The organism is Acidovorax sp. GW458-11-26-14-TSB4, from assembly GCF_059423865.1.
The window spans coordinates 452859-900780 of record NZ_JBWKYR010000001.1 but is presented as its reverse complement, the minus strand read 5'-3'; the positions used below and the strand labels follow the sequence as shown (position 1 = coordinate 900780).

At 67.4% G+C, this 447922-nt stretch carries 420 protein-coding genes, 13 tRNA genes, 6 pseudogenes and 1 riboswitch (2 of these 440 only partly in view); of the genes and pseudogenes, 173 read left to right on the top strand and 266 right to left on the bottom strand.

The window, feature by feature from the left end; genetic code table 11:
* From AC07X5_RS04325 to AC07X5_RS04305, 5 genes are all read right to left on the bottom strand, one after another.
* On the bottom strand, positions 1 to 324 hold the beginning of the coding sequence (locus AC07X5_RS04325) for an MFS transporter (RefSeq protein ID WP_494769151.1). The gene continues 1299 nt to the left of window position 1, outside the view; the window shows 324 of its 1623 coding nt (coding positions 1–324); the start codon lies at positions 322 to 324; the stop codon falls past the left edge of the window.
* Complete coding sequence (locus tag AC07X5_RS04320; RefSeq protein WP_494769150.1) at positions 314 to 724, bottom strand: DoxX family protein; 411 nt, start codon at positions 722 to 724, stop codon at positions 314 to 316. Before AC07X5_RS04320 ends, AC07X5_RS04325 begins: the two co-directional genes overlap by 11 nt.
* Positions 724 to 2613: an amidohydrolase gene (locus AC07X5_RS04315; RefSeq protein WP_494769149.1), complete on the bottom strand. Its 1890-nt coding sequence runs from the start codon at positions 2611 to 2613 to the stop codon at positions 724 to 726. The genes AC07X5_RS04320 and AC07X5_RS04315 overlap by 1 nt, the downstream gene beginning before the upstream one ends.
* A 97-nt stretch (positions 2614 to 2710) precedes the next feature.
* On the bottom strand, positions 2711 to 3364 hold the full coding sequence (locus AC07X5_RS04310) for a hydrolase (RefSeq protein ID WP_494769148.1): 654 nt from the start codon (positions 3362 to 3364) through the stop codon (positions 2711 to 2713).
* Between the two features lie 49 nt (positions 3365 to 3413).
* Complete coding sequence (locus tag AC07X5_RS04305; protein ID WP_494769147.1) at positions 3414 to 4139, bottom strand: pirin family protein; 726 nt, start codon at positions 4137 to 4139, stop codon at positions 3414 to 3416.
* Between the two features lie 184 nt (positions 4140 to 4323).
* On the opposite strand from AC07X5_RS04305, the gene AC07X5_RS04300 reads away from it, so the two are divergent.
* A complete protein-coding gene (locus tag AC07X5_RS04300) occupies positions 4324 to 5226 on the top strand; it encodes a LysR family transcriptional regulator (RefSeq protein ID WP_494769146.1) in 903 nt (300 codons plus the stop codon).
* Positions 5227 to 5259: 33 nt separating this feature from the next.
* Here AC07X5_RS04300 and AC07X5_RS04295 read toward each other — a convergent pair whose 3' ends face one another.
* The 10 genes and pseudogenes from AC07X5_RS04295 to AC07X5_RS04250 form a co-directional block, all read right to left on the bottom strand.
* Complete coding sequence (locus tag AC07X5_RS04295; protein WP_409960342.1) at positions 5260 to 5943, bottom strand: type 1 glutamine amidotransferase domain-containing protein; 684 nt, start codon at positions 5941 to 5943, stop codon at positions 5260 to 5262.
* Positions 5944 to 5986: 43 nt separating this feature from the next.
* A complete protein-coding gene (locus AC07X5_RS04290) occupies positions 5987 to 7150 on the bottom strand; it encodes an iron-containing alcohol dehydrogenase (RefSeq protein WP_494769145.1) in 1164 nt (387 codons plus the stop codon).
* Positions 7151 to 7379: 229 nt separating this feature from the next.
* Positions 7380 to 7988, bottom strand: a pseudogene (locus tag AC07X5_RS04285) (TetR/AcrR family transcriptional regulator); the annotation flags it as partial.
* A gap of 111 nt (positions 7989 to 8099) precedes the next feature.
* Positions 8100 to 8558 carry a GNAT family N-acetyltransferase gene (locus AC07X5_RS04280; RefSeq protein ID WP_494769463.1) on the bottom strand — a complete coding sequence of 153 codons (459 nt, stop codon included), beginning with the start codon at positions 8556 to 8558 and terminating at the stop codon, positions 8100 to 8102.
* Between the two features lie 83 nt (positions 8559 to 8641).
* Positions 8642 to 8860, bottom strand: a pseudogene (locus AC07X5_RS04275) (LysE family translocator); the annotation flags it as partial.
* A gap of 91 nt (positions 8861 to 8951) precedes the next feature.
* The gene (locus tag AC07X5_RS04270) at positions 8952 to 9416 is read right to left on the bottom strand and encodes an SRPBCC family protein (RefSeq protein ID WP_494769144.1); all 465 of its coding nucleotides are present in this window, start codon (positions 9414 to 9416) and stop codon (positions 8952 to 8954) included.
* A 95-nt stretch (positions 9417 to 9511) separates the two neighbouring features.
* Positions 9512 to 9853 (bottom strand): DUF6176 family protein, encoded by a 342-nt coding sequence (locus AC07X5_RS04265; RefSeq protein WP_494769143.1) that lies wholly within the window; start codon positions 9851 to 9853, stop codon positions 9512 to 9514.
* A gap of 103 nt (positions 9854 to 9956) precedes the next feature.
* A complete protein-coding gene (locus AC07X5_RS04260) occupies positions 9957 to 10934 on the bottom strand; it encodes a Bug family tripartite tricarboxylate transporter substrate binding protein (protein WP_494769462.1) in 978 nt (325 codons plus the stop codon).
* Between the two features lie 51 nt (positions 10935 to 10985).
* Entirely contained in the window at positions 10986 to 12017 is a 1032-nt protein-coding gene (locus AC07X5_RS04255; protein WP_494769142.1) for a TraB/GumN family protein, read from the bottom strand.
* On the bottom strand, positions 12017 to 13024 hold the full coding sequence (locus AC07X5_RS04250) for a fumarylacetoacetate hydrolase family protein (RefSeq protein ID WP_494769141.1): 1008 nt from the start codon (positions 13022 to 13024) through the stop codon (positions 12017 to 12019). Before AC07X5_RS04250 ends, AC07X5_RS04255 begins: the two co-directional genes overlap by 1 nt.
* A gap of 118 nt (positions 13025 to 13142) precedes the next feature.
* Between AC07X5_RS04250 and AC07X5_RS04245 the strand changes: the two genes are divergently transcribed.
* From AC07X5_RS04245 to AC07X5_RS04235, 3 genes are all read left to right on the top strand, one after another.
* On the top strand, positions 13143 to 13925 hold the full coding sequence (locus tag AC07X5_RS04245) for an IclR family transcriptional regulator (protein ID WP_409960348.1): 783 nt from the start codon (positions 13143 to 13145) through the stop codon (positions 13923 to 13925).
* Between the two features lie 19 nt (positions 13926 to 13944).
* Complete coding sequence (locus AC07X5_RS04240; protein ID WP_409960349.1) at positions 13945 to 15102, top strand: DUF3108 domain-containing protein; 1158 nt, start codon at positions 13945 to 13947, stop codon at positions 15100 to 15102.
* 224 nt (positions 15103 to 15326) lie between these two features.
* Positions 15327 to 15623, top strand: coding sequence for a BTH_I0359 family protein (locus AC07X5_RS04235; protein WP_409960350.1), 297 nt, complete (start codon positions 15327 to 15329; stop codon positions 15621 to 15623).
* An 18-nt stretch (positions 15624 to 15641) separates the two neighbouring features.
* On the opposite strand, the gene AC07X5_RS04230 is transcribed toward AC07X5_RS04235, so the two are convergent.
* A complete protein-coding gene (locus AC07X5_RS04230; RefSeq protein ID WP_494769140.1) occupies positions 15642 to 16709 on the bottom strand; it encodes an AbrB family transcriptional regulator in 1068 nt (355 codons plus the stop codon).
* A gap of 101 nt (positions 16710 to 16810) precedes the next feature.
* Positions 16811 to 18328 carry a MocR-like pyridoxine biosynthesis transcription factor PdxR gene (pdxR, locus tag AC07X5_RS04225; RefSeq protein ID WP_494769461.1) on the bottom strand — a complete coding sequence of 506 codons (1518 nt, stop codon included), beginning with the start codon at positions 18326 to 18328 and terminating at the stop codon, positions 16811 to 16813.
* A gap of 115 nt (positions 18329 to 18443) precedes the next feature.
* On the opposite strand from pdxR, the pseudogene AC07X5_RS04220 reads away from it, so the two are divergent.
* Positions 18444 to 19145 (top strand): annotated as a pseudogene (locus AC07X5_RS04220) (GNAT family N-acetyltransferase); the annotation flags it as partial.
* Between the two features lie 40 nt (positions 19146 to 19185).
* Here AC07X5_RS04220 and AC07X5_RS04215 read toward each other — a convergent pair.
* Genes AC07X5_RS04215 through AC07X5_RS04205 form a run of 3 tightly spaced genes read right to left on the bottom strand, consistent with a single transcriptional unit; the run spans position 19186 to position 24029 of the window.
* Positions 19186 to 19749: a hemerythrin domain-containing protein gene (locus AC07X5_RS04215; RefSeq protein ID WP_494769460.1), complete on the bottom strand. Its 564-nt coding sequence runs from the start codon at positions 19747 to 19749 to the stop codon at positions 19186 to 19188.
* Positions 19745 to 20410, bottom strand: coding sequence for a nitroreductase family protein (locus AC07X5_RS04210; RefSeq protein ID WP_409960352.1), 666 nt, complete (start codon positions 20408 to 20410; stop codon positions 19745 to 19747). The genes AC07X5_RS04215 and AC07X5_RS04210 overlap by 5 nt, the downstream gene beginning before the upstream one ends.
* A gap of 49 nt (positions 20411 to 20459) precedes the next feature.
* Entirely contained in the window at positions 20460 to 24029 is a 3570-nt protein-coding gene (locus tag AC07X5_RS04205; RefSeq protein WP_494769139.1) for a ribonucleotide reductase barrel domain-containing protein, read from the bottom strand.
* 173 nt (positions 24030 to 24202) lie between these two features.
* On the opposite strand from AC07X5_RS04205, the gene AC07X5_RS04200 reads away from it, so the two are divergent.
* Positions 24203 to 25054: a ChaN family lipoprotein gene (locus tag AC07X5_RS04200; protein WP_494769138.1), complete on the top strand. Its 852-nt coding sequence runs from the start codon at positions 24203 to 24205 to the stop codon at positions 25052 to 25054.
* Positions 25055 to 25250: 196 nt separating this feature from the next.
* Here the strand turns inward: AC07X5_RS04200 and AC07X5_RS04195 are convergent, their stop codons facing one another.
* Entirely contained in the window at positions 25251 to 27236 is a 1986-nt protein-coding gene (locus tag AC07X5_RS04195; protein ID WP_494769137.1) for a putative bifunctional diguanylate cyclase/phosphodiesterase, read from the bottom strand.
* Between the two features lie 52 nt (positions 27237 to 27288).
* Here AC07X5_RS04195 and purU point away from each other — a divergent pair, with 52 nt between their 5' ends.
* The 6 genes and pseudogenes from purU to AC07X5_RS04165 all read left to right on the top strand — a co-directional run bounded on the left by purU (position 27289) and on the right by AC07X5_RS04165 (position 32324).
* The gene (gene purU / locus AC07X5_RS04190; RefSeq protein WP_409960356.1) at positions 27289 to 28140 is read left to right on the top strand and encodes a formyltetrahydrofolate deformylase; all 852 of its coding nucleotides are present in this window, start codon (positions 27289 to 27291) and stop codon (positions 28138 to 28140) included.
* An 8-nt stretch (positions 28141 to 28148) separates the two neighbouring features.
* Entirely contained in the window at positions 28149 to 29057 is a 909-nt protein-coding gene (locus AC07X5_RS04185) for a LysR substrate-binding domain-containing protein (protein ID WP_494769136.1), read from the top strand.
* The gene (locus tag AC07X5_RS04180; RefSeq protein WP_494769135.1) at positions 29054 to 29593 is read left to right on the top strand and encodes a GNAT family N-acetyltransferase; all 540 of its coding nucleotides are present in this window, start codon (positions 29054 to 29056) and stop codon (positions 29591 to 29593) included. The genes AC07X5_RS04185 and AC07X5_RS04180 overlap by 4 nt, the downstream gene beginning before the upstream one ends.
* Positions 29594 to 29661: 68 nt before the next feature.
* Positions 29662 to 31185, top strand: coding sequence for an FAD-linked oxidase C-terminal domain-containing protein (locus tag AC07X5_RS04175; protein ID WP_494769134.1), 1524 nt, complete (start codon positions 29662 to 29664; stop codon positions 31183 to 31185).
* Between the two features lie 55 nt (positions 31186 to 31240).
* Positions 31241 to 31615 (top strand): annotated as a pseudogene (locus AC07X5_RS04170) (CidA/LrgA family protein).
* A complete protein-coding gene (locus AC07X5_RS04165) occupies positions 31599 to 32324 on the top strand; it encodes an LrgB family protein (protein ID WP_494769133.1) in 726 nt (241 codons plus the stop codon). The pseudogene AC07X5_RS04170 and the gene AC07X5_RS04165 overlap by 17 nt, the downstream one beginning before the upstream one ends.
* Here AC07X5_RS04165 and AC07X5_RS04160 read toward each other — a convergent pair.
* From AC07X5_RS04160 to AC07X5_RS04145, 4 genes are all read right to left on the bottom strand, one after another.
* Positions 32321 to 33616 carry a DUF445 domain-containing protein gene (locus tag AC07X5_RS04160; protein WP_494769132.1) on the bottom strand — a complete coding sequence of 432 codons (1296 nt, stop codon included), beginning with the start codon at positions 33614 to 33616 and terminating at the stop codon, positions 32321 to 32323. The genes AC07X5_RS04165 and AC07X5_RS04160 overlap by 4 nt on opposite strands.
* 21 nt (positions 33617 to 33637) lie before the next feature.
* Positions 33638 to 34777 carry a pyridoxal-phosphate-dependent aminotransferase family protein gene (locus tag AC07X5_RS04155; protein WP_409956154.1) on the bottom strand — a complete coding sequence of 380 codons (1140 nt, stop codon included), beginning with the start codon at positions 34775 to 34777 and terminating at the stop codon, positions 33638 to 33640.
* 95 nt (positions 34778 to 34872) lie between these two features.
* A complete protein-coding gene (locus tag AC07X5_RS04150) occupies positions 34873 to 38139 on the bottom strand; it encodes an acetyl-CoA carboxylase family protein (RefSeq protein ID WP_494769459.1) in 3267 nt (1088 codons plus the stop codon).
* Positions 38140 to 38155: 16 nt separating this feature from the next.
* Complete coding sequence (locus tag AC07X5_RS04145) at positions 38156 to 39763, bottom strand: AMP-binding protein (RefSeq protein ID WP_494769131.1); 1608 nt, start codon at positions 39761 to 39763, stop codon at positions 38156 to 38158.
* A 157-nt stretch (positions 39764 to 39920) separates the two neighbouring features.
* Here AC07X5_RS04145 and AC07X5_RS04140 point away from each other — a divergent pair, with 157 nt between their 5' ends.
* The 3 genes from AC07X5_RS04140 to ltaE all read left to right on the top strand — a co-directional run bounded on the left by AC07X5_RS04140 (position 39921) and on the right by ltaE (position 43042).
* Positions 39921 to 40571, top strand: coding sequence for a TetR/AcrR family transcriptional regulator (locus AC07X5_RS04140; RefSeq protein ID WP_494769130.1), 651 nt, complete (start codon positions 39921 to 39923; stop codon positions 40569 to 40571).
* A gap of 53 nt (positions 40572 to 40624) precedes the next feature.
* On the top strand, positions 40625 to 41878 hold the full coding sequence (locus AC07X5_RS04135) for a branched-chain amino acid ABC transporter substrate-binding protein (protein WP_494769129.1): 1254 nt from the start codon (positions 40625 to 40627) through the stop codon (positions 41876 to 41878).
* A gap of 96 nt (positions 41879 to 41974) precedes the next feature.
* Positions 41975 to 43042, top strand: coding sequence for a low-specificity L-threonine aldolase (ltaE, locus tag AC07X5_RS04130; RefSeq protein ID WP_494769128.1), 1068 nt, complete (start codon positions 41975 to 41977; stop codon positions 43040 to 43042).
* A gap of 13 nt (positions 43043 to 43055) precedes the next feature.
* Here the strand turns inward: ltaE and AC07X5_RS04125 are convergent, their stop codons facing one another.
* Positions 43056 to 43772, bottom strand: coding sequence for a YggS family pyridoxal phosphate-dependent enzyme (locus AC07X5_RS04125; protein ID WP_494769127.1), 717 nt, complete (start codon positions 43770 to 43772; stop codon positions 43056 to 43058).
* 38 nt (positions 43773 to 43810) lie between these two features.
* Here AC07X5_RS04125 and AC07X5_RS04120 point away from each other — a divergent pair, with 38 nt between their 5' ends.
* From AC07X5_RS04120 to AC07X5_RS04105, 4 genes are all read left to right on the top strand, one after another.
* Positions 43811 to 44854 (top strand): type IV pilus twitching motility protein PilT, encoded by a 1044-nt coding sequence (locus AC07X5_RS04120; protein WP_409956160.1) that lies wholly within the window; start codon positions 43811 to 43813, stop codon positions 44852 to 44854.
* 69 nt (positions 44855 to 44923) lie between these two features.
* On the top strand, positions 44924 to 45562 hold the full coding sequence (locus AC07X5_RS04115) for a cyclic nucleotide-binding domain-containing protein (protein WP_007855992.1): 639 nt from the start codon (positions 44924 to 44926) through the stop codon (positions 45560 to 45562).
* Positions 45563 to 45608: 46 nt separating this feature from the next.
* Positions 45609 to 46745, top strand: coding sequence for a PilT/PilU family type 4a pilus ATPase (locus AC07X5_RS04110; RefSeq protein ID WP_007855987.1), 1137 nt, complete (start codon positions 45609 to 45611; stop codon positions 46743 to 46745).
* Positions 46746 to 46839: 94 nt separating this feature from the next.
* Complete coding sequence (locus tag AC07X5_RS04105) at positions 46840 to 47754, top strand: NAD(P)-dependent oxidoreductase (RefSeq protein ID WP_494769126.1); 915 nt, start codon at positions 46840 to 46842, stop codon at positions 47752 to 47754.
* Between the two features lie 181 nt (positions 47755 to 47935).
* On the opposite strand, the gene AC07X5_RS04100 is transcribed toward AC07X5_RS04105, so the two are convergent.
* The 3 genes from AC07X5_RS04100 to AC07X5_RS04090 form a co-directional block, all read right to left on the bottom strand.
* Positions 47936 to 48592, bottom strand: a complete 657-nt coding sequence (locus AC07X5_RS04100; RefSeq protein ID WP_409956164.1) for a BON domain-containing protein — start codon at positions 48590 to 48592, stop codon at positions 47936 to 47938.
* On the bottom strand, positions 48589 to 49194 hold the full coding sequence (locus AC07X5_RS04095) for an SIS domain-containing protein (protein WP_409956165.1): 606 nt from the start codon (positions 49192 to 49194) through the stop codon (positions 48589 to 48591). The genes AC07X5_RS04100 and AC07X5_RS04095 overlap by 4 nt, the downstream gene beginning before the upstream one ends.
* A 105-nt stretch (positions 49195 to 49299) precedes the next feature.
* Positions 49300 to 49719 (bottom strand): YraN family protein, encoded by a 420-nt coding sequence (locus AC07X5_RS04090; protein WP_409956166.1) that lies wholly within the window; start codon positions 49717 to 49719, stop codon positions 49300 to 49302.
* Between AC07X5_RS04090 and rsmI the strand changes: the two genes are divergently transcribed.
* Positions 49719 to 50645: a 16S rRNA (cytidine(1402)-2'-O)-methyltransferase gene (rsmI, locus tag AC07X5_RS04085; RefSeq protein WP_409956167.1), complete on the top strand. Its 927-nt coding sequence runs from the start codon at positions 49719 to 49721 to the stop codon at positions 50643 to 50645. The two genes, AC07X5_RS04090 and rsmI, sit on opposite strands and share 1 nt — an antisense overlap.
* Positions 50646 to 50655: 10 nt before the next feature.
* Here rsmI and AC07X5_RS04080 read toward each other — a convergent pair whose 3' ends face one another.
* Both AC07X5_RS04080 and AC07X5_RS04075 read right to left on the bottom strand, forming a co-directional pair.
* On the bottom strand, positions 50656 to 51915 hold the full coding sequence (locus AC07X5_RS04080; protein WP_494769125.1) for an Hsp70 family protein: 1260 nt from the start codon (positions 51913 to 51915) through the stop codon (positions 50656 to 50658).
* A 157-nt stretch (positions 51916 to 52072) separates the two neighbouring features.
* Positions 52073 to 53014, bottom strand: a complete 942-nt coding sequence (locus AC07X5_RS04075) for a LysR family transcriptional regulator (protein WP_494769458.1) — start codon at positions 53012 to 53014, stop codon at positions 52073 to 52075.
* A gap of 130 nt (positions 53015 to 53144) precedes the next feature.
* Between AC07X5_RS04075 and AC07X5_RS04070 the strand changes: the two genes are divergently transcribed.
* The gene (locus AC07X5_RS04070; protein ID WP_494769124.1) at positions 53145 to 54404 is read left to right on the top strand and encodes an MFS transporter; all 1260 of its coding nucleotides are present in this window, start codon (positions 53145 to 53147) and stop codon (positions 54402 to 54404) included.
* A gap of 33 nt (positions 54405 to 54437) precedes the next feature.
* Here the strand turns inward: AC07X5_RS04070 and AC07X5_RS04065 are convergent, their stop codons facing one another.
* From AC07X5_RS04065 to AC07X5_RS03915, 31 genes are all read right to left on the bottom strand, one after another.
* Positions 54438 to 55013, bottom strand: a complete 576-nt coding sequence (locus tag AC07X5_RS04065) for a nitroreductase family protein (protein WP_494769457.1) — start codon at positions 55011 to 55013, stop codon at positions 54438 to 54440.
* Positions 55014 to 55349: 336 nt separating this feature from the next.
* A tRNA-OTHER gene (locus AC07X5_RS04060) sits at positions 55350 to 55434 on the bottom strand.
* 10 nt (positions 55435 to 55444) lie between these two features.
* A tRNA-His gene (locus tag AC07X5_RS04055) sits at positions 55445 to 55518 on the bottom strand.
* Positions 55519 to 55541: 23 nt separating this feature from the next.
* A tRNA-Cys gene (locus AC07X5_RS04050) sits at positions 55542 to 55615 on the bottom strand.
* Between the two features lie 31 nt (positions 55616 to 55646).
* A tRNA-Arg gene (locus tag AC07X5_RS04045) sits at positions 55647 to 55723 on the bottom strand.
* A gap of 9 nt (positions 55724 to 55732) precedes the next feature.
* Positions 55733 to 55855, bottom strand: a tRNA-OTHER gene (locus AC07X5_RS04040).
* Positions 55856 to 55863: 8 nt separating this feature from the next.
* Positions 55864 to 55941: transfer RNA gene (locus tag AC07X5_RS04035), tRNA-Pro, on the bottom strand.
* An 8-nt stretch (positions 55942 to 55949) separates the two neighbouring features.
* Positions 55950 to 56026 (bottom strand) — tRNA-Leu (locus tag AC07X5_RS04030).
* 683 nt (positions 56027 to 56709) lie between these two features.
* The gene (locus tag AC07X5_RS04025) at positions 56710 to 57540 is read right to left on the bottom strand and encodes a hypothetical protein (RefSeq protein ID WP_494769123.1); all 831 of its coding nucleotides are present in this window, start codon (positions 57538 to 57540) and stop codon (positions 56710 to 56712) included.
* A gap of 116 nt (positions 57541 to 57656) precedes the next feature.
* Positions 57657 to 57732: transfer RNA gene (locus AC07X5_RS04020), tRNA-Phe, on the bottom strand.
* A 57-nt stretch (positions 57733 to 57789) separates the two neighbouring features.
* Positions 57790 to 58473: a response regulator gene (locus AC07X5_RS04015; RefSeq protein ID WP_494769122.1), complete on the bottom strand. Its 684-nt coding sequence runs from the start codon at positions 58471 to 58473 to the stop codon at positions 57790 to 57792.
* A 40-nt stretch (positions 58474 to 58513) separates the two neighbouring features.
* Positions 58514 to 60805, bottom strand: a complete 2292-nt coding sequence (locus AC07X5_RS04010) for a sensor histidine kinase (protein ID WP_409963838.1) — start codon at positions 60803 to 60805, stop codon at positions 58514 to 58516.
* Entirely contained in the window at positions 60802 to 61377 is a 576-nt protein-coding gene (locus AC07X5_RS04005; protein ID WP_494769121.1) for a DUF4390 domain-containing protein, read from the bottom strand. The genes AC07X5_RS04010 and AC07X5_RS04005 overlap by 4 nt, the downstream gene beginning before the upstream one ends.
* A 40-nt stretch (positions 61378 to 61417) precedes the next feature.
* Entirely contained in the window at positions 61418 to 62857 is a 1440-nt protein-coding gene (gene rsmB, locus AC07X5_RS04000) for a 16S rRNA (cytosine(967)-C(5))-methyltransferase RsmB (protein ID WP_494769120.1), read from the bottom strand.
* A gap of 66 nt (positions 62858 to 62923) precedes the next feature.
* Positions 62924 to 63517, bottom strand: coding sequence for a LemA family protein (locus tag AC07X5_RS03995; protein WP_409963844.1), 594 nt, complete (start codon positions 63515 to 63517; stop codon positions 62924 to 62926).
* A 219-nt stretch (positions 63518 to 63736) separates the two neighbouring features.
* Positions 63737 to 67981, bottom strand: a complete 4245-nt coding sequence (gene rpoC / locus AC07X5_RS03990; protein ID WP_494769119.1) for a DNA-directed RNA polymerase subunit beta' — start codon at positions 67979 to 67981, stop codon at positions 63737 to 63739.
* Between the two features lie 21 nt (positions 67982 to 68002).
* Entirely contained in the window at positions 68003 to 72115 is a 4113-nt protein-coding gene (gene rpoB, locus AC07X5_RS03985; RefSeq protein WP_494769118.1) for a DNA-directed RNA polymerase subunit beta, read from the bottom strand.
* Between the two features lie 266 nt (positions 72116 to 72381).
* Complete coding sequence (gene rplL / locus AC07X5_RS03980; protein WP_494769117.1) at positions 72382 to 72759, bottom strand: 50S ribosomal protein L7/L12; 378 nt, start codon at positions 72757 to 72759, stop codon at positions 72382 to 72384.
* Positions 72760 to 72799: 40 nt separating this feature from the next.
* On the bottom strand, positions 72800 to 73324 hold the full coding sequence (rplJ, locus tag AC07X5_RS03975) for a 50S ribosomal protein L10 (RefSeq protein WP_492230446.1): 525 nt from the start codon (positions 73322 to 73324) through the stop codon (positions 72800 to 72802).
* A gap of 236 nt (positions 73325 to 73560) precedes the next feature.
* Positions 73561 to 74256: a 50S ribosomal protein L1 gene (rplA, locus tag AC07X5_RS03970; RefSeq protein WP_409962809.1), complete on the bottom strand. Its 696-nt coding sequence runs from the start codon at positions 74254 to 74256 to the stop codon at positions 73561 to 73563.
* A gap of 1 nt (position 74257) precedes the next feature.
* A complete protein-coding gene (gene rplK, locus AC07X5_RS03965; protein WP_007850051.1) occupies positions 74258 to 74689 on the bottom strand; it encodes a 50S ribosomal protein L11 in 432 nt (143 codons plus the stop codon).
* Between the two features lie 120 nt (positions 74690 to 74809).
* Positions 74810 to 75406: a transcription termination/antitermination protein NusG gene (gene nusG, locus AC07X5_RS03960; protein ID WP_409962812.1), complete on the bottom strand. Its 597-nt coding sequence runs from the start codon at positions 75404 to 75406 to the stop codon at positions 74810 to 74812.
* A 2-nt stretch (positions 75407 to 75408) separates the two neighbouring features.
* A complete protein-coding gene (secE, locus tag AC07X5_RS03955) occupies positions 75409 to 75792 on the bottom strand; it encodes a preprotein translocase subunit SecE (RefSeq protein ID WP_494769116.1) in 384 nt (127 codons plus the stop codon).
* Between the two features lie 90 nt (positions 75793 to 75882).
* Positions 75883 to 75958: transfer RNA gene (locus tag AC07X5_RS03950), tRNA-Trp, on the bottom strand.
* A gap of 9 nt (positions 75959 to 75967) precedes the next feature.
* Positions 75968 to 77158 carry an elongation factor Tu gene (gene tuf, locus AC07X5_RS03945; protein ID WP_494769087.1) on the bottom strand — a complete coding sequence of 397 codons (1191 nt, stop codon included), beginning with the start codon at positions 77156 to 77158 and terminating at the stop codon, positions 75968 to 75970.
* Positions 77159 to 77237: 79 nt separating this feature from the next.
* Positions 77238 to 77312: transfer RNA gene (locus AC07X5_RS03940), tRNA-Thr, on the bottom strand.
* 61 nt (positions 77313 to 77373) lie between these two features.
* Positions 77374 to 77447 (bottom strand) — tRNA-Gly (locus AC07X5_RS03935).
* A 75-nt stretch (positions 77448 to 77522) separates the two neighbouring features.
* A tRNA-Tyr gene (locus AC07X5_RS03930) sits at positions 77523 to 77608 on the bottom strand.
* Positions 77609 to 77946: 338 nt separating this feature from the next.
* Positions 77947 to 78207, bottom strand: a complete 261-nt coding sequence (locus tag AC07X5_RS03925; RefSeq protein ID WP_494769115.1) for a DUF6587 family protein — start codon at positions 78205 to 78207, stop codon at positions 77947 to 77949.
* A gap of 1 nt (position 78208) precedes the next feature.
* Positions 78209 to 80104, bottom strand: coding sequence for a ferrous iron transport protein B (feoB, locus tag AC07X5_RS03920; protein ID WP_494769114.1), 1896 nt, complete (start codon positions 80102 to 80104; stop codon positions 78209 to 78211).
* Entirely contained in the window at positions 80101 to 80343 is a 243-nt protein-coding gene (locus AC07X5_RS03915) for a FeoA family protein (RefSeq protein WP_494769113.1), read from the bottom strand. The genes feoB and AC07X5_RS03915 overlap by 4 nt, the downstream gene beginning before the upstream one ends.
* 289 nt (positions 80344 to 80632) lie before the next feature.
* Between AC07X5_RS03915 and AC07X5_RS03910 the strand changes: the two are divergent.
* Both AC07X5_RS03910 and AC07X5_RS03905 read left to right on the top strand, forming a co-directional pair.
* Positions 80633 to 81013: pseudogene (locus tag AC07X5_RS03910) on the top strand (IS30 family transposase); the annotation flags it as partial.
* Between the two features lie 188 nt (positions 81014 to 81201).
* On the top strand, positions 81202 to 83076 hold the full coding sequence (locus AC07X5_RS03905; protein WP_494769112.1) for a potassium transporter Kup: 1875 nt from the start codon (positions 81202 to 81204) through the stop codon (positions 83074 to 83076).
* Between the two features lie 51 nt (positions 83077 to 83127).
* Here AC07X5_RS03905 and corA read toward each other — a convergent pair whose 3' ends face one another.
* The 11 genes from corA to AC07X5_RS03850 form a co-directional block, all read right to left on the bottom strand.
* Positions 83128 to 84102, bottom strand: a complete 975-nt coding sequence (corA, locus tag AC07X5_RS03900; RefSeq protein WP_409960952.1) for a magnesium/cobalt transporter CorA — start codon at positions 84100 to 84102, stop codon at positions 83128 to 83130.
* Between the two features lie 645 nt (positions 84103 to 84747).
* Positions 84748 to 86277, bottom strand: coding sequence for a RimK family ATP-grasp domain-containing protein (locus tag AC07X5_RS03895; protein ID WP_494769111.1), 1530 nt, complete (start codon positions 86275 to 86277; stop codon positions 84748 to 84750).
* A 1-nt stretch (position 86278) separates the two neighbouring features.
* The gene (locus tag AC07X5_RS03890; protein ID WP_494769110.1) at positions 86279 to 87385 is read right to left on the bottom strand and encodes a peptidase C39 family protein; all 1107 of its coding nucleotides are present in this window, start codon (positions 87383 to 87385) and stop codon (positions 86279 to 86281) included.
* A gap of 182 nt (positions 87386 to 87567) precedes the next feature.
* The gene (locus tag AC07X5_RS03885; RefSeq protein ID WP_494769109.1) at positions 87568 to 87960 is read right to left on the bottom strand and encodes a hypothetical protein; all 393 of its coding nucleotides are present in this window, start codon (positions 87958 to 87960) and stop codon (positions 87568 to 87570) included.
* A gap of 116 nt (positions 87961 to 88076) precedes the next feature.
* On the bottom strand, positions 88077 to 88781 hold the full coding sequence (gene kdpE, locus AC07X5_RS03880; RefSeq protein ID WP_409960957.1) for a two-component system response regulator KdpE: 705 nt from the start codon (positions 88779 to 88781) through the stop codon (positions 88077 to 88079).
* A gap of 5 nt (positions 88782 to 88786) precedes the next feature.
* Positions 88787 to 91549 (bottom strand): DUF4118 domain-containing protein, encoded by a 2763-nt coding sequence (locus AC07X5_RS03875; RefSeq protein WP_494769108.1) that lies wholly within the window; start codon positions 91547 to 91549, stop codon positions 88787 to 88789.
* A gap of 56 nt (positions 91550 to 91605) precedes the next feature.
* Positions 91606 to 92178 carry a potassium-transporting ATPase subunit KdpC gene (gene kdpC / locus AC07X5_RS03870; RefSeq protein ID WP_409960959.1) on the bottom strand — a complete coding sequence of 191 codons (573 nt, stop codon included), beginning with the start codon at positions 92176 to 92178 and terminating at the stop codon, positions 91606 to 91608.
* Positions 92179 to 92188: 10 nt separating this feature from the next.
* Entirely contained in the window at positions 92189 to 94285 is a 2097-nt protein-coding gene (kdpB, locus tag AC07X5_RS03865; protein ID WP_409960960.1) for a potassium-transporting ATPase subunit KdpB, read from the bottom strand.
* Positions 94286 to 94295: 10 nt separating this feature from the next.
* Positions 94296 to 96101: a potassium-transporting ATPase subunit KdpA gene (kdpA, locus tag AC07X5_RS03860; protein ID WP_494769107.1), complete on the bottom strand. Its 1806-nt coding sequence runs from the start codon at positions 96099 to 96101 to the stop codon at positions 94296 to 94298.
* Between the two features lies 1 nt (position 96102).
* Entirely contained in the window at positions 96103 to 96201 is a 99-nt protein-coding gene (locus AC07X5_RS03855) for a potassium-transporting ATPase subunit F (RefSeq protein WP_409960962.1), read from the bottom strand.
* A 250-nt stretch (positions 96202 to 96451) separates the two neighbouring features.
* Positions 96452 to 97426 carry a magnesium and cobalt transport protein CorA gene (locus tag AC07X5_RS03850; RefSeq protein ID WP_494769456.1) on the bottom strand — a complete coding sequence of 325 codons (975 nt, stop codon included), beginning with the start codon at positions 97424 to 97426 and terminating at the stop codon, positions 96452 to 96454.
* Between the two features lie 179 nt (positions 97427 to 97605).
* Between AC07X5_RS03850 and AC07X5_RS03845 the strand changes: the two genes are divergently transcribed.
* Together AC07X5_RS03845 and AC07X5_RS03840 are read left to right on the top strand one after the other, a co-directional pair.
* Positions 97606 to 98316 carry a TorF family putative porin gene (locus tag AC07X5_RS03845; protein WP_494769106.1) on the top strand — a complete coding sequence of 237 codons (711 nt, stop codon included), beginning with the start codon at positions 97606 to 97608 and terminating at the stop codon, positions 98314 to 98316.
* On the top strand, positions 98313 to 98768 hold the full coding sequence (locus tag AC07X5_RS03840; protein ID WP_494769105.1) for a hypothetical protein: 456 nt from the start codon (positions 98313 to 98315) through the stop codon (positions 98766 to 98768). The genes AC07X5_RS03845 and AC07X5_RS03840 overlap by 4 nt, the downstream gene beginning before the upstream one ends.
* A 191-nt stretch (positions 98769 to 98959) precedes the next feature.
* Here the strand turns inward: AC07X5_RS03840 and AC07X5_RS03835 are convergent, their stop codons facing one another.
* From AC07X5_RS03835 to AC07X5_RS03825, 3 genes are all read right to left on the bottom strand, one after another.
* A complete protein-coding gene (locus tag AC07X5_RS03835; protein WP_409954807.1) occupies positions 98960 to 99301 on the bottom strand; it encodes a hypothetical protein in 342 nt (113 codons plus the stop codon).
* Positions 99302 to 99580: 279 nt separating this feature from the next.
* A tRNA-Arg gene (locus AC07X5_RS03830) sits at positions 99581 to 99656 on the bottom strand.
* An 81-nt stretch (positions 99657 to 99737) separates the two neighbouring features.
* Entirely contained in the window at positions 99738 to 100397 is a 660-nt protein-coding gene (locus AC07X5_RS03825) for a TetR family transcriptional regulator (protein WP_494769104.1), read from the bottom strand.
* Between the two features lie 184 nt (positions 100398 to 100581).
* Between AC07X5_RS03825 and AC07X5_RS03820 the strand changes: the two genes are divergently transcribed.
* From AC07X5_RS03820 to AC07X5_RS03805, 4 genes are all read left to right on the top strand, one after another.
* Positions 100582 to 101862, top strand: coding sequence for an efflux RND transporter periplasmic adaptor subunit (locus AC07X5_RS03820; protein ID WP_409954805.1), 1281 nt, complete (start codon positions 100582 to 100584; stop codon positions 101860 to 101862).
* A 13-nt stretch (positions 101863 to 101875) separates the two neighbouring features.
* The gene (locus AC07X5_RS03815) at positions 101876 to 105031 is read left to right on the top strand and encodes an efflux RND transporter permease subunit (RefSeq protein WP_494769103.1); all 3156 of its coding nucleotides are present in this window, start codon (positions 101876 to 101878) and stop codon (positions 105029 to 105031) included.
* Entirely contained in the window at positions 105024 to 106460 is a 1437-nt protein-coding gene (locus AC07X5_RS03810) for an efflux transporter outer membrane subunit (protein ID WP_494769102.1), read from the top strand. The genes AC07X5_RS03815 and AC07X5_RS03810 overlap by 8 nt, the downstream gene beginning before the upstream one ends.
* 154 nt (positions 106461 to 106614) lie before the next feature.
* The gene (locus AC07X5_RS03805; RefSeq protein ID WP_409954802.1) at positions 106615 to 107181 is read left to right on the top strand and encodes a c-type cytochrome; all 567 of its coding nucleotides are present in this window, start codon (positions 106615 to 106617) and stop codon (positions 107179 to 107181) included.
* A 72-nt stretch (positions 107182 to 107253) separates the two neighbouring features.
* On the opposite strand, the gene AC07X5_RS03800 is transcribed toward AC07X5_RS03805, so the two are convergent.
* From AC07X5_RS03800 to AC07X5_RS03790, 3 genes are read right to left on the bottom strand one after another with little or no spacing between them, the layout of a single operon-like run.
* The gene (locus AC07X5_RS03800) at positions 107254 to 107781 is read right to left on the bottom strand and encodes a DUF2946 family protein (RefSeq protein ID WP_494769101.1); all 528 of its coding nucleotides are present in this window, start codon (positions 107779 to 107781) and stop codon (positions 107254 to 107256) included.
* Positions 107774 to 108790, bottom strand: coding sequence for a YheT family hydrolase (locus tag AC07X5_RS03795; RefSeq protein ID WP_494769455.1), 1017 nt, complete (start codon positions 108788 to 108790; stop codon positions 107774 to 107776). The genes AC07X5_RS03800 and AC07X5_RS03795 overlap by 8 nt, the downstream gene beginning before the upstream one ends.
* Positions 108791 to 108804: 14 nt before the next feature.
* Positions 108805 to 109254 carry a YybH family protein gene (locus tag AC07X5_RS03790; RefSeq protein ID WP_494769100.1) on the bottom strand — a complete coding sequence of 150 codons (450 nt, stop codon included), beginning with the start codon at positions 109252 to 109254 and terminating at the stop codon, positions 108805 to 108807.
* Positions 109255 to 109635: 381 nt separating this feature from the next.
* Between AC07X5_RS03790 and AC07X5_RS03785 the strand changes: the two genes are divergently transcribed.
* From AC07X5_RS03785 to AC07X5_RS03775, 3 genes are all read left to right on the top strand, one after another.
* On the top strand, positions 109636 to 109929 hold the full coding sequence (locus AC07X5_RS03785) for a DUF4148 domain-containing protein (RefSeq protein WP_409962312.1): 294 nt from the start codon (positions 109636 to 109638) through the stop codon (positions 109927 to 109929).
* Positions 109930 to 109986: 57 nt separating this feature from the next.
* On the top strand, positions 109987 to 110280 hold the full coding sequence (locus tag AC07X5_RS03780; RefSeq protein ID WP_409962314.1) for a DUF4148 domain-containing protein: 294 nt from the start codon (positions 109987 to 109989) through the stop codon (positions 110278 to 110280).
* 211 nt (positions 110281 to 110491) lie between these two features.
* Positions 110492 to 111304: a hypothetical protein gene (locus tag AC07X5_RS03775; RefSeq protein ID WP_494769099.1), complete on the top strand. Its 813-nt coding sequence runs from the start codon at positions 110492 to 110494 to the stop codon at positions 111302 to 111304.
* A gap of 78 nt (positions 111305 to 111382) precedes the next feature.
* Here AC07X5_RS03775 and AC07X5_RS03770 read toward each other — a convergent pair whose 3' ends face one another.
* The 9 genes from AC07X5_RS03770 to AC07X5_RS03730 form a co-directional block, all read right to left on the bottom strand.
* Positions 111383 to 111799 carry a F0F1 ATP synthase subunit epsilon gene (locus AC07X5_RS03770; protein ID WP_409962318.1) on the bottom strand — a complete coding sequence of 139 codons (417 nt, stop codon included), beginning with the start codon at positions 111797 to 111799 and terminating at the stop codon, positions 111383 to 111385.
* Positions 111800 to 111883: 84 nt separating this feature from the next.
* A complete protein-coding gene (gene atpD, locus AC07X5_RS03765; protein ID WP_494769098.1) occupies positions 111884 to 113290 on the bottom strand; it encodes a F0F1 ATP synthase subunit beta in 1407 nt (468 codons plus the stop codon).
* Between the two features lie 33 nt (positions 113291 to 113323).
* Positions 113324 to 114190: a F0F1 ATP synthase subunit gamma gene (gene atpG, locus AC07X5_RS03760; protein ID WP_409962322.1), complete on the bottom strand. Its 867-nt coding sequence runs from the start codon at positions 114188 to 114190 to the stop codon at positions 113324 to 113326.
* Between the two features lie 18 nt (positions 114191 to 114208).
* The gene (atpA, locus tag AC07X5_RS03755; protein ID WP_494769097.1) at positions 114209 to 115762 is read right to left on the bottom strand and encodes a F0F1 ATP synthase subunit alpha; all 1554 of its coding nucleotides are present in this window, start codon (positions 115760 to 115762) and stop codon (positions 114209 to 114211) included.
* Between the two features lie 41 nt (positions 115763 to 115803).
* A complete protein-coding gene (locus AC07X5_RS03750) occupies positions 115804 to 116346 on the bottom strand; it encodes a F0F1 ATP synthase subunit delta (protein WP_409960907.1) in 543 nt (180 codons plus the stop codon).
* Between the two features lie 10 nt (positions 116347 to 116356).
* Complete coding sequence (locus tag AC07X5_RS03745; RefSeq protein ID WP_409960906.1) at positions 116357 to 116827, bottom strand: F0F1 ATP synthase subunit B; 471 nt, start codon at positions 116825 to 116827, stop codon at positions 116357 to 116359.
* A 34-nt stretch (positions 116828 to 116861) separates the two neighbouring features.
* On the bottom strand, positions 116862 to 117131 hold the full coding sequence (gene atpE, locus AC07X5_RS03740) for a F0F1 ATP synthase subunit C (RefSeq protein WP_007847749.1): 270 nt from the start codon (positions 117129 to 117131) through the stop codon (positions 116862 to 116864).
* A gap of 54 nt (positions 117132 to 117185) precedes the next feature.
* Entirely contained in the window at positions 117186 to 118064 is an 879-nt protein-coding gene (gene atpB / locus AC07X5_RS03735) for a F0F1 ATP synthase subunit A (RefSeq protein WP_494769096.1), read from the bottom strand.
* A 21-nt stretch (positions 118065 to 118085) separates the two neighbouring features.
* Positions 118086 to 118559 carry an ATP synthase subunit I gene (locus AC07X5_RS03730; protein ID WP_494769095.1) on the bottom strand — a complete coding sequence of 158 codons (474 nt, stop codon included), beginning with the start codon at positions 118557 to 118559 and terminating at the stop codon, positions 118086 to 118088.
* Positions 118560 to 118829: 270 nt separating this feature from the next.
* Here AC07X5_RS03730 and AC07X5_RS03725 point away from each other — a divergent pair, with 270 nt between their 5' ends.
* The 5 genes from AC07X5_RS03725 (at position 118830) to AC07X5_RS03705 (ending at position 122471) form a co-directional block, all read left to right on the top strand.
* A complete protein-coding gene (locus AC07X5_RS03725) occupies positions 118830 to 119150 on the top strand; it encodes a YbeD family protein (RefSeq protein ID WP_409960903.1) in 321 nt (106 codons plus the stop codon).
* A 60-nt stretch (positions 119151 to 119210) separates the two neighbouring features.
* Positions 119211 to 119849, top strand: a complete 639-nt coding sequence (gene lipB, locus AC07X5_RS03720; protein WP_494769454.1) for a lipoyl(octanoyl) transferase LipB — start codon at positions 119211 to 119213, stop codon at positions 119847 to 119849.
* Between the two features lie 14 nt (positions 119850 to 119863).
* Positions 119864 to 120844, top strand: a complete 981-nt coding sequence (gene lipA, locus AC07X5_RS03715) for a lipoyl synthase (protein WP_007847763.1) — start codon at positions 119864 to 119866, stop codon at positions 120842 to 120844.
* Between the two features lie 12 nt (positions 120845 to 120856).
* Positions 120857 to 121567: an AraC family transcriptional regulator gene (locus AC07X5_RS03710; RefSeq protein WP_494769094.1), complete on the top strand. Its 711-nt coding sequence runs from the start codon at positions 120857 to 120859 to the stop codon at positions 121565 to 121567.
* 70 nt (positions 121568 to 121637) lie between these two features.
* Positions 121638 to 122471: a DMT family transporter gene (locus tag AC07X5_RS03705; RefSeq protein ID WP_494769093.1), complete on the top strand. Its 834-nt coding sequence runs from the start codon at positions 121638 to 121640 to the stop codon at positions 122469 to 122471.
* Between the two features lie 6 nt (positions 122472 to 122477).
* Here the strand turns inward: AC07X5_RS03705 and AC07X5_RS03700 are convergent, their stop codons facing one another.
* From AC07X5_RS03700 to AC07X5_RS03675, 6 genes are read right to left on the bottom strand one after another with little or no spacing between them, the layout of a single operon-like run.
* Positions 122478 to 123740 (bottom strand): MFS transporter, encoded by a 1263-nt coding sequence (locus AC07X5_RS03700; protein ID WP_494769092.1) that lies wholly within the window; start codon positions 123738 to 123740, stop codon positions 122478 to 122480.
* 49 nt (positions 123741 to 123789) lie between these two features.
* The gene (gene ptsP, locus AC07X5_RS03695; protein WP_494769091.1) at positions 123790 to 125547 is read right to left on the bottom strand and encodes a phosphoenolpyruvate--protein phosphotransferase; all 1758 of its coding nucleotides are present in this window, start codon (positions 125545 to 125547) and stop codon (positions 123790 to 123792) included.
* 29 nt (positions 125548 to 125576) lie between these two features.
* The gene (locus AC07X5_RS03690) at positions 125577 to 125846 is read right to left on the bottom strand and encodes an HPr family phosphocarrier protein (protein ID WP_010467204.1); all 270 of its coding nucleotides are present in this window, start codon (positions 125844 to 125846) and stop codon (positions 125577 to 125579) included.
* A complete protein-coding gene (locus tag AC07X5_RS03685; RefSeq protein WP_409960897.1) occupies positions 125815 to 126264 on the bottom strand; it encodes a PTS sugar transporter subunit IIA in 450 nt (149 codons plus the stop codon). Before AC07X5_RS03685 ends, AC07X5_RS03690 begins: the two co-directional genes overlap by 32 nt.
* Positions 126261 to 127511 carry an MFS transporter gene (locus tag AC07X5_RS03680; protein WP_494769090.1) on the bottom strand — a complete coding sequence of 417 codons (1251 nt, stop codon included), beginning with the start codon at positions 127509 to 127511 and terminating at the stop codon, positions 126261 to 126263. Before AC07X5_RS03680 ends, AC07X5_RS03685 begins: the two co-directional genes overlap by 4 nt.
* Positions 127508 to 128044: a hypothetical protein gene (locus tag AC07X5_RS03675; protein WP_409960895.1), complete on the bottom strand. Its 537-nt coding sequence runs from the start codon at positions 128042 to 128044 to the stop codon at positions 127508 to 127510. Before AC07X5_RS03675 ends, AC07X5_RS03680 begins: the two co-directional genes overlap by 4 nt.
* Before the next feature lie 171 nt (positions 128045 to 128215).
* Here AC07X5_RS03675 and AC07X5_RS03670 point away from each other — a divergent pair, with 171 nt between their 5' ends.
* Both AC07X5_RS03670 and AC07X5_RS03665 read left to right on the top strand, forming a co-directional pair.
* The gene (locus tag AC07X5_RS03670; protein ID WP_494769089.1) at positions 128216 to 128719 is read left to right on the top strand and encodes a TlpA disulfide reductase family protein; all 504 of its coding nucleotides are present in this window, start codon (positions 128216 to 128218) and stop codon (positions 128717 to 128719) included.
* Between the two features lie 117 nt (positions 128720 to 128836).
* Positions 128837 to 129328 carry a GNAT family N-acetyltransferase gene (locus tag AC07X5_RS03665; protein ID WP_494769088.1) on the top strand — a complete coding sequence of 164 codons (492 nt, stop codon included), beginning with the start codon at positions 128837 to 128839 and terminating at the stop codon, positions 129326 to 129328.
* Between the two features lie 267 nt (positions 129329 to 129595).
* Here the strand turns inward: AC07X5_RS03665 and AC07X5_RS03660 are convergent, their stop codons facing one another.
* The 21 genes from AC07X5_RS03660 to AC07X5_RS03560 form a co-directional block, all read right to left on the bottom strand.
* Positions 129596 to 130105, bottom strand: coding sequence for a peroxiredoxin (locus tag AC07X5_RS03660; protein WP_184864769.1), 510 nt, complete (start codon positions 130103 to 130105; stop codon positions 129596 to 129598).
* A gap of 134 nt (positions 130106 to 130239) precedes the next feature.
* Positions 130240 to 130509 (bottom strand): 30S ribosomal protein S17, encoded by a 270-nt coding sequence (gene rpsQ, locus AC07X5_RS03655; RefSeq protein WP_110539576.1) that lies wholly within the window; start codon positions 130507 to 130509, stop codon positions 130240 to 130242.
* Between the two features lie 9 nt (positions 130510 to 130518).
* Positions 130519 to 130713, bottom strand: a complete 195-nt coding sequence (gene rpmC, locus AC07X5_RS03650; RefSeq protein ID WP_409960892.1) for a 50S ribosomal protein L29 — start codon at positions 130711 to 130713, stop codon at positions 130519 to 130521.
* Positions 130714 to 130729: 16 nt separating this feature from the next.
* Positions 130730 to 131146, bottom strand: a complete 417-nt coding sequence (gene rplP / locus AC07X5_RS03645; protein WP_007847799.1) for a 50S ribosomal protein L16 — start codon at positions 131144 to 131146, stop codon at positions 130730 to 130732.
* Between the two features lie 2 nt (positions 131147 to 131148).
* A complete protein-coding gene (gene rpsC / locus AC07X5_RS03640) occupies positions 131149 to 132033 on the bottom strand; it encodes a 30S ribosomal protein S3 (protein WP_409960891.1) in 885 nt (294 codons plus the stop codon).
* A 14-nt stretch (positions 132034 to 132047) separates the two neighbouring features.
* Complete coding sequence (gene rplV, locus AC07X5_RS03635; protein WP_005796970.1) at positions 132048 to 132380, bottom strand: 50S ribosomal protein L22; 333 nt, start codon at positions 132378 to 132380, stop codon at positions 132048 to 132050.
* 9 nt (positions 132381 to 132389) lie between these two features.
* Entirely contained in the window at positions 132390 to 132668 is a 279-nt protein-coding gene (gene rpsS, locus AC07X5_RS03630; RefSeq protein WP_007847809.1) for a 30S ribosomal protein S19, read from the bottom strand.
* 10 nt (positions 132669 to 132678) lie between these two features.
* Positions 132679 to 133503 carry a 50S ribosomal protein L2 gene (gene rplB, locus AC07X5_RS03625; protein WP_007847814.1) on the bottom strand — a complete coding sequence of 275 codons (825 nt, stop codon included), beginning with the start codon at positions 133501 to 133503 and terminating at the stop codon, positions 132679 to 132681.
* A 2-nt stretch (positions 133504 to 133505) separates the two neighbouring features.
* On the bottom strand, positions 133506 to 133820 hold the full coding sequence (gene rplW, locus AC07X5_RS03620) for a 50S ribosomal protein L23 (RefSeq protein ID WP_007847815.1): 315 nt from the start codon (positions 133818 to 133820) through the stop codon (positions 133506 to 133508).
* On the bottom strand, positions 133817 to 134437 hold the full coding sequence (rplD, locus tag AC07X5_RS03615; RefSeq protein WP_409960890.1) for a 50S ribosomal protein L4: 621 nt from the start codon (positions 134435 to 134437) through the stop codon (positions 133817 to 133819). Before rplD ends, rplW begins: the two co-directional genes overlap by 4 nt.
* Positions 134437 to 135111, bottom strand: a complete 675-nt coding sequence (gene rplC / locus AC07X5_RS03610; protein ID WP_409960889.1) for a 50S ribosomal protein L3 — start codon at positions 135109 to 135111, stop codon at positions 134437 to 134439. Before rplC ends, rplD begins: the two co-directional genes overlap by 1 nt.
* Positions 135112 to 135331: 220 nt before the next feature.
* On the bottom strand, positions 135332 to 135643 hold the full coding sequence (gene rpsJ / locus AC07X5_RS03605) for a 30S ribosomal protein S10 (protein WP_005796953.1): 312 nt from the start codon (positions 135641 to 135643) through the stop codon (positions 135332 to 135334).
* 27 nt (positions 135644 to 135670) lie between these two features.
* Positions 135671 to 136861: an elongation factor Tu gene (gene tuf, locus AC07X5_RS03600; protein ID WP_494769087.1), complete on the bottom strand. Its 1191-nt coding sequence runs from the start codon at positions 136859 to 136861 to the stop codon at positions 135671 to 135673.
* Between the two features lie 176 nt (positions 136862 to 137037).
* Positions 137038 to 139140 (bottom strand): elongation factor G, encoded by a 2103-nt coding sequence (gene fusA, locus AC07X5_RS03595; protein ID WP_494769086.1) that lies wholly within the window; start codon positions 139138 to 139140, stop codon positions 137038 to 137040.
* Positions 139141 to 139290: 150 nt separating this feature from the next.
* Positions 139291 to 139764 carry a 30S ribosomal protein S7 gene (gene rpsG, locus AC07X5_RS03590; protein WP_005798541.1) on the bottom strand — a complete coding sequence of 158 codons (474 nt, stop codon included), beginning with the start codon at positions 139762 to 139764 and terminating at the stop codon, positions 139291 to 139293.
* Positions 139765 to 139927: 163 nt separating this feature from the next.
* Positions 139928 to 140305, bottom strand: coding sequence for a 30S ribosomal protein S12 (gene rpsL / locus AC07X5_RS03585; protein WP_010104110.1), 378 nt, complete (start codon positions 140303 to 140305; stop codon positions 139928 to 139930).
* 286 nt (positions 140306 to 140591) lie between these two features.
* Complete coding sequence (locus AC07X5_RS03580; protein WP_494769085.1) at positions 140592 to 141761, bottom strand: D-alanyl-D-alanine carboxypeptidase family protein; 1170 nt, start codon at positions 141759 to 141761, stop codon at positions 140592 to 140594.
* A gap of 96 nt (positions 141762 to 141857) precedes the next feature.
* Positions 141858 to 142499: an alpha/beta hydrolase gene (locus AC07X5_RS03575; protein WP_409960835.1), complete on the bottom strand. Its 642-nt coding sequence runs from the start codon at positions 142497 to 142499 to the stop codon at positions 141858 to 141860.
* Between the two features lie 91 nt (positions 142500 to 142590).
* Complete coding sequence (locus AC07X5_RS03570) at positions 142591 to 142953, bottom strand: (2Fe-2S) ferredoxin domain-containing protein (RefSeq protein WP_409960836.1); 363 nt, start codon at positions 142951 to 142953, stop codon at positions 142591 to 142593.
* A gap of 54 nt (positions 142954 to 143007) precedes the next feature.
* Positions 143008 to 144105: a VanZ family protein gene (locus tag AC07X5_RS03565; RefSeq protein ID WP_494769084.1), complete on the bottom strand. Its 1098-nt coding sequence runs from the start codon at positions 144103 to 144105 to the stop codon at positions 143008 to 143010.
* Between the two features lie 14 nt (positions 144106 to 144119).
* Complete coding sequence (locus AC07X5_RS03560; protein ID WP_494769083.1) at positions 144120 to 144548, bottom strand: CopD family protein; 429 nt, start codon at positions 144546 to 144548, stop codon at positions 144120 to 144122.
* A gap of 265 nt (positions 144549 to 144813) precedes the next feature.
* Between AC07X5_RS03560 and AC07X5_RS03555 the strand changes: the two genes are divergently transcribed.
* The 5 genes from AC07X5_RS03555 to AC07X5_RS03535 all read left to right on the top strand — a co-directional run bounded on the left by AC07X5_RS03555 (position 144814) and on the right by AC07X5_RS03535 (position 150224).
* Positions 144814 to 145530 carry a hypothetical protein gene (locus AC07X5_RS03555; RefSeq protein WP_494769082.1) on the top strand — a complete coding sequence of 239 codons (717 nt, stop codon included), beginning with the start codon at positions 144814 to 144816 and terminating at the stop codon, positions 145528 to 145530.
* Complete coding sequence (locus AC07X5_RS03550; RefSeq protein WP_494769081.1) at positions 145523 to 146107, top strand: hypothetical protein; 585 nt, start codon at positions 145523 to 145525, stop codon at positions 146105 to 146107. Before AC07X5_RS03555 ends, AC07X5_RS03550 begins: the two co-directional genes overlap by 8 nt.
* Positions 146108 to 146345: 238 nt before the next feature.
* Positions 146346 to 147356 carry a porphobilinogen synthase gene (gene hemB, locus AC07X5_RS03545; protein WP_494769080.1) on the top strand — a complete coding sequence of 337 codons (1011 nt, stop codon included), beginning with the start codon at positions 146346 to 146348 and terminating at the stop codon, positions 147354 to 147356.
* Positions 147357 to 147385: 29 nt separating this feature from the next.
* Entirely contained in the window at positions 147386 to 148504 is a 1119-nt protein-coding gene (locus AC07X5_RS03540; RefSeq protein ID WP_494769453.1) for a magnesium transporter CorA family protein, read from the top strand.
* Positions 148505 to 148685: 181 nt separating this feature from the next.
* Positions 148686 to 150224 carry a methyl-accepting chemotaxis protein gene (locus tag AC07X5_RS03535; RefSeq protein WP_494769079.1) on the top strand — a complete coding sequence of 513 codons (1539 nt, stop codon included), beginning with the start codon at positions 148686 to 148688 and terminating at the stop codon, positions 150222 to 150224.
* Positions 150225 to 150249: 25 nt separating this feature from the next.
* Here the strand turns inward: AC07X5_RS03535 and AC07X5_RS03530 are convergent, their stop codons facing one another.
* From AC07X5_RS03530 to AC07X5_RS03520, 3 genes are all read right to left on the bottom strand, one after another.
* Positions 150250 to 150876, bottom strand: a complete 627-nt coding sequence (locus AC07X5_RS03530; RefSeq protein ID WP_494769078.1) for a chalcone isomerase family protein — start codon at positions 150874 to 150876, stop codon at positions 150250 to 150252.
* A gap of 94 nt (positions 150877 to 150970) precedes the next feature.
* A complete protein-coding gene (locus tag AC07X5_RS03525) occupies positions 150971 to 151870 on the bottom strand; it encodes an amidohydrolase family protein (RefSeq protein ID WP_494769077.1) in 900 nt (299 codons plus the stop codon).
* A gap of 4 nt (positions 151871 to 151874) precedes the next feature.
* Positions 151875 to 152567 carry a dienelactone hydrolase family protein gene (locus tag AC07X5_RS03520; RefSeq protein WP_494769076.1) on the bottom strand — a complete coding sequence of 231 codons (693 nt, stop codon included), beginning with the start codon at positions 152565 to 152567 and terminating at the stop codon, positions 151875 to 151877.
* Between the two features lie 110 nt (positions 152568 to 152677).
* On the opposite strand from AC07X5_RS03520, the gene AC07X5_RS03515 reads away from it, so the two are divergent.
* The 4 genes from AC07X5_RS03515 (at position 152678) to creC (ending at position 156370) form a co-directional block, all read left to right on the top strand.
* Positions 152678 to 153424, top strand: coding sequence for an SDR family oxidoreductase (locus tag AC07X5_RS03515; protein WP_494769075.1), 747 nt, complete (start codon positions 152678 to 152680; stop codon positions 153422 to 153424).
* Complete coding sequence (locus AC07X5_RS03510) at positions 153424 to 154059, top strand: MarC family protein (protein WP_409960845.1); 636 nt, start codon at positions 153424 to 153426, stop codon at positions 154057 to 154059. The genes AC07X5_RS03515 and AC07X5_RS03510 overlap by 1 nt, the downstream gene beginning before the upstream one ends.
* Before the next feature lie 17 nt (positions 154060 to 154076).
* On the top strand, positions 154077 to 154772 hold the full coding sequence (locus tag AC07X5_RS03505) for a winged helix-turn-helix domain-containing protein (protein ID WP_494769074.1): 696 nt from the start codon (positions 154077 to 154079) through the stop codon (positions 154770 to 154772).
* Positions 154773 to 154900: 128 nt separating this feature from the next.
* Positions 154901 to 156370 carry a two-component system sensor histidine kinase CreC gene (gene creC, locus AC07X5_RS03500; protein ID WP_494769073.1) on the top strand — a complete coding sequence of 490 codons (1470 nt, stop codon included), beginning with the start codon at positions 154901 to 154903 and terminating at the stop codon, positions 156368 to 156370.
* Here the strand turns inward: creC and AC07X5_RS03495 are convergent.
* Positions 156367 to 156909 carry a hypothetical protein gene (locus AC07X5_RS03495; RefSeq protein ID WP_494769072.1) on the bottom strand — a complete coding sequence of 181 codons (543 nt, stop codon included), beginning with the start codon at positions 156907 to 156909 and terminating at the stop codon, positions 156367 to 156369. The genes creC and AC07X5_RS03495 overlap by 4 nt on opposite strands.
* A gap of 144 nt (positions 156910 to 157053) precedes the next feature.
* Here AC07X5_RS03495 and creD point away from each other — a divergent pair, with 144 nt between their 5' ends.
* Positions 157054 to 158544 carry a cell envelope integrity protein CreD gene (gene creD, locus AC07X5_RS03490; protein WP_494769071.1) on the top strand — a complete coding sequence of 497 codons (1491 nt, stop codon included), beginning with the start codon at positions 157054 to 157056 and terminating at the stop codon, positions 158542 to 158544.
* Complete coding sequence (locus tag AC07X5_RS03485) at positions 158541 to 158870, top strand: hypothetical protein (protein WP_494769070.1); 330 nt, start codon at positions 158541 to 158543, stop codon at positions 158868 to 158870. The genes creD and AC07X5_RS03485 overlap by 4 nt, the downstream gene beginning before the upstream one ends.
* Before the next feature lies 1 nt (position 158871).
* Here the strand turns inward: AC07X5_RS03485 and AC07X5_RS03480 are convergent, their stop codons facing one another.
* The 3 genes from AC07X5_RS03480 to AC07X5_RS03470 all read right to left on the bottom strand — a co-directional run bounded on the left by AC07X5_RS03480 (position 158872) and on the right by AC07X5_RS03470 (position 160478).
* A complete protein-coding gene (locus tag AC07X5_RS03480; RefSeq protein ID WP_494769069.1) occupies positions 158872 to 159372 on the bottom strand; it encodes a hemerythrin domain-containing protein in 501 nt (166 codons plus the stop codon).
* A 181-nt stretch (positions 159373 to 159553) separates the two neighbouring features.
* Positions 159554 to 160135, bottom strand: coding sequence for a hypothetical protein (locus AC07X5_RS03475; protein WP_494769068.1), 582 nt, complete (start codon positions 160133 to 160135; stop codon positions 159554 to 159556).
* Positions 160136 to 160259: 124 nt separating this feature from the next.
* Positions 160260 to 160478, bottom strand: coding sequence for a CsbD family protein (locus tag AC07X5_RS03470; RefSeq protein WP_007851196.1), 219 nt, complete (start codon positions 160476 to 160478; stop codon positions 160260 to 160262).
* Positions 160479 to 160826: 348 nt separating this feature from the next.
* Between AC07X5_RS03470 and AC07X5_RS03465 the strand changes: the two genes are divergently transcribed.
* From AC07X5_RS03465 to AC07X5_RS03455, 3 genes are all read left to right on the top strand, one after another.
* The gene (locus tag AC07X5_RS03465) at positions 160827 to 162992 is read left to right on the top strand and encodes a DUF1800 domain-containing protein (protein ID WP_494769067.1); all 2166 of its coding nucleotides are present in this window, start codon (positions 160827 to 160829) and stop codon (positions 162990 to 162992) included.
* Positions 162993 to 163006: 14 nt separating this feature from the next.
* Positions 163007 to 164452, top strand: coding sequence for a DUF1501 domain-containing protein (locus AC07X5_RS03460; protein WP_494769066.1), 1446 nt, complete (start codon positions 163007 to 163009; stop codon positions 164450 to 164452).
* A 236-nt stretch (positions 164453 to 164688) separates the two neighbouring features.
* Positions 164689 to 166047 carry an NAD(P)/FAD-dependent oxidoreductase gene (locus AC07X5_RS03455; protein ID WP_494769065.1) on the top strand — a complete coding sequence of 453 codons (1359 nt, stop codon included), beginning with the start codon at positions 164689 to 164691 and terminating at the stop codon, positions 166045 to 166047.
* 117 nt (positions 166048 to 166164) lie between these two features.
* Here the strand turns inward: AC07X5_RS03455 and AC07X5_RS03450 are convergent, their stop codons facing one another.
* From AC07X5_RS03450 to AC07X5_RS03430, 5 genes are all read right to left on the bottom strand, one after another.
* Entirely contained in the window at positions 166165 to 167112 is a 948-nt protein-coding gene (locus AC07X5_RS03450) for an NHL repeat-containing protein (protein WP_409960855.1), read from the bottom strand.
* Positions 167113 to 167540: 428 nt separating this feature from the next.
* Positions 167541 to 168221, bottom strand: coding sequence for a hypothetical protein (locus tag AC07X5_RS03445; RefSeq protein WP_409960856.1), 681 nt, complete (start codon positions 168219 to 168221; stop codon positions 167541 to 167543).
* A 35-nt stretch (positions 168222 to 168256) separates the two neighbouring features.
* Positions 168257 to 169234 (bottom strand): MlaD family protein, encoded by a 978-nt coding sequence (locus AC07X5_RS03440; protein WP_409960857.1) that lies wholly within the window; start codon positions 169232 to 169234, stop codon positions 168257 to 168259.
* The gene (locus tag AC07X5_RS03435; RefSeq protein WP_409960858.1) at positions 169234 to 170121 is read right to left on the bottom strand and encodes an ABC transporter ATP-binding protein; all 888 of its coding nucleotides are present in this window, start codon (positions 170119 to 170121) and stop codon (positions 169234 to 169236) included. Before AC07X5_RS03435 ends, AC07X5_RS03440 begins: the two co-directional genes overlap by 1 nt.
* 10 nt (positions 170122 to 170131) lie before the next feature.
* On the bottom strand, positions 170132 to 171259 hold the full coding sequence (locus tag AC07X5_RS03430) for an MlaE family ABC transporter permease (RefSeq protein ID WP_494769064.1): 1128 nt from the start codon (positions 171257 to 171259) through the stop codon (positions 170132 to 170134).
* A gap of 279 nt (positions 171260 to 171538) precedes the next feature.
* Between AC07X5_RS03430 and AC07X5_RS03425 the strand changes: the two genes are divergently transcribed.
* Positions 171539 to 173215, top strand: a complete 1677-nt coding sequence (locus AC07X5_RS03425) for a GMC family oxidoreductase (protein ID WP_494769063.1) — start codon at positions 171539 to 171541, stop codon at positions 173213 to 173215.
* 10 nt (positions 173216 to 173225) lie between these two features.
* Here the strand turns inward: AC07X5_RS03425 and AC07X5_RS03420 are convergent, their stop codons facing one another.
* Both AC07X5_RS03420 and AC07X5_RS03415 read right to left on the bottom strand, forming a co-directional pair.
* Positions 173226 to 173549 carry a hypothetical protein gene (locus AC07X5_RS03420; protein WP_409957759.1) on the bottom strand — a complete coding sequence of 108 codons (324 nt, stop codon included), beginning with the start codon at positions 173547 to 173549 and terminating at the stop codon, positions 173226 to 173228.
* A 13-nt stretch (positions 173550 to 173562) separates the two neighbouring features.
* Positions 173563 to 174942, bottom strand: a complete 1380-nt coding sequence (locus AC07X5_RS03415; protein ID WP_494769062.1) for an ammonium transporter — start codon at positions 174940 to 174942, stop codon at positions 173563 to 173565.
* A gap of 355 nt (positions 174943 to 175297) precedes the next feature.
* On the opposite strand from AC07X5_RS03415, the gene AC07X5_RS03410 reads away from it, so the two are divergent.
* The 6 genes from AC07X5_RS03410 to AC07X5_RS03385 all read left to right on the top strand — a co-directional run bounded on the left by AC07X5_RS03410 (position 175298) and on the right by AC07X5_RS03385 (position 180945).
* Positions 175298 to 176056 carry a sulfite exporter TauE/SafE family protein gene (locus AC07X5_RS03410; RefSeq protein ID WP_494769061.1) on the top strand — a complete coding sequence of 253 codons (759 nt, stop codon included), beginning with the start codon at positions 175298 to 175300 and terminating at the stop codon, positions 176054 to 176056.
* A gap of 273 nt (positions 176057 to 176329) precedes the next feature.
* Positions 176330 to 177094, top strand: a complete 765-nt coding sequence (locus tag AC07X5_RS03405) for an ABC transporter substrate-binding protein (RefSeq protein WP_494769060.1) — start codon at positions 176330 to 176332, stop codon at positions 177092 to 177094.
* A gap of 20 nt (positions 177095 to 177114) precedes the next feature.
* Positions 177115 to 177897, top strand: a complete 783-nt coding sequence (locus tag AC07X5_RS03400) for an amino acid ABC transporter permease (protein WP_494769059.1) — start codon at positions 177115 to 177117, stop codon at positions 177895 to 177897.
* A complete protein-coding gene (locus AC07X5_RS03395; protein ID WP_494769058.1) occupies positions 177894 to 178637 on the top strand; it encodes an amino acid ABC transporter ATP-binding protein in 744 nt (247 codons plus the stop codon). The genes AC07X5_RS03400 and AC07X5_RS03395 overlap by 4 nt, the downstream gene beginning before the upstream one ends.
* 50 nt (positions 178638 to 178687) lie before the next feature.
* Positions 178688 to 179983 carry a DcaP family trimeric outer membrane transporter gene (locus AC07X5_RS03390; protein ID WP_409957754.1) on the top strand — a complete coding sequence of 432 codons (1296 nt, stop codon included), beginning with the start codon at positions 178688 to 178690 and terminating at the stop codon, positions 179981 to 179983.
* Positions 179984 to 180048: 65 nt separating this feature from the next.
* Positions 180049 to 180945, top strand: a complete 897-nt coding sequence (locus AC07X5_RS03385; protein WP_494769057.1) for a DMT family transporter — start codon at positions 180049 to 180051, stop codon at positions 180943 to 180945.
* Positions 180946 to 180995: 50 nt separating this feature from the next.
* On the opposite strand, the gene mrdA is transcribed toward AC07X5_RS03385, so the two are convergent.
* From mrdA to AC07X5_RS03365, 4 genes are all read right to left on the bottom strand, one after another.
* Complete coding sequence (gene mrdA / locus AC07X5_RS03380) at positions 180996 to 182942, bottom strand: penicillin-binding protein 2 (protein WP_494769056.1); 1947 nt, start codon at positions 182940 to 182942, stop codon at positions 180996 to 180998.
* On the bottom strand, positions 182939 to 183457 hold the full coding sequence (gene mreD / locus AC07X5_RS03375; protein ID WP_409955576.1) for a rod shape-determining protein MreD: 519 nt from the start codon (positions 183455 to 183457) through the stop codon (positions 182939 to 182941). Before mreD ends, mrdA begins: the two co-directional genes overlap by 4 nt.
* Entirely contained in the window at positions 183454 to 184377 is a 924-nt protein-coding gene (gene mreC / locus AC07X5_RS03370) for a rod shape-determining protein MreC (RefSeq protein WP_409955574.1), read from the bottom strand. The genes mreD and mreC overlap by 4 nt, the downstream gene beginning before the upstream one ends.
* A gap of 134 nt (positions 184378 to 184511) precedes the next feature.
* On the bottom strand, positions 184512 to 185555 hold the full coding sequence (locus tag AC07X5_RS03365) for a rod shape-determining protein (protein WP_007858125.1): 1044 nt from the start codon (positions 185553 to 185555) through the stop codon (positions 184512 to 184514).
* Positions 185556 to 185758: 203 nt separating this feature from the next.
* Here AC07X5_RS03365 and gatC point away from each other — a divergent pair, with 203 nt between their 5' ends.
* Genes gatC through gatB form a run of 3 tightly spaced genes read left to right on the top strand, consistent with a single transcriptional unit; the run spans position 185759 to position 189030 of the window.
* Positions 185759 to 186058, top strand: coding sequence for an Asp-tRNA(Asn)/Glu-tRNA(Gln) amidotransferase subunit GatC (gene gatC, locus AC07X5_RS03360; RefSeq protein ID WP_409955572.1), 300 nt, complete (start codon positions 185759 to 185761; stop codon positions 186056 to 186058).
* 7 nt (positions 186059 to 186065) lie between these two features.
* Positions 186066 to 187568 (top strand): Asp-tRNA(Asn)/Glu-tRNA(Gln) amidotransferase subunit GatA, encoded by a 1503-nt coding sequence (gatA, locus tag AC07X5_RS03355; RefSeq protein WP_494769055.1) that lies wholly within the window; start codon positions 186066 to 186068, stop codon positions 187566 to 187568.
* Between the two features lies 1 nt (position 187569).
* Complete coding sequence (gene gatB / locus AC07X5_RS03350; protein ID WP_494769054.1) at positions 187570 to 189030, top strand: Asp-tRNA(Asn)/Glu-tRNA(Gln) amidotransferase subunit GatB; 1461 nt, start codon at positions 187570 to 187572, stop codon at positions 189028 to 189030.
* Positions 189031 to 189113: 83 nt separating this feature from the next.
* Here gatB and AC07X5_RS03345 read toward each other — a convergent pair whose 3' ends face one another.
* Both AC07X5_RS03345 and pyrE read right to left on the bottom strand, forming a co-directional pair.
* Entirely contained in the window at positions 189114 to 189818 is a 705-nt protein-coding gene (locus tag AC07X5_RS03345) for a DUF4124 domain-containing protein (RefSeq protein ID WP_409961908.1), read from the bottom strand.
* An 8-nt stretch (positions 189819 to 189826) separates the two neighbouring features.
* Positions 189827 to 190525: an orotate phosphoribosyltransferase gene (gene pyrE, locus AC07X5_RS03340; protein ID WP_409961906.1), complete on the bottom strand. Its 699-nt coding sequence runs from the start codon at positions 190523 to 190525 to the stop codon at positions 189827 to 189829.
* Positions 190526 to 190535: 10 nt separating this feature from the next.
* Between pyrE and AC07X5_RS03335 the strand changes: the two genes are divergently transcribed.
* Complete coding sequence (locus AC07X5_RS03335) at positions 190536 to 191339, top strand: exodeoxyribonuclease III (RefSeq protein WP_494769053.1); 804 nt, start codon at positions 190536 to 190538, stop codon at positions 191337 to 191339.
* A 6-nt stretch (positions 191340 to 191345) separates the two neighbouring features.
* Here AC07X5_RS03335 and AC07X5_RS03330 read toward each other — a convergent pair whose 3' ends face one another.
* Both AC07X5_RS03330 and AC07X5_RS03325 read right to left on the bottom strand, forming a co-directional pair.
* Complete coding sequence (locus AC07X5_RS03330; protein ID WP_494769052.1) at positions 191346 to 192749, bottom strand: heavy metal sensor histidine kinase; 1404 nt, start codon at positions 192747 to 192749, stop codon at positions 191346 to 191348.
* Complete coding sequence (locus AC07X5_RS03325) at positions 192749 to 193435, bottom strand: heavy metal response regulator transcription factor (protein WP_494769051.1); 687 nt, start codon at positions 193433 to 193435, stop codon at positions 192749 to 192751. Before AC07X5_RS03325 ends, AC07X5_RS03330 begins: the two co-directional genes overlap by 1 nt.
* 135 nt (positions 193436 to 193570) lie before the next feature.
* Between AC07X5_RS03325 and AC07X5_RS03320 the strand changes: the two genes are divergently transcribed.
* A complete protein-coding gene (locus AC07X5_RS03320; RefSeq protein ID WP_409961881.1) occupies positions 193571 to 194077 on the top strand; it encodes a hypothetical protein in 507 nt (168 codons plus the stop codon).
* A 13-nt stretch (positions 194078 to 194090) separates the two neighbouring features.
* Here the strand turns inward: AC07X5_RS03320 and AC07X5_RS03315 are convergent, their stop codons facing one another.
* From AC07X5_RS03315 to AC07X5_RS03300, 4 genes are read right to left on the bottom strand one after another with little or no spacing between them, the layout of a single operon-like run.
* The gene (locus tag AC07X5_RS03315) at positions 194091 to 194375 is read right to left on the bottom strand and encodes a DUF3325 domain-containing protein (protein WP_409961880.1); all 285 of its coding nucleotides are present in this window, start codon (positions 194373 to 194375) and stop codon (positions 194091 to 194093) included.
* Positions 194375 to 196027, bottom strand: coding sequence for a PepSY-associated TM helix domain-containing protein (locus AC07X5_RS03310; protein WP_494769050.1), 1653 nt, complete (start codon positions 196025 to 196027; stop codon positions 194375 to 194377). The genes AC07X5_RS03315 and AC07X5_RS03310 overlap by 1 nt, the downstream gene beginning before the upstream one ends.
* On the bottom strand, positions 196024 to 196329 hold the full coding sequence (locus AC07X5_RS03305) for a DUF3649 domain-containing protein (RefSeq protein WP_494769049.1): 306 nt from the start codon (positions 196327 to 196329) through the stop codon (positions 196024 to 196026). Before AC07X5_RS03305 ends, AC07X5_RS03310 begins: the two co-directional genes overlap by 4 nt.
* A 26-nt stretch (positions 196330 to 196355) precedes the next feature.
* The gene (locus tag AC07X5_RS03300; protein WP_494769048.1) at positions 196356 to 198527 is read right to left on the bottom strand and encodes a TonB-dependent receptor; all 2172 of its coding nucleotides are present in this window, start codon (positions 198525 to 198527) and stop codon (positions 196356 to 196358) included.
* A 499-nt stretch (positions 198528 to 199026) separates the two neighbouring features.
* Between AC07X5_RS03300 and AC07X5_RS03295 the strand changes: the two genes are divergently transcribed.
* The gene (locus AC07X5_RS03295; protein ID WP_494769047.1) at positions 199027 to 199554 is read left to right on the top strand and encodes a DUF3016 domain-containing protein; all 528 of its coding nucleotides are present in this window, start codon (positions 199027 to 199029) and stop codon (positions 199552 to 199554) included.
* Between the two features lie 67 nt (positions 199555 to 199621).
* On the opposite strand, the gene hyoA is transcribed toward AC07X5_RS03295, so the two are convergent.
* Positions 199622 to 203956 (bottom strand): NACHT domain-containing antiphage protein HyoA, encoded by a 4335-nt coding sequence (hyoA, locus tag AC07X5_RS03290; protein WP_494769046.1) that lies wholly within the window; start codon positions 203954 to 203956, stop codon positions 199622 to 199624.
* A 517-nt stretch (positions 203957 to 204473) separates the two neighbouring features.
* On the opposite strand from hyoA, the gene AC07X5_RS03285 reads away from it, so the two are divergent.
* Positions 204474 to 205112, top strand: a complete 639-nt coding sequence (locus AC07X5_RS03285) for an MBL fold metallo-hydrolase (RefSeq protein ID WP_494769045.1) — start codon at positions 204474 to 204476, stop codon at positions 205110 to 205112.
* 243 nt (positions 205113 to 205355) lie between these two features.
* Positions 205356 to 206342 carry a GGDEF domain-containing protein gene (locus AC07X5_RS03280; RefSeq protein ID WP_494769044.1) on the top strand — a complete coding sequence of 329 codons (987 nt, stop codon included), beginning with the start codon at positions 205356 to 205358 and terminating at the stop codon, positions 206340 to 206342.
* On the opposite strand, the gene AC07X5_RS03275 is transcribed toward AC07X5_RS03280, so the two are convergent.
* The gene (locus AC07X5_RS03275; RefSeq protein ID WP_494769043.1) at positions 206339 to 207184 is read right to left on the bottom strand and encodes a M48 family metallopeptidase; all 846 of its coding nucleotides are present in this window, start codon (positions 207182 to 207184) and stop codon (positions 206339 to 206341) included. The two genes, AC07X5_RS03280 and AC07X5_RS03275, sit on opposite strands and share 4 nt — an antisense overlap.
* A gap of 37 nt (positions 207185 to 207221) precedes the next feature.
* On the opposite strand from AC07X5_RS03275, the gene AC07X5_RS03270 reads away from it, so the two are divergent.
* The 3 genes from AC07X5_RS03270 (at position 207222) to AC07X5_RS03260 (ending at position 210693) form a co-directional block, all read left to right on the top strand.
* Positions 207222 to 208586, top strand: a complete 1365-nt coding sequence (locus AC07X5_RS03270) for an AmpG family muropeptide MFS transporter (protein ID WP_494769042.1) — start codon at positions 207222 to 207224, stop codon at positions 208584 to 208586.
* A gap of 133 nt (positions 208587 to 208719) precedes the next feature.
* A complete protein-coding gene (locus AC07X5_RS03265) occupies positions 208720 to 209436 on the top strand; it encodes a response regulator (protein ID WP_494769041.1) in 717 nt (238 codons plus the stop codon).
* A gap of 15 nt (positions 209437 to 209451) precedes the next feature.
* Entirely contained in the window at positions 209452 to 210693 is a 1242-nt protein-coding gene (locus tag AC07X5_RS03260) for a HAMP domain-containing sensor histidine kinase (RefSeq protein WP_494769040.1), read from the top strand.
* On the opposite strand, the gene AC07X5_RS03255 is transcribed toward AC07X5_RS03260, so the two are convergent.
* Entirely contained in the window at positions 210668 to 211915 is a 1248-nt protein-coding gene (locus AC07X5_RS03255; RefSeq protein WP_494769452.1) for a YbfB/YjiJ family MFS transporter, read from the bottom strand. The two genes, AC07X5_RS03260 and AC07X5_RS03255, sit on opposite strands and share 26 nt — an antisense overlap.
* Before the next feature lie 94 nt (positions 211916 to 212009).
* On the opposite strand from AC07X5_RS03255, the gene AC07X5_RS03250 reads away from it, so the two are divergent.
* Positions 212010 to 212882 (top strand): LysR substrate-binding domain-containing protein, encoded by an 873-nt coding sequence (locus AC07X5_RS03250; protein ID WP_494769039.1) that lies wholly within the window; start codon positions 212010 to 212012, stop codon positions 212880 to 212882.
* A 34-nt stretch (positions 212883 to 212916) separates the two neighbouring features.
* The gene (locus AC07X5_RS03245) at positions 212917 to 213999 is read left to right on the top strand and encodes an NAD(P)H-dependent flavin oxidoreductase (RefSeq protein ID WP_494769038.1); all 1083 of its coding nucleotides are present in this window, start codon (positions 212917 to 212919) and stop codon (positions 213997 to 213999) included.
* Between the two features lie 7 nt (positions 214000 to 214006).
* On the opposite strand, the gene AC07X5_RS03240 is transcribed toward AC07X5_RS03245, so the two are convergent.
* The 6 genes from AC07X5_RS03240 to AC07X5_RS03215 are packed head-to-tail and all read right to left on the bottom strand — an operon-like array spanning position 214007 to position 218711.
* Entirely contained in the window at positions 214007 to 214981 is a 975-nt protein-coding gene (locus AC07X5_RS03240) for a glycosyltransferase (protein ID WP_409956668.1), read from the bottom strand.
* Positions 214982 to 214998: 17 nt separating this feature from the next.
* Entirely contained in the window at positions 214999 to 216258 is a 1260-nt protein-coding gene (locus AC07X5_RS03235) for an O-antigen ligase family protein (protein ID WP_409956667.1), read from the bottom strand.
* Positions 216255 to 217070, bottom strand: coding sequence for a glycosyltransferase family 2 protein (locus AC07X5_RS03230; protein WP_494769037.1), 816 nt, complete (start codon positions 217068 to 217070; stop codon positions 216255 to 216257). Before AC07X5_RS03230 ends, AC07X5_RS03235 begins: the two co-directional genes overlap by 4 nt.
* Positions 217071 to 217073: 3 nt before the next feature.
* Entirely contained in the window at positions 217074 to 217280 is a 207-nt protein-coding gene (locus tag AC07X5_RS03225) for a zinc-finger domain-containing protein (RefSeq protein WP_184854883.1), read from the bottom strand.
* A 5-nt stretch (positions 217281 to 217285) separates the two neighbouring features.
* Positions 217286 to 218224, bottom strand: a complete 939-nt coding sequence (locus tag AC07X5_RS03220; RefSeq protein ID WP_494769036.1) for a branched-chain amino acid transaminase — start codon at positions 218222 to 218224, stop codon at positions 217286 to 217288.
* A gap of 40 nt (positions 218225 to 218264) precedes the next feature.
* The gene (locus tag AC07X5_RS03215) at positions 218265 to 218711 is read right to left on the bottom strand and encodes a glycerate kinase (RefSeq protein ID WP_409954962.1); all 447 of its coding nucleotides are present in this window, start codon (positions 218709 to 218711) and stop codon (positions 218265 to 218267) included.
* Positions 218712 to 218950: 239 nt separating this feature from the next.
* On the opposite strand from AC07X5_RS03215, the gene AC07X5_RS03210 reads away from it, so the two are divergent.
* Positions 218951 to 220714, top strand: coding sequence for a methyl-accepting chemotaxis protein (locus AC07X5_RS03210; protein WP_494769035.1), 1764 nt, complete (start codon positions 218951 to 218953; stop codon positions 220712 to 220714).
* 25 nt (positions 220715 to 220739) lie between these two features.
* On the opposite strand, the gene radA is transcribed toward AC07X5_RS03210, so the two are convergent.
* On the bottom strand, positions 220740 to 222119 hold the full coding sequence (gene radA, locus AC07X5_RS03205) for a DNA repair protein RadA (protein ID WP_007862014.1): 1380 nt from the start codon (positions 222117 to 222119) through the stop codon (positions 220740 to 220742).
* A gap of 123 nt (positions 222120 to 222242) precedes the next feature.
* Here radA and AC07X5_RS03200 point away from each other — a divergent pair, with 123 nt between their 5' ends.
* From AC07X5_RS03200 to AC07X5_RS03190, 3 genes are read left to right on the top strand one after another with little or no spacing between them, the layout of a single operon-like run.
* Entirely contained in the window at positions 222243 to 223073 is an 831-nt protein-coding gene (locus AC07X5_RS03200; RefSeq protein WP_494769034.1) for an aldolase/citrate lyase family protein, read from the top strand.
* Between the two features lie 25 nt (positions 223074 to 223098).
* Entirely contained in the window at positions 223099 to 224076 is a 978-nt protein-coding gene (locus AC07X5_RS03195) for a 2-dehydropantoate 2-reductase (RefSeq protein WP_494769033.1), read from the top strand.
* A 26-nt stretch (positions 224077 to 224102) separates the two neighbouring features.
* Positions 224103 to 224711 carry a glutathione S-transferase family protein gene (locus AC07X5_RS03190; protein ID WP_494769032.1) on the top strand — a complete coding sequence of 203 codons (609 nt, stop codon included), beginning with the start codon at positions 224103 to 224105 and terminating at the stop codon, positions 224709 to 224711.
* Between the two features lie 76 nt (positions 224712 to 224787).
* On the opposite strand, the gene AC07X5_RS03185 is transcribed toward AC07X5_RS03190, so the two are convergent.
* Together AC07X5_RS03185 and AC07X5_RS03180 are read right to left on the bottom strand one after the other, a co-directional pair.
* The gene (locus tag AC07X5_RS03185) at positions 224788 to 226368 is read right to left on the bottom strand and encodes an ABC transporter substrate-binding protein (protein ID WP_494769031.1); all 1581 of its coding nucleotides are present in this window, start codon (positions 226366 to 226368) and stop codon (positions 224788 to 224790) included.
* Positions 226369 to 226489: 121 nt separating this feature from the next.
* Positions 226490 to 227104, bottom strand: a complete 615-nt coding sequence (locus AC07X5_RS03180) for a LysE/ArgO family amino acid transporter (protein WP_494769030.1) — start codon at positions 227102 to 227104, stop codon at positions 226490 to 226492.
* Between the two features lie 69 nt (positions 227105 to 227173).
* On the opposite strand from AC07X5_RS03180, the gene AC07X5_RS03175 reads away from it, so the two are divergent.
* Complete coding sequence (locus AC07X5_RS03175) at positions 227174 to 228082, top strand: LysR family transcriptional regulator ArgP (protein WP_494769029.1); 909 nt, start codon at positions 227174 to 227176, stop codon at positions 228080 to 228082.
* Positions 228083 to 228087: 5 nt separating this feature from the next.
* Here the strand turns inward: AC07X5_RS03175 and AC07X5_RS03170 are convergent, their stop codons facing one another.
* Positions 228088 to 228894 (bottom strand): siderophore-interacting protein, encoded by an 807-nt coding sequence (locus AC07X5_RS03170; RefSeq protein ID WP_494769028.1) that lies wholly within the window; start codon positions 228892 to 228894, stop codon positions 228088 to 228090.
* Positions 228895 to 229053: 159 nt separating this feature from the next.
* Between AC07X5_RS03170 and AC07X5_RS03165 the strand changes: the two genes are divergently transcribed.
* The 7 genes from AC07X5_RS03165 (at position 229054) to AC07X5_RS03135 (ending at position 238698) form a co-directional block, all read left to right on the top strand.
* Positions 229054 to 229431 carry a MarR family winged helix-turn-helix transcriptional regulator gene (locus AC07X5_RS03165; RefSeq protein ID WP_494769027.1) on the top strand — a complete coding sequence of 126 codons (378 nt, stop codon included), beginning with the start codon at positions 229054 to 229056 and terminating at the stop codon, positions 229429 to 229431.
* Between the two features lie 190 nt (positions 229432 to 229621).
* Positions 229622 to 230170: a GNAT family N-acetyltransferase gene (locus tag AC07X5_RS03160; protein WP_494769026.1), complete on the top strand. Its 549-nt coding sequence runs from the start codon at positions 229622 to 229624 to the stop codon at positions 230168 to 230170.
* 25 nt (positions 230171 to 230195) lie between these two features.
* On the top strand, positions 230196 to 231461 hold the full coding sequence (locus AC07X5_RS03155) for an ABC transporter substrate-binding protein (protein ID WP_494769025.1): 1266 nt from the start codon (positions 230196 to 230198) through the stop codon (positions 231459 to 231461).
* A gap of 60 nt (positions 231462 to 231521) precedes the next feature.
* A complete protein-coding gene (locus AC07X5_RS03150) occupies positions 231522 to 231995 on the top strand; it encodes a phage tail protein (protein WP_494769451.1) in 474 nt (157 codons plus the stop codon).
* A gap of 13 nt (positions 231996 to 232008) precedes the next feature.
* Positions 232009 to 232527: a phage tail protein gene (locus tag AC07X5_RS03145; RefSeq protein WP_494769024.1), complete on the top strand. Its 519-nt coding sequence runs from the start codon at positions 232009 to 232011 to the stop codon at positions 232525 to 232527.
* A gap of 33 nt (positions 232528 to 232560) precedes the next feature.
* A complete protein-coding gene (locus AC07X5_RS03140; protein WP_409954939.1) occupies positions 232561 to 233067 on the top strand; it encodes a phage tail protein in 507 nt (168 codons plus the stop codon).
* A gap of 69 nt (positions 233068 to 233136) precedes the next feature.
* Positions 233137 to 238698 (top strand): beta strand repeat-containing protein, encoded by a 5562-nt coding sequence (locus AC07X5_RS03135; protein ID WP_494769023.1) that lies wholly within the window; start codon positions 233137 to 233139, stop codon positions 238696 to 238698.
* An 87-nt stretch (positions 238699 to 238785) separates the two neighbouring features.
* Here AC07X5_RS03135 and AC07X5_RS03130 read toward each other — a convergent pair whose 3' ends face one another.
* The 3 genes from AC07X5_RS03130 to alr form a co-directional block, all read right to left on the bottom strand.
* Complete coding sequence (locus AC07X5_RS03130; protein WP_494769022.1) at positions 238786 to 240315, bottom strand: FAD-dependent monooxygenase; 1530 nt, start codon at positions 240313 to 240315, stop codon at positions 238786 to 238788.
* A 47-nt stretch (positions 240316 to 240362) separates the two neighbouring features.
* Positions 240363 to 241223, bottom strand: a complete 861-nt coding sequence (locus AC07X5_RS03125) for a hypothetical protein (RefSeq protein ID WP_494769021.1) — start codon at positions 241221 to 241223, stop codon at positions 240363 to 240365.
* Between the two features lie 100 nt (positions 241224 to 241323).
* The gene (alr, locus tag AC07X5_RS03120) at positions 241324 to 242430 is read right to left on the bottom strand and encodes an alanine racemase (protein ID WP_494769020.1); all 1107 of its coding nucleotides are present in this window, start codon (positions 242428 to 242430) and stop codon (positions 241324 to 241326) included.
* 135 nt (positions 242431 to 242565) lie between these two features.
* Between alr and lplT the strand changes: the two genes are divergently transcribed.
* Both lplT and AC07X5_RS03110 read left to right on the top strand, forming a co-directional pair.
* Positions 242566 to 243870, top strand: a complete 1305-nt coding sequence (gene lplT / locus AC07X5_RS03115; protein ID WP_409957909.1) for a lysophospholipid transporter LplT — start codon at positions 242566 to 242568, stop codon at positions 243868 to 243870.
* Positions 243871 to 244055: 185 nt separating this feature from the next.
* Positions 244056 to 244541: a glutathione peroxidase gene (locus AC07X5_RS03110; RefSeq protein WP_409957910.1), complete on the top strand. Its 486-nt coding sequence runs from the start codon at positions 244056 to 244058 to the stop codon at positions 244539 to 244541.
* A gap of 1 nt (position 244542) precedes the next feature.
* Here AC07X5_RS03110 and AC07X5_RS03105 read toward each other — a convergent pair whose 3' ends face one another.
* A complete protein-coding gene (locus AC07X5_RS03105) occupies positions 244543 to 245772 on the bottom strand; it encodes an acyltransferase family protein (RefSeq protein WP_494769019.1) in 1230 nt (409 codons plus the stop codon).
* Positions 245773 to 245903: 131 nt separating this feature from the next.
* On the opposite strand from AC07X5_RS03105, the gene AC07X5_RS03100 reads away from it, so the two are divergent.
* Entirely contained in the window at positions 245904 to 246833 is a 930-nt protein-coding gene (locus AC07X5_RS03100; protein WP_494769018.1) for a LytTR family DNA-binding domain-containing protein, read from the top strand.
* Here AC07X5_RS03100 and AC07X5_RS03095 read toward each other — a convergent pair whose 3' ends face one another.
* From AC07X5_RS03095 to AC07X5_RS03045, 11 genes are all read right to left on the bottom strand, one after another.
* On the bottom strand, positions 246834 to 247382 hold the full coding sequence (locus AC07X5_RS03095) for a dihydrofolate reductase family protein (protein ID WP_494769017.1): 549 nt from the start codon (positions 247380 to 247382) through the stop codon (positions 246834 to 246836).
* On the bottom strand, positions 247379 to 248104 hold the full coding sequence (locus AC07X5_RS03090) for a helix-turn-helix transcriptional regulator (RefSeq protein ID WP_409957917.1): 726 nt from the start codon (positions 248102 to 248104) through the stop codon (positions 247379 to 247381). The genes AC07X5_RS03095 and AC07X5_RS03090 overlap by 4 nt, the downstream gene beginning before the upstream one ends.
* 50 nt (positions 248105 to 248154) lie before the next feature.
* Entirely contained in the window at positions 248155 to 248682 is a 528-nt protein-coding gene (locus AC07X5_RS03085) for an MGMT family protein (RefSeq protein ID WP_494769016.1), read from the bottom strand.
* A 20-nt stretch (positions 248683 to 248702) separates the two neighbouring features.
* Positions 248703 to 249167, bottom strand: coding sequence for a GyrI-like domain-containing protein (locus AC07X5_RS03080; RefSeq protein ID WP_494769015.1), 465 nt, complete (start codon positions 249165 to 249167; stop codon positions 248703 to 248705).
* A 202-nt stretch (positions 249168 to 249369) separates the two neighbouring features.
* Positions 249370 to 250296: a ProQ/FINO family protein gene (locus tag AC07X5_RS03075; RefSeq protein ID WP_494769450.1), complete on the bottom strand. Its 927-nt coding sequence runs from the start codon at positions 250294 to 250296 to the stop codon at positions 249370 to 249372.
* Positions 250297 to 250410: 114 nt separating this feature from the next.
* On the bottom strand, positions 250411 to 251670 hold the full coding sequence (glcF, locus tag AC07X5_RS03070; RefSeq protein ID WP_494769014.1) for a glycolate oxidase subunit GlcF: 1260 nt from the start codon (positions 251668 to 251670) through the stop codon (positions 250411 to 250413).
* A gap of 21 nt (positions 251671 to 251691) precedes the next feature.
* Positions 251692 to 252486 carry a YoaK family protein gene (locus tag AC07X5_RS03065; protein WP_409961506.1) on the bottom strand — a complete coding sequence of 265 codons (795 nt, stop codon included), beginning with the start codon at positions 252484 to 252486 and terminating at the stop codon, positions 251692 to 251694.
* Positions 252487 to 252496: 10 nt separating this feature from the next.
* Positions 252497 to 253609, bottom strand: coding sequence for a glycolate oxidase subunit GlcE (glcE, locus tag AC07X5_RS03060; protein ID WP_494769013.1), 1113 nt, complete (start codon positions 253607 to 253609; stop codon positions 252497 to 252499).
* Positions 253610 to 253874: 265 nt separating this feature from the next.
* Positions 253875 to 255404, bottom strand: a complete 1530-nt coding sequence (amt, locus tag AC07X5_RS03055) for an ammonium transporter (protein ID WP_494769012.1) — start codon at positions 255402 to 255404, stop codon at positions 253875 to 253877.
* A 36-nt stretch (positions 255405 to 255440) separates the two neighbouring features.
* Complete coding sequence (gene glnK, locus AC07X5_RS03050; protein WP_007851823.1) at positions 255441 to 255779, bottom strand: P-II family nitrogen regulator; 339 nt, start codon at positions 255777 to 255779, stop codon at positions 255441 to 255443.
* A gap of 44 nt (positions 255780 to 255823) precedes the next feature.
* Positions 255824 to 256534, bottom strand: coding sequence for a TorF family putative porin (locus AC07X5_RS03045; RefSeq protein WP_494769011.1), 711 nt, complete (start codon positions 256532 to 256534; stop codon positions 255824 to 255826).
* 215 nt (positions 256535 to 256749) lie between these two features.
* On the opposite strand from AC07X5_RS03045, the gene AC07X5_RS03040 reads away from it, so the two are divergent.
* The gene (locus tag AC07X5_RS03040; protein WP_494769010.1) at positions 256750 to 258285 is read left to right on the top strand and encodes a YifB family Mg chelatase-like AAA ATPase; all 1536 of its coding nucleotides are present in this window, start codon (positions 256750 to 256752) and stop codon (positions 258283 to 258285) included.
* A gap of 36 nt (positions 258286 to 258321) precedes the next feature.
* Positions 258322 to 258789: a MarR family winged helix-turn-helix transcriptional regulator gene (locus tag AC07X5_RS03035; protein ID WP_409964285.1), complete on the top strand. Its 468-nt coding sequence runs from the start codon at positions 258322 to 258324 to the stop codon at positions 258787 to 258789.
* Between the two features lie 12 nt (positions 258790 to 258801).
* Here the strand turns inward: AC07X5_RS03035 and AC07X5_RS03030 are convergent, their stop codons facing one another.
* Positions 258802 to 259680: an amidohydrolase family protein gene (locus AC07X5_RS03030; protein WP_494769009.1), complete on the bottom strand. Its 879-nt coding sequence runs from the start codon at positions 259678 to 259680 to the stop codon at positions 258802 to 258804.
* 158 nt (positions 259681 to 259838) lie between these two features.
* Between AC07X5_RS03030 and AC07X5_RS03025 the strand changes: the two genes are divergently transcribed.
* The 7 genes from AC07X5_RS03025 to AC07X5_RS02995 all read left to right on the top strand — a co-directional run bounded on the left by AC07X5_RS03025 (position 259839) and on the right by AC07X5_RS02995 (position 268831).
* Positions 259839 to 260621, top strand: coding sequence for a crotonase/enoyl-CoA hydratase family protein (locus tag AC07X5_RS03025; RefSeq protein ID WP_409964287.1), 783 nt, complete (start codon positions 259839 to 259841; stop codon positions 260619 to 260621).
* Between the two features lie 203 nt (positions 260622 to 260824).
* On the top strand, positions 260825 to 262702 hold the full coding sequence (locus AC07X5_RS03020) for a feruloyl-CoA synthase (RefSeq protein ID WP_494769008.1): 1878 nt from the start codon (positions 260825 to 260827) through the stop codon (positions 262700 to 262702).
* A 26-nt stretch (positions 262703 to 262728) separates the two neighbouring features.
* The gene (locus AC07X5_RS03015) at positions 262729 to 263514 is read left to right on the top strand and encodes an SDR family NAD(P)-dependent oxidoreductase (protein WP_494769007.1); all 786 of its coding nucleotides are present in this window, start codon (positions 262729 to 262731) and stop codon (positions 263512 to 263514) included.
* A gap of 51 nt (positions 263515 to 263565) precedes the next feature.
* A complete protein-coding gene (locus AC07X5_RS03010) occupies positions 263566 to 264558 on the top strand; it encodes a Bug family tripartite tricarboxylate transporter substrate binding protein (RefSeq protein WP_494769006.1) in 993 nt (330 codons plus the stop codon).
* Positions 264559 to 264663: 105 nt separating this feature from the next.
* The gene (locus tag AC07X5_RS03005) at positions 264664 to 266403 is read left to right on the top strand and encodes an acyl-CoA dehydrogenase family protein (RefSeq protein ID WP_494769005.1); all 1740 of its coding nucleotides are present in this window, start codon (positions 264664 to 264666) and stop codon (positions 266401 to 266403) included.
* A gap of 106 nt (positions 266404 to 266509) precedes the next feature.
* Positions 266510 to 268264 carry a tannase/feruloyl esterase family alpha/beta hydrolase gene (locus AC07X5_RS03000; protein WP_494769004.1) on the top strand — a complete coding sequence of 585 codons (1755 nt, stop codon included), beginning with the start codon at positions 266510 to 266512 and terminating at the stop codon, positions 268262 to 268264.
* 138 nt (positions 268265 to 268402) lie between these two features.
* The gene (locus AC07X5_RS02995; protein WP_494769003.1) at positions 268403 to 268831 is read left to right on the top strand and encodes a VOC family protein; all 429 of its coding nucleotides are present in this window, start codon (positions 268403 to 268405) and stop codon (positions 268829 to 268831) included.
* On the opposite strand, the gene AC07X5_RS02990 is transcribed toward AC07X5_RS02995, so the two are convergent.
* From AC07X5_RS02990 to pcaB, 3 genes are all read right to left on the bottom strand, one after another.
* The gene (locus tag AC07X5_RS02990; protein ID WP_494769002.1) at positions 268821 to 270320 is read right to left on the bottom strand and encodes a fumarate hydratase; all 1500 of its coding nucleotides are present in this window, start codon (positions 270318 to 270320) and stop codon (positions 268821 to 268823) included. The two genes, AC07X5_RS02995 and AC07X5_RS02990, sit on opposite strands and share 11 nt — an antisense overlap.
* A 12-nt stretch (positions 270321 to 270332) precedes the next feature.
* Complete coding sequence (locus AC07X5_RS02985) at positions 270333 to 271316, bottom strand: tripartite tricarboxylate transporter substrate-binding protein (protein WP_494769001.1); 984 nt, start codon at positions 271314 to 271316, stop codon at positions 270333 to 270335.
* Between the two features lie 67 nt (positions 271317 to 271383).
* Entirely contained in the window at positions 271384 to 272760 is a 1377-nt protein-coding gene (pcaB, locus tag AC07X5_RS02980; RefSeq protein WP_494769000.1) for a 3-carboxy-cis,cis-muconate cycloisomerase, read from the bottom strand.
* Positions 272761 to 272886: 126 nt separating this feature from the next.
* On the opposite strand from pcaB, the gene AC07X5_RS02975 reads away from it, so the two are divergent.
* The 3 genes from AC07X5_RS02975 to AC07X5_RS02965 all read left to right on the top strand — a co-directional run bounded on the left by AC07X5_RS02975 (position 272887) and on the right by AC07X5_RS02965 (position 274604).
* Entirely contained in the window at positions 272887 to 273627 is a 741-nt protein-coding gene (locus AC07X5_RS02975; protein ID WP_494768999.1) for a GntR family transcriptional regulator, read from the top strand.
* Positions 273628 to 273712: 85 nt separating this feature from the next.
* Positions 273713 to 274093 carry a VOC family protein gene (locus AC07X5_RS02970; RefSeq protein WP_494768998.1) on the top strand — a complete coding sequence of 127 codons (381 nt, stop codon included), beginning with the start codon at positions 273713 to 273715 and terminating at the stop codon, positions 274091 to 274093.
* A 4-nt stretch (positions 274094 to 274097) separates the two neighbouring features.
* Positions 274098 to 274604 carry an EVE domain-containing protein gene (locus AC07X5_RS02965; protein ID WP_494768997.1) on the top strand — a complete coding sequence of 169 codons (507 nt, stop codon included), beginning with the start codon at positions 274098 to 274100 and terminating at the stop codon, positions 274602 to 274604.
* Between the two features lie 9 nt (positions 274605 to 274613).
* On the opposite strand, the gene AC07X5_RS02960 is transcribed toward AC07X5_RS02965, so the two are convergent.
* From AC07X5_RS02960 to AC07X5_RS02900, 13 genes are all read right to left on the bottom strand, one after another.
* Entirely contained in the window at positions 274614 to 275327 is a 714-nt protein-coding gene (locus tag AC07X5_RS02960; protein WP_494768996.1) for a hypothetical protein, read from the bottom strand.
* 38 nt (positions 275328 to 275365) lie between these two features.
* On the bottom strand, positions 275366 to 279106 hold the full coding sequence (locus AC07X5_RS02955; RefSeq protein ID WP_494768995.1) for a molybdopterin cofactor-binding domain-containing protein: 3741 nt from the start codon (positions 279104 to 279106) through the stop codon (positions 275366 to 275368).
* Positions 279103 to 279621, bottom strand: a complete 519-nt coding sequence (locus AC07X5_RS02950; RefSeq protein ID WP_494768994.1) for a (2Fe-2S)-binding protein — start codon at positions 279619 to 279621, stop codon at positions 279103 to 279105. The genes AC07X5_RS02955 and AC07X5_RS02950 overlap by 4 nt, the downstream gene beginning before the upstream one ends.
* 22 nt (positions 279622 to 279643) lie before the next feature.
* Positions 279644 to 280819 (bottom strand): ABC transporter substrate-binding protein, encoded by a 1176-nt coding sequence (locus AC07X5_RS02945; protein ID WP_494768993.1) that lies wholly within the window; start codon positions 280817 to 280819, stop codon positions 279644 to 279646.
* Positions 280820 to 280987: 168 nt separating this feature from the next.
* Positions 280988 to 281713, bottom strand: coding sequence for a bifunctional nicotinamidase/pyrazinamidase (gene pncA, locus AC07X5_RS02940; RefSeq protein WP_494769449.1), 726 nt, complete (start codon positions 281711 to 281713; stop codon positions 280988 to 280990).
* Positions 281714 to 281791: 78 nt separating this feature from the next.
* Entirely contained in the window at positions 281792 to 282541 is a 750-nt protein-coding gene (locus AC07X5_RS02935; RefSeq protein WP_494768992.1) for an ABC transporter ATP-binding protein, read from the bottom strand.
* A complete protein-coding gene (locus AC07X5_RS02930) occupies positions 282541 to 283335 on the bottom strand; it encodes an ABC transporter ATP-binding protein (RefSeq protein ID WP_494768991.1) in 795 nt (264 codons plus the stop codon). Before AC07X5_RS02930 ends, AC07X5_RS02935 begins: the two co-directional genes overlap by 1 nt.
* The gene (locus AC07X5_RS02925) at positions 283332 to 285227 is read right to left on the bottom strand and encodes an ABC transporter permease (RefSeq protein WP_494768990.1); all 1896 of its coding nucleotides are present in this window, start codon (positions 285225 to 285227) and stop codon (positions 283332 to 283334) included. Before AC07X5_RS02925 ends, AC07X5_RS02930 begins: the two co-directional genes overlap by 4 nt.
* A gap of 245 nt (positions 285228 to 285472) precedes the next feature.
* Positions 285473 to 286678, bottom strand: coding sequence for an ABC transporter substrate-binding protein (locus AC07X5_RS02920; protein WP_409964307.1), 1206 nt, complete (start codon positions 286676 to 286678; stop codon positions 285473 to 285475).
* 88 nt (positions 286679 to 286766) lie between these two features.
* Positions 286767 to 287351 carry an amino acid synthesis family protein gene (locus tag AC07X5_RS02915; protein ID WP_409964308.1) on the bottom strand — a complete coding sequence of 195 codons (585 nt, stop codon included), beginning with the start codon at positions 287349 to 287351 and terminating at the stop codon, positions 286767 to 286769.
* Between the two features lie 49 nt (positions 287352 to 287400).
* Positions 287401 to 288042, bottom strand: coding sequence for an amino acid synthesis family protein (locus AC07X5_RS02910; RefSeq protein ID WP_494768989.1), 642 nt, complete (start codon positions 288040 to 288042; stop codon positions 287401 to 287403).
* A 20-nt stretch (positions 288043 to 288062) separates the two neighbouring features.
* Positions 288063 to 288986, bottom strand: coding sequence for a UPF0280 family protein (locus AC07X5_RS02905; protein WP_494768988.1), 924 nt, complete (start codon positions 288984 to 288986; stop codon positions 288063 to 288065).
* Positions 288987 to 288996: 10 nt separating this feature from the next.
* A complete protein-coding gene (locus AC07X5_RS02900; RefSeq protein ID WP_494768987.1) occupies positions 288997 to 290628 on the bottom strand; it encodes a 6-hydroxynicotinate reductase in 1632 nt (543 codons plus the stop codon).
* A gap of 174 nt (positions 290629 to 290802) precedes the next feature.
* Between AC07X5_RS02900 and fdxA the strand changes: the two genes are divergently transcribed.
* The 6 genes from fdxA (at position 290803) to AC07X5_RS02870 (ending at position 296028) form a co-directional block, all read left to right on the top strand.
* On the top strand, positions 290803 to 291132 hold the full coding sequence (fdxA, locus tag AC07X5_RS02895; protein ID WP_409964312.1) for a ferredoxin FdxA: 330 nt from the start codon (positions 290803 to 290805) through the stop codon (positions 291130 to 291132).
* Positions 291133 to 291201: 69 nt separating this feature from the next.
* Positions 291202 to 291975 (top strand): ferredoxin--NADP reductase, encoded by a 774-nt coding sequence (locus AC07X5_RS02890; RefSeq protein ID WP_494768986.1) that lies wholly within the window; start codon positions 291202 to 291204, stop codon positions 291973 to 291975.
* 61 nt (positions 291976 to 292036) lie between these two features.
* The gene (locus AC07X5_RS02885) at positions 292037 to 292732 is read left to right on the top strand and encodes a TetR/AcrR family transcriptional regulator (RefSeq protein ID WP_409964314.1); all 696 of its coding nucleotides are present in this window, start codon (positions 292037 to 292039) and stop codon (positions 292730 to 292732) included.
* A gap of 323 nt (positions 292733 to 293055) precedes the next feature.
* Complete coding sequence (locus tag AC07X5_RS02880; RefSeq protein ID WP_494768985.1) at positions 293056 to 294243, top strand: amidohydrolase family protein; 1188 nt, start codon at positions 293056 to 293058, stop codon at positions 294241 to 294243.
* 96 nt (positions 294244 to 294339) lie between these two features.
* A complete protein-coding gene (locus tag AC07X5_RS02875) occupies positions 294340 to 295095 on the top strand; it encodes an electron transfer flavoprotein subunit beta/FixA family protein (protein WP_494768984.1) in 756 nt (251 codons plus the stop codon).
* Positions 295096 to 296028, top strand: coding sequence for an electron transfer flavoprotein subunit alpha/FixB family protein (locus tag AC07X5_RS02870; RefSeq protein WP_494768983.1), 933 nt, complete (start codon positions 295096 to 295098; stop codon positions 296026 to 296028). It begins immediately after the preceding gene.
* Positions 296029 to 296043: 15 nt separating this feature from the next.
* Here AC07X5_RS02870 and AC07X5_RS02865 read toward each other — a convergent pair whose 3' ends face one another.
* Together AC07X5_RS02865 and AC07X5_RS02860 are read right to left on the bottom strand one after the other, a co-directional pair.
* Positions 296044 to 296823 (bottom strand): outer membrane lipoprotein, encoded by a 780-nt coding sequence (locus tag AC07X5_RS02865; RefSeq protein WP_494768982.1) that lies wholly within the window; start codon positions 296821 to 296823, stop codon positions 296044 to 296046.
* Between the two features lie 240 nt (positions 296824 to 297063).
* Positions 297064 to 298023, bottom strand: coding sequence for a YihY/virulence factor BrkB family protein (locus AC07X5_RS02860; RefSeq protein WP_494768981.1), 960 nt, complete (start codon positions 298021 to 298023; stop codon positions 297064 to 297066).
* Between the two features lie 136 nt (positions 298024 to 298159).
* Between AC07X5_RS02860 and AC07X5_RS02855 the strand changes: the two genes are divergently transcribed.
* Together AC07X5_RS02855 and AC07X5_RS02850 are read left to right on the top strand one after the other, a co-directional pair.
* Complete coding sequence (locus tag AC07X5_RS02855; protein ID WP_494768980.1) at positions 298160 to 299293, top strand: serine hydrolase domain-containing protein; 1134 nt, start codon at positions 298160 to 298162, stop codon at positions 299291 to 299293.
* A gap of 52 nt (positions 299294 to 299345) precedes the next feature.
* The gene (locus AC07X5_RS02850; RefSeq protein ID WP_409955155.1) at positions 299346 to 299885 is read left to right on the top strand and encodes a shikimate kinase; all 540 of its coding nucleotides are present in this window, start codon (positions 299346 to 299348) and stop codon (positions 299883 to 299885) included.
* A gap of 9 nt (positions 299886 to 299894) precedes the next feature.
* Here the strand turns inward: AC07X5_RS02850 and AC07X5_RS02845 are convergent, their stop codons facing one another.
* Positions 299895 to 300674, bottom strand: a complete 780-nt coding sequence (locus AC07X5_RS02845) for an IclR family transcriptional regulator (protein ID WP_494768979.1) — start codon at positions 300672 to 300674, stop codon at positions 299895 to 299897.
* Between the two features lie 96 nt (positions 300675 to 300770).
* On the opposite strand from AC07X5_RS02845, the gene AC07X5_RS02840 reads away from it, so the two are divergent.
* The gene (locus tag AC07X5_RS02840; protein WP_494768978.1) at positions 300771 to 301766 is read left to right on the top strand and encodes a Bug family tripartite tricarboxylate transporter substrate binding protein; all 996 of its coding nucleotides are present in this window, start codon (positions 300771 to 300773) and stop codon (positions 301764 to 301766) included.
* A 32-nt stretch (positions 301767 to 301798) separates the two neighbouring features.
* Positions 301799 to 303073 (top strand): fumarylacetoacetase, encoded by a 1275-nt coding sequence (gene fahA / locus AC07X5_RS02835; protein ID WP_494768977.1) that lies wholly within the window; start codon positions 301799 to 301801, stop codon positions 303071 to 303073.
* 34 nt (positions 303074 to 303107) lie between these two features.
* Here the strand turns inward: fahA and metH are convergent, their stop codons facing one another.
* The 4 genes from metH to AC07X5_RS02815 form a co-directional block, all read right to left on the bottom strand.
* Positions 303108 to 305852: a methionine synthase gene (gene metH / locus AC07X5_RS02830; RefSeq protein WP_494768976.1), complete on the bottom strand. Its 2745-nt coding sequence runs from the start codon at positions 305850 to 305852 to the stop codon at positions 303108 to 303110.
* Positions 305853 to 305878: 26 nt separating this feature from the next.
* A riboswitch (S-adenosyl-L-homocysteine riboswitch) is annotated at positions 305879 to 305976 on the bottom strand.
* Positions 305977 to 305985: 9 nt separating this feature from the next.
* On the bottom strand, positions 305986 to 306741 hold the full coding sequence (locus AC07X5_RS02825) for a hypothetical protein (protein WP_494768975.1): 756 nt from the start codon (positions 306739 to 306741) through the stop codon (positions 305986 to 305988).
* Positions 306742 to 306773: 32 nt separating this feature from the next.
* A complete protein-coding gene (locus AC07X5_RS02820) occupies positions 306774 to 308105 on the bottom strand; it encodes an aminotransferase class V-fold PLP-dependent enzyme (RefSeq protein ID WP_494768974.1) in 1332 nt (443 codons plus the stop codon).
* Positions 308105 to 308989, bottom strand: coding sequence for an amino acid ABC transporter substrate-binding protein (locus tag AC07X5_RS02815; RefSeq protein WP_494769448.1), 885 nt, complete (start codon positions 308987 to 308989; stop codon positions 308105 to 308107). Before AC07X5_RS02815 ends, AC07X5_RS02820 begins: the two co-directional genes overlap by 1 nt.
* A gap of 196 nt (positions 308990 to 309185) precedes the next feature.
* Between AC07X5_RS02815 and AC07X5_RS02810 the strand changes: the two genes are divergently transcribed.
* The gene (locus AC07X5_RS02810; protein WP_494769447.1) at positions 309186 to 310109 is read left to right on the top strand and encodes a LysR family transcriptional regulator; all 924 of its coding nucleotides are present in this window, start codon (positions 309186 to 309188) and stop codon (positions 310107 to 310109) included.
* A 7-nt stretch (positions 310110 to 310116) separates the two neighbouring features.
* Here the strand turns inward: AC07X5_RS02810 and AC07X5_RS02805 are convergent, their stop codons facing one another.
* From AC07X5_RS02805 to urtA, 8 genes are all read right to left on the bottom strand, one after another.
* Complete coding sequence (locus AC07X5_RS02805; protein WP_494768973.1) at positions 310117 to 311139, bottom strand: aliphatic amidase; 1023 nt, start codon at positions 311137 to 311139, stop codon at positions 310117 to 310119.
* 28 nt (positions 311140 to 311167) lie between these two features.
* Positions 311168 to 311536 (bottom strand): FmdB family zinc ribbon protein, encoded by a 369-nt coding sequence (locus AC07X5_RS02800; protein ID WP_409964196.1) that lies wholly within the window; start codon positions 311534 to 311536, stop codon positions 311168 to 311170.
* A 14-nt stretch (positions 311537 to 311550) separates the two neighbouring features.
* Positions 311551 to 312780, bottom strand: coding sequence for a formamidase (fmdA, locus tag AC07X5_RS02795; RefSeq protein WP_494768972.1), 1230 nt, complete (start codon positions 312778 to 312780; stop codon positions 311551 to 311553).
* A 55-nt stretch (positions 312781 to 312835) separates the two neighbouring features.
* A complete protein-coding gene (gene urtE / locus AC07X5_RS02790) occupies positions 312836 to 313525 on the bottom strand; it encodes an urea ABC transporter ATP-binding subunit UrtE (protein WP_494768971.1) in 690 nt (229 codons plus the stop codon).
* A gap of 23 nt (positions 313526 to 313548) precedes the next feature.
* Positions 313549 to 314292 carry an urea ABC transporter ATP-binding protein UrtD gene (gene urtD / locus AC07X5_RS02785; protein ID WP_494768970.1) on the bottom strand — a complete coding sequence of 248 codons (744 nt, stop codon included), beginning with the start codon at positions 314290 to 314292 and terminating at the stop codon, positions 313549 to 313551.
* A 31-nt stretch (positions 314293 to 314323) separates the two neighbouring features.
* Positions 314324 to 315517, bottom strand: coding sequence for an urea ABC transporter permease subunit UrtC (gene urtC / locus AC07X5_RS02780; RefSeq protein ID WP_409961718.1), 1194 nt, complete (start codon positions 315515 to 315517; stop codon positions 314324 to 314326).
* Between the two features lie 40 nt (positions 315518 to 315557).
* The gene (urtB, locus tag AC07X5_RS02775; RefSeq protein WP_494768969.1) at positions 315558 to 316472 is read right to left on the bottom strand and encodes an urea ABC transporter permease subunit UrtB; all 915 of its coding nucleotides are present in this window, start codon (positions 316470 to 316472) and stop codon (positions 315558 to 315560) included.
* A gap of 84 nt (positions 316473 to 316556) precedes the next feature.
* Entirely contained in the window at positions 316557 to 317825 is a 1269-nt protein-coding gene (urtA, locus tag AC07X5_RS02770) for an urea ABC transporter substrate-binding protein (RefSeq protein WP_409961716.1), read from the bottom strand.
* A 186-nt stretch (positions 317826 to 318011) separates the two neighbouring features.
* On the opposite strand from urtA, the gene AC07X5_RS02765 reads away from it, so the two are divergent.
* Complete coding sequence (locus AC07X5_RS02765; protein WP_494768968.1) at positions 318012 to 321455, top strand: hybrid sensor histidine kinase/response regulator; 3444 nt, start codon at positions 318012 to 318014, stop codon at positions 321453 to 321455.
* Complete coding sequence (locus AC07X5_RS02760; protein ID WP_494768967.1) at positions 321439 to 322377, top strand: response regulator; 939 nt, start codon at positions 321439 to 321441, stop codon at positions 322375 to 322377. The genes AC07X5_RS02765 and AC07X5_RS02760 overlap by 17 nt, the downstream gene beginning before the upstream one ends.
* A 42-nt stretch (positions 322378 to 322419) precedes the next feature.
* Here AC07X5_RS02760 and AC07X5_RS02755 read toward each other — a convergent pair whose 3' ends face one another.
* Together AC07X5_RS02755 and AC07X5_RS02750 are read right to left on the bottom strand one after the other, a co-directional pair.
* A complete protein-coding gene (locus AC07X5_RS02755) occupies positions 322420 to 322572 on the bottom strand; it encodes a hypothetical protein (protein ID WP_409961713.1) in 153 nt (50 codons plus the stop codon).
* 79 nt (positions 322573 to 322651) lie between these two features.
* Positions 322652 to 323140: a PACE efflux transporter gene (locus AC07X5_RS02750; protein WP_494768966.1), complete on the bottom strand. Its 489-nt coding sequence runs from the start codon at positions 323138 to 323140 to the stop codon at positions 322652 to 322654.
* A 71-nt stretch (positions 323141 to 323211) separates the two neighbouring features.
* Between AC07X5_RS02750 and AC07X5_RS02745 the strand changes: the two genes are divergently transcribed.
* The gene (locus AC07X5_RS02745) at positions 323212 to 324183 is read left to right on the top strand and encodes a LysR family transcriptional regulator (RefSeq protein ID WP_494768965.1); all 972 of its coding nucleotides are present in this window, start codon (positions 323212 to 323214) and stop codon (positions 324181 to 324183) included.
* Here AC07X5_RS02745 and AC07X5_RS02740 read toward each other — a convergent pair.
* Complete coding sequence (locus tag AC07X5_RS02740) at positions 324141 to 324983, bottom strand: MBL fold metallo-hydrolase (protein WP_409961710.1); 843 nt, start codon at positions 324981 to 324983, stop codon at positions 324141 to 324143. The two genes, AC07X5_RS02745 and AC07X5_RS02740, sit on opposite strands and share 43 nt — an antisense overlap.
* A gap of 92 nt (positions 324984 to 325075) precedes the next feature.
* On the opposite strand from AC07X5_RS02740, the gene AC07X5_RS02735 reads away from it, so the two are divergent.
* The 5 genes from AC07X5_RS02735 to AC07X5_RS02715 all read left to right on the top strand — a co-directional run bounded on the left by AC07X5_RS02735 (position 325076) and on the right by AC07X5_RS02715 (position 331735).
* Entirely contained in the window at positions 325076 to 326062 is a 987-nt protein-coding gene (locus AC07X5_RS02735; protein ID WP_494768964.1) for a GlxA family transcriptional regulator, read from the top strand.
* A gap of 28 nt (positions 326063 to 326090) precedes the next feature.
* Positions 326091 to 326951, top strand: a complete 861-nt coding sequence (locus AC07X5_RS02730) for a PPK2 family polyphosphate kinase (RefSeq protein WP_494768963.1) — start codon at positions 326091 to 326093, stop codon at positions 326949 to 326951.
* A 165-nt stretch (positions 326952 to 327116) separates the two neighbouring features.
* Positions 327117 to 328439: a Glu/Leu/Phe/Val family dehydrogenase gene (locus AC07X5_RS02725; RefSeq protein WP_409961707.1), complete on the top strand. Its 1323-nt coding sequence runs from the start codon at positions 327117 to 327119 to the stop codon at positions 328437 to 328439.
* Positions 328440 to 328718: 279 nt separating this feature from the next.
* A complete protein-coding gene (locus AC07X5_RS02720) occupies positions 328719 to 330338 on the top strand; it encodes a class I adenylate-forming enzyme family protein (protein ID WP_494768962.1) in 1620 nt (539 codons plus the stop codon).
* Entirely contained in the window at positions 330335 to 331735 is a 1401-nt protein-coding gene (locus tag AC07X5_RS02715; RefSeq protein ID WP_494768961.1) for an MFS transporter, read from the top strand. Before AC07X5_RS02720 ends, AC07X5_RS02715 begins: the two co-directional genes overlap by 4 nt.
* Here AC07X5_RS02715 and AC07X5_RS02710 read toward each other — a convergent pair.
* The 9 genes from AC07X5_RS02710 to AC07X5_RS02670 form a co-directional block, all read right to left on the bottom strand.
* The gene (locus AC07X5_RS02710; RefSeq protein WP_494768960.1) at positions 331732 to 332820 is read right to left on the bottom strand and encodes a hypothetical protein; all 1089 of its coding nucleotides are present in this window, start codon (positions 332818 to 332820) and stop codon (positions 331732 to 331734) included. The genes AC07X5_RS02715 and AC07X5_RS02710 overlap by 4 nt on opposite strands.
* A 103-nt stretch (positions 332821 to 332923) precedes the next feature.
* Positions 332924 to 334423 (bottom strand): prephenate-dependent tRNA uridine(34) hydroxylase TrhP, encoded by a 1500-nt coding sequence (gene trhP, locus AC07X5_RS02705; RefSeq protein ID WP_494768959.1) that lies wholly within the window; start codon positions 334421 to 334423, stop codon positions 332924 to 332926.
* Between the two features lie 29 nt (positions 334424 to 334452).
* Entirely contained in the window at positions 334453 to 335373 is a 921-nt protein-coding gene (ttcA, locus tag AC07X5_RS02700; protein WP_494768958.1) for a tRNA 2-thiocytidine(32) synthetase TtcA, read from the bottom strand.
* 131 nt (positions 335374 to 335504) lie between these two features.
* Positions 335505 to 336569 carry a homocysteine S-methyltransferase family protein gene (locus AC07X5_RS02695; protein ID WP_409961701.1) on the bottom strand — a complete coding sequence of 355 codons (1065 nt, stop codon included), beginning with the start codon at positions 336567 to 336569 and terminating at the stop codon, positions 335505 to 335507.
* Positions 336570 to 336616: 47 nt separating this feature from the next.
* Positions 336617 to 337501 (bottom strand): LysR family transcriptional regulator, encoded by an 885-nt coding sequence (locus tag AC07X5_RS02690; RefSeq protein ID WP_494768957.1) that lies wholly within the window; start codon positions 337499 to 337501, stop codon positions 336617 to 336619.
* A 29-nt stretch (positions 337502 to 337530) separates the two neighbouring features.
* A complete protein-coding gene (locus tag AC07X5_RS02685) occupies positions 337531 to 338694 on the bottom strand; it encodes an acyl-CoA dehydrogenase family protein (RefSeq protein ID WP_494768956.1) in 1164 nt (387 codons plus the stop codon).
* Positions 338691 to 339119, bottom strand: a complete 429-nt coding sequence (locus AC07X5_RS02680; RefSeq protein WP_494768955.1) for a cupin domain-containing protein — start codon at positions 339117 to 339119, stop codon at positions 338691 to 338693. Before AC07X5_RS02680 ends, AC07X5_RS02685 begins: the two co-directional genes overlap by 4 nt.
* The gene (locus AC07X5_RS02675) at positions 339116 to 340357 is read right to left on the bottom strand and encodes a CaiB/BaiF CoA transferase family protein (protein WP_494768954.1); all 1242 of its coding nucleotides are present in this window, start codon (positions 340355 to 340357) and stop codon (positions 339116 to 339118) included. Before AC07X5_RS02675 ends, AC07X5_RS02680 begins: the two co-directional genes overlap by 4 nt.
* A 23-nt stretch (positions 340358 to 340380) precedes the next feature.
* Complete coding sequence (locus AC07X5_RS02670; RefSeq protein WP_494768953.1) at positions 340381 to 341352, bottom strand: Bug family tripartite tricarboxylate transporter substrate binding protein; 972 nt, start codon at positions 341350 to 341352, stop codon at positions 340381 to 340383.
* A 283-nt stretch (positions 341353 to 341635) separates the two neighbouring features.
* Between AC07X5_RS02670 and recQ the strand changes: the two genes are divergently transcribed.
* Positions 341636 to 343498, top strand: a complete 1863-nt coding sequence (gene recQ, locus AC07X5_RS02665) for a DNA helicase RecQ (RefSeq protein WP_494768952.1) — start codon at positions 341636 to 341638, stop codon at positions 343496 to 343498.
* Positions 343499 to 343507: 9 nt separating this feature from the next.
* Here recQ and AC07X5_RS02660 read toward each other — a convergent pair whose 3' ends face one another.
* Complete coding sequence (locus tag AC07X5_RS02660) at positions 343508 to 344575, bottom strand: serine hydrolase (protein WP_494768951.1); 1068 nt, start codon at positions 344573 to 344575, stop codon at positions 343508 to 343510.
* The gene (locus tag AC07X5_RS02655) at positions 344514 to 345653 is read right to left on the bottom strand and encodes a serine hydrolase (protein WP_494768950.1); all 1140 of its coding nucleotides are present in this window, start codon (positions 345651 to 345653) and stop codon (positions 344514 to 344516) included. The genes AC07X5_RS02660 and AC07X5_RS02655 overlap by 62 nt, the downstream gene beginning before the upstream one ends.
* A 166-nt stretch (positions 345654 to 345819) precedes the next feature.
* On the opposite strand from AC07X5_RS02655, the gene AC07X5_RS02650 reads away from it, so the two are divergent.
* The 5 genes from AC07X5_RS02650 to AC07X5_RS02630 all read left to right on the top strand — a co-directional run bounded on the left by AC07X5_RS02650 (position 345820) and on the right by AC07X5_RS02630 (position 351242).
* Entirely contained in the window at positions 345820 to 346734 is a 915-nt protein-coding gene (locus tag AC07X5_RS02650; RefSeq protein WP_494768949.1) for an alpha/beta hydrolase family protein, read from the top strand.
* 41 nt (positions 346735 to 346775) lie between these two features.
* Complete coding sequence (locus AC07X5_RS02645) at positions 346776 to 347975, top strand: threonine ammonia-lyase (RefSeq protein WP_494768948.1); 1200 nt, start codon at positions 346776 to 346778, stop codon at positions 347973 to 347975.
* A 66-nt stretch (positions 347976 to 348041) separates the two neighbouring features.
* On the top strand, positions 348042 to 348188 hold the full coding sequence (locus AC07X5_RS02640) for a hypothetical protein (RefSeq protein WP_409961690.1): 147 nt from the start codon (positions 348042 to 348044) through the stop codon (positions 348186 to 348188).
* 199 nt (positions 348189 to 348387) lie between these two features.
* The gene (queC, locus tag AC07X5_RS02635) at positions 348388 to 349095 is read left to right on the top strand and encodes a 7-cyano-7-deazaguanine synthase QueC (protein WP_494768947.1); all 708 of its coding nucleotides are present in this window, start codon (positions 348388 to 348390) and stop codon (positions 349093 to 349095) included.
* 284 nt (positions 349096 to 349379) lie between these two features.
* A complete protein-coding gene (locus AC07X5_RS02630) occupies positions 349380 to 351242 on the top strand; it encodes a phosphoenolpyruvate carboxykinase (GTP) (protein ID WP_494768946.1) in 1863 nt (620 codons plus the stop codon).
* 179 nt (positions 351243 to 351421) lie between these two features.
* On the opposite strand, the gene AC07X5_RS02625 is transcribed toward AC07X5_RS02630, so the two are convergent.
* Positions 351422 to 351862 (bottom strand): hypothetical protein, encoded by a 441-nt coding sequence (locus AC07X5_RS02625; protein ID WP_409956280.1) that lies wholly within the window; start codon positions 351860 to 351862, stop codon positions 351422 to 351424.
* Positions 351863 to 352075: 213 nt separating this feature from the next.
* Positions 352076 to 352501, bottom strand: coding sequence for a hypothetical protein (locus tag AC07X5_RS02620; protein WP_494768945.1), 426 nt, complete (start codon positions 352499 to 352501; stop codon positions 352076 to 352078).
* Between the two features lie 128 nt (positions 352502 to 352629).
* On the opposite strand from AC07X5_RS02620, the gene AC07X5_RS02615 reads away from it, so the two are divergent.
* From AC07X5_RS02615 to AC07X5_RS02605, 3 genes are all read left to right on the top strand, one after another.
* Positions 352630 to 353634 (top strand): LysR family transcriptional regulator, encoded by a 1005-nt coding sequence (locus AC07X5_RS02615; RefSeq protein WP_494768944.1) that lies wholly within the window; start codon positions 352630 to 352632, stop codon positions 353632 to 353634.
* Between the two features lie 12 nt (positions 353635 to 353646).
* Positions 353647 to 354492: a metallophosphoesterase gene (locus AC07X5_RS02610; RefSeq protein ID WP_494768943.1), complete on the top strand. Its 846-nt coding sequence runs from the start codon at positions 353647 to 353649 to the stop codon at positions 354490 to 354492.
* 114 nt (positions 354493 to 354606) lie between these two features.
* Positions 354607 to 355029: a universal stress protein gene (locus tag AC07X5_RS02605; RefSeq protein WP_494768942.1), complete on the top strand. Its 423-nt coding sequence runs from the start codon at positions 354607 to 354609 to the stop codon at positions 355027 to 355029.
* Positions 355030 to 355092: 63 nt separating this feature from the next.
* Here AC07X5_RS02605 and AC07X5_RS02600 read toward each other — a convergent pair whose 3' ends face one another.
* Entirely contained in the window at positions 355093 to 355710 is a 618-nt protein-coding gene (locus AC07X5_RS02600; RefSeq protein ID WP_409956285.1) for a TetR/AcrR family transcriptional regulator, read from the bottom strand.
* A 164-nt stretch (positions 355711 to 355874) separates the two neighbouring features.
* Positions 355875 to 356789 (bottom strand): LysR family transcriptional regulator ArgP, encoded by a 915-nt coding sequence (locus AC07X5_RS02595; RefSeq protein WP_409956286.1) that lies wholly within the window; start codon positions 356787 to 356789, stop codon positions 355875 to 355877.
* Between the two features lie 126 nt (positions 356790 to 356915).
* On the opposite strand from AC07X5_RS02595, the gene AC07X5_RS02590 reads away from it, so the two are divergent.
* Entirely contained in the window at positions 356916 to 358253 is a 1338-nt protein-coding gene (locus tag AC07X5_RS02590) for a D-amino acid dehydrogenase (RefSeq protein WP_409956287.1), read from the top strand.
* 28 nt (positions 358254 to 358281) lie between these two features.
* Here the strand turns inward: AC07X5_RS02590 and AC07X5_RS02585 are convergent, their stop codons facing one another.
* A complete protein-coding gene (locus AC07X5_RS02585; protein ID WP_409956288.1) occupies positions 358282 to 359028 on the bottom strand; it encodes a M14 family zinc carboxypeptidase in 747 nt (248 codons plus the stop codon).
* Between the two features lie 317 nt (positions 359029 to 359345).
* Positions 359346 to 360128 carry an alpha/beta fold hydrolase gene (locus AC07X5_RS02580; protein ID WP_494768941.1) on the bottom strand — a complete coding sequence of 261 codons (783 nt, stop codon included), beginning with the start codon at positions 360126 to 360128 and terminating at the stop codon, positions 359346 to 359348.
* A gap of 172 nt (positions 360129 to 360300) precedes the next feature.
* On the opposite strand from AC07X5_RS02580, the gene AC07X5_RS02575 reads away from it, so the two are divergent.
* Positions 360301 to 360822: a flavin reductase family protein gene (locus tag AC07X5_RS02575; RefSeq protein WP_409956290.1), complete on the top strand. Its 522-nt coding sequence runs from the start codon at positions 360301 to 360303 to the stop codon at positions 360820 to 360822.
* Positions 360822 to 361406 carry an MOSC domain-containing protein gene (locus tag AC07X5_RS02570; RefSeq protein WP_494768940.1) on the top strand — a complete coding sequence of 195 codons (585 nt, stop codon included), beginning with the start codon at positions 360822 to 360824 and terminating at the stop codon, positions 361404 to 361406. Before AC07X5_RS02575 ends, AC07X5_RS02570 begins: the two co-directional genes overlap by 1 nt.
* Positions 361407 to 361418: 12 nt before the next feature.
* Here the strand turns inward: AC07X5_RS02570 and yccS are convergent, their stop codons facing one another.
* The 5 genes from yccS to minC are packed head-to-tail and all read right to left on the bottom strand — an operon-like array spanning position 361419 to position 366059.
* Positions 361419 to 363635 (bottom strand): YccS family putative transporter, encoded by a 2217-nt coding sequence (gene yccS, locus AC07X5_RS02565; RefSeq protein WP_494768939.1) that lies wholly within the window; start codon positions 363633 to 363635, stop codon positions 361419 to 361421.
* A gap of 60 nt (positions 363636 to 363695) precedes the next feature.
* Positions 363696 to 364088, bottom strand: coding sequence for a VOC family protein (locus tag AC07X5_RS02560; protein ID WP_409956293.1), 393 nt, complete (start codon positions 364086 to 364088; stop codon positions 363696 to 363698).
* 48 nt (positions 364089 to 364136) lie between these two features.
* On the bottom strand, positions 364137 to 364403 hold the full coding sequence (minE, locus tag AC07X5_RS02555; RefSeq protein ID WP_494768938.1) for a cell division topological specificity factor MinE: 267 nt from the start codon (positions 364401 to 364403) through the stop codon (positions 364137 to 364139).
* Positions 364404 to 364406: 3 nt separating this feature from the next.
* Positions 364407 to 365222 carry a septum site-determining protein MinD gene (gene minD / locus AC07X5_RS02550; RefSeq protein ID WP_184855081.1) on the bottom strand — a complete coding sequence of 272 codons (816 nt, stop codon included), beginning with the start codon at positions 365220 to 365222 and terminating at the stop codon, positions 364407 to 364409.
* Between the two features lie 3 nt (positions 365223 to 365225).
* Positions 365226 to 366059 (bottom strand): septum site-determining protein MinC, encoded by an 834-nt coding sequence (gene minC / locus AC07X5_RS02545; protein ID WP_494768937.1) that lies wholly within the window; start codon positions 366057 to 366059, stop codon positions 365226 to 365228.
* Positions 366060 to 366200: 141 nt separating this feature from the next.
* Between minC and AC07X5_RS02540 the strand changes: the two genes are divergently transcribed.
* Positions 366201 to 367124, top strand: a complete 924-nt coding sequence (locus tag AC07X5_RS02540; RefSeq protein WP_494768936.1) for a DMT family transporter — start codon at positions 366201 to 366203, stop codon at positions 367122 to 367124.
* A gap of 197 nt (positions 367125 to 367321) precedes the next feature.
* On the opposite strand, the gene pssA is transcribed toward AC07X5_RS02540, so the two are convergent.
* Positions 367322 to 367951: a CDP-diacylglycerol--serine O-phosphatidyltransferase gene (pssA, locus tag AC07X5_RS02535; protein ID WP_409958696.1), complete on the bottom strand. Its 630-nt coding sequence runs from the start codon at positions 367949 to 367951 to the stop codon at positions 367322 to 367324.
* A 307-nt stretch (positions 367952 to 368258) separates the two neighbouring features.
* Here pssA and AC07X5_RS02530 point away from each other — a divergent pair, with 307 nt between their 5' ends.
* Both AC07X5_RS02530 and AC07X5_RS02525 read left to right on the top strand, forming a co-directional pair.
* Complete coding sequence (locus AC07X5_RS02530; protein ID WP_409958698.1) at positions 368259 to 370214, top strand: acyl-CoA synthetase; 1956 nt, start codon at positions 368259 to 368261, stop codon at positions 370212 to 370214.
* Between the two features lie 47 nt (positions 370215 to 370261).
* Positions 370262 to 371275: a Bug family tripartite tricarboxylate transporter substrate binding protein gene (locus tag AC07X5_RS02525; protein WP_494768935.1), complete on the top strand. Its 1014-nt coding sequence runs from the start codon at positions 370262 to 370264 to the stop codon at positions 371273 to 371275.
* A gap of 21 nt (positions 371276 to 371296) precedes the next feature.
* Here AC07X5_RS02525 and AC07X5_RS02520 read toward each other — a convergent pair whose 3' ends face one another.
* Both AC07X5_RS02520 and AC07X5_RS02515 read right to left on the bottom strand, forming a co-directional pair.
* Positions 371297 to 373363, bottom strand: coding sequence for an acetoacetate--CoA ligase (locus AC07X5_RS02520; protein WP_494768934.1), 2067 nt, complete (start codon positions 373361 to 373363; stop codon positions 371297 to 371299).
* A 119-nt stretch (positions 373364 to 373482) separates the two neighbouring features.
* Positions 373483 to 373722, bottom strand: a complete 240-nt coding sequence (locus AC07X5_RS02515) for a DUF6139 family protein (protein WP_409958703.1) — start codon at positions 373720 to 373722, stop codon at positions 373483 to 373485.
* Between the two features lie 139 nt (positions 373723 to 373861).
* On the opposite strand from AC07X5_RS02515, the gene AC07X5_RS02510 reads away from it, so the two are divergent.
* The 4 genes from AC07X5_RS02510 (at position 373862) to ubiM (ending at position 377590) form a co-directional block, all read left to right on the top strand.
* A complete protein-coding gene (locus tag AC07X5_RS02510; RefSeq protein ID WP_494768933.1) occupies positions 373862 to 374467 on the top strand; it encodes a TetR/AcrR family transcriptional regulator in 606 nt (201 codons plus the stop codon).
* Positions 374468 to 374707: 240 nt separating this feature from the next.
* A complete protein-coding gene (locus tag AC07X5_RS02505; RefSeq protein ID WP_494768932.1) occupies positions 374708 to 375607 on the top strand; it encodes an alpha/beta fold hydrolase in 900 nt (299 codons plus the stop codon).
* 202 nt (positions 375608 to 375809) lie between these two features.
* A complete protein-coding gene (locus AC07X5_RS02500) occupies positions 375810 to 376247 on the top strand; it encodes a hypothetical protein (RefSeq protein WP_494768931.1) in 438 nt (145 codons plus the stop codon).
* 74 nt (positions 376248 to 376321) lie between these two features.
* Positions 376322 to 377590, top strand: coding sequence for a 5-demethoxyubiquinol-8 5-hydroxylase UbiM (ubiM, locus tag AC07X5_RS02495; protein WP_494768930.1), 1269 nt, complete (start codon positions 376322 to 376324; stop codon positions 377588 to 377590).
* A gap of 159 nt (positions 377591 to 377749) precedes the next feature.
* Here the strand turns inward: ubiM and AC07X5_RS02490 are convergent, their stop codons facing one another.
* Positions 377750 to 378493 carry a TFIIB-type zinc ribbon-containing protein gene (locus tag AC07X5_RS02490; RefSeq protein WP_494769446.1) on the bottom strand — a complete coding sequence of 248 codons (744 nt, stop codon included), beginning with the start codon at positions 378491 to 378493 and terminating at the stop codon, positions 377750 to 377752.
* 166 nt (positions 378494 to 378659) lie between these two features.
* Here AC07X5_RS02490 and AC07X5_RS02485 point away from each other — a divergent pair, with 166 nt between their 5' ends.
* Positions 378660 to 379085, top strand: coding sequence for a hotdog fold thioesterase (locus tag AC07X5_RS02485; RefSeq protein WP_184855097.1), 426 nt, complete (start codon positions 378660 to 378662; stop codon positions 379083 to 379085).
* On the opposite strand, the gene AC07X5_RS02480 is transcribed toward AC07X5_RS02485, so the two are convergent.
* From AC07X5_RS02480 to AC07X5_RS02460, 5 genes are all read right to left on the bottom strand, one after another.
* Positions 379082 to 380671 (bottom strand): gamma-glutamyltransferase family protein, encoded by a 1590-nt coding sequence (locus AC07X5_RS02480; RefSeq protein WP_494768929.1) that lies wholly within the window; start codon positions 380669 to 380671, stop codon positions 379082 to 379084. The genes AC07X5_RS02485 and AC07X5_RS02480 overlap by 4 nt on opposite strands.
* Before the next feature lie 41 nt (positions 380672 to 380712).
* Entirely contained in the window at positions 380713 to 381099 is a 387-nt protein-coding gene (gene hpxZ, locus AC07X5_RS02475; RefSeq protein ID WP_409962774.1) for an oxalurate catabolism protein HpxZ, read from the bottom strand.
* Positions 381100 to 381103: 4 nt separating this feature from the next.
* Positions 381104 to 383593 (bottom strand): branched-chain amino acid ABC transporter ATP-binding protein/permease, encoded by a 2490-nt coding sequence (locus AC07X5_RS02470; RefSeq protein ID WP_494769445.1) that lies wholly within the window; start codon positions 383591 to 383593, stop codon positions 381104 to 381106.
* A 65-nt stretch (positions 383594 to 383658) separates the two neighbouring features.
* Positions 383659 to 384537, bottom strand: coding sequence for a branched-chain amino acid ABC transporter permease (locus AC07X5_RS02465; RefSeq protein WP_494768928.1), 879 nt, complete (start codon positions 384535 to 384537; stop codon positions 383659 to 383661).
* Between the two features lie 78 nt (positions 384538 to 384615).
* Positions 384616 to 385800, bottom strand: a complete 1185-nt coding sequence (locus tag AC07X5_RS02460) for an ABC transporter substrate-binding protein (RefSeq protein WP_409962768.1) — start codon at positions 385798 to 385800, stop codon at positions 384616 to 384618.
* A gap of 254 nt (positions 385801 to 386054) precedes the next feature.
* Between AC07X5_RS02460 and AC07X5_RS02455 the strand changes: the two genes are divergently transcribed.
* The 4 genes from AC07X5_RS02455 (at position 386055) to AC07X5_RS02440 (ending at position 389522) form a co-directional block, all read left to right on the top strand.
* Positions 386055 to 386498: a nuclear transport factor 2 family protein gene (locus AC07X5_RS02455; RefSeq protein WP_494768927.1), complete on the top strand. Its 444-nt coding sequence runs from the start codon at positions 386055 to 386057 to the stop codon at positions 386496 to 386498.
* Positions 386495 to 387409: a polysaccharide deacetylase family protein gene (locus AC07X5_RS02450; protein ID WP_494768926.1), complete on the top strand. Its 915-nt coding sequence runs from the start codon at positions 386495 to 386497 to the stop codon at positions 387407 to 387409. The genes AC07X5_RS02455 and AC07X5_RS02450 overlap by 4 nt, the downstream gene beginning before the upstream one ends.
* 15 nt (positions 387410 to 387424) lie before the next feature.
* Complete coding sequence (locus AC07X5_RS02445; protein WP_494768925.1) at positions 387425 to 388657, top strand: amidase; 1233 nt, start codon at positions 387425 to 387427, stop codon at positions 388655 to 388657.
* A gap of 76 nt (positions 388658 to 388733) precedes the next feature.
* Positions 388734 to 389522 (top strand): GntR family transcriptional regulator, encoded by a 789-nt coding sequence (locus AC07X5_RS02440; protein WP_494768924.1) that lies wholly within the window; start codon positions 388734 to 388736, stop codon positions 389520 to 389522.
* 6 nt (positions 389523 to 389528) lie between these two features.
* Here the strand turns inward: AC07X5_RS02440 and AC07X5_RS02435 are convergent, their stop codons facing one another.
* Both AC07X5_RS02435 and AC07X5_RS02430 read right to left on the bottom strand, forming a co-directional pair.
* Positions 389529 to 390101 carry a cob(I)yrinic acid a,c-diamide adenosyltransferase gene (locus AC07X5_RS02435; protein WP_409962759.1) on the bottom strand — a complete coding sequence of 191 codons (573 nt, stop codon included), beginning with the start codon at positions 390099 to 390101 and terminating at the stop codon, positions 389529 to 389531.
* A gap of 185 nt (positions 390102 to 390286) precedes the next feature.
* Positions 390287 to 390733 (bottom strand): hypothetical protein, encoded by a 447-nt coding sequence (locus AC07X5_RS02430; protein ID WP_494768923.1) that lies wholly within the window; start codon positions 390731 to 390733, stop codon positions 390287 to 390289.
* Between the two features lie 271 nt (positions 390734 to 391004).
* Between AC07X5_RS02430 and AC07X5_RS02425 the strand changes: the two genes are divergently transcribed.
* The gene (locus AC07X5_RS02425; protein WP_494768922.1) at positions 391005 to 391469 is read left to right on the top strand and encodes an EF-hand domain-containing protein; all 465 of its coding nucleotides are present in this window, start codon (positions 391005 to 391007) and stop codon (positions 391467 to 391469) included.
* A gap of 80 nt (positions 391470 to 391549) precedes the next feature.
* Here the strand turns inward: AC07X5_RS02425 and AC07X5_RS02420 are convergent, their stop codons facing one another.
* From AC07X5_RS02420 to AC07X5_RS02400, 5 genes are all read right to left on the bottom strand, one after another.
* A complete protein-coding gene (locus tag AC07X5_RS02420) occupies positions 391550 to 392293 on the bottom strand; it encodes an amino acid ABC transporter ATP-binding protein (protein ID WP_409962776.1) in 744 nt (247 codons plus the stop codon).
* A gap of 31 nt (positions 392294 to 392324) precedes the next feature.
* Entirely contained in the window at positions 392325 to 392981 is a 657-nt protein-coding gene (locus AC07X5_RS02415) for an amino acid ABC transporter permease (protein WP_409962753.1), read from the bottom strand.
* A 6-nt stretch (positions 392982 to 392987) separates the two neighbouring features.
* On the bottom strand, positions 392988 to 393662 hold the full coding sequence (locus AC07X5_RS02410) for an amino acid ABC transporter permease (RefSeq protein ID WP_494768921.1): 675 nt from the start codon (positions 393660 to 393662) through the stop codon (positions 392988 to 392990).
* Positions 393663 to 393730: 68 nt separating this feature from the next.
* Positions 393731 to 394543, bottom strand: a complete 813-nt coding sequence (locus AC07X5_RS02405; RefSeq protein WP_494768920.1) for a transporter substrate-binding domain-containing protein — start codon at positions 394541 to 394543, stop codon at positions 393731 to 393733.
* On the bottom strand, positions 394540 to 395331 hold the full coding sequence (locus AC07X5_RS02400; protein ID WP_409962747.1) for a GntR family transcriptional regulator: 792 nt from the start codon (positions 395329 to 395331) through the stop codon (positions 394540 to 394542). Before AC07X5_RS02400 ends, AC07X5_RS02405 begins: the two co-directional genes overlap by 4 nt.
* 198 nt (positions 395332 to 395529) lie before the next feature.
* On the opposite strand from AC07X5_RS02400, the gene AC07X5_RS02395 reads away from it, so the two are divergent.
* Entirely contained in the window at positions 395530 to 396954 is a 1425-nt protein-coding gene (locus AC07X5_RS02395) for an FAD-binding oxidoreductase (RefSeq protein ID WP_494768919.1), read from the top strand.
* Between the two features lie 134 nt (positions 396955 to 397088).
* Here AC07X5_RS02395 and AC07X5_RS02390 read toward each other — a convergent pair whose 3' ends face one another.
* Both AC07X5_RS02390 and AC07X5_RS02385 read right to left on the bottom strand, forming a co-directional pair.
* The gene (locus tag AC07X5_RS02390; RefSeq protein WP_494768918.1) at positions 397089 to 397691 is read right to left on the bottom strand and encodes a hypothetical protein; all 603 of its coding nucleotides are present in this window, start codon (positions 397689 to 397691) and stop codon (positions 397089 to 397091) included.
* Positions 397682 to 398836 (bottom strand): AAA family ATPase, encoded by a 1155-nt coding sequence (locus tag AC07X5_RS02385; protein WP_494768917.1) that lies wholly within the window; start codon positions 398834 to 398836, stop codon positions 397682 to 397684. The genes AC07X5_RS02390 and AC07X5_RS02385 overlap by 10 nt, the downstream gene beginning before the upstream one ends.
* 135 nt (positions 398837 to 398971) lie before the next feature.
* On the opposite strand from AC07X5_RS02385, the pseudogene AC07X5_RS02380 reads away from it, so the two are divergent.
* From AC07X5_RS02380 to AC07X5_RS02370, 3 genes and pseudogenes are all read left to right on the top strand, one after another.
* Positions 398972 to 399800: pseudogene (locus AC07X5_RS02380) on the top strand (IS30 family transposase).
* A gap of 254 nt (positions 399801 to 400054) precedes the next feature.
* Entirely contained in the window at positions 400055 to 400804 is a 750-nt protein-coding gene (locus AC07X5_RS02375) for a hypothetical protein (RefSeq protein ID WP_494768916.1), read from the top strand.
* A 25-nt stretch (positions 400805 to 400829) separates the two neighbouring features.
* A complete protein-coding gene (locus AC07X5_RS02370) occupies positions 400830 to 401570 on the top strand; it encodes a metallophosphoesterase family protein (RefSeq protein ID WP_494768915.1) in 741 nt (246 codons plus the stop codon).
* Positions 401571 to 401579: 9 nt separating this feature from the next.
* Here the strand turns inward: AC07X5_RS02370 and AC07X5_RS02365 are convergent, their stop codons facing one another.
* Both AC07X5_RS02365 and AC07X5_RS02360 read right to left on the bottom strand, forming a co-directional pair.
* Positions 401580 to 401924 carry an antibiotic biosynthesis monooxygenase family protein gene (locus AC07X5_RS02365; RefSeq protein ID WP_494768914.1) on the bottom strand — a complete coding sequence of 115 codons (345 nt, stop codon included), beginning with the start codon at positions 401922 to 401924 and terminating at the stop codon, positions 401580 to 401582.
* Positions 401921 to 402265, bottom strand: coding sequence for an NIPSNAP family protein (locus tag AC07X5_RS02360; protein ID WP_494768913.1), 345 nt, complete (start codon positions 402263 to 402265; stop codon positions 401921 to 401923). The genes AC07X5_RS02365 and AC07X5_RS02360 overlap by 4 nt, the downstream gene beginning before the upstream one ends.
* Positions 402266 to 402653: 388 nt before the next feature.
* Here AC07X5_RS02360 and AC07X5_RS02355 point away from each other — a divergent pair, with 388 nt between their 5' ends.
* Positions 402654 to 402977 (top strand): YnfA family protein, encoded by a 324-nt coding sequence (locus AC07X5_RS02355; protein WP_409962736.1) that lies wholly within the window; start codon positions 402654 to 402656, stop codon positions 402975 to 402977.
* A gap of 28 nt (positions 402978 to 403005) precedes the next feature.
* Here the strand turns inward: AC07X5_RS02355 and AC07X5_RS02350 are convergent, their stop codons facing one another.
* Together AC07X5_RS02350 and AC07X5_RS02345 are read right to left on the bottom strand one after the other, a co-directional pair.
* Positions 403006 to 404592 (bottom strand): ABC transporter substrate-binding protein, encoded by a 1587-nt coding sequence (locus AC07X5_RS02350; protein ID WP_494768912.1) that lies wholly within the window; start codon positions 404590 to 404592, stop codon positions 403006 to 403008.
* Between the two features lie 158 nt (positions 404593 to 404750).
* On the bottom strand, positions 404751 to 405260 hold the full coding sequence (locus AC07X5_RS02345; protein WP_494768911.1) for a BON domain-containing protein: 510 nt from the start codon (positions 405258 to 405260) through the stop codon (positions 404751 to 404753).
* Between the two features lie 156 nt (positions 405261 to 405416).
* On the opposite strand from AC07X5_RS02345, the gene AC07X5_RS02340 reads away from it, so the two are divergent.
* The 8 genes from AC07X5_RS02340 to AC07X5_RS02305 all read left to right on the top strand — a co-directional run bounded on the left by AC07X5_RS02340 (position 405417) and on the right by AC07X5_RS02305 (position 416151).
* Positions 405417 to 406475 carry a ligase-associated DNA damage response exonuclease gene (locus tag AC07X5_RS02340; RefSeq protein WP_494768910.1) on the top strand — a complete coding sequence of 353 codons (1059 nt, stop codon included), beginning with the start codon at positions 405417 to 405419 and terminating at the stop codon, positions 406473 to 406475.
* A complete protein-coding gene (locus tag AC07X5_RS02335) occupies positions 406472 to 408181 on the top strand; it encodes an ATP-dependent DNA ligase (protein WP_494768909.1) in 1710 nt (569 codons plus the stop codon). The genes AC07X5_RS02340 and AC07X5_RS02335 overlap by 4 nt, the downstream gene beginning before the upstream one ends.
* Positions 408178 to 410769 (top strand): ligase-associated DNA damage response DEXH box helicase, encoded by a 2592-nt coding sequence (locus tag AC07X5_RS02330; RefSeq protein ID WP_494768908.1) that lies wholly within the window; start codon positions 408178 to 408180, stop codon positions 410767 to 410769. Before AC07X5_RS02335 ends, AC07X5_RS02330 begins: the two co-directional genes overlap by 4 nt.
* 63 nt (positions 410770 to 410832) lie before the next feature.
* Positions 410833 to 411876 (top strand): PDDEXK nuclease domain-containing protein, encoded by a 1044-nt coding sequence (locus AC07X5_RS02325; protein WP_494768907.1) that lies wholly within the window; start codon positions 410833 to 410835, stop codon positions 411874 to 411876.
* Positions 411877 to 411878: 2 nt separating this feature from the next.
* Positions 411879 to 412592 (top strand): ligase-associated DNA damage response endonuclease PdeM, encoded by a 714-nt coding sequence (gene pdeM, locus AC07X5_RS02320; RefSeq protein WP_494769444.1) that lies wholly within the window; start codon positions 411879 to 411881, stop codon positions 412590 to 412592.
* A gap of 40 nt (positions 412593 to 412632) precedes the next feature.
* Positions 412633 to 413121, top strand: coding sequence for a hypothetical protein (locus AC07X5_RS02315; protein ID WP_494768906.1), 489 nt, complete (start codon positions 412633 to 412635; stop codon positions 413119 to 413121).
* 5 nt (positions 413122 to 413126) lie between these two features.
* The gene (locus tag AC07X5_RS02310; RefSeq protein ID WP_494768905.1) at positions 413127 to 413618 is read left to right on the top strand and encodes a tetratricopeptide repeat protein; all 492 of its coding nucleotides are present in this window, start codon (positions 413127 to 413129) and stop codon (positions 413616 to 413618) included.
* A 295-nt stretch (positions 413619 to 413913) separates the two neighbouring features.
* Complete coding sequence (locus AC07X5_RS02305) at positions 413914 to 416151, top strand: NADP-dependent isocitrate dehydrogenase (protein WP_494768904.1); 2238 nt, start codon at positions 413914 to 413916, stop codon at positions 416149 to 416151.
* 64 nt (positions 416152 to 416215) lie between these two features.
* Here the strand turns inward: AC07X5_RS02305 and AC07X5_RS02300 are convergent, their stop codons facing one another.
* Positions 416216 to 417616 (bottom strand): hypothetical protein, encoded by a 1401-nt coding sequence (locus AC07X5_RS02300; protein WP_494768903.1) that lies wholly within the window; start codon positions 417614 to 417616, stop codon positions 416216 to 416218.
* Between the two features lie 284 nt (positions 417617 to 417900).
* Here AC07X5_RS02300 and AC07X5_RS02295 point away from each other — a divergent pair, with 284 nt between their 5' ends.
* The 6 genes from AC07X5_RS02295 (at position 417901) to AC07X5_RS02270 (ending at position 423481) form a co-directional block, all read left to right on the top strand.
* Positions 417901 to 418551 carry a TetR/AcrR family transcriptional regulator gene (locus tag AC07X5_RS02295; protein ID WP_409961577.1) on the top strand — a complete coding sequence of 217 codons (651 nt, stop codon included), beginning with the start codon at positions 417901 to 417903 and terminating at the stop codon, positions 418549 to 418551.
* 15 nt (positions 418552 to 418566) lie between these two features.
* Positions 418567 to 418899, top strand: a complete 333-nt coding sequence (locus tag AC07X5_RS02290) for a hypothetical protein (RefSeq protein WP_494768902.1) — start codon at positions 418567 to 418569, stop codon at positions 418897 to 418899.
* Between the two features lie 196 nt (positions 418900 to 419095).
* Positions 419096 to 420088, top strand: coding sequence for a tripartite tricarboxylate transporter substrate binding protein (locus AC07X5_RS02285; protein ID WP_145694214.1), 993 nt, complete (start codon positions 419096 to 419098; stop codon positions 420086 to 420088).
* 102 nt (positions 420089 to 420190) lie between these two features.
* Complete coding sequence (locus AC07X5_RS02280) at positions 420191 to 421354, top strand: Gfo/Idh/MocA family protein (RefSeq protein WP_409961575.1); 1164 nt, start codon at positions 420191 to 420193, stop codon at positions 421352 to 421354.
* A 31-nt stretch (positions 421355 to 421385) separates the two neighbouring features.
* Positions 421386 to 422597, top strand: coding sequence for a dihydrodipicolinate synthase family protein (locus AC07X5_RS02275; RefSeq protein ID WP_494768901.1), 1212 nt, complete (start codon positions 421386 to 421388; stop codon positions 422595 to 422597).
* Between the two features lie 5 nt (positions 422598 to 422602).
* Positions 422603 to 423481, top strand: coding sequence for a sugar phosphate isomerase/epimerase family protein (locus AC07X5_RS02270; protein ID WP_494768900.1), 879 nt, complete (start codon positions 422603 to 422605; stop codon positions 423479 to 423481).
* A 34-nt stretch (positions 423482 to 423515) separates the two neighbouring features.
* Here AC07X5_RS02270 and AC07X5_RS02265 read toward each other — a convergent pair whose 3' ends face one another.
* Positions 423516 to 424766, bottom strand: coding sequence for an MFS transporter (locus tag AC07X5_RS02265; RefSeq protein ID WP_409961573.1), 1251 nt, complete (start codon positions 424764 to 424766; stop codon positions 423516 to 423518).
* A 98-nt stretch (positions 424767 to 424864) separates the two neighbouring features.
* Here AC07X5_RS02265 and AC07X5_RS02260 point away from each other — a divergent pair, with 98 nt between their 5' ends.
* Together AC07X5_RS02260 and AC07X5_RS02255 are read left to right on the top strand one after the other, a co-directional pair.
* Positions 424865 to 425704 (top strand): AraC family transcriptional regulator, encoded by an 840-nt coding sequence (locus tag AC07X5_RS02260; RefSeq protein WP_409961572.1) that lies wholly within the window; start codon positions 424865 to 424867, stop codon positions 425702 to 425704.
* A 107-nt stretch (positions 425705 to 425811) separates the two neighbouring features.
* The gene (locus AC07X5_RS02255) at positions 425812 to 426405 is read left to right on the top strand and encodes a hypothetical protein (RefSeq protein ID WP_494768899.1); all 594 of its coding nucleotides are present in this window, start codon (positions 425812 to 425814) and stop codon (positions 426403 to 426405) included.
* Between the two features lie 57 nt (positions 426406 to 426462).
* Here the strand turns inward: AC07X5_RS02255 and AC07X5_RS02250 are convergent, their stop codons facing one another.
* Positions 426463 to 426864 (bottom strand): tautomerase family protein, encoded by a 402-nt coding sequence (locus AC07X5_RS02250; RefSeq protein ID WP_494768898.1) that lies wholly within the window; start codon positions 426862 to 426864, stop codon positions 426463 to 426465.
* Positions 426865 to 426981: 117 nt separating this feature from the next.
* On the opposite strand from AC07X5_RS02250, the gene AC07X5_RS02245 reads away from it, so the two are divergent.
* From AC07X5_RS02245 to AC07X5_RS02235, 3 genes are all read left to right on the top strand, one after another.
* Positions 426982 to 427887: a LysR substrate-binding domain-containing protein gene (locus tag AC07X5_RS02245; RefSeq protein ID WP_494768897.1), complete on the top strand. Its 906-nt coding sequence runs from the start codon at positions 426982 to 426984 to the stop codon at positions 427885 to 427887.
* A 128-nt stretch (positions 427888 to 428015) separates the two neighbouring features.
* Positions 428016 to 428648, top strand: a complete 633-nt coding sequence (locus AC07X5_RS02240) for a flavin reductase family protein (protein ID WP_494768896.1) — start codon at positions 428016 to 428018, stop codon at positions 428646 to 428648.
* A 273-nt stretch (positions 428649 to 428921) separates the two neighbouring features.
* Entirely contained in the window at positions 428922 to 430346 is a 1425-nt protein-coding gene (locus tag AC07X5_RS02235) for a hypothetical protein (protein WP_494768895.1), read from the top strand.
* 7 nt (positions 430347 to 430353) lie between these two features.
* On the opposite strand, the gene AC07X5_RS02230 is transcribed toward AC07X5_RS02235, so the two are convergent.
* The 14 genes from AC07X5_RS02230 to mnmG form a co-directional block, all read right to left on the bottom strand.
* Positions 430354 to 431340, bottom strand: coding sequence for an alpha/beta hydrolase (locus tag AC07X5_RS02230; protein ID WP_494768894.1), 987 nt, complete (start codon positions 431338 to 431340; stop codon positions 430354 to 430356).
* Positions 431337 to 432272, bottom strand: a complete 936-nt coding sequence (locus AC07X5_RS02225) for a hypothetical protein (protein WP_494768893.1) — start codon at positions 432270 to 432272, stop codon at positions 431337 to 431339. The genes AC07X5_RS02230 and AC07X5_RS02225 overlap by 4 nt, the downstream gene beginning before the upstream one ends.
* A gap of 28 nt (positions 432273 to 432300) precedes the next feature.
* Positions 432301 to 432918, bottom strand: coding sequence for a penicillin-binding protein activator LpoB (lpoB, locus tag AC07X5_RS02220; RefSeq protein WP_409961564.1), 618 nt, complete (start codon positions 432916 to 432918; stop codon positions 432301 to 432303).
* Positions 432919 to 432947: 29 nt separating this feature from the next.
* Positions 432948 to 433346, bottom strand: a complete 399-nt coding sequence (locus AC07X5_RS02215; protein ID WP_409961563.1) for a YcfL family putative periplasmic lipoprotein — start codon at positions 433344 to 433346, stop codon at positions 432948 to 432950.
* A gap of 31 nt (positions 433347 to 433377) precedes the next feature.
* Complete coding sequence (locus tag AC07X5_RS02210) at positions 433378 to 434934, bottom strand: COG3014 family protein (protein WP_494768892.1); 1557 nt, start codon at positions 434932 to 434934, stop codon at positions 433378 to 433380.
* A gap of 321 nt (positions 434935 to 435255) precedes the next feature.
* The gene (locus tag AC07X5_RS02205) at positions 435256 to 435999 is read right to left on the bottom strand and encodes a class I SAM-dependent methyltransferase (RefSeq protein ID WP_409961583.1); all 744 of its coding nucleotides are present in this window, start codon (positions 435997 to 435999) and stop codon (positions 435256 to 435258) included.
* Between the two features lie 316 nt (positions 436000 to 436315).
* Complete coding sequence (locus AC07X5_RS02200; RefSeq protein ID WP_494768891.1) at positions 436316 to 437233, bottom strand: ParB/RepB/Spo0J family partition protein; 918 nt, start codon at positions 437231 to 437233, stop codon at positions 436316 to 436318.
* A 56-nt stretch (positions 437234 to 437289) separates the two neighbouring features.
* Positions 437290 to 437586 (bottom strand): cupin domain-containing protein, encoded by a 297-nt coding sequence (locus AC07X5_RS02195; protein WP_494768890.1) that lies wholly within the window; start codon positions 437584 to 437586, stop codon positions 437290 to 437292.
* A 6-nt stretch (positions 437587 to 437592) separates the two neighbouring features.
* Positions 437593 to 438159 (bottom strand): RBBP9/YdeN family alpha/beta hydrolase, encoded by a 567-nt coding sequence (locus AC07X5_RS02190; RefSeq protein ID WP_494768889.1) that lies wholly within the window; start codon positions 438157 to 438159, stop codon positions 437593 to 437595.
* Positions 438160 to 438194: 35 nt separating this feature from the next.
* On the bottom strand, positions 438195 to 438995 hold the full coding sequence (locus AC07X5_RS02185) for a ParA family protein (protein ID WP_409961558.1): 801 nt from the start codon (positions 438993 to 438995) through the stop codon (positions 438195 to 438197).
* Between the two features lie 18 nt (positions 438996 to 439013).
* Positions 439014 to 439628, bottom strand: a complete 615-nt coding sequence (locus AC07X5_RS02180) for a LysE family transporter (protein ID WP_494768888.1) — start codon at positions 439626 to 439628, stop codon at positions 439014 to 439016.
* 99 nt (positions 439629 to 439727) lie between these two features.
* Complete coding sequence (gene rsmG / locus AC07X5_RS02175) at positions 439728 to 440405, bottom strand: 16S rRNA (guanine(527)-N(7))-methyltransferase RsmG (protein ID WP_494768887.1); 678 nt, start codon at positions 440403 to 440405, stop codon at positions 439728 to 439730.
* A gap of 91 nt (positions 440406 to 440496) precedes the next feature.
* Positions 440497 to 441234 (bottom strand): hypothetical protein, encoded by a 738-nt coding sequence (locus AC07X5_RS02170; RefSeq protein WP_494768886.1) that lies wholly within the window; start codon positions 441232 to 441234, stop codon positions 440497 to 440499.
* Positions 441212 to 443188 (bottom strand): tRNA uridine-5-carboxymethylaminomethyl(34) synthesis enzyme MnmG, encoded by a 1977-nt coding sequence (gene mnmG / locus AC07X5_RS02165; protein WP_494768885.1) that lies wholly within the window; start codon positions 443186 to 443188, stop codon positions 441212 to 441214. The genes AC07X5_RS02170 and mnmG overlap by 23 nt, the downstream gene beginning before the upstream one ends.
* A 168-nt stretch (positions 443189 to 443356) precedes the next feature.
* On the opposite strand from mnmG, the gene AC07X5_RS02160 reads away from it, so the two are divergent.
* From AC07X5_RS02160 to AC07X5_RS02150, 3 genes are all read left to right on the top strand, one after another.
* Entirely contained in the window at positions 443357 to 443974 is a 618-nt protein-coding gene (locus AC07X5_RS02160; protein WP_494768884.1) for a Crp/Fnr family transcriptional regulator, read from the top strand.
* A 212-nt stretch (positions 443975 to 444186) separates the two neighbouring features.
* Positions 444187 to 444777 (top strand): NADPH-dependent FMN reductase, encoded by a 591-nt coding sequence (locus AC07X5_RS02155; RefSeq protein WP_409961551.1) that lies wholly within the window; start codon positions 444187 to 444189, stop codon positions 444775 to 444777.
* Between the two features lie 24 nt (positions 444778 to 444801).
* Positions 444802 to 445062: a YkgJ family cysteine cluster protein gene (locus AC07X5_RS02150; RefSeq protein ID WP_409961550.1), complete on the top strand. Its 261-nt coding sequence runs from the start codon at positions 444802 to 444804 to the stop codon at positions 445060 to 445062.
* Here the strand turns inward: AC07X5_RS02150 and AC07X5_RS02145 are convergent, their stop codons facing one another.
* Positions 445063 to 445560: an Lrp/AsnC family transcriptional regulator gene (locus AC07X5_RS02145; RefSeq protein WP_409961549.1), complete on the bottom strand. Its 498-nt coding sequence runs from the start codon at positions 445558 to 445560 to the stop codon at positions 445063 to 445065. It abuts the gene before it with no gap.
* A 156-nt stretch (positions 445561 to 445716) separates the two neighbouring features.
* Between AC07X5_RS02145 and AC07X5_RS02140 the strand changes: the two genes are divergently transcribed.
* Entirely contained in the window at positions 445717 to 446901 is a 1185-nt protein-coding gene (locus tag AC07X5_RS02140; protein WP_494768883.1) for a M20 aminoacylase family protein, read from the top strand.
* 12 nt (positions 446902 to 446913) lie between these two features.
* On the top strand, positions 446914 to 447922 hold the 5' portion of the coding sequence (locus tag AC07X5_RS02135; protein WP_494768882.1) for a diaminopropionate ammonia-lyase. It continues 227 nt past the right edge of the window; only the first 1009 of its 1236 coding nucleotides appear in the window; its start codon is at positions 446914 to 446916; its stop codon lies beyond the right edge, outside the window.

Below are 447922 nucleotides of genomic sequence, written 5' to 3'. Positions count from 1 at the left end.
GGCGCCGCTCACCCCGGCCAGCAGGACCTGCACGGCGATCAGAAAGCGCCGCCGGTCCAGGATGTCCGAGAGCACGCCGGCCGGTAGCGCCAGGAGGAAGATCGGCAGCGTGGCCGCCGTCTGCACCAGGGCCACGGCAGTGGGGCTGCTGGACAGCTCGGTCACCATCCAGGCGCTGGCCACGTCGCGCATGAAGCTGCCGATGTTGCCCAGGATGGCGGCGGCCCACAGCACCGCGAACACCGGCAGGCGCAGCGGTGCAAACGCGCCGCCGCTGGCTGCCGCAACGGGTTGCGCGGAGGGGTGTTGGTGATCATGCGCCATGCTGGCCTCCCAGGTCGTACCAGGCCACGAGGACGAATCCGCCCGCCAGGCCCCAATGTTCAAAGAATGCGTTGGCCGTGGCCCGGCGCTCTGCCGGGGCGGCCTGCCAGAAACGGTCGGCAACGAAGGCGGCCAGCACCGTGAACCCTGCGAGCGCCAGCGCCCCCAGCCAGCGGTACCAGCCCGAGACCACGAGGGCCGAGGCCCCGAGCTGCAGCGCGATGGTGGCCAGCGCGATCGGCGCGGCCGGCGCCAGGCCGAAGTGCCGCATCTCGGCCACGGCACCGCCAAAGTCGCGCGCCTTGGTGATACCGCCCTGCAGGTAGGCTGCGCACAGGCACAGCAGGGCCAGCGACTGCACCCAGGGTGCGGTCGCTGCGGAGTGAAGAGCGTCTGCCATCACACCGCCCAGCAGGCGCAGCCGAGCGCCCCCCAGAAGCCCTTGAGGTCGGCAATCGGAAGCTTGCTGCTCCAGGCCGTGGCGTGCTGGTGGCCGTGCACATTGCAGTCGTTGGCACAGGCGCAGGCGGCCGCAGCGCGCCGCATGACGGCCTGCAGAGGCGCGCCTGCCTGGTCGCCCCAGCCGCCATATCCGCCGAAGGTGCGCACCGGCGACCAGTCGGGCATGGCCGGCGGCGGCGCGGCGCCGTCGTGCGCAGCGAAGTCGCCCGCGCCATAGACCACCTTGCCGCCCACCACGGTGAGCAGGGCCGTGGTGTCGGCGATGTCGGATTCGGGGCAGGCGAAGAAATCGCGGTCGGGCACCACCAGGTCGGCGAGCTGGCCCACCTCGATGCGGCCCTTCTTGCCCTCTTCGTTGGAAAACCAGGTCACGTTCTCGGTCCACATGCGCAGCGCGGCCTCGCGGTCCAGGCAGTTGCGCTGCGGGGTCAGCTGCAGGCCGCCCACCGTCTTGCCCGTGACCAGCCAGGACAGGGACACCCAGGGGTTGTACGAGGCCACGCGCGTGGCGTCGGTGCCGGCGGAGACCTTGACGCCTTTTTCCAGCATGCGCTTGACGGGCGGCGTGGCCTCGGCCGCGCCGGCGCCGTAGCGCTCGACAAAGTACTCGCCCTGGTAGGCCATGCGGTGCTGCACGGCCACGCCGCCGCCCAGCGCCGCGATGCGGTCGATGGAGCGCTCGGAGATGGTCTCGGCATGGTCGAAGAACCAGTTCAGGCCGGCCAGCGGCGTGTCGCGGTTCACCTTCTCGAATACGTCGAGCGCGCGGGTGATGGTCTCGTCGTAGGTGGCGTGCATGCGCCAGGGCCAGCGGTTCTGCGCGAGGATGCGCACCACGTCTTCCAGGTCGTCCTCCATCTCCGGGGCCATCTCGGGCCGGGGTTGGCGAAAGTCCTCGAAGTCGGCGGCCGAGAACACCAGCATCTCGCCCGCGCCGTTGTGGCGGAAGTAGTCCGTGCCCTGCTTGTACTGCGAGGTGGCCGTCCAGTGCAGAAAGTCCTCTTTCTCCTGCTTGGGCTTTTGCGTGAACAGGTTGTAGGCCAGGCGGATGGTGAGCTGGTCGGCATCGGCCAGCTCCTGGATCACTGCGTAGTCGTCCGGGTAGGCCTGGAAGCCCCCGCCCGCGTCGATGGCGCCCGTGACACCCAGGCGGTTGAGCTCGCGCATGAAGTGGCGCGTGGAGTTGACCTGGTACTCGTGCGGCAGCTTGGGGCCCTTGGCCAGCGTGGCATACAGGATGGCGGCGTTGGGTTTGGCCAGCAGCAGGCCCGTGGGGTTGCCGGCGCTGTCGCGCACGATCTCGCCGCCCGGGGGCGCGGGTGTTTCGCGGGTGTAGCCCACAGCGCGCAGCGCGGCGGCGTTGAGCAGGGCACGGTCGTACAGGTGCAGGATGAACACCGGCGTATCGGGCGCCACGGCATTGAGCTCGGTAATCGTGGGCAGGCGCTTTTCGGCAAACTGGTGTTCGGTGAAGCCCCCCACCACGCGCACCCACTGCGGCGCAGGCGTCACCGCCACCTGGCGGCGCAGCATGGCCATGGCGTCGGCCAAGCTGCGCACGCCGTCCCAGCGCAGCTCCATGTTGAAGTTCAGGCCGCCACGGATGATGTGCAGGTGGTTGTCGATGAGCCCGGGCAACACCGGGCGGCCCTGCAGGTCGATGACGCGGGTGCCGGCGCCGGCCAGCGGCAGGATCTCGCGGTCCGTGCCGACCTGGGTGAAGCGGCCGCCCGCGATAGCCACGGCGCTGGCCGTGGGCTGGGCCCGGTTGAGCGTGGTGAAGCGGCCGTGGTGCAGGATCAGGTCGGGCGTGCTGGTCTGGGCCATGGGGGATCTTTCAGGGACGGGAGGGGAAAGCAGGCGCCGCAGTATCGGGCACCTGCCGGGTCATGGAGGCGAAAAGAAGGGGCCGAAGCCCCTGCCGTCAGCCTTCGTGGGCGTTGAACATCGACTTGGCGTAGGTGATGCCAAGGCCGTAGCCGCCGCCGAACTTCTTGGCAATGCCCGTCGTCATGTCATAGGTCTCGCCGCGTGCCCAGTCGCGCTGCAGCTCCAGCAGGTACTGCAGGGCCGTGATGGGCCGTGCGCCGGCCTGCACCATGCGCTCCATGGCGCGGTTGTGGGCTTCGGTGGAGATGTCGCCGCTGGCGTCGGCGATCACATAGACCTCGAAGCCCTGGTCCAGTGCCGACAGCGCTGGCCCCACGATGCACACGCTGGTCCACAGACCGGCCAGCACGATGCGCGGCTTGCCGATGGCGTTGATGCGCTCGATCACGGCCGCGTCCTCCCAGGTGTTCATGGAGGTGCGGTCCAGCAGGGCCTGGCCGGGGAACGGCGCCGTGACTTCCTCGAACATGGGGCCCGAGAAGCTCTTCTCGGCCACGGTGGTGAGGATGGTCGGCACCTTGAACCCCGCCGCCGCGCTGGCCACCAGGCCGGCGTTGGAGCGCAGCGTGATGGCGTCGATGGAGTGCGTGGCAAAGGCCATCTGCGACTGGAAGTCGATCATCACCAGGGTGTGGTCGTTCGGGGTCAGCAGCGTGGAACCGGCGGTGGGCTTGGCGATAGGCGTCATGGGAATCTCCTTGGAACGTTGGGAAAGAATGGTTGGGGAAAGCAGGAATTCAGCGGGGCATCGAAGGCAGCTCGTTGGGGCGCAGGTCGAACACCAGCACCTCGGCCTGCTCGCCATCGGCAAAGCGCAGTGCCTCGGGTTCGCGGATGCGGGCACCGTCGCCTTCGGACAGGCGCTCGCCATTGACCGTGAGGCTGCCGCGGGCCACATACACATACACATGGCGGTCGGGGCCCACGTCCAGCGTGGCGGATTCGTTGCCATCGAACAGGCCGGCGTAGACACGGGCGTCCTGGTGCACAGCCAGGGAGCCGTCCGTGCCTTCGGGCGAGATGATCTGGCGCAGGCGGCCGCGCTTGTCGGCCTCGCTGAAGTGCACTTGCTGGTAACGCGGGGCGGCACCGCGCACACCGGGCACGAGCCAGATCTGCAGGAAGTGCACGGGCTCGTCGCTCGAGTGGTTGAACTCGCTGTGCTCCACGCCGGTGCCGGCGCTCATCATCTGCACATCGCCGGGGCGGATGACCGAGCCCGTGCCCATGGAGTCCTTGTGTTCCAGCGCGCCTTCGAGCACGTAGGAGAAGATTTCCATGTCGCGGTGGCCGTGGGTGCCGAAGCCTTTTGCGGGGGCCACGCGGTCGTCGTTGATCACCAGCAGGTCCGAGAAGCCTTGCTGCTTGAGGTCACGGTAGTGGCCGAACGAGAAGGTGTGGCGCGAGTGCAGCCAGCCGTGGTTGGCATTGCCGCGTTGGTGTGCTTTGCGGATGTCGAGCATGGTGGTGTCCTTTCTTCAGATTCGATATGGTTCACACTGAGTTCCTGGTCTGCCATCCGGCAGTTGTCAGAGAGCCGCAGTGCTCTGGTGAAGAAAGTATCTCGCCACGGAGGGGGCCCTAGGTTGAAACATCAAGCGCTCCATGATCGATAATTTCGATGATGAAGATTCCACACCATCCGCCATGCTCAAACTGACCCTGGAAGCCATCGAACTCGTGGACGCCATTGCGCGGCATGGCTCCTTTGCCGGCGCGTCCGAACAACTGCACAAGGTGCCCTCCACCATTTCCTACGCCGTGGGCAAGCTGGAGGAGCAGCTGGGCTTTTCCCTGTTCACGCGCAACGGGCCGCGCGTGACCCTCACGCCTGCGGGGCAGGAGATGCTCAAGGAAGGGCGCTGGCTGCTGGTGGCCGCCGGGCATCTGGAATCGCGCATGCGCCAGATCGCCACGGGCTTCGAGTCGGAGCTGCGCCTGGTGCACGACTCGCTGATCCCCACCAGCGCCTTCAACGACGACATCTGCGCCTTCGAGGACCTGCACTGCGGCACGCGCCTGCGCATTGGCTGCGAGGCCCTCACCGGAACCTGGGAGGCCCTGCGCGAAGGCCGGGCCGACATCATCGTGGCGGCGGGCGAGGGTCCGGCCGGCGGCGGCTACAAGGCGGTGGCCGTGGGCAGCCTGGAATTCGCCTTCTGCGTGACGGCCACGCACCCGCTGGCGCAACTCAAGCGCCCCCTGGCGCGGAACGATCTCCTCGAGCACACGGCCGTGGTGGTGGGCGATGGCGCACGCGCGCTGTCGGACCGCACGGTGGGCCTGCTGTTGGGGCAGCGGCGCATCACCGTGCCCTCGATGCAGGCCAAGATCGCCTGCCAGTGCGCCGGCCTGGGCCATGGCTTCGTGCCGCGCGCCTGTGTGCGCCACGAGCTGGAGACCGGCATCCTGGTGGAACTGGTGGTGCAGGAACCCCGCGCCGACGAAACCTTCTGGCTGGCCTGGAAGCCCGAGCACATGGGCGAGGCGCTCAAGTGGTGGCGCCAGCGGCTGGCCCGGCCGCTGCTGCCGGGCATCCTGCCGCACTGATCCGGCCGGGGCCCAAGCCCCGGAGGCCTGGCTTCAGCCCAGTTGCTGCAGCACGGCGTGCGCGCCCTGCTCCGACGAGGCCGGGTTCTGCCCGGTGATCAGGTTGCCATCGGTCAGCACATAGGGCGCCCAGTCGGCCCCCTTGGAGTAGTGGCCGCCTGCAGCCTGGAGCATGTCTTCCACCAGGAAGGGGACCACCTTGGTCAGTTGCACGGCTTCTTCCTCGGAGTTGGTGAAGCCGGTGACCTTCTTTCCGTCGACCAGGTGCTTGCCGTCCGGTGCCTTGGCGTGGCGCAGCACGCCGGGGGCATGGCAGACCAGGGCCAGGGGCTTGCCGGCCGCAAAGGTCTTCTCGATTAGTGCGATTGACTGGGCATCCTCGGCCAGGTCCCACAGCGGGCCGTGGCCGCCGGGGTAGAACACGGCGTCGAAGTCCCCAGGGCGCACGCTGGCCAGCACCAAGGTGTTCGCCAGCACCTGCTGCGCGTCGGCATCGGCCTTGAAGCGGCGCGTAGCATCGGTCTGCGCGCCGGGGTCGTCGCTCTTGGGGTCCAGCGGCGGCTGGCCGCCCTTGGGCGAGGCCAGCGTGATCTGCACGCCCGCGTCCTTGAACACGTAGTACGGCGCGGCAAACTCCTCGAGCCAGAAGCCCGTCTTCTTGCCGGTATCGCCCAATTGGTCGTGCGAGGTCAGGACCATCAGGATCTTTTTCGTCATGGTGTGGCTTTCAGGGTTGGGTGAAGGAAATGGAAAGGAGTGCTCAGAGAGCCGCTTCGAGCACGCGGCGGCTTACCGCCAGCGTCACGTCGCGGTGTTCGCCCAGCGTGGCCATGCCGTGCGCTTCGAGCTGCGCCACCAGCTTGGGCACGCTGTCCGCGCCCACGCCATAGGCCGACAGCCGCGTGGGGATGCCCATGCGCTCGAAGAAATCGCGCGTGGCTGCGATCGTGGCGTCGATGCGCTCGTCGTCGGTGCCGCTGCGGATGCCCCAGACCCGCTCGCCGTACTGCAGCATCTTGGCGGCCTTGGTCTTGCGCTGGGCATGGAGCAGCGAGGGCAGTACCACGGCCAGCGTGCGCGCATGGTCGATGCCGTGCAGGGCGGTCAGTTCGTGGCCGATCATGTGCGTGGCCCAGTCCTGCGGCACGCCGGCACCGATCAGGCCATTGAGCGCCAGGGTGGCCGTCCACATCAGGTTGGCGCGGTCGGCATACACCGGCTCGGGTGCGGCCAGAATGCGCGGGCCCACCTCGATCAGCGTCTGCAAAATGCCTTCGGCGAACCGGTCCTGCACCGCGCCGTCCACCGGGTAGGTCAGGTACTGCTCCACCGTGTGCACGAAGGCATCGACCACACCGTTGGCCAGCTGCTGCGGCGGCAGGGTGTAGGTCTTGGTCGGGTCGAGCACCGAGAACACCGGGTAGGTGTGCTGGCTGCCGAAGGCCAATTTGGCGCCCTTGGCGCGGTGCGTGATGACGCCGCCGTTGTTCATCTCCGAGCCCGTGGCGGGCAGCGTGAGCACCGAGCCGAAGGGCATCGCCCCGGTGACGTTGCGGCCATGCTCTTCCAGGATGGCCCAGGGGTCGCCGCCCTCGAATTGCACGGCAGCGGCGATGAACTTCACCGCGTCGATCACCGAGCCGCCGCCCACGGCGAGCAGGAAGTCGAAGCCCCCCTCGCGGATCTGCGCCACGGCCTGCATCGAGGTCTCGTAGCTCGGGTTGGGTTCGATACCGCTGAAGGTCGCGTGCTGGCGCGTACCCAGCGCCGCGCGCACCTCGGCCAGCGTGCCGGTCTTCTCGGCGCTGGCGCCGCCCACCAGGATGAGCACCTTGGCCGCCGCAGGCACCAGGGTGGCGAGGTCGGCAATGCGGCCTTCGCCGAAAGCGATATGGGTAGGGTTGTGGAAGTCGAAGTTGAGCATGGGGTTCCGTGGGGGGTGGTGAAAAAAAGACAGGACTGGGTTGGCAGTAGACCGGTCGGCTAGTTTGGCAAATGGACGGGGCTGGGACTGGAAATATCCGCGTTCAGGCAGGCTGGCGGGACGCCTTGCCTTTGCCCGTGGCGGCGCGCGAAGCCCCCTGGCTTTTCTGTGCACGCGGGGCCTTCGGCGTGGCGGATTCCGATTCAGCGCCTGGCCCGGCATCTGCCCCGCCCAGCAAAGCTTTCGTGGCCTGCAGCGCATGCGCGAACGACGAGCCATCGCGCCGCAACTTGGCCAGCAGGCTGGCACCCAGCCACATCTCGTAGAGCGTGAGCGCCAGGGCCTCAGGGTCGGTGGCGGCCGGCACCGAGCCGTCCTGAACCGCCTCGCGCAGGCAGCGTGCGAGCCGCGCCACGATCTGCGTGGTCCCGTCGCGCAAGGCGACGCGCATGGTGTCCGACATGTCAGCCACCTCGGCGCTGAGCTTGACCACCAGGCATTTGCTGCCCTGACCCGCACCGGCATCGCAGGCCGGACCGTCCGCCCCGCACTGGGACACATTCCAGTGCTGCCAGTAGCGCATCAGCCGTGCGCGGGCAGGCTGGCCATCGGCTGCCAGCATCTGCTCCAGGTGCGCCAGGTAGCCTTCCAGGTAGCTGGCCAGCAGGGCCTCGCCAAAGCGCTCCTTGGAGCTGAAGTAATGGTAGAAAGAGCCCTTGGGCACGCCGGCCGCCGCCAGGATCTCGGCCAGCCCTACGCCCACAAAGCCCTTGGTGGCAATGAGGCGCTCGCCACATTGCAGGATGTGGGTGCGGGTGGATGCTTGGTCGCTGGTCACGGCTCTATTCTGCGCCCATTAGACCGGTCGTCTAGAAACCGGCAGGTACGACCCTGCCGGGGCCAGTGTCTTTGCGCAGCCATTTGGGGCCCTACCACGGGCGGCTTGCCGCTACCGCGTGCAGTGCATCAACAACGCCAGTCCATCCGGCGTCCTGATTTCCCCCACCGGCCGAAAGCCTGCATGGACGTAGCAGCGGATGGCGCGCGCATTGTCCGGGCTCGGATCCGTTTGTACCAAGGTCACAACCGTGTCGGCCAGCAGTTGCGCGGTGAAGGCGCGCACCATGGCACGGCCTATGCCCCGGTTCAATTGTTCTCCGTGGGCCAGGAACTGGTCGATGCCGCGCACGCCAGGGTCAGTGACGTCTTCCCACCAGCCATCGCCCGAACCCATGGCCACATAGGACTGGATGAAGCCGACGGGCGCCCCGTCGAACGAGGCGATGTAGGCCAGCGTGGCACCCGGGGAACGCTGGTCAGCCACATAGTCTGCATGCAGTTGGTCCATGGACTCCGCCGGACCCCACCACTGCGCGACATGGGGCCGCAGCAGCCAGCCATGCAGCATCGGCAGGTCCTGCACGCGCACCAGTTCAAACCGGAACTCGGATGCGCCAGGCAACGGCGCAGTTCCTCCCGTCATACCGGGCGACGGGCCACCAAGGCCCAGACACCGGCCGCGCCCAGCAGCGAGCCCCCTGACACGGCGAGCGCCGTCGAGTCACCGAGCGCCACGGCCGCGACCAGCGGCACGTTGGCGCGGCGTCCGTGGGCCATGGAATAGCTGATCACCGTGAGGATGGTGGGACAGGGAATGATGAGCAACACCGCACAGGCGGCGACAAAGGCGAACCAGATTTCGAGGGACATGGGGATGGCTCCTTGGAAGTTGAAACAGCTGCGCCTGTGCAATGCGCACCAGTATGTAAAAAGCCGATGCGCCTGCTTTGGTGCCGCTCGCTCAGTATCCTGCCGGGATGTCGGCCTCAACCAACTGGAGCAGCAGCGTCAACGACTCCTGCCAGCCCAGGTAGCACGACTCTGCGGGGATCACGGCAGGGATGCCCTCCTGCACCACGCTCATCTCGGTGCCGCAGGACACGGGCGTCAGCGTGACCGTGGTGGTCATCTCGCCGGGCAGGTTGGGATCGTCGAATCGCGCGTTGTAGCGCAGGCGTTCGCCCGGCACCAGCTCCAGGTAGCTGCCGCCGAAAGAATGGCTACCCCCTGCCCCATGGTTGGTGAAGGACATGCGGTATGCGCCGCCCACACGGGCGTCAAGCGCATGCACCTCGGCCGTGAAACCGTGCGGCGGCAGCCACTTGACCAGGGCCTGCGGCGTGAGGAAGGCGCGGTAGATGCGGTCAGGCGTGGAACGGATGACGCGGTGGAGGCGGACAGTGCCGGTGGTGGTAGCAGTGCTCATGGTGGAATGCCTGTGAAGAAGCAGAGGACGGCCCTCTGTGGACTACGACGTGCGACCATGGCCCAGATCGACACCGAGCACTCCAGGGTAATCACTTATTTTTCGGAATCGGTGCGCGAAAGGTCCACCAGCAAGTCCAGCCGCCGCACGGCCTTCCAGGTCTCGCGCTTGAATGCACGGTGGTAGGCATCGATGGCGGCGGTGGAGCGCTCGGCAACAGCCTGGGCCGCCGCCTGCGAGCGCGAACGCATGTAGTAGACGAGATAGTCCCCCTCGGCCCCGGAGTCGAGAAAAACCGACTCCACCGCCACCCCCTCGGCGGCCAGGGTGGCCAGGGCTTCCTCCCTGTGGGTGCGCAGGTGCTCCGCCCATTCGCGCACCCGGGGCAGGGAGCCGGGTTCCAGCTGGATGCGGGCGCAGACGACTTCTTCGGGCATGGGTGCAACAGGCGGGCGCCATGAAAAAAGGGCCACTATCGCCGGTGCGCCCGGCGATGGCAACCCTTGGGGACTCGGGGCAGAGAGCCCCTGTGGAAACCGGTCAGTCGAGTTTTACGCCTGCCGCCTTGATGATCTCGCCCCAACGCTTGGACTCGGCGCGAGCCATGGCGCGGAACTGCTCGGGCGTGCCGGGCAGCGGCTCCATGCCGAAATCGGTCATGCGCTTGAGCACCGCGGGGTTGGCCAGCGCCTTGTTGAGGTCGCCGTTCAGACGCGCGGTGATGGCGGCAGGCAGGCCGGCGGGACCGAGGATGCCCTGGAAGGCATAGACCTCGGTGTTGGGCACGCCGGCTTCCGCCAAGGTGGGCACGTCGGGCAGTACCGACACGCGCTTGGCCGAGCCGATGGCCAGGGCGCGCACCTTGCCGCTGGTGATGACCGGCAGGCCGGCGGCCAGGTCCAGGAACATGCACGGCACCTGGCCGCCCATCACGTCCTGCAGCGCGGGGGCTGCGCCGCGGTAGGGAATGTGCGTGAGGAAGGTCTTGGTGCGGTTCTTGAACATCTCCATCGCCAGGTGGTGCGGCGAGCCGTTGCCCGGCGATGCATAGTTGAGCTTGCCGGGGTTGGCGCGTGCGTAGGCCAGGAATTCCTTGAGCGTCTTGGCCTCGAAGGACGGGTGCACCACCAGCGCCAGCGGAAAGCGGCTGATGCCACCCACGTAGGTAAAGTCCTTCTCGGGGTTGAAGGGGAGCTTGGTGAACAGGTGCTCGTTGAAGGCCAGCACGGCGTTGTCGGCCGACATGAAGGTGTTGCCGTCCGGTTTGGCCGTGGCCACCATCTGCGCGCCGATGTTGGTGGCCGCGCCAGGGCGGTTGTCCACCACGATCTGCTGGCCCAGGGTCTGGCGCATGGCCTCGGCCACGGTGCGCGCCAGCACGTCGGTGCCGCCGCCGGCCGGGTAGGGAACGACCCAGCGCAACGGCTGGTCGGGCCAGGCGGACTGGGCCTGCGCCCAGGGGACGGCGGCGGACGCGCCGGCAGCGGCCAGGGCGGAAAGAACGGTACGGCGTTGCAAGGTCATGGTGGTTGTCTCCGTGATGATGAAAAAATTCGAATGGAACCAGGGTCAGCGCGGGACCTTGGCCGGCGGGCCCTGGCGCACACTTGGCGGCGCGTGCGGCACGCGCGTGACGCGAAAGCCCTTGGCAGCCATCAAGGCGGGCAGGCCCTCGGCGCCCACCATGTGCAGCACGCCCACGGCAGCGAACACCGCGTGGCCGGCCGCGTGCTGGGCGGCGATGCCATCGGCCAGGGCCGGGTTGCGCCCTTCGACGATGCGCGCGTAATCAGCGCGGTCTTCGGCGGTCTTGAGGCAGTCGCACCAGTTGCCGTAGTCGCGCAGGGTGTCGAGCTGGCCCTCGGCCCAGGCGCGCGTGAGCGTGGCGATGATCTTGCGGGCTTGGCCGCCTTCGAGCTGGCGCAGGCCCTCTTCCAGCGTGCGGGCGACCTTGGCGGGGTCGTCCGACACCAGCAGCGCGATCTGCGCCTCGGCAGACTCCAGCGAGACGACCTTCTTGTCCATGGCGCGTGCCAGGCCCGCCAGGAACAGGTCGATGCCATAGGCCGGGTCGATGCCCACGCCGCGCGCAGCCAGGCCGACCAGCGATACCAGCTGGATCTCGGGCCGCAGGCGCACCAGGGTGGCATCGGCGCACAGGGCCTCGCGCTGTGCCCGCAGACGCCGGGCCAGCGCCTCGGGCAGCGGCGGGGCGTTCGGGGCCGGCAGCACGGCAGTGGCCAGTGCGCCGGCGACCGCCGGGTCCATCAGGTCGACTTCCAGCGCAATGCGGTCGGCCCGGCGCAGGGCTTCGCGCACCGCGGGGCCGGGGAGCACCCAGCCGCGCTCTGCCGCGTGGATGGTGCCGTAGAGCCAGCTGGTGCGGCCGTCCTTCTCGATGCGCCAGAGCAGGCCGCGGTCGCGGTCGTCACGGCGGGCCGCCTCGGCATCGGCAGGGCCGATGGGGGTGGCGGCGGGCGGGCAGACGGGGCCAGTGTCTGCCTTGCCCTGTGCGTGCGCAGCCAGCGCCGGGACGGCAAGCGCCAAGCCCGCCAAGCCTGCGCGCAGCGGTCGCCCCAGGCCGCGCAGGCGCAAGAGCATCAGCTCGGCTCCACGATGGCCTGGTCGATGGCGCCGAAAATGCTCGCGCCGTCCTTGCCCTTGACCTCGATGCGGATGGTGTCGCCGAACTTCATGAACTCGGTGCTGGGCTTGCCGTCCTGGATGGTCTCGATGCAGCGCTTTTCGGCGATGCAGCTGTAGCCCTTGGGCCACTCGGTGCGGCCGTTCTGCTCCACGCCCTTGTTGCTCACGGTGCCGCTACCGATGATGGAGCCGGCGCGCACGTTGCGCGTTTTGGCCACATGGGCGATGAGCTGGCCGAAGTGAAAAGTCATCTCGGGGCCGGCATCGCACATGCCGACCTTGCGGCCGTTCCAGGTGGACTGCACCACCAGGTCCAGGCGGCCGTGGTTCCAGGCGTCGCCCAGTTCGTCGAGCGTCACGGCCACGGGGCCGAAGGCGGTGGCCGGCTTGCTCTGGAAGAAGCCGAAGCCCTTGGCCAGCTCGGCCGGGATCAGGTTGCGCAGGCTCACGTCGTTCACGATGGTGACCAGGCGGATGCCGTCCAGCGCCTGCTCGGGCGTGGCGCCCATCTTCACGTCGCCGGTGATGACGGCGATCTCGGCCTCGAAGTCGATGCCCATGGCTTCGCTGGGCACCACCACGTCATCGCAGGGGCCGATGAAGTCGTCGCTGCCGCCCTGGTACATCAGCGGGTCGGAGTAGAAGCTCTCGGGCACCTCGGCATTGCGCGCCTTGCGCACCAGCTCCACGTGGTTGAGGTAGGCCGAGCCATCGGCCCACTGGTAGGCCCGTGGCAACGGGGCCATGCACTGGGCCGGGTCGAACGGGAAGGCATGGCGCGCGCGGCCGGCGTTGAGCTGGTCGTACAGGTCCTGCAGCTGGGGCGACAGGAAGCCCCAGTCGTCCAGCACCTGCTGCAGCTTGCTGGCGATGCCGGTCGCATAATGGGCCGTGCCCAGGTCACGCGAGACGACGACCAGTTGGCCGTCGCGCGAGCCGTCTTTGTAGGTAGCAAGTTTCATGGTTTGGAGCCTCGGGTCTCTGGAACAGCGGTGCTGCCGACGCTACGGTACACGCCGGACATGAATTACGCTTGGGTAAATTGATTTAACTAAACAAAACCAGAGAATTTTAGTGCACATGGACAAAGAACGTGCAGGTATCCAGTCCGTGGAGGTCGGTTTTGCGCTGCTGGAGGGCCTCACGCGCGCCCGCGGACCGCTGATGCTCAAGGACCTGGCCGCATCGGCCGGCATGAGCGCTGCCAAGGCCCACCGTTACCTCGTGAGCTTCCAGCGCCTGGAACTGGTCACGCAGGACAGCCGCACCGCACGCTACGACCTGGGGCCCGCAGCGCTCAAGCTCGGGCTGGCGTCGCTGGCCCGGCTCGACGCGGTGCGCCTGGCGCGCGAGCGCATGCCCGCGCTGATGGAACACATACACCACACGCTGGCGCTGGCCGTCTGGGGCAACCATGGGCCGACCATCGTGCACTGGGAAGAGTCCTCCCAGGCCGTCACGGCCAATCTGCGCCTGGGCGATGTGATGCCACTGCTGTCCTCGGCCACGGGCCGCTGCTTTGCCGCCTACATGGCGCCCGACCTCGTGGCGCCCCTGCTCAAGGAAGAAATGGCGCGCGCCGCCAAGAACCGGCGCGCCGACCTGCCCACCACCATGGCCGAGGTGCAGGCCCTGCTGGCCGAGGTGCGCGAGCGCGGCGTGGCGCGCGTGGTGGACACGCTGCTGCCCGGCATCGTGGCCTTCTGCGCGCCGGTGTTCGATGCCGATGGCCATCTGGAGTTGGGCATCACCACGCTGGGCTCCGTCGCCACCTTCGACCCCGAATGGGGCGGCGCCATCGATGCCCCGCTGCGCGCCGCCGCGGCCCAGCTGTCACGCGACCTGGGCGCAGGCTGCGCATGACCGCAGGGCAGCCCCGCTGATGCCCCGGCGCGCGCTGATCGCCCTGACCGCGCTGGTGCTGGCGCTGCACTGGCTGCTGCTGCGCGGTGTGCCCCTGGTGTGGGACAGCCCGGCTGCCCCTACAGGCCAGGTATTCAGCACGCGCACCATTGCAGCGGCACCCGCACCCGTGGTCGCCCCCTTGCCACCACCAGCGGCCACCCCGGCCCCGCCGCCCGCTGCGCCGGCACCTGTGCCACGCAAGAGAACGCCACGCCCCCTGCCGGTTGCCGAAGCGCCCCCGCCCGCCGAGCTGCCAACGGCATCGCCGGAGCCCGTGGCGCCCCCCGAGCCGGCCACGGAAGCAGCAGTTGCGCCCGCAGTGGCCGAAACCACGGCACCACCTGAACCCGCAGCCTCCGCTGCCGTGGCGGCCGCATCCGCACCGGCCGCTCCTGCATCCACCCCGGCGGAGGTGGTGAACCCCACAGCCGCCGGCATCGACATCGCCCCGCCCGGCAGCGGCACCGGCCAGCAGGCCAGCGCCGCCGCGCCGCCGGTGCAGATCCCGGCCCCCGTGCGCCTGACCTACGAGGTCAAGGGCCAGGCCAAGAAGTTCGACTACACGGCGCGGGCCGAGCTGCTTTGGCAGCACGATGGCAGCCGCTACGAGGCGCGCCAGGAAGTGAGCGCCTTTCTCATCGGTTCGCGCAGCCAGCGCAGTACCGGCCTGGTGAGCGCCCAGGGGCTGCAACCCGAGCGCTTCGGGGACCGCTCGCGCAGCGAGCAGGCCGCGCATTTCGACTATGCGCAGGGCCGCGTGACCTTCAGCGCCAACACGCCACAGGCCGCCATCGGCCCCGGCGCGCAAGACCGGCTGAGCATGTTCATCCAGCTGGCGGCCATGCTGTCGGCCGACCCGGCCCGCTACACGCCGGGCACGCAGATCACGCTGACCACCGTGAGCGCGCGCAATGCCGACCGCTGGACCTTCAGCGTCGAAGCCCCCGAGACGCTGAACCTGCCCGTGGGCGCCATGCCCACCCTGAAGCTGCTGCGCCTGCCGCGGCGCGACTACGACCAGAAAGCCGAGCTGTGGCTGGCGCCCGGCCTCAACTACCTGCCCGTGCGCATCAAGCTCACCCAGTCCAACGGCGACTTCGCCGACCTGCTGCTGCGCGGTAGCGACAAACCCTGACCCTGCGTGGGCCCAGGCGCCGACGTGCACCGCCTGGTCGGCGGATGCGTTGTAGGAGAGCGTGCCGACAGGTGTTGTGTTCTTTCCACCGCCGGTGAAATACCCCTGTGGCGCCGCCGCTGCGCACGATTCGTGAAATACTGTTACCACGCAGAGCCAGCCCACAAGCCTTGAACTCTGCCGACCCGCTGTCATCTGACATTCAAATCGACAAAGGGAACACGATGCACATGCTCTACGACTCCGAATCCTTTGTGGTGGTCCATATGCTGCCCGACGCAAGGGAGTCTGCCGCCCAGGCACTCAACGACACGGCACCGCCCAAGCCCCAGCTCGCACGCCACGGCTTCGAGATCGTGGACAAGCGCTCGGGCAAGGAGGTCTACCTGGATGGCTCGTGGGCAGAGATGTTCCAGCAGCAGATCCTGGCCTGGCAGCGCGACACCCCCACGCAGGAAGAGGTGGAAGACGCCCTGGACCGCTATGCGGGCCTGGCGCAGAACCCGGTCGTGGTCCACTGACCTGCGGCCGGTGGCGGATCACCTTGCGGGGTAGATCCGCCGGAACAGCGGTTCCACCAGGATCAGCACAGCAATCAGCCGGCAGACCTGGAAGGCCGTGACCACGGGCACGCCCAGCTGCAGCACCTTGGCGGTGATCGCCATCTCGGTGATGCCGCCCGGCGACGTGCCCAGCAGCAGCGTGACCCAGGGCAGGCCCGTGCCCCAGGCCAGCAGGCCCGCGAACAGCGCGCAGATGCCCATGAGCCCGAAAGTGCCCAGCGCCACGCTGGCCAGCCAGCGCGGTGCCGTGCGCAGGAAGTCAGCCCTGAAGCGCACGCCCAGGCTGACCCCGATGACCAGTTGCGCCGCGTTGGACAGCCACTGCGGCACGGCAGAGAAGCTGATGCCCGCCATGGCGAAGCCCATGGACACCACCAGCGCACCCATGAACCAGGGGTTGGCACGGCGCAGTTTGTCCATCGCCAGCGCCCCTGCCCCGGTAAGCACGGCCATGAGCGCCAGGCCCGGCCAGTCCACCACGCGCGTGGCGGGGGGCAGGGTATCGATGCCGTGCAAGCCGCTGTACTGCAGCGCGAACGGGATGGTGATGGTCACGATCAGAAGGCGCAGGCTGTGGCTGGCGGCCACGAGGTCGGTGCGCGCGTTCTCGCGCTCGGCCAGCAGGGTCATCTCCGATGCCGCGCCGATGGCGCCCGAGAAATAGCTGGTGGCGCGCATCATGCTGGCGGGCACGCCGTGCATGCGCGGCGCATGCACGCGGTACAGCCAGGCCCCGAAGAGCCAGCCCAGCACCAGCGCCCAGACAATGCCCAGCGCAATGGCCCACCACAGGCTGGCCACCAGCACCATGACCTGGGGCGTGAAATACAGGCCCAGCGCGGCGCCGATGGTCCACTGCCCGGCATTGCGCAGCGGCCCCCAGCTCTCGGTGGGTGCGCCGGCGATGGACAGCAGCGAGGTGGCCAGCAACGGCCCGATCATCCAGGGCAGCGGGGTCTTGAGGGTGACGCAGGCGGTCGCCGCGGCCCAGGCCACGGCCAGAGTGAGCACCACACGGGTGGCGAATTGGAAATAAGTACGCATACGATGGGCGGGGACCCGCGAGTATCGCCTGCCGGCATGGCATGCCCGTGCGCCCGGCAATCGCCCCGTGGCATGGCAGGCATCGCGGCTGTTGCAGGCCTTCAGCCGCTGTGGGTGGCTTTTGCCAGCAGCGACAGCCGTCGGATCAAAGGCTCGAACAGCTCCGCGGGCGTGTTGCCATAGCCCATCACCAGGCCGTTGTCCTCGGGCTGCAGTGCCATGGCGAACGCGGACAGGGCCGAGGGCGCCATGCCGTGGTCGCGCGCTGCTGCCGCGATGGCCTGGTCCGGGTAGGCGGGCGGCAGGCGCACCGTGAGGTGCATGCCGCAATGCCCGCCTTCGATGGCGTGCGGCACCTGCAGATGCTGCTCCAGTGCGCTGCGCAATCGCTGCTGGCGCTCACGGTACAGTCGGCGCATGCGCCCCAGGTGGCGGCTGAACTGGCCGCTGTCGATGAAGTCCGCCAACGCCAGCTGGGTGTGCCGCTGGCCGCCGCGCAGCATCTCGGCCAGCGGCTCGCGCACGGCGGCCATCACCGCCGCGGGCAGCACCAGGAAGCCCAGGCGCAGCGAAGGGAACATGGTCTTGCTGAACGTGCCCACATAGAGCACGGGCGCATCGTCCACCAGGCCCTGCATGGCGCCAATGGGCTCGCCCGCGTGGCGGAACTCGCTGTCGTAGTCGTCCTCGATGATCCAGGCACCATGCCGCCGGGCCTGCGCCATCAGCGCCAGGCGCCGTGCCACCGACAGCACCGCCCCGCCCGGGTACTGGTGCGATGGCGAGGTGTAGACCAGGCGCGGCGTGCGCTCGCTCCAGTCAGTCTCCTGCACAGCCAGGCCCAGCGCATCCACCCGCACCGGCAGTGTCCGCAGGTCGCCCGCATGCATGGCCGACTTGGCGCCCCGGTAGCCCGGGTCCTCCACCCAGGCGGTGTCACCGGGGTTGGTGAGCAGCCGCACGCACAGCACCAGGGCCTCCTGTGCGCCCTCGGTGACGACTACCTGCCCGGGCGTGCAGCGCACGCCGCGTGCCAAGGCCAGGTGACGCGCTATGGCGGTGCGCAGGATCATTTCTCCCAGGGGGTCGCCATAGCCCAGCGCCCCGCTGCCGCCCTCATGCACGGCACGGTCCAGGGCGCGGCGCCAGGCGGCGACTGGAAACTGGGACAGCGCAGGCGTGCCTGGACTGAGTGCTTGCACCGCTCCCGGCCGTGCCACCACCGGACGGATGCGCTCCAGACGGGCCGCCATGGCTGCGGTAGGGGACACCACAGCCAAAGGCACTGCGGGCTGCGGGCTTGCGGCGGCAGACAAGGCGGCCACGCGCGTGCCCTGCCGGTCCGACTGCACATAGCCCTCGGCCAGCAGGTGCTCGTACGCCGCCGTGACCGTGTTGCGCGAGATGCCCAGCTCCTCGGCCAGTGCCCGCGAGCCCGGCAGCGGGCTGCCCGCTGCAAGCCGCCCCTGCAGGATGGCTTGGCGCAGCCGCTGGAACAGCTGGCGGCGCAGCGGCGCGGCCTGCGGGCCATGGTCGAGTGCGCTGCCGAGCAGGCGCGGGACCGCGTCGATGGCGGTGGCTACGCCGTCCGAGGGTGGGGCAAGGGAGGCCTGGAGCATGCTGCGGGTCATGTCGTGGCACCTGAAAATAACCAAATCCTGGCACTTTCCACAAGGCCACGACAAGTTTACCGTGCAGGCTCCAACCGCTTCGCTCCCGATGACTTCTTTTTCCATGCCATCCACCCTGAACGAACACCAGCAACCCGTCGGCTCATCCCTGCCCGGCTGGAGCCCCCGCCAGCGGCCCGCACGCGACACCATCGAAGGGCGTTTTTGCCGCCTGGAACCGTTGGACGCCGCGCGCCATGCAGCCCAGTTGCATGCCGCCTATGTGAAGGCCTCCGACGGCCGGGACTGGACCTATATGGCGGTCGGCCCGTTTGCCGATGAGGCCAGCTACCGCGCCCATTGCGAGCAGGCGGCCGCCAGCACCGACCCGCAGCACTACGCGGTGATCGACCAGCGCACGGACAAGGCCGTAGGCACGCTGTCGCTGATGCGCATCGACCCAGCCAACGGTGTGGTCGAGGTCGGGCATGTGATGTTTTCGCCCCAGCTCAAGCGCACGCCCATCTCCACCGAAGCGCAGTACCTGTTGATGAAATACGTGTTCGCCGACCTGGGCTACCGGCGCTACGAGTGGAAGTGCGACAGCTTGAACGGTCCGTCGCGCCAGGCCGCCGCACGCCTGGGCTTCAGCTTCGAAGGCGTCTTCCGCCAGGCCATCGTCTACAAGGGCCGCAACCGCGACACGGCCTGGTTCTCCATCGTCGACAGCGAATGGCCCACACTCAAGGCCGGCTTCGAGCGCTGGCTGGCTCCGGGCAACTTCACGGCCGATGGCGCGCAGCGCGCATCGCTCGCCGAACTGCGCGGCACGGCCACGCCTGCCGTCGCCGCCTGAAGGCGGCTATTCACCGCTGCTGGCGCCGAGCCGCCATCTCGCGCCCCATGGGCACCAGGGCAGTTGGAGGAAGCAGCGCCTGCACCGCCGGGTAGGCGATGCCCTCCTCGTCCTCGATGTGCTGGATATATCGCTGGGCAAAACGGTCCAGCACCGGGTCGTCCAGGGGGCCGAAGGCATGGGTCCGCCCCTCGGCCAGCGCCAGCAGCGGCTGCCGCGCGGCGGCCCAGTCGTCCACCATGGCCGCATGGTCCTGCAGCAGGCGCTGCACCAGCGCCGCGGTCTCGGCCGGACCCTGCGCGAGCAGCGGCGGGAACACATGCAGCTCCTCGTCCTGGTGGTGCAGCGGCGCGGCCACATCGAAATAGCGCAGCACGTCCAGCGCGGCCTGGCGGGCCGGCCCGTCGGCCCCCACGTTCTTCACGTGCTCGCGCAGGCGCTGCAGCAGGTCCAGCGTGCGCTGCACGCGCTCATGGCAGGCCTCCAGCATGGCAAAGGGCTCCTCGAAGCCCACGGCCGGGGTGTTGAACCCGGGCAAGCCGGTCGGTCGCGTGGCCACGCCGGTGGCCTCAATGGTGACCCAGGGGCCGCACGCGCCCGTCCGCCCCGAGCGTGCCCACATAGGTGCGCGCCGCGGGCCGCACGCGCACCGCCGTCTTGCGCGCCTGCACGGTGCCCATGCCCAGGAAACACAGCGCCTGCTCGCTGTCGCGCAGGCCGAAGAGCGCACGCAGTTGCGGCGCCTGCAGTTCCTCGCCACCCGAGAGCATGGTGCCATAGCCCTGGGCCGCCGCCATCAGCAGCATGTTCTGCAGCGCGCAGCCCGCCGACACCAGGCGCGCGGACAGGCCCATGCCGCAGGCCTCGTCCGGCCCGGCATCCACCACGGCGAGCAGCAGGGCGGGAGCCTCCAGGGCCTTGCCCTGCGCAAGGTTCGGCTGCCCGGGGGCCGGAGGCAGCGCCTGCGCGCACACGCCGGCCACGGCGGCGCGGGCCGCATCGGGCACCAGGACCAGGCGCCAGGGCAGCGCCTGACCCGGATCGGGCACGTGCGCCGCGGCGTCCAGGATGGCCGCCAGCTCCGCCGGGCCGGGCCCTGGCGCAAACAGCCGCCCGGGCTGCACATGGCGCCGGGCCCGCAGCAGCGCCCAGGCACTGGAGGCATCGGGCTGCGCGGCCGCAGCCCCTCGTCCGCGCGGACCGGCAGGCTGCAGCGGCCAGGGGATGACGGTCATGGCCGGCCCTCCCCGGGCAGGCGGCAGGCGCAGGGCGCACAGCGCGCAGTCATCCGCACGCCCCCGTGTGCCCGCACTGCGTGCAGTAGTCGCAGCCATCTTTGCGGATCACGGCATGCGCTCCGCATTCCACGCACTTCTTGCCTGCCATGGCCTGCGGCACGGCCACGGGCGGCGCTGCCGGCTCATCCAGCGGCAGCAGTTGCTGCACCGGGTCGGCCACGCGGCGCGCCAGGATGTTCTGGATGGCATAGGCCATGGCCGCGACTTCGGAGTCGTGCCACATCGGCACCTGCGTGCCGTCTTCCCGGCGGTGGGTGCCCAGGCGCACCGGGCCGCGGTCCCAGGCCACCTTGCGCATGTCGCTGAGCGCGCGCTCCAGGAAGCCGCCGCGCGCCGCCAGCGACAGCATGCGCATGCTGGAGGTGATCCACTGCTGCGACTCGCCGCTCTGCCCCACGGGCATGAAAAACTCGATGGCCCGGTCCACCGTGGCATTGCCCACGCCCGTGGGCACGGGCAGGAAGGAGACCAGCAGGTACAGGGTCTTGCGGCCCTCCTGCGTCCAGTACTCGACCTTCTCGGCCACGGCCGAGAGGCCGCCCTTGGGCCGGCTCTCGATCACGGTGCGCATCGGGTCCACGGGCGGTGCCGCCGGGGCGGGCGCAGGCGCCGGGGCGCTGTGCGTTTCGAGCACCGATCCCAGGATGGTATTGGGCCGGTAGGTCGCCAGGCCCTTGAGCCGCGCGCGCCAGGCCTGCAGGTACAGGTCCTTGAAGCCTTCGTACGGGTAGTCGACCGGAATGTTCACGGTCTTGGAGATGGCCGTGTCCACACAGGGCTGCACGGCCTCCATCATCGCGATGTGGCCCTCGGCCGGCATCTCCAGGGCCGAGACGAAGTACTCGGGCAACTGGTGCACGTTGCCGCCCAACTCGCGGTACAGGCGCCAGGCATGGTCTTCCACCGCGTACTCGCTGGTGCTCCCGTCGGCCTCGCGCTTCCTGCGCTTGTAGGTCCATGAGAACGGCGGCTCGATGCCGTTGGAGGCGTTGTCGGCAAAGGCCAGGCTCACCGTGCCCGTGGGCGCGATGGACAGTAGGTGGCTGTTGCGGATGCCATGCGTGCGGATGGCGTCCTGGATCGGTTCGGGCAGGCGGCTCGCGAACGTGCCGGCCGACAAGTAGGGCCCGGCCTCGAACTTCGGAAACGCACCCTTCTCGCGCGCCAGGTCCACCGAGGCCAGGTAGGCGGCATCGCGCATGGCCGAGGCAATGCGCACCGCCATCTCGCGCCCCTCGGGCAGGTCGTAGCGCAGGCACAGCATGGCCAGCGTATTGCCCATACCCGTGAAGCCCACGCCGATGCGCCGCTTGGCCATGGCCTCGTCGCGCTGCTGCGGCAGCGGCCAGAAAGTCACATCGAGCACGTTGTCGAGTGCCCGCACCTGCAATGCAACCGTCTGCGCGAAGGCCTCGAAATCGAACGCAGCCACCCCGCCAAAGCCGAAGGGGTTGCGCACGAAGCGCGTGAGGATGATGGGGCCCAGGTCGCAGCAGCCGTAGGAGGGCAGCGGCTGCTCGCCGCAGTTGTGCGCCACGATGCCGTTGGCGTCGAAGGCGTGCACGTCGGCCACGGTCACGTCGTAGACATTCTCCACGCCATCGTCCACCAGCGCCTGCACGGTGGCCGTGAAGCGCTCACGGTCCAGCTCGCGGCGGTAGCCCGCCAGGGTTGTGTCGAGTCGCTGGGCCTTGTCCGTATCCGCAAAGCCGATGGCTTCGGCGAACAAGGCGATGTTGTCGCCGCAGAGCACCAACTCGTGCTGGGCCCGTGTGCCATACAGCCGCAGGCCGCCCTTGCCGTCGGGCATGGGGCGCTCGGCCGCAGCGCGCCAGTCGCGGTAGAGGGTGGAGGCCATGCCCAGGCGCAGCAGCATGCGCTGCACGGTCTGCAACAGTGCTTCATCGCTCTGCGCAAGCCTCACGCTCACGCCCTTGTCCTGGCTGTCCTGCACCAATCCATCGGCATCGAATAGGCCGCGCAGCAGGCCGCGTGCGAAGTCCGACGACTGCCGCTCCATGGCGGGCGTGATGGTCTGGCGGCCCGGTGCCATGCCCAGGCCGAACGCCAGGTCGCGCAGCGCAGCGCTGGCCATGCGCGCCTCGCCCCGACCCGCCACGGGCCGCTGGAAGCCTCCGAAATCGGCGCGGTGCGCCAGAGTAGCTGCGGCAGCCTCGGCTGCCTGCACGATGCCCGCGGCACCTGTGGCGGCATAGGCCACCGCACCCTGCCCCACGGCCTTGAGCTCGGGGGTCCAGACCGAGAGCACGGCCTTGTCGGCCTTGAGCGTGCCGTCGCCGATGAGCAGGCCCAGCAGGTAGCCCTCGGCCTCGCTGCCGGCGCCGGCCCAGCCCTGCAGGGCCCGGTGGTCGTGCAGCACGATCTCGTCGCCGGGCGAGAGCTGCGCCGCCTCGGTCCACTCGACCTCCAGGCAGTAGCGCGTCTTGCGCGCCACGCGGCGCACGCGGTGCTCGGCCGTGAGGCGCAGCGCGTGGCCTTCGCGGGTCTGCAGGCGCAGCACAGGGCGCGTGCCGGTCTGGAAGAAGCCCTGGCTTTCCACGCGGTAGGCGCGCCCGTCGACCACAGCATGGAAGGGCTGGCCGACCAGCTCGGCCACTTGGCGCGGCCCCTCGGCGGTCAGCACCCAGGTATCGGCCGTCACGCAGGGGTTGGTGGCCGCGATGTCTTCGCAGTAGTGCAGGTTGTTGTCCTCGTTGATGTGGTCGAGGAACAGGATGCCCGGCTCGGCGAAATCGTAGGCCGACTGCATGATGGTGTCCCACAGCGTGCGCGCCGGCACCGTGGCATAGACCCACTGGCCATCCGCACGCTGGTGGGCGCCCTGGTCGATCAGCGGCTGGCCGGGGCGGGCCCGGTGCACCAGCTCCCAGGGACTGTCGCTCTCCACCGCCTGGATGAAGGCGTCGGGCACGCCGACCGAGACATTGAAGTTGTTCCAGCGCCCAGGCGTGCGCTTGGCCGTGATGAATTCCTGCACATCGGGGTGGTCGATGCGCAGCACGCCCATCTGCGCACCGCGCCGCGCGCCAGCGCTTTCCACCGTGGAGCAGGACTGGTCGAACACGTTCATGTAGCTGCACGGCCCTGAGGCCGTCGACGCCGTGCCCACCACGCGCGCGCCCTTGGGGCGGATGCGCGAAAAGTCGTAGCCCACGCCGCCGCCGCGGCGCATGGTCTCGGCCGCTTCGCGCAAGGCTTCGTAGATGCCCGGGTAGCCGCCCTCGTCCACACCCTGGATGCAGTCACCCACGGGCTGCACGAAGCAGTTGATCAACGTGGCCTGGATGTCGGTGCCTGCCGCGCTCATGATGCGCCCGGCACCGATGGCGCCGGCCTGCAGGTTGTGAAGGAACAGCGCTTCGTACTTGTCGCGCAGGGCCGGGGCCTCGACCGAGGCCAGGGCGCGGGCCACGCGCCGGTATAGATCGTCGGCGCTGGTCTCGCCGTTCTTGAGGTATTTCTCGCGCAGGACGTCGAGGCTGATGGCTTGCATGGAGGTGGCGCCGGTCAAAGCGCTGGATGTTTCGCGTTTCATGGCTGAAGGTCCTTGCGCTCCATCAAACAAGACAGGGTTCCCCGCACGCTGAAACCGGGTGGCCGGGGCGAAAGCAGCACCATACATCGGCCCTATAGCCACACTGCCACCGTGGCCTCAGTCCCCGGTGGCTGCTCCAAGAGATCGGCCCTCGGGGTCGTTAGCATTGCGATATGAGAATCATTACATCTTCGGCCATCTCCATGGCCCGCCGGGCCCTGCCCCTGGTAGCAGCGCTGGCGCTCGCCGGCTGCGCGCACCAGCCTTCCGAAGTGGCCCCCGCCTGGCCCGCCCGCCTGCAGCAGGTGCTGCCTGCGGACGTGCTGCTGCTGGGCGAGCAGCACGATGCCGCCGACCACCAGCGCCTGCAGCGCGAGGCCGTGCAATGGCTGGCTGCGCGCGGCATGCTCGCCGCTGTCGTGATGGAGATGGCCGAGCAGGGCGGCAGCACCGCCGGCCTGCCGACGGATGCCACCGAGGCCCAGGCCCAGGCCGCCCTGAACTGGCAGGACAAGGCATGGCCCTGGGCGAAATACGGCCCGGTGGTGATGGCTGCCGTGGGCGCGGGGGCGCCGGTGCTGGGCGGCAACCTGCCGCGCAGCCAGATGCGCGCCACCATGGGCCAGGCGCAGTGGGATGCGCACCTGCCCGCCCCGGCGCTGCAACGCCAGTACACGGAGATCCGCGACGGCCACTGCGGCCTGCTCCCCGAATCGCAGATCGCGCCCATGGCGCGCATCCAGATCGCACGCGACGCCAGCATGGCGCAGGTGGCCACGTCCGCCCTGCAGCCCGGCAAGACGGTACTGCTCATTGCCGGGGCCGGCCATGTCTGGCGCAGCCTGGGTGTACCCACGCACCTGGGCAGCGGCGTGAAGGCCCAGGTCGTGGTGGCGCGGGCCGGCGGCGAGGCCGACGCCACGCACGCCGATGCCGACCTGCTGGCCCCTACGCCCGCGCTGCCGCCGCGCGACGCCTGCGCCGAGCTGCGCGAGCAGTGGAAGGCCGCACCGCGCAAGCCCTGAAATGAAACACCCCCTGAGTCGCTTCGCGCCTTCACCCCTCTCTCATATTGCTTCGCAATCTGGGAGGGGGACGCCCCCAGCGCGGCGGGGCGGCCCTTGCGCGGGGGCACTGGCTTGGGCCGCGCCAGTTTCAGACGTCGCGGGTGGCGCGCAGCGCGATGAATAACTGATACGGGCTCGACAACGGCGCGGCTGCTCAGCCGCCAGCCAGGCTTGGCGCGGGCTGTGCCCGGAGCAGCGCGGCAAACGCCGGCGCGCGCAAGGGTCGGCTGCACAGGTAGCCCTGGTAGGCATCGCAGCCCCGCTCCTGCAGGAAAGCCAGTTGCGCGGGGGTCTCCACGCCTTCGGCCAGCACCGACAGGCCCATGCTGTGGCCCATGGCGATGATGGCCGCGCTGATGGCCATGTCGTCGGCGCTCTGCGGAATGTCGCGGGTGAAGCCCTGGTCGATCTTGAGCACGTCGATGGGAAAGCGCTTGAGCTGGGCCAGCGATGAATAGCCGGTGCCGAAGTCGTCGACCGCGATGCGCACGCCCAGGCCGCGCAGGCCCAGCAGCACCTGCAGGGCTTCTTCGGCGCGCTCAGCCAGCGCGGACTCGGTGATCTCCAGCTCCAGCAGCGACGCCGGAAAGCCCGCGTCGGCCAATGCCGCCGCCGTGCAGCCGGCCACATCGGTCAGGTGGAACTGGCGCGGCGAGACATTCACAGCCAGCGTCACCTCCGGCAGGCCCTCGTCACGCCACTGCCGGCCCTGGCGGCAGACTTCACGCAGCACCCACTCGCCCAGCGGGCCGATGACGCCCGAGGTCTCGGCCACGGGGATGAAGCGCGCGGGCGAGATGAGCCCCTCGTCGGGGTCGTTCCAGCGCACCAGGGCCTCCGCCCCGGCGATGCGGCCCGTGGCAATGTCCACCTGGGGCTGGTAGTACACCTCCATGTGGCCCTGGGCCAGCGCCAGGCGCAGGCGCGACTCCAGCGCCAGGCGCTCGCGCGCGGCCTGGGTCATGGTCTCGTGGAAGAAGCACCAGGCGCCACGCCCGCGCGCCTTGGCGCCATAGACGGCGGCGTGCGCACCCTGCTGCAGGCCCTCCACCGTGTCGGCATGGGTGGGGAACATGCAGATGCCCACGCTGGCGCCGGCCACCACCTCCAGGCCATCGGGCGAGCGCCAGGGCTCGGCCACGGCGGCAATGAGCTGGCGCGCCACGGCGGCCGCGCCCTCGGAGTTGCGCATGTGGCGCGCCACCACGGCCAGCTCATCGCCCGCCATGCGCCCCAGCAGATCGCCAGGGCGCAGGGCCGACTGCACCTTCTTCGCGATGTGCTGCAGCACCTGGTCGCCGGTGGCGTGGCCATAGCTGTCGTTCACGTCCTTGAAGCGGTCCAGGTTGATCAGCAGCACCGCCAGGTGCTCGCCGCTCAGGCGCGCCTCGCCCACGGCCTCGGACAGCTCGGCACCGAAACGCAGGCGGTTGGACAGCCCCGTGAGCGCATCGTTGTGCGCCAGGAACTCCAGGCGCTGCTGCTGCGCCTTTTCTGCGGAGATGTCGGAGAACATGCACACGTAGTGCGTCACCGTACCCGCCGGGTCGCGCACGGCGCTCAGCGACATGTGCTCGGGGAACACCTCGCCGTTCTTGCGCCGGTTCCAGATCTCGCCCTGCCAATGGCCGGTGCCGTCGATGGACGCCCACATCGCGTCGTAAAAGGCCTTGTCGTGGCGGCCCGACTTGAAGACGCGCGGGTTCTGGCCCAGCAGCTCCGTCTCGGTATAGCCCAGCAGGCGCGTGAAGGCCGCGTTGACCGAAAGGATGCGGCCCTGCGCATCGGTCACCACCACGCCCTCGCCGGTGTTGTCCACCACCGTGCTGGCCAGGCGCTGGCGCTCCTCGCTGGTGGCCAGGGCTGTACGTACGGCGGCGATGTCGCCCAGGTCCTGGTGCATGCGCATGCGCGCGCCCTCGGCGCGGTGGGCGCGGTGCGCCAGCCACCAGGCCAGCGCACCCGTCAGCAGCACGTAGAGCCAACCCTTCCAGGTCTGATAGCGGGCCAGTTCGCCCGGGTCCGTGACCCAGCGGGCCAGCAGCAGATCGCCCACGAACACCCACACCACACCCAGCACCAGGTAAAGCGCCGCCACGCACCAGGGAACCAACGACCGCGGGCCACCAGACTCTTGCATGAAATCCTTCTTCCAAACCTGCTCCGGGCCTTGCTGCGACAATGGCGCAGCTATGACGACCCAAGCCTACATCCTCACCCTGTCCTGCCCCGACCGCCTGGGGCTCGTGCACGCCGTTTCCGGCTTCCTGCTGGAGCACGGCGGCAACATCGAAGAAGCCGCGCAGTACAACGACCACGCCACCGGCCTGTTCTTCATGCGCGTGCAGTTCGCCTGCGACCAGCACGACCATGCCACGCTGCGCGAGCGCCTCGCGGCCTTCGCCGAACCCAACCAGATGCGCTGGAGCCTGCACGCCACGGCCCAGCCCGTCAAGACCGTGCTCATGGTCAGCAAGGAAGGCCACTGCCTCAACGACCTGCTGTTCCGCTGGAAATCCGGCCTGCTGCCCGTGGACATCCGCGCCATCATCAGCAACCACCGCGACTTCTACCAGCTGGCCGCCAGCTACAACGTGCCCTTCCACCACATCCCTGTGACTGCCGCCACCAAGGCGCAGGCCGAGGCCAAGCAGTACGAGATCATCGAGGCCGAAGGAGCCGAGCTGGTGGTGCTGGCGCGCTACATGCAGGTGCTGTCGGACGACCTGTGCAAAAAGCTCGCCGGCCGCGCGATCAACATCCACCACAGCTTCCTGCCCAGTTTCAAGGGCGCCAAGCCCTACTACCAGGCGCATGACCGGGGCGTGAAGCTCATCGGCGCCACGGCCCACTACGTCACCGCCGACCTCGACGAAGGCCCGATTATCGAGCAGGACGTGGCCCGCGCCGACCACACCGACACGGTGGAAGACCTCACGGCCCGCGGCCGCGACACCGAAAGCCAGGTGCTGGCCCGTGCCGTGAAGTGGCACAGCGAGCACCGCGTGCTGCTCAACGGGCACAAGACGGTCATCTTCCGCTGAGGAGCCCGATGGCCACGGCCGCCCCTTCCTCTTCGTTCCTCAGCAGCGCGGCCAGGCGCATCCCGCCCATCCAGTGCCTGCTGACCTTCGAGGCACTGGCGCGCCTGCGCAGCGTGACGCAATCGGCCGACGAGCTGTGCGTCACGCCCAGCGCGGTGAGCCACCGCGTCAAGCAGCTCGAACAGATCCTGGGCGTGCGCCTGTTCGGCCGTGCCGACTTCTCGCTGACCACCGAGGGCAGCGCCTACCTGGCCCATGTGCGCGAGGGGCTGGGGGCGCTGCAGCGCTTTCCGGGCGCGGCAGCAGCCCCCGGCCGGCGCCGGCTCAAGCTGGCCGTGACGCCGACCTTCGCGCGCACCATCCTGATCCCGCGCCTGCGCCAGTTCACCGAGGCCTATCCCGAGATCGACCTGGCGCTGCAGGTCTCCATCCCGCTCCTGGACGTGGTGGCCGAAGACGCCGACCTGATGGTGCGCTTCGGCGCCGGCCACTATGCCGACGTGGAGCATGTGGAGCTGGCGCGCGACGTGGTCACCCCGCTGGCCTCGCCGGCCTTCGTGCGCGAGCACGGCCCCTTCGAGCGCCCCGAGGACCTGGAGGGTGTGGCGCTGCTGCGCAGCCCGCTCGAACCATGGCGCACCTGGTTCGGGGCCACCGGCCTGGACTGGTCCGAGCCGAGCGAGGGCTCGCAGTTCAACGACATCGGCCTGATGTGCGACGCCGCGGCGGCCGGCATGGGCGTGGCCCTGGTGCGCCTGAAGCTCGGTGCACCCTGGCTCGAGAACGGCACCCTGGTGCGCCTGTTCGACACCGACACCACCAGCCCCCACGCCCACTACCTGTGCTGGCGCACCGGCACCATGGACCGCTGGGAATGCGCGGCCTTTGCCGAATGGCTGCGCAAGATCATGGTGTGAGCTTGCGCATCCGCCCAGCACAACGCGAAGACGCCGCGGCTATCGCACGCATCCACGTCGCGGCCTGGAAGGCGGCCTATGCGGGCATCATCGACGAGGCCTACCTGGCGGCCCTGTCCACCGCGCAGCGCGAAGCCTATTGGGCCCAGGCGATTGCCCAGGGCAGGCCTGGGCTGCTGCTGGCGCAGGACGACGGCGGCGCCGTGACAGGCTGGATCGCCTTCGGCGACTGCCGCGATGCGGATGCCCCAGCGACCCGGGGAGAGGTCTGGGCGATCTATGTGGACCCTGCCTGCTGGTCGCAGGGCGCAGGCCAGGCGCTGTGGCAGCAGGCCCGGGAGCGGATGCTGGAACAGGGCAAGGCCGAGGCCAGCTTGTGGGTGCTGGCCGCCAACCAGCGGGCCATCCGCTTCTATGCGGCGCTGGGCTTCGCCCCCGAGCCGGCGAGCGCCAGGACCATCACGGTGGCTGGAGCGCCGATTGACGAGCTGCGCCAGGTCTGCGCGCTGGCGCCGGGCGGCCCTGCCGGGCCTTGAACCGGATTTCACGCCGGCCCTCCAAAAATCTCACGGCGGCCGGCGCCGCCATGGCCTACAGTGGCGGCATGCAGACCGCCTCCCTTTCCTCCCTCGCAGCCAACGCGCCCACCGGGCCCACGCCAGCCGAGCGCGCTGCGCGCCAGGCCGAGGTGGTGCAGGCCCTGGCCCGCACCGTGCCCGCCCACGCCCTGCTCTGGCACGCCGAAGACACTACCCCCTACGAATGCGACGGGCTCACGGCCTACCGCCAGCGCCCGCTGGTGGTCTGCCTGCCCGAAACCTACGAGCAGGTGCAGGCCGTGCTGCAGGCCTGCCACCGGCTGCATGTGCCCGTGGTGGCGCGCGGCGCGGGCACGGGGCTGTCCGGCGGGGCCATGCCCGATGCCATGGGCGTGACACTGTCGCTGGCCAAGTTCAACCGCATCCTCAACGTGGACCCGGTGAGCCGCACGGCCCTGGTGCAATGCGGCGTGCGCAACCTGGCCATCAGCGAGGCGGCCGCGCCCTATGGCCTGTACTACGCGCCCGACCCGAGCAGCCAGATCGCCTGCACCATCGGCGGCAATGTGGCCGAGAACTCGGGCGGCGTGCATTGCCTCAAGTACGGCCTCACGGTGCACAACGTACTGCAGGTGCGCGGCTTCACCATCGAGGGCGAGGCCGTGGAATTCGGCAGCGATGCGCTCGATGCCCCCGGCTACGACCTGCTGGCAGCCGTGATCGGCAGCGAAGGCATGCTGGCCGTGACCACCGAGGTCACGGTGCGCCTGATCCCCAAGCCGCAGCTGGCGCGCTGCATCATGGCCAGCTTCGACGACGTGCGCAAGGCGGGCGCTGCGGTGGCAGCCGTCATCGCCGCCGGCATCATCCCGGCAGGGCTGGAGATGATGGACAAGCCCATGACTGCCGCGGTCGAGGACTTCGTGCACGCGGGCTACGACCTCGGTGCCGAGGCCATCCTGCTGTGCGAAAGCGACGGCACGCCCGATGAGGTGGAGGAAGAAATCGGCCGCATGACCGAGGTGCTGCGCGCCGCGGGCGCGGTGGCCATCTCGGTAAGCCGCGACGAGGCCGAGCGCCTGCGCTTCTGGAGCGGGCGCAAGAACGCCTTCCCCGCCAGCGGCCGCATCAGCCCCGACTACATGTGCATGGACTCCACCATCCCGCGCAAGCGCCTGGCCGACATCCTGCTGGCCATTGCCGAGATGGAGAAGAAATACCAGCTGCGCTGCGCCAACGTGTTCCACGCGGGCGACGGCAACCTGCACCCCTTGATCCTGTTCGACGCCAACGACCCCGACCAGTTGCACCGCTGCGAACTCTTCGGCGCCGACATCCTGGAGACCAGCGTGGCCATGGGCGGCACGGTGACGGGCGAGCATGGCGTGGGCGTGGAAAAGCTCAACAGCATGTGCGTGCAGTTCAGCGCCGAGGAAAACGCGCAGATGGCGGGCCTCAAGCACGCCTTCGACCCGGCCGGCCTGCTCAACCCCGGCAAGGTGATCCCCACACTGCACCGCTGTGCGGAGTACGGCAAGATGCTGGTGCGCGCGGGGCAGATCAAGCACCCGGACCTGCCCCGGTTCTGATCCCCTCGTGCAACACCCAGAGCCGCCCACTGCGACGCCACCCGCACCCGGCCCCATGAAGGGCCTGCAAGGCCTGGCCTTTCTGCTGCTCATGCAGTCGGCCGGCGAGGCACTGTCGCATTTCCTGCACCTGCCCGTGCCCGGCCCGGTGGTCGGCATGGTGCTGCTGCTCCTGGCGCTGCAATAGGGCCCGGTGCAGCGGGCCGTGGCGCCAGCGGCAGGTTTTCTGCTCACCCACCTGTCGCTGCTGTTCGTGCCGGTGGGTGTGGGGGTGATGACGCACCTCGATCTGCTGGGCGCCTATGGGTTGCGCCTGGTGGTGGTGATCGTGCTGTCCACCTGGGCCGGAATGGCGGCCACAGTGCTGGTGCTGCGCCTGTTCAGGCCCCAGCCGGAAACCCGGGAGGCGGGTGATGGCCAACTTCGTTGAGCTCTGGCTCTACCTCTCGCAAGCGCCACTGTTCGGCCTCACGGCCACGCTCGCGGTGTACGTGCTGGCGCAGGCGTTTTCCGCACGCATGGGCCATGCGGCCTGGGCCAACCCGGTGCTGTGGTCGGTGGTGGTGCTGGCCGGTGCGCTGCTGGCCACGGGCACGGCCTACCCCACCTTCTTTGCCGGAGCGCAGTTCATCCACTTTCTGCTCGGGCCAGCCGTGGTGGCCCTGGGCTGGCCGCTGTGGCTGCGCCGGGCCGAGCTGCGCCAGCGCTGGGGCCGCCTGCTGCTGGCCGCGCTGGCCGGCGGCACGGCGGCGGCCACCAGTGCCGTGGGCCTGGGCTGGGCCATGGGCCCGCCGCTGGACATGCTGATGTCGCTGGCGCCCAAATCGGTCACGGCACCCGTGGCCATGGGCGTGGCCGCGCAGATCGGCGGCGTGCCGGCGCTGGCGGCCTTGTTCGCGGTGCTCACCGGCATGGTGGGCGCACTTTCGAGCCGCACCCTGTTTGGCTGGCTGCGCGTGGGCACGGATGCGCCCGGCATGGTGGCACGCGGCTTTGCACTGGGCACGGCTTCGCATGGCATCGGCGCCGCGCAGGCCCTGCAGGACGATCCCGATGCAGGCGCCTACGCTGGCCTGGCGCTGGGCCTGCAGGTGGTGCTGGCAGCGCTGCTGGTGCCGCTGGTGGTGAAACTCTTCTAACGCAGGGCGCGCACGATCTCACCCGCGTGCGAGACGCCAAACAGCACCAGGCCGATCAGCCCGCCCACCACCGTGCCGTTGATGCGGATGTACTGCAGGTCCCGGCCGACCTGCAGTTCGATGAGTTCGGACATCTCCTGCGCATCCCAACGCTGCACGGTGTCCTCGATGTGCTGCGCGATGAACGCGGACACCTCGGGCGCCAGCCCCTCGGCCCAGCGTTCGAGCCGTGCGCTGAGCGATTCACGCAGCGCCGGATCGTCCGCGAGCGAGCGGCCCAGCCAGGCGCCCATGGCCTGCACGTTGCGCGCCACGGCCGAATCAGGCTGGGCCAGGTCGTGGCGCAGCGCCGTGCGCATGCCCTGCCACAGCTCCTGCACATAGCGGCCCAGCGTGGCGTCGGTCTGCAGGTACTGGCGGATCTCATCGGCCCGCTGCTGCCAGTCGGGGTCGGTCTGCAGGCGCTCGATGAGCCGCTGCACGGCCTCATCGAAACGATCGCGCAACTGGTGCTGCGGGTTGGCGGCCACTTCGGCCAGCAGGCCGGCCAGGGCATTGGCCACCATCGCCGAGCCCTTGTCGCCCAGCCAGTCGGTGGGGAGCATCTTCTCCTTGACCGGGTGGTCCTTCTTGAGCCATTGCACTATGGTGCGCGCGATCAGGTCGCGCGTCTCCTCGCTCTGCAGCACGGTGATGAGCCGGGCCAGCCCATCGTCGAGCAGCGCCTGGTGGCGGCCGTTGTGCGTGAGCGCACCCAGCACCGTGGCCATGGTCTGCGACAGGTCGATCTGCCCGATCAGCGTGCGGGCGGCACGCTGGATGAAGCGCTCCACCTGCGCATCCTGCACGGCGTCAAGCCCCGCAGAGACCAGGCGCACGGCCTGCTGGCTCAGCAAGGCGGTGTTGCCCGGTGCAACCAGCCAGTCGGCCACGCGCGCCACCGGGTCGTGGCGGCGGATCAGCGCCACCAGCGAGGGCGCGTCGAGGAACTTGTCGCGCACAAAGCCGGCCAGGTTGCGGCCGATGCGGTCCTTGTTGCGCGGGATGATGGCCGTGTGCGGGATCGGCAGGCCCAGCGGGTGGCGGAACAGGGCCACCACGGCAAACCAGTCGGCCAGCGCGCCCACCATGGCCGCCTCGGCCACGGCCTTCAGGCAGTTCAGGGCCAGGCCGCGCTCCACCAGGCTGGTGCCGATGAACACCGCAGTCGCCAGCAGCAGCAGGGCCAGGGCCTGCCGCTTGGCCTTGCGCAGCGCCGCATGGGCGGCGTCCGCGTCGGTGGAAGATGCCATCGGGCGGCGCAGCAGCGCCGCTCAGGCTGCCGCTGCGATCTGGTCGAGCGCCTTGGACAGATGGCCCACGGTGCGCTCCACGTTGTGCCACTTCTCCAGGCCGAACAGGCCGATGCGGAAGGTCTTGAAATCCGTGCCCTCGTCGCACTGCAGCGGCACGCCGGCAGCGGTCTGCAGGCCGACATCCATGAACTTCTTGCCGTTCTGGATACCAGGGTCGGTGGTGTAGCTCACCACCACGCCAGGGGCCTTGTAGCCCTCGGCCGCCACGCTGGGGAAGCCCTTGGATTCGAGCAGCGCACGCACCTTGGCGCCGAGTTCGATCTGCTCGGCGCGCACCTTGTCGAAGCCGTACTCGCGCGTCTCCAGCATCACCTCGCGCAGGCGCACCAGCGCGTCGGTGGGCATGGTGGTGTGATAGGCGTGCTGGCCCTTTTCGTAGCCCTCGGCGATCTGCATCCACTTTTTGAGGTCGCACGAGAAGCTGCTGCTCGTCGTGCCCTCGATGGCCTGGCGCGCACGCTCGCTGAGCATCACCATGGCGCAGCAGGGCGAGCCGCTCCAGCCCTTTTGCGGGGCCGAGATCAGCACATCCACACCGGTTGCCTGCATGTCCACCCACATCGCGCCCGAAGCCACGCAGTCGAGCACGAACAGCGCGCCCACCTCGTGCGCGGCCGCAGTCAGCGTGCGCAGGTAGTCATCGGGCAGGATGATGCCGCTGGCGGTCTCCACGTGCGGCGCAAACACTACCTTGGGCCGCTCGGCACGGATGGCGGCCGCCACCTCGTCGGCCGGGCACGGCGCCCAAGGGGCTTGCGGGCCGTCGCCCTGCTTGCGCGCCTTGCACACCACGGCGCCGCCGCCCAGGCCGCCGGCCGCGTCGAAGATCTGGCTCCAGCGGTAGCTGAACCAGCCGTTGCGCACGATGAGCACCTTCTCGTTGTTGGCGAACTGGCGCGCCACGGCCTCCATACCGAAGGTGCCGCTGCCGGGCACCAGCACGGCCGTGTGGGCGTTGTAGACCTGCTTGAGCGTGGCCAGGATGTCCTGCATCACGCCAGTGAAGCGCTTGGACATGTGGTTGAGCGCGCGGTCGGTGTAGACCACCGAGAATTCGAGCAGGCCATCGGGATCGATATCGGGCAGCAGTCCGGGCATGGGGAAGGTCTCCGTTGGATGGGGCACAGGGCAGCACGCGCGCGGCCGCCCCAATCAGCCGGCCAGCTTAGCATGGCCCTTTGCCACCGGTGGGGTCACCAGGTATCCACAAAGCGGTGCCCCAGGGGCGCCACCTGGGCCGATGCCAGCCCCCGTGCCAGCCAGGCACGCGTTTCGGCCGGATCGATCACCGCATCGATCTCCAGCGTGGCCGCCATGTGCATGGCCTCGCCGTTGGCGTACTGGCGCGCCACGAGCTTCTGGAACAGGGCGTCGCGCTCGGCGCCCTCGGGCACGGCCTCCAGCTCCTTGCGAAAGCCCAGGCGCACGGCGCCTTCGAGCCCCATGGCGCCGAACTCCCCCGTGGGCCAGGCCACGGTGAATACCGGCGCATGGAAACCTCCGGCAGTCATGCCCATGGCCCCCAGCCCATAGCCCTTGCGCAGCACCACGCTGAAGAATGGCACACGCAGGCTGGCCGCCGTCACGAACAATCGGCTCACATGGCGCACCTGGGCCGTGGCCTCCACATCGGGGCCGACCATGAAGCCGGGCGTGTCCACCAGGCTCACCAGCGGCAGGCCATGCGCATTGCACAGCTGCATGAAGCGCGCCCCCTTGTCGGCGGCATCGGCATCGATGGCGCCGCCCAGGTGCTGCGGGTTGCTGGCCAGCAGGCCCACAGGCCGGCCCTCGATGCGCGCCAGCGCCGTGTGGATGCCCGCACCGAAGCCGGTGCGCAGCGGGAGCAGGCTGCCCTCGTCCACCAGCCCCGCCATGGCGGCACGCGTGTCGTACACGCGCAGCCGGTTCTCGGGCACCACACTGCGCAGTTGGCGCTGGTCGGGGGCCGTCCAGTGCGCCAGCCGCCCCTGGAAGAACGACAGGTAGTGCCGCGCCGCACGCACGGCCCCGGCTTCGTCGTCCACCAGCACGTCGATCACGCCATTGGCGTGCTGCAACGCGCTCGGGCCGATCTGCTCAGGCTTGAACACGCCGAGCCCCCCGCCCTCGATCATCGCCGGCCCACCCATGCCGATGTTGCTGCCGCGCGTGGCGATGACCACGTCGCTGCAGCCCAGCAGCGCGGCATTGCCCGCAAAACAGCGCCCCGCCGCAATGCCCACCACGGGCACCTGGCCCGACAGCGCGGCATAGCTGGCAAAGGTGTGCACATGCAGGCCCGCCACCACCGGCATGTCGGTGTCACCGGGCCGGCCGCCGCCGCCTTCGGCGAACAGCACCGCGGGCAGCTTCTGCGCCAGGGCGATGCCCAGCATGCGATCGGTCTTGGCGTGGTTGCGCGCGCCCTGCGTGCCGGCCAGCACCGTGGCGTCGTAGGACATGACCACTGCGCGCGACTGCTCAGGCCCGAAATCGGCGCTATTGATGCCGCCGATGCCCGTGACCATGCCGTCGGCCGGCGTGTTGGCGACCAGGTCCTCCAGGCTGCGCCGGCGCGTCTGCGCCGCAATGGCCAGCGCGCCGTACTCGATGAAGCTGCCCTCGTCGCACAGGTCGGCGATGTTCTCGCGCGCACTGCGCCCACCCTGCGCCTGGCGCTTGGCCATGGCGTCGGGGCGCGCGGCGTCGAGCGTGAAGGCATGGCGGTCCTGCACGCGCTGCAGATCGGGGCGGATACGGTCGGGGTCCTGCGCCGCAGCGTTCTCGTCCGCCATGGGCCCGGCCCCCTCCGCGGCGTCCAGCACCAGCAGCGGCTGGCCCTGCACCAGGTAGCCGCCCGGTGCAGCCAACAGTGCACGCACCCGGCCCGCGTGCGGCGCCAGCAGCACATGCTCCATCTTCATGGCTTCGAGCACGGCCAGCTCGGCCCCGGCGGCCACCACATCGCCCTCGGCCACGGCCAGCTGCACCAGCCGTGCAGGCATGGGCGCCGGCACCGCCCCTTCGGGGGCCGACTCGGGTTGCGCAATCTCCTGGCCCGCCACCGCGGCCAGGGGTTCATCGGCCCACTGGCCCGCCGCCACCAACAGCTCGGGCAAGACCGTTTCCAGCCAGCGCGTGTGCACCTGCTGGCTTTGCATTTCGGGCCGCGCGGCCAGCGCGCGCAGCAGCGCCACATTGGTCGCCATGCCGCCGATGTGGCATTCGGCCAGTGCACGTTGGGAGCGCCGCAGCACATCGCCGAAGCGGGGGCTGCGCGTGTGCACGATGAGCTTGGCCAGCAGCGTGTCGTAGTGCGGCGAGGGGGTTGCACCCGCCACGCCATGCGTATCCACACGGATGCCCGGGCCGGCCGGCAGCTCGAAGCGCGTGAGCGCACCGCTGCCGGGCACGGCGCCGCCCTGCGCATCCAGCGTCTCGGCGTTGATGCGCCACTGCATGGCAAAGCCCTGTACCGCAGGCGGCGCCTCGGGGTCAAGGCCCAACTCACGCAAGCGCCTGCCAGCAGCCAGCGCAATCTGCGCCTGCACCAGGTCCACGCCGGTGACCTCTTCGGTGACGGTGTGCTCCACCTGCAGGCGCGGATTGGCTTCGATGAAGACAAAGGGCAGCGTGTCGGACGCCAGGTCCACCAGGAACTCGAAGGTCCCCAGGCCCTCGTACGCCACCTCGCGCACCATGGACAGCGCGGCCGCCACGATGCGTTCGCGCAGCGGGGCGGGCAGCGAGGGGCTGGGCGCCACCTCCACCAGCTTCTGGAAGCGCCGCTGCAGCGTGCACTCGCGCTCGCCCAGGGCAATCACCTCGTGCCCGTCGCCCAGCACCTGTACCTCGATATGGCGTGCACCGTTCATCAGCCGCTCGACATACACGCCCTCCACCCCGAAGGCAGCCAGCGCCTCGCTGCGGCAGCGCTCGTAGGCCTTCGGCAGTTCATCGGCCGCCTGGACGGCGCGCATGCCGCGCCCGCCGCCACCGCCGATCGCCTTGAGCACGATGCCCGCGCCGCCCTGCGCCTGCCAGAAGGCCTGCGCCTCCTTCAGCGTGACGGCAGCCTGCGAGCCCGGCATCAGCGGCACACCGCAGCGCAGGGCCAGCGCGCGGGCCTGCGCCTTGTCGCCGAACAGCGCGAGCTGCGCCGGCGTGGGGCCGATGAAGCGCAGCCCGGCGTCCGCACAGGCGCGCGCGAAGTCGGCACGCTCGCTCAGGAAGCCGTAGCCCGGGTGCACGGCATCGCAACCCTGCGCGCGGGCGATGGCAACCAGGTTCGCGCCATCCAGGTAGGCCGAGGGGCCCGTGGCACCGAGGGCCACGGCCGCATCGGCCGCGCGCACGTGGGGTGCCTGCGCATCGTCATCGGCATACACAGCCACGCTGGCGATGGACAGGTCCTGCAGTGCGCGCACGGTGCGCAGGGCGATCTCGCCACGGTTGGCGACCAGGACTTTGTGGAACAGGGGCGGGGTCATCATTTCAGGGGATCTCTCGGAGCAGGCGGCGCAGCACCTTGCCGGCACCGGTCGCGGGCAAGGCATCGATGAAACGCACTTCGCGCGGGGTTTTGTAGGGCGCCATGTTCTCGCGCGCCCAGGCCACCAGGGCAGCGGCATCCACCTCCTGGCCGGGCTTCTTCACGATGAATGCACGCACCACCTCGCCCTTCTCGGCATCGGCCACGCCGATCACGGCGGCCTGGGCCACGGCGGGGTGCTTGATGAGCAGGGTCTCCACCTCTTCGGGGAACACGCTGTAGCCCGAGACCTTGATCATCTCCTTGAAGCGGCCGATGAAGGTCAGGTAGCCATCGGGGTCCATCTTGCCCATGTCGCCGGTGTGCACCCAGCCATCGCGCAGGGTCTGCGCCGTGGCCTCGGGCTTGTTCCAGTAGCCCTTGAAGTTGCCAGGGCCGTGGATGGTGATCTCACCCACCTCGCCGGCCGGCAACGGCGCGCCGGTCTCTGGGTCGATGATGCGGATGGTGTTGCCTGGCACCGGCTTGCCGTGCGCTCCCCAGCGGATGGCATCGTGCGGCATGTAGGTATCCACGGTGTGCGTCTCCGACAGGCCGTAGGACGCCTCGAACGACGTGCAGTTCGGCGCGAACTCCCTCCACTGCCGCGCCAGCGCCTCGGTGAAGGTGATGCCGAAGCTCGTGACCGGGTTGCGGCGCAATGCACTCCAGTCCATGCCGCGCGCGCCAGGCACCTGCATGAGGGCGCCGTTCATGGGCGCGATGCTGTACCACCAGGTCACGCGGTGGCGCTCCAGCGCCTGGGCCACGGCCAGCGGGTCGAAGCGGTACAGCAGCACCGTGGTGGCGCCGGTGTGGATGGGCAGGTTCACCCCCATCACCATGCCGGCGATGTGGTACAGCGGCGCCACGGCCAGCAGCACGTCATCGCCGCGCGCGCCATTGCACTCGGCCGATGCCGCTGTCTTGAAGCGTGCGTTCTCGTAGCTCAGCATGGCGCCCTTGGGCAGGCCCGTGGTGCCCGAGGTATAGGTCATCAGCGCCACGTCGTCCATGCCGATGGCCACCGGTGTGGGCGTGCCGCCGGCGCGCACCACCGCCAGGAAATCCTCGCAGCCGGCAGGCACTGGGGCAGCAGCCGCGCGCATGGCCTGCAGCTCGGCCGGCACGTCGATGCTGGGCGCATCGGGCAGCAGCTCGCCATAGCGCACCACGAACACGTGCGCAAGCGACGTGGCGGCACGCACCTTGTCCACCACGGGCAGCAGCAAGTCGGCCGCCACGATCACGCGCGCGCCCAGGTCCGCCAGCTGGTACTGCAGCTCATGCTCCTTGTTGAGCGGGCCGCAGGGACAGACGATGGCACCGATCTTCTGGATGCCGTAGTGCGCCATCACGTACTGCGGGCAGTTGTTCATGAACAGCGCCACCGGCTCGCACGGCTGCACGCCCAGCGCCTGCAGGCGGGCGGCAAATGCGTCGCTGGCGGCATCGATCTCGGCCCAGGTGATGGGCTGGCCGTACCAGAGGTAGGCGGTGCGCCCGGGAGTCTCGCGCGCATGGCGGCGCAGGTGTTCGTGCAGCGGCAGCGCGGTGGCGGTCTGTGGCATGGCGTTGTCTCCAAGGTGTCTGCAATCGCTGGTTCTCGGCACTGCTTCAGGGTTTGCGATAGGTCCCCGTGCCCGCCAGCGTCTTGCCAATATATACCCATGGGTAGAACATTGCTACCCATCGGTATAAAGCCACGTCGCACAAAGGACAGCATCCATGACAGAGCAGCCCCCCGTACAGGCCAGCGGCCGGCAGAAGGCCGCCACGGCCGGGTCGGACGAGAAGCGCGAGCGCATCCTGCGCGCCGCCGAGGCGCTGTTCGACGCCCAGGGCTATGCCAACACCACCATAGAGCAGATCGTGCAACAGCTGGGCGTGACCAAGCCCTTCGTGTACTACTACTTCCGCAACAAACAGGAGATCTTCGAGACCCTGTGCTGGACGCCCGCCGTGGCCTGCTTCACGGCCATGGACTTCGCCGAGGGCGACGACCGTCCGGCGCACGTGAAGGTGACGGAAGGCATCGAGCGCCTGATCCGCGCCACGCTGGCGCACCACCCGGCGGCCTTCTTCCCCTACCGCGAGCCCCAGGTCTACCGTCCCGAGTACCTGGCGGCGCAAAAGCAGCTGGCCAATCATTTCTACAACCAGCTCTGCGCTTTGCTCGAAGAGGGACGACGGGACGGCATGTTCGAGTTCAACGACACCAAGATCACGGCCCTGGCCGCCTGCAGCCTGCCCGGTTTTCTCTACAACTGGTACCGGCCCGACGGCCGCCTGTCGGCCGATGAGGTAGCGCAGGAGCTCTCGCAACTGGCCCGGCGGGTGCTGGGCCTGCGGCGCACACGCCGGCGCACGGCCCCCTGAGCCCGGGCCCGGCCATCCACCGACAAGCAACACACCAAGGAGACACAGACACCATGAAGACCGCTCTGTTCACCCCGCTGGCCGCCGCGGCGGCCCTGTTGATGGCCGCAGCCACCCCGACGCACGCGCAGGAGACCTTCAAGGTCGCCTACATCGACCCGCTCTCGGGTCCGTTCGCCAACGTCGGCGAGCTGATGCTCACCCACACCCAGTACGCCATCGAGGACATCAATGCCAAGGGCGGCGTGCTCAAGGGCGTCAAGCTGCAACTGCTGCAGTTCGACAGCAAGCTCTCCGCGCAGGAAAGCCAGAGCGCGCTGCAGGCGGCCATCGACCAGGGCGCGCGCGCCATCGTCACGGGCGGATCGGGCTCGTCGGTGGTCACCGCGCTGGTGCAGGCCGCGGCACGCCACAACCAGCGCAACCCGGGCAAGGAGATCCTGGTGCTCAACCACTCCTCCATCGACCCCGAGCTCACGGGCAAGGCCTGCAGCTTCTGGCACTTCCAGTTCGATGCCAACACGGCCATGAAGATGAAGGCCATCGCCAACTACATCAAGAAGCAGCCTGACATCAAGAAGGTCTACCTGCTCAACCAGGACTACGCGCACGGCAAGCAGTGGGCGCACTATGGCCGCGAAATGGTGGGCCTGGCGCGCCCGGACATCCAGTTCGTGGGCGAAACCCTGCACCCCATCGGCCGGGTGAAGGACTTCTCGCCCTACGTGTCCAAGGTCAAGAGCACCGAGGCCGATTCGGTCATCACCGGCAACTGGGGCCAGGACATGGTGCTGCCGCTCAAGGCCGCAGGCGACGCGGGCTACAAGCTGCGCTACTTCAACCACAGCGCTGGCGCGGTGCCCGGCACCGTGCTGGCCTTCTCGCAGGCCCAGCTCGGCCAGCTCACCTGGGTGGCCGAGTGGCACCCGGGCCAGGCCGACAGTGCGAAGACGGATGCCCTGGCCAAGGCGTACAAGGCCAAGACCGGCAAGGACTTCCTCGCGCCGCGCATCGACATGACGCCGCGCTTTCTGGCCGCGGCGATCCACAAGGCCCAGTCCACCGATCCGGTGAAGATCGCCCGCGCGCTGGAGGACCTGACCGTGGACACCGTGGTCGGCCCGGTGCGCATGCGCGGCGAAGACCACCAGTTGCTGCTGCCCCAGGTGGTCAACACCATCACCCCGGTGGACGGCAAGTCCGTGAAGACCGGATGGGAAGGCACGAACTACGGCTTTCGCACCGATGCCATCTATTCCGGCAACGAGCTGGCCCAAGGCACGGAGTGCAAGATGACCAGGCCTTGAACGCGGACTCCCGGGCAGGCTTTCCCCTTCGGAGGCGACTGCCATGGGTCGCGGCTACCATGGCGGCCATAGCCCAGAACCCGAGGAAACCGCCCCATGCCCGACTTTCGCAGCGACACCGTCACCCAGCCCACGCCCGCCATGCGCGCGGCCATGTTCGATGCCCCGCTGGGCGACGATGTGTTCGGCGACGACCCTTCCGTGAACGCACTGCAGGAATACGCAGCGCAACTGCTGGGCTTCGAGGCCGCTCTGTTCGCGCCCTCGGGCACCCAGACCAACCTGATCGCCCTGTGGGGCCACTGCCAGCGCGGCGACGAGGCCATCGTCGGCCAGAGCTGGCACACCTACCGCTGGGAGGCCGGCGGCATGGCCGTACTGGGCTCCATCCAGCCCCAGCCCGTGGAAACCCAGCCGGACGGCACCCTGCGCGTGGCCGACATCGCGGCCGCCATCAAGCCCGACGACCCGCACTTCGCGCGCACCCGCCTGGTGGTGCTCGAAAACACCACGGGCGGTCAGGTGCTGCCCCCGGCCTATGTGGCCGAGGTCTCGGCGCTGGCGCGCCAGCGCGGCCTGGCCATGCACCTGGACGGCGCACGCATGTTCAACGCAGCCACCGCCAATGCGGCCAAGGCCGGCACCGATGTGTACGACGAGGCCCGCACGCTGTGCAGCCATTTCGACTCGGCCTCGCTGTGCCTGAGCAAGGGGCTGGGCGCGCCCATCGGCTCGCTGGTGCTGGGCAGCCACGACTTCATCCGCCAGGCGCGCCGCACGCGCAAGATCCTGGGCGGCGGCATGCGCCAGGCCGGCGTGCTGGCCGCCGCCGGCCGCTATGCGCTGGAGCACCATGTGCGCCGCATGGCCGATGACCACGCCCGCCTGGCCCGGTTGGCCGAGGGCCTGGCCGAGGCCAACCGCAGCCACCCGGTGCTGCAGGGCAAGATCACCGTCCACCCCTGGCAGACCAACATCCTGTTCACCGACCTGCACACGGACGTGGCCCCGGCCTTCACCGCCTGGCTGGCCCAGCACGGCGTGCGCGTGACCAGCGGCCTGTATGCCGGCCAGACCCGCCTGCGCTGGGTGACCCACCTGGACGTGAGCGACGCCGACATCAAGGCCGCGCTGGACTGCGTGGCCATCTTCACCGGGGGCTGAGCCCGCGCCAGTTTCAGCCGGCGGGGTAGACGCGGCCGCCGAAGATGCCGGTTCCCACGCGCACCAGGGTGCTACCGGCATGGATGGCGGCCTCCAGGTCGGCCGTCATCCCCATCGACAGGGTGTCGAAATCCGCCAGGCCAGGCACGCCGCTGGCCTGGATCTGCTGGAAAAGCCGCTGGGCGCGCAGGTGCAATTCCTTCTGGGTCTCGAAATCCGGTGCATGGTCGGGGATGCTCATCAGCCCCCGTACGGTGAGCCGTGGCAGTTTCGCCACAGCCAGGGCCAGCGCCAGCGCCTCTTCGGGAGGGACGCCGGACTTGGTATCGCCCCCGTCCACGTTGACCTGGATGCACACTTGTAACGGGGCCAGGTGTTCCGGGCGCTGTGCCGACAGGCGCTCGGCGATCTTGGGCCTGTCCACCGTGTGCACCCAGTCGAAGTGCTCGGCCACCAGGCGCGTCTTGTTGCTCTGGATCGGCCCGATGCAGTGCCACTGCAGCGCTGCAGGCGTACGCTGACGCAGCGCCTCCACCTTCTCCACCCCCTCCTGGATATAGTTCTCGCCAAAGGCCCGCTGGCCCGCGGCCACGGCCTCAGCCACCGCTTCGGCGCCGAAAGTCTTGGAAACCGCCAGCAGCGACACCCCGGCCGGATCGCGCCCGGCAGCGGCGCACGCCTGGGCGATCCGTCTCAGAACCTGTTGGAGGTTGTTATCAATCGTGGTCATAATGATTGGCAAGCGTACCAAACGATAGAGGGGATCCCGTGGACATTACCCAGCTGCTGGCGTTCAGCGTCAAGAACAAGGCCTCCGACCTGCACCTCTCCGCAGGCCTGCCACCCATGATCCGGGTCCATGGCGATGTGCGCCGCATCAACGTGGACGCGCTGGACCACAAGACGGTCCACGGCATGGTGTACGACATCATGAGCGACTCCCAGCGCAAGACGTACGAAGAATTCCTGGAAGTCGACTTCTCGTTCGAAATCGAAGGCCTGGCCCGTTTCCGCGTCAACGCATTCAACCAGAACCGCGGCGCAGCCGCCGTGTTCCGGACCATTCCGAGCAAGATCCTGACCCTGGAGCAGCTCAACGCGCCCAAGATCTTCGGCGACCTGGCCCTGAAACCGCGCGGCCTGGTACTGGTGACCGGCCCCACGGGCTCGGGCAAGTCCACTACGCTGGCGGCGATGGTCAACTACCTCAACGAGACCGAGTACGGCCACATCCTCACGGTGGAGGACCCGATCGAGTTCGTGCACGAATCCAAGAAGTGCCTGATCAACCAGCGCGAAGTGGGCCCGATGACGCTGTCCTTCGCCGCGGCGCTGAAATCCGCACTGCGCGAAGACCCGGACGCCATCCTGGTGGGCGAAATGCGCGACCTGGAAACCATCCGCCTGGCCATGACGGCTGCGGAAACGGGCCACTTGGTCTTCGGCACGCTGCACACCTCCAGCGCCGCCAAGACCATCGACCGGATCATCGACGTGTTCCCGGCCGAAGAAAAGGAAATGGTCCGCGCGATGCTCTCCGAATCGCTGCAGGCCGTGATCTCGCAGACCCTGTGCAAGACCAAGGACGGCTCGGGCCGCGTGGCCGCCCACGAGATCATGCTGGGCACCAGCGCCATCCGCAACCTGATCCGCGAGGCCAAGGTGGCGCAGATGTACTCCACCATCCAGACCAGCAACAGCGTGGGCATGCAGACGCTGGACCAGAACCTCACCGATCTGGTGCGCCGCAACATCATCAGCCCCGCGGAAGCACGCGGCAAGGCCAAGATCCCCGAAAACTTCCCCGGCTGATCGCAGCACGGGTGAGCACACACTGACCAGAAGATACGGCGGCGCAGTGCGCCGCACTCGGAGCAAAATATGAAAGGCATTCTCGGCCTTCTGCGCATGAAGTCGATCGGCAACAAGCCGGCGGAAGACAATACCGACTCGGTGCTGTTCTCGACGGCATTTGCCGGCCAGGGGGTTGACGACTCCATGCTGGTGCCATGGGAGGCGCGCGCCGTGGAAGTGGGTGCCAAGCGCCTGCCCACGAGCCGCGGCGGCAAGCTGCTGCAGGGGCTGTGGGCCAAGGACAAGTACATGGCCCACCTGGACAAGGATGCCGTGGAGCGCATGGAGCGCTTTTTTGAATTTGCGGCCATTCCGTCCAACCGCGATGTGATCCGCCAGGACGAGTACGGCAACTTCATGGTGGTGCTGCTCACCGGCACCATTGCGGTGGACCGCGTGCAGCCCTGGGGCGAGCACCTGCGCCTGGCCGAAACACGTCCCGGCGACATCCTCGGTGAAATGTCCCTGCTGGACAGCGGTATCCGCTTTTCCGCCTGCACCACGCTCACCGATTGCGAGATCGCCGTGCTGAGCGCCGAGGCCATGGACGACATGATGTCCAAGGACCCCCAGCTCGCGGCCAGCCTGATTGCGCTGCTGGCCCGCAAACTGTCGTTGCGACTGCGCGTGGTCAGTGCCCGCCTGAGCGACGGCAACCAGAAATGACAATATTGACCGTCCGGCAGACCAGGACCCCAAGGGAGAAATTCTGATGGAACGCGATCAGGCCAGTAAATTCATCAACGACCTGCTCAAGCTGATGGTCAGCCGCAATGGCAGCGACTTGTTCATCACGGCGGAGTTTCCCCCCGCCATCAAGGTCGATGGCAAGGTGACCAAGGTGTCGCCCCAGCCCCTCACCCCCACCCACACGCTCACACTGGCGCGCGCCGTCATGAGCGACAAGCAGGTGGCGGACTTCGAGCGCACCAAGGAGTGCAATTTCGCCATCTCGCCCGCGGGCATCGGCCGCTTCCGCGTGAATGCCTTCATCCAGCAGGGCAAGGTCGGCATGGTGATGCGGACGATTCCGCTCACGCTGCCCACCATCGACGGCCTGGGCGTGCCGCAGGTGCTCAAGGAAGTGACCATGACCAAGCGCGGCCTGTGCATCCTGGTGGGTGCCACGGGCTCGGGCAAGTCGACCACGCTGGCCGCCATGGTGGACTGGCGCAACGAGAACTCGTTCGGACACATCATCACGGTGGAAGACCCGATCGAATTCGTGCACCCGCACAAGAACTGCGTGGTCACGCAGCGCGAGGTGGGCCTGGATACCGATACCTGGGAAGCCGCGCTCAAGAACACGCTGCGCCAGGCGCCCGACGTCATCCTGATGGGCGAAATCCGCGACCGCGAGACCATGGAACATGCCGTCGCGTTTGCCGAAACCGGCCACTTGTGCCTGGCCACGCTGCACGCCAACAGCGCCAACCAGGCGCTGGACCGCATCATCAACTTCTTCCCCGAAGAGCGCCGCGCACAGCTGCTGATGGACCTGTCGCTGAACCTGCGCGCCCTGGTGTCCCAGCGCCTGATCCCCAAGCAGGACGGCAAGGGCCGTGCCGCCGCCGTGGAGATCATGCTCAACACCCCGCTGATCTCGGACCTGATCTTCAAGGGCGATGTCTCCGAGATCAAGGAGATCATGAAGAAGAGCCGCAACCTGGGCATGCAGACCTTCGACCAGGCGCTGTTCGATGCCTACGAGGCGAACGTGATCAGCTACGAAGACGCACTGCGCAATGCCGACTCGCTCAACGATTTGCGCCTGCAGATCAAGCTCAACAGCCAGCGCGCCAAATCGCCCGACCTGGCCCAGGGCACGGAGCACTTCGCCATCGTTTGATGGCGGCGGTCCGCACCAGTCCCGGCCAAGCAACCCGACACACTCTCGCCCGCCCTTCTGGGCGGGCTTTTTTTCTTCTGGAAGAAGCCCCGACATGCCAAGCACCAATCCACGCAGCTACGACACCACCCCTTCGCGCAAGGTCGCCTTCCTGGGCCTGGGGGTCATGGGCTACCCCATGGCCGGCCACCTGGCCCTCGCCGGGCATGAAGTCACCGTCTACAACCGCACCGCCGCCAAGTCCGCTGCCTGGTGCGAGGAATTTGCCGGCAGCAAGGCCCCGCGGCACGCGGCCACATCGCGCGAGGCCGTAGCGGGCGCTGACTTCGTTTTCTGCTGCGTGGGCAATGACGACGACCTGCGCTCGGTCACCCTGGGAGCCGACGGCGCCTTCGCCGGCATGCAGGCCGGCGCCATCTTCGTGGACCACACCACGGCCTCGGCGGAGGTGGCGCGCGAGCTGTATGCCGCAGCACGGGCTGCCGGCCTGCAGTTCGTCGATGCGCCAGTCTCTGGCGGCCAGGCGGGCGCACAGAACGGCCAGCTCACGGTGATGTGCGGGGGCGACGCTGCGGCCTTCGACGCCGCCCAGCCCGTGGCAATGGCCTTCTCGCGCGCCTTCACGTTGCTGGGCACCAGCGGCTCGGGCCAACTGGCCAAGATGGTCAACCAGATCTGCATCGCCGGGCTGGTGCAGGGCCTGTCCGAGGCCGTGGCCTTCGGCCAGAACGCCGGCCTGGACATGAAGCAGGTGCTGGAGGTGATCGGCAAGGGCGCAGCGCAGAGCTGGCAGATGGACAACCGCGGCAAGACCATGGTCGACGACCAATTCAACTTCGGCTTCGCCGTGGACTGGATGCGCAAGGACCTGGGCCTGGTGCTCGACGAGGCCCGGCGCAACGGTTCGCGCGTACCCGTCACCGCACTGGTGGACCAGTTCTATGCCGACGTGCAACGCATGGGCGGCAGCCGCTGGGATACCTCCAGCCTGGTCAAACGCTTGAAGTGAAGCTCCCCTGAGTCGCTTCGCGCCCCGGCGCGTCCGCCAGAGGCGGCCGCTCTTCGTTGCCGTCCAAACCTGCCCAGGCAGGCTTGGAGCCGCGGCACTCAGTCCCCAGCGTGGCAGGGCGGCCCTTGCACGGGGGCCTGGGCTTGGTCGCGCCAGTTTTAACCCCAGGTGTCCCCGGAAATCAGAGCGAGCGGGCGGGTGCCGTGTCGGTGGTGACGGGCGCGGGGGCTGGCATGTTGCGTCGCAGTTCTTCCTCGGTGACGAGTTCGAACACGCGCACGACCTTGGAGACGCCGCTCACGCCGCGGGCGATTTCGGTGGCGCGGCCGGCTTCGCGCTGGGTGACGCGGCCCATCAGGTAGACGATGTTGCGCTCGGTCACGACCTTGAAGGCGCTGGCCGAGATGTCGGCGGCGTCCACGAAGCTGGCGCGCACCTTCCCGGTGATGACCACGTCGTTGGAGCGCTGGCCCAGCGAAGTGTTGGGCAGGATGGCCAGGTCATTGACCACCGAACGCACATTCTCCACGCCGGTCACGATGCGCTCGATGGCTTCGCGGTCCTGGGCATTGGCCACTTCGCCCGTCAGCAGGGCCTGGCGGTTGAAGCTGGTCACGTTCACATGGGCACGATCGCCCATTGCCTCACGGATGCGGTTGCCTGCCCGCAGTTCGATGCCTTCGTCCTCGATCTGGGTGCCGGTCGTGCGGCGGTCCACGGCCATCATGCCGCCCACCACGGCGCCGCCCACGACAAGGGGGGCGCAGGCCGAAAGGCCGGCAGCCAGCGCAGCCGCGGCCAGGGCGGTGCAAAGGGTACGGTTGAGGGTTTGCTTCATAGCGGTATCTCCTGTTCACCAAGTAACTGGGCATCCACGCCGTCGCACAGGCAGTGCAGCACCAGGGCGTGGACTTCGCGCACGCGGGCGGCGCGGTCATGCGGCACGCCGACCAGCACGTCGGTCTCGCGCAGCACGGTCGCCAACTGCCCTCCGGTGCGGCCGCTGAGCACCACCACCGTCATGTCGCGCTCATGTGCGGCCTCGGTTGCGGCCAGCAGGTTGGCATCGTTGCCGCTGACCGACAGGACCAGCAGCAGGTCGCCCGCCTGGCCCAGCGCCCGCACCTGGCGGGCAAATTGCTGCGGGCCGGAATCCTGGGTGCCGGCCGGCCCGGCCGTCAGCAGGGTGCTGTCGGCCGTGAGGGCCAGCGCAGCCAGTTCGGGGCGCTCGCGCTCGAAACCGGCCACAAAGAAAGCCGCAAACTGCTGCGCTTCGGCGGCCGAGGGGCCGTTGCCGCAGGCCAGCACTTTGCCGCCGCTGGTCACACAGGCCAGCATGGCGTGGACCGCTGCCGCGATGGGGATGCTCAGGGCCTGGGCCGACTGGTATTTCAGGTCGGCACTGTCGATGAAATGCTGTTGGATGCGTTGCTCAAGCATGGAGGCCCGATGATACCCGCCGCGTGTTACAGCTTTTGCCGCAAATTTTGTAGCAAAGGGTTTAGGCTGCGCAGGGCATTGCGCCTGGCAACATCCCTGGCGGGCCTACTGCGCGTCAAACGCTGCCTGAAGCCATTGCACCTGTGTGTCTTCCACCAGCACCACGTCGAAGCGGCAGGGCGGCGGAGACGCCAGGCGCATCAGGTAGTGCCGCGCCGCCAGCACGATGCGCTGTTGCTTGGCGGCACCGATGCTCGCCCCGGCCCCGCCGAAGGCCTGGCTGGCGCGGCTGCGCACTTCCACGAAGACGGTGGTGCCATCGCGCTCGCGCATCACCAGGTCGATCTCACCCCCGCCGCGCCCAGGCGTCCGATAATTGCGCGTGAGCAGGCGCAATCCGGCGGCCTGCAGGTGCGCCAGCGCGCGGTCTTCCGCCACGGCGCCCTGCTCGCGCGTGGTGCCGCCGGTGCCATCGGGTGCCGTGCCAGCAGCGGCCTGCCGTCTTCCAAGTCCAAGGAATTTCATTGAGCGCCTCTTTCGCTTCCGCCCTCGACGCCGCACGCGATGCGGCGGCTGCGCAGCATTATCCGCAGGGAGCCCTGTACGTGGTGGCCACGCCCATCGGCAACCTGGCCGACATCACCCTGCGCGCCCTGCATGTGCTGCAACTGGCCGACACGGTCGCCTGCGAGGACACGCGCCACACCCAGTCCCTGCTGCGCGCCTATGGCATCGACAAGAATGCGTCGCAGCTGCTGGCCGTGCACCAGCACAACGAGGCCGAGGCCGCGCAGAACGTGGTGCAGCGGCTGCGCGACGGCCAGCGCGTGGCCTACGTGAGCGATGCCGGCACCCCCGGAGTGAGCGACCCGGGCGCCCGCCTGGTGGCGGCCGTGCAGGGCGCCGGCTTGCGCGCCCTGCCCTTGCCCGGCGCCAGCAGCATCACCACCGCACTGAGCGCAGCCGGTGCCGTGGCGCACAGCGCCGAGCATGGCGGTTTCCTGTTCGCCGGCTTCCTGCCCGTGAAAAATGCCGAGCGTGCCAGCGCCATCGGCCAGCTGGCCGGCGAGCCGCGCTGCGTGGTGCTGCTGGAGGCCCCCCACCGCATCGGCGAGCTTGCGCAGGCCCTGGCGGTGCTGGGCGAGCGCCCGGTGACCTTGGCGCGCGAGCTGACCAAGCAGTTCGAAGAGGTGGTGACCCAGCCTGCGCAAGCCCTCACCACATGGCTCGAAGGCGCACCCCAGCGCTCGCGCGGTGAGTTCGTGGTGCTGCTGCATCCCGTGCCGGTGGCCAGTGACGATGGCGAGAGCCTGCGCGTGCTGCGCCTGCTGCTGGCCGAGCTGCCCCTGAAGACCGCCGTGCGCCTGTCGGCCGAGATCACCGGCGCATCGCGCAACGTGCTCTACGACACCGCCCTGGGCTGGAAGAAGGGAGAGCCACAGGGCGACTGAAGCCGGATTTTCAGCGCCCGGAAACTGCCAGCCCCGCCGCCACGCCGCCAAACAGGTCACCTTCGACCTGGGGGGTGCCGGGGAAGGCCCGGCGCAAGGCCTCCCGCAGTGGCCGCAATGCCGATGAGCCACCCGTGAGGTAGATGGCGTCCGGCCCGCGCGGCGCCAGGCCGGCGAGTTGCACGCACTCCTGTGCGCAAGCCACCACCTGCTCGAGCGGCGAGGCCAGGTGCTGCGAGAGCCCTTCGGGCGTGACGGCCGAGACCAATGCGGGCTCGATCCAGCCCAGATCCATGGGAGCCTGCGCATCCGACAGCGAAGCTGCGATCTTGGCCTGTTCCACGGTGTTGGCCATGCGGTGGCCCAACCTCTCATTGAGCACCGTCATCAGCCGCGCGTGCAGACGCTGGTCGGCATAGTCGGTGCGCAGATTCTGCGCGTCGCGCAACGCCTTGGGCGCGTACAGCCACTGGATCAGGTGCCAGGTCGAGAGGTCGAAGAACACGCGGTTGGGCACCTCGCGCCCGCTCGGCCCGATGTGCCGAAAGCCCAGCATGGGCATCAGCAGCTCCAGGCTCAGGCGCCGGTCGAAGTCGGTGCCGCCCACGTGCACGCCGGTCGTGGCCAGCACGTCGGCCGCACGGTCGCCACCGCGGGCCAGCCGCTCGGGCCCCAGGCGCACCACGGTGAAATCCGAGGTGCCGCCGCCGATGTCCACCACCAGCACCAGCGACTCGTGGATGATGCGCTGCTCGTAGTCGAGCGCGGCGGCCATGGGCTCGAACTGGAAGGACACGTTCTCGAAGCCTGCGTCCAGTGCCGCCTTGCGCAGCGAGTCTTCGGCCCGTTGGTCACGCTCCGGGTCGCCGTCAACGAAATGCACGGGCCGCCCCATCACCACCCGGCCGGGCATGCCGCCAAGGTCGGCCGTGGCCTTGCTGGCCAGCATGCGCAGGAACAGGCCGATGATGTCCTGGTAGCTGACGAGCTGGCCGTGCACGGCCGTCTTTTCCTCCAGCAATGCACTGCCCAGCAGGCTCTTGAGCGAGCGCATCAGGCGCCCCTCGGTGCCCGCCAGGTACTGGCCCACGGCATCACGGCCGAAATGGGTGCGGTGGTCCTCGGCGTTGAAGAACAACGCCGTGGGCAAGGTCACCCCCGTGCCCTCCAGGGCAATCATGCGCGCGGGCCCGCGCCCCTCGCGCACGCCCATGGCCGAGTTGGAAGTGCCGAAGTCGATGCCGAGCGTGGTGTCCTGCAGGAGGGGCATAGGGAGAATCAGGGAGCGAGAGAAGGAAGGAATCAACGGGCGCCGGCAGGCGGCGCGAGGGGGCCATGCAGTCCGCACAGAAGAGGCTGCGCCCGCGCAAGGGGAGCGGGATTGTGCCACGGACCGGGAGCCTGGGCCCCAGAAGAGGCCACTGGTTTCAGGCCAGAGGCACCGAGGCCACCATGGCCGGCACGGCCTCGCGCATGGTGGCGACAAAGCGCAGCAGGCGCACAGGGTAGAAGCTCGCGTGCGGATAGATCAGGTACACCGGCAGCGGCCCGGGCTGCCATTGGGGTGCTAGGTGCACGAGGTGCCCTTGGGCCACATCCTGCGAGAGCAGCCAGGCCGAGCCGGCGCAGGCGCCCAGCCCGAGCCGGGCCGCGCTGCGCAGGGCATACAGGCTGTCGGTGGCCATGCGCGGGCGCAGGGCGATGCGGCGTGCTTCACCCGTCAGCCGGTGGGTGAGCACCAGCTCATTGCGGTAGTAGGTTTGCAGGGCCAGCCAGGGCAGCGCCGCCAGATCCTCGGGGTTCTCGGCCGTGCCCGCCCCCGGCAGGGAGGCTGATCCCACCACGATGCGCGGCACCTCGGCAAGGCGGATGGCCACCACCGCCGGGTCGGCCGGCTCCCCGACCTGGATGGCGCAGTCGATGCCCGCACCGATGAAGTCGCGCACGTCGTCCTGCAGCAGCCATTCCACCGACACGCGCGGATGCGAGCGCAGGAACTGCGCCAGCGGCCCCACGAACATCTCCTGCCCGAAGGCATGCGGCATGGCCACGCGCAGCGTGCCCTCGGGCTCCTCCTGCGCGCCGCGCAGATCGGCCTCGAAGGACGCCCAGCTCGCCAGCAGCTCCTTGGCCCGCCGGTAGCAGCGCTCGCCATCCACCGTGAGGCGCATGGTGTGGGTGGAGCGTTGCAGCAGGCGCACGCCCAGCGACTGTTCCAGCGCCTGCAGGCGGCGGCTCACCGTAGGCTGGGTGGCGTGCATCTGCGCCGCGGCGGCCGACAGGCTGCCGGCCTCGACGATGCGCACAAAAGTCTCCATCAGCTGCAGTCGATTGCCCAATGCGTTGCTGGTGCCCGCTGGCGGCAGCATGCCGGCAGAGCGAACCTCAAGCGGTTTTGTCATGCATTCAATGTATATCCAATGTGCAGAACATCCTACTACCAAGAACGTGCACACGGGATCACACTCCGAACCCAGGGTTTCACCAAGGGTTAACACCATGTCTTGCATGCAAAAATCGGATGCCACCGCCGGCATCGCGCTCGCCAGTCCACATGGGGCAGCGGACACGGCGCAACTTCCCTCGGGCCTGGTGCTGCTGCTCGCCGCCGGTGCCGGTCTGGGCGTGGCCTCGCTGTACTACAGCCAGCCCATGCTGGGCGTGCTGGGGGCGAACATCGGCGCCTCCGGCCAGGCCGTGGGCTGGGTGCCCACGCTCACGCAACTGGGCTATGCGCTGGGCATTTTGCTGCTCGCGCCGCTGGGGGACCGGTGGGACCGGCGCAGCATCATCGTGGCCAAGGCCGCCGCACTGGTGGGCGCGCTGCTGCTCGCCGCGGCTGCGCCCGGCATCGGCGTGCTGCTGTCGGCCAGCCTGGCCATCGGCATCAGCGCCACCCTGGCGCAGGACATCGTGCCGGCCGCCGCCACACTGGCCCCGGCCGCACACCGCGGCAAGGTGGTGGGCACGGTGATGACCGGCCTGCTGCTGGGCATTCTGCTGTCGCGCGTGGTCAGCGGCTTCGTGGCCGAGCATTTCAGCTGGCGCACCATGTTCGTGGCCGCGGCGGCCAGCGTGGGCGCCATCGGCATCGCCGCCTGGCGCGGACTGCCGCGCTTTGCCCCTACCACCGCCCTGCCCTACGGCCAGCTGCTGGCTTCGCTGGGCACGCTCTGGCAGCGCCATGCGCCGCTGCGCCGCGCCGCGCTGGCGCAGGGCCTGCTCTCGGTAGGCTTCAGCGCGTTCTGGTCCACGCTGGCCGTCATGCTGCATGGCGCACCCTTCCACCTGGGCAGCACGGCAGCCGGCGCATTCGGACTGGCCGGGGCCGCAGGCGCCCTGGCCGCGCCCCTCGCAGGGCGGCTGGCAGACCGCAGGGGCCCCGAGCGGGTCACGCGCCTGGGCGCTGGCCTGGCCGCCGTGTCCTTTGCCGCCATGGCAGGGAGCCCCTGGCTCAGCCCTTCAGCCCAGCTATGCCTGCTGGTGGTCTGCGCCATCGGCTTCGACCTGGGCGTCCAGGCCTCGCTGATCGCGCACCAGACCATCGTCTACGGCATCGACCCGGGGGCCCGCAGCCGGCTCAATGCCGTGCTGATGACGAGCATGTTCATCGGCATGGCGGCCGGCGCCGCCCTGGGCAGCCTGCTGCTGGCCCGGTGGGGGTGGATGGGCGTCACGGCGCTGGCAGTGGCGGCCAGCCTGGCGGCCCTGGCCGTGCGCATGGCAGGCGCCCGCGGGCCCGCAGGCGCCGCCGCCTGACGATGCCAGCGCCCAGGCGCAACCGTCCCGGGATCAGGCTCCTGGCGGCACCCACTCGCGTACAAAGCCCGCAGCGTCCTGCCGGGCAGGCGGCTGCAAGCGGTCCTTGGGCGTCCCCATGTACAGAAAGCCGAGCATGCGGTCGCTGGCGCCCAGGCCCAGCGCAGACTTCACGCTGTCGTCGTAGGCATTGACCCCGGTGGCCCAGAAGCCGCCGAAGCCGAGGATGTGCAAGGCGTTGAGCATGTTCATCACGGCCGCGCCGGCAGCCAGCACCTGCTCGCTCTCAGGCACCTTGTGCGGCGCCTTCACATGCGCCACCAGCGCGACGAGCAGGGGCGCCGCCATGGCCTTGGAACGAAAGCGCTCTCCATCATCGTAGGGATCGCGTGCCCGCGCCGCCCGCGCAAACACCTGGCCCAGCGCAAGGCGCGCATCCCCACGCACGACGATGAAGCGCCAGGGCCGCAGTTGCCCATGGTCGGGGGCACGCATGGCAGCGGCGAAGACCAGGTCCAGCGCCGCCGCATCCGGCGCAGGCTCGACCAGCGGCCAAGGCGAATGCCGGCTGAGCAGCAGGTCCATGGCGTGGCGCTGCTCGGGCGACATCGGGGGATGGGGCAAGACCGGACGGGAGGGCTCAGAGACTGACATGGTGTCCTTTGCAAACAAGGCGAAGAGGACACTCCGGCGCCAGCGGGGCGCTTGAGCGATGGCAGCGAAGATCGGTGGCGGGCAGCCTGGAGGCCATGGGCCCGGGCGGTGCCGGAGACCCTGGATCCAGGGGGCTGGCTGGCGCCGGGGGATGTGGCCACGGCAGGGGCGCCATCGTTCACCGGAGTGTCGCAGGGTGAACAGTGGCCATCGTAGAGCAGCGCCCAGCCCGCTGCCCAGGCACCGCTTTTTCACCGGACTCGCGGCAGGGTGTCTTTGCCGCGACCACAGTGGTCTCTCCAGTCCGACTCGAACGGACATGCCCGAAGGCCCCAGGGTTTGAGACCGGTGCGTCTGCCAATTGCGCCATGGAGAGGGTCTTTGAATGGGGTGCACGAACGGAATCGAACCGTCGTCGGCGGGATCACAACCCGAAGCTCTGCCATTGAGCTACGCGCACCATGAGAGAGGAACAACAGATGATGGAGGTGCGGACCGGATTCAAACCGGTGTCTGCGGATTTGCAATCCGCTGCATGGTCGCTTTGCTACCGCACCCTGGGGTGCCTGCGGAACAGGCACCGTAAACTGGCCCCACGTGCACGACTCGAACGTGCAACCCCTTGCTTCGTAGGCAAGTGCTCTGATCCATTGAGCTAACGCGGGAAGAATGGATGGCGTTCCGCAGGGGGATCGAACCCCTGACTTCCTGGGGCCTGTTCACCCTGATTTCGGGGTCGCGAAATCAGGGTGAACGGCCCTGACAGGGAGGCACTCTGGCCACTGAGTTAGCGGAACAAAAATGCTGGTCTGGGTGGCAGGATTTGAACCTGCAGCCTCCTGCGTCCAAGGCAGGCTGTCCACCAGATTGACAGTACACCCAGCAAATAATTGGTGCCCCAGGGGAGAGTCGAACTCCCAGAATTCCGCTTCTAAGGCGGACACGTATGCCAGTTCCTTCACCGGGGCGTGAAGATGAAAAAAAAGCGCTCTCCATTTCGGTTGTGCCCTCGCGCGATGGGCCACGCGCGGCCTGCGCGCGCCCCGTCGACATCGCTGCACAAGGGGGATCGCCATCCCCTGCACATCCCGCCAGGCCGTCCACGCTGCTGTCTTCTGGCGGTGGGGCGAAGGCACACCCGAAATGGTTGTTGTCTGAACCACAGGCGGGGTCACTGCGCCGGTGCCACGCCCAGCCCAGCTCCGCAGCAAGTTGTGAAAGAGCATTGACGGCCTGCGGCACGATCACCTCAGGCACTGAAAACCAAATACAAAGCAAAACAAAAAGGCCCGGAACCTTGCGGTGCCCGGGCCTCTGCGAAGAGAGCTTGGAAGGGAATGCGCCTACGCGTTCCCTCCACCCGGTGGCCAACGATCCTCATCGTGGTCATGTGCGCACAAACCAGTTGCCAGACACGGCAGCAGGCGCAGGACGGCACACGGTGCGGCCACAGCGGCGCGCACGAGCACGCGGCCCGGTGCGGGTTGGCGGCTGGTGAGGGTGGCGGTGGCGTTCATGGCGAATCCTGAAGGAAGGGAGGGCAATCGGTCGAAATGGAGTGCGGTCGAAACCGCGATGGAGGTAACTGTAAAGAGTCTTTACCAAACAGTCAACACCCTGGTGAAGAAAAATTCTTGGGCAATAGCCGTTTTCAGCGCGTCGTCACCGTGCCTTCGCGCAGCTGCAGCACCCGGGCCACAAAGTCCGCATGGCTGCCGGCGGGCTGCTGGAGCAGCGGCAGGCCTGTCGCACGGGCCGCCGCCTCCAGGGCCTGCGGCCAGGACAGGCCCTCGCCCGCCTGCACCAGCTTGCGCGCCTGGGCCCCCAGCACCAGTTCCTGCCCCCAAAAGTACACCTCGCGCGCCTGAACGTGGGACTGCATGCATTGCACGTCGGGCAGCGTGCGTGGTTCTGCGATGCCCAGCCAGATGTCGGCATACAGGAGGTCGACGGGCGGCGTGCCGGGCGCAGGCCGCCATTCCAGGGCATCGGCCTGCACCAGTTCCACCTTTTGCGCAGCCGATGCGGGCAGGCCGTCCAGCACGCGGCACTGCTCGAACAGTTCCAGTACCTCGGCGTCGCGCTCCACCACCGTGACCTTGTCCACCGTGGGCTGAAGCGCGATGTTGGCCGTGGTCCAGCCCATGCCCAGGCCCATCACGACCGTGTGCCCCTGCGCATGGCGGCACGCCAGCTCCTGGCTTTCGATTTCAAAGGGCGAGAGCGACATCCAGGTTTCCCAGCGGTCGCCGGCCCCCTTGCGCAGCAGCACGGCCGAGTCCGCCGCGACGCAGGGACCGCTGTGGTAGCCGCGGTCCAGCCCCACGCCGCCGCGCCGCATCTGCCATTGCCCCACGGCGTACTCGGGGTACGCAGGCATGTACCAGGGGGATTCGAACAACGGCAGGCCCAGGGCCTGCGCCAGTGCGCCAGCCGGTGGTTGCGAAAGGAGGGGGGCGTCGGGAGATGGTGGCATGTGCATGGCAGCCATCTTAGGAACGGGCCACCACCCCGTCCAATGAATCATGGCCGTCCAGCGATGCGCCCGCAATGCAAAACACCCCAGCACCGTTGAAAGTGCTGGGGCGTTAGCTTGTTTGGTGGCCTGGGGCGGAATCGAACCACCGACACAAGGATTTTCAATCCTCTGCTCTACCGACTGAGCTACCGGGCCTGAGCCTCAAATTATAGCCAGAAAATTGGCCTCAAAAAGATTACGGATCAATTTTTTTCAGGCACGCTTGCCGCGGCCCAGGTCGACGCCGAGCTGGCGCAGCTTGCGGTACAGGTGCGTGCGTTCCAGGCCGGTCTTTTCGGCCACGCGGGTCATGGAGCCGCCTTCACGCGCGAGGTGGAATTCGAAGTACGCTTTCTCGAAGCCGTCGCGGGCTTCGCGCAGCGGGCGGTCCAGATCGAAGCCCTGGTGCGAATGCGGGCCGGCTTCCACGCCGGACAGGGCCGTGATCACAGGCACCTGGGTGAAAGGTGCATCGGCCGGTGCGGCGGCCGGGGCCTGCTGCACGGCCGCCGCCGGGGCTGCATGGTGGGCGGCGTTGCGCGCCAGGCCCTGCTCCACCGCCTTGAGCAGCTTCTGCAGGGTGATGGGCTTTTCGAGGAAGGAGAAGGCGCCGATGCGGGTGGCCTCGACCGCCGTGTCGATGGTGGCGTGGCCACTCATCATGATCACGGGCATGGTCAGCACACCGCCGGTGGCCCATTCCTTGAGCAGCGACACACCATCGGTGTCAGGCATCCAGATGTCCAGCAGCACCAGGTCATAGCTGCTGCCGGCACGCGCCGCACGGGCCTGCGTCGCGTTTTCTGCGAGGTCCACGCTGTGGCCTTCGTCGTTCAGGATTTCGGACAGCAGGTCGCGAATGCCGAGCTCATCGTCGACCACCAGAATGTTTGCCATGTGTGTGAAAGCGCCTTGGGAGGTACTGCGGGGCGTGTTGTTATGCCGCCACCGCTGGTTCAGTGGCGAATGATAACGACACTTGGGCGCCCCGCACCACGCCATCTTCGACCCGGTTGGACAGGTCGATGCGGGCTCCGTGCTCGTCTGCGATCTTTTTGACCACCGCCAGACCCAGGCCGGTGCCACGCGGCTTGGTCGTGACATAGGGTTCGAACGCGCGCTGCAGGATGTGCGCGGGAAAGCCGCTTCCGCTGTCCGACACGGTGAGCCGCACGCGGCCGGAGGACTCGCTCCAGCGCGTCGTGATGCGCACGGGCGGCAGGTTTTCTGCACCCGCTGCGCGCGCCTGTTCGGTCGCGTCCTGCGCGTTCTGCAGCAGGTTGTGCACGACCTGGCGCAACTGCTGCGCATCGCCCGCGATCACCGGGCAACGCGCGTCCAGCTCAGCTTTCACGGGGACGGTGGCGTTTTCCTCGCCATACAGATGGAGCACATCGGTCACCAGTGCATTGATGTCCAGCGCGTGCAGTTCGGCGGCTGGAAGGCGTGCGTAATCGCGGAACTCGTTGACCAGGCGCTTCATCGCATCGACCTGCTCGACGATGGTCTTGACCGACTTGGCCAGCACGGCCTGCTCGGTGGCTGCGACCTTGCCGGTGAGCTTCATTTCGAGCCGCTCGGCCGACAGCTGAATGGGTGTGAGGGGGTTCTTGATTTCGTGCGCAAGGCGCCTTGCAACCTCGCCCCAGGCCTGCGCACGCTGGGCCGAAACGATTTCAGAAATGTCGTCAAAAACCAACAGTCGGGTCGAATCCGGCAGTTCCGCACCCCGCGCGATGATGCTGGTGGCGTGCTGCCCTGCCCCGGCGAGCGAGGCATGCAGTTCGAACGGGTGCTGCCAGTGGTCCAGCCCGTGGTGGTCGCGCTCGCCCAGGAAGGCGGCAAACTGCTTTTGCACGGCTGCGGCAAAATCCGCCAGACCCGGCACCTCGGCCAGCGCCTGCCCCTCGTAGGCGGCCATGGGGGCGCGCAGGATGCGCGTGGCGCCCGGGTTGGACGAGCGGATGGTGCCCGCACCGTCGAGCACCATCACCCCGGCGGTGAGGTTGTCCAGAATCGTCTGCAGGTTGGCGCGCGCCGCATCCACCTCGCTCATGCTCTGCTCGACGGCGCCCCGGGCGTCGGCCAGCTGCTGGGTCATGAGCGCGAACGAGCGGGTCAGGCCACCGAGCTCGTCCTTGCCCTGCAGGGCGGCCTTGGGGCTCAGGTTGCCGGCGGCCACCTCGCGAACCCCTTCGGCCAGCACCAGCAGCGGCCGCACCAGCTGGTTGCCCAGCAGCACGGCCAGCAGCACGGCGCCAAAAACGGCCAGGAACAGGCTCAGCGTGAGCGTGCCCACGTACATGCGCCGCAGGCCGCCACGCGCCAGGGCGCGCTCCTGGTACTCGCGGTTGGCCTCCTGCACGGCGATGGCGTTCTCCACCAGGGCGGGCGGCAGCATCAGCGTGGCCTGCAGGTAGCGCGGCTCGGCCAGCAGGCCCACCGTGGGGCTGCTCACCAGGGCGATGATCTTCACGCGCGCGTTCTGCACGGCGGCCGGGTCGGCAATGTCGTCCAGCCCCTCGATCTGGGTCAGCGCCCGTTGCTGGCGCACGGTGCGCAGCAAGGGCACGCCGGGGCGCTCGGGATTCAGGCTGAAGCGGGACTGGCCGGCGCTGGCCACGGCCTGCCCGGCGCTGTTCCAAAGGATGACGTCGGTGGCGCCGAGCTGGTCGCGGATGCGCTCGAGCACCACGCCGGCAGAGGCGTCGGGGATCTGTGCCACCTGGGCGCTGGCCGAGCGCGTCTTGGACGCCATATCGGTCGCCAGGGCGTCGAGCGAGACGCGCGCGAGGTTCACCCCGGCGGACAGCGCGCCTTCCACCTTCACGTCGAACCAGCTCTCGATGGAGCGGGTCACGAACTGGTAGGACACCACATAGATCAGCAGGCCTGGCACCAGTCCGACCAGCGCAAAGATGGCCGCCAGCTTGACCAGCAGGCGGCTGCCGAAGCGGCCCCGCCGCAGGCGCAGCCACAGGCGCACCGCCACCCAGCCCAGCACGGCGAGCAGCAGCAAGGCCACGAGCACGTTCACGCCGAACAGCCAGGCATAGTTGCGCTCGTAGAGCGCCCGGTTGTTGGTGGCCAGCGTCAGCAGAAACAGCAGCACCAGCCCGATGGCGGACATGATGGCCGCCCCCACCCCCACCGCCCAGCGCACGGCGCGGGACTGGCGGGCCGCCAGTTGGGACGAGGCCGACGCGGGCGGCGTGGGCCCGGGGCTCACTTGGCGCCTTCCGGCAAGGCAATGCGCCCTGAGCGCGAGACGAGCAGATTCCAGCCGGAGCGGCCCACGGCGCCTATCTGGAACGGCCGGGGCAGCTGCGACATGTCCAGCCTGAAGCGAAACTGTATCGTATGGCCGGCATCGGCATCGATCGCAGATGCTTCTGCAATCTTCCAGCGCGAAATGCGCTGCATTGCCGAGAGCGCATCTTCCAGATCGTCGAAATTCTGGCCCAGCGCCACCCCCAGGCCGGTGTTGGTGATGGGGGAGGCCGAAGTGCTCAGGCGCCAGCGCCGGGTCAGGGGCTGGTAGCTCAGCCGCAGGTAGCGCGTGGCCTCGGCCACCAGGCGGTCGGACCAGTACCAGCGGTCGCGCATGACCTGCGCTTCCATCACGAAGTACATGGGGATGCCCTTGCGCAAGGCATCTTCGGCAAGCTCGGGCAGGTCGAACTCCAGGCTGGTGCTCAGGTAGATCCCATCGTCCAGGCGCTGCAGGCGCAACTCGGCCACTTCACCGCGGTTGGCTTCCGCCCGGACGGGCAGTGGCCCTATCAGCAAGGTGATCAGCATCAAAAGCGCACCAATCCACACCCAACGAGCTGCGAGGCGCTCAGTCGGCCGATTTTTGCAACAGTGCGTAAAAAAATCCGTCGTGATCACCGAATCGATTGTCCGGGACAGCCCCGTCCTTGTCCGCTGCGCGGGGGATTAAATGCCCGGGCGAGGGGAGCAAATGTGCATCGGTGTTGTGTGCAAGAAACGTTTGCACCTGCGCATCCCCCTCCGCACGGAAGACGGAACAGGTGCAGTACAGCAGCCGCCCGCCGGGTGCGAGCAACGGCCACAGGGTCGCCAGCAATTGCTTTTGCAGCGCTGCCAGCTGGGCGATGTCGGTCTCGCGGCGCAGCCAGCGCACGTCCGGGTGGCGGCGCACGATGCCCGAGGCGGTGCACGGTGCATCGAGCAAAATGGCATCGAATAAAGCGCCGCTACTGGCCGCTGGCAGCCAGGTCTCGGGCTGGGCCGCGTCCGCCACCAGCACCTGGGCGGCCAGGCGCAGGCGGGAGAGGGTCTGGTGGATGCGCTCGGCGCGCGTGGCATCGATCTCCAGGGCCGTGACCTGCAGGGGAGCGCCCTCCCCGGCCATCTCCAGCAGGTGGGCGGTCTTGCCACCGGGGGCGGCGCAGGCGTCCAGCACACGCAGTCTGCGCGTGCGGTCCATGCCGTCCAGCAGCAGCGGGGCCGCCTGCTGCGCCGCCATGTCCTGCACCGACACCCGGCCCTCTGCAAAACCCGGCAGCGCCTGCACCGGCAGCGGCCGGTGCAGCACCAGGCCGTCGGCGCCGGCCGGGTCGGCAGCGGCCCCCATGTCGGCCAGTTCCTGCAGGTACCGGGCCTGGCTGCCCTGCAGCCGGTTCACGCGCAGCGCCATCGGGGCGTGGGTGTTGTTGGCGTGCAGTATCTGCTCCCAGTGCTGGGGGTGGTCCTTCTGCAGGCGCTTGATCCACCACAATGGATGGTTCCAGCGGGCTACGGGATCGGCGTCGGTGGCCGCCACCAGCGCATCGTTTTCACGCAGGAAGCGCCGCAGGCAGGCATTGATGAACGAGGCCTGGGCGCGCGTGGCCGGGTGCCGCTTGGCTGCCTCCACCGCCTGGTTGACGAGGGTGAAGGGCTCGTAGGGCGCATCTTCAGCGCGCCAGCACAAGGCCAGCGCAGTGCACAGCAGGCCATCCGCATCGGGCGGCGGTGGCCGCCGGGCCAGTTGGCGCCGCAGGGCTTCGGCACGCCCCAGATTGCGCAGCACCTGGAACAACAAGGCCTGCACACCCGGGCGCAGCGCAGCGCCCACCGCATCCAGCGCCGCCGTGCCCGAGGCACCGCCGCGGATCGCCTGGAGCACGCCAGCCACCGCGATCAGCTGCTGCCACAGCGCCACCTGCGGTGCCTTGTCGCCCGTCCGGCCGGTGTTGTCCGCCGGCACGGTACTGCGATCAGGGGCGGGGCGGTGCCCTGTGGTCGAGGCGGGTTGGGGTCGGGCTGGTTTCATGGGAAAGCTTGGGGTGCCCGCGCACAGGCGCAGGATCGAAAAGTAACGGGGGCCGGGGCGCGGGGCTCACAGCCCCTTGGCCGCCTTGAAGCCAAACACCCAGGCGAGCAGGCGGGCCGGAAACTGGTGGATGGCGGCATCGTGCTGCTCGGCGGCGTGGTTGATCACCTGCACGGCCAGATCGATCTGCGCGTGGTGCTCTTCCCAGCGGATGGACCAGGGCGCCAGCATTTCCCGGGCACCCGGACCATCGGCCTCGGTCACCACGCTGCGCCAAGTGACATCGAGCACGCTGCGCGCCGCGGTGAGTGCGGCCAGCGCATCGCGCTGCAGCGGCTGCGAGCGCGCCACGGCCAGCGATGCGCCCATCTGCGTGGTGGCGCCGCGCAAGGCCGCCACCTTGGCAGGGTCCAGCACCGGGCCCTGCGGCTGCGGCACATGGTCCGCAGTGCCGCCCGGCACGGCGGGGTCCGAGATGTGGCGGTGGCCCTGGACGGCATCGAATTCACCGAGCAATGCCATCAGGCGCACGAGGTGGGCGTCTACCGCGCCAAAGGCCTGGACCACGGAGGAGCGCAACCGTGTCAGGCGGTTGTAGGCCCCCAGGGCCCAGAACAGCAGGATGGCGACAAGAATCCAGAGAAGAGGCGATGACCACATACACATTGCCTTGGGCGTGCGTTGCTGGAGCAGCCCCTGGCCGAGATAGAGAAAACAACAAGAAACCGTCGGAGCATTCCAGTGCCCCAATAAAAACGCCCCCGGCCTGTCCAAGGACAGGGCGAGAGCGTTTCAGGGACCGGGGTTGCGCCGAACCAGGTCCCCATGCGCCGCGCTGTGCATCGCTGGGGCCTGGTCCGGTGCAGCCAAGGCGCTGGCTCAGTCTGCGGAAGCGTCCGTGGCGGTGCTGGTCGTGCTGCCTTCGACTTCCGGGGCATCGTCCGTCGACGAGGCAGCCATTTCAGCGGCTTCGGCTTCGGCGATGGCGCGGCGCTCGGCGTCGTCCATGGCGTCCTTGGCCTTGCGCGCCTGGTGGTAAGCCATGCCGGTACCGGCAGGGATCAGGCGGCCCACGATGACGTTTTCCTTCAGGCCACGCAGCTCGTCGCGCTTGCCCATGATGGCAGCCTCGGTGAGCACGCGGGTGGTTTCCTGGAAGGAAGCCGCCGAGATGAACGAGTCGGTGGACAGCGACGCCTTCGTGATACCCAGCAGCAGGTTGCTGTAGGTCGCAGGGATCTTGCCTTCGGACTGCAGTGCGTCGTTGGTGTTGAGGATCTCGGAACGCTCGACCTGCTCGCCACCGATGTAGTTCGACTCGCCGACGTTCTCGACCACGACGCGGCGCAGCATCTGGCGAACGATCACCTCGATGTGCTTGTCGTTGATCTTCACGCCCTGCAAGCGGTACACGTCCTGCACTTCATCGACGATGTAGCGCGACAGTTCCTCGATGCCCAGCAGGCGCAGGATGTCCTGCGGATCGGCCGGGCCGTCGACGATGGACTCGCCCTTGTTCACCACCTGGCCTTCGTGCACCAGGATGTTCTTTTCCTTGGGCACGAGCTCTTCGAACACGTGGCCTTCGGGGTCGGTGATCTGCAGGCGGACCTTGCCCTTGGTTTCCTTGCCGAACGACACGGTACCGGTCATCTCGGCCAGCGTGCCCTTGTCCTTCGGGGTACGGGCTTCGAACAGCTCGGCCACGCGGGGCAGACCGCCGGTGATGTCGCGGGTCTTCTGGCCTTCGACCGGAATACGCGCCAGCACTTCGCCGGGGCCCACGTCCTGGCCGTCACGCACCTGGATGAGCGAACCGATCTGGAAGCCGATGGTCACCGAGTGGTCGGTACCAGGGATCTTCACTTCGTTGTTCTGCGCATCGATCAGCTTGACCTGCGGGCGCACGACCTTGGCAGCGCCGCGGCGCTTAGGGTCGATCACCACCAGGGTGGACAGGCCGGTCACTTCGTCCAGCTGCTTGGCAACCGTGAGGCCTTCCTCGACGTTCTCGAACTTCACCTGGCCGGCGAACTCGGTAATGATCGGGCGGGTCAGCGGGTCCCAGTTGGCCAGGATGGTACCGGCCTTGATGGACTGGTCGGCCTTCACCGTCAGCAGGGCACCGTACGGCACCTTGTGGCGCTCGCGCTCGCGGCCATGCTCGTCATGGATGATGATCTCACCCGAACGCGCAATCACCACCAGCTCGCCCTTGGTGTTGCTCACGTAGCGCATCGTGGCGTTGAAGCCGATCACGCCGTTGGACTTGGCTTCCACGCTCGATGCGATGGCAGCGCGCGATGCGGCACCACCGATGTGGAAGGTACGCATGGTCAGCTGCGTGCCGGGTTCACCGATGGACTGGGCAGCGATCACACCCACGGCTTCGCCGAGGTTGATCAGGCCGCCACGGCCCAGGTCGCGGCCGTAGCACTTGGCGCACAGGCCATAGCGGGTTTCGCAGGTCAGTGCGGTGCGCACCTTCACTTCGTCCACGCCGGCGGCTTCGATTTCCTCGATCAGGTCTTCTTCCAGCATCACGCCGGCAGGCACCAGCACCTTGCGGGTTTCGGGGTGCAGCACGTCTTCGGCAGCGGTGCGGCCCAGGATACGGTCGCGCAGCGATTCGATCACTTCACCGCCTTCGACGATGGCGCGCATCAGCGAGCCATTGGCGGTGTTGCAATCCTCTTCGGTCACGACCAGGTCCTGCGTCACGTCCACCAGGCGGCGCGTCAGGTAGCCGGAGTTGGCCGTCTTCAGCGCCGTGTCGGCCAGACCCTTACGGGCACCGTGGGTGGAGATGAAGTACTCCAGCACGTTCAGGCCTTCGCGGAAGTTCGCGGTGATGGGCGTCTCGATGATCGAGCCGTCCGGCTTGGCCATCAGGCCGCGCATGCCGGCCACCTGGCGGATCTGGGCGGCAGAGCCGCGGGCACCGGAGTCGGCCATCATGTAGATGGAGTTGAAGGACTCCTGGTCCACTTCCTTGCCGTGGCGGTCCGTGACCTTCTGCTTGGACAGCTGGGCCATCATCACCTTGGACACTTCGTCGCCGGCCTTGCCCCAGATGTCCACCACCTTGTTGTAGCGCTCGCCCGAGGTCACCAGACCCGAGACGTACTGCTGCTCGATCTCCTTCACTTCCTTCTCGGAGCGCTCGATGATGCCGGCCTTTTGCGGCGGCACCAGCATGTCGTCGATGCAGATGGAGATGCCGGCGCGCGTGGCCAGGCGGAAACCGTTTTGCAGCAGCTTGTCGGCGAACACCACCGTTTCCTTCAGACCGCACTTGCGGAAGGAGACGTTGATGAGCTTGGAGATTTCCTTCTTCTTGAGTGCCTTGTTGATGTTCGAGAAGGGAAGGCCCTTGGGCAGGATTTCGGACAGCAGCGCACGGCCCGTGGTGGTTTCCACCATCTTGGTCTCAGGCACGAACTCGCCGGTTTCCTTGTTCTTGGTCCACTCGGTCAGACGCACGTTGATGCGCGTGGCCAGCTCGACCTCGCCCGCGTCGAAGGCGCGCTGCACTTCGCCGGTGTCGGCGAAGATCAGGCCTTCGCCCTTGCCGTTGATGCGGTCGCGGGTGGCGTAGTACAGGCCCAGCACCACGTCCTGCGAAGGAACGATGGAGGGTTCGCCCGAGGCGGGGAACAGCACGTTGTTGGAGGCCAGCATCAGCGTGCGGGCTTCCATCTGCGCTTCCACCGACAGCGGGACGTGGACGGCCATCTGGTCACCGTCGAAGTCGGCGTTGAAGGCCGCGCAGACGAGGGGGTGCAGCTGGATGGCCTTGCCTTCGATCAGGATGGGCTCGAACGCCTGGATGCCCAGGCGGTGCAGCGTAGGCGCACGGTTGAGCATCACCGGGTGTTCCTTGATGACCTCTTCCAGGATGTCCCATACCACCGGCGTGCCGGATTCGACTTCCTTCTTGGCAGCCTTGATCGTCGTCGCGATGCCCATGGCTTCCAGGCGCGAGAAGATGAAGGGCTTGAACAGCTCCAGGGCCATCAGCTTGGGCAGGCCGCACTGGTGCAGCTTGAGCGTCGGGCCCACGGTGATCACGGAACGACCGGAGTAGTCCACGCGCTTGCCCAGCAGGTTCTGGCGGAAACGGCCGGACTTGCCCTTGATCATGTCGGCCAGCGACTTCAGGGCACGCTTGTTGGCGCCCGTCATGGCCTTGCCACGGCGGCCGTTGTCCAGCAGCGAGTCCACGGCTTCCTGCAGCATCCGCTTTTCGTTGCGGGCGATGATTTCAGGGGCCTTCAGCTCCAGCAGGCGGCGCAGACGCGAGTTGCGGTTGATGACGCGGCGGTACAGGTCGTTCAGGTCGGAGGTCGCGAAGCGGCCGCCGTCCAGCGGCACCAGCGGACGCAGGTCCGGTGGCAGCACGGGCAGCACTTCCAGCACCATCCACTCGGGCTTGATGCCCGACTTCTTGAACGCTTCCAGCACCTTCAGGCGCTTGGCGTTCTTCTTGACCTTGACTTCGGAGCCGGTCAGGTCGCCGCGCAGGCGTTCGATCGACAGGTCGATGTCGATGGATTCCAGCAGGTCCTTGATGCCTTCGGCGCCCATCTTGGCGATGAACTCATCGCCGTATTCCTTGCGCTTGGCGTCGTAGTCGTCCTCGGACATGATGCTGAACTTCTTCAGCGGGGTCATGCCGGGGTCCGTCACCACGTAGGCTTCGAAGTACAGCACGCGTTCGATGTCGCGCAGCGTCATGTCCAGCACCAGGCCCAGGCGCGAAGGCAGGGACTTCAGGAACCAGATGTGGGCGCAGGGCGCGGCCAGGTCGATGTGGCCCATGCGCTCGCGGCGCACCTTGGTCTGCGTGACTTCAACGCCGCACTTCTCGCAGATCACGCCGCGGTGCTTGAGGCGCTTGTACTTGCCGCACAGGCATTCGTAATCCTTGATGGGACCGAAGATCTTGGCGCAGAACAGGCCATCGCGCTCGGGCTTGAACGTGCGGTAGTTGATGGTTTCGGGCTTCTTCACTTCGCCGAAAGACCACGAACGGATCTTCTCGGGCGAAGCCATGCCGATGCGGATGGCATCGAAGTGCTCATCCGGCGTGAATTGCTTGAACAGGTCGAGTAGCGATTTCATAGTGACTCTTTCCTTTTCCGCTTAGGAGCGTTCCAGCTCGATGTCCAGGCCCAGCGAACGGATTTCCTTGACCAGCACATTGAACGATTCCGGCATGCCGGCTTCGATCGCGTGTTCGCCCTTGACGATGGACTCGTACACCTTGGTACGACCGACCACGTCGTCGGACTTGACCGTGAGCATTTCCTGCAGCACGTAGGCGGCACCGTAGGCTTCCAGTGCCCACACTTCCATTTCCCCGAAACGCTGGCCACCGAACTGGGCCTTGCCGCCCAGCGGCTGCTGCGTGACCAGGGAGTACGGACCCGTGGAACGGGCGTGCATCTTGTCGTCCACCAGATGGTGCAGCTTCAGGTAGTGCATGTAGCCGATGGTGGTGGGGCGCTCGAAGCGGTCACCGGTGCGGCCATCGTGCAGGTAGGCCTGCGTGCGCGTGGGCGTCAAGCCCTTGCGCGCGGCCAGGTCGTCCGGATACGCCAGCTTGAGCATGTCCATGATTTCTTCTTCCGAAGCACCATCGAACACGGGGGTCGCGTAGGGCACACCGGCCGTCAGGTGCTGCGCCATGGACAGCAGGTCGTCGTCGGTCAGCTGCGACAGGTCTTCCTTGCGGCCGCGCGAGTTGTAGACCTCTTCGAAGAAGGCACGCAGCTCGCTCGCCTTGGCTTCCTGCTGCAGCATGTCGCCGATGCGCTGGCCAATGCCCTTGCCGGCCCAGCCCAGGTGGACTTCGAGCACCTGGCCGATGTTCATCCGCGAGGGCACGCCCAGCGGGTTCAGCACGATGTCGGCAGGGGTGCCGTCGGCCATGTAGGGCATGTCTTCGACCGGAACGATCTTGGACACCACACCCTTGTTGCCGTGGCGGCCGGCCATCTTGTCACCAGGCTGCAGGCGGCGCTTGACGGCCAGGTAGACCTTGACCATCTTGAGCACGCCAGCCGGCAGCTCGTCGCCTTGCGTGAGCTTCTTGCGCTTTTCTTCGAAAGCCAGGTCGAAGCTGTGGCGCGTCTGCTCCAGGGCGTTCTTGATGGATTCGAGCTGGGTGGCGACTTCGTCTTCCGCAGGGCGGATGTCGAACCAGTGGAACTTCTCCACCGAAGCCAGGTAGGCCTTGTCGATCTTCGTGCCCTTGGCCAGCTTCTGCGGGCCGCCGTTGGCCACGCGGCCGTTGAGCAGCTTCTCGATACGGTCGAAGGCGTCGGCCTCGACGATGCGCAACTGGTCGTTCAGGTCCAGGCGGAAGCGCTTGAGTTCATCGTCGATGATCTGCTGGGCGCGCTTGTCGCGCTGGATGCCTTCACGGGTGAACACCTGCACGTCGATCACGGTGCCTTGCGAGCCCTGGTCCACGCGCAGCGAGGTGTCCTTCACGTCGGAAGCCTTCTCGCCGAAGATGGCGCGCAGGAGCTTCTCTTCGGGCGTGAGGGTGGTCTCGCCCTTGGGCGTGACCTTGCCGACCAGCGTGTCGCCGGGCTGCACTTCGGCGCCCACGTAGATGATGCCGGACTCGTCCAGGCGGTTCAGTTGCTGCTCGGACAGGTTCGGGATGTCGCGCGTGATTTCTTCCGCGCCCAGCTTGGTGTCGCGGGCCATGACCACCAGTTCCTCGATGTGGATCGAGGTGTAGCGGTCTTCGGCCACCACGCGTTCGGAGATCAGGATCGAGTCTTCGAAGTTGTAGCCGTTCCAGGGCATGAAGGCGATCAGCATGTTCTGGCCGATGGCGATTTCGCCGAAGTCCGTCGATGCGCCGTCGGCAATCACGTCACCCTTGACCAGCATGTCGCCCTTCTTGACGATGGGGCGCTGGTGGATGTTGGTGTTCTGGTTGGAACGCTGGTACTTGATGAGGTTGTAGATGTCCACGCCCACTTCACCGGCAACGGCTTCGGCGTCGTTCACGCGCACCACGATGCGGGTCGCGTCCACGTAGTCCACCACACCGCCACGGTTGGCCGTGACCACGGTGCCGGAGTCGACAGCCGCTACGCGCTCGATACCCGTGCCCACCAGGGGCTTCTCGGGACGCAGCACAGGCACGGCCTGGCGCGACATGTTGGCGCCCATCAGCGCGCGGTTCGCATCGTCGTGCTCCAGGAACGGAACCAGCGAGGCAGCGACCGACACGATCTGCGCGGGCGACACGTCCATGTACTGAACGCGGTCGGCGCCGCACAGGATGGATTCACCCTTTTCACGGGCCGACACCAGGTCGCCCGAGAGGCGGCCATCCTTGTCGAGCACGGCGTTGGCCTGCGCGATCACGTACTTGCCTTCTTCGATGGCCGACAGGTAGTCGATCTCGTTCGTGACCTTGCCATCCACCACACGACGGTACGGGGTTTCGATGAAACCGTACTCGTTGAGGCGGGCGTACAGGGCCAGCGAGTTGATCAGGCCGATGTTCGGGCCTTCAGGCGTTTCGATAGGGCAGACGCGGCCGTAGTGGGTCACGTGCACGTCGCGCACTTCGAAGCCTGCGCGTTCGCGGGTCAGACCGCCCGGGCCCAGTGCGGAAACACGGCGCTTGTGCGTGATTTCTGCCAGCGGGTTGGTCTGGTCCATGAACTGCGACAGCTGCGAGGCGCCGAAGAATTCCTTCAGCGCGGCCGAGATCGGCTTGCTGTTGATCAGATCGTGGGGCATCAGCGGCTCTTGCTCGGCCTGGCCCAGACGCTCCTTCACGGCCTTCTCGATACGTGCCAGGCCGGTGCGGTACTGGTTTTCGGCCAGTTCGCCCACGCAGCGCACGCGGCGGTTGCCCAGGTGATCGATGTCATCGACTTCGCCGTTGCCGTTGCGCAGGTCCACCAGGATCTTGACCACGGCCAGAATGTCCTCGTTGGACAGCACCATGGGGCCGGTGGATTCGTCGCGGCCGATCTTGGCGTTGAACTTCATGCGGCCCACGCGCGACAGGTCGTACGTGTCGGGGTTGTAGAACAGGCGCTGGAACAGGGCCTGCACGGCGTCTTCCGTTGGCGGCTCGCCGGGACGCATCATGCGGTAGATGGCCACGCGCGCAGCGAACTCGTCCACCGTCTCGTCGATGCGCAGGGTCTGCGACATGTACGCGCCCTGGTCGAGTTCGTTGGTGTAGATGCACTGCACGTCCTGGATGCCGGCCACGCGCAGCTTCTTGAGCAGCGTCTCGGTCAGCTCGTCGTTGGCCTTGGCGATGATTTCGCCGGTGTCCGTGTCGACGATGTTGCGGGCCACCACGCGGCCGATCAGGAAGTCTTCGGGCACGCTGATGTGCGTGGTGCCGGACTGCTCCAGTTCACGGGTGTGGCGCGCGGTGACGCGCTTGTCCTTGGCGACCACGACCTTGCCCGACTTGTCGGTGATGTCGAAACGCGCCACTTCGCCACGCAGGCGCTCGGGCACGAACTCCATCTGCGCACCGCTGTCCATGATGCGGAAGTTGTCGTTCACGAAGAAGTTCGCGAGGATGGACTCGGGGTTCAGGCCGATGGCCTTGAGCAGGATCGTGACCGGCATCTTGCGGCGACGGTCCACGCGGAAGTACAGGATGTCCTTCGGGTCGAATTCGAAGTCCAGCCAGGAACCGCGGTAGGGGATGATGCGTGCGGAGAACAGCAGCTTGCCCGAGCTGTGGGTCTTGCCCTTGTCGTGCTCGAAGAACACGCCTGGCGAGCGGTGCAGCTGCGAAACGATCACACGTTCCGTGCCGTTGATGATGAAGGAGCCCTTCTCGGTCATCAGGGGCACTTCGCCCATGTAGACCTCTTGTTCCTTCACTTCCTTGACCACCTTGGACTGCGAGGTCGAAGACTCGCGGTCATAGATGATCAGCTGCACCTTGGCGCGCACGGCCGAGGCGAAGGTCAGGCCACGGGTCTGGCACTCGCGCACATCGAAAGCCGGCTTGGCCAGGTTGTACTCGATGAACTTCATCTCCACAAAACCGTTGTGGGAGACGATGGGGAAGGCCGCGTCAAAGGCGGCTTGCAGCCCTTCAATGGTCCGTTTCTGGGGTGCTTTGTCAGCCTGCAGGAAAGCGGTGTATGCGTCCTTCTGCATCTGCAGCAGATAAGGGACTTCCAGCACGCTGTCGCGGCTGCCGAAACTTTTGCGGATTCGCTTGCGTTCGGTATAGGAATAGGCCATGAGATCTCCGGGCAAAGACATGAGTCCTGGGTCTTCGACGACTGACCCGCAAAGGCTCTCCTCCTTGCGGGCTTGGCGGTTGGCCACTACCAACCATGGCGGACGGCGATGCGTTGCACATCACCCGAACCAAGGCATCTTCTGCTGTCGGGGTTGTCAGAAGACACTCGAAAGCCCGCTTTGGCACAGCGGCTTTCGGGTGCGCTCTGAAAGCGCCAAAGGCTGGAGGCCCGCGAGGAGCACTCCAGCCCTTGCAAGGGACCGAATTACTTCAGTTCAGCCTTGGCGCCAGCTTCCACCAGCTTCTTGACTGCTGCTTCGGCGTCGGCCTTGGCAATAGCTTCCTTGACGTTCTTTGGAGCGCCGTCCACCAGGTCCTTGGCTTCCTTGAGGCCCAGGCCGGTGATTTCGCGCACTGCCTTGATGACGGACACCTTGTTGGCGCCGGCTTCGACCAGAACCACGTTGAATTCCGTCTTCTCTTCTGCAGCTGCAGCAGCACCGCCGCCGCCGCCGGCAGCGGGTGCAGCCATGGCTGCAGCGCTCACGCCAAACTTCTCTTCAATGGCCTTCACCAGGTCATTGAGTTCCAGAACCGTCATGCTGTCCAGCGCGGTCAAAAATGCGTCTTTATCGAATGCCATTTTGATTTCCTAACAATTGTGTTGGTTGACTGCCCGGCTATCAAGCCGCTGCAGGTTCGGCGGCCACAGGGGCTGCGCCTTCGCCTTTTTTCGCCGCCAGTGCGCCCAGCACAACGGCCGTACGCGACATGGGGGACATAAGCAAGCCACAAATCTGGGCCAGCAGCACTTCCTTGGAAGGAATGTTGGCCAGTTGCTTAACGCCGTTGACATCCAGGGCCTTGCCACCGAAAGCGCCACCGCGAATCACCAGCTTGTCGTTGGTCTTCGCGAAATCGGCCACCACCTTGGCGGCGGCCACAGCGTCTTCGGAGAAGCCGTAGATCAGCGGACCGGTCATCTGGTCGGCCACCACGTCAAATGCGCTGCCAGCCACAGCACGGCGGGCCAAGGTGTTCTTCAGAACACTCAGGCTCACGCCCTTGCTGCGGGCATCAACACGCAGTTTGGTCATGTCGGCGACCGTGATGCCGCGGTATTCCGCGATCACAAGCGTTTGAGCTTTTGCGGCGAGGCTGGTCACTTCATTGATGACCGCTTCTTTCTCACTGCGATTAAGACTCAAGGTCTACTCCTTAAAATGCGCACTCGGCGATGGCCTCGTGCACGCTCTTGTTGCAGCGACCAACTGTTCAGGAAAATTTCCATCTGCAGCGGGATCGCCATCTGCGTTGGCGCCTTTTGTGGCTTTAAGCGCGACCGACTCGCGCACCAACGGTCTTGGATGGCCCGGGACTATCGAAACAGCCCCGGCCCACCACATCGGACCCGCCCGAAGGCCGGCCCGAAGATTTCTTGCAATTACGCTGCGATGGTCTGCGTATCCACGCGGACGCCCAGGCCCATCGTGGAGGACACGGCCACCTTGCGCAGGTACAGGCCCTTGCTGGTTGCGGGCTTGGCCTTGTTCAGGGCTTCGATCAGTGCCGACAGGTTGCCTTGCAGCTTGTCGTTGTCGAACGAGCGGCGACCGATCGTGCTGTGCACGATACCGGCCTTGTCCACGCGGAACTGCACTTGACCAGCCTTGGCGTTCTTCACAGCCGTAGCGACGTCAGGCGTCACGGTGCCCACCTTGGGGTTGGGCATCAGGCCGCGTGGGCCCAGGATCTGGCCCAGCGTACCGACGACGCGCATGGCGTCAGGGGCAGCGATCACCACGTCGAAAGGCATGTCGCCGGCCTTGACCATGGCGGCCAGGTCGTCCATGCCGACGATGTCGGCGCCAGCGGCCTTGGCTTCTTCAGCCTTGGCGCCCTGGGCGAACACGGCCACGCGGGTCGTCTTGCCAGTGCCGTTGGGCAGCACCACGGCGCCGCGAACCACCTGGTCGGACTTCTTGGCATCGATGCCAAGCTGAACGGCCACATCGATGGATTCGTCGAACTTGGCCGTAGCGGCTTCCTTCACGATCGCAACTGCTTCAGCGAATGCGTACAGCTTGGTGCTGTCGACCTTGCCTTGCAGGGCTTTTTGCTTCTTGGTCAGCTTGGCCATTTTACAAACCCTCCACCGTCACGCCCATCGAGCGTGCAGAGCCGGCCAGCGTGCGCACAGCGGCGTCGACGTTGGCAGCGTTCATGTCCTTCATCTTGGTCTTGGCGATTTCTTCGAGCTGCTCGCGCGTGATCTTGCCGACCTTGGTCTTCAGAGGGTTCGAGGAACCCTTGTCGAGCTTGATGGCCTTCTTGATCAGAGTCGTCGCAGGCGGCGTCTTGATGATGAAGGTGAAGCTCTTGTCTGCGAAAGCCGTGATGACCACGGGCAATGGCAGGCCTGGCTCAACGCCCTGGGTCTGCGCATTGAATGCCTTGCAGAACTCCATGATGTTGAGGCCACGCTGACCCAGTGCTGGGCCGATCGGTGGGGATGGGTTGGCCTTACCAGCTGGAACTTGCAGCTTGATAAAACCGACGATTTTCTTCGCCATGCTTTACTCCTTGCGGGTGATAACGCCTTGGCCATGTGGCCGCAGCTCCCCGGGGTTAACGACTCAACACACTTTCATCCGCACCGAGCCGAAAGGTGCGGCATCCAAAAAATGGCAGGCTCAGGTCTTCTCGACCTGGCCGAATTCGAGCTCCACCGGGGTGGAACGACCGAAGATCATGACGGACACCCGCACACGGCTCTTCTCATAATTCACTTCTTCCACCGAACCATTGAAGTCGGTGAATGGGCCTTCCTTGACACGGACCAGCTCGCCCACCATGAACTCCACCTTGTGGCGGGGCTTCTCGGTGCCTTCCTGCATCTGGCTGACGATCTTCTGCACTTCGTCCTCCGAGATGGGGGCGGGACGGTTCTTCGCGCCGCCCACGAAACCCGTGACCTTGTTGGTGTGTTTCACCAGGTGCCACGTGTCGTCGTCCATGACCATCTCAACGAAGACATAGCCAGGGAACAGGCGGCGCTCGGTGGTCTTGCGCTGGCCGTTCTTCATTTCCACGACTTCTTCGGTGGGAACGAGGATGCGGCCGAACTTGGTCTCCATGCCCGAACGGCCGATGCGCTCCACGATGTTGCGCTCGACCGCCTTTTCCATGCCCGAGTAGGCATGGACGATGTACCAGCGCAGATCGGGATTGCCCGAGGCGGCAGGTGCAAGAGCCTCGGCTCCGGTGGTTTCCACAGGGGTGGTCGTCATGCTTACTTCCTCCAGCCCAAAAGCAGGTCGTACAGAACCCATTCCAGGGTCTTGTCGGTCGCCCACAGGAAGATCGACATGATGACGACAAATGCGAACACGTAGACCGTCATCTGCAAGGTTTCCTTGCGGGTGGGCCATACGACCTTTTTCACTTCGCGCCAGGCCTCGCGCGCAAACGCGACAAACTGCCGGCCTGGCTCGGACACCAGGAACACGGCAGCGGCAGCAACCAGTCCGACGATCAATGCGGCCCACTGGGCAATCGCACCCTGCTTGCTCAGCAAGTAAAAGCCAGCGACCGATGCAATCACCAGCGCAGCCACAGCAGCAAGCTTGGCTTTGTCAGCACCGGTATTGACGGTTTCAACCTGGGAAGTGGCCATGTGTATTGTTTCCTGCTCCGATTCGCGGCGTCGCCCAAGACGCCGAAGCCCGCCAGGGTCTGGCGGGCTTGTTGGGTGCCACTGTTCAGGTGGCAGGGGCAGTAGGAATCGAACCTACAACCTTCGGTTTTGGAGACCGACGCTCTGCCAATTGAGCTATACCCCTGTAACGCTATTAGGCGATGATCTTGGCAACCACGCCGGCGCCGACGGTACGGCCGCCTTCACGGATGGCGAAGCGCAGGCCTTCTTCCATGGCGATGGGGTTGATCAGCTTGACGGTGATCGACACGTTGTCGCCTGGCATGACCATTTCCTTGTCCGCTGGCAGCTCGATGGCGCCGGTCACGTCGGTCGTGCGGAAGTAGAACTGGGGACGGTAGTTGTTGAAGAACGGGGTGTGGCGGCCGCCTTCGTCCTTGCTCAGCACATACACTTCAGCCGTGAAGTGGGTGTGCGGCTTGATCGAGCCGGGCTTGCACAGCACCTGGCCGCGTTCCACGTCTTCACGCTTGGTGCCGCGCAGCAGCAGGCCAACGTTGTCGCCAGCCTGGCCCTGGTCCAGCAGCTTGCGGAACATTTCCACGCCGGTGCAGGTGGTCTTGACGGTGTCCTTGATACCGACGATTTCGATTTCTTCGCCGACCTTGATGATGCCGCGCTCGATACGGCCGGTCACCACGGTGCCGCGACCGGAGATCGAGAACACGTCTTCCACGGGCATCAGGAAGGCGCCGTCCACAGCGCGCTCTGGCGTGGGGATGTAGTTGTCCAGTGCGTCAGCCAGCTTCATGATGGCTTCTTCGCCCAGGGCGCCCTTGTCGCCTTCCAGGGCCAGCTTGGCGGAGCCGCGAACGATCGGGGTGTCGTCGCCTGGGAAGTTGTACTTGTCCAGGAGTTCGCGCACTTCCATTTCGACGAGTTCGAGCAGTTCTTCGTCGTCCACCATGTCGCACTTGTTCAGGAACACGATGATGTAAGGCACACCCACCTGGCGGGCCAGCAGGATGTGCTCGCGGGTCTGGGGCATGGGGCCGTCAGCGGCCGAGCATACCAGGATGGCGCCGTCCATCTGGGCAGCGCCGGTGATCATGTTCTTCACATAGTCGGCGTGGCCGGGGCAGTCCACGTGGGCGTAGTGGCGGTTGGCCGTTTCGTATTCCACGTGTGCGGTGTTGATCGTGATGCCGCGGGCCTTTTCTTCAGGGGCTGCGTCGATCTGGTCGTATGCCTTGGCTTCGCCGCCGAACTTGGCCGACAGCACCGTGGCGATGGCCGCCGTCAGGGTCGTCTTGCCGTGGTCCACGTGGCCGATCGTACCCACGTTGACGTGGGGCTTGGTCCGTTCGAACTTACCTTTTGCCATTTTTCCGACTCCGAAAAAAATCTACAACTACACAACGAAATTTCGGCGCACCCGAACAAACTTCGGGTGCGCCTGAAGGTGGTGCCCATGGCGGGAATCGGACCCGCGACCTCTCCCTTACCAAGGGAGTGCTCTACCACTGAGCCACATGGGCATTGAAACCGCTTGCGCGACCTCAAAAAAACTTCTTCTCAACCAACCAGCAAACCGAACAATGGAGCGGGAGACGGGAATCGAACCCGCGTCATTAGCTTGGAAGGCTAGGGTTCTACCATTGAACTACTCCCGCACAGCCAACTTACCACTGGCCTTGCGGCCCCAACCCCCCAAGGGCCTGCCGCAACCTGCTTTCATCTGCTTCTACTGGTGGAGGGGACTGGATTCGAACCAGTGTAGGCGTAAGCCAACAGATTTACAGTCTGCCCCCTTTAGCCACTCGGGCACCCCTCCGGAGAATCTCGAATTATAGCACTGGTTTTTTACGCTTCCGAGAGAACTCGCACGAAAAAACCCAACACCACATTTCACCCGGGTCGCCACGCCTTGCCGCCGATGCATGCACTGGCCGTTGCCACCCGAGACTGCGATTCTATGCCAGCTGCAAATGCCCCGGCAACTCAGTCGTGCATGTGCACAAAAAAATGGCCCCGCCTCAACCACAATCCCACACCAAGCGGCGGTCCTCCTACGGATTTGCATTCGACCGTATGACCAGACGGGCGCCGCTGACAGCGCTGCAGCGCGGCAAGGCGAACCAACTCTCGTTGGCGGTTGAAGGCAAATCCGTATCAGGGGTCCGAACGCCGGTGGATGCGGATGGGCTGCTCCTTTGCTGGCGCTGGTGGCGGGGCATCGCAGCCGTCGCAGCCGCAGCCGGCACTGGCACGCAACGCCACCTTGCCGAAATAGCGCGCCAGGAAGCCCGGCAGCGGCAGGCGCAACGCCGCCCGCGCAAGTGCGCGGCGGGCCACCGCGGGTGCCAGGCTCCAGCCCGCATACACGGCGCAGGCAGCCACGAGCACCAGCACGATCCACATCTGTCCTTGCATATCAGCCTCCACCCAGCGCCAGGGCAATCCGGTAGGTCGCAAAAGCTGCCGCATAGGCGAGCGCGAACTGGTAGCCGGCCATCAGCGCCGGGTAGCGCCAGGAATTGGTCTCGCGGCGCACCACGGCCAGGGTCGACAGGCACTGCGGCGCGAACACGAACCAGGCCAGCAGCGACAGCGCCGTGGCCAGCGGCCAGCTCTGCGCGATCACGGGGGCCAGCGCATCGGCGACCGTATCGCCCGCAGCCGACAGCGCATACACCGTGCCCAGGGCCCCTACCGCCACCTCGCGCGCAGCCAGGCCGGGCACCAGGGCGATGGAAATCTGCCAGTTGAAGCCGATGGGCGCAAACACATGCTGCAACGCCTGGCCCAGCCAGCCCGCGGCGCTGTACTGGATCGCGGCGCCGGTGGCACCATCCGGTGGCGCTGGGTAGCTCGACAGGAACCACAGCACCACCGTCAGCGCGAAGATGATGGTGCCCACGCGCACGATGAAGATGCGCGCACGCTCCCACAGGCCCAGCATCAGATTGCGCGGGCTGGGCATGCGGTAGGGCGGCAGCTCCAGCATCAGCGGCTGGTAGCTGCTCTTCATCCAGATGCGCTTGAACAGCCAGGCCACCAGCATGGCCGACACCACCCCCGCCACGTACAGGCCGAACAGCACCAGCCCGCGCAGGTCGAACCAGCCCACCGGGGTGGCCGGAACGAAAGCCCCGATCAGCAGCGCATACACCGGCAGCCGGGCCGAGCAGGTCATCAGCGGCGCAATCATGATGGTGGCCAGGCGGTCCTTCCAGGGGCCGATGGTGCGCGTGGCCATGATGCCCGGCACCGCGCAGGCAAAGCTCGACAGCAGCGGGATGAAGGCCCGGCCGGAGAGCCCCACCTTGCCCATCAGCCGGTCCAGCAGGAACGCCGCGCGCGGCAGGTAGCCCGAATCCTCGAGCACCAGGATGAAGAAGAACAGAATCAGGATCTGCGGCAGGAACACCAGCACCCCGCCCGCGCCCGCGATCACCCCATCCACCAGCAGGCTGCGCAGCGGCCCGTCGTCCATGTTTTCGGTGATCTGGGCGCCCAGCCAGGCCATGGTGCCCTTGATCGCATCCATGGGCCAATTGGCCCAGGCGAACACGGCCTGGAACATCAGGAACAGCAGCAGCGCCAGCACCAGCAGGCCCCACACCGGGTGCATCACGACCGCATCCAACCGGGTCTGCACCCGCTGGTTGCGCCCGCCCGCAGGTGCCGCCAGCGCCAGGATGCGGCGCACCTCGCGCTGCAGGTCGCCTGCCGACGCCGCCGCCTGCACGGCCGCCGGAACGGCTGGCGGCGCGGCCACGCCGTGCCGGTCCAGCTGGGCGGCGATTTCGGCCATCAGCGCCGCATGGCCGTCGCGCCTGACGGCAACCGTCTCCACCACCGGGCAACCGAGTTCGGCCGACAGGCGCGGCACGTCGATCCGGAGCCCCTGCGAGCGCGCCACATCGGCCATGTTGAGCGCCAGCAGCATGGGGCGGCCCAGCCGGCGCACCTCCAGCACCAGGCGCAGGTTCATGCGCAGGTTGGTCGCATCGACCACGGCCACGAGCAGGTCGGGCATCGCCTCGCCGGCACGCTGCCCCTCGATCACCTCCAGCGTCACCTGCTCATCGGGCGTGGCCGGATTCAGGCTGTAGGTGCCGGGCAGGTCGATCACCGAGGCCGAGCGCCCACCGCCCAGCTGGGTCAGGCCGGTCTTGCGCTCCACCGTGACGCCGGCGTAGTTCGCCACCTTCTGGCGCGCGCCGGTCATCAGGTTGAACAGGGCTGTCTTGCCGCAGTTGGGATTGCCCACCAGGGCCAGGCTGGGCAAGGTGGCTGCAGCGAGGGAAGGTCCTTGGCCCGTCATGCCAGACGCACCTCGATGCACTGGGCCTCCAGCATGCGCAAGGCAAATTGCGTGTCGCCAATCTGCACCGCAATCGGCTCCACCCCGCCGGGGCCACGGCGCAGCACGGTGAGTGGCTCGCCCTGCAGAAATCCGAGCTCTCCCAGCCGGCGCAGCGCCGTGGCGTCGATCAAGGGATTGGAGGAGGCGATGCCCTCCACCACGGCTCGGGCGCCATTGGGAAGATCAGGTAGTTTCATGGAGCATGCCCTCCGCGGCCCCACGCACCGTGCCGTGGCGCCCGCCGGGCAGAACGAGAATTAGTTGTATTTACATATTAGAGCACGGAAGAATTGGCCTTTGGCGTGCATCCATTGCACGCCAGCGCCCCTCCGCAGCATCCTCGCAGGTGCATGGAATCGGGAGCGCGCGCCAAAGTTCCCCCGCCGCGGGCGGGCCCCACCGGAATCCTAGCGGCGATCGTCCACCACGTTGAACTCGAACCGGGACTGCACGGCCACCTTCTCTGGCAGCGTCACCACCAGGTAGCCGGCCAGTGCTGCCAACGTCTTGCAGGGCTTCACGGACAAGCTGCTCGGCATTGCCCAGCCGATGCGCCTGAGCATGATGCAAACCCAAGGCAGGGAGATAAGCATGCACGAGAAGCTCAGCGAGCAAACCGGCATAGCGGTGTACTTCTGCGACCCGCACAGCCCCTGGCAAAGGGGCTCCAACGAGAACATGAATGGCCTGGTGCGCCAGTACCTGCCCAAGGGGACGGACCTGAGTGTCTACAGCCAGGAGCAGCTCGATGCGATAGCCGATGAGATCAACGACCGCCCAAGAAAAGGGCTGGGGGTACGATCACCGCTGGCCGTGTACCGCGAGTTGCTGATCAACAATCCGCAGCACTCCACCCTTGTTCATTGAAATCCAGGGTGTTGCGCTTCGCTTTTTGAATCCGCCCAATTGACAGTTCGCCAAAAGTGTCTACCTCCCAAACAGCAGTGGTCTGCGATGTCATTGCAAGCACGTCACTGCACCACAATGCCACCAGTGCCTTGAAATGCCTGCCACCGACACACTGAACCCACGTTGATCCAAAAAGAAAGCACCGCATGCAACCAAATCGGCAAAGCTTGGGAGTTCTCACTCTCAGTGCACTGGGAGTCGTCTACGGCGACATCGGCACCAGCCCCCTGTACACGATGAAAGAGGTCTTCAACCCAGCCCACTCACTCGCGCTGAACGCAGCGAACATCATCGGAGCTGTCTCGACGATCCTGTGGGCTCTGATGGTTGTGGTCACACTCAAATACGTGGTGCTGATCCTTCGGGCCAACAACCGGGGCGAGGGTGGGATCATGGCGCTCACGGCATTGGCAGCGAAGGCTGCGGGAAGCACTCCCAGGCGCCACACGATCCTGCTGCTGGTCGGCGTGCTCGGGGCATCCCTCTTCTACGGCGATGCCGTCATCACCCCTGCCATCTCGGTGCTGAGCGCCATGGAGGGCCTGGAGACGGCAACGCCGGCGCTCAAGCCCTATGTGCTTCCGATTTCGACGGCTGTGATCATCGGCCTGTTCCTCGGGCAGCGCTTTGGGACCGCCATCGTTGGCAAGCTGTTCGGCCCCATCGTGGTCCTCTGGTTCTCCGTGCTAGCTGTCACGGGTCTCGTGCAGGTTGTCCAGAATCCTGCCATCCTGGCCGCGCTCAACCCGTTGAGGGCCCTTGAATTCATGCAGGCCCGCGGATGGCACCTGTTTGTCGTCATGGGGGCCATCGTCCTTGCGCTGACGGGTGCCGAGGCGCTGTACGCCGACATGGGGCATTTCGGCAAGAAGCCGATCCGTCTGGCCTGGAATACCTTCGTACTGCCGTCACTGGCACTCAACTACATGGGCCAGGGTGCCTTGCTGATGGGTGACCCCTCAGCGCTAGAGAACCCGTTCTTCAATCTTTTCCCGTCCTCCTGGCTGATCCCGGCCGTGGTGCTCGCCACGCTCGCCTCCGTGATTGCCTCCCAGGCCACGATCTCCGGTGCCTATTCCCTGACCAAGCAGGCCATCCAGCTCGGCCTGCTGCCACGCATGCGGATTTTTCACACGTCCGCAGAGGAGGTCGGGCAGATCTACGTTCCTTTCGTCAACTGGAGCGTGATGGTTGGTGTACTGCTGGCAATGGTGGGCTTTGGTAGTTCCTCCGCGCTGGCATCGGCCTACGGCATCGCGGTGACGGTCACGATGCTCATTACCACCTTGCTCACGTTCTTCGTCGTGCGGCACGCGTGGAAGTACCCGCTGCCGCTTGCGCTGGCCGCCACCGGGGTGTTCCTGCTGGTCGATGCCGTGCTGGTGATCTCCTGCGCGCTCAAGTTCTGGCAAGGCGGCTGGTTCCCGATCGTGCTGGGCATCGTCATCTTTGCGGTGATGGCCACATGGCGCCGGGGCCGGGAGCTGTTGATGGAGCACATCCAGCGTGACGACCCTGAACTGCTGCCATTCATCACGGCCCTGGCCGCCGACGAGAATGCACGCCGCACGCCAAGGACTGCGGTCTATGCCGTGGCCAATCCCGATACCGTGCCGCAGGCGCTGCTGCACAACCTCAAGCACTACCAGGTCTTGCACGAGCAAAACCTCATATTGACAGTGCGTTTCCAGGAGGTTCCATGGGTGCCGGAAGAAGAGCGCCTGCAGGTGCAACCGCTGGTTGACGGGTTCTGGAAGGTGCAGGTGAATTTCGGCTTCAAGGACGAGCCCGATGTGCCGCGTGCCCTGCGCCTCTGTGCTGGCCAAGGCCTGCAGATCGATGAGTTCCAGCTCTCCTACTTCCTGAGCCGGGAGATCGTGATCCCGACGCGGGGAGCGGGAATGGTGCATTGGCGCGAAGCGCTGTTCTCGGCGATGGCACGCAATGCCGGCAGCATCGGCGACTTCCTGCGGCTTCCCCACAATGGTGTGGTGGAGTTGGGAACCCGCGTGCAGATTTGAGGCCGGGCGGCGGCCGATCAACGGGCATGCGCGGCCTAACCCGGCCTGGTGCTACAACCAGCCCGCCTTGCGGAACCGATAGTAGACATAGGAACAAACGCTGGCGATGAGCAGCAGCGCGGCCGGGTAGCCATAGCGCCACTTCAGCTCGGGCATGTTTTCAAAGTTCATGCCCCAAACACCTACGAATGCGGTGCAGATCGCAAAGATACCGGCCCAGGAAGCAAGGCGCTTGGTGATTTCATTGTCTTCGATGGTCACCATGGACAGGTTGACCTGGATGGCAGTCCCAATGGTGTCGCGCATCCCATCGATCAGGCCGTTGATGCGGATCAGGTGGTCCACAACGTCCCGGAAGTATTCCTGCGAGCCCATGCAGATCTGGGGTACGCGCCCGCCATGCAGTTTGCCCACCCCTTCCACCAGCGGCGAAACCGCGTGCTTGAGGAGCATGACCCGTTGCTTCAGGTGATACAGCTGTTCTATGCTGTCCCGAGCCGCCTTCTTGGTGAAGATCTGGTGTTCGATCTTCTCCAGCTCGACCTCCAAGGCATCGATGATGGGAAAGTACCTGTCTACCACCGCATCCATCAGCGCATACAGAACGAAGCCCGAGCCGTGGCGCAGCAAGTCAGGCTCTCTCTCGCATCGATCCCGCACGCCCAGAAAGCCCTGCTTGCTGCGGTTCCGAACCGAAAGCACGTAGTTGGGGCCGACGAAGACGTCGACCTCGCCCTCGTTGAAATGGCCTGGCCTTTCGGGCTCGGGCTCCAGCAGGTGCATGACCACGAACAGCGATGAACCGTACTCCTCCACCTTGGGTCGCTGGTGACCGTGGTGCGCGTCCTCGACGGCCAGTTCGTGCAGGCCAAATTCCTCGCGCATTTCGGCCAGCTCTTGGGGAGTCGCATCCGCCAGCGCGACCCACACGAAGCAGCCCGGCCTGGCAATGTAGTCGCTGATGTCGGCGACAGGGATGTCGGCCACCTTGGAACCGTTTTCGTAGGCAACGCAATTGATGAGCATGGGGGATCCTCCTGGTTACTCGTACCCTGGATCCGGATGTTGCCACGCTGACCATCGGTCTTGGAGACAGGTGTTCACTGAAGCCTGCTGGAGTTGGGCCTTGCGGCGTCATGCACCAGGCGGGGCAGCACCTTCACGTAGACCAGCTCCACCAACATCTGCCGGCCTCACGGCCGGTACCGGCGGCACAGCGCCTGGGATTGCAAGGCCCAGCGGCACTACGGCCAAGGAATTGCGCGTGACCGCACTGAACGCAATCACCTGCCCCTGATCCGCAGGCACCAGACAGCCGGCAGCAGGCACAGCTCATGGTGAACCCATGGTCCGCGCACAGCTCTACCAGGTCGTTCATTGCGTCGTCGAAATGCCCGCTTACAAACGTGAGCTCCGCCAGCAGGTAGTCTTCGCCTTCATCGACCAGCACACGGATGCTCCGGTCTGCATCCAGGGCGCGCCACACGGAGATGGCGCTCAGCGCGTCGGTGGCCGGATTGGCAGGAGTGCCCAGGCGCTCTTTGGCGTCGCGGGTGCATCGATAGGATTGGGAAATGCTTCGCCTGCGTTCCATGGCGATGCCCTGCGCTGCACAAGCCGCCAGCAGAGCACAGTATGTACGGGCCTGCAATAGCGGCCCGCCGCGGAGGTCTATCCGGCAGCCAGAGACAGCAACGGTGCACCCTGTGCAGCAGGATGCGCCGCACGGGAGTGGAAGCGCCGTTCCACCTGCTTGAGGAAGTGCGAAAGCAGCATCACGTACAGCGCATCGCCCAGGGCTGCATCCTCCACGCCCACATCAAGGTTAGGGTTGTCATTGATCTCGATGACGTACACGCCCGAAGCTGTGGATTTCAGGTCCACGCCATAGAAGCTGTTGCCCACAAGCCGAGCGGAGTTGACCGCGGCATCGAGCACCTCGGGCGGCACCTGGTCGAGGGGCACCGCCTGCACCCGCCCTTCGGTGTACTTGCCGTTGTCGGCATGCTGCAGTATCTGCCAGTGCCCGTCGCACATGAAATACTTAGCCGCGAAGACCGCTTGCCCGGACAGCACGCCGATGCGCCAATCGAAGTCGGTGTACATGAACTCCTGCAGCAGGATGATCTCGGACTCCCGGAGCATGTCCTTGGCGATATCGTGCAGGTGCTCGAAGCTGTCGGCCTTCTTGACACTGCGGCTGAACGCACCATCCGGAACCTTCACGACCAGCGGGTAATTCAGCCGGTTGTGCATGTCGCCGATGGTACGCCTGCTGGCCATGTGGGTCATCGGCGTGGCGATGGCGTTCTCGCGCAGCAGCTCGGCCAGGAAAGCCTTGTTGGTGCAGCGCAGGATGGAACCTGGGTCATCGATGACCGGCATGCCTTCGGCCTCGGCCTTCTTGGCAAACTGGAAGGTGTGGTGAGTGACGGCCGTGGTCTCGCGGATAAACAGCGCATCGAACTGCGTGAGCCGCGAGAAGTCCTTCTTCTCGATGAGCTCAACGGCGATCCCCATGTCCTGCCCCACGTCCACCAGCTTCTTGAGCGTCTTGAGGTTGGAGGGCGGCAACGGGTCGGTGGGGTCATGCAGCACCGCCAGGTCCATCCTGGGCGATGGCATGGCGATCAAGGGGCGCCAGCTGCGGCGGGTGTACTGGCGCAGCGCCTGCACGAACACCTCGTCCCGCGAGGTGTCCACGTCGCGCAGATCCAATGCCTGCATGCCTCCGATCTGCCAGCACATGGACTGCTCCTGCCGCTCGAGCGTAATTTCCAGCAGCGGGCAGCGAAACAGCTCAAAGCTCTTGCGCGCGAGCGCAACCAGGTCAGGGTCCTCGATGGCACCGAAGAACACATGCAGCGTGAGCGTGTTCACCGACCGCGGAATCGCCTTGAGTGGTCCGATCAGCCGGTTGAGCTGAGCCAGGGCAGCGGGCTGCATGCGCTTGCGCTGGAGGCTGAGGATCGTGTCCACGCTCGGCGTCACGCGATCGCCACGGGCCTCTGCGAGCAGCGAGCAGTAGTAGCCCATGCTGAGGTAGCCATAGGTTCGGCACAGGTTGGTGACCTTGCGCAACTGCCCGCGTGCGCCCGGTTCTTCAGCGACGAACTGGTCTGCGGTGATGACCTTGAGGCCCGCCTCATCCCATCGGAAGTCGGCGAGCTTTTCCACAACGATCACGTGTTCTGAGGACAATTTATTTCTTTCCAGAGATGATGACCGCCGCCGTACGCCTTCGGCGTCCGTATCTGGCGATCTTTTTGAACTCCCCCAGGCTGATGGACATGCCGCCATCGGGGTCGCTGGAGCGGACCATGGGGTCGAGAAGGCGAAAAACTGCGCCGTCGAAGCCGACGATCACCACCCAATGGGGCGTTTTCTCGCCATGCAGCCGCCACAGGCTGATGAGCACGATGGGCAGCCTCCCGGCGCGCAGGTGCTCGATCAGGCTTTCGGGAGACACGGGTCGGGCATAGATGGGAACCTGGTGCTCCACCAACTCGGAGCGGAAGTCGTTCTCCACCAGCTGGATCACGCCCTTCTTGTGCGGGTCACGAACGCTGTCCATGAAGAGCGATGCCCCCGCGGCCGCATACACGGACACCTCGAAGCCACGCCGCAACGCCGAGTTGGCCAGACCGAAAGGGCCACAACCACCATGGCCTGCGGCCATGAACACGGTCGTGGCTTCGCGCCACAAGCGGATCTCCGCCGCTTGGTTCATGGGCAGGGAAGGGTCCATGGCCGACATTGCCATCATCAAGGCGCAGGGTCCGCACGTGAAATCCAGCGTCTGGGCGTAGTGGCGCACCGCGTAGGCCGCGCCTCCCAGAGCACCATCGAACACGTCGCGCTGAAAGCACAGGGCGTCCTGGCCGTCTTCGTAGTACCCGGTCTTGCGGCCGGACTGCATGAAGCCATGGCGCTGGAACAATCGATGCGCCGACACATTGTCCAGCCTGCTTTCCAGCCGCAGTACCGCGCACCCCGCCTGCCTCGCGTCGCCCAGTGCAGCAGCCAGCAATTGGCCCGCAATGCCTGCGCCACGCATGGCCGGATCCACCGCAATGGAATAGAGACGCGCCACAGACGATCCCCGGCGGCGCAATACCACGCAGGCACCGTGCAGCCCCACCTCAGAGCGGCACACAAGAACATGTGCAGAGGAACTGGCCAACAAGCGTTGCCAGCTTCGCAGGGAGATCCGGTCTCCATCGAATGCAGAGCGCTCCAGCCTGTCCAGTTCCGCCAGATCGTTGGCACCTGCCGACGCCACCCCACCGGCTTGGACGGAGCGCTTCATCGCAGGCCTCGGTGCGCTCTGCGCGCTTTCCAGTCCGGCAGCTTCAAGGCCAGCCATGCGGCGGCTATCGGCACGACCAACACCAGCAAGGCAAGCAGTATGTGCAGCAGGTCACCCATGGCTCAGCCATTCACGGCGCACGGGCACGGCGGCCCCAGTAGCCGCAGCCACATCACGGGAGCTCAGTGGCATCGGCGCACCTCGTCCCTGCTGACGCGGGAAACCCTGCCGAACTGGGCGGTCGGGAACGCAATCGTCAAGCTGCGCATGGCCTCTTGCAGGTCGTCGAGATGCACGTGCAGGGTCACGGTCGCCCTTTGGCGCACAGGATCCACAGCAAGACCATACCCGCGCAATTGCGCTCCCAGCACGCTGTGCAGCTTTACGCGCAAGCCCTGCGCATTGATGCATGGTGCGACAAGGGGCAGTTCCACCAAGGGACTGGAATCGGCAGCAGCATCGTTACCGATGGGCAGTGCAGTGATCCGATGCAGGTCGGTACCGGGACATTTCTGAAGCATGCTTTCCGCCATGAGACTCCTCGTGAGAGAGACGCTCAGGGAAGTGTTGAACATGCATTCAGTCTAGGAAGATCGGCGTAAAGGTGTCGTAAAAACGGCAGGTCCGGGCGTTAAATCGCTGTCAAGACACCATGCCACGGGACAGGACGCGCAGCGCTGCGCGTACAGCGCTACACCGAAAGCCTGTACCCCACGCCCGACTCGGTCAACAGATGCCGCGGCTGGGCCGGATCGGCCTCCAGCTTCTGCCGCAGGTGACCCATGTAGATGCGCAGGTAGTGGTTCTGGTCCGAGCGCATCGGCCCCCAGACTTCGCGCAGCAGCTGCTTTTGCGTGATGACACGCCCTGCATTGGCGATCAGCACCGTCAGCATCCGGTACTCGGTGGGTGTGAGGTGCACCTCCACACCTGCGCGGCGCACCACGCGCGCACTGCGGTCCACTTCCACGTCGCCAAACTGGAACGCAGGCTCCGTCCCATCCGCGGTCAGCCCGTTGCCATTGGCCACCCTCGGGCGCCTCAGATTGGCCCGCACCCGTGCCAGCAGCTCTCCGGTCCCGAAAGGCTTTGTGAGGTAGTCGTCCGCGCCTGCATCGAGGGCATTGATCTTGTCAGCCTCATCCGTGCGCGCCGACAGGACGATGATGGGCACGGCCGACCAGCCCCTCACATCGCGGATCAGGTCGATGCCGTCGCCATCGGGCAGGCCCAGGTCCAGCACCAGCAAGTCTGGCTGGCGGGTTCCGGCGGCGGACAGGCCCTCGCGCAGCGTGGCGGCCTCGTTCACCTGCCAGCCTTCGGCCTCCAGAGCGCTGCGCACGAAACGCCGGATCTGCGGCTCGTCTTCCACCACCAGGACAGTACGTATTTGCATTCGCATCAGGGACCCGAAAGGCCCTGCTCCATGTCTTCGATATCCGGCGCTGGGGGTGGCTCCCGCCGGGGCAGAGTGATCGTGAACTGAGCCCCCCCGCCAGCCGCGCTGCCAGCAGAAATCGTGCCCCCATGCGCGTTCACCACGGCCTTGCAGATCGCCAGCCCGAGCCCGACGCCGGGCGTGGCCGATTCGGCCTGGCCGCGGGTGAACTTCTCGAACAGAGTGTGCTCCTTGCCGCGCACGGACGCCGGCAGGCCCTGTCCATGGTCCGAAACCGCCAGCACCAGGCTGCTCTCGGTCACTGAGGCTTTCACGACGATGGGCGAAGCACCGTACTTGGCCGCGTTCTCCAGCAGGTTGACGAGCACGCGCTCGACCAGCACCGGATCGAATTCGACCAGCGGCAGATCGGCTGGGATGTCGGTGCGCACGACTTTGCACTCCAGCGCCGGCCTGGCCGCCCGGATGGACGCACCCACCACCTCTTCGACCGATTGCCAGTCGCGGCGCAGGCTCACACTCTGGCCGGACACGTGGCTCTCCAAGCGTGCCATGTCCAGCAGATTGCTGACCAGAGCATTGAGCTGATGGGCCTGGTGCACGATGGACCGGGCCACCGCATCGCGCTCGTCGGCAGGGGCGCCCTGCAGGGACTCCGCCAGCGTGATGAGGGCGGTGAGCGGGGTCCGCACGTCGTGGGACACGGCACCCAGCAGTGCATTGCGCAGCCGCTCGGACTCCACGTCCACCACAGCCTTCTGCGCGATCTCGACATAGTGCACCCGCTCAAGCGCAATCGCAATCTGCCGCGCCTGGGTTTCCAGCTGCTGGGCTTGCTCCGGTATCAACAGCCAGCGGGGGTTGGCCGGTTCCAGCGCGAGCACCCCGCGCACCCGCATGGGTGCTTTCAGGGGCACGTAGCGCCAGCTCTGCGCAGCCAGGGTGCTGGTCGCCAGACCAGCGCTCTGTCCCTGGCGCAGCGTCCAGTCGGCCACGCTCTTGTCGAAGCCCTCCGGGAGGTCCTCGGGGTAGCGCAAGTTGTCGGTTTCATCCAATGCAACCACCACCGCCCGGCCACCGAAATGCTCCTGCACCGCGGCAGCGCCAATGTCGATGACCTGGCTGGTCTCCAGCGCGGCCGACAGCTCCCGCGTCAGATCGAAAAGCGACTGGGCACGACGCTCCCGGCTGTTGGAAACCCCGGCCGCAAAGCGCAGTCCGGCCGTCAACTGCCCCACGAGCAGACCGACCCCCAGCATCACCGCGAAAGTGACGATGTACTGCACGTCGCTCACCGCGAACGACAGGCGGGGCGACACAAAGAAGAAATCGAAAGCCAGCACATTGAGCAACGCGGCCAGGGCGGCAGGAATGCGGCCGAAGCGCATGGCGACCGCCACCACGCCGACCAGGTAGAGCATCACGATGTTCGTCAGCTCTAGAACGCCATGCAGGGGTGTGGCGAGCAGCGTGACTGCAATGCTGACGCCCACTGCCCACAGGATGCCGGGCCACTTGGAGTGGGCGGCTTCGTCCGTCTCCAGCACGTCCACGCTGGAGCGGGGATTCTTCAAAGCCTGGGCCAGCCGCCGTGAACTGCTCGCATGCGCGGTCTCCACAATGTCAAGCGAGGGGGCCAGTTCCGCCAGCTCTCTTGCGACGTGCTTGGCCGGCAACCACTTTTGCCACCACTGCGCAGCCGCCGGTCGACCGAGCACCACGGTGGCGCAGTTCAACTGGAGCGCCTGGGCCGCCAGGACAGGCGCGACCCTGTCGCCGGTCAGTACAGCCGTTTCGGCTCCCAGCTCCTGCGCCAGCTGCAGCACGGCCAGGATCTTGTCCCGGCGCTTGGCGTCAAGGCGCTGCAGTCGAGGCGTTTCCACATAAGCCGCATGCCATTTGACGTTGAGCTGGCCGGCCAGCCGTGCGGCCGTGCGCACCGTCTGGGCAGCATCCTCGTGCGGCCCCACACAGGCGAGAATGCTGCCCGACGTGTTCCATGCGGCGGCCACACCGCCGCCCGCACCGCCCGATTGTTCGATGCGCCAACCCAGCACATCGTCCTCCACATGCTCCGCAGTGCGGCGCAGGGCGATCTCGCGCAGTGCAATGAGGTTACCCTTGCGGAAGAAGCTGCGCGCAGCACGATCCGCCTGCTGGGGTACATAGACCTTGCCCGCACGCAGCCGAGCGATCAGTTCATCAGGCGTCGCATCGACGAGCACCACTTCATCCGCGTCGTCCAGCACCGTATCGGGCACCGTCTCGTGCACCCGGATACCGGTGATGGCGCCCACCGTTCCATTGAGGCTTTCAAGGTGCTGGACATTGAGCGCAGTCCAGACGTCGATGCCGGCGGCCAGCAGTTCCTGAACATCCTGCCAGCGCTTGGCATGGCGGGATCCCTGCACGTTGGAGTGAGCAAGCTCATCCACCAGGAGAATGGCCGGCTTACGTGCAAGGGCCGCATCCAGATCGAATTCAGGGAGGAGCCGGCCACGGTACTCCACCTCCCTGAGAGGTATGGCCTCCAGGCCGCCCAGCAAGGCCGCGGTCTCTGCCCGGCCATGTGTTTCCACCACCCCGATCAGGATGTCGCGGCCCGCGCTGCGCTCGCGCTGCGCCGCACTGAGCATGGACCAGGTCTTGCCCACGCCCGCATTGGCGCCGAAGTAGATGCGCAGCTTGCCACGGCCGGTCTGCTCCTCCTGCGCGCGCAGTTGCGCGATCAGGGCATCGGGGTCCGGGCGTTGGATGTCAGCCATGGCAGTCCAGCCTCTGCCAGGTGCCCGGACATGCCAACGGAAAAAGGCCTACCTTCCTATCGCACATTGTCCAGCGCGATATTCAGTGCCAACACATTCACCCGCGCCTCACCCAGCAGACCCCACAGAGGACGCTCGGTGTGCTTGTCGATGACCGCGTTCACAGCGGTCACCGGCACGTTGCGTACCCGGGCCACGCGTGCGGCCTGGTACTGCGCGGCAGCCGGGCTGATGTGCGGATCGAGGCCGCTGGCAGACGCAGTGACCAGGTCCACAGGCACCACCGCCGTGTTGCCTGGATCGACCGTGCGCAACGCCTCCACACGCGCCTTGATGGCGTCGCTCAGGGCTGGATTCAGCGGCCCCTGGTTGGAGCCGCTGGAGGCACTTGCGTTGTAAGGCATGGGAGCAGTGGCCGATGGGCGGCCCCAGAAGTGGCCGGGATCTGAAAAATTCTGCCCGATCAGGGCCGATCCGACAACCTGGCCATTGCGCTGCACCAGGCTACCCGCAGCCTCCACTGGGAAGACGGTTTGTGCGGTCCGTGTGACGACGAGCGGGTAAAGCAAGCCGGTGAGCGCGCTCAGAACCACGAAGAGCACGATCGCGGGACGGAGAATGGTTTTCATCAAAGACTCCTCAGATCAGGCCAATGGCCGCAAGTACCAGGTCGATCAGCTTGATGCCGACAAAAGGCACCAACAGACCACCCAAGCCATAGATGGCCAGGTTGCGGCGCAGCAGCGCAGCCGCACCCACAGGGCGATAGCGCACTCCGCGCAGCGCCAGCGGAATCAGGAACACGATGACCAGGGCATTGAAGATCACCGCCGACAGGATGGCGGACGATGGGCTCGCCAGTTGCATCACGTTCAGGGCAGACAGCTGAGGATAGGTCGACACGAAGATCGCGGGGATGATGGCGAAGTACTTGGCCACGTCGTTCGCAATCGAGAAGGTCGTGAGCGAGCCGCGTGTCATGAGCAGGGCCTTGCCGGTTTCCACCACTTCCAGCAGCTTGGTGGGATTGGAATCGAGGTCCACCATGTTGCCGGCCTCCTTGGCCGCCTGGGTTCCCGAACCCATGGCCACGGCCACGTCGGCCTGCGCCAGCGCAGGGGCATCGTTGGTGCCATCACCAGTCATGGCCACAAGTCGGCCTTCGGACTGGTACTTGCGGATGAGGGCGAGTTTGTCTTCAGGGGTAGCCTCGGCCAGGAAGTCATCCACACCGGCTTCTGCAGCAATGTATGCGGCGGTGAGCTTGTTGTCGCCGGTGATCATCACAGTGCGGATGCCCATGCGGCGCAACTCGATGAAGCGCTCCTTGATACCGGCCTTGACCACATCCTTGAGCTCGACGACACCCAGCACCTGGCTACCTTCGGTGACCACCAGGGGCGTGCTGCCGCGCTGGGCGACCTGATCGGCCGCCACGCTCACTTCACGCGGCATGCTTCCGCCCAGGCTCTCGACATGGCGTGCAATCGCCTGCACCGCGCCCTTGCGCAGCATGGCGCCGGGACGACCCGTCGTGCTATCGGCCGGCAGGTCCACACCGCTCATGCGCGTCTGGGCGGTGAACGGAACCAGCACCACGCCTTCGGGGTTCTTGTCTTCGATATTGCCACCCTTGCGGGCCAGTTCGACGATGCTGCGCCCTTCGGGCGTCTCGTCGGCCAGGGAGGACAGCAAGGCAGCGCGGGCAAGGCGGGCCGGCGCTACGCCGGGGGCCGGCAGGAACGCACTGGCTTGGCGGTTGCCATGGGTGATGGTGCCGGTCTTGTCCAGCAGCAGCACATCAACGTCGCCAGCGGCCTCAACGGCACGGCCCGAGGTGGCGATCACGTTGGCCTGCATCATGCGGCTCATGCCCGCCACGCCCACGGCCGAGAGCAGTCCGCCGATGGTGGTCGGAATCAGGCACACCAGCAAGGCCACCAGCGCGGTGAGAGACACCACCGTACCGGCCTGGGAAGCCTGCACGCTGAAAATCGAGAACGGCAGCAGCGTGACCGTCACCACCAAGAACACGATCGTCAACGCGACCAGCAGAATGGTCAGAGCGATCTCGTTCGGTGTCTTCTGGCGCTTGGCCGCCTCCACCATGCCGATCATGCGGTCCAGGAAGGACTCACCAGGATTGACGGTGATACGCACCACGAGCCAGTCGGACAGCACGCGCGTACCGCCCGTCACCGCCGAGAAGTCGCCACCGGACTCGCGCACCACCGGTGCCGACTCGCCTGTGATGGCGCTCTCGTCGACGGAGGCCACGCCTTCAATGACCTCACCATCCAGCGGGATCACGTCACCCGCCTCCACCAGCACCACGTCACCGCGGCGCAGGTTGGTGGCCTGCTCTGGCAGAAAGGCGGAGCCGTGCACCGGCTCCTTGAGCTTCTTGGCCCAGGTTTCCTTGCGCAGGCCACGCAGCGATGCCGCCTGGGCCTTGCTGCGGCCCTCGGCCAGGGCTTCGGCAAAGTTGGCGAACAGCACCGTGAACCAGAGCCAGATGGTGATCGCCAGCACGAAGGCCGGGCGCATGCTGGCATCCTCGGGCGAATTGAGCGCATGCACCCACAAGAGCGTGGTGAAGATGCTCCCGATGTAGACGATGAACATCACCGGGTTGCGCCATTGCACCATGGGGCTGAGCTTGGCCAGCGCACCCCAGAGTGCGGACTTCATCAGCACGGGATCCAGCAACGAAACAGAAGATTTTTTATCAGTCATCAGCAAACCCTCACTTTGCCCAAAGCACCAGGTGCTCGATCACAGGGCCCAGCGCCAGGGACGGCACATAGTTGAGAAGACCCACCAACAGCACGGTGCCGATCAACAGGACTACGAACAGCGGCCCATGGGTGGGCATGGTCCCCGCCGTTACCGGCAGGCGCTTCTTGGCGGCCAGGGATCCAGCGATGGCCAGAACCGGCACGATCACGCCAAAGCGGCCAAACCACATCGCCAGTGCCAGCAGCACGTTGTAGAACGGGGTGTTGGCCGACAGGCCGGCGAAGGCGCTGCCGTTGTTGTTGCCGGCCGAGGTCAGGGCATACAGGATCTCGGAGAATCCGTGCGCACCTGGATTGGCGATGCCAGCCTTGCCAGCGCCAGCAATGACAGCGATGGCCGTGCCAACCAGCACCAGGATGGGGGTAACCAGGATGGCAACGGAAGTGAGCTTCATCTCCCGCACTTCGATCTTCTTGCCCAAGTACTCCGGAGTGCGGCCGATCATCAGGCCGGCCATAAAGACGGCCAGGATGGCAAACACCAGCATGCCGTACAGGCCCGTACCTACACCGCCAAAGACCACTTCGCCCAACTGCATCAGGACCATGGGCACCATGCCGCCCAGCGGGGTAAAGGAGTCGTGCATGGAATTCACCGCTCCGCACGATGCAGCGGTGGTTACTGCCGCAAAGAGTGCCGACGCGGTGATACCGAAACGGACTTCCTTGCCTTCCATGTTGCCGCCCGACTGCGCGACGCTGCTTGCCTGATCGACGCCGAGCGAGGTCCACTGGGGATTGCCCGCCTGCTCTGCGGAGACCACGGCGATGACGGCCACGACGAACATGATGGTCATCGCAGAGAGGATGGCAATGCCCTGGCGCTGGTCACCAACCACACGGCCGAACGCGAAGCAAAGCGCAGCCGGGATCAGGAAGATCGCCAGCATCTGCACGAAGTTGGTCAGCGCAGTGGGATTTTCGTACGGATGGGCAGAGTTGGCGTTGAAGAACCCGCCGCCGTTCGTGCCCAGCATCTTGATGGCTTCCTGCGAAGCCACCGGCCCCATCGCAAGCGTCTGGGTCGTGCTCGTCTTGTCTTCCATGACGGGCGTTCCATCGGCGCCATTGACCGGCTGGCCAGCATCATCGAGCTTGGGAATGGAGTAGGCCGTGGTTTCCAGCGTCGTGACATCCTTGTAGGCGTCGAAGTTCTGGATTACGCCTTGCCCGACCAGCACGATTGCGATCACGAAAGAAATCGGCACAAGCACCCACGCTGTGATGCGGGTGATGTCGGTCCAGAAGTTGCCGACGTAACCCTGCCCATCGGTACTGCGGGCCGCAAATCCCCGGGCCAGTGCGAAAGCCACTGCAATGCCGGTGGCTGCCGAGAAGAAATTCTGCACCGACAGACCAAGCATCTGCGTGAGATAGCTCATAGTGGATTCGCCACCATAGCCCTGCCAGTTCGTGTTGGTCACAAAACTCACAGCGGTATTGAACGACGAGTCGCCCGACACCTCAGCCATCCCCTGGGGATTGAGCGGCAGCACATCCTGCAGGCGCTGCAGGCCATAGACCGCGAAGGCGCCAATGGCATTGAATGCCAGCAGGGCCAGCGCATAGGTGCGCCAGTGCATCGGCTGGCCCGGCGCTACGCCAGCCAGCGTGTAGAGAGGCTTTTCAACCGTGTGCATCCAGGAGGGCAATCTCCCATCACACAACGCAGCCAGAAACTTGCCCAATGGCCACGCCAGCAAACCCAGCACGACCAGAAAGGCGCCCAGAAGGCCCCAAGCGGAGGCGTCCATGTCAGAACTCCTCTGCGCAGATCAGCGCATACACAAGGTAGGCCAGCAAAACGATGGCAACGAGCGCGCCAAAGCCGTATAGAACGTCAGTGCCAATCATGCCCGCTCTCCTTTTGCCGGGCCAAACTTGCCCAGCAGGACCACGGCTTCCGCCATGGCGACCCACAATGCCGCCATAGCGGCAACCCATACGAAGTCCATCGACAACTCCTGCATCAAAACGTGTGTTTGATTCTCAAGATGTCGCCGTAAAAAGTGTGCACAGACTGATGGGAGGACCGTAAAAATGCCGTAAAAATGCACCCGATCCGAGCGGTGGATCCAAGGCAGACAGGTTGTAGAGGAGGCTGCTACAACCACCCCGCCTTGCGAAAGCGGTAGTACAGATAGCCGCATGTGCTGGCGATGAGCGTGAGTGCCGCCAGGTAGCCGTAGCGCCACTTGAGCTCTGGCATGGTTTCGAAGTTCATGCCCCAGATACCTGCAAAGGCAGTGCACACTGCGAACAGGCTGGCCCATGATGCCAGACGCTTGACGACCTCAGCGTCTTCGATCGTGACCATGGACAGATTCACCTGGATCGCGGTCGCAATCGTGTCCCGGATTGCGTCGATCGATGCATTGATGCGGCCCAGGTGGTCCACCACATCCCGGAAGTACTCCTGTGAACTTGCGCAGATCTGCGGCACCCGTCCGCCATGGAGCTTGGCCGCACCCTCCAACAGCGGCGCGATGGCGTGCTTGAGCACCGTCAGGCGCTGCTTGAGCTCGTAGAGCCGCCGAATGCTCGCGCGCGCCGACCCTTGGGTGAAGATCTGCTGCTCGATCTTCTCCAATTCCACTTCGAATGCCTCGATGACCGGGAAGTAGCGGTCCACCACCGCGTCCATCAGCGCATACAGCACGAACCCGGGTCCGTTGCGCAGCAGAGTCGGCTCTCGCTCGCAACGCGCACGCACATCGACGAAGCCGCGCTGGCTGCGATTGCGCACCGACACGACATAGTTCTGGCCCACGAACACGTTGAGCTCGCCGAGTCTGGCAAGAGGCTCTGTCGCACCGCTCGACTCCAGCAGATGGAGCACCACGAAAAGCGATGCTCCATACTCCTCGACCTTGGGCCGCTGGTGCCCATGTCGCGCATCTTCCACGGCCAGGGGATGGAGCCCGAACTCCTTTTGCAGCTCATCGAGCTCGTGGGGCGTGGCATCTTGCAGCGCGACCCAGACGAAGCAGTTGGGCAGCGAGATGTGCTCGCTGATCTCGCTCACGGGGATGTCCGCGAGCTTGGTTCCATCTTCATACACCACACAGTTGATCAACACCTTCGGCACCCCGCATATCAAGTGCCTGGCATGGTGCCACCGCTTGTGCGCCGTGCAATCAGGAGGTTATTGCGCTGTGTGAAGAGGACAACATTTACGGGAACCGGCGCATTTTTTACGAACTTTATACGCCGACTTTTCTACGCTTGCGCCCTTGTCTTTTCTGCAAGATGGATTTCATGAAAACGTTTATTCCCAAGGTGCTCGCAACCGCATTTGTCGCAGCCCTTCCCATGCTCGCCAACGCCCAACTGACCGGCAACGTCAGCCTGACCTCGAACTACAAGTTCCGTGGCCAGGACCAGGATGTCTCCAAGGCCCGGGCTGTCAAGCCCGCGATCCAGGGCGGCTTCGACTACGCCTTCGGCGAGTCCGGTTTCTATGTCGGCAACTGGAATTCCAGCGTCGACTGGCTCTCGGGTAACTCCATCGAGTCCGACATCTACGGCGGCTACAAGTTCAAGGCCGGCGGCGCCGACCTGGATGTGGGCCTCTTGACCTACATCTACCCCGGCAACAGCAACGGCAACACCACCGAAGTCTATGGCGCCGCCACCTTCGGGCCCGTGACGGCCAAGTATTCGCACACCCTGTCCAAGGACTACTTCGCCTATGCCGGCCCCGGCTTCAAGGGCCGCAACACCGGCTACCTGAACCTGGCATTCGCCCAGGAAGTGATGCCCAAGGTCATGCTCAAGGCGTCCGTGGGCTACACGCGCTTTGGCGGCGACATCGCGGCCCCCAACTACATCGACTACAGCGTCGGCGGTGCCTATGACTTCGGTTCGGGCCTGTCCCTGGGTGCTGCCGTGGTCGGCGCCAACAAGAAGGACTACTTCGGTCCCGTCAACAAGTCGCGCGTGATCGTGACGCTGACCAAGGCACTTTGAGCACGCATCCTGCCGACGAGACCTTCGCCGGCAAAGGTGGCAAAAAGGCAGTGCCCACCGTCGCGACGGAGGCACTGAAGCCCCCTGGTTTGCCGCCTCTCTCCACCATGGACCTCCTACCGACCGCATTCTGGGCCCTTGCAACGGCCAAGCTGATGGCATCGGTTCCTGTGCAATACATGGCACTGCAAAGGGAAACGCCATACAGCCTGCGCCTTGCCAACGGGCAGAGAAAGGACGACTGGCTGTGCGCAGCCATCATGGTGACAACACTGCTGCTGGGCGAATACAGCTTGAGCGGTTGGGCCTATGTACGCATCCAGCAAAGACTGACCGAGCATGCGCCCTTGCTCTTTCACCTGGAGTCGGCTCTACAGCTCTCTGGCTCCGCCATCGCCGCATGGCTGATTCACCGCTCAGTCCAACGGTACTGCGCCTTGCATCGAGAATAGGCGATGCCTGCCATTTGAGCGGCTGTCAAGCCGATGACTGTTGTCTCTCCTTGGGACCTTTGGGTCAAGCCTGCAAAACCAGGCTCCGCCAGCCAATGGCGGTTGGCACTCGTCCTCGGCGGTTCACCCGGTTCTCTTGACCAGCCTGCTGTCCGGTGGCGCGTGGGGCTTCTGGCACATCTATCGACTATTCACTTCCGGTCGTCCACCACATTGAACTCAAAACGGAACTGCACCGCCACCTTCTCCGGCAGCGTGACGACCACGCGGGTTTCCTGCGGATGCAGCACCGTGCTGCCATCGGCTGCCACGGCACCATGGGAGACGGTCAGGGTCTCGTCCTTGCTGGTGAGGGTTCGGCGCGTGGCCTCCCAGCCGAACTGCCCGGGTCGCAGCTTCTGGCGCTGCAGCCAGGCCCAGATCGCCACGATCTCGGCATTCACTTCGGCTTCGAGGGCACGTGGAGTCTTCGCTTCGCCGGAAAACTCGTAGCGGTCCTCGCGCAAGACCCATTTGAAAAGCAGATGCGGCATGTTCTATTGAACCTCGGGAAACTGAACGCGCGAATCGGGAAGGTCAGGATCGGATGGTGAGGCCATAAACGTGCCACACAGCACGTAAATGTTCCGCAAACACGATCATCATTTCCGCCGGCAGCTGGGAAGTTGCCTTGCCACCCTATGGTCCTGCACGGAATCGGCGGAAATTGGAATGCAGGCATATCCGTGCCACCCCGAAAAAGAAGCACAAGCGTTCCCAACCGGCACGCTTACGGGTGGAGCCACAATGGAATTGGAAGACCAGGAAGATGGTGGTGCGGCTGGCGGGGATCGAACCCACGACCCTTGGCTTCGGAGGCCAATACTCTATCCACTGAGCTACAGCCGCATGTGTGTAGCTCCGCATTATCGCATGGGGCTGACACCTCCCGGCGCAATGTGCTCGCACGGCGCTCCCCAGCCCACCCGCTCAAGTGGCGTTGGCGGGCGGCACGGCCAGGGACGAGGCGCCCAGCACCAGCCCCAGGCCGGTGATGTAGGCGTCGGTGCACGCGCGACCGATGCCCACCAAGTCGAACACCCCGTTGGAAAGAATCCAGTTCTGCATCAGCCCGTCGAACAGCGCATGCAGGCCGAGCGCCGCGCCCATGGCCGACACCGGCATGGACACCTTCTGCGCATTGGCGGCGAGCTCGAAATCACGGGCCAGCTGGCGGATGAACCCGTCGCAGGCGGCCATGTGGCGCTCGCGCACGGCCACCAGTTCCCCCACGTACTCCACCTTGTGCATGGCGATCTCGAACACCCGGCGCGTGTGCTCGTCCGAGGCCACGCTCTCCAGCACCAGCGCCATCACGGCGCGCAGGCGCTGCAGCGGGTCCAGGTCGGCACTGGCCTCGAACTCGCCATAGCCCTGCTCCAGTGGCAGGGTCACCCGGTCCATCATGGCGTTGAACAGATCGACCTTGTCCTTGAAATGCCAGTAGATGGCCCCGCGGGTGGTGCCGGCGGCCAGGGCGATGTCGCTCAAGGATGCCCGGGAGACGCCCTTGTCGTAGAACACCTTCTCCGCCGCGTCGATCAGGCCGCTGCGCGTGGCAATCGCGTCCTCTTTGGTTCTGCGCACCATGGATACAGCCTCCCATTCATTGCAAATTCACAAGCGGCCCGGGCCGGTCGCCAGTCCTATTATACATCCATGGTTGTATGTATAATTGCCCGTCTATTGGTAGAAACTCCTACTCGCCGACGCAGCTGCTGCATCGGCGATGCCTGCCGTGACCCTCCCGTTGATGCCCAACACAAGGACTCCCATGTCTCGCCTGCGTGACCTCTCTCCCCGCATTGCGCGCATCCCTGCCCTGCAGCGAATGCTGCCCGTGGCCGCTCTGTGCACCGTTGCCGTCTTTCTCGCCGCATGCGGCAAGTCCGATGCCCCGGCTGCAGCTGGCGGCGCCCCCAAGATGCCGCCCGTGGAAGTGGGCGTGGTCGTCGCCACGCCGGGCGACGTGGGCCTGATCACCGAACTGCCCGGCCGGGTGGAGGCCTCGCGCGTGGCCCAGGTGCGCGCCCGTGCAGCCGGCATCCTGCTCAAGCGCGAATTCCGCGAGGGCAGCGACGTGAAGGCGGGCCAGCCCCTGTTCCGCATCGACCCGGCCACCTATGCCGCCGCCGCGGACAGCGCCAAGGCCAGCCTGGCCAAGGCCGAGGCCAACCTGGCCCAGGCCACGGCCACGGTGGAGCGCTACCGCCCGCTGGTGGCTGCCAACGCCATCAGCAAGCAGGATTTCGTGAACGCCGAGGCCGCCCAGAAGCAGGCCCAGGCCGACGTGGAAGCCGGCCGTGCCGCTACGCGCACTGCTGGCATCAACCTGGGTTACGCCAGCGTGACCGCGCCCATCTCCGGGCGCATCGGCCGCGCCCTGGTGACCGAAGGCGCCCTGGTGGGCCAGGGCGAAGCCACGCCCCTGGCCATCATCCAGCAGATCGACCCGGTGTACGTGAACTTCACCCAGTCCGCCAGCGAAGTGTTCGCGCTGCGCCGCGCCATGGAGAGCGGCCAGTTCAAGCGCGCCACCGGTGACGCGGCCAGCGTGAAGCTGCTGCTCAGCGACGGCACCGCCTACGAGCACACCGGCAAGCTGCTGTTCTCCGACTTGTCGGTGGATGCCACCACGGGCCAGGTCACGCTGCGCGCCGAAGTGCCCAACCCCAAGGGCGAGCTGCTGCCCGGCCTGTACCTGCGCGTGCAGATCGAGCAGGTGCAGGCCAGCAACGCCATCACCCTGCCCCAGCAGGCCGTGACGCGCACCCAGCAGGGTGACACGGTGAGTGTGGTGGGCGAGGACGGCAAGATCAGCCCGCGCAGCGTGAAGATCAGCGCCGCACAGAACAACCGCTGGGTGGTGCTCGATGGCCTGAAGGCGGGCGAGAAGGTCATGGTCGACGGCTTCCAGAAACTGCAGATGCTGCCCCCGGGCACGCCCGTCAAACCCGTTCCATGGCAGGCTGGCGGTGCCACGCCCGCGGCAGCCCCGGCCGCTGCAGCGGCTTCCGGTGCAGCGCCTGCCGCGTCCGCCGCCGCGTCGAAGTAAGCAAGGGGCATCCATGGCCAAGTTCTTTATCGACCGCCCGATCTTTGCGTGGGTGATCGCGCTGTTCATCATGGTGATGGGCGGTGTGGCGATCACGCAGCTGCCGATCGCGCAATACCCCCCGGTGGCGCCGCCCGCCATCGTCATCAACGCCGCTTACCCCGGCGCCTCGGCGCAGACGCTGGAGGACAGCGTGCTGTCCGTCATCGAACGCGAGATGAATGGCTCTCCCGGCCTGATCTACATGGAGTCGGTGGCCCAGGCCGATGGCTCGGGCAGCATCACGCTGAGCTTCCAGCCCGGCACCAACGCCGAACTGGCGCAGGTGGACGTGCAGAACCGCCTCTCGCGCGCCTCGCCACGCCTGCCCTCGGCCGTGACGCAGCAGGGCGTGCGCGTGGACAAGTCGCGCTCCAACTTCCTGCTGTTCACGATGCTTTCTTCGACCAACCCGAAGATGGACACGGTGGCCCTGGGCGACTACGCCTCGCGCAACATCGTGCCCGAGCTGCAGCGCCTGAACGGCATCGGCCAGGCCCAGCTGTTCGGTACCGAGCGCTCCATGCGCATCTGGATCGACCCGGCCAAGATGGTCAGCTTCAACCTGTCGTCGGCGGAGGTGACGGCCGCCATCCGGGCGCAGAACGCCCAGGTGGCCAGCGGCACCATCGGCGATCTGCCCAATGTGGCCGGCCAGGGCATTGCCGCTACGGTGGTGGTCAACGGCCAGCTGTCCAGCGTCGAGCAGTTCGGCAACATCGTGCTGCGCGCCAACACCGACGGCTCCACCGTGCGCCTGAAGGACGTGGCGCGCGTAGAACTCGGTGGCCAGGCCTATGCCACCTCGGCGCGCCTGAACGGCAAGCCCGCCGTCGGCATCGGCGTGCAGCTGTCGCCAAGCGGCAATGCGCTGGAGGCCGCCAAGGCCGTGCGCGTGAAGATGGACGAGCTGGCCCGCTTCTTCCCCGAGGGCACGGAGTGGAGCATTCCCTACGACAGCTCGCGCTTCGTGGACATCTCCATCACCCAGGTGGCCATCACCCTGCTGGAGGCCGTGGCCCTGGTGTTCCTGGTGATGTTCCTGTTCCTGCAGAACTGGCGCTACACCATCATCCCGACCATCGTGGTGCCGATCGCCCTGCTGGGCACCTTCGCCACGCTGCTGGCCCTGGGCTTCTCGATCAACGTGCTGACCATGTTCGGCATGGTGCTGGTGATCGGTATCGTCGTGGACGATGCCATCGTGGTGGTGGAGAACGTCGAGCGCATCATGAGCGAGGAAGGCCTGCCGCCGCTGGAAGCCACGCGCAAGGCCATGCGCCAGATCTCGGGCGCCATCATCGGCGTGACCGTGGTGCTGATTTCGGTGTTCGTGCCGCTGGCCTTCTTCTCGGGCTCCACCGGCAACATCTTCCGCCAGTTCTCGGCAGTGATGGTGGCGTCCATCGGCTTCTCGGCCTTCATGGCGCTGTCGCTCACGCCCGCGCTGTGCGCCACCCTGCTCAAGCCGGTGGAAGCCGGCCACCACCACGAGAAGCGCGGTTTCTTCGGCTGGTTCAACCGCGGCTTCTCGCGCACCGCCAAGGGCTATGAAGGCCTGGTCTCGCGCATGCTGCGCAAGGCCGCGCGCTACCTGGTGATCTACGCTGCCATCATCGGCGCCGTGGTGGTCGTCTACATGCGCGTGCCGACCTCTTTCCTGCCCGGCGAGGACCAGGGCAACATCATCGTCAACGTGCAACTGCCGCCCGGTGCGACGCAGGAGCGCACGCTGGCCGTGATGCAGCAGGTCGAAGAGTTCATCCTCAAGCAGCCCGAGGTGCAGAGCATGGTCGGCGTGCTGGGCTTCAGTTTCTCGGGCCAGGGCCAGAACGCCGCGCTCGCCTTCGTGACCCTGAAGGACTGGAAGGAACGCCACGCCCCCGGCCAGTCGGCCCAGGAAGTGGCAGGCCGCGCCTTTGGCGGGCTGATGGGCATCCGCGATGCCTTCATCTACCCGCTGAGCCCGCCGCCCATTCCCGAACTGGGCAACGCCAGCGGCTTCTCGTTCCGCCTGCAGGACCGCAGCGGCGCCGGGCATGAGGCGCTGATCAACGCGCGCAACCAGCTGCTGGGCATGGCCGCGCAGAGCAAGATCATCACCCAGGTGCGCCCCGATGGCCTGGAAGACGCGCCGCAGCTGCAGATCGACATCGACCGCGACAAGGCCAACGCCCTGGGCGTTTCCTTCGACGCCATCAACTCGACGCTGTCGACGGCCCTGGGCTCCACCTACGTGAACGACTTCCCCAACCAGGGCCGTCTGCAGCGCGTGGTGGTGCAGGCCGACGCGCCGGCGCGCATGCAGCCCGACGACCTGCTCAAGCTCAACGCCAGCAACAATCTGGGCAAGCCCGTGCCGCTGTCGGCCTTTGCCAGCACGCGCTGGGTCAAGGGCGCGCAGCAGACGGTGCGCTACAACGGCTATCCGGCCGTGCGCATCTCAGGCTCGCCCGCACCGGGCATGAGCACCGGCGCCGCCATGGCCGAGATGGAAAAGCTCGCTGCCCAGCTGCCACCCGGCTTCGGCTATGAGTGGACGGGCATGTCGCGCGAGGAAAAGCTCGCGGGCTCGCAGTCGCTGATCCTGTACAGCTTTGCCATCCTGGCCGTGTTCCTGTGCCTGGCTGCGCTGTACGAGAGCTGGTCGATCCCGCTGGCCGTGATCCTGGTGGTGCCGCTGGGCGTGCTCGGGGTGCTGCTCGCCACCCTGCTGCGCGGTTATGCGAACGACGTGTACTTCCAGGTGGGGCTGATCACCATCATCGGCCTGTCCGCGAAGAACGCCATCCTGATCATCGAGTTCGCCAAGGACCTGCAGGCGCAGGGCCGCGGCGTGGTCGAGTCGGCGCTGGCCGCCGCCCACCTGCGCTTCCGTCCCATCGTGATGACCTCGCTGGCCTTCGGCCTGGGGGTGCTGCCCCTGGCCATCGCCTCGGGCGCGGGTTCGGCGAGCCAGCGTGCCATCGGCACCGGCGTGCTGGGCGGCATGGTCACCGGCACGGCACTGGCCGTGTTCTTCGTGCCCGTGTTCTTCGTGGTGGTGCGCAGCCTGTTCAAGGGCAGCGCGCGCCAGCAGGAGATGAACCGCCGCCACGCAGAAGAAGCAGGAGTTGGAACCCATGACTGATCGACGTACCCCCCTGCCCCTGGCAGTGGCCGCCGCTGCGGCGCTGCTGCTCTCGGGCTGCTCGATGATCCCCACCTACGAGCGCCCTGAGGCACCCGTGCCCGGCACGTTCCAGGCGGGCCCCTCGGCGCCTGCCGGGGCCGCCGCCGCGGCGCAGGTGCCGTGGAAGGACTATTTTGCCGACCCACGCCTGCAGACCCTGATCGGCGCAGCGCTGGCCAACAACCGCGACCTGCGCGTGGCCGCGCTCAACATCGAGCAGGCGCGCGCGCAGTTCCAGATCCGCCGCGCCGACCAGTTCCCCAGCGTGGGCCTGGGCGTCAACGCCAGCCGGGGGCCGTCGGCCGCCAATGGCGACCTGACCAACTCGTTCAGCGTGGGCCTGGCGCTCTCGGCCTGGGAGATCGACTTCTTCGGCCGCATCGCCAGCCTGAAGGAACAGGCACTGGCGCAGTACCTGGCCACCGAGGAAGGCCGCAACGCCGCCCAGGTCAGCCTGGTGGCCGCCGTGGCCAACGGCTGGCTCACGCTGCTGGCCGACGAGGAGCTGCTCAACCTGTCGCGCCGCACGCTGAGCTCGCGCGAGGAGTCGGTGCGGCTCACGCGCCTGCGCCTGGACTCGGGCGTCGCCTCGGAACTGGACTTCCGCCAGGCCGAATCGCTCACCCAGGCCGCGCGCGCCACCCTGGCGCAGCAACAGCGCCAGCGCGCGCTGGACGAGAACGCGCTGGCCCTGCTGCTGGGCCAGCCGGTACCGGCCGAGGTGCTGGCCAGCCTGCCAGGAAGCACCCTGGCCAATGCGCCGGCCATGGCCGCCCTGCCCGCCGGCCTGCCCTCGGAGCTGCTCGCGCAGCGCCCCGACATCCGCCAGGCCGAGCATCAGCTGATCGCGGCCAATGCCAACATCGGTGCGGCACGCGCCGCGTTCTTCCCGCGCATCTCGCTCACGGCGCAGGCCGGCACGGCCAGCGGCGAACTCTCGGGCCTGTTCAAGAGCGGCTCCTGGGGCTTCACCATCGCCCCGTCGCTGCTGCTGCCGATCTTTGACGCCGGGCGCAACCGGGCCAATCTGGAGAGCTCGCAGGCCTCGCGCGCCATCGCCGTGGCGCAGTACGAGAAGGCCATCCAGACCGCTTTCCGCGAGGTGTCCGATGCACTGGCCGGGCAGTCCACCCTGGCCGAGCAGTCCGAGGCCCAGCGGCGCCAGGCCGAGGCCGAAGAGGCCCGCCTGCGCCTGGCCGACCTGCGCTACCGCAATGGCGTCTCCAGCTACCTGGACCTGCTGGATGCCGAGCGCTCGCTGTTCACCACCCAGCAAGGCGTGGTGCAGGTGCGCCTGGCCCAGTTGCAGAACCAGGTGGTGCTCTACAAGGCGCTGGGCGGCGGTGCCACGGCCGAGCCAGCGGCCCAGGCGCCCGCAGGCTCCTGAGCCCTCCCGGGCGGCCGCAGCCATGGCGTGCCGCCCGGAAATGTTTTGTCGGGCTTTCGATACGCACGCTGCCCGGGGCTGCGGGGGCCAGAGCACCGGCAGATATAATTGAAGGTTGATTGCATCAAAGCCCCACGATAAACCCGAGGAAGTCATGAGCGACACCCACCACGAAGAAGCCCATACCGGCCCGATCAAGAACCCCAAGCAGTTGCTGGTCGCGGTACTTGCCTCGTTTGTGATTCCGATCTTTGCGATCATCGGTCTCGTTCTCTATGTGACCTCGGCCGACAAGCCGGGTGCCGGCGCGGTCGACAGCCAGAAGGCCACCGCCGCCCGCATCCAGAAGGTGGGCATGGTCGAGGTGCGCGATGCCAACCGCCCCCTGGCCAATGGCGAAACCGTCTACAAGGCCCAATGCGCCGCCTGCCACGCCACCGGCGCGGCAGGGGCTCCGAAGTTCGGCGACGCAGCCGCCTGGTCGGACCGCATCAAGACCGGCTTCGAGACGCTGGTGCAGTCGGCCCTCAAGGGCAAGGGCGCGATGGCCCCCCAGGGTGGCGGCGATTTCAGCGACACCGAGATCGCACGCGCCGTGGCCTTCATGGCCAATGCCGGTGGTGCCAAGTTCGAAGAGCCCGCAGCCCCTGCTGCGGCAGCCTCCGCGGCAGGCGACGGCGCATCGGCCGTCGCGGCCCCGGCGTCTGGCGCTTCGCAGTAAGCGCACCGCACAGCCCCAGCAAAAAGCCGGCCCCGTGAGGTCGGCTTTTTTTATGTCCTCAGGGGTTCGTGCTCAGGTCGCGCGCCGCTTCGCAGGGCTGGTGACGAAGCCATGGCGCACCGGCAGGTCCTCGGCGCGCACCTCCACCGGCGTCCAGCGCCCCTGCTCCACCGCCTCGGCAGCCAGGCCCACGTCCAATGTGTGCACCAGGCCCAGGCCCAGGGGCGTGACCAGGTAGACCCGGCCCTGCGCGTCCAGCAGGCATTCGTCCACGGTGGTGGGTTGGCCCGTGTGGGAGGCCACCGCCCCATCGGGGGACAGGCGCCAGACCAGCGGCGTGGCCTCGAGCTCCACATATACGCGCTGCGGCCCGTTCTGGAAGAACCACTGCCCGGCCCCGTCGGCCTCGTAGTTGCGGTGGATGAAGTCGATCAGCTTCTCGTGCTGCAGCAGCGAGCCCTTGGATTCCGGGAACGGGCCTGCGGCCTGCGTCCTGTCGTCGCGCATGTACCAGCGCCCGCGAGCGTCCAGCCCCAGCCAGCCGTAGCAGTCGGGCACGTTGGGCCATTTGGCCAGAGCCTGTTTGACGATGTCATCCATGCCGCGATTGTGCCCCCGCTGCACGGCCTTGCGTGTCAGCCTGCGCCGCAAGCCAGTCCCCCACCGCATCCGGCATGGCGCGCACATGGCCGGGCAGGCGCCCCTTGGCAAAGCCCACGTGGCCGCCGTGCGCTGGCTGCCACAGGGTGACGCAGCGGCCCACCTCGTGCACGCCGGGCAGGCTGCTGGCGGGAACAAACGGGTCATTGCGCGCATTCACCACCAGCGCCGGAATGCGGATGCGGTGCAGCAGCGGCTTGGCGGATGCCCGCGACCAGTAGTCCTCGGTGTTGCGAAAGCCATGCACCGGTGCCGTGAAGACATTGTCGAACGCGTACAGGTCGCGCGCCGCCAGCAAGGCTTGGCGGTCGAACAGCCCCGGGTGCTGGGCCAGCTTCTGCAAGGCCTTGGGCACCAGCGTGCGCATGAACATGCGGGTGTAGACCTGGCGGTTGAAGCCGCGCCCGATCGCATGCCCACCCGCAGCCAGATCGATGGGCGAGCACACCGCGGCAATGGCGTCCGCACTGCGGCTGGCCTCGTCGCCCACCTCGGCGGCCCAGCGCAGCAGCGCGTTGCCGCCCAGGGACACGCCGGCCGCCATCAACGGTCCCGCATGAGCGGCCCGCAAACGCCGCAACATCCAGCCGATCTCGGCATGGTCGCCCGAGTGGTAGGCGCGCGGTGCGCGGTTGATCTCGCCGCTGCAGCCGCGAAAGTGCGGCAGCGCGCAGGCCCAGCCGCGCTCTCGCGCGAAATCGGCGAAGGCCTCGCTGTAGTGGCTGCGCGAGGAACCCTCGAGGCCATGGAACACCACCAGCAGCGGCCGCTCCGTTCCTGGCGCCACCCCGTCATCGAGGAAATCCACGTCCACGAAGTCGCCATCGGGCGTGTCCCAGCGCTCGCGCCGATAGGAAGGCGGCGCGCCAAACACCCGGCGCGAATACAGCGCAGGCCAGATGGTCTGCAACTGCCCGCCGGGCAACCACCGCGGGGCCACGTAGTGCATGCTGGTCACCACCGTCAATGCAGCACGGGCTGCTGCGCCTGCATGGCCTGTACGTCCTCCACCACGCCCGCGCTGGCGTGGTGCACCACCAGGCGCCAGCCCTGGGGGGTCTTGTGGTACACGTTGGTGGCGATCACGATGGCCCGGTGCATGCCATCGGGCAGCATCACCTCCACATGCTCGGCCACGCTGTGCACGGCGCTGGACAAGGCCTGTACACGCCGCACCTGGGTCGGCCGGGCACGCACCGTGCCATTGGAAAACATGGCCTCGAATGCGGCGCGGATCGCCCCCGCACCCACGAGCCGGGGACCGCCCGGGTGCACGCAGACGATGTCCTCCTCGTCGGCCCAGCACGACATCAGCAGTTCGATGTCGCCCCGCTGGAGCGCGTCGTAGAAGGCGGTTTCGGTCTCATCCGAGGAGCCGCCCAGGGTGGCGGCGGTGGGTCGTGCGCGTGGCATGGGCAGTGACGGGGGTGGTGGGCAGTGCGCCTATTGTGCGCGGTCGGCCGCATTTGTGGTCCGGACCCGGCGGGCGCTGCAGGTGGACTGCACCGCTGTGGCCATTGTTCCGCTGACAGCCTCGGGTTTTCCTGTATTCACCCTGGCAAACGCGCCAGCCGCCCCACTAAGGCAGGGGTAAACCCTTGAAAGTTCCCAATTCATTGTTTCCAATACTGGAACAGTTAGTTCGCGACCAGGTGGTTTTTCTCTGTCCACGTGAGGCGTACAGTTCAACCCATCGATGAGCCGAACCCGCAAGGCGACTCACCGAACCCGGTTCAGGAATGGTTTCTGTCCCGGCTTTATTGAGACGCTTCTTTTTCTTCAAAGGATTTCATCATGAACACGACCGCACGTTTCCTCTCCATCGCCGCTGTTGCCGCTTTCGCATCGTTTGGTGCCCACGCCGACGAAGCCGATGCTTCGCAATTCGCCACCAAGTTCGACACCAACCGCACCCGCGCCGAAGTGGCCGCTGAAGCCGCTACCGTGGCCCAGACCCGCAGCATCGAGCCTGCCGGCTCGCGTGTGGTGACCTACAAGTCCACCGCCGACCGCGCTGCCGTGCGTGCCCAGGCTGCCGATGCCGTGCGCACCGGCCAGATCTCTGCTGGCGAAGTCGGCGCCCTGTAAGACGCCCCGGACTGACCCCTGCCAACCCAAACAACCAAATCAAGAATCGAGATCACCATGAACAAGACCGCACGTTTCCTGTCCATCGCCGCTGTGGCTGCTTTCTCTGCCTTCGGTGCCCACGCTGACGAAGCCGACAGCTCGCAGTTCGCCCTGAAGTTCGACACGAACCGCACCCGCGCCGAAGTGGCTGCCGAAGCCGCCACCGTGGCCCAGACGCGCAGCATCGAGCCAGCAGGCTCGCGCGTCGTGACCTACAAGTCCAGCGCTGACCGCGCTGCCGTGCGTGCAGCGGCTGCCGAAGCCGTGCGCACCGGCCAGATCCCTTCGGGCGAAATCAGCGCCCTGTAATCCACCAGGGCGGGCGGCAGACCGCACTGCTGCACCCTCCAAAAAACCGGAGCTCCGCAGGGGGCTCCGGTTTTTTTGCATGGGCACATACCGATGCTGGTGCGTGATTGATCGCCCACCTGCATCCGGCGCGCAATCGACGGCAGCCAGGTCACAATCCAGACGCCAGAAACTTGCACGCACGCACACTGTGAAGCCACCCTACCGTTCCATGGACCACGTCATGCTGCGCCTGGCTGAAGCGGAGCCGCTGTTCGATCTGTTCAGCCGCGTCTTCGAGTTGCCCGTGGCCTGGCCTTTGCAGCGCACGGCTTTCGCCACCTACGGCTGGGTGCACGTGGGCAATACAGACCTGGAGTTCTGGGCCGCCGCGTCGAATGCCGACTTGCCAGCCCATGCGCAACCACCCCTCGTGCACGGGTTCGCGCTTGAGCCTGCGGGGTCTATGCCAACCGCCATGGCACAAGTTGCGGCACTGGGCATGGAGTGCAAACCACCCCGCTCGTTCGATTCCACAAACGCCCAGGGCGAAGTAGTCACCAACTTCACCAACTCTGTTTTGCTGGACCTGTCGGCCCCGGAATGCTGCGTGTTCTTTTGCGCATGGAATGCCCAGGCAAGCATCTACCCCTGGGACGAGGCCATTACACCCACGCAACGCCGCGCGCAGTTCAGGCAGGCGCTGCAGAACCAAGGTGGCGGCCCCTTGGGTCTGCTCGGGCTGCGGACGGCGCGCCTGGGTACGCCGGACCTTGCAGCGCACCAGCGCCGTTGGCAGGCGCTCACTGGCTCCCCGCCCGGCCCTGCCGTCGTCCTTGCAGACGACGTCGAGCTGGAGCTCTTTGCCGCCCAGCAGTTGCGTATCGAATCGCTCACCTTCGGTGTGCGCTCGCTGGCCACGGCACGCACCTTCCTCGCCCACCGGCAATTCCTGCAGGCAGGCAGCAGCACCGACGACAGGCTTGCACTGGCCTGTGGGGGCCTGCAGATCCACCTGGTCCAGGACGCTGTCGAGCAGGCATAAAAAAACCCGGCAGGGCCGGGTTTCCAGGCCAGATCCGCGAGGATCTGGAGGGCTTGCTTGCTTACTTGTTTTCTCTTCTTACTTCTTCTGGCGGAACTTGCGCAGCGCCGCGATCTGGGCAGCCATGACAGCCAGTTCGGACTGCGCCTTGGCCAGGTCGATCTCGCTCTTGGCGTTCTTGAGCGCTTCCTCGGCCGATGCCTTGGCAGCATTGGCCTTCTCGTCGTCCAGGTCCTTGCCGCGGATGGCGGTGTCGGACAGCACGGTCACGCAATTGGGCTGCACTTCCAGAATGCCGCCGGCCACGAACACGAACTCTTCGCTGCCGTTGGCCATTTCGATGCGCACCGAGCCGGGCTTGATGCGTGTGATCAGCGGGGTGTGGCGGGGATAGATGCCCAGTTCGCCGGATTCACCAGGCAGCGCGACAAAACGTGCTTCACCGGAGAAGATGGACTCTTCGGCACTGACCACATCAACGTGGATGGTGTTCATCATTGCTCCTAGGAAAAGGGGATGGGTTGCTTGATTGCGGTGGAAGGCCGGGCAGCGCGGGCGCGCTGCTCAGCCACCGGGCAATCAGGCCACCTTCTTGGCCTTTTCGAAGGCTTCGTCGATGGTACCGACCATGTAGAACGCTTGCTCTGGCAGGTGGTCGCATTCGCCGCTGACGATCATCTTGAAACCACGGATGGTTTCGGCCAGGGGCACGTACTTGCCTGGCGAGCCCGTGAACACTTCGGCCACGTGGAAGGGCTGCGACAAGAAACGCTGGATCTTGCGCGCGCGGGCCACGGCCAGCTTGTCTTCAGGAGCCAGTTCGTCCATGCCCAGAATGGCGATGATGTCGCGCAGTTCCTTGTAGCGCTGCAGCGTGCCTTGCACGGCGCGGGCCGTGGCGTAGTGGTCTTCGCCCACGACGTTCGGGTCCAGCTGGCGGCTGGTGGAGTCCAGAGGGTCCACGGCAGGGTAGATACCCAGCGAAGCGATGTCACGCGACAGCACCACGGTGGAATCCAAGTGGGCGAAGGTCGTGGCAGGCGATGGGTCGGTCAAGTCATCGGCAGGCACGTACACGGCCTGGATGGAAGTGATCGAACCGACCTTGGTCGAGGTGATGCGCTCTTGCAGGCGACCCATTTCCTCGGCCAGCGTAGGCTGGTAGCCCACGGCGGAAGGCATGCGGCCCAGCAGAGCGGACACTTCGGTACCGGCCAGCGTGTAGCGGTAGATGTTGTCCACGAAGAACAGCACGTCACGGCCTTCGTCACGGAAGGACTCGGCGATCGTCAGGCCGGTCAGCGCCACGCGCAGACGGTTGCCTGGTGGCTCGTTCATCTGGCCGTAGACCATGGCGACCTTGGACTCTTCGAGCTTCTCGAGGTTCACCACGCCGGAGTCGGCCATTTCATGGTAGAAGTCGTTCCCTTCGCGGGTACGCTCGCCCACACCAGCGAACACCGACAGACCCGAGTGGGCCTTGGCGATGTTGTTGATGAGTTCCATCATGTTCACGGTCTTGCCCACGCCGGCGCCACCGAACAGGCCCACCTTGCCGCCCTTGGCGAACGGGCACACCAGGTCGATCACCTTGATGCCGGTTTCCAGCAGCTCTTGCGAAGGCGACAGTTCGTCGTACGCAGGGGCCTTGCGGTGGATGGATGCCGTCAGTTCCTGGCTCACGGGACCGCGTTCGTCGATGGGCGCGCCCAGCACGTCCATGATGCGGCCCAGCGTTGCCTTGCCCACGGGCACGGTGATGGCGTTGCCGGTGTTGGTCACCATGATGCCGCGGCGCAGGCCGTCGGACGAACCCAGGGCAATGGTACGCACCACGCCGTCGCCCAGCTGCTGCTGCACTTCCAGCGTCAGCGTCGTGCCTTCTAGCTTCAGGGCGTCGTAAACCTTGGGCATCTGGTCGCGCGGGAACTCAACGTCCACCACAGCGCCGATACATTGAACAATCTTGCCTTGCACTTGAGCCATTTTTCGCTCCAATTTAGATGTTGGTTGAGCTGCTTACACAGCAGCGGCGCCAGCCACGATCTCGGACAGTTCCTTCGTGATCGCTGCCTGGCGCGTCTTGTTGTAGACCAGCTTCAACTCGCCAATGACGCTGCCGGCGTTGTCGGTGGCGGCCTTCATGGCCACCATGCGTGCCGACTGCTCGGACGCCATGTTTTCCGCAACCGCCTGGTAGATCAGGGATTCGACGTAGCGGACCAGCAGATCGTCGATCACGGTCTGGGCATCGGGTTCGTAGATGTAGTCCCAGCCGTGCTCGGTCTTGTCGGCCTGCATCTGCTCGGACGACAGGGGGAGCAGCTGCTCCACCACCGATTCCTGGCGCATGGTGTTGATGAACTTGGTGTAGCTCAGGTACACCGCGTTGATCTTGCCTTCCGCATACGCGTCCAGCAGCACCTTCACAGGGCCGATCAGCTTGTCCAGATGGGGCGTGTCGCCCAGGCCCGTCACGTGCGAAACCACCTTGGCACCGACACGGTTCAGGAAACCCAGGCCCTTGTTGCCAATCGCCACGGCTTCCGTCGACACGCCAGCGCTCTGCAGCTCACGCAGCTTGGTCGTCACGGCACGCAACACGTTGGTGTTCATGCCGCCGCACAGGCCCTTGTCCGTCGTCACCACGATCACGCCCGCGACCTTGGCATCGTTCACCTTCATGAACGGGTGCACGTATTCGGGGTTGGCGTGGCCGAGGTTGGCTGCAATGTTGCGGATCTTCTCGCTGTAGGGGCGGGCAGCGCGCATCCGGTCCTGCGCCTTGCGCATTTTGGATGCAGCCACCATCTCCATGGCCTTGGTGATCTTCTTGGTGTTTTCCACCGATTTGATCTTGCCGCGTATTTCCTTGCCTGCTGCCATGATGGCTCCTCGTCCGGTTTAAGCGAACGACTTCTTGAACGCGCCGATGGCGGCGGTCAATTCGGCTTCTGCGTCCTTGTCCATGGCCTTGGCCTGTTCCAGCTTGGCCAGCAGTGCGGCGTGGCTGGTCTTCAGGAACTGGTGCAGGCCGTGTTCGAAGTCGAGAACCTTCTTGACGTCGATGTCGTCCATGAAGCCCTTGTTCACGGCGAACAGCGTCGAAGCCATCAGCGAGATGGACAGCGGGCTGTACTGTGCCTGCTTGAGCAGTTCGGTCACGCGGGCACCGCGGTCCAGCTGCTTGCGGGTGGCTTCGTCCAGGTCGGAAGCGAACTGCGCGAAGGCAGCCAGTTCACGGTACTGGGCCAGGTCGGTACGGATACCGCCGGACAGGTTCTTCACCAGCTTGGTCTGGGCTGCACCACCGACGCGCGACACCGAGATACCGGCGTTGATGGCGGGGCGGATACCGGCGTTGAACAGGCTGGTTTCCAGGAAGATCTGGCCGTCCGTGATCGAGATCACGTTGGTCGGAACGAAGGCGGACACGTCGCCGGCTTGCGTTTCGATGATGGGCAGCGCGGTCAGCGAACCGGTCTTGCCCTTGACTTCACCCTTGGTGAAGGCTTCGACGTAGTCGGCGTTCACGCGGGCTGCGCGCTCGAGCAGGCGGCTGTGGAGATAGAACACGTCGCCGGGGTAGGCTTCGCGGCCTGGTGGGCGGCGCAGCAGCAGCGAAACCTGGCGGTAGGCCACGGCCTGCTTGGACAGGTCGTCATAAACGATCAGGGCGTCCTGGCCGCGGTCGCGGAAATACTCGCCCATCGTGCAGCCCGAGTAGGCCGACACGTACTGCATGGCTGCCGATTCGGAGGCCGATGCGGCCACCACGATCGTGTATTCCATGGCACCGGCCTGTTCCAGCGCGCGCACCACGTTCTTGATCGACGAAGCCTTCTGGCCGATGGCGACGTAGATGCAGGTCACGCCCTGGCCCTTCTGGGCGATGATGGCGTCGATGGCCACGGCGGTCTTGCCGGTCTGGCGGTCACCGATGATCAGCTCGCGCTGGCCACGGCCCACGGGCACCATCGAGTCGATGGACTTCAGGCCGGTCTGCAGGGGTTGGTCCACCGATTTACGGGCGATCACGCCCGGAGCGACCTTTTCGATCACGTCGGTGAGCTTGGCGTTGATGGGGCCCTTGCCATCGATCGGCTGGCCCAGGGCATTCACCACGCGGCCGACCAGCTCGGGGCCGACCGGCACTTCCAGAATGCGGCCCGTGCACTTGACGGTGTCGCCTTCGGAGATGTGTTCGTACTCACCCAGAATCACGGCGCCGACGGAGTCGCGCTCGAGGTTCAGGGCCAGGCCGAAGGAGGGCTGGCCGTCCTTGGTGGCGGGGAACTCGAGCATTTCGCCGGCCATCACGTCCGACAGGCCGTGCACGCGCACGATACCGTCGGACACGGACACCACGGTACCCTGGTTGCGGATATCGCTGCTGGCGGCCAGACCTTCGATGCGGCTCTTGATGAGTTCAGAAATTTCTGCGGGATTGAGTTGCATGACTCTTTCCTTCTTTCTTTGGTTCGCTGTCCTCGCCGCGCTTACGCGGTGAGGGCCGCTTTCATTTGTTCAAGACGGGCCTTGACCGAAGTGTCCAGCACCTCGTCACCCACCACTACGCGAATGCCACCGATCAGGGACTCGTCCAGCTGAACGGTGAGGTTGAGCTTGCGTCCAAAGCGCTTTTCCAGCGCGGCGCTGACCTCAGCCAGTGCTGCGGCATCCATCGGGAAGGCGCTGTGCACCACGGCATCGGAAGAGCCGGCGCGGCGATTCACGAGGGCACGGAATTGCACGGCGACTTCCGGCAGCGCGTTGAGGCGCCCGTTGTCGATGACCGTGCGCAGGAAGTTCTTGGCCGTATCGGACAGCGCCGAACGCGCAACACCCGTGACGACGGCGAACACCTGGTCTGCAGTCACCTTGGGGTTGTCCGCCAGCTGGCGCAACTGGGGGTTGGCGGCAATGGCCGCCAGTTCATCGACCCAGTCAGCGGTGCTGGCCAGGTCCATGCCCGCACCCGCAGTAGCGGCCTTGAACAGGGCTTCGGCGTAAGGGCGGGCAATGGTGGCGAGTTCAGCCATGTGTGTCCCCTTACAGCTCGGTCTTCAGGCGGTTGAGCAGGTCGGCGTGAACGCCGGCATTGACTTCCTTGCGGAGAATCTGCTCTGCACCCTTGACGGCCAGCGCGGCGACCTGCTCACGCAGGGCTTCGCGGGCTTGCACCGTTTGCTGTTCGGCTTCGGCACGGGCGGAAGCAACGATCTTGTTGCCTTCTTCCGTGGCGCGTGCCTTGGCTTCTTCAATGATGGCCTGGGCACGGCGGTCGGCGTCCGCAAGACGCGAGGCCGTTTCGTTGCGCGCCTGTGACAATTCCTTCTCGACGCGCTGGTTGGCAGCGGTCAGTTCGGTCTTGGCACGGTCGGCAGCAGCGAGGCCTTCGGCGATTTTCTGGGCTCGTTCATCCAACGCCTTCGCGATCGGGGGCCACACGAATTTCATCGTGAACCACACCAGGATCAGGAAGACGATGGCCTGAATGAACAGGGTCGCGTTGATACTCACGGCAACACCTTTCTAGAGTGGCGTTGAGTGGGAATTACTTGGGCAGGTTGGCCAAGAACGTGGAAGCGAAGGGGTTGGCGAAAGCGAACAGCAGGGCGATGGCCACACCGATCAGGAAGGCGGCGTCGATCAGACCGGCCAAGATGAACATCTTGGTTTGCAGTTCGTTGATCAGCTCAGGCTGACGTGCCGACGATTCGAGGAACTTGCCACCCATCAGTGCGATACCGATGGAAGCGCCGATAGCGCCGAGGCCAACGATCAGACCACAAGCCAGAGCGACGAGACCGAGAATGTTTTCCATGATGACTCCTGAGTTAAAAAAAGGAAAGGTTGAAAAGGAAACGAAAGGGAACCGTTAGTGCGCGTTGTGCGCCTGACCGAGGTAGATCAGCGCAAGCATCATGAAGATGAAGGCTTGCAGCGAGATCACCAGAATGTGGAACAGCGTCCAGATGGTGCCAGCGATGACGTGGCCCACAGGCAGCAGCACACCCGACAGCGACAGTGCAGCTGCACCACCCATCAGGGCGATCAGCATGAACACCAGTTCGCCGGCGTACATGTTGCCGAACAACCGCATGCCATGCGACACGGTGTTGGCGACATATTCAATCACCTGCATGAGCAGGTTCACCACGCCCAGGATCAGGGCGAAGATGGGATTCTTGCTGGTGCCGAACGGGGCCGACACGAGTTCGTGGCCCCAGCCGCCGACGCCCTTGATCTTGACGCTGTACCAGAAGCGCAGGATCAGGATGGCGAATGCCAGGCCCAGGGTGGTGGACAGGTCGGCCGTGGGCACGACGCGCAGGTAGGCGTGGTGCGGATCGTGGCCGGCAGCGCCATAGATCTGCGCCCAGATGGCGGGGAGCAGGTCCACAGGCAGCATGTCCATGAAGTTCATCAGGAAGATCCAGACGAACACCGTCAGGCCCAGGGGAGCGATGAACTTGCGGCTCTCCGCGTTGTGGATGTTGGCCTTGGCCTGGTTGTCCACCATCTCGACCAGCATTTCCACCGCCGCCTGGAAGCGGCCGGGCACGCCGGAGGTTGCCTTGCGGGCAGCGGACCACAGGATCAAAAGGGTCAGCGCACCCAGAACCAAACCCACGATGATCGAGTCGTAGTTGACGACGGTGAAGTCGACAATCTTGGTCTGGTTGACGTTTTGAAGATGCTGCAGGTGGTGAACGATGTATTCACTTGCAGTCGGAGCGTGCGCTTCTGCGGCCATCGGACAACTCTCTCGTAACTATCAATCGGTTTTTCGGACACCGGGCCGCACCATGAGCGCGATCCAGTACGTTTTCATCGTGATCACCATGCCCGCCAACAAGGCAAGCCATACCAGCCCCGGCACAGCCCAGGGGGCCGCCGCCAGCAGCGCAACGGTGAACACGATCTTGGCAATCTCCCAACCAAAGAACCCCGCCATGGAGGCGCCCGCATTTCCGGACGCCATCTGGCGGGACATACCGCGTGCGAACAATGCGGCCGGAGCCACCACTGCAAGCGCGCCGTAGGCAGCCGACCAGCCCACCTCGGTCCTGCCTGTCAGCCACCAGGCCACCAGGGCCACGATCACACCGACAAGCGCCTGACCTGCCACCACCCGCCACATCGAGACGGGAGGGTTGCGGTTTCGCCACTGGTCCGCTTCCTGCGCGGTCAGGGGCTTGAAGCCAGGATCTTCAGCCTCAGCTTCAGTCTCAGGGGCGATTGTTTTCATTGTTGAGTAACGCCCGTGTTACAGACTGCAAATTTCACAAAGCCTCTAATTATAAGTAAAAACCCGTTGTGAACTACAAAGACCTGCAATCAAGGTCTGTTGGTGCGCGCACGCCGGCACTGTTGTGGTGACTCGCCAACGCCCATCCAGCACCCGCAACCTGTCTTTATGCACCGAAAACGCGCACGGGCATGTGACACACCCCCGCGTGCCCAAGGGGCTTGCCGCACAATGGCGGCGCCAGCACAGCGCTCGCAACCAAAGCCAATCATGACGTCCACTCCTTTGCCACCGAACCTCACCATCCTCGACTCCTCTGCCGCGGATGCCCGCAAGGACTCGCTGATCGAGTACCCCTCGCGCTTCCCCATCAAGGTGATGGGATCCAAGGTCGACGGCTTCGTGCATGCGGTCACCGAGCTGGCCCGCCAGTACGACCCCACCTTCGACCCTGCCACCATTGAACTGCGCGACAGCAGCAAGGGCAATTACCTCGGAGTTACTGTCACCATCACGGCCACCAGCCGCGAGCAGCTCGACGACCTCTACCGCGCGCTCTCCTCCCACCCGCTCGTCAAAGTGGTGCTGTAGCCCGTGGCCATAGACCTGCGCACGCTCGGCCGGGTGGATTACGCCGCCACCGTGCAGGCCATGCAGGATTACACGGCCACGCGCACGGCCGAGACGCCCGATACCCTGTGGCTGTGCGAGCACGACGCCGTCTTCACCCAGGGCCTGGCCGGCAAGAGCGACCACCTGCTGCACCCCGGCACCATTCCCGTGGTGCCCACCAACCGCGGCGGCCAGGTCACCTTCCACGGGCCCGGCCAGGTGGTGGCCTACCCCCTGATCAACCTGCAGCGCGCGGGCTACTTCGTCAAGGAGTACGTCTACCGGCTGGAAGAAGCCCTCATCCGCACGCTGGCGCACTTTGGCGTCACCGGACACCGCGTGGCCGGCGCGCCCGGCATCTATGTGCGCCTGGACGACCCGCACAGCCACGCCATGCTGCCCCAGCGGCCCCAGAAACGCGAAGGTGCAGGGCCCGTGGAACCCGATTTCCAAGGCCTGGGCAAGATCGCCGCGCTGGGCATCAAGGTCAGCCGCCACAGCACCTACCACGGCGCCGCACTCAACGTGGCGATGGACCTGGAACCCTTTGGCCGTATCAACCCTTGCGGCTACGCGGGACTGCAAACCGTGGACCTTTCTACAATCGGGGTCCAAACCACCTGGGACGATGCCGCCAAGGTGCTGGGCCAGCAGCTCGGCATACGCCTGTCTCCCTGAACCGCTACCAAGCCATGAGCACCACCGACGTCGTCCGCGAAGCGCAGTCCATTGAAGCCTACAACCCGCTGGCCAAGCAGAAGGCCGCGGCCAAGCTGTCGCGCATTCCGATCAAGGTCGAACAGGGCGAAGTGCTCAAGAAGCCCGAGTGGATCCGCGTAAAGGCCGGCTCGCCCACCACGCGCTTCTACGAGATCAAGGACATCCTGCGCCAGAACAACCTGCACACGGTGTGCGAGGAAGCCTCCTGCCCGAACATCGGCGAGTGCTTCGGCAAGGGCACGGCCACCTTCATGATCATGGGCGACAAGTGCACGCGCCGCTGCCCCTTCTGCGACGTGGGCCATGGCCGTCCCGACCCGCTAGACAAGGACGAGCCGCTGAACCTGGCGCGCACCATCGCCCAGTTGCGCCTCAAGTACGTGGTGATCACCAGCGTCGACCGCGACGACCTGCGCGACGGCGGCAGCGGCCATTTCGTCGAGTGCATCCAGAACATCCGCGAGCTCTCGCCGCTCACGCAGATCGAGATCCTGGTGCCCGATTTCCGCGGCCGCGATGACCGCGCGCTCGAAATCCTCAAGGCCGCGCCGCCCGACGTGATGAACCACAACCTCGAAACCGCGCCGCGCCTGTACAAGGAAGCGCGCCCCGGTTCCGACTACCAGTTCAGCCTGAACCTGCTCAAGAAGTTCAAGGCACTGCACCCCAAGGTGCCGACCAAGAGCGGCATCATGGTCGGCCTGGGCGAGACGGACGAAGAGATCCTGCAGGTGATGCGCGACATGCGCGCGCACGACATCGACATGCTGACCATCGGCCAGTACCTGTCGCCCAGCAACAGCCACCTGCCCGTGCGCCGCTACGTGCACCCCGACACCTTCAAGATGTTCGAAGAAGAAGCCTACAAGATGGGCTTCAGCCACGCCGCCGTGGGCGCCATGGTGCGCTCCAGCTACCACGCCGACCAGCAGGCGCACGCCGCCGGCGTATAAGCGCCCCGTCCCATGAACAGCCCCGGCTCGCTCTCGCTGCGCCGGTATGGCCCGTCCCCGGGCAGCCACAGCCACGGCCATTTCCAGGTGCTGCTGGGTCTGGCCGGCCAGCTGGAGTTGGAGATCGACGGGCGCGGCCTGCGCGTGCCCACCGGCGGCGGCTGTGTGATCGCCCCCGGCGCACACCACGATTTCGAGGCCCGCGGCGGTAGCCTGTGCCTGGTGCTGGACAGCAGTGACCTGGGCTGGACACAGTGCACCGCCCCCTGGCTGCAGGCGGCCCCACCGCCCCCGGCCATGACCCTGGCGCGCTACCTCGCCAGCGCCCTGCAGCAGGGCCGCCCCCTGGCCCAGACCCATGGGCCTGCCCTGCTGCTGGAGGCTTGGCTGCCCTCCGCCCCCCTCTCCCGCACGCCATCCCTGGCAGACCCCGACGCACGCCGCCGCGCCATCGACTGGCCGGCGCTGCGCGCCTGGGCGGCCCTGCAATGGCACCGGCCGCTGTCGGTGGCAGACATCGCGCAGCAGGTGCACCTGAGCCCGAGCCAGTTCGCTGCGCGCTGCCGCGAAGAGCAGGGCCAGGGTGCGATGGCTTGGCTGCGCAGCCAGCGGCTGGAGCACGCGCGCTTGCTGCGCTCCGGCGGGATGCCGGTGGCCGAGGTGGCGCGGCGCACCGGCTACCGCTCGCCTTCGGCGCTCACCGCCGCACTGCGACGGGATTGAACGGCGCTCACCGTCGGATCGCGACGATGCGCCGTCGGCACGCGATGGTGCGGCCGCCTACATTGGCGGCATGCAAGCCAATCTCTATGCCCTGGGGGCCATCGCGCTGTGGGCTTCCCTCGCCTCGCTGGGCGTTTCCCTCACCCACATCCCGCCGTTCCTGCTGACGGGCGTGGCGCTCATCATCGGCAGCGTGCCGGCCTGGCCCTTCGTGCTGCGCGACCCCTCGCAATGGCGCATTCCGCTGCGCACGCTGGCCCTGGGGGTGTACGGCCTGTTCGCCTACCACTTCCTCTTGTTCATCGCGCTGCGCCACGCGCCACCGGTGGAGGCCAACCTGGTCAACTACCTGTGGCCGCTGTTCATCGTGGTGCTCGCACCCGTGCTGCTGCCCGGCGTGTCACTGCGCTGGCCGCATGTGCTGGCGGCGCTGCTGGGCTTTGGCGGCGCAGCCATCGCCATCGTGGGCGGGCGCGAACTCAGCGGCACCCTGGCCTGGGGCTATGTGCCGGCCTTCGCGGCCGCGCTGATCTGGGCCACCTATTCGCTCATGACCAAGCGTGTCGCAGCCTTTCCGACCACCGCCATCGGCCTGTTCGGGTTGGTCTCGGGCGTGCTGTCGCTGCTGTGCCATGTGGCGCTGGAGCCTGCGGCCACGCTCGCGGCGCGTGACTGGCTGCTGCTGGCCGTGCTCGGCCTGGGCCCGCTGGGCGCCTCGTTCTTCCTGTGGGACAAGGCGCTCAAGCTCGGCGACGCGCGGCACATCGGCATCCTGAGCTACGTCACGCCGCTGGCCTCCACCGCCCTGCTGATCGTGGTGAGCGGCCGCACGTTCAGCGCCAGCATCGCGCTGGCCACGGCCATGATCATCGGTGCGGCCATTCTCGGTATACGGGCCAGGTAGGCGGGCTCAGGCCGCCCCCGTCGACACCCCGGCTTGCAGGCGTTCCCTGCGCAGCCGCAGGAACAGCCAACCGGTGATGGACAGGTTCAGCAGGTTCCAGCCGATGCCGTTGAGGAAGGCGGCGTGGTAGCTGCCGGTGATATCGAAGATGAAGCCCGACAGCCAGCCGCCCAGCGCCATGCCGATGAGCGTGGCCATGATGACGGCGCCCACCAGCACGCTCGCCCGCGCGGGCGCGAAGTACTCGCGCACGATGATGGCGTAGGTCGGCACGATGCCGCCCTGGAACAGACCGAACAGCGCCGAGATCACATACAGCGGCACCAGCCCGTCGTAGGGCAGGAACAGCAGCAGCGCGATGCCCTGCAGCGCGGAGCCCAGCAGCAGCGTGCGGATGCCGCCGATGCGGTCGCAGATCAGCCCGAAGACCAGCCGGCTCACGACACCGCAGGCCAGCATGAGGGACAGCATCTGCGCGCCACGCGCCGCGCCGAAACCCAGGTCGGCGCAGTACGCCACGATGTGCACCTGGGGCATGGCCATGGCCACGCAGCAGGCCACCCCGGCCACGCACAACAGCCCCAGCGCGGCGCCCGTAGCGAGGCCAAAGGGGCGTGTGCGATCGACCGCAGCCGCCTGGGTGCCAGCCGCCGCGGCCTGGATGGCCGGCGGGCGCTGGCGCATGCGCAGCGACAGCGCGAGCATGCCGACGCCACAGACGATGCCCAGTGCCATGTAGGTCGGCCGCCAGCCGACGGTGTCGACACCGTACTGCACGATGGGCGGCCATACCGCCCCCGCCACATAGTTGCCGCTGGCGCACACCGCCACCGCAATGCCGCGCCGGCGGTTCCACCACAACGCCGTGTCGGCCAGCAGCGGAGCGAAGGTGGCTGAACTTCCGATGAAGCCCATCACCGCATGCGCCAAGCCGAACGCCCAGATATTCCCGGAAAAGGCCGCCCCGACAAAGCCGCCCAGCACCGCCAGCGCGCCCAGCCACAGCACGGGCGTGAGGCCGTGGCGGTCGGCCAGCCGGCCCGTGAGCAGGCCGCCCAGGCCCAGGCAGACCATCATCAGGGTGTAGGGCAGCGATGCGCTGGCCCGGCCGATGCCGAACTCGCTTTGCACCGCCGGCAACACGACCGACACCACATACATGCTGCTGTTGCCCAGCACCACCAGGCCCAGGGTGGCCAGCAGACGGTGGAAGGCCTGGCGCGAGTCGATGCGCGACGCGTCTGCGGGGACTACCGGGACAGGGGTCAAACCAACCTCCAGCGCTTGTCCAGCAAGCGCTGGCAGCTATTGATTGCAACTACGACGCCAGCAACGCAGCGGGTTCTTCACCGTCGAGCACCTGCTGTGCCCAGGGCACGAGCTTGCGCGTGTCGGCGCGCAGGATCTCCTGCTTGACGGCCAGGATCTGCGCTGGATGCATGGAGAAGCTGCGCAGGCCCAGGCCCAGCAGCAGGCGCGTCATGGTCACGTCGCCCGCGGTCTCGCCGCAGACGCAGACGCTCTTGCCCTGGCGCTCGCCCTCGGCGATCACGTCGGCCACCAGGCGCAGCACGGCCGGGTGCACCGGGTCGTACAGGTGGGCCACGGCCTCGTCGGCCCGGTCGATGGCCAGGGTGTACTGGATCAGGTCGTTGGTGCCGATGGACAGGAAGTCGAAATAGCGCAGGAAGGTGCGCACCATCAGCGCCGCGGCCGGCACCTCGATCATGGCGCCCAGCTGGATGGGCCCGTAGGGCTCGCCCCGGGCATCGAGTTCCGCGCGCGCCAGGTCCACCTGCGCCAGGGTCTGGTGGATCTCGTTGGTATGGGCCAGCATGGGGAACAGCAGGTTCACCTTGCCGTGTGCCGCGGCGCGCAGCACGGCACGCAGCTGGGTGCGGAACATGGCCGGGTCGGCCAGGCTCCAGCGGATGGCGCGCAGGCCCAGCGCAGGGTTCAGGTGCGTGTCCTTGTGGGCCTTGCTGTCCAGCGGCTTGTCGGCGCCCACGTCGATGGTGCGGATGGTGACCGGCAGGCCCTGCATGCCATCGAGCGCCTCGCGGTAGGCACGGTACTGCTCGTCCTCGCCCGGCAGGTTGCCGGTGCGGCCCATGAACAGGAATTCGCTGCGGAACAGCCCCACGCCCACGGCGCCCGCACGCACCGCACCCACGGCATCGCCGGGCTGTTCGATGTTGGCCAGCAGTTCGATGCGGTGGCCGTCGATGGTGACCGCCGGCGTGTGCCGCAGGCGCGACAGGCGCTCGCGCTCCAGCTCCGTCTGGCGCTGGCGAAAGCCGTACTCGGCCAGGATGATGGGCGAGGGGTCGACGATGATCACCCCGGCATCGCCGTCGATGATGACCCAGTCGTCCTGGCGCACCAGCTGGCTGGCCGCGCGCGCGCCGACCACGGCCGGAATGTCCATGCTGCGCGCCACAATGGCGGTGTGCGAGGTCTTGCCGCCCACGTCGGTGACGAAGCCGGCGAACACGCTCTCCTTGAACTGCAGCATGTCGGCCGGCGACAGGTCGTGCGCCACCAGCACCAGGGGCACGTCCACGGTGTCGTCGAGCAGCAGGTCCTGCTGGGTCTTGCGGCGCGGGCTGCTGGCGGGCGGCGCCACCGGGCTGGCCACGCCCTTCATGTAGCGCAGGATGCGCTCGACCACCTGCTCCAGGTCGGCCTTTCGCTCGCGCAGGTATTCGTCCTCCATCTCGTCGAACTGCCGCGCGATCACCTCGAATTGGGTGGTGAGCGCCCACTCTGCGTTGTACAGCCGCTCGGTGATCCAGTGCTTGACGCCGCCCGTCAGGGCCTCGTCCTGCAGCAGCATGAGGTGCACGTCGAGCAATGCCGTGAGCTCGTGCGGCGCATCGGCGGGCATGTCGGTCTGCAGGCGCTGCAGTTCCTCAACCACCGCATTGCGGCCCTGGCGCACGCGCTCGATCTCGGCCGGTACCTGCTCGGGCTGGATGAAGTAGTGGGCCACGTCCACGCGGCTCGACGCCACGAGCACGGCGCGGCCGATGGCAATGCCGCGCGCCACCGCCAGACCGTGGACGGCAAAGGTCATGGAAAGCCCCTTTCTTCCAGCATGGCGGCTTACTCGCCTTCGCCGAACTTGTCCGCGATCAGCGCCAGCAGTCCATCCATGGCTTCCTGCTCGCGATCGCCGTTGGTTTCGATCTCGACCTCGGTGCCCATGCCGGCGGCCAGCATCATCACGCCCATGATGCTCTTGGCATTGATGCGGCGGTCGCCGCGGCTCATGAAGACGTCGCAGGGAAAGCTGCCGGCCAGCTTGGTGAGCTTGGCCGAAGCGCGGGCATGCAGGCCCAGTTTATTGCTGATGGTCGTACGAGTCTTGATCATGTCGGTTGCGTCGGGACTGGTTCTGCGGCGCGGCAATGGCCACCTGCATCACCCCTTGCGTGCCGCCCACCACCGCGCGGGTGACGACCGAATCCAGGGGTTCTGCACGGTAACTCACGGCACGCAGCAGCATCGGAAGGTTGACCCCTGTCACCAGGCGCGAGCGCACGCCATCGACCAGGCGCTGCGCCACGTTGCAGGGGGTGGCGCCGAACACGTCGGTCAGCACCAGGGTGGTGTCGGTGCCCAGTTGGTCCAGCAGGATCTGCGCCTGGGCCAGGGTTTCTTCGGGCCGCTCGTTGGGCTGCACGTCGAGGGCAGCAACGCTGTCGCCGCAGTCGGCAAACACATGCAATGCGCATTCGCGCAGGGCATGGGCCAGAGGGGCGTGGGCGATGAGGAGGATGCTGGTGCTCATGGGACAGAGGTTTGGAGCACATTATGGCGCTGGGCCCGCGCAAACCACAGGTAGGCCCCTGTGTTGCAGGCCAGGAAAACCCCCATGGCCGCCTGGAACGATTCGGTCGTCGACAGGCCCGCGTCGGCAAACGCATCCACCGCCAGGCCGATGCCCCACTGCACCACGAACACACCGGCAAAGATCACGAGGTTGAAGGCCGACAGCGCACGCCCTGCCAATGCCTGAGGGAAGGCCATGCCCACCGCCGGCTGCGACAGCGAGACGAAAGTGCAGGAGACACAGAACAGCGCCCAGGCGGCGCCCCCCGCGGCCGGCCCGGCGACGATGATGGCCAGCAGGATGCACAGCGACAGCGGCAGGCCCATGAGGATCAGCCGGTCGGCCCCCAGGCCGCGGCGCAGCAGCCAGGGGTTGACCATGCCCCAGGTCCAGAAGGTGCACAGCATCGCGACATTGATCCAGAACAGGCCCACGGCCGATTCGAGGGCGCTGTAGCCGGCCACCCGCTGCATCCAGGGCCCCGCCCACAGGGTCTGCACGGCCACCATGCCGCCATAGACGAAGAATCCCAGCGGAGCCATGCGCTGGAAGTAGGGATGGCGCCAGACCACGCCATAGCCGCCGGGGGCGCTGGGCGGTGCAGTTGCCCCAGCCGCGGGTACGGCCGCATGCCAGCGCGGCACCCAGAGCGCGATGCCCACCATGGCCACGCCGATCAGCACGGCCAGCCCCCAGAACAGCGGGCGCCAGCCCACCAGCGGCAGGGCCCACTGCACCGGCAGGGTGGAGGCCACCATGCCCAGCGAGCCGGTCATCAGCATCCAGGAGTTGGCGCGCATCTGCGCCGTGGAATCAAACCAGCGGCGGTAACCGGTGAGCGGCGCCATCAGGCAGGCACTGACCCCGGCACCGCACAGCACACGCCCAGCGAGCAGGCCCGAAAAGCCCGTGGCCATCGAGAACACCAGGCAACCGGCAACGGCCACGCCCAGAAAGCCGAGCAGCACCTTTTGCGGGCCATGCCGGTCCAGCCAGGCGCCGAGCGGCAGCTGCGTGGCCGAAAAGCCCAGGAAGTAGCCGCCCGCGAGCAGGCCCAGGTCGCTGGCGTGCAAGGTGAATTCCTGCGACAGGGTGGGCGCCAGCGTGGCCGTGACGGCGCGCAGCAGGGCCGACAGGAAGTAAGCGAACGCAAACGCGAGAAAGACGATGACGGCCGCGCGCCGTGGCAGCACACCGGCGCTCATGGCAGCACCAGCCCGGCGAAGAAGGTGTCGGCCACCTCGGGGCGCGGCTTGGGTGCGTAGACCACGGCGTGGTACAGCCGCATCTGCGGCCCCACAGGGCGGGCGAACCAGACCGCCTGGGCGGTGACAGCCTGCCCGTCGGGCCCCCGCCCCTGGGCCACGGTGCGCACCGACTGCGGTAGCGCAAGGGCATTGCGGGGCGCAAACGGCACCTCGCTGGCCGGCAGTTGCGCACCACCCAGCCGCGCCAGCACGGCCGCGCGCCAGTGGGCGAGCGCCGCACCGGTCTGCGCCGCATCGGCCAGCGTGGCGTGGGACACGGCGAAGGTGGCGCCATCGGCTTCGCAGCCGACCATGGACAGGTCGACCGGCGTGCCCGCCAGCTCCACCTTGCGCGTGGCATGGTCGGGCTTGCAGGGCAGCGTGATGGTGAGGGCGGCCTCGGGCACGGCCACGGTGCGCCAGTTGAGTGCCGGGCTGCATGCGGCCAGTCCCAGGAGGGCGCTGGCGGCGCCGGTCAGTGTCCAGTTCATGGGCCCATTATCGGCAGTGGTCGCCTTTTCGGTGCACGGCGCCCGGGAACGAGAACTTTTTGTGCGGCCCCCACTCCATCCGGGTGGGAGGCAGGCCGCCAGCAGGCAGCGGTCATGTCCGGCACAATACCGTGCGGGCTGGGGCCCGCACTTTCGGGATGGAATGACGCCATGGGTATCAAGCAGTGGGCAGCAGGGGCGGCGGTGGTGGCTTTTGCCGCCGTGGGCGCCTACGTGTACCTGGACACGGGCCGCTCCGCGGCGCCCGAATCCACCTTCGTGCTGCTCGATGGCTCGCGCCAGTCCACAGCCGACCTGCGCGGCAAGGTGACGCTGGTGAACTTCTGGGCCACGAGCTGCACCACCTGCGTGGCCGAGATGCCCGAGATCATCGCCACCTACCGCAAGTACCAGCCCAAGGGCTTCGATACCCTGGCCGTGGCCATGAGCTACGACCCACCGAGCTACGTGGTGAACTTCGCCGAGACGCGCAAGCTGCCCTTCAAGGTGGCCATCGACAACACCGGCGCCGTGGCCCAGGCCTGGGGCGACGTGAAGCTCACGCCCTCGACCTTCATCGTCAACAAGCGCGGCGAGATCGTCAAGACCTATGTCGGCGCCCCGAACTTCCCCGAGCTGCACCATCTGATCGAGAAGCTGCTGGCCGAGACCTGAGCCGGCCTTCCCTGGGCGACGAACCGTCCAGGGCCCTGCCCGCCCCGGCGGCGCCTCGCGGACAGGCCCTGGCCGAGCCGCTACACTGCGGATTCCTGCACTCCCTGAATCCGCGCCTTGGACAAGCCCGCCGTCACCTTGCTGAACCCGTCTTCCGCCGCCGAGATGGATGCGGTGCGGGAAATCTTCCGGGAATACGCCGGCACCCTGGATGTGGACCTCGCGTTCCAGGACTTCGAGGCCGAGCTGGCCCAGTTGCCCGGCGACTACGCCGCACCGCGCGGCCACCTGCTGCTGGCCATGGTGGAAGGCGCCATTGCGGGCTGCTGCGCCCTGCGCCCGCTGGATGCCGCCGATTACCCCAATGCCAGCGAGATGAAGCGCCTGTATGTGCGCAAGGCCTTCCGCGGCTTCGGCCTGGGCCGCGAACTGGCCGAGGCCATGCTGGACCAGGCGCGCCGGGCCGGCTACGCCTGCGTGCTGCTCGACACGCTCGATGGCATGGAGTCGGCCCGCGCCCTGTATACCGACCTGGGGTTCGAGGAGATCCCGCCCTACTACCACAACCCCATTGCGGGCTCGCACTACCTCAAGGTGGATATCTCCTAGTGTCCCGCAAGCAGGTGGCCCGAGCAAAACCGTTGGATTTCGCGCCAGGGCAAGGCGCAAACCGCAGTGATAGCAGCAGCTATCGCGAGGATTTGCAACGCAGCCCTGGCGTGAAAGACGCGGTTGTATGGCCACTTACTTGCGGGACAGCACACCAGCCCTGGCGTGGTGAGCGACCCCATGAAAAACGGCCCGCTGCGCCGAGCGCAGGGGCCGTTTTCCAGGAAGGCTGGCAGCCGCAAGCCGGCGCCGCCAGCCAGATGGCGATCAGGCGGCCTTGGCCTGGGCCAGCAGTGTTGCTGCGTCGCTGACTTCGAACTTGCCCGGGGCTTCGATGTTGAGCGTGACGACCTTGCCGTCGCGCACCAGCATCGAGTAGCGGTTGCTGCGCAGGCCCAGGCCCTTGCCGTTCAGGTCGAGCGTGAGGCCCGTGGCCTTGGCGAAGGTGGCGTCGCCGTCGCCCAGCATGCGCACCTTGCCGGCGGTCTTCTGGTCACGCGCCCAGGCGCCCATCACGAAGGCGTCGTTCACGCTCACGCACCAGATTTCGTCCACGCCGGCGGCCTTGAACTCTTCGGCCTTTTCCAGGTAACCAGGCACGTGCTTGGCCGAGCAGGTGGGCGTAAACGCACCGGGCAGCGCGAACAGGGCAATGGTCTTGCCCGCCGTGGCCTTGTCCACCGGCACGGGGTTCGGGCCAATGGAGCAGCCCTCGCCTTCGACTTCCGAGTATTCCATCAGGGTGCTGGCAGGCAGGGTGTCACCGACTTGGATCATTGATCTCTCCTAGGGTTGTTGGTTGGTCTCCGCATGCCCTCAGGGCGCCGCACACAAAACGCAGGCCCCAAAAGCAAAACGACCCACATTGTGGGTCGTTTTGGAGGGCAGTGCTGCCAGTCAGCCGGGAGGGCTTAGAGCAGGCCGGCCTTTTGCACCAAGCGGGTGGCAACCCAGTTCTTGGTCTTGGAGAGCGGACGGCTCTCGGTGATTTCGATCACGTCGCCCAGCTTGTACTCGCCCTTTTCGTCATGGGCGTGGTACTTGCTCGACTTGCCCACGATCTTGCCGTAGAGCTCGTGCTTCACACGGCGCTCGATCAGCACGGTCACGGTCTTCTGGCGCTTGTCGCTGACCACCTTGCCGATCAAGGTGCGCTTGAGGGATTTTTTAGCTTCCGTCATGTCGGCTCCTTACTTGGCGGCTTGCTTTTCAGCAAGGATGGTTTTTGCACGGGCGATGTCGCGGCGGGTGGTACGCAGCGTGTTGGTGTTGGCCAACTGCTGGGTAGCCTTCTGCATGCGCAGGCCGAAGTGGGCCTTCTGCAGAGCCTTGATTTCGCTCTCGATGCCGGCAGCGTCTTTTTGGCGGAGTTCAGAGGTCTTCATTGCTTGTTCTCCTGAATCACGAGCCAATGTGGCGGCTGACGAACGTGGTGCGCAGCGGCAGCTTGGCGGCAGCCAGGCGGAACGCTTCACGGGCCAGTTCTTCGGGCACGCCGACGATTTCGAACACGATCTTGCCGGGCTGGATTTCGGCCACGTAGTACTCGGGGTTGCCCTTACCGTTACCCATACGCACTTCTGCGGGCTTGGTAGAGATCGGCTTGTCCGGGAACACGCGGATCCAGATGCGGCCGCCACGCTTCACGTGACGGGAGATTGCACGGCGTGCAGCCTCGATCTGGCGGGCCGTCAGACGGCCACGGTCGGTGCACTTCAGACCGAAATCACCGAAGGCAACGGAGGCACCCCGCGTTGCGACACCGGTATTACGGCCCTTTTGCTCCTTGCGGTACTTGCGGCGAGCAGGTTGCAGCATACTTATTCTCCTTTTCCGTCCGCTGCTGTAGCGGGCGCGGCGACTTTGCGTACGCGCTTAACGGCGGTGTTATCAGCGCCACCAGCTTCCGCTGGCTTGTCGCTGCCGTCGGCCGGGCCGGTGTTCACACCGGCTGGACGACGTGGGCCTCCACGGCCAGCGCCTGGACGGTCGCCACCTGGGCGGCCATCACGGCGTGGACCGCGTGGGCGGCGTTCTTCGTCTGGACGTGGGGTTTCCACGGCAGGCAGGTCGTTACGACCCAGCGTATCGCCCTTGTAGACCCAGACCTTGACGCCGATCACACCGTAGGTGGTCTTGGCTTCGGAGGTGCCGTAGTCGATGTCGGCGCGCAGCGTGTGAAGTGGCACGCGGCCTTCACGGTACCACTCGCAGCGGGCGATTTCGATACCGTTCAGACGGCCGGACGACATGATCTTGATGCCCTGGGCACCCAGACGCATGGCGTTCTGCATGGCACGCTTCATGGCGCGGCGGAACATGATCCGCTTTTCGAGCTGTTGCGTGATGCTGTCGGCGATCAGCTTGGCATCGATTTCGGGCTTGCGCACTTCTTCGATGTTCACTGCAACGGGCACGCCCAGGCGCGACGCGAGTTCCTTCTTCAGGTTCTCGATGTCTTCACCCTTCTTGCCGATCACCACACCAGGACGGGCCGAGTAAATCGTGATGCGGGCGTTCTTGGCAGGACGCTCGATCAGGATACGCGACACGGCGGCGTTCTTCAGCTTGGCCTTCAGGTACTCGCGCACCTTGATGTCTTCGGCCAGCATGCCCGCGAAGTCGCGGTTGCTGGCGTACCAACGGCTGGACCAGTTGCGGCTGACCGCAAGGCGGAAGCCGGTAGGATGGATTTTTTGTCCCATAGTCTTCCGAGCCTTTAGTTGCCAACCGTCACGTACACATGGCACGTGGGCTTGCTGATGCGGTTGCCGCGGCCTTTGGCGCGCGCGGTGAAGCGCTTGAGCGTGGTGCCTTGTTCGACGTAGATGGTCTTGACCTTCAGTTCGTCGATGTCGGCGCCGTCGTTGTGCTCAGCGTTGGCGATGGCGGACTCCAGAACCTTCTTGACGATGCCAGCAGCTTTTTTCTGCGTGAACGTCAGGATGTTCAGAGCCTGATCCACCTTCTTGCCGCGGATCAGATCGGCGACCAGACGGCCTTTGTCGACCGACAGACGGACGCCCCGGAGGACTGCACGTGTTTCAGACATGGTCGTTCCTTATTTCTTCTGGACTTTTTTGTCCGCGGGGTGGCCCTTGAAGGTGCGCGTCAGGGCGAATTCGCCCAGCTTGTGGCCCACCATCTGGTCGGTAACGTACACCGGTACGTGCTGCTTGCCGTTGTGCACGGCGATGGTCAGGCCGATGAAATCGGGCAGAACCATGGAGCGACGCGACCAGGTCTTCACTGGCTTCTTATCCTTGGTGGCAACGGCCTTTTCGACCTTGGCCAGCAAGTGATGGTCAACAAATGGACCCTTTTTGAGAGAGCGAGTCATCTGTTACCCCTTACTTCTTGCGACGCGACACGATCATGATCTGTGTGCGCTTGTTGTTACGGGTGCGATAACCCTTGGTCAGATTGCCCCAAGGATCGACTGCATGGCGGCCTTCGCCGGTGCGGCCTTCGCCACCACCGTGAGGGTGATCCACAGGGTTCATGGCCACGCCGCGAACCGTAGGACGAATACCCATCCAGCGCTTCACACCGGCCTTGCCGAGTTGGCGCAGGCTGTGTTCTTCGTTGGCCACTTCGCCAATGGTGGCGCGGCATTCGATATGGATCTTGCGCACTTCACCCGAGCGCATGCGCACTTGGGCGTAGGTGCCTTCGCGGGCCAGCAGGGTTGCCGAAGCACCAGCCGAGCGGGCGATCTGCGCACCGGCACCGGGCTTGAGCTCGATGCAGTGGATGGTCGAACCCACGGGGATGTTGCGGATGGGCAACGTGTTGCCAGCGCGGATCGGGGCTTCCGAACCGGACAGCAGGGTTGCGCCCACTTCCAGGTTGCGGGGAGCGATGATGTAGCGGCGCTCGCCGTCGGCATAGCACACCAGAGCGATGTGGGCCGTACGGTTCGGGTCGTACTCGATGCGCTCGACCTTGGCGGGAATGCCGTCCTTGTTGCGCTTGAAGTCCACCACACGGTAGTGGTGCTTGTGGCCACCGCCCTTGTGGCGGGTGGTGATGTGACCGTTGTTGTTACGGCCGGCCTTCTGGAACTGGGGTTCCAGCAGGGGAGCGTACGCTTCACCCTTGTACAGGTGGTCACGCGTGACCTTCACCACGGCACGTTGGCCGGGCGAAGTGGGTTTCATCTTAATGACAGCCATGATTACGCGGCCTCCCCGGAGAGGTTCAGCTCTTGACCTGGCTGCAGCGTGACGTATGCCTTGCGAACGTTGTCGCGGCGGCCCACGGTCTTGCCGAAGCGCTTGGTCTTGCCTTTGGTGTTCACCACGGAAACGCCCTTGACCTCGACCTTGAACATCAATTCCACAGCGGCCTTGATTTCTGGCTTGGTAGCGTTCTGCAGCACCTTGAACGTCACAGCATTGGACTTCTCGGCAACCATGGTGGCCTTTTCGGACACGATGGGAGCGACCAGCACTTGCATCAGACGACCTTCGTCAAACTTGAGCGTGCTCATGCGAACATCTCCTTGAGTTTGTCGATTGCACCCTTGGTGACGAGCACTTTCTTGAATCGGACCAGCGACACAGGATCGGCGTAACGGGGCTCGACGACGAGCACGTTCACCAGATTGCGCGAAGCCAGGTACAGGTTTTCGTCCACTTCCTCGGAGATCACCATCACCGATTGCAGATTCATGGCCTTGAACTTGTCGGCCAGGACCTTGGTCTTGGGCGAGTCGACCTTCAGCGAATCGACCACGGCCAGACGGCCTTCACGGGCGAGCTGCGACAGGATCGCAGACATGCCGGCGCGGTACATCTTCTTGTTGATCTTTTGCGTGAAGTTTTCGTCAGGCAGGTTCGGGAAAATCCGACCGCCCCCGCGCCACAGTGGCGACGAGGTCATACCTGCACGTGCGTTACCCGTACCCTTTTGCTTGAAAGGCTTCTTGGTCGAGTGACGGACTTGCTCGCGGTCCTTCTGGGCGCGCGTGCCTTGGCGTGCGTTGGCCTGGTAGGCCACCACGATCTGGTGCACCAGATCTTCGTTGTATTCACGACCGAACACGGTCTCAGGAACGTCCAGCTTGGACGCGCCCTGGCCTTGGTCATTCAGGAGTTCGAGCTGCATTAGTTCGCTCCTTTGGAGGCTTTGGCCTTGACCGCGGGACGCACCGTCACGAACCCACCCTTGGAGCCCGGAATAGCGCCCTTGATCAAGAGCAGTTGACGCGCTTCGTCGATGCGGATCACATCGAGGTTTTGCGTGGTCTTGGTGACATCGCCGAGGTGGCCCGTCATCCGCTTGCCAGGGAACACACGGCCTGGATCCTGCGCCATACCAATGGAGCCGGGAACGTTGTGCGAACGGCTGTTACCGTGCGACGCGCGTTGCGAGCTCATGTTGTGGCGCTTGATCGTGCCTGCGTAGCCTTTACCGATCGAGGTGCCTTGCACGTCGACCTTCTGGCCCACGGAAAACACGGACGCCACAGCCACCGATGCGCCAGCTTGGTACTGGGCAGCGGTATCGGCGGTCACGCGGAATTCCTGGATGATTTCACCGGCTTCCACACCTGCCTTGGCAAGGTGGCCGGCTTCCGGCTTGGTCACGCGCGATGCTTTGCGCGAACCGAACGTGACCTGCAGGGCCACGTAGCCATCGTTCTCTTGGGTTTTGATCTGGGTTACGCGGTTGTTGGACACATCCACCACCGTGACAGGCACTGCGTCCCCGTCATCGGTGAACAGACGCATCATGCCCACCTTGCGACCCAGCAACCCGAGGGAGTTGCTCAGACTCATTTGTTTCTCCAAAACTTCCACCGCTGCAACTTCAATTGGCCACAGCGTTGCACTCGCGTGCATGAAAGAGGGTTATTAAAACTTCGCAGATCAATTTGCGCACACCCAAAAGTGCACGCAAATTAAGCGAAGCCCTAAAGTATAACGCGAACCGCTTTTGCAAGCAAGTTCGCGTCGTACGAGACCACGCCCGGCAGGCACGCCTGCCGGGGAGGGATCATTACTGCAGCTTGATTTCGACGTCCACGCCGGCTGGCAGGTCGAGCTTCATCAGGGCGTCAACCGTCTTGTCGGTCGGGTCCACGATGTCCATCAGACGCTGGTGCGTGCGGATTTCGAGCTGGTCGCGGCTGGTCTTGTTGACGTGCGGCGAGCGCAGGATGTCGAAGCGCTTCATGCGCGTCGGCAGAGGCACGGGGCCTTTGACGATGGCGCCGGTGCGCTTGGCGGTGTCAACGATCTCGGCTGCGGATTGGTCGATCAGCTTGTAATCGAATGCCTTCAGGCGGATACGGATCTTTTGCTTGGACATGTCAGTTCCTTCTTGTTCTTCAAACGATCAGGCGATGATCTTGGCAACCACGCCGGCGCCGACGGTACGGCCGCCTTCACGGATGGCGAAGCGCAGGCCTTCTTCCATGGCGATGGGGTTGATCAGCTTGACGGTGATCGACACGTTGTCGCCTGGCATGACCATTTCCTTGTCCGCTGGCAGCTCGATGGCGCCGGTCACGTCGGTCGTGCGGAAGTAGAACTGGGGACGGTAGTTGTTGAAGAACGGGGTGTGGCGGCCGCCTTCGTCCTTGCTCAGCACATACACTTCAGCCGTGAAGTGGGTGTGCGGCTTGATCGAGCCGGGCTTGCACAGCACTTGGCCGCGCTCCACGTCTTCACGCTTGGTGCCGCGCAGCAGCAGGCCAACGTTGTCGCCAGCCTGGCCCTGGTCCAGCAGCTTGCGGAACATTTCCACGCCGGTGCAGGTGGTCTTGACGGTGTCCTTGATACCGACGATTTCGATTTCTTCGCCGACCTTGATGATGCCGCGTTCGATACGGCCGGTCACCACGGTGCCGCGACCGGAGATCGAGAACACGTCTTCCACGGGCATCAGGAAGGCGCCGTCCACAGCGCGCTCTGGCGTGGGGATGTAGTTGTCCAGTGCGTCAGCCAGCTTCATGATGGCTTCTTCGCCCAGGGCGCCCTTGTCGCCTTCCAGGGCCAGCTTGGCGGAGCCGCGAACGATCGGGGTGTCGTCGCCTGGGAAGTTGTACTTGTCCAGGAGTTCGCGCACTTCCATTTCGACGAGTTCGAGCAGCTCTTCGTCGTCCACCATGTCGCACTTGTTCAGGAACACGATGATGTAAGGCACGCCCACTTGGCGGGCCAGCAGGATGTGCTCGCGGGTCTGGGGCATGGGGCCGTCAGCGGCCGAGCACACCAGGATGGCGCCGTCCATCTGGGCAGCGCCGGTGATCATGTTCTTCACATAGTCGGCGTGGCCGGGGCAGTCCACATGGGCGTAGTGGCGGTTGGCCGTTTCGTATTCCACGTGTGCGGTGTTGATCGTGATGCCGCGGGCCTTTTCTTCAGGGGCTGCGTCGATCTGGTCGTATGCCTTGGCTTCGCCGCCGAACTTGGCCGACAGCACCGTGGCGATGGCCGCCGTCAGGGTCGTCTTGCCGTGGTCCACGTGGCCGATCGTACCCACGTTGACGTGGGGCTTGGTCCGTTCGAATTTACCTTTTGCCATTTTCAGTTCTCCAAAGAGCAATGCCTGTGTTGTGGTTTAACGTCTGCATCCGGTTGCTGGTTCGCCCTGCACAGGCAACGGGGCGGCACCGGATCGCAGACTGCAAAAACTTGCGAAAGAGGGAAAAAGCCGCCAAGGCCTGAAAGCAGGCACTGGCGGCGATCTCTGCGAGCTGCTTACTTGGCGCGGGCAGCCATGATGGCTTCCGACACGTTGCGAGGCGCTTCGCTGTAATGCTTGAATTCCATCGAGTACGTGGCGCGGCCTTGCGTAGCGGAACGCAGCGAGGTCGAATAGCCGAACATTTCCGACAGAGGCACTTCAGCGCGGATGGCCTTGCCACCGCCTGGGATGTCGTCCATGCCCTGGACCATGCCGCGGCGGGAGGACAGGTCACCCATCACGGTGCCGGCGTAGTCTTCAGGCGTTTCCACTTCCACGGCCATCATGGGTTCCAGGATGACGGGACCGGCCTTGCGGCAGCCTTCCTTGAATCCGAAGATGGCAGCCATCTTGAACGCCAGTTCGTTCGAGTCCACATCGTGGTACGAACCGAAGTGCAGCGTGACCTTCACGTCGACCACAGGGTAGCCGGCCAGCACGCCTTGCGTGACGGCTTCGTTGATGCCCTTTTCCACGGCCGGGATGAATTCGCGAGGAACCACACCGCCCTTGATCGCGTCGACGAACTCGATGCCCTTGCCGGCTTCGTTGGGTTCGATCTTGAGCACGACGTGGCCGTATTGGCCCTTACCGCCGGACTGGCGCACGAACTTGCCTTCGGCTTCTTCCACCGTCTTGCGGATGGTTTCGCGGTAGGCCACTTGTGGCTTGCCCACGTTGGACTCCACGCCGAACTCGCGCTTCATGCGGTCCACGATGATTTCCAGGTGCAGCTCGCCCATGCCGGCGATCAGGGTCTGGCCCGATTCTTCGTCGGTCTTCACGCGGAAGGATGGATCTTCGGCAGCCAGGCGTTGCAGGGCGATGCCCATCTTTTCCTGGTCGGCCTTGGTCTTGGGTTCCACAGCCTGCGTGATCACGGGCTCAGGGAACACCATGCGCTCCAGGATGATCTGGGAGTCGATGTCGCTCAGCGTTTCGCCGGTCGTCACGTCCTTCAGGCCCACGCAGGCAGCGATGTCGCCGGCGCGGATTTCTTCCACTTCCATGCGCTCATTGGCGTGCATCTGCACGATACGGCCGATACGTTCCTTCTTGCCCTTGATGGGGTTGTAGACGGTATCGCCCTTGCTCAGCACGCCGGAGTACACGCGCACGAAGGTCAGCTGACCCACGAACGGGTCGGTCATCAGCTTGAATGCCAGTGCCGAGAACTTCTCGTTGTCATCCGCCTTGCGGGTGACGGGCTTTTCGTCTTCGTCCGTGCCGGTCACGTCAGGAATGTCCGTCGGTGCTGGCAGGTAGTCGATCACGGCGTCCAGCATGCGCTGCACACCCTTGTTCTTGAAGGCCGTGCCACACAGCATCGGGTGGATTTCCGTGGCGATGGTGCGCGTACGCAGGCCGAACTTGATCTCGGCTTCGGAGAGGTCGCCCTCTTCCAGGTACTTGTTCATCAGCTCTTCGGAGGCTTCGGCAGCGGCTTCCACCATCTTCTCGCGCCATTCCTTGGCGGACTCCACCAGGTCGGCCGGGATTTCTTCGTAGCTGAACTTCATGCCCTGCGAGGCTTCATCCCACAGGATGGCCTTCATCTTGAGCAGGTCGACCACCCCGGTGAACTTGTCTTCGGCGCCGATCGGGATCACCACGGGCACGGGGTTGGCTTTCAGGCGCAGCTTCATCTGCTCGTAGACCTTGAAGAAGTTGGCACCAGTACGGTCCATCTTGTTCACAAAGGCCAGGCGAGGCACCTTGTACTTGTTGGCCTGGCGCCAGACGGTTTCCGACTGGGGCTGCACGCCGCCCACGGCGCAGTACACCATGCAGGCGCCGTCGAGCACGCGCATCGAACGTTCCACTTCGATCGTGAAGTCCACGTGACCGGGGGTGTCGATGATGTTGAAGCGGTGCTCTTCGTACGAGTTGTCCATGCCCTTCCAGAAGCAGGTCGTGGCAGCCGAGGTGATCGTGATACCGCGCTCTTGTTCCTGCTCCATCCAGTCCATGGTGGCAGCGCCGTCGTGCACTTCACCAATCTTGTGGCTCACGCCCGTGTAGAACAGGATACGTTCGGTGGTCGTGGTCTTGCCAGCGTCAATGTGGGCCGAGATACCGATATTGCGGTAGCGCTCGATGGGAGTCTTGCGAGCCATGGTGGATCCTTGATGGGTCGTGTTATTCAGGGGAAGGGCCCAGCATTGTGGCGCTGCAACCCGTCAATTTTGTGACCACCTCAATCGCCACAAGGCTGCAGGCAAGAATGCCGGCAGCCTTGCGCTTGGCGACGAAGGTGGTTCGTCGATTTAGAAGCGGAAGTGGCTGAACGCCTTGTTGGCTTCGGCCATGCGGTGCACTTCGTCACGCTTCTTCATGGCACCGCCACGGCCTTCGGTGGCCTCCAGCAGCTCGTTGGCCAGACGCTGGGCCATCGACTTCTCACCGCGCTTGCGGGCGGCTTCCTTGATCCAGCGCATGGACAGGGCCAGGCGGCGGACGGGGCGCACTTCGACGGGCACTTGGTAGTTGGCACCGCCGACGCGGCGGGACTTCACTTCGACCATGGGCTTCACGTTGTTGATGGCAACGGTGAACGCTTCCAGCGGGTCCTTGTCAGGGTGCTTCTTCTCGATCAGTTCCAGGGCACCGTAAATGATGCGCTCTGCAACAGCTTTCTTGCCGCCTTCCATGATCACGTTCATGAATTTGGACAGCTCTACATTGCCGAACTTGGGATCCGGCAGGATTTCACGTTTGGGGACTTCGCGACGACGTGGCATTTTTCACCTCATATTGCTTCAGTTGGCATCTTTTCAGACACCGCGAGATTCATGCAGAACCCCACTTACTCGACCCACACGGAACAGTCCGCGCTTGGGGTCACTTCGTTTGACTGCGCCTGCCAGGCGAATCAAACACCGTTTCAGACACAACTGCCAGGGCTTACTTGGCCTTTGGCTTCTTGGCACCGTACTTCGAACGGGCCTGCTTGCGATCCTTCACGCCTTGCAGGTCCAGAGAACCGCGCACGATGTGGTAACGCACACCGGGCAAGTCCTTGACACGACCGCCGCGGACCAGCACCACGCTGTGTTCCTGCAGGTTGTGGCCTTCGCCGCCGATGTAGGAAATGACTTCGAAGCCGTTGGTCAGGCGAACCTTGGCGACCTTGCGCAGAGCGGAGTTAGGCTTCTTTGGCGTCGTGGTGTAAACACGGGTGCACACGCCGCGGCGCTGGGGAGAGTTCTCCATCGCAGGGCTCTTGGACTTGATCTTTTCGACCTCGCGCCCCTGACGGACTAGTTGATTGATGGTTGGCATGAAATACGTCCCTAAACGTAAAAAACGAAAACGTGAAACCCTTCGGAATTTCCGAAAAGCCTTCTAATGTAGCAGCATGACTCCCAGCGGGCAAGTGCCGGACGGCTTTCCCCTTAAAACCGCTCCCGGTACGCCAACATCGCCCGCCGCCTTTGCAAGCGCGCGGCCCAGGCCAGGGCAGCCGTGCAAGGGCCGCCCCGCCGCACGGGCTGCGTCCCCCTTCCCGAATGGCGCAGCCATTCGAGAGAAGGGGTGAAGGCGCGTCAACGCCTCAGGGGGTTGTACTTTATTTAATCCAGAGGCGGATAGCGTCCCAGGCACGCCCCAGGATGCCGGCCTGTTCCACCCCGTCCAGCGCCACCAGGGGCACCTCGGCCACGGCCTGGTCGCCCAGCACCACCTTCAGCGAGCCCACGGCCTGGCCCTTGGTGAAGGGCGCCACCAGCGGGTCGGGGCGGGCGATCTCGGTCTTGATCTTGCCGGCACTGCCCGAGGGCACGGCCACCACGATGGCTTCGCTGCGGCCGATCTTGAGGGTGTTTTCCGTGCCTTTCCATACAGTGGGTGTCGCCACGGATTGACCCGCATCGAACAGCTTGACCGCCTCGAAGGCCGTGTAGCCCCAGTTCAGGAGCTTCTGGCTTTCATTCGCGCGCGCGTTCTCGCTGGCAGCACCCAGCACGATGGACAGCAGGCGGCGCTGGCCGACGTTGGGGAATTCACGCTTGGACGTGGCCACCAGGCAGTAGCCGGCGGCTGCGGTATGGCCGGTCTTGAGGCCATCCACCGTGGGATCACGGAACAGCAGGGAGTTGCGGTTGTTGCCATTGGAGACGGGGGTACCCGGGTAGCTGTACTGCTTGGTGGCGTAGTAGTGCATGTACTCCGGGAAGTCCTTCATGAGCCGGCTGGCCAGAACGCCCAGGTCGCGCGCCGTGGTGGTGTGGCCTGGTTCGGTCAGGCCCTCGGGGTTCTTGTAGGCCGTGCTCTTCATGCCCAAGGCCTTGGCCTGGTCGTTCATCAGCTTCACGAAATTTTCGGCCGTGCCGCCCACGCCTTCGGCCAGCGCCATGGTGGCGTCGTTGCCCGACTGGACGATCATGCCCTTGATCAGGTCGTCCACCGGCACCTGCATCTTGGGGTCGATGAACATGCGCGAGCCGGGCATCTTCCAGGCCAGCACGCTCACCGGCAGCTTCTGGTTCAGGGCGATCTTCTTGGCGCGCAAGGCATCGAATACCAGGTAGCCGGTCATCAGCTTGGTCAGCGAGGCCTGCTCCACGGGCGCATCGATGTCCTTGGCAGCCAGCACCTGCCCGGCCGTGATGTCCAGCAGCAGGTAATTGCGTGCAGCGATCTCGGGCGGCTGCGGGGCCTGGACCTGCGCCCACAGGGCGGCAGGCACGAGCACTGCAGCAAGGACAACGGAGCGCAGCGTGGGCAAAAAGGACTTCATGGAAACGGGCATTCGGGTGAGAAAAGGAAAGAAAACAGCAGAAAGCAGCGTGAAGCGGCAAAAAACGGGCATTGAGCGCTGGCGGGCAGCGGAGCCTCAGGCCCCGGCCAGCAGGTGGCGGGTCACCAGGTTTTTCAAGAGCGGCAATTGTCCGTGAAAGAAATGCCCCCCACCGGGAACGACTGTCACAGGGAGTATCTGGGGGCGCGCCCAGTCCATCACGGCCGCCAGGGGCACGGTGTCGTCCTGCTCGCCATGCACGACGAGGGTACGCTCGTGCGCCTCGGGCGGCACCGGGGCCACGGTGAAGCGGCTGGCCGCCGTGCCCACCAGTACCACGCGCTCGATGGAGCGCTGGCCCCAGAGCTGCGCCAGGGCATGGCTGGTCACGAAGGCACCAAAGGAGAAGCCCGCCAGGGCCAGCGGCCCCTCGGGCGCGGCCTGGCGCACCACCTCCAGGAAATCCTCGGCCTCGCCCCGGCCCTCGTCGTGGGTGCCGGCACTGCCACCCACGCCGCGGAAGTTGAATCGCACCGCCGTCCATCCGCTGTGCACGAAGGCGCGCGCCAGGGTCTGCACCACCTTGTTGTCCATGGTGCCGCCGAACAGCGGATGGGGGTGGGCGATGACGGCGATGCCGCGCGGGGCCGCGCCCTCGGGCACGATGGCGGCGTCGCGCACCGCCTCGATGGTGCCGGCGGCACCGGTCAGGGTCAGGCGTTCGGTCTGGGAATTCACGGAGTTTGCTACCAGGTCAATAGCAGCCTGCGCAGAAAGGACAAGGCAGGCGGCCTGAAATCAAGAGAATCGACAGCGCTCTGAATGGAAATCAGCGGCCAAGTTCCGGCGGCGTGAGCAAACGCTCCACCACCTGGCCGTTCTTGAGGTGCGACTCGACGATCTCATCGATATCGGCGTTGTCCACAAAGGTGTACCAGACCGCCTCGGGGTAGACCACGGCGATGGGCCCACCCGCGCAGCGGTCCAGGCAGCCGGCCTTGTTCACTCGCACCTTGCCGGCGCCGGACAGGCCGGCGGCCTTCACCTGCGACTTGCAGCGGTCGAACGCGGCCTGCGCACCGTGGTGCGCGCAGCTGTCTTCGCCGTTGGTGCGGTCGTTCAGGCAGAAGAAGATGTGGCGCTGGTAGTAGCCCGGCTGTGCTGCCGGTGTCGTCGTGGGGGTGTCGCTCATGCTGCCATTTTAGGAGCGGTGCCCCGCAGGGCCTAGGCCCATAACCCCAAAAGGTCAGGCAGGGCCGTCTCGCCGGGCCACGCGCGCCACCACATAGGCCAGCGCCGCATAGGGCCAGACCCAGCCCAGCCACTGGCCCAGTCCATAGAAGCGGATGAAGCGGCCTTGCTCCCAGGCCTGCAGGGTCTGGGCAAAGTAGGCACTGGTAGGTGCCTGGTTGAGCAGACCCAGGTGCCACACGAGCACCAGCAGCAGCAGCGCCGCGCAGGCCCGCCGGGGCATGGCCAGCAGCACCACCGCCAGGGCGAGCGCGCCCCACACCCCCACGCGCGCCGGCAGGCCCATCCATTCCCAGGCATGGGCCGGGCCCCAGCTGAGCGCGGCCGACAGCGCCGTGAGCACCACACCGGTCACCACCACTGCCAGGGCGAACAAAGCCCGGCGCGAGGCCTGGCGAATCACGCAGTAGCCCAGCAGGCAGGGGATGAGCAGGCCCAGCGTCACGCACAGCAACTCGCCCCCCGGGGAGAGCGGGTCAAGCGCGGTGTCGCGCATGGGCAGCCATTCGAGGAACGGGGTGTCGGCCAGGGTCTCGACCAGAGCACCCTCCAGCCGCTCCAGCACCTGGCCCAGACCGAAAGGCACAGCCGCCGGGAACAGCAGCGCCAGCGGCCACAGCGCCAGCAGCACCAGGGCACCCTGCGCGTCCTGCACGAACCAGCGGTCACGGAAATCGCTCCAGCGGTCGATGGCGCCCAGGCGCTCGAGCGCCGCCGCCGTGAGGGCGCCCACCAGGGTACCCGCCGAGTTGAGCGCCAGGTCCATGTTGGAGGGCACGCGCCGGGGCAGGTAGATCTGCAGAAACTCCAGGCTGAGCGACAGCAGCACACCGGCCAGCGTGGCCAGCACCCAGGCGCCCCAGCGCCACTGCATGCGCATCAGCGCCAGCGCCAGCAGGAACCCGAGCGGCGCATAGCCCACGAAGTTGGAGACGACGTCGAACCCGGTCCAATAGGGCGGGGGCATGCGCGCGACCAGGAAGACCCAGGGGTCGATGCCTTGCGCGCGCCAGCCGTCGAACGGAAACAGGCTGGCAAAGACAATCAGCGCCGCATGGATCAGCGCCAGGGGGCCGGCGGAGCTTTTGTACACGGGCGCCCGGCGCCTCAGAAGGGCTTGACCACGACCAGCACCACGGCGGTCAACAGCAGCAACACCGGCACCTCGTTGAACCAGCGGAACCACCGGTGGCTGCGGCGGCTCGTGCCGTCGGCCAGCTTGCGCAGCAGCACGCTGCAGGCGTGGTGGTAGCCGATGACCAGCACCACCACGGCGAGCTTCGCATGCATCCAGCCATTGCCCGGCCCCCGGCCTATGCCATAGCCCATCCACAGCCAGATGCCCAGGGCCAGCGCCGGCACCGCCAGAAAAGTCGTGAAGCGCAGCAGCTTGCGCGCCATGAGGATCAGGCGCTCGCGCTCCGCCACCGATCCCGGCGCCACCATGGCCAGGTTCACGAAGATGCGCGGCAGGTAGAACAGGCCGGCGAACCAGCTGGCGATGAAGACGATATGGAAGGCTTTGACCCAGAGCATGGCGCCAGTTTAAGGGCCAATTCATGCCCTTTGGATGGGCCCCGCAGATCCTCCGCCTTGAGATGCCACGGACAGTCACCGCACCGATATTTCCAGTAATCAAAAATTGATATTCAAAACGCCATCTCCACGGATTATTCACAAATACCCGCTCAAACCAACCAAGAAAATCACACCGTTAAATCCAATTCAGCGACACAACAGACCTTTACCACCCCAGGGAAGGCTGCTAAGATGTTTCGAAATTTTACGGAGGGAGGCCGTCTTGCGGATAGTATTAATTGCGGCGTTGCTGATATGCCCTGTCGCATTCGCGCAAACGCCGTTGAAGGTTTCTGCCGCCGCGTGGCAAGGCCTCAGCGCCGACGAGAAGGCCAGCGCCCAGCAAAAGTACGTGATCGAGGTCATGGCACCCGAATCTTTCGGCACCATCCTCGACAACCAGGGGCTGGACCGGTCCACGCCGGGCAGCAATGCAGGGACTGCCGTCGGCGCCGCCATCGGCAGCGCCGCCTATGTGGACAGGGCCATCAACCACGGCAACTACTCGGGCAAAACCCATGTGGCCGCCATGCTGCTCGGCATGCTGGTGGGTTCGACTCTCGACCAGCCGGCCCAGTCCAGCTACCAGTTCCGCTACGCCATACGGCTGGGCAACGGGAACGTCATTTACCAGGATACGTACTCGTCGACGCCCTTTCGGCATGCAGTAGGTGTGTGCGTATTCACACCCGCTGTTGACCTTGCGCCCGAACAACACCTGTGCACACAAACAACGGAGTCTCTCAAAAACTCCATGGGCATTCTTTCGGCTTCGTCCGCACCTGTCCGGGCTGCAAGTGACATGCCCCGTTCGGAACATGAGGCGCAAATGCCGGAAGGCGCCGCTATCACCATCAGTTGCAAGCTCGGCACGCTGGCACCTGTAAGAACATCCCCGGAAAAATGCAAACTCATCAATGGAGCAGTAGTCAATGATTAAATCCGTCGCCATTTTTTCCCTGGCAGTTTTCTTGACCGGATGCGGGGCAACTTACACTTTTAATGGAAAGCAGCACAACAACGCCCAATCATTCCAGGCTGCGGTCGATGTTGAAAAATCGACAGCGTTGGCAGCGGTTACACCGCTGGCAAATCCGTTGACCAAGAAGAGGCTGATTGCTGCAATGCCGAGCGAGCAGGCAATTTTCGAGGAAACAGCCAGAAGACATACCGCCATCACAGGAAAGCCGCTGATTGGAATTGGCATCGAACAAAACACCAACCTGTCAAAAGCCAATCATAAAATGGTGCGAGTGTATTTAGAGGCAGTTCAGAAAAAAGGCATTTATCCGGCCGTGGAGATCCGTGAAATGCCAAGCACCGTCATTTCCATCGAACCTTCGGTGGATTACGACGTCCTTTACTTGACAGAACCTGCTGCGGGATCCGGTCAGTTTTTCTATGCGTCGGCTAAAAATGGAAAGCAAGTCTTCGCACATGACCGCAGCGGAGTAACTCCGGCAGAGAAGATCAATGCTTTTGTGGATGCCGCCCAGGCTCAGGCGATTCGGGAATAGTGGCTTGGGCTGCTCCTGACATTCACCTAAAAAAAAGCCCGGCAAAAATCTGCCGGGCTCCGAAAGCCCTGCCTGCATTGCGGCAACCCAGGGCCCCGCTCAGGGAGGAAAAGCGGGGGACAGCAAGCTGCCCGAAGTCAATTTAGCACCAGCCTGCGGGGCATACAAGCAGGGTTTGACACCCACTGGAACGGCCCCACCGGGCCGCTGGCAGCAGGCTTGAGGCACAATTTTCCCCATGCACCTTCCAAGCCCTGCCCCCTTCCCGCAGAACCGCCCGCGCCGCCTGCGCCGCGATGCCTTCACCCGCAACCTGGTGCGTGAGCACCGCGTGACGCCGCACGACCTGATCTACCCGGTGTTCGTGCACGAGGGCGACAACCGCCGCGAAGCCGTGTCCTCCATGCCCGGCGTGGACCGGCTGAGCCTGGACCTGCTGCTGCCCGTGGCCGAGGACTGCGCACAGCTGGGCATCCCGGTGCTGGCCCTGTTCCCTGCCATCGACCCTGCCCTGAAGACGCCCGACGGCAAGGAAGCCCTCAACCCCGACGGCCTGATCCCGCGCGTGGTGCGCGCCTTGAAGAAGGAATTCCCGGCCCTGGGCGTGATGACCGACGTGGCGCTGGACCCCTACACCAGCCACGGGCAGGACGGCGTGCTCGACGAGACCGGCTACATCATCAACGACGACACGGTGGAGATCCTCACCGGCCAGGCGCTCACGCATGCCGAGGCGGGCGTGGACATCGTCGCCCCGAGCGACATGATGGACGGGCGCATCGGCGCCATCCGCGAGGCGCTGGAGGTGCAGGGCCACATCCACACGCGCATCATGGCCTATAGCGCCAAGTACGCCAGCGCCTTCTACGGCCCCTTCCGCGATGCGGTGGGCACGCGTGGCGCCCTGGGCAAGGCCGACAAGAACGTCTACCAGATGGACCCGGGCAACACCGACGAGGCGCTGCGCGAGGTGGCGCTGGACATCGCCGAGGGGGCCGACATGGTGATGGTCAAGCCCGGCATGCCCTACCTGGACGTGGTGCGCCGCGTGAAGGACGAGTTCCGCGTGCCCACCTTCGCCTACCAGGTGAGCGGAGAGTACGCCATGCTCAAGGCCGCCGCCGCCAACGGCTGGCTGGACCACGACGCGGTGATGATGGAAAGCCTGCTCGCCTTCAAGCGCGCGGGTGCCGATGGCGTGCTGACCTATTTTGCACGCGACGCGGCGCGGCTGCTCCTGAATCGATAGCACCAACCGTGGCCGATCTGCCAGCGTCCATGCGCATCTTCCATATCCAGAGCAGCGGGGCGCAGGAACTCGACGCCATCCCCGCCGAACCTCCGGCCCAGGGCTATGTCTGGATCGCCTGCGCGCGGCCGGTCTTCCAGGCCCAACTGGCCGAGGTGCAGGCCGCCCTCTTGCGGCTGACCGGGCTGCAACTGGTGGACCTGCACGTGGCAGACCTGCTGAACACACAGCTGCCTTCGCACTACGACTACACCTCTCAGTACGACCTGCTGGTGTTCCGCCGCCTGACTACGGCCCCCTCGGGCGAAGATGCCGTGGCCCCGCCCACCCCTCCCCGGCGTGGCGGCCCGCCGGTGCTGCGGCGCATCGACACCAGCGCCGTCGGTTTTGCCGTGTTCGACAATGTGCTGCTCACGGTGCACCCCGGCGACTGCAGCGTGCGCGACGCCTATGCGGCCCGCCTGCTGGCGCCTGCGCCCAGCGACCCGCGCGAGGGCCGGGCCAATCCCACGGCCTCGGGTGTGCGCAAGCCCGCCTCGCCCGCCGACTTGATGCTCCGGGTGGTGAACCTCATGGTCGACGCCTACCTGGACCTGCGCCGCGAAATCGCGCGCCAGCTGGAGCACTGGCAGACCGAGCTGCTCAGGCCTCGGGCGCGCTATGTCAACTGGAGCTCGCTGCTGGAGGCGCGCCTGTCCCTGCATGCCCTGGACGAGATCTGCGAAGACCAGCGCACCGCCGTGCAGGACTGGATCGATGCGCTGGAGACCTGGGCCGTGCCCGAGACGACGGCCGGCCTGCGCGAACTGGACCTGCTCAAGGTGCGCAGCCGCGACGTGCTCGAGCACATCGAGCGTGTGGTGCACCACGTGCACCGCATGGAGCAGAACACCGAGACCGCGGTGCAGATGCATTTCTCGGTGCAGGGCAACCGCACCAACGACATCATGCGCACGCTCACGGCACTCACCGCCGTGTTCCTGCCGCTGAACCTGATCGCCGGCATCTTCGGCATGAACTTCGAGTTCATCCCGCTGATCCACAAGCAGGACGGCTTCTGGTGGGCCATGGGCTCGATGATCACCATCGCGGTCGTGCTGGTTGCCGTCTTCTGGCGCAAGCGCTACCTGGCACGCACGGGCTCCTGAGCCGCTTGCCCCCTGCTGTGCGCTCTGCAGCGCACAGGCCACCGCCAAATTCCGCGCGCTTGATCTTCATCAAGGGCCGCGCGGGCCATGGATGTTGCAATTGGTTACCCGGCCGCACCAGCACAGGTTTTCCACCAACCTGGGCTGACGCACCTGCCGTTTCCAACCTTTGTGCATGCCCATGAAATCCCTATCCATTGCCGGCAAGCTGCGCCTGATGGCGGCCGTCAGCACCGCCGTCCTGATCACGACATCGGGCTACCAGCTCAACGTGGAATACCAGCTCAACCGCTCGGGCCGCGAGACGGCGGTGCGCCAGAATGTGGAGGTGGCCCATTCCGTCATCGCCTGGGCGCACCAGCTGGAAACCGCGGGCAGCCACACCCGCGAGCAGGCACAGCAACTGGCCCTGCAGGCCCTCAAGGCCGCGCGCTACGCGGGCCAGGAGTATTTCTGGGTGCAGGACAATCGGGCGAATGTCCTGATGCACCCGTTCCGGCCCGAGCTCGATGGCAAGGATGCCTCGGGCGTCAAGGACCCGGATGGCAACGCCATCTTCGTGCTCTCCGGCCAGCGCGCCAGCCGGCCCGACGGGGGCGGCGTGGTCGAATACCAATGGCCCAAGCCCGGGCAGGAGAAGCCGGCCCCCAAGGTGTCCTACGTGAAGGGCTTTGCGCCCTGGGGCTGGGTGGTGGGCTCGGGGGTGTACACCGACGACCTGCGCGCCAGCTTTCTCTCCAGCCTGGGCCGCACGGCCCTGGTGATTGCGATGGCGCTGGCGCTCAACCTGCTGATGGTGCGCAACGTGTACCGCATAGTGTCACGCGGACTGAACCATGCCATCCGCGTGGCGCGCTCCATTTCCGGGCGCGACCTCACGCAGCAGATCGTGGTGGAGGGCAGTGACGAGATCAGCGCGCTGCTGGGCGCGATGAAAGCCATGTCGGACGATCTCACGGACACGCTGCGCACCGTGCGCGAAGCCACCGACCGGCTGGCCCAGGCCAGCGAGCAGATCGCCGGCAGCAACATGGACCTGAGCAGCCGCACCGAGAGCACGGCCGCCAACCTGGAGCAGACCGCCGCCAGCATGGAGCAGCTGACCGGCTCGGTCACGCACAACGCACAGGCTGCGCGCCAGGCGGCTGCCCGAGCCACCGTGGCCAGTGAGGTCGCGACTCTGGGCGGACAGGCCGTCTCTCAGGTGGTGGACACCATGAACGGAATCACCGCATCGTCGCGGCGCATCGCCGACATCATCGGTGTGATCGACTCCATCGCCTTCCAGACCAATATCCTTGCACTCAACGCCGCGGTGGAGGCCGCGCGGGCCGGCGAGCAGGGCCGTGGCTTTGCAGTGGTGGCCGGCGAGGTGCGCAGCCTAGCCAGCCGCAGTGCCGAGGCGGCGCGCGAGATCAAGGTGCTGATCCAAGCCTCCGTCGAGCAGGTGCAGGCCGGCGCCAGCCAGGTGGAGAATGCCGGCAACACCATGGACCGGGTGGTCAGTGCCGTGCAGGAAGTGCATGCGCTGCTGCAGGAGATCACCCTCGCCACTGGCGAGCAGAGCAACGGCATCGCCCAGGTGAACACGGCCGTGTCCGAACTCGACCGCATGACGCAGCAGAATGCCTCGCTGGTCGAGGAGTCGGCCGCCGCGGCCGAGAACCTGCACGAACAGGCCGTGGCCCTCTCGGACAGCGTGAACCGCTTCCGCATCTGAGCGTGGCGGCACTGCGGCAGCACGGTCAGGTAGGACCAGATGCCAGCAAGGCGTCCTTGAGCTGGTTGTCCACCGGGGATGCCCCGAGCCAGATGCGCAGCACCATGCCGAAGTATTCGGCATCCCCCACGGGGGCCCCCTGGGCCTGGCCCTGGATGTAGAAGGTGGTTCCCTTGCCGGGCACGAACTCCATCGCAAAGGTGTCGCCCGAGGCCAGCTTGCTGCGGCCCGAGAAGATTTCGACCAGGCGGTTGCTCGACGGCGTGTGGCGCCGGATCTGGTCGGGCGTGGCGTTGGCCGACAGGCCCTTGATGAAGGACAGCCCCAGATCCGTGCCCGGAATGTCGCGCTGGGCCACGAACTGCAAGCGCACCGGCCCGCTGGTGGCAGCCAGCACCTCGTCCGCCGTGCGCACCTTCCTGGGCAGGTACAACGCCATGTCGTAGACCTTGAACACGGCGCGGTAGCGTGTGCCCGCACCCTGCAGCACGAGCGGGGTGCCCTGCACGTTCTGGGTCGGCTCGAAGGCCGTGGCCGCAATGGCAGGCGCCACGAAGCCCAGGCTGGCGGCCGCCAATGCCATGGCACAGGCGCTGCGGGCCACGGGACGGCTGCCGGAATGGGTGGGAAAGGTTGTTGTGCTTGTTTTCAAGGGCATGTCTCCGCAGTGCGGGCCGGCACGCCAGAAAAGCCCTGGCCGCGCCGCGCCTGCACGGAAATCACAGGCCAGAGTGCGCCAGAATGCCCTATCTGCTTGGCACAGGCACGCCGAACAAGGCAGCACCGTTGCCAAACGCCACGCCCTGCGCCACGGCAGGCGGCAAGCCGCCGAGCCAGCTGCGGTAGCCCTTCATGAGCGCCTCGTAGTGCTGCCAGCGCTGGTTGACCCAGGTGTCCGAGCCGATCACGAAGCGCGTGGGGTACTTGAGCAGCAGCGCGCGCCAGGCGGGGCACAGCTGCTCGTTGTCGCAGACCAGGCCCGGGCGGTAGGAGAGTTCGCCCACCAGGCCCGGGTAGCGCGCCATGAGCGCGTCCACCCGCTCCACCGGCGCGCCGCCGATGCCGGTGTGCGCCCAGACCAGGCGCACTTTCTGGCCCTTGGAAGGCGTGTTGGCCATGAGCAGGTCGATGGCCACATCGTCCACATGCGCCAGCACCACCAGGTCGCGCTGCTCGGCCAGCACCATGAGCTTTTTGGCCACGGAGCCATCGGCGTTGGCGCTGTCGTACAGGTGGAACTCGCCGATGCCCTTGTAAGGGCCCGAGGCCGTGCCCTTGGCAAGCTCGGCCTGCACCATCTCGTAGATGGTCTCGTCGCGGAACCAGTTGCTGTAGTCGTCGCGGTTGCGGTACAGGCGCACGAAGGGCACGACGGCGATGCCGGCATCGCGCACCTCCTTCGATGCGGCCAGCGCCAGCGAGCCCGTGTTGGGCCGGGAGTTGGCCACGATGGCGTGCACGCCCGAGGCCTTCATGCGCGCAATCACGTCGCCCGGCGGGTGCGGGCCGTTCTGGCCGTTCCAGGCCTCTTCGTTGTAGTGCAGGTGCGCGTCGAACAGCGGGCCGCTGTAATCGGCGGCCTGCACGGCGCCAGCCAGGCAGGCGGCCACCAGAAGGCCACCCAGCCGAGAAAGTTGTCCGGCCATGGTGTCAGCCCGCCAGGTGCTTGTCGAAGAAGGCCAGCGTGCGATCGCGCGCGGCCAGGGCCGCGGCTTCGTCGTAGCTGCCGCGCTGGTCGCAGTTGAAGCCGTGGTCGGCTTCGTAGATGTGCACCTCCACCTCGGGATGTGCACGCGCGAAGGCCTGCACGCCATCCACGGGGATGTGTTTGTCGCGCTGGCCGAAATGGGCGAGCACCGGCACCTGGGGCGTGCGGCCGGCCTCGGCCTCGCTGGTCATGCCGCCGCCGTAGTAAGGCACGGCGGCCGACAGGCCCTGGAGCAAGCAGGCTGCGCGCCAGGTCAGCAGCCCACCCCAGCAGAAACCCACCACGCCCACCTTGCGGCCGCTGCGCTGGCCCGCGTAGTCGATGGCGGCCTGGATATCCGGCAGCACGCCGGGCGCAGCCAGGCCTTCCACCGCCGCCTTGAGCGCTGCGCCAGCCGATACGTCCTCGGCCGTGTAGCCCAGGTCCACGCCCTGCTGCACCCGGTGGAAGGTGGCGGGCGCCACGGCCAGGTAGCCACGCGCGGCCAGCCGGTCGGCCACGGCGCGGATGTGCGGGTTGACCCCGAAGATTTCCTGCAGGACCACGATGGCTCCGCGCGGTGCCGTGTCGGGCTCGGCCACCCAGGCAGGAAAGACGAAACCGTCGGCGGATTTCAGATCGACAAATTGACCCATGCTGCAACTCCTTGAAGACAAAACCGGACAAAGGGGAAAAGAGGGACGAACCCGGGTCGCAAAGGCCCCGGGGAATGCTGTAATGCCCCATTCTTGCAGGAGACACCGATTTGGACAAAGTTGCATTGATCACGGGAGGCAGCCGGGGCATTGGTGCTGCGACCGCGCTGCTGGCCGCCCGCCAGGGCTGGGCCGTGGCCGTGAACTACCAGGCCAACCAGGCCGCCGCCGAGGCCGTGGTGGCACAGATCGGCGCGCAGGGCGGCCGGGCCATTGCGGTGCAAGGCGACGTGGCCCATGAAGATCAGGTGCTGGCGATGTTCGCCGCCGTGGATGCGCAGCTCGGCCGCCTTACGGCCCTGGTGAACAACGCCGGCGTGGTCGATACCACCCAGCGCGTGGACGAGATGGGCGTGGCGCGCCTGCGCCGCATGTTCGAGACCAATGTGATCGGCAGCATCGTCTGCGCCCGCGAGGCCGTGCGCCGCATGAGCACGCGCCATGGCGGCGCGGGCGGCTCCATCGTGAATGTGTCGAGCGCCGCGTCGCGCCTGGGTTCGGCCCACCAGTACGTGGACTATGCGGCCAGCAAGGGCGCCATCGATGCCTTCACTCTGGGCCTGGCGCGCGAGGTGGCAGCGGAGGGCATCCGCGTGAACGCCGTGCGCCCGGGGCTGATCGAGACCGACATCCACGCCAGCGGCGGCCTGCCTGACCGCGTGCGCGACCTGGCGCACCAGGTGCCCATGCAGCGCGGCGGCACGGCCGAAGAGGTGGCTCAGGCCATCGCATGGCTGATGTCGGATGCCTCGCCCTACACCACCATGAGTTTTCTCGACGTTTCTGGAGGCCGTTGATGGATCTGAAACCGCTCATCACGCTGCTGGCCATCGTGAACCCATTGGCCATCGTGCCCTTCTTCATCCACTACACGCAGGGCTTTTCGGCGGCGCAGCGGCGCGCCACCATCCGCACGGCGGCGCTGGCCTCGTTCTGCGTGATCGCGGCCTGTGCGCTGCTGGGCCTGCAGATCCTGGAGTTCTTCAACATCTCGCTGCAGAGCTTCCAGGTGGGCGGCGGCATGCTGCTCCTGATCAGCGCGATGAACATGCTCAACGCCCAGCCGGCCGAGGCCAAACCCCTGACGAACGAGCTGGAGGAAGGCGTGGAGAAGGCGGCCGCAGGCTCCAGCATCGCCGTGGTGCCGCTGACCATTCCGCTGCTCACGGGGCCGGCCAGCATGTCCACCGTGGTGATCTATGCCGACCGCGCCCAGACCATCTGGCAGCAGGTGGCGCTGGTGGGCTATGGCGTGGTGATCGCGCTGGCCACGGCCGTGTGCTTCTCGCTGGCCGACCCGATCGCGCGCGTGCTCGGCAAGACCGGCATCAACGTGATGACGCGGCTCATGGGCCTGATCCTCGCCGCGCTGGCCGTGGAGGTGATGGCCGACGGCCTGGGCAAGCTGTTCCCGGTGCTGGTGGCGCGTTGATCTTCCCCGCACGCACCATGCCGGCACGCCTGCTGCTGCTGGAAGACGACCCGGCGATTGCGCGCACCGTGGCTTATGCGCTGGAGCGCGAAGGCCTGGCGGTGGCGCACAGCGTGCTGGTGCACGACGCGCGCGCGCAGCTCGCGCGCACCCCCTTCGACCTGCTGGTGCTGGACGTGGGCCTGCCCGATGGCAGCGGCCTGGACCTGCTGCGCGAGCTGCGCGGCGTGGCGGCCACCGCGACCCTGCCCGTGCTCGTGCTCAGCGCGCACGGCGAGGAAATCGACCGCGTGCTGGGCCTGGAACTGGGCGCCGACGACTACCTGGCCAAGCCTTTCAGTCCGCGCGAACTCTCTGCCCGCGTGAAGGCGCTGCTGCGCCGCGCCAGCGTGCAAGGATCAGCGGCCGTACCCCCCGCGGCCCCGGCCCCGCTGTTCCACGACGACGAGGCCGGCCAGCGCATCAGCCTGCGCGGCCAGCCGCTGGCACTGACCCGGCGCGAATACCGGCTGCTCGCCTGCCTGCTGCGCGGCGCCGGCCGCATCCATTCGCGCGACGCGCTGCTCAACGCCGCCTGGGGCGACGACAGCGAGAGCACCGACCGCACGGTGGACACGCACATCAAGACGCTGCGGGCCAAGCTGCGCGAGGCCGATGCCGGCCGCGAGTACATCAGCACCCACCGCGGCATGGGCTACTGCCTGGATGTATAGCCCCCACGCTCCCTCACTGCGTGTAGTGGCTGCCCCCCGGGGGGGCCGCGTTTCGCCTTGGGGCGGCCCGGCGGCGAAACCTCCTGCCTATACGCCCTCACTGCGTGTGGGCGCAACGAGGTAACCCCATGCGCCTGGGCATCCGCCTGCTGTTCGCCTTCTTCCTGATCAACGGCATCGCCGCGTTCTTCGTGCTGCGCGTGTTCATGGCCGAGATCAAGCCCAGCGTGCGCGAGGTGATGGAGGACATGATGGTGGACACCGCCAACATCCTGGCCGAGCTGGCGAGCGACGACCTGGTGGCCGGGCGGCTGGAGAATGGGGCCGTGGGCAGTGCCTTTGCCCGGCATGTGCGCATCTATGCAACCCGCCCCATCGACGCAGCGATCTGGGGCTTTTCCAAGCAGTCGCTGGACTACCGCATCTACGTGACCGATGCCACGGGCCGGGTGCTGTTCGATTCGGAGAACCGCGCCGTGGGCGCCGACTACTCGCAGTGGCGCGACGTGGCGCGCACCCTGCGAGGGGAGTACGGGGCGCGCTCCACCCGTGACGTCCCCGACGACGATGCCAGCGGCGTGATGCATGTGGCTGCGCCCATCTATGCGCCCGGCGGCGGCGCCACTGCAGAGCGCCGCATCGTTGGCGTGCTCACGGTGGCCAAGCCCACGCGCACGGTGCAGCGCTTCATCGACCGGGCCGAGAACAAGGTGCTGGCGAGCGGGGTTTTGCTGCTGGCCCTGTCGGCCGCGGTGGGCGTGGCGGTGACGCTGTGGATGGTGTGGAACGTGCGCCGCCTGCGCGACTATGCGCTCAGCGTGCAGGGGCCGGCCGCTGGCGAACACGACAGCCCACCGACCACGGCGCTCGCCGTGCCCAAGGTGCCGGGAGAGCTCGGCGACCTGGCGCGCGCCATGGACCGCATGCGCGCGCGCCTGGAGGGGCGCGACTACATCGAAGGCTATGTGCGCGCCCTCACGCACGAACTCAAGAGCCCCGTGGCCGCCATCCGCGGCGCGGGCGAGCTGCTGCAGGACGAACTGCCCGCGGCGGACCGGGCCGAGTTCGCCACCCAGGTGGTGCAGCAAAGCGAGCGCCTGCAGCGCATCATCGACCGCCTGCTGGAGCTGAGCAAGCTGGAGCAGCGCCACCATGCCGACGCCCAGGCGCCCGTGGCGCTGCAGGACTGCGCCAACGCCGCCGTGGCCCAGACCCGGGGGCGCGCGGGCCAGCGCGGCATTACCCTGACCGTCGCCGGCAGCGGTGCCAGCGGGCCCTGGGAGCCTGAACTCGTGACCCTGGCGCTCACCAACCTGCTGGACAACGCCATCGACTTTTCCCCCGCCGGCAGCAGCGTGCACGTGGAGCTGGCCGGCACCACGGTGGCCGTGCAGGACAGCGGCCCCGGCGTGCCCGACTACGCCCTGCCCCGGCTGGGCGAGCGCTTCTTCACCACCGCCCGGCCCGGCGGCGAGCGCAGCGGCTCGGGCCTGGGCCTGGCCATCGTGCGGCGCGTGATGGCGCTGCACAGCGGGCAGATGGTGGTGCGCAACACGGCACCGGGGTTGCGGGTGGAGCTGGAGTTTCGCGGCGGCTAAGGCGTCGCGGCCAGCCGGGGCTGGGCGTTCAGGAAGTGGACCAGGTCGCCCACGGTGGTGACCTTGCCGTAGAAGGGATTGCCTTGCGTGGAGGCGAGGTCGCGTCCGGCACGCCGGGCGATGTCCGGCAGCAACGACAGGTCCAGGTCGTCGGCATCCAGGCGCAGGTCCTTCTGAAGCCGATCGGCCACCCGCAATGGAAGCGGAGTACCCCGCGTCGGAAGCCCGGCCTGGAGTTCTTCATACACCGCGCGCACCACCCAGGTGTCGACGCCACGGCAGTCGATGGAGCGGGCGAACTGGCCGATCGATTCCCCCGCGCGCTCCTGCGCCAGCCGTGCGAAGTGCTTTTCGTCCAGCCAGCCGGAGATGGCGACCAGGCCCCACAGCACGATGGCAAAAGCGCACACCGCAAGGGGATGGGCCCAGAGGGTCCAGAGCAATGCGCAGGCAGCAGCCGCCACGAGGGTGCGGCCGCCCCACGTCCATGGAGGGGACTGGCGCGATACAGGGGGCATGAAGCGGGAAGCGCGTCGCATGGCAATCTCTCCGATACACCGCCCAGGGGGGCGTCAGGACCATTCTGCCACCGGCTCCACTTCACACAGACCTCACAAACTTCATCGCCCCCTCACACCCGCCGCCAACACTGGCTCCACATTCATCACACCGTGGAGGACTCTTTGAAACACCCCTTGTTCATCAAACTCGTGGGGCTGGCGGCCATCGTGCTGCTGCTCATGGTCGGGCTGGGCCTGATCGAGGACGTGGTGCGCGACCGCCAGCGCTACCGCAGCATGACGGCGCAGAACATCGCCGACAGCCTGGCCGGTCCGCAGACGCTGATGGGCCCGATGATCCACAGCGCCTGCGTGGAAAGCTGGGACGTGGAGACCGGCAAGGGCGACGAACGCCGCATGGTGGAGCAGCGCCGCGAGTTCTTGCTCACGGCCATGCCCGAACAGCTCAAGCTGAACACCGGTGCCGCCATGGAAGAGCGCGCCCGCGGCCTGCACAAGGTCAACACCTACAACCTCAAGTCGCACATCACCGCCCAGTGGGGCGCGCTCACCAGCCTGCAGCCGCAAAGCACCATCAAGGGCTCGCGCATGAACTGCGGCGCCCCCATCCTGATGCTGGCCGTGGGCGATTCGCGCGGCATCCGCATGGCGCAGATCACGCTGGGCGAGCAGGCGCTGCCGCTCAAGCCCGGCACCTTCCACCCCACCTACACGCGCGGCCTGCACGCCAGCCTGCCCGAGTCGGTGCGCGGCCAGGCCGCAGGCCTCACCGCCACGCTGGACCTGGAACTCGTGGGCACGGAGCGCCTGGCCATCGTGCCCCTGGGCGGCAGTACCGAGGTGCAGATGACCAGCGGCTGGCCGCACCCCTCGTTCTCGGGGCGGTTTCTTCCCTCCGAACGCGAGGTGAAGGACGATGGCTTCTCCGCGCGCTGGCGCCTGTCGTCGCTGGCCACCACCGCCCAGCAGGACATCGCCAACAGCAAGCGCATCTGCGTGAACGGCTACGACAGCCCGGCCGAGTACGCCGCCCCGGGCGGCGGCACCGCAAGCGACTGCGCCGACAGCTTCAGCGTGGCCTTCATCGACCCGGTGAACCCCTACACCCTGGCCGACCGCGCCACCAAGTACGGTGTGCTGTTCATCGCCCTCACCTTCGTGGCGGTGGGCCTGTTCGAGCTGATGAAGAAGCTGCGCGTGCACCCGGTGCAGTACCTTCTCGTGGGCAGCGCGCTGTGCAGCTTCTTCCTGCTGCTGGTGAGCCTGTCGGAGCACCTGTCCTTCGGCATGTCCTACGGCATTGCGGCCACGGCCTGCGTGCTGCTGCTGGCCTACTACGCGAGCCACATGCTGGGCAGCCTGGCGCGCGGCATTCCGCTGGGTGCCGGCATCGCCCTGCTCTACGGCCTGCTCTATGTGCTGCTGCAATTGGAGCAGACGGCGCTGGTCGTCGGCTCGATCGCGCTCTTCCTGGTGCTGGCCGCGGTGATGGTGCTCACGCGCAAGGTGAACTGGTATGGCCTCAACGCCTCGGCAGGTGGGCCGCGCCCGCCGGCACCGCGCCGCGAGCCGCCATCCACCCCGCCGCCTGCCATGCCGCCCGCAACTGCGGGCCTGGCCACACCCCGCCACCAGCCCGGGAGTGCCGCATGACGAGCGCATCCCCAGCCTTGCCCACGGCATCGGCCTGGGCACGGCACCTGGCAGCCCCGGCAAGCCAGCACCCGCTACCGCCCCTGTCGGAGGTCGAGGCCCGCCGCGTGCAGCGCCACCGCGATCAACTGCTGGCCGCGCTGCTGGCCCATGACCGGACGGCGCTGCACACGGCCAAGCAGGCCGTTCTGCGCGCGGCCTATGGTCCGCCGGCCGATGCCGCGCCCCCTGCATCGGCTGCACTGCGCGCTGCGTTGCGCGACCTGTCGTGGCACATGGCCATCCTGCTGCTGCCGCGCCATCCGGCAGCGGCGCAGCAGCTTTGACCTAGGCGGGAACGGCCTGCGCTGTGGAAGACGGGGAGCAGCTCGCACCGCCGCAACCGTGCACCAGCTCGCCCGGCAGCGCCTCGGGCAGGTGCACGGTGCCGGTGGCCGCATCGAAGCCCACGCGGCGCAGGTGCAGGGCCAGCGCCGCGTCCATGGTCTGCGCATGCTGGGGGAACCACAGGGCCAGTTCTCCTGCCATCATGCGCAGCACCTGCAGCTCGCCTTGGGCGGCGCGGGCCGCGCCCTCCCGCATGACCTGCAGCACCACCTTGTGCTGCATGCTGTGGCAGTTGCCCGAGGCAAAGCGCGTGGCAACCATCCAACGGTCCTCCATGCCGAAATGCTGCTCGGTGTGGGCGACCAGTTCCTGCCAGCAGGCCGACAGCTGCGCATCGTCCGCCCCCTCAACCCGTGCCAGGAGTTCGACGAACTCCTCATGCGTTTCATCCATCTGCGGCAGGTTCAATGCCAGTGCGCCAGACCATTCCAGTGCTGCCATGTGCGTTTCCGTTCTTGCGTGGGATCGAACGGCCAGCTTAGGGGCCCGGCGCACGCACGGCCTTGATGCAGGTCAGACACTGCGGTGCGAACTGCCAATGGCAAAGCCCCGCATGCAGCGGGGCTTCAAGGGGCCAGCCACGGCCCGCAAGGGCCCCTGGCGGGCATCCGTGGCTTCAGGCTCAGCTCTGGCCGTACATGCGCTTGGCGTCGTCCACGCACTTGGACTTGGCATCACCGCTCATGGCATCGCAGCGTTCCTTGGCAGCCTTGTAGTTGGCTTCGTTCTTTTCCGCCGAAGCGTCCTTGCGGGCTTCTGCGACCTGGGCGCCCTTCTCGGCGGCGTTGTCGGCAGGCTTGGCGGCGGCCTTGGCCACCTTGGCGTTTTCCTTGGCGGCGGTGTGGGCGGCCTTGGCATCCTTCACACACACGTCCTTGGCGTTGCCCTTCTGGTCATCGCACTTTTCCTTGGCCACTTCATAGTCCGCATCGGCACGTGCCATGCGGGCCTTGTTGGTGGCCTTGTCCGAAGGCTTGTGCTGGGCGTCGAGTTCCGCCTTGGCCACGTTTTCGGCGCCCTTGGCTTCCTTGACGCAGATGTCCTTGGCGTTGTCCTTCATGGTGTCGCAGTTGGTCTTGGCGGCCTTGTAGTCGGCCGAGATCTTGTCCTTGGCGGTCTTGTACTCGGCATCGGTCATGGCCATTGCGGAGGTGGCCAGCAGGCCGGCGGCGACGGAAGCAATCAGGGTGCGGGCGAATTTCATGGTGTTTTCTCCTCGGGTCTCAGGGGTATCTTTTGGGTGTATTGAAAGAATGTGCAACCGGTGCCCGCCAACTGCAGGGCATGAAGCCCTGGAGGGTTCTGGCAAACGGTGCAGCACAATCCAGTCAGTCGTTGAAGCGGAAGTCGGGATGGCGGCTTTGCCAATCGCTGAGCTGCTTTTCAGCCGCATCGCGGGCAATGCCTTGGCGTTCCTGCAGCTTGCCCAGGAACTGTTCGCGCTTGCCATCGATGACGTCCAGGTCATCGTTGGTGAGCTTGCCCCACTGCTCGGTGATCTTGCCTTTGAACTGCTTCCAGTTGCCCTTGATGGTGTCTTCATTCATGGTGCGTCCTCCAAACGTTTCGCTTCAGCCATCCACTCGGATTGCGTGGAACATTTGCGTGATGCGATGGAGTGACTGTAAGAACGGGGTGCACCCGGGCGCGTAGTCCGTACCGTGGACCCGGCGTCGGCGCAGGACTACTGGCATGCCGGACAACCACCCGCTAAGGCGCCTCGGGAGTGTGTGATCGCCGGAAAAGCGGGTGTTGCGGCAATGCATCGAAAAATGCCAACCGCTCACTGTGGAGGCGCCGGCGCGTTTCTTTTGGTAACGCTTACTGGCGAGTAGGGAATGCCAGTTTTGTAGGAGGTTGCCTACACTTCTCTACAAATCTTCACAAAAGTCGCTATGACACACGCCCACGAAGCTACCGATGCGGCGCTGGCAACACCTCTGCCCGCGCACGCACCGTCCTCCTTGTCGCCCGCCGATGCAGCGCCAAGTGCACCGGATTCCGTGGGCTCGCCCTGGCTCCGGGTCTCGGCGGCTGCCGCTGCCAGCGCAGCCCTCGCTGCCTGCGGCGGTGGCGAGGCCGAAGCCGAAGCCCCTCCGGCGCTCCGGCAGGCCGACAACGCGCCCAGCATGCCGCTGCTGGGCGACATGGGCGGCACCGGCTCGTACCGGTCGAACCAGGCGGCGACCCGCACCCCCACGCCCGACGAACTGATGGACTGGGCGGAGATGGTGTTCCCGCAGTTCTTCGACTCCCACCAGGGCACCGTGACCAGCGGCACGCTGGTGTTCCGCTATTACCCAGGCACGCGCACCTACCTGGGTGTGTACCAGGGCAACGTCGTGGTGCTCGGCCCGGCCAGCAACAACGCGGTGGTCAACGTCGGCTCGCTGGCCAGCTTTGGCGACGCGGTGTTCTCCAGCGGCCGGCCGCTCAACGACCCAGAGGCCGCGCGCTTCCTGCTGCAGGCGGGCTTTGCGGCCAGCACGCAGGACATCGCCACGGTCCGCTCCATCGGATTCGAGGCCTGGCTGAATTCTCAGTTCAACGCGCCCATCGGCATCTCGGGCTGGGAGTGGCTCAACCAGCGCGGCTATGCCACGGTCGACAATTCCACCGCCTACTACGACAACACCTACCCGGGCGACTGCATGATCTGGTCGCAGCTCATGACCTCGCCCGACAGCCTGCGCAAGCGTGTCGCGCTGGCGCTGTCGGAGATCTTCGTGGTCTCGCTCTCGGGCCTGGACTTCAACTGGCGCAGCCACGGCATCGCGCACTACTGGGACACGCTGGTCTTCCATTCCTTCGGCAACTTCCGCAACCTGCTGCAGGACGTGTCGCTGAACCCGGCCATGGGCTACTACCTCAACACCCGCGGCAACCAGAAGGAAAACGCGGCCACGGGCCGCCAGCCGGACGAGAACTATGCGCGCGAAGTCATGCAGCTCATGTCCATCGGGCTGGTCATGCTCAACATCGACGGCACCGTGCGCCGCGACGGCTCGGGCCAGCCGATCGAAAGCTACAGCCAGTCCGACGTGACCAATCTGGCGCGCGTGTTCACAGGCTACGACTACAACCAGTCGCTGAACCAGCAGGGTACCGTGCCGGGCACCACCCGCACGGTGCCCAACACGGCGTTCACGCGGCTGCCCATGTCGCTCAATGCCTCGCTGCACTCGAACCTGGCGGTCAACTTCCTGGGTACCAGCATCCCGGCCAACACGCCGGGTGCGGCGGCGCTGGCCACGGCCATGGACACCCTGTTCTACCACGGCAACGTCGGCCCCTTCATCTGCAAGCAGCTGATCCAGCGCCTGGTGACCAGCAACCCCTCGCCGGCCTACGTGGCGCGCGTGGCCACGGTGTTCAACAACAACGGTGCCAGCGTACGCGGCGACCTGAAGGCGGTGGTCCGCGCCATCCTGCTCGATGAGGAGGCGCGCTCCTCCGCCGGCCTCACGCAGCCAGGCTTCGGCAAGCTGCGCGAGCCCATGCTGCGCCTGGTCCAGTGGGGGCGCACCTTCAACATCAGCTCCACCTTCGGCAGCTGGAAGATCGGGGACACCAGCTCCGCCAGCTCGCGGCTGGGCCAGAGCCCGTTGCGCTCGCCCTCGGTGTTCAACTTCTTCCGCCCGGGCTATGTGCCGCCGTCCACCGCCCTGGCCCAGAGCGGCGCCGTGGCGCCCGAGTTCCAACTGGTCAACGAAAGCAGCGTGGGCGGCTACCTGAACTACATCCAGGGCGTGATCCGCAATGGCATCTATGTGAACGCCCCCGACCTGCCCAACAACGGCAGCAACGCGAACAACGGCTACGACATCAAGGCGCTGTACACCCACGAGATGGCGCTGGTGACCGACCCCGATGCGCTGGTCGCGCGCATCAACCTGCTGATGTGCGCAGGCCAGCTCTCGGCGGCCACGGTGAAACTGATCACCGATGCGATCAAGGCCACGCCGGTCACGGCCGCCAGCACCGACAACGTCAAGCTCAACCGCATCGCGGCAGCGATCTTCCTGGTCATGGCTTCGGCCGAGTACCTCATCCAGAAATAAGAGGACTTGCTGCCATGCACCTGCTCCAACCCGAACTGCACACCCGCCGCGCCTTCCTGCGCCGCAGCGGCCAACTGGGCCTGGCCGGCACCGCCCTGCCCTTCGCACTGAACCTGGCCGCCATGGGCGAGGCGGCCGCCTTCACCGCCACCGACTACAAGGCCCTGGTCTGCGTGTTCCTCTACGGCGGCAACGACTACGCCAACACCGTGGTCACCTACGACGACCCCAGCTACCTCAAGTACAGCGCCATCCGGGGCGGCAACGGACTGGGGGGCGGCGGCATCGCCATCCCCAAGGACGCTCTGGGCGCCACCCTGCTCAACCCCACGACCGCCCTGCCGGGTGGCCGCCAGTACGCACTGCACCCCGCCATGTCGGGCCTCACGGGGCTGTTCAACAGCGGCAAGGCCGCCGTGCAGCTCAACGTCGGCCCGCTGGTGGTGCCGCTGACCCGCGCCCAGTACAACGGCTCCAACCGCAGCCTCTACCCGCTTCCGCCCAAGCTGTTTTCGCACAACGACCAGCAGTCGGTGTGGCAGTCGTCCTCTCCCGAAGGCTCGACCATCGGCTGGGGCGGCAACATCGGCGACCTGGCCCTGTCGTCCAACGCCAATTCGCTGTTCACCTGCATCTCGGTCACCGGCAATGCGGTGTTCCTGTCCGGCGATTCGGCGCTGCAGTACCAGGTGAGCACCAGCGGTGCGATCCCGATCAATGGCGCCAAGAGCAGCGTCTATGGCTCTACCGCCGTGCGCTCGGCGCTGACCAGCCTGATCCAGCAGACCAGCAGCCAGACGCTGGAGAACGAGTACAACAAGGTGACCACGCGCGCCGTGACCTCCGAATCGCTGGTCACCACCGGCATCGCGGGCGTGAACCTGGCAACGCCTTTCCCCGCCAACAACAATCTGGCCGACCAGCTCAGGATGGTGGCCCGCCTGATCGGCGCGCGCGGCACCATGGGCACCAAGCGCCAGGTGTTCATGGTCTCGATGGGTGGTTTCGACCTGCACGACAACCTGATCTCCCAGCAACCGGGGCTGATGCAGCGCCTGAGCGATGCGATGACCGCGTTCCACAACGCCACGGTGGAACTGGGCGTCGCCGACAAGGTGACCGCCTTCACCGCATCCGACTTCGGCCGCACGCTCAATTCCAACGGCGACGGCTCCGACCACGGCTGGGGCAGCCACCACCTGATGGTGGGCGGCGCCGTCAAGGGCAAGGCCTTCTACGGCTCGGCCCCGCCGGTCAGCAACACCAACACCGCCGCGCCCGACGACCAGTGGCACGTGGGCCAGGGCCGGCTGCTGCCCAGCACCTCGGTGGACCAGTACGCGGCCACGCTGGCCAAGTGGTTCGGCGTGAGCGCCACCGAACTCGCCGGTGTGCTGCCCAACCTGAGCCACTTCGGCGGCGCCCAATACCCCGTGGACCTGGGCTTCATGAATGCGTGAATGAACACCCCCTGAGTCGCTTCGCGCCTTCACCCCTCTCTCGACTCGCTGCGCGAGTCGGGAGGGGGACGCCCCCAGCGCGGCGGGGCGGCCCTTGCGCGGGGGCACTGGCCTCGGCCGCGCCAGTTTCGTGCGCCGCGGGTGTCGTACAGCGCAATGGACTGCAGACCGAGACACCAAAGACGCCAGCGATTCCGTATCGGCATGATCCCTCGCAGTCTGCCCATAATGCAGCCATGAGCAGCATTCCCAACACAGCCATCCGTCCCCGGGTCGTCATCATCGGTTGCGGATTTGGCGGGCTGGAGGCGGCCCGCGCGCTGCACGGCAGCGCCATCGATGTCACCGTGGTCGACAAGACCAACCACCACCTGTTCCAGCCCCTGCTCTACCAGGTGGCCACGGCCGGGCTGTCGGCGCCCGCCATTGCCGCCCCGGTGCGGCATCTGTTCCGCAAGCAGCCCAATGTGACCACCTTGCTCGGCGAGGTGGAGCGCATCGACATCGCCGCACGCAGCGTGCTGCTGCAGGGTGGCGATGCATTGCCCTACGACCACCTGATCGTGGCGGCGGGCGCCACCCACAGCTACTTCGGCCGCGACGACTGGGCCCCGTTTGCGCCCGGGCTCAAGACGCTGGACGACGCCTTCGAGATCCGCCGCCGCATCCTGCTGGCCTTCGAGGCGGCGGAGCGCGAAGGCGATCCGGCACGGCGAGCCGCCTGGCTCAACTTCGTGGTGGTGGGCGGTGGCCCCACGGGCGTGGAGATGGCCGGCACCCTGGCCGAGATTGCGCGCCACACGCTGCCCGGTGAGTTCCGCCACATCGACCCGGCCAGCGCGAAAATCATCCTGCTCGAAGGCGGCACGCGCGTGCTGCAGGCCATGCCCGAGGCCCTGAGCCAGCGCGCCAAGGAGCAATTGGAGAAGCTGGGAGTGGAAGTGCGCGTGAACGCGCGGGTGACCGCCATCGACGCCACCGGCCTCACCGTGGCCGGCGCCGCACCGGGTGCGGACCCCATGGCGGCGAGCTACGCGATTCCCAGCCAGTGCATCGTCTGGGCCGCCGGCGTGGCCGCCTCGCCGCTCGGACGCCTGCTGGCCGAAGCTACCGGCTGCACCACCGACCGCGCGGGCCGCGTGGTGGTCGAGCCCGATCTCACGCTGGCCGGCCACCCCGAGATCAGCGTGGTGGGCGACCTGGCCGCGGCCAAAAGCCATGTGCCCAGCCAGGAGCCCACGCCCGTGCCCGGCGTCTCGCCGGGCGCCAAGCAGATGGGCCGCGCCGCAGCCGCCAACGTGCTGCGCCGCCTGGCCGGCCAACCCACCCAGCCCTTCCGCTACCGCGACTACGGCAACCTCGCCACCATCGGCCGCAACGCCGCCGTGGTGGACCTCACCTCCCCCATGGGCCCGGTGCGCTTTTCAGGCTATTTCGCTTGGCTGTTCTGGCTCTTCGCCCACGTCTACTTCCTCATCGGCTTTCGCAACCGCCTGGTCGTACTCATGGACTGGGGCTGGGCCTACTGGAGCTTCGCGCGCTACGCGCGCGTGGTGACCGGCATCGAAGGCGCGAAGAACAAGGCCCGGGAATAAGACACGCGGCCTGTGTACACCCGCAGCCCAGGCCAGCGCCCCCGTGCAAGGGCCGCCCCGCCGCACTGGGGGCGTCCCCCTCAGGGGGGATGGCGCCGAAGGCGACTCAGGGGGGAGTCAATACCCAGCGCCAATGGCCAACGGCAGGAAGGCATCCACCGGCCCCAGCACGCCCGGCGCCGTACCCACCTGGGAGTAGCTCAGCTGGCCATTGCTGATGGACAGGATGGTGCCCGTGTCGCGGTAGAAGCGGTAGTACTGGTTGCCTGCGGTCAGCGAAGGCGCGAACGAAGGCTTGAACATGGTGGGGAAGGAGTCTTCCGCATAGTTGAACAGGCGGTCCTCGGCACGCGTGACCACGGCCTTGAAGGGTGCCAGACCGCCGGCCTGGCCCAGGCCGGTGAAGTTCATCACGTAGCTGATCGAACCCGTGGAAGGATCCACCTTGAACAGCTTGTCGAACGCCGCGCCGTACAGGGTGTTGCTGTCGCCTTCGGCCAGGCCGTAGACCGAGGTGGCCAGACCGAAGCTGCCGACGTTGGCCGACTGCTGGTTGTTGCGCAGGTTGACGATGCCCAGCGAATCGTTCTCGCCCGCAAAGAACAGCCGGCCATTGAGATAGGCCAGGTCGCCGGCCGACTGCGCCGGCAGGGTGCCGATCACCGTGGACTGGGCGGTGGTGGGGTTGATCAGGTAGAGGTTCTTGTTGACGGCGGACGCGCCGTACAGCTTGCCGCTGCCGTCGAAGGTCAGCGCGTTGGCAGTGCCGATGCCGTGCTTGCCGATCAGCACGGCGCTGCCATCGGCGGCCAGGCGGTACAGCGAGTTGAAGGTCAGCACGTACAGGGTGCCTGCGGCATCGGTGGCGATATCGGTGATGGAACCATCCACCGAGGGGCGGGACACCAGCGTCAGCGACTTGGCGTCCACATCGACGAGCATGATCTTGCCGCTGTCCTGGACATAGAGCTTGTCGCCGGCCCAGGTGGAGGTGGCGGCAGCAGCGGCGGCCAGGGCGATGGCGGCAGCACAGGCAGAGCGCAGAAGCGATGGCTTGAAGAACATACGGGAAATGACCTCGGCAATGAACGTGGATCGGAGCCTGGGGAGGCGGGGTGGCGCATTGCGCGCCGTCCAGCCGCGCGCCCACGGGCGGGAAAAGGAGAACAACAAAAAGAACAACAACCAAAACGCCGCATGCTGTGGTGAGCTGGGGCCCACCGCAGCAACGTGCACCAGCCGCCTGTGCGGCTGGGAACGTACCGGCGATCCATGCGAAGCCGTGCCGGGCAGTGCCTGCGCTTGCTGGCGGGCTGCCCGGCAAGGGACTTGCGCGGCCCCGAACGGATCGCCAACACGGTCCGGTCCATTATGGGAGAGCACCATGCGCCCGGGCACCCTACCAAAGTAGGGTTTGGGCCGAATACACAAAGTGTTTCAGTCGGGGGCGGGGAAGGCGTATCCGCAAGTTCCCGACGCGGCCCCTGCGCGCCTCAGCGCACCGCTACCTGCTCCAGCCACTCGTCGATGTCGCGTGCCGCTTGGCTGGCCGCTTCGGCGAGTGCCCGCGTGCCGCCTGCCGCATCGGCCGTTGCCGCCGCACGCTGCACGATGAAGACCCGCTGCCCCAGCAGGTTCTCACCCAGCGGGGTCGGTTCGGCGACGGTGGCACGCAGGCGCACCAGGCCCGCGCTCTCGGTCGCGCTGCTGAAAACCTGGCTGAACTCTTCGAGTTCCAGGCGCAGCACGGTGGGGCGCTTGTTCGCCACACGGGCCTGAACGGCCGCATCGCTGGTGTTCAGGATGGCCCGGCGCAGGCCCAGGTGCTCGCGCACACGCTGCCCTACAAGCACGGCCGGAGGCTGGCTCCAGCGCGCCGTCGCATAGGGGCGGGGTTGCTGGGCATCGGCATAGCCGAGCCGGTAGAGCACGGAGGTGCTGCTCTCGGGCATGCCGGTGGCTTCCACATCGGCCAGGGCCAGCGGCGGCAGCGGCGCCCGGCGGTCGCTCGGCGCCGTGGCCATGGCACCGGGGCCGAAGTCGTACTGCACTGCGCGCGTGGGCGGCCCAGGCAGGGCCGAGCAGGCGGTCAGCAGCACGGCGGCGGCAGCGCACGCCAGGGCGGCGCTCCTGCGAACCGGGCGGCCCGGGTGGGTACGTTGGGTATCCAGCATGGCGATGTACTCCTTGAATTCCTCGAACAGCGCCCTCAGCGCGCGGCAGCTGGTGCGGCAAAGCCCTCTTCGCCCGGGCCAGGGGGGATGCGGCCCGAGCCATAGATGAAGGACTGCGGGTTGTCGCTCACGCTGTTGGCCGCCCGGCCGATCTGGCGCGCCGTGCGCGACAGCTCATCGGCCGCGCGCGTGACACGTGGCAGGGTGTTGGAACCCAGCGCGTCGGCCGCGCGCGTGAGCGCCTGCGTGCCCTGGGTGATCTGGTCGATGGCCCCGCCCTCGGCAGCCAGCCGCTGGTTGGTGGCGCTGATGCCCGCAGCCATGTCCGATACGCTGGTGCCGGCCTTCTGCAGCGACTGCAGGGTCTGGCGCGCATCGCCGGTCAGCGCGGGCAGGGATGCCAGTGCCGGGTCGAGGCGGGTCTGCACCGTGGTATCGAGCCGCTTGGTGAGTGCATTGACGCTGCCGGCCGCCTGGCCGATGTTGCCGATGGCCTCGGTCAGCAGCTTCTGGTTGTTATCGCCCAGCAGCTGGTTGATGCGGCGCGTGGCCTCCTCCACCTGGCCCAGGATGGCCGGCGCCTGCTCGGCCAGGCGGCCGAAGGGCGAGGGCTTGAGCGGCAGGCGCGGCAGCCCGCTGGGGCCAGGCGGCAGCTCGGGATAGGGCGACGCGGCATCGTCGAGCTGCACATGGGCCAGGCCTGTGACGCCCTGGTAGCCCAGCACGGCGAAGGTATTGGGGCTGATGGGGGCCTGCTCATTCACGGCAATGCGGATCAGCACATTGCCATTGACCTGCGGGTCGAAGCCGATGCGCGTGACCTTGCCCACGGCCACGCCCTTGTAGCGCACGGTGGCCTGGGGCTGCAGGCCGCTGACGCCATCCTTGGTGGACAGCTCGTACTGCTCGTAGTTGGCGTTGTCGCGCGTGAGCCAGATCGCCAGGCCCGCCAGCATGGCGGCGACCACGATGACGAAGATGCCGGCGGCAAGTGCATGGGATTTGTTTTCCATCAGGCGTCCTTGGAAATCGGGGTGGGGGCCGCCGAGGGCGGCTGCTCGCGCACGCCTGCCAGGGGGGCCATGGCACGCTGGCCACGCTCACCCATGAAGAAGTGCTCGATGAAAGGGTGTTTGAAGCGCGCCACCTCGGTCGGTGGCCCGCTGACGATGACCTTCTTGTCGGCCAGCACGGCCACGCGGGTGGACAGCGCGAACAGGGTGTCGAGATCGTGCGTGACCATCACCACCGTGAGGCCCAGCGCCGCATGCAGCTCGCGCAGCAGCGCGCAGAACTCGTCCGCGCTGTTGGGGTCCAGCCCGGCCGTGGGCTCGTCGAGCAGCAGCAGCGGCGGGTCCATGATCAACGCGCGCGCCAGGGCCACGCGCTTGACCATGCCGCCAGACAGGTCAGCCGGCATGCGACTGGCATGCTCGGGCTTGAGGCCCACCATCTGCAGCTTGACCAACGCCGCATCGCGCACCAGATCGGGCGGCAGCGTGCCCTGCTCGCGCAGCGCGAAGGCCACGTTGTCGAGCACGTTGAAGGCCGAGAACAGCGCACCGTGCTGGAACAGCATGCCTACCCGGCTGGCGGCACCGGCGCGCCCCATTTCGGACGCCGGCCGGCCGAGCACGGTGACCGTGCCGCGCGCGGGCCTGGCCAGGCCCAGGATCTGGCGCAGCAGCACCGTCTTGCCAGTGCCCGAGCCCCCCACCAGCGACAGCATCTCGCCGCGCTGCACGGTGAACTCCAGGTCCTGGTGCACGGCAAAGGCTTCGCTGCCCTTGCCGAACACGCTCCACAGGCCTTTGACTTCGACCACAGGCGGCGTACCCGCAGGCACGGCCAGGGCCTGGGGCCTGTTGGCAGGGGAAACGGCAGAAGCGGTATCCGTCATGGCCATGGCGTCAGATCCCGATGCTCTTGAAGGCGATGGCGAACAGCGCATCCACGATGATGACCATGGTGATGGAGGTGACCACCGAGGCCGTCGTGCCCTCGCCCAGGCTCTGGGTGTTGGGCTTGACGCGCAGGCCCCAATGGCAGCCGATGAGCGCGATGCAGGCACCGAACACCACAGACTTTGCCATGGCCAGGGTGAGGTTGCCCACCTTCACGGCGGCCGGCAGGGCCTGCACGAAGTAGGCCGGCGAGATGTCCATGGCGACGTCGGCCGCCAGCATGCCGCCGGCCAGCGCCGCCAGCGTGGTCCACACGCTGATCAGCGGCATGGCCAGCGCCAGCGCCAGCGTGCGCGGCATCACCAGGCGAAAGCCGTGCGGAATGCCCATCACGCGCATGGCATCGAGCTCCTCGGTCACACGCATCACGCCGATCTGCGCGGTGATGGACGAACCCGAGCGCCCGGCCACGAGGATGGCCGCGAGCATGGGCCCGAGTTCGCGGATCAGCGAGATCCCCAGGATGTTGACGATGAACGATTCGGCGCCGAACTGGCGCAACTGCAGCGACATCAGGTACGCCAGCACCACCCCGATCAGGAAGCCGACCAGGGCCGTGATGGGCAGGGCCGTGGCGCCCATGCGGTACAGATGGCCCGACACGTCGCGCCAGGGCCCGCGCTGGGGCGCGCGCGCCAGGCGCAGCAGGTCCAGCATCAGCTGGCCCACCATTTGCAGCATGTGGCGCGCATGGTCCACGCCGTGCAGCACCAGGAGGCCCAGGTGGTCCACCTCGCGGGCCAGGCGCCAAGGCTCGGGTGGCGGCGGTTCGGCCACGGTGAACTCGGCCACGCGCTCCAGGATGTCGCGCTGGATGTCGGTGAGCGCCAGGCGTTCGGGCCAGGCGCGGCCCCAGTGGTTCCAGAGGAGTTGCGCACCCACGTGGTCCAGCCACTGCAGTTCGCGCAAGTCCCAGCCGATCCCTGCACCGGCCTGTTGTGCGTGCAGCTGGGTGGACAGTGCCTTCCACTGGCGGCGCGTGCCCAGCTCCGCAGCGCCCCACCGGCCATGCAGCAGCACCCCCGGGCCTTCGGGGGTGTCGGTGTGGTCGATGCGCGGGGCAGGATCGGTCATGAAACGGGCGGCGCAAGCCACCGGGATGGGGGTAGGGGAAGCATGGTAGCGGAGCCGGTGCCCCGCAGGTAGGACAAGCCCTTGCGTGCAAGCACGACACGGGCCCGAATGCTTGCAATTATTATCAAATTGCTTGCAATCGCAACCGCGGCAAGCCATGTGAGCTACAAATTTACTAGCAAGCCGCGTTTACCCCCTCGACACCGCCGGCACCGTCCGCACAATGGCGCCGACCCTTCCGATCAACCTGCGCCAGCCCTTGCCACTCCGTTATTCCCCATGAGCGACACCACGTTTGACCACATCATCATCGGCGGCGGCACAGCGGGCGCCCTGCTGTGCAACCGCCTGAGCGCCGACGGCCGCAAGCGCGTGCTGCTCATCGAGGCGGGCCGCAAGGATGATTACCACTGGATACACATTCCCGTGGGCTACCTGTATTGCATTGGCAACCCGCGCACCGACTGGCTCTACAACACAGAGCCCGATGCGGGCCTGAACGGCCGCACCCTGCGCTACCCGCGCGGCAAGACGCTGGGCGGCTGCAGCAGCATCAACGGCATGATCTACATGCGCGGCCAGGCGCGCGACTACGACCAGTGGGCCGAGCTCACCGGCGATGCCAGCTGGCGCTGGGACAATGCCCTGCCGTACTTCCGCCGCCACGAGGACCATTGGCGCCTGGACCAGCCCGGCGATGTGAACGAAAACTTCAAGCGCCTGCACGGCAACAAGTCCACCGGCAGTACCGGCGAGTGGCGCGTGGAGAAGCAGCGCCTGCGCTGGGACGTGCTGGATGCGTTTTCCAAGGCCGCGCAGCAGGCCGGCATCCCGGCCACCGACGACTTCAACGGCGGCAGCAACGAGGGCGTGGGCTATTTCGAGGTCAACCAGAAGAGCGGCTGGCGCTGGAACACGGCCAAGGCCTTCCTGCGCCCCACCTGCTATGGCCGACCCAACTTCGAGATGTGGACCAATGCGCATGCCACCCAGCTCATCATCGAGACCCGGCCGGACGGTACGCGCCGCTGCACGGGCGTGAAGGTCTGGGATGGGCACGAGATGGTCACGGCCCATGCCACCGGCGAGGTGATCCTGAGCGCGGGCGCCATCAACTCGCCCCAGTTGCTGCAGCTGTCGGGCATCGGTCCGGCTGCGCTACTGCAACGCCATGGCATCGATGTGGTGCAGGACCTGCCGGGCGTGGGCGCCAACCTGCAGGACCACCTGCAGATCCGCGCGGTGTTCAAGGTCAACGGCGTGCCCACGCTCAACGCCATGGCCAGCTCGCTCTGGGGCAAGGCCAAGATCGGGCTGGAGTACGCGATGAAGCGCAGCGGCCCCATGAGCATGGCGCCATCCCAGCTCGGCGCCTTCACGCGCAGCGACCCTGGCCAGCCCTGGCCCAACATCGAGTACCACGTGCAGCCCCTGTCGCTGGACGCCTTCGGCGAACCCCTGCACAGCTTTCCGGCCTTCACGGCCAGCGTCTGCAACCTCAACCCCACGAGCCGCGGCACGGTGCACATCAAGAGCGCGGACTTCAAGGCCGCACCGGCCATCGCGCCCAACTATCTGAGTACGCCGGAGGACCGCCAAGTGGCCGCCGACAGCCTGCGCGTCACACGCCGCATCGTCGCCCAACCAGCACTGGCCGCCTACCAGCCCGAGGAGTGGAAGCCCGGCGCGCAGTTTGAGAGCGACGAAGACCTGGCGCGCCTGGCGGGCGACATCGCCACCACCATCTTCCACCCCGTGGGCACGACGCGCATGGGCCGGGCCGATGACCCCATGGCGGTGCTCGATTCGCAACTGCGCGTGCGCGGCATCGCCGGCCTGCGCGTGGTGGACGCAGGCGCCATGCCCACCATCACCAGCGGCAACACCAACTCACCTACGCTCATGCTGGCCGAAAAAGCCGCCGAATGGATCCTGGCGGCTCAGGCGAAAGCATGACCTCCAGGCATCAGCGGATGCCGCCCACGTAGCGTGGCGCTTCGGGCACCGGTTCGGGCACGAAGCGCTGGCGCACCGCCTGGCTCGCGGTCTCCAGCAGGGGGCGGCGCTGCGGCACGGGGGCCGGCGCGTGCACAGCATGGTCGAGGCGGTCGGCCCATTCGGCCAGCTCGGGCACCCCATCCTCCACGGCATGCTGGCGCGCAAAGCGCACGATCTCCAGCGCATACTCGGCGTTGACCGCCATCCACTCCGTGTCGGTCACGCGGCCGGTCTTGCGGCGCAGCAGCACATGCAAATGCGCTGCAATGGCGAGTTTGTCGCTGTCCTGCATGGTGGCTTGCTCCTCATTGGCCAAGTCGTTCCCGGTGCTGTGCAATATCCAGGCCCACCTGCTCGCTCTGCTCGTCCACGCGCAGGCCAAGCACAAGATTCGTGATCCACAGCAGCAGCGCCGTGCCCACCAGGCTGAACGCCAGCACCGCGCCCACGCCGATGGCCTGCGTCCACAGGCTGCCGGCCACGCCGCCCACGCTGCGGCTGGCCAGCACGCCCGTGAGCAGCGAGCCCACAATGCCGCCGATGCCGTGCACGCCGAAGACGTCCAGCGAATCGTCGGCCTTGAGCAGGCGCTTGAGCCCCGTCGCCCCCCAATAGCAGGCCAGCCCGGCCACCAGCCCAATGACCAACGCCGACCGCAGGGTGACGAAGCCGGCCGCAGGCGTGATCGCCACCAGCCCGGCCACCAGGCCCGAACACAGGCCCAGCAAGGAGGGGCGCCCCCGCATGACCGCCTCGCCCAGCATCCACGACAGTGCGCCCGCAGCGGCGGCCACGTGGGTGACGACCATGGCCAGCCCCGCCCGGCCGTCGGCTGCCACGGCCGAGCCGGCATTGAATCCGAACCAGCCCACCCACAGCATGCCCGCGCCCACCATGGTCAGTGCCAGGCTGTAGGGCTCGAAAGGCTCGCGGCCATAGCCGCTGCGCCGCCCCAGGAACCAGGCGCACACCAGGCCCGCCGCACCGGCGTTCACATGCACCACCGAGCCCCCCGCGAAGTCAAGCGCACCCATCTGCGCCAGCCAGCCGCCCGGCTCCCAGACCCAGTGTGCAATCGGCGCATAGATGAACACCGTCCACAGGCTGATGAACAGCAGCATCGCGGAAAAGCGCATGCGCTCGACCACAGCCCCCACCAGCAGCGCCGCAGTGATGATGGCGAAGGTGAGCTGGAACACGGCGTAGACCGATTCGGGGATGGCCGGCGCCACATGGCTGACGGAGAGCTTGCCGGCGGCCAGCTGAAAGTCGAACCCGGCAAAGGCCATGCGCTCGGTGCCCCCCAGCCAGGCACTGCCGGGTGTGAAGGCCCACGAGTAGCCGATGGCGAACCACCACAGGCTTACCAGCGCTGCGATGGCGACCACGCTGGCCATGGTGTTGAGCACGTTCTTTCTGCGCACCATGCCGGCGTAGAACAGGGCGATGCCTGGCAGCGTCATGAGCAGCACCAGCGCCGTGGAGGTCATCATCCAGGCCGTGTCGGCGGCATTGATGCTGTCCTTGGCCACCAGGCCAGGGCGGGTGAGCACGGCGGCGGGCGATGCGGCAGAAGCCGCGGTGGCGGCGGGCTCGGGCGGTGGCGCTTGGCCCCAGGCTGCCGTGCAACACAGACCCATGCACAAGGCGATGGCCGCGACGAATCCCTGGATGGCTGCCCGCATCTGGATGCTCCCTTTTCGCATTTTGTTACAGCACACATTGCACAAGCCATGCCAGAAAAAGGGCCCCATTTGGGGCATCCGGGCGTGCTCAGCGCCCTGTCCATCCCCCAAAAGGGGGCGGGAAACCCCCAATGCACCATGCGGGTGCTCTCGTTACAGTACCGTCACTCGAAAGCGCGCCCTGGTGTGCTGGACGAGGGGCCGAGGAGACATCCCTACAAGCAACAACCAAACAAAGCACCCAGCGAGGTGCACATCCTTTCCAGGCGCTGGCGATCCCAGCGCCTTTTTTCTTGCCCGGCATCTCTGCCGCGCGCTAGCAAAAGCGTAGCTGACCAGGTGCGACAATCAAGGGATGGAATGGATTTTCATCACCTTCGCTTCGCTGCTCGCCGGTTTCGTGGATTCCATCGTGGGCGGCGGGGGCCTGGTGATGGTGCCGGCACTGTTCGCAGCCTTCCCTGCGGCCCCGCCCGCCACGCTGCTGGGCACCAACAAGGCGGCGGGGGTTTGGGGCACGGCCATGGCCACCTGGCAGTACAGCCGCCGCGTGCAGATGCGCTGGAATGCGCTGCTGCCGGCCGCGGGGGCCGGCTTTGCGGGCTCGTTCGCAGGCGCCTGGGCGGTCACGGTCATCTCGCCCGACTTCCTGCGCCGCCTGCTGCCGCTGGTACTGCTGGCGGTGCTGGCCTACACGCTGGCGAAGAAGGACATGGGCCGCCACCACGCCCCGCGCTTCGCCGGGCACGCCGAGACGGCGGCGGCCTGCCTTGTCGGCCTGGTGCTGGGCTTCTACGACGGGTTCTTCGGGCCCGGCACAGGCAGTTTCTTCGTCTTCCTGTTCGTGCGGCTGCTCGGCTACGACTTCCTCAACGCCTCGGCCTCGGCCAAGCTGCTCAACACGGCGACCAATGTGGCCGCCATCGCCCTGTTTGCGGCCAAGGGCCATGTCTGGTGGCACTTTGCGGTGACCCTGGCCGTGGCCAATGTGGTGGGCAGCCTGATCGGCACGCACATGGCCCTCAGGCACGGCACCGGCTTCGTGCGCGGCATCTTCATCGTGGTCGTGGGGGCCCTGATCATCAAGACCGGTTACGACGCCCTCCTGCGCTGAAATCCGCGGAAAAAATAAGGCGCGCCCGCGCGACTACCAGCACCGCAAAAAGTTCGGGAGCCCCCTCTAAAACCTGTTGCGAATTGGCACACAACCGGCCCTGGACGCCATTTCGCAGTGGCGCCCCAAAAACCCCCGTCCCTATAATCGTGACCATTTCGTGACGTCTGTCCTCGCAATCCGCGATGGCTGCGTGCGCGTTCCACCAGTTTCCGGCTTGCCTACCCGCAGCCGGATTTTTTGTACCTGAAATACCCCGCACAGGACCTTCCCATGCAATTGTTCAAGGCCGTAGCCACCGCACTCGCTCTTTGCGCCGCCTTCTCCGCCCAGGCCCGGACCCTGGACGAAGTGAAGAAGGACGGCAAGATCCTCATCGCGACCGAAGGACAGTTCGCCCCCTTCAACTTCTTCAACGGCACCACGCTGACCGGCTTCGAAGTCGAGACCGCCGAGCTCGTGGCCAAGAAGATGGGCCTCACGATCCAGTGGAAGACCCTGGGCTTCGACGCCCTGCTGACCGGCCTGCGCCAGGACCGCTGGGACCTGGTGATCGCTTCGCACGGCATCACCGAAGAACGTGCCAAGGCCGTGACCTTCACCGAGCCCCACTACTGCTCGGGCGGCATGATCATCGCGATGGACCCCGCCATCAAGAACGCCAAGGACCTGGCGGGCAAGGTGGTGGCGGTGCAGACCGGCACCAGCTACCTGGAGAACGTGCAGAAGGTCTCCTCCATCAAGGAGATGAAGAACTTCCCCACCGATGTGGACGCGCGCAGCGCCCTGACCTCGCGCCGCGTGGATGCCTGGGTGACCGACCGCTTCGTGGCCAAGGCCGTGTCCGAGAAGAACCCCGGTGCCGGCTTCAAGCTTGGCGACATGCTGTTCATCGAGCGCATCGCCGCCGCCGTGGCCAAGGGCAACAGCTCGCTGGCCGCCGGCTGGAACAAGGCCCTGGCCGAAGTCATGGCCGATGGCAGCTACGCCGCCCTGTCCAAGAAGTACTTCAACGAAGACGTGCGCTGCACGAACTGAGCGTCTGACCGGGTCTTTCCATGCTCACTGCCCTTTGGCCCGAGCGCTGGTCCCGCCAGCAGCGCAGCAACGCCACGCTCGTCTCGGCCGTCGTCCTGATGGTCCTGGCGCTGGCGCTGCTGGGCCAGTTGCTCTCTTTCCTGCCCGATCCCATCGGGCCCAACGCCCAGGCCTTCTCTGACGGCGCACGCACCACGCTGTGGCTCACGCTGGTGAGCGGCAGCCTGGGCCTGGTGCTGGGCACCGGCGCAGCATTGGCCCGCACCTCGCGCTTCGCGGCCGTGCGCTGGGTCGCCAGCTTCTACATCTGGGTCATCCGCGGCACGCCGCTGCTGGTGCAGATCCTGTTCGTGTACTTTGCGCTGCCGGTGCTGGTGCCGGGCCTGAACCTGCCCGACTTCGCGGCCGCCGTGCTGGCCCTGGGCCTGAACGTGGGCGCCTACAACGCCGAGGCCATCCGCGCCGGCCTGCTGGCCGTGCCGCGCGGCCAGACCGAGGCCGCCCGCGCGCTCGGCCTGGGACGCCTGCATGTGTTCATGGACGTGGTGTTCCCACAGGCCTTCAAGATCTCGCTGCCCCCACTGGTGAGCAATTTCGTGGCGCTGCTCAAGGACTCGTCGCTGGCCTATGCCATCGGTGTGGTCGAGCTGACCAATGTGGGCAACCGCATCCAGTCGGCCACCTTCCAGCCCATTGCCACGCTGTCCACCGTGGCCATCACCTACCTGCTGCTGACCACGCTGGTCACCCAGATCTCGAACGCGGTCGAATACCGCTTCGACGTGGAAGGGCGCAACCAATGAGCCGGCCCACGCCTTTCATCGTGGCGGACCGGGTCTGCAAGTCCTTTGGCAGCCACCAGGTGCTGCGCGATGTCTCCACCGTGTTCAACACCGGCGAGGTGACCGTGATCATCGGCGCCTCGGGCTCGGGCAAGAGCACGCTGCTGCGTGCCATCAACCGCCTGGAACCGCACGACTCGGGCCGCATCACCATCGGGGGGGTGGAGGTCAGCGACGACATCGCCACGCTGCAGCGCCAGCGCAGCGAGGTCGGCATGGTGTTCCAGCAGTTCAACCTGTTCGGCCACATGAGCGTACTGGACAACGTGACGCTGGCACCGCGCCGCATCCGCCGTACGCCGCGCGCGCAGGCGAACGAGCAGGCCATGGCCCTGCTGCGCCGTGTGGGCATGCAGGACCACGCGCACAAGTACCCCTGGCAGCTGTCGGGCGGCCAGCAGCAGCGCGTGGCCATCGCGCGCGCCCTGGCCATGCAGCCCAAGGTGATGCTGTTCGACGAACCGACCTCGGCCCTGGACCCGGAAATGGTGCAGGAGGTCCTGGACGTGATGCGCGAGCTGGCCCGCGGCGGCATGACCATGATCGTGGTGACCCACGAGATGGGCTTCGCGCGCGAGGTGTCCGACCGCGTGATGTTCTTCGACCAGGGGCGCATTGCCCATGACGCCCCGCCCGCCGAGTTCTTCAGCAACCCTGCCAACGACCGCATCCGTGCCTTCATCGGTCGCATGACTGCCTGAGATCCAGGCCCGCCCTGCGAAAACAACCACAAGCCCCTACCGGAGTGACCATGAAACTGAACCACACGTTCCTCGCCCTGATGGCCGCCGGCCTGTGCAGCCTGCCCCCCGCAGCCTTTGCGCAGACCGCCAAGGACTTCGAAGAGATGCGCAACGAGCTCAAGGCCCTGCGCGCCGAGCTCAATGCGCTCAAGGCCCAGCAGGCCCAGGCGCCTGCCGCCCCCGCGGCATCCGCATCGGCCTGGAACGACCGCATCGAAGCGGTCGAGCTCAAGCAGAAGGACGCCGTGGTGCTGGGCGACATCCCTGGCAGCTTCCGCCTGCCCGGCAGCGAGACCTCGATCCGCGTCTACGGCTTTGCCGAGGCCAACATGGTCAAGGACTTCAAGGGCACGGCCCCTGGCGACACCTTCACCAACCTGATGGAACAGCCCCTGGGCGACACGCGCGGCGGCAAGAGCAGCCTGACGGCACAGACCTCGCGCTTCGGCTTCGAGACCTCCACGCCCACGGACATGGGCACCTTCAACACCAAGGTCGAGGCCGACTTCTACGCCTACTGCGGCAGCGAGTGCAACCGCAACCGCCTGCGCCTGCGCCACGCCTACGGCGAGTACGCCGGCTGGCTGATCGGCCAGACCTGGTCGACCTTCATGGACACGGACAACCTGCCCGAGACGGTGGACTTCAACGGCCCGCCCGGCGCCACCTTCCGCCGCCCCGCGCAGATCCGCTACACCTACAACAACCCCAACCTGGCCAAGTTCCAGTTCGCCCTGGAAGAGCCCACCGATGGCGCCAAGGGCCTGAACTTCGTGGCCCGCGTGGACAAGGCCTTCGACTGGGGCAACGTGAACGCGCGCCTGCTCTCGCACGAGCAGCGCATCGACGGCTTCAGCAAGCGCGGTACAGGCTTCGGTATCGGCGCCGGCTACAAGCTCACCGGCACCACCACGCTGATGGCCCAGTACACGCGCCTGGATGGCGACGGCGACGGCGCCTACCTGGTGGGCACCAACTACCCCGTGCTGGACGGCAGCACCGTGCGCCTGGACCGCTCGCATGGCATCGTGCTCGGCCTGAGCAATGTGTTCAGCGAGAAGATGCGCGGCACCGTGTCGCTGGGCGCCGTGCGCTCGCGCAACCGACTGGGCGACGACTACGTGAACGCCTATGGTGGCGAAGGCAACCACAAGCTCTACCAATGGCACGCCGGCATGTACTACCTGCCGATCAAGAACGTGGAGCTGGGCAGCGAGCTGATCGGCGGCCGCCGCACCACCTTCGATGGCCAGAAGGGCGACATGCTGCGCCTGAACCTGCAGGCGCGCTACATCTTCAACTGATCGCTGCCGTCCCTTCCGCCTGACAGGCTGGCCGGGAAACCGGCCAGCCTTTTTCTTTCTTGACTATGCGACCCGAACGTTTCGGCCTGCTGGCCCTGCTGGTGGTGACCATGGTGTGGGGCACCACCTTTCCCGCCATGAAGCTGCTCTCCGCCCAGCTCGATGCGCTGCAGATCATCTGGCTGCGCTTCGTGATTGCCCTGGCGGTGCTCGCTCCGCTGTGGTGGGGCATGCTGCGGCACGAGCGCCGCTGGGGCTGCGCGCTGGGCGTGCTGCTGTTCCTCGCGTTCTGGCTGCAGATCGAAGGCCTGGCGCGCACCAGCAGCAACCGCAATGCCTTCGTCACCGGACTCAATGTGCTGGTGGTGCCGCTGATCGCCATGGCAGCCATGGGGCGGCGCTACGGCTGGCAGCTGTGGGCGGCCTGCGCCATGGCCTGCGCGGGCATGGCATTGATGTTCCACGAGAACGAGCCCTGGAACCTGGGCGATACGCTGACGCTGGCCAGCACCGTGTTCTATGCCCTGTACATCCTGGCGCTGGAAGAGTGCGCACGCCGCACCGCGGCCCAGCCGCTGCGCGCCACGCGCATGGCGGCGGCGCAGGCCCTGGTGATGGCCCTGGCCTCCACATTGCTGCTGCTGGCGCGCGGCAGCGGGATGGACTGGCTGCCCCAGGCCGCCGGCAGGCTGCCCGTGGATGCCTGGGTGGCCGTTGTCTACCTGGGCCTGCTGGCCAGCGTGGTGGTAGTCACCCTGCAGGCCTGGGGCCAGCAGCGCGTGGACGCCATGCGCAGCGCCATCGTCTTCGGGCTGGAGCCGGTGTTCGCGGCCCTCACAGCCTGGGTGCTGCTGGGCGAGCGGCTCGGCTGGGCCGGCCTGAGCGGTGCCGCCATGATCGTGGCCGCGCTGGTGTTCAGCCAACTGGCGCCGCGCGCATCAAAAGCGTCGCACAGCGTCTGAATACCACACAGTTCTGCGAGACTGGCGCGCGCTCAGGGGGGGTGCCCTTCTCAAGGCGCCGCCGGACTGACAGGCACGTCGGCGGCAAGGCGCGGCTTGCCGATGGGCGCCGCGGCCAGGCCCTTGCGCACGGCCGCCAGGTCCTCTTCGTTCGGGTATTCGCCCTGCAGCCAGTAGTCGAACACGCGCCGCGCAATGGGGCCGGCCGCCGCCGCACCGAAGCCGGCGTTCTCCACGATCACGGCCAGCGCGATCTTGGGCTCCTCGGCCGGCGCAAACGCGGCGAACAGCGAGTGGTCGCGCTGGTGCTCTTCGAGGGCCTTGGCGTTGTAGCGCACGTTCTGGCCCAGGCTGATGGCCTGGGCGGTGCCGGTCTTGCCGGCGGATGAATAGGCCGCGCCCGCAAAGATGCGCGTGCCCGTGCCGCCCTTGTTCACCGCCACCAGCGCGTTGCGCACGATCTCCACATTCTTGGGCAGGAAGCCGAGGTTCTCGCCGGGGGGCTGTGCGACCGGTGTCACGGCGCCCGTGACCGTGTCGCGCACCGCCTTGATGAGGTGCGGCGCATACCGCGTGCCGCCATTGGCCAGTGTGGCCTCGGCCTGCGCCAGTTGCAGCATGGTGAAGTTGTTGTAGCCCTGGCCGATCCCCAGCGACACGGTCTCGCCCGGGTGCCAGCGCTTCATCTCGGGGCGCTTGTAGGCATTGCGCTTCCAGGTGGTGCTGGGCAGCACGCCACGCACCTCGCCATTGAGGTCGATGCCTGTGGTCTGGCCCAGGCCCAGCGGCTTCATGAAGTCGTGGATGGCATCGACCCCCATCTCCACCGCCAGCGAATAGAAATAGGTGTTGCTCGAGAACTGGATGGCGCGGTGCATGTCCACCCCGCCCAGCCCGCCCTCGTGGCTGCGGAAGGTGTGGCCGCCGAAGGTGTAGAAACCCGGGTCGTTGACCACCATGCTGGCCGAACGCTTGCCCAGCTGCAGCGCCGCCAGCGCCATGAAAGGCTTGTAGGTCGAGCCCGGCGGGTAGGTACCGCGCAGTGCGCGGTTGAGCAGCGGCTTGTCGATGGATTCGTTGAGCGCCTGCCAGCTTTCGCTGTCGATGCCTTCGACGAACAGGTTGGGGTCGAAGGTGGGCTTGCTCACCAGGGCCAGCACCTCGCCGTTGCGCGGATCGATCGCGACCAGCGCGCCGCGCCGGTCGCCGAACATGTCCTCGATGAGCTTTTGCAGCTTGATGTCCAGCGACAGCATCACCGTGTTGCCCGGCGTGGCCGGGTGGCTGGCCAGGCGCCGCACGGCGTGGCCGCCGGCCGAGGTCTCCATGCGCTCCACACCGGTCAGGCCGTGCAGCATGTTCTCGAAGCTCTGCTCCACCCCGAGCTTTCCGATGTACTCGGTGCCGCGGTAGTTGGCTTCGTCCTCGGAGTCCTGGATGCGCGCCTTCTCGGTCTGGTTGATGCGGCCGATGTAGCCGATGGCATGGGCACCCACCTCGCCCAGCGGGTAATTGCGGAACAGCCGGGCCTTGATGTCCACGCCAGGGAAGCGGTAGCGCTGTGCGGAAAAGCGCGCCACCTCCTGATCGGTGAGGCGCGTGCGGATGGGCAGCGACTCGAAGTTGCGCGACTCCTCCAGCAGGCGCTTGAAGCGCCGCCGGTCGCGCTGCTGGATGTCCACCACCTTGGCCAGTTCCTCGATGGTGTCTTCCAGCCCCCCTGTACGCGAGGGCGTGATCTCCAGTGTGTAGGCGGCGTAGTTGGTGGCCAGCACCACGCCATTGCGGTCCATGATCTGGCCGCGGTTGGGCACGATGGGCACCACGGCCGTGCGGTTGCTCTCGGCCTGGGCCGCCAGATCCTCGTGGCGCACCACCTGCAGGTACACCAGGCGCGAGACAAGCAGCCCGAAGGCCAGGAACACCACCAGCGCGATGGTGTAGACGCGGGCCCGGAACCGGAACGAATCCGCTTCGGCGTTGCGCAGTTCGGTCATAGCGGGCGATTCTGGTCGCGGTCAGGCGGGCGGCGCTGGGGTGCCAGCAGCACCCAGCTGGCCAGGGGCCAGAGCAGCGCCTCCAGCACCGGCGCCACGAAGATCCACAGGCCGGGGAATATGCCGCCTGACACCACGCGCACCAGCAGTTCGATGGAATGCGCGATGAGGAACAGCGGCAGCACCTGCAGCGCCTGCGAGGGCACGCTGAACCACAGCAGGCGCCGGTGGATGGCAATGGCGCCGAAGGCCAGCACCGAGTAGGACAGCGCATGCTGGCCCAGCAGCGCGGACTGCTGCACGTCCATGCACAGGCCCAGCAGGAAGGCCGTGCCCATGCCGATGCGCAGCGGCTGGTGCACGCTCCAGAACACGATCAGCAGCATCAGCAAGTCGGGCGTCCAGACCACGCGGCCCAGGGGCAGCATGTTGATGGCTAGGCCCACCGCCAGGCTGGCGGCGATGAAGACGGGATTGACGGGCAGCAGCAGCGGCTGGCCGCGCGGCATGATCATTTGTGGCGCCCCTTCTTGCTGGAACTGGGCACGGGTGCCGGCTCGGGCCGCTCCGGGATATGGCCCGACAGCGGCTTGAGCACCACCACGTGCCGGGCCCCCTGGACCTGGGCCAGCGGGGCGCAGTAGATGCGCGCGAAGGCCGAATCGGCGCGGCGCTCCACGCGCACGACCTTGGCCACGGGCAGGCCCGAGGGGTACAGGCCGTCCACACCGCTGGTGGTCAGCAGGTCGCCCTCGCGCACATCGGCATTGGCGGGCATGAAGCGCAGCTCCATGCCGCCCTCGTTGCCGGCGACCGGATCCCCATAAGCGACCCCGCGCGCTCCGGTGCGGATGTTGAGCACCGGGATGGCCTGGTCGCGGTCCACAAGCAGCGTGACCTCGCTGAGCATGGGGAACACGCGCGTGACCTGGCCCAGGATGCCGGCCTCGTCGAGCACCGGGGCACCCAGCTCCACGCCGCCCAACTGGCCCTTGTCGAGCACGACCCGGCGGGTGTAAGGATCGGCCGTGTCGTAGATGACCTCGGCCGCCTGCGATGGCGTACTGACCCGCTCGCGCAGGGCCAGCAGCTTGCGCAGCCGATCGTTCTCAAGCAGCAGTTGCTCGGCCTGGCTGGCACGCTCGGACATCTGCGCCATCTTGCTGCGCGCGGTGTCGGCGTCCTGCTGCGCGGTCTTCAGGTCCTGGAAGTAGCCGGCCCCGCGCCCGGCGAACTCCACCGGCTGCAGCATGAGCCACTGCACCGGGTAGAGCACGGTGGAGACGGCCTGGCGGAACGGGCCGGTCAGCTTGAAGCGCACGTCCGCCACCATGAGGAACAGGGCCAGCGCGCTGTAGAGCGCGAGCCGCGACAGGGCCGAGGGGCCCTGCTTGAAGAAGGGAGGCGCACTGCGCTCCAGGGTTCCCAGGGGCATGGCGCTCACTGTCGGACCTGCACTGCGTGCGAACGCGGCGGCCAGGAGCACGGCTCAAAAAGCATCGGTGCGGTTGCGGTCATGCCATTTCAGCGCGATGGGGTGCCTGCGCGGCGCGCAGGCACGGGGACTTCTTACTCGCTTGTAAAGATGCTGCCCTGGCGGTCCATGCGCTCCAGCGCAATGCCGCAGCCGCGCACCACGCAGGTCAGCGGGTCTTCGGCCACCAGCACCGGCAGGCCAGTTTCCTCGGCCAGCAGGCGGTCCAGGTCGCGCAGCAGTGCGCCGCCGCCGGTCAGCATCATGCCGCGGTCGGCGATGTCGGCACCGAGTTCGGGCGGAGTCTGTTCCAGGGCGTTCTTGACGGCAGAGACGATCTGGTTGAGCGGATCGGTCAGCGCCTCCAGCACTTCGTTGCTGGAGATGGTGAAGCTGCGCGGCACGCCTTCGCTCAGGTTGCGGCCCTTGACCTCCATCTCGCGCACTTCGGAGCCGGGGAAGGCCGAGCCGATGTTCTTCTTGATGGATTCGGCCGTGGGCTCGCCGATCAGCATGCCGTAGTTGCGGCGGATGTAGCTGATGATGGCTTCGTCGAACTTGTCGCCGCCCACGCGCACGCTGCCCTTGTAGACCATGCCGCCGAGCGAGATAACGCCCACTTCGGTGGTGCCGCCGCCGATGTCCACGACCATGGAGCCGCTGGCTTCCGAGACCGGCAGACCGGCACCGATGCCGGCGGCCATGGGTTCCTCGATCAGGTAGACAGCGGTGGCGCCGGCGGCCTCGGCCGCATCCTTGATGGCGCGGCGCTCGACCTGGGTGGAGCCGCAGGGCACGCAGATGATGATGCGCGGGCTGGGGGTGAACAGCGTGCGCGGGTGCACCATCTTGATGAACTGCTTGATCATCTGCTCGGTGATCACGAAATCGGCGATCACGCCGTCCTTCATGGGGCGGATGGCTTCGATGTTGCCGGGCACCTTGCCCAGCATGGCTTTGGCTTCATGGCCTACGGCCTGGATGACTTTCTTTCCATGGGGACCGCCTTCGTGGCGGATGGCGACGACGGAGGGCTCATCGAGCACAATGCCTTTGTCGCGGGCGAATATCAGGGTGTTGGCTGTGCCAAGGTCAATGGCAAGGTCGGTGGAGAAGTACCGACGGAAAGCTCCGAACATTCAAGAATCCTCTCAGGCATGGCGTGCGCATCGGCCTGCCATCGCCGGGTTTACGGGGTCAAATTTCGCTTTTTTCGCACAATGACCGGCATGAGGGAGGGTATTGCGGCAAAGCCGGGATAATACCCTATCCCCTGTGAATAACTCCCCTGGCTCCACCCCCCATTTCAGCTTTACATCTGGTTTCTCCCGAATTTTTCCCTATGGCACTGACATCCTTGGACATCGGTCGAATCGCCAACCTGGCACGACTCGAATTGAGCGCGAGCGAAAGTGAGCGCATGCTCACACAACTCAATGGCTTTTTCGACATCGTGGAGAGAATGAGCGCTGTGGATACCGGGGACTTGACACCCCTGGCCCACCCCGTGGCGGCCATCCAGGAGGTCGCCTTGCGCCTGCGCGACGACATCGCCAGCGAGCCCGACCAACGCGAGGCCAACCAGCGCAGCGCCCCTGCGGTAGAGCAAGGTTTGTTCCTTGTGCCCAAGGTGATCGAGTGAGGCCGGCATGAGCGACAACAAGAACACTGCATTGCACGACCTGAGCGTCACCGCCCTGGCCGCACAGCTGCGCGAGCGCCAAATTTCCGCCGTGGAAGCGGCCCGGCACTTCCTGGCCCGTGCCAAGGACCACCAGTCGCTGGGCGCCTACGTGGCGGTCAACGAAGACGCCACGCTGGCCCAGGCGCGCGCGGCTGATGCCCGCATCGCCGCCGGCACGGCCGGCGCGCTCGAAGGCGTGCCCCTGGCGCACAAGGACATCTTCGTCACGCGCGACTTCCCCAGCACCGCAGGCTCGAAGATGCTGGCGGGCTACCAGTCGCCCTTTGACGCCACCGTGGTGCGCAAGCTGGCCGATGCCGGCGCCGTGACCCTGGGCAAGCTCAACTGCGACGAATTCGCCATGGGCTCGGCCAACGAGAACTCGGCCGTGGCCCCCGTGGGCTCGGGTGCGCCCGCCCCGGTGCGCAACCCCTGGGACACGGGCCGCATCCCCGGCGGCTCCTCGGGCGGCAGCGCCGTGGCCGTGGCCGCGCGCCTGGCCCCGGCCGTGACCGGCACGGACACCGGCGGCTCCATCCGCCAGCCGGCCTCGTTCTGCGGCATCACCGGCATCAAGCCCACTTACGGCCGCGCTTCGCGCTACGGCATGATCGCCTTTGCCTCCAGCCTGGACCAGGCCGGGCCCATGGCCCGCACGGCCGAGGACTGCGCGCTGCTGCTGTCCACCATGTGCGGCCCCGACCTGGACCGCGACTCCACATCGCTGGACGTGCCGGCCGAGGACTTCGGCCGTTCGCTCAACGACTCCATCGAGGGCCTGCGCATCGGCATTCCGGCCGAGTTCTTCGGTGACGGCCTGGCGCCCGACGTGCGTGCTGCCGTCGACGCTGCGCTCAAGGAATACGAAAAGCTGGGCGCGAAGCTGGTGCCCATCAGCCTGCCGCGCACCGAACTCTCCATTCCGGTGTACTACATCATCGCGCCGGCCGAGGCCTCGTCCAACCTGAGCCGCTTCGACGGCGTGAAGTTCGGCCACCGCGCCAAGGACTACACCGACTTGGTGGACATGTACAAGAAGACCCGTGCGGAAGGCTTTGGCGACGAGGTCAAGCGCCGCATCATGATCGGCACCTACGTGCTCTCGCACGGCTACTACGACGCCTACTACCTCAAGGCGCAGAAGATCCGCCGCATGATCGCCGACGATTTCCAGCAGGCCTTCGCGCAGTGCGACCTGATCGCGGGACCCGTGGCCCCCACCGTGGCCTGGAAGCTGGGGGAGCACGGCGCCGACCCGCTGGCCGACTACCTGGCGGACATCTTCACCCTGCCCGGCTCGTTGGCTGGCCTGCCCGGCATGAGCGTGCCCGCAGGCTTCGGCGAAGGCGGCATGCCCGTGGGCCTGCAACTGATCGGCAACTATTTCCAGGAAGCGCGCCTGCTCAATGCAGCGCACCGGCTGCAGCAGGCCACCGACTTTCACCTCCGCCAGCCCGGAGGTCTGTGACATGACGACGACCACCACCAGCAAACTGATCCGCGGCTACGAGGTCGTGATCGGATTCGAGACCCACGCCCAGCTCGCCACCGAGAGCAAGATCTTCAGCCGTGCCCCCACGGCCTTCGGCGCCGAGCCCAACACCCAGGCCTGCGCCGTGGACCTGGCCCTGCCCGGCACGCTGCCGGTGATGAACCGCGCCGCCGTGGAATGCGCCATCAAGCTCGGTTTGGCCCTCGGTTCGCACATCGCGCCCGAGAGCATCTTCGCGCGCAAGAACTACTTCTATCCCGACCTGCCCAAGGGCTACCAGATCAGCCAGTTCGAGATCCCCGTGGTGCAGGGCGGCGAAGTGCAGTTCTTCCTCGGCGACGAGAAGAAGACCGTGCGCCTGGTGCGCGCCCACCTCGAAGAAGATGCCGGCAAGTCGCTGCACGAGGACTTCATCGGCCAGAGCGGTATCGACCTGAACCGCGCCGGCACGCCGCTCCTGGAGATCGTGACCGAGCCCGACATCCGCTCCACCGAAGAGGCCGTGGCCTATGCGCGCGAGCTGCACAAGATCGTGACCTGGATCGGCATCTGCGACGGCAACATGCAGGAAGGCTCGTTCCGCTGCGATGCCAACGTCTCGGTGCGCAAGCCCGGCGCCCCGCTGGGCACGCGCCGCGAGATCAAGAACCTGAACAGCTTCAAGTTCATGCAGCAGGCCATCGATTACGAGATCCAGTGGCAGATCGACGAGATCGAGGACGGCCGCGCGATCCAGCAGGCCACGGTGCTGTTCAACGATGCCACGGGCGAGACCCGCGCCATGCGCACCAAGGAAGACGCGGCCGACTACCGCTACTTCCCCGACCCGGACCTGCCGCCGCTGCGCATTGCGCCCGAGTGGGTGCAAGCGCAGCGCGCCCTCATGACCGAGCTGCCGCGCGCCATGGCCGCGCGCTTCGTGGCCGACTACGGTCTGCCCGAGTACGACGCCACCACGCTGACCCAGAGCAAGGCCATGGCCGCCTACTTCGAGGCCGCGGCCCAGGCCAGCAAGCAGCCCAAGCTGGCCAGCAACTGGATCATGGGCGAAGTCTCGCGCCGCCTGAATGCCAATGACATGGCGATCGAGGCCTCCCCCGTAACGGCCGCCCAGCTGGGGACGCTGATCGGCCGCATCGCCGATGGCACGGTGTCCAACAACGCCGCCAAGCAGGTGTTCGAGGTGCTGTGGACCGGGGAATCGGCCGACGTGGACGCCATCATCGAGGCCAAGGGCCTCAAGCAGATGAACGACACGGGCGCCCTGGAGGGCATCATCGACGAGGTGATCGCTGCCAACGCCGACAACGTGGCCCAGTTCCGCGCCGGCAAGGACAAGGCCTTCAACGCACTGGTGGGCCAGATCATGAAGGCCAGCAAGGGCAAGGCCAACCCGCAGCAGGTCAACGACCTGCTGCGCGCCAAGCTCGCGGGCTGATCCTGGCAGATGGACCGGCGCGTTCCCGGTGGAAGGCGCCTGTGAAGTGAAAAAGGTGCGGGCGCCTGATCGGGCCTGCTTGGTCAGCGGCTGCCGCCAGCAGAGGCCGGGGCCACGCCGCCCGTCGCCGCAGCAGCGGGCGCCGCCACACCCCGCTGCTCGTCCCACAGCTTGCGCAACTGCGCAAGCTCCACGTCGAAGCGCTGGTGCACGCGGCGCTTTTCTTCATCCTGACCGTTGATGAAGCGCTGCTGTTCGGCAATGCTGTCGTCGGCCTCGGCGATCTTGCGGCGCAGTGTCATCGGGGCCTTGTTGGGGTCCTTCTTGTAGAACTCCATCTCTGCGTCCATGGCCTTGCGCTGCTGGCGCAGCTCGACGATGCGCTTTTCCGCCGTGGCGGCGACTTCCTCCACCATCTGGATCGCCGCCTTGCGCTCCACATCGTGGGTCGCCTTGTCGGGGTACCTGGCTGTCAAGGCGCGCTCGCGGCGGCGCTCTTCCAGGGCACGCGAACGTTCCTCGGCTTCCTTGCGCTGGCGCACTTCGAGGGCGGCACGCTCCTGCTCGGTCAGCGTGGGCCCGATCTGGCGCCGCACGGTGCCCGAAGGGCCCAGCTCACGCTGCTCGCGGTCCACGCATTCCGGGATCGGCCGGTCTGCCGTGAGCTTGCGGCCATTGCGGTCCACGCAGGTATAAATGCTGCCCACGGGCCCCGTCTGCGCCCACGCAGACACCGCAGCCAGGCTTGCCAATGCCACCCCGCCTATGCGCCACGCCGTCTTGTGCAACAACTAAATTATCCTTCGTTGACCCCGTACCGCTCGCGGTATGCCGAGACCCGCTCATGATGGGCGCGCATCTCCGCCCCCCCTGTTTGCGATAGGTACAGCAATAAGTCTGCCAGCTTGGCGATAGTACAAACCTTCATTCCGAGCTGGTGGCGCACATACTGCACTGCGCTGTGCTCCACGTCCAGTCCATTTTCAGTCGCTTTCTCCTGCCGGTCCAGCGCAATGGCCATCGCATGGGGAATGGCGCCCGCCGCCTGAATGAGCGCGATCGACTCGCGTGCAGCCGTACCGGCCGACATCACGTCGTCCACGATCAGCACGCGGCCCTTGAGCGGCGCGCCCACCAGGGTGCCGCCCTCGCCGTGGTCCTTGGCTTCCTTGCGGTTGTAGGCAAACGGCACGTTGCGGCCATGGCGCGCCAGTTCCACCGCCACCGTCGCGGCCAGTGGAATGCCCTTGTACGCGGGGCCGAACACCATGTCGAATTCGATACCGCTGGCGATCAGGGCTTTTGCATAGAATTCGGCCAGGCGACCCATCTTGCTGCCATCGTCGAACAGGCCGGCATTGAAGAAGTACGGGCTCATGCGGCCGGCCTTGGTCTTGAACTCCCCGAAGCGCAGCACGCCCGACTCCACGGCAAACCGTACAAAATCCTGCGCCAACGGGTCCAGCCCGGAGCCCTGCGCAACAACATCTACCATGGGAAATTCCTTGTTCAATTTGACCAGCCTCAACCTCAATGGCATCCGTTCGGCCACCACCAAGGGCGTGGAAAGCTGGATGGCTGCCACACGGCCGGATTGTATTTGCGTGCAGGAAGTCAAGGCCCAGGCCGCGGACATCGCCACCCGCTTCGAGCGCCTGGCTGAGATGGACGGGCACTTCCACTACGCGCAGAAGAAGGGCTACTCGGGCGTGGGCATCTACACCCGCCATCTGCCCAGCGACGTCATCGTGGGCTATGGCTCGACCGAATTCGACGCCGAAGGCCGCTACCTCGAACTGCGCTTTGACACCCCCGCGCGCAAGCTGTCCATCATCAGCGCCTACTTCCCGAGCGGCTCCTCGGGCGAAGAACGCCAGTTGGCCAAGTACCGCTTCCTCGCCGAGTTCCATCCCCACCTCATGAAGCTCAAGGCCGAGCGCGAGTTCATCCTGTGCGGCGACATCAATATCGCCCACCAGCAGATCGACCTCAAGAACTGGCGCAGCAACCAGAAGAACAGCGGTTTCCTGCCCGAGGAGCGGGCCTGGATGACAAAGTTGTTGCACAAAACTGATGAAGGCGGTGGCTTGATCGACGTTTACCGTCAGTTACAACCCACCACCACCGACACCGCCTACACGTGGTGGAGCAACCGTGGCCAGGCCTACGCCAACAACGTGGGCTGGCGGCTGGATTACCACCTGGCCACGCCGGCCATGGCGGCGCTGGCACGCACCGAGACCATCTACAAGGATGTGAAGTTCTCGGACCATGCGCCGATCACCATCGGCTACGACTTCAAGATATAGCCCTGCTCAGCCAGGAAACCGCAGCTCGAAGCGTATGGTGCCGGCTGCCGAGCAGGAGGCCCGCACCTGCCCCCCGTGCAGGTCCATGATCGCCTTCACAATCGCCAGACCCAGGCCGCTGGACTCGGCCGGGCGGGCCCGCACCGCATCGGCCCGGTAGAAGCGGTCGAACAGGCGCTTCAGTTGCTCTGCCGGGATCGGCACCCCCTGGTTCTCCACGGCAAGGACCGACACCCCCTCCTCCTGCATGCCCACGAGCTGGATCACCGTGCCCGGCGTGCTGTAACGCACCGCATTGACCACCAGGTTGTGCAGGGCGCGCAGGCACAGGGCGTGGTTCACCCAGGCCGTCCCGATGGCCTGCACCTGCAGGCGCAGGCCGGCTTCGTCGGCAGGGCCTTCGAAATACTCGGCGATGCGTTGCAGCTCGGCCGCCATGTCCAGCGGCGTGCGCTCGATCTGGAGCGTCGCGTGGTCGGCCTGGGCCAGGAACAGGATGTCGTCGACGATGCGGCGCAGCCGGTTCAGCTCCTCCAGGTTGGATTCGAGCACCTGCTGGTATTCCTCGGGCGTGCGCGTGCGCGCCAGCGCCACCTGCGTCTGCCCGATCAGGGCGCCCACGGGCGTGCGGATCTCGTGCGCCAGGTCGGCCGAGAACTGGGACAGCCGGCCATAGCCGGTGGCGATGCGGTCCAGCATGGCGTTGAACACCGCCACCATCTGCTGCAACTCCAGCGGCGCATCGTGCTCAGGCAGACGGATTGCGAGGTTGATGGGATCGATGCGAGAGGCCTGTGCGGCCACGCGGTGCAGGGGCCTCAGGCCATGGCGCAACACCCAGTAGACCAGCGCCGAGCAGGCGAGCACGGCCAGAAACGTGCTGAACAGCACCTGGTCACGGCTGCGCCGGATCATCTGCATCTCGCTGGTCAGTGCATGCCCTGCCAGCACCTCGACCATCTGCCCATCGTGGCCCGAGCGGGCCACCCCTGCGGCCCAGTGCATGCGGGGCGTGTCCGGGGCATCACTGTGGCACACATCGCCCCGTGCCAGCGGCCTGTCCACGGCCGCTGGCACGGGGCAGGCGGGCGGCGCCACCTGGCCGGGGTTGACTTCGACCAGCGGTGCTTCGCCCGCGCGGCGCAGCACGAACACATCGCCCGAGCTGCCCGACAGCGCTTCCAGCAGCATGGCCTGGTCGCGCAGCTCCTGCATGCTGCGCACATCGCCCAGCAGGCGGCGCAAGCGCTCCACGCGCGTGATCAATTGCTCGTCGGCATGGGCCAGGATGGCACTGCGCGCGGCAAAGAAGTAGTTGCCCCCGAGCATGCCGGTGATCGACACCGCGATCAGCCCGCACAACAGCGTCACGCGAACAGCCAGCGAGCGCGGCAGCCAGGATACGGGCATCAGTCACCGCCCTCGGAAGGTGGTTCACCAAAGGAATAGCCGACATTGCGCACGGTGTGGACCAGCGGCGTGGCAAACGGTTTGTCGACCTTGGCGCGCAGGCGCTTGACCGCCACGTCGACCACGTTGGTGTCGCTGTCGAAGTTCATGTTCCAGACCTCCGAGGCGATCAGCGTGCGCGACAGCGCCTCGCCCTGGCGCTTCACCAGCAGGTGCAGCAGCAGGAATTCCTTGTTCGTGAGCGCGATCTCGGCGCCTTCGCGCGTGACCTTGCGCCGCAGCACATCCAGGTGCAGGCCGGCCACCTCGTACACGTCGGCCTCGCGCGCGGGCCCACGCCGCAGCAGCGTGCGGATGCGCAGCACCAGCTCGGTGAAGGAGAAGGGCTTCACCAGATAGTCGTCGGCACCGAGTTCCAGCCCGCGGATGCGGTCGCTCAACTGGTCGCGCGCCGTGAGGAACAGCACGCGCACATCCCTCTTCTCGCGCAGCGCCGGCATGATCTGCCAGCCATCGATGCCGGGCAGGCTCACGTCCAGCACCACTAGGTCATAGGCTTCGCCCAGCGCCATGCGCAGGCCATCGGTGCCCGTGCGCGCCAGGTCCACGCCGTAGCCGCTCTCGCGCAGGCCTTTTCTCAGGTAGTCCCCCGTCTTGGGGTCGTCCTCGATGACCAGGATCTTCATGCCGCCGATTCTCGGGCAAAGCCGCGCAGCGGGCGGCGCATGACAGCTTTGTCATGCACTTGTCACCCCGGTCCGGAGCGCGCAACCCTAGACTTTTCCCATCTGCAGCAACCCCCACGACAAGGCTTTCCTCCCATGCCCAACCCACTCTCCGCCCTCGGCATCGCCCACACCGCCATCAGCCTCGTGCCGCTGGGCGCGGCCATCTACAGTTTCGCGCGCTACCGTGCCATAGAACCGGGAACAAGCGCCGGCCGTGTGTACCTGATAGGCCTGGTGCTGTCGGTGCTCACGGCGTTCGGCCTGTCGAGCACAGGCGGCTTCAATGCCGGGCATGCGCTGGGCATCCTGGCGCTGCTCGCGGTGTCCGGCGCCTGGCTGGCACCGAAGCTGCCGTTTCTGGGGCGGGCCAGCGCCTACCTGGCCACGTTGGGATGGTCGTTCAGCGTCTTCCTGTTGCTGGTGCCTGGCATCAACGAAACGCTGACACGCCTGCCACCCGCACAGCCCCTGGCATCGGGACCGGACTCACCGCTCGTGCGCGGCGCGTTGCTGGCCTGGTTGGGAATCTTTGCCGTCGGCTATGCCGCCCAGGTGCTCCTGTTGCGCGCCCGCCGGCGTGCGCTGGCGGATCGCCGCTGAACCGGAGAAAGGCTCAGCGGCGGCCGCGCGTGCGGCTGTGCACGATCAGGGCACCCAGCACGATACCGGCCGCCAGGCTGGTGTGGCCGCTGTAGCTCACGAGGCCCATTCCCCAGCCCTGGGCCTGCACGATGATGGCCAGCGCCAGAAACAACGCGCCCCAGCCCAGCAGGCGCCACAGCCACGTGGCGCGCGGCGCCAACGGCTGGCCGAAGAGCTCGTCCTGCTGGCGTTCGGTGCCCAGCGCCAATGCCGCGAAGGCGACCAGGCAGACCAGGAAGGTGGCTGCGTGGTGCATCAGACACCCTCCTTGGCCATGGCCGCGCCAGCCGGCACCACGGGGGCCGAGGGCGCGCGCGCCACCCGGCGCTTGAGTCCCTGGTGGCGCGCGGTACGCACGGCCAGCCAGACATGCAGCCCGGACAGCACCCAGAGCATCAGCTCGAAGCCCACGAACACCCAGTCACCCTGGGCCAGGCTGCGCCACAGCGGACGGTCGGTGGTCAGCGCATTGACCACGGGCAGCAGGGCCAGGGCGGCAGCCCCGACCCAGAACTGCTCGATCCACGCGCGGCGCGAGGGCCGCAGCATGGCGTGCGCCAACGTCAGCGCCCAGAGGATGAAGAACACATGCACCTCCCAGGCGGTGCGCTCGGCCATGCCCTGCGGCAGCAGCCGGTTGCCCCAGAGGAAGCCCGCCATGGCGATGGACAGCCCGGCGATGCTGGCGATGTTGAGCTTTTCCACCAGCCGGAAGCCGAAGTGCGGCCGCGCCGGGTCACCGAGCTTCTGGCGGCGCTTGACGGTCCACATCACCAGGCCGGTGCCCACCATGGCCGTGCCGGCCAGGCTCACGATGAAGTACAGCCAGCGCATGGGCAGATCGGAAAAGCGACCCAGGTGCAGCGAATACAGCACGCCACGGGTTTCGGCTGCAGGGCCCACGCTTTCCTTGACTTCCAGGAGCTTGCCGCTCACGCCGTCGAACAGCATGTACTGCGGGCTCATGGTCACGCGACCGGCCTCGCCGCGCGTCACGCTCACGCGCGCCGCGGCATCGCCCGCGTTGGTGGCGGTTACGCGGCCCACATTGCCCTCCCCCCAGCGCGCCTGGGCCTGGCGCACCATGTCGTCCACCGGCGCCAGCGGCGCGGCCTGGCCCGTGGGCTTGCCGGGCTGGATGAAGGTGTTGAGCTGGGCCGTGAGTTCCTGGCGCTGCGCTGGCGTCTTGTACGCCGTCTGTTCGCCGAACGGCATGTACAGCGCCATCAGCGTGATCAGGCCGGTGTAGGTGATCATGAAGTGGAATGGCAGCCCGAACACCGAGAGCGCGTTGTGCGCGTCCAGCCACGAGCGCTGGCCCTTGCCCCAGCGGAAGGTGAAGAAGTCGGTGAAGATCTTCTTGTGCGTGATGACCCCGCTCACGATGGCCACCAGCATGAACATGGCGCAAAAGCCCGCCAGCCAACGGCCCCACAGCACGGGCATGTAGTGGAACTGGAAGTGGAAGCGGTAGAAGAACTCGCCGCCCACGGTCTCGCGCGAGGCCACCTTGTCGCCGGTCAGCGGGTCGAAATTGGCGCTGCCGAAACTGCGGCCGTTCGGGCCGGCCGTCTGGCCGCGCGGCAGGCGCCAGAAGCTGTCCATGGTGGTATAGCGCTCGTCGGGCAGGCGCATGCTCCACTGCGGCGCGTTCGGCGCCAGTTCCTGCAGCTTGCCCGCGATGCGCTGGGCAGCCTCGGCCGCATCGGGCACCACGGAGCGGTGCGGCATCTCGGGCCGCATCCACTGCGAGATCTCGTCCTTGAAGTAGCTCACGGTGCCCGTGAGGAACATCGCATACAGGAACCAGCCGCACAGCAGGCCGGCCCAGGTGTGCAGGTCCGACATGGTCTGGCGGATGCCCGGGGCCTTGGGTTCGTCCACCAGGGATGTGTCCTTGATCGTCATTGGGAAGCTCCTGCAGAGGACGACCATACGCTCCAGGCCGCCAGCAGCAGCGGCAGCGCCGCCACCAGCAGCCCGGCCCAGGCGCGCCAGGCGCTGCGCACGGCAAACACCCAGATCACCGCGCAGGTGTAGATCGCGAAGCTGGCCAGCATGCCGGTGATCACGGCCTGCGGCCGGGTCATGGGCAGGGCCAGCACCGCCACGCTGAACAGTGCCGCCAGGGCATAGCCGCCGCAGATGGCGGCGATGGTGCGCGACAGCACAGGCCCGGCACGCCAGACACCACACAACACAGACATCATGGCCGTACTCCGCTCACATCCATGCCTCAGAAGTCCACCGCGGCCGACAGCATCAGCGTGCGCGGTGCGCCCACGGTCACGTAGTTGCTGATGACCCAGTAATTCTTGTCGGACACGTTCTCCAGGTTGGCGCGCAGCACCACGGGCTTGCCGGCCACCTTGGTGGCGTAGCGGGCACCGATGTCCAGGCGCGTCCAGGCCGGCACGCGCAGGCGGTTGGTGGCGTCGGCATACATGCCGGAGGTGTTGATCACGCGGCCGTTCACGCTCAGGCCCTGCACGGGCGTGTCCCAGTCCAGGCCCAGGTTGAAGGTGCGGTCCGGCACGCCGGCCGCATCGTTGCCCTGGTTCACGCCACCGGCGGTGCGTGTGAGCTTGGCGTTGTTGAACGAGGCGCTGGCCATGGCGCGCAGGCCGCGCTGCACCTCGCCGTAGACCGTCAGCTCGAAGCCGCGGTTGCGCTGCTCGCCACCGAAGCTGTAGCGGTTGGTGGCTGGGTCGGTCAGGGCGCTCGGGCGCTTGATCTGGTAGATCGCGGCCTGGGTGGTCAGCTGGCCCCAGTCCACCTTCACGCCGATTTCGTTCTGCTTCGATTTTTGCGGTGCGAAGGTCTCGCCCGCATTGGCCGTGCCGGGACCGGCCGTGCCGCCACGGGTCAGGCCGGCGGTGTAGTTGGTGTAGACCGAAACGTTCTTCGTCGGCTTGAACACCAGGCCGGCCAGCGGCGTCACGGCGCTGGCCTTGTAGTAGCTGGTCGCCGCGCCGGTGGTCACGTTGAACCCGCTTTGCTCGATGGTCTGGTCGCGCACGCCCACGGTCAGCAGGTAGCGGCCGTTGTCGAAGGACATGGTGTCCGCCAGCGCCACGCTGTGCTGCGTGAGCTCGGTGCTCTTGCCCGGGTTGCCACGCGGGAAGTTGATGGTCGGCAGCGGTGCCGGGTTGTAGATGTTGGACGGGGCGTAGGTGGTGGTCAGCTGGTAGAAGTAGCCGATCTCCTGGTCCAGGTAGTTCGTGGCCAGGGCCACGGTGTGGCCAATGCCACCGGTCTGGAACTTGGTGCGCAGGCCCGCATCGGCCGACGAGGTCTTGTTGTAGGCGTCGTAGTAGCCGTTGGCCACCGTGAAGTTGCCCAGCCCATCGACGCGCAGCCCGGCGGTCGGGAAGTGCTGCTCGTTGGTGTTGTGGGTGTAGCCCACGCCACCGTACACGGTGGTGCTGTCGTTGATGTCGTATTCCAGGCGCGACATCACGGTGCGCATGTCGTCCGTCAGGTTGGCACCGGGGTAGATGCTGGTGCGGTTGTCCGGCGCGGCGGGCATCTGCGTGACGCCGGCACGGAAGGCCGTCTGGGGGCGGAACTGCTTGGTTTCGCCCTCGGTGGCGAATGCGTCCAGCGACCAGCGCAGGCGGCCGCCGGCGTAGTCCAGCCCCAGCGCAGCCACGTCGGCACGCTGGCGGCCGCCATCCACATTGCCTTCACCGTTGCGCACCAGCGCATTGGCACGCACGCCCCACTGGTTGTCTTCGCCGAAGCGGCGGCCCACATCCACGTGGGCACCGAACTGGGCCTTGCCCATGTAGGTGGTGTTCAGCCGCGTGATCGGCGTATCGGCCGCGCGCTTGGTCACCAGGTTGATGCTGCCGCCCACGCTGCCGCTGGGGCCCACACCATTGGTCAGGGCGCCTGGGCCCTTGAGCACTTCCACGCGCTCGATCATTTCGAGCGGGATGCGGGTCGAGGGGCTCAGGCCGAACAGTCCGTTCAAGCTCACGTCGGTGTTGGACACCGTGAGACCACGCACCTGGAAGTCATCGCCGTAGCCGCCGCGCGCCTGCAGCGAGCGCACGGAGGCGTCGTTCATCACCACGTCGGCCACCGTCAGGGCCTGCTGGTTCTGGATCAGCTCGTTGGTGTAGTTGGTGGTGCTGAACGGCACGTTCATCTGATCGGTGCGGCCCAGGATGCCCAGGTCACCGCCGCGCGCGAACTGACCACCGTGGTAGGTCTTCTGCAGGCCGCCGATGGCCTCGGCCTGCTCGCGCACCTTGACCTCGTCCAGCGTGGGGCCCGAGGTGCTGGTCTGCGCAGCCACGCCCACAGCAGCGACGGCCAGGCCGGCGCCCAGGCATTGGCGCACCAGCAGGGCCAGGGGGTTGGGGGCGAAGCGCTGAGACGCACGGGATGTCGAGGATTGCATGGTGTGGGCCGAAATCAGGGAAGCAGGAAAAAGACGAACGAAAACCCGGCCGTGGCCGGGTAGGTTTCATGGTGGGAAGTCGTACAACCAGGGGGCACCGCAAGGGGCAGCCGGCCCATTCTCCGAAACAAATCAGAACGACAACTATTCGCATTTTAATTTAGCACCCTTCGGACGGCTAGGCTCGACTCTGTAAAGCCCATCAGCGGCCCCTCTTCACCGGGCCGGGAAAACCCGAATCGGCCGCAAGGCGAGAACGGTTGCTACAAAATTCGCAGCAAAGTAGTTATCAATCTGTTGCATCACTACAACGAAAACGGGCCTTCCAGGGCACACGCCGCCCCGCAATTGCGCACCTTCCCATCCTCAGCCGGGTCCCCCATCCGCCGCTTTCCAGCCGGATGTCGGAGGACCGGCGCCCCCACCCCCTCCCCTATTCCCCCGCGGGGAACCCAGGTCTCCATCCGTCGTCATACTCACCATGATGGAGGAACACACCATGCTGCTGCAGCACCGACAACGCCCTTCCCGCCTGCTGATGCTGGCCGCCTGCTGCATCGCCGCCGGCACGGCCACCGCCTCCGCGTTCGCGGGCACCGCCAGCGTCGCCTTCATCGCGTCGGAAAAGTACACCGATGCCAGCTACGCCCACCCCGTGGCCAATGAATCCGACCGCGCCCAGGTGCTGCGCGACCTGGAGCAGCACCTGCAGCGACTGGCCACACGGGGCCTGGCACCCACCGACACCCTCAAGGTCGAGGTGCTGGACATCGACCTGGCCGGCCACTTCCCGCCCTTGGGCGCCAGCGGCTCCGACGTCCGCGTGGTCACCGACATCACCGGGCCGCGCATCAAGCTGCGCTACAGCCTGGCGCGCGATGGCAGCGCCCCGGTGTCCGGCGGCGAAGAGGTGCTCAGCGACCTGAACTTCATGGTGCCGAGCAATCGCTATTCGAGCGGAGACCGTCTGCGGTATGAAAAGGTGCTGCTGGACAAGTGGTTTGAGAAGCGGTTTGGAGTGCGATAACAAGTCACCCCAAGTTCACTACCGATGTCTACTGTCGGCCAGGAACCCTACACCGGAGACGCAAAAGCTATGTGGTTGCGGCGGCACCTTCTATGGTTAGACGAGCCCGCAGATCCAGCACTCGGGCCGTGATCTGCAGCAGCCCGCCCATTTCCGCAGCAACTTTCTCTGCTTCTTGCTTTAGCCAGGCCTCAAGCCCCTCGACAGCGATTCGGGCACCACTGTCGGGATCGTCCCATTGCCGAGTGTGGTTCACGGTGACAAGTAGGCATCCGGAACGACATGCTTGAGGAGCCATGTATTTAAGAACAAGCTGCTCACGAATAGTGTCCCGCAGGTCGCGGCCTGAGCGGCCATCACCCAGTTTCAACTCAATGACTCCTTCAAGATCTACATCGTTCATGCGTAGCCTGATGTCCGTTTCTTTCTCGTCTGCGGTCACGCCTTCCTGGTCGACGGCATAGAGCCCGCTCGCTGTCTGGCGTAGAACTCGGGCGATCTCGCGGCGCATGATTCGTTCCTCGTTAATCAACCCCCACGTGGCACGAGGTGAGTCATCGCGCAACAAAAGATCTCCGATATCGTCCAATCGATCTACTAAAAGCGCAAAAACGTCTTCTGTCGTAGCTGGCGGAGCTTCATGCTGAGAATCTATGACAACTACTTGTGCGTCTGACAGCGCAGTTGCGTCACATTGCTCCGCTTCCTTCTCGCGTGCAATTGTCAGAATGCGATCACGCCATGATGCCAACACTGGATCTTCGGCAATCTCTAGCTTGGCACGCCAAGCCCCTTGCCCACTCGTCTCAAGAAGAGCAGAAACCAGTGCATTTCGACCTCGCTCCGCATCGTCACGCTTTGCAGGTCCGTCTTCGCCTTCATCCTCCACATCGTTCTTGGAATTGACACTACGATGTGCAAGCCTGATTAGTCGCAAAAGCAGCGAAGGTGTGAATGCAGGACTGCTTAGGTTGATCCCACCTCGCCCGTGGAGATCACTGAACAGTATTCCTATGCTCTCACTCCTCTCGTGCGTTTCCTCCAGCGCATGATCTGTCAAATCTTGCTCGAGTAGTTCCGTTGCTTGTGCCGGGTCCAGCCGCATCAAGGTCGGCATCCAAACCGTTGCAAGAGCCGACTCCATTCCCCGTTGTGACAGTTGTTGACTCGCTATGTTCGTCACACTGTGACAAACGCCTTCATCGCCATGCTTTAAAAGTATGTCAATTACTCGGCTAAGCCGCTCAGAAGCATTCCAAGGGTCTTCCCCGCTCCCCACAGTGTGAGCATTGGTCTCAAACCAGCTCTTGATCGTAGGAACGAACAACGAGGCCACCGCCGGTGTGGCATAACTGATGTTCTGAAGTGAAATACGAGAGGAGTTTTCCGAGGCTGGCGCTATCAACTCAGCCGCTATTTCCGGTCCAAGTACTCCAACCACTGCTACGGGGTGTGCACTCGCGAGACTATCGAGCCACGACGGAAAACCATTCAATTCAAGAGGCGCATAACGGACTGCCAGCTCGGCCTCTTCAACAGAGAGCTTTCGCGCCCAGTTCGGATCCTCAGCCTCTGCTGCGACGCCGGCAAGTCCAAGCTGCCAACGAATTAGAAAGGAATTTTTCCCGTCTTCCGGCCTCTCTGATCTCAGGGAAGGGCGGTCACTTCGCCAGATTTTTGCTAACGCCACTCTAAGGCTATCTGCGACGCTTGTGCCAAAGTGCTTTTCAATGAAACGGCGATTCCAGCCAGAGGATCGACTTTCATCTCCTGCGCGATCCATCGCCTGCCAAAGATTCCAGGCGGTACGGCCGGCGCGGTCTGGACTGAATGCGGTCGTCGGGTTGCTTGCAACTTCGCGCCAGAACAGCGTCCAACTCGCTTTGTTTTTTGCAATGCGGCGTTTACCTTGTTCGGTCCGCTTGCGGTCCTCGGCCTCCATTCGAGTCAGTTCTGGATCCACTGGGGCGGGCTTGAGTAACTCAGCAATCGCTCTCAGTAGTTCGGGAGAGTCCGATACTTGTTTTTGTATTCGACCCAAGTACTCCGACCTATCCTCCTTGTGATCCCACATCTCATGAGACGCGGCTTCAAGTAAGACATGCCGTTCAGCTAGCGGCACATCGATGGAGCGAAGCTGGTCAAACACCCAGTCGCAGTCCCTTTTTCGATCCAGGCGGATGGCACCTCTATGGCTGGCCTCGTACAGGCGTCTCCAGGCTGTGTCCTGCGGATGGAGCAGCTCGCTATAGGCATCATCGATCCAAAACAGCCGGCGTCTGATGGACGCTGACTGCACAGAAAGGGTCTTCCTTAGTTCTGCTAAAGGGCGTTTCTCCAAATAGTGATCTGCTTCCCTTGATAGCCGCAGCACCACCACAATCGAATGAAACAGGGAATCAGACGACTCGCCTTCGTTAAGTTGGCGAAGGCAAATTGCGGCGACTACTGATAGTAGGTGCGGTCTGGAAGACTCGATATGCGGCCATGCTTCATGCCATCGAACGCCTTCAACACTCAGTGCTGTCAGTTCCTCACGCAGAATGTCCAAGTAGCCGTCGGGCATAGCTTCAGACGCTATCACCGGAACCAATGAGTAATTGAGCGCGTTAACATCACGCCGCGAGGTTGTCAGCCGACCGAGTATGCGAGATACGCGGTCAGCGGCTATTGATTTCGGGACGAGTCTTGCGAGCAGATTCTTCAGGAGGCTGTCTGGCCATGCATGCGGCTCCGCATCCATTGATTGGGTCACCAAATCGATGCGATGATCCGGCAACGCAACGAGCACATCAATTGCGTCAACGCGCTCCCCAGTCCGCGCCGTTGCACATAGAGCCACTGAGAGGGCGATCTCCGCACACTCCCGCGTGGGCGCCGCTGCCATGATCTGCAGCAGGAGTTCCCTGACTTCTACATTCTCCACTCCGACCGCCCACAACCGCACGACCTCCGGCATCAGGTCCGCAGAAGCAAAGCGATGCAGCTGCACTCGAGGTACATGCAATCCACGCCATGTCCCGGAACCATACAAATTGACGTAAGCGCGCAGTGCCTCAGTTCGGCGTTCTGGCGGGAGCGACTCTGGATCACCGTGCTCTAGCAGCACCTCGGGCTCTCGGTCGCGTATCTCCTCCAGCACACTCGCTCGCGTTAGTGCCAACCACGCGGCGACCGGCCGCATCGACGGCTTAACCGCCTTGATCCCAGTCGGGGTTTGGGTGAAGAGGATGCGCTTGACAGCTTTCAAGGACATTCCACGGCCAAGAAGGTACTCAAGTCGCTGAGCGGCCAAATACTCCAGCACTGATCGATGGTGAAAGCGCACTCTGCCGTAGCTCGCAAAGCCAAACAGAGGTCTTTCCAATAGGACTTCGCGCTCTTCCGGAGTCCAATCACGCAGTATGGCAGCGGAGTCCAACGCGGTTCCTGCTGCACCCCCTCGGTCAGCAGCGGCACTATGGCGCAATGTGAGTTTGCGGGTTAGTAGGCAGGCAAGTGCCAACCGACTTGCCCCTTCCCATCCTCGCGCCTGAGAAAGTTGAGCTCGCTCCCTATCAGCACTTGCCTTGAGCTTGACCTCCACGTTGTAGGCTACTTGCTCACGGTGCGTCCTAATACTGCGATGGTTTTGCCAGTCTGCACAGAGTTCGATTAGGTCATGAGGACGGCCTGCAAACTCTTGCGCATTTCTGCGTCGAATATCATCGAGCAACGGAGTCGCATCCTCGATTCCTTGCAAAGCCGCAACCTGTCGAATCTGTTCATCTGAAAGCGGCATCAAGCTGACGTTCCTCCAAATAGGAGGGTTATCGCTGTCCTCAGCGGCCGTGTCGCGCGCCTTGCTCATCATGATGTCAGCAAATGCATCCTCGCCCGCGATGGCTTCTGCCGATGTAGGAACCGGCAGGTGCTTTCGAATCAGTGCTTGATCTATGGGAATAGGCCGAGACGTCACCACAATGTGCGCTCTACCAAGTTGACCCGACAATGCTCTACTCAGTCGTTTGAGCGCAGATTCAAACGAACCCAGTGTGAGCTTAAGTTCATCCACCGAATCAAGAAAGAAAAATGCGATATCTGACTGCGAACTGAGCCACGCGTCGAAACGATCCTGTTCGTCTGCATTCAGCAAATCCAGTGGCGCGTTTCGAGCCAACTCGGCAAGTTCGAAGTAGAACGAGGGAACTCCCTCATTCCAAAGTGCGGCCTGCTCAGCACGGCATTCAAATGTCTTTCCAGCCCCTGCTTCTGAAACCATCAAAACACGTTGCGATTGAAGCAGTTCATTCCAGCCAACTGCATTCGTCCATCCCATGGACCTGGAAATTGATGCCCACTCGAACGTCTCGGACATATCATCCGAGAGGTCCAAAAAGCTTCGACGAACACGGGATTGCATTTCCGTGAAGTATAGGCACAGATCAACGTCAAATCTTGGACTATCTGACCGGCCCTAGCTCGCTGTTGCGCAAGCTAGCTTTTCGGGTTACTGCAAAGTAGTTGGCCCGCCTGTTAAGGCCACGTGCTTCACAGCCAATGCCCTTCATCACACACTTCACGATGTGACTGCTTCTAAATAGCGTGGAGGCTACTAGCGACGCGTCTACGCACATAGTTGCTCTTTTCCGGCTTGGGATCTAGCGCCCTAATCCAGTGCTGTCACTTCGCGCGGCGATCTCCTCCGTTCCAAATCGTTCAGATCTCCTACCATTCCTAGCACGCGTTGGCCCTCATCGGGATGCCTGATCGACAGGTCAGCAAGCGCTGGCTTCCCCCCACGGAATCATCTAGCGTTTCAATGCGAGAAATTTTCGGTCATAGCCGTTCGGCAAAAGCGCTCTATGCTCGCTGCTAAAACGTCTCTGAGAGACTATGCGTGCCTGTACTTTGCGCAACCCCGCTCCTCACACGCCCCCATGCTCCACTACCTCACCGTCCCCGTCACCGCCTTCCAGCAGAACGCCTCCATCCTGTGGTGCGACGCCACGAACAAAGCCACCATCGTCGACCCAGGGGGCGACCTCGACGTGCTGCTCGGCGAGGTGGAGCGCCTGGGCCTGACGCTCGACCAGATCTGGCTGACCCACGCCCACATCGACCATGCGGGCGGCACGGGCGAACTGGCCGAGCGGCTGTCGCTGCCCATCGTGGGGCCGCACCCCGGCGACCAGTTCTGGATCGACGCACTTCCACAACAAAGCGCGATGTTCGGATTTCCGCCCGCCCAGCATTTCACGCCCACGCGCTGGCTGGCCGATGGCGACACGGTGCAGATCGGCAACGAGACGCTGCAGGTGCGCCATTGCCCGGGGCACACGCCCGGCCACGTGGTGTTCCACGCGCCGCAGATCGACAGAGCCTTTGTGGGCGATGTGCTGTTTGCGGGCAGCATCGGCCGCACGGATTTTCCACAGGGCAACCACCAGGACCTGATCGACAGCATTACCGGGCGCTTGTGGCCCATGGGGGACCAGACGGTGTTCATTCCTGGCCACGGCCCGGAGAGCACCTTCGGCCGGGAGCGCAAGAGCAACCCCTACGTGGGTGGCACCTGAGCCCCTCCCCCTTTACGGGTAACGTGGAACTGGGATGCTTTGCCCCGCCTGATCCGGCGATGCGCTGCAGTGCAATTTTCTAAGATGTGACATTCTGTTAACAATCCCGGCTATCGGAGGCGCGCGCCGGGCAGCGTCACGCCATGGCATCCCCCGCAAGCACTGTTTCCACCGCCCATCCCCCCCCGCCCCTTTGCCATTCCACAGCGCGGCTCCAGCGTCGCCGGCAAGGCCTACTGGGCCATGGCGCAGCGGGTCGCATTGACGGCCGCAGCCATCGACTGCAGCTACATCGTGCTCTTTCTCTGGCTGGGCTCGGTGCCGCTGGCGCTGGTCAACCTGGCCAGCATTGCGATGTACCTGGGCGCCTACCATCTCATCCAGCGGCGCCGCAACACGGCCGGCATCCTGCTGATCTGGCTGGAGGTGATTGCCCACTCGGCCCTGGGCTCGCTGCTGGTGGGCTGGGACAGCGGCTTCCACTACTACCTGTGGCTGTTCATCCCGGCCATCGTGATCGCCAACTCGGGCCGCTATGCCGCGCCCATGGTGCTGGCCTTGCTGGCCTACTACCTGGGCCTGCGCTTCGCGTGCGACCACTGGAGCGCGCTGGCGCCGCTGGCCGGCAAGGGGCAGCAGATCGTCAACACCCTCCACATCTGCCTGGTGTTCGGCATGTTCGCGGCGCTGGCCGCGTTCTACCGCCGCACCATCCTGATCGCCGAGAACCGGCTGCTCAAGCAGGCCACGCTCGATGGGCTCACGGGCCTGAACAACCGCGCCCACTTCCACACGCTGGCCGGGCATACGCTGGCGCGCATCCAGCGCACGGGCGAGCCCGTGGCACTGATGCTGTGCGACATCGACCACTTCAAGCAGGTCAACGACCGCCATGGCCACGACATGGGCGACCGGGTGCTGGTGGCGGTGGCCGGGGTGCTGGCGCGCAAGCTGCGCGAAAGCGATGTGATCGCACGCTGGGGTGGCGAGGAGTTCCTGGTGCTGATGCCGGCCAGCCCGCTGGTAGCGGCGCTAGAGGTGGCCGAGCGCATCCGCGCCGCGGTGGAGCAGGTCGCGTTGGACTGCCAGGGTACGCCCGTGCCGCTGACCATGTCCTTCGGCGTCGCGCAGGTGGCCGGCCCCGATGACCTGCAGGCGGCCATTGCACGGGCCGACAAGGCGCTCTACGAGAGCAAGAACGGCGGCCGCAACCGCGTCACGGCGGGCTAGCCGTTGCGGCGGGCTGCCTTGTACAGCCCCTGCACCTTGGGCACATTGGCCTCCAGCTGCTGGATGCGTGCCGGGCCCGAAGGGTGGGTGGACAGGAAGGCCAGGCCGCCCTGCTTGTTGCCCGTGGCATTGCCCATTTTCTTCCACAGGCTCACCGAAGCCTCGGGCTCGTAGCCGCCGCGCGCCGCCAGCTCCAGGCCGACCAGGTCGGCATCGCTCTCGTCCGAGCGGCTGAACTGCAACGTGAGCAACTGCCCGCCCAGGCTGGCCGCGGCATTGCCCAGATCGCCCAGGCCCAGCAGCTGCGAGCCCAGGCGCAGGCCGATGTTGGTGGCCTGCGTCTTGGCCAGGCGCTCGCGCGCGTGCTCGCGCAGTGCATGCGCCATTTCGTGGCCCATGATCATCGCGGCCTCGTCGTCGGTGAGTTTCAACTGGTCGAGGATGCCGGTGTAGAAGGCGATCTTGCCGCCTGGCATGCAGAAGGCGTTGATCTGCTTGCTGCCGATCAGGTTCACCTCCCAGCGCCACTGGCTGGCCCGCTCGTTCCAGGGCTTGGTGTGCGGGATCAGGCGCTGCGCGATGGCGCGCAGGCGCTGCAGCTGGGGATGACCGTCCGGCGCCAGTGCACGCTGGGAGCGCGCCTGCTCCATCATCTGCTGGTACTGCTGCGCGGCCGAGCGCTCCAGCGTCTCGGCCGGGATCAGCTTGCGCAGGGTCGAGGAGGTGCCCACATCCACCTGGGCGATGGCCGGGGCCATGGCGCCCGCCCCCGCAGCCAGAAGAAACGCGCGGCGCGCCGACCACATCGATGAAGACGCGGCAATGGGAGAGGGGCAGAGCATGCACATGCAGGAATAATAGACAAAAACCCAGGCACCCATGTCAGACACCTCCCCCACCAGCGGCATTTCCGCGCCCCCCCGCCCTTCCTGGCTGCAGACGCTGCGCATCTACCTGGAACCTGCCAGCCTGCGCATGCTCACGCTCGGCTTCTCGGCCGGCCTGCCGCTGCTGCTGGTGCTGGGCACGCTCTCGTTTCGCCTGCGCGAGGCGGGCATTGATCGCAGCACCATCGGCTACCTGAGCTGGGTGGGCCTGGCCTATGGCTTCAAATGGGTCTGGGCACCGCTGGTGGACCGCATGCCCCTGCCCCTGCTCACGCGCTGGCTGGGCCGGCGGCGCAGCTGGCTGCTGCTGTCCCAGTTGTTGGTGGTGGCGGGCCTCGTGGGCATGGCCATGGCGGACCCGCGCGAGATGCTGGGCCCCATCGTCTGGTGCGCACTGGCCGTGGCCTTCGGCTCGGCCACGCAGGACATTGCGCTCGACGCCTTCCGCATCGAATCGGCCGAGGCGCGCTACCAGGCCGCGCTGGCCGCCTCCTACCAGACGGGCTACCGCCTGGCCATGATCTGGGCCGGTGCCGGCGTGCTGTGGATCGCCGCGCGCGCCGAGGTGGCGCCCGCCGTGGGCCAGGCCATGGCCGGCTACCAGAACGGCGCCTGGCAGGCCGCCTACCTGGCGATGGCGGCGTCGATGGCGGTGGGCATCGTCACGGTGCTGTTTTCGCGCGAGCCCGCGCAGGTCGTGCTGCCACCGGCCAGGAACGCCGCCGAGTGGATCAAGGGCGCGGTGGTCGAGCCCTTCGCCGACTTCCTTGGCCGCTATGGCTGGCATGCCGCGCTGATCCTGGCGCTGATCGCGGTCTACCGCATCAGCGACGTGGTGATGGGCATCATGGCCAACCCCTTCTATGTGGACATGGGCTACACCAAGGACGAGGTGGCCGCCGTGACCAAGATCTACGGCGTGGTGATGACACTGGTCGGCGCCTTCGTGGGCGGCGTGCTGTCCATGCGCTTCGGTGTCATGCGCATCCTGATGCTGGGCGCCCTGCTCAGCGCGGGCAGCAACCTGCTGTTCGCCTGGCTGGCCGGCCACGGGCACGACGTGACGGCGCTGATCGCCGTGGTCTCGGCCGACAACCTGGCCAGCGGCATTGCCTCGGCGGCTTTCATCGCCTACCTGTCGAGCCTGACCAATGTGAGCTACTCCGCCACGCAGTACGCGCTGTTCAGCTCGCTGATGCTGCTGCTGCCCAAGTTCCTCGCCGGGTTTTCGGGCCGCTACGTCGACCTGTTCGGCTACGCCCATTTCTTCTCGGCCACCGCGCTGCTGGGCCTGCCCGTGCTGGCCCTGGTCTGGCTGGCCTCCCGCGTGAAGGCGCCGGCAGGCGCACCGCGATAAGCGCGCATTGCTATGCATTGCATAGCAAACAGGCGCTGGCAACGGTCGCGAGGTTTACGGGAGCTTTACAGAGGCTACAACACGGCGTGACGCCTTTGGGCGAGCATAGGGCCGTACCCAATACACTGATTCCATGAGCTCCCAACTGCTGATGATCGAAGACGACGCCCGCCTCGCCGAGATGGTGGGCGAGTACCTGGGCCAGTCCGGCTTGGTGGTGAAACACCGCGCCGACGGCAAGAGCGGCCTGGCCGAGCTGCAGGGACCCGATGCGGCCGCCCTGCCCGACCTGGTGATCCTGGACCTGATGCTGCCCGACATGGATGGCCTGGAAGTCTGCCGCCGCATCCGTTCGCTGCAGGGCCCGGCCGCCCAGGTACCGGTGCTCATGCTCACGGCCAAGGGCGACCCCATGGACCGCATCATCGGCCTGGAACTCGGTGCCGACGACTACCTTCCCAAACCCTTCGAGCCGCGCGAACTGCTGGCGCGCATCCGCGCCATCCTGCGCCGCCGCACCGACGGCGGCACGCCTGCGGCCCAGGCCCTGCGCTTCGGCACGCTGGAGATCGACCGCGATGCGCGCACCGTCACCGTGGGCGGCCAGCCCGCGGACCTGACCTCGTACCAGTTCGACCTGCTGGTGGCTTTGGCCGAGCGCGCGGGCCGCGTGCTCACGCGCGACCAGATCATGGAGGCCGTGCGCGGCCGCGAGCTCGAGGCCTTCGACCGCTCCATCGACGTGCACATGGGCCGCATCCGCGCTGCCATCGAGGCAGACGCAAAGAACCCACGCCGCATCCTCACAGTGCGCGGCGTGGGCTATGTGTTCGCCAAGCAGCAGGATTGAAGGGATGGGAGCCCCGTGAGCCTGTCCAACCCCTTCGCCCGGCGCCTGTACCTGCGCATCTGGCTGGCCGTGGTCGGCGGCATTGCCGTGCTCACCCTGGTCGTGGGCTGGGCCTGGCGCATCGCCGAGGAGCAGAAGGCGAGCAACAACCAGCCCTTCGTGCCGCCCTCGCGCGAGATGGTGCTGCGCGATGCCAGGGGCGACGTCGTGTTTCGCGGACCCGCGGCGCGCCAGCCTTCGGAGCCCGGCGAGAACGTGGAGTTCCACATCGAATCCGACACCGGCCAGACCTTTGTGCTGCAGATGGCGCCGCGTCCGCAGAACCGGGGCGGCCGGGGCGGCGGCGACGCCGCATTCTGGACCCGGCCACCGTTCGGCTTCCTGTGGCTGCTGGGCATCGTGGGCCTGGCCGTGGCCGTGGGCGTATACCCCATCATCCGGCGCCTGACCCTGCGGCTGGAGGCGCTGCAGCGCAGCGTCAAGCATTTCGGCGAAGGCGACCTGTCGGTGCGCGTGCCCGAGCAGGGCCAGGACGAAGTGGCTGACCTGGCGCGCCAGTTCAATGCCGCTGCCGCACGGGTGGAGACCCTGGTCAAGTCGCACAAGTCGCTGCTGGCCAACGCCTCGCACGAGCTGCGCTCGCCGCTCACGCGCATCCGCATGGGCATGGAGCTCATGGGCGGGCAACAGCCCTCGCCAGCCTTTCGCGCCGAGATCCTGCGCAACATCGCCGAGCTCGACCAGCTGGTGGACGAGATCCTGCTGGCCAGCCGCCTCGACGCGCGCGAGGCCGATGTAGGCACCGTGGAAACCGTGGACCTGGTGGGCCTGGCGGCCGAGGAATGCGCGCGCGTGGATGCCGACCTGGACGTGGGCGCCAGCCCCGACGGGGTGGACGTGCAGGGCATCTCCAAGCTGCTGCGCCGCGCCATCCGCAACCTGCTGGAAAACGCCCGGCGCTACAGCACCGGCGAGATCAGCGTGGCCGTGCTGCGCCACCAGGGCCATGCCGAGGTGCGCGTCTGCGACCAGGGGCCGGGCGTGCCGGCCAGCCAGCGCGAGCGCATCTTCGAGCCCTTCTACCGCCTGCCGGGCGCCAGCGAGCGCGCCGGCGGCGTAGGCCTGGGCCTGGCCCTGGTGCGTTCGATCGCCGGGCGCCACAACGGCATGGTGTTCTGCGAGGACCGGCCCGATGGTGCCGGCGGCGCATGCTTTGTGCTGAGGCTCCCGGTCAGCGCTTCCAGCACCACGCCATGATGGCGTAAAGCCCCGCCCCGAGCACCAGCACGCTGGCTGCCACGCCCAGCGCCCAGTCGAAGCCCTGCGCCCGTGAGCCCGCATGGGCCAGCAGGGCCGCCGCCATGGGCGGCCCCACGATCTGGCCGATGCCATACAGCGCCGTGAGCAGGCCCGTGAAACCCGCGGCCGCCTGCGGCCACTGGTGGCGCGCCTCCTGCAAGGCAAAGAAGGTGATGGCCGTGAACGGCAGGCCCAGCAGCAGGCTGCCCAGGGCAAAGCCTGCCGGGCCCGGCCACAGCAGGCCCAGGGCAATGCCTGCGGCCTGCAGCAGGTAGGCACCGGCCAGCAGCCAGCGGCGGTCGCGGTGCGCGGCGATGCGCGTCGAGAGCCATGCACCCAGTGCCACCCCGGCACCGAACACGGGCCAGAACAGGTCCGGCCAGACCGAGCCGGCGGGCAGCGCGGCGCGCGCGATCACGGGCAGGAAAGTCGCCGTGACGATGTAGCCCAGGCCCGCCAGGCCATAGGCCAGCGCATGCAGGGCCCGCTGCCCCGCGGGGTGCGCGGCCGGCAGGACCTGGGTGGCGGGCCCACCGGCCGCGCTGCCAGGCACCTCGCTACCGCCAAAGACCTGCCAGACCAGCGCGCACAGCGCGGCCGCCAGCGCGGCGAACGTGGCCCAGCCGGCCGCCGCGCTCCAGCCCGCAGCGACCATGGCGCCGGTGGGCAGGCCCGTGGCCACGATGCCCAGCCCGGGTCCGCAGAAGATCAGGCCGGCGAGCTGGGGCCGCCCCAGCCGGGTGAGCTGCCCCATGCACCAGTTGGCCGTGCCCAGGAACACCAGCGCGCTGGCCACGCCGGCCAGAAAGCGCAGCAGCGGCCACGAAGCAGGCCAGGGACAGGCAAGCAGGCCGGTCAGCACCACGGTGGCCACGAGGCCGCCACGCGCCAGCGCCGCATTGCGAGGCACTGCGCGCAGGTGCCGCTCCAGCCAGGGCAGCGCCATGTACAGCAGCGCGCCAGCAAGGTAGCCGGCATAGTTGGCCGTGGCCAGCCAGCTGCCGGTGGCGATGTCGATCACGCCGTCGTGCAGCATCATGGGCAGCAGCGGGGTGAAGGCAAAGCGGCCGATGCCCATGGCGACGGCCAGCGCGACCATGCCGGCCACCGCAACGCGCAACGGCGCCATGTCGGTAGGGTGTGCGCTGCCGGGCGAAGGGGGAGAAGACACCTGGTCCATACGGGGATACGGGGAAGGGGTTGCCACGGCGGATGCCGCTGCTTATCATCATCTTACCAAGAGATTGAATTTATGTAATTAATACTTTTTAAAGATGTTTGAATCTTCCGCTTTGTGGGACCTTGCGGCCCTGGACATTTTCCGCACCGTGGCGGTCGAAGGCAGTGTCACGCGCGCCGCCGAGCGGCTGGGGCGCGTGCAGTCCAATGTGACCACCCGGGTGCAGCAGCTGGAGGCGCACCTGGGCACACCCCTGTTCCTGCGCGAAGGCAAGCGCATGGCCCTCACGCCCGAGGGGCAGGTGCTGCTGGGCTATGCCGACCAGTTGCTGGCGCTGGCCGAAGAGGCGCGCCAGGCGGTGCGCCCGGGCCCGCCGGGCGGCCGGCTGCGGATCGGTTCGATGGAGAGCACGGCGGCAAGCCGCCTGCCCGTGCCCCTGGCGCGCCTGCACGGCCAATGGCCGGGCGTGGCGCTCGAACTCTCGACCGCCCCGACGCGCGAACTGGTGGAGCGGCTGCGCGCCCATGCCCTCGATGCGGTGCTGGTGGCCTGGCCGCCGGGCCAGGCGCCGGACCCGGTCTTCGAGACCCGGCCCGTGTTCACCGAGGAACTGCTGCTGGTGCTGCCTGCGGGCCACCCGCCGGTGGCCGGGCCCGAGGACGTGCAGCCCGGTGCGCTCGCGGTCTTCGAACCGGGCTGCACCTACCGCCGCATCGGGCAGGATTGGTTCGCCCCCCGGCCGCAGCCCATGCAGGTGCTGGAGCTGGGCAGCTACCACGCCATCCTCGCCTGCGTGGCCGCCGGCAGCTGCGTGGGCATCGTGCCGCACTCGGTGCTGGCCATGACGCCCCATGCCGGGATGCTGAGCCACCAGCCCATCACCCGCATCGATACCCTGCTCACCTGGCGCAAGGGCTACCGCTCCAGCGCGCTCGACGCCCTGCAGCAGGCCCTGTCTGCCGCCTGACCGTTTTTTTCTCTTCCCGTTCCAGGAGCCCGCCATGACCGAGCACAGCCTTCGTACCGCCCTTTCGCTTCGCCTGCCCATCATCCAGGGCCCCATGACCGGCTCCGACACCCCCGCCCTGGCCGCTGCCGTCTCGGCCGCGGGCGGGCTGGGCTCACTGGGCTGCGGCATGCGTTCGCCAGCGGCCATGATCGAGGCGGCGGCCGAGGTGCGGCGGCGCACCGACCAGCCGTTCTGCATGAACCTCTTCGTGCAGGACACTCCGGCCCCCGATGCCGCCACGGTGGACACCGCAGTGGCCCGGCTGGCCCCGCTGTATGCCGAATTCGGCCAGCAACCGGCTATGCCTGCGCGCTGGTGCGAGGACTTCGCGGCGCAGTTCGATGCGCTGATCGCCGCGCGCCCGGCGGTGGCCAGCTTCACCTTCGGCATCGTGTCCGCGGCGCAGGTGGCGCGCCTGCATGCGGCGGGCTGCTATGTGATCGGCACGGCCACCACGGTGGCCGAGGCGGTGGCCTGGGCCGATGTGGGGGCCGACGGGGTCTGCGCCTCGGGCATGGAATCGGGCGGGCACCGCGGCACCTTCCTCGGCGACTTCGCGTCGTCCATGATCGGCACGATGGCCCTGGTGCCGCGCTGTGTGGACGCGCTGGCGCCGCGCGGCGTGTCGGTGGTGGCGGCCGGCGGCATCATGGACGGGCGCGGTATCGCCGCCGCGCACGCCCTGGGGGCCGAGGCGGTGCAGATGGGCACGGCCTTCCTGTCGTGCGACGAATCGGGCATCGGTGCCCCCTACCGCAAGGCCCTGGCCGACGCCAAGGGCACCGACACGCGCACCACGCGGGCGTTGACGGGGCGCCACGCGCGCGGCATCGTCAACGCGCTGATGGAGCGCCTGCAGGCCGATGAAATGGCCGTGCCGCCCTACCCCGTGCAGAACGCGCTGACGGGGGCGCTGCGCAAGGCCTCGAACGAGGCGGGCCGGGCCGACTACCTGTCGCTGTGGGCCGGCCAGGGCGTGGAAGCCGTTCGGCCCATGGCCGCAGCGGCGCTGATGGCGCTGCTCGAAGAGGAATGGAAGCAGGCCAGCGCGCGCGTGGGCGCCGCGGGGCACTGAACGGCGGTCAGCGCGTCCAGGGGAGGTCGCGGGCCGTGCCCTGGATAACGGGGTGCTCGCGGTGCAACACCTCGCCGGCCAGCACGCGCTCGTAGTAGCGCAGGTAGCCGCGTGCCATGGCCTCGGCGCTGAAGTGCTGCTGCACATGGGCATGGCAGGCGCGCGGGTCGGCTTGGTGGGCGCGCACGGCCTCGGCCAGTTCGCTGGCGCTGGCCGACAGGCTGCCGCATTCGGCCGGCACCAGTTCGGGCAGGGCCCCATAGGGCGTGCTGAACACCGGGCAGCCGAAGTACAGGCTCTCGATCACGGCCAGGCCAAAGGGCTCATGCCAGCGCACGGGAAAGATCAGGCCGCGCGAGGCGTTGAGCAGCTCGTTCTTCTGCTGGCCGCCGACCATGCCGAAGAAATGGATGCGGCGCGACAAGGTCCAGCGAAAGCCGCGCTTGAAGTTGATGCGGTCACCGCCCAGTACGTCGAGCTCCACGCCCGCGAGCTTGGCCACCTTGATGGCACCGGCCACGTTCTTCACGCCCCAGGCGGCCTTGCCCAGGAAGTGGTAGTGGTCGCGCGGGCGCGCGAAGTCCACCGGGCCGTAGGCCGACCAGTCCAGCCCGTTGTAGACGAATTCGGTGGAACCGTAGCGCGCCGCATGGTTGCGCGACAGGAACACGGTGTTCAGCGGCAGCGGCTTGGGTTTGCGTGCGTTGCCGTGCTCGGTGACCAGGTAGGGGCGCGAGGGCTCGCTGCGCGGGTTGAACTGGAAGTGGGTGATGTCCACGTCGGCCGGGATCTGGCCGTCCCAGGGCGCGTCGGGCTTGATCGGCAGCACCTGGGCGAAGTCGCAGCTCGAGCCTTCGGGCACGAGGTAGCTCACGCGGTGGCCCAGCTGCACCAGGGTCTTGCCCAGGTCCCAGATCACGCGCTCGGTACCGCCGTAGCCGTAGACCGGGATGGGAGAGTTGTTGACCAGCAGGATATGCATCTGGGAAGCCTGTTCGTTCAGAAAGGGCGGCCGCAGCCGATGCGCGCGCGCCGCTCATGCAGCGCCGCCAGCACCAGCGGGCACATGAAGAGGTAGAACATGTTGCCGCTGTTGTGCGCCAGGAAGACCTGGGTCAGGCCGAAGCCGATGTAGGACAGCGGCAGCATCACGCCGACCAGGCACAGCGAGAGCGATTCGCGGTCCATCTTGCCCGCGCCGTCGCGGATGCGCCGGGCCGTGGGCCAGAACATCACCAACGGAATGCCGTAGAACGCGAACAGCAGCAGCACACCGGGCAAGCCGCGCTTGGCGAACAGGTCCAGCACCTCGTTGTGGGCATGGCCGAATTCGAGCACCACGGGGTGCGCCAGGCCTGCGGCCACGCGGCGTGCCTTTTCCTGCTCGTAGCCGGCCCGGCCCCAGCCGGTGAGCGGCCGGTCCCAGCCCATCTGCCAGGCCAGCTGCCAGTGGGCCAGGCGCTGGCCCACCGAGCTGCGGCCATCGCCGTGCTGCTGGTAGGTCTGCATTTCCTGGCGCGCCTCGTCCACGCGCTGCTCCACCGCTGGCACCTGGGACAGGGCTGCCGCGAGCAGCGCCAGCACGCACAGGCCCCAGTACACGCGCCGCTGGCCGGTGGTGCGCACCAGCAGCCAAGCGCACACGGGCAAGAGCAGCACCAGCGCCAGCCAGCCGCCGCGCGACTGCGACAGCACCGAGCCCACCGCGCCCAGCACGATGGCGGCCACCAGCAGCAACCGCTGCCAGGCCACCCAGCGCCGCCACTGCACCACCAGCAGCAGGCCGCTGAGCACGCCCAGCAGCATGCTCAGGTTACCGTACTGGATGGCGTTGGTGAAGCCGCTGGCGCGCGGCAGGCCCTGCACACCGATCTGGTACAGGCCCACGGCGCCGCTGCCCACGGCCCCGACGGCCAGGCCCATCCACAGCCAGGAGGCGCGCGGCTCGAAGGTCATCAGGTAGAAGATGCAGGGCAGCGCCAGCAGGTACTTGACCGGCCGGTCCATGCTGCCCCAGCCCCAGGTGGCGCCCACGTCGAGCAGCCACAGCGCGGCCATGCACGAGAAAGCGGCCGTGAGCCACCAGGCGGCGCGCGGCGCCGGGCGCCGCCACCACACCGGGGCACTGGCCAGCGCCGCCAGCAGCAGCAGCGCCGCGCCGTAGGAATAGCCCGAGGGCAGCCACAGCGCCAGGCCGGGCACCATGAAGGCGCCCACGCTGGCACAGCGCCCGAACCAGCGATAGCTCCTGAGCGTCACCGGATCACCCGGCCCGTGAGGCTGTCGCGGTCGTAGTGCAGCGCGGCGTAGCGAAAGAAGCCCTCCAGCGCCACGAACAGGCAGTACAGGAAGCCCGCGCCCCCGCACAGGAAGCCCAGGCGGAAGACATACAGGCGCACGAACATCGAGCCACCCGAGGCCAGGCCGCGCAGCACGCCGCCGCGCTTGCCCAGCTCGGCGCGCTTGGCGGCGCCCAGCATCACGTACTGGGTGAGCTTTTCGAGGCTGGTGCGCACGGAGTTGCGCGTGTAGTGCAGCAGCCGTGCCCGCACCAGGCGGCGCGGCACGGCGGCGCCACCGGGCTCGGGGTTCAGTTGGGCCTGCTCGTGCACCACGCCCGTGAATTCACGGACCATGGAACGCAGGAACAGCCGCTCGATGCGCGACTGCGACATGAAGTAGCGCAGCTCCTGGCCAAAGGCCACCATGCGCCAGCGGATGGTCCACACCGCGCGCTCGCCCGAGCGCACGATGGCCTGCACCTCCTGCTGGAAGGCCGGCGTCATGACCTCATCGGCATCGAGGAAGAACACGTAGTCGCCACGCGAATGGGCCAGCAGCCGGTTGCGCTGCACGGCAAAGCCCTGCCAGTCAGGGTAGGAATGGACTTCCGCGCCCAGGCTTTGCGCCAGGGCGACGGTGTCGTCCGTGCTGCCGCTGTCGACGACCAGCACCTGGTCGGCGAAAGCGGCGCTGCGCAGGCAGGCTTCAATACGGTGGGCTTCGTTGTGCGTGAGCACCGCCACCGTGAGCGTGGGCGGCACCTTCGCGCCGCCAGCGGCCGCCGACATCCGTCAGTGGCCAGCGTGTACGTGCTCGCCCGCCTTCAGGCGGTACACCGTGCCGCAGTAGGGGCACTTGGCCTCACCGCTGCGGCCCACGTCCAGATAGACCTTGGGATGGCTGTTCCACAGCTTCATGTCCGCCTTGGGGCTGGGGCAGAAGACCCCGCCCTGGGCGTTCAGGTCCTTGGCCAGCAGTTCGATCACAGCTTGGGACATGGTGTTCAGACCTTTGCGAGCCAGTGGGCGTATTTCGGGTTGCGGCCATTGACGATGTCAAAGAACGCGCTCTGGATCTTTTCGGTGATCGGGCCGCGGCTGCCGCTACCGAGCTCGATGCGGTCGAGTTCGCGGATCGGCGTCACTTCGGCCGCCGTGCCGGTGAAGAAGGCCTCGTCGGCGATGTAGACCTCGTCGCGCGTGATGCGCTTTTGCACGATCTCCAGGCCCAGGTCCTTGGCGATGTGGAACACGGTGTTGCGGGTGATGCCGTTCAGGGCACCGGCCGACAGGTCCGGGGTGTAGATCACGCCGTTCTTGATCACGAAGATGTTCTCGCCCGCGCCCTCGCTCACGAAACCGCTGCTGTCCAGCAGCAGGGCTTCGTCGTAGCCGTCGTCCAGGGCTTCCATGTTGGCCAGGATGGAGTTGGTGTAGTTGCTCACCGCCTTGGCCTGGGTCATCGTGATGTTCACATGGTGGCGCGTGTAGCTGCTGGTCTTGACGCGAATACCGCGCTTCATGCCCTCTTCGCCCAGGTAGGCACCCCAGGCCCAGGCCGCCACCATCAGGTGGATCTGGTTGCCCTTGGGCGAAACACCGAGCTTTTGCGAGCCGATCCAGGTCAATGGGCGCAGATAGCACGATTCGAGCTTGTTTTCGCGCACCACGGCCTTCTGGGCCTCGTTCACTTCTTCCTTGCTGAAAGGAATCTGCATGCGCAGGATCTTGGCGCTGTTGAACAGTCGGTCGGTATGCTCTTCGAGGCGGAAGATGGCCGTGCCATCAGCGGTCTTGTACGCGCGCACGCCTTCGAATGCACCGCAGCCGTAGTGCAGGGTGTGGGTCAGCACGTGGATCTTGGCGTCGCGCCAATCCACCATCTGGCCATCCATCCAGATCTTGCCGTCACGGTCGGCCATCGAGGGAACTACGGGGCTCATGGGGGTCCTTTGGGTTGCTGTAGGTCGCAAAAGAGCGATTTTACGGGGCTGGCGGCACCTCGGCCACCGGAGCGGGCGCCTGGGGCACTTCCTCCTCCTGCACGGGGCGTACCAGCTCCCACTTCGCGAGCTTGCCATTCTTGAACTCGCAGGTCACGAACGAGCGGGTGCCATCCGTCCAGCGGTACAGCTCGGGCTGGGCGCCGTCGTCGGACAGCAGCTGGCCCAGCGAGCGCGTCATGGCCACCACATGCATGAGGTTCACCCCGGGGCGCAGCTTGGCATTGAGCATGACGGCGCTGCCCACGTGGCCGATGGGCCGGTCTGCCGCTTTTTTCAGCACATTCATGAGGCGCGTGAAGTGCAGCAGGGCCCACATCATGAGCCCGCCCCCCACGGCCGCCACGCCCGGCCATCCATAGGACACAAAGCCGAACACCAGGCCACCCACCGCCGCGAGCGGAACAACGATATTGCGAAAATTCATGGGCGGTATTGTCATATGGCCAGCGCGGACGGTCATGCGTGAAGACCGCAGACCGCCCGGGTGCTTGCAGCCCCCACCCCCAGAACCTGCGCCGGGAGGGTCCGGCCCCACTTTCGTTGTGCAAACGCTACATCAAATGCAGGCGAGCGGCTGCCATATGGCGCAACCCTGCGCTGCGGTTTACGCTCGCTGGTTGATACAAACGGATACGCCGGGTGACGCCTGCAGGAGCACAAGCCATGAAACTGGACAACATACGCCTTTCCCCCAAGCTGTGGGGGTCCATCGTGGGCCTGCTGGGGGCCATGCTGGTGGTCTCCATCTGGGCCCAGTCCCGGACCGACAGTGTCGTGGCAGAAGCCATGGTCTCGCTGCAGTCCTACGACCAGCGCATCACCCTGGCCCTGCAGTGGAAGGGCGCGACCGAAACCACGGGCGAGCGCGTGCTGGCCAGCAACGCCACCCCCGATGCGGACCTGACCACGCTGTTCGACGGCCGTGTGAAGGCGGGCGTGACCGGCATCTCGGCCATCCAGGCCAAGGTGGTTGAACTGGCCACCAGCCCGGCCGACAAGGCCGCGCTGGAGCGCGTGGCGGCCGAGCGCACCAACGTGCTGGCACTGAACAAGCAGGCCCGCGAGATCAAGCAGGGCGGTGATGCCGCTGCCTTCAAGGCCTTCGTGGAAACGAAATACCTGGCTGCCATCGGCCGCTATGTGGATTCCCTGGAGGCCTTCGTGCAGCTGCAGCAGAGCCAGCGCGACGCCGCCAAGCAGGAGGCCGGAGCCGCCCTGGGCCGCGCACGGGTGCTGGCATGGGCCATCCAGGGCGTGGTCTTCCTCCTTGGCCTGGCGCTGTCTTTCCTGCTGGTGCGTTCCATCACCCGGCCGCTCAACGAGGCGGTGGAACTGACCGATGCGATCGCTGGCGGAAACCTCACCGTGCAGGCCCACACCGATCGCCAGGACGAGTTCGGCCACCTGCTGCGCTCGGTCTCGCAGATGGCGGCGAAGCTGCGCGGCCTGGTCTCGGAAGTGCGCAGCGGTGTCGACTCCATGTCCAACGCCTCGGTGGAGATCGCCACCGGCAACCACGATCTGTCGTCGCGCACCGAGCAGACGGCGGCCAACCTGGAGGAAACCGCCGCCAGCATGGAACAGCTGACCGCCACCGTGACCCAGTCGGCCGACACGGCGCGCCAGGCCAACCAGCTGGCCAGCACGGCCGCCCAGGCGGCGGGCCGAGGCGGCGAGGTGGTGGCCCAGGTGGTGACCAGCATGCAGACCATCACCCACAGCTCGCGCAAGATCGCCGACATCATCGGCACCATCGACGGCATCGCCTTCCAGACCAACATCCTGGCGCTGAACGCGGCCGTGGAAGCGGCCCGTGCCGGTGAGCAGGGCCGCGGCTTTGCCGTGGTGGCCAGCGAGGTGCGCGGCCTGGCGCAGCGCAGCGCCGAGGCCGCCAAGGAGATCAAGGGCCTGATCACGGCCTCGGTGGAGTCGGTGGAAACGGGCTCCGAGCAGGTCACCCAGGCCGGCCAGGCCATGGACGAGATCGTCAGCAGCGTGCGCCGCGTCTCGGACCTGATCGGCGAGATCACGGCCTCTTCGTCCGAACAGCGCGACGGCATCGCCCAGGTGAATGTGGCCGTGACCCAGCTCGACCAGATGACGCAGCAGAACGCGGCACTGGTGGAGGAATCCGCTGCCGCCGCCTCGTCGCTGCGCGACCAGGCCCAGCGCCTGGCCGAGGTGGTGTCGGTGTTCAATGTGGGCTACCAGGCCCCCGCACCCAAGCCGGCACCGGTGCGTGCTCCGGTGGCAGCCCGTGCGGCCCCAGCGCCAGCGGCCACGAGGGTGGCGGGCGCCACGGCCGCTGCCGCGCCGCGCAAGCTGCAGGCACCCGCTGCAGCGCCCGCGCCCAAGCCCCGAGGAGCAGCACCTGCACCCGCCCCCAGGCAGGCCAAGGGTTCGGACGACGACTGGGAATCCTTCTGAAGGATGGTTGAGAGGGCGAAGGCCCTCAGCCCATCTCCCGCACCACGTTCATCGCCTCTTCCACGCGCTCCACGGCGTGGATGGTCAGGCCCTCGATGGGCTTCTTGGGCGCATTGGCCTTGGGCACCACGGCCACGCTGAAGCCGAGCTTGGCAGCCTCCTTGAGGCGCTCCTGCCCGCGCGGCGCGGGCCGCACCTCGCCCGCCAGGCCCACTTCGCCAAACGCCAGGAAGCCGCGCGGCAGCGCCTTGCCGCGCAGGCTGGAGGTGATGGCCAGCATCACCGCCAAGTCGGCCGCAGGCTCGCTGATGCGCACGCCGCCAACCGCGTTCACGAACACGTCCTGGTCCATGCAGGCCACGCCCGCGTGGCGGTGCAGCACGGCCAGCAGCATGGCCAGGCGGTCCTTGTCCAGGCCCACCGAGAGGCGCCGCGGGCTGGGACCGCCGCTGTCCACCAGGGCCTGGATCTCCACCAGCAGCGGGCGCGTGCCTTCCAGGGTGACCATCACGCAGCTGCCCGGCACGGGCTCGCTGTGCTGGCTCAGGAAGATGGCACTGGGGTTGCTCACGCCCTTGAGTCCCTTCTCGGTCATGGCGAACACGCCGATCTCGTTGACCGCGCCGAAGCGGTTCTTGATGGCGCGCACCAGGCGGAACTGGCTGTGCGTGTCGCCCTCGAAGTAGAGCACCGTGTCCACCATGTGCTCGAGCACGCGCGGGCCTGCCAGGGCGCCCTCCTTGGTGACATGGCCGACGAGCACGATGGCCACGCCCGAGGCCTTGGCCGCGCGCGTGAGGTGGGCCGCGCATTCGCGCACCTGGGCCACCGAGCCCGGGGCCGAGGTGAGCTGGTCGGAGTACACGGTCTGGATGGAGTCGATCACGGCCACGGCGGGCTGCATGGAGTCGATGGTGGCGAGGATCTTTTCGAGCTGGATCTCAGCCAGCACATTGACCTGGCTGTGGTCCAGCCCCAGGCGGCGCGAGCGCAGCGCCACCTGGGCGCCGCTTTCCTCGCCAGTCACATACAGCGTGGGCAGGCCCACGCGCTGCAGCGCGTCGAGCGCCTGCAGCAGCAGGGTGGACTTGCCGATGCCCGGGTCGCCGCCGATCAGCACCACGCCGCCTTCGACGATGCCGCCACCCAACACCCGGTCAAGCTCGTCGATGCCGCTGGGCGTGCGCTCCACGTCGCTGGCCTCGATGGCCGACAGCGGCATCACCGCCTGGGCCTGCGCCAGGCCCGCGAACTGCGGCGTGCTGTAGCGGTTCTTGCCCGGCCCGGCGTCGGCCACCTGCTCGATCAGCGTGTTCCAGGCACCGCAGGCCGGGCACTTGCCCAGCCAGCGCGGACTGGTACCACCGCATTCGGTGCAGCTGAAAAGGGTCTTGTCTTTGGCCATGGCGTGGGGTGGTGAGCAGGAAGGGAGGCGGGCTGGTGACTATAGCGGTCGCAACAGGGGCCTGCAGCCCCGGCGCACAGGCCGTACGATGGCGGCCTTGCATCTCGACGGACACGCACACCCATGCAGCAGACCCCTACCAACCCCTTCAAGCAGGCCATGGCCCAGGGCCGTGCCCAGATCGGCCTGTGGCTGGCCCTGGCCGATGCCTACAGCACGGAGATCCTGGCCGGCACGGGCTACGACTGGCTGCTGCTCGACGGCGAGCACGCGCCCAATGACCTGCGCTCGCAGCTGCACCTGCTGCAGGCCGTGGCCAGCGCCACGAGCGCCCTGCCGGCCGGTGCACAGCCGCCCCACGCGATTGCACGCGTGCCCGTGGGCGACACCGCGCTGATCAAGCAGTACCTGGACATCGGCGCCACCACCCTGCTGGTGCCCATGGTGGACACGGCCGGGCAGGCCCGCGACCTGGTGCGCGCCACGCGCTACGCCCCCGAGGGCGTGCGCGGCATGGGCAGCGCCCTGGCGCGCTCCTCGCGCTGGCAGGCCTACCCGAACTATGTGCACGAAGCCAATGCCCAGGTGTGCCTGCTGGTACAGGCCGAGACCGTGCAGGCCATGGAGAATCTGGACGCGATTGCCGCCGTGCCCGGCGTGGACGGTGTCTTCATCGGTCCGGCGGACCTGTCCGCATCGATGGGCCACCCAGGCAACCCCGGCCACCCCGACGTGCAAGCCGCCATCACCGAAGGCATCGCGCGCATCCTGCGCGCGGGCAAGGCGCCCGGCATCCTGGCCACCAACGAAGCCCAGGCCCGCCACTGGCTGGCGGCGGGCGCGCTGTTCGTGGCCGTGGGCGTCGATACCATGCTGCTGGCCGCTGCGGCCAGGCAACTGGTAGCGCGCTTTCGCACGGACGAAGCCGCCGCGACCAGCCCAAACGGCTACTGATCACGACAAAGAAAGCACCCCGACGATGAAAGCATGTATCTACGGTGCCGGCGCCATTGGCGGCTGGATCGGTCTGGCCCTGGCGCAGGCAGGCAGCGAGGTCAGCCTGGTGGCGCGCGGCGCCACGCTGGCAGCCCTGCAGGAGCACGGCCTGCGCCTGCGCCGCCCCGATGGCAGCGTGGCGGCAACCCCGATACGCGCCAGCGACAGCCCGGCCGCCCTGGGCGTGCAGGACCTGGTGGTCATCGCGGTGAAGGCGCCCGGCCTGCCCGAGGTGGCACGCGCCCTGGCGCCGCTGATCGGCCCCCAGACGGTGGTGCTGACCGCCATGAACGGTGTGCCCTGGTGGTTTCTCGACGGCTGCGGCGGTGCCGCCCAGGGGCGCACGCTGGAGTCGGTGGACCCTGGCGGCGCGATCGCCCGCGCCATCCCCGCCGGCCAGGTGCTGGGCAGCGTGGTGCACACCAGTTGCTCGCTGGAGGCGCCGGGCTTTGTGAAACAGCATTTTGGCAACCGCCTGATCGTGGGTGAACCCGATGGCAGCGCCAGCCCGCGGCTGCAGGCGCTGGCCGATGCGCTGCAGCGCGGCGGCATCGACGTAGAGGTCTCCACGAACATCCAGAAGGACATCTGGTTCAAGCTCTGGGGCAACCTCACGGTGAACCCGATCAGCGCGCTCACGGGCGCCACCACCGACCGCATCCTCGACGACGAACTGGTGCGCGGCTTTGTCTCGGCCGTGATGCTGGAGGCCAAGGCCATCGGCGCGAAGCTGGGCCTGCCGATCGACCAGCAGCCCGAGGACCGCCACGCCGTGACGCGCAAGCTCGGCGCCTTCAAGACCTCGATGCTGCAGGACGTGGAGGCCGGCAAGCCCGTGGAGATCGATGCCCTGGTGGGCGCCGTGTACGAACTCGGGCAGATCACGGATACACCGACCCCGCACACCGCCGCCCTGCTCGGTCTGGCCCGCCTGATGGCCCGCACCCGCAATCTGTACTGACTTTTCACTCCATTCACTACCCAACCATGCTCAAGCTCTACTCCGCCCCCGGCACCTGCTCCCTGGCCGCGAACATCGCATTGCACGAAGCCGACGCCGGCCATGAACTCGTGACCCTGGACTTCGCCAGCCAGCAGCAGCGCAGCCCCGAGTACCTGGCCATCAACCCCAAGGGCCGTGTGCCCGCGCTGGTGACGGAGCACGGTGTGCTGTCCGAAACGACCGCACTGCTGCTCTACATCGCCCAGCGCTTTCCGGCTGCGAAGCTGGCCCCGCTGGATGATCCTTTCGCCCTGGCGCGCATGCAGGAGTTCAACAGCTACCTGGCCTCCACCGTGCACGTGAACCACGCCCACGGACGCCGTGCCGCGCGCTGGGCCGACGATGCAGCGGCCATTGCCGACATGCAGCGCAAGGTGCCGCAGACCATGACCGAGAGCTTCACGCTCATCGAAAACCATTACCTGCAAGGCCCCTGGGTGCTGGGCGAGGCGTATTCGGTGGCCGACGCCTACCTGTTCACCATCGCCTCGTGGCTCAAGTCCGATGGTGTGGACATCGCGTCCTTTCCCAAAGTGGCCGACCACACGGCCCGCATGCGCACCCGCCCGGCAGTGCAGCGCGCGCTGGGCTGAGCCGCACCGTCTCCAGCAAAAAGCCCCCGCGGCCTGTGCAGGCTGCGGGGGCTTTTTTGCAGAGGGCGCCGGGGGCTCAGTTCACCTTGAGGATGCGCCAGTCGACCCGGTTGTCCGCGCGGTGCACGATGTCCACCTTCTGCGTGGCCGCCCAGGGGATGATCTGGTTGTACAGCGGAATGTGCGAGATCAACTCGTGGTCGGCGATCAGGGCCTTTTCGATCAGGCCGTTGCGCGTGGCGGTGTCGGTCTCCTTCTTGATGCGCTCGATCAGCGCGTCCTGCTGCGGGTTGGAGAAACGGCCCAGGTTGAAGTTGCCATCACCGCCGGCACCACTGGAGCGGATCAGCGACTGCAGCGAGTAGTAGGCGTCGAAGGTCGGCACGCCCCAGCCCAGCAGGTAGATGCTGGCCTCGTTGCGCTGGATCATCGGGAAATAGGTGGCAAACGGCAGCGAGCGCAGCTTGGCCTTCACACCGATCTTGGCCCACTGGGCGGTGATGGCCTGGCACAGCTGTTCATCGTTGATGTAGCGGCCCGCGCTGCAGGCGAAGTCCACCTCGAAGCCTTGCGGATAGCCTGCCTCGGCCAGCAGCTTCTGCGCGGCGGCGGGGTCGTAGGGCCAGCGCGTGTCGGCCTTGGGCGTCCAGCCGTTGACCTGGCGCGCGATGATGGCGCCCGTGGGCTGGGCCAGGCCGCGCAGCACCACACGCTGGATGGCGCTGATGTCGATGGCCTGGTAGAGCGCCTTGCGCACGCGCACGTCCTTGAGCGGGTTCTTGCCCTTGACGTCGGAGCCGGGGAGTTCTTCGCGGAACTGGTCCAGGCCCAGGAAGATGGTGCGGTTCTCGGCACCATCGAGCACCTTGAGGTTGGGCGTCTGGCGCACGCGCGGCAAGTCCTGCAGGCCGGGGTCGAGCACGAAGTCGAGTTCGCCCGAGAGCAGCGCGGCGGTGCGCGTGGCGTCGGACTTGATCGGGGTATAGACGATCTGCGTCACATTGCCGCCGTACTTGCCCTTGCCCCACCAGGTGGGGTTGGCCTTGAGCACCAGGCGCTGGTCGGGCGTCCACGAATCGAGCACGAAGGGGCCGGTGCCCAGCGCGTTGCGGTGCGAGAAAGGCTCGTCCTTGGTCTTGATGTCCTTGGGCGACACGGCATTGTTCTTCTCGGCCCAGGCCTTGCTCAGGATGCGCAGCTCGGTGAGCTGGTTCACGAGCACGGGGTTGGGCACCTCGGAGAAGATGTCGATGGTGTATGCATCGACCTTTTCCACGCGGTCGATGCCCTGGGTGTAGACCGCGAAATTGGAGGTCTTGGCCTTGGCGCGTTCGAGCGAGAACTTGGCGTCGTCCGCGGTGAAGTCGCTGCCATCGCTGAACTTGACGCCCTTGCGCAGGGTCAGGCGCAGTTGGGTGGGGCTCACGCGCTTCCACTCGGTCGCCAGCGAGGGCTCGGGCTTGAAGGTCTTGCTGTTGTACTCGACCAGCGTGTCGTACACCGCGGCGTGCAGGGTGTTGTTAACGCCCACGTTCTGGGCATGGATGTCCCACGAGGACAGGTCGGTGGAGCGCGACCAGCGGAAGGTGTTGGCATGGCTGGCCAGGGGCAGCGCACCGGCAAGGGCGGCGGCCAGCAGGAGGGTTTGGAATCGCATGAGGGAGAAGTGCTTGTGCAGAAAGTCTTTGTGCACTGCACTATGGACCGCACCGCCCCCGGGGCGAACGAATTTCTCGTTGTAACCTTATGCGCCGCACCCCCAGGGCGCCTGCCGGGTTTCAATGCAGCAACAACCCCACGGCCAGTGCGACCATCATCGCCGCAACCACGGCATCGAGCACACGCCAGGCATGGGGCGATGCAAACAGCGGCGCCAGCCAGCGTGCGCCCCAGCCCAGCGCAGAGAACCACACCAGACTGGCCAGGCTGGCCCCCAGCGCAAAGCCCATGCGCAGCGAGGGCGGGTAGGGGCTGGCGATGGCGCCCAGCAGAAGCACCGTGTCCAGGTAGACATGGGGGTTGAGCCAGGTGAAGGCCATGGCGGTCAGCACCACGGGCTGCCAGCCTGCCGGCGCCGTGCCTTCGGACCCGACCTGCATCGCTGCGGGTCGGTAGGCCCGCAGCAGGGCGCGCGCCGCATAGGCCAGCAGAAAGGCAGCGCCCAGCCAGCGCGCTGCTACCAGCAATGCCGGATGGGCCTGCACGGCAGAGCCCAGCCCCCACACGCCGGCCTGTACCAGGATGGCATCGGACAGCGCGCACACGGCCACCACGGGCAGCACATGCTCGCGCCTGAGGCCCTGGCGCAGCACGAAGGCGTTCTGCGCACCGATGGCGATGATGAGGATGGCGGTCGTAGAGAAGCCGTTGGCAAAGGCCGAGGAAAGATTCATGGGCCGATGGTGCCCAGCTTGCAAAGGAAAGAGAAGCTATACTTTTTTGCCACCCGTAAGCAAAACTGAATGCACCTCGACACCGCGCAACTGGCCGCCCTGGCCGCCGTGCTGGAAGAAGGCAGCTTCGAGCGTGCCGCCCTGGCCCTGCACGTCACACGCTCGGCCGTGTCGCAGCGCGTCAAGCTGCTCGAAGAGCGTGTGGGCCAGATCCTGGTCCGCCGCGCCGCGCCCTGCACACCCACCGAGGCCGGCCAGGCCCTGCTGCGCCACGCCCAGCAAATGGCACTGAGCGAGGCCGACGCCCTGCGCAGCATTGCGGGCAGCAGCGCCGGTCTGGCACCGGTGCGGCTGGCGCTGGGGGTGAATGCGGATTCACTGGCCTCGTGGTTCGTGGACGCCATGGCCCAGGCCGCCGAGCCAGGCGAAGGCTCGGCTCCACCCATCACCTTCGACATCCATGTCGAGGACCAGGACCATTCGTCCGAGCTGCTGCGCCAGGGCCGCGTGATGGCTGCCGTGACCGCCGACCCGCAGCCCGTACAGGGCTGCCAGGTGGTGCGCCTGGGCACCATGCGCTACCGCGCGCTGGCCAGCCCCGCGTTCATGGAGCACCACTTCCCCCACGGCGTGACGGCTGCGGCACTGGCGCAGGCACCCGTGCTGGTCTTCAACCGCAAGGATGCGCTGCAGGAGCGCTTCATGCGCCGCATCGCGCGGCGCGCACTGGCACCGCCCGTGCACTGGCTGCCCTCGTCCCAGGGCTTTGTCGCCGCCACCCTGGCCGGCCTGGGCTGGGGCATGAGCCCCGACCAGCTGGCGCGCGAGGCCATCGAGTCCGGCCGCCTGGTGGAACTGGTGCCCGGCAAGCCGGTGGACGTGGCGCTGCACTGGCAGTTCTGGCGCCTGAACGTGCAGGCGCTGCAGCGCATGACGCACGCGGTGCAGCAAGCGGCGTCAGCAGCATTGCTGCCGTAGGAGGGTCAGGCCGGCAGGTCTTCGTGGTGGTCGGCCACACCCTTCTTCCAGTACGCGGCGATGCGCATGCGCTTGGGGTTCACGCCTGGCTTGGCCAGCACCACCTTGCGCAGGGCTGCCATGTCGGCGTGTTCGCCAGCCGCCCAGATATAGCCGTCGCCCTCGGGGATCGCCAGCGCCTGGGCGGCGTCGGGCAGCGAGGCCACCCATTGCAGATCCAGCCGGGCCGCCGTGACCAGGGCACGCTGGTCGGCCGGGTTGCGCACCTGGATGCGCACGGTGGCGACGGCTTCTGCCGGCAATTCGGCCAGGCGGCGCACGATGGCGGGCACGGCGGTCTCATCGCCCAGCAGCCAATGCCAGGCGAAGGCGGTGGGCACCACCATGCTGCCGCGCGGGCCGGCCACACCCACCCAGTGGCCCACCTGGGCGGCGGCCGCCCAGTCGGAGGCGGGGCCGGCATCGTGCAGGGCCACCTCGATGTCCAGTTCGCCCTTGGCCGCGTTGTAGTGCGCCGGCGTGTAGTCGCGCAGCACGGGCCGCGGCTCGGGCATCACCGGGCGGCCATCCTGCATGGAGGGAAGGCTCGCACGCTCCTGGCCCGGATGCGGCAGGATGAGCTTGAAGTGGTCGTCAAAACCCGCACTCACAAAATCGGCCATGTCCGGCCCGCCCAGGGTGAGGCGCACAAAGCCGGGGCTGACCTCGGTGCGGCGCAGCACCTGCGCATGGCGCGCCTTCAGGGTGTGGCGCACGCGGGTGATGGCGAGGGCATCGGCAGGTGCGGCGAAGGAAAGGGTTTCAGTGCTCATGACTTAAAATGTTGTTGATTCAATCAACCAAATCATCCGCCAACAAGTTGACTTTGTCAACCGGTTGGCTTTACCATGCACCGCAACCGCCCCCCTGCAGATGTCTTTGAAGCGATGCACGACCTGATGCACGTGTACCGCGCGCACATGGTGCGGGCCATGGCATCCATCCACCCCGACCTGACGATGAACGAGGTGCGTGCGCTGGGCTTCATCGGCCGCCACCCGGGCGCTACGCAAAAGGACCTGGTGCGCCACAGCGGCGCCGACAAGGCCCAGGTGGCGCGCATGGTGGCGCAGCTGGCCGAGCGCGGCTGGATCACCAGCAACCCCAACCCAGAAGATGGGCGCAGCCGCATCCTGGCGCTGAGCGCGGAAGGCCAGGCCTTGCAGGACACGGTGCGTGGCCTGCGCCAGACGCTGTCGGCCCGGCTGCTGGCGGGCTGCGATGCGGGCACCCAGGCGCAGCTGCTGGCGCTGCTGGAACAGCTGCGCGGGGAGCTGGACGCCCTGCCGGCATGCAGGCAAGGCGCCTGAGCAGAGCACCCGCCACGCGTGCCATGCACCGCCTGTCCGCGCCGGCAAGGTGCGGCATAGCCGCCACATATCGCCCAAAACCGTAAAACTTTACGTGCAATCGTTAAAATTTGCGTGTAATTTCCAGGGCTCGCGGCTTCATGCCGCAGACACGGTCCGGTCCGAACGGACGGCAAGAAAGGGTTTGCAAGTGGGAGCGTCGACGGCGAAGCAGCAGGCCCTCACGTCGCGTCCTGCGACGGAGCAGGACACTGCGTTCCTGTGTGCCGTGTACCGCTCGGTGCGCGAGCCCGAGTTGCTGGCCATGGGCTGGCCCGAGGCACAGATCGAAGCGTTCTGCGAAATGCAGCACCGCCTTCGCACGGCCGGGTACGGGCAGTACCTGCCACCGGTGGAAACCACCCTCTTGCTGTGGCAGAACACCCCGGTGGGGATGCTGGCGGTGTGCCGCGACCCGGAGCGCTGGGTGCTCGTGAGCATCGAGCTTCTGCCGGCGGCCCGCAGCAAAGGCATAGGCACCGAAACCATCGCCCGCCTTCAGCAGGAGGCCAGGGCCGCTGGCGTCGGCCTGCGGCTGCAGGCCAGCAGTGGCAGCCCGGCTCTGCGCCTGTACGAGCGCTGCGGTTTTGCCTGCGTGGCCAGCGATGGCGCGGTGCAGCGCATGGAATGGCCGCACGGCAAGCCCCGGATCTCCAGAAAGCCGGGCAAGAACGATGAGAGCCCGAAGACGGTGGACTGACTGATTGAACGAGGAACACAACCCCATGGACTTGCAGGAAAACACGCCCCCGGGCGGCCAGGCGCTCGAGTCGGAAGACCGGCGCCATTTCATGGCCCAGGCGGGGATCGCGGCTTCGGCCCTGGCACTGGGCGGCATGGGCACCGCGATGGCAGCGGTGCCGGCCTCGCTGCGCACCATGCCCTCTGCCTCGGGCCGGGCATCGCTGCGTGTGGGCATGCTGCTGCCCGACGCCCCGGCCTACCCCTTGATGGGTGCACAGTTGATGGAAGGTGCCCAGGCCTATGTGGCGCAGGCCGCCGGCCCGGCCCTGCAGTTCCTGCCCGTGGTCTATGGCAACCGCCCGAGCCAGGCCGAGCAGGCGGCAGCCGAACTCCTGGCCCGCACGGGCGTGGACGTGCTGGGCGGCTTCGTCTGTGCCAATACCGCCGCGCAATGGGAGCCCCTGCTCGCGCAGCACGGGGTGCCGCTGCTGGTGGGCGATGCCGGGGCCAATGCATTGGCTCCCACGGCCCGCTCCGCCTGGGTGGTCCGCAACAGCCTGGCTTACTGGCAGACGGCCTGGGCCACCGGCCGCTGGGCCGCCAAGGCGCTGGGTCCTCGGGCTATCGTGGCCACCGCTCCGGCCGACAGCGCCTTCGACCACCTGCCCGCTTTCGAGCGCGGATTCGCTTCGGCGGGCGGACGGGTGCAGGACATGGTGTTCACCTCCGCCCCCAACGGCACCAGCCGCCTGGACACACTGGCCCAGAAGATCCGCCAGACGCGGCCGGACTTCGTCTATGTGCTGGCATCGGGCGCAGATGCCGCGGCGTTCCGCCAGTTCTGGACCGCCTCGGGGATGGCCTCGCAACCGCCCCTGGTGGCAGCGGGCATGCTGGGTGAAGGCCTGGCCCGCTCCCCGCGGGTGGCGGGCCAGGTGTGGGCTGCGCGCACGCATGCCGGCAACCACCCCGCCCCGGCCGCCCGTGCGAGCGCCTTGCCAACACCGTTCCACCTGCTGGGCTTCGAGATGGCGCAGCGCATGCACGCTGCAGCCGCCCAGGGTGGCGGGCAGGCACGCGGCCTTGCGCTGGCCCAGGCCATGGCCTCGGCTGCGCTGCAGACCCCGCGCGGAGAGGTGCGCATCGATCCATCCACGGGCGAAACCGTGGCGCCCATCCATCTGCAAGGCCTGCACCAGGGCCCTGCCACCGCCGCCATCGCCTTGCAGGCGGCAGCCGCTGCCGCCTGCCAGGGCCTGTGCGATGTCCTGACCAGCCGGGCCCTGGGCACCTACCTCGCCACGTGACAACCCGGAACATCCCAGAAAGCTACTGACATGTCACAACCCTATGTAGGCGAGATCCGCATGTTTGCCGGGAACTTCGCCCCGGCAGGCTGGATGCTCTGCCAAGGGCAGCTGCTGCCCATCTCCGAGAACGAAACCCTGTTCCAGCTCATCGGCACCACCTATGGCGGCGATGGGGAAAGCACCTTCGGCCTGCCCAATCTGCAAAGCCGGGCACCCGTGCACGCCGGCAATGGCTACACCCTTGCCGAAACGGGCGGGGTGGAGTCGGTCACCCTCACGTTCAACCAGATGGCCGCGCACAACCATGCACTGTTCTATGGCGTGGGCACCCAGGCCTCGCCCCAGGGCGGCAAGCTCGGAATCACGCCGGCGCGGGACTTCCGCTACGCCAGCAGCGGGACGCCCACGGTGCAACTCAAGGCGGATGCGGTGGAGCAGGTCGGGGGCGCACAGCCCCACGACAACATGTCTCCCTATCTGGTGGTGAACTTCATCATCTCGCTATACGGGATTTTCCCGTCACAAAACTGAGCAAGGACAAGCCATGGCCAATCCGTTTATGGCGGAAATCCGCATGTTCCCCTTCAATTTCGCACCCAAGGGCTGGCTGCCCTGCGACGGGCGGCTGCTGTCTATCTCGCAGAACACGGCGCTGTTCTCCCTGCTGGGTACCACCTATGGCGGTGACGGCAGATCCACCTTTGGCTTGCCCGATCTCATGGGCCGAACACCCATGGGGCCGGGCCAGGGGCCCGGGCTGAGTCTTTACGACCTCGGCCAGAGCGGCGGGTCGGAAACCGTGAGCCTGCGCAGCACGGAAATACCACCGCACACCCACGCGCTCTCGGGCGTGGCCGCCATCGGAGACACGGACGTACCCACCGGGCCGCTGCTGGCCCAGTCGAGCATCCGCTCGTCAGCCTACGCACCGACCTCCGACACAACAATGGCAGCCGCCGCCATGGCCACCGCGGGCAGCGGCGCGCCCCACAACAACATGTCGCCCTACCTCACGCTCGGGTTCTACATCGCCACGCAAGGCGTTTTCCCGCCACGCTCATGACGCGCCCCTACAGCACCCCTTTTGGAGCATTCCATGGCTGAGCCCTTTCTGAGCGAGATCCGCATCTGCAGCTTCAATTTCCCGCCCAAGGGCTGGGCCTTCTGCAATGGGCAACTCCTGCCCATCAACCAGAACCAGGGCCTGTTCTCCTTGCTCGGCACCACCTATGGAGGGGACGGGCGGGTCAACTTCGCCCTCCCCGACCTGAGGGCGCGCCGCCCGCTGATGGAGGGCAACGGGCACACGCTCGGGGAACGCGCAGGTACGGACTTCCATACCCTGAGCCTGCAGGAAATGCCGGAGCACAGCCACACCGTCAAGGCCTCCACCGCCGTGGGCACCCAGGCCTCGCCGGCCAATGGCTACCTGGCCGCCTCGAACGTGGATGTGCCCTACACCGGGGCCCAGGGCAACGTGTTGGGCAGCAACACCGGCGCCCTCACGTCCACAGGGAACTCCCAGCCCCATGAGAACCGCTCGCCCTACCTGGTGCTGAACTTCATCATCGCGCTGCAGGGCATCTTCCCTTCGCCGAACTGACCCTCTCACCACCCACACGGCAGGCGCCAAGGCGCTGCCCGGCCCCAGGCCGACGAAGGAGTTGATTGCATGCAACGATGGACAAGAACCCTGCGCCAGACGCCACTGCCCGGCCTGGCCATGCTGGTGATCGCGCTGTGCGCTGCCGGCCCGGCGCATGCGGGGCTGGTGACGGTCACCAGCGCCCTGGACGATGACGTGGGCTGCACCTTGCGCAAGGCCATTGCCACCACGAACACCGGCACCCCCGCGGCCGGCTGCACAGAGAGCCCGGGCACCAACGAAATCCGGTTCACGGGCGCGCAGGCCATCGTTCTCAACGCTGCCAAAGGGCCGCTGGTCATCCAGCGCTCGGTGACGCTGACGGGCCAGGGCAAGGCCAACACGAGCATTTCCGGGGGCAGCACCAGCAAGTCCGGCATCCGGGTGTTCGACATCCCCACGGGCAGCGGCATCAACCTCACGTTGGCCGGCCTCACCGTGGTCAATGGCAATGCCGCTCCCGATGCCGTGCAGGGAGACGGCCTGAGCAGCGGCGGCGCCCTGTTCATCGCCAGCGGAGCCAGCGTATCGCTGAGCAATTGCGCTTTCACGAACAACTATGCAAAGTCCAGCGGCGGCGCCATCGAAAACCGCGGCACGCTGGACATCAGCAACTGCACGTTCAACGGCAACGAAGCGCGCGGCGAAGGCGGGGTGATCCGCAACATCGGCCTGCTCACGGTCAACGGCAGCACATTCAGCACGAACAAGGCCGAGCGCGGCGGAGCCATCTGGATCAGCCACCCTTCGGCCACCATCACCATCGCCTCCTCCAGCTTCAACGGCAACTCCGGCTCCAGCAACGGCGGCGTCACCGCCTATGGCGGCGCGCTGATGAATGCGGATGAAAGCGGCGCAACGCTGGTGCTGGGCAGTAACAGCGATGGCGGCAGCAACGACGCAGGCGGCAATGGCAACGTGGTGTGGGAAGGCAATCCCATGGTCAAGGTGCAGCCCACCACCCCCATCATGGCGGGCGCATCCGCACCGCTGTCCGTGGAAGTGCGCGGCCCCTTCTATGCCGCCACAGGCACCGTGGGCCTGCGCACCGGGCTGGCAGCGATTGCCGGCTGTGGCCCCCTGTCCTTGACGGGACCAGGCGACGCCAGCTGCAGCGCAGCAGGCCTGCCACTGGGCGTGCACACCATCTCCGCCGACTATTCGGGCGACAGCAACCATGCAGGCGGCTTTTCGACGGGCGTGGCCCAGGTGGTGAACGGCTACACCAACCAGAATGCCACCCAGGTCAAGGTGACCGGCCCGGCCAATGCCACAGTCTGGGTGGACAGCGCCAACGTCGGCACGCTCGACGCCCAGGGCACGCTGATCACGACCGTGAACACGCCTGCGCCCGATGGCAACAAGAGCTTTGCCATCCAGACCCGGGCCGATGCCACGGTGCTGACCAACAGCACCCTGAGCATCAACCGCGACAGCATCCTGCCCGCCTGGTCCGGTCTGCAGCCTGCCAATTCGGGCTACCTGAAGAACGGCGGCATGCTGGACTACCAGCTCAGCGAGAACGTCGCCAGCGCCAGCATCACCTTCACCCGGACGGGGGGCAGCGCGGATCTTGCGACGCATACCTGCACCCTGCAGGGCAGCGCCCTGCTTGCCGGCGCGCACAGCATTGCCCTGGGCACGGGCGTGAACGGCTGCAATGCCAATACCGCGCTGGTGGAAGGCGCCATCTATACGCTGACTTTTGTCGCGACGGACGCCGCAGGCAATGTCTCGGCCACCACCACGACTACGGGCGTCACCTACGATACCCAGGCACCGGCATTCAGCGCGCTCGCTCCGGCTTCCGGCGGTGCACTCAAGCTGGGCAGCACGCTGGGCTTTGCGCTCAGCGAGGCGGTGGCCAGTGCCCGCATCACGGCGACACGGACGTCGGGATCTGCCGACGCGGGCTCGCCCCGCACCTGCACGCTGCAGGGCACGGCACTGAATGCCGGCGCACGCCAGATGGCGCTGACCGCCGATGCCAACGGTTGCGCTGCTGCGCTCAACCTGGTCGACGGGGCGGTCTACACGTTCGCGTTCGATGCCTCGGACCCGGCCGGCAACGTGGCCGCCACCGCCCAGGTCACCGCGATCACCTACGACACCACGCCGCCCACGGCGCAGTTGGGCCTGCCCTCTTACAGCACGGTGCGCAATGTGCCCATCGGCGCCGCCTTCACCGGGACCGACACCGGCTCGGGCATCGCCACCGATGGCTACTGCCTGCTGGACACCAATGCGGTGGGCAACTGCACCTGGGGCGCACAACCTGCCGGCTTCGCCTTCACCAGCGATGGTCCCAAGACGCTGTATGGCTTCGTGCGCGACAAGGCGGGCAATGTGTCGGCAGTGGCCAGCGCCAGCATCACCGTGGATACCGGTGTGCCTGTCGCCCCGACGCTGACGACGACCCCGGCGTATGCCATCGGCAACTCCACGCAGGTGGAAGTCCGGGGCGAAGTCGGCGCACGGATCTTCGTCAATGGCGCAGACACGGGTCTGACCGTGGGTTCCGGCGGCAAGACCACCATCACGCTGAACACCAGCGCCATGGCCGAGGGGCAGCGCCAGACCTTCCAGATCACGCTGCGCGACGACGCCGGCAACACCAGTACCGCCCTGAGCGTGGAACTCACCCGCGATGGCACAGCCCCGGTGTTCAGCGCCATCGCGCCGGCCACCAATGGAGCGATCAAGGCCGACAGCAAGCTGGGCTTCGTACTGAGCGAAGCCGCAGCCACGGCCCGCATCACGGCCACGCGCACCGGCGGTACGACCGATGCGGCCTCGCCGCACACCTGCACCCTGCAGGGCACGGCTCTGGCCGCAGGCGCCCACGAGGTGAACCTGGGCGCCGACGCCAATGGCTGCGCGGCCGCACTCAACCTGGTCGATGGCGCGGTGTACACCTTGGCCTTCGATGCCACCGATGTGGCCGGCAACAGCGCCGCCACCGCCCAGGCCACCGGCATCAGCTACGACACCACGCTGCCCCAGGCCCAACTGAGCCTGCCTTCTTACAGCACGGTGCGCAATGTGCCCATCGGCGCCGCCTTCACCGGGACCGACACCGGCTCGGGCATCGCCACCGATGGCTACTGCCTGCTGGACACCAATGCGGTGGGCAACTGCACCTGGGGCGCACAACCTGCCGGCTTCGCCTTCACCAGCGATGGTCCCAAGACGCTGTATGGCTTCGTGCGCGACAAGGCGGGCAATGTGTCGGCAGTGGCCAGCGCCAGCATCACCGTGGATACCGGTGTGCCTGTCGCCCCGACGCTGACGACGACCCCGGCGTATGCCATCGGCAACTCCACGCAGGTGGAAGTCCGGGGCGAAGTCGGCGCACGGATCTTCGTCAATGGCGCAGACACGGGCCTGTCCATCGACGGGACCGGCAAGGTCAGCATCACGCTCAACACAGCCGGCATTGCCAACGGCCAGCACCAGGTCTTCAACATCGACCTGCGCGACGCAGCGGGCAACATCAGCGCCGTGCTGCCCCTGGATCTGGCACGCGACACCACGGCGCCTGTGTTCAGCGCAACGACCCCTGCCAGCAACGGCGCCATCCGGGCCGGCGGCACGCTGGGCTTCACGCTCAGCAAGGCCGTGGCCAGCGCCCGCATCACGGCAACCCGCACCGGCGGCACGGCCGATGGCGCATCGCCCCATACCTGCAACCTGCAGGGCACGGCCCTCGGCGCAGGCGCCCATGTGGTGGCACTGACCGCCGATGCCAACGGCTGTACCGCACCGCTGGGTTTGCAGGACGGCGCGGTGTACACCTTTGCCTTCGATGCCATCGACGCAGCCAGCAATGCTGCCGTGCCCGTATCGGTGACTGGCGTGGCCTACGACACCAGCGCCCCACCAGCCCCGGTGGTGACCAGCCCTGCCAACAACGCATCGGGAGAAGGCGCTTCGCTCGCCATCGTTGGCACCGCGGAGGCCGGAAGCCGGGTGGATGTGTACGAAGGCGCGACCCTGCTGGGCAGCGGCACGGCGACGGGTGGCAACTTCTCGGTCACGGTGTCCGGTCTGGCCTTCGCAGCGCACAACTTCACGCTCAAGGCCACGGACGCCGCTGGCAATGAGAGTGCCAGCAGCCCCGTTCTGACCTACACGGCCCAGGTGCCCAGCTCCGGTGGTCCATCCACCCCCGGCCCGGTGGTGACGCAAGGCAGCGTGACGGTGACGCCAACCACCCCGGTCACCGTGGGCGGCAGCGTCCAGGTCACCGCAGCGCCGGGCAGCACGATCACGCTCAGCCCGCAATCGGGCGGCTCCACCATCACCCTGCCCCCCGCTGGCAATGGCGGTGCGCCGGCGCCCGTGACCCTGGTGATCGGCGGCCAGACCTTCAGCATCCAGCCCCAGCCCGACACATCCACGGTGCTCAGCGTGGTCACGTTGACGGGGGCCAACGGACAGCCGCAGGTCGCCCTCGTGCTCAACCCCTCGACCTCGGGCGATTCGCAGGTGACGCTCAGCGGCACGGTGAGCCAGGGCACGGTGGTGGCCCTGCTGTCCACCAGCACGGGCAACCTGCCGCTGACCGCCCTGGGCGATGGCGCGGTGTCGGTCACGCTCGTCACTACCCCGCGCGCTGCCGCAGGCACGCCGCAGTCGTGGAGCGTGTTCGTGCGCACGGGCCGGGTGGCGCTGCCACCGGCCGCCAACGGAGCCGCCGCCGTGACCGTGTACAGCGGCGAAATGGCACGGCTCGATGGCACCGGCAAGGTGCAGAGCGTGCGCCTGGGCACCGTGGCCGGCAACGGCCTGGGCGACCCGGTGCAGCGCGCCGACCTGCCGGTCGGCATCAACGCCAGCGTGGGCTTCGTGCGCCTGGCGGGCGTGCCCACGCGCACCGGCGGCAGCACGCCGCTGGAAACCCTGGTCAACGCGGGCCTGCGCACCGTCGGCATCACCAGCAGTGCCCAGTCCACCGACGGCAGCATCACCTGGAACCTGGGTGGCACCAACTTCCCCGTGGTGCCGCTGGAGGTGCGCGTAGCGCCCGGCCGCGCCGATGGCGTGAGCGTGGCCGACGATGGCAGCATCGAGGTGACCACGGCAGGCCTGGTAACCCGCTTCGGGCCCACCCTGCAGTCCCTGCCCGCCATGGGCCAGGCCCTCACGGCCCTGGGCGCGACGACGGTGATGCAGCCCAATGGCGCCCTGCGCGTCTCTTTGGGCAGCACCGTCTTCCACCTGCGCGCGCAGTGGTTGCCGATGGGCCGCACGGGCAGTGTCCCGGGCTTTGTCTTCAGCAGCACGACCGGCCTGATCTTCACGGATGCGGGTGGCGTGAGCCAGGCGCTGCTGGGCGACGTGGCCGACTACGAGGGCTTGACCAGCCTGCTGCAGTCGCTGCTGGGCGCGGGCACCGTCCTGCGCACCGGCCTGGACCAGCAGACCGAGCTGATCGCGGGCGGCCAGCGCTTCCAGCTGGTTCCCGACCTGGCCCTGTTGCCAGCGGGCACCGGGCCTGCCGGTGGCAACTGGTGGTTCGAGGGCAGCAAACTCTTTGTGCGCTACCCCGGCGGCCTGGTCCAGGGCTTCGCCGTGACGGCGCGCTGAAGCAGCGCCCAGGTCCCGCAAGAAGCGGGGTGCGCCACCCGGTGGCGCACCCCGCTTTTTTCATGGGCGACGGGCCACGAGGGGCCCTCACCCGGGGCGCAAGCCCAGAGCCAGGTGCCGTTCCAGGTAGGCTTGCAGCACCTCGCTGCGCGCCTGCGGATCGGCACAGGCCACATAGCTGTCGGGCCGCAGCAGGTAGGCAGCGCCGCGCGCCAGGCCCGCTGCCCCGTGCGCCGGGCCGAATGGAACCTGGTGCAGCGCGATGCCCTGCGAGGCGCACCAGGCGGCGAGCCCGTCTGGCGCCTCGCCATAGACATGCACCTGCCAGGCGATATCGGCCAGGGGACCGTGGTTGTCGGTCGTGCGCACCCAGGGCAGACGGTCGCCGCCGCGCACCTCACCGGCCTGCCCTTCGCCCAGGGGGCCATCGTGGTAGCTGATCATCGTCTGCGAGACCATGCGGAAGGCGTACTCGCGCACGGCATCCGCGCCAGACGCCAGCGGCACCAGCAGCGGGGCAATGCGCGTGCGCATGAAATCGGCAAAGCGGCCTTCGGCCGTGACGAAGCTGAACATCCGGTCGGTGGTTTCCACCAGCTTCAGGGCGAAGGCGCGCCGCTCGGCTTCGTAGCTGTCCAGCAGTGCGTCGGGAGCGCCATGCTGCAGCACAGCGGCCAGCTTCCACGCGAGGTTGATGGCATCGCCGATGCCCGTGTTCATGCCCTGCCCGCCGGCCGGGCTGTGCACGTGCGCGGCGTCGCCCACCAGGAAGGCGCGGCCCCGGCGGTAGTGGTCCGTGACGCGGTGGTGCACGCGGTAGGTCGAGAACCAGTGCACCTGCCGCACCTGCAGCCCGACGCTGGCAATGGCACTGTGGCCCACGTCGTCGAAGCCCAGGGATTCGGCCCGCTGCGCCCGCTCGTCGCCCACCACCCCGATCAGCCGGCCGCGCCCCTGGTCGTTGTAAGGGAGCCATGCCGCAAAATCCGCATGGTCCAGCGCAATGTGCGCCTGCCCGTTGGCTGCTGCAGGCCCGCTGGCATCGACGTCGGCCACATAGAAGATCTTGTCGTAGGTGCCACCCGGAAAGCCCGCGCCGATCTGGTGGCGCACCACCGAACGGGCGCCGTCGCATCCCGCCAGGTAGGCGGCCTCGCAGGCCTGCTCGCTGCCATCGGGCAGGCGCAGTTGCGCAACGATGCGCTCACCCCGGTCCTCGAACCCCAGGCAATCGGTGCGCCACTCCACCCCGACCCCCAGGGCCTGCAGACGCGCCACCAGCAGCCGCTCGTGCTGGTCCTGGGGGTAGACCAGCAAAAAGGCATAGGGCGTGAGGTCCTGGCCGGCCGAGCCGAAGGACAGCGTGGCGCGCTGCCGGCCCGTGGTCCAGAGGTTGATGGCCGGGATGGTGTGGCCGCTGGCCACCACCGCATCGGCCAGGTCGAGCTGGCGGTACAGCTCCAGCGTGCGTGCCTGCACGGCCATGGCGCGCGATGCCGTGCCGGGTCCAGACGCCTTGTCGACGATGCGCACAGGCACGCCCTGGCGCGTGAGCCACAGGGCCAGTACCAGGCCGGTGGGGCCGGCGCCCACGATCAGAACGGGTTCACGGGGCATGGTGGTCTGTCCTTTCCGGTGGGCCGCGGCCTTGCCGCGCAGTGCGCTTAGCGCGCTTTCGATGCCGACGATTGCAGCGCCCGCACGGCTTCGGGCAGCGAATTCACATGGGGCAAGAAGTGGTCGATGGTGGCGCCCAGCGCGACGGCGCAGACCACGGCGCCCAGCATGGGTTTCCAGGTCAGTCGCACGGCGGCGCTGAGCCAGCCTTCGCGCTCCACCCCCATGGCGGCGCGCGCCGTCACCACCGAGAAGGCCAGCTCCACGGCCACGGTGAGCAGCACGTCCCAGCCGAAGAACAGCATGGCCAGCGCGCCGGCACCGAAGACGATGGCCGAGCCGATGAGGAAGATGGCCACGATGGGGATCACGACCACGGCGCCTTCGTCGGCGCCCGATACGGCATCGGCCGCGCCGCTGGCCAGATCGCCCAGGCCGGAGCCGGCGTCCGACAAGGCAGAGCCGAAGTCACCCGAGCCGCCGCCGGTGTGGACCGTGCCGCCCGAGCGCGGCATGGGCACGCTTGGGCCGTTGCCGCCGCGCCAGGGGACTGCATCGATCGCAACGTCCGCCACATCGCCTGCGACCTCCACCGCATCGCCCGCACCGTTGTCGGAATCCTCATCCCTGCTCACCAGGCGCGCCGCCCACAGCCGCAGCACCAGCAGGTAGCCAACATAGCCGACCGACAGGGTGACGAGGTAGCGCCACGCCAGCGTCTCCATGCCCATGCGCATCTGCACATAGGAGGCGCACCACATCAGGATCAGCACGAAGCCGCCGATCAGAAAACCGTGCAGGCGCAGGCTGTAGCGCTGCTGCAGGCTGTCCGCCAGGTGGTGGCGGGGCTGCATGCGCACCGAGCGCCAGTTCGAGTTCTTTTTGCGGGCGCTGCGCTTGTCGGCCATGGGCTGCACTCCTGTCAGGACGGATGGTCAGGCGCGCAGCGTACCCGATCAGGCCCGGTTCACGGCAAGGCCCGTCGGGCGAACCGTGACAAGATGCCCATTACTCCACAGTCACAGGCACGCGCTGCGCCAGCGCGCACATGAGTTCCCAGGACACGGTGCCCGCCGGCTCGGCCACTTCGTCGATGGTCAGCACGGCCCCATTGCTAGCACGGCCCCAGAGGGTCACCTCGCTGCCGAAGCCCACCTCCATCCCCGCCTGCAGCAGCGGCGTGAGGTCCACGGTGACCATGTCCATGCTCACCCGGCCCACGAGGCGCGTGCGCACGCCGTTGACCAGCACCGGTGTGCCGGTAGGGCAGTGGCGCGGGTAGCCATCGCCATAGCCACAGGCCGCCACGCCAATGGTGAGCGGCCCGTCGGCGACGAAATTCGAGCCGTAGCCCACCGCATCGCCCGCCTGCAGCTGCTGTACGGCCAGCAGTTTGGTCGCCAGCGTCATGGTGGGCGCAAGCCCCCAGTGGCTGGCGGTATTTTCCGGATGGTCGGGCGCATTGCCGTAGAGCACGATGCCCGCGCGCACCCAGTCGCCGCGCACGGCCGCATCGCTGCTGTGGCGCAAGGTGGCGGCACTGTTGGAGAGTGTGCGCTCACCCGGCAGATCGGCCGTGGCCTCGTTGAAGGCCGCCATCTGGTGCGCGATGCCGCGCGGGCCATCGGCATCGCTGAAGTGGGTCATGAACGAGATCTCATCCACCTGCGGCAAGGCATTGAGCCGGGCCCAGGCCGCGCGGTAGCGCTGGGGCGTGAAGCCCAGGCGGTTCATGCCCGAGTTCATCTTCAGGAAGACGCGGTGCGGCACCTGGGTCTTGTGCGCGGCCAGCATGTCGATCTGCTCGTCGCAGTGCACGGCATGCCAGAGGTTCAGGCGCGAGCACAGCTCCAGGTCGCGCGCCTCGAACACGCCTTCGAGCAGCAGGATGGGGCCGCGCCAGCCCAGCTGGCGCACGCGCTCTGCCTCGGCCAGGTCGATCAGGGCAAAGCCGTCGGCCCCGCGCAGCCCCTCGTACGCCCGCTCGATGCCATGGCCATAGGCATTGGCCTTGACCACGGCCCAGACCTTGGCATCGGGCACGCTCTGGCGCACGCGCTCCAGGTTGTGGTGCAGGGCGGCGGTATGGATGGTGGCGTGTATCGGGCGTGGCATGGGGGTTTGACCGGGTGGGATGTCCTGGATTCTGGCACCGGGACCGTTTACCCACGTGATATAACCATCCGTCGGCCACCAGGCCCCCCATTTTTAACAGGGCATCAGTCCAACTGATGCAGCACCAGCCATTCGATGAAGCGCGGTTTCTACACCATCATGTCGGCGCAGTTTTTCAGCTCGCTGGCCGACAATGCGCTGTTCGTGGCCGCTGTCGAACTCCTCCGTTCGGAAGGTGCTCCCGAGTGGCAGCGTGCCGCCCTGGTGCCCATGTTCGCGCTGTTCTACGTGGTGCTGGCACCGTTCGTGGGCGCCTTTGCCGATGCCCTGCCCAAGGGCAAGGTGATGTTCGTCAGCAATGCCATCAAGGTGGTGGGCTGCCTGATGATGCTGTTCGGCTCGCACCCGCTGATCGCCTATGCGGTGGTGGGCCTGGGCGCTGCCGCCTACTCCCCGGCCAAGTACGGCATCCTCACCGAGCTGCTGCCTGCGTCCCAGCTGGTCAAGGCCAATGGCTGGATCGAGGGGCTGACCATCGCCTCCATCATCCTGGGCGTGCTGCTCGGCGGCCAGCTCGTCGGGCACAGCATCTCGGGCATGATGCTGAGCTTCGACTTCCCGATGATCGACACCGGCGTGGACACGCCCGCCGAAGCCGCCATTGCCGGATTGATCGCCATCTACATGCTGGCGGCCTGGTTCAACACCCGCATCCCGCACACCGGCGTGGAAATGCGCCCCATGCGCGCCGACCCCTCGCGCAGCGTCCTGGCCAACACCATGGCGCTGCTGCCCGACTTCTGGGCCTGCAACAACCGCCTGTGGCGCGACAAGCTGGGCCAGATCTCGCTGGCCACCACCACCCTGTTCTGGGGCGCGGGCGGCAACCTCAAGTTCATCGTGCTGGCCTGGGCCGGCGTGGCACTGGGCTACAACACCACGCAGGCCTCGGCCCTCACGGGCGTGGTGGCCATCGGCACCGCCGTGGGCGCCGTGGTGGCCTCCATGCGCATGCGCCTCGATATGGCCACGCGGGTCATCCCGCTGGGCATCGCCATGGGGCTGCTGCTGATACTGATGGTCTTCATCAAGAACATCTGGCTGGCCATTCCCTTCCTCATCCTGCTGGGCGGCCTGGGCGGCTACCTGGTCGTGCCCATGAATGCGCTGCTGCAGCACCGCGGCCACAACCTCATGGGCGCCGGCCGCTCCATTGCCGTACAGAACTTCAACGAGCAGGCCTGCATCCTGGCGCTGGGCGCCTTCTACAGCCTGTCGCTCAAGTTCGGCCTGTCGGTGTTCGGCGCCATCACCATCTTTGGCCTGGTGGTCGCGGGCATCATGTGGATCATCCGCCGCTGGCACCAGCGCAACTGCGTGAACCACCGCGAGGAAGTCGAGCACCTGCTGCACATTGCGCGGCAGGATGCACATCACTAGGCTCCCCCTGAGGCGCTGCGCGCCATCCCCCTGAGGGGGACGCCACCCGTGCGGCGGGGCGGCCCTTGCACGGTGGCACTGGCCTTGGTCGCGCGCATTGCATAGATTTCGCCCAAGGCAGAAGCCGGCGGGCAGACAAGCCGCGCAGCGGCTACCATGGCTTCTTCATCCACAGAGGAGCCCCGATGCCCGAGACCATCTACGATTTCGAAGCCCTGCAGATGAATGGGCAGAGCGTGCCGCTTTCGCAGTACCGCGGCAAGGTGCTGCTCATCGTCAACACGGCCAGCGCCTGCGGGTTCACACCGCAGTTCGGGGGGCTGGAGGAGCTGCACAAGGAGTATGCCAACCAGGGGCTGGTGGTGCTGGGCTTTCCCTGCAACCAGTTCGGCAGCCAGGACCCGGGCAGCAACGACGAGATCGCCAGCTTCTGCCAGCTCAACTACGGCGTGAGCTTTCCGATGATGGCCAAGATCGACGTCAACGGGGCCAATGCATCGCCCCTGTACAAATGGCTCAGTGCAGAGGCCCCGGGCCTTCTGGGCAGCAAGGCCATCAAGTGGAACTTCACCAAGTTCCTGGTAGGCAAGGATGGCAAGGTCATCCGCCGCTATGCCCCGCAGGACGCGCCCAAGAAGCTCGCGGGCGACATCGAGGCCGCGCTGGCCTGATTCAAGGAGCCTGCAGCCCCTGGGACGACGGTGCGCCAGGAACGGCGGCCGGCATCGCGCGGGCCGGGCGCACGCCCTGCGGTGGCAGGCCGAACAGCGGGCGCAGCCAGCGCGAACGACGCACCACAGCCGTCACGGCCCAGCAAGCCAGCACGGTGCCGGCCAGCAGCAACAGCGGCTCCAGCACCGGGCCAAGCTGCCACTGCGCCAGGGCCACCACCAGCACGATGATCGCGGTCTGGTGCAGCACATACCAGGGGTAGATCGCCTCCTGGGCCCAGCGCAGCCAGGGCCAGGGCCGGTTGAGCCGGTGGTGGGCCCACCCGAGGATGGCCAGCAGCATGCTCCACAGGTACAGGTCGGCCAGCACGCGCACGGCGGTGCGTGCCAGCCAGCCGCCCTGCTGCACGGCCGGGCCGCGCAGCGCGGTGAACAGCACCAGCAGCAGCAACGCCCCGGCCAGGGTGCGCCAGCGCAGGCGCACCAGCTCGGCCCACAGGCCGGCATCGAGCCCGATCCAGTAGCCGTACAGGAAGAGCGTGAAGTACACCGCGTGCAGCCAGGCGTCGTGGATGAGGTCGTGCGTGGGCGGGAAATGCCGCCACAGCAGCACCGAGTACAGCACCAGCGGCAGCACCGGCACGGCCCACAGCGCCAGGCCGCGCAAGCCCGCGAAGGCCTGGCGCAGACGCTGGCCGGAGGCCGACTCCAGCCAGGGCAGCAGCAGGGCCAGCGCCACGGTGTACACCCACAGGTAGGGCAGGTACCACAGGTGGTTCCAGGTGACTCCGGCCTCCCAGCCATCGAAAGCCCCGGCCGGCCAGGGGCCGCCGCCGTAGTAGCGCAGCAGAAAGGCGCCCAGGCCCGGGGCGATGAGCCCGTTGGCCACGCCCTGGGCATACGGCTGGTATGGAACCACCACGGCCATGCCGAACGCCAGGGGCAGCAGCAGGCGCCAGCTGCGCACCCGGACGATCCCGGCCACGGTCTGCCCCCGGCGCACCAGGCCGAACGCCAGGCCCGAGACCAGGAACACCAGGTCCATGCGCCACAGGTTCAGGGCCCGCATAGGGGCCTGCAGCCACTCGGCGGCATGCGGGCTCTTGAGGTGCCAGTGCCAGTCGGCCACGTAGTACATGGCGACGTGGTAGACGATGACCAGGGCGAAGGCCAGCGCGCGCAGGGCATCGATGTCGTGGCGCCGGGAATTGGGGTGGGATGGAGCAGTCATGGGCCCATGCTCGGCCGCCTCGGGGCCGCAGTGCGCCTTCGCGGGACCGGAAACGCCCCTTTTGGGACGAGCGGTGGCCTGCAGGGACGGGCCCGGGCGCCGGTCTTCCACGTCCTGCCTACACTTGCGCCATGTCACCGCCCACCCTGCCCTGGCCCGAACGCTACCGCCCCCTGCGCCGCCGTGCGGAGGTGGCGTTCTGGGCGGTCCTGCTGCTGGTGCAGGCGGCCTTCAACAGCGTGGTGACGCTGATCGACCTGCGCTCTGCCGGTCGGCAAGTGGCCGCTTGGGAACCAGCGCTGTGGGAACTGTCGAGCGTGCTGGTGGTGGGGCTGCTGATCCCGGCCATCGTGGCCTTCGAGCGGCGCTTTCCGCTGCACTGGGACACGCTGCGCCGCCACCTGCCCTGGCACCTGCTGGGCAGCATGGCCTACTGCAGCATCCACCTGGCCGGAATGATGGCCCTGCGCCACCTGGCCTATTCCACCATGGGCGCCGAGTACCGGCTGAGCGGCCCCTGGTGGGCGCAATGGGGCTACGAGTACCTCAAGGACGTGCGCACCTATGCGCTTATCGTGTGTGCCCTGGTGAGCTACCGCTTTCTGCTGCTGCGGCTGCAGGGCGAGGCGCGGGTGCTGGACCGGCCCGAGGAATCCCCCGCCGGCCCGCAATCGGCACCCTCCGCCGCATTGGCGGCTCAAACGCCGCCACCGCCCCTGCCGGCGCCACGCCCCGAACGCTTTCTGGTGCGCAAGCTGCGCCGCGAATTCCTGATCGCCGCCAGCGACATCGCCTGGCTGCAGGCCGAGGCCAACTATGTGGGCCTGCACGTCAACGGGCACGACTACCTGGTGCGCTCCACCCTGGCGGACTTCCTCACCCAGCTGGACCCGGCACGCTTCGTGCGCGTGCACCGCAGCTATGCCGTCAACCTGAACGCCGTGGCCGAAATCGAGCCGCTGGACAGCGGCGACGCCCGCCTGCGCATGAAGGATGGCAGCACCGTACCGTGCAGCCGGCGCTACCGCAGCGCGCTGGCGCAGCCGGGCACAGTGGTCTGATCAGCCGCCGGCAGCCCGCTGGAAGTGCTGCGTCAAGACGCCGTTCGGATAGGCCTGGTGCGCCTGCAGCGTCCAATGCTGCCGTTCCATTGCCTGGGGAGTGCCCCACAGCGGCAGGCCGGCCCCCAGCGTCACCGGAATGGTGGCCAGCATCAGGTGGTCCACCAGCCCTGCGCGCAGGAACTGCCCTGCCAGCTGGCCACCGCCCACCAGCCAGACCTGCCGCAACCCTTGTTCCTGCCACCGGGCCACCAGCGCCTGCGGCTGCGCTGCACCCCAGTGCACGCTGGGCGGCAGGGATCCATTCGAAGGCGCCTCCTGGTGGCTGAGCACCCAGGCCGGCCGTTCGCCATAGGGCCAGTCGCCGAAGGAGCGCGCCACCGCATAGGTGTTGCGCCCCATGGCCAGGCCGTCCACCCCGGCCATGAAATCCGCCAGGCCATAGTCGGTGCCGGCCTGCTCGAAGGGGTGCAGCCAATCGAGTTCGCCGCCCGGGCCGGCAATGAAGCCGTCCAGCGTGGCGGCCACGTAATAGGTCACCTGGGTCATGTGCAGGATGCCTCGTCGTTCAAGAAAGGGGGGCGAGAGGCCATCTCCGCCTCCACCTGGCGCAGCATGTCGGCCAGCGTCTTGCCGGGCTCCTGGCGAAAGCGCTCGGGCAGCACGGTGAGCTCGGCGATGCGGTCGATGCGAAAACCCCGGAAGTCGCCCCGCAGTTCGCACCAAGCCGACAGGGTCCAGACCTTGCCCCAGTAGAAGCAGCCCAGGGGCCGCAGGCGGCGCACGGTGGGTCGGCCCTGCACGTCGGCATAGTCGATCTGCACCACATGGCAGCTGTGCACCGCCTCGCGCAGTGTCTGCAGGGTGGCCTGGGCCCGCGGCCCCAGGCCCACCGAAGGCGCATAGAGCGCCTGGGACTCGGCGGCCACGCGCGCCTGCGGCGGCAGCACCGAGAGGATCTTGCCCAGCGCCCCTTCGACCTCGCGCGCCAGCCCGGCATCGAGCCAGGCCTGGGCCAGCCGCGCGGCAGCCACCAGGGCATTCGCCTCGCCCTGGCTGAACATCAACGGGGGCAAGTCAAAGCCCGCGCCCAGGCGGTAGCCCACGCCCGCCTCGCCCTCGATGGGCACGCCCTGGTGCTGCAGGTCGGCCACGTCGCGGTAGATGGTGCGCTGCGACACCTCCAGCCGCTCGGCCAGAAAGGCGGCGGTGGACAGGCGCCGCCCACGGATGAGCTGGACGATCTGGAACAGGCGGTCGGCACGGCGCATGAAAAAGGTCTGGAAGAAAAGGCAAAAAAGGAATGAAGGCGGGCAGGCCTCTAGCCTGCAGACGCCCCGCGGCGGCGCGGGCGCGGGCGCGGGACGGGCGCGGTGGCCGCCGGGTCCTGCACGCGCAGCAAGCGGCCCTGCTGCTCGATCACATGGCCTTCGGCCTCGAGCCGCTGCATCTGGCGCTCCACGCCGCCCGGGTACTTGGGGTTCAGGCTGCCGTCGGCCTTGAGCGTGCGCCAATACGGTGTGCCGGCCGGCGGCTCGGCGCCAGCGCTCTGGGCCGCCGCCACCTGCTCCGCCTCGTCGGCAGCGCGCGCCACCAGGGTGGCGAAGATGCCGGTGGTGACCACGCAGCCCACGTCGGCGCCCTGCGCCTGGGCCATGTCCGCCGCCAGGGCCCGCACCGTGGTCCAGCGCCCAGCGGGAATGCGGCGCATGGCGGCATCCACGTCGAGCGGCGAGGGCACGAGCATGCGCCCCTCGCCCAGCCGCGCACGCAGGGGTTCGGGGATGGGCTTGACCTGCGGCAGGTGCCGATAGCCGGCAAGCTTGTCGCGCCAGGAGGTGGTGGCCATGGCAGCAGCGGTGCAGCGGCCTAGATGCCGATGTGGATGGCCACGCGGTCGGGCCCGGCATAGGCCTCGAAGTCGGTGGTGAAGCGGCGCTTGATCTGCGGGTTCTCACCGAAATAGCGCCAGACCTCGCCCCAGGCGTCGATCACCATCTGCGGCATGGGGCCCTGGCCGTGGAATACCAGGTAATCGCCCGCCTCGATCTCCACCGTCGTGGCCTCGCCCACGATCTCCGCGCCCTCGGGGGCATCAACGCCCGCCGTGACGTCGAAGGCACCATGCTCGTTGGATTCGTAGGCGCTGTAGACGCCGAAGATGCGGCCGTCCGCGCCCGGTCGGGGCAGCTTGTGCTCCCAGCTTTCGCTGAAGAAGCGGTCCCACAGACCGCCAATGCGGGAGGTCTCGGGGTTCATCTCGTCGCTGTTGCGGGTGCGCACGGCAATGCCGGCAACGCGAAAGGCGGGGATCTTTTCGGAAACGGGTGGCATGCGGTTCTCTCTCTCTCTTGGTTTGTCAGGAGCCGTGATGGTGCAGCCCCCCTGCTGACAACCTTGTGTCAGCAGGATGGCGCGGCGCGCAGCAAATTGCAACCAGGGGAAAGAAGGGCGCGGCCGTTCCCGCACCCAGGCCGGGCTGCTGCCAAAGCGGTGTCAGCAGCCAGCCCGGGGAGAAGAGCGCCGGGTCCGTGGCTCAGGCGGCCGGGGTGGCGGTAACAGCTGCGGCGGCCGCCACCACGCTGCGGTAGCGGCGCGCACGCTCCAGCGTCTGGCCGGCCGCACGGGCGGGCATGCCATACATGTCGGCAAAGGCCTCCAGGGTCTGGCCGCTGGCCTCGAAGGCGCGCAGCAGGGCCTCGTCGCGGGCGTTGCGTGCCGACCACTCGGCAAAGGCCTCTTCGAGCAGGGCATTGGCCTCATCGTCACGGCCGGCCACCAGCTCGGTGTAGGCCTCGCGTGTCAGGCCCGAGGCCTCGAAGGCCTGGACCATGCGGTTGCGCAACTTGGGCAGCAGATCCTCGGTGGCGCGGGCCTTGTTGTTCTTTCGGCGGCGGTAGACCTCCAGCAGGGCGTGGTGCACATGCTCGGGGGCCATGGCCTCCACGGGCTGGCCAGCCAGGTCGTGGCGCTTGTCGCCCGCGGCCACGCTCTGCAGGTAGCGGGTGGAACGGGTGTGGATGCCCAGCGCCGCCTTGAGCGCCTCGCGCTCGAACAGTTCGGGGTGGGCGGCCTGCAGATCCTGGAAGATGCCGCGCTTGAGCGGGCGGAACACCGCACCGAAGAGCTGCGGGTACAGGCCGGCCAGCTGCTCCAGCACCGGGTGGGTGCGCGGCGGAGTGCGCTGGCCCGCAGGGCCTGCGGGTGCACCCGCTACGGCCTTGGCCTCCGCCTCCGGGGCGCGCTGGCCTGCGCCGCGCTGGCCGTTGTTGCCGCTGTGGTTGTTGCTGTTGCGGCCGCCCCGGCCGCCACGGCTGCGCCGGGCTTTGCCGGCAGGCGCGGCGGTGGCGCCCTCCCCGGCTTCGGCCACGGCGGGCGCTGCCGATGCGGCCTGGTCTGCCGTGGAGGCAGCGGCGCCGGGCGCGGCGATCTTCTGTTCTTGTTCTGGCACGTTGTCGGTCATGGCGTAGCGGAAAAGGAAGGGGGCAAGCAAGAAAACCCTCAATCATGCCAGCCTTGGCGCCTGGCGCCTAATCCGCTCGCTGGGCGACCATCCGGTCAGCGCGCCATCGCCGGTTCAGCGCGCTGCAGCCAAGGCCTCGTCCAGCACCTCGATCCAGTGGCGCACGGGCGTGGCCGTGCCGCTTTGCAGGTGCGTGATGCAGCCGATGTTGGCCGAGAGGATGGCCGTGGGCGGCTGCTCACCCAAGGCCTCGTCCAGCGCACCGAGCTTGCGGTCGCGCAGCTGGTACGACAGGCCGGGGTTGAGCACCGAATAGGTGCCCGCCGAGCCGCAACACAGGTGCGACTCGGTGCGCGCCACGCGCAGCGTGAACCCGAGCTTGGCGAGCTGCGTCTCCACCCCCCCGCGCAGCTTTTGCCCGTGCTGCAGCGTGCAAGGCGGGTGGTAGGCGTATTGCACATCGGCCGGCAGCTTCACACGCCCCGCCAGGCGCTCGGCCAGCTCGGGCAGCAGGTCCGGCAGCAATTCGGACAGGTCGCGCGTGAGGGCGCTGATGCGCGCGGCCTTGGCCGCGTACTGCGCATCGTCCTGCAGGATGTGGCCGTACTCCTTGACCGTGACGCCGCAGCCCGAGGCGTTCATCACGATGCACTCCACGCCGCCCGCCTCCACCAGCGGCCACCAGACATCGATGTTGGCGCGCATCTGAACCTTGCCGCCCTCCTGGTCGTTGAGGTGGAACTTGACGGCACCGCAGCAGCCCGCCTTGGGCGCCACCAGGGTCTGTATGCCCGCGGCGTCGAGCACGCGCGCCGTGGCGGTGTTGATGCCGGGCATCATCGCGGGCTGCACGCAGCCGGCCAGCATGAGCACCTTGCGCGCATGCTCCCTCGCCGGCCAGGCGCCAGGGTTCTGCGGCGCCGGCACCTTGGCCTTGAGGGCCTTGGGCAGCAGGCCGCGCACCATCTGCCCGGCCTTCATGGCGGGGGCGAACAGCGGCGAGGGCAGCCCCTCCTTGAGCGCCCAGCGCAAGGCCTTCTCGCCCAGGGGGCGCGGCACTTTTTCGTCGACGATCTTGCGGCCGATGTCGACCAGGTGGCCGTACTGCACGCCGCTCGGGCAGGTGCTCTCGCAGTTGCGGCAGGTCAGGCAGCGGTCCAGGTGCATCTGGGTGGCGCGCGTCGGCGCCTGCCCTTCGAGCACCTGCTTGATCAGGTAGATGCGGCCACGCGGGCCATCGAGCTCGTCGCCCAGCAGCTGGTAGGTAGGGCAGGTGGCGGTGCAGAAGCCGCAGTGCACGCACTTGCGCAGGATGGCTTCGGCTTCGAGTCCATCGGCGCGGGCGCGGTATTCAGGGGAGAGTTGGGTTTGCATGGTGCATGCCTGGTCGGGGGACTATTTTTTCTGGAGCTCGGGGGGTGCAGCCGCGGGTACCGGCCTGTGCAGCGGATGGCGCAGGCGCGCGCGGTCGGCCCAAAGGGGCGGCAGCGACAGGACCAGCAGCACCAATGCCAGGGGCACCACGAACACGAAGCCCACATGCTTGAAACCAGCGGCACCGGCCACGCCGCCCACCAGGAACATGGCCAGCAGCCCCGCGAACAGGCGCAGGCGCGCCTGGTTGGCGCGCACCAGGGCCTGGGCGGGCGTGCCGGCGCGGTTCCAGTACAGCATCTTGCCCAGCTCAATGCCCAGGTCGGTCACCACGCCGGTCATGTGGGTGGTGCGGATCTGGGACGCAGACATCTTGGTCACGGTGGCGTTCTGCAAGCCCATGATGAAGGACAGCAGCAGCACGGTGGCTGGCACGGCGAACGGCGTATGCCAGCGCAGCGTGATGGCGCCCACCAGGCCGAAGACCAGCATCAGCGCCCCCACGAGCAGCAGGGGCAGCGCATAGCTGCTGTGCAGGTGCCGCTGCCGCCCCCAGTTGACCAGCACGGCCGTCATCGCCGCACCGCTGGTAAAGGCCAGCAGGGCCCCCAGCGCACCGAGCACCAGCGCCATATTGCCCAGCACCAGGTTGTCGGCCAGCATGGAGACGAATCCCGTCATGTGCGAGGTATACAGGTGCACCACCAAAAAGCCACCAGCGTTCACGGCACCTGCATTGAAGGCCAGCAGCAGGCCCAGCACGCGGTTGCTGGCCACCGTGCGGTGGTGGCCCGTGAGGTGGCGCAGGCGGCGCATGCCAGGAGGCCTACCAGCCCGGGGCCATGCGGCCGGGGTTGAAAATGCCAGCTGGATCGAAGCTGTGCTTGAGGCGCGCATGGATCTGCTCCAGCGCGCGCGAGGGCAGTGCGGCGTGGCCCGTCCCGCCCGGCTCGCGCGCCTGGGGTGCCCGGAACATCGCCGCACTTCCGCCTGCAGCGCGCGCAGCCTCGCGCAAAGCATCGCCGGCAGCTTCGGGGGCCTGCACCCAGCGCAGCGCGCCATGCCATTCGACCAGCGGCTGGGCCCCACCAGGCAAGTCCATAGCGGGTGCCGTGGCGGGCAGCGAAAGGCGCCACAGGGCGTGGTCGGGCTGGCGTGCGGAAAACCAGGGCAGCGTCTGGTCGCGGCATGCGTTCCAATCCACGGCCACGGCAGCAGCCTCCAGGCGCTCGCCGCCCATGCTGCGGCAGGCCGCATTCACGGCGGCCACGGCGCCACGCAGGCGCAGGTGCAGCACCCCGGCCTCCCAGCGGCTGGCATTGAGGGGCAGGGGCTGGCCGCCCCAGGCATGCAGGCGGCGCAGCGCCTCGTCCTGGCCGCATTCGAAGCGCAGCGTGGCCTCGGCCGGCACCACGGGCAGCACCTTGAGGCTGACCTCGGTGAGCAGGCCCAGCGTGCCCCAGGAACCCGCCATGAGGCGCGGCACGTCATAGCCCGCCACGTTCTTCATGACCTGCCCGCCAAAGGTCAGCAGCTCGGCTTGGCCGTTGAGCAGCACCACGCCCAGCAGGTAGTCGCGCACGGCCCCCACGCTGGCGCGCGCCGGGCCCGAGAGGCCGGCCGCCACCATGCCACCGACCGTGGCGGCCTGCGGCTGCACCCCGAAGTGCGGGGGCTCGAAAGGCAGGCACTGGCCCTGGGCGGCCAGGGCCGCCTCCAGTTCGGCCAGCGGCGTGCCGGCGCGCACGGTGACGACCAGCTCGCTCGGCTCGTAGTCGACGATGCCCTGGAGCACCCGGGTGTCCAGCACCTCGCCGTGCAGGGCCAGGCCGTGGAAGTCCTTGCTTCCGCCGCCGCGGATGCGCAAAGGGGTCTGGTCGGCCGCGGCGGCACGCACGCGTTCGGTGATCTGGGCAAGGGCGAAATCCATGCCGTGCATCGTAGCGGCTGCACCCTGCCCGGGCCCCTGGCAAGGCTGTGAATTTTTTGAACGGCCGGCGTGAGGTTCGCAATCGGCTCTTGCGCTGCCCTCCAATGAAAAACCCGCCGAGGGGCGGGTTGCTCAAAAAGAAGCCCGCCGGGTGGCGGGCCAAGGGATCCGAGGAGGATTCCGAGGAGACTCTCGCAGAAAAATCAAACGGTTCAAAAAAGCCGGGTGGTCAGGGCTGCGGCACCACCAGACACCGCAGCCCCGGCCGATCCCGTCAACGGCTGTACGCCGTTTCGCCGTGCGAAGTGATGTCCAGGCCTTCGCGTTCAGCCTCTTCCGAGACACGCAGACCCACGGTGAGGTCCACGATCTTGTAGGCGATGAAGGACACCACGCCCGACCACACGATGGTCAACAGCACTGCCTTGGTCTGGGTCCACACCTGTGCGGCGATGGAGTAGTCCGCAGATGTCACCATGGTGGCCGTGACCCAGTCCGCCACATAGCCGGGGCCGCCCAGGCTGGGGGCGTTGAACACGCCAGTCAACAGTGCGCCAACAATGCCGCCGATACCGTGCACGCCGAACACGTCCAGCGAATCGTCGGCACCCAGCATTTTCTTGAGGCCGTTCACACCCCACAGGCAAGCAAAGCCACCCACCAGGCCGATGACCAGTGCACCACCGATGCCCACGTTGCCGGCAGCTGGCGTGATGGCCACCAGACCGGCGACGGCACCCGAGGCAGCACCCAGCATGGATGCCTTGCCGCGTGCCAGCGCCTCACCGATACACCAGGCCAGCACGGCTGCAGCCGTGGCCACCAGCGTGTTGATGAAGGCCAGGGCGGCAAAGCCGTTGGCTTCGAGTGCGGAGCCGGCATTGAAGCCGAACCAGCCCACCCACAGGAGCGAAGCACCCACCATGGTCAGCGTCAGGCTGTGCGGCGCCATGGCTTCCTTGCCGTAGCCGATGCGCTTGCCCACCATGAATGCGCCCACCAGGCCAGCCACAGCAGCGTTGATGTGCACCACGGTACCGCCAGCGAAGTCCAACGCACCCCACTGCCAGATCTGGCCGGCCTTGCCGGTCATGGCATCGACGACTTCCTTGCCTGTGTAGGCATCAGGACCCATCCAGAACCACACCATGTGGGCGATCGGCAGGTAGCTGAAGGTGAACCACAGCACCATGAACAGCATGACGGCACCGAACTTGATGCGCTCGGCGAAGGCGCCGACGATCAGGGCACAGGTGATGCCGGCAAAGGTGGCCTGGAAGGCTGCGAACACCACTTCCGGAATCACCACACCCTTGCTGAAGGTCGCAGCATTGGCAAAGGTGCCGGCTGCGTTGTCCCAGATGCCTTTCATGAACAGGCGATCAAAGCCGCCAATGAACGCACTTCCTTCGGTGAACGCCAGGCTGTAGCCGTAGATGAACCACAGCACCACGATCATCGAGAAGGTGACCATGACCTGCATGAGTACGGAGAGCATGTTCTTGCTGCGCACCAGGCCACCGTAGAACAGGGCCAGGCCGGGCAGGACCATCAGGATCACGAGGATGGTGGAGGTCATCATCCAGGCGGTGTCGCCCTTGTTGGGCACGGGGGCAGCTGCAGCAGCAGGTGCGGCTTCGGCCGCAGCAGGAGCTGCCGCAGGGGCAGCGGCGGGTGCCGCAGCAGGGGCAGCAGCCGCTGGCACCGACGCCGCAGGCTCGGCGGCAGGTGCCTGGGCCAGCGACAGTCCACCGACCGACAGCAGGCTCAACCCCAGGATGAAGGAAGCAAGCAATTTTTTCATGGCTTTTTTTCTCTTGTGTGTGATGCGGCGTGCCCCTTAGAGGGCTTCCTTGCCGGTTTCGCCGGTGCGGATGCGCACCACCTGCTCGAGGTGCGTCACGAAGATCTTGCCGTCACCGATCTTGCCGGTGCGGGCAGCGGCCTCGATGGCCTCGATCACGCGGTCCACCAACTCGTCCGCCACTGCGGCCTCGATCTTGACCTTGGGCAGGAAGTCGACCACGTACTCCGCGCCGCGGTACAGCTCCGTGTGCCCCTTCTGGCGCCCGAAGCCCTTGACCTCGGTCACCGTGATCCCCTGAACCCCGATGTCCGACAGGGCTTCACGCACCTCGTCGAGCTTGAAGGGCTTGATGATGGCTGTCACCATTTTCATTTTTGGTTCCTCCGGAAGGGGCGCTCTGCGCGCCCCCAAAAGATTTACAGGGTTTTGGTCAGCGTCACGATCACGCGCGACTTGTTGACGGGACCAAAGTAGTCCTTCTTGTTGGCGCCGACCACGGCAGCACCCAGGGACAGGCCCGAACCGAAGTCATAGGCACCGCCGACGCTGTAGTCGATGTAGTTGGGGGCCGCGATGTCGCCGCCAAAGCGCGTGTAGCCCACGGACGCCTTGAGCATGACCTTGGGCATCACTTCCTGGGCGAATGCCAGGTTCAGGTAGCCGGTGTTGCGGCCCTTGAAGCCGGGGCCGGCATAGGCGAAGTAGTCCTTGGACAGCGTGTGCGAGTACTTGGCCGTCACGGGCCCGAAGGTGGCGGCGCCATAGACTTCGGTGGTGTTGCCGTTGCTGTTGCCGGGGTAGATGTAGGTCAAGAGGCCCACATCCAGGTCGGCGCCGCCGGCCTTGAACTTGTAGCCGCCGTAGATGTCGGACTCGATGGAGTTACCCGAGAGCCAGTCGACGCTGGAATTCCAGTTGCCGACATAGAAACCGGACTCGCCGAAGGCGTAGTCGAAGCCGCCCTGGATCGCGGGCTTGACAGCCTTGACCTTGGAGACATCCTGGTCCTGGCCACGGAACTTGTAGTTCGAGGTCAGGCTGACGTTGCCGGTCAGCTGGGCACTGGCCAGCAGGGGCAGGGTTGCAACAAGGGCAGCGCCCAGGAACTTGATGGATGCGCGGGTCATGTTTCCTCCGGTTGGACAAAGTAGGGACAAGCGCTTTAAGCATGGACCGTGCCACGCGCCACCAACGGGCCGTGGCACCTGCGGGCGGGGCAGATGGGGATTCCCTATTAAAGTGAGGGTTGAGGGGACTTTGCAAATGCACCACGGTGGTGCAACTGTGAAGCAGTTCACGCCGCCCCACCATAAAACGCACCCATCTGGGGAGAAAGTCGACCATGAGTCTTGCTTTGGTGCAAAGTCGCGCCCTTCTGGGGCTGCAGGCACCGGCCGTCACCGTTGAAGTGCACCTGGCCAACGGCCTGCCCAGCTTCACGCTGGTGGGCCTGGCTGAAGTGGAAGTGAAGGAGGCACGCGAGCGCGTGCGCTCGGCACTGCAGAACGCGGGCCTGGAGTTTCCCCACAACAAGAGGATCACGGTCAACCTCGCCCCGGCGGACCTGCCCAAGGATTCGGGCCGGTTCGACCTGCCCATCGCCCTGGGCATTCTGGCGGCCAGCGGACAGATCGATGGCAGCCGCCTTGCAGGCCACGAATTCGCGGGGGAGTTGTCGCTCTCAGGCGAACTGCGCCCGGTGCGCGGGGCGCTGGCCACCAGCCTGGCGCTGCAGACCCAGCACATCAGCACGCAACTGGTGCTGCCCCCCGGCAGTGCCGAAGAAGCCGCCCTGGTGCCCGATGCCCAGGTGGTGCGCGCACGCCACCTGCTCGACGTGGTGCGCGCCTTCCTGCCGCCCGGCACGCCGGCCCCCGAAGGAGACGACGATGGCTTTACCCGCCTGCAGCCCACGCCCATGGCCACCGGGCTGCAGGGCCCCGACATGGCCGACGTGAAAGGCCAGGCCATGGCCAAGCGCGCCCTGGAGATCGCTGCGGCCGGCGGCCACAGTGTGCTGATGGCCGGGCCGCCCGGCTCAGGAAAATCCATGCTCGCACAGCGCTTTGCCGGCCTGCTGCCACCCATGGCGGTGCAGGAGGCGCTGGAAAGCGCCGCCATCTCCAGCCTGGCCGGCCGCTTCAGCCCCGAGCGCTGGGGCCTGCGCCCCACAGGGCAGCCCCATCACACGGCCAGCGCCGTGGCGCTGGTCGGAGGGGGCTCACCGCCTCGGCCTGGCGAGATCTCGCTGGCGCACCATGGAGTGCTCTTCCTCGACGAATTTCCCGAGTTCACCCGCGCTGCGCTGGAGGCGCTGCGCGAACCCCTGGAGACCGGCCACATCACCATCTCCCGCGCAGCGCAAAGGGCCGATTTTCCAGCCCGATTTCAAATGGTGGCCGCCATGAACCCGTGCCCCTGCGGATTTCTCGGCTCCACCCAGCGCGCCTGCCGCTGCACGCCGGACCAGATCTCACGTTACCAGGGCAAGCTCAGCGGGCCCCTGCTGGACCGCATCGACCTGCACGTGGAAGTGCCCGCCGTGCCCTCGGAGCAATTGCTCAAGGCGCCGCCCGGCGAATCCAGTGCCGCCATCCGCGAGCGCGTGGTGCAGGCGCGGGAACGGGCCCTGGCGCGCCAGGGCAAGACCAACCAGGCGCTGCAGGGCCAGGAGATCGACGAGCACTTGCACCTGGACGATGCGGCCGCCAAGTTCCTCAACACCGCGGCCGCGCGCCTGGGCTGGTCGGCGCGCAGCACGCACCGTGCGCTCAAGGTGGCGCGCACCATCGCCGACCTGGCGGGGGCCGACGCCACCGCCGTCGGCCACGTGGCCGAGGCCGTCCAATACCGCCGCGTACTGCGCAGTCCGGCCTGAACGCTATAGTCTCTTTACCTTCTGCAGCATCACCCCATGGCCAGCGCTTCCTCCCCCACCCTCGCACCCACCGCCACCGACGTGGTCGACAACAGCTATCTGCGCACCCTGGTGGGCTACAACGCGCGCCGGGCCTCGCTGTCCATCATCGAGGTGTTCATGGAGCGCATGGCGGTCTATGGGCTCAAGGTGGTGGATTTCTCGGTGCTCTCGCTGGTGGCGCACAACCCCGGCATCACCTCGCGCCAGCTGTGCTCCACACTGGGCGTGCTGCCACCCAACCTGGTGGGACTGATCGCGGCGCTGGACCGGCGCGGCCTGATCGAGCGCCGCCCGCACCCGAGCGACGGGCGCGCGATGGGCCTGCACCTGACACCTGCGGGCGAGGACCTGTGCGGCCAGGCCGAGCAGACCGCCGCCCAGCTGGAAATCGACGCCACTGCGCGCCTTACGGCCACCGAGCGCAAGACGCTGATCCGTCTGCTGCAAAAGATCTACGACTGACCGGCCCGCCCTTCAAGCCGCCTTCGGCTTGTCCAGCCCCAGCAGGCGCACCGCATTGCCCTTGAGGATGCCGGGCATCACCTCGGGCTTGAAGCCGGCTTCCTGGAAATCCTTCATCCAGCGCTCGGGCGTGATCAGCGGGTAGTCGCTGCCGAACAGGATGCGGTCCTTGAGCAGGGTGTTGGAATACTGCACCAGCTGCTTGGGGAAGTACTTGGGGCTCCAGCCCGACAGGTCGATCCAGACGTTGGGCTTGTGCGTGGCGACCGAGAGCGCCTCGTCCTGCCAGGGGAAGCTGGGGTGCGCCATCACGATCTGCATGTCCGGGAAGTCGATGGCCACGTCGTCCAGGTGCATGGGGTTGCTGTACTCCAGGCGCAGGCCGCCGCCGCAGCGCATGCCGCTGCCGATGCCGCTGTGGCCGGTGTGGAAGATGGCCGGCAGGCCGTACTCGGCGATCACCTCGTAGATCGGCCAGGCCATCTGGTCGTAGGGGTGGTAGCCCTGCACTGTGGGGTGGAACTTGAAGCCCTTGACGCCGTGCTCCTCGATCAGCCGGCGCGCCTCGCGCGCACCCATCTTGCCCTTGTGCGGGTCGATGCTGGCAAAGGCCACCATCATGTCGCTGTTGGCCTTGGCGGCCTCGGCGATCTCTTCGTTGGGGATGCGCCGGCGGCCCATCTTGGACTCGGCGTCCACCGTGAACATCACCAGGCCGATCTTCTGCTCGCGGTAGTAGGCCACCGTCTCGGCAATCGTGGGGCGGCGGCCGTTCTTGAAGTACTTGTCGGCCGCGCGGTCGTACTCCTCGCCGTAGTTGTCGAACGGGTTCCAGCAGCTCACCTCGGCGTGGGTGTGGATGTCGATGGCGATCAGGTTCTCGTGGTCCATATCTGTCTCCTATGGTGACCGGGCTTTCATGGCACCGCCCTTCAGCATGCACCACCGCACAGCAGGTGGATCAAGGGTAACTACTGATGAAAAACCGGTCTGGCTTGCTTGAATTGGTTATTAACTATAACCACAATTCACGTATCAAGAAAGCCACCATGACCCATCCAGACATCCATTTCGAGCTTGCCGGCGACGAGCAGGAAGTTGCCGTGATCCGCCTCACGCGCAGTGCCAAGCGCAATGCACTGAACGACGGCCTGATCCTGGCCCTGCGCGACCTGTTCGAGAAAATGCCCGCCGGCGTGCGTGCCGCCGTGATCGACGGTGAGGGCCCGCATTTCTGCGCCGGCCTGGACCTGTCCGAACTCAAGGAGCGCGATGCCGGCCAGGGCCTGTACCACTCGCGCATGTGGCACGCCGCCCTGGAGCGCGTGCAGTACGGCCCCGTGCCCGTGATCGCAGCGCTGCACGGCGCCGTGGTGGGCGGCGGGCTGGAGCTGGCCAGCGCCTGCCATATCCGCGTGGCCGACGAGTCCACCTTCTACGCGCTGCCCGAAGGCTCGCGCGGCATCTTCGTGGGCGGCGGCGGTGCCGTGCGCATCCCCAAGCTGATCGGCGCGGCGCGCATGACGGACATGATGCTCACTGGCCGCGTCTACAACGCACAGGACGGCGAGAAGGTCGGCTTTGCCCAGTACCTGGTGCCCGAGGGCCAGGCCTTCGACAAGGCGCTGGAACTGGCCAAGCGCGTGGCGCAGAACGCGCCGCTGACCAACTACGCGCTGATGCACGCCCTGCCGCGCATCGCCGAGCAGCCGGCGGACCAGGGCTTCCTCACCGAAGCCATGATGGCGGCCATCGCCCAGAGCGCGCCCGAGGCCAAGTCGCGCCTGGCGGACTTCCTGGAAGGCCGCGCCGCCAAGGTCCGCAAGGACTAGAGAAGGTGCGAACGAATCCGCCATGCCCGCTCATCCCGCCAAAACACGCGCGCTCGTCGTTGCAAATGCTCGCCATAGCCCGAGCTATGGCTGCGCTTTGCGCCTAGATCACACGCGTTGTGACGGCCTGCTCGGACACGTCGAATCCATTCACACCTTCTACCCCACCGCGCATCTCTCACGCATCTGATGGACATCGACCCATGAGCGACCTCTCCACTCCCCTGGCCCCGCCCCGCTACCGCCCCGTGCCCTTCGGCGTCACCCGCGTCAGCGTGCGCGAGGGTGCGCCCGGCGTGCGCTACCTGCAGGCCGACCTGCCCCTGGGCGCCTATGCGCGCCGGGTCACGGACTATCTGGTGCATTGGGCCGAGGTGGAGCCGGAGCGCAGCTTCCTTGCGCGCCGTGTGCAAAACGCCGATGGCAGCACCGGCGACTGGCAGCACATCAGCTACGCCCAGGCGCTCGCGGCCGCACGCAGCATAGGCCAGGCCCTGCTGGACCGGGGTCTCAGCGCCGAGCGCCCCGTGGTGGTACTCAGCGAGAACAGCCTGGAGCATGCGCTGATGGCCCTGGGCTGCATCTATGCGGGTGTGCCTTACTGCCCGGTCTCCCCGGCCTATGCCACGGTGAGCCAGGACTATGACAAGCTGCGCCATGTGCTGGACACACTGACACCCGGCCTGGTGTTCGCGGCCGACGGTGCGCGTTTCGGCCGCGCCATCACCGCCACCGTGGCTGCAGATGTGGAGATCGTGCTGGCCCAGGGCGCCATCGACGGCCGCCCGGCCACCACCTTCCAGAGCCTGCGCAACACTGTGGCCACCCCCGCCGTGGATGCCGCCATGCATGCCACGGGCCCGGGCACCATCGTGAAGTTTTTGTTCACCAGCGGCTCCACCAAGATGCCCAAGCCGGTGGTCAACACCCAGCGCATGTGGTGCGCCAACCTGCAGCAGATCACCCTGTCGCTGCCGGTGCTGGCCGAAGCCCCGCCCATCCTGGTGGACTGGCTGCCGTGGAACCACACCTTCGGCAGCAACCACAACTTCGGCCTCACGCTGCAGCATGGCGGCACGCTCTACATCGACGATGGCAAGCCCACGGCGGCGCTGATCGGCGAGACCCTGCGCAACCTGCGCGAAATCGCGCCCACCGTGTACTTCAACGTGCCCACCGGCTTCGAGATGATCGCCGAGGCGATGAAGACCGATGCCGCGCTGCGCCGCACCCTGCTGTCGCGCGTACGCATGTTCTTCTACTCGGGCGCCGGCCTGGCCCAGCCCATCTGGGACAGCCTGCATGCCACGCAGGAGGCCGAAATCGGCGAGCGCATCGTGATGTCCACGGGCCTCGGGATGACCGAGTCAGCCCCCTCGGCACTGTTCTGCAACAGCCCCGACGTGCGTTCGGGCCACATCGGCGCGCCGGTGCCGGGCATGGTGCTCAAGCTGGTCGACGTGGACGGCAAGACCGAGGTGCGCTACCGCGGCCCCAACGTGACGCCGGGCTACTGGCGCTCGGACGCCGCCACGCGCGAAGCCTTCGACGACGAGGGTTATCTGTGCACGGGCGACGCCGTGCAGTGGATCGACGAGAACGACATCCACCGCGGCCTGCGCTTTGACGGCCGCATTGCCGAGGACTTCAAGCTCTCCACCGGCACCTTCGTGAGCGTGGGCCCCATGCGCGCCAAGATCGTGGTGGCGGGTGCGCCCTACATCCAGGATGCGGTGCTCACCGGCCTGAACCGCAAGGAAGTGGGCGCCCTGCTGTTCCTGTCTCCGGCCTGCCGCGAAGTGAGCGGGCTGGGCGCGGACGCCCCCTGGTCCGACGTGATCGCCAGCAACGGCGTGCGCCAGCGCATCCAGGCCGTCATCGACCACCTGGCACGCGAATCCACGGGCAGCGCCAGCCGCGTCGCGCGCGCGTTGCTGATGGCCGAGCCGCCCTCGCTCGACAAGGGCGAGATCACCGACAAGGGCTCCATCAACCAGCGCGCCGTGCTCAAACACCGCGATGCCCTCGTGCAGGCCCTGCACGATGGCACCGCGCCCGGCGCCATCATTCCCGCGGCCTGAAGAGCACGACCCAAAGGACTTTTTCCATGCAGATCCAAGGACAGACCGCCCTCGTCACCGGCGCCGCATCGGGCCTGGGCGAGGCCACCGCCCGCGAACTCGCCCGCCTGGGCGCCAAGGTCGCTGTGCTCGACGTGAACACCACGCTGGCTGGCCAGGTGGCCGACAGCATCAACGCCCAGCATGGCGCCGGCACCGCCGTGGCCTGCACCTGCGACATCACCCAGACCGACAGCGTGGTGGCCGCACTGGCCCAGGCCGAGGCGGCCCTGGGCCCGGCGCGCATCCTCATGAACGTGGCCGGCATCGGCAGCGCCAAGCGCGTGGTGCAGCGCGACGGCAGCGCGGCGCCGCTCGAAGACTTTGCGCGCGTGGTCGGCATCAACCTCATCGGCAGCTACAACATCAGCCGGTTGTTCGCGGCGGCCTGCGCCAGGCTGGCTCCGCTCGACAACGGCGAGCGCGGCGTGATGATGTTCACGGCCTCGGTGGCGGCCTTCGATGGCCAGGTGGGCCAGCAGGCCTACAGCGCCTCCAAGGGCGGCCTGGTGGGCATGACGCTGCCCATGGCGCGCGACCTGGCGCAGCACGGCATCCGCGTGTGCACGGTAGCCCCGGGCCTGTTCGCCACCCCGCTCATGAAGGAGCTGCCCGAGGCCGTACAGCAGTCGCTGGCGGCCAGCATCCCCTTTCCGCCACGCCTGGGCAAGCCCGAGGAGTTTGCCGAGCTGGCGGCCCACATCGTGACCAACGGACACCTCAACGGGGAGGTGATCCGGCTAGACGGTGCCCTGCGCATGGCACCCCGATAGCGCCCCCGTTCCCTGCCCCGTCAACACACCATACCTATACCGGAGACAACCATGACGACGACACGACGCCACTTTGTTCACACCCTGGGCAGCGCCGCAGCCCTCGCAGCGCTCTATCCCCTGTCCTCCTTCGCGCAGGCGCTGGACCAGGTCAAGATCATGTACGGCTTTCCGGCCGGCAGCGCGGGCGACAGCGTGGCCCGCCGCGTGGCCGAAAAGCTGGGCGGCACGGCCTACAGCAAGAACCCGGGCTTCGTCGAGAACAAGCCGGGCGCCGGTGGCCGCATTGCGGTGGAAACGCTGAAGAACGCCCCCGCCGATGGCTCGGTGCTCACCCTGGCGCCGGTGTCGGCGCTGTCGGTGTACCCGCACATCTACCCCAAGCTCAGCTACAAGCCCGAGGACGTGGTGCCCGTCTCCATCGGCGCCATCATGCACCACGGCCTGGCCGTGGGCCCGGCCGTGCCGGCCGAGGTGAAGACGCTCAAGGACTTCCTGGCCTGGGCCAAGGCCAATCCGGACAAGGCCAGCTACGGCTCGCCCGGCGCGGGCTCCATGCCCCACCTGCTGGGCGCGCTGCTGGGCATCCGTGCGGCAGTGGAGCTCAAGCATGTGCCCTACCGCGGCACCGTGCCCAGCATCACCGATCTGGTGGGCGGCCAGATCGCTGCCGCCATGAACCCCAGCGGCGACTACTTGCAGTACATGAAGACCGGTCGCGTGCGCGTGCTGGCCACATCGGGCAAGAAACGCTCGCCCTACCTGCCCGATGTGCCCACCTTCACCGAACTGGGCTACCCCGACGTGACCTCCGAGGAATGGTTCGGCTTCTACGCCCCGGCCAAGACGCCCGCCGCCACACTGGCCAGTGCCAATGCCGCCATCACCGGCGCGCTCAAGGACAAGACCGTGATCGACGCACTGGGCATCGTTGGCCTGGTAGCCCACGGCAGCACGCAGCAGGAGATGCTGGCCGACCAGAAGGCCGAATTCGAGCGCTGGGGTCCGCTGGTCAAGCAGATCGGGTTCACTTCAGAGTCTTGAGTCTGGATTGGCGTCCCCTTGGGGGGACGCCCCGGTGGCGCTGGTCTTTGGCCACGCCAGTTGCCAAGCCGCAGGTACACGACGGATATTGGAAGCACGACCCGCATGCAAGCACACCAGACCCTGGCCGATATCCAGCACCTGCTGACCGAGGTGCTCCAGGCGCCTTCGCAGTGGCAGGCGCTGGCGCCGTTTGCCGACACCGATGGCGAGCTGGCAGCCCAGGTGCTGGAAGAAGCCGCCAGGTTCGTCGACAGCGCCATCGCTCCGCTGCAGCGCACGGGTGATGAAGAAGGTTGCCGCTTCGAAGCCGGCACCGTCACCACGCCCACCGGTTTTCGCGCGGCCTACCAGGCCTTCTGGCGGGCTGGCTGGCCCTCGCTGGCCTGTGCACCCGAGGACGGTGGCCAAGGCCTGCCCGCAGTGCTCGAATGCGTGCTGTTCGAATGGCTGGCCGGTGCCAACCACGGCTGGACCATGGCCCCCGGGCTGTTGCATGGTGCCTACGAATGCCTGCGCCACCACGGCAGCGACGCCCTGAGGGCGCAGCACCTGCCGAAGATCGCCAGCGGCGAGTGGCTGGCCACCATGTGCCTGACCGAGGCCCATGCGGGCAGCGACCTGGGCCTGGTGCGCACGCGCGGCGTACCGCAGGCCGACGGCAGCGTGCGCGTGAACGGCAGCAAGATCTTCATCTCCGGCGGCGAGCACGACCTGACCGACAACATCGTGCACCTGGTGCTGGCGCGCCTGCCCGATGCCCTGGCCGGCCCCAAGGGGCTGTCGCTGTTCCTCGTGCCCAAGCGGCTGCCGGGCGGCGAGCGCAATGCCGTGGTGTGCGAACGCATCGAGGAAAAGATGGGCCTGCACGGCAGCCCCACCTGCGTGATGCGCTTCGACGACGCCACGGGCTGGCTGGTGGGCGAGCCCCACAAGGGCCTGGCCGCCATGTTCGTGATGATGAATGCCGCTCGGCTGCATGTGGGCCTGCAGGGCCTGGGCCTGCTCGAAGCCGCCTGGCAGAAGGCCGACGCCTATGCGCGCGAGCGCCGCCAGATGCGCGCGCCCAAGGCCCTGGGCATGGCGGCATCGCCCGGCCCCGACCCGATTGCTGAACACCCGGCCATGCGCCGCATCCTGCACACGCAGCGCGCCTGGATCGACGGCGGCCGCGTGCTGGCCTACCACACGGCCCTGCAGCTTGACGTGGCGCGCCACCACCCCGACGCGACCGAGCGCGCCGTGGCCCAGCGCTGGTGCGCGCTGGTCACGCCCGTGCTCAAGGCCGCGCTGACCGACCAGGCCTTCCACGGCGCGAGCGCCTGCCTGCAGGTCTTCGGCGGCCACGGCTATGTGCGCGAATGGGGCATCGAGCAGATCGTGCGCGATGCGCGCGTGGCCATGATCTACGAAGGCACCAACGAGATCCAGGCCATCGACCTGCTGGTGCGCAAGGTGCTGGCCGATGGTGGCCAGGGCCTGTGCGCCCTGCTCGCCTCGCTGCGCCATGGCCTGCCGCCGGACGAGGCCGCCAACACCCGGCGCAATGCCCTGGCCGACACCACGCGCGCCTTGGCCGCCGCAGCCGCCACCGACCCCGAGCTCGCCTACTGGGTGGCCGATGACTACCTGCGCGCCGTGGCCCTGGTGCTGCTGGAATGGGCCTGGGCGCGCATCGCCGCCGCCCCTGCCAGCCAGGGCCCGCGCTGGGCAGATCCCGCCCAGGCCTTCGCCACCTGGGTGCTGCCCGAATTCGACATGCGCCTGGCCATCATTCGCCAGCGCCTGTCCACCGCTGCTGCCGACGTCCACCGACGTACCGCGCCCGCCATGGCTGCCGCCTGAGGGTCCACGCCTTTTCTCTCTCCGCTTTCCCCCACCCCAGCGCTCCGAGGCCGCGCTGCGGGTCTGCCTGCCTGCGCCTTGCAACAACACACGAGGAGACAACACCATGACAAAGAGGAACGAGGGTATCTGGAACCTGCACGGCCTGGGCCACCCGCTGGCACTGGCGGCGTTGCCCGCGGCAGCTCTGCTGCTGGCCGGCTGCGGCGGTTCTGACAGCGGGCTGCGCCAGCTGTCGGCGGCATCGCCGGGCACGCTGCAGTCCTGCGCCAACCTGGCGACCACGCTGGCACTGCCCAACACGCGCATCACCTCCGCCGTGCCCGTGGCCGAGGGCGAGCTCAAGGCCGCCGGCGTGAACGCGCCCATCCCTGCGCACTGCCTGGTCAAGGGCGCGATGAACCAGCGCACCAGCGCGGTCGATGGCAACAGCTATGCCATCGGCTTCGAGATGCGCATGCCCGTGGCCTGGAACGGCCGCTTCCTCTACCAGGCCAACGGCGGGCTCGACGGCAGCGTGGTCACCGCCCTGGGCGCGACCAGCGGCGGCGCACCCGTGGCGCCTGCGCTGAGCCAGGGCTTCGCAGTGCTCAGCTCCGACGCGGGCCACAGCGCGCCCACGCCCTTCTTCGGCGTGGACCCGCAGGCCCGGCTGGACTATGGCTACACGGCCGTGGGCAGCCTCACGCCCATGGCCAAGGACCTGATCAAGAGCGCCTATGGCAAGGCGCCGGATCGCTCCTACTTCGCGGGCTGCTCCAACGGCGGGCGCCATGCCATGGTGGCGGCCTCGCGCTATGCGGACCAGTACGATGGCATCCTGGCCGGCAACCCGGGCTTTCACCTGCCCAAGGCAGCCACGGCCCAGCTGTGGAAGGCCCAGCAGTACGCCAAGGTCTCCACACCTGACGCCAACGGCCAGCCCGACCTGAACACCTCGGTGAACGCCGCCGAGTACAAGCTGCTGGGCAGCCGCATCCTCGCCAAGTGCGATGCACTGGACGGCGTGACCGACGGCCAGGTCAACGACGTGGCGGCCTGCCAGGGCGCCTTCAACCTGCAGACCGATGTGCCCAGCTGTGCCCCGGGCGCCGCGCGCGACGGCAGTTGCCTGACCGCGGCCCAGAAGACCGTGCTGGCCGATATCTTCGCGGGGCCCAAGAACAGCAAGGGCGAGGCGCTGTACACGGGCACCTGGTTCGACCCGGGCGTGGGCGGCGCCAACTTCGCGCAGTGGCACCTGGGCTCGCCCGCCACGCGCGACGCGGGGGCCGTGGCCTTCATCTTCACCTCGCCGCCGTCCACCGTGGCGGCCTTCAACGCCACAACGGGCCTGCAATACGCCCTGGCCTTCAGCATGGAGACCGACTACCCGAAGATGTTTGCCATCAGCGCGCTCTACCCCGAGTCGCCCTGGTCCTTCATGACGCCGCCCAATGAGGCCGACCTCGGCACGCTCAAGGAGCGCGGCGCCAAGATGATGGTCTACCATGGCATTGCCGACGGCGTGTTCTCGCCCGTGGACACCGCCAACTGGATGGACCGCCTGCAGGCCAACCACAAGGGAGATGCCGCCAGCTTTGTGCGCCTGTACATGGTGCCCGGCATGAACCACTGCTCGGGCGGCCCCGCCACCGACCAGTTCGACATGCTGGCCCCGCTGGTGCAATGGGTGGAGCAGGGCAAGGCGCCCGACACCGTGCTGGCCCAGGCGCGCGGCGCAGGAGCCAACGTGGTCAACACCGAATTGCCTGCCGGTTGGTCGGCCAACCGCACGCGCCCGCTGTGTGTCCACCCCAAGGTGGCGCGCTACAACGGCACGGGTGATGTGGAGAGCGCCAGCAGCTTCAGCTGCCGGTGAGCGGCTGATTCCGGGGGCGACGGGCTCCCGGGAGTAGCCAACAGGTCACAGCGGTAACAGGGGGTGAGTGCGGTGGCGCCCGTCCCCTGGCCGCTGGCACACTGCGCCCATGTTGTGAACCCACGCAAGGACCACGCCATGGAAACCCAGGAACTGCACCGCGGCCGCCTGATCGACCACATCCAGCTGGTGGTGCGCGATCTGCCGGCCAGCCAGGCCTTCTACAGCGCCATCTTCGAGGTGCTCAAGGTGCCCATGGGCGGCACCGCCGAAGACTATTTCTGGGCCGACGAGCTCTTCGTCTCCACGTCCCAAAGTGCCGCGGCACAGGGCCATCTCACGGGCCGGCACCACCTGGCCTTCCAGGCACAGGACGAGGCCATGGTGCAGGCTTTCTACAAGGCGGCCCTGGCCCATGGCGGCAAGGACAATGGCGCCCCCGGTGAACGCCCGTACCACCCCGGCTATTACGCGGCCTTTGTGCTCGACCCCGATGGCAACAACATCGAGGCCGTGTTCCATGGCAAGGCCCAGCGCAGCGCGAGCTCGGTCAAGATCACGTTCTAGCCTCCCTGAAACGGTGGACCGTGTGCCCGTGCGAGTCCACGGCCACCGTGACCGGAAAGTCCACCACCTCGAACTCATGGATGGCCTCCATGCCCAGGTCGGCAAAGGCCAGCACCCGCGCCTTGCGGATGGAGCGCGACAGCAGGTACGCCGCACCCCCGGTCGCCGCAAGGTAGGCCCCGCCATGGCGGCGGATCGAGGCGATGGCCTCGGGCCCGCGCTCGGCCTTGCCCACCATGGCCAGCAGCCCGGTCTGCGCCAGCAGCGGCTCCACGAAGCGGTCCATGCGCGTGGCGGTGGTCGGGCCGGCCGGGCCCACGGCTTCGCCCGCCACGGCATCCACCGGGCCCACGTAGTAGATGGTGCGGCCGCGCAGGTCCACCGGCAGCGGCTCGCCACGCTGCAGCAGGTCGACCAGGCGCTTGTGCGCGGCGTCGCGCGCGGTCAACAGGGTTCCCGTGAGCAGCAGGGTCTGGCCTACCTTCCATTGGCCGACCTCGGCGCGGTCCAGCGTGTCGAGGTCCACGCGCACGGCATCTTCCCCCACGAAGCTATCGGGAATGCCGTCCCACGCATCGAGCGACAGGTCCGGCAGGGGCGCCGGCCCCGCGCCATCGAGCGTGAGGCGCAGGTAGCGCGTGGCCGCGCAGTTGGGGATCAGCGCCACGGGGATCGTGGCCGCATGGCAGGGCGCGGTGCGCACCTTGACGTCGAGCACGGCCGACAGCCCCCCGAGCCCCTGCGCGCCGATGCCCAGCGCGTTGCTGCGCACGTGCAGATCCAGGCGCAGCGCCTCCTCGGGCGTGGCCGCGCCACGTGCGCGCAGCTCGTCGATGTCGATGGCATCGAACAGCGAGTGCTTGGCCAGCAGCATGGCCTGCTCGGGACTGCCGCCGATGCCGATGCCCAGCACGCCCGGCGGGCACCAGCCGGCGCCCATGCCAGGCAATTGCGCCAGCACCCAGTCGGCCACGCTGTCGCTGGGGTTCAATGTGGCAAAGCGCGCCTTCACATCGCCGCCGCCGCCCTTGGCCACCACCAGCAGTTCCAGCGCATCGCCCTCCACCAGTTCGCAGTGCACGATGGAGGGGGTGTTGTCGCGCGTATTGGTGCGCGCGCCCAGCGGGTCGGCGACCATGGTCGCGCGCAGCGGATTGGCAGGGTCGCGGTAGGCCGTGCGCACCGCCTCGTCCACCACCACCTGCAGGCTGCGCAGCGCGCCGCCGTCGTGGCGCACAAAGCCCACGCCCATGCCGATGCGCAGGAACACCTGGGCCACGCCCGTGTCCTGGCACAGAGGGCGCCGGCCCAGGGCCGCCATGCGGCTGTTGACCAGCAGCTGGCCCATGGCGGCGCGCGCCGGGGCATGGGTTTCGGCCGCATGCGCGCGCCGCAGCGCGCGCACGAAGTCGGGCGGGTGCCGGTGGCTGATGAACTGCAGCGCCTGGGCGATGCTGGTGGCCAGGTCTTCCTGCGCGATGCGGGTCATGGGCCGGGCCGCTCAGTCGATCTGGATCTTGGCGTCGGTGGCCACCTTGCGCCATTTGTCCACCTCGGCCGCGGTGTGCTTGGCAAAGGCGTCCGGCGCGTACTGCGCCTCGGGCAGCAGGTGGATGCCCTGCGCCACCATGCGCGCCGTCCAGGGCTTGTCGGCCAGGGCCTTGAGGTAGGCCTGGTGGAGCTTTTGCACCACCTCCTTGGGCACCCCCTTGGGCGCATACAGGCCATACCAGGTGGCGGCCTCGAAGCCGGGCAGGGTCTTCTCTGCCAACGGCGGCACGTTCGGGTACTGCTGCGGCATGGGTGTGAGAGAGGTCAGCGCAATCGCATTGAGCCGCCCGCCCGTGACCTGGGGCAGCGCGGTGTTGCTCTGGTCGAACATCGCCTCCACCTGCCCGCCCACCAGGTCGTTCATGGCCGGGGCAGCGCCCTTGTACGAGATGGAGGTGACCTCGATGCCGGCGCGCGACTCGAACAGCGCGGCGATCAGGTGCGAGGTGGAGCCCACGCCCGCATTGCCGAAGTTGATCTTGCGCGGGTTGGCCTTGGCCGCGGCGATCAGCTCGGCCGCCGTCTTGTAGGGCGAGCTCTTGGGCACCAGCAGCACCAGCGGCGTATCGGGGAAGCGGAACACCGCGTCGAAGTCCTTCACCGGGTCGTAGGCCAGCTTCTTGTACAACGAGGGTGCCGCGCCCATGTAGCCCATGTGGCCGACCAGGAAGGTGTAGCCGTCGGGCGCCGACTTGGCGGCCTTGGCCGCGCCGATGGTGCCGCCCGCGCCGGCCGCGTTTTCGATCACGATGGACTGGCCCACCTGGCGCCCTACCTTGTCGGCGATGTCGCGCGCCATGGCATCGGTGGGGCCGCCCGCCGCAAACGGCACGATCCAGGTGATCGGCTTGGCGGGCCAGGCCGGCTGGGCATGGGCGAAGGTGGCGGCGCACAGCAATGCGGCGGCCGCACCAAGGGTCTTGGCGGTGTTCATGGACGCGTCTCCTGGAATGGTTGTGGGAAGGAACGGAAAGCGCAAGAGGGCGGTGATCGGGGGATGCTCAGCGGCCGGCCGCCGCCGAGGCGGCCAGGGCGCGGTCCACCATGGCGGGGGCCAGACCCAGGTAGTTGGCGGGGTCGGTGAGCCGGTCGATGGCCGCGCGGTCGAAATGGCGCATTACCTCGGGCAGCGCGGCCAGGGCCTCGGCCAGGGTGCCGCCCTGTTCGCTGACGGTGCGGCAGGCGCCGTAGACGACGTCGTGCGCCTGCTGGCGGCCCATGGCCGGGGCCAGGCCCATCATCACCGCCTCGGCCACGATCAGGCCGCGGCTCATACCGAGGTTGCTGCGCATGCGCGCCTCGTCCACGATCAGGCCGCCGAGCGCGAACTTAGCCTGGTGCAGCGCACCCGCGGTGAGGATGAAGCTCTCGGGCAGGGCCAGCCATTCGGCATGCCAGGGGCCGGTGGCGCGCTCGAAATCCTGCACCATGGCATCGAGCATCAGCCCCGCGTGCTGGCGCACGGCCTTGGAGGCCGCCAGCATCAGCTCGCTGGAGATCGGGTTGCGCTTTTGCGGCATGGTGCTGCTCGCGCCACGGCCCTTCACGAAGGGCTCGTAGACCTCGCCGAACTCGGTGGAGGCCATGATCATGGTGTCCAGCGCGATCTTGCCCAGCGAGCCGGTGACCAGGGCCAGCAGGTTCACTGCCTCGGCAAAACCGTCGCGCGCCACATGCCAGGTGGTCACAGGAACGGCCAGGCCCAGCTCGTCGGCGAGCGCAGCCTGCACCTCAAAGCCCTTGTCTCCCAGCGAGGCCAGCGTGCCCGCAGCCCCGGCGAACTGCACCACCAGCACGCGCTGGCGCAGCTCGGCCAGGCGCTCCTGGTGGCGGTCGAACATGGCCAGCCAGATCGCCACCTTGTAGCCGAAGGTGACGGGCAAGGCCTGCTGCAGGTGGGTGCGGCCGGCCATGGGCGTGTCGCGGTGCTTGGCCGCCAGCGCGGCCAGGATGCCGCGCAGCTCGCGGATGTCGGCCTCCACCAGCGCCAGGCCGTCGCGCAGTTGCAGCACGTTGGCCGTGTCCATGATGTCCTGCGTGGTCGCGCCCCAGTGCACGTAGCGCCCGGCCTCGCCGCACATCTCCACCATCTGGTGCACCAGTGGCAGGATGGGGTAGCCCACGATGTCGGTCTCGTGCCGCATGTGGTCGAAGTCCACACGCTCCATGCGCGATTCGCGCGCGATGGTCTCAGCCGCCTCGGCCGGGATCACGCCGCAGCGCGCCTCGGCCCGCGCCAGCGCCACCTCCACCTCGATGTAGCGGGCGATCAGGGTGCGGTCGGAGAACACCTCGCGCATGTGCGGCGTGCCGAAGGCGTCGCGGAACAGCACAGAATCGAGCACCGTGCTGGCAGGGGTAAACAGGGAAGAGGACATGGCAGGCCGGATATGTTGATAAAATGCGAACATATATAAATGTTCGAACAAATGCGCTGAAGTGAACTGTAAATATGTTCGAACAAAACTTGGCCTGGGGTTTTCCCTAGGCAGGACGCTGACTGCATGACCACCACTGCCAAGACCCCCGACCTCGCCCGCGACCTGTCCGAAGGCATCGCCTCGGGCCGCTATGCCGTGGGCACGCTGCTGCCCACCGAATTCGAGCTGTGCGCGCAGTACGGCCTGAGCCGCTATGCGGTGCGCAAGGCGCTGGACGGGCTGCAGGAGCTGGGCCTGATCTCGCGGCGCAAGAACGTGGGCACGCGGGTCGAGGCCCAGCGGCCCCAGGCCGGCTTCACGCAGTCCATCGCCACCGTGGAAGAACTGGCACGCTTCGGCGCCGAGCATGTGCGCACGGTGCAGTCGTTCAACGAGGTGGTCGCGGACCTCGCCCTCGCCAAGGACCTGGGCTGCCCCGGCGGCACGCGCTGGCTGCACATCGCCTGCCTGCGCATGGAGGGCGGCAGCACGCGCAAGGCGCGCCCAATCTGCTGGCTGGACTTGTACATCGACCCGGCGTACGCCGACATAGGCCCCATCGTGCGCGATGCGCCCGAGACCCTGGCCAGCACCCTCATCGAGGAGCGCCACGGCCGGCGCATCGCGCGCATCCGCCAGGACATCGAGGCCGTGCTGGTGCCGCGCGAACATGCCGAAGCCCTGCGCGCCGAGGCCGGCGCACCGGCCCTGAAGATCACGCGCCACTACCTCGATGCGGCCGAGCAGGTGTTCGAAATCTCGGTCTCGCTGCACCCGGCCGACCGCTTCAAGTTCTCGCTGGAACTGACCCGCTCGCGCGAGTGAGCGCTGCTGCTACCGTGCTGACAAACCGCTGTCAGCAGCAGGTCCTCACCATCGGGGCTTCTTCATTCGCACGCAAGGAGCACCCATGAAAAACGCCATCACCTGGTTCGAGATCCCCACCGCCCAGCTGGACCGCGCCCAGGCCTTCTACGAGGCCGTGCTGGGCCAGACCATGCGCCGCGAGGCCATGGGCCCGAGCGAGGGCGCCGTGTTCGCCTACGACCCCGAGACCGATGGCACGGGCGGTGCCCTGCTCATGGGGCCTACCGCGCCCCAACCGGCCCCCGGCGCAGGCACCCTGGTCTACCTGGATGCTTCGCCCTCGCTCGACGCGGCGCTGGACCGCGTGGTCGCGCAGGGTGGCCAGGTGGCCCTGCCGCGCCAGGCGCTGCCGCCGGGCCTGGGCTTCTTCGCGCATATCCATGACCTGGATGGCAACCGCGTCGGCCTGCATGCGCTGGCCTGAACCCGTGCATTCCTCTGCCCAATCGGCCTTGTGGGCCGAGGCCGCACCGACCTCCGCTGCGCCCCGCGGTAACTGGATCGCCGTGGCCTGCGCCGACCATGCGCGACGCGGCTGTGCCGAGCCCGGTGCCGGCTTCATGCAGGTGTGCCATGGCAAGGTGGCACCGCTGCGCCGCATGCAGGCCGGCGACCGCGTCGCCTACTACGCGCCCACGGTCAGCATGGGGGGCAGCGACCGGCTGCAGGCCTTCGTGTCCCTGGGCCTGGTGAAGCCCGGCGACCCCTATGCCTTCGACATGGGCGCTGGATTCGTGCCCTACCGCCGGGGCGTGGACTATGTGCCCGCCCGCGAGGCGCCGATTGCGCCGCTGCTGGACCACTTCGACTTCGTGCAGGACCGGGCGCGCTGGGGCTATGCGTTCCGCTTCGGGCTGGTAGCCATCAGCGAGCACGACATGCGGCTCATTGCCCGTGCCATGGGCGCCGACCCCGGCCGGTTGCAACTGTCGTAACGGCGCGGCTCACGGCGCCGTGGCGCCAGGCACATAGGCATCGATGGGGGCCGGCTCCTTGTCACCCGGCTCCAGCAGAGCGAGCTTGGACCAGGACCAGTACTCGACATCGGCCGCCTTGTAACTGCCATAGGACTGCCCGCCCCACGAAAAGAACGAACCGGTGTGCCCGGTGGAAAGGGTGTGGATGCCCACAGCCAGCGCCCCGTCCTTCATGCGCGCGAGCCGAAAACCCCGGCGGATGCCCGTGCCGCCGTAGTGGTTGGCCGCGTGGGTGTCCCCGGGCTCCAGCTCCAGCATGCCCGACGTGCAGCCCACCTGGCTGCGGCCGTAGGTGGCCAGACTCCATTGCCGGGCGAGCACATTGCGCACGTTGCGCTCCCGGTTCACAAGCCGTGTGCGCAGCACCGTCTGCCCACCGGCCTGTTGCTGCACCCAGATCTGCATCTCCCGCCCATGCACGGGCACCGGCAGGCCGCCGTCCCAGGGCGTGCGGTTGCTGGGAATCTTGCCCCCGGCATATTCACCGGCCACCGGCGGCCAGGCATAGACGCCCTGCAGGGACGGGCAGCCCACCAGCGAACGCTCCCGGGCGCCGAATTCCGCGGGTGGCTCGGGCGTGCCGCGCACCTCGTTGCCGCAAGCGGCCAGCAACAGCAGGCACAGCGCCGCACAAGCTGTGCAGCCTGCCATCCGGTACAGCGCCATCGAATGGAACTCCATGGTCAAAGGGGTTCCATTGTGGAGCCTAAGAATGTGCTCTAAGGATGCGCCGGCCCCGCCCGCACGCGCACCAGCGCCTCGGACACATCGGTCCAGGCCGGCCGGCCCGGGGCGTAGCGCTGGCGCATGTAGCCGGCCAGCTCGGTGATCTGCGCATCGCTGAGCGCGTTGCCGAAGCCGGGCATGAAGCCCAGTTCGCGCGAGGCCGGCTCGTGGATGCCGTTGACGATCACCTGCAGCAGGTTGTCGGGCCGGTCGCTGTGCAGGTTGCTGTTGAGCGCCAAGGGCACATTCGCGCCCAGCAGTTTCGGGCCGTCGCCATCGTGGTGGCAGGCGGCGCAGGCGCCATTGAACAGGCGCTGGGCCTGGCCGGGCTGGGGCGCCAATGCGGCCGCCCGCGCCACGGCCGCCTGGGCCTTTGTCGCAGCGTCGGCGGCGGGTTCCGGTGCCGCATTGAACGAGGCCAGGTAGGTGGCCATGGCACGGATGTCCTCGTCGGGCAGTTGCGCCAGCTCCTGCACCACGGGCGCCATGGGGCCCGAGGCCACGCCGTGCTGCGGGCTGTGGCCCTTGCGCAGGTAGCTGTAGAGCGCGTCGGCAGTCCAGGGCACGGGCGCCTTCGACAGGCCCGTGAGCGCAGGCGCTTCCCAGCCATCGACCTGCGCCCCCGAAAGGAAGGCCGCGCCACCCATCTCGGCGCCCAGCGCATTGCGCGGCGTGTGGCAGGCGCCGCAGTGGCCGGCGCCCTGCACCAGGTAGGCGCCGCGGTTCCATTCGGGCGGGCGGGTGGGGTCGGGCTTCCAGGGCGTGGCGTCGTGGAACAGCGCGTTCCAGCCGGCCATGAGCGGGCGCACGCTGAACGGGAAGGCCAGCTGCGTTTTCGGCACCTCGGCGCGCACCGCTGGCTGGGCCATGAGCCAGGCGTACAGAGCGGTCAGGTCGTCGTCGTCCATCTTCGCGAACGAGGTGTAGGGGAAGGCGGGGTACAGGTGCTTGCCGTCGCGCGAGATGCCCTCGCGCATCGCGCGCTGGAAGGCGCTGAAGGACCACTGGCCGATGCCGGTCTTGGCATCGGGCGTGAGGTTGGTGGTGTAGACGGTGCCGAAGGGCGTGTCCATGGCTCGCCCGCCGGCATTCGGCGTGCCGCCGGGCGCCGTGTGGCAGACCACGCAGTCGCCAGCGGCAGCCACCAGCCGGCCGCGCTCGATGGTGGCCGCGTTGTAGACCGAGGCGCCGCCCGCCGTCTGCGCCACCGGTGCGATGGCCGGGCGCCAGCCCAGCAACGCAGCGCCCATGGCCAGGCCGCCAGCGGCCAGGGCCAGCGCCCGCCCCCAGAGGCTGCGCCTTCTGGGCCAGGTGGCGGTAGGCGGCACGGCGGGTGCAGGCAGCTCCAGTGTGGGCAACACATCGGCCGGCTCCACCGGCGTGCCTGCGGGGGCATCGCCGCCCTGCCCTGACGCTGCGTTCAGCGGGTTGAGCCCGGCGCGCACCACCTCGGGCGTGAACGGCGGCGCACGGAAGCGCACGCCCGTGGCGTCGAAGATGGCGTTGGCAATGGCGGCCGTGCCGGGCACCGAGGACGATTCGCCCGAGCCCAGCGGCGCCTCGTCCTGCCGGGGCATGTGCATGACCTCGATCACCGGCACCTCGCGGAAGCTCAGGATCGGGTAGCTGCCCCATTCGCGCGTGTCCACCGCCTGCGTGACGGGATCGAAGCGCACCTTCTCCTTGAGCGCGCGGCTGGTGGTCTGCACCACGTTGCCATGCACTTGGTGCTCCACGCCCGCGGGGTTGACCATGAGGCCGGTGTCGTGGCCCACGACGACGCGGCGCACATGCACCTCGCCGGTCTTTCGGTTTACGTCCACGTCGGCCACCCAGGCGGCCCAGGCAGCGCCGAAGCCGGGCCACTTGCTGTGGATGTAGCGCGCATAGGCAAAGCCCTGGCCCTGCACCCAGTCGCCTTCGGCACCCTGCAATTCAGCGGGGCCGGGCACACGCGGCCCGGTGTGGGGCTGCCAGCCGGCCTTCTCGGCCGTGGCCTTGACGAGTTCGACCGCGCGCGGGTCGCTCAAGAGCTGCAGGCGGAACTCGACCGGGTCCACGCCCGCCGCCGTGGCCAGCTCGTCCACATAGGATTCGTGGGCGAACGAGTTGGGCAGCGCCGACACCCCGCGCAGCCACGAGGCGCGCACAATGGGTGCCATGTCGTTCACGGCCACGCGCAGGTTGTCGTAGTCGTAGGGCGGGCGCGCGGTGCGGTCGCCCATCTCGTAGGCCTGGGCCAGCGGCTCGATGGTGCGCGTGAGCAGCAGGGCCAGCGTGGGCGCGCCGTTGGACGGGTAGGAGGTCTCGAAATCGTAGGCTGCCACCGAGCCATCGGCATTGAGGCCGCCGCGCACCCGCATGAGCTGGGCCGTGCCCTTGGGCTCCCACAGGTGCTCCTGCTCGCGCGTGAGCTGCACGCGCACGGGCGCGCCCACGGCGCGCGAGAGCAGCGCGGCATCGGCCGCCACGTCGTCGGCACCGTTGCGGCCGTAGCAACCCGCAGCCTCCATGCGCACGAGGTCGATGTCCAAGTCGGCCAGGCCCATGAGGCGCGCCAGGTCGGCGCGCAGCACATGGGGGTTCTGCGTGCCGGCCCACACCGCCATGCGCGCGCGGCCGGACGCCTCGTCCTGGCGCCACTCGGCCACCGCGCACGAGGGGCCGATGGAACCGTGCAGCTGGTACGGCCAGACATAGGTGCGCGGCATGGATTGCTCGGCCGCAGCCAGCGCGGCATCCACATCGCCCTCGTCCACCAGGCGGCGCTGCGTGGAAGGGTTGGCGCGGATGGCCTGGGCCACGGCCTCGGGACTGTCCTGCTGCGGAAAACCCGGCCAGGCCTTCCAGCGCACCGCCAGGCAGCGCATCGCCTCCTCGGCCTGTTCCTCGCGCTCGGCGACGATGCCCACGAAGTCGCGGATCACCACCACCGCGCGGATGCCCGGGATGTGGGCGATGGACGACTGGTCCACCGACTCCAGCGTGTTGCCGATGAAATCGCCATGGTCGGCCCCCGCATAGGGTGGGCGCACCACGCGGCCATGCAGCATGCCGGGCACGCGCATGTCATGCACGAAGACCAGCTCGCCGCTGACCTTGGCCGGTGTGTCCACGCGCGGCACCGATTGGCCCACCACGGTGTAGTCGGCCGTGGGCTTGGTGGGCGTGGCGTCGGCCAGCTCCAGCGCGGTGTGCGTGCCGGCGAGCAGTTCGCCGTAGCCCACCTGGCGCGCCGGGTCGGCCGTTACCAGTACCCGGCCTGCCTGCACCAGCAGCGCATCGGCGCCCACACCCAGGCGCTCTGCGGCCCGGGCCAGCAGCCACAGGCGCGCCTGCGCCGCCGCGATGCGCAGCGGCCTGGCGTGGATCTGGATCGAGGCGCTGGCAATGGTCGCGCCCTGGTTGGGCGCGCGCGTGGTGTCGCCCAGCACCATGTTCACATGCGACAGCGGCACGTCGAGTTCCTCGGCCACGATCTGGGAAAGCGCCGTGCGGATGCCGGTGCCCAGGTCCACGTGGCCGTTGAGCGCGGTCACGCTGCCGTCGTCCCAGACGGCGAGCAGAATCTCCACGCCCTCGGCCGGGTTGCCGGCCACCAGGGCGGGCTGGCCCTTGACCGGCGGCGGCGCGGGCGGCGGATTGCGCACTACCAGCAGTACACCCCCTGCCGCATGGAAGTCGGCGCGCGTCAGCGGGCTGTGCGCGCGCAGCGGTACGGGGGACGCGCTCATGCGGCCACCCCGCGCACCAGCATGGCCGCGCGCTGCACGGCGCGGATGATCTCCACATGCGTGCCGCAGCGGCACAGGTTGCCCGAGAGCTCACGGCGGATGGCCGCCTCGTCGGGGTCGGGATTGCGCTCGAGCAGTGCCACGGCCATCATCACCATGCCGTTGAGGCAGTAGCCGCACTGGGCGGCCTGTTCCTCCACAAAGGCCTGCTGCACCGGGTGCAGGCCGGTTTCGCACGCCGCGCCCTGGCAGCGCGCGGGCAGGCCCTCCAGCGTGGTCACTTCGCGGCCCGCCACCCCGCGCGCGGGGATCACGCAGGCGCGCGCCGCCACCCCGTCCACCAGCACCGTGCAGGCGCCGCATTGGCCCAGTCCGCAGCCGTACTTGGGGCCGTTGAGGGAAAGGTCGTTGCGCAGCACATGCAGCAGCGTGGCGCCCGCACCGGGGGTGCCTGGCGGCAGTTCACAGGGCTGGCCGTTGACGCAAAGGGAGAGAACGGTGGCTGGGGTCTGCATTGATTCCTGTGGGGGGGGTCGGTCAGCGCCTGAGGCTGCCGGTGCGGGTGTACATCTCCAGGTCGACGAAGTTGGACCCGTTGTGGTTGCCCGGGCCGTACTGCACCGGGAAATCGCCGAACTTGGTGGTGCCCATGTCTTCCATGGCCTTGATGAAACCTTCGCGGGTGAGGTTGCGCCCGGCACGCTTGAGGCCTTCGACGAACACGCGCGCGGCGATATAGCCTTCGAGCATGGTGTAGCTGTCGATCTTGGCGCCCGCGTCGGTGCGGTCCTTGCGGTAGTCGGCCACGATGGGCATGCGGCTGGCCTGCGGCGAGGGCACGATGTTGGCCGTGACCAGCCCCTCGATGCCGCCATTGAGGCGCTGGGCCGAGCCCGGCGCATCGGTGATGCCCACCGAGATGGTGTACAGCGGCGACGCGGCGCCTGCGGCGCGGTAATCGCGCAGGAACACCTCGACCATCTTGCCGGCCACGATCATCACCACGGCACCGGGCTGGGCCTTGGTGAGCTGTGCCACCTGGGCCTTGGCGTCGGTGGCGGCGATCTCCATGGGAACCGACTCGACCACCTTGACCTTCAGGCCCTGGGCGATCTGCAGGCAGGTCTCCAGGTTGGACTTGCCGAAGGCGCTGTTCTGGTAGATCACGGCGATGTTGGTGATGCCCAGCGTGGCCAGGTGGCCCACGATCTTGCGCAGCTCGGTCTCGTAGCTGGCACGCACGTGGAACAGGTAGCGGTTGTGCGTGGTGCGGAACGAGGTGGTGCCCACCAGCGGGGCGAACATGGGCACGCCGGCCTTCTCGGCCAGCGGCATGGCGGCGATCAGGTTGCCCGTGGCCACGTAGCCGATCAGGGCGAAGACTTTTTCCTCGTCGATCAGGCGCGCCGTGTTCTCGGCGGTCTTCTTGGGCTCGTAGGCGTCGTCGAGCGACACGAGTTCGATCTTGCGGTCGAACACCCCGCCAGCCTTGTTGATGCGGTCGAAGTAGAGCGCGAAGCCGGCCTTGTAGTCCACGCCGAAATCCTTGGCCGGCCCGGTGAAGACCGCGGATTGCCCGAGCTTGATGGCCTTGTCCGTCACCCCCGTTTCGGCCGCCTCAGCCGTGCCCGCACTGCCCAGGGCCGTGGCCGCCAGGGTCATCAGCACGGCCCGGCGATCAGTGCGCCCTCCCTCCATCTCACGGAACTTCATGAAACGCTCCTTACATCAAACGTGGAAGTGTCCCCTCGTGTGGAGGGGCCTTGCAAGCCCTGGTCGGCCATGTTGCTAAACCGTCATACCAGGGTGCCTACGGATTGCCCCGCAGGCACAAAAGCGCCAGACGCAAGACCCGTGCCGAGGGCGGCCTTCCCGTTGTGGTCAGGCCAGGGCGATGTCCTCCGACTGGATGCGCTTGACGCCCTTGGCCTTCATCTGCTTCCACGCGGCTTCGAGCGATCCGTTGAGGTCGATGGCACGGCAGGCGTCCTCCACCACATAGGTCTCGAAGCCCAGGCGCTTGGCGTCCAGCGCCGTCCAGGCCACGCAGAAGTCCGTGGCCAGGCCGGTCACGAAGACCGTCTTGATGCCGCGCTGCTTGAGGTAGCCGGCCAGGCCGGTGGAGGTCTTGCGGTCGGCCTCTTCGAAGGCCGAGTAGCTGTCCACATGCTCATGGAAGCCCTTGCGCAGGATCACCTGGGCCTGGGGCAGCTTCAGATCCTTGTGCAGGGCCGCATCATCGGTGCCGCGCACGCAGTGGTCGGGCCACAGCACCTGCTGGCCGTAGCTGAGTTGGGTCGTCTCGAAGGGCTTCTTGCCCGCATGCGTGCTGGCGAACGAGGCATGGCCCGGCGTATGCCAGTCCTGCGTGACGACCACGTTCTCGAACGCGGTGGCGATGCGGTTGATGACCGGCACCACCTCGTCGCCCTTGGCCACCGGCAGCGTGCCACCGGGCACGAAGCAGTTCTGCACGTCCACCACGATCAGCGCCGCTCGCTCGCCCGGCTTGATCTTGCCTGCGGCGAAGGCCAGCGGCAGGCCGGCCCCCGCGAGGGTGAAGGCGGCGGCGGATTGGAGGAAGGAACGGCGCTTTGCAGGGATCATCATGGCGGACACTCCGGTTGGGAACGCACTGGCAGATCGGCCCCGGCCCGATAAGGCCCAGGCCGGGGAATCAATCCTTCACACGCTCAGGTAGGACCTGCGCACTTCGTCGTTGGCGGCCAGCTCGGCCATGGACGCCTGGTAGCGGATCTGGCCTTTTTCCAGCACATAGGCGCGATCGGACACGAGCTCGGCGAAATGCATGTTCTGCTCGGACAGCAGGATGCTCACGCCCTGGGCCTTGAGCTCCAGGATCATCTGCGCCATCTGCTCCACGATCACCGGGGCCACGCCTTCGGAGGGCTCGTCCAGCAGCACCAGATAGGGGTTGCCCATGAGCGTGCGGGCCACGGTCAGCATCTGCTGCTCGCCGCCGCTCATGCGGCCGCCGGGGCGCTGGGGCATCTCGCCCAGGTTGGGGAACAGCTTGAACAGGGCCTCGGGCGTCCACAGCGGGGCCGCCGTGCCATCGGGCCAGTGGCGCGCAGGCTGGCGGCCGACTTCCAGGTTCTCCATCACCGTGAGGTCGGTGAACACGCGCCGGTCCTCGGGCACGAAGCCCAGGCCCAGGCGCGCGGCGTCGTGCGGGTCGGTCCTGGACAGGTCCTTGCCCATGAAGCGGATCTGGCCCTTGCGCTTGGCCAGCATGCCCATCAGCGTCTTGAGCGTGGTGGACTTGCCCGCACCGTTGCGCCCCATGAGGGCCACGACCTCGCCGCGGCGCACGTCGAGGTCCACGTCGTACAGGATCTGCGCTGCGCCATACCAGGCCTGCAGGCCATTGGCCTCGAGCAGCACTTCCCTGGGTTCGTTCGTCGTCGTGCTCATCATGCGGTCTCCGCGGGCGCAGCCGCTGTCGTCGTCGTCTTTTTCTCAAAGGTCTTGCCGGTGCCGAAGTACACCTCCTGCACCTTGGGGTGGTCGCGCAGTTCCAGGGGCTTGCCCTCGGCGATCAGGCGGCCGCGCGCCAGCACGATCATGCGGTCGGCGTAGGCGAACACCACGTCCATGCTGTGCTCGGTGAACAGCACGGCCATGCCGCGGTCGATCACCAGTTGCTTGGTCAGCGCCATCAGTTCGTTGCGCTCCTTGGGCGCCATGCCGGCGGTGGGCTCGTCCATGAGCAGCAGCTTGGGCGCATTGGCCATGGCGATGGCCAGCTCCACGCGCTTCACGTCGCCATAGGCCAGCACGCTGCAGGGGCGGTCGGCCTGCGCCTTCATGCCGACCTGCTCGAGCAGGGCCAGGGCCTCGTCGCGCTTGTGGTCCGAGGCCTTGCGGAACATCGAGAACAGGCGGCCGTCGTTGGAGATCAGTGCCATCTGCACGTTCTCCACCACGGTCAGGGAGGAGAAGGTCTCGGCGATCTGGAAGGTGCGGCCCACGCCCAGGCGCCAGATGTCGCGCGGCTTGCGGCCCACGAGCTCCTGGCCGTTGAGCTGGATGGAACCCGCATCGGCCTGGAGCTGGCCGTTGACCATGTTGAAGGTGGTGGACTTGCCCGCGCCGTTGGGGCCGATCAGGGCCAGCAGCTCGCCGGCCGCCAGCTCGAAATGGATGCCGTCGACGGCCTTGACCCCGCCGAAGGACTTGCCCAGGCCGGTGACTTTGAGCAGGCTCATGCTGCCTCCTTCGCTTCGCGCTTGTTATCGAAGAGTTGCTTGATCGCACCGGCGATGCCCTGTGGGAACAGCAGCACAAGGATCAGGATGATGGCGCCCAGCATGGCGCGCCAGTAGTCGGTGTTTCGCGCCACCGTGTCGTGCAGCCAGGTGAAGGTGACGGCGCCCACCACCGGGCCGGCCAGCGTCTGGATGCCGCCCAGCAGCACCATGACCAGACCGTCGACCGACTTGCCCACGTGCAGCGCCTCGGGCGAGATGCTGCCCTTGGAGAAGGCGAACAGCGCACCGCCCAGGCCTGCGAACAGGCCGGCGATGACGAAGGCCGTCCACTGCATGCGCTTGACGTCGATGCCGATGGCGTCGGCCCGCAGCACGGAGTCGCGGCCGGCGCGCAGCGCATAGCCGAAGGGCGAGAACAGCACCCGGCGCAGCGCCAGCACACCGCCCACCACCAGGGCCAGGGTGAGGAAGTAGTAGTTGCGCTTGTCCGACAGCCACTCGGCCGGCCACACGCCCGTGAGGCCGTTGCTGCCGCCCGTGAAGCCGTCCCACTGGTAGCAGATGGCCCAGGTGATCTGCGCGAAGGCCAGCGTCAGCATGGCCAGGTACACGCCCGACAGGCGCACGCAGAACCAGCCGTAGAGCAGCGCACCCGCCGCGGCAGCCAGCGGCGCCAGCACCAGGGCTACTTCCATGGGAATGCCAGCGGAGCGCACCAGCAGCGCGGCCGCATAGGCCCCGAGGCCGAAGTACGCGGCGTGGCCGAAAGAGTGCATTCCGGCCGGGCCCATGATGAAGTGCAGGCTGGCGGCGAACAGCGCAGCGATCAACAGATCGATCATCAGCACCGTGAGGTAGGGCGAGCCCGTCGTCACGAAGGGCAGCACCACCAGTGCAGCCACCAGCACGGCGGCGCCGATCTTGTACCAGGGCGGCGAGGCGCGCAGCGGCGCTTCGGGGATGCCGGTGTTGCGGCTGGCGGCCTGGGCCTTGCCCATCAGGCCCCAGGGGCGCACCACGAGCACGACCGCCATCACGAGGAATTCGACCACCAGGGTGAGCTTGGAGAACGAGACGCTGTAGCCGAAGATCTCGACCACGCCGAGCCAGATGCAGATGGCCTTGATCTCGGCGATCAGAAGCGCCGCCACATACGCGCCCGGAATGGAGCCCATGCCGCCCACCACCACCACCACGAAGGCGGCGCCGATGGTGTTGAGGTCCATCTCCAGCGTGGCCGGTTCGCGCGGCAGTTGCAGCGCGCCGCCCAGGCCGGCCAGCATCGCGCCCAGGGCGAACACGGCCGTGAACAGCCAAGCCTGGTTCACACCCAGGGCGCTGACCATCTCGCGGTCCTGCGTGGCGGCGCGCACCAGCGTGCCCCAGCGGGTGCGGGTGAGCAGCAGCCACAAGAGGCCCAGCACCACCGGGCCGACGACGATCAGGAACAGGTCATACGAAGGGAACTGCCGGCCCAGGATGTTGACCGAGCCCGAGAGTCCCGGCGCCCGCGGGCCGAGCAATTCCTCAGGGCCCCAGATCCAGAGCGCCGCATCCTTGATCACCAGCACCAGGGCAAAGGTGGCGAGCAGCTGGAACAGCTCGGGCGCCTTGTAGATGCGGCGCAGCAGCACCACTTCCACCAGGGCGCCGAGCGCGCCGACGACCACGGCCGAAAGCAGCAGCGCGGGCCAGAAGCCCAGGCCCGTGCCCAGCTTGGCCACCAGCGAGTAGGCGACGTAGATGCCCACCATGAAGAACGAGCCATGCGCGAAATTGACGATGCGTGTGACACCGAAGATCAGCGACAGCCCGGCCCCCACCAGGAACAGCGAGGAAGCCCCCGCCAGCCCATTGAGCAGCTGAACGATAAAACTCGAAAAACTCATTCCAGATCCTTCGGGGTCACGGCAAAGGTTGTCCCTCGGGCATGTCATCTGCCCGTTCTATGCTTGTGGGGTTGCAATATGGCCGCAGCGGCCGGCGGGCGCAAGGGCCCGCCGAAACCGCCGTCAGCCGGGGACCGGCTCATGCGGATCCGCGTTCGACCGTATAACTAGGCGGGAAGCCGCAGACAGTGCTGTAGCACGGCAAGGCGAACCAACGACGTTAGACGGTTGAAGGCGAATCCGTATCAGTCGGCCGGGCGCATCTTCTTGACTTCTTCGTTTGAGGGCTGCACCTTGGCGCCGTCCACGTAGCGGTAGTCGACCATCACGCCCTTGCCGCCTTCGTTCTTGGAGCGGCCGACATAGCCGCCCATGGTGGACTGGTTGTCCTCGGGGCGGTAGGTGATGCGGCCGAACGGCGTAGGCACCTGCAGGCCCTTGAAGGCGACGACCAGCTTCTCGGTGTCCGTGGAGCCGGCCTTCTTGATGCCCTCGCCCAGCGACTTGATGGCGCTGTAGCCGACCACCGAACCCAGGCGCGGGTAGTCGTTGAACTTGGCCTGGTAGGCGGTGTGGAAGGCCTTGTGCTCAGGCGTCTGCAGGCCGTACCAGGGGTAGCCGGTGACGATCCAGCCATTGGGGGCCTCGTCCTTGAGCGGGTCCATGTACTCGGGCTCGCCGGTCAGCAGGCTGACCACTTCGCGGTCCTTGAACAGGCCGCGCGTGTTGCCTTCGCGCACGAACTTGGACAGGTCGGCACCGAACAGCACGTTGAAGATGGCGTCGGGCTTGGCATCGGCCAGGGCCTGCACCACGCTGCCCGAGTCGACCTTGCCCAGCGGCGGCGCCTGCTCGACGACGAACTCCACATCGGGCTGGGCCGCCTTGAGCAGTTGCTTGAAGGTGGCCACGGCCGACTGGCCGTACTCGTAGTTGGGGTAGACCAGCGCCCAGCGCTTCTTTTTCAAAGCCACGGCGTCGGGCACCATCATCGACACCTGCATGTAGGTGGAGGGGCGCAGGCGGTAGGTGTAGCGGTTGCCGTTCTGCCAGACGATCTTGTCGGTCAGAGGCTCGCCGGCCAGGAAGAAGAATTTCTTTTGCTTGGCGAAGTCGGTCAGCGCCAGGCCCACGTGCGACAGGAAGGAGCCGGTGAGCACATCGACCTTCTCGCGCGAGACCAGCTCTTCGGCGGCGCGCACGGCATCGCCGGGGTTGCCGTTGTCGTCGCGGATCACCAGCTGGACCTTCTTGCCCAGCAGGCCGCCTGCGGCGTTGATCTCGTCCACGGCCAGCTCCATGCCCTTCTTGTAGGGCTCCAGGAAGGCGGGCTGGGCCTTGTAGCTGTTGATCTCACCGATCTTGATGACATCCTGGGCCATGGCGGGAGCCAGGGTGGCGGCCAGCGCGGCGGCGGCCGTAACACGCATGAGGGTCTTTAGCATCGTCATGGGAACACTCCTGAAGGATTGGATGGGAGAGGAACAGCGGTGGCAAATAGTATCGGGGAGACTGTAGGTCACGGGTGTGGCGGTGCGCTCAGCGCAGGCCGTCCTTGCCCTGGATTTCTGCGGTGGTGAGGCCGCCGATGCGCGGCAGCGGGCGGCCGCCGGCCGTCACGACCACCGCCACCACGATCTCGTTGGCGCGTGGCGCATCGGCCACACGGGCTTCCATGGCATCGAAATGGCTGCGCACGTAGGCGGCATCCTTGTGGCCCAGGGGCACGTCGATGGCAGCGCCCAGGCCGCCGATCTTCTTGCTCGATGGCACCAGGGCCGCGCCCTTTTCCACCGCCACGCGCAGCGGTGCGCCCAGCTTGGGGTGCAGGATGGCGGCGGCGTGCTCGAGTTCGCCGCCCTCGCCCACGATGGCGGCCTTGCCATAGCTTTCGGCCTGGCCGGGCGCGATGCCCAGGGCCTGCACGCAGCGCTCGCCCAGCAGGCCGCCGAGTTCCTCGCCGATGGCGATCAGTTCATCGAGGTTCTGCTCGAAGCGGCCAGCAAAGGGGTTCTCGATGACGGCCATGGCCAGGGCCTTGCGCACGGGGGGGTTGACCTCCTGGCCCATTTCCACGCGCACTTCGTCGGTCTGGACGATGATTTTCCGGATCTTGGCGGGCATGTGTGTACTCCTTGGTCTCTCGTGTTCGTTATTTGTGGATGGCAGGGGATCAGCGCAGGCCGTTCCACTGGCTGATGTCTTCGGCCTTGAGCCCGCCCACGCGTGCATGGATGCGCGCGCCGGTGGTCATGGCCAGGATGAAGACGATCTCGTCGGCGCGCGGCGCGCCGGGCACCCGCACCTCGATGGCGTCGAAATGGCTGCGCACGTAGCTGGCGTTGATGTGGGTGAGCGGCACATCGAGCGCTGCACCGGGGCCACCCACCTTCTTGGTCGAGGGCACGATGGACAGGGCGTTGCCCGGCTGTCCGGTCTTCTCCTCGGCCTGGCCCTTGGCGTAGGCGTTGCGGTCGCCCTTCCAGCCCAGCAGCTCGCGCATGGCGTAGCCGCCGGGCACGTGCCACAGCGCGCCATGCTCGAGCTCGCCGGCGGCGCCGACGATGGCGCCCTTGCCGTAGGTCGCGATGCGCTCGGCGGGCACGGCCATGGCCGCCAGCAAACGCTGCGCCATATCGAGACCCACGTCCTGCAGCGCATCCATCATGGGCAGAATGTCGGCCTCATAGCGGCCGGCATAGGGGTTGGTCAGCACCGCGCCGATGGCACCGCGCAGCAGCGGTGCACCGGTTTCGGGCCCGAATTCGTGCCGGATTTCCTCAACATGGGTGAAAACGCGTCGGATCTGGATCATGGGATGGCCTGTGCAATTCATTAAGCAAATACTGAACCAACTTCGAAAACGGCGCCGGTTTTCCCAGGCGCGGCGTGCTCCAGCAGGCCGGCGGCCGATGGCGTCGCCATCCATTGCCCCTGGCACGAGAGCAGCGCGCACCACAGATGAGCACCAGCCTGCAATTCTTGCGCTTTTTCCAGGCCGGCCTGCAAGGCCTGGCGCACCAGGGCCGCAGGCAGGTCGGGCACATCGACCGTCACAGGGATGCTGCCCAGGTCGCTGTCGTCCTTGACCTCCCAGGCGGGCCTGCGCACGATGCGTGCGTCCTGCACATTCACCGCATTGGCCACCACCGTGGCGGCGGCATCGGCCTGGGCCGCCGTGGCAGCCAGGATGGTGACACTGTCGGCAATGCCCAGCGAGTGGCTGCGCCCGCGCCAGCCGCTGGTGGCAATGCCGCGCACGGGCATTGTGCTGTCGATGCGGAAGGCACCATCGAGCAACAGGCCTTGCTGTAGTTGCGCCGCATCCAGTGCGGCGATGTCGGCGTACACGCCGACCCGGGCGGTTTCACCCGCTGCCAGGTGCAGCGCAATGTCGCCACCGTTGTTGACCCAGGCGCGCCGTACGCCGTCCACCACATAGCAGGCCAGCAGCTCCTGCGCCACCGAGCCGGCGACGGCGGCCATGGGCGTGATGAAGTCCTGGCGGAACGGCCGGCAGGCCTGCCACATGCGGCGCGCCACGGGGCCCTGCAGCGGGCATTCGCCCTCGCCCACGGGGACCCGCAGGGCGGGCAGCTCGCGCACCAGCTCCTGCAGCAGGCCTTCGAACCGCACCCAGGCACGCGCATGCGCGGCGGCCAACGCGAGCGCGTCGCCCTCGGCCTGCACGATCACGTCCATGGGACCATGCTGCAGGTGCCAGCGGCCCGGCGAGAGCAGTTGTCGGGTGGCTTGCATGGCGCCCTCCTCAGCCCAGCAGCGGTGGGCGGCCCAGCGGCCAGGGGTTGGCCGATGGCAGCGGCAGCCAGGAGGCCGACAACGGCGCACCATCGTTGTGCCAGGCACCGCGTTCGAGCACCTCGCGCAGGCTGCGCACCTCGCTCATGTGGCCGCCCAGCAACTCGTAGTCGCTGCGGCGCATGCTGAATTCGATGGGCGCCACGATAGCCGGCGTGGGCACCGTGCCGAAGCTGTTGTCGGGCATGCGCAGCACGTCGGCCATCACCGTGATGCCGCCACCGGGCCAGACATAGGCCGGGGCGCCGCCGCAGGTCACGTTGACCAGGGCATTCTTGATGGAGCGCGTAAGCAGCACCGGGTTTTCGGTGACGCCCGCACGCAGGCTGCCGCCCGCACCGCCGAGGAACAGCACCGAAGTCAGCGAGGGCTCGCAGTTTTCGCCGATGCGCTCGACGATGCGGCGCACGGCCTCGGGCATCTCGGCCTCCACCGGCACCAGCGACTCGTCGAGCACATACCAGCTGGCGTGCTCGCCGGTGGTCGATGTCATCAGCAGGCGCAGGCCGGGCCAGGCCACGGCTTCGTCCCAGCCCTCGATGATGGAGAGCGGGTCGGCGATGTCGGTGCCGCCCCAGCCCGTGCCGGGGTTGGCCACCTGGAAGTAGCGGCCCGGCGTGGACTTGCGCCCGCGCATCTTGATGCCCGAGGACTTCATGTCCAGGCAGCGGCCGGCCTGGTGCTCGGTGAGCACGCCGGTGATGTGGTCGTCCACCACCACCACCTCGTCCGCCTGGCCGAAGAACTGGCGCGCAAAGATGCCGATGGCCGCCGAGCCACAGCCTACGCGCATGCGCTGCTCGGCCACGCCGTTGACGATGGGCGCCTTGCCCGCCTGGATCACGAGTTGCGAGCCACCGTCGATGGTGAGCTCCACCGCCTGCTTGTTGCCCAGCGCCTGCATCATCTCGTTGGCGATGCGCCCTTCCTTCTTGCTGCCGCCCGTGAGGTGGTGCACGCCGCCCAGCGACAGCATCTGCGAGCCGTACTCGGCCGTGGTGACATGGCCCACCACCTCGCCCTTGCAGCGCACGTTGGCCTGCTCGGGGCCCAGAAAGCGGTCGGTGTCGATCTTCACCTTGAAGCTGCAGTAGCTGAAGATGCCTTCGGTGACCACGGTGACCATGTCCACGCCGTCGGCCTGGGAGCCCACGATGAAGGGCGCGGGCTTGTAGTCGGGGTAGGTAGTGGAAGAGCCCACGCCGGTGACGAAGACCTCCTCGGTCAGCAGCAGGTCGCCATTCCATGTGGGCTGGGCGGCGGGCGCCTCCGAAGTGTCGGCAGCGTCGCCACCAGCTTCGGCCACGCGGCCCGAGAAGGGCACCAGCCGGGCCTCGCCGTCCTCGATGGTCTTGCGCAGCAGCACCACGGGATCGACCCGCACCAGCACGCCGGCCTGGTTGGCATAGCGGTCGCAGGCGCCACTACGGCCTTCGGAAATCTGGCACAGCACAGGGCAGGCATTGCACTCCACCTTGGCCACGTTCATGCGCTCGTTGCGCGGGCGGGCGCGCTCGAGCACCTGGGGCAGCTCGGGTGCATCCATGCCGGGAAGGCCGTCGGTCTTGGTGTGTTCAGTCATCGTGGCAACCATTCCTCGCACCGTTTCCGGTGCTTGTACGTTCAGTGCGTTTTGTGTAGCATTCACTTAACAAAAATGTGGTGTTCACTACATTTGAGGCGAATGTAGCGCAATCATTCGCAGTCCGCAATAGTGTTTGCGCGCCCCCTGAAATGGTGCACAAGGAGCCCCAAAATGACGCACGTAGTCACAGACGCATGCATTCGGTGCAAGTACACCGACTGCGTGGATGTATGCCCGGTCGATTGCTTCAAGGAGGGGCCGGAGTACCTGGTGATCGACCCCGACGAATGCATCGACTGCGCGGTCTGCATCCCCGAATGCCCGGCCAATGCCATCTATGCCGAGGACGACCTGCCCGAAGGCATGGAAGTCTTCCTCGCATTCAACAAAAAGCTGGCTCCGGGCCTGCCCACTATCACCAAAAGAAAACCGCCTTTGCCAGATGCGGAACAATGGAGGGTTGTGAGCCACAAGCTTTCCGGCCTGGACGTCAGTTTCTGACGCCTGCGGCCCCAGCCTTCTAGCCAGCTTTTTCGCCCGATTTCTCAACTTTTAGCCGACGTTACGACCATGAGCGCCTTTCTTGAAGAACGCGTGCTGTCCGTCAACCACCTGACGGATCGCCTTTTCTCGTTCAAAACCACCCGCGACACCGCCTTGCGGTTTTCCAACGGCCACTTCACCATGATCGGCCTGCGCGTGAACGGCAAGCCGCTGCTGCGCGCCTACAGCATCGCCAGCGCCAACTACGAAGAGCATCTGGAGTTCCTGTCGATCAAGGTGCCCGACGGCCCGCTGACCTCGCGCCTGCAGAACATCCAGGTGGGTGATTCCATCGTCGTTGGCAAGAAGCCCACCGGCACCCTGCTGATCGACTACCTGCTGCCCGCCAAGCGCCTGTACATGCTGTCCACCGGCACCGGCCTGGCCCCCTTCCTGAGCCTGATCCGCGACCCCGAGACCTACGAGAAGTTCGAGGAAGTGGTGCTGGTGCACGGCGTGCGCGAGGTCAAGGAACTGGCCTACCGCGACTACATCACCAAGGAACTGCCGGATCACGAGTTCCTGGGCGAGATGGTGAGCAAGCAGCTCAAGTACTACCCCACCGTGACGCGCGAGCCCTTCGAGCACCAGGGCCGCGTGACCACCGTGATCGAAAACGGGCAGCTCGCGCGCGACCTGGGGCTGCCCGCCCTGAACCCGGTGGAAGACCGCGTGATGATCTGCGGCAGCCCCGAGATGCTGCGCGACCTCAAGCACATGATGGAAGAGCGCGGCTTCAAGGAAGGCAACACCACCAAGCCCGGTGATTTCGTGATCGAGCGCGCCTTCGCGGAGCAGTAATATCCCCGGCAGGCCCGGCCCCTGCACCGCAGGGGCTGCCCTGCCACCCAACGGATCATCCATGTCGGCCACACCCACCAAGACCCGGACTGCTTCCACCCGCGCCCCTTCCGCCCGCCGCACCGGCGTGCGCGAGCAGGCGGCGCAGACAACGCGCGACAACATCCTCAAGGCCGCGATCAAGGTGTTCGCGCGCTACGGTTACGAAGGCGGCAGCGTGGAGAAGATCTCCAAGGCGGCCAAGTCCTTCGACCGGATGATCTACTACTACTTCGGCAGCAAGGAAGGCCTGTTCATCGAGGTGCTCGAAGAGATCTACCGGCGCATGAACGACGCAGAGACCGCGCTGGACATCCGCCTCGACACCCCTGTCGAAGCCCTCAAGGCCGTGGTGCGCTTCGTCAGCCAGTACTACCGCAAGCACCCCGAGTTCGTCACGCTGCTCAACACCGAGAACCTGCACAAGGGCAAGCACATCTCCAAATCGATGCGCGCGCGCGAGTATTCCTCGCCGGCCGTGTCCGTCATCGAGCAGGTGTTGGCCGCGGGCGTGGCCAGCAAGGAGTTCCGCGCCGACTTGCGCGCGCGCGACCTGTACCTGCTGATCGCCTCCATGGGCTACTTCTACCAGTCCAACCGCTACACGCTCTCGGCCTTCCTGGGCGAGGACATCGACCAGCCCGAGGCCGTCGCGCACTGGGACGACTTCATGATCGATACCGTGCTTCGCACGGTCAGGCAGAGTACAACCCCCTGAGTCGCTTTGCGCCTTCCCCCTTCTCTTGAATGGCTGCGCCATTCGGGAAGGGGGACACCGCCAGCGCGGCGGTCCTGGCCTGGGCCGTGCCCCATCTACCGTCAGTTAGCCAAGCAATCTGCAGGAGCGCTTCGCGCTTTCCCCCTCTGCGCCGCACATTCGAGGGATGGTTTGGCTTGCCCGGTTAACGCACGCGCACCAACACTTTGCAGGGCTTCTGGCCTTGCACGACGCGCACCTCTTATGTAGTATTCACTACACGAATTGCAGCCTCACGATCGCCGCAGTTTGCCCTTCCATCCCTCCCCCGACTGGAACCCTCCATGGCAGACCTCTCCACCTCCGCAACCTCCGGCAAAGTCGTCATCAAGAACATTGGCCTGCTGCTCTCGGGCGACCTCGAACGCCCCATCCTCGATGCCGACACCATCGTCGTGAACGACGGCCTCATCGTGGCCGTGGGCCGCGAGAAGGACTGCGACACCGAGCACGCGCGCACCACCATCGACGCGCGCGGCACCTGCGTGGCGCCCGGCCTGATCGACAGCCACGTGCACCCCGTGTTCGGCGACTGGACGCCGCGCCAGAACCAGATCGGCTGGATCGATTCGACCATGAACGGCGGCGTGACCACCATGGTCTCGGCCGGCGAGGTGCACCTGCCCGGCCGGCCCAAGGACATCGTGGGCGTGAAGGCCCTGGCCATCACCGCGCAGCGCGCGTTCGACAACTTCCGCCCCGGCGGCGTGAAGGTGATCGCCGGCGCCCCCGTGATCGAGAAGGGCATGGTCGAGCAGGACTTCAAGGACATGGCCGATGCCGGCGTGAAGCTGCTCGGCGAAGTGGGCCTGGGCTCGGTCAAGGCCGGCTACGAGGCCAAGGAGATGGTGGCCTGGGCGCGCAAGCACGGCATCCAGAGCACCATCCACACGGGCGGCCCGTCGATTCCCGGCTCTGGCCTGATCGACAAGGACGTGGTGCTCGAGGCCGATGCCGACGTGATCGGCCACATCAACGGCGGCCACACCTCGCTGCCCTGGAAGCATGTGTGCGAGCTGTGCGAGAAGTCCTCGCGCGCCATCGAGCTGGTACACAACGGCAACGAGAAGATCGCCATCGAAGCCGCGCGCGCCGCCATGGAACTCAAGTGCCCGCACCGCGTGATCCTGGGCACCGACGGCCCCGCGGGCTCGGGCGTGCAGCCCCTGGGCATGCTGCGCATGATCGCGCTGATTTCGAGCTTCGCCAACATCCCGGCCGAGCTGGTGTTCTGCTTTGCCACGGGCAACACGGCGCGCATCCGCGACCTGAACTGCGGGCTGATCGAAGTGGGCCGCGCGGCCGACTTCGTGTTCATGGACCGCGCCCAGCACACGGCCGGCGCGACCCTGCTCGAAAGCGTACAGCTGGGTGACATCCCGGGCATCGGCATGGTGATGATCGACGGCTTGGTTCGCTGCGGCCGCAGCCGCAACACGCCACCGGCGACCGAGATCCCTGTCGTTCTCTGAGCCCCGGCCTGGACGCCTTCAGCACACCTTCCTCATTCCCTGCGCAGGCCCACACGCCTGCGCGAACCTTTTCCTTGTACTGATGGAGTTCCTCCCATGAAAGCAATCGTCGCCATCAAGCGCGTGGTGGACTACAACGTCAAGGTCCGAGTCAAGTCGGACCAAACGGGTGTGGACATCGCCAACGTGAAGATGAGCATGAACCCCTTTGACGAAATCGCCGTCGAAGAGGCCGTGCGCCTGAAAGAAAAAGGCCTGGTCACCGAAGTCATCGCCGTCTCCTGCGGCGTGGCCCAGTGCCAGGAAACCCTGCGCACCGCCATGGCCATCGGCGCCGACCGCGCCATCCTGGTGGAAACCCCCGCCGACCTGGACCTGCAACCCCTGGCCGTGGCCAAGATCTTGAAGGCTTTGGTGGACAAGGAACAACCGGGCCTGGTGATCCTGGGCAAGCAGGCCATCGACGACGACGCCAACCAGACCGGCCAGATGCTGGCGGCCCTCGCCGACCTGCCCCAGGCCACCTTCGCCAGCAAGGTGGACCTCTCCGCCGACAAGGTCAGCGTGACCCGCGAAGTCGACGGTGGCCTGGAAACCCTGTCCCTGACCCTGCCCGCAGTCATCACCACCGACCTGCGCCTGAACGAGCCCCGCTACGTCACCTTGCCCAACATCATGAAGGCCAAGAAAAAGCAGCTCGACACCGTCAAGCCCGAAGACCTGGGGGTGGACGTCGCTCCGCGCCTGAAGACCCTCAAGGTCAGCGAACCGCCCAAGCGCGGTGCCGGCGTCAAGGTGGCCGACGTGGCCGCCCTGGTCGAGAAACTCAAGAACGAAGCGAAGGTGATCTAAATGTCGGTACTCGTTATTGCTGAACACGACAACGCCGCCATCAAGGGCGCAACGCTCAACACCGTGACCGCAGCAGTCGCCTGCGGCGGTGACGTGCATGTGCTGATCGCCGGCCACAACGCCGGTGGCGCTGCGGCTGCTGCCGGCCAGATCGCCGGTGTGGCCAAGGTCATCCATGCCGATGCCCCCGGCCTGGAACACGGCCTGGCCGAGAACGTGGCCGCCCAGGTGCTGGCCATTGCAGGCAACTACAGCCACATCCTGTTCCCCGCCACTGCCAGCGGCAAGAACATCGCCCCCCGCGTGGCGGCCAAGCTGGATGTCGCGCAGATCAGCGACATCACCAAGGTGGTCTCCCCCGACACCTTCGAGCGCCCCATCTACGCCGGCAACGCCATTGCCACCGTGCAGAGCCAGGACGCCACCAAGGTCATCACCGTGCGCACCACGGGCTTTGACCCGGCAGCAGCCACTGGTGGCAGCGCAGCCACCGAAACCGCCACCGCCACGGCGGATGCTGGCAAGAGCAGCTTCGTGGGCAGCGAGATCGCCAAGAGCGACCGCCCAGAACTCACCGCCGCCAAGATCATCGTCTCCGGTGGCCGGGCCTTGGGCAGCAAGGAGAAGTTCGACGAAGTGATGACCCCGCTGGCTGACAAGCTCGGTGCTGCCCTGGGCGCCAGCCGCGCCGCGGTGGATGCCGGGTACGCCCCGAACGACTGGCAAGTGGGCCAGACGGGCAAGATCGTGGCGCCGCAGCTGTATGTGGCGGCCGGGATCTCCGGGGCCATCCAGCATCTGGCGGGCATGAAGGATTCCAAGGTGATCGTGGCGATCAACAAGGACCCGGAGGCGCCGATCTTCAGTGTGGCCGACTATGGGCTGGAGGCGGATCTGTTCACGGCCGTGCCGGAGCTGGTCAAGGCGCTGTAAGGCGGCTGGCGTGCATCAGTAGCCGTTGGCAACACGCACCGCGCCCGCAGGGGCGTTGGTGTACGCACCACCACCACCACCGCCGTTCGGGCGGCTGTCGCGCTCGTGGTCGATGCGGTAGCCCTTGCCCTGCAGCGCCACGGGCGTGCCCACGGCGGGTGGCTGCGCGCGCGTGAAGCGGCGCAGCGAGCCATCGTCCATGCGCACCGCCACCTGGTACACCGTGCGGGTGCGCGAGCGTTGCTCCACCTGGTGGCCCACATAGCCGCCGCCGACGGCGCCCAGCACCGTGGCGGCTGTGCGGCCGCTGCCCTTGCCGATCTGGTTGCCCACCACGGCACCAAGCACACCGCCCGCGACCGCGCCCACGCCGGTGGCGGGTTCGGCCTGCTGGATGGCCTGCACCGATTCGACCCGGCCGCAGGTGCTGCACACCGGCGCGCGCTGCGCCATCTGCGTCGTACCGCCGGCCAGGTTCGCACGCTGGGGCTGGAATGGCTCGTGCATGGGCGCAGGCGCAAGCTGCGCCTGGGCACCGGCCTGGGGTGATACCAGCCCCAGCGGCGACTGGCCGGGCGCGGCACCCTGCAGCGATGGGGCCACCACGGCAGGGCTGGCCGCTGTTGCAGCGGCAGCAGGAACGTCAGCGGGGCGGTGCTGTACTACCAGCGTGGTACCCAGGGCCACCACACAGGCCCCAAGGGACGCGATGGCGACCCACATCCATGTCATGGGCGATGGGGTGGAAGGCACGGCGCGCACATCGGACGGCTGCAGGGTGACAGGGCTGTTCATGGTGTTTCTTTTCTTTCTGCGCGCATGTGCGCCATTCCTGGGTTCAATCTTGTTCGGCGCCGCGACCTGGTGAGTGCACAACGCGGCCCATGGACGCACGGTATACAGGCCACGATGCCCGCCTTTGTCTGCTTTGTAAGGGTCGGTAAGAAGTGCTGCGCCGGCCCCGCAAGGTGCAGAGCCCTGGGGTACACATTTGCCATTGCTTACAGCGCCAAGCGACACAGTCCGCTTGCCCAGTCAGGGCACGGTCGCCACGTCCGCACCGTCCTGGGGCACGGGATGCGCCGGGGCGCGACGCCTGCGCACCTGCAGCCCCGCCTCGTCCAGAGCCCGGGCGCAACTGGCGGCGAACAGCAGCACGGCCGACGAAAAATAGATCCACATCAGCAGCACCACCAGCGAGCCGGCCGCCCCGTACGCGGAAACGACCGCCGCCGTGGAGAGGTACCAGGCCAGCAGTTGCTTGCCGATGGTGAACAGGGTGGCGCCCACCACCGCGCCGGCGATCAGGCAGCGCAGCGGCGGTTTGCGCCCGGTGCCGATGCGCATCAGCCCGACGAACAGCGCCACGGCAAAGCCGAAGGCCACCATCTCGTTGACCACCTGCAGGATGGGACCGAGCGGCGCGATGGACAGCCGGGCACCGGCCCAGCCAGCGAACAGGTTGATGAGGGTGGACATCGTGAGCGAGACCAGCAGCAAAAAGCCGATGGCGAGCACATAGGCCAGGCCACGCAGGCGCAGCGAGGCCATGTGCCACCACGCGGCGCGCGAAGGGTCCGGCTCCGAGCCTTGCCACAGGCGCGCCAGCGTCGACTGCAGCTCCACGAACACCCCGGTGGCGCCCGAGAGCAGCACGACGAAGCCGATCAGCGAGGCCAGGCGCCCCTCGGAAGGTTCCTGGGCGCTGGCCAGGGCCTGGCGCATGACGTCTGCCACGCGCTCACCCATCACCGACTGCACCTGGTTCAGCAGGCTGCTTTCCAGGTAGCTGCGGTCAAGCCACCAGCCCAGCACCCCCACCAGCAACAGCAGCAGCGGCGCCAGGCTCAGCATGCCATAGAAGGACATGGCCGCGCTCATGCGCAGGCCGTCGGCGTCCAGCCATAACTGCACCGCACGCCACAGCGGCATCACGGGCTGCACCAGGGGTTGGAGGCGCTTGGTGGCGCGCTGGATGCGGTCGGAAATGCTCATGCGCTAAGCATAGGAGGCCGGGCAGCGGACTTCCACCGGCCGGGCACGGAAGCCAATGTAGGCGCTGTCCCACAGGCGGCTGGGTCCATCGGCCACTTGTGGCAGGCTCTTACCATCTTCTCCAGGAGCCCCGCCCATGCATGCCCCCAGCCTGACCCGATTGCGCAGCGTGCTGCAGGACCACATCGACCGCGGCATCCTGCCAGGCGCGGTGGCGCTGGTGCACCACCGCGGCCAGACGGTGCTGCACGACGCCCTGGGCGCCCAGGCGCCCGGCGCGGGCGCACCGGCCATGGCGGCGGATTCGATCTTCCGCATCTACTCCATGACCAAGCCCGTGGTGTCGCTGGTCACGCTGATGCTCATGGAAGAAGGGCGCCTGCCCCTGTCCCACCCCGTGGCGCGCTACCTGCCCACCTTTGCCGGCCAGGGCGTGTTCGACCCCGCCACGGGGGGCATGGCGCCCGTGCGGCGTGACGCCACGGTGCACGACCTGCTTCGCCATACGGCGGGGCTGAGCTATGCCTGGGACACCGGCCCGGTGGCCCAGGCCTACCAAACGGCACGCATCGGCTCGCGCCGCGATGGCAATGCGGCGCTGGCCAAGGCCATCGGGCCCCTGCCCCTGCTGCACCAGCCCGGCTGCTGCTGGGAATACAGCCGCGCCACCGATGTGCTGGGCGCGCTGCTGGAGGTGGTGGAGGGTGAGACCCTGGGCGCCATCCTGCAGCGCCGGGTGTTCGGCCCGCTGCAGATGCACGACACCGGCTTTCACGTGCCGGCGGAGCAGTTGCACCGCCTGGCCGAACCCTTCGCGCGCGACCCGGCCACCGGCGCCGAGGTGGCGCTCAACGACGTATCGCGGCCGGCCGCGTTCGAGTCGGGCGGCGGCGGGCTGGTGTCCACGGCCGCAGACTATGCGCGTTTTGCGCGCCTGCTGCTGGCCGGCGGCACGCTCGATGGCGTGCGCCTGGCCAGCCGCACCACCGTGGCCTTCATGGCGGCCGACCACCTGGGCGATGGCATACCGGCCGCCGGGGACATCCTGCCCGAGGGCTACGGCTTCGGCCTGGGCGTGGCCGTGCGCCGCAGCGCCGGTCTGGCGCCCCACACCGCCTCGGTGGGCCAGTACGGCTGGAGCGGCATGGGCGGCACCTTCTTCCTGGTGGACCCTGCCGAAGACCTGGTGGCCATCATGCTCACCCAGGCGCCCGGCCAGCTGCGCTATCTGTGCGAGCTGTACCCGGCGCTGGTCTACGCGGCGCTGTAGCAAGCACAGGGCCCTGCTTTAAACTCGCCCCCCCAAGGGGCAAGAAAAGAATATGCAGATTCGCTGTGCACTGGTCGGCATGCCCGGCTCAGGCAAATCCACCATCGGCAGGCAGTTGGCGCACCGTGCGGGCGTGCCCTTCATCGACCTGGACCACCGGCTGGAGGAAGTGCTGGGCACCAGCATCCGCCAGTTCTTCGAGGAGCACGGCGAGGCGCGCTTTCGCGAGCTGGAAGCCGAGGAACTGGCCAAGGCGGCGGCGCAGCCCGGCGGCATGGTGCTCTCCACCGGCGGCGGCGCCGTGCTGCGCGCCGAGAACCGCGGCGTGCTGCGCGCCATGGGCCCGGTGCTCTACCTGCGCGCCTCGCCCGAAGAGATCTACAAGCGCGTCAAGCACGACCGCAGCCGCCCCCTGCTGCAGGGAGGCAACCCCATGGACAAGCTGCGCGCACTCTACGCCCAGCGCGACGGCCTGTACCGCGAGACGGCGCACTACGTGATCGAGACCGGCCGCCCCACGGTGCACATGCTGGTCAACATGATCATGATGCAGCTGGAGATGGCCGCGGGCACCGAGCAGGCGCCGCAGTAAGCAATGGCCTCAACGCAGGGGCGAGGAATCGCTCCAGTGGAAGTGCACGCGCGGCTGGATGTCCGCGATCTCGGTGCGCAGCAGTGCGGCCAGGCGCCCCGCCTCGCGCTGGGTAAGCCGCGCCACGGTGGTCGACAGGCTGACGGCCGCGAACGCCCGGCCGCCCGCATCCACCACGGCATGGCCCACGGCGGCGGTATTGGTGTTCAGGCAGCCGCCGCTGCGCGCATAGCCCAGGGCCTGGGTCTGGGTGAGCAGCGTGCGCAGCGTGGCCTCGTCCAGCCCGCCATAGCGACCCAGCGTGGGCGCATTGGTGGCCAGGGCGGCTTCGATGAGCGCCTCGTCCTGCGCCGCCATCAGCGCCAGGCCGGCCGCGCCCACACCCAGCGGGCGGCGCCCGCCCACCGTGACCGACAGCGGCGGCTCCAGCCGCTGTACGTTGGTATGGGCATAGCAGACGGCCTCATGGCCGCTGAGCACGAACAGGTAGGCCGCATAGCCCGTGGCATCGGCCAGGCGCTGCAGATTGGCCGTGAACAGCGGCGCCACATCGTGCCGGCCGCGCGCGGCCAGGCCGTGCTCGAAGGGGCGGCGCCCCAGCACATAGCCCCGGCCCTCCGGCAGCGCCGCCACCAGGCGCGCGGCCATCATGTCCTGCAGCAGCCGGTGCACGGTGGGATGCGGGATGCCGGACTGGCGCGCGATGTCCGACAGCGACAGCCCGCGCGCGTCGTAGCGCGAGAGCTGGTCGAGGATGCGCAGCACGCGGTCGAGCACCAGGGTGGCCATGCTTGTTTGTCCATGCAGTGGAAAGAACGATTGTAGGAAACCGCAGGCCGGCCAAGAATGCGCAGATTCGAACAACCATCTCTGGAGACATTGCCCATGGCCGCTTTCGCCCGCTCCCCGCTCACCCGCCGCACCCTGCTGGGCGCCACCACTGCCGCCGTGCTCGGCCTGGCCGCCGGCCCGCTGGCTGCGCAGGACTTCCCGTCCAAGCCCATTCGCTTCGTCGTGCCCTATGCCCCCGGCGGCACCACCGACCTGGTGGCACGCACCGTGGGCGCCCACATGGCGCAGACCCTGGGCCAGCCGGTCATCATCGACAACCGCGCGGGCGCGGGCGGCAATATCGGCATGGACGCCGTGGCCAAGGCCGCGCCCGACGGCTACACCGTGGGCATGGGCGCCATCTCCACGAACGCGCTGAACCCGCACATCTACAAGAAGATGCCCTTTGACCCGCGCAAGGACTTCACCGCCGTGGGCCTGCTGGGCAACTCCACCATCGTGCTCGAAGCCGGCCCCGCCCTGCCCGTGAAGACCGTTGCCGAGCTGGTCGCCCATGCCAAGAAGAGCCCCGGTGTCCCCTACGCCACGGCCGGCGCCGGCACCTCCATGCACCTGACGGGCGTGCTGTTCGCACAGACCAGCAAGACCGACCTGGTGCACGTGCCTTACAAGGGCAGCGCGCCGCTGATCACCGACCTGATCGGCGGCCAGGTGCCGATTGCCTTCGACAACCTGCCCGCCTCCCTGCCCCACATCCAGGCCGGCAAGCTGCGTGCCCTGGCGGTGGCCGGCGCCCAGCGCTCGCCCGCTCTGCCCGACGTGCCCACCCTGGCCGAAGCCGGCCTGCCCGAGGCGGTGGTCGAGCCCTGGTTCGGCGTCTACGGCCCCGCGGGCCTGCCCGCTGCCGTGGCGCAGCGCCTGAACAAGGCGCTGGCCGACGCCCTGGCCGACCCGGCCGTCAAGGACAAGCTGCTGGCCGCGGGCTTCACCCCGCGCAGCGCCAGCGTGGCGGAGTTCGATGCCCTGACCAAGCGCGAGTACGAGCGCCTGGGCAAGGTCGCCCACAGCGCGCAGATGAGCGCAGACTGATCCTTTTCCTTTTTCTTCCATCCCGACTGACCATGAGCACCACCCTCGACGCCACCCACGGCACCCAACTGCGCAGCTGGGTCGCATCCGCCAATGTGGCAGGCTGCGACTTCCCCATCCAGAACCTGCCCTTCGGGCGCTTCCGCACGGCGGGCAGCCGCGAGGCCCTGCGCATCGGCGTGGCCATCGGCGACCAGATCCTGGACCTGCAGGCCGCCGGCCTGGTGGCCCACAACGACATGAACGCGCTGATGGCCGCCACGCCCGCCGAGCGCCAGGCCCTGCGCCAGCAGCTGTCCGAAGGCCTGCGCGAAGGCAATAGCAGCCAGCAGGCCGCCTGGACGCAGGCCCTGGTGCCCCAATCCAGCGTGGAGATGGCCGTGCCCTGCCAGATCGGCGACTACACGGACTTCTACACCAGCGTGCACCACGCCACCACCGTGGGCAAGCAGTTCCGCCCGGACAACCCGCTGCTGCCCAACTACAAGTGGGTGCCCATCGGCTACCACGGGCGCGCCTCGTCCATCGGCATCAGCGGCCAGCGCATCAAGCGCCCGCAGGGCCAGACCAAGGCGCCCGATGCGGCCGTGCCCACGCTCGGCCCCTGCAAGCGCCTGGACTACGAGCTGGAGCTGGGCTGGTTCATCGGCCAGGGCAATGCCCAGGGCGAGCCCATCGCCATCGGCCAAGCAGAACAGCACCTGTTCGGCGTGGCGCTGTTCAACGACTGGAGCGCACGCGACATCCAGGGCTGGGAATACCAGCCGCTGGGGCCCTTCCTGTCGAAGAACTTCGCCAGCACCCTCTCGCCCTGGGTGGTGACCATGGAAGCGCTGGCGCCCTTCCGGGCCGCCTTCGAGCGCGATGCCGCCGACCCGCAGCCCCTGCCCTACCTGGACTCGGCCAACAACCGCAGCCAGGGCGCCTTCGACATCACCCTGGAAGTGCTGCTGCAGACGGCCCGCATGCGCGAGGCCGGCGAGGCCCCCGTGCGCCTGTCGGCCACCAACAGCCGCCGCGCCGCGTACTGGACGCCCGCGCAGCTCGTGGCGCACCACACGGTGAACGGCTGCAACCTGCAACCCGGCGACCTGATGGGATCGGGCACGCTGTCGGGCCCCGAGGTGACCGAGGCGGGCTCCCTGCTGGAGCTGGCCAGCGGCGGCAAGCAGCCCATCACACTGCCCAACGGCGAGCAGCGCAGCTTCCTGGAAGACGGCGACACGCTGATCCTCAAGGGCTGGTGCGAGCGCGAAGGCGCGGTGCGGATCGGGCTGGGCGAGGTGAGCGGGACCATCGTCGCCTGATGGTCCACAGGCAGCCCCATGATGGGGCTGCCTTTTACAGATTCGGCGCCAGCAGCCGCGCCAGCACGGCCTCGTCCATACCCCGGCGCTGGGCCATGTCGTGCAGCTGGTCCTCGCCGATCTTGCCGACGTTGAAGTACACGCTCTCGGGGTGGCCCAGGTAGAAGCCGCTCACGCTGGCGGCCGGCATCATGGCCAGGCTTTCGGTGAGGGCCATGCCGACCTCCTCGCACTGCAGCACGCGGAACAGCTCCGTCTTGGCGCTGTGGTCGGGGCAGGCGGGGTAGCCGGGCGCGGGGCGGATGCCGGCGTACTTCTCGGCGATCATATCGTCGTTGCTCAGTTGCTCGCCCGCAGCGTAGCCCCACAGGTCGGTGCGCACGCGCTGGTGCAGGCACTCGGCAAAGGCTTCGGCCAGGCGGTCTGCCAGGCTCTTGAACATGATGGCCGAATAATCGTCCAGGGCGTCGATGAAGGCCTTTTCCTTCTTCTCGATCCCGAGGCCCGCCGTCACGGCGAACAGGCCGGCGTAGTCGGCAATGCCGCTGTCCTTGGGTGCGACGAAGTCGGCCAGGCAGCGGCTGGGGCGGGTCACGCCGTCGATGACCTGCTTTTCGGCCTGCTGGCGCATGCCGTACCAGGTCATGGCGACCTCGGTGCGGGTTTCGTCGGTGTAGAACTCGATGTCGTCGCCGCCGTTCACGCTGTTGGCCGGGTACAGGGCCATCACGCCGCTGGCCGTGAGCCAGCGGCCTTCGATGATCTTTTTCAGCATGGCCTGCGCATCGGCGAACACGCGCGTGGCCTCCACGCCCACCACCTCGTCGCTCAGGATGGCAGGGTACGGGCCGGCCAGGTCCCAGGTCTGGAAGAACGGGCCCCAGTCGATGTAGCGGGCCAGCTCGGCCAGGTCGAAGTTCTTGAACACGCGGCGGCCCAGGGCGCGCGGCACGGTGGGCTTGAAGGTCGTCCAGTCCACCGGCGTCCTGTTGGCGCGCGCCTTGGCCAGGGGCCACAGCGGGGTCTGCTTCTTGTTGGCGTGCTGGGTGCGCACCTTGTCGTAGTCGGCGTTGAGCTCCTGCACGTAGTTGTCCACCCCCTCGCCGAGCAGGCTCTGGGCCACGCTCACGCTGCGCGAGGCATCGGGCACGTAGACGACAGGGCCTTCGTAGTGCGGCGCGATCTTCACGGCGGTGTGCACGCGGCTGGTGGTGGCACCGCCGATGAGCAGCGGGATCTTCTTGATGCGGAAGTGGTCGTCCTTCTGCATCTCGCCGGCCACGTACTGCATCTCTTCGAGGCTGGGCGTGATCAGGCCCGACAGGCCCACGATGTCGGCCCCCTCGACCTTGGCGCGCGCCAGGATCTCGTGGCAGGGCACCATCACGCCCATGTTCACGACTTCGAAGTTGTTGCACTGGAGCACGACGGTGACGATGTTCTTGCCGATGTCGTGCACGTCGCCCTTGACGGTGGCGATGATGATCTTGCCCTTGCTGCGCACGTCGCGGCCGGCCAGTTCGTCCTGGCGCTTTTCTTCCTCGATGTAGGGGATCAGGTGGGCCACGGCGGACTTCATCACGCGCGCACTCTTGACCACCTGGGGCAGGAACATCTTGCCGGCGCCGAACAGGTCGCCCACCACGTTCATGCCGTCCATCAGCGGGCCTTCGATCACGTGCAGTGGGCGCCCGCCCTTGGCCAGGATGGCGCGGTAGGCTTCCTCGGTGTCTTCGACGATGAAGTCGGTGATGCCGTGCACCAGCGCGTGCGACAGGCGCTCGCCCACGGTGCGCGGGGCCTCGGGCGTGCCGCGCCATTCGAGCTTCTTGCTCTCGTCCTTGGCGCCGCTCTTGGCGGTCTCGGCCACCTCGACCAGGCGCTCGCCGGCATCGGGGCGGCGGTTGAGCACCACGTCCTCGACACGTTCGCGCAGCGTGGGCTCCAGGTCGTCGTAGACGCCGACCATGCCGGCGTTGACGATGCCCATGTCCATGCCTGCCTGGATGGCGTGGTACAGGAATACGGTGTGGATGGCCTCGCGCACCGGGTCGTTGCCGCGGAAGCTGAAACTCACATTGGACACGCCGCCCGAGACCTTGGCGCCGGGCAGGTTCTGCTTGATCCAGCGCACGGCCTCGATGAAGTCGACGGCGTAGTTGTTGTGCTCCTCGATGCCGGTGGCCACCGCGAAGATGTTGGGGTCGAAGATGATGTCCTCGGGCGGAAAGCCCACCTCGTCGACCAGCACGCGGTAGGCGCGCTCGCAGATCTCGATCTTGCGCGCAAAGGTGTCGGCCTGGCCCTTCTCGTCGAAGGCCATGACCACGGCGGCCGCGCCATAGCGCTTGACCAGGCGCGCCTCGTGCTTGAACTTGTCCACCCCCTCCTTCATGGAGATGGAGTTGACGATGCCCTTGCCCTGGATGCAGCGCAGCCCGGCCTCGATCACCTCCCACTTGGAGCTGTCGACCATGATGGGCACGCGCGCGATGTCGGGCTCGGAGGCGATGAGCTGCAAAAAGCGCACCATCGCAGCCTTGCTGTCCAGCATGGCCTCATCCATGTTGATGTCGATGACCTGGGCGCCGTTCTCCACCTGCTGGCGGGCCACGGCCAGGGCCTCCTCGTACTGCCCGTTGAGGATCATGCGGGCAAAGGCCTTGGAGCCGGTGACGTTGGTGCGCTCGCCGATGTTGACGAACAGCGTGCCCTCGCCAATGGAGACGGGCTCCAGGCCGGAAAGCTTCAGTGGAGGAATCGAGGAAATGGCGGACATCAGGCTCACCTGCAAGGGGGATCGAACACAGGTGAGCGTCGTTGCGGGGTGGTCGGCCCCGAGCCTGACGGGCACGCCTGGCCATCTGGGACCTGGGCGGCACGCTGCAACGCTCCTCGGGGGGAGGCTGATTTTACCGAACTGGCAGGAATTGAAGGAACGTGCCCCCGACAATGCCCTGCACATAGCTGATCGCTGCGCGGCGGTACTTCTCGGTCACCACCACGGCCACCAGGTCCAGGCGGGCGATGAGCTTGCCGAATTCGCGCTCGAAGCTCAGGTTGCGCCCATCGGGCCCGATCTCGTCGGCCAGCAACAGCGGCTGGCCGGCGGCATTGCGGCGCTGCGCCAGCAGCCACACGGCCGATTCCACATTGCGCGCAGCGTTGTACAGGTGCTGGGCATCGAGCGAGTCAAGCAGGAAGAACTCGGTCTTGCCGCCATGGGCCGTGACCAGCATGTCGGCCGTGGCCACAGTGAAGGCAGCCACCCGGTCGCCCGTGAACTCGGGCGCCAGGGCAAAGGCCAGGGCCGCGACGTCGCGCCGCCCCTGCAGCGGCGCCCAGGGCTGGCGCTGCTCGATGGCGGCACGCGCCCGCTCCATGGCCTGCTCGCGGCTGGCCGCACCGCCCTTGCGCCACTCGGCCGGGTTGCGGCGGTAGAGCTTGTCCATCAGCAGGGTCAGACTGGCCAGGTTGTCGCGCATGGCCAGTGTGGCCATGCGGTTCGCGTCGGACTGGGCCAGTTCGCCCGTGGTGGTGGATGCGCCCTTTACCTCGCCGCGCGGGGTGGGCGCAGGGGCGGCACAGCCAGACAGCAGGGCCACGGCGGTCAGGGCCATGCAGGCCAGGGGGAGGAAGTGAGGGAGAAGGGATGCAGGCGCCAGCATGTGGGCCGCATTATGGCCATGGCTGTCCCGGCCTAAGCAAGCGCCAGCGAACGCGCAGCGACATCCCGCACGATGTCCTGCGTGATGTGCAGGAACCGGTCGACATCCGCGGGCGAGTGGCAGTGCAGCGGCGAGACCCGCACGGCGCCCTGCAGCCCGAACGATTCAAGCATGCGCCGCGAGTAGATGCTGGCCGCGCTGCGCTCGTACACCGTGACGCCGCGCAGGCCGTACTCGTGCACCGCCTGTGTGCAGTCGATCCCCGCGAGGCCGATGGCGATGATCAAATCGCGCCGCTCCAGGTCGCCATGGTCCAGGTAGACCTGCACGCCCTCCATGGCGCGCAGCCCGGGCGCCTCGGCACTGCCATCGAGCAGGCGCGCCAGCAGTGCGCGCTCGTGCAGCAGGATGCGCTCCATGCCTGCGGCAAAGCGCTCACGGCGGCCTGCGGCATCGGGCGCATCAACACCCGGGGCGTCCCCCAGCCAGCACACGTAGTCCATGATTTCGGTCAGCACCGCGAACTGCCAGGGCGCGGCGCTGCCCAGGTCCCAGAAATCGGGCGCCTTGCCGGCCAGCTTGTGGTGGGGCAATGCGGCCGCGCGGTCCGACAGCCAGGCCAGGCCCGAACCGCGGCAGCCAAAGAACTTGTAGGGCGCGATGTTGATGCCATCCACCGGCGTGGCCTGCAGGTCGATGAGGCCGTGGGGCGCATGCTGAACGGCATCCACGATGATGTACAGGTCGGGTTTCACGGCGCGGGCGCGCTCCACGATCCGCGCCATGTCGAGCTTGGCGCCCGAGATGTTGGACGCGTAGATCACGTTGAGCAGGCAGGTGCCCCCATCCACCAGGCGCACGATGGCATCCACGTCGACACCGCCGGTGGCCGGGTTGCTCGGGGCCACGCGCAGCTCGCGCTCGGTCTGGCGCGCGTAGCGCTCCATGGCGTCGAAGGACGAGGGGTGCTCGAGCACCGTGGTGACCATGTTGGTGCCCGGCACGTTCTCGGCCACGGCGCGCACCATGTCGAACATGGCGCCCGATGCAGTCAGGGCCGCATAGACGCTGCCTCCCTGCGCGTTGAGCAATGTGCGCAGGTCGGCCGCGCCGGTGGCCTGCACGCACTGCAACTCGCGCGCCACCTCGTGGATGCGCTCGGTGTTGTCGGGCACGGCATCGACCTGGCCCATGCGCTCCATGGCGGCCTTCAGACGCAGCGAGCCGCCCGCATTGTCAAAATACAGGCGCTCGCGCCCACGGTGGTCATGCTCCACCTGCAGGAAGCGCTCGCGCACCGCGCGCATCAGGTCCTCAGGGAACAGCAGGCCTTCGGGATACCGGGTCAGAGAGGATGCAGCCATCACACCCCCTTGTTGTTGGGGTTGCGGTAGGCCTCGCGTACCGCATCGGTCATGGGGAAGTTGATGTTGATGTTGCTCGGCGGGATGGGCTGGGTGAACCAGCGCGCATACAGCCGCTCCATCTCGCCGGACTTCATGAGCTGCGTGACCGTCTGGTCCACCAGCGCCTGGAAGGCCGCATCGTTCTTGCGCAGCATGATGCCGTAGGGCTCCTGGCGCAGCACCACGTCCTTGAGGATCACGTAGTCGCCGGGGTTGGGTGACACGGCGATCAGCCCTGCGAGCTGCACGTCGTCGAGCACGTAGGCCACGGCCCGGTCGCTGGCCAGCAACAGGAAGGCGTCGGCGGTGTCCTTGCCCGAAATCTCCTGCACCTCCAGGTTTTCTGAGCGGCGGAAGCTGCGCAGCAACTGGATCGAGGTGCTGCCGGCCACGGTCGCCACGCTCTTGCCCGCCAGGTCCGCCAGCGAGGTGATGCCCGACTTCTTCTTGACCGCCACAGTGATGTTGGTGACGAAGTGGCTGGGCGCAAATGCGACCTGCTGCTGGCGCACCACCGAGTTGGTGGTGGTGGCGCAGTCCAGGTCCACGGTGCCGTTCTGTATCAGCGGAATGCGGTTCAGCGAATTGAGCAGGGTGTATTGCACGCGCAGCGCGGGCAGGCCGAGTTTGGCCTTGACGGCGTCGACGATCTTCAGGCAGATGTCGTTGGAAAAGCCGACGGGGTCGCCGCTGCCTGCAGGCTTGTACGAGAACGGGACGGAGCTGTCGCGGTTGCCGATGTGGATGGTGCCGCTCTCCTTGATCTTGCGCAGGGTGTCGATCTCCTGCGCCATGGTGGCCGAGGCGAGCAGGGTGGCGCCCAATGCGGCGAGGACAGACATCTTGAAAGCGTGCATGGCGGTGTTTCCAGTCAACGGAGACGGTCGGCGGGACCAGGGTCGCCACCGGAAATAACACAGTCAGTGCATTCGGTGACGGGCTGGAACGGATTCTGGAATTGCCGTCACTTTTAAAAAAGCGATTTTTTGTGCTCGAATTGCATGAATAAAAGTGATTTGAAAGCCGCGTACTCCCATGATGACCTTCAAGCAGCTCGAGGCCCTGTACTGGATCGCCCAGTTGGGTGGCTTTGCCCAGGCGGCACACAAGCTGCACACCTCGCAGTCGGCCGTGTCCAAACGGGTGCATGAGCTGGAGCAGCTGTTCGACACCCCACTGTTCGACCGCGGCCAGCGCACGGCGCGGCTCACCGAAAAGGGCGAAGAGATGTTCGTACTGGCACGCCAGCTGCTGCGCCAGCGCGATGCGGCGGTGGAGCAGTTCAGCAAGCCGGGGGTGATCGAGCGGCGCCTGCGCATCGGCGTGACCGAACTCACGGCCATGACCTGGCTGCCCCGGCTGGTGGCGCTGGTGCAGCAGCACTACCCCAAGGTGACGCTGGAGCCTGACGTGGACGGCAGCCTGCCGCTGCGCGACAAGCTGCTGGCCGACGACCTGGACCTGGTCATCGTGCCCGATGCGTTTGCCGATGCGCGCCTGCCCGCCAAGGCCGTGGGCCAGGTGGAGAGCGCCTGGATGTGCCAGCCCGGCCTGCTGCCCGCCGGCCCGGTGCGCCTGCATCAGCTGGCGCACCAGCGGCTGCTGGTGCAGGGCCAGTCGTCAGGCACCGGCCGGCGCTACGACGCATGGATGAAGGAACTGGGCGCCGAACCCTCGGACGCCATCGTGGTGAGCAACCTGATCGCGCTGATCGGCCTGACCATCTCGGGCCTGGGCGTGAGCTACCTGCCGCGCCACTGCCTGGACCCGCTCATCGGCGCCGGCATGCTGGCCGTGCTGGAGGTGGATCCGCCCCTGCCCCCGGTGCCCTACGTGGCGCTGTACAAGGGCGAGCACCGCAGTGCGCTGGTGTCGTCCATCACCATGCTCGCACAGTCCTGCTGCGACTTCACGCGCGCTTTCCAGGCGTTCCCGATGGGGAACGGCACAGAGCGACGCTGACCCAAGCCTATGCGTGCGGAATGCCCTCAATGGGGCATTCCGCCGTGCCCACGGTGCTGCGCGTGAGCGCCTCCACGGCCTGGCGCGTGCCCTCGGGGTCGGTCACCCAGCGCTGGTAGAAGCCGTAGGGGCAGGCGGCGGCGCCCTTGTCCCCTTCGCCGGAGTTGATCATGCCGGTGTAGCCGCGGTGCAGCAGCTTGAACAAATGGTTCTCGGACTGGCCGTTCCTGCGGAAATCCCGGATCAGGCTGGTGGACAGCGCCGCATACTGCACGCCGTACTCCTCCTCCCCGCATTCGCCCAGCGTGCGGCCGTCGAAGCCGATCAGTGCCGAATGGCCGAAGTAGCTGTACACGCCATCGAACCCCGCCGCATTGGCCACCGCCACGTAGGTGTTGTTGGCGAAGGCCATGGCCTTGCTGATGAGGATCTGCTGCTCCTTGGCCGGGTACATGTAGCCCTGGCAGCGCACGATGAGCTCGGCGCCCTTCATCGCGCAATCGCGCCAGATCTCGGGGTAGTTGCCATCGTCGCAGATGATGAGGCTGATCCTGAGGCCCTTGGGGCCCTCGCTCACGTAGGTCTGGTCGCCCGGGTACCAGCCCTCGATGGGCGTCCAGGGCATGATCTTGCGGTACTTCTGCACGATCTCGCCCTGGTCGTTCATCAGGATGAGCGTGTTGTAGGGCATCTTGTGCGGATGCTCTTCATGCCGTTCACCCGTGAGCGAGAACACGCCCCAGACCTTGGCCTTGCGGCACGCGGCCGCGAAGATCTCGGTCTCGGGGCCAGGAATGGTGGTGGCGGTATCCATCATCTCCTGCCGGTCGTACATGATGCCGTGGGTGCTGTACTCGGGAAAGATCACCAGGTCCATGCCCGGCAGGCCGGCCTTCATGCCCACCAGCATGTCGGCGATCTTGCGCGCGTTGTCCAGCACGTCGGCCTGGGTGTGCAGGCGCGGCATCTTGTAGTTGACGACCGCGACGCCCACGGTGTCCTTGCTGCTTGAAATATCGCCGTGGATCATGGCGTCTCTCCTTGAATCGTTGAACCCGTCAGTGGCTGATCATCCAGGGCCGTTTGGAGGGGAAGGTTTTCGCGCCATTGGGCGCGGTGACCGTCCCGCCGCGCTTGGTAGTGCCCCCACCGCTGCAGCAGCCACACCCCGATGGATGGCGCAGCCGGCCGTAGCTGCCGGCATCGCCGTCGCGCGAGGATGAGCGCGGAGCGTGCTGCGCGCGCTCGTTGGTGTCGTGCGCGCGGCGCTGCTCGGGGCTCACGCAGGCCAGGTGGGGTGCGTGGGCGAACACGCGTGCCGCTGCGGCCCCGCACTCGGGGCAGGCGCAGGGCTCGTTGCGCAAGGCCACGCTGCGCAGCGCATCGAAGTTGCCGCAGTCGGGACAGGCGTAGTCGTAGGTGGGCATGGGGGGCTGCCGTGCTACTTGTCCTGCGAGATCGGCATGTCCACGCTGCCGTCGAGCACCTTCACCGGGCCGGCCGCCGTGGGGTTGATGTCGAAGTCGAAGATCTCGGTGGGCAGCCACAGCGTGGCACAGGCGTTGGGCACGTCGACCACGCCGCTGATGTGGCCCTGCACCGGGGCCGTACCCAGGATGGAATAGGCCTGCGCGCCGCTGTAGCCGAACTTTTTCAGGTATTCGATGGCGTTCAGGCAGGCCTGGCGGTAGGCCACCGTGACATCGAGGTAGTGCTGCTGGCCCGATTCGTCGACCGAGATGCCCTCGAAGATCAGGTAGTCCTTGTAGTTGGGCGTGATCGGGCTGGGCTTGAAGATCGGGTTCTTGATGCCGTACTTGGCCATGCCGCCCTTGATCAGGCTGACCTTCATGTGCACCCAGCCAGCCATCTCGATGGCGCCGCAGAAGGTGATCTCGCCGTCGCCCTGGCTGAAGTGCAGGTCGCCCACCGAAAGGCCCGCGCCTTCCACGTACACCGGAAAGTACACCTTGGAGCCGCGCGACAGGTCCTTGATGTCGCAGTTGCCGCCATGCTCGCGCGGCGGCACCGTGCGCGCGCCTTCGGCCGCCGCCTTGGCTTTGGCCTCGCCCTGCAAGGTGCCCATGTGGGCCGTGGTGGCGTTGGGCGGGTTGGCCAGACCGGGGATGCGGTGCGGGTCGGTGGCGATCAGCTCGGCCTCGCGGGCGTTCCAGGCGTCCAGCATCTTCTGGTCGGGCAGGCAGCCGATCAGTCCGGGGTGGATCAGCCCTGCAAAGTTCACGCCCGGGATGTGGCGGCTGCTGGTGAACATGCCGTGGAAGTCCCAGATGGATTTTTGCGCCAGCGGGTAGTGCTCGGTCAGGAAGCCGCCGCCGTTCTTCTTGGAGAAGAAGCCGTTGAAGCCCCACAGGCTGTCGTCGCGCGCGCCGATGTCGAGCAGGTCCACCACCAGCAGGTCGCCCGGCTCGGCGCCCTTCACGCCCACGGGGCCCGACAGGAAGTGCACGGTGGACAGGTCCACATCGCGCACGTCGTCCGCGCTGTCGTCGTTCTTGATGGCGCCGCCGGTCCAGTCGTAGGTCTCGAGCTTGAACTCCGCCCCGGGCTCCACCCACACGGCCATGGGGATGTCCGGGTGCCAGCGGTTGTGCACCTGGGGGTTGTCGTACGGCGACTGCTTGAGGTCCACCTTGATCAGGGTATCGGCCATGGTGTGTTGCTCCTTGGATGGTTGTGGAGGGAGGACGTAAGGGAAAAGAGAAGGCTCAGACGGAGAGGTAGGCCTTGATGCGCTGTTGGTCGGTGTCGGCCCGCGCGGTCTCGTGCACCAGCCGGCCGCCTTCGATGACGAACAGGCGGTCGGCCACGTCCATGGCGAACGAGAGCACCTGCTCGCTGACCACGATGGTGATCTGGCGCAGCTTGCGGATCTCGTTGAGCGCCTTGGCGATGTCCTTGATGATGGAGGGCTGGATGCCCTCGGTGGGCTCGTCGAGCAGCAGCACCTTGGGATCGGTCACCAGCGCGCGCGCAATCGCCAGCTGCTGCTGCTGCCCGCCCGAGAGGTTGCCGCCCTTGCGCCGGCGCATGTCCCAGAGCACCGGGAACAGGGCGTAGATCTCGTCGGGGATCTCGCGCGTTTTGGAGTTTTCGAGGCCTGTCTGGATGTTCTCTTCCACCGTCAGTGTCGGAAAGATCATGCGGCCCTGGGGCACGTAGGCGATGCCCTTGGCCACGCGGCGAAAGCTTTCGTCCTTCGTCACCTCCTGCCCGGCCACGCGGATGCTGCCGCTCTTGGCCGGCATCACGCCCATGAGGCTCTTGAACAGCGTGGTCTTGCCCATGCCGTTGCGGCCCATAATGGCCACGGTCTCGTTGGCGCGGCCCGAGAACGAAATGCCGTGGAGGGCTTCGCTCTGGCCATAGGCGACGAACAGGTCCTTGACTTCCAACATAGGGTTGCTCCTTGGGGGTTCGGTCAGTGGCCGAGGTAGACGTCGATCACCTTGGGGTCGTTCTGGACCTTGTCCATCGAGCCCTCGGCCAGGATCTTTCCCTGGTGCATGACGGTGACCTTGTGCGCGATGCGCTTGACGAACTCCATGTCGTGCTCGATCACGATCACCGCGCGGTTCCTGCAGATGCGCTGCAGCAGCTCGGCCGTGAGCTCGCGCTCGCGCGCGCTCATGCCGGCGATGGGCTCGTCCAACATCAGCAGCTCGGGCTCCTGCATGAGCAGCATGCCGATCTCCAGCCACTGCTTCTGGCCGTGCGAGAGCAGGCCGGCCTCGGTGTCGAGCTTGTCGCCCAGGCCGATGTCGTCGGCCACGGCCTGCACGCGCGCCTTCACCGCATCGGTGCAGCGAAAGGCCAGCGCGCCGAACACGGTGCGGCCCGAGGGGTAGGAGACCTCCAGGTTCTGGAAGACGGACAGGTTCTCGTAGATCGAGGGCGTCTGGAACTTGCGGCCGATGCCCAGGCGCACGCGCTTGTGCTCCGCCATGCGCGTGAGCTCCTCGTTCTTGAACTTGATGCTGCCGCCGGTGGCGCGGGTCTTGCCGCAGATCAGGTCCAACAGCGTGGTCTTGCCCGCGCCGTTGGGGCCGATGATCACGCGCAGCTCGTTCTTGTCCACGTACAGCGTAAGGGCGTCGATGGCCTTGAAGCCGTCGAACGAGACCGTGAGGTCTTCCACGGCCAGGGCGAAGTCGGTGTTGCTCATGGGGTGTGCTCCGGGTGCGTGGTGCGCTCACTCAGGCGCGCTGGCTGCTGGTGCCTTCGGGAAGGCTCGGGACAGCGGCCTCGGTTTCGGCAACCGGCCGGCTGGGCGGAGCCACCGGGGGCCGCACCGCTGCCTGGCGCAGCGCTTCGCGGCGGCCCTTCCACCAGGGCACGACATGGCTCTCCCACAGGCCGGCCAGCCCCATGGGGAAGGCCATGGTCACGCCGATGAACAGGCCGGCCATGAGGAACAGCCACAGGTCCGGAAAGCTTTCGGAAAAGTAGGTCTTGCCGGCGTTCACCAGCAGCGCGCCGTAGACCGCGCCCACCAGGCTCATGCGCCCGCCGATGGCGGCGTAGATCACCATTTCGATGGAAGGCACGATGCCCACGAAGCTGGGCGACATGAAGCCTACCTGCAGCGAGAACAGCGCGCCGCCGATGCCCGAGAGCGCGGCCGCCAGGCAGAAGGTGAAGACCTTGAAGTTGGCCACGTCGTAGCCCGAGAAGCGCACGCGGTCTTCCTTGTCGCGCATGGCCAGCAGCAGGGTGCCGAGTTTGCTGGTCTGCACGAAGCGGCACAGCACGATGGCCAGCACCAGGAGCGCCACGCACACGTAGTACAGGATGTATTTGGCGCTGTCGGTGCGCGTGTCCCAGCCCCACAGGGTCTTGAGGTCGGTCATGCCGTTCACGCCGCCCGTGTAGCCTTGCTGGCCGATGATGAGCACCGTGCAGATCAGCGCCACGGCCTGGGTGATGATGGCGAAGTACACGCCTCCCACGCGGCGCTTGAACATGGCGAAGCTCACGATCCAGGCCAGCAGCGTGGGCACCACGATCACGGCGGCCAGCGCAAACGGCAGGCTCTTGAACGGCACCCAGAACGCGGGCAGCTCGGTGATCTGGTTCCAGTCCATGAAGTCGGGGATGCCGGGGGTGGACTGGATCTTGGTGCTCACCGGGTCCGAGGCTTCGAGCTTGAGGAACATGGCCATGGCATAGCCGCCCAGGCCGAAGAACACGCCCTGCCCCAGGCTGAGCACGCCGCCGTAGCCCCAGACCATGACCAGGCCGATGGCCACGAAGGCGTAGGTGAGGTACTTGCCCACGAGGTTCAGGCGGAAGATGTCGAGCGCGAGCGGCAGCACCACGGCCAGCAGCACGGTGAGCAGCACCAGGCTGGCGAGCTGGTAGCGCTGGATCCAGGCTTTGAGGGCATTCATGAAAGGACTCCGGTGAACTCAGGTGGGGATCGGCGAACGCTCAGCGGCGCACCTTGGAGGCGAACAGGCCCTGCGGCCGCACCATCAGGATCAGCACGATCAGGGACAGCGTGATCACCTTGGCCATGGAGCCGGCCAGGAAGAACTCGGTGATCGACTGCGTCTGCGCAATGCCGAAGGCCGAGACCACCGTGCCCAGCAGGCTGGCCGCGCCGCCGAAGGTGACGACCAAGAAGGCGTCGACGATGTAGAGCGAGCCCGAGGTCGGCCCGGTGGAACCGATGGTGGTGAAGGCCGCACCCGCCACACCGGCAATGCCGCAGCCGATGGCAAAGGTCAGGCGGTCGGTCTTCTTGGTGTCGATGCCGGTGGCGTTGGCCATCACGCGGTTGCTCACCGTGGCGCGCACCCTGAGGCCCCAGCGGCTCCTGTGCAGGGCCAGCAGCACACCGCCCGTCACCACCACCGTGAGCCCCAGCACGAACATGCCGTTGATGGGGATATCGAGGCCCTCGGCCGGCGTCCACGAGCCCAGCAGCCAGTCGGGCAAGGTGGGGCTGACCTCCTTGGGGCCGATGAAGGTGCGAAAGCACTGCTGCAGCGCCAGGCTGATGCCCCAGGTGGCCAGCAAGGTGTCGAGCGGGCGCTTGTAGAGGTGGCGAATGAGCCCCCATTCCACCAGCCAGCCCGCAGCGAAGGCAAAGCCGAAGGCCGCCACGATGGCGACCGGAAAGTAGTAGGCCACGAGCTGCGGCGCATGCGTGGACGCCAGCGTGGAGCCCAGGTAGATGGTGTAGGCGCCGATGGTCATGAACTCGCCATGCGCCATGTTGATCACGCCCATCTGCCCGAAGATGATGGCCAGCCCCAGGCCCATGAGCAGCAGCACGGCGAACAGGCTCAGGCCCGCAAAACCCTGCATGAGGCCGATGTTGAGCATTTCGGAAAAGTTCATGGGTGCCAGACTCCATTCACGGCAAACAAGGGGGCGGCCATGCAGCGGCCCGGCCTGGTGGGCCGGACGCTGCAGCGGAAGGGTTTACTGGTAGCCTTTAGGGAACGGGTCCGGCTTGATCAGCTCGGGCGATTCGGCGACGACCTTGAAACTCGCATCGGGCATGCCCACGGCGATGCGCGACTTGCTCCACAGGTGGTGGTTGGCGTCGAGCTTCACGTAGCCTTCGGGCGCGGTCTTGAGCTCGATGCCCGGCGAAGCGGCCACCACCTTGTCCACGTCGAAGCTCTTGGCCTTCTCGACTGCGGCCTTCCACAGCCAGGGCCCCAGGTAGCCGGCCTGCGTCACGTCGCCGATCACGGCGTCCTTGCCGTACTTGCCCTTGAAGGCGGCGACGAACTTCTTGTTGTTCTCGTTGTCCAGCGACTGGAAGTACTTCATCGACGAGTAGAAGCCCGCGAAGTTCTCGCCGCCCACGCCGGTCATCTCGTCCTCGGTGACCGAAAGCGTGACCAGGAGCTGCTTGTCACCCGTGATGCCGGCGGCCTTGAGCGCCTTGTAGAAGGCCACGTTGGAGCCCCCCACCACGGCAACGAACAGGCAGTCGGGCTTTTGCACCTTGATCTTGTTCATCAGCGAGCCAAAGTTGGTGCTGCCCAGCGGGTAGTACTCCTCGCCGACGATCTTGCCCTTCTGGAAGTTCTCCACATGCTTGCGCGCGATCTTCATCGAGGTGCGCGGCCAGATGTAGTCCGATCCGATCAGGAAGAAGGTCTTGGCCTTCTTCTCTGTCTTGGCCCAGTCCAGGCTGTACAGGATCTGCTGCGTGGCTTCCTGGCCGGTGTAGATCACATTCTTGGACTGCTCCAGGCCTTCATAGAAGGTGGGGTAGTACAAGAGGCCGTTTTCCTTCTCGAACACGGGCAGCACGGCCTTGCGCGAGGCGCTGGTCCAGCAGCCGAACACCGCGGCGCAGTGGTCGTTGATGAGCAGCTTCTTGGACTTCTCGGCGAACGTGGGCCAGTCGGAGGCACCGTCTTCCTTGATGACCTTGATCTTGCGGCCCAGCACGCCGCCCATGGCGTTGATCTGGTCGATGGCCAGTTGCTCGGCCTGGATGGAGCCGGTCTCGGAGATGGCCATGGTGCCGGTGGCCGAGTGCAGCTGGCCTACGGTGACCTCGGTGTCCGTCACGGCGAGCTTGGTGGTGTTGACCTGCGCCGTGGGCTGGGCAAAGGACCAGGCCGGCAGGCCGGCCATCGACGCGGCGCCCATGGCCTGCAGCAGGCGGCGGCGGCCAGCGTCCGTGGATGGGTTGATGCCCACGGCATGCGGATCGGTGAGGTGCTTCATGGTGAAAACGCTCCTTGCTACAGACGGGTTGGGGTGGTGTGCGGCGCCGGCGGGTTGGGTGCCGCGCTGGGTTGAAGATTAGGGAGAACCCTTGTTCGCGCCCATACGTCAATTAACGTAGCTGGTGCGTAGGCGAACTGCGCATGCTTGCTTACGGCTAGAACGTTTCTTGCATGGGGCCCCCGCATGCCCTCCACCGCCGCCCCGTCCAGCGCCCCGCAGCCTGCACCGCAGACGATCTTTCGCTTCCGGCGCGAGTACAACGCCTGGGTGGCCGACGAGACCATGGAGGACTACGCGCTGCGCTACACCCCGAAGAGCTTTCGGCGCTGGAGCGAATTCCGCGTGGCCAACACGGCCTTCGGCTCGCTGTCCTTCCTGGCGCTGGAGGCCATTGGCGGCGCCATCGCGCTCAACTACGGCTTTTCCAGCGCCATGTGGGCCATCCTCGCAGTGGGGGTGCTGATCTTTCTCACAGGGCTGCCCATTGCCTACTGCGCGGCACGCTACGGCCTCGACATGGACCTGCTCACGCGCGGCGCGGGCTTCGGCTACCTGGGCTCGACCATCACCTCGCTGATCTACGCGGTGTTCACCTTCATCTTCTTCGCGCTGGAGGCGGCCATCATGGCGCTGGCGCTGCAGATGGTGGTGGACTGGCCGCTGCAGTGGTGCTATGTGCTGTCGTCCCTGGTGATCCTGCCCATGGCCATGCGCGGCATCACGCTGATCTCCAAGCTGCAGGCCTGGACGCAGCCGCTGTGGCTGTTCCTGCTGCTGTTGCCCTTTGTGTGGATCGCGCTCACGCAACCGCAGCTGTACCGCGACTTCGCAGGCCTGTCGGGCCTCAAGAGCGGCAGCAGCCAGTTCGACGCCCTGATGTTCGGCGCGGCCGGCACGGTGATCTTCTCGCTGGTGGTGCAGATCGGCGAGCAGGTGGACTTCCTGCGCTTTCTGCCCGAGCGCACGGCCGCCAACCGCTGGCGCTGGTGGGGCGCGGTACTGGTGGCCGGCCCGGGCTGGATCGTGATGGGCATGCTCAAGATGGCGGGCGGCGCCTTCCTGGCCTTCGCGGCGCTGCAGTTCGAGGTCGGCGCCAGCCGCGCGGCCGAGCCCACGCAGATGTTCCTCGCCGGCTTCCACCAGGTCATGCAGGCGCTGGGTCTGCCAGGCCTGGCCGTGGCGGTCACTGTGCTGTTCGTCGTGGTCTCGCAGATCAAGATCAACCTGACCAATGCGTATGCGGGGTCGCTCGCCTGGTCCAACTTCTTCGCGCGCATCACGCGCAGCCACCCGGGGCGCGTGGTGTGGCTGGTGTTCAACGTGGGCATTGCCACGCTGCTCATGACGCTCGGGGTGTTCGGCGCGCTGGAGAAGGTGCTCGCGGTCTACAGCAACGTGGCCATCGCCTGGGTGGGGGCGCTGGTGGCCGACCTGGTGATCAACAAGCCGCTCGGCCTGTCGCCACCGGGCATCGAGTTCCGGCGCGCCCACCTGTACGACTTCAACCCCGTGGGCCTGGGTGCCATGGTGCTGGCGGCGGCGGTGGCCTGCTGCGCCTATGCAGGCCTGTTCGGCGAGATGGCGGCGGCGTTCTCGCCCTTCATTGCACTGGTGCTGTCCATGGCACTGGCCCCGCTGCTGGCCTGGGCCACCAAGGGGCGCTACTACCTGGCGCGCCAGCCCGACACCACCTGGCAGCCTGGCGAGGCCGTGCGCTGCACGGTCTGCGAGAACCAGTTCGAGTCCGAGGACATGGCGCGCTGCCCGGCCTATGGCGCGGCGATTTGCTCGCTGTGCTGCTCTCTCGAATCGCGCTGCCACGACCGCTGCAAGACCGGCTCGCGCGCCACCGACCAGCTGCGCGCCGTGGCCGCGCTGCTGCTGCCGCGCCACTGGGCGGCCAAGGTCAACTTCCGCATGGGCCAGTACCTGATGGTGAGCGTGGTGCTGTGCGCGGTGCTGGCCTTCCTGCTCGGCGTGGTGTATGTGCAGGAGAGCCTGGAGACGCCGGCGCAGTTTCTGCGCATGCCCTTTTTCAAGGTGTTCGCGCTGCTGGCGCTGTTCGCCGCCGTGTGCGCCTGGTGGGTGGTGCTAAGCACCGACAGCCGGCGCATGGCACAGGACGAGTCGGAGCGCCAGACGCAGCTGCTGCTGCAGGAGATCGAGGCACACAAGCGCACCGATGCCGAGCTGCAGGCCGCCAAGGACCAGGCCGACGCCGCCAGCCTGGCCAAGACACGCTACGTGGCCGGCATGACGCACGAGCTGCGCTCGCCGCTCAACAGCATCCTCGGGTACACGCAGATCCTGCTCAAGAACCCACAGACCGAGGGCTGGCTGCGCGAGAGCCTCTCCACCATCCAGCACAGCGGCCAGCACATGCATGCGCTGATCGATGGCTCGCTGGAGCTGGCACGCATCGAGGCCGGTCGCCTGCGCCTGGACCTGGCCCCCCTGCCCCTGCCCGAACTGGTGCAGAACGTGGAGGGCATGCTGCGCCCGCAGGCCGAGGCCCGGGGCTTGCGCTTCGTGGTGCAGACCGAAGGCAGCATGCCCGGCTGGATACGCGCGGACGCCAAGCGGCTGCGCCAGATCCTGATCAACCTGCTGTCCAACGCGGTGCGCTTCACCGAGCGCGGCGAGGTGCGGTTGCGCATGGACTTTCGCCCGCATGTCTCGCGCATCGAGGTCATCGACACCGGCATCGGTATCGAGCCGCAGGACCTGGAGCGCATCTTCTTGCCCTTCGAGCGCGGCAGCGCCGGCCGGCGCGCGCGCGAAGCCGGCACCGGCCTGGGCCTGACCATCACGCACCTGCTGACCCAGCTGATGGGCGGCGAGCTCACGGTGGCCAGTACGCCGGGCCGGGGCAGCACCTTCACCGTGCGCCTGTACCTGCCCGGCATCTCGCCCGACCCGGCGTGGCGCCCGGCCCACATGGCGGCGCTGCGCCCGGTGATCGGGCACATCGGCCCGCGCCGCACCTTGCTGGTGGTGGACGACCAGCCGCTGCAGCGCCAACTGCTGGCCGGCTTGCTGGTGCCGCTGGGCTTCATCGTGCGCGAGGCGGCCAGCGGGCGCGAGTGCGTGGAGATCGTGCGCCAGGGCCCGCCCGACCTGGTGCTGCTCGACATCTCCATGGACGACCTGGACGGCTGGCAGACCGCCGCGCTGCTGCGCACGCTGGCCCCGGCCGAGCAGTTGCCCATCGTCTTCGTCTCGGCCAACCAGTTCGACCACGAGCCCGGGCGCCTGGCCGCCGTGCAGGTGCAGGGCTTCGTGGGCAAGCCGGTGGTCGAGTCGGAGCTGCTGCGCGCGCTGCAGGCCGCGCTGCACCTCGAATGGGTGCATGACAACACCCCACAGCCTGCGCTGGCCGCCACGGCACTGGCAGGTGCCAGCCCGGCCGCACCCACCACTTTGCCGCAGGCGCTGCGCGACGACCTCACCCGCCTGGCGCGCCAGGGCCAGGCCGCTGCCGTGCGCGAAATGCTGCGCCGGGCGCGCACCGAACTGCCGCCCCAGCATGCCCAGGCGCTGGCCCTGCTGCAGGCCTGCGCGGACCGTTTCGATTTCGAGGCCCTGGCCCTGCACCTTCGGGAACCCGACCATGACGCCATCCATTGAAGACGCCCCATCCGCTGTTTCCCACGCTGCCGCACCGGCCCCCGGCCAGCGCGTCATCCTGGTGGTGGACGACGCCCTGGACACCTTGCGCATGCTCTGCGACGCGCTCGCGGCCGAAGGCTACGCCGTGCTGGCCGCCCGCGACGCCGAAGAGGCGCTGCAGCGCTTCGACATGGTGGTGCCCGACGGGGTGCTGCTCGATGCCGTGATGCCCGGCATCGACGGCTTCGCGCTGTGCCGCCAACTCAAGGCCACGCCACCCTGGTCGCACGTGCCCATCGTGTTCATGACCGGCTTGTCCGACACGGCGCAGATCCTGCAGGGCTTTGCCAGCGGCGGCGTGGACTACGTGGTCAAGCCGCTGCGCATCCCCGAGGTGCTGGCGCGGCTTGCCACCCATGTGCGCAATGCCCAGGCCACGCGCCTGGCGCGCGAGGCGGTGGACGTGGCCGGGCTGGGGGTGGTGGTGCTCGACGGCCAGGGCCGCGTCGCGTGGCGCTCACCCCAGGCCACGCGCTGGCTGGAAGATGCCTTCGCCCAGGCCGAGGCCCCTGCGGAGTTGGCCGCCGCCTGGCTGGTGCAGGCGCAGCGCGAGGGCGAACAGACCCTGGCCCTGGCCGACGGCCGCCAACTGCTGGCCCGGCACATGGGCGCCAGCGGCCTGGCCGAATCCATGCTGCTGCTCAGCCATGCGCGGCCCGAGGCCGCATCACCACGCCATCTTCAGCAGGTGGCGCTGACCCCGCGCGAGACCGAGGTGCTCTCGTGGCTCACCAAGGGCAAGACCAACCGCGACATCGCCGACATCCTGGGCATGAGCCCGCGCACGGTGAACAAGCACCTGGAGCACATCTTCGAGAAGCTGGGGGTGGAGACGCGCACCGCAGCGGCGGCCATCGCGGGGCAGTTGCTGCAGGGCTGATGCGCTTGTGCGACCGGGGCGGTCCTGAGAAAGACGCAGGCCCTATTTCATGCCGAACACGATGATGGCGGTGACCGCCACGACCCCGATGACGACCAGGCCGACCACCTGCACGATCATCTCGGCGCGAATAAGGTTGACCCAGAAGCCACCACCCGCAGGCGGCGATGGTTTCTTATCCTGGTTTTGATCCATGCAAGCTCCTTGATTGACTGTTTTCAGTCTAAGCAGCCTCTGCATCCCCCAGGTAACAAAGCGCACATTGCGTGCAGCGTCAGACCTGCGCAGCCCCTTGTGCACTGGCGGGCAGGCCGAACACCTGGTCGAACACCCAGTTGAAGACAAAGGTGTAGCACAGGAAGAAGACGATCATGCCGATGTCCATCACCAGCGCCTGCCACAGGCTGATGCTGAACCACCAAGCGAAGATCGGCACCAGGGTGACGACCAGGCCCATCTCGAAGCTGATGGCATGCACCACCCGGCGCCTGGTGCTGCGTCCGCGCACTTCCTGGCGCGATTCCCAGCGCTCGAAGGCCCAGTTGAACACCAGGTTCCAGGCCACGGCGATCAGCGCGGCGACGGCGGCGATCACGCCGGCATGCGCGGCACCCTGGCCCGTGAGAAAAGCCAGCCCCGCCGTGGCGGCGAAGATGGCAATGAGCTCGTACAGCGTGACATAGACGACCCGGCGCTTGACGCCCTGCAGGCCGACGGCAGCCTGCGGCGCTGCCAAAAGGGTAGTGGTGTTCTGCGATTCCATGGGCAAGACTTTATATGTCCATGGCTGATATAAAAAGTTAGCTTGTATCAGTTTTTCTGATAGATTGGGACGTGGCTTTCTCTTCAGACAACATCCAGATCTTCCTGTCCGTGCTGGACCAGGGCTCGTTCTCTGCGGCTGCGCGCAGCCTGTCGCGCGTGCCCTCGGCCGTGAGCATGGCGATTGCCCACCTGGAGGCGGAACTGGACATGCCGCTGTTCGACCGCAGCGGGCGCGAGCCCCGGCCCACGGCCGCGGCACGCGCGCTAGAGCCCCAGGCCCGCCTGCTGGCCGGGCAGCTGCAGCAGCTCAACGCCCAGGCGCTGGCGCTGACCCAGGGGCTGGAGGAACGGCTCACGGTGGCCATTGCACCCGAGCTGCTGGCCTCGCGCTGGACGGAGCCGATCGCGGCCCTGGCGCGCGAGTACCCGCTCTTGCAGGTGGAGGTGCTGGCCGCACCCCAGGTCGATGCGCTGGAGCTGCTGCACACCGGGCGTGCCCAACTGGCCCTGGTGTTCGAGCGCCCCAGCATCGACGGGCGCGAGGGGTTCCAGGAGGTGGGCAGCGAAACCCTGGTCGCGGTGATGGCGCCCGACCACCCGGTGCTGCAGGTGGCCCGCACCGCAGCGCAGGCTCGGGGCGAGGCGGCGGCGCAAGCCCAGTTGCGCGAGGAGCACCTCACGAGCACGCGGCAGATCGTGGTGGCCAGCCGCGACCTGGCGCAGATCGACCGGCGCTTCGTCTTTGCGCGCCATCACTGGCGCACCGACAACCACCTGGCGGCGCTGGGCCTGATCGAGGCCAGCCTGGGCTGGGGATGGCAGCCGCGCGCGCTGGTGCAACCGCGCATCGATGCCGGCACGCTGGTCGAAATGCCCTTCGAGAACCTGAGCAACGGTACCGCCCTGTGGGTGGATGTGGTCTGGTCCAAGGAGCGGCCGCTGGGCCTGGGCGCGCGCCGCTTCGTGCAGCTGATGTCGCACGACGCGCACAGCGCCGGTCACCCACCTGCGGACACCTGCTCCGCCAGCGCGCCGGCCTGAACCGGAACCCTGCGCAGGAATTCGCGCGATTCGCCGTCCTCGGGCACCCACAGGCGCTCGCCCAGCCCTGCATCCGCAGCCAGGGCCCGCAGGCCGGCGCGCGTGGTGGGGCAGTGGTCCAGCGCCTCCAGGTGGTTGGCGACCACCGTGCCCGGCGCCAGCCCGCAGGCGCCCAGCACGTCGCGCCCGTCCATCAGGATCTCGCCGCCCAGGTCGAAGCGCGCACCGCCCGCGGGCAGCACGGCCACATCGGGCCGCAGCCGCGTGAGGCAGTCGCGCACCTCGGGCGTCAACACCGTGTCGCCCGCGATGTAGACGCTGGGCTCGCCCGGCATCTCGATGAGGTAGCCGTGCCCATGCTCCATGAGCCGCCCGACCCAGCCATGGCCGTGCACGCAGGCCACCGGTGTGATGTGGCCGGTGCCCAGAAAAGGCTGCCGCCCCGGCCCGGCCAGCGGCTGCACCACGATGCCGCGCGCCGCCAGGTAGGCCGCATCGCGCGGCATGCAGGCCACGGGGATGGCGCGCTCGCGCAGCAGGCGCTTGCCCGCGCGGTCCAGGTGGTCGAAGTGACCGCGCTGGCAGTGGGTGATGAGGGCATGCGTCACGCGGGACAACACGGCGTCGCTGCCGTCGGGCAGGTCCACCAGGGGGTTGCGCCGCCGCTGCCCGCCCAGGTAGCGCAGGGTGGGCAGGGCCCCCTGTGGCGCCAGCATGGGGTCGACGAGCAGGGCCACGGGCCTTGCTCCGGCAGCAAATTCAAGGACGATGGTGGCATTGCGCAGCTGGGTGATCTTCATGGGGCGGCCATAAGGAGGGGGTTGAGACGCCCCATTGTTCGAAACCACGGCCTTGGCGAGAATGGCTGATTTAGACAATTTCTTTGCATTCCATGCCAACCCCTGCGATGCGTCCCTTGCGCCTGGCGCTGTTGCTCTACGAAGGCTGCATGCCTGCCGGCCTGTTCGCCGTGGCCGACCTGGCGCGCGCGGCCAACCTGCGCACCGGCCGGCCGCTGTTCGAGGTGCAATGGGTCGGCCTTGCGGCCCAGCCCGTGCCCACCTGGCAGGGCCCGGCACTGCTGCCCACGGCGTCGCTGGACCGCACCGAGGCCGATGCCCTGCTGGTGCCGGGGCTGTGGCTGTCCTCCCCGGCCGGCCTGCGCGGGCAGCTGCAGCCCCTGCAGCCCCTGGTGCGGGCCCTGGCCGGTCTGCCCCGCAGCACGCAGCTGTGGAGCTACTGCGCAGGCGTGCTGCTGCTGGCCGCCAGCGGCCGGCTCGATGGGCAGCCCGCAACAGCCACCTGGTGGCTGCAGTCCGCGCTGGAGCAGGAATTCCCCGCGGTGGCCTGGCGCTTCGACGAGCCCCTGGTGGCCCAGGGCCGGTACACCACGGCGGCCGGCGCCAACGGCCACCTGCCGCTGATGCTGCATGCCCTGTCCCAGCGCCTGTCCCCCGCCGCCGTGCAGGACCTGCAGGAGGTGCTGATGCTGCCGCGCCCGCGCACCAGCCATCCCGCCTTCGCAGGGGTGGACCTGATGTCGCAGGACGACCCCGCGCTGCGCGGCGCCCTGCTGTGGGTGCAGCGCCAACCCGCGCAGGGCCTCACCCTGGCCAGCCTGGCGGCGGCCATGCACCTGTCCACGCGCACCCTGGCACGGCGGGTCCATTCCCGCACGGGCCTGTCTGCGGCACACTGGATGCGCCGCATCAAGCTGCGGCAGGCCAGCGAGGCGCTGTGCCAGACCCGCCACCCGCTCAAGCGCATCGCCCAGGATCTGGGCTTTGCGAGCGAGGCCGGCCTGCACCGCGCCTTTACCCAGGCCACGGGGCAGACGCCCCTGGCCTACCGCATGGCCCACGGGCAACCGATGGGATGAACAACGCACGCAACCGGAGATGAGCACCATGACCCAACCCTTCCAGAGCAGCACCAAAGCCCTTGCCGAACGCTGGGCCGCCTGGCAACCCAAGGCCGGCGCCAGGAAAGGCAAGGCAGGCTCGCTGGCCGACTGGGACCCTGCGGCCAAACCCTTCTCGCAGGGCAGCAAGGCGCAGGACAAGGCCGCAGTGGAAGCCCTGGCCCTGGAACTCGACGAGCTGCAGAACCTGTTCTACGCCGACCGGCGCTACAAGCTGCTGGTGGTGCTGCAGGGCACCGACACCTCGGGCAAGGACGGCACCATCCGCGGCGTGTTCGGGCGCATGAGCGCTTTAGGCGTTCGCACCATGGGCTGGAAGGCGCCCACCGAGACCGAGCGCGCGCACGACTACCTGTGGCGCATCCACCAGCAGGTGCCGCAGGATGGCGACATCACGGTGTTCAACCGCAGCCACTATGAGGACGTGCTCGTCCCGGTGGTCAATGGCTGGATCACGCCCGAGCAGCAGCAACAGCGCCTGGCCCACATCAACGACTTCGAGCGCATGCTCAGCGAGACGGGCACCATCGTGCTCAAGTTCCTCCTGCACATCAGCCCCGAAGAGCAGCGCCTGCGCCTGCAGGAGCGCCTGGACGACCCGGCCAAGCATTGGAAGTTCAGCATGGGCGACATCGAGGTGCGCAAGCAGTGGAAGGACTACCGCCGGGCCTACGACACCCTGCTGGCCGCCACGCACACCCCCTGGGCGCCCTGGACCATCGTGCCGGCCGACTCCAAGACGCACCGCAACCTGATGATCGCCACGGTGCTGCGCCAGGTACTGCAGAACCTGGAGCTGCGCTACCCGCCCGGTGATCCGCAGTTGGCCGGCTTCAAGGTGGAGTGAGTTCTGCAGGCTGAGCAACCCCTTGCGGAAAGGCCTGAGGGGTGCCGGAAGGGGCTTCGGCAGGTTATGCATCAGGTGCATAACCCTGTAACACTATGGCCTTGGACAGGTGCCGGGGGCAGGCATAAGCTTCGCGGCTTGAACTGATCCCAAAAGGAAATCACCATGTCTTCATCCTCCGGCGCTCCGGCCACCGCCTCCCAAGCGGGCGCCGTCCACACCCTGCCTTCCTACCTGCAAGCCGACAACCTGGGCCCCTGGGGCATCTACCTGCAGCAGGTGGACCGTGTGACCCCTTACCTGGGCCACCTGGCCCGCTGGGTGGAAACCTTGAAGCGCCCCAAGCGCGCGCTGATCGTGGACGTACCGATCGAACTGGACAACGGCACCATCGCCCACTTCGAGGGCTACCGAGTGCAGCACAACACCTCGCGCGGCCCGGGCAAGGGCGGCGTGCGCTTCCACCAGGACGTGACGCTGTCGGAAGTGATGGCCCTGTCGGCCTGGATGTCGATCAAGAACGCCGCGGTGAACGTTCCCTACGGCGGTGCCAAGGGCGGCATCCGCGTGGACCCCAAGAAGCTGTCGCTCGGTGAACTGGAGCGCCTGACGCGCCGCTACACCAGCGAGATCGGCATCATCATCGGCCCCTCCAAGGACATCCCCGCACCCGACGTCAACACCAACGGCCAGATCATGGCCTGGATGATGGACACCTACTCCATGAACGTGGGCTCCACCGCCACCGGCGTGGTGACTGGCAAGCCCGTGGACCTGGGCGGCTCGCTGGGCCGCGTGGAAGCCACCGGCCGCGGCGTCTTCACCGTGGGCGTCGAGGCTGCCAAGCTGACCGGCCTGGCCCTCGACGGTGCCCGTGTGGCCGTGCAGGGCTTCGGCAACGTGGGAGGCATCGCCGGCAAGCTGTTTGCCGAGGCAGGCGCCAAGGTCGTGGCCGTGCAGGACCACACCGGCACCATCTTCAACGGCAAGGGCCTGGACGTGCCGGCGCTGCTGGCCCATGTGAAGACCCGCGGCGGCGTGGGTGGCTTTGCCGGCGCCGACACCATGAAGCCCGAAGAGTTCTGGGGCGTGGACTGCGAGATCCTGATCCCTGCCGCGCTGGAAGGCCAGATCACCAAGGACAACGCAGGCAGGATCAAGGCCAAGCTGGTGATCGAGGGCGCCAACGGCCCTACCACCCCCGAGGCCGACGACATCCTCAACGACAAGGGCGTGCTGGTGCTGCCCGACGTGATCGCCAACGCCGGCGGCGTGACGGTGAGCTACTTCGAATGGGTGCAGGATTTCTCCAGCTTCTTCTGGAGCGAGGATGAGATCAACGCCCGCCTGGTGCGCATCATGCAGGAGGCCTTTGCGGGCGTCTGGCAGATCGCCCAGGAGCACAAGGTCAGCCTGCGCACTGCCACCTTCATCGTGGCCTGCCAGCGCATCCTGCATGCCCGCGAAATGCGTGGTTTGTACCCCTGAGCCTTTGACGGCTCCTGACACCGCAGCGGCCGACCCGGCTGCTGCTGTGCCGAAAACAACCGCCAGCGGCCCACCAGGCCCTGGCGGTTTTTTCTTGGGCGGGGAGCACTGTTGCGCCCGGGCGACGCCCGAACGGGGGTGTTCATGCCTGTTGTCCACCAGATGCAACCGCTTGGCCGCAGCAGAAACAGGCGGATACGCCGCCACACAAATGGAGACGTTTGCTTCCCAGGGTGCGTGGGAGACTGGCCGCCACATCAGCCCCTTGAGGAGACAACGGTGGCCCTTCCCTCCCTGCGCAGTGCCATGGCGCGCTTCATGCTGAGCCGGCTGCGCACCGCCCGCTCGGTGGCCCGCCTGGCCTACCGCCTGCATGGCAAGAAACCCGCGCTCATCGACCGGCGCGGCACCCTCACCTACCGCCAACTGCACGAGCGCGTGCTGCGCCTGCACGGCTGGATGCAGGCTCAGGGCGTGAAGCAGGGCGACATCGTCTTCACCTGGCTGCCCGAGACCGGCGAGCAGTACGAGACACGCCTGGCGACGTTCGAGAACGGCACCATCTTCGCGAGCTTCCACAAGCACCTGTCGGCGCAGGCTGCGCTGGAGACGCTGCTGCGCGTGAAGCCCGCCGTTTTCATCCACGACCCGGCGCTCAGCGAGCCCATCCTGGCCGCCGTGCGCGAGCGCATGCCCGGCCTGCACATCCTGGCCCTGGGCAAGCCCTACGAGGACGCACTGGCCCAGGCCACGCCCACGCGCGGCACGGCCCGGGTGCACGAGGACGAGGTGTTCGCGCTGCACATGACCTCGGGCACCACCGGCCTGCCCAAGGCCATTGGCTACACCCACCGCAAGTACCTGGACAGCGTGCGCTTCATCGCCCAGTCCATCAATTTCACGCCCCCGGCCAGCGGCCAGGACATCAACATGCTGGGCCTGCCGCTCACCGGGCCGGGCTCGGGCCTGGTGCTGCCCACGCTGCTGTCGGGCGCGGTGCTGGTGATGCCCGAGAACTTCCGCCCGGCCACGCTGGCCGGGCTGATCGAGCGCCACAAGGTCTCGCGTGCCTTCCTCTCCCCATCGGCGATCATCGACCTGCTGGACGACCCGGAGCTGCCGCGCTACCGCCTGTCCTCGCTCACGCATGTGCCCTATGGCTCGGAGATGATGCCCGCGCCCAAGATCGCCGAGGCGATCCGCCGCTTCGGCCCCATCTTCCAGCAGGGCTATGGCTGCCTGGAGGCCTTGCCGCCCATCACCTGGCTGCTGCCGCACGAGCATGTGGACGCGAGCGGTGCGCCGGTCAGCCTGGACATCCTGTCCTCCGTGGGCCGGGTGATGCCGGGCGTGCAGGTGGTGATCCGCAGCGATGGCTGGGAGCCCCTGCCTCAGGGCCAGATGGGGCTGGTCACGGTGCAGACGCCGGTGCGCTTCGACCGCTACTGGCACGACCCCGAGAAGACCGCCGAAACCCTGCGCGACGGCTGGGTGGTGATGGGCGACATGGGCTATTTCGACAAGGCCGGCTACCTGCACGTGCTGGGCCGCACGGCGGACCGTGTGCGCAAGGGCGGCCAGCTCGTCAACCCGCGCGAGGTGGAGGAGGTCACGCACCAGCACCCCGCCGTCAAGGAGTGCTGCCTGGTGCAGCATGGCGAGCAGGCCGTGCTGGTGGCCAGCCTGCGCCAGAGCTGGCGCGCCGACCACAGCTGGCGTGCGCTGGAGCACGACATCACCGAATACCTGGCCGAGAACCTGCGCGCGGACCTGCAACCCGACCGCGTGCGCATCGTGGCCGAGATCCCGCGCAGCTTCCTCAACAAGATGCTGCGCCGCGAAGTGCGCGCCATGCTCGACGCCGAAGAGCCCGTGGCCGAACCGGCGCACGCGCTGTGAGCCGGCCCGCTACCACCCAGGCCACCCCCCCGACGCTGACGCTGGGCACCAAGCTCGGCTACGCCGTGGGCAACGTGGGCCTGCAGATGCTGATCGCGGCCATGGGCTTTCTGCTCATGATCTTCTACACCGACGTGGCCCTGGTGCCGCCCGCCGTGGCCGGCGCCGCGCTGCTGGTGGGCAAGGTGTGGGACACCATCAACGACCCGCTGTTCGGCTGGGTGACCGACCGCACGCGCTCGCGCTGGGGCCGCCATCGCGTGTACCTCATCTATGGCGCGCTGCCACTGGCCGTGGTGTCGGCCGCGGTGTGGATGGTGCCGCCGGGCCTTTCGCCGGTGGCGGCCTTCCTGTGGATCGCCATCACCTACACGCTGTTCGATACGCTGATGACGCTGGTGCAGCTGCCCTACCAGGCCATGGCCGCCAACCTCACGCGCGACTACGACGAGCGCACCAGCCTCACGGCCTTCGCCTCACTGGGCGCGCTGATCGGCTTCTTCGCAGGCAGCGTGCTGATGCCAGTGCTGGTGCGCGCCGCACCCGATGCGCGCACCGGCTATGCGCTGGCTGGCGCCTGCTTCGGCCTGGCCGCGGGCATCGCGGTGGCCGTGGTGGCCTGGCGCGTGCGCGAGCCCGTGGCCGACGAAGCGCCTGCGACGGCCGATGCAGCACCCGCCTGGGATTCGGTGCGCCGCACCCTGCTGGGCACGCTGCGCAACCGGCCCTTCCTGCTGCTGGTGAGCGCGGCCGGCCTGGTGCGCCTGGGCCTGACGCTGGTGCAGGGTGCGCTGGCCTATTTCGTCATCTACCAGCTCAAGGGCACGCAGGCCGACCTGCCACGGCTCATGGCCATCCTGCTCGGCGTGGTGGCCGTATCGCTGTTCGTCTGGAAGCGCGTGGTGGACCGCTGGGAGAAGAATCGGGCCTACATGCTGGGGCTGCTGTTCAGCGCCGCCGGCCTGGTGCTGCTGTACTGGATCAAGCCGGGCCAGCAGGGAATGCTGGCCGCCGTGCTGGCGCTGATCGGCATCGGCATGGGCGCGCACTGGATCGTGCCGTTTGCCATGGTGCCCGACACCATCGACCACGGCCACATGCTGGCCGGCGAGCGCACCACTGGCATGTACTACGGCCTGTTCGGACTGGTGGACAAGATCGCCCGCACCCTGGCCACCGTGGTCGTGGCCGCCGTGCTGGACATCACACATTACGTCCCCAACGTGCCCCAGTCGGAGCTGGCGCTGCAGGGCATCCGCACCACGACCGGACTGCTGCCGGCGCTGTGCCTGGCGCTGGCGATTCCATTGCTGCTGGCGTATCCGATCACCCGCGCACGCCACGGCGAGATCCGCCGCAGCGTGGGCGATGTGCGCGACAGCGGGTTCGCGGCTTAGGAGCCTGTTGCCTGGGAGGGGACAACCGGGTCCACCCAGCGCAGGGCCAGGCAGAACGGCTGCGCGCAGGGCGAACGCCCCGCATAGGGGCAGCCGGCCACCTCGCACAGCGGCCGGTCGCGCTCACGCTTCTCCTCGACCGGCAGGTGGCCGCTGGCCTGCAGCACCGCCATCTGCGTCCAGGGGTCCATGCGCGCAAACATCTGCTCGCGCCCATACACGGCAGCGCCCTGCTGTGGCGCCATGTCCAGCACCAGCAAGGCACTGGTGCGCGGGGCTGCGGTGTCAGGCCCTTCGAGCACCAGCGCGAACACGCCTGACTGCAGGGCCTGCGGGTTGCCGGTGAACGGCGCCTGCAGCGGGGCGGCCGGCAGCGTGGTGGCCTGTCCCAGCGGCTGGCTGGCCAGCCAGGCCACCGGCACGCGCAGGGTGAGCGCGAAGCCGCGCGGCCCCTCGGCCGTCTGCACCGTACCCTGGGCCACGCGCCAGGTCTGCAGCGGGGGCAGCGCGGGGTCCGCTCCCTGCGGACCTGCACCGCTCTCCCCCTGCACCTGCCGCACCAGGTCGGCCGACCAGGGCTGGATGCCCGCCACCCGCTGGGGCTGCTGCAGCGGGGCCGTGAGCTGCTGCACCAGCGCGGCCACCAGGCTGCGCACCGGTGCGCTCACACCGCTGGTGGGCCAGGCGCTAGCCGCCTGCACCGCTGTGGCGGCGGCGGTGGATGAAGGCCGCACGCCGGGCAGCGCGTCCTTCGCCGTTGCAGCGGCGGGTGTGCTGGATGCGGCAGGGCCGTGCGTGGCGCGCGCAGTGCGCGCATCGCCCGGGGCATTGCCCGCGCCCTGCAGGCTTTGCCGGGCCTCGGGCGAAATGCTCACGCGCTCCGTGGCGGCCGGCACAGGCGCCCCGATCGGAAGCGGTGGCGGCACCGCGCCCGGCGGCACTCCCGGCAGGGTGGGGCCGGCGCCATCGGCGGGCAGCGGCGCGGGCGCCTTCTGACCAGTGCCCAGCAGCATGTTCTGCCGCTGCAAGGCGGCCTCGGCCAGCACCTGCGCCACAGGGGGCAGCGGGCTGCGGGAAGAATCCACGGGGATGGACATGCCAGGCGTGCGTGCAGGGGTTCGTGCGGTCTGGCCCGATTCTGAACCGAATCGCCGGCCCCTGCCAGCCTGGTAGGAGCGGTGGGCGGGCCTATCCCGGAGAAGGCAGGGCCGCGTTGGGCGCAGCAAACTGGAAGCCATCCACCACCTGCTGCAGCCGCGCCGCCTGCTGCTTGAGGCTGGTGGCCGCCGCCGGCTGCTCCACCACCCGGGCCAGCAGCGCCCCGGCATAGCGCGCGGGCAGCGGGATCCACACGCGCACCGGGTTGCCCTGGGCCACGGCCACGGGCTGGCCGTGCGCGTCGTGCATGCGCTCGAGCCGCAGCTGGACATTGCCGCTGGGATGCACCACCTCCAGCAGGTCGCCCACGGCGAAATGGTTCTTGGTTTCCACCTGCACCCAGTCGCCCGCCAGGCCCACGGTGTCCTGGCCTTCGGCGCCCAGCACCTCGCCCGCGAACTGGCTGCGCTGGGTGGCCGAGTGGCCGTTCAGGTAGTTCTGGTAGTCATTGCTGGGACGGCGCTCGAGCAGGCCGCCGGTGTAGCCGCGGTTGGACAGGCCTTCGAGCTCCAGCAGCAGCTCGGGGTTGAACGGCCGGCCGGCCACGGCATCGTCGATGGCGCGGCGGTAGACCTGGGCGGTGCGCGCCACGTAGTACAGGCTCTTGGTGCGGCCCTCGATCTTGAGCGAGTCCACACCGATCTGCGCCAGGCGCGCCACGTGCTCGACGGCGCGCAGGTCCTTGCTGTTCATGATGTAGGTGCCGTGCTCATCTTCCATGATGGGCATGAGCTGGCCGGGACGGCCCAGTTCCTCGATCAGGTAGACCTGGTCGGCCTTGGGGTGGCGCTCGCCGTTGCCGGTGGTGGAGAAGGACTGTTCGGCCTTCTGCTGCGCGGCCTCGAAGTTGAAGTCGCCTTCCATCTTCTGGGCGATGGCTTCGCCCGTGGTGGGGTCGACCTCGGCGTCGTGCGTGGCGTAGTTCCAGCGGCAGGCGTTGGTGCAGGTGCCCTGGTTCGGGTCGCGGTGGTTGAAGTAGCCGCTGAGCAGGCAGCGGCCCGAGTACGCGATGCACAGCGCGCCGTGCACGAACACCTCGAGTTCCATGTCGGGGCACTCCTGGCGGATCTTCTCGATCTCGTCCAGGCTCAATTCGCGCGAGAGGATGATGCGCGCAACGCCCATCTTCTGCCAGAACTTCACGGCCGCCCAGTTGGTGGTGTTGGCCTGCACCGAAAGGTGCACGGGCACCTCGGGCCACTTTTCCTTGACCATCATGATCAGGCCGGCGTCGGCCATGATCAGGGCATCGGGCTTCAGCGCGATCACGGGCTCGATGTCGCGCAGGTAGGTGCGGATCTTGTCGTTGTGCGCGATCAGGTTGCTGGTCACGAAGAACTTCTTGCCGCGCGCATGGGCCTCCTCGATGCCCTGGCGGATCTGCTCCAGGCGGAACTCGTTGTTGCGCGCGCGCAGCGAGTAGCGCGGCTGGCCGGCGTACACGGCATCGGCGCCGAAGTCGTAGGCCGCGCGCATCTTGTCGAGCGAGCCGGCGGGCAGCAGCAGTTCGGGGGCTTTGAGGGTGCTCATCGGGGCCATCCAATCGGGGTTCGTTTTGTTCAGCGCAGCATGGAAGGCATGGCGATGGCCTGCGGGAATTCCTCGCCATCGAAGGCCTTGTCGCCATCGGCATCGGCCACGCCATTGGCCACCAGGCCCTGGAAGTCGAATTGGCGCGGGTCCATGAAGTGCGAAGGCACCAGGTTGCGCAGCGCCACGGCCATGTTCTCGATGCGGCCCGGGTACAGCTGCTGCCAGTCGCGCAGCATCTGCCCGATCTGCTTGCGCTGCAGGTTCTCCTGGCTGCCGCACAGGGTGCAGGGGATGATGGGGAAGTTGCGCAGCGCCGCCCAGCGCGTGAGGTCGTCCTCGGCCACATAGGCCAGCGGACGTATGACGAGGTGGTCGCCGCGGTCGCTCTGCACCTTGGGCGGCATGCCCTTGAGCTTGCCGCCGAAGAACATGTTGAGGAAGAAGGTCTGCAGCATGTCATCGCGGTGGTGGCCCAGCGCGATCTTGGTGCAGCCCAGCTCGTCGGCCACGCGGTACAGGATGCCCCGGCGCAGGCGGCTGCACAGGCTGCACATGGTCTTGCCCTCGGGCACATGCTGCTTGACCACGCTGTAGGTGTCGCGGGTCTCGATGTGGAAGGGCACGCCCAGCCCCGCCAGGTAGTTGGGCAGCACCTGGGCCGGAAAGCCCGGCTGCTTCTGGTCGAGGTTGACGGCGATGAGCTCGAAGCGGTTGCCGTTGCGCTGCTGCAGCATGCGCAGCACGTCCAGCATGCCGTAGCTGTCCTTGCCGCCGGACACGCAGACCATGACCTTGTCGCCATCGGCGATCAGCCCGAAGTCGGCGATCGCCTGGCTGACCTGGCGCACCAGGCGCTTTTCGAGCTTGAGGGCCTCGCGGTCTGCGCTGCCCGCGCCTGGGGCGGGTTGTGCGGCATCAGGTTGCGAAGTGGGGGCGTCGATCAGCATGGCAGGCAGGAGGAATCACGACCGCAGCAGGTGCTGCAGGCCAAAGTTGCTACGTTATGTATAGCGCTAGGCGATGGCAAAAGCCATAGCCAAGGTCGATTTTCGTACAGATGGGCCTCCCGGCCCAGGGATCAGGCCTCGGCCGGGTAGAACATCTTGCGCGCGGGCACGGTTTCCACGGCGCGCGCGATGGCGCCGATGTGGTCGGGCGTGGTGCCGCAGCAGCCGCCGACGATGTTCACCAGGCCTTCGGCCGCGAACTCGTGCACCAGCCGGCTCGTGACCTCGGGCGTCTCGTCGAAGCCGGTGTCGCTCATGGGGTTGGGCAGGCCGGCGTTGGGGTAGCAGCTGATGAAGGTGTCTTCCGCGACCCGGTTGAGCTCCTGGATGTAGGGGCGCATCAGCGTCGCGCCCAGGGCGCAGTTCAGGCCGATGGCCAGCGGGCGCGCGTGGCGCACGCTGTTCCAGAAGGCCGTGACCGTCTGGCCCGAGAGGATGCGGCCCGAGGCGTCGGTCACCGTGCCGCTGATGATGATGGGCAGGCGCTCGCCGCTGTGCTCGAAGTACTCGTCGATGGCGAACAGCGCGGCCTTGGCGTTCAGGGTGTCGAAGATGGTCTCGACCAGCAGCACGTCGCTGCCGCCCTCGACCAGGGCCTGGGTCTGCTCGTAGTAGGCGGCGCGCAGCTGCTCGAAGTCGATGTTGCGCGCGCCGGGGTCGTTCACGTCGGGGCTGATGCTGGCCGTCTTGGGCGTGGGGCCCAGGGCGCCGGCCACGAAGCGCGGCTTGTCCGGCGTGCTGTACTTGTCGCAGGCGGCGCGGGCCAGCTGGGCGGATTTGAGATTCATCTCGCGCGCCAGGTCGGCCATGTGGTAGTCCTCCTGCGCGATGGTGGTCGCACCGAAGGTGTTGGTCTCGATCAGGTCGGCGCCCGCGGCCAGGTAGCGCTCGTGGATGTCGCTGATCACGTCGGGCCGGGTCAGGCTCAAGAGCTCGTTGTTGCCCTTGACGTCGTAGGCAAAGTCCTTGAAGCGCTCGCCCGCGCCGCCGGGGCCGGTGTAGCCCTCGCCCCGGTACTGCGCCTCGCCCAGCTTGAAGCGCTGGATCATGGTGCCCATGGCGCCGTCGAGGATGGCGATGCGTTGGGCGAGGATGTCGGGCAGTTCCCGGGCGCGGGTGTATTGGAGGGCTTGCATCCCGCTATTGTAGAAAGCGCGGCTTTTCCCCTGCTGTCCCGGGCCGGTTACCCCTGTTGGCCAGCGGCCGCCACGTCCAGGAAGCTGCGCAGCGCCGGGCTCACCGCGTCCTGGTGCCAGGCCAGCACGCCCACCGTGGGGTGGTGCAGGCCGGCAATAGGCACGAAACGCACGCCCTGGGCCCCGGCCCGCGCCATGGCCGCCGGCACCAGCGCCACGCCCATGCCCAGGGCCACCAGCGCCACCACCGTGAGCCACTGGCGCGCCGCATGGCGGGTATGGGGGTGGATGCCTGCGCGGTGGAACAGGGCGATCACATTGTCGTGGTTGGCAGGCGCCACGTCGCGCGAGAACATCACGAAGGTCTCGGCGGCCAGCGCCTGCAGGTCCAGCGTGGCTTGCTGCGCCATCGGGTGGTCCTCGGGCAGGCAGCATACGAAGTGGTCCTCGGCCAGCGGCAGGCTGGCCAGCGGCGCGGGCACCACGCTGCTGTTGATGAAGCCGGCATGCAGTTGGCGGTGCAGCAGCGCCTCAAGCTGCTCGCCGGTGGACATCTCGCGCAGTTGCACCTCGATGCCCGGAGCCTGCGCGCCGAAGGCGCGCACGATGGCCGGCATGTCGCGGTACACCATGGAGCCGGTGAAGCCGATGTCCAGGCGCCCGCGCAGACCCGCGGCCACGGCGCGCGCCGTCTCACCCGCGCGCGCCACGCGGTCCAGCACCACGCGCACCTCGGCCAGGTAGGCATGGCCCGCCGGCGTGAGCGCCACGTGCTTGCTGCTGCGCTCGAACAGCTTGACGCCCAGTTCGTCCTCCAGCGCCTTGATGCCAGAGCTCAGCGGCGGCTGGGTGATGGCCAGGCGCTCGGCCGCGCGGCCGAAGTGCAGCTCTTCGGCCAGCACGGCAAAGTAGCGCAGCAGGTACAGCTTCATGCGCCCATCATGCCAGCGCGCGCCGCGGCTCAATACGATTTGGGCAGGCCCAGAACCTTTTCGGCAATGAAACACAGGATGAGCTGCGGGCTCACGGGCGCCAGGCGCGGTATCCACGATTCGCGCAGGTAGCGCTCCACGTGGTACTCCTTGGCATAGCCCATGCCGCCATGGGTGAAGATGGCGCGCTCGCAGGCGTGATAACAGGCCTCGGCCGCCAGGTACTTGGCGCTGTTGGCCTCGGCCGCGCAGGGCAGGTGCTGGTCGTAGAGCCAGGCGGCTTTCTGCACCATAAGGTGGGCCGCCTCCAGCTCCATCCACGACAGGGCCAGCGGGTGCTGCACGCCCTGGTTCTGGCCGATGGGGCGACCGAACACCTCGCGCTCGTTGGCATAGCCGGCGGCGCGGGCCAGCGCCGCCCGGCCCAGGCCCACGGCCTCGCTGGCGATCAGGATGCGCTCGGGGTTCAGGCCGTGCAGGATGTAGCTGAACCCCTTGCCTTCTTCGCCCACCCGGTCTTCCACGGGGATGCGCAGGCCGTCGATGAAGACCTGGTTGGAATCCACGCACTTGCGCCCGAGCTTGTCGATCTCGCGCACCTCGACCGTGCTGCGGTCCAGGTCGGTGTAGAACAGGCTCAGGCCCTCGGTGCCCGTGCACTCCTCCACCGGCGTGGTGCGCGCCAGCAGCAACATCTTGTTGGCCACCTGGGCCGTGCTGATCCAGACCTTCTGGCCATGCACCACATAGTGGTCGCCCTGGCGCACGGCACGGGTCTTGAGCTTGAGCGTATTCAGCCCGGTGTTGGGCTCGGTCACGCCGAAGCAGGCCCGGTCGCGGCCGGCGATCAGCGGCGGCAGCCAGCGGGCCTTCTGTGCCTCGGTGCCGAAGACCACCACCGGGTGCAGGCCGAAGATGTTCATGTGCACCGCAGACGCGCCCGACAGGCCAGCCCCCGTGGCCGCGATGGTGTGCATCATCAGCGCCGCCTCGCTGATGCCCAGGCCCGCGCCGCCGTATTCCTCGGGCATGGCGATGCCGAGCCAGCCCGCATCGGCCAGCGCGCGGTGGAAATCGTCGGGAAAGCCGCCGTCGCGGTCCTTGCGCAGCCAGTAGTCGGCGTCGAAGGGGGCGCAGACGCGCTCGATGGCACCCTGGATCTGTTCGTGTTCGGGAGAGAGGGCGAAGTTCATGCGGACGCAGCGGTGGAAGAAGCAGCAGCGGGGAAACGGACCACCCGCTCGGGCGATTCGAGGTAAGGCGGGCTGTAGATGACGAGCAGCTTCACCGGCGTTTCACTGGTCACGGTGAAGACATGGGCCACGTCGGCCGGGAAGAAGCACATGTCGCCCGGCGCCATGTCGAACGCCTCGCCCGCCACCTCGGCGCGGGCCGTGCCTTCCAGCAGGTAGCAGGCCTGCTCGACGCCCGGGTGGGCGTGGGGCAGCGCACCGCCGCCCGCGTGCAAGGTGCCCAGCAGCACCTCCATCTGGCGGGCGCCCACGGTCTCGGGGCCGATCAGGCGCTGGTTGTGCGTGTGCTGGTGGTTGGCCGGCTGGTAGGCGGGCACCCGGGCGCTGCGCACCAGGTAGCGGGGTGGGGTGGCAGGGGTGGTCATACAGTGTCTCCGGCGGGCAGGTGGCAGGCGCCCTGGGCCAGCAGGGCATCGATGTCGGTGGGGGCATAGCCGGCCTCGGCCAGCAGTTCGCGCGTGTGCTCGCCCAGCCGCGGCGCGGGCGGCAGGTCGCGCGGCGGGGGCGTGGCCGACCAGCGCGTGGGGTGGGCCATGGTGTGCAGCGGGCCTTCGCTCGGGTGCACGCTGTTGTGCAGGAAGCCGGTGGCGCGCAGCTGCGCATTGGCCAGCAGGTCGGCCGGGGAGTTCATGGGCATGTTGGGCACGTCGGCCGCGTCGAGCAGGGCGCGCCACTCGGCGGTGCTGCGGCCGCGCAGGATGCGCGCCACCTCGGCATACACGGCATCGATGTGCGCAGCACGCGCGCCATGGCTGGCAAAGCGCGGGTCACGGCCCAGGCCCTCGGCCTCGCCGATGGCGGCGAAGAAGCTGCGCCAGTGCTTGTCGTTGTAGATCAGCACGCAGAGCATGCCATCGGCCGTGGCGTAGGGCTTGCGGTGGGCGGTGAGCAGCCGCGCATAGCCGGCGTCGCCCTGCGGCGGATCGAAGCTGAGCCCCGCCATGTGGTCGCCCAGGATGAACTGGGCCATGGCCTCGAACATGGGCACCACGATGGCCTGGCCCTGGCCGGTCTTCTCGCGCGCATAGAGCGCAGCCGTCACGGCATACACCGCATGCAGCCCGGTCACGCGGTCCGACAGGGTGGTGGGCGCATAGGCGGGCTCGGGTGCGCCGTACTGCTGCATGAGCCAGGGGATGCCCGTGGCGCCCTGGATCAGGTCGTCGTAGGCCGGCCGGGCGGCGTCGGGCCCCTCCTGGTCGAAGCCGCAGCAGCTCACGTGGATGAGCCGCGGGTTGCGCGCGGCCACCGCGGCGGCGTCGAGCCCCAGCCGCGCCAGTGCCTGGGGCCGCACGTTGCTGATCAACACGTCGCAACCCTCGGCCAGGCGCAGGGCCGCCTCGCGCCCCGCGGGGTGCTTGAGGTCGAGCACGATGCTGCGCTTGCCGCCATTGGCGTGCAGGAAGATGTGGCCCATGCCCGGGTTGGCCATGGGGCCCACGTGGCGCATGTTGTCGCCCTCGGGCGTCTCCACCTTGATGACCTCGGCACCCAGTTGCGCCAGGATCTGCGTGGCGAACGGGCCCATGATGACGCTGGTGAGGTCGAGCACGCGCACGCCGGCGAGCGGGCCTGCCGCCGCTTGGGGCCTGGTGTCCTGCATGGAAATGCTTTCTTCGCGGTAGGTCATTCGGGCTTGATGCCCGCCTGGCGGATCAGCGTGCGCCAGTGGGTCAGCTGGTCGGCCACGTAGGTGGCGAACTCTTCGGGCGTCTTGCTCGGCCACACCTGGAAGCCGATCAGCGCCAGCCTGTCCTGCGTGTCCTTGTCGGCCAGCACGGCCTGCAGCTCGGTGTTCAGGCGGTTCACCACGGCGGGCGGCATGCCGGCCGGGCCGAAGATGCCGTTCCAGGAGGTCAGGTCGAACCCCTTGGCCGTCTGGCCGATGGGCGGCACGCCCGGCAGCAGCGGCGAGGGCTGGGCCGTGGTGATGCCCAGGGTGCGCACCTTGTCGCTCTTGAGCATGGCCATGCCCGAACCCAGGTCGGCCACGTAGACCTGCACCTGCCCGCCCACCAGGTCCGTCATGGCCTGCGGGCTCGATTTGTAGGGCACGCTCAGCAGGTCGATGCCGGCGATGTGCTTGATGCTCTCCATGGCCACCAGCGAGGTGCTGTTGGGCGTGGCATAGCTGAGCTTGCCGGGGTTGGCGCGGGCGTAGGCGATCAGCTCACCCATGGTCTTGGCAGGTACCGAGGGGTGCACGGCCAGCGCGAACGGCAGTTCGCCCACGCGCGCCACGGGGGTGAAGTCCTTGATGGGGTCGTACTTCAGGGCGGTGTAGAGCGCCGGGTTGGCCGAGTGCGAGGTGTTCGTGGTCATGAACAGCGTGTAGCCATCGGGCCTGGCCTTGGCGGCGATCTGTGCGGCCACCTGGGCGTTGGCGCCGGGCTTGTTGTCCACCAGCACGGGTTGCCTGAGGCGTTCGGCCAGCTTCTGGCTCACGGTGCGGGCCACGGAATCGGTGCCGCTGCCGGCCGCGAACGGCACCACCATGGTGATCGGCGCGCTGGGGTACGGCGGCTGCTGCGCCCAAGCCGGCTGGCTGGCCGCTGCCACGGCGCAGGCCGTGAGCGCGGCACTGAGGATGTGCTTCATGTCCTTGTCTCCTGTTTCGGTCTATCGACACCCCTTGTGCCGGGGCTGGGCCGCATCTTGGCCGTGGCAGCCATTTGCGTCCAATTGGATAATCGGACCGATCCATTCGCATTGCGAATCGTTGACTGCGGCACCGGGTTGACCGGAACCGGAGGCCTGCACAGCGCACAATAGGCGCCTTTGCCCGCTGCCGCAGATGCGCGCGCTGGCGCTGTTGAACACCCACCCGACCAGGCTGCCGCCCTTTTGCCATGCGCTGCGGCAGCTATCAAAAGGAGAGTCATTGAGTCCGTCACCCGCCCACACCGTACTGCACGACGTCTTCGGCTACGAGCAGTTCCGGGGCCCGCAGCAGGACATCGTCGAGCATGTGATCGGCGGCAGCGACGCGCTGGTGCTCATGCCCACGGGCGGCGGCAAGTCGCTGTGCTACCAGGTGCCGGCCATCGTGCGCCAGCGCCAGGGGCGCGGGGTGACCATCGTCATCTCGCCGCTGATCGCGCTGATGCACGACCAGGTGGGCGCCCTGCACGAGGCCGGGGTGGACGCGGCCTACCTGAACTCCACGCTGAGCTTCGACGAAGCGCAGGACGTGGAATTCCGCCTGCAGACCGGCTCCATCACGCTGCTGTATGCGGCACCGGAGCGGCTGAACACGCCGCGCTTTCTGGGCCTGCTCGACAGCCTGTACAACGAAGGGCACCTGTCGCTCTTCGCCATCGACGAGGCGCATTGCGTGAGCCAGTGGGGCCACGACTTCCGGCCCGAGTACCGTGCCCTCACGGTGCTGCACGAGCGCTATGCCGGCGTGCCGCGCATCGCGCTCACCGCCACGGCGGACGACCTCACGCGTGCCGACATCATCGAACGCCTGCAGCTCGAGGACGCGCGGCTGTTCATCAGCAGCTTCGACCGCCCCAACATCCGCTACACCATCGTCGAGAAGAAGGACGCCACCACGCAGCTCTTGCGCTTCATCGAGCGCGAGCATGCGGGCGAGGCCGGCGTGGTGTACTGCCAGTCGCGCAAGCGCGTGGAGGAACTGGCCGCCACGCTGAGCGATGCCGGCCTGACCGCCCTGCCCTACCACGCGGGCCTCGATACCAAGGTGCGCCAGAAGAACCAGGACCGCTTCCTGCGCGAGGAGGGCATCGTGATGGTGGCCACCATCGCCTTCGGCATGGGCATCGACAAGCCCGACGTGCGCTTCGTCGCGCATGTGGACATGCCCAAAAACATCGAGGGCTACTACCAGGAGACCGGCCGCGCCGGCCGCGACGGGCTGAACGCCGACGCCTGGATGGCCTACGGCCTGGCCGACGTGGTCAACCAGCGCCGCATGATTGACGAAAGCCCCGCGGGCGAGGAGTTCAAGCAGGCGCTGCGCGGCAAGCTCGACGCGCTGCTGGCGCTGGCCGAGGCCACCGACTGCCGCCGCGTGCGTCTGCTGGCGTACTTCGGCGAACAATCCACGCCCTGCGGCAACTGCGACAACTGCCTGACCCCGCCTGCACTCTGGGACGCGACCGACGCGGCGCGCAAACTGCTGTCCACCATCTACCGCGTGCAGCAGGTCAGCCGCATCGGCTTCGGTGCAGGCCACATCATGGACATCCTGCGCGGCAAGAAGACCGAAAAGGTGGCGCAGTTCGGGCACGAAAAGATCTCCACCTTCGGCATCGGGGCCGACCTGACCGAGCCCCAGCTGCGCGGAGTTTTGCGCCAGTTGATCGCCACCGGCGCCGTGGGGTTGCAAAAGGTCATGCTCGACAGCGGCCACAGCTTCGACACCCTGTGCCTCACCGAGGGCTCGCGCGCCGTGCTCAAGGGCGAGGTGCCGGTGCAGCTGCGCGAATCTGTGTCGTCCGCGCCGGCCAAGCGCACGCGCAAGGGCAGCGCGCCACCGGCGGCCGCCGCCAACCTGGGGCCTGATGCGCAGGTGCGCTTCATCAACCTCAAGGCCTGGCGCGCCGAGGTGGCCAAGGAGCACAACCTGCCGGCCTACGTGATCTTCCACGACGCCACGCTGGCCGCCATCGCCGAGCGCAACCCCGCCACGACCGAGGACCTGCAGGGCATCAGCGGCATGGGCGCCAAGAAGCTCGAGGCCTATGGCGCCGAGGTGCTGCGCGTCTGCGCGCAGTAACCGGCGCTTTCAGCGACCAGGCTTCTTGCCCGGCAGCAGGGTCGCCGTGATGGCCCGGCCGATCTGCTCGAAGGCCTTGCCGGCCTCGCCATGTTCGTCCAGGCCTTCGGCGCAGGTGGCCACCACGATGGCGGCACGCCCGCCGTCCTGCGGGTTGACCACGCCCATGTGGCAGGCCCGGTGCAGCTGGGTGCCCGTCTTGTGGATGAAGCGCTCGCTGCGCGGCAGGCCGGCTTCGAGCCGGTAGGCATCGTAGGTGGCGTATTTCAGGTCGGTGAACAGGCGCTGCTGGTGCGCGGGCGACACCAGCTTGCCGGTGACCAGCTTCTCCAGCATGCCACCATAGGACGTGAGCGGCGCGGAGTTCAGGCCGCGCGCGTAATAACGCTCGTAGGCCTCCTCCATGGTCTTCACGCGGAAATCCGCCTTGTCCACCTCGATCGTGCGGGCCAGCGCGTCCACGCGCTGCGGCCCCATGGGCGCAGCCGCCAGGCGCACCAGGTCCATGTTGCTCATGGTGAGGGCGTCGGGATGCAACTCGGCATACACGTCGTAGCGCACCTGCGCGAAGCTGGTGATGCGCTGAAAACCCTTGCTGCCCAGCAGCTCGCGCGCATGGCGGTTGAGCGCCTCGTCGCCGATGCTGCGCATCAGCATGTTGGCGGCCGTGTTGTCGCTTTCCATCAGCATGCGCTTGAGCAGTGCGTCCACCCGGTAGCGGGTGCCGGACTTGTTCCAGACCACGTTGCCCGAGCCGTCGATCTTGTCCGTGTCCTGCAGTGTGACCTGCTGCGCCAGGCTGACGCGGCCCTGCTCGACCTCTCGCAGCACGGCAATCGCCACGGGCAGCTTGGCCGAGGAACCCAGGTACCAGGGCCGGTCGGCCTGGTAGGACAGCACCTCGCCGTCGTCCAGCCGCTTGACGTAGACGCCGAGCTGGCCCGGTGTGGCAGCGTCGATGCGTTCGATCTGCTGGCGCAGCGCATCGCTCCACGCCGCGCCTTGCGCGGCCAGGCTAGCGCTCGTCAGGATCAGCGCGGTGCACCACGCGCGCCACGGGAGGACACTCTGGGTCATGGGTTCGTCCGTCGGTCAGCAGGCCAGACTGGCACAGGGCCGCCCCCACATCGCGCAGGGCACGGTCTGAACGCGTGCTGGACAGCTCTCCACGCGTGCAGGCCACCACGATAATCCGCCGATCAAGGCCCAGACGTGGGACAGTGACCAATCCGGAGTCGCATGTGCGCGCCCTTTGCGTGCCGGTCTTGTGCGCAAAACGCGCCGCCTTGGGCAAACCAGCCTGCACGCGGTGCACGCCCGTCTGCACCCGCTCCATGACCTCCAGCAGGTAGCGCGTGTGCTCGGCGTTCACGATCTTGCCGTTGACCAGCAACTCCAGCAGGTCGGCATAGGCGTCGAGCCGGCCCGAGTTCAGGCCGCTGGCGTAGTAGGCCTCGAAGGCGTCGCCCACACTGGGCAGCAGGAAGGCATGGGGCGGCACGTGCAGCAGGCGCGACAGCACCTGCACCCGGTCCGAATCGCTGCGCTGGCGCTTGATCACCAGGAAGTCATGGCCCGACAGGTGCGAGGCCTGCGGCGTGAGGTAGCCATAGGCATGGCGGCGCACGTCGGCCAGGCTGGTGATGCGCTCGAAACCCTGGGGCACGAACTGCTGCACCAGCGCATTCACGGCGCGGATCCCCACCAGGCCGATCAACATGTCGCTGGCGGTGTTGTCGCTGTAGATGACCATCTGCTCGAGCAGGTAGCGCACGCTCAGCGCCGTGCCCACGGCCTTCGAATTGGTCTGGCCCGCACCGTCCACATAGTCCGAGGCGCGCACGCGCAGCCTCGTCTCCAGCGCGAAGTCGCCGCGCTCCACGGCCTGCAGCACCGCCAGCGCCACCGGCACCTTGACGGTGGAGGCCAGGTACCAGCGCTCCATGCCCCGGTGCGACACGGCAATCCCGGTCTCCAGGTCGCGCACATAGACGCCGATGCCGGCGGTGTTCTGCGCCGCCACCTGGACCAGCTCGGCCTGCAGCAGCTCGGGCCAGGCAGGGCGCGCCGACGGGGTGCCCTGGGCATGCACAGGGGCCACAGACAGGATCAGTGCAACAAGGAAGGCTGGCAGCAGACGGGCGATGGCGGGCACCTCCGTAAACCTGCAACGGTACACCGCGCGTCCGGCAGCGCCGGTAACACTCTGTGATGCAGAGGGTTACCAAGGATTGCCAAGGGGCGCAGGGCGCCCCGCTGCAGGCACCCGCCGGGACGCAGACAATGCAGGGATGAATGGCACGACTCCCGATCCGCAGCGCATGTTGGCATCAGATGGTCAGGTGCTGCACGGCCTGGCCTGGCGGCACCCGCGCGCCGAAGGCAGCACCCTGCGGCCGGTGGTCATCATCAACCCGGCCACGTCGGTGCGCAGCGACTACTACAGCCGCTTCGCGGCCTTCCTGCATGGCCAGGGCTTCGACGTGCTGACTTACGACTACCGCGGCATCGGCGGGTCGCGCCCGGCATCGCTGCGTGGCTTTCAGGCCGGCTGGCTGGACTGGGGGCAGCGCGATTTCGAGGCCCTGCTGCAGCATGCGGCTGCGCACTTCCCGGGCCAACCGGTGCAGGTGGTGGCGCACAGCGTGGGCGGCGTGCTCGTAGGCCTGGCGCCGTCGAACCACACCATCGCACGCGTGTTCACCATGGGCGCGCAGTACGCCCACTGGCGCGACTATGCGCCCGGCCGGCGCAGCGCCCTGCTGTGGAAATGGCATGTGGCGATGCCACTGCTGACCGCCCTGCTCGGCTACTTTCCCGGCAAGCGCCTGGGCTGGCTGGAGGACACGCCGCGCGGCGTGGTGCGCGACTGGACGGCGCGTCACCCGCGCTTCGAAGACGGCTTCGATGGCGCAGGCTCGCAGCGGCTGGACCCGGATGAGCGCGACGCCCTGGTGGCCCGCTTTGCGTCGCTCACGGCCCCGCTGCTGGCGCTGAGCGTGGCCGACGACGAGTTCGGCACCATCCCGGCCACGCAGCGCCTGCTGCGCTACTTCCGCGGCAGTGCCACGACCCACCTGCATGTGGAGCCCGGAGAGCTTGGATTGGCGGGCATCGGCCACTTCGCGTTCTTCCACAGCCGCTTCGAGCACAGCCTGTGGCAGATACCGCTGCAGTGGCTGCGCTCGGGCACTTTGGCCGCCTGTCCTCCCGGGCGCCTCATTCCCGTGGGCTGAGGCCATCGCCATCCCGGCGGCGCTGCGCCACAATCCCACCCATGCTGAACCTAGAAGACATCCAAGCCGCCGCTGCCCGCGTCCAGGGCCATGTGCTCGACACGCCCTGCGTCGAGTCCAAGACGCTCTCACAGATCGTGGGCGCACAGGTATTCCTCAAGTTCGAGAACCTGCAGTTCACCGCCTCCTTCAAGGAGCGCGGCGCCTGCAACAAGCTGGTGCAGCTGAGCGCAGAGGAGCAGGCGCGCGGCGTGATCGCCATGAGCGCCGGCAACCATGCCCAGGGCGTGGCCTACCATGCGCAGCGCCTGGGCCTGCGCGCGGTGATCGTGATGCCGCGCTTCACGCCCGGTGTGAAGGTGCAGCGCACGCGCGGCTTCGGTGCCGAGGTGGTGCTGCATGGCGACACGCTCGAAGAAGCGCGGGCCCATGCCTACCACCTGGCAGGTGAGCGCAGCCTGACCTTTGTGCACCCTTATGACGACGAAGCCGTGGCCGCCGGCCAGGGCACGCTGGGGCTGGAGATGCTGGCTGCCGTGCCCGACCTCGACACGCTGGTGATCGCGGTCGGCGGCGGCGGCCTGATCTCGGGCGTGGCCACGGCGGCCAAGGCGATCCGCCCGGACATCGAGATCGTGGGCGTGCAGACCTCGCGCTTCCCGGCCATGGTCAACGCCATCCAGGGCACGCAGCACCCGCAAGGCACCTCGACCATCGCCGAAGGCATTGCCGTGGGCACGCCTGGCAAGATCACGCAGGAGATCATCCGGCGCCTGGTGGACGACCTGGTGCTGGTGGACGAGGGCGACATCGAACAGGCCGTGCTGATGCTGCTGGAAATCGAAAAGACCCTGGTCGAGGGCGCAGGCGCCGCAGGCCTGGCGGCATTGGTGCGCTACCCCGAGCGCTTCAAGGGCAAGAAGGTGGGGCTGGTGCTGTGCGGCGGCAACATCGACCCGCTGCTGCTGGCGGCCATCATCGAGCGCGGCATGGTGCGCTCGGGCCGGCTGGCACGCGTCAAGGTCAGCGCGCGCGACATCCCCGGCGTGCTGGCACGCATCACGGCCATGGTGGCCGACACGGGCGCCAACATCGAGGAGGTGCACCACCAGCGCGCCTTCACCATGCTGGCTGCGCAGAACGTGGAGATCGAACTGGTGCTGCAGACGCGCGGCAAGGCCCACATCGACGAGGTGCTGGAACACCTGCACGACGGTGGCATGGAAGCCGTGTTGATCTGACCGGCTTGGGCACCGCCCCGTACACCGGCTAGAATTGGGCAAGTTTTAAGCACCTGGAGCCCTGCCATGTCCGACCACAACACCCCGCACGCTACCGAAGAACATCCGGCCGACGCCGTGGAAAACGTGGTTCCGCTGATGCCCATCGTGCTGCCCGTCGTGGGCGGCATCATGATGTTTTTGCTGGCGTTCATCGCCGTGAACATGGCCTGAACGGACTTGCATTTGATCGTATAGCTAGGCGGGAAGCCGCAGACAGTGCTGTAGCACGGCAAGGCGAACCAACAAAGCTAGACGGTCAAAGGCAAATCCGTATGAACGCCACAGAGCGCCCCACACGCCCCATGGCAAGCCCCGCGCAGCGGGGCTTTTTTTTGCCTATCTTTTCATCATCGACCGCCAGGAGTTCCCCATGAGATCCGGAAGCGCATTGGTTCTTTTCTCCGGTGGACAGGATTCCACCACCTGCCTGGCATGGGCGCTCACGCACTTCGCCCATGTCGAGACCGTCGGCTTCGACTATGGTCAGCGCCACCACATCGAGCTCACCGCCCGCCAGACCGTGCTGGCGGCGGTGCGCGAACGCTTTGCGCAGTGGGCCGGCCGCCTAGGCGAAGACCACATGCTGGACCTGGCCGTGCTGGGCCGCATCAGCGACACCGCCCTGACCAGCGAGACCGAGATTGCGATGACCGCCGCCGGCCTGCCCAACACCTTCGTGCCGGGGCGCAACCTGCTGTTCTTCAACCTGGCCGCCGCCGTGGGATACCGGCGCGGCCTGCACACCCTGGTGGGAGGCATGTGCGAGACCGATTTCTCGGGCTACCCCGACTGCCGCGACGACACCTTGAAGGCCTTGCAGGTCGCGGTGTCGCTGGGCATGGGCCAGCGCTTCACCTTCGAGACGCCGCTGATGTGGCTGGACAAGGCCGACACCTGGCAACTGGCGAAAGACCTGGGCGGCCAGGCGCTGGTGGACGTGGTGCTGGAGGAGTCTCACACCTGCTACCACGGCGTGCGCGGAGAGCGCCACGCCTGGGGCTACGGCTGCGGCACTTGCCCCGCCTGCGCACTGCGCAAGGCCGGCTACGAGCGTTGGATCACGGCGCAGGCGGCCTGAGAAACGACTCCACAACAGCATAACCCCATGCATTTTTTGCATGGTTTTAGGACCTTTCTGACAGACTTTTTGGCGGCAGATTCATAAAATCGACATCCCAGCCGACCCGCGGAATCCGTGGAAACCGTCCTCCACCCCGTGGGGACGACCCGCGCCTCCCGCCCGCCGACTGAGCCAGAAAGCCGTTTTTTCAAAGGCAGCGCTCAGCATCCGCACCTGCGCCAGGCCGTCCGCCTCGGGACGCTTCCTTTGAAAAGACTGTTTTTCAACTTAGGAAGCTCCCGATGAACGCACCCACCATGCAGGGCCTGAACCTCAACGCCCCCTCGCACGTCAAGAATGCCCGGCTGCTCGCCTGGGTGGCCGACATGGCCGCCCTGTGCAAGCCCGACAGCATCTATTGGTGCGATGGCAGCCAGGAAGAGTACGAGCGCCTGTGCCAGCAGCTGGTCGACGCCGGCACCTTCAAGAAGCTCAACCCCGCCAAGCGCCCCGGCAGCTACCTGGCATGGTCCGACCCGTCGGACGTGGCGCGCGTGGAAGACCGCACCTACATCTGCTCGGCCGCCAAGGAAGACGCCGGCCCGACCAACAACTGGATGGCCCCGGCCGAGATGCGCGCCACGCTGCAGCCCCTGTTCGACGGCTGCATGAAGGGCCGCACCATGTACGTGGTGCCCTTCAGCATGGGCCCGCTGGGTTCGCCCATCGCCCACATCGGCATCGAGCTGTCCGACAGCCCCTACGTGGCCGTCAACATGAAGATCATGACCCGCATGGGCAAGGCCGTGTACGACGTGCTCGGCGTGGACGGCGAGTTCGTGCCCTGCGTGCACACCGTGGGCGCGCCCCTGGCCGCTGGCGAGCAGGATGTGTCCTGGCCCTGCAACAAGACCAAGTACATCGTGCACTACCCCGAGACGCGCGAGATCTGGAGCTACGGTTCGGGCTACGGCGGCAATGCGCTGCTGGGCAAGAAATGCTTCGCGCTGCGCATCGCCTCGACCATGGGCCGCGACCAGGGCTGGCTGGCCGAGCACATGCTGATCCTGGGCGTGAGCAACCCCGAGGGCAAGAAGTACCACGTGGCAGCCGCCTTCCCGAGCGCCTGCGGCAAGACCAACTTCTCGATGCTGGTGCCGCCAGAGGCCTTCGCCGGCTGGAAGGTCACCACCATCGGCGACGACATCGCCTGGATCAAGCCCCAGGCCGATGGCAGCCTGCGCGCCATCAACCCCGAGGCCGGCTACTTCGGCGTGGCCCCCGGCACCAACACGCTGACCAACCCCAACTGCATGGCCAGCCTGGACAAGGACGTGATCTTCACCAACGTGGCGCTCACCGATGACGGAGACGTCTGGTGGGAAGGCATGGAAAAGGACACCGGCGGCCTGCCGGCGCACCTGATCGACTGGCAAGGCAAGGACTGGACACCCGAGATCGCCAAGCAGACCGGCGCCAAGGCCGCCCACCCCAACGCCCGCTTCACCGTGGCCGCGACCAACAACCCCGCACTCGATGCCGCCTGGGACGACCCCAAGGGCGTGAAGATCGATGCCTTCATCTTCGGTGGCCGCCGCTCCACCACCGTGCCGCTGGTGACCGAAGCCAAGAACTGGACCGAAGGCGTCTACATGGCCGCCACCATGGGTTCGGAAACCACCGCTGCCGCCTTCGGCCAGCAGGGCGTGGTGCGCCGCGATCCCTTCGCCATGCTGCCCTTCATGGGCTACAACATGAGCGACTACTTCCAGCACTGGCTGACGCTGGGCGAGAAGCTGGCCGCCTCCGGCGCCACCCTGCCCCGCATCTACACCACCAACTGGTTCCGCAAGGACGAAGCCGGCAAGTTCGTCTGGCCCGGCTACGGCGAGAACATGCGCGTGCTCAAGTGGATGATCGACCGCCTCGAAGGCAAGGCTACTGGCCAGGAGACCATGTTCGGCGTGGCCCCAGCCTATGCCGAGATCAACTGGACCGGCCTGGATTTCAGCGCCGCCCAGTTCGACACCGTGACCAGCATCGACAAGGCCGCCTGGGCCGAGGAACTGAAGCTGCACACCACGCACTTCGAGCAACTGGCCTACCACCTGCCCCAGGCCCTGCTGGACACCAAGGCTGCCATCGAAAAGCGCCTGGCTGCCTGACGCTCGCTGACTCACCGCCGGCCGGGCCTTGCCGGGCCCGGCGGCGCCGAAGCCGCCCGGACCTCTTGGCCCGGGCGGCTTTTTTTGCATCGGAAAGGCGCCCATGAAAAAAGCCGTGGCATGCCACGGCTTGAAGGTTCTTCCACCAGGCTGCCGCGCAGGGCGGCAGACGGACAGGCTCAGTAGCCTGCGCGCAGGTCGTTCACCGTGCGCACGCCCATGGCGTGGTTCAGCTCGGCCATGATGCGCGGATCGCGAATGGCGACCTGCCAGGTGCGCTCGTCTTCGGCGGCGCGGCGGCGGCTTTCGGCCCAGCCAGCGAAGCCGGCACGCAGGGCAGCGGCGGCGCGGCGGGCAGGCGCCGAGAGCAGGGCCAGGGCGGCGAATGCCACCAGCCACAGCACCATCCAGGCGGCCAGCAGGTGGCCTTCGCTCCAGGTGTCGATGACCTGGTTGGCCACCACCAGCAGGGCGGCGACGATGGCGGCGAGCAGGAGGGAGGCGGCGCCACGGGCGCTGTCAAAGCCGGCTGCGATGCCCTTGATGGCGGCAGCGGCGTTCTGGGCGCGGATCACGCCCGAGTGTTCGGTTGGATAGTCAACGTGTGCAAAACTGGTCATTTGGTTTCCCCTTTACAGCGCTTGTGGCGACATTGCCGGGCGAGTGGCTGAATATTAGGGTTTACCCCAGGTATTATCAAGTTTATATCTTGAATCACTGCCATTCACTGCAGTGATGTATTCGTTTCTGCTGGCGCAACAGCAACAAAAAAGCCGTGGCATGCCACGGCTTGAATGTCGAGGTCGGCCCTGCCTTCCGGCAGGAGCGGCAACTCAGTAGTACTTGCGGATGTCGGACAGGCCGTGGTTCAGTTCGGCCATGATGCGCGGGTCGCGCAGGGCGACCTGCCAGGTGCGGCGGTCTTCAGCGGCATGGCGCCGGCCTTCGGCCCAGCGGGCGAAGCCGGCGCGCAGGGCCAAGCCGGCGCGGCGTGCAGGTGCGGACAGCAGGGCCAGGGCGGCGAATGCCACCAGCCACAGCACCATCCAGGCCGACAGCAGATGCCCGTCGGTCCAGCGGTCGACCACCTGGTTGGCCAGCACCAGCAGCGCGGAAACCACTGCGGCCAGCATCAGCGAGGCAGCGCCCCGGGCGCTGTCGAAGCCAGCGGCGATGCTCTTGAGGGCCGCGGCGGCGTTTTCGGCGCGGACCACGCCAGGGTGTTCGGTCGGATAGTCCACATGTACAAAATTGGTCATTTCGGTTCCCCTATTCAGCGCTTTTGGCGACATTGCCCGGGCGATGTTGCAATACTAGGGTTTACCCTTTGGTGTTTCAAGTTTATATGTTGAATCATTGGTATTCACATCGGTGATGATTTGACGCCATGCCCACCCGCCTCAACTTCCGCTCGCTCGACCTGAACCTGCTCCGGGTGTTTGACGAAGTCATGGCCGAGCGCAGCCTGACCAAGGCCGCCAACAAGCTGTCGCTGACCCAGCCGGCCGTGAGCAACGCCATGCGCCGCCTGCGGGAGGTGCTGGGCGACGACCTGGTGGTGCGCAGCGGCCAGGGCGTGGAGCCGACCCCCCGGGCGCTGGCGCTGTGGCCGCCCATCCGCGATGCCCTCACGCAATTGCAGGAATCGCTGGCGCCTGGCCGCTTCGACCCGGCCACGGCCGAGTCCACTTTCGTGCTGGCCATGGCCGACGCGACCGGAGCCACCCTGGTGCCGGGTCTCGTGGAAATCCTGGAAACCGAAGCGCCTGGCATCGCGGTGCGCGTGGTGCCCCTGACCACCCGCGACCCGCGCCGCCTGCTGGAGGAGGAGGCGGCCGACATGGCCGTGGGCTACTTCCCGGCGGTGCTGGCCGACCTCACGGCGCGCGCGCAGTCGGGCGGCATGGTGTCGTTCGAGAGCCGGCGCCTGTACGACAGCGAATACATGTGTGTGATGCGCCAGGGCCACCCGCTGGCCGATGCGCCGCTCACGCTCGATGCCTACTGCGAGGCGCGCCACATGCTGGTGAGCTTTTCGGGCCGGCCCTTCGGCTTCATCGACGAGGCCCTGGCGTCACTCGGGCGCCGGCGGCGCGTGGTGCTGACGGTGAACCAGTTCTTCACCGCGGGCCGCGTGGTCTCGGGCTCGAACATGCTCACCGTGCTGCCGCGCCACTTCGTGCCGGTGACCGGCATCTCGGGCGCGCTGGTGCAGCGCTCCCTGCCGTTCGACGTGCCACCCGTGCATGTGGACGCACTGTGGCGGCGCAACAGCACCCAGGAGGCCGCCAAGGGCTGGCTGCTGTCGGCGCTGGCACGCGCCGCGCGGCGCGCCTTTCCGCACGAGGAACCGGGCCACCCAGTCCATGCGCCGGACCACGGAACGCCGTAGACTCGATGCCCCATGCGCATCCAGATCCTGTCCGACCTGCACCTCGAAGCCAACCCCGATTTCATGCCCGAGCCGGCGCCGGATGCGGATCTGCTGGTGCTGGCCGGCGACATCGGCTCCTACCAGGAAGGCGGCGACATGCAGGACACCGACTTCGGCCTGGCGCGCTTTTCGCCGCTGCCGCAGTTCGCAGGCTGGCCCACGCCGGTGATGTTTGTGCCAGGCAACCACGAATACGACGCGCTCGACTTCGATGTCGCCCACGCGCGCCTGCGCGCCAGCTGCGAGCGCCTGGGCATCCGCATGCTGGAGCGCGAGACCCTGGTGATGGACGGGGTGCGCTTCGTGGCCACCACGCTGTGGGCCAACTACGACGCGCTGGCCGACGACGAGCAGGCCAAGGACCTGGGGCGCCGCCTCAAGCTGCGCGAGAAGGCCTTTCGCGCGGCCAACTACTACCTGAGCAAGATGGGCGGCACCAAGGATGGCGAGCCCTTCCTGGCCGAGCCCATGCGCGAGCATGCCCTGGTCTGCGAGCAGTGGCTGCGCGAGGCGCTGGCCACGCCCTTCGAGGGCACCACGGTGGCCATCACCCATTTCGCCCCGAGCCTGCGCAGCGCCGACCCGCGCTATGGCGTGGTGCCCGGCACGGCGGGCTTTTGCAATGTGCTCGACGACCTGCTGCCAGGGGCGCAGCTATGGATCCATGGGCATCTGCATTCGCCCAGCGACTACGTGGCAGAGGGTGTGCGCGCCGATGGCAGCAAGTGGGAGTGCCGTGTGGTGGCCAATCCGCTGGGCTATGTCCGCAATGGGGAACAGGAAACCTTCCGGCCGCGCTACTGCGTCACCGTATGATGGCCCGGCAAGGGACTGCCCTTGCAACGCGCAGGATCCAAAAAGCCTGATACAGGTCAAGACAACAAGCACCGGCGCACCTTAGTCTGACCATTCCAATAGGAGAACTCGAACATGAACATCCTGCTTGCTGTCGACGGCAGCGCCTACACCAAGAAAATGCTCGCCTACCTGGCCGCCCACGAGGAGCTGCTGGGTCCCAAACACGACTACGCCATCCTCACCGTGCAGGCCCCCCTGCCACCCCGCGCCCGCTCGGCCCTGGGCAAGGAAGCTGCGGAGGCCTACCACGCCGAAGAGGCCGAGAAGATCCTCGCCCCGGTGGCCAAGTTCCTCGGCCGCCAGGGCGTGCAGCCCAAGCGCCTCGTCAAGATCGGCGCGATCGGTGAGACCATCGGCAAAGTGGCCGAGACCGGCCGCTACGACCTGCTGGTGATGGGCTCGCACGGCCACGGCGCCCTGGCCACGCTGGTCATGGGCTCGGTGACCACCCAGGTCCTGGCCAATTGCAAGGTGCCCGTGCTGCTGGTGCGATAAGGCGCTCGGCCCGCCAAGCAAGACGCCAGGCATGCCGGGCGTTTTTCATTCCAGGCTGGCGGCCTAACGTGCAACCAGGCCGTCGAAGCAGGTGCGCAGCACCAGGTCCACGATCTCGGCGTCGGAGTACTGGCCGCTTTCCTTGAGGAAAGTGACCACCGGATCGCAGGCGCGCGCATACAGGGTGTAGAGCACCACCAGGGGCGGCAGCGTGGGGTTGATCACGCCCTGTGCCTGGGCTTCGGTGATCCATTCGCCGATCTGGTCGCTGACGCGGACCAGGCGGTCCAGGTAGTCGCCGTTGGCCATGAGCACGGCACGCAGCGAGGAATTGCGGCTGGGCAAGAGCGGCATCTCGTTGGTCAGCAGGCGCTCCAGCGACCAGCGCACCAGCGCGCGCAGTTTCTCGTGCGCGGGCTGCTCGGCCGGCAGCGCGGACAGGTAGACATGCACGCGCTCCAGGATCTGCACCATGGCAGCACTGCACAGCTCTTCCTTGCTGCAGAAATGCTTGTACAGGCTGGCCTTGGCGATGCCCACCGCATTGGCGACATCGTCCATGGTCATGGCATCGAAAGCCTTCTCCCCCAGCAGGCGGCAGGCCGACTGGAGAATCGCGCCCTCCCGGGCCTGGTGCATCTGCTCCTTGAAGGACACTTTGGGTGGTAGCGTGGTGGACATGGGCCCCATCTTATACATTGCAGTAAAAAAATAAATGACAAAGTTGCTTTGCAACTACGTCGTTCACGTTTTAGTCTGCAGGAATCGTGCCGCCCCACTGCGGGGAATGTTATTTCGTGCGGGTTACCCCTTGTTGACGGCTTTTGCCGCTTCCGGGCTGCAATTCAAGGCTGGGTCAGCGTCTTGGCAGCCGTGGTGGTGAGGGCGGCGCTCAGGGCATCGAGCACCACCGACTCCAGGTTCCAGCAGTGCCAGTACAGCTGGATGGGCAGGGCGTGGCCGGGCGCCAGGTCGACCATGCTGCCGTCGGCAACCGGCCCGCGTGCCAGCAGCTCCGGCACCACGCCCACGGCCCAGCCTGCGGCCACCGCACGCATCTGGCCTTCGGTACTGGGGACGAACAGGTGGTTCAGCGCCACGCGCTTGAGCCCGAAGGCGCGGGCCACGAACTCGGCCGCCATGTCGTCCTTGCGGTTGAACGACAGAAAGGACACCTCGCGGAAATTGTGCGGCGTCAGCCCGTGCGGCAGGTGCTTCTCGGCAAAGTCGCGCGAGGCCACGGCCACGTAGCGCATGGCGCCCAGCGGCACCATCTTGCAGCCGCGCAGCGCCTGCTTGAGCGTGGTGACGCAGCCCAGCACCTGGCCCGAGCGCAGCCACTCCTGCGTGAAATCCTGGTCATCGACGATGATTTCCAGCGGCAGGCGCTGGCCCACCAGCTCGTGCAGGGCGCCCATGGCCCAGGTGGCGATGCTGTCGGCATTGATGGCGATGGAGATGCGCTCGTCTTCGCGCGTAGCCCCGGGTGCGCTCGGGGCCAGCTCCTGCAGGTCGCGCTCCAGGTCGGCGCGCAACAGGCGCATCTGCTTGGTGTGCTTGAGCAGCAGTTGCCCCGCCGAAGTCGGCCGCAGCGGCCGGCTGCGCACGATGAGCACCGAACCGACCTGCGCCTCCAGCGCGCGCAAGCGCTGGGAGACGGCCGACTGCGTGACATTCAGGCGCTGGGCAGCACGCTCGAAGCCGCCCTCTTCAACGATGGCGGCAAGGCATTCCAGGGCGGCGGGGTCATAGGTGCTCATGGCGGGCTCTCGGCAAACGTTACAAGGGACGCCTTGTGGGCGGCCATTGCATTAGACAGACTGATGCGTTTGGATGTAGTTTAATTTTGCTTTTAGTGGAACGCAATGTGGATCACACTGCCATCCATGAAAACCATCATCCTGGGCGCCGGCATCATCGGCATCAGCACCGCGTGGCACCTGCTGGAACGGGGCCACGAGGTCATCGTGGTCGACCGCCAGCCCGATGCGGCGCTGGAGACCAGTTTTGCCAACGCGGCGCAGATCTCGGTGAGCTACTGCGAGCCCTGGGCCAACCGCGAGGCCCCGCTCAAGGCGCTCAAATGGATGTTCGACAAGGAGGCGCCGCTGCTGTTCCGCCCTCAGCTCGACTGGGAGCAATGGCGCTGGGGCCTGAAGTTCCTGGCCCAGTGCAATGACACGGCCTTCGAGCGCAATGTGCAGCAGATCGTGGCGCTGGGCGCCTACAGCCATGCCGCGCTCAAGGAGCTGGTGGCCACCACCGGCATCGAGTACAACCGGCTCGAACGCGGCATTGCCCACTTCTATACCGACCAGAAGTCCTTTGACGACGCCGGCCATGCCGTGGAGCTGATGCGCAAGCACGGCGTGCAACGCCGGCTGGTGAGCAAAGAAGAGCTGCTGCAGATCGAGCCCGCGTTCAAGGCCTATGGCGAGCACATCACGGGTGGCACCTACACCAGCACCGACGAGAGCGGCGATGCGCGCGTCTTCACGCAGGCGCTGGCACGGCGCTGCGCCGAGCGCGGCGTGCAGTTCCTCTACGGCCACGACGTGCTGCGCCTGAACAGGATCGGCGACGCCATCGACTCGGTGGCCGTGGTGCCGCGCGCGGCCAACGGGCTGAAGAAGGATTTCCTGCTCAAGGCCGACGCCGTGGTCGTGGCCTGCGGCTCCTACAGCGCGCCGCTGTTGCGCACCGTGGGCGTGGACCTGCCGATCTACCCCGGCAAGGGCTACAGCGCCACCTTCCCGCTGCTCAAGCCCGAAGCGGCACCCTCGGTCTCGACCATCGACGACGGCCGCAAGATCGCCATGAGCCGCCTGGGCAATATGCTGCGCGTGGCTGGCACCATCGAGCTGGGTGGCTACGACCTGTCACTCGACTCGCCGGTGGCCAGGGCCCGTTGCCACATGCTGTCGCGCCGCATCGAGGAGATCCTGCCCGGCGTGTGCGACACGCGCACGCCCGAGCAGGGCGGCAACCCGCAGTACTGGACCGGCCTGCGCCCCGCCACCCCCACCAACATCCCCTTCATCGGCCGCACCCGCCTGGGCAAGCTGTGGGTCAACGCCGGCCACGGCACGCTGGGCTGGACGCATGGCGCGGGCTCGGGCAAGGCCCTGGCCGAACTCATCAGCGGCGAGCGCCCGGCGATGCATTTCGGCTTCCTGGGCGAGCAGGCCGCACGGCCGCGCGGCGCCACGCTGGCGACCTCCTGAGCGCTTTGCCGCCTTTCGGCGGAGCCCATCAGGGCTTCGGTTCAGGCCCCAGGGCCTCCTGCCAATGCTCGCCCATCCAGCGCAGCAGGTCGCGCCACATCGAGCGCACCTCGGCATCCGCCGGCATATTCAGCGCATGCGGCAGTTCGATGGTGACCACCGGCATGCCGCGGTGCACGCCGCCATAGTTGCCCAGCGACCCGGGAAAGATGCCCACCTGGTCCAGCCACAGGCGCCCCAGCCGCTCGGGCGGTGACAACGGGCCGTCGAAATCGAGCACGCCGTAGGGCGCATGGATACTCACGATCAGGTGCGGCTGGAAGGCCGCCATCTGCGCGTGCAGGAACTGCGATTCGGGCTCGGACAGCGGCGCCTTGCCGGGAAAGCGCCGCGGGTCGCGTTTGGTGCGCTTGTCCCAGTACAGCGGCGCATCCTTCTCCCAGCCGGGCGTGGGGAAGTTGCGGTTCAGGTCCACCCCGCGGCCGTTGGTGCGCGTGGCCGGCCGGGCCAGCAGGCCATCGGGGTTGAGCACGGGGATGAAGCGCCAGTGCACAGGCCGTTCGGTCTGCTCGGCCAGGGCGATCCAGCGCACGGCCAGTGCCGCGGCCGTGAGCTCGTCGCCATGGATGGCGCCAACGATCAGCACGCGCAGCGGGGCCTCGGCAGCGCCCGGCACGGCCGGGGCCGGCACATCGCGCCAGAACAAGGGCACCCCGTGCGCCGACAGCGCGCCGCTGGGCGTGAGCCCCGCTTCTTCGCACTGAGCACGGGACACGGTGGGCAGGCGTGACAGAAAGAGTGCACAGGCCCCGGGGCCGGCCGGAGCGGAGGCACGGGTAGCCACAGGTGCAGCGGGTGCGGGGAGAGCGGCCGGCTCCGTGCTTGCAGCGGAGAGGGCAGGAGGCGATGGCGCCTGGAGCACCTGTACGGGCGTCGGCGCCCGCTGCGCCGTCGTGCCGCGCTCGACATCGGCCCGCGGAGCAATCCACAGGCCCCCTGCCGCCAGGGCCGCAAGCACGGCGCCGGCCAGCACCGGACCCCGCCAGGCCGCGCCCTGGGGCCGCGCAGGGGAGGCGGAAAAATCGCCCTGGGTCAATGCAGTACCCGGGTCGTGGCCAGGAAGTCCGCCAACGCGCCATCGAACGCGTCGGGGTCTTCGAGCTGGGGCCAGTGGCCTGCGTACGGCAGGTCCAGGTAGCGCGCATCGGGCAGCACATGGGCCAGGGCCTGCAGGGCCGCCGGCGGCGTGCAGCGGTCCTGCGCACCGCCGAGGATCAAGGTGGGCATGTGCAGCTGGCCCAGCACGCCGGCGCTGCGATCAAAGGTGGACAGCGCCTGCAGCGCGCGGCGGTAGGAGCCTTTGTAGACCTGTGAAAGGGCATGGGTGGCCAGGCGCACGCCTTCGGGCAAGGCGCCGCTGCCGATGAACTGCGGCACCAGGGCGTGGGCCAGGCGCTCCATGTCGTCCTGCGCGGAATCGAGGGCTGCCAGTCGCGGCTCCACCCAGTCCCGCTGGGCCCGGGCATCGAGGGCCGGACCGCCGGCGCACAGCACCAGGCGGCGCACCACGGCGCTCTGGCGCACGGCCACCTCCAGCGCCACCATGGCGCCCAGGCCATGGCCAACCAGCGTGACCGGGCCGCACTGCAGCGCAGCGATCAGCGCCAGGCAGCTTTCGGCCAGGCCCTTGAAGCCGTAGGGTTCGATGGGCGCGCTGTTGCCGTAGCCGGGCATGTCCCAGGCCACGGCGCGGTAGCCCAGGCTGGCCAGGGTTTCGACCTGGGGCGCGAAGGTCAGGTGGCCACCGTCTGCGTCGTGCAGCATGAGCACGGTGTGCCCGCTGCCCAGGGTGGAGAAATGGGGGAGAAGAGCCATCAATGTCCTGCAAAGGCCCTGCCACGGGCAGGGGTCAACCCATGATAGCCGAGGCTTTTTTAACCCCGGACGGCGGTCGGGCCATACGGGTGCTACCCCGAAGACAGCATGGCTGTGGCTTGCAGCCCATAATGGCCCCCTGCCCCCTTCCAGCCACCGCGCCTGTCCTTTCGTGAACCGCCCCCTGCCCCGCCCCGCCCTTGCCCGGCCCCCGAGCTTCTCCGCCCGCGAGTTCCGCGATGCGCTGGGCATGTTCGCCACGGGCGTCACCATCGTCACTGCGCGCAATGAGGACGGCTCGCTGGTGGGGCTCACGGCCAGCTCGTTCAATTCGGTCTCGCTGGCCCCGCCGCTGGTGCTGTGGAGCCTGTCGCGTGGCGCCAGCACCATGCCGACCTTCGCCAACGGCGCGCACTACGCCATCAACGTGCTCGCAGCGGACCAGAAGCAGTTGGCCGAACGCTTCGCCACGCGCGGCATCGACCGCTGGGCCGGCGTGCAGCACCACCCCGGCACCAACGGCGCGCCCGTGCTCGATGGCGCGGCCGCGGCCTTCGAATGCTTCAACCGCAGCCGCTACGAAGAGGGCGACCACCTGATCTTCGTGGGCGAGGTCGAGCACTGCAGCCACCGCGCCGGCGTGCCGCCGCTGCTGTACCACGGCGGGCGCTTTTATACCGAGCACCCGCTGTGATGCCGGGCGTGCTGGTGCGCCATGTGAGTACCGGCAGTGCCCGCCGCCTCAAGGTGGGCGCGCGCAGCGTGCTCAGCGCCATCGGCAAGGCGCCGGTTGCCAGCCCGGTGGCCGTGGGGCGGCTGGGCCTGGCCGGCGATGAACAGGCGGACCTGAATGTTCACGGCGGCCTGGACAAGGCGGTCTACGCCTACCCGGCTGTGCACTACGCCTTCTGGCAGGCGCAGCGGCGCGAGCGTGGCGTGAGCCTGTTCGATGAGGAGCTGCCGCCCGGATTCATGGGCGAGAACCTCACCGTGGACGGGCCGCTGGAGCACGAGGTCTTTGTCGGCGACGAGCTGCACTTCCCCGATTGCGTGCTGCGCGTGACCGCGCCGCGCGAGCCCTGCTTCAAGTTCAATGCCGTGATGGGCTTTGCCGAGGCCGGCCGCGCCATGGCGCTGGCGGGCTGCTGCGGCTACTACCTGGCGGTGGACCGGTCCGGCAGCATCGTGGCGGGCCAGCAGGCCACCCTGGTGCCTGGACGGCGCTCTCTGAGCATCGCCCAGTCCTTTGCCGCGAAGTTCGCCAGGCACTCGCGCTAGCCAGCGCGTCTTTCAGCTCTGCGCGGCGGGCCCCGGCTGAGGTTCGCTCCATTGCCGCGCCTGTTCCTGCAGCTGTGGAAACACCTTTCCCACCAGCGCCAGTTGTGCGGCCATCAGGCTGTGATTGGAAGCGGCAGGCGCCCCGAATTCCTGCAGCACCTGTGCCACCGCCGGGGCTGCGGGCACCCTGGAGATGCCGGCCCCGGTCTGCCGCTGTGCCTGTTCCAGCTGCCCGGCCAGCTGCTGCAGGGACGACAGCAGCGCCCCGGCCATCTCCTGCGACCTGGCATCCACCGACTGCGCCCCTGCCCCGCCGCGCTGGGCGCCCAGGGCCGAGAGGTAGTTGAGCTGGGTGTGCGACAGGCGCAGGAAGTTGGCCACCGCCGCCACGTTGCCGCGCACACCGCGGGGCTCCTTGAGCATGGCGCTGTAGGAGTTGGACAGCGCGGCATCGGCATTGTGGGCATTACGCCGCGCCAGACGGTATTCCAGGTGGTCGTGCTTGCCGCTGTGGTACTGCGCCAGGATGGCGCGCAGGTACAGCGCCTGCGTCTGCAGCACCTGGGCCGCCAGCCGCGGCCACTGGCGCGACTGCCAGTGCGGCAGCACCAGCCAGGCGGCTGCGGCCGCGATCAGGCAACCGGCCGCCGTGTCCAGCAGGCGCGCGAGGATCACGCCCTGGGCCATGCCCATCTGGTGAAAGCCCAGCAGCAGCAAGGTGGTGACCGCTGCCGTGGCCAGCACATAGCGGGTGTGGCGCGCACCGAAGAACACGGCACCGGCCAGCACCAGCAGTGCGGCCTGGAGCAGCGCCGACGGAAACAGCTGGACGGCCGCCCAGCCCAGCGCCAGGCCGATGGCCGTGCCCTGGGCGCGCTGCAGCAGCCGTGTCTGCGTGGCTGCGTACTGCGGCTGGCTCACGAACACGATGGTCAGCAGGATCCAGTAACCGTGCGGGTCGCTGGTGGCCTGCATGAGGGCAAACCCCGCCAGCAGCGACAGGGCCAGCCGCACGCCGTGCCGCAGCCAGGGCGACTGCGCATGCAGCTGCGCACGCACACGGTCCCAGGCATCGCGCAGGCTGCGCGGCTCGCGGTCGAGCAGGGCGTGGTCGACACCGGCCCCGGCGGCCGCACCTCCCAGTGCGGTGGCGAACACCGCGGCCATGGCTGCCAGGTTGGCACCCAGCGCATGCAAGGAGCGCAGGGGCCGGGCCATGGAGGCGGCACCCTGCGATCCAGCCAGGTCGGCGGCGACGCCATCCTGGTGCGCGATGGCGGCCTGCATGTCCTCGATGGCGCGCGAGGTCATCCCCGCGTGCTGCGGGGGCGACTGCTGCTGGATGGCGAGCGACAGCCTGAGCGACTGTTCCCCCAGCAGGGTCAGCACGCGCTGGCAGCGGTAGAGCGCGTCGCTGTGGAAAAACGCCGTGGCCAGCAGATCGTAGTGCTCGTGCGAAGAGCTCACGCGCTCGTGCACGTCCTGCGCGGCCAGGTACTGGTGCATGGCCGCCTGCAGCCAGGCCGGCGGCATGCCCGGGCCCATGCGGCTCATGAGACTTTCCTTGGCGGCGTTGAGGGCATCCACCACGCGCCCGTTGTGCAGGGCCAGCGCCATGCGCCGGTGCTCCAGGTCCACATCGCGCACCGGTTCGAGCAGCAGGGCCTTCAGGCGCAGGTACTCGCCCAGCACCGCGTACAGCCGGGCCAGTCGAAAGCGCACCGGCGCGCGCGGCATGGCGCCGGCCCAGGCCACCGAGACCAGCCCGTACCAGGCCGCGCCGGCCAGCATCAGCGGCGTCGCTTGCGCCGCCCCGGCGCGGCTGGTGTGGGCCGCCAAGGCCGCATAGATGAACAGCACCAGCGTGCCGAAGGCAATGGCCCGGTAGCGCTCGCCGATTGCGCCCAACAGGGTGAAGGCCAGGGCCGACAGCGCCAGCACCGCCATCAGCACCCAGGGCCACGCCACCGTGGCCCACACCGCCAGCGCCATGAGGCCGAAACAGCCCAGCGTGAGCAGCTGCGCGCGCAGGCGGCCGCGCCAGCTGTCGTCGGTTTCGGTCAGGGCGCTGGCGATCACGCCCAGCAGCACCGGCATCAGCTCGGTCTGCCACCCCTCCCCCCAGCCCCAGGCCAGCACAGCCGCCAGCGCGGCAAAGGCGCGCGCTCCGCGCGTGAAGCCTTCATGGTTGCGTGCGCGTTGCCAACTGGATTTCCAGGATGCTTCCACAGGAATGCCTCATATCAGGGATTACCCTGATGTTAAGCAATAAACCGGCCAGAAGGCTGCTCAGGCCGCCCCGTGGCAGCACACGCACAGCTTGTTGCCGTCCGGATCGCGAAAATACGCCCCGTAATAGTTCGCGTGGTACTGGGGGCGCAGGCCGGGCGGGCCGTCGCAACTGCCGCCATGGCGCAGGGCCAGGGCATGGACTTCGTCCACCGTGCTCCGGTCGGCCGCCAGCAGCGCATTCATGGCGCCATTGCCCGGGCTGGCGGCCTGCCCGTCGAACGGGCGGCCGATGAGGAACAGCGGCCGCGCAACGCCGGGCACCTGCCAGCCGGCCCAAGGGACGCCAGGCTCGCAAAAGCGCTGCGCCAGGCCCAAGCGCCCGAGCACCGGGCCATAGAAGGCCAGGGCGCGCTCGAAATCGTTCACGCCGATATGGACATGGGACAGCATGCGCCGATCACCTCCAGAATGCTCGCCGCACGGAAGCGGCGCGGGACCTCAGCGCAAGGTGTCAGGCAGCTCGATCTTGACCTCGAGCACTTCCAGGTTGTCCTGGCGTTCCAGGTGCACCTTGAGGTCTTCGGGGTTGATCTTCACGTACTTGGAGATCACCAGCACCAGTTCGCGCTGCAGCGCGGGCAGGTAGTCGGGCTCGGACGCGTTGCGGCCGTTGCGTTCGTGCGCCAGGATGATCTGCAGGCGCTCCTTGGCAACGCTGGCCGTCTTCTTCTTTTCGCCGAGAAGAAAGGAAAGAAAGGATGCCATGTCTTACTTGCTCCCGAACAGGCGTTTGAAGAAACCGGGCTTTTCGGCTTCGATGAAACGCAGGGGCTTTTCCGCCCCGAGGAAGCGGTCGACGACGTCCTTGTAGGCCTCGGACACGTCCGTGCCCTGGGCATGGATGGCCGGCGTGCCCTGGTTGGACGACTGCAGCACCACTTCGGACTCGGGGATCACGCCGATCAGCTTGATGCGCAGGATGTCCTGGATGTCCTCCAGCGAGAGCATCTGGCCGTCTTCGACCCGGCTCGGGTTGTAGCGGGTGATCAGCAGGTGCTCCTTGATCGGCTCGCCACCCTCGATCGCACGCTTGGTCTTGCTGCCCAGCATGCCCAGGATGCGGTCGGAATCGCGCACCGAAGACACCTCGGGGTTGGTGACCAGCAGGGCCTCGTCGGCGAAGTGCATGGCCATGAGGGCACCGCTCTCGATGCCGGCGGGCGAGTCGCAGACGATGTACTCGAAGCCCATCTCGGCCAGATCCTTGAGGATCTTCTCCACGCCGTCCTGCTTGAGGGCGTCCTTGTCGCGCGTCTGGCTGGCGGCCAGCACGAACAGGTTCTCGCACTGCTTGTCCTTGATGAGGGCCTGGTTCAGGTTGGCCTCGCCCTGGATCACGTTGATGAGGTCGTACACCACGCGGCGTTCGCAGCCCATGATGAGGTCCAGGTTGCGCAGGCCGACGTCGAAGTCGATCACGGCGGTCTTGTGGCCGCGCAGGGCGAGGCCGGTGGCAAAGCTGGCGCTGGTGGTGGTCTTGCCCACTCCCCCCTTGCCGGAGGTCACGACGACGATTTTGGCCATGGATTATTGGATCTCTCTGGGGTTGATACGTACGGGATTGCGCAGCGGCTCGATGAAGAGCTTCTCGCCTTCCAGGCGCACCTGGGCCGGCCTGCCCGCGACCTCGTCGGGCAGGGCGGTCTCCGTGGTGCGGTAGATGCCTGCGATGGACACCAGCTGCGGCTCCATGCAGGTGGAAAAGATGCGTGCCTCGGTGTTGCCGCGGGCGCCAGCAATGGCGCGCCCGCGCAGCGGGGCATACACGTGGATGTTGCCATCGGCAATGACCTCGGCACCGAAGCTGACCATGGCCAGCACCACCAGGTCGCAGCCGCGCGCATAGACCTGCTGGCCCGAACGCAGCGGCTTGTCGATCACCATGGTGCCGGGGCCGGCCACGGGCACTTCGCGCACCACCTCGACCTCGTGCACCACCTCGCGGATGACTTCCTGCACCTGGACGGGTGTTTCGGCTGCCTGCTCTGCCGGTTCTTCTTCTGCGGGCGGGGCTTCGGCACGGGGAGGTGGAACATCGGGCGCCACGCTGAGGCCCGCTTCGCGTGCGGCCTCCATCTGGGCCGCGTTGCCGCCGCGCACCGCCACGGGAAGGGTGCGGTGCTCGCGCAGCACGGCGACGATGGCGGCGAAGTCGATGGATTCCTCGGCCTCGCGCACCAGGGCCAGATCGATCAGCACCGGGTCGTTGTCGAAGAAGCCGGGGGCGTCGGCGACCCGTTCGGCCAGTTCGGCAGCGAACTGGGCCGCATCGGTGGTCTTGAGCAGCACGGCCACCACGGGCAGGCTTGCGCTCTTGAGATCGAAGCGGGTGCGGACCTGGGCCGCCGTGGAAAAGGCCATGTCGACGGGGTTGGTTGATTGGAAGCGCCTGGAAACCCCAGGCGCCATGGGCAAAGTGTACCGTGGGCCCGCAGGTGCCCTGTTTCGGGGTGTCCGGCCGGTGCCAGCGGCCTTGGCGCGCCCCTCCCATAATCGGCCGCCATGTCCATCGCCCGCAAAACCCACCTCGATTCCCTGGCCGTCGGCCTGTTGCTCGCCTGCTGCATGTTCTGGGGCTTCCAGCAGGTGCTGGTCAAGGCCACGGTGGCCGAGGTGGCACCGGTATTCCAGGCCTCGGTGCGCTTCGTGCTGGCCGCCCTGGCCATCGCCGCCTGGTGCCTGTGGCGCGGTGTGCCCTTGTCCAGCCGCGGCGAACCCGCGGGCGCGCTGCGCGGCGGCCTGCTGGCGGGTGCCCTGTTCGCGGGCGAATTCGCCTGCATCTACCTGGGCCTGCAGTACACCAGCGCCTCGCGGCTCACGGTGTTCCTGTATGGGGCGCCGTTCTGGGTGGCCCTGCTGCTGCCGCGCTTCATACCGAGCGAACGGCTGCGCGGCTGGCAGTGGCTGGGCCTGGCAGCCGCCTTCGTGGGCGTGGGGCTGGCCCTGGGCGATGGCATGGTCGGCCCGGCCAACGCCGCCATGCCCCTGGCCTGGCTGGGCGACCTGCTGGGCGTGGCATCGGGCGTGATGTGGGCACTGACCACGGTGGTGATACGCACCACGGCTCTGGCGCGCGTGGCGCCTGCGAAGCAGCTGTTCTACCAGGTGGGCGTGAGCGCCGCCGTGCTGCCCTTCCTGTCCCTGGCGCTGGGCGAGACCTGGGGCTGGCAGTTCAGCGCCTTTGCCTGGGGCTCCCTGCTGGTGCAGGCCCTGGTCGGCGCCTTCGTGAGCTACTTGGCCTGGATGTGGATGCTGGCCCACTACCCGGCCACGCGCATCTCGGTGTTCGTGTTCCTGACCCCGGTCTTCGCCCTGCTGTTCGGCGCCCTGTGGCTGGGCGAGCCCGTGACGCCCGGGCTGGTGGTGGCCCTGGGGCTGGTGGCGGTGGGGATTGTGCTGGTCAATCGCAAGCCGGCAGCCGCTTGAGGATCACACGACGACTCGATACAGACATCCAAGGCACGGCATCAGAAATCGCGCTGTCCCAAGCCAGGGCGGCCGTGCAAGGGCCGCCCCGCTGCGGATGCGGCGCTTCGCTTGCGTGCACTGGCTGCGTCCCCCTTCTCGAATGACGCAGTCATTCAAGAGAAGGGGTGAAGGCGCGAAGCGACTCAGGGGGATGCTCAGAATTTAGGAATACGGATGCGGCTGATCATGAGGGAGCCGGAGGCGGCAAACAGCAGCACCAGCGGGTGCAAGGTGAACCCGCCGATCAGCACCTTGCCGAACCACAGGTTCTCACCCAGCGCGCCCATGTAGGCGGCCAGGGCCAGCAGGCCCACGAGCACGATGGAGGTGGGGATGGGCGTGCCCTCGAAGTAGCGGACCTTGCCGTCGTCGCCCGAGAGCGTTTCGGCCGTGACGTTGTAGCGCGCCAGGCGCGAGACGCCGCAGGCCACGAAGTAGGCCAGCACCACGCGGTCGTACAGGCCCTGCATGCCGCAGCCGTAGGCGATGATGGCGGGCGCCACGCCGAACGAGATCACGTCGGCCAGCGAATCGAGCTCGCGCCCCATGGCCGAGCTTTTCTGGCGCCAGCGTGCGATGCGGCCGTCCAGCACGTCGAAGACCAGCGCGGCCAGCACCAGGGCGGCCGCGAAGTAGATGTGCAGCACCTCGCGCGTGCCCAGGTAGGTCATGGCCGAGAACAGCGCGCCCACGCCGCACACCGCATTGCCCAGCGTGAACCAGTCGGCCAGGTGGAACTCGCGGATCATCGAAAAGCGCTTGGGATGGGTTTGGGGGGTGGTCATGTCAGGAGTGCTCCGGTCGCGCCAGGGGGAAGTGGTGACGCCACATTATGGGCGGCGGCGGGCGGCAGCCCCTGTAGGCACATTTCCCGCGCGCCCCTTGCAGGGGTGTCCATCCACTGTCAATATTCTTGAACAGTGTGTCCATGGTTTTGAGCAATTGTCAAAAAATCATCGCGCACCAACAATGGTCCGCCCGCCTGTTCCTTCAGGATGGAGCCGATTTGCCAGGAGACAAAACCATGCACATTGCCCGGAGCGCACAGCCGCCCTGCCCCACCCTTGCCGCCACGGACCTGGGAGCCCGCGCATGACGGCGATGCCCGCCGGAACCGTGGACCCGCGCCCACCCCTTTCCGCCCCCTTTGCCCCGGCATTCCCTGTACACAGCCTGCAGGACGTGGAGCGCCTGGAGGCCGTCCCGCTGGCCCAGGCGCTGACGGTGCAGAGCACCTACGAGATCTTCCGCAATTCGGCCCATGCCTTTGGCGACAAGACGGCGCTGAGCTTTCTGCCCACTGCCGACCCGGCGGATGCGCCCGTGCGCTGGTCGTATGCGCAGTTGCTGGCCGGTATCCACCAGACGGCCAACCTGCTGCACACGCTGGGCGTGGGGCCGCAGGACGCGGTGGCCGTGCTGCTGCCCGGCTGCCTGGAATACCACCTGGCCCTGTGGGGCGGCGAGGCAGCCGCCATCGTGCAGCCGCTCAACCCGCTGCTCACGCCCGAAAAGCTCGCCTCCATGATGACCCTGGCCCGTGCCAAGGTGCTGATCGCCTACGGCGAGGACGGCGACTCGGGCTTCTGGACCAAGGCCATGGGCCTGCGCAGCCAGGTGCCGACCCTGCGCACCGTGCTGCGCGTGGCCCCGCATGGCGAGGCGCCGGGCGCCACCGGCCCGCTGCCGGATGGGGTGATCGACTTCTTTGCCAGCCGCAGCGCCCAGCCCGATGACCGGCTGGTGAGCGGCCGGCGCATCGCGCCCAGCGACATCGCGGCCTATTTCCACACCGGCGGCACCACGGGCGCGCCCAAGATCGCGCGGCACAGCCATGGCGCCCAGGTCTTCACGGCCTGGGCCTGCGTGCAAATGCAGGGCATACGCCCCGAGGACGCGGGCATCAACGGCTACCCGCTGTTCCACGTGGCGGGCGTGCTGCCCGGTGCCCTGGCCGCACTGTCGGCCGGGGTGGAGACCATCATCCCGACCACCGGGCTGTTTCGCAACCGCCAGGTGCTCGCCAACTACTGGCGCCTGGCCGAGCGCTACCGCTGCACCTACCTGTCGGCAGTGCCCACGGTGCTGGCCGCGCTGGCCAACGTGCCGCTGGATGGGGCCGACATCTCCACCCTGCGCTACTGCCGCACCGGCGCCGCCATCCTCGCGCCCGAGCTGGCGGCGCGCTTCGAGCGCCTGTTCGGCCTGCATGTGCACGAAAGCCTGGGCATGACCGAGATGGCCGGCATCTCCAGCGTCACACCGCCGGGCGTGAACGCGCCCGCAGGCTGCGTGGGCTGGCGCCTGCCCTACACACGGCTGCGCATCGTGGCGCTGGACGCGCACAGCAATGCCTCGGACCAGGAGATGCCGCCCGGCCAGCCGGGCATGGTGCTGTTCCAGTCGCCCAACCTGTTCTCGGGTTTTCTCGATCCCGCCGACACGGCACGGGCCTTCACGGCCGATGGCTGGCTGGCCACGGGCGACCTGGGCTTCATCGATGGCGAGGGCCGGCTGCACCTGAGCGGGCGCTCCAAGGACCTGATCATCCGCAGCGGCCACAACATCGACCCCAAAGTGATCGAGGATGCCCTGGGCGCCCACCCCGCCGTGCAACTGTGCGCCGCCGTGGGCGCGCCCGACGCCTATGCGGGCGAATTGCCAGTGGTCTTTGCCACCCTGGTGCCCGGCGCGCAGGCCAGCGAGGCCGAGCTGCTGGCCTTCGCCTGCGCGGGTGTGGACGAGGCCGTGGCGCGGCCGCGCAGCCTCACGGTGCTGGAGACTATGCCCGTGACCAACGTGGGCAAGATCTACAAGCCCACCCTGCGCCTGCAGGCCGCCTGCCAGAGCGTGCAGGCGCTGGTGGATGGCGTGTGCGCCGACCTGGGCCTGACCGCCCGCCCCGCCGTGCAGGCCCAGGGGGAAAGCGCAGTGCGCGTCACCCTCGATGCCGGTGCGCCGCCGGCCCTCGGCGAGCGTCTGCGCCAGGTGCTTGAGCCCCTGCCCATCCAGGTGCACATCGGTGCCGGGCCACCGCCCGCCGCTTGAGCCTTTTCAACCATAGAAACCACAACGATTCCAGGAGACAAACCACCATGCGAACTATCCAGACCCTGCCACGCCGCACCTGGCTCAGCGCCGCCGCGCTGGCCACCATCGCCACCCTTGCCGGCACCGGCGCACTGGCCCAGCAACCGGCCAACTACCCCACCAAGCCGATCAAGGTGATCGTGCCCTTTGCACCGGGCGGCGCCACCGACGTGCTGGCCCGCGTGCTGGCCGAGAAGATGGCGGTCGGCCTGGGCCAGCCCCTGGTGATCGACAACAAACCCGGTGCGGCCGGCATCATCGGCACGGATGCGGTGGCCAAGGCCGCACCCGATGGCTACACCATCGTGCTGGGCCTGAGCAATTCGCTGCTGACCAACCAGTTCCTTTACGAGAAGCTGCCCTATGACCCGCAGCGCGACCTGGCCCTGGTCTACCAGATCGCCATCGCCCCGCTGGTGCTGGTGGCCCACCCCAGCGTGCCCGTGGCCACCGGCCCCGAACTGCTCAAGTACGCCGCCGCCAACAAGGGCAAGGTGGCCTATGGTTCCTACGGCACGGGGGCCTACCCGCACCTGGCGGGCGCCTACATGAGCCTCACGCAGAACGCCGACATGAGCCATGTGGCCTACCGCGGCGAGGCGCCCATGGTGCAGGACCTGATTGGCGGCCAGATCCAGATGGCCTACGCCAGTGCCCTGGTCGCCAAGCCGCACATCGACGCCGGCAAGCTCAAGGCCCTGGGCGTCACCGGCGAGCGGCGCATGGGCATCCTGCCCAACGTGCCCACGCTGGCCGAGCAGGGCATGGCCGACGAGGCCTACCGCGTGGCGGGCTGGCTGGCCTTCGCCGCGCCGGCGGGCACGCCCCCGGCCATCCTGGAGCGCCTGGCCGCCGAGGTGCGCAAGGCCGTGCAACTGCCCGACGTGGCGCAGCGCATCGCGGGCATGGGCTTCGAGGCCCGCACCAACTCCTCACCGGCCGAGTTCAAGGCCGCGTACATGAAGGAGCGGCCCGTGTGGGAGCGTCTCATCAAGCAGTCCGGCGCAAAGCTTGACTGACACCCTGGGCCGCGCCGGTTTTTACGTGGCGCCCCGTTGGTTCGCAAACGCCACATACCAGTCCAGGCAGCCCGGGTTGGCCATCGCGTCCTTGTTGACCACCTTGTCGATGGGCTGGCCCAGCAGGAGTTTCTTGATGGGCAGTTCCTGCTTCTTGCCGCTCAGGGTGCGCGGGATTTCGGGTACCTGGAAGATGTCGTCGGGCACGAAGCGCGGACTCAGCGCGGTGCGCACGGCGCCATTTAGCTTGTAGCGCATGGCCTCGTCGAGCACCGTGCCTTCGCGCAGCACCACGAACAGCGGCATGTAGCTGTCGCGTCCCAGGTATTCGAGGTCGACGACCATGCTGTCGAGCACCTCGGGCAGAGCCTCCACGGCGCTGTAGATCTCGCTGGTGCCCATGCGCAGGCCGTGGCGGTTGATGGTGGCGTCCGAGCGGCCGTAGATGGTGCAGCCACCGCTGGTGCCATGGATCTTGAGCCAGTCGCCATGGCGCCAGACGGCGCCGGCCTCGGGCCCGGTGTCGCCGCCGCCGGGGCGGCGGCCATGGCCCGGCGGGTACATGTCGAAATAGCTCGACAGGTAGCGCTCGCCGTTCGCGTCGTTCCACAGGTACAGCGGCATGGAGGGGATGGGCTGCACGCAGACCAGTTCGCCCACCTCGTCCTGCACGGGCTGGCCCTGCGCGTTCCAGGATTCCACGGCCGCGCCCAGCATGCGGCATTGCATCTCGCCGGGCACCTGGGGCATTTCGCGGTGGCCGCCGATGAAGGCGCCGCAGAAATCGGTGCCGCCCGAGATGTTGTTCCACCAGATGTCGGGCGTGCCGATGCGCTGGAACTGCGCCGTGCCCCAGGCCTGCACCTCGGGCGAGAGCGGCGAGCCGGTGGTGCCCAGGGCGCGCACGCGCGAGAGGTCGCCGCAGGCCGCCAGGTCCAGCCCCGACTTCATGCAGTTGGCGAAGAAGGCCGCACCGGCGCCGAAGAAGGTGACGCCCGTCTCGGCCGCAAAGCGCCACAGCGTGCCCCAGTCGGGCCGGTCCTTGCTGCCGCCCGGGTTGCCGTCGTAGATGACGCAGGTGGTGCCCGAGAGCAGGCCGCTGGCCTGGGCGTTCCACATCACCCAGCCGGTGGAGCTGTACCAGTGGTAGCGCTCGCCGAAGCTGTTGGCCTCGTAGCTGCAGCCGATGTCGTTGTGCAGCACCTTGAGCTGCAGCGCCACCAGCACCATGCCGCCATGGCCGTGCACGATGGGCTTGGGCAGGCCGGTGGTGCCGCTGGAGTAGACGATCCACAGCGGGTGGTCGAAGGGCATCCACTCGGGCTCGAAGGCATTGACCGCGGGGCCGCTGGCGGCCACATCGGCAGCCCAGTCGGACCAGCCGGCCAGTGCCGCATCCGCAGCGAGGTTGGGCACCAGGATGGCGTGCTGCACGCTGGGCAGCGCGGCCCGCAGCTCGCTGAGCACGCCCGTGCGGTCGTGGTCGCGCCCGCCGTAGGTGATGCCGTCGACGCCGATCAGCACCTTGGGCTCGATCTGGCGGAAGCGGTCGAGCACGGCGTTCGTGCCCATGTCGGGTGCGCAGATGCTCCACACGGCGCCGATGCTCACCGTGGCCAGCAGGGCAACCATGGCTTCGGGGATATTGGGCAGGTAGGCGGCCACGCGGTCGCCGGGCTGCACGCCCTGGGTCTTCAGGTGCAGCGCCAGCGAGGCGACCTGGCGGCGCAGCTCGGGCCAGGCCAGCTCGCGGTGCTGGCCCTTCTCGTTGCGGCTGATGATGGCCGGCAGGCCGGCGCCATGGGCCGCCTGCACATGGCGCAGCGCCTGGCGCGCGTAGTTGAGCTGCACGCCCGGGAACCACTCGGCCCCCGGCATGGTGTTCCTGGCCAGCGCCACCGTGGGCGGGGTGGGCGACTCGATCTCGAAATAGTCCCAGACGCTGTGCCAGAAGGCATCGAGCTCGGTCGTGGACCAGCGCCACAGCGCATCGTAGCTGTCGAAGGCCAGGCCGCGCTGGTCACGCAGCCAGTCCTGGTACAGGCGGATCTGGGGAATGAACGGGGGGGTGTTGTTGGTTGTCTCCATGGCGACGCAGCGTACCAGCGCTGGCGCAGGCCCGCCACAAGGCGCCGTCGCCGGATTGACATGCCTCCGGCACCAACCTCGACCCGGCCTGCGCGGGTGAACATGCGCAGGCCGGGGGATCAGCCTCCTTCGGGCTCGTTCAGGCCGGTGATGGCGTAGCCCTTTTCCTGCAGCTGGGCGCCTGGCTTGACGATTCCGTAGTGGTCCCAGCGGTCGGCATCTTCGTCCAGGTCCTGGCCTTTGACCTCGGTGTCCCAGTCCGTGTTGGTCGCTTCCTCCGGAATTCGCTTTCCTTCCGGCACGGCCAGGTGGGTGAAACGGCCCTCAGCTTCGGCCCGACGGTAGATGTCCACGCGCATGGTTGGTCCTTTGGCGGTTACAAAAGGCCCACTCTACTGCCCATGCCGGGAACACGCCGTAGGAAAAACTCCCGCTGCCGGAAGGGCCATGCTGGAACAGGCTGCTTTGTTTTTAGCACAGTTGTGCTAAATTTCGACCATGGACGCCAAGACCCAGAAAGCCGAGCTCACGCGCGCCGCCATCATCGGCGCCGCGCTGGACGTGGCTGCGGCCGACGGGCTGGAATCGATCACCCTGCAGGCCGTGGCCGACCGCGTGGGACTGTCCAAGAGCGGCGTGTTCTCGCGCGCCGGTTCGCGCGAGGCGCTGCAGAAGGCGGTGATCGAGGAATATGGCCGCAGCTTCCTGGCACAGGTGTTCGTGCCCGCCATGCAGCAGCCCAAGGGCCTGCCACGGCTCAACGAGATCGTGCGCCGCTGGATCGAACGCACGCGTGACGTCGAGGCCTTCACCGGGTGCATCTACATCGCCGGGGCGTTCGAACTCGACGACCGCTCCGGCGAGCTGCGCGACCTGCTGCACACCGAGATCACGCGCTGGCGCGCGGCCCTGCGCCGCACGGTGCTGCAGGCCATCGAGGCCGGGCACCTGCCTGGCGACACCCCACCCGACCAGCTGGTCGCTGAGATCTACGGCCTGCAGATGGGCCTGTTGCACGACGTCCGCTTCCTGCGCGATCCGCAGGCAGTGCACCGCACCGAGGCGTCCTGGGCGCGCCTCGTCAAGAGTTACCAGACCGCCTGAACCCCCGGGTGCGCCCCATGGAAACCCTTGCTTCTTGTTCGCCCAAATTTCGCACAGCCGTGCGAAGAAAGGAAAACACCGTGCTGATCCTTGCTGGCATTGCCGCTGCCGCGGCCCTTGCAGGCGCCCTCCATGCCGTGCGCCAGACGCTGGCCCGGCTGCCGCGCAGCAACCGCGACTGGGTCTTCTACTGACCTTCCGCCGCCCGCTTCCCCCTTCCATCGCTTTCGGAGCCCCACCATGAGCCAGTCCACCGCCGTCCAGGCCACCTCGAACTTCTACGGCGCCCATGCCGGCATGCGCCTGGTGCGCCTGGCACTGGGCACCGCCCAGCGCCTGTGGCCGCGGCTCGCCGTGCGCACGGCCTACCGCCTCTTCGGTACACCCCTGCCCCTGCGCAAGCGCGGCCACCAGGCCCTTCCCGCCGCGGGCTGGCAGGCCGAGCGCTGGCCCTTCGAGGACGCCGAGATCACGCTCTACACCCGCAGCGACCTGCCCGCCGATGGCCCGGTGGTGCTGCTGTCCCATGGCTGGGGCGGTCATGCAAGGCACATGCTGCCCCTGGCCGATGCGCTGGCCGCGCGCGGCATGCGCCCGGTGCTGGTGGACCTGCCTGCACACGGCGGCAGCCGGGGGCGGGTGAGCAATCTGCCGCAGTTCGCCCGCGCCCTCGAATACGCCACGGCGCGCCTGCAGGCCCGCGGCGACACACTGGCCGCTGTCGTGGCCCACTCGCTGGCGGCCAACGCCGCAGCCCATGCCGCAAGCCGGGGCCTGCCGGCCGCCCGGCTGGTGCTGTTGGCACCGCCCGCGTCTCCCCGCGAATACACGCGGCTGTTCGCCCAGGTGTTCGGCCTGACCGAGACCACGCGCGCCGCGATGGAGCGCCATATCGAGGCGCGCGAAGGCATTCTCATGCCCCAGTTCGAACCCCAGGCCGTGGGCCCGCGCATCGCGCTGCCCACGCTGGTGGTGCACGACCGGGGCGACCGCATCAACCGCTTTGCCGATGGCGAGGCCTACCGCGACCACATCGCCGGAGCCCAGCTCATCGCCACCGATGGCCTGGGCCACCGCAAATTGCTGCAGGACGAAGCCGTGCTGCAAGCCGTGGCGGATTTCATACGGCCCACTCCCTGAGTCGCTTCGCGCCTTCCCCCTTGAAAGGGGACGCCCCCAGCGCAGGTGCTGGATACGCCGCCTTCGCGGCGGGGCGGCCCTTGCGCGGGGGCGTTGGCCTTGGCCGTGCCAGTGCCATGCGTCGTGCGCTGTGAGAAGCGCCATGAAAACCGAATTGCAGGCCTATGATCGGAGGCTCATTCCCTGTTGACCAGAATTTCCGATGCCCCTGCTCATGTCCGCCTGGCCCGTTCTGGTCTGGGCGTTGCTCGCCCTGGTCGTGCTGTCTGCCCTGTTCTTCCTGGCCAAAGGCAACCGGGCGGCCTTTTTGCAATTGCTGGCCCTGGTGGCCTGCTTTCTCATCGGTGCGCTGCTGATGGAATTCATGCTCTTCATGGCAGCGCGCATGTCGCGCACGGGTGGCTTGCAGGGCACACCGGTGCTGGGCGACGGCACGCGCCAAATGCTGCGCACCATCGCCAACCCGCGCTCCATCACGGCGCCGCCGCTGTCGCTTGCCGCCGTGGCGGCGTACTCCGTGCTGCTGGCCTACCTGTGGCTTGCCGTGGTCTGGGTGCTGCACCTGCGCGGTGGCGGCAAGGCCGGCGCATCCAGGAAGAAAAAGCCGGCCAAGGCCTCCGCCAAGTCCCGCAAGGCTTGATTGACCCAGGGCAAAGCCCCTGCCGGCATCAGGGCAGCACAATGGACGGGTGCCCCATCCACCCGCCTGTTGCCATGACCTCCCGAAGTGACGTTCTCATCGTCGGCGCCGGCCCCGCCGGCCTGTCGCTGGCCATCGCCCTGGCGCAAGCCGGCTTCAGCGCCACCGTGGTGGAACAGCAGCTCGAAACCGCCCTGGCCCAGCCAGCGCCGGACGGGCGCGAGATCGCCCTCACCCACCCCAGCGTGGCCACGCTGCAGCGCCTGGGCACCTGGGCCGGCCTGCAGCCGCACGAGCGCGGGCAGATCCGCGAAGCCCAGGTGCACGATGGCCCACTCGGCGACCACGGCCCGCTGCGGCTGCACACGGGTGGCGCACAGGCCCTGGGCGCCATCGTGCCCAACCACGCGCTGCGGCGCACGGCCCATGCCGTGGCCGCCCGCACGGCAGGCGTGCGCATCCTCACCGGCGCGCAGGTGGGCAGGGTGACCGCCACGGCCGAGCACGCCGAACTCACCTGCACGCTGGCCCCGGCCGAGGGCAGCGCTGCGGTACAGAGGCTGCATTTGCAAGCACCCCTGCTGGTGGCGGCCGACAGCCGCTTTTCGGCCACCCGCCGCCAGCTCGGTATTGGCGCGGACATCACGGACTTCGGCCGCACCGTCATCGTCTGCCGCATGCGCCATGCCTTGCCCCATGGTGGCACGGCCCATGAGTGCTTTGGCTACGAGCGCACACTGGCCATCCTGCCCCTGCCCGATGCCACGGACGGCCAGAGCGTCTGCTCGGTCGTGGTCACCGCCGGGGCGGCCGATGCCTCTGCCTTGCTGGCCCTGCCGCCCGAGGCCTTTGCCGCCGAGGTGCAGGACCAGTTCCGCCAGCGCCTGGGGCCCATGGCGCTGGACGGCCAGCGCCATGCCTACCCGTTGGTGGGCGTGTACGCGCAGCGCTTTGCGGGCCCGCGCTGCGCGCTGCTGGGCGATGCCGCCGTGGGCATGCACCCGGTAACGGCCCATGGCTTCAACCTGGGCCTGGCGGGGGTGGAGCGCCTGGTGGCAGCCCTGGTCGCAGGCCGCCACCAGGGGCACGATCCGGGCCATGCCACGGCACTGGCCCGCTATGCCAGCGAGCACCACCGCCATGCCTGGCCGATGTACCAGGGGACGAACGCCATCGTGCGGCTCTATACCGACCCCCGGCCCGTGCCACGCCTGCTGCGCCAGGGCGTGCTGCAGCTGGCACGGCGCCTGCCACCGCTGCGGGCGGCCATCGTGGGGCAGCTCACCGGGCCCCTGGGCGCTTCCTCACGGGCCCACCGGAGCACGCTGCGCCCCTGGGACTAATGTGCTGTCCCGCAAATAGGTGACCAAAGTAAAACCGATGGATTTCGCGCCAGGGCAAGGCGCAAACCGCAGTGGTAGCGGCAGCTATCGCGAGGATTTGCAACGCAGCCCTGGCGTGAAAGGCGCGGTTTCATGGTCACTTACTTGCGGGATAGCACGCTAAGAGCTCAGCATGCCCCAGACCAGCGCCACGCCGGCGACCAGCAGATCGCCGGTCACGCTCGCTTCGGACGCATGGGCGCTGCTGAAGCGCTCCTTCTGCCGTTCGCGCTCGGCGCGCGTGCGGTCGCGCTCCAGCGATACCAATGCATCCGCCAGGTCGGTGCGCTGGGGCGGGTGCAGCTGGGCTATGCGCTGCCCGGCCTGCGCATAGCCTTCCAGCGCACGCTTCACGGCCTCCGGATCGATGAGCGAGAACGCCGCGCGGCAGTAGGGGCAGGCGTGGTCCTTGCGGATGTCCACGGGGGCGCCGCAGCTCGTGCAGTAGATGGCGCCGACCCGCTTGGCGAGGTCCGCCACCTCCGGCTGGGTCATGTGGCGCACGAAGCCCTTTTCCACCATGAAGGACGAAAAGGTGCTGAAGCGGCCATGCTGGCTGGCGCAGCGGTACAGGACGTAGCGGCCGCTGCGCACCAGGTCAAAGCCGTGCGCGAGCGGGCGCACGCAGCGCGGGCAGGCCATGCGGTTCTGCAGGGGGCGCCGCTCGTCGGTGCGGTGCTCGTGCAGCAGCCTGAACAGCTCCACCACGGCCGCGGGCGTCAGCTTCAGGTTCTCGTGCCGGTCGAACCAGATGCCCTGGCAGGGAAAGCAGATGTCGAGCGCCAGTTCACCGCCCAGGTTGGTGGCGAAGCGGTGCTCCTCCATGGGCTGGCGGCAGGAGGGGCAGGAGGGAAGGTGCTGCATGGACGAATGGAAAGCCTGCGGGAGTACGGCCATGGTAGCGCGCCGGCGCGCTGACCCGCAGGCGACGCAGCCGCGGGCCCGGGCTCATGAACCGAAGCACAATGGCAGGCTCATTGCCAACCCCCAAGGGGGATCTGTTCACTCCCTTGCGAGAAAGAAAAGAACGATGCCTGCCATCTGGAAGAAACCCATCACCGTCGAATCGCTCACCCACCACAGCCTGCGCACGGCCGTGCCGCACCTGGGCATCGAGTTCCTGGAGGTCGGTGACGACTTCGTGCGCGGCCGCGTGCCCGTGGACGAGCGCACCCACCAGCCCTATGGCCTGCTGCACGGCGGCGTGAGCGTGGTGCTGGCCGAGACCCTGGGCTCGGTGGGCGCCGCCCATGCCTGCCCCGAGGGCTACCGCGCCGTGGGCCTCGACATCAACGCCAACCACCTGCGCTCTACCCAGAGCGGCTGGGTCACGGGCACGGCGCGCCCGGTGCACATCGGCCGCACCACGCATGTGTGGCAGATCGACATGGTCAACGACGCGGGCGAGATGACCTGCGTGTCGCGCATCACCATGGCGATACTCGCGCCGCGCTAAACGCCGGCGCAGATCCCGTCGGCGCGCGGATCGGTCGCGCCCTCGATGCGCCCGTCGGGGTGGAAGGCCACCGCCCCGGCATGGCCCATCATGTCCTCGAAGGCGCCCACCACCTGCACATCGTGGCCGGCCGCGCGCAGCCGCTCCACCAGGGCCGGCTCCGCACGCGACTCGATCTTGAGGTTGGTGGAGTTCTCGCCCCAGGTGCGGCCCAGCAGCCAGCGCGGCGCGGTCACCGCGGCCTGCATGTCCTGGCCGAAGAGCACATGGCGCGTGAACACCGCCGCCTGGGTCTGCGGCTGGCCCTCGCCGCCCATGGTGCCGTAGGCCAGCACGCGCCCGTCCTTCAAGTGCGCCAGCGCCGGGTTCAGGGTATGGAACGGCAGGCGCCCCGGCGCCAGCTGGTTGGGCCCGGCGCCCAGGGTGAACGAGGCGCCGCGGTTCTGCCAGTGCAGGCCGGTCTCGGGCAGCACGATGCCGCTGCCGAACTCCCAGTAGATGCTCTGGATGTAGCTGACGACGTTGCCCTGCGCATCGGCAGCACCCATCCACACCGTGTCGCCGGGCTCCGTGGGCTCGGGCCAGGGCGCGGCGCGGGCCTTGTCGATGCGCGCCGCCTCTGCATCGAGCGAATCCGACTGCAGGAAGGCCGCCGGGTCGGCGCGCATGAAGGCCGGGTCGCCCACATGCCGGTTGCGCCAGGCGAAGGCGCGCTTGGTGGATTCCACCAAGCCATGCACGTGGTCGAAGCCCTCGGCCTGGCCCACGCCCAGGCGGTCGAACAGGCCCAGGATGGCCAGCGAGGACACGCCCTGTGTGGGCGGCGGCTGGTTGAACACGCGGCCGGCCGCCAGTTGCACCGACAGCGGTGCCACCCGTTGGGCCTGCCAGCCCTCCAGGTCGGCCAGCGCCAGCGGGCTGCCCAGGGCCTGCAGGTCGCGCGCCATGCTGCGTGCCAGGTCGCCGCGGTAGAAGTCGTGCAGCCCGGCCTCGGCCAGGCGCTGCAGCGTGGCCGCAATGCGCGGCTGGCGCAGGGTGTCGCCGCGGCGCGGCTGGCCCTCGGGCGCGAAGGCGGCCGCGAAGCCGGGCACATGTTCGAGCTCGGCCCACTTGGCGCGCGTCAGCTCGACCTGCGAGGTGGTGATGGGCATGCCCTCGCGCGCATGGCGGATCGCGTCTTCGAGCAGGCGGGCCAACGGCAGCGGCTTGCCGCCCCAGGCGCGGGCCACTTCCAGGGCCTCGGCCCAGCCGCCGATGGCGCCGGCCACGGTGAGCGCTGCGCGCGGTCCGCGCGTGGGGATGGCCGCATCGCCATGCGCTTGGTAGAAGGCCGCGTCCGCCGCCTGCGCCGCGCCGCCGCAGGCGCGCACCGCCACCGGGGCCGCCGTGCCCGGCGTGTGGATGAGCCAGAAGCCATCACCGCCCAGGCCGTTCATGTGCGGGTAGACCACCGCGATGGCGGCGGCTGCCGCGACCATGGCCTCCACCGCGTTGCCGCCCTCGCGCAGCACGGCGGCGCCGGCCTGTGCGGCCAGGTGGTGGGGGGCGGTGACCATGCCACCGCGGCTTTGCAGGCTGTGCAACATCGAGAAGTCTCCTGGGTATCGGTCGGTCAGTCGTTTGTCGGTCAATCCATCAACGATACATGGGCTGCGACAACACACCAACCCTGGCCGGGCATGCGCACCCAGGTCTGCTGCTGGCGGCCCGTGCGCGCACTGCCCTCGCGCGTGAACTCGGTGCTGGCGGTGGCGAAGTCGCGCCCGTAGGCCGTGATGCAGGTGTTGCGCAGCGTGCGCGCCAGGCCCGCAGGCGAACGGCCGCTGCGGAAGGCGCGGATGGCATCGATGCCGTAGAGGCATTCCGTGGCGCCATAGCGCACGGTGTGCGGGCCATGGAAGAACAGCGCATCGAGCACGTCCACCTCGTTGTGGACCAGCGCATGTTCGTAGCGTGCAAACGCGGCCGTGACTTCGGCCAGCACATCGGGCAGGTTGATGGTGGTGTCGTTCATTTGTTCAATGTCCGCCGCCGAGGTAGGCGCGCGTGAGCGCATCGTTGGCCGCAATCTCGGCCGCCGTACCCTGGGCCACCACGCGCCCGCCTTCGAGCACGTAGGCGCGGTCGGCCAGCGACAGCGCGAGCGCCGCCATCTGGTCCACCAGCACCAGGGTCATGGATTCGTCGCGCAGGCGGGCGAGCGAGGCGAACAGCTCCTCGATGACCTTGGGCGCCAGGCCCAGCGAGGGTTCGTCGAGCAGCAGCACGCGCGGGCGGCTCATCAGGGCGCGGGCAATGGCCAGCATCTGCTGCTCGCCGCCCGAGAGCAGGCCGGCGCGCTGGTGCAGGCGCTCGCGCAGGCGCGGAAAGCGCTGCAGCATCTCCTCCACCCGGGCCTCGCGGCCCTCGGGGTGGAGGAAGGCGCCCAGGCGGATGTTGTCGAGCACCGAAAGTTCGGGGAACACCTGGCGCCCTTCGGGCACCAGCACCAGGCCGCGCGCCACGATCTGCTCGGCGCGCAGCGGGCCCAGCTCCACGCCCTGCAGGTGGATGCCGCCCTGCACCGGCCGGTGCAGGCCGGCCAGGGTGCGCATCAGCGTGGACTTGCCGGCGCCATTGGCGCCCAGCAGGGCCACCATTTCGCCCTGGCGCACGCGCAGGTCCACCGCCTGCAGCACGGGCTCGGCACCGTAGCCGGTGGTGAGCCGGCCCACGCCCAGCACCTCGGGCGCGTCGGTGGGCAGGCCGCGGTCCGCGGCGGCACGCACGGCCACGGCACCGCCCGCGCCTTCGCCCAGGTAGGCCTTGCGCACGGCAGGGTGGGCCTGCACCTCGGCCGGCGTGCCCTCGGCCAGGTGGCGGCCCGATTCCATCACCACCACATGGTCCGACAGGCCCATGACGAGCGCCATGTCGTGTTCCACCAGCAGCACGCCCACGCCCTGGTCGGCAATGCGGCGCAGCAGCGCGGAGAGCTGGTCCTTGTCCTCGGTGGACAAGCCCGCGGCGGGTTCATCCAGCAGCAGCACCTGGGGCCGCATGGCCAGGGCGCGCGCGATCTCGGCCAGCCGCCGGTCCACGTGCGCCAGATCGGCCGCAGGCACCTGCACCGAGCCCCGGTAGCCGCACCAGGCCAGCAGCGCACGGGCCTCATCGCGCGCACCAGGCGAGCACACACGGCCATCGCCCAGCAGCGGGCCCAGGGTGCCACGCGCCAGTGCCAGGGCCACGTTGTCCAGCACGCTGAGCGAGCCGAAGAGCTGCGAGGTCTGGTAGCTGCGCGCCACACCGGCCCGCGCGATGCGCCAGGCACCCCGGCCCTGCAACGGCTCGCCGCCCAGCAGCGAGCCCCCGGCGGTGGGGGTGTAGAAGCCGCTGAGCATGTTGAGCACCGTGCTCTTGCCCGCGCCGTTGGGGCCGATCAGGCTGGTGACGGCACCAGGGCGCACGGAGAACGACAGCTCGCTCACCGCACGCACGCCGCCGAACACCATGGTCAAACCCTGCGCGCTCAGCGCCCGGGCCTCTGCGGGCTGGAGCGCAGGCAATGCGTCGCCTTCGGTAGCGCCATCTGCTGGCGCGGGTGCGCTGCGGCGCAGGCGCGCCAGCAGCCCCACCAGGCCTTGCGGTGCCACCCACAGCACCACCAGCAACAGTGCGCCGAAGAACAGCAGCCGGTACTCCTCCAGGCTGGACAACAGCTCGGGCAGCAGGCCCACGATGACCGCGCCCACCAGCGGCCCGGCGATGCTGCCCGCGCCGCCGATCATCACCACCAGCACGAACAAAATGGACTGCAGGAAGGAAAAGCTGTGCGGCGTCACAAAGCCCGACAGCGGTGCATACAGCCCGCCTGCCAGCCCCGCGAGCAGGGCCGACACGGCGAACGCCACGGTCTTGGCCACCAGCGGGTTCAGGCCGATGGACTCGGCCGCCGTCTCGGAATCGCGCACCGCGCGCAGCGCCGCGCCCCAGGCCCCGCGCGACAGCCGCACGAAGGCCAGCAGCGCCACCGCCGCCGCCACGATGGCCAGCACGGCAATGGCGCGCTCGCCACGCAAGGCATCGATGCCCAACGCCGGCGCGGCAATGCCCATGATGCCGTTCTGCCCGCCCGTGAGGTCGCGCATCTCCACCGCGCTGTGCTCCACGATCAGGCCGAAGGCAATGGTCACCATGGCCAGGTAGGGGCCCTTGACGCGCAGCGCCGGCAGGGCCAGCAGCGCGCCCATGGCGCCGGCCAGCACGGCCGCCACGGGCCAGGCGGCCCAGAAGCTCCAGCCCGCCTTGGTGGTGAGGATGGCGACCGCATAGGCGCCGATGGCGTAGAAGCCCACATGGCCGAAGGACACCTGGCCCGACAGGCCCAACAGCACATTCAGGCCGATGCCCACCAGCGCCAGCAGCGCCACATTGGCGAGCACGAAGACGTAGTAGCCGTTGACCTGCGTGGCCAGCACCAGGCCCGCGGCCACGCCCAGCGCGGTGAGGCCCAACAGCGCTGGCATGGCCAGCCCGCGCGCGGAAGACAGGGGGGTGAGGGCTTTCTTGTGCATGGGGAAGGAGGTCGTCGTCATACCTTGCGCACCAGGGCACGCCCGAACAGCCCGTTGGGGCGCACGGCCAGCGCCACGATGACGAGCGAGAAAGTGAGGATCTGCGTGTAGCCCGAGCCCAGCGTGGAGGTGATCAGCGCCTCGGCCACGCCGAAGAGCAGCCCCGCGGCCATGACACCCCAGGCACTGCCGATGCCACCCAGGATGGCGACCGCAAAGGCCTTGAGGCCGAACAGCGTGCCCATGTCGGACTGCACGTTCACCAGCGGCGCGATGAGCACGCCGGCCACGGCCGCGAACACGGCCGACAGCGCGAACGCCGCCGCCACCACGCGCCCGATGGGAATGCCCATGAGCCGCGCGGCATCGCGGTTCTGCACCACGGCCAGCATGGCCGTGCCCCAGCGCGTGCGTCGCGCCACGAAGTGCAGCACGGCGGCCAGCACCAGGCCGATGGCCGGGATGAGCAGCTGCAGCGGGTACACGCCCAGGCCGATGTCGCCCAGCGTCATCGGTGCCTGGGCCAGGGGCGAGGGCAGGCTGCGCGGCTCCTTGCCGAAGGTGAACATGGCCAGGTTGTCGACCACGATGCCCAGCGCCACCGTAGCCATGAGCCAGGCGTCCGAATTGCGGCGCGCGAACGGGCGCACGGCGAAGTACTCCACGGCCAGGCCGTAGAGCGCGCACAGCAGCAGCGCCAGCAGCACCGCCAGCGCCATGGGCCAGCCCAGCACCATGGCGAAGCCGTAGGTGAGTACGGCGCCCAGCATCATGGAACTGCCCTGGGCGAAGTTCACCGTGCCGGAGACCACGAAGGTGACGTGAAAGCCCAGGGCCATGAGCCCGTACATGCTGCCCAGGCCGATGCCGCTGATGAGGGCGGAGAGAAAGAGCATCGTGGTGATCGAGGAAATGGGGAAAAGCAGGAAAGGTCCCGCGCCGCAGGGGGCGCAGGACCGCGAGGCGTGCAGGGCTTATTTTTCGAGGCCGACCGGCAGGATGCGGTTGCCAATGAACTGCGCCCAGACGTAGTCGTTCTCGCTCAGCGCGTCATGGTTGGCTTCGTTGAAGGGCTTGTCGTAGCTCTTGATCAGGCCCTCGTACTTGCCGATCTTGTAGAAGCCCTGGCGCACGGCGTCGCCCTCGGTACTGCCGGCCTGGGTGATGGCCAGGGCGGCGAGCTGCATCGCGTCGTAGGCATTGGCCACGCCCACGGCGGGGGTGATGTTGTCGGGGCCCTTGATGTCGGGGTACTTGGCCTTGAGCGCGGCCACCACCTTCTCGCCCACCGGGCCCTGCTTGCCGAAGAAGCTGTAGGTCTGCACGAAGTGCACGTTCTTGGCGTTGGGGCCGGCCAGCTCGGTGAAGCGGCCGCCTGCAGGGCCCCAGTGCGAGACGATGGGCACCTGCCAGCCCATGCGGTCCAGCGACTTGACCACCTGGGCCGAGGGGCCCACGTTGCCCACCAGGAACAGCGCATCGGCGCCTGCCGCCTTCAGGCGCGTGAGCTGGGGCACCACGTCCACATCGCTGTCGCCGAACTTCTCGATGCCGGCGGGCTTCATGCCCTTGGCGGTCAGCGCAGCGGTGAGGCCCTTCTCGTTCGATTCGCCCCAGGGATTGTTCACCAGGATCATGCCGGGGTTCTTGGCGTTGAAGGTCTTCTGCGCATAGGCCAGCATGCCGCGGTCCACGATCTCGTCCACGGCCGAGACGCGGAACGCGAAGTTGGGCTTGGCGCCGTTCTTGGTGACCGGCGTGCCCGCGGCCCAGGGGCCCATGAACGGCACCTTCTCCTGGTTGGCCAACTGCACGATGGCGATGGAGACCGGTGTATCGAGCCCGCCGAAGAGCACGGCCACCTTTTCCTTGTAGATCAGCTCGCGCGCGGCCGTCACGCCCTTGGCGGGGTTGGCCTCGTCGTCGCGGCGCACCAGCTCGAGCTTGCGGCCGCCGAGCAGGCCGCCCTTGGCGTTGATTTCTTCGATGGCAATGGTCAGGCCACGCGTGATGGCGTCCCCTGCCAGCGCGGACTGGCCCGACAGGGCCGTGACCAGGCCGACCTTGATCGGCTCGGCGGCTTGGGCCGCGCCCAGGGCGGTCCAGGCGGCGGCGGCGAGGGCGGCGGCGGCAAAGCGGCGGCGGTTGGTGAAAGGCATGGCGGTTCTCCTGCAGTGGCGGGTGGACGGGGATGAACGGATCGGTGGGCGGGTTCTATCCGCCTCGGGAGGCACCACCAGCAAGCACCGTGCCAATGTCAACAAATACACGTATTCATTGGCGACTTGTTGATTATTTAATTGTCGACAATCTGGCACATGCTTTGCTGACAAACAAAACATCCCGGCATTTCCGCCGTTTTGCCCCAATCCGCAGCATTGCGCACCCCAGCGGTGCAGTGAGGAGCACCAACATGCAGCAAACCACCCCTCCCGGCCAGGACGCCGGCGCCATCGTCGAAGAGTTCCTGCGCCTGGTGATGATTCCCGACCCGGTGGCCGCCAGCCGCTTCGTCGCGCCCGGACTGGCCATCCGCTTCACGGGCGGGCGCCCCATGCGCCAGCCCGCCGAGTGCAGTGCCTTCAACGCCACGCGCTATGCCTGGGTGAAAAAGAAGTTCGAGAGCACCGACGTGGTGGCCGGTGCCACCCACGAAGAGGCCGTGGTCTACAACACCGGCACGCTCCACGGCGCCTGGCCCGACGGCACGCCCTTCGAGGGCAACCGCTATGTGGACCGCTACGTGCTGCAGCGCGGCCTGATCGTGCGCATGGACGTGTGGAACGACAGCGCCGAATGGCTGCTGGTGCGCGCCGGGCTGGCCGCGCCCTGGTCCACACCAGAGGCCGGAGCATGATCACCAGCATCTACGGCGACGGCCCGCTGCCCGACCATGGGCGCTTCGGCTACACGCCCATCACCCGCCGCCCCGACTACACCTGGCCGAACGGCGCGCGCCTGGCGGTCTACCTGGGCTTCAACCTGGAGCATTTCGCCTTCGGCGGCGGGCTGGGCGCACGCATCGGCCCGGCATCCCCCGAGCCCGACGTGCTCAACTACAGCTGGCGCGAGTACGGCAACCGCGTGGGCGCTTGGCGCTGCCTGGAGCTGTTCGACCAGCTGGCCCTGCCCGCCGGCTGCATTTTGAACACCGCGCTGTACGAGCACTGCCCCGAACTGCTGGCCGCCTGCGCGGCGCGCGGCGACGAGCTGATCGGCCACGGCCACACCAACTCCGAGCGCCAGGGCGACTTTGCCGAGGCCGAGGAAGCCGCTCTGCTGGCCGCCTGCCGCGAGCGCATCGCGGCCGAGAGTGGCGCAGCGCCTGCAGGCTGGCTCTCGCCGTGGATCTCGGAGAGCCCCACCACGCCCGACCTGCTGGCCGAGGCCGGCTACCGCTACACCCTGAACTGGGCGCACGACGACCAGCCCGTGCCGATGCGCACGCGCAGCGGCCAGCGGCTGTGGTCGATTCCCTACCCGCAGGAGCTCAACGACATTCCGATGATCATTGCGCGCCAGCTCGACGGCAAGGACTTCGCGCAGATGGTTGTCGACAACTTCGACGAGATGCTGCAGCAGTCGGCAGCCCAGCCGCTGGTCATGGGTATCGCCCTGCACCCCTACCTGGTGGGCCAGCCCTACCGCCTGCGCCACCTGCGCCGCGCGCTGGAGCACGTGGCGCGCGCGCGCGACGCCGGTGCCATCTGGTTCACCACCCCCGGCGCCATCTGCCAACACGTGGATGCATTGTTTCCTTCTGCCTGAGCCCCCCCAACTCCCATGCACAGCCCCATCGTTTCCCCCGGCCTGCCGTTCACCGACACCGTCAACGCCTGGGTGCCCCATGGCCACTTCGTGATCGAGGGTGCGCCCCACGGCCCACTGGCCGGCCTGCGCTTTGCGGCCAAGGACGTCTTCGACGTGGCCGGCCACCCCACCGGCGCGGGCAACCCCGCCTGGCTGGCCAGCCACCCCGTGCCCACGCGCCACAGCGCGCTGGTGCAGCAGGTGCTCGATGCCGGGGCCACGCTGTGCGGCAAGGTCATCACCGACGAGCTGGCCTACAGCATCCACGGCCACAACCGGCACTACGGCATGCCGCTCAACAGCGCCGCGCCCGAGCGCATTCCAGGCGGCTCGTCGAGCGGCTCGGTCGCGGCGGTGGCCGCAGGCCTGGTGGACTTTGCGCTGGGCACGGACACGGGTGGCTCCACCCGCGTGCCGGCCAGCTACTGCGGCGTGTGGGGGCTGCGCACCACACACGGCCTGGTCCCGCGCGCCGGGCTGGTGCCGCTGCACGAAAGCTTCGACACCGCGACCTGGTTCGCGCACGATGCGAACACCTTCGAGCGCGTGGCCCAGGCACTGCTGCCTGCCACACCGTTTGCAGCCACGCGCGCCCTGCTGCTGCAGGACGCGGCCGCCGAGGCCGACGCGGAGGTGGCCGCCCTGCTGCCCCGCGTGGCCGACGTGCTCGCCACGCTGCTGCCCCAGGGATGCGGCAGGGCCACTGCAGCCCAGGGCAGTTCGCTCGAAGACTGGCGCCGCCACTACGTGGCCTGGGGCGCCTACGAGGCCTGGCAGGCCCATGGGCGCTGGATCACGCAGCATGCGCCCGGTTTCGACGAAGCGATTGCGGGCCGCTGGCATGCCGCCTCGCAGGTCACGGCCGACGCTGCGGACGACGCGTACAACGCGGGCCTGGCGGCACGCGCCCAAGTGCGGGCCTTGGTGAACGCAGGCGCGGTGCTCATCGTGCCCTCGGCCGCCAGCGTGGCACCTCTGCGCAGCGCGGGCGGTGCGCAGATCGATGCCATCCGCGCCCGCACCCTGCGCATCTGCTGCATTGCCGGCCTGGCGGGGCTGCCCCAGGTCAGCCTGCCACTGGCCACGGCCAAAGGCCTGCCCGCAGGCGTGTCGCTGGTCGGCCCGGCCGGCAGCGACCGGGCCCTGGTGCGCCTGGCCGTTCAGGCCTGGCAAACCTGGCAGGTGCTGCAGGACGGCGCACGCTGAAGGCGCGACAATGGGGGCAACAACATCCGCCGGACCACGCGACGACCACCGACCGCAAGCGTTCCGGGCGAACACCATGGCCACCAAGACAATTCCCCGTGCCGGCGCGAAACCGGCACGAGCACCCCGCCCCTCTGCCCAACCCGCTGCCGCCCTGCAGGAAAGCAAGCTGCCCGGCCTGCCGGGCCTGCGCACGGGCGACGACGTGGAAACGCGGATCTACAACACTGTGTACGAGAGCGTGATGACCCAGCGTCTCACCCCGGGCACCAAGCTGCCCGAGGCCTCGCTGTGCGAGCTGTTCGATGTGCGCCGCGCCACCGTGCGCAAGGTGCTGCAGGCGCTGGCGCACGACCACATCGTGGAGCTGCGCCCCAACCGCGGCGCCATCGTGGCCGAGCCCACGCCCGAGGAGACGCGCCAGGTGTTCGAGGCGCGCCGCGCGCTCGAAGGCGCCATCGTGCGCCTGGCCACGCGCCATGCCACCGCAGAGGACATCGCCTCGCTGCGCCTGCAGTTGTCCGCCGAGCACGATGCCATGCACCGCTTCACCCAACCCGCCTGGGCACGGCTGGCCAGCGCCTTCCACCTGCGGCTGGCCGAGCTGTCGCGCAACCCGGTGCTGCAGCGTTACCTGATGGAGCTGGTCTCGCGCTGCTCGCTGATCGTGGCGCTGTACGAGCCGCCCGGCAAGGCTTCGTGCGAGCACGAAGAGCATGAGCGCGTGGTGGACCTCATCGCCCAGGGCGACGCCGAAGGCGCCGCGCGCGAGATGGAGGCCCATTTGCTCGCGCTGGAGCACAGCATCACGCTGCAGCAGGAGCGCAGCGACAACAACCTGGCGCGCATGCTGGGCATGGGCTAGGCTCTTTCAGCTGTCAGCTGCTTGCGACCGTGCCAGGCGCTCGCTCTGCCAGTACACATCGTCCCCGCCATCCATGCGGTTGAGCACGCGTGCCAGCACGAACATCAGGTCAGACAGGCGGTTGAGGTATTGGCGCGGTGCGTCGTTGAGAGGCTCTTCGGCGCCCAGGCCCACGACCACACGCTCGGCGCGGCGCGCCACGGTACGGCACACGTGGGCCTGCGATGCGGCGCGCGTGCCTGCAGGCAATATGAATTCCTGCAGCCGCGGCAACGCCGCGTTGTAGTGCGACAGGGCCTCGTCGAGCTGCAGCACGGCCTCGGGCTTGAGCAGTTCATACCCCGGGATGGACAGCTCGCCGCCCAGGTTGAACAGCTGGTGCTGGATCTGCACCAGCAGCGTGCGCACGTCGTCCGGCAAGGGCTCGCACAGCAGCAGGCCGATATGGGAGTTGAGTTCGTCCACATCGCCCATGGCATGGACGCGCGTGCTGTTCTTGGAAACGCGCTGGTCATTGCCCAGGCCGGTGGTGCCGGCATCGCCGGTGCGCGTGGTGATGGCGGTGAGTCGGTTGCCCATGGTGGCGTGTCTCCGGTGCGAGAAAGGGAAGGGTGGCCGGATTGTCACGCATGCAGACAGAGAGGGAGCGCACGAGAAAAAACGGCGGGGACATCGTCGTCACCCGCCGGATGGAGCGGTGGTGCGTGCATGCCAGGGGCACGCAGGCAACACACCACCGCAATCATGTGCCGCCATCGCGGCTATCACTGGACCGTGGCGCGGCGGTTGGCGGCGTCGATCTCGGCGGTGGAGACCAGGCCGTTCTTGGCGCTGGACTGCATGCCGGCCCAGGCGTCAGCATGGTAGCGGTCCCACTCGGCGCGCGACACCATGCCGTCACCGTTGGCGTCCATCAGGCGGGCGTTGGTCTTCTTCTCGGCATTGGCGGCAGCCTTGCCGCCTGCGGCAGTGGCATCGATTTCAGGGGCCGGGGCGGTCTTGCCCATGCCAGCGGCGGGGTTGGCCACGGCGGCCGAGGTGGTGGCCTTCTTGTTGTCGACCTTGTTCTGTGCGGAGGTGGCGGCCGCGCCACCCGATGCGGCGGGGTTCACTTCGGCAGGGGTCTTGCCCACGCCAGCGGGTGCCTGTGCCAGGGCGGCACTGCAGGCGAGAACGGCCAGGGAAGCGATGAGGGTGTGCTTGGTAGTCATTGGAGAATCCTTGTAAAAGAAGAGCGTTCAGTGCTCTGGCTCCATTGTTCAAGCACGCCGAGTTCAAGGCTGTAGGACTTGCGCAGCGCCTGGCGTGGGACACCGGGCGACCCAGCGGGGCTGGCTGGCCGCGCATTCGGCCGGGCGTCCTACACCAGGAGTTACACCGGGCTGGCAAATGTAGGCGCAGGCAACAGCAGGCAAAATGACTGGCCTCGAAATGCGGCCTGCGGTGCAATGGCAGCCTGTTCAACTTCGGAGCACACCACCCATGAAGACCTCAACGACCGTGAACACCAAACCGCTCAAGGCCGCCCACCCCTTCGATGCGAGCAGCGCCCTGCTGTTTGCCGTGCTTTCCATCGGTGCCTTCGCCGTGGCGCCCTATGCCCATGCGCAGGGTGCCAGCAGCAACAGCAACCCGCCGCTGACCGCCCCCGCCAGCAACACGGCGCGGCCTGCAGCAGCACCCGGCGTGGGCGTGACCCCGCCCATCCCGCACACTGCCACCACTCCCTCTCCCGCCCTGGCGCCGCAGCTCGGCGGCACGGCACAGCAAGTGCAGAACTCGCAGGCCGGCGTTGCCTTTGCCCGGGCCGATGCCAACCGCGATGGCCAGTTGAGCCCGCAGGAGGCCGTGATGCTGCCCGCCATCAGCCAGAAGTTCGAGGCGCTGGACCGCAACAAGGACAAGTTCCTGTCGCTGGAAGAGTTTGCCCTGGCCACCAAGTCCTGACCGCCGCGCCCCCGTTCTTTCCTTTTCTCTCATTTCCAAGGCACGCTGCGGCGTGCCTTTTCCGTGGCCGGTTGATTGCTTCAGTCGTGCAGCGACGACAGGAACTGCTGCAGCTCCGGCGTCTTCGGGCTGCCGAAAAGCTCGGCCGGCGTGCCGGTTTCGTGCACGCGGCCCTGGTGCATGAAGACCACGCGGTCACTGACCTTGCGGGCGAAGGCCATCTCGTGCGTGACCATCATCAGCGTCATGCCTTCGAGCGCGAGCGATTCGACCACGCGCAGCACCTCGCCCACCAGTTCCGGGTCCAGCGCCGAAGTGATCTCGTCGCACAGCAGCACCTGCGGTTCCATGGCCAGGGCGCGCGCAATGGCCACGCGCTGCTGCTGGCCGCCGGAGAGCTGGTCGGGCATGGCGTCGAACTTCTCGGCCAGGCCCACGCGCGCGAGCAGCTGGCGCGCCTGCTCGGCGGCGGCCTTGGCATCGCGCGCCTTCACCAGCGTGGGCGCCAGCATGATGTTGCGGCCCACGGAGAGGTGCGGGAACAGGTTGAAGTTCTGGAAAATCATGCCCACCTGCTGGCGCAGCGCTCGCATGGCGGTGGGGCTCTCGTGCATCAGCTTCTGGCCGTTGACGCTGAGCGCGCCTTCCTGGAACACCTCCAGCCCGTTCACACAGCGCAGCAGCGTGCTCTTGCCCGAACCGCTCTTGCCGATGATGGCGATCACCTCACCGCGCTGCACCTTGAGATCGATGCCCTTGAGGACTTCGTTGGTACCGTAGGACTTGCGCAGCGCCGTGATGTCCACGATGGGACGGCCCGGCATGGCATCGGAAGGAGCGGCGGCGCTCGGGGTGTCAGTGGCGGTTGCTGCCATGGAGTTTCCTTTCGAGGGACTGCGCCACCAGGCTCACGGGGAAGCACAGCGCAAAGTACATGAGGGCCACGCAGGCGTAGACCAAAAAGGGTTTGTAGGTGGCGTTGGAGATCATGCTGCCGGCCTTGGTCAGCTCCACGAAGCCGATCACCGAGGCCAGCGCCGTGCCCTTGATCACCTGCACCAGAAAGCCCACCGTGGGCGGCACGGCGATGCGCAGCGCCTGCGGCAGCACCACGTGGCGCAGCTGCTCGCGGAAGTTGAGCGCCAGGCTCTGCGCGGCCTCCCACTGGCCCTTGGGGATGGACTCCACGCAGCCGCGCCAGATCTCGGTGAGGTAGGCGCTGGTGTAGAGCGTGAGTGCAAAGGCCGCCGCTGTCCACGGCGAGGTCTTGATGCCGAAGAGCGCAATGCCGAAGTAGGCCAGGAACAGCTGCATCAAGAGCGGCGTGCCCTGGAAGACCTGCACATAGGCGCTGATGGCGCGCTGCGCGCCGCGCAGCTTGGACAGCCGCAGCACCAGCAGCGCCATGCCCACGATGCCACCGCCGATGAAGGCGATGAGCGAGAGGCTCACCGTCCAGCGCGCGGCACCGAGCAGGTTGCGCAGGATGTCCCAGATCGAAAACTCAACCATGGTGAATTACCTTCCTACGAGGAAACGCGCACCCACCCAGACCAGCAGGCGCCGGGTGAGCATGGACAGCGCCAGGTACACGATGGTGGCCACGATGAAGGCCTCGAACGCGCGGAAGGTGTTGCTGGAGATCAGGTTGGCCGCATAGCTCAGCTCGGGCGTGGAAATCTGCCCGCACACGGCCGAGCCCAGCATGACGATGATGATCTGGCTCACCATCGCCGGCCACACCTTGAGCAGCGCCGGCGGCAGTACCACGCGGCGGAAGGTCTGGCCCGGTGTCAGGGCCAGGCTGGCCGCGGCCTCGACCTGGCCGCGCGGCGTGGCCTCGATACCGGCGCGGATGATCTCGGCAGAGTAGGCCCCCAGGTTGATCACCATCGCCAGCACCGACGCCACTTCGGGTGTGAGCTTGAGCCCCAGCGCCGGCAGCCCGAAGAAGATGAAGAACAACTGCACGATGAAGGGCGTGTTGCGCACCAGCTCCACATACGCGGCCACGGTCCAGCGCAGCGCCGCCGGGCGCGGGCCCAGGTTGCGTGCCCGGGCCCAGGCGCAGGCCGTGCCCAGCAGCAGCCCCAGCACTGTGCCCACCACGGTGAGCCCTATCGTCCAGGCCACGCCGCGCAGCAGCATGGGCCACTGCGAGAACACGGCAGAGAAATCCAGTTGGATCAGCATGGTGGGCGTGCCCTGCCACGCTCATCGCGCGACAGGCCTGTGCAAAGGGGTCGAAGGGGGCGGACGTCTTACTGGGGCAGGTCGCCTGCCGGACGGCCCAGCCACTTGCTCGACAGCTTGTCGATGTCGCCGGACTTCTTGGCCTCGGCAATGATCTCGTTCACGCGCAGGCGCAGCTTGTCCTCGCCCTTGGCCACGCCGATGAAGTTGGGGCTGTCCTTGAGCAGCAGCTTGTACTCGGTGGCCAGGTTCGGGTTCTTGACCATGATGGTGCCGGCCGTCGATGCGCTGGTGGCAATCGCCTGCGTCTGGCCCGAGACGAAGGCCGAGATGCTGGCGGCATGGTCCTCGAAGCGCTTGACGTCCACGCCGGGAGGCGCGACCTTGGCCAGCTCCTGGTCTTCCATGGCGCCGCGCGTCACGGCCACCGACTTGCCAGCCAGGTCGGCAAAGCTCTTGATCGACAGGCTCTTGCTCGCGAACACGGCCTGGAAGAAGGGCGCGTAGGCGGCGGTGAAGTCGATCACCTTCTCGCGCTCGGGGTTCTTGCCCAGGGTGGAGATCACCAGGTCGGCCTTCTGCGTCTGCAGGTAGGGGATGCGGTTGGCGCTGGTCACGGGCACCAGCTCGACCTTCACGCCCAGTTTGGCGCCGATGTAGTTGGCCATCTCCACGTCCAGGCCCTGGGGCTTGAGGTCGGTGCCGACAAAGCCGTAGGGCGGGTAGTCGGTGGGGATGGCGATCTTGATCTCCTTGGCCTTGAGCACGTTGTCCAGCGCATTCTGGGCGTGCGCGGCGGGGGCCAGCAATGCGGCCATCAAGCCGGCGGCGGCCAGCAGGCCCAGGGTGGAACGGCGGGTGGTGGATGCGCGGGGGGTCATAGCAGGGCTCCTAGGTAGGGGGATGTGTCGTCGGGCGGGGTGGAATCGGACTTTTTGGCAGCGGCCTTGCCGCGCGGTGCGCGCGCCTTGGCAGGGATGTCGGGGGCCACAGCAGCGCTCTTGCGCACCGGCGCCAGCGCGTCGCGCAGCTCGGCCAGCGGGTCGTGGGCTGCCTGCAGGCGCAGCGCGTCCTGCACGGTGCCGATGTGTTCGGACATCAGGGCCTCGGCGCGGGCGATGTCGCCGGCCTCCAGCGCCTCGACGATGCGCACGTGGTCGGCGCAGGACTGGGCCGCGTCGTGCGAGGACTGGTAGAGCATGGCGATCAGCGTGGTGCGCGCCGTGAAGTCCCGCAGCGTATCGGCCAGCAGGCTGTTGCCCAGGCACTCGGCCAGGCACACATGGAAGTCGCCCAGCAGGAAGCTGCGCGCCCCCACGTCGCTGCCGGCCAGCGCGGCCTTCTCGCGCTGCAGATGGTTCTTGAGCTGGCGCACGGCCGCCTTGTCCACCACCTTGAGCTGGTGCAGCAGGCCAAGCTCGATCACGCGGCGCGCCTCGAAGGCCTCGCGCGCTTCGTCCTCGGACGGCTCGATCACGTACCAGCCGCGGCGCGCGCTCACGGTGACGATGCCGCGTGTGGACAGCCGCGTGAGCGCCTCGCGCACGATGGTGCGGCTGCAGTCGAACAGCATGGCCAGCTGCTGCTCGCCCAGGCGCGAGCCAGGGGCGAGCTTCTGGGCCATCACGGCTTCGATGATGCGGTTGCTGATGTCGGTGGCGGAGGTCATTGCCACCAACCTTTGCAGCTTCCGTGCCAACTGGTATACAAGTGGAATGCACCAGCTTGGCGCACCAATGGGATGCGCAGGCAGCGTTCGCCGCACTATGGCGGCGCACACGGCAGTCAGGTTATCCACCAGCCGCCCCGCGTTTGGGCGGGGCGCCCTAAAATGAATCCACATCCAGATTCCGCCCGGAGACACGCCATGAACGCCCCCACCGCCGCCTCGCACCTGCTGCCAGAAATCCACCTGCGCGAGGTGCCCCAGGCGCTGATCGACGCCCTGCAGGCGCGCTTTGGCACGCAATGCTCCCTGGCCCAGGCGGTGCGCGAGCAGCACGGCCGCGACGAGGGCTCGCTGCAGGCACCACCGCCCTCGGCCGTGGTGTTTGCCGAAAGCACCCAGGATGTGGCCGATGCCGTGAAGCTGGCCGGCCAATATGACGTGCCGGTGATCCCCTACGGCGCGGGCTCCTCGCTCGAAGGCCATCTGCTGGCCGTGCAGGGCGGCATCAGCATCGATGTGAGCCGCATGAACCAGGTGCTGAGCATCGACGCCGAAGACCTCACGGTGACCGTGCAACCCGGCATCACGCGCAAGGCGCTCAACGATGCGATCAAGGACACGGGCCTGTTCTTCCCCATCGACCCCGGCGCCGACGCCAGCATCGGCGGCATGAGCGCCACGCGCGCCAGCGGCACCAACGCCGTGCGCTACGGCACCATGCGCGAGAACGTGCTGGCGCTGGAGGTGGTCACCGCCAGCGGCGAGGTCATCCACACCGGCACGCGCGCCAAGAAGAGCAGCGCGGGCTACGACCTCACGCGCCTGATGGTGGGCAGCGAGGGCACGCTCGGGATCATGACCCAGATCACCGTGCGCCTGTACCCGCTGCCCGAGGCCGTGTCGGCGGCGATCTGCTCCTTCCCGAGCATCGAGGCGGCCGTGCGCACCACCATCCAGACCATCCAGCTCGGCGTGCCCATCGCGCGCGTGGAGCTGATCGACCACAACACAGTGCGCATGGTGAATGCGCACAGCAAGCTCGGCCTGCGCGAAGAGCCGATGCTGCTGATGGAATTCCACGGCTCGCCGTCGAGCGTGAAGGAGCAGGCCGAGACCGTGCAGGAGATCGCCAGCGAGTTCGGCGGCAATGCCTTCGAATGGGCCAGCACGCCCGAGGAGCGCACGCGCCTGTGGACCGCACGGCACAACGCCTACTTCGCCGCCGTGCAGAGCCGCCCCGGCTGCCGTGCCATCAGCACCGACACCTGCGTGCCCATCAGCCGCCTGGCGGACTGCCTGCTCGACTCGGTGGCCGAGGCCGACGCCAGCGGCATCCCCTACTTCCTCGTGGGCCACGTGGGCGACGGCAACTTCCACTTCGGCTACCTGCTGGACCCGAACATCCCCGAAGAGCGCGTGACCGCCGAGGACCTGAACCACAAGCTGGTGGCACGCGCCCTGGCGCTGGGCGGCACCTGCACCGGCGAGCATGGCGTGGGCCTGCACAAGATGGGCTTCCTGCTCGACGAGACCGGCGCCGGCGCGGTGGACATGATGCGCGCCATCAAGCGCGCGCTGGACCCCAAGAACATCCTGAACCCGGGCAAGATCTTCGCGCTGTGAGGCTGGCCTCTTCCGATCCATTAGTTCCGGCCGAGGCTCACCAGATCTTTCAAGCTGCCGTAGCGAAGCCCTGCTCACGACCGCATCACGACAGGCCTGGTCTTGACAAACAGACCATGCGATGTGCTTTCCGCTTACAGTCGCTTTACCAGCTCACTTAAACGCACACGGGCACGCTGCAGACTTGGCGAACGTTGCGCGGCACGTTCAGGATCCCACTCTTCCCTCACCAATGCAGTAAGCCGGCTGTTGTAGCCGATACCTTGGCTTGCCACAGCACCGGACTGCCGGACGATATCTTCGCGAATTTGGCGGGGAGCAAATTTAGCCAATCCCAGTAGATGGCTTTTAGGATCAGGCAGCTTGTCTGGCTCTGGCGGCAGCTTGCTTTTTGGCCCCACCAACCGTCTCATCGCCACATGATCAGCCAAGATCCAGGACTCCACCTCTCGAACAGCCACACGAAACAATAGATTTTCAGGAGCAGGCTTCGACCCTAGCCAGTCTCGCTTCAACGCGCTCGGACATTCCAGTCGGTCCAGATCGGTGATGAGCAATACGGCCTGCCTTGTTGCGAGCTCACGCCACTTGGACATGCCTGCGCGAAGGTAGCCAAAGCCATCTCGCCGGAGCAGAGGACTGGGTGTGACCTCAAAAGGAAGTTCCTTCAAGAGTCGCAGTCCCACCGCCTCACTCAATGCATCCTCGGTTGCAAGCGCAACATAGGTCATTGCCACAAACCCAGCTGATTCACCGACAGAGGACGTGTCTTGGGCAACATCACTTCTGCCACAGACAGACCTGCCTCCATTTCCATGGCCTCCTGCTGGGTCACTGTACGGGCGGTCGAGCCTTGCTCCCCCGTTTCCAGAATAACTACCCCTCTTCCGTCAATGCCGGGGTTGCTGAGCAGCGCTTCACTGTGCGTACTGAGGAAAATCTGGCGGCGGACCTTCTTGTTCCGTTGGAGCCGTTGCAGTATGAGAGGAATCTCCTTAACGATCGAATCGTTGAGCGAAATCTCTGGCTCCTCTAGCAGCAGCAGCGAATTGCCTTCCAGCAGTGTCCACAGCAGCCCCAGAAGGCGCAGCGTTCCGTCTGAGAAATGCTCCTCTGACTGCCATCCCGCATTCGGCCTGTGGTGTACATAAAGCGCTTCCAAATGTGGACGCCCCAGCTGGTCTTGTGAAAACCGCAGTTCAGCAAATTGCGGTACTGCCAGCTTCAACGCAGCACCGATCTTGTTAAGGCGCGCAGTGCGTGTCTTTTCAGGCGTTTTAGCGATACGCTCCAAGAACCCCTGTCCGAAAGGATCATCCTCAATGCGATTTCCGCCCATCTTGTCAGCGAATTTCAGCAGCTGAGGCACAAGATGCAAATATGTGATCGTGCCAAAGAATTCCGCCAATTCTCGAAACTGGCCGTTGGCACCGATCTGCTCCAAGCGGGTCTGGGTCAGCAATACGGGATCTGCTTTGTCTGCTTTGTCTGGTCTCTGAAAGAGGCAGCGTTTGCCTTCCCATACCTGTTCATTGGAAACAAGTATTCGCTGAGCCCCTTTGCCCTCGGGCTTGAATCCCAATACGTAGCGCCAAGTGACCTCCGAGTCGGCAGATGGGGCTAGCTCTATATCGATCAATACCTCGTTATCAGTCCGCGCGTGAAGACAGCGCAGCTTGCTGATTCCGTCCCGTTCGGCAACTGCGGTCTGAAGACCACCTCCCTTGGATTTGCTGACGTCCCGCAAGAACCGAAATGCATCCAGAAGATTTGACTTACCCGACGCGTTGGGCCCCAAAAGATAAGAGACTTCGCGCAGCGGCACATCGATCAATCGGAAGTTTCTCCAGTTCTTCAGTTTCAGCCGGGTTACCAACATCATTCTTCTCCTTAGTTCCTGCGATGGCGCACGTTTGCCCTACCGGGCAACGCGGGTTCAAGGGAGGATTATCTGTTTGAAATTGTGGGCGGATTCAAAACTGAAGTGCAACACCTGCCACCCCTGTAAGCTCCGCAGATGCACTCCCCCTCCCGTTCCAGCCACTACAGCCAACTGCAGCCCGAAGACCGAGTCACCACCGCCAGCCTGAAGCAGCAGAACGTCAGCATGCGTGCCATCTCAAGGCAACTGGGGCGCGCACCAGCCACCATCAGCCGGGAACTGCAGCGCAATGGGTACCCATCGGGCCATCCATCGCATGATGACAGCGCCAAGGCGCAGCACCTTTGCCACCTTGCGGCACGCCCACAACAAGCGCGTGCCGCGCAGCAAGGGCAAGGACCGCAGGGGCCAGATTGCGGACATGCTGAGCATCCATGTGCGTCCTCCAGAGATCGAAGACCGCCAGTTCCCGGGGCACTGGGAAGGCGACTTGATCAAGGGCGAAGGCAATGCCAGTGCAATAGGGACGTTGGTGGAACGCACCAGCCGATTGGTCATGCTAGTCAAGCTCCCTGGGTTCAAGCCGGCCAGTGCTGCCTACGTCTTGCAGGGCTTCACGGACAAACTGCTGGGCATTGCCCAGCCGATGCGCCTGCGCATGACGTAAACCCAAGGCAGGGAGATGGGCATGCACAAGAAGCTCAGCGAGCAAACCGGCATAGCGGTGTACTTCTGCGACCCGCACAGCCCCTGGCAGAGGGGCTCCAACGAGAACATGAATGGCTTGGTGCGACAGTATCTGCCCAAGGGGACGGACCTGAGCATCTACAGCCAGGAGCAACTCGATGCGATAGCCGATGAGATCAACGACCATCCAAGAAAAGAGCTGGGGGTACGATCACCGCTGGCCGTGTACCGCGAGTTGCTGATCAACAACCCGCAGCACTCCACCCTTGCTCATTGAAATCCAGGGTGTTGGACTTCAGTTTTGAATCCGCCCCCCTCATTCGCCAACCGAGTCAGGCTGACCCCCCCATGCATTGGATCCACAGGCACGACTTGGGCCAAGACGTATTGGTGCTCTGAGACTGCGATGAAGGCGCTTTGTGCGGCATAAGTCACGCAAGGGCACGCGGATGCAGTTCCCAACGTGGGCACAGCGGACTGGTGGCGTATCGTGACGGATTTCGGATCCTTTCCTGCACCCTGCCCGCCTCTATGCACCAGCTCATCCGCCCGTTCATTTTGGCCATCGCCCTTACCGGCAGCCTGCTCTTCGCAGCCCTCCTGCTCGTGTCCGTGGCCAAGCCGACCTGGGTGGAGCACCAGGCCCGGGACCTGATCCGCGGGCAGATCGAGAAGAAGACCGGCGAGAAGATCGCGGCGCTGGACGCCAACTTCCTCGACGGCCGGGCCCGCGCCCTGCTGCAGGACCATGAGCGCGAGATCGCGGCCGCGCGCCGCGCCCTCACCGAAGGCCTGCCCGTACGCATCGCCGCCATCGCGGCCCAGATGGGTGTGCCTGACTGCGAGTGCCGCACGCGCTACCGCGAAGGCACGGAGCTGCGCCTGGGCACCCTGCAGCAGATGCAGGCCCAGCTCACGGCGCTGATCCGCAGGCAGTACCTGGACACCGCCGACCAGCTGCAGCGCGAGTTGCGCATCTTCAGCGGTGCAAACGCGCTGGCCTTTGCCCTGCTGGGCGTGGCCGCGTTGCGCCGCCCCGCGGCTCGGATGCAGCTGCTGCCTGCCGCGGCCACGCTGCTGCTGGCCACCCTGGTGGCCAGCGGGTTCTACCTGTTCGGGCAGAACTGGCTGCACACCATCGTCTTCGGCGACTATGTGGGCTGGGCGCTGCTGGGCTATATTGGGCTGGTCTATGCATGGCTGTGCGACCTGCTGTTCAACCGGGCGCAGGTGACCGCCCACCTGCTCAGCAGCGCGGGCGGCAGCGTCTCGCCCTGCTGACCCCCCGAAGCAACAAGACCCCACCATGCGCATCGCCTTCGTCTCCGACATCCACGGCAACCTCGCGGCCCTCGAAGCCGTGGCGGCGGACATCGCGCGCCGCGGCGCCGACCGCGTGGTGAACCTGGGCGACAACCTTTCGGGCCCGCTGCTGCCGCGCGAGACGGCGCAGTGGCTCATGGCCTCGGACTGGCTGTCGCTGGCGGGCAACCACGAGCGCCAGGTGCTGCAGCTGCGCCCCGGCCACGGCGGACCATCGGACCAGTACGCGCACAGCCAGCTCACCGAGGCGGAGTTCGCCTGGATGCGCAGCCTCACCCACACCTTGCGCCTGGGCGAAGACGTGCTGCTGTGCCACGGCTCGCCGCGCAGCGACCATGAATACCTGCTCGAAACCCTGGACGGCCATGTGGTGCGCGCCGCCACCCCGGCTGAGATCGAAGAGCGCCTGTCGGGCCAGTACGCACCGCTGATCGCCAGCGGCCACACCCATGTGCCGCGCCAGGTGCGCCTGGGCGCGGGCATGCTGCTGGTCAACCCCGGCAGCGTGGGCCTGCAGGCCTATGGCGATGACCACCCCGTGGAGCACAAGGTCGAGAACGGCACGCCCGATGCGCGCTATGCCATCGCGCAGCGGACTGCGCAGGGCTGGAAGGTGGAAAACTTCACCGTAGCCTATGACCACGAGTCCATGGCCGCTCGGGCCGAGCAGCATGGCCGGCCCGAATGGGCCCACGCCCTGCGCACCGGCTTCATGCCAGCGTAGCCGGCTGTTTCAGCCGTGCTTCGCGCGGGAATCCGCAGGCGCCTGGTCCCGCTCGTTCATGCCGTAGTCACGCACCACCGCCGCCACGCGCAGCCGGTAGTCGGCGAACACATGGTCGCGCCCCGCCGCCTGGGTGCTGCGGTGCGCCTCCTGCTGGCGCCAGCGCGCCACGGCCTGCTCGTCGCGCCAGAAGGACAGCGACAGCAGCTTGCCCGGCGTGGCCAGGCTCTCGAAGCGCTCGATGGAGATGAAGCCGTCGGTCTGCGCGAGCAGCGGCTTGAGCGCTGCGGCTGCATCCAGGTAGGCACCGCGCTGGCCGGGCGCGGGCGTCACCTCGAAGATCACAGCCATCATGGCGTGGCCTGCTGCGGGTGGGCCGGCAGGCCCAGCGTCCCTTCCACGCCCTGGGCGAAGGTGCGCTCCTCGCGCAGGATGAAGCGCTTTTCCTGCGCGAAGGCAAAGTTCGCACGGCCCTCAGCATCGCTGCGCAGGCGCGCACGGTAGGCCTCGTAGGCGGCCAGCGAATCAAAGCCGATCAGGCCCCAGGCCTCGTAGTTGCTGCCCTCGTGCGGCAGGAAGTAGCCCAGCAGGTGGCCGCCGCAGCGGGGAATGATCTGGCCCCAGCGCCGCGCGTATTCGGCGAACGTGTCGCGCTGGAAGGGGTCGATCTCGTAGCGGATGAAACAGGTGATCATGATAGAGAACCTGGTCAAGGTCACTTTTGAGGCCGCGCAAGTCCCTTTTCGGGATGGGATGCAAGGCGCGGTGCGCAGCCGATAGCCCGTGCTATCGGCAAGCGCCGCAACGCCGCAGACCGCCCGAAAAGTGACTTGCCCTTCGGGTTGGAGTGAAATCGGGCGATTGGACGCCCCGGCTGCTTGCATGGGCATGAGCCCATGCGGCGCATCCGAAGCATCCACTCATCCCGATTGCACTCCAACGCGGCTGCAAAAGTGACCTTGACCAGGTTCTTAGCCTTTCGTGGGAACAGGCTTCACGATAGGCGCTTGACCGGCTCCGATGCTTCGCCCACCATCGAAGCATCATGAAGAACAAGACCGCCCCGCTGCCACGGCCCTCCGCATGAAGACCCTGCTGCTGTTCATCGCCACGGCGCTGGCCGAGATCGTGGGCTGCTACCTGCCCTACCTGTGGCTCAAGCAGGGCAAGCCCATGTGGCTGCTGCTGCCCGCCGCCGCAAGCCTGGCACTGTTCGCCTGGCTGCTGACCCTGCACGACACGGCCGCCGCCGGCCGCGTGTATGCCGCCTATGGCGGCGTCTACATCGGCGTGGCGCTGGCTTGGCTTTGGGCGGTGGACCAGATCCGGCCCACGGCATGGGACGTGGCCGGTGTGGCCGTGGCACTGGCGGGCATGGCCATCATCATGTTCCAGCCCGCGCGATAGCGGCGGCCAGCGCCGCCGCCGCTGCGCTTCAGTTCACCTTGATCAAACGCCAGTCGATGCGGTTGTCAGGGCGCTGGACGAGTTCGACGTTCTTCTTCATCGCCCAGGCCAGCATCTGGTTGTGCAGGGGGATGTTGGCCACGGTGTCGTTCTGCAGCTGCAGCCCTTCGGTCAGCAGGCGGTTGCGCACAGGCTGGTCGATCTCGGTCTTCACGCGGTCCACGACGTAATCCATGCGTTCGTTGCTGTAGCGGCCCAGGTTGTAATTGCCATCACCGCCCGTGGTCTTGGTGCGCGTGAGCGACTGCAGGGTGTACAGCGCGTCGAAGGTCGGCACGCCCCAGCTGAGCAGGGTGATGCTGGCTTCATGCCGCTGGGCCATGGGGTAGTAGGTGACCGAAGGCATGGTGCGCAGCTTGGCCTTGACGCCCACGCGCGCCCACATCGAGGTGATGGCCTGGCACAGGTTCTCGTCCTGGATGATGGAGTTGTTGCTGCAGGCGAAATCGACCTCGAAGCCGTCCTTGTAGCCGGCGTCGGCCAGCAACGCCCGGGCGGCATTGGCGTCGTAGGGCAGGCGCTTGTCCACCGCCTCCGTCCAGCCGTTGACCAGCGGCGAGACCATGGCGCCCGTGGGCTTGGACATGCCGCGCATGGTCACGCGCTGCAGGGTGGCCACGTCGATGGCCTGGTACAGCGCCTTGCGCACGCGCAGGTCCTTGAGCGGGTTCTTGCCCTTGACGCTGCTGCCCGGCAGTTCATCGCGGAACTGGTCCAGCGCCAGGTAGACGGTGCGGTTCTCGACCATCTCCATCACCTTGAGATTGGGATTGGCCTTGAGCCGCTCCAGGTCCTGCAGGTTGGCTTCGCGCACCATGTCGACCTCGCCCGAGAGCAGGGCCGCGATGCGCGTGGCCTCGGACTTGATGGGGGTGTAGACGATCTCGGTCACGTTGCCCTCGGCCTTGCCCGCATTCCACCACAGGGGGTTGGCGGCGAACACCAGCTTCTGGTCAGGCACCCACTCCTTGAGCACGAAGGGGCCGGTGCCCATGGCGTTGCGGTGCGAGTAGGTCTCGTCCTTGGACTTGATGTCCTTGGGTTCGAGGGAGTTGTTCTTCTCGGACCAGGCCTTGCTCATCACGCGCAGCTCGGTCAGCTGGTTGAGCAGCACCGGGTTGGGGTTCTTCAGAAAGATGTCGATGGTCTCGCCATCGACCTTGGCGATGCGGTCCATGCCCTGGGTGTAGATGGCATAGGTGGAGGTCTTGCTCATCGCGCGCTGCAGCGAAAACACCACGTCGTCGGCCGTCATGGTCGAGCCGTCGCTGAACTTCACGCCCTGGCGCAGCTTCACGCGCAGCTGCGTGGGGCTGACCTGCTGCCACGAGGTGGCCAGCAGCGGCTCGACCTTGAGCGTGCGGCTGTTGAACATCACCAGCGACTCGTACACCGCCGCATGGATGCCATTGCCCAGGGCGCTGTTCTGCGAGTGGACGTCCATGGTCTGGATGTCGGTGGAGCCCGCCCACTTGAACGGTTTTGCCGAAACGGTGGGGGCGATGGCTGCCAGGGCCAGGGTGGCGGCCGCGAGCAGTGTGTGCTTGAAGTGCATGGGGGTTTCCTTTGCAAGACAGGAGTGTTCGGAAGAATCGGCAATATGCAGCAGGACGGGCGCGCGCAAAAGCCCCCGTCCGGGCAGTGTGGTTCCGCAGCGCAATTGCGCGTCATGGCGGATTGCGCAAATGCCCTAACTGCGGTATCTACCAGTACCTACCTGGCAAGGGGGTAGCGCGCCGCGCTCCGCTCGGTTCCCACCTGCAACAGGTTGACCACGCCCATCACGTCGTCCACCAACTCCACGGCCTTTTCCAGCGCCCGCGCCTGCTCGGCCGACTGCACGCAGCCCATCAGCGTGACCAGGCGCCGCTCGCCCAGCACCCAGACGCTGGTGTCGTCAAAACGCCCGTCCTCGCGGATGTAGCGCTGCACGCGCGGGATGATCTCGGCGTCGTAGAGGTAGGAATTGGGCAGCCGGCAGCGCCCCACGCGGTGGCAGCTGCCGCCATGCTGCGAGCGCACATGTGCCAGCTCGCGCACCTCGGCCTCTGTGTAGAGCGGGCCCTCGGGCACGGGGCAGCCGGGCATGGCAGAGGTGACCCGCAGGAAGGGGTCGTTGAAGGCGTTGGTGCGGGTGTCCTGCGACTGGGCAGGCAGCGCTGCGGACAGCAGCCCGGCAAGCGCCAGCGCGCGGACTGCCAACAAGGGCAACGAAAGGGGCATGGGGACACCTCATCGGGTTCTGGCGCCATCTTAGCCAGGGCTTCACTCCCCACCAAGCGCCTTGCAGCAGCCTTGTAGGACACGGCTGCGATTTGCGGCCTGTGCCCCTGCCAGCCCGCCCTCACCGCTTAGGATGGACAGCACACCCACCTGCCCATGTCCAGCGATCTCATCATCCACCGCCCCGAAGGCCTGTACTGCCCGGCCGGCAATTTCTACATCGACCCCTGGCGGCCGGTGGAGCGGGCCGTGATCACGCATGCGCACTCGGACCATGCACGCATGGGCTCGGCGCACTACCTGGCGCACAAAGACAGCGAGGGCACGCTGCGCAACCGGTTGGGCGCGGACATCGCCCTGCAGACGCTGGCCTATGGCGAGGTGATCGACCACCACGGCGTGCGCCTGTCGCTGCACCCGGCCGGGCATGTGCTGGGCTCGGCCCAGGTGCGGGTGGAGCACGGCGGCCAGGTGTGGGTGGCCTCGGGCGACTACAAGCTCGAAGACGATGGCACCTGCCCGCCGTTCGAGCCGGTGCGCTGCCATACCTTCATCACCGAGTCGACCTTCGGCCTGCCGATCTACCGCTGGCCCTCGCAGCCCGCGCTGTTCGCCGACATCAACGCCTGGTGGGCCGCGAATGCGGCGGCGGGCAAGGCCAGCGTGCTGTACGCGTACGCCTTCGGCAAGGCGCAGCGCCTGCTGCACGGGGTGGACGCAGGCATCGGCCCCATCGTCGTGCATGGCGCGGTGGACCCGCTCAACGCGGTGTACCGCGCAGCCGGCGTGGCGCTGCCGCCCACGGTGCGCGTGACGGACCCGGGAGTGACCAAGGCCGGGCTGCGCCAGTCGCTGGTGCTGGCACCGCCCTCGGCCGCGGGCACGCCCTGGCTCAAGCGCTTTGGCGAGCATTCCGACGCCTTCGCCAGCGGCTGGATGCTGGTGCGCGGGGCGCGCCGGCGCCGCGGCGTGGACCGGGGCTTCGTGATGAGCGACCACGCGGACTGGCCCAGCCTGCAGAAGGCCATCGGCGCCACGGGCGCCGAGCGCATCATCGTGACCCATGGCAGCACCGAGGTGATGGTGCGCTGGCTGTGCGAGCAAGGGCTGGATGCCCAGGTGTTCGCGACCGAATACGGTGCCGACGACAACGAGGACGATGCAGGTGCTGCTGTACCCCAGGCACAGGGAGACCCACCCGAGGCTGCGGCATGAGAGCCTTTGCGGCGCTGTTCCAGGCGCTCGATTCCACCACCGCGCAGTCGGCCAAGCTGGCGGCGCTGGTGGCCTACCTGCGCGTGGCGGCGCCGGCCGATGCAGCCTGGGCCACCTATTTCCTGGCGGGCGGCAAGCCGCGCCAGATGGTGCCCACCAAGCGGCTGAAGGCCCTGGCGCAGGAGGCGGCGGGCCTGCCCGAGTGGCTGTTCGAGGAAAGCTACCAGGCCGTGGGCGACCTGGCCGAAACACTGGCCCTGCTGCTGCCGCCCCCGGTGCAGCCGGTGGACCTGCCGCTCGCCGAATGGATGGCGCAATTGCTGCCCCTGCGCGCCCTGCCGCCCGACGAGGCCGATGCCCGCCTGCGCACGCAGTGGGACATGCTGGCGCCGGAGCAGCGTTTTGTGTACTTCAAGCTCATCACCGGCAACTTCCGCGTGGGGGTGTCGCGCCTGCAGGTGACCCAGGCGCTGGCCACGGTGAGCGCGCTGGACCCCAAGCGCATCGCCCACCGGTTGATGGGCTACACGCAGATCGGCCGGCAGCCGCAGGCGGGCGACTACAGCGCGCTGGTCGCGCCCGTGGACGAAGCCGCGGATGGCGAGGCTGGGGGTGCGGGCGATGCCGGCATGGCGGGCCAGCCCTACCCCTTCTTCCTGGCCCACCCGTTCAGCCAGCCCGTGTCCGAGATGCCTGCGCTGCTGGGCACGCCCGATGGCTGGCTGGTGGAATGGAAGTGGGACGGCATCCGCGCGCAGATCGTGCGCCGCGCGGGCGAGGTCTGGGTCTGGTCGCGCGGCGAGGAACTGGTGACAGACCGCTTTCCAGAACTGGCCGAGGCCGCGCTGGCGGCCCTGCCCGACGGCTCGGTGGTCGATGGCGAAATCCTGGTGTGGCTGCCCGGCGAGACACAGCCCCGCCCCTTTGCCGACCTGCAAAAGCGCCTGGGCCGCAAGACCCTGGGCCCGAAGCTGCTGCGCGAACTGCCCGTGGTGCTGGTGGCCTACGACCTGCTGGAGCATGCGGGCCAGGACCTGCGCCAGGAGCCACAGCAGGCCCGCCGCGCAATGCTGGAAACAGTGCTGCAGCCGCCCGACGCTATCGCAGAGCCTGCAGCCCCGCCCGCCCTGCGGCTGAGCGCCCTGCTGCACGGCGCCGACTGGCCGGACCTGGCGCGCCAGCGCGAGGCCGCGCGCGGCATGGGCACCGAGGGCTTCATGCTCAAGAATCGCCAAGCGCACTACGGTGTGGGCCGCACCAAGGATGTGGGCGTGTGGTGGAAGTGGAAGATCGACCCCATGAGCGTGGACGCCGTGCTCATCTACGCCCAGCGCGGCCACGGCCGGCGCGCGAGCCTGTACACCGACTACACCTTTGCCGTGTGGACCGGGCCGCAGGACGACCCGGACCGGCAGCTGGTGCCCTTTGCCAAGGCCTATTCGGGCCTGACGGATGCCGAGATCGCGCAGGTGGACGCCATCGTCCGCAAGACCACGCGCGAAAGCTTCGGGCCCGTGCGCAGCGTGGATGCAAGCATGGTCTTCGAGCTCGGCTTCGAAGGCATCGGCAGGAGCCCGCGCCACAAGAGCGGCATCGCCGTGCGTTTTCCACGCATGCTGCGCTGGCGCCAGGACAAGACGGTGGCCGAGGCTGACACCCTGCAGACGCTGATGGCGCTTCTGCCTGGGCAGGACGCAGCCGCATGAGCACGGCTCGGCGTTCGCGCAAGACGGCACCATCGGGCGCGGCAGCGGCCTGGATGGCCACGCGCGGCTGGCAGCCTTTCGCTTTCCAGCACGAGGTATGGCAGGCGCTGGGCGAAGGCCGCTCCGGACTGTTGCATGCCACCACGGGTGCGGGCAAGACCTATGCCGTGTGGCTGGGCGCGCTGCAGCACCTGGCCCGGGCCGGCACTGCCGTGGTGCCGGTGGAAGCCACGCTGCAGGCCCGCCGCGCGGCCGCTGCGCCGCTCACGGTGCTGTGGATCACCCCCATGCGCGCCCTGGCGGCTGACACGCTGCGTGCGCTGCAAGCGCCTCTGCCGGACATGGCGCCGACCTGGACCAGCGGCCTGCGTACCGGCGACACCGCCAGCGGCGAACGCGCCGCGCAGGACCGCCGCCTGCCCACGCTGCTGGTGACCACACCCGAAAGCGTCTCGCTGCTGCTGGCACGCGCCGATGCGCAGGAACGCCTGCGCCATGTGCAACTGGTGGTGGTGGACGAGTGGCACGAACTGGTGGGCAACAAGCGCGGCGTGCAGGCGCAGCTGGCACTGGCGCGCCTGTCGGGCTGGAACCCGGCGCTGCAGGTCTGGGGCATGTCGGCCACACTGGGCAATCTGCGGGAGGCGCTGGATACCCTGCTGCCCCGCTCGGCACCGGAAGTGCCCACGGCACCACCGGCCGTGCTGGTGCAGGGCCGCATCGACAAGGCGCTGCAGGTGGACGTGATGCTGCCGCCCAAGGTGGACCGCTTTGCCTGGGCTGGCCACATGGGCCTGGCGTTGCTGCCGCAGGTGGTGCAGTCCATAGCGGCCTGCGCATCGACCCTGGTGTTCACCAACACGCGATCACAGGCCGAGCGCTGGTACCAGGCGCTGCTGGAGGCGCGGCCCGACTGGGCCGGCACGCTGGCGCTGCACCACGGCTCGCTGGGCCAGGAAGTGCGCGCCTGGGTGGAGAATGGGCTCAAGGCCGGCCTGCTCAAGGCGGTGGTCTGCACGTCGAGCCTGGACCTGGGCGTGGACTTTCTGCCCGTGGAACAGGTGCTGCAGATCGGCTCGGCCAAGGGCGTGGGGCGGCTGGTGCAGCGCGCGGGCCGATCCGGCCATGCGCCGGGGCGCACCTCCAGCATCACGCTGGTGCCCACGCACAGCCTGGAGCTGGTGGAGGCGGCCGCCGCGCGCCATGCGCTGGCGCTGGGCCGCATCGAAGACCGGCACACGCCGCGTGCGCCGCTCGATGTGCTGGTGCAGCACCTGGTGACCGTGGCGCTGGGTGGCGGCTTCCTGCCCGAGGCGCTGCTGGCCGAGGTGCGCCGCGCGCCGGCCTATGCCGCGCTGGCCGACAACGACTGGCAGTGGGCCCTGCAGTTCGTGCGCCAGGGCGGCGCCTCGCTGGCCAGCTACCCCGATTTCCACCGTGTGGTGCCCGACGAGGCCGGCGTATGGCGCGTGCCCGATGCGCGGCTGGCGCGCCGCCATCGCAGCAACATCGGCACCATCGTCAGCGACGCCAGCATGCAGGTGCAGTTCGTGAGCGGCGGGCGCCTGGGCTCTGTGGAAGAAAGCTTCATCGCGCGGCTGCGCAAGGGCGATGTGTTCCTGTTCGCAGGCCGCCTGCTGGAGCTGGTGCGCACCCAGCAGATGACGGCCTACGTGCGCGTGGCGCCCCGCGGCAGCGCGGCGCTGCCGCGCTGGAACGGCGGGCGCATGCCGCTGTCGAACACGCTGGCCGACGCCATGCTGGAAATGCTGGAGCAGGCCGAGCGCGGCGTCTACGCCTCGCCCGAGATGCAGTGCGCCCGCCCCCTGCTGGCCGTGCAGGAGGCCTGGTCCGCCCTGCCCACCCCGGGCCACCTGGTGGCCGAGACCCTGCACACCCGCGAGGGCTGGCACCTGTACCTGTACCCGCTGGCGGGGCGCCTGGTGCACCTGGGCCTGGCCGGCCTGCTGGCCTGGCGCGCGTCGCAGCAGGTGCCCAATACCTTCTCCATCGCCGTCAACGACTATGGGCTGGAGCTTTTGTCGGCCAAGCCCATCGACTGGGCGATGCTGCTGCCGCGCATCCTGGGCGAGGGCACGCCCACCACCATCGGCAGCGGGCTCGAAGAGGAGGTGCTGGCCAGCCTCAACGCCACCGAGATGGCGCGCCGGCGCTTTCGCGAGATCGCGCGCATCGCCGGCCTGATCTTCCAGAGCCACCCGGGCGAGCAGCGCAGCAGCCGGCAGCTGCAGGCCTCGTCCTCCCTGTACTACGACGTGTTCGCCCAGTACGACCCCGGCAACCTGCTGCTGGCCCAGGCCCGCGCCGAACTGCTGGCCAACGAGCTGGACATGGAGCGCCTGGCGCGCACCCTGCGCGGCATGCAGGCGCAGACCCTGTCCATCCATGCGCTCACGCGCCCCACCCCATTCGCCCTGCCCTTGATGGTGGAACGTTTTCGCGAGCGCCTGAGCACCGAGACCCTGGCCGACCGGCTGGCGCGCATGGTGCAGGCGCTGGAGAAGGCCGCCGATGAGACACCGGGTCTGGGCCCCGCAACAGCCCGCAGCAAGCGGGCACGAACCTAGAATGGTGACAACCTCCCACGGCTGAATGCCCGCCTGCGGCCCTCGCAAGTTACGACACAACCAATGCCCGACATCCTGCCTCTGCCCGTGGACTACGCGGCCTGGCTGGCCGATCTCAAAGGCCGCATCCACAGCGCCCAGCAACGCGCCACGCTGGCCGTCAACCGGGAGCTGGTGGTGCTGTACTGGCAGATCGGGCAGGACATCCTTGCCCGGCAGACGCGGGAAGGCTGGGGTGCCAAGGTCATCGACCGGCTGGCCCACGACCTGCGCACCGCGTTCCCCGACATGAAGGGCTTTTCGCCGCGCAACCTCAAGTACATGCGCGCCTTTGCCGAGGCCTGGCCTGAGCAGGAATTTGTGCAAGAGGTGCTTGCACAATTGCCCTGGTACCACCAGTTGGCCCTGCTGGACAAGCTGCAAGGTGCGGACGCCCGCAGATGGTATGCCGCCAAGGCACTGGAGCATGGCTGGTCGCGCAACGTGCTGGTGATCCAGATCGAGCGCCAGCTGATGGAGCGCAGCGGCAGCGCGGTGACCAATTTCACGGCCCGTTTGCCAGCGCCCCAGTCCGATCTGGCGCGCGAATCGCTGAAGGACCCGTACCGGCTGGATTTTCTCGGCCTGGGCGAGGATGCGCAGGAGCGCAGCATCGAGGACGCCATCGACCAGCACATCACACGCTTTCTGATCGAACTCGGTGCTGGCTTCGCTTACGTGGGCCGCCAGGTGCACATCGAGGTCGGAGGCGACGATTTCTTCATCGACCTGCTTTTCTACCACCTCAAACTGCGCTGCTATGTGGTCATCGAGCTCAAGGCCGGCCCCTTCAAGCCCGAGCATGCGGGCCAGTTGGGCTTTTACCTGAGCGCAGTCGATTCGCAGATGAAGAGCGAGCACGACAATCCCACCATCGGCCTGCTGCTGTGCAAAAGCAGGAACAAGGTGGTGGCGGAATACGCGCTGCGCGATTCGAGCAAACCCATCGGCGTCGCGGAGTACCAGTTGCTGGAAGCCCTGCCTCCAGACCTGCAAGGCAACCTGCCCAGCATCGAGGCCTTGGAGAAAACCCTGGAATCCGCTCCGGAAGGCACCGGCACCCCTTGATCCTGCAGGCCCCGCCCCCAGGCGCCCATGCCATCACCCTGCCTGGCGGCACCGTGCTGTGGCTGCTGCCCCAGCGCGCGGTGGTCTGGCCCGCCGCGCGCATGGCTTTCGTGGCCGACGTGCACTTCGGCAAGGCCGCCACCTTCCGCCGCGCCGGCCAGCCCGTGCCGCACGGCACCACGGCCGACAACCTGGCCCGGCTCGACGCGGTACTGGACACCACGGGCGCGCAGCACCTGGTCTTCCTGGGCGATTTTTTGCACGCACGCAGCGGCGCCGACGAACCGCTGTGGGCCCAGCTGCTGCCTTGGCGTGAGCGCCACGCCGACATCCGCATGAGCCTGGTGCGCGGCAACCACGACCTGCATGCGGGCGACCCACCGGCGGCCCTCGCCATCGCCCTGGCCGACGAACCCTGGCAACCGGCGGACGGCGCCGAGGTGCGGGCCTGCCACCACCCCTCGACCGTTGCCGGCGCCACCGTGCTGGCGGGCCACCTGCACCCCACGGTGACCCTGTACGGCCTGGCCCGCGATGCCGCGCGCCTGCCCTGCTTCGCCTTCACGCCGGGGCTGCTGGTGCTGCCGGCGTTCGGGGCGTTCACCGGTACGTCGAGCCAGTCGATCGCGCCACAGGCGCGGCGGTTTGCGGTGGTGGGGGATCGGGTGGTGGCTGTTCCCTTGCAGACCGAACGCAGGATACATCCCAACGGGTAGGGACAAGCGGCTGCAAGGGACGCTACCATGGCTCTCCAACATGGCAATAGAGCATCTCTTCACCGCTGAAGACGGCCACCTCGATTTCAAAGGCTATCTGCGCTACCTGGCTTCGATCCAGGCGCGGTTGCCGATGCACGTGTTTGCCTTCGCATCCGATTCGTCTCACTACGATCTACATTCCCGCAGTTCATTGCACGATGCGTGGCTGCAGTCGCTGACCATTGGAGAAACGGCACAAGGTGAACGGCAGGAGGTCCGTCGCACGGAAATCCGGCTGTTGCTCCTGGGGCCCAACCACGATCGGCAGATCCACCTGCATTACCGCGGGGTGGAGGCATATTCTTTCCGGAGCCCGGCAAGGCACGGCGAGCCGCGCTACGTGCACACCGCCCACGGAGACCTGCTGACCCACGCGGTCTGGGTAAACGCCGCGGGCCTGGTGGTGCATGACATCGTGTTTGAGCGCGGGACGACACTGCGGATCGAATGCACGGACATTCAGCACACGCAGGAGCTCATGGAGTAACGGCCATGCATGTTTTGGAAGAACAGGCCCACCAAGCATGGGATACAGGCGATCTGCCTCGCGCGTTCCAATTGTTCCTGTCCTGCGTACGCCAGGGGGATTCGGGCGCCATGTTCGGTTTGGGCTATTTTTACGACGAGGGCCTGGGCACACCCCGCAGCAAGTACCAAGCAAGATTCTGGTATCGCAAAGCCCGGCACGCAGGGGATTTCGTAGCGGCCAGTAATTTGGCCATTCTGTTCCGGGAGCGCCACGCCCATCGCAGCGCTTTCCATTGGTTCCACAAGGCGGCCCTGGACGGTGACGGCGACGCCTGGGTCGAAATGGCGAAATATCACCTGGAAGGCCGGGGAACGCCCGTCTCCAAAGCCAGCGCCCGAGATTGCCTCAGGCGGGCGATCCGCTCCCGGTTCATCACACCTGCCGGGCGTGAAGAGGCCCAGTCCCTGCTGCGCACGCAGGGCGTCATGCTGAGCCTGAGCTACCGCCGACCTTGAGATCGCTCAAGCATCGCTGGTCAGCAGGCGGCCAAAAATCCCCTGGCAGGTAGCCCTTGTGCCAATGAGGCTTTTCGGTCTCGCAGCCGCCCGATTTCCACCCGAAACCGCTTTCGCTATAGGCAACGCATTAAAAAATTGCGTCTACCCGCCAATAAATTTTGCATAGTGGAATTCGATTGCAAAAACCGACGCCCGATAAAGCGCCAAAAGACGAGAATGCGAGAGCATTCGCGTTTGGCCCCTGCCATACCCCGGCAAAGGGCATTTACACACTCGTTTCGTGAGACAAGCCATGACGACCCAGCAACCGACCATCATCTACACCCTGACCGACGAGGCGCCTCGCCTGGCCACGGCTTCTTTCCTGCCCATCATCCGCACCTTCGCGGCGCCGGCCGGCATCAACGTGGCGGAGTCCGACATCTCCGTGGCCGCCCGCGTGCTGGGCGAGTTCCCCGAGTTCCTGAAGGAAGAGCAACGCGCTCCCAACACCCTGGCCGAGCTGGGCAAGAAGACGCTGCAGCCCGACGCCAACATCATCAAGCTGCCCAACATCAGCGCCTCTGTGTCGCAGCTCAAGGCGGCCATCGTCGAGCTGCAGGGCAAGGGCTACGCACTGCCCGACTACCCGGACCAGCCCAAGGACGACAAGGAAAAAGAGATCAAGGCGCGCTACGGCAAGTGCATCGGCTCTGCGGTGAACCCCGTGCTGCGCGAAGGCAACTCCGACCGCCGCGCACCGGCCGCCGTGAAGAACTACGCGCGCAAGAACCCCCATTCGATGGGTGAATGGAGCCAGGCATCGCGCAGCCACGTCTCGCACATGCACCACGGCGACTTCTACCACGGCGAAAAGTCCATGACGCTGGACCGCGCCCGCGAAGTGAAGATGGAGCTGATCACCAAGAGCGGCAAGACCATTGTCTTGAAGCCCAAGGTCGCGCTGCTCGACCGCGAGGTGATCGACAGCATGTTCATGAGCAAGAAGGCGCTGCTGGAGTTCTACGAGAAGGAAATCGAAGACGCGCGCAAGACCGGCGTGATGTTCTCGCTGCACGTGAAGGCCACGATGATGAAGGTGTCCCACCCCATCGTGTTCGGCCACTGCGTGCGCATCTTCTACAAGGACGCGTTCGCCAAGCACGCCAAGACGTTCGACGAGCTGGGTGTGAACGTGAACAACGGCATGGTCGACCTGTACGCCAAGATCGAGACGCTGCCCCAAAGCCAGCGCGACGAGATCAAGCGCGACCTGCACGCCTGCCACGAGAACCGCCCCGAGCTGGCCATGGTCGACTCGGCCAAGGGCATCACCAACTTCCACTCCCCCAACGACATCATCGTGGACGCGTCCATGCCCGCGATGATCCGCAACAGCGGCAAGATGTGGGACGCCAACGGCCGGCTCAAGGACGTGAAGGCCGTGATGCCCGAGTCGACCTTCGCCCGCATCTACCAGGAGATCATCAACTTCTGCAAATGGCACGGCGCCTTCGACCCCAGGACCATGGGCACGGTGCCCAACGTGGGCCTGATGGCCCAGCAGGCCGAAGAGTACGGCTCGCACGACAAGACCTTCGAGATCGCCGAAGACGGCGTGGCCAACATCACCGACCTGGCGACCGGCGAAGTGCTGCTGTCCCAGAACGTGGAAGCCGGCGACATCTGGCGCATGTGCCAGGTCAAGGACGCCGCGATCCGCGACTGGGTCAAGCTGGCCGTCACGCGCGCCCGCAACTCCGGCATGCCCGTCGTGTTCTGGCTCGACTCGTACCGTCCGCACGAGGCGCAGCTGATCACCAAGGTCAAGATGTACCTGCACGAGCACAACACCACCGGCCTCGATATCCAGATCATGAGCCAGGTGCGTGCCATGCGCTACACCCTGGAGCGCGTGATCCGCGGCCTGGACACCATCAGCGCCACCGGCAACATCCTGCGCGACTACCTGACCGATCTGTTCCCCATCATGGAACTGGGCACCTCGGCCAAGATGCTGTCCATCGTTCCGCTGATGGCCGGTGGCGGCATGTACGAAACGGGTGCCGGCGGCTCGGCCCCCAAGCACGTGCAGCAGCTGGTGGAAGAAAACCACCTGCGCTGGGATTCGCTGGGTGAGTTCCTGGCGCTGGCCGTGTCGTTCGAAGACCTCGGCATCAAGACCGGCAACGCCAAGGCCAAGGTCCTGGCCAAGACGCTGGACGCGGCCACGGGCAAGCTCCTGGACAACAACAAGAACCCCTCGCCCAAGACCGGCCAGCTGGACAACCGCGGCAGCCAGTTCTATCTGGCCCTGTACTGGGCCCAGGAACTGGCCGCGCAGACGGACGACAAGGACCTGGCCGCGCACTTCGCTCCACTGGCCAAGGAACTGTCGGCCAAGGAAGAGACCATCGTGGCCGAACTGGCTGCCGTGCAGGGCCAGCCCGCCGACATCGGCGGCTACTACCAGCCCGACGTGGCCAAGCTCGACAAGGTGATGCGCCCCAGCGAGACGCTGAACAAGGCGCTGGCTGCTGCGGCCGCCTGATCCTTTCGGCACCCAGAATGCAAAGGCCCCGCATCGCGGGGCCTTTTTTTATTTTGCGGGGAATTCAGGGGCGGTCCCGGTCCACCACACGGCTGTTCAGGGGTTTGGGCACATAGGCCGGCAGGAAGGCGCAGCCCTTGCCGAACTTGGCTTCGTTGGCCGGGCACTGCTGGGCAATGCCATCGGGCGTGGGCTTGGCGCCCTCGTCCACCCAGCGCAGCAGCGCGGTCATCAGCGTGGGGTAGGTCGGGTCACTGAGGTAGCTGTGGGTGTTGTGCTGGGTGAAGGTCTGCACCAGGCGGGCGCCGCTGCCGGCGCGATCCATGGTGCCCTTGAAGAAGGCGTCCAGTTCGACAAAGGCCGTCGGGTCGTCCACGCCCTTGACGGTGAGCACCGGCACGTCGATGCGGCCCGTGGGGTCGGTATCCTCGGCGAAGCGGGCCAGGGCCTGCGGGTCGGCCTTGTAGCGCAGCACGGCGGCGTTCAGCGCCGCATCGTCGGGCGAGCCGGTGTAGCGTGCACCCATGTTGCCGAAGGGGCTGGCGTCGCCCGTGCGCAAGTGCACCACGTCGCGGTAGTGGAAGGTGCCCCAGTTCAGGTGGCTCTGGATGGAACTGGCAGGGATGCGGATCACGTCGACGATGGTTTTCACCTTGCGCTGCTGCTCGGGCGTGCGCTGTGCGGCCGGCTTGTCCAGGCCCAGGCACTCGTTGACCCGGGCCGTGAGCTCGGCGCCCGTCATCTTGGCGCTGGCCGGCAGGCCGATGTTCAGCGGGTACTGCGCCTCGTTGGGCAGCGGGTGGTTGTTGCACAGGTGCTGGTAGACCACACGCAGGTCGGTGCGGAAGTCGTACGAACGGCTGCCGCCGGCCAGCAGCCCGCTGGTGAGCAGCACCGCGTCATAAGGCCGGGGGCTGACCGCGCCGTGGCCGAACATGTCGGCGCCCATGGCGGCTACGCTGGCGCCCCAGGACTGGCCGTGCAGGATGGTGCGGCGCGGCTGGGCCACCTGCGACACGAAGATGCGGCGCAGGCGCTCCGTGTCCTCGGCCGCGGCGCGCACGGCCACGCCGCCCTGGCGAAAGGTGCTGCCGGCCCAGGCATAGCCGGCACGGACCATGATGGACCAGCGCTCCAGATCCTCGACCGCGCGCTCGGGCTTGGGCGCGCCCAGCGTGGGGCCGCCGTGCGAGTGCATGACCAGCACCTGGTTCCACTGGTTCGGCATGGCGATGAGGTAGTAGGCGCCGGCCGAGTCCTGGCCCGACAGGCAGCGCGCAATCGCTTCGATGTCCTTGGGGCAGGCCGTGGCGACGGGGGCCGCCTCCTTGCTGGCCGGCACGGCGGTGCCGACCCCTGCGGCGGGCGGGTTCTTCATCGGAGCACAGGCGGCCAGCAGGCCTGCGGCCAGGGCAGGCACGGACAGGCGCAACGCGGGCGCGAGGAATGCGGACAGGGAGTGCATGGGCAATTCGTCTCCGGGGTGTGTTGTGTGGTTCTGGGCAAGCGCAGGCAACAAGGGCCGTGGCGCATCGTAGAAAGCAGCCCGCGCCCCGTCAAATAGCCTGCACAGGGCAGCTCCATACGCTGCGCATATGGACCTGCGCAAGCCGGGGGCCCGGCCTCGCGCTCGCTATAGTCCTCCGTTCCCGCGAAAAGCTTTCGCCACACCGTGCACCGCCGCCACAAAACCCGTCCCTGGTCGCTGCAGGATTGGATTTTGTTAACCATTTAGTGAATTATTCGGGCATGAGCAAAGACACCGAGACCACCGCCCCCGAGCGCCAGCGGGACGCAGACCGATCCCAGGGGGCGATCCTGTCCGCGGCGCGCGACGAGTTTGCCGAGCACGGCCTGGGCGGTGCCCGCGTGGACCGCATCGCCGAGCGCGCCGGCCTGAACAAGCGGCTGATCTACTACTACTTCGCGGACAAGGAAACCCTGTTCCAGGCCGTGCTGGAGCAGGCCTACCGGCACATCCGCGAGGAGGAGCGCAAGCTCAACCTGCTGGAGCTCGAGCCCGCCACCGCGATCCGCCGGCTGGTGGAGTTCACCTGGGTGTACTACCTGGAGAATCCGCAGTTCCTGACCCTGCTCAACAGTGCCAACCTGCACAAGGCGCGCCACCTGCAGGAGTCGCAGCGCGCACGCGAGATGAACTCGCCGCTGATCGCCATGCTGGGCGAGGTGCTGGAGCGCGGCCGGCGCGAAGGGAGCTTTCGCGGTGGGGTGGACCCGCTGCAGCTGTACGTGTCGATTGCCGGGCTGTCGTACTTCTACCTGTCGAACAACCACACCCTGTCGGCCATCTTCGGGCGCGACCTGATGACCCCCAAGGCCCGCAACGAGCGGCTCACGCACATGTGCGATGTGATCCTGGGCTATGTGCTGAAGGGCTGAGGGAAACTACGCTCCATGTACATCGCAACGCTCCTGCTTTTCGTCATCGCACCCGCAGCCATGGCCGCCTTTCTCCTCTGGCGCGCCTACCAAATGGGCACCGGCAAGCGTGTCGAACTCACGCGCCAGTGGATTGTGCGCCCGCCCGAAGGGATAGAAGGCTGCGCGCGCCTGTTTGCATGGCGCGACCTGCTCTTTGCCGCAAGCCTGTTGCTTGCCCTCGGCCTGCTGCTCTGCCTTCCGCACTATGCCGCCGCATGGATCCCGCTCATGGCGCTCGGCGGCTTTGTGCACCAGGGCTTTACCGGGTATGCACTCGCCAGGCTGCGCAAGAAGCCGCCTCGCTGACCTGCAGCCGCAGCGCGCGCCCTTGGGTGCCGCGCACCGCTGCCCTCGGTCCCTGCCCCACCCGGCCCACGGGTAAATACCTAGCTCCATTGAACGCGTCTACGTTGACGCAGGCGCAGCAATGCCTAAAAATCTGCTCTATTCACCAATCAGTGAATTAAAGAGCAAGTCCAAGCCTGCCAACGGAGACAAATCCATGCCTTTCATCCGCACCACCCGCCGCGCTGCCGCCACCGCCCTGGCGGCAGCCACGCTCACGTCGCTGTCGTTCAGCGCCCTCGCGCAGGGCGGCTACCCCACCAAGCCCATCCGTGTGATCGTGCCCTTCGCGGCGGGCAGCACCACCGACATCATTGCGCGCGCCATCGCCGACAAGATGGGCCAGAGCATGGGCCAGTCGCTGGTGGTGGACAACCGCGGCGGCGCCAGCGGCACCATCGGCCAGCAGGCGGTGGCCACGGCCGCGCCCGACGGCTACACGGTGATGATCCATTCCTCCTCGCACACGGTGAGCCCGCTGACCTTTGCCAAGCTGCCTTTCGACACCACGGGCGACTTCGCGGGCGTGACGCCGATCTCCTCGCTGCCCAATGCGCTGGTGATCTCGCCCGCCAAGGGCATCAAGACGCTGCAGGACCTGGTGGCTTCGGCCAAGGCCAAGCCCGGCACGGTGAACTTCGCCTCGGCCGGCCAGGGCAGCGCCACGCACCTGAACGCCGAGAAGTTCAAGCTGGCCGCGAAGATCGATGCGACCAACATCCCTTTCAAGGGCTCGGCCGAGGCCGTGACCGAGGTGCTGTCGGGCCGCGTGGACTACTACTTCTCGCCCATCGCGCCCGTCATCGGCCAGATCAAGGACGGTCAGCTGCTGGCGCTGGCCGTGGGCTCGCCCAAGCGCGCCGCCGCCCTGCCCGACGTGCCCACCACGGCCGAGGCCGGCGTGCCGGGCTCGGAATTCAATTTCTGGATCGGCATGATGGTGCCGGCCAAGACGCCGCGCGACATCGTCAACCGCCTGCACGACGAGGTGGTCAAGGCGCTGGCCACGCCCGAGGTGAAGGAGCGCTTCCTCAAGCTCGGCGCCGATGCCTGGACGCTCAAGCCTGAGCAGTTCGACGCCTACATCAAGGACGAGATCAAGAACAACGCCGCGCTGGTCAAGGCAGCCGGCCTGCAGCCTACCCAGTAATTCCCTGCGCGCCGCACAGCAACGCCCGCCCCGCCATGGGGTGGCCAGGCCGCGCCTTTGCCCATTCCTTTTGCAACCTTTGAACTGAAACGGACCGACACCATGGCCACCCAACGACTCGGACTCATCATGCACGGCGTCACCGGCCGCATGGGCATGAACCAGCATCTGATCCGCTCCATCTGCGCCATCCGCGCGCAGGGCGGCGTGGTGCTCGGCAACGGCAACCGCGTGATGCCCGACCCCATCCTCATCGGCCGCAATGCCGAGAAGATGGAGGCCCTGGCCAAGGCCCACGGCATCGCGCGCTGGGGCACGGACCTCGATGCCGCGCTGGCCAACCCCGAGGACACCGTGTTCTTCGACGCCGGCACCACGCAGATGCGCCCCACCCTGCTGGCCAAGGCCATCCGCGCGGGCAAGCATGTGTACTGCGAGAAGCCCATCGCCACCAACCTGAACGAGGCGGTGGAGATCGCGCGCCTGGCCTCAGGCTCGGGCCTCAAGCACGGCGCAGTGCAGGACAAGCTATTCCTGCCCGGCCTGCGCAAGCTCGACATGCTGCGCCGCGCGGGCTTCTTTGGCCGCATGCTCAGCGTGCGCCTGGAGTTCGGCTACTGGGTCTTCGAGGGCGACCTGCAGCCCATCCAGCGCCCGAGCTGGAACTACCGCAGCGAAGACGGCGGCGGCATGATCCTGGACATGATGTGCCACTGGCGCTACGTGCTGGACAACCTGTTCGGCGAGGTGAAGTCCGTCTCGTGCATCGGCGCCACGCACATCCCGCAGCGCTGGGACGAGGCCGGCCAGCCCTACCAAGCCACGGCCGACGACGCGGCCTACGCCACCTGCGAACTCACGGGCCACAACGGCGAGCCGGTGATCGCGCAGCTCAACATGAGCTGGGCCACGCGCGTGCGCCGCGATGACCTGGTCACCTTCCATGTGGACGGCACCGACGGCTCGGCCGTGGCCGGCCTGTCGAGCTGCCGCGCGCAAAGCCGCGTGGCCACGCCGCGCCCGGTGTGGAACCCCGACGAGAAGCAGACCATGAACTTCTTCGACCAGTGGCAGGAGATCCCCGACTCGCAGGTCTACGACAACGGCTTCAAGATCCAGTGGGAACACTTCATCCGCCACGTGGTGGAAGACGCCCCCTACCAATGGACCCTGCCCGAAGGCGCCAAGGGCGTGCAACTGGTCGAGGCGGCGCTGGAAAGCTGGAAGGAACGCCGCTGGGTGGACGTAGCGCCCCTCAACGCCTGATCCATTTCTTACCCCATTTCCCGAGTTCACCATGGCCCTTCGCCTCTCCCTGCCCGCGGCCGACGGCCGCACCAGCCCCTATACCCTGCAAGGCCGCCCGCCGGTGGCTCCGCCCAAGGGGGCCGTGTTCAACCGCATCGCCTACTCGGCCGCCCATGTGGTGGCCAACCCGCTGGCCGCCATCGACCCGTGGCTGCAGTGCGCCGTGGACTGGGATGCGACCATCGCCTACCGCCACCGCCTGTGGTCGCTGGGCCTGGGCGTGGCCGAGGCCATGGACACCGCGCAGCGCGGCATGGGGCTGGACTGGCCGACCTCGCTGGAGCTGATCCGCCGCTCGCTCGACGCGGCGCGCGACTTCGGGCCGGGCGCGCTCGTGGCCTCGGGCTGCGGCACGGACCACCTGGTGCTGGAGGACGTGAAGTCGGTGGACGATGTGATCCGCGGCTACGAGGAGCAGATGGAGGCCATCGAAAAGCTGGGCGGCAAGCTCATCGTGATGGCCAGCCGCGCACTGGCCCGCGTGGCCAAGGGCCCGGCCGACTACGAGCGCGTGTACGACCGCATCCTTGCGCAGGCGCGCCAGCCCGTGGTGCTGCACTGGCTGGGCGACATGTTCGACCCGGCCCTGGCCGGTTACTGGGGTTCGCGCGATGTGGATGCGGCCATGGGCACAGCCCTGGCCGTGATCGCCGCGCACCCGGACAAGGTCGACGGCATCAAGATCTCGCTGCTCGACAAGGACAAGGAGGTCGCCATGCGCCGCCGCCTGCCCGCCACGGGCGGCACCGACGGCCAGGGCGTGCGCATGTACACAGGCGACGACTTCAACTACGCCGAACTCATCGCCGGTGACGGCGCCGGCGGCACGCCGCGCCAGGGCCAGAGCGATGCGCTGCTGGGCATCTTCGACGCCATCGCACCGGCCGCGAGCGCGGCGCTGGCAGCGCTGGCGGCGGGCGACATGGCGCGCTTCCACGCCATCCTGGGGCCCACGGTGCCGCTGTCGCGCCACATCTTCGCGGCGCCCACGCGCTTTTACAAGACGGGCGTGGTCTTCATGGCCTGGCTCAACGGCCACCAGAGCCACTTCACCATGGTGGGCGGGCAGCAGAGCACGCGCTCGCTGGTGCACTTCGCCGAGCTGTTCCGCCTGGCCGACCAGGCCGATCTGCTGGAGCAGCCCGAACTGGCCGTGCAGCGCATGGGCCACCTGCTCGCATTGCACGGCGTGGCCGCCTGAGCACCATGCGTGACTTCTCGCAAGACCACCGCTGGCTCTCGATCAACACCGCCACCGTGCGCAAGCAGCAGGGGGCGGAGGTGCCGCTGTCGCGCATCATCGACCAGTGCGCTGAACGCGGCATCCGCGCCATCAGCCCCTGGCGCGACCAGGTGGCAGCGGCCGGCCTGGACGCCACGGCGCGCCAGCTGCGCGCCCATGGCATGGCGCTGTCGGGCTACTGCCGGGGCGGCTTCTTCCCGGCGGCCGATGCGGCCGGCCTGCGCGCCGCGCTGGACGACAACCGCCGCGCCATCGACGAAGCCAAGACCCTGGACGCCGCCTGCCTGGTGCTGGTGGTGGGCGCCCTGCCCGGCGCGCTGGAGGGCACGCCGCACTACACCGACCTCGCCCGCGCACGCGGCGAGGTGTTCGACGGCATCGCCGCGTCGCTGGAATACGCACGGCAGGTGGGCATGCCCCTGGCCATTGAACCGCTGCACCCCATGCAGGCGGCCGACCGCGCCTGCATCAACACGCTGGAGCAGGCGCTGGACATCTGCGATGCGCTCGATGCGCAGAAGACCGGTGCGCTCGGCGTGGCCCTGGACGTGTACCACGTGTGGTGGGACCCCAAGCTGGAACAGCAGATCGCCCGCGCCGGCAAGGAACGCCTGCTGGCCTACCATGTGTGCGACTGGCGCCTGCCCACGCGTGACCTGCTCAGCGACCGCGGCATGATGGGCGACGGCGTGATCGAACTGAAGAAAATCCGCCAGTGGGTCGAGGCCGCGGGCTTCGAAGGCTATGCCGAGGTGGAGATCTTCTCGGCGCTGGACTGGTGGCAGCGCACCGGCGAGGACACGCTGGACACCTGCATTGCACGGCACCGCGCCGTGGTCTGATGTGCCGGGCGCTGCCCGGGACACTCTGCGCCAATCAGGCGGGAACCGGCGTCGCGGTGCGCCGCACGCGGCGCACATTGAAGGCACTGGCGATCAGCACGCCCTGCACGACGGCCAGACCGAGCAGCACGGCCGTGAAGCGGCCCTGGTCGAGCAGCACACCGAACAACAGCGGCGACAGCGCCTGGCCGATGTCCAGGCCCGAGTAGACAATGCCGTAGACCCGGCCCGTGGAGCCCTCGGGCGTGGAGCGCTTGACCAGCAGGTCGCGCGAGGGGCCGGCGATGCCGGCGCAAAAACCCATCACACCGAACATCACGGGTACGAGGGCCCCAGGCGGGTGCGCCAGGGCCAGGGCCACTGCCACGCAGGCGGCCAGGCCGAAGCCCACGCCCACGATGCGCTCGCAGCGGCTCGGGTCGGCGGCCAGGAAGCCACCCAGCACCATGCCGCCCGCGCTGGCCACCATGTAGACCGTGAGGCACATGGCCGCCAGGGCCACCGGCACAGCGTGCAGCTGGCGCGCGGCCTCGGGCGCAAAGGCCTGCACCACGTTGAGCGACACGGCGTAGAAAAAGAAGAACGCAAAGCACATCCACACGGCCGGAATGCGCAGGAAGGCAAAGTTGCCCTGCTGCCCTGCGGCCCCGGCCTTGGCAGTCGCTGCCGCAGGCACGGGCGGCAGTTCCAGCACACGGCGTTTGAACAGCAACAGCGCCAGCACGGCAAACGCCAGCACGCCGGCGCAGACCAGGGCCACGCGCCACGAGAAGGCGATCGCCAACGGCACCAGCATGGCCGGCGCCAGCGCCCAGCCCAGGCTGCCGGTGATGCCGTGCACGCTGTACGCATGGCCCAGGCGTGGCGCGCTCACGCGCCGGTTGAGCAGCGTGTAGTCCACCGGGTGGAACACGCCGTTGCCGATGCCCGCCAGCACCGAGAACGCGGCCAGCATGGCATAGCTGGTGCTGGCCGCAAAGCCGAACGCCGCCAGGCCCAGCAATGCCAGGCCGCCGAACAGGATGGGGCGCGGACCGAAGCGGTCGACCACGAAGCCCGAGCCCGCCTGCACGGCGCACGAGACCACGAAGAATATGGTCATGAGGAAGCCCAGTTCGGTATAGCCGACCTGGAAAGCGTCCTTGAGCCACGGGAACAGCGGAGCCAGCAGCAGCTGGCTGAAGTGGCTGATGAGGTGGGCGATGCCCACGAGGCCGATCACGCCCGCGTCGGCACGCAGGGGGACGGCAGCGGCAGGGCTGGCGGTGGGGTTGGCAGAAGTCATGGCGAAATCGTAATATCGCGCCTGGATTTCTGGAATGCGACGGAAAGACAGGTTTCAGCGAATTTGCGCCAACCCCGTACACAAAACCCACCCCCACCATGGCACGCACCAGCCACGCCGCCCCGCTCGGGGACATGGACCCCTTCGTGCCCACCCCGGCGCAGCCGGTGCGGGTGCGCGCGCGCAACATGCCGGCCGACACGCATTTCGAGCCGCACCGCCATGCCTGGGGGCAGCTGGCCTACTGCGCCAGCGGCGTGATCCAGGTCAGCGTGGTGGCCCCCGTTGCGCCCACGACGTACATCGTGCCGCCCTCGCGTGCGGTGTGGATCGCCCCCGGCGCCCTGCACGCCATTGCCGTGCTGGAGGCGGCGGCTTTTCGCACCCTGTACGTCGACCCCTCGGTGATTCCCGCCGACGGAGCCGTCTGCCGCGTGATGGCCGTGACGCCGCTGCTGCGCGAACTGGTGTCGGCCCTGGACCCCGTGGGCGGCCCGCCACCGGGACCTGCGCGTGAGGCGGCCTTGACCACCCTGGTGCTCGACGAGATCGGCCAGGCCGAAGTCCTGGCCCTGGGCGTGCCCCTGCCCGGGCCGGACAGCGACAAGCGCCTGCGCGCCCTGTGCCAGGCCGTGCTGGAGGCCCCCGGCCGCCATGCCACGCTGCATGACTGGGCCACCGACAGCGGCGCCAGCGAACGCACCCTGGCCCGGCTGTTCCAGGCGCAGTTCGGCATGGGCTTTGCGCCCTGGCGCAAGCAGGCGGTGCTGGCCCATGCCCTGCCCCGCCTGGCGCGCGGCGAATCGGTGACCGCCGTGGCCGCCGCCAGCGGCTACGCCAGCGAAAGCGCCTTCTCGGCCATGTTCAAGGCCGCCATGGGGCAGCCGCCGAGCTGGTTCATGGGCAGGAGCGATGCCCACGGGCCGCCTTCCGCGTGACCGCCAGTGCGCTTTGGGCAACCGCCGGGGCAGCAGGCGGTGCCCTACCATTCCGATGCGGCGATACTGGGAAGCTGCAACAACAGGTTTCAGGGGAGAGGGAAAGCATGATTCGACAGTTGTTCCTGGGCACGGCGGCCTGCCTGGCGCTGGCGGCCCCGGCGTGGGCCATCAACAAGTGCACGGGCCCGGATGGCAAGGTGTCCTTTCAGGATGCGCCCTGCGCCGGTGGGGGCAAGGGCGAGAAGGTCGAGGTCCGGCTGTCAAGCAGCGGCATCGGCACGGCAGCTCCCGCCGCCGCGGCCACCCCTGCCGCCAGCCCGGCTTCGGGCGCGTCGGCTGCGGCCCCCACAGCAAGCGCTCCGTCCACCCCTGCCACACCGGCCGCCGCCATGGCACCTGCCCCCAGAAAGGAAGGCGCCTTTGGCGAAACCTGGCGCCGCAAGACCGACCTGGAGCAGCGCCTGATCCGCGAAGCGCGCGGCGCCCTCAACGCCCAGACCCAGCGCTGCACCGCTGAGCAGACGCTCATGGCCGCCCGCCGCACGCAGGCCCGCACCAGTGGAGTCGTCGCCACATCCGAGCAGGCCCTCAACTCCGAAATGCAGGCGGCGGCCGCCGCCTGCGAGTTGCGTACACGCGAATTGCGCTCCAACCTGGAGGCACTGGAAAAAGAGCTCAGAGAACTGAGCAAGAAGTAGGGCCTGTTCACACTGATTTCGGGGTTGCGAGGGCCCTGGTTGGCCGCGCCGCCAGCACTACGCCCCCACCTGCTGCACCAGCGCCATGGCAAAGCGCCCATGGCCCACGGACCAGTCGGAATAGTCGTTCTCGTGCATGAAGATGAACACGTCGGCCGGGGCCACGTGCGCCATCTCCTGCAGGTTGCGCGCAATGGCGGCGTACAGCGCGCGCTTCATCGCATCGCTGCGGCCACGGCGCAGTGTGATTTCGACGACAACCACGGCATCCGACCGCGCCACGCCATTGAAGCTGCGGCTGAAGGCGAACTGCCCCGGGGCATAGCCGGTGACCATGTTGAACAGCTCGTCCTCGGGCATGCCGATGCCTTCGACCAGCGCTTGGTGGATGGCCTGCACGATGGCCTCGCGCGCTTCATCGGAGCTTGCCTGGGGCACATGGGTGTGGATGAAGGGCATCGGATATGTTCCTTTGAGTCAAATAAATGGGTTGGGAAAGCGCGAATTCTTCCCCCACGCATCCGACCAGAAAAGCGATTTATACGCCCACCCTATGTGATCTAGAATCACATAGAAATGAAGCCTCGCCTGCCCCCGCTGGGCGCCCTGCGCGCCTTCGAAGCCGCCGCCCGCCTGGGCCGCATGACGGCCGCGGCCGAGGAACTCTCGGTATCGCCCGGCGCCATCAGCCGCCAGGTGCGCCAGCTCGAAGAGCACCTGGGCCTGCCGCTGTTCGACGGTACCAAGGCCCGCCCCACCCTCACGGCCGCGGCGCGCACCTTGCAGCCCGTGCTGACCACGGCCTTCCAGCAGATCACGGACACGGTGCGCGCGCTGGGCGATGCCCACCAGGGGCCGCTCGATGTGGCCTGCTTCAGCACCTTCACGGTCAAGTGGCTGATCCCACGGCTGTTCGACTTCCACGCACAGCACCCGGGCATCGAGGTGCGCCTGCGCACCACCGACACCGGCACCGACGCCGCGCGCGAGGGCTGCGACCTGCTCATCACTGCCGAGGAGGCAGCAGGCGCGCTCCGCGATGGCCCCACCGCACAGCCCCTTTTCACCGAGCGCCTGGGCCCCGTGTTGTCCCCCGTACTGGCCGCACGCACGGGTGCGCTGCACACACCGGCCGACCTGGCCGGCCAGCCGCTGCTGCACACGCGCGCGCGGCGCAATGCCTGGGCCCTGTGGGCCGCCTCGACCGGCGCAGCCTGGCCCGAGGCGGTGGCCGCCGCCGGCCCCGTGTACGAGCACTACTACTTCACGCTGGAGGCTGCCGTGCGCGGCCTGGGCATTGCCATGGCCCCCTGGCACCTGGTGATGGACGACGTGCAGGCCGGGCGCCTGGTGGCGCCCATGGGGTTCAACGCCTCGGGCTATGAATACCTGGCGCTGCGACGCAGTGCGGCAGCCCACCCGCGCCTGGACGTGTTCTGCAGCTGGCTGCAGGCGCAGGCCAGGGCCATGCCGCCGTCCTGATCGCCGAACCACCGGCCCACAGGCCACAGACCGCCCATGCGCGCAGGGAGGCACTTCACCCTGTCCGTGCAAACACGTCGCGCTTCACGTATGGTGGCGGTTCCGCCTCTCCCACCCCGCTCCGCCCCATGGCCACACCCACCCCCGCCTCCATCCACAGCTACCAGCCGCGCCAAGGCCATGGCCTGCCGCACGACCCGTTCAATGCCATCGTCGGGCCACGCCCCATCGGCTGGATCTCGACGCAGAGCACCGCAGGCGCGCTGAACCTGGCGCCTTACAGTTTCTTCAACGCCTTCAACTACGTGCCGCCCATCGTGGGCTTTGCCAGCATCGGCTACAAGGACACGGTGCGCAATGTCGAGGAGACGGGCGAGTTCGTGTGGAACCTGGCCACGCGCAGCCTGGCCGAGGCCATGAACCAGAGCTGCGCCGCCGTGCCGCCCGAGGTCGACGAATTCCAGCTGGCGGGCCTCACGCCACTGGCCAGCACCCAGGTGGCGCCGCCGCGCGTGGCCGAGAGCCCCGTCACCTTCGAATGCCGGCGCACCCAGATCCTGCAGCTGCAGGGCGCCGATGGCGCACAGGTGCCGACCTGGCTGGTACTGGGCGAGGTGGTGGCGATCCACATCGACAAGGCGCTGCTCAAGGAGGGTATCTACGACACGGCCGCCGCGGGCCACATCCTGCGCGCAGGGGGCCCTGCCGACTACTTCACCGTGGGCCCCGAACAGCTCTTCAAGATGTACCGACCAAGATAGCGCACACCCCCTGAGTCGCTTCGCGCCTTCACCCCCTCTCGACCCGCTGCGCGGGTCGGGAGGGGGACGCTCCCAGCGCGGAGGGGCGGCCCTTGCGCGGGAGCACTGGCTTGAGCAAGCCGGTTTTCGCCTTCAACAGGCATGGGCGGGACTGCAGCCGAGATACGATTCTCCGTGGAAGCTGCAGCTGCTGGTTGCCGGCCGTTACAACTGCACCCGCCACGATGTAACAAGGCGTGGCAGCATCCTGGCGAGTACCCAGGAGACCCCGCCATGCCCCGCCCCCACCTTGCCCTGCTGGCCTCGCTGGCGCTGCTGGCCAGCGCCGCCGTGGCCGCGCCCACCGTGGGGCCCTGCCCCGTGCTGCCGGCGGACCATGTGTTCAACACCCGCATCGACCAGCTGCCGGTGCACCCGCAGTCCGCTGCCTTCCTGCAGACCATCAGCACCGGCAGCCGGCGCCTGCACCTGGACCTGGGCCAGAGCGAGGACATGGCCAGCAGCGAGTACTGGGGCATTCCGTACAACGTGGTGCAGGGCAGCCAAATCACCTGGCCGGCGGTCTACTTCGACCGCGATGGCGCACCCGATGAAAGCGATTGCGCGCGTGCCGACGGCAGCCTGGCGCGCCCCTGCACGGGCCTGACCAGCACCGCGCGCCTGCCCTTCCCGCTGCGGCCCAAGGTGGAGGGCGGCATCAGCAGCAACAAGGCCATCTACAACGACCACCACATCCTCAGTGTCGACACCGACACCTGCATGCTGTGGGAGAGCTACCTGAGCTATGCCCGCGCCGATGGCGGCTGGGACATCTACAGCAGCGCGGCGTTCGACCTGCGCTCCAACGCGCTGCGGCCCGCGGGCTGGACATCGTCGGACGCAGCGGGCTTTCCGATCTTCCCGCTGCTGCTGCGCGCCGAGGAGGCCAGCACCGGCGAGATCCAGCACGCGCTGCGCTTCACCATCCAGAGCAGCAAGATCCGCACAAGCTATACCTGGCCGGCGCGCCACCTCACGCGCAATGGCGATGCCTCGGCCGCCAAGCCGGCGATGGGCCAGCTGTTCCGCCTGCGTGCCGACTACCCGGTGCCCGAGAACTACACGGCGCAGGCCAAGGCCATCCTCAACGCGCTCAAGCGCTATGGCATGTACATCGCCGACGGCGGCTCGGACATGTACATCACGGGCGATCCGAGCCGGCTGTGGCAGAGCGCCACCATCACCCAGGTGCAGACGGTGCCGCACACGGCCTTCGAGGCGGTGGACCTGACACCCATCACCACGCGCGTGGGCTTCAGCGCCGACAGTGCGCGCGTGCCGCCCGCACCCGGCGGCGGGCCGCTGACGCCGGCCAGTTTCTCGGGCACGACCGAGGGCACGGTGCAATCGCTGCGCCTGACCGGGCGCGTGCAGCCGGCATCGCGCGACGTGGGCCAGGGCGGCGTGGTCTATGTCGTGGCCTTGGTGCCCGGCGTGGGCGTGGCGGTGCTGACGCCGCAGGGCTGGGCGCTGTTCAACGGCGCATCGACACCGGCGCCGGCCTGGCAGGGCACGCTGACGGCGTCGCAGACCGTGACTATCCTGGAGCTGGTCAATGTGAGCAGCCTGCGCGGCACGCAGTTCTTCCTGGGCTACGGCACCAGCCTGGCGGACATGCTGAACAACACGAAATTCCAGCTGATCTACACGGTCCCCTGAGGCCTTTTCAACGGGAGAGCGGTGCGCACAGGCCTTGCAGCGGCGCCCTGCCCCACTGTTCCAGCCAGGCCCACAGCTGCTGCACCCCGTCACCGCCGGGGCCTTGCAGGCCATGGTCGGCACCGGGCAGTTCACGCGCGCACCAGGGCGTCTGGCGGCCCTGCGCCTGCCCGGCCCCGCGGCGAAAGGCCTCCACGGGCACCAAGGCATCGTTCGCACCCCATACCTGCAACACAGGCCAGGGCCCTTCGCGCAGGGGCCGGGCCAGTGGCCAGTGCCAGAGGTCGCGCCAATAACCCAGGCTGCGGCCCTGCGCCAGCGTGCTGTCGGGCTGGCGGCCGGCCTGCATGCGGCCCAGGGCCTCCCAGTCGTCTGCGGCACCCAGGCGCTGCGCCTGCAGGGCCCCGGCCTCGCGCGGGTCCAGGCCACTGCCCGACGACAACACCAGGCCCGCCAGGCCCGGCACCTCGGGCGCCAGCGCAGGCAGCAACTCGGCCCCTTCGGAGATGCCGACCAGCAGCTGGGGGATGGTTGGAAGACCCTGCGCCTGGCGCAGGCGGGCATCGGCGCGCAGCGCGGCCCGGGCATGGTCACGCCAGGCTGAAAGGCGATCCGCCTGCACGAAGTCGGCAGGGCATGCACCGGCGACAGTGCGGGCCTCTGGATCGACACCGGGCTTGTGCAGCACCAGCACCTCGGCATGCAACAGGCCGGCGAAGTAGCGGTCGGCCAGCGGGCCCATGCCGGCGCAGCCCGAACCGGGCACCACGATCACGCGGTAGCGCAGCGGCGCCGTGCGCGCGGGCCGCTGCAAGGCCTGCACGACCGCCCCGCCCGCCCCCGGCAAGGAATAGGGCGCGAAGGCCGTTGCAGCCGACGCTGGCGGCTCTGGCGCTGCAGCGCAGCCGCCCACAAAAAAGGCCAGCACCAGGCTGGCCTTGAGGGCGCGGGTCGGGATGGCGCTGGCCATCCACGCTGCGCGAGGGGCAATCACTTGAGGATCAGCACCTGGTCGGCCTGGGGTGCCGGCATGGGCTGGCCGCCGCCCTGGTAGACCACGGGCGGTGGCGGGGGAGCGGCCGGGCGCACGCCGCGGGCCAGGTGGGCGTCGGTGTAGCCCAGCTGGGTGGCCAGCTGTTCGTACACGCTGCCTGCCAGGCTGCGCGAGGTCTCGCTCATCACCTTGGCCCGGTTGGGCGGGGCGATGTCGCCGCGGTTGGACAGGATCTTGGTGTCGTTGCCTTCGCCCTGTGCGGAGAACGCGGCCTTGATCTCGTAGGTGCGGGTGTTGATCAGCGAGAAGTCGGCCAAGAGCTGCAGGCCGTACTGGCGCGTGGCGCTGGTCGTGCCCTGCAGGGGCGAGAGCGCATCGGTGAAGTTGATGCTGGAGACCACGCCGAAGAGCACGTAGTCGGCACCGGCGAACTCGCCCTTCTTGATGCGCGCGATCACGTTGGCCACCTGGTTCTGCGCCTGGGGTGCGGCCATCTTGCCGGTCTGCACCTGGTTGAGCACCTGTTCGGCCTTGCTGTTCTGCGGCTTGCCGGCGTCGAAGCCCTTGCCCTGCACCAGGCGGAAGTAGGTGCCCTGCAGCAGCGCGCCCTTGATGTCGTTGGTGTAGCCGCCGAGCTCGCGCTGCTCGATGTAGCTGTAGCGGCCGGCCACGAAGGTGCCGCTGGCCTGCTCCGAAGCCTGCATGGAGTGGCTGCCCGAGCCACCGTACATGCCGTGGCTCGCGCTGCCGCCGGCGCTCATCTGGGCGCTGCGCTGGTAGGCGCCGGCCACGAAATATTCCGAGACCTGCTGGGCATAGGCCAGGTCGGTCACGGCGATCTTCGGGGCTGCGTTCTGTGCCTGGGCGCTGCTGGCGCCGAAGGTGATGGCCAGCACGCTCAGTGCGGCGGCCAGGGTGGTTCTGCGTTGCATGGTGAAGTCCTTTCAGTGCCGCGTTGGCTCAGCGCTTGCTGGTCTTGCGGATTTCCTTCTCGTCCTGCCATTCCACGGTGCCTTCCTGCACGTCGAACAGCTTCAGGGTGAACTTGTAGTACACGTCCTTGGTGGTGTTGCTCTGCTTGACGATGCTGGTCAGCTCGCCTTCCATGGTGTACTTGGCAGCCGTCATCTGGCCGACCTTGGCGGTGGTGCCCTGCTTGTACAGGCCGCTCTGGTTCTGGCGCTGCAGTTCGTCCACGCCCTGCTGCATCTCGTTGATGGAGCGCACGAAGCGCACCTTGCCGGACTTGACCAGCGCGGTCTGGATCGAGTTCATCACGTTGGTGGTGTCGATGTACTCGCTGGTCTTGTTCTTCACGGTGGAGATGGTCACCGTGGGGCGGCCCTGGAAGATGCCGGTTTCGAGCAGGCCGCCGGTCATCTTCTCGGCGATCATCTGCAGGTCGGTGGAGCCGAACTCGTTGGTCACCAGTTCCACGGCCTTGGCGTCGCCGTAGTTGACCTGGCGGTCGAAGCGCACGGTGGGCGAAGACAGGTTCTGGCAGGCCGAGAGGGCCAGGGTGCTGGCCGCGAAGGCCAGGACGAGCGCGGTGCGCTGGATGCTGTGATTGCGTTGCATGGTTGTTTCTCCGGTCGGCGCTGGAATGCTCAGCGCGGTTCTACGTTCATTTCCAGGCGCAGGTCGACTGCGGCGCTGGTGGGGGCTACGCTCTTGACGGTCTGCTGGCCCAGGCCGAGCACGCTCATCTGCTTCCACGACTCTCCGTCACCCACCTGGTTGCCCACCTGGTCCACCCACTTGAAGCGGTAGAACACGGTGCGGTCGGTGCGGCCCATGTTGGCCATGTCGGCCTGCACCACCAGGATGTCGTTGGTGCGCACGATGCGCATCTCGCGCACGGCGATGTTGTTGGCCTCGCCGCGCAGCGCCACCTTGGACGCCACGGCGATCGGGGTGGCCGGGTCGTGCAGCTGGGCGTGCGCCGCTGCGCCGGTCAGTGCCATCAGGGCAACGCCGATGGCGGTCAGGTGGGTGCGGATGGTCATGGATAGGCTCCTTGGAAAACGTCTGTCAGGTTCAGTTCTTGGCCGGGGTCACGGGCGCTTGCGCGGGCTTGGCCGCAGGCCGCGTGCGGTTGGTGGTAGTGGTGGTGCTTGTCCTGGTCGTCGTCGTCGTGGAGATCGTCTTGGTGGACGATGCAGGCACCTCGACGGCCGCTGGCGCCACGGCGGCAGTGGAGGACGCGGCGGCCAGCTGGCCGACCGATGCCACGTCGCCCATGAGCACGCTGTTGTCGTACAGGCGCAGGGGCACCAGGGCGTACTGGCCATCGACCTTCACGGGCTGGGGCAGCGCGCGGCCGTTGATGGTCACGGTGTGCTCGCCCGGTGGCAGGTAGCCGCGGGCCACGTAGACGCGGCCGGGCAGCATGCGCCACATGCGGTCGTCGGCCTGTTCGGTGGCCGAGGCTGCCACGGCACCCACGATGCCGCCCAGCAGGCCGCCCTTCTTCTGCAGCTGGTCCTGCATCACGCCCTTGGCGACGGCGCGGGTGAAGCCGCGCAGCACCATTCCGGGCATTTCGTCCTTCAGGGCACGGCGTGCCATCACGTTCACGTCCACCACCTTCTCGAGCTTGAAGTCCGTGCCGGCGGCCGACAGGTTGGTCAGCGGCGCATCGCGCGAGGGCTCGATCACGGGGTAGGACACGCTCACCGTGGTCCAGCGGCTGCCCACCGGCACCGGCAGGGTGAAGGCGCGGGGCTTGCGTGCGGGGGCGTCGCCGGCCTCGACCACGAACAGCACGTCGGTCATGCGCTGGCGGCGCTTCCAGGTGAAGCTGGTGCGGCTGTCCAGGCCGCGCAGGCCTTCTTCGAGCACACCGGTCTCGGGCTTGAGTTCGATCGCCTTGCGGTAGCCCGGCGCGGCCAGGCCCGGCTCGTTGAGCATTTCGTACAAGAAGCCGGCCAGGTAGTGGCTCAGGGCGTTCTGGTAGCCGTTCTTCAGGGCCAGCACTTCGGGGTCGTTGAAGGTCTCGACGGGATAGCCGTTGAGTTCCTTGCCGCCGGAGGTCGCGCCCTTGGACTTGGCTTCCTGCTCGGCCGCCAGGGTTTCCTTGGAGCGGAACTCGGCGATGATGGCCTCGCGCTCATGGGTGCGCTTGATGTCCACGCGGGCGTTCTCCACGTCGCCCACGGCCACGCGGTTGAGCGCCAGGCGGGTGGTCAGCCAGACCTTCTCGTAGTCCTGGCCTTCATAGGCCTTCAGGCGCTCGCTGATCAGCGCGGCACCCACGGTGCCCATGAGCTTTTGCGGGTTGCTCTTGGCCGTGTCTTCCCATTCCTTGACCTTCACGTCGGCCAGCAGGAAGGCATTCGTGCTGTCCGCGTAGCGGCGGTCCATGCGCAGCAGCTCGCCGCGTTCCATGTTGTACAGCAGCGCGGTCTTCTCCTCCTCGGTCTTGGCCGAGGATTCGAGCTGCGCAATGGCCGCTGGTATGCCGCCGCTGCGGCCGGCACCCTGCACGTCGCTGGCCAGCTTGTCGTGGCTCTGCATCGTCGCGCAGCCCGTGAGGGCGGCGCTCAGCGCCAGCACCCACAGCAGGCGCGGGCGGAATTGGGGTCGGGATGTCATGGATACTCCTTGCAAATGGATCGGGTGTTCACCAGAAAACCCCGGCGACGTGCCCCTGCAACAGAAATGCTGCGGCAGGCACCGCAGAGGGTGCCGCGCGCGGCATGCCGCTGGCGAGGGAGGTTGTCGACCGGACAAGGAAGGCTGTGCAGGCCCGAGCGCTCCCTCCTGGCGCTGGTCCTCGCTGCTGCTGCTGCAAGCCCCCTGTGGCTGTGAATTTCTAGGTTCTTGTGTGGTCTGTAGCCAGGGCGCAATGTAGCAAAAGGATGTATCTTTTCTGTAACCGCCGGCCGGTAGGAAAAACAGTTGTAGCGCTGCATTTCAGCCCTCCCTGGCGGTAACGGGCAAGCGGTAGATCCACACCACACGGCCGCCCGGTGCGCGCAGCTGGGCACGGGGCAGCAGGCCGGGCACGGCGAACTCCAGGCTCACCAGCCAGGTGCCGGCCGCCATCTCGGCCTGGGCCTTGGCGGCGGCGCGGGCCATGCTTTCGGGGCGCTGGAACAGGTAGACCATCTGGTAGCCGCTCCAGTCGGCCTGCCACATGTCGCCGCGGCGCACCTGGGCCCAGGGGCAGCGCAGAGCGCAGGCCAGGCGCAGCGGCCAGCTCCACTCCAGCCCTTCCAGGCGTGCGTCCGGGTAGGCATGGCGCAGGGCAATGAGCCCGTCGCCCAGGCCGCAACCGGCATCCAGAATGCGCGCGCCCGGCGCCACGGACGCCTGCACGGCCAGCGCCTGCAGCGCATTGCGCGGCGTGGGAAAGATGGGCGCATCGCGCCAGGCATTGAGGGGGTAGACCGCCAGCAGCAGCGCCAGCGGCACCAGCCAGGCCCAGGCCGGCAGGCTGGCCATGCCGCTGGCCGCCAGCGACAGCGGAAAGCCCAGGGCAATGAGCGCACGGCGCCACCAGCTGCTGCCCAGCAGGCTGGCCGCCGTGCCCAGCAGGCAAGCGGCCAGCAGCGCCGCGACGGGCGGCACGGACCGCAGGAGTCCGGCATAGAGCAGCCACGCGGCGGCCCACGCCAGCAGCGCAGGAAGGGGCCAGGGCAGAAGGCGCAAGGGCATGGGAATCAGCGGCCGCAAGGCCCCTGCCAGGCTGGCGTGGAGCGGGAGCATGCGATCACGCCATCGGCCAGCGCAACGCCGGTCCGGCCCAGGGAGGGCGCGGTTGCCGGCAGTGGCGATGGGTGGGTGAGCGATGGCATGGTCTCTCCAGAAACTCCCCCGCAGCGGGTGCCGCGGGATGGAATGGAGCGCAGTGTAGGCCGGCATGGCGCACCGCAACACACCCCGCCGACCATTGCGGCAAGATTGTGTGCACTTTGTCACGTGGCCCCAAACCAAGGGGCTCGCACCCCCACCCGCCCGGGGTGGGCGGCCGTCAGCCGCGCAGGCGCTCGATCAATCCATTGAGTTCATCGATGGAACCGAACTGGATCGCCAGCTCGCCCATGTCCTCGACCTTGCCGGCGCGCTTGACGCGCTTCTTCACGCGCACCTCGACCTCGGCCATGAGCAGGTCGGACAGCTCTTCCTCCACCCGGCGCATGTCGCGCGACTTTTCCTTCTTGGGCTTTTGCGGCACCAGGCTGAACTCGGCGCCGATCTTCTTGACCAGGGCCTCGGCCTCGCGCACCGACAACTTCTTGGCTGCGATCTGGTTGCCAGCCGTGATCTGCGCCGCACGCTCCAGCGAGAGCAGCGCGCGCGCATGGCCCATGTCGATGTCGCCGGCCATGAGCATGGTCTGCACCGGTTCGGCCAGATTCAACAGGCGCAGCAGGTTGCTGGCCGCGCTGCGCGAGCGGCCCACAGCCTGGGCCGCGAGCTCGTGCGTGAGCCCGAACTCGCGCACCAGGCGCTGCAGGCCATGGGCCTCTTCGAGCGGGTTCAGGTCCTCGCGCTGGATGTTCTCGATCAGCGCCATCGCCGCCGCCGCCTCGTTGGGTACGTCGCGCACCAGCACCGGCACGCGGTCCAGGCCGGCCAGGCGTGCGGCACGGAAGCGCCGCTCGCCGGCGATGATTTCGTACTTGCCGGCGTTCTCGCCATCGGCCAGGCGGCGCACCAGGATGGGCTGCATGATGCCCTGCACCTTGATGCTCTCGGCCAGCTCGTACAGCGCGCCCTCGTCCATGCGCGTGCGTGGCTGGTACATGCCGGGCACCATCTCGGCCAGGGTCAGCGTGTTGGGCAGGCCGGCATCGGCCGCCTGGGCCTGCTCGGTGGCTTCGCTGACCTTGGGGCCCAGCAGGGCTTCGAGGCCGCGTCCGAGGCCCTTGGGTTTCTTGGTGACCATGAAAGATCGCTTTCTTCTTGTGTGTTCTGGAATTCAGGGACGGCGCCGCGCGCGCATCATTGGTCGATGATCACCAGCGTGCCGTGGCTACCCGGTGCCACCGCATGCGTCACGCCTGCAGGCACGATGAACACTTCGCCGGCCTGCACCTCGGTGACTTCACCCTGCAGGTCCAGGCGCATGCAGCCCTCGACCACGAGCAGGGCCTCGTCGAAGTCGTGCGATTCGTCGGGGTAGGCGCCGTCGTCCATGCGCAGCACCTTGACGTTGGCATTGGCGGCTCGGCCGATGACGCGGGACGACCAGGCTTTGGGAAACGTGCGCGCCGTCTCCAGGAGATTGGTTTTGGACATGGTGGATCAGGACGTGGAGAGCGGCATGGCGGACGACCGCAGCCCGGCCAGCAGGGCCTGGCCCTCGGGCCAGTCACCGAGGCCCGACTCGGCATTGATGTGCCCCCGCTCGCCGTAGTCGATGAAACGCGCACCCCAGGCCTGGGCCAGGCCCTCGGCCTGCTCGAAGCTGCAATACGGGTCGTTGCGGCTGCCCACCAGCACGGCAGGGAACGGCAGCGGCTGGCGCGCGATGGGCGACCAGCCCGGCAGGTAGCCGGCGATGTCCTCGCGCTCCACATCGCCGGGGGCTACCAGCAGCGCCCCCTTCACCCGGTGGGTGTTGGATGAATGCGCGGCCCACCAGGCGGTGAGGATGCAACCCAGGCTGTGCGCCACCAGCACCACGGGGCCAGGGGCGTCGACGATGGTTTCTTCGAGCCGCGCCGTCCAGTCACCGCGCAGCGGGCGCATCCAGTCATGCTGCTCCACACGCGCAAAGCCATGCAGCGCCTCCCAGCGGCTCTGCCAGTGCTCGGGCCCGGAGCTCTGCCAGCCAGGCAGCACCAGCACGGTGTCGGTGGATGAACTCATACTATGAATTTGATAGCAAACAGGCAGATGTTCGATCAGACAACGGCGGGCTTCTTGCCCAGCGCCTTCATGCTCTGCACGCGCTCGACCATCTCCTGCGCGAACTCGATGAAGGCCTGGCTGCCCTTGGCCAGCGGGTCGAACACCACGCCCGGCAGGCCGTAGCTCGGGGCCTCGGCCAGGCGCACGTTGCGCGGGATCACGGTGTTGAACACCTTGTCTCCGAAATGGTCCTTGAGCTGCTCGCTCACCTGCTGCTGCAGGGTGATGCGCGGGTCGAACATCACGCGCAAGAGGCCGATGATCTGCAGATCGGGGTTGAGGTTGGCATGCACCTGCTTGATGGTGTTGACCAGGTCGGTCAGGCCTTCGAGCGCGAAGTACTCGCACTGCATGGGCACGATCACGCCATGGGCCGAGCACAAGCCATTCAAGGTGAGCATGGACAGCGAGGGCGGACAGTCGATGAGCACGAAATCGTAGTCTGCAGCGGCCTCGGCCAACGCAGCCTTGAGGCGCTTTTCGCGGTGCTCCAGCGCCACGAGTTCGACCTCGGCACCGGCCAATTCACGGTTGGCACCCAGCACGTGGTAGCCGCACTTCTCGCTCAGCACGGCCGCCTCGCGCACCGAGGCGGATTCGAGCAGCACGTCGTACACCGTGAGGTCGAGCTTGCGCTTGTCCAGGTTCGAGCCCATGGTGGCATTGCCCTGCGGGTCCAGGTCGACCATGAGCACGCGCTGACCGATCTTGGCCAGGCCCGCGGCGAGGTTGACGGTGGTGGTGGTCTTGCCGACGCCACCCTTCTGGTTGGCAATGCAAAAGATCTGGGCCATGGGGTTTGAGTGCCTCGTTTACTTCGAAATGGCCAGCTTGATGCCGAAACCGATCAGGAACACGCCAGCGACTTTTTCGAGCACGCGGCCGATGGTGGGGTTGGCGCGCATGCGCTCCGCCAGGTGGTGGGTGAGCAGCACGGCGATCAGGCCGTAGGCAAATGTCAGCGCCGCCACGGTGGCCGCCATCACGCCAAAGGTCAGCAGGCCCTGGTGGCGGGCCGGGTCCACGAACAGCGGAAAGAAGGCCATGTAGAACACGATGGCCTTGGGGTTGAGCAGCGTGATCAGGCCGGCCTGCTTGAAGTAGTGGCGCGGCTCGATGTTGAGGATGGGTTGGGCCCCAGGCTTGGCCGTGAGCATCTTGAAGCCCAGCCAGGCCAGGTAGGCGGCGCCGAGCCACTGCACGGCATGAAAGGCTGCGGGGTAGGTGGACAGCAGGGCGGCCACGCCAGCCACCGCTGCCCACATCAGCAACTGGTCACCGGCGATCACCCCCATCGTGGCGGCCAGGCCACCGCGGATGCCGCCCTTGCTGGTGGACGTGATGAGCGCCAGGTTGCCCGGACCGGGAATCGCCAGGAACAACACGATGGCCGCCACGAAAGCGCCGTAATCTGCAATGCCAAACATGAAAATCCCCTGGAAAGAGCCTGCCGCGAATCCAGCCGGTGAGCGGGGAAGTTTAAGCGACCCGCCGATGCGGGACCGGCTTTTTTCCCGCAGCGTTGCTTATGCGGGTCGCATCCAGACGATGCAACGCTCTGCATCCAACCCTGGCACGGCCAGTGGTTCCACGTGGAACACCTGCACGCTGGCCGGTAGGGCCGCGATTTCCTCGGCCGGGTGCTTGCCCTTCATCGCCAGCCAGACGCTTTGTTGCCCCAGGGCCTGGCGCGACCAGGTGGTGAAATCCACCAACGAAGCAAAGGCGCGGCTGGTCACCACATCGAAAGGACCATCGAGGTTCTCGACCCGGGCATGCACGCCGCGCAGGTTGATCAGCCTGAGCGATACCGCCACCTGCTGGATGAAGGCCGCCTTCTTGGCCACCGTGTCCACGCAGCTCACATCGACATCGGGGCAGCAGATGGCGATCACCACCCCGGGCAGGCCGGCGCCGGCGCCCACATCGAGCAGGCGGGCGCCCTGCCCTGGCGGCAAGGCGGCCTGTGCCAGCGCGCGGCGCAGCGGTGGCACCGCAGCCAGGCTGTCGAGCAGGTGGTGGGTCAGCATCTCCTTCGGATCGCGCACCGCCGTGAGGTTGTAGACCTTGGTCCACTTCTGGATCAGGTCCAGGTAGCACAGCAGGGCATTGGCCTGCGCTTCGGACAACGGCACGCCCAGTTGCTGGGCGGCCGAGAGCAGCGTGGGACGAAATGCCTCGGTGATGGAGGAAGGGGTGTTCATGGAATTCGAGGTGTCCGTTGTTCGGTAGGCAGCCGGGGCCGCAGAGCATACCGTGATGGTTTCACGTGGAACCACCGCGGCATGGGTGCGCTCAGGAACCCGCGCTGTCCCAGCAGTTGGCGGGTTGGTCCTTGGTCTGCACCCAGTAGCGCGTGCCCTGGCCCAGGCTGGTATTCGTGGTGCGCGTGCCGCTCAGGCTTCCCGTGTTCAAACCATCCTGCACGCTGGCCATGCGCCAGCCGCTGCCCAGCTCCGCTTCGCAGCGTGCCGATGCCAAGGCAGCAGAGGTCAGAATCGCCCCCATCACGGGCTGGGTCGGCGCCAGCTGCCCACCTGTCCAGCCAGCATAGGTAGTGTCGGTGCCGCCCGCAGGTTTGGCTGCGGTACCGGGCTGTATGCACAGCACCGGCAGGACCACGCGGCACGAGGTATCGCCCTGCCGATGATTGCAGGGATGGTCGTCTTTCAGAGGGCGGTCCGTCGCGCGGGGCTCGCCCGCGCAACCCAGGCGAGCCACCTCGGCCGGCAGTTTGGCCTCGTCCACCAGCAAGGCAAAGGTCAGGCCATGGCCGATGCCCCCCGCTGCAGGGGCTGCGGCCGCCACTGGGGCAGCCTGCGTCGTCGCCACCTTGGCAGCGGTGGGCTGCCTGGCCACCGGCGCACGCTTGTCACGTTCGTGCTTCATCCACAAGGGAATGCCCAGCAACAGCAAGAGCACGGCCACCACCGCCACGGTGCGCACCATCAGCAGCTCGCCCCGCTGGCGTGTGCGTCGCCCTGCCGTGCCCTTTCGGGCCACGGGCCGTTCAATGCGCGACGGGCTCAGCATGCGTCGTCCGTGCACCGGCAATACCGCGGAAGGCACCCTTTTTGAGGTGCACCATGAGCAGCGACACCGTCGCAGGCGTGATGCCCGAGATGCGCGAGGCCAGGCCCAGCGTTTCGGGGCGATGGCGTGTCAGGATCTGGCGCGCTTCGATGGAAAGTGCCGCCACCTGCATGTAGTCCAGGTCGTCGGGCAGCTTGAGGTTCTCGTAGTGGGCGGCGCGCTCCACCTCGTCCTTCTGCCGGTCGATATAGCCCGAATACTTGGCAGCAATCTCCAGTTGCTCGATCACGGACTCTGCCAGATCACCCAGTGTTTCACGTGAAACTTCGGCGGATGCATACTTGCTGCCATCCATGCCCACCAGCGCGTCGTAGGCCACATCGGGCCGGCGCAGCAGCTCGAACAGGTTGTATTCGTGCTCGATGCTCTTGCCGAGCACGCGCTCGGATTCAGCGGCCGGGAGGTTGCGCGGATTCACCCAGGTGGCCTTGAGGCGTTCTGTTTCACGTGAAACCGCATCGCGCTTGCGGCTGAAGGAATCCCAGCGCGCATCGTCCACCAGACCCATCTTGCGGCCCATCTCGGTCAGGCGCAGGTCGGCGTTGTCCTCGCGCAGCTGCAGGCGGAACTCGGCGCGGCTGGTGAACATGCGGTAAGGCTCGTTCACGCCCTTGGTGATCAGGTCGTCCACCAGCACGCCCAGGTAGGCCTCATCGCGGCCGGGCAACCAGGGCGCGTCGCCCCGGCACTGCAGTGCGGCATTGATGCCGGCGAACAGCCCCTGGGCTGCCGCCTCTTCGTAGCCCGTGGTGCCGTTGATCTGGCCGGCGAAGAACAGGCCCTCGATCTGGCGCGTCTCGAAGCTGCTCTTGAGCGAGCGCGGGTCGAAGTAGTCGTACTCGATGGCGTAGCCCGGGCGCAGGATGTGCGCGTTCTCCAGCCCCGGCATGCTGCGCACCAGTTCGTACTGGATGTCGAACGGCAGGCTGGTGCTGATGCCGTTGGGGTAGAACTCGTGCGTGGTAAGGCCTTCGGGTTCGAGGAAGATCTGGTGGCTGTCCTTGTCGGCAAAGCGGTTGATCTTGTCTTCCACGCTGGGGCAGTAGCGTGGGCCCACGCCCTCGATCTTGCCAGTGAACATGGGGCTGCGGTCAAAACCGCTGCGGATGATCTCGTGCGTGCGCTCGTTGGTGTGCGTCACCCAGCAGGGCACCTGCCGTGGGTGCATGGCCGCATTGCCCATGAAGCTGAACACCGGCACAGACCCTTCGTTCACGCCACCGGGCATGCCGTCGCCGGGCTGCTCGGTGCACTTGGAGAAGTCGATGCTGCGCCCATCCAGCCGCGGGGGGGTGCCCGTCTTCAGCCGGCCCTGGGGCAGCTTGAGTTCCTTGAGGCGTGCCGACAGCGACACGGCTGGCGGGTCCCCTGCCCGGCCGGCGGAGTAGTTGTTCAGGCCCACGTGGATCTTGCCGTCGAGGAAGGTACCGGCCGTGAGCACCACCGTGCGCGAGCGGAAGCGGATGCCCACCTGCGTGACGGCACCCACCACGCGGTCGCCCTCCACCATCAGGTCGTCCACCGCCTGCTGGAACAGCCACAGGTTGGGCTGGTTCTCCAGCATGCGGCGGATGGCGGCCTTGTAAAGGATGCGGTCGGCCTGGGCCCGCGTGGCACGCACGGCCGGCCCCTTGGAGCTGTTGAGAATGCGGAACTGGATGCCGCCCTCGTCCGTGGCCAGCGCCATGGCACCGCCCAGCGCATCGACCTCCTTGACCAGGTGGCCCTTGCCGATGCCGCCGATGCTGGGGTTGCAGCTCATCTGCCCCAGCGTCTCGATGTTGTGCGTGAGCAGCAGCGTCTTGCTGCCCATGCGGGCGGCGGCCAACGCGGCCTCGGTGCCGGCATGGCCACCGCCGACGACGATCACATCAAATTCCTGGGGGTACAACATGGGAGCGCTCCGGGGCCTGTCGGGCCCGATAATCAAAAATCCCGGTGCGGCGCATGCGGCAGGCCCCGCCTTGGGCCTGCCGTGCGCACCGGCCCCGCCCGGTGCGGGGGTGCCAACCTGCACCCTGCCCCGGCGGGCAACCCGGGATTTTCCCACTTTGCGCCCACCGTGTCTGCCCACAGCCCTCTGACCCGCTTTCTCACCGGACTGGTGGGCGATCCGCCCGTACCGGTGGCATCGTGGTGGGCCAGCGCCCAGGCCATGCGTGGCCAACCCCTTTTGCGCGCGGGAGAGTCGTGGCGCCACCTGTGGTGGGTGGAGCGCGGCGCCCTGCGCCTGTATCTGGTGGACAGGGACGGTGCGGAGACCAACAAGAACTTCTTTCTCGATGGGGCCCTGTTCTGGCCCACCACCCCAAGCCTGCGGCAGCAGCCAGCGATGTTCCACGTGGAACCATTGGAAGACAGCCGGGTATGGGCGCTGGCCTTGCCGGCCCCCTGCACCGCCACGCCCACTGATGGCTGGGCGCCTTGGGCCGCACTCGAACACCGGGTGCTGTGCGCCCTGCTCGACGGCAAGATGCAGCGCGAGCAGAAGTTCCTGCAGCTGAGCGCACGCGAGCGCTATGCGCGGCTGCTGGCCCAGCACCCGGACTGGGCAGAGCGCATCTCCCTGCGGCACCTGGCGCCCTACCTGGGCATTACCGATGTCACCCTATCGCGCGTGCGCAGCGAGATGGGCCTTATCAAAGGTCAAGGCATCACACCATCGCCACGGGCACAGTAGGCACATGCCCGCACTCCGCGGGCCCTTCCGAAGGACTGAGCCCAGGTGCGAGCCCAGTGGAATGCCGCCAACCTGTGGCGCGCCCTGCTCAGCCTGGCGGCCTTTGTCCTGGCCCTGGTCACGCTGGTGTGGCGATTGGCTCCACCGCAGGGGCACAGATAGCCCAGCGCTTGCAGGAATCCTGCCCGGCGCCTGTGCTCCAATGCAGCACCATGCACGCAAACTCCCTCCTCGTCTTCGCCGGCAGCACGCGCCAGCAATCGTTCAACCGCCGCCTGGCCCACGCAACCGCCGCCATCGCCCGCGATGCCGGCGCCGAGGTCACGCTGCTGGAGCTGTCGGACTACGACATCCCCATGTACAACGCCGACCTCGAAGCCCAGGGCACGCCGGCCGACGTGGTACGCCTCAAGCAGGTGCTGTGGGAGCATCCCGCCTGGATCATCTGCTCGCCCGAGTACAACGGCAGCTACACCGCCCTGCTCAAGAACACCATCGACTGGGCTTCGAGCCCCGTGGCCGGCAACCCCGACTGGCAGGATGGCACCAAGTCCTTCCGCGGCAAGGTGGTCGGCATGCTCAGCGCCTCCAACGGCGGCCTGGGCGGCCTGCGCTCGCAAAGCCATCTGGCCCCACTTTTGGTCAACCTGGAATGCTGGCTCGCGCCCAAGGCCTTTGCCCTGGGCCAGGCCAGTGCGGCCTTCGACGAGGCGGGCGCCCTGGTGCAGCCAGTCCACCGCGAACGCGTGCGCGCGGTGGTCGACCAGGTACTCTGGGCATCCAGCCGCCTGAACGCCGCCTGAGCTATCAAAACAATAGCAATAGCGATGCAGTGCCGACCCGGCTGCGGCGCCTGCTGCACCGCCCCGTCCATCAGCTCGCCCATCCCTGGCATGCCAGAGGGCAAGCCGGCGGGCGTGCGCTGCATCCAGCTCGGCGACGATGCACGCTGCCTTATTTTTGGGCAGCCCGAGCGCCCCGCAGTCTGCAGCGGCCTGCAGCCCTCGGCCGAGATGTGCGCCGACAACACGCACAATGCCATGGCCTTCCTGACCCGGCTCGAAGACCTCACCCGGCCTGCGGCCTGATCAGTCCTCGTCGTCGTTCTTTTCGGGTTCAGGTGGCACATCCAGCGCCACGCGCGTCTCGAACTTGGAGCAGTTCATCGCGAACGTGCTCTTGAAGTTGCGCACATTGTTGTTCGACGAGAACACCTCGCGCGTGAACGCGTGGTAGCGCTCCATCGACGCGGAGTTGATGATGAGCAGAAAGTCGAACTCGCCCGACACCTCGTAGCAGGCCATCACATCGTCCTGCGCCGCCATCTTGGCTTCGAAGTTGCGCAGCAGCGCATCGTTCTGCTTGTCCAGTTCCACCGACACAAACACCGTGAGCGGGCGCCCCACGCGCTGCCGGTTCACCACCCCCACCTGCCGCAGCAGAATGCCCTCCGCCCGCAGGATGGCGATGCGGCGCTGGCAGGTGGCTGGAGAGCTGTTGACCTTCCGGGCCAGCACACGCAAGGGCTGCGAAGCGTCTTCCTGCAGCAGGTTGAGGATCTGGATGTCCAGGCGGTCGAGGTTCATGGGTCCACCCACGATACCAAAGGGCGATGGGACAAATGCATCACGGTTCTTCCGATTGTGAGACAGATCCTTCATTGAACGCGGTATTGCGGTGGTTTTAACCGGGCATGCGCCCCAACAATGGGTAAGAACCGTCCGACACCTGGAGCGCCCGCCATGACCACCAACCCGCCCACCCCCACCGACTTCGACCAGCAGCTCGTGCGCTGGCGCCACCACCTGCACCGCCATCCCGAGACCGGCTTCAACGAGGTGGACACCGCCGACTATGTGGCGCGCCACCTCGCAGCCCTGGGCCTCACGGTGCACCGCGGCATCGGCGGCACGGGCGTGGTCGCCAGCCTCCGCGTGGGCAGCAGCCCGCGCAGCATTGGCCTGCGCGCAGACATGGATGGCCTCGCCATGGGCGAGGCGGCCCCGGGCCGGGCCCATGCCTCGCAGAACGCGGGCTGCATGCACGCCTGCGGCCACGACGGCCACATGGCCATGGTGCTCGGCGCGGCGCAGCTGCTGGCCGAGCGGCGCGACTTCGACGGCACCGTGCACTTCATCTTCCAGCCCGCCGAGGAACACGGCAAGGGGGCGGCGGCGATGATGGCCGACGGCCTGTTCGAGCGCTTTCCGGTCGATGAGATCTACGGCGCCCACAACATCCCCGGCATGCCGGCCGGCCACATGGCCATCCGAAGCGGCGGCATCATGGCCAGCGAGGACAACTTCGCCATCGAGATCACCGGCCGCGGCGGCCATGCGGCGCGCCCGCACATGGCCATCGATCCATTGGTCATCGGTGCCGAGATCGTGCTCGCGCTGCAGACCGTGGTGGCGCGATCGGTGGACCCGAGCCAGCCGGCCGTCGTCTCGTGCACCGAGTTCACCACCGACGGCATCCGCAACGCCCTGCCCACGCACGCCACCATCAAGGGCGACACGCGCAGCTACTCGCCCGCCGTGCAGGCCCTGCTTGAAAAGCGCATGCGCGAGATCTGCGAGGGCATCTGCGCCGCCCATGGCGCCACGTGCAACTTCACCTACACGCACGAGTTCGCGCCCACCGTGAACTGGCCCGCCTGCGTGGAGGTGGCCGTGGCCGCCGCACAGGCCGTGGTCGGCGCCAAGCGGCTGGACACCGACGTCACGCCCATGATGATTTCCGAGGACTTCGGTGCCTTCCTGCAAGTGGTCCCCGGTGCCTTCATGTTCATCGGCAACGGCGAGTCCGGCACGCCCGGCGGCGTGCCGCTGCACAACGCCGCCTACGACTTCAACGACGCCGTGCTGCCCGTGGGCGCCCGCTACTTCGCCGAACTCGCGCGCGTGCGCCTGCCCACCACCGTCTGACCCTGGAAACCCATGCTCTTCACCAACCCTGCGGCCTCGCGCCGCCCCTACGACACCGCCCTGCAGCGCGTGATGAACCTCGCCACCGCCCGCGAAAGCCGCCAGTGGCTGGCCGGCTGGCGCCAGCTGCGCAGTGGCGGTACGCCGCTGCACGCCCTGCCCCACCTGGCTCGCCAGCTCGGCCTGGGGCAGTTGCACCTCAAGGACGAATCCGCGCGCTCGCCCCTGGCCAGCTTCAAGGTGCTGGGTGCTCCCGTCGCTCTGCTGCGCCTGGTGCTGCGCCAATGGCCCGGTGCGGGCTGGGCCCCGGCCGACCTGCTCGCGGGCCGGCACGCCGATGTCCTGGCCAGCTTCACGGCCATCAGCGCCACCGATGGCAACCATGGCCGCGCGCTGGCCGCTGCTGCACAGAGCATCGGCTGCCGCTGCGTGATCGTGCTGCATGCGCAGGTCAGCGCTGAGCGCGAACAACCCATCCGCGAGCTGGGCGCCGAGGTCGTGCGCATCACCGGCAACTACGACGACTCCGTACAGGAGGCCGAGCGCCTGGCCCGTGCCCACGGCTGGTGGGTGGTCTCCGACACCTCGTACGAGGGCTACGAGGACATCCCTCGTGACGTGATGCAGGGCTACGGCATCCTGGTCGATGAACTGCTCGAACAGGCCCCCGAACGCGGCGACGGTACCTGCCCCTTCACCCACGTGCTGCTGCAGGGCGGCGTGGGCGGCCTGGCCGCCGGCGTCGTGGCCCCCCTGTGGGAGCGCTACGGCGAGCAGCGCCCCGCCTTCGTCGCCGTGGAGCCCGAACAGGCCGACTGCCTGCTGCAAAGCGCCATCGCCGGCCGCGCAAGCCGCGCCACGGGCGGCGTGGACTCGGTCATGGCCGGCCTGGCCTGCGGCGAGACCTCGCCCCTGGCCTGGCGCTTCCTGCAGCCCGCGGTGGACCTGTTCATGACCGTGAGCGATGCCCAGGCCGAAGAGGCCATGCGCACCCTGGCCAGCGGCGCAGCGGGTGACGTGC

Bases quoted from the DNA above. Each gene is read 5' to 3' on its own strand.
- AC07X5_RS04320 (WP_494769150.1), bottom strand. From the start codon at position 724: ATGGCAGACGCTCTTCACTCCGCAGCGACCGCACCCTGGGTGCAGTCG.
- AC07X5_RS04315 (WP_494769149.1), bottom strand. From the start codon at position 2,613: ATGGCCCAGACCAGCACGCCCGACCTGATCCTGCACCACGGCCGCTTC.
- AC07X5_RS04310 (WP_494769148.1), bottom strand. From the start codon at position 3,364: ATGACGCCTATCGCCAAGCCCACCGCCGGTTCCACGCTGCTGACCCCG.
- AC07X5_RS04305 (WP_494769147.1), bottom strand. From the start codon at position 4,139: ATGCTCGACATCCGCAAAGCACACCAACGCGGCAATGCCAACCACGGC.
- AC07X5_RS04300 (WP_494769146.1), top strand. From the start codon at position 4,324: ATGCTCAAACTGACCCTGGAAGCCATCGAACTCGTGGACGCCATTGCG.
- AC07X5_RS04295 (WP_409960342.1), bottom strand. From the start codon at position 5,943: ATGACGAAAAAGATCCTGATGGTCCTGACCTCGCACGACCAATTGGGC.
- AC07X5_RS04290 (WP_494769145.1), bottom strand. From the start codon at position 7,150: ATGCTCAACTTCGACTTCCACAACCCTACCCATATCGCTTTCGGCGAA.
- AC07X5_RS04280 (WP_494769463.1), bottom strand. From the start codon at position 8,558: ATGCTGCATGGCTGGCTGCTGCGGCCCCATGTCGCGCAGTGGTGGGGT.
- AC07X5_RS04270 (WP_494769144.1), bottom strand. From the start codon at position 9,416: ATGAGCACTGCTACCACCACCGGCACTGTCCGCCTCCACCGCGTCATC.
- AC07X5_RS04265 (WP_494769143.1), bottom strand. From the start codon at position 9,853: ATGCCCGAAGAAGTCGTCTGCGCCCGCATCCAGCTGGAACCCGGCTCC.
- AC07X5_RS04255 (WP_494769142.1), bottom strand. From the start codon at position 12,017: ATGCTCTTGCGCCTGCGCGGCCTGGGGCGACCGCTGCGCGCAGGCTTG.
- AC07X5_RS04250 (WP_494769141.1), bottom strand. From the start codon at position 13,024: ATGAAACTTGCTACCTACAAAGACGGCTCGCGCGACGGCCAACTGGTC.
- AC07X5_RS04245 (WP_409960348.1), top strand. From the start codon at position 13,143: ATGGACAAAGAACGTGCAGGTATCCAGTCCGTGGAGGTCGGTTTTGCG.
- AC07X5_RS04240 (WP_409960349.1), top strand. From the start codon at position 13,945: ATGCCCCGGCGCGCGCTGATCGCCCTGACCGCGCTGGTGCTGGCGCTG.
- AC07X5_RS04235 (WP_409960350.1), top strand. From the start codon at position 15,327: ATGCACATGCTCTACGACTCCGAATCCTTTGTGGTGGTCCATATGCTG.
- AC07X5_RS04230 (WP_494769140.1), bottom strand. From the start codon at position 16,709: ATGCGTACTTATTTCCAATTCGCCACCCGTGTGGTGCTCACTCTGGCC.
- pdxR (WP_494769461.1), bottom strand. From the start codon at position 18,328: ATGCTCCAGGCCTCCCTTGCCCCACCCTCGGACGGCGTAGCCACCGCC.
- AC07X5_RS04210 (WP_409960352.1), bottom strand. From the start codon at position 20,410: ATGACCGTCATCCCCTGGCCGCTGCAGCCTGCCGGTCCGCGCGGACGA.
- AC07X5_RS04205 (WP_494769139.1), bottom strand. From the start codon at position 24,029: ATGAAACGCGAAACATCCAGCGCTTTGACCGGCGCCACCTCCATGCAA.
- AC07X5_RS04200 (WP_494769138.1), top strand. From the start codon at position 24,203: ATGAGAATCATTACATCTTCGGCCATCTCCATGGCCCGCCGGGCCCTG.
- AC07X5_RS04195 (WP_494769137.1), bottom strand. From the start codon at position 27,236: ATGCAAGAGTCTGGTGGCCCGCGGTCGTTGGTTCCCTGGTGCGTGGCG.
- purU (WP_409960356.1), top strand. From the start codon at position 27,289: ATGACGACCCAAGCCTACATCCTCACCCTGTCCTGCCCCGACCGCCTG.
- AC07X5_RS04185 (WP_494769136.1), top strand. From the start codon at position 28,149: ATGGCCACGGCCGCCCCTTCCTCTTCGTTCCTCAGCAGCGCGGCCAGG.
- AC07X5_RS04175 (WP_494769134.1), top strand. From the start codon at position 29,662: ATGCAGACCGCCTCCCTTTCCTCCCTCGCAGCCAACGCGCCCACCGGG.
- AC07X5_RS04165 (WP_494769133.1), top strand. From the start codon at position 31,599: ATGGCCAACTTCGTTGAGCTCTGGCTCTACCTCTCGCAAGCGCCACTG.
- AC07X5_RS04160 (WP_494769132.1), bottom strand. From the start codon at position 33,616: ATGGCATCTTCCACCGACGCGGACGCCGCCCATGCGGCGCTGCGCAAG.
- AC07X5_RS04155 (WP_409956154.1), bottom strand. From the start codon at position 34,777: ATGCCCGGACTGCTGCCCGATATCGATCCCGATGGCCTGCTCGAATTC.
- AC07X5_RS04145 (WP_494769131.1), bottom strand. From the start codon at position 39,763: ATGCCACAGACCGCCACCGCGCTGCCGCTGCACGAACACCTGCGCCGC.
- AC07X5_RS04140 (WP_494769130.1), top strand. From the start codon at position 39,921: ATGACAGAGCAGCCCCCCGTACAGGCCAGCGGCCGGCAGAAGGCCGCC.
- AC07X5_RS04135 (WP_494769129.1), top strand. From the start codon at position 40,625: ATGAAGACCGCTCTGTTCACCCCGCTGGCCGCCGCGGCGGCCCTGTTG.
- ltaE (WP_494769128.1), top strand. From the start codon at position 41,975: ATGCCCGACTTTCGCAGCGACACCGTCACCCAGCCCACGCCCGCCATG.
- AC07X5_RS04125 (WP_494769127.1), bottom strand. From the start codon at position 43,772: ATGACCACGATTGATAACAACCTCCAACAGGTTCTGAGACGGATCGCC.
- AC07X5_RS04115 (WP_007855992.1), top strand. From the start codon at position 44,924: ATGAAAGGCATTCTCGGCCTTCTGCGCATGAAGTCGATCGGCAACAAG.
- AC07X5_RS04110 (WP_007855987.1), top strand. From the start codon at position 45,609: ATGGAACGCGATCAGGCCAGTAAATTCATCAACGACCTGCTCAAGCTG.
- AC07X5_RS04105 (WP_494769126.1), top strand. From the start codon at position 46,840: ATGCCAAGCACCAATCCACGCAGCTACGACACCACCCCTTCGCGCAAG.
- AC07X5_RS04100 (WP_409956164.1), bottom strand. From the start codon at position 48,592: ATGAAGCAAACCCTCAACCGTACCCTTTGCACCGCCCTGGCCGCGGCT.
- AC07X5_RS04095 (WP_409956165.1), bottom strand. From the start codon at position 49,194: ATGCTTGAGCAACGCATCCAACAGCATTTCATCGACAGTGCCGACCTG.
- AC07X5_RS04090 (WP_409956166.1), bottom strand. From the start codon at position 49,719: ATGAAATTCCTTGGACTTGGAAGACGGCAGGCCGCTGCTGGCACGGCA.
- AC07X5_RS04080 (WP_494769125.1), bottom strand. From the start codon at position 51,915: ATGCCCCTCCTGCAGGACACCACGCTCGGCATCGACTTCGGCACTTCC.
- AC07X5_RS04075 (WP_494769458.1), bottom strand. From the start codon at position 53,014: ATGCTGCCGCCAGCGGGCACCAGCAACGCATTGGGCAATCGACTGCAG.
- AC07X5_RS04070 (WP_494769124.1), top strand. From the start codon at position 53,145: ATGTCTTGCATGCAAAAATCGGATGCCACCGCCGGCATCGCGCTCGCC.
- AC07X5_RS04065 (WP_494769457.1), bottom strand. From the start codon at position 55,013: ATGTCGCCCGAGCAGCGCCACGCCATGGACCTGCTGCTCAGCCGGCAT.
- AC07X5_RS04025 (WP_494769123.1), bottom strand. From the start codon at position 57,540: ATGCACATGCCACCATCTCCCGACGCCCCCCTCCTTTCGCAACCACCG.
- AC07X5_RS04015 (WP_494769122.1), bottom strand. From the start codon at position 58,473: ATGGCAAACATTCTGGTGGTCGACGATGAGCTCGGCATTCGCGACCTG.
- AC07X5_RS04005 (WP_494769121.1), bottom strand. From the start codon at position 61,377: ATGCTGATCACCTTGCTGATAGGGCCACTGCCCGTCCGGGCGGAAGCC.
- rsmB (WP_494769120.1), bottom strand. From the start codon at position 62,857: ATGAAACCAGCCCGACCCCAACCCGCCTCGACCACAGGGCACCGCCCC.
- AC07X5_RS03995 (WP_409963844.1), bottom strand. From the start codon at position 63,517: ATGTGGTCATCGCCTCTTCTCTGGATTCTTGTCGCCATCCTGCTGTTC.
- rpoC (WP_494769119.1), bottom strand. From the start codon at position 67,981: ATGAAATCGCTACTCGACCTGTTCAAGCAATTCACGCCGGATGAGCAC.
- rpoB (WP_494769118.1), bottom strand. From the start codon at position 72,115: ATGGCCTATTCCTATACCGAACGCAAGCGAATCCGCAAAAGTTTCGGC.
- rplL (WP_494769117.1), bottom strand. From the start codon at position 72,759: ATGGCATTCGATAAAGACGCATTTTTGACCGCGCTGGACAGCATGACG.
- rplA (WP_409962809.1), bottom strand. From the start codon at position 74,256: ATGGCCAAGCTGACCAAGAAGCAAAAAGCCCTGCAAGGCAAGGTCGAC.
- rplK (WP_007850051.1), bottom strand. From the start codon at position 74,689: ATGGCGAAGAAAATCGTCGGTTTTATCAAGCTGCAAGTTCCAGCTGGT.
- nusG (WP_409962812.1), bottom strand. From the start codon at position 75,406: ATGACGACCACCCCTGTGGAAACCACCGGAGCCGAGGCTCTTGCACCT.
- secE (WP_494769116.1), bottom strand. From the start codon at position 75,792: ATGGCCACTTCCCAGGTTGAAACCGTCAATACCGGTGCTGACAAAGCC.
- tuf (WP_494769087.1), bottom strand. From the start codon at position 77,158: ATGGCAAAAGGTAAGTTCGAACGGACCAAGCCCCACGTCAACGTGGGT.
- AC07X5_RS03925 (WP_494769115.1), bottom strand. From the start codon at position 78,207: ATGCAAGGACAGATGTGGATCGTGCTGGTGCTCGTGGCTGCCTGCGCC.
- feoB (WP_494769114.1), bottom strand. From the start codon at position 80,104: ATGACGGGCCAAGGACCTTCCCTCGCTGCAGCCACCTTGCCCAGCCTG.
- AC07X5_RS03915 (WP_494769113.1), bottom strand. From the start codon at position 80,343: ATGAAACTACCTGATCTTCCCAATGGCGCCCGAGCCGTGGTGGAGGGC.
- AC07X5_RS03905 (WP_494769112.1), top strand. From the start codon at position 81,202: ATGCAACCAAATCGGCAAAGCTTGGGAGTTCTCACTCTCAGTGCACTG.
- corA (WP_409960952.1), bottom strand. From the start codon at position 84,102: ATGCTCATCAATTGCGTTGCCTACGAAAACGGTTCCAAGGTGGCCGAC.
- AC07X5_RS03890 (WP_494769110.1), bottom strand. From the start codon at position 87,385: ATGAAGCGCTCCGTCCAAGCCGGTGGGGTGGCGTCGGCAGGTGCCAAC.
- AC07X5_RS03885 (WP_494769109.1), bottom strand. From the start codon at position 87,960: ATGTTCAACACTTCCCTGAGCGTCTCTCTCACGAGGAGTCTCATGGCG.
- kdpE (WP_409960957.1), bottom strand. From the start codon at position 88,781: ATGCAAATACGTACTGTCCTGGTGGTGGAAGACGAGCCGCAGATCCGG.
- AC07X5_RS03875 (WP_494769108.1), bottom strand. From the start codon at position 91,549: ATGGCTGACATCCAACGCCCGGACCCCGATGCCCTGATCGCGCAACTG.
- kdpC (WP_409960959.1), bottom strand. From the start codon at position 92,178: ATGAAAACCATTCTCCGTCCCGCGATCGTGCTCTTCGTGGTTCTGAGC.
- kdpB (WP_409960960.1), bottom strand. From the start codon at position 94,285: ATGACTGATAAAAAATCTTCTGTTTCGTTGCTGGATCCCGTGCTGATG.
- kdpA (WP_494769107.1), bottom strand. From the start codon at position 96,101: ATGGACGCCTCCGCTTGGGGCCTTCTGGGCGCCTTTCTGGTCGTGCTG.
- AC07X5_RS03855 (WP_409960962.1), bottom strand. From the start codon at position 96,201: ATGATTGGCACTGACGTTCTATACGGCTTTGGCGCGCTCGTTGCCATC.
- AC07X5_RS03845 (WP_494769106.1), top strand. From the start codon at position 97,606: ATGAAAACGTTTATTCCCAAGGTGCTCGCAACCGCATTTGTCGCAGCC.
- AC07X5_RS03835 (WP_409954807.1), bottom strand. From the start codon at position 99,301: ATGCCGCATCTGCTTTTCAAATGGGTCTTGCGCGAGGACCGCTACGAG.
- AC07X5_RS03825 (WP_494769104.1), bottom strand. From the start codon at position 100,397: ATGGTGCGCAGAACCAAAGAGGACGCGATTGCCACGCGCAGCGGCCTG.
- AC07X5_RS03820 (WP_409954805.1), top strand. From the start codon at position 100,582: ATGTCTCGCCTGCGTGACCTCTCTCCCCGCATTGCGCGCATCCCTGCC.
- AC07X5_RS03815 (WP_494769103.1), top strand. From the start codon at position 101,876: ATGGCCAAGTTCTTTATCGACCGCCCGATCTTTGCGTGGGTGATCGCG.
- AC07X5_RS03810 (WP_494769102.1), top strand. From the start codon at position 105,024: ATGACTGATCGACGTACCCCCCTGCCCCTGGCAGTGGCCGCCGCTGCG.
- AC07X5_RS03805 (WP_409954802.1), top strand. From the start codon at position 106,615: ATGAGCGACACCCACCACGAAGAAGCCCATACCGGCCCGATCAAGAAC.
- AC07X5_RS03800 (WP_494769101.1), bottom strand. From the start codon at position 107,781: ATGGATGACATCGTCAAACAGGCTCTGGCCAAATGGCCCAACGTGCCC.
- AC07X5_RS03795 (WP_494769455.1), bottom strand. From the start codon at position 108,790: ATGCACTACGTGGCCCCGCGGTGGTTGCCCGGCGGGCAGTTGCAGACC.
- AC07X5_RS03790 (WP_494769100.1), bottom strand. From the start codon at position 109,254: ATGCCACGCGCACGACCCACCGCCGCCACCCTGGGCGGCTCCTCGGAT.
- AC07X5_RS03785 (WP_409962312.1), top strand. From the start codon at position 109,636: ATGAACACGACCGCACGTTTCCTCTCCATCGCCGCTGTTGCCGCTTTC.
- AC07X5_RS03780 (WP_409962314.1), top strand. From the start codon at position 109,987: ATGAACAAGACCGCACGTTTCCTGTCCATCGCCGCTGTGGCTGCTTTC.
- AC07X5_RS03775 (WP_494769099.1), top strand. From the start codon at position 110,492: ATGGACCACGTCATGCTGCGCCTGGCTGAAGCGGAGCCGCTGTTCGAT.
- AC07X5_RS03770 (WP_409962318.1), bottom strand. From the start codon at position 111,799: ATGAACACCATCCACGTTGATGTGGTCAGTGCCGAAGAGTCCATCTTC.
- atpD (WP_494769098.1), bottom strand. From the start codon at position 113,290: ATGGCTCAAGTGCAAGGCAAGATTGTTCAATGTATCGGCGCTGTGGTG.
- atpG (WP_409962322.1), bottom strand. From the start codon at position 114,190: ATGGCAGCAGGCAAGGAAATACGCGGCAAGATCAAATCGGTGGAAAAC.
- atpA (WP_494769097.1), bottom strand. From the start codon at position 115,762: ATGCAACTCAATCCCGCAGAAATTTCTGAACTCATCAAGAGCCGCATC.
- AC07X5_RS03750 (WP_409960907.1), bottom strand. From the start codon at position 116,346: ATGGCTGAACTCGCCACCATTGCCCGCCCTTACGCCGAAGCCCTGTTC.
- atpE (WP_007847749.1), bottom strand. From the start codon at position 117,131: ATGGAAAACATTCTCGGTCTCGTCGCTCTGGCTTGTGGTCTGATCGTT.
- atpB (WP_494769096.1), bottom strand. From the start codon at position 118,064: ATGGCCGCAGAAGCGCACGCTCCGACTGCAAGTGAATACATCGTTCAC.
- AC07X5_RS03730 (WP_494769095.1), bottom strand. From the start codon at position 118,559: ATGAAAACAATCGCCCCTGAGACTGAAGCTGAGGCTGAAGATCCTGGC.
- AC07X5_RS03725 (WP_409960903.1), top strand. From the start codon at position 118,830: ATGACGTCCACTCCTTTGCCACCGAACCTCACCATCCTCGACTCCTCT.
- lipB (WP_494769454.1), top strand. From the start codon at position 119,211: ATGCAGGATTACACGGCCACGCGCACGGCCGAGACGCCCGATACCCTG.
- lipA (WP_007847763.1), top strand. From the start codon at position 119,864: ATGAGCACCACCGACGTCGTCCGCGAAGCGCAGTCCATTGAAGCCTAC.
- AC07X5_RS03710 (WP_494769094.1), top strand. From the start codon at position 120,857: ATGAACAGCCCCGGCTCGCTCTCGCTGCGCCGGTATGGCCCGTCCCCG.
- AC07X5_RS03705 (WP_494769093.1), top strand. From the start codon at position 121,638: ATGCAAGCCAATCTCTATGCCCTGGGGGCCATCGCGCTGTGGGCTTCC.
- ptsP (WP_494769091.1), bottom strand. From the start codon at position 125,547: ATGACCTTTGCCGTCCACGGTCTGGCGGTGGCGCGCGGCATTGCCATC.
- AC07X5_RS03690 (WP_010467204.1), bottom strand. From the start codon at position 125,846: ATGATCAAGACTCGTACGACCATCAGCAATAAACTGGGCCTGCATGCC.
- AC07X5_RS03685 (WP_409960897.1), bottom strand. From the start codon at position 126,264: ATGAGCACCAGCATCCTCCTCATCGCCCACGCCCCTCTGGCCCATGCC.
- AC07X5_RS03680 (WP_494769090.1), bottom strand. From the start codon at position 127,511: ATGAGCGCCGGTGTGCTGCCACGGCGCGCGGCCGTCATCGTCTTTCTC.
- AC07X5_RS03675 (WP_409960895.1), bottom strand. From the start codon at position 128,044: ATGAACTGGACACTGACCGGCGCCGCCAGCGCCCTCCTGGGACTGGCC.
- AC07X5_RS03670 (WP_494769089.1), top strand. From the start codon at position 128,216: ATGGGTATCAAGCAGTGGGCAGCAGGGGCGGCGGTGGTGGCTTTTGCC.
- AC07X5_RS03660 (WP_184864769.1), bottom strand. From the start codon at position 130,105: ATGATCCAAGTCGGTGACACCCTGCCTGCCAGCACCCTGATGGAATAC.
- rpsQ (WP_110539576.1), bottom strand. From the start codon at position 130,509: ATGACGGAAGCTAAAAAATCCCTCAAGCGCACCTTGATCGGCAAGGTG.
- rpmC (WP_409960892.1), bottom strand. From the start codon at position 130,713: ATGAAGACCTCTGAACTCCGCCAAAAAGACGCTGCCGGCATCGAGAGC.
- rplP (WP_007847799.1), bottom strand. From the start codon at position 131,146: ATGCTGCAACCTGCTCGCCGCAAGTACCGCAAGGAGCAAAAGGGCCGT.
- rpsC (WP_409960891.1), bottom strand. From the start codon at position 132,033: ATGGGACAAAAAATCCATCCTACCGGCTTCCGCCTTGCGGTCAGCCGC.
- rplV (WP_005796970.1), bottom strand. From the start codon at position 132,380: ATGTCTGAAACACGTGCAGTCCTCCGGGGCGTCCGTCTGTCGGTCGAC.
- rpsS (WP_007847809.1), bottom strand. From the start codon at position 132,668: ATGACTCGCTCTCTCAAAAAGGGTCCATTTGTTGACCATCACTTGCTG.
- rplB (WP_007847814.1), bottom strand. From the start codon at position 133,503: ATGGCTGTCATTAAGATGAAACCCACTTCGCCCGGCCAACGTGCCGTG.
- rplW (WP_007847815.1), bottom strand. From the start codon at position 133,820: ATGAGCACGCTCAAGTTTGACGAAGGTCGTCTGATGCAAGTGCTGGTC.
- rplD (WP_409960890.1), bottom strand. From the start codon at position 134,437: ATGCAGCTCGAACTCCTGAATGACCAAGGCCAGGGCGCGTCCAAGCTG.
- rplC (WP_409960889.1), bottom strand. From the start codon at position 135,111: ATGAGTCTGAGCAACTCCCTCGGGTTGCTGGGTCGCAAGGTGGGCATG.
- rpsJ (WP_005796953.1), bottom strand. From the start codon at position 135,643: ATGTCCAAGCAAAAGATCCGTATCCGCCTGAAGGCATTCGATTACAAG.
- tuf (WP_494769087.1), bottom strand. From the start codon at position 136,861: ATGGCAAAAGGTAAATTCGAACGGACCAAGCCCCACGTCAACGTGGGT.
- fusA (WP_494769086.1), bottom strand. From the start codon at position 139,140: ATGGCTCGCAAGACTCCCATCGAGCGCTACCGCAATATCGGTATCTCG.
- rpsG (WP_005798541.1), bottom strand. From the start codon at position 139,764: ATGCCACGTCGTCGCGAAGTCCCCAAACGTGAAATCCTGCCGGATCCC.
- rpsL (WP_010104110.1), bottom strand. From the start codon at position 140,305: ATGCCAACCATCAATCAACTAGTCCGTCAGGGGCGCGAGGTCGAAAAG.
- AC07X5_RS03580 (WP_494769085.1), bottom strand. From the start codon at position 141,761: ATGAAGTCCTTTTTGCCCACGCTGCGCTCCGTTGTCCTTGCTGCAGTG.
- AC07X5_RS03570 (WP_409960836.1), bottom strand. From the start codon at position 142,953: ATGAGCGACACCCCCACGACGACACCGGCAGCACAGCCGGGCTACTAC.
- AC07X5_RS03560 (WP_494769083.1), bottom strand. From the start codon at position 144,548: ATGCTCTGGGTCAAAGCCTTCCATATCGTCTTCATCGCCAGCTGGTTC.
- AC07X5_RS03550 (WP_494769081.1), top strand. From the start codon at position 145,523: ATGATTAAATCCGTCGCCATTTTTTCCCTGGCAGTTTTCTTGACCGGA.
- hemB (WP_494769080.1), top strand. From the start codon at position 146,346: ATGCACCTTCCAAGCCCTGCCCCCTTCCCGCAGAACCGCCCGCGCCGC.
- AC07X5_RS03540 (WP_494769453.1), top strand. From the start codon at position 147,386: ATGCGCATCTTCCATATCCAGAGCAGCGGGGCGCAGGAACTCGACGCC.
- AC07X5_RS03535 (WP_494769079.1), top strand. From the start codon at position 148,686: ATGAAATCCCTATCCATTGCCGGCAAGCTGCGCCTGATGGCGGCCGTC.
- AC07X5_RS03525 (WP_494769077.1), bottom strand. From the start codon at position 151,870: ATGGCCGGACAACTTTCTCGGCTGGGTGGCCTTCTGGTGGCCGCCTGC.
- AC07X5_RS03520 (WP_494769076.1), bottom strand. From the start codon at position 152,567: ATGGGTCAATTTGTCGATCTGAAATCCGCCGACGGTTTCGTCTTTCCT.
- AC07X5_RS03510 (WP_409960845.1), top strand. From the start codon at position 153,424: ATGGATCTGAAACCGCTCATCACGCTGCTGGCCATCGTGAACCCATTG.
- AC07X5_RS03505 (WP_494769074.1), top strand. From the start codon at position 154,077: ATGCCGGCACGCCTGCTGCTGCTGGAAGACGACCCGGCGATTGCGCGC.
- creC (WP_494769073.1), top strand. From the start codon at position 154,901: ATGCGCCTGGGCATCCGCCTGCTGTTCGCCTTCTTCCTGATCAACGGC.
- AC07X5_RS03495 (WP_494769072.1), bottom strand. From the start codon at position 156,909: ATGCGACGCGCTTCCCGCTTCATGCCCCCTGTATCGCGCCAGTCCCCT.
- AC07X5_RS03485 (WP_494769070.1), top strand. From the start codon at position 158,541: ATGACGAGCGCATCCCCAGCCTTGCCCACGGCATCGGCCTGGGCACGG.
- AC07X5_RS03480 (WP_494769069.1), bottom strand. From the start codon at position 159,372: ATGGCAGCACTGGAATGGTCTGGCGCACTGGCATTGAACCTGCCGCAG.
- AC07X5_RS03475 (WP_494769068.1), bottom strand. From the start codon at position 160,135: ATGAAATTCGCCCGCACCCTGATTGCTTCCGTCGCCGCCGGCCTGCTG.
- AC07X5_RS03470 (WP_007851196.1), bottom strand. From the start codon at position 160,478: ATGAATGAAGACACCATCAAGGGCAACTGGAAGCAGTTCAAAGGCAAG.
- AC07X5_RS03465 (WP_494769067.1), top strand. From the start codon at position 160,827: ATGACACACGCCCACGAAGCTACCGATGCGGCGCTGGCAACACCTCTG.
- AC07X5_RS03460 (WP_494769066.1), top strand. From the start codon at position 163,007: ATGCACCTGCTCCAACCCGAACTGCACACCCGCCGCGCCTTCCTGCGC.
- AC07X5_RS03455 (WP_494769065.1), top strand. From the start codon at position 164,689: ATGAGCAGCATTCCCAACACAGCCATCCGTCCCCGGGTCGTCATCATC.
- AC07X5_RS03450 (WP_409960855.1), bottom strand. From the start codon at position 167,112: ATGTTCTTCAAGCCATCGCTTCTGCGCTCTGCCTGTGCTGCCGCCATC.
- AC07X5_RS03445 (WP_409960856.1), bottom strand. From the start codon at position 168,221: ATGCTGGATACCCAACGTACCCACCCGGGCCGCCCGGTTCGCAGGAGC.
- AC07X5_RS03440 (WP_409960857.1), bottom strand. From the start codon at position 169,234: ATGGAAAACAAATCCCATGCACTTGCCGCCGGCATCTTCGTCATCGTG.
- AC07X5_RS03435 (WP_409960858.1), bottom strand. From the start codon at position 170,121: ATGACGGATACCGCTTCTGCCGTTTCCCCTGCCAACAGGCCCCAGGCC.
- AC07X5_RS03430 (WP_494769064.1), bottom strand. From the start codon at position 171,259: ATGACCGATCCTGCCCCGCGCATCGACCACACCGACACCCCCGAAGGC.
- AC07X5_RS03425 (WP_494769063.1), top strand. From the start codon at position 171,539: ATGAGCGACACCACGTTTGACCACATCATCATCGGCGGCGGCACAGCG.
- AC07X5_RS03420 (WP_409957759.1), bottom strand. From the start codon at position 173,549: ATGCAGGACAGCGACAAACTCGCCATTGCAGCGCATTTGCATGTGCTG.
- AC07X5_RS03415 (WP_494769062.1), bottom strand. From the start codon at position 174,942: ATGCGGGCAGCCATCCAGGGATTCGTCGCGGCCATCGCCTTGTGCATG.
- AC07X5_RS03410 (WP_494769061.1), top strand. From the start codon at position 175,298: ATGGAATGGATTTTCATCACCTTCGCTTCGCTGCTCGCCGGTTTCGTG.
- AC07X5_RS03405 (WP_494769060.1), top strand. From the start codon at position 176,330: ATGCAATTGTTCAAGGCCGTAGCCACCGCACTCGCTCTTTGCGCCGCC.
- AC07X5_RS03400 (WP_494769059.1), top strand. From the start codon at position 177,115: ATGCTCACTGCCCTTTGGCCCGAGCGCTGGTCCCGCCAGCAGCGCAGC.
- AC07X5_RS03395 (WP_494769058.1), top strand. From the start codon at position 177,894: ATGAGCCGGCCCACGCCTTTCATCGTGGCGGACCGGGTCTGCAAGTCC.
- AC07X5_RS03390 (WP_409957754.1), top strand. From the start codon at position 178,688: ATGAAACTGAACCACACGTTCCTCGCCCTGATGGCCGCCGGCCTGTGC.
- AC07X5_RS03385 (WP_494769057.1), top strand. From the start codon at position 180,049: ATGCGACCCGAACGTTTCGGCCTGCTGGCCCTGCTGGTGGTGACCATG.
- mrdA (WP_494769056.1), bottom strand. From the start codon at position 182,942: ATGACCGAACTGCGCAACGCCGAAGCGGATTCGTTCCGGTTCCGGGCC.
- mreD (WP_409955576.1), bottom strand. From the start codon at position 183,457: ATGATCATGCCGCGCGGCCAGCCGCTGCTGCTGCCCGTCAATCCCGTC.
- mreC (WP_409955574.1), bottom strand. From the start codon at position 184,377: ATGCCCCTGGGAACCCTGGAGCGCAGTGCGCCTCCCTTCTTCAAGCAG.
- AC07X5_RS03365 (WP_007858125.1), bottom strand. From the start codon at position 185,555: ATGTTCGGAGCTTTCCGTCGGTACTTCTCCACCGACCTTGCCATTGAC.
- gatC (WP_409955572.1), top strand. From the start codon at position 185,759: ATGGCACTGACATCCTTGGACATCGGTCGAATCGCCAACCTGGCACGA.
- gatA (WP_494769055.1), top strand. From the start codon at position 186,066: ATGAGCGACAACAAGAACACTGCATTGCACGACCTGAGCGTCACCGCC.
- gatB (WP_494769054.1), top strand. From the start codon at position 187,570: ATGACGACGACCACCACCAGCAAACTGATCCGCGGCTACGAGGTCGTG.
- pyrE (WP_409961906.1), bottom strand. From the start codon at position 190,525: ATGGTAGATGTTGTTGCGCAGGGCTCCGGGCTGGACCCGTTGGCGCAG.
- AC07X5_RS03330 (WP_494769052.1), bottom strand. From the start codon at position 192,749: ATGCCCGTATCCTGGCTGCCGCGCTCGCTGGCTGTTCGCGTGACGCTG.
- AC07X5_RS03325 (WP_494769051.1), bottom strand. From the start codon at position 193,435: ATGAAGATCCTGGTCATCGAGGACGACCCCAAGACGGGGGACTACCTG.
- AC07X5_RS03320 (WP_409961881.1), top strand. From the start codon at position 193,571: ATGCCCAACCCACTCTCCGCCCTCGGCATCGCCCACACCGCCATCAGC.
- AC07X5_RS03315 (WP_409961880.1), bottom strand. From the start codon at position 194,375: ATGCACCACGCAGCCACCTTCCTGGTCTGCCTGGTCGCCTTCGCGGCA.
- AC07X5_RS03310 (WP_494769050.1), bottom strand. From the start codon at position 196,027: ATGACGATCAAGGACACATCCCTGGTGGACGAACCCAAGGCCCCGGGC.
- AC07X5_RS03305 (WP_494769049.1), bottom strand. From the start codon at position 196,329: ATGATGTCTGTGTTGTGTGGTGTCTGGCGTGCCGGGCCTGTGCTGTCG.
- AC07X5_RS03300 (WP_494769048.1), bottom strand. From the start codon at position 198,527: ATGCAATCCTCGACATCCCGTGCGTCTCAGCGCTTCGCCCCCAACCCC.
- AC07X5_RS03295 (WP_494769047.1), top strand. From the start codon at position 199,027: ATGCTGCTGCAGCACCGACAACGCCCTTCCCGCCTGCTGATGCTGGCC.
- hyoA (WP_494769046.1), bottom strand. From the start codon at position 203,956: ATGCAATCCCGTGTTCGTCGAAGCTTTTTGGACCTCTCGGATGATATG.
- AC07X5_RS03285 (WP_494769045.1), top strand. From the start codon at position 204,474: ATGCTCCACTACCTCACCGTCCCCGTCACCGCCTTCCAGCAGAACGCC.
- AC07X5_RS03280 (WP_494769044.1), top strand. From the start codon at position 205,356: ATGGCGCAGCGGGTCGCATTGACGGCCGCAGCCATCGACTGCAGCTAC.
- AC07X5_RS03275 (WP_494769043.1), bottom strand. From the start codon at position 207,184: ATGCTCTGCCCCTCTCCCATTGCCGCGTCTTCATCGATGTGGTCGGCG.
- AC07X5_RS03270 (WP_494769042.1), top strand. From the start codon at position 207,222: ATGTCAGACACCTCCCCCACCAGCGGCATTTCCGCGCCCCCCCGCCCT.
- AC07X5_RS03265 (WP_494769041.1), top strand. From the start codon at position 208,720: ATGAGCTCCCAACTGCTGATGATCGAAGACGACGCCCGCCTCGCCGAG.
- AC07X5_RS03255 (WP_494769452.1), bottom strand. From the start codon at position 211,915: ATGGACCAGGTGTCTTCTCCCCCTTCGCCCGGCAGCGCACACCCTACC.
- AC07X5_RS03250 (WP_494769039.1), top strand. From the start codon at position 212,010: ATGTTTGAATCTTCCGCTTTGTGGGACCTTGCGGCCCTGGACATTTTC.
- AC07X5_RS03245 (WP_494769038.1), top strand. From the start codon at position 212,917: ATGACCGAGCACAGCCTTCGTACCGCCCTTTCGCTTCGCCTGCCCATC.
- AC07X5_RS03240 (WP_409956668.1), bottom strand. From the start codon at position 214,981: ATGCATATCCTGCTGGTCAACAACTCTCCCATCCCGGTCTACGGCTAC.
- AC07X5_RS03230 (WP_494769037.1), bottom strand. From the start codon at position 217,070: ATGTCGGCGGCCGCTGGCGGCGCGAAGGTGCCGCCCACGCTCACGGTG.
- AC07X5_RS03225 (WP_184854883.1), bottom strand. From the start codon at position 217,280: ATGTCCCAAGCTGTGATCGAACTGCTGGCCAAGGACCTGAACGCCCAG.
- AC07X5_RS03220 (WP_494769036.1), bottom strand. From the start codon at position 218,224: ATGAGCCCCGTAGTTCCCTCGATGGCCGACCGTGACGGCAAGATCTGG.
- AC07X5_RS03215 (WP_409954962.1), bottom strand. From the start codon at position 218,711: ATGAATTTTCGCAATATCGTTGTTCCGCTCGCGGCGGTGGGTGGCCTG.
- AC07X5_RS03210 (WP_494769035.1), top strand. From the start codon at position 218,951: ATGAAACTGGACAACATACGCCTTTCCCCCAAGCTGTGGGGGTCCATC.
- radA (WP_007862014.1), bottom strand. From the start codon at position 222,119: ATGGCCAAAGACAAGACCCTTTTCAGCTGCACCGAATGCGGTGGTACC.
- AC07X5_RS03200 (WP_494769034.1), top strand. From the start codon at position 222,243: ATGCAGCAGACCCCTACCAACCCCTTCAAGCAGGCCATGGCCCAGGGC.
- AC07X5_RS03195 (WP_494769033.1), top strand. From the start codon at position 223,099: ATGAAAGCATGTATCTACGGTGCCGGCGCCATTGGCGGCTGGATCGGT.
- AC07X5_RS03190 (WP_494769032.1), top strand. From the start codon at position 224,103: ATGCTCAAGCTCTACTCCGCCCCCGGCACCTGCTCCCTGGCCGCGAAC.
- AC07X5_RS03185 (WP_494769031.1), bottom strand. From the start codon at position 226,368: ATGCGATTCCAAACCCTCCTGCTGGCCGCCGCCCTTGCCGGTGCGCTG.
- AC07X5_RS03180 (WP_494769030.1), bottom strand. From the start codon at position 227,104: ATGAATCTTTCCTCGGCCTTTGCCAACGGCTTCTCTACGACCGCCATC.
- AC07X5_RS03175 (WP_494769029.1), top strand. From the start codon at position 227,174: ATGCACCTCGACACCGCGCAACTGGCCGCCCTGGCCGCCGTGCTGGAA.
- AC07X5_RS03170 (WP_494769028.1), bottom strand. From the start codon at position 228,894: ATGAGCACTGAAACCCTTTCCTTCGCCGCACCTGCCGATGCCCTCGCC.
- AC07X5_RS03165 (WP_494769027.1), top strand. From the start codon at position 229,054: ATGGCATCCATCCACCCCGACCTGACGATGAACGAGGTGCGTGCGCTG.
- AC07X5_RS03155 (WP_494769025.1), top strand. From the start codon at position 230,196: ATGGACTTGCAGGAAAACACGCCCCCGGGCGGCCAGGCGCTCGAGTCG.
- AC07X5_RS03150 (WP_494769451.1), top strand. From the start codon at position 231,522: ATGTTTGCCGGGAACTTCGCCCCGGCAGGCTGGATGCTCTGCCAAGGG.
- AC07X5_RS03145 (WP_494769024.1), top strand. From the start codon at position 232,009: ATGGCCAATCCGTTTATGGCGGAAATCCGCATGTTCCCCTTCAATTTC.
- AC07X5_RS03140 (WP_409954939.1), top strand. From the start codon at position 232,561: ATGGCTGAGCCCTTTCTGAGCGAGATCCGCATCTGCAGCTTCAATTTC.
- AC07X5_RS03135 (WP_494769023.1), top strand. From the start codon at position 233,137: ATGCAACGATGGACAAGAACCCTGCGCCAGACGCCACTGCCCGGCCTG.
- AC07X5_RS03130 (WP_494769022.1), bottom strand. From the start codon at position 240,315: ATGCCCCGTGAACCCGTTCTGATCGTGGGCGCCGGCCCCACCGGCCTG.
- AC07X5_RS03125 (WP_494769021.1), bottom strand. From the start codon at position 241,223: ATGGCCGACAAGCGCAGCGCCCGCAAAAAGAACTCGAACTGGCGCTCG.
- alr (WP_494769020.1), bottom strand. From the start codon at position 242,430: ATGCCACGCCCGATACACGCCACCATCCATACCGCCGCCCTGCACCAC.
- lplT (WP_409957909.1), top strand. From the start codon at position 242,566: ATGAAGCGCGGTTTCTACACCATCATGTCGGCGCAGTTTTTCAGCTCG.
- AC07X5_RS03110 (WP_409957910.1), top strand. From the start codon at position 244,056: ATGCCCGAGACCATCTACGATTTCGAAGCCCTGCAGATGAATGGGCAG.
- AC07X5_RS03105 (WP_494769019.1), bottom strand. From the start codon at position 245,772: ATGACTGCTCCATCCCACCCCAATTCCCGGCGCCACGACATCGATGCC.
- AC07X5_RS03100 (WP_494769018.1), top strand. From the start codon at position 245,904: ATGTCACCGCCCACCCTGCCCTGGCCCGAACGCTACCGCCCCCTGCGC.
- AC07X5_RS03095 (WP_494769017.1), bottom strand. From the start codon at position 247,382: ATGACCCAGGTGACCTATTACGTGGCCGCCACGCTGGACGGCTTCATT.
- AC07X5_RS03090 (WP_409957917.1), bottom strand. From the start codon at position 248,104: ATGCGCCGTGCCGACCGCCTGTTCCAGATCGTCCAGCTCATCCGTGGG.
- AC07X5_RS03085 (WP_494769016.1), bottom strand. From the start codon at position 248,682: ATGGCCACCACCTCCTGGCGCGACAAGCTTGCCGGCTATCGGCACCTG.
- AC07X5_RS03080 (WP_494769015.1), bottom strand. From the start codon at position 249,167: ATGCCACCCGTTTCCGAAAAGATCCCCGCCTTTCGCGTTGCCGGCATT.
- AC07X5_RS03075 (WP_494769450.1), bottom strand. From the start codon at position 250,296: ATGACCGACAACGTGCCAGAACAAGAACAGAAGATCGCCGCGCCCGGC.
- glcF (WP_494769014.1), bottom strand. From the start codon at position 251,670: ATGCAAACCCAACTCTCCCCTGAATACCGCGCCCGCGCCGATGGACTC.
- AC07X5_RS03065 (WP_409961506.1), bottom strand. From the start codon at position 252,486: ATGCGCCGCCTGCGCCACCTCACGGGCCACCACCGCACGGTGGCCAGC.
- glcE (WP_494769013.1), bottom strand. From the start codon at position 253,609: ATGCACGGCATGGATTTCGCCCTTGCCCAGATCACCGAACGCGTGCGT.
- amt (WP_494769012.1), bottom strand. From the start codon at position 255,404: ATGAAAAAATTGCTTGCTTCCTTCATCCTGGGGTTGAGCCTGCTGTCG.
- glnK (WP_007851823.1), bottom strand. From the start codon at position 255,779: ATGAAAATGGTGACAGCCATCATCAAGCCCTTCAAGCTCGACGAGGTG.
- AC07X5_RS03045 (WP_494769011.1), bottom strand. From the start codon at position 256,534: ATGACCCGCGCATCCATCAAGTTCCTGGGCGCTGCCCTTGTTGCAACC.
- AC07X5_RS03040 (WP_494769010.1), top strand. From the start codon at position 256,750: ATGAGTCTTGCTTTGGTGCAAAGTCGCGCCCTTCTGGGGCTGCAGGCA.
- AC07X5_RS03035 (WP_409964285.1), top strand. From the start codon at position 258,322: ATGGCCAGCGCTTCCTCCCCCACCCTCGCACCCACCGCCACCGACGTG.
- AC07X5_RS03030 (WP_494769009.1), bottom strand. From the start codon at position 259,680: ATGGACCACGAGAACCTGATCGCCATCGACATCCACACCCACGCCGAG.
- AC07X5_RS03025 (WP_409964287.1), top strand. From the start codon at position 259,839: ATGACCCATCCAGACATCCATTTCGAGCTTGCCGGCGACGAGCAGGAA.
- AC07X5_RS03020 (WP_494769008.1), top strand. From the start codon at position 260,825: ATGAGCGACCTCTCCACTCCCCTGGCCCCGCCCCGCTACCGCCCCGTG.
- AC07X5_RS03015 (WP_494769007.1), top strand. From the start codon at position 262,729: ATGCAGATCCAAGGACAGACCGCCCTCGTCACCGGCGCCGCATCGGGC.
- AC07X5_RS03010 (WP_494769006.1), top strand. From the start codon at position 263,566: ATGACGACGACACGACGCCACTTTGTTCACACCCTGGGCAGCGCCGCA.
- AC07X5_RS03005 (WP_494769005.1), top strand. From the start codon at position 264,664: ATGCAAGCACACCAGACCCTGGCCGATATCCAGCACCTGCTGACCGAG.
- AC07X5_RS03000 (WP_494769004.1), top strand. From the start codon at position 266,510: ATGACAAAGAGGAACGAGGGTATCTGGAACCTGCACGGCCTGGGCCAC.
- AC07X5_RS02995 (WP_494769003.1), top strand. From the start codon at position 268,403: ATGGAAACCCAGGAACTGCACCGCGGCCGCCTGATCGACCACATCCAG.
- AC07X5_RS02990 (WP_494769002.1), bottom strand. From the start codon at position 270,320: ATGACCCGCATCGCGCAGGAAGACCTGGCCACCAGCATCGCCCAGGCG.
- AC07X5_RS02985 (WP_494769001.1), bottom strand. From the start codon at position 271,316: ATGAACACCGCCAAGACCCTTGGTGCGGCCGCCGCATTGCTGTGCGCC.
- pcaB (WP_494769000.1), bottom strand. From the start codon at position 272,760: ATGTCCTCTTCCCTGTTTACCCCTGCCAGCACGGTGCTCGATTCTGTG.
- AC07X5_RS02975 (WP_494768999.1), top strand. From the start codon at position 272,887: ATGACCACCACTGCCAAGACCCCCGACCTCGCCCGCGACCTGTCCGAA.
- AC07X5_RS02970 (WP_494768998.1), top strand. From the start codon at position 273,713: ATGAAAAACGCCATCACCTGGTTCGAGATCCCCACCGCCCAGCTGGAC.
- AC07X5_RS02960 (WP_494768996.1), bottom strand. From the start codon at position 275,327: ATGGAGTTCCATTCGATGGCGCTGTACCGGATGGCAGGCTGCACAGCT.
- AC07X5_RS02955 (WP_494768995.1), bottom strand. From the start codon at position 279,106: ATGAGCGCGTCCCCCGTACCGCTGCGCGCGCACAGCCCGCTGACGCGC.
- AC07X5_RS02950 (WP_494768994.1), bottom strand. From the start codon at position 279,621: ATGCAGACCCCAGCCACCGTTCTCTCCCTTTGCGTCAACGGCCAGCCC.
- AC07X5_RS02945 (WP_494768993.1), bottom strand. From the start codon at position 280,819: ATGAAGTTCCGTGAGATGGAGGGAGGGCGCACTGATCGCCGGGCCGTG.
- pncA (WP_494769449.1), bottom strand. From the start codon at position 281,713: ATGATCCCTGCAAAGCGCCGTTCCTTCCTCCAATCCGCCGCCGCCTTC.
- AC07X5_RS02935 (WP_494768992.1), bottom strand. From the start codon at position 282,541: ATGAGCACGACGACGAACGAACCCAGGGAAGTGCTGCTCGAGGCCAAT.
- AC07X5_RS02930 (WP_494768991.1), bottom strand. From the start codon at position 283,335: ATGAGCCTGCTCAAAGTCACCGGCCTGGGCAAGTCCTTCGGCGGGGTC.
- AC07X5_RS02925 (WP_494768990.1), bottom strand. From the start codon at position 285,227: ATGAGTTTTTCGAGTTTTATCGTTCAGCTGCTCAATGGGCTGGCGGGG.
- AC07X5_RS02920 (WP_409964307.1), bottom strand. From the start codon at position 286,678: ATGACGATGCTAAAGACCCTCATGCGTGTTACGGCCGCCGCCGCGCTG.
- AC07X5_RS02915 (WP_409964308.1), bottom strand. From the start codon at position 287,351: ATGCCCGCCAAGATCCGGAAAATCATCGTCCAGACCGACGAAGTGCGC.
- AC07X5_RS02910 (WP_494768989.1), bottom strand. From the start codon at position 288,042: ATGATCCAGATCCGACGCGTTTTCACCCATGTTGAGGAAATCCGGCAC.
- AC07X5_RS02905 (WP_494768988.1), bottom strand. From the start codon at position 288,986: ATGCAAGCCACCCGACAACTGCTCTCGCCGGGCCGCTGGCACCTGCAG.
- AC07X5_RS02900 (WP_494768987.1), bottom strand. From the start codon at position 290,628: ATGACTGAACACACCAAGACCGACGGCCTTCCCGGCATGGATGCACCC.
- fdxA (WP_409964312.1), top strand. From the start codon at position 290,803: ATGACGCACGTAGTCACAGACGCATGCATTCGGTGCAAGTACACCGAC.
- AC07X5_RS02890 (WP_494768986.1), top strand. From the start codon at position 291,202: ATGAGCGCCTTTCTTGAAGAACGCGTGCTGTCCGTCAACCACCTGACG.
- AC07X5_RS02885 (WP_409964314.1), top strand. From the start codon at position 292,037: ATGTCGGCCACACCCACCAAGACCCGGACTGCTTCCACCCGCGCCCCT.
- AC07X5_RS02880 (WP_494768985.1), top strand. From the start codon at position 293,056: ATGGCAGACCTCTCCACCTCCGCAACCTCCGGCAAAGTCGTCATCAAG.
- AC07X5_RS02875 (WP_494768984.1), top strand. From the start codon at position 294,340: ATGAAAGCAATCGTCGCCATCAAGCGCGTGGTGGACTACAACGTCAAG.
- AC07X5_RS02870 (WP_494768983.1), top strand. From the start codon at position 295,096: ATGTCGGTACTCGTTATTGCTGAACACGACAACGCCGCCATCAAGGGC.
- AC07X5_RS02865 (WP_494768982.1), bottom strand. From the start codon at position 296,823: ATGAACAGCCCTGTCACCCTGCAGCCGTCCGATGTGCGCGCCGTGCCT.
- AC07X5_RS02860 (WP_494768981.1), bottom strand. From the start codon at position 298,023: ATGAGCATTTCCGACCGCATCCAGCGCGCCACCAAGCGCCTCCAACCC.
- AC07X5_RS02855 (WP_494768980.1), top strand. From the start codon at position 298,160: ATGCATGCCCCCAGCCTGACCCGATTGCGCAGCGTGCTGCAGGACCAC.
- AC07X5_RS02850 (WP_409955155.1), top strand. From the start codon at position 299,346: ATGCAGATTCGCTGTGCACTGGTCGGCATGCCCGGCTCAGGCAAATCC.
- AC07X5_RS02845 (WP_494768979.1), bottom strand. From the start codon at position 300,674: ATGGCCACCCTGGTGCTCGACCGCGTGCTGCGCATCCTCGACCAGCTC.
- AC07X5_RS02840 (WP_494768978.1), top strand. From the start codon at position 300,771: ATGGCCGCTTTCGCCCGCTCCCCGCTCACCCGCCGCACCCTGCTGGGC.
- fahA (WP_494768977.1), top strand. From the start codon at position 301,799: ATGAGCACCACCCTCGACGCCACCCACGGCACCCAACTGCGCAGCTGG.
- metH (WP_494768976.1), bottom strand. From the start codon at position 305,852: ATGTCCGCCATTTCCTCGATTCCTCCACTGAAGCTTTCCGGCCTGGAG.
- AC07X5_RS02825 (WP_494768975.1), bottom strand. From the start codon at position 306,741: ATGCTGGCGCCTGCATCCCTTCTCCCTCACTTCCTCCCCCTGGCCTGC.
- AC07X5_RS02820 (WP_494768974.1), bottom strand. From the start codon at position 308,105: ATGGCTGCATCCTCTCTGACCCGGTATCCCGAAGGCCTGCTGTTCCCT.
- AC07X5_RS02815 (WP_494769448.1), bottom strand. From the start codon at position 308,989: ATGTCTGTCCTCGCCGCATTGGGCGCCACCCTGCTCGCCTCGGCCACC.
- AC07X5_RS02810 (WP_494769447.1), top strand. From the start codon at position 309,186: ATGACCTTCAAGCAGCTCGAGGCCCTGTACTGGATCGCCCAGTTGGGT.
- AC07X5_RS02805 (WP_494768973.1), bottom strand. From the start codon at position 311,139: ATGATCCACGGCGATATTTCAAGCAGCAAGGACACCGTGGGCGTCGCG.
- AC07X5_RS02800 (WP_409964196.1), bottom strand. From the start codon at position 311,536: ATGCCCACCTACGACTACGCCTGTCCCGACTGCGGCAACTTCGATGCG.
- fmdA (WP_494768972.1), bottom strand. From the start codon at position 312,780: ATGGCCGATACCCTGATCAAGGTGGACCTCAAGCAGTCGCCGTACGAC.
- urtE (WP_494768971.1), bottom strand. From the start codon at position 313,525: ATGTTGGAAGTCAAGGACCTGTTCGTCGCCTATGGCCAGAGCGAAGCC.
- urtD (WP_494768970.1), bottom strand. From the start codon at position 314,292: ATGAGCAACACCGACTTCGCCCTGGCCGTGGAAGACCTCACGGTCTCG.
- urtC (WP_409961718.1), bottom strand. From the start codon at position 315,517: ATGAATGCCCTCAAAGCCTGGATCCAGCGCTACCAGCTCGCCAGCCTG.
- urtB (WP_494768969.1), bottom strand. From the start codon at position 316,472: ATGAACTTTTCCGAAATGCTCAACATCGGCCTCATGCAGGGTTTTGCG.
- urtA (WP_409961716.1), bottom strand. From the start codon at position 317,825: ATGAAGCACCTCACCGATCCGCATGCCGTGGGCATCAACCCATCCACG.
- AC07X5_RS02765 (WP_494768968.1), top strand. From the start codon at position 318,012: ATGCCCTCCACCGCCGCCCCGTCCAGCGCCCCGCAGCCTGCACCGCAG.
- AC07X5_RS02760 (WP_494768967.1), top strand. From the start codon at position 321,439: ATGACGCCATCCATTGAAGACGCCCCATCCGCTGTTTCCCACGCTGCC.
- AC07X5_RS02755 (WP_409961713.1), bottom strand. From the start codon at position 322,572: ATGGATCAAAACCAGGATAAGAAACCATCGCCGCCTGCGGGTGGTGGC.
- AC07X5_RS02750 (WP_494768966.1), bottom strand. From the start codon at position 323,140: ATGGAATCGCAGAACACCACTACCCTTTTGGCAGCGCCGCAGGCTGCC.
- AC07X5_RS02740 (WP_409961710.1), bottom strand. From the start codon at position 324,983: ATGAAGATCACCCAGCTGCGCAATGCCACCATCGTCCTTGAATTTGCT.
- AC07X5_RS02735 (WP_494768964.1), top strand. From the start codon at position 325,076: ATGCCAACCCCTGCGATGCGTCCCTTGCGCCTGGCGCTGTTGCTCTAC.
- AC07X5_RS02730 (WP_494768963.1), top strand. From the start codon at position 326,091: ATGACCCAACCCTTCCAGAGCAGCACCAAAGCCCTTGCCGAACGCTGG.
- AC07X5_RS02725 (WP_409961707.1), top strand. From the start codon at position 327,117: ATGTCTTCATCCTCCGGCGCTCCGGCCACCGCCTCCCAAGCGGGCGCC.
- trhP (WP_494768959.1), bottom strand. From the start codon at position 334,423: ATGAGCACCCTCAAAGCCCCCGAACTGCTGCTGCCCGCCGGCTCGCTC.
- ttcA (WP_494768958.1), bottom strand. From the start codon at position 335,373: ATGCTGATCGACGCCCCCACTTCGCAACCTGATGCCGCACAACCCGCC.
- AC07X5_RS02695 (WP_409961701.1), bottom strand. From the start codon at position 336,569: ATGCAAGCCCTCCAATACACCCGCGCCCGGGAACTGCCCGACATCCTC.
- AC07X5_RS02690 (WP_494768957.1), bottom strand. From the start codon at position 337,501: ATGAAGCTGTACCTGCTGCGCTACTTTGCCGTGCTGGCCGAAGAGCTG.
- AC07X5_RS02685 (WP_494768956.1), bottom strand. From the start codon at position 338,694: ATGAACTTCGCCCTCTCTCCCGAACACGAACAGATCCAGGGTGCCATC.
- AC07X5_RS02680 (WP_494768955.1), bottom strand. From the start codon at position 339,119: ATGACCACCCCTGCCACCCCACCCCGCTACCTGGTGCGCAGCGCCCGG.
- AC07X5_RS02675 (WP_494768954.1), bottom strand. From the start codon at position 340,357: ATGCAGGACACCAGGCCCCAAGCGGCGGCAGGCCCGCTCGCCGGCGTG.
- AC07X5_RS02670 (WP_494768953.1), bottom strand. From the start codon at position 341,352: ATGAAGCACATCCTCAGTGCCGCGCTCACGGCCTGCGCCGTGGCAGCG.
- AC07X5_RS02660 (WP_494768951.1), bottom strand. From the start codon at position 344,575: ATGACCCAGAGTGTCCTCCCGTGGCGCGCGTGGTGCACCGCGCTGATC.
- AC07X5_RS02650 (WP_494768949.1), top strand. From the start codon at position 345,820: ATGTTGGCATCAGATGGTCAGGTGCTGCACGGCCTGGCCTGGCGGCAC.
- AC07X5_RS02645 (WP_494768948.1), top strand. From the start codon at position 346,776: ATGCTGAACCTAGAAGACATCCAAGCCGCCGCTGCCCGCGTCCAGGGC.
- AC07X5_RS02640 (WP_409961690.1), top strand. From the start codon at position 348,042: ATGTCCGACCACAACACCCCGCACGCTACCGAAGAACATCCGGCCGAC.
- queC (WP_494768947.1), top strand. From the start codon at position 348,388: ATGAGATCCGGAAGCGCATTGGTTCTTTTCTCCGGTGGACAGGATTCC.
- AC07X5_RS02630 (WP_494768946.1), top strand. From the start codon at position 349,380: ATGAACGCACCCACCATGCAGGGCCTGAACCTCAACGCCCCCTCGCAC.
- AC07X5_RS02625 (WP_409956280.1), bottom strand. From the start codon at position 351,862: ATGACCAGTTTTGCACACGTTGACTATCCAACCGAACACTCGGGCGTG.
- AC07X5_RS02620 (WP_494768945.1), bottom strand. From the start codon at position 352,501: ATGACCAATTTTGTACATGTGGACTATCCGACCGAACACCCTGGCGTG.
- AC07X5_RS02615 (WP_494768944.1), top strand. From the start codon at position 352,630: ATGCCCACCCGCCTCAACTTCCGCTCGCTCGACCTGAACCTGCTCCGG.
- AC07X5_RS02610 (WP_494768943.1), top strand. From the start codon at position 353,647: ATGCGCATCCAGATCCTGTCCGACCTGCACCTCGAAGCCAACCCCGAT.
- AC07X5_RS02605 (WP_494768942.1), top strand. From the start codon at position 354,607: ATGAACATCCTGCTTGCTGTCGACGGCAGCGCCTACACCAAGAAAATG.
- AC07X5_RS02600 (WP_409956285.1), bottom strand. From the start codon at position 355,710: ATGTCCACCACGCTACCACCCAAAGTGTCCTTCAAGGAGCAGATGCAC.
- AC07X5_RS02595 (WP_409956286.1), bottom strand. From the start codon at position 356,789: ATGAGCACCTATGACCCCGCCGCCCTGGAATGCCTTGCCGCCATCGTT.
- AC07X5_RS02590 (WP_409956287.1), top strand. From the start codon at position 356,916: ATGAAAACCATCATCCTGGGCGCCGGCATCATCGGCATCAGCACCGCG.
- AC07X5_RS02580 (WP_494768941.1), bottom strand. From the start codon at position 360,128: ATGGCTCTTCTCCCCCATTTCTCCACCCTGGGCAGCGGGCACACCGTG.
- AC07X5_RS02570 (WP_494768940.1), top strand. From the start codon at position 360,822: ATGCCGGGCGTGCTGGTGCGCCATGTGAGTACCGGCAGTGCCCGCCGC.
- AC07X5_RS02560 (WP_409956293.1), bottom strand. From the start codon at position 364,088: ATGCTGTCCCATGTCCATATCGGCGTGAACGATTTCGAGCGCGCCCTG.
- minE (WP_494768938.1), bottom strand. From the start codon at position 364,403: ATGGCATCCTTTCTTTCCTTTCTTCTCGGCGAAAAGAAGAAGACGGCC.
- minD (WP_184855081.1), bottom strand. From the start codon at position 365,222: ATGGCCAAAATCGTCGTCGTGACCTCCGGCAAGGGGGGAGTGGGCAAG.
- minC (WP_494768937.1), bottom strand. From the start codon at position 366,059: ATGGCCTTTTCCACGGCGGCCCAGGTCCGCACCCGCTTCGATCTCAAG.
- AC07X5_RS02540 (WP_494768936.1), top strand. From the start codon at position 366,201: ATGTCCATCGCCCGCAAAACCCACCTCGATTCCCTGGCCGTCGGCCTG.
- pssA (WP_409958696.1), bottom strand. From the start codon at position 367,951: ATGACCACCCCCCAAACCCATCCCAAGCGCTTTTCGATGATCCGCGAG.
- AC07X5_RS02530 (WP_409958698.1), top strand. From the start codon at position 368,259: ATGACGGCGATGCCCGCCGGAACCGTGGACCCGCGCCCACCCCTTTCC.
- AC07X5_RS02525 (WP_494768935.1), top strand. From the start codon at position 370,262: ATGCGAACTATCCAGACCCTGCCACGCCGCACCTGGCTCAGCGCCGCC.
- AC07X5_RS02520 (WP_494768934.1), bottom strand. From the start codon at position 373,363: ATGGAGACAACCAACAACACCCCCCCGTTCATTCCCCAGATCCGCCTG.
- AC07X5_RS02515 (WP_409958703.1), bottom strand. From the start codon at position 373,722: ATGCGCGTGGACATCTACCGTCGGGCCGAAGCTGAGGGCCGTTTCACC.
- AC07X5_RS02510 (WP_494768933.1), top strand. From the start codon at position 373,862: ATGGACGCCAAGACCCAGAAAGCCGAGCTCACGCGCGCCGCCATCATC.
- AC07X5_RS02505 (WP_494768932.1), top strand. From the start codon at position 374,708: ATGAGCCAGTCCACCGCCGTCCAGGCCACCTCGAACTTCTACGGCGCC.
- AC07X5_RS02500 (WP_494768931.1), top strand. From the start codon at position 375,810: ATGCCCCTGCTCATGTCCGCCTGGCCCGTTCTGGTCTGGGCGTTGCTC.
- ubiM (WP_494768930.1), top strand. From the start codon at position 376,322: ATGACCTCCCGAAGTGACGTTCTCATCGTCGGCGCCGGCCCCGCCGGC.
- AC07X5_RS02490 (WP_494769446.1), bottom strand. From the start codon at position 378,493: ATGCAGCACCTTCCCTCCTGCCCCTCCTGCCGCCAGCCCATGGAGGAG.
- AC07X5_RS02485 (WP_184855097.1), top strand. From the start codon at position 378,660: ATGCCTGCCATCTGGAAGAAACCCATCACCGTCGAATCGCTCACCCAC.
- AC07X5_RS02480 (WP_494768929.1), bottom strand. From the start codon at position 380,671: ATGTTGCACAGCCTGCAAAGCCGCGGTGGCATGGTCACCGCCCCCCAC.
- hpxZ (WP_409962774.1), bottom strand. From the start codon at position 381,099: ATGAACGACACCACCATCAACCTGCCCGATGTGCTGGCCGAAGTCACG.
- AC07X5_RS02470 (WP_494769445.1), bottom strand. From the start codon at position 383,593: ATGCCAGCGCTGTTGGGCCTCACCGCGCTGGGCGTGGCCGCGGGCCTG.
- AC07X5_RS02465 (WP_494768928.1), bottom strand. From the start codon at position 384,537: ATGCTCTTTCTCTCCGCCCTCATCAGCGGCATCGGCCTGGGCAGCATG.
- AC07X5_RS02460 (WP_409962768.1), bottom strand. From the start codon at position 385,800: ATGCCTTTCACCAACCGCCGCCGCTTTGCCGCCGCCGCCCTCGCCGCC.
- AC07X5_RS02455 (WP_494768927.1), top strand. From the start codon at position 386,055: ATGCAGCAAACCACCCCTCCCGGCCAGGACGCCGGCGCCATCGTCGAA.
- AC07X5_RS02450 (WP_494768926.1), top strand. From the start codon at position 386,495: ATGATCACCAGCATCTACGGCGACGGCCCGCTGCCCGACCATGGGCGC.
- AC07X5_RS02445 (WP_494768925.1), top strand. From the start codon at position 387,425: ATGCACAGCCCCATCGTTTCCCCCGGCCTGCCGTTCACCGACACCGTC.
- AC07X5_RS02440 (WP_494768924.1), top strand. From the start codon at position 388,734: ATGGCCACCAAGACAATTCCCCGTGCCGGCGCGAAACCGGCACGAGCA.
- AC07X5_RS02435 (WP_409962759.1), bottom strand. From the start codon at position 390,101: ATGGGCAACCGACTCACCGCCATCACCACGCGCACCGGCGATGCCGGC.
- AC07X5_RS02430 (WP_494768923.1), bottom strand. From the start codon at position 390,733: ATGACTACCAAGCACACCCTCATCGCTTCCCTGGCCGTTCTCGCCTGC.
- AC07X5_RS02425 (WP_494768922.1), top strand. From the start codon at position 391,005: ATGAAGACCTCAACGACCGTGAACACCAAACCGCTCAAGGCCGCCCAC.
- AC07X5_RS02420 (WP_409962776.1), bottom strand. From the start codon at position 392,293: ATGCCGGGCCGTCCCATCGTGGACATCACGGCGCTGCGCAAGTCCTAC.
- AC07X5_RS02415 (WP_409962753.1), bottom strand. From the start codon at position 392,981: ATGGTTGAGTTTTCGATCTGGGACATCCTGCGCAACCTGCTCGGTGCC.
- AC07X5_RS02410 (WP_494768921.1), bottom strand. From the start codon at position 393,662: ATGCTGATCCAACTGGATTTCTCTGCCGTGTTCTCGCAGTGGCCCATG.
- AC07X5_RS02405 (WP_494768920.1), bottom strand. From the start codon at position 394,543: ATGACCCCCCGCGCATCCACCACCCGCCGTTCCACCCTGGGCCTGCTG.
- AC07X5_RS02400 (WP_409962747.1), bottom strand. From the start codon at position 395,331: ATGACCTCCGCCACCGACATCAGCAACCGCATCATCGAAGCCGTGATG.
- AC07X5_RS02395 (WP_494768919.1), top strand. From the start codon at position 395,530: ATGAACGCCCCCACCGCCGCCTCGCACCTGCTGCCAGAAATCCACCTG.
- AC07X5_RS02385 (WP_494768917.1), bottom strand. From the start codon at position 398,836: ATGATGTTGGTAACCCGGCTGAAACTGAAGAACTGGAGAAACTTCCGA.
- AC07X5_RS02375 (WP_494768916.1), top strand. From the start codon at position 400,055: ATGCACCAGCTCATCCGCCCGTTCATTTTGGCCATCGCCCTTACCGGC.
- AC07X5_RS02370 (WP_494768915.1), top strand. From the start codon at position 400,830: ATGCGCATCGCCTTCGTCTCCGACATCCACGGCAACCTCGCGGCCCTC.
- AC07X5_RS02365 (WP_494768914.1), bottom strand. From the start codon at position 401,924: ATGATGGCTGTGATCTTCGAGGTGACGCCCGCGCCCGGCCAGCGCGGT.
- AC07X5_RS02360 (WP_494768913.1), bottom strand. From the start codon at position 402,265: ATGATCACCTGTTTCATCCGCTACGAGATCGACCCCTTCCAGCGCGAC.
- AC07X5_RS02355 (WP_409962736.1), top strand. From the start codon at position 402,654: ATGAAGACCCTGCTGCTGTTCATCGCCACGGCGCTGGCCGAGATCGTG.
- AC07X5_RS02350 (WP_494768912.1), bottom strand. From the start codon at position 404,592: ATGCACTTCAAGCACACACTGCTCGCGGCCGCCACCCTGGCCCTGGCA.
- AC07X5_RS02345 (WP_494768911.1), bottom strand. From the start codon at position 405,260: ATGCCCCTTTCGTTGCCCTTGTTGGCAGTCCGCGCGCTGGCGCTTGCC.
- AC07X5_RS02340 (WP_494768910.1), top strand. From the start codon at position 405,417: ATGTCCAGCGATCTCATCATCCACCGCCCCGAAGGCCTGTACTGCCCG.
- AC07X5_RS02335 (WP_494768909.1), top strand. From the start codon at position 406,472: ATGAGAGCCTTTGCGGCGCTGTTCCAGGCGCTCGATTCCACCACCGCG.
- AC07X5_RS02330 (WP_494768908.1), top strand. From the start codon at position 408,178: ATGAGCACGGCTCGGCGTTCGCGCAAGACGGCACCATCGGGCGCGGCA.
- AC07X5_RS02325 (WP_494768907.1), top strand. From the start codon at position 410,833: ATGCCCGACATCCTGCCTCTGCCCGTGGACTACGCGGCCTGGCTGGCC.
- AC07X5_RS02315 (WP_494768906.1), top strand. From the start codon at position 412,633: ATGGCAATAGAGCATCTCTTCACCGCTGAAGACGGCCACCTCGATTTC.
- AC07X5_RS02310 (WP_494768905.1), top strand. From the start codon at position 413,127: ATGCATGTTTTGGAAGAACAGGCCCACCAAGCATGGGATACAGGCGAT.
- AC07X5_RS02305 (WP_494768904.1), top strand. From the start codon at position 413,914: ATGACGACCCAGCAACCGACCATCATCTACACCCTGACCGACGAGGCG.
- AC07X5_RS02300 (WP_494768903.1), bottom strand. From the start codon at position 417,616: ATGCACTCCCTGTCCGCATTCCTCGCGCCCGCGTTGCGCCTGTCCGTG.
- AC07X5_RS02295 (WP_409961577.1), top strand. From the start codon at position 417,901: ATGAGCAAAGACACCGAGACCACCGCCCCCGAGCGCCAGCGGGACGCA.
- AC07X5_RS02290 (WP_494768902.1), top strand. From the start codon at position 418,567: ATGTACATCGCAACGCTCCTGCTTTTCGTCATCGCACCCGCAGCCATG.
- AC07X5_RS02285 (WP_145694214.1), top strand. From the start codon at position 419,096: ATGCCTTTCATCCGCACCACCCGCCGCGCTGCCGCCACCGCCCTGGCG.
- AC07X5_RS02280 (WP_409961575.1), top strand. From the start codon at position 420,191: ATGGCCACCCAACGACTCGGACTCATCATGCACGGCGTCACCGGCCGC.
- AC07X5_RS02275 (WP_494768901.1), top strand. From the start codon at position 421,386: ATGGCCCTTCGCCTCTCCCTGCCCGCGGCCGACGGCCGCACCAGCCCC.
- AC07X5_RS02270 (WP_494768900.1), top strand. From the start codon at position 422,603: ATGCGTGACTTCTCGCAAGACCACCGCTGGCTCTCGATCAACACCGCC.
- AC07X5_RS02265 (WP_409961573.1), bottom strand. From the start codon at position 424,766: ATGACTTCTGCCAACCCCACCGCCAGCCCTGCCGCTGCCGTCCCCCTG.
- AC07X5_RS02260 (WP_409961572.1), top strand. From the start codon at position 424,865: ATGGCACGCACCAGCCACGCCGCCCCGCTCGGGGACATGGACCCCTTC.
- AC07X5_RS02255 (WP_494768899.1), top strand. From the start codon at position 425,812: ATGATTCGACAGTTGTTCCTGGGCACGGCGGCCTGCCTGGCGCTGGCG.
- AC07X5_RS02250 (WP_494768898.1), bottom strand. From the start codon at position 426,864: ATGCCCTTCATCCACACCCATGTGCCCCAGGCAAGCTCCGATGAAGCG.
- AC07X5_RS02245 (WP_494768897.1), top strand. From the start codon at position 426,982: ATGAAGCCTCGCCTGCCCCCGCTGGGCGCCCTGCGCGCCTTCGAAGCC.
- AC07X5_RS02240 (WP_494768896.1), top strand. From the start codon at position 428,016: ATGGCCACACCCACCCCCGCCTCCATCCACAGCTACCAGCCGCGCCAA.
- AC07X5_RS02235 (WP_494768895.1), top strand. From the start codon at position 428,922: ATGCCCCGCCCCCACCTTGCCCTGCTGGCCTCGCTGGCGCTGCTGGCC.
- AC07X5_RS02225 (WP_494768893.1), bottom strand. From the start codon at position 432,272: ATGCAACGCAGAACCACCCTGGCCGCCGCACTGAGCGTGCTGGCCATC.
- lpoB (WP_409961564.1), bottom strand. From the start codon at position 432,918: ATGCAACGCAATCACAGCATCCAGCGCACCGCGCTCGTCCTGGCCTTC.
- AC07X5_RS02215 (WP_409961563.1), bottom strand. From the start codon at position 433,346: ATGACCATCCGCACCCACCTGACCGCCATCGGCGTTGCCCTGATGGCA.
- AC07X5_RS02210 (WP_494768892.1), bottom strand. From the start codon at position 434,934: ATGACATCCCGACCCCAATTCCGCCCGCGCCTGCTGTGGGTGCTGGCG.
- AC07X5_RS02205 (WP_409961583.1), bottom strand. From the start codon at position 435,999: ATGCCCTTGCGCCTTCTGCCCTGGCCCCTTCCTGCGCTGCTGGCGTGG.
- AC07X5_RS02200 (WP_494768891.1), bottom strand. From the start codon at position 437,233: ATGGTCACCAAGAAACCCAAGGGCCTCGGACGCGGCCTCGAAGCCCTG.
- AC07X5_RS02195 (WP_494768890.1), bottom strand. From the start codon at position 437,586: ATGTCCAAAACCAATCTCCTGGAGACGGCGCGCACGTTTCCCAAAGCC.
- AC07X5_RS02190 (WP_494768889.1), bottom strand. From the start codon at position 438,159: ATGAGTTCATCCACCGACACCGTGCTGGTGCTGCCTGGCTGGCAGAGC.
- AC07X5_RS02185 (WP_409961558.1), bottom strand. From the start codon at position 438,995: ATGGCCCAGATCTTTTGCATTGCCAACCAGAAGGGTGGCGTCGGCAAG.
- AC07X5_RS02180 (WP_494768888.1), bottom strand. From the start codon at position 439,628: ATGTTTGGCATTGCAGATTACGGCGCTTTCGTGGCGGCCATCGTGTTG.
- rsmG (WP_494768887.1), bottom strand. From the start codon at position 440,405: ATGAACACCCCTTCCTCCATCACCGAGGCATTTCGTCCCACGCTGCTC.
- AC07X5_RS02170 (WP_494768886.1), bottom strand. From the start codon at position 441,234: ATGCTGAGCCCGTCGCGCATTGAACGGCCCGTGGCCCGAAAGGGCACG.
- mnmG (WP_494768885.1), bottom strand. From the start codon at position 443,188: ATGTTGTACCCCCAGGAATTTGATGTGATCGTCGTCGGCGGTGGCCAT.
- AC07X5_RS02155 (WP_409961551.1), top strand. From the start codon at position 444,187: ATGCACGCAAACTCCCTCCTCGTCTTCGCCGGCAGCACGCGCCAGCAA.
- AC07X5_RS02150 (WP_409961550.1), top strand. From the start codon at position 444,802: ATGCAGTGCCGACCCGGCTGCGGCGCCTGCTGCACCGCCCCGTCCATC.
- AC07X5_RS02145 (WP_409961549.1), bottom strand. From the start codon at position 445,560: ATGAACCTCGACCGCCTGGACATCCAGATCCTCAACCTGCTGCAGGAA.
- AC07X5_RS02140 (WP_494768883.1), top strand. From the start codon at position 445,717: ATGACCACCAACCCGCCCACCCCCACCGACTTCGACCAGCAGCTCGTG.